Genomic DNA, 449,047 nt, shown 5'->3' with positions numbered 1-449,047 from the left:
AGCGCGAAGAAGGCGCGCCCTTCCAGAAGCACGCGGCCGAGATCGAACCCGCTGCCGGACGCCTTGAGTGTGGAGGTGGTGCTCATGACGGGGCTCCGGTTCAGTGCGTCACGGCTTCGCCGGAGGCGGCCATGATCTCTTCCTTGGTGGCATCGGCGCCGAACTCGGCCGAGATCCGGCCGCGGTGCATGACGATGATGCGGTGGGCGACGGCGAGGCATTCGCCGACCTCGGACGTCGAGTAGACGACGGCGAGGCCCTTGCGCGCGCCTTCGGCGAGGAGCTTGAAGACCTCGGATTTCGCGCCGATGTCGATGCCCCGGCTCGGCTCGTCGAGAAGGACGACGCGCGGGTCGGTGGCCAGCATCTTGCCGATCACGACCTTCTGCTGGTTGCCGCCCGACAGCGAGCCGATGGGCGCACCGCCGCCGTCCGTCTTGATGTGAACGTTTCGGATCGCATCCGAAATGATCCCACGCTCGCGCCGCTTCGATGTGAAGAGGCCGCGCGTGAAGGAGCCGATCGAGGCGAGCGACAGGTTCTCGCCGACACTCATCGTCTGGACGAGGCCGTCGCGCTGGCGGTCTTCCGGCACGAGCACGAGGCCGCGCGCGATGCGCTGCGCGATCGACAGGCCGGACAGATCGTCGCCCTCGAGAAGGACGCGGCCGGCGCTCGGCCGCAGGCGGCCGGCGACGGTCTCCATCATCTCGGTGCGCCCCGCACCCATCAGGCCGTAGATGCAGACGATCTCGCCGGCCCGCACGGCCAGCGAGACGTTGTCGACGACCGAGCGGTCGGGCCGGGCGGCGTCGGGCACGCTAAGGCCCTCGATGCTGAGCGCCACCTTGCCGAAGTCGTAGCCGGTGGGCGGCGAGCCGAGGTCGTAGTTGTCGCCCACCATGTTGCGGACGATCCATTCGAGATCGATGTCCGAGCGCGGCGCATAGGCCGTCATCGTGCCGTCGCGCAGCACCACCGCGTGGTCGGTGATCTCCAGCGCTTCCTCGAGATGGTGCGAGATGTAGACGATCGAGACCCCGCGGCTCTTCAGGTCGCCGATGACCTTGAACAGGACCTCGACCTCGGTCGCGCTCAGCGCCGAGGTCGGCTCGTCCATGATGAGGATGCGCGACTTCACCGACAGGGCGCGCGCGATCTCGACGATCTGCTGCTGCCCGAGGCGCAGGTCCTCGACCGGGGTGAGGGGATCGATGTCCTCCTCCAGCTCTTCCATCAGGAGGCGCGTGATGCGCTCTTCTTCTGCGAAGTCGACGCCCCCGGCCGGGCCCACGATCTCGCGACCCATGAAGATGTTGTCGCGCACCGAGAGGTTCGGCGCGAGCGAGAGTTCCTGGTGGATGATCGAGATACCGCCGCGATCGCGCGCGTCCGTAGACGACGAGAACGTGACGGGCTCTCCCTCCAGCACGATTTCGCCCGACGTCGGCTTCACGACGCCGGACAGGATCTTCATCAGCGTCGACTTGCCGGCGCCGTTCTCGCCGAACAGCGTCGTCACCTTGCCCTTGTGAACGTCGAAGTTGACGCCCTTCAGCGCATGGACGTTGCCGTAGGACTTGGCGACGTTGCGCGCCGAGAGCACCACGTCGCTGCTGGAAGCGGCAAGGCTCATTGGACGCTCATGGCGACTGGCGTCACCAGCCAGTTCTTTGGGTTGACGAGCCGGAAGACGCCGGTGACGGTCACCGTCTTGCCGGTGAGGGCCGCATTGTCGATGCCGGCGAGCACGTCCTTCTTCATCTGGTCGTTGATGGCCGCGCCAGCGTTCTGGTACTCGATCTGGTTCTTGAACTGGCCGAAGCCGATCGTGCCCGTCGCGTCGCGAAGGTCGGTGCCGTTGATCGCCGGGCCGGTCTGGACGCGCACGGTGGTCTCCGGCGGCACGCCGGCGACCGCGATCTTGTAGAGGCCGGACTTGCCCTCGCCGACCGTGCCGGTGAACTTCACCGGGAAGACCGGACCGGTGCCGCCGGAAATACCGTATTTCGTCGTCGCCGCCGCCTTGTCGGCGCCGAGCTCGGTGGCAAGCTGCGCGGCGTCGACGGCGCGCGTCTCGACGCTGGCGCGGATCTCGGGAAAGGCCTTGGCGCCGAAGGTCGCGGGCGAGAACACCTCGGCCTGGACGTCGTGCTCCCCGCCGATGGTGACGATGCGCGTGTCGTAGGCCGTCGCCGCGACCACCGCGAGCGCCACCACCGTGCCGATCACGACGCCGCGCGATCGGGTCGGGCGGCGCGGCGCCCGTTCAGCCTGCAGGGTCATCGAACGCTCCTTGTCTCGAACGGCGCGGCGGGGTGCGACACATGCGAAACGGGGATGCTCATGGGCAAGGGCCGATCGCCGATCGGCAGCCGATGCGGGCACCTTGTCCCCAGTCGCATGCGTGAACCCTCCCGTCGCCGCAATGCTTCCGGGTCTCCACCTCCGGAAGCCGGGCCGACCCTTCGGTGGCCCTTGGCATGGGGGAAATTATTGACACTCGGCGGACGAATGCAATAGTTTTCTCACATTGCAAAATTTTGCAGTGCAGATGGGGAGCCTGGGAGGGCCGGTGCGCACGTCGACCAAGCGCGACTCCGACGAAAGCCTTGCGATCCGCGCGGCCTGGCTTCATTACGCAGCCGGAATGACGCAGGGCGAGGTGGCGCAGAAGCTCGGCGTGTCGTCCACCAAGGCGCACCGGCTGATCGCCTGGGCCTACCAGAACGGCGCGGTGAAGGTGTCGGTCGTCGGCGGCGTCGCCGAGTGCGTGGCGCTGGAGGATGCGATTCGCGACGCCTTCGGCCTCGCCCATTGCGAGGTGGTGCCCGATCTTCACGAGGAGGATGGCATGCCGCTGCGCGCGCTCGGCGGCGCCGGGGCGAGCTTTCTGGAGCGCGAGATCGAATCGGCCGAGGGCGGCGTGCTCGGCATCGGGTTCGGCCGCACGCTCGCCGCCGCCGTGACGGCGATGACGCCGACGGGGTCCGGCGCCATGCGCTTCGTTTCGCTGATGGGCGGCCTCACGCGCAACTTCGCGGCCAACCCGCACGACGTCATCCATCGGCTGGCCGAGCGCACCGGCGCGCTCGCCTATGTCATGCCGATCCCCTTCGTCGCCAATTCTCCCGCCGACCTCGACGTCCTCCTGTCGCAGCGCGGGGTCGACGAGATCTTCCGGCTCGCTTGCCACGCCGACCTGATGCTGATGGGCATCGGTACGGCGCAGCTCGACGCGCAGCTCGTCGGCTCCGGCATGATCCTCCCCGACGAGATCGACGAGGTTCGCCGAAGCGGCGGCGTCGGCGAAATGCTTGGGCACTTCCTCGACGAGGACGGTGCGCCGGTCGAAACGCCTTTGTCGGGGCGCACCGTCTCGCCGGCGCTCGACGACATTCGCGGTCGCCGGGCGGTGGCGGTCGCGGGCGGTCCCGGCAAGGTCGCGGCGATCCGCGCGGTCCTGCGCAGCGGCGTCCTGACGGGATTGATCACCGACGAGCGCACCGCGCGGGCGCTGATGCGCGACCAGGGCGGACGGGTCGCGGGATGAGGAGGGAAGCGATGGCGGGAGCGAACGGGAGGAGCGGTCTCGATGGCTGAGGGGGCGGACGTCCTGATCGGGATCGACGCCGGCACGTCGGTGATCAAGGCGGTGGCCTTCGATCTTGCCGGCCGGCAGCTCGGCACTGCGGCGGTGGTCAACACCTATCGCGAGGAGCCGGACGGGTCCGCGGTCCAGTCGATGGAGCGGACCTGGGCGGACTGTGCGAAGGCGCTGCGCGAGCTCGGGCAGGTGGTCGACGGCCTCGCGCGCCGCACCGCGGCCGTCTCGGTCACGGGCCAAGGCGACGGAACGTGGCTCGTCGGCGCCGGCAACCGGCCCGTCGGCGACGCCTGGCTCTGGCTCGATGCCCGGTCGGCCTCGACCGTGCGGCGCCTCTGGGACGGTCCGCTCGAGCGCACCCGCTTCGAGCGCACCGGCACCGGCCTCAACACCTGCCAGCAGGGCGCGCAGCTTGCCCATATGGCAACCGTCCATCCCGACCTGATCGGGCAGGCCGAGGTCGCGCTCCACTGCAAGGACTGGCTGCACCTCTGCCTTACCGGCGTGCGCGCGACCGATCCGTCCGAGGCGAGCTTCACCTTCGGCGATTTCCGAAACCGCGCCTACGACGACACGGTGATCGAGGCACTCGGCCTGTCCGGCCGCCGCCATCTCCTGCCGCCGATCCTCGACGGCACCATGACGACGCATCCGCTGACGCGCGAGGCAGCCGAGGCGACGGGTCTTCTGGAAGGCACGCCGGTCTCGCTCGGCTATGTCGACATGGTGATGACGGCGCTCGGGGCCGGCGTCTACGCCCGCGAGCCGGGCGTCGCCTGTTCGACGGTCGGCTCCACCGGCGTCCACATGCGCGCGGTCCACTCGGAGGACGTGTTCCTCAATGCGGAAGGGACGGGCTACGTCATCGCGCTGCCGATCCCCGGCGTGGTCACGCAGGTCCAGACCAACATGGCCGCGACCCTCAACATCGACTGGGTGCTCGGCACCGCCGCCGATCTCGTCGCCGAGTTCGGCGATCGCCCCTCCAAGGCCGACCTCGTCGGCCGGATCGAGGGCTGGCTTGCCCGCTCCGAGCCGGGCGCGATCCTCTACCACCCCTACATCTCGGCCGGCGAGCGCGGCCCCTTTATCGACCCGGACGCACGCGCAGGCTTCATCGGCCTGTCGAGCGGGCACCGCTATCCCGACCTCGTGCGGGCCGTGGTGGAAGGCATCGCGATGGCCGCGCGCGACTGCTACGCCGCGATGGGCGACATGCCGCGCGAGCTTCGCCTCACCGGCGGGGCCGCGCGCTCGCGCGCGCTGCGCTCGGTTCTGGCCGCGACCACGGGCGCCAGCGTGCGCACCTCCTCGCGCGACGAGGCGGGGGCGGCGGGGGCGGCGATGATGGCCGCCGTCGCGATCAAGGCCTTTCCGACGATGGACGCCTGCATCGAGACCTGGGTGACGCCGCTGCTCGGGCCGGCCGAGGCGCCCGACGCCAGGCTCGCCGAGCGCTACGCCGGCGTCTTCGAGGGCTACCGGACGGCGCGGCAGGGCCTCGCGCCAGTCTGGAACCACATGGCGGCGCTGCGCTCGCGCGACGTTCGCCTCGATGCGGGTGCCGAGCCCGCCGAACTGGCGATCGCCGCCGGCAACGAGACAGGGAACTGACGCGATGAGCGAGACGAAGACGGTCGACGTGCTGGTGGTCGGTGGCGGCATCAACGGGGTCGGCATCGCGCGCGATGCGGCGGGGCGCGGCCTGTCCGTCGTCCTGTGCGAGAAGGACGATCTGGCGGAGGGCACGTCCTCGCGCTCCGGCAAGCTCGTTCACGGCGGCCTGCGCTACCTCGAATATTACGAGTTCCGTCTGGTGCGCGAAGCGCTGATCGAGCGCGAGGTGCTGCTTCGCTCCGCCAGCCACATCATCTGGCCGATGCGCTTCGTCCTGCCCCATTCGCCGGAGGACCGGCCGGCCTGGCTCGTGCGTCTCGGCCTCTTCCTCTACGATCATCTCGGCGGCCGCAAGAAACTGCCAGGCACGCGCACGCTCGACATGCTGCGCGACCCGGAAGGCGCGCCGATCCTCGACAAGTACCCGAAGGGCTTCGAGTATTCCGACTGCTGGGTGGACGACGCCCGCCTCGTGACCCTCAATGCCGTGGATGCCGCCGAGCGGGGCGCCGAGGTGCTGACGCGCACCGCCTGCACCAGCGCCCGGCGCGAGGGCGACGTCTGGGCGGTCGAAGTCCGCGACGAGACGACCGGCGAAACGCGCCGCCTGCGGGCCCGCTGCATCGTCAACGCCGCCGGCCCATGGGTCAACGACATGGTCGGTCGCGTCGCGGGCCGCAACTCGCGGCGTAACGTGCGCCTCGTGAAGGGCAGCCACATCATCGTGCCGAAGTTCTGGCGCGGCGAACACGCCTATCTCGTGCAGAACACCGACAAGCGCGTGATCTTCATCAACCCCTACGAGGGCGACAAGGCGCTGATCGGCACCACCGACATCGCCTACGAGGGGCGCGCCGAGGACGTGAAGGCCGACGAGAGCGAGATCGCCTACCTGCTGGCCGCGGTGAACCGCTACTTCAAGGAGAAGCTGCGGCGCGAGGACGTGCTGGAGACCTTCTCCGGCGTGCGCCCGCTCTTCGACGACGGCAAGGGCAACCCGTCGGCCGTCACGCGTGACTACTCCTTCGACCTCGACGAGGACGGCGGCGCCCCGATGCTCAATATCTACGGCGGCAAGATCACCACCTTCCGCGAGCTCGCCGAGCACGCGATCGAGAAGCTGGCCAAGTTCTTCCCCGCGATGGGCAAGGCCTGGACCGGCAACGCCACGCTGCCGGGCGGCGACATCGAGGACGCCGACTTCATCCAGTTCTGCGAGACGATGCGCACGCGCTATCCGTGGATGGGCCGCGAGATGATCCACCGCTTCGGCCGCCTCTACGGTACGCGGATGCAGGCGATCGTCGGGTCGGCGACCTCGGCCGAGGGGCTCGGACGCCGCTTCGGGCGTCGCCTCTTCGAGGCCGAGGTGCGCTACCTCGTCGCCCACGAGTGGGCCGAGCGGCCACAGGATATCCTCTGGCGCCGCACCAAGGAGGGCCTGCACATGACGCCGGCCGAGCGCGCTGAATTCACCGAATGGTTCGAGAGCGCCGCGCTGCGCCGCGCCGCCTGAAGGAACGTTTCATGCCCCTGACGCTCTCGCTGAACACCAACCCGCTGGTGAACCGCTTCGCCGATCCCGACGACCTGATCGACACGGTCGCGCGGGACCTGAAGATCCGCGACCTCCAGCTGACGCACGAGTTCATCAATCCGTCGTGGCCGGCGCCCGTGGTCCGACGCCTGACGCGTCAGATGGAGGCCGCCCTCCAGCGCACCGGCGTGCGGGTGACGAGCGGCATGACGGGGCCCTACGGCCGGCTGAACCACTTCGGCCATCCCGACCGCGACGTGCGGCGCTACTATGTCGACTGGTTCAAGACCTTCGCCGACATCACCGGTGATCTCGGCGGCACTTCGGTCGGCACGCAGTTCGCGATCTTCACCTATCGCGACTTCGACGATGCGGCACGGCGCGAGGAGCTGATCCGGATCGCCGTGGACTGCTGGGCGGAGGTCGCCGAGCACGCGAAGGCGGCTGGCCTCGCTTACGTCTTCTGGGAGCCGATGAGCATCGGCCGCGAGTTCGGCGAGACGATCGCCGAATGCATGAAGCTGCAGGACCGGCTGACGGCGGCCGACATGGCCGTGCCGATGTGGATGATGGCCGACATCGACCATGGCGACGTGACGAGCGAGAACCCCGACGACTTCGACCCCTATGCCTGGGCGCGCGCGGTGCCCGAGGTCTCGCCGATCATCCACATCAAGCAGAGCCTGATGGACAAGGGCGGCCACCGTCCCTTCACGGCGGAGTTCAACGCGCGCGGGCGCATCCAGCCCGAGCCGCTGCTCGCCGCCTTCGCGGAAGGGGGCGCGACGGACAACGAAATCTGCCTCGAACTGTCGTTCAAGGAGCGCGAGCCGAACGACCGGCAGGTGATCGAGCAGATCGCCGAATCGGTCGCCTTCTGGGCCCCCCACATCGACACGGGCGCGGCGGACCTGCGGGTCTGAGTTGCGTGAGCGCTCCCCGGAGGAACCGGGGAGCGCCCGGGCGTCAGCCCTTGGCCGCCGCGACGAAGCGTGGATCGAAGGTCTGCGCGAAGGTGAGATCGGCGCTGCCGAACTCGTCCGGCTCCAACGTCTTCAGCATCGACAGCATCGACTGGAAGCCGTCCTCGGTGATGACGCCGTCGGGCGAGTACATCGGCCGCGCCTTCTCGAAGGCGGTCTTGTAGAACTCGCGATCGCCGAAAAGGTAGTCCTCCGGCACGGAGTCCGCGACCTGATCGGGTGTTGCGGTCTGCAGCCAGGCGAGCGACTTGAGGAACGCGTTGACGATCCGCTGCGTCGTCACCGGGTTGGCTTCCACGAAGTCGTGACGCAGGTAGACGGTGGCGGCCGGGTTGGTGCCGCCGAAGAGCTCGCGCGTGCCTTCTTCGGTGCGGGTGTCGATGAGAGGCACGATGTCGCCGTCCACCTCGAGCCGCGAGGTCACGGGGTCGAGGTGCGAGAGGCCGGCGATCTCGCCGCGCTTGACGGCCGCGACGGCACTCGTGCCGCCACCGATGCCCACGAGCGACACGTCGTCCGGCTTCAGGCCCGCCTTCACCAGCGCGTATTGCAGCATCAGCGCCGTCGACGATCCGGGCGCCGTGACGCCCATGGCGCGGCCCTTGAGATCGGCGATCGTCTTGATCTCGTCCTTCAGGGCCGAGCGTACCGCGATGGTGATGCCGGGGAAGCGTCCTAGATCGGCGACGGCTCGGATGTCCTGGCCGCGATGCTGCATACGCAGCGTGTGCTCGTAGGCGCCCGTCACGACGTCGACCGACCCGCCGACCAGCGCCTGGAGCGACTTCGCCCCGCCGCCGAAGTCGTTGATCGCGACGGTGAGGCCCTCCTCTTCGAAGAAGCCCTGTCGCTCGGCGATGGTCAGGGGCAGGTAGTAGAGGAGCGGCTTGCCGCCGACGCCGAGCGTCAGCGACGGCTTCTCGATCGCGGCCGCCGTACCTTGCGCGAAAGCGGGCAGGCGGGCGGACAGGGCGGCGAGGGCGGCAAGGCTGCCGCCGGCCATGAGGAAGTCTCTGCGTTTCATGGGAAAGGGCCCCTCCCAAGGCCGTGGTTCGATGGGTCGTTCGGTTAGGCGGTCGCGACCTGCGCCTGCGGGCGCCAGACCAGAAGGCGGTCCTCGACCAACGTGACCACGGCGTCGATCACCAGGACGAAGGCCATGAGAACGAACATGCCGGCGAAGACGCCGGTGACGTCGAAGACGCCCTCCGCCTGCTGGATGAGGTAGCCGAGCCCCGCCGAGGAACCGAGATACTCGCCGACCACCGCTCCGACGACCGCAAAGCCGACGGCCGTGTGCAACGACGAGAACATCCAGCTGAGGGCGGAGGGCAGGTAGACGTGGCGCAGGAGCTGGCGCTCGGTCATGCCGAGCATGCGGGCGTTGGAGAGGACCGTCTGGTTCACCTCCTTCACGCCTTGGTAGACGTTGAAGAAGACGATGAAGAAGACGAGCGTGACGCCGAGCGCCACCTTGGACCAGATGCCGAGCCCCAGCCACAAGGCGAAGATCGGCGCCAGCACCACGCGGGGCAGGGCGTTGGCCGCCTTGACGTAGGGGTCGAAGACCATCGCGAGCAGGGGCTTGCGGGCGAACCAGAAGCCGATCGCGACGCCGCCAAGCGAGCCGATCGCGAAGGCCAGCATGGATTCGGCCAGCGTGATGCCGAGGTGGTACCAGATCGAGCCGGAGACGAACCACTCGACGATCCGCTCGCCGACATCGATCGGTGTGGCGAAGAAGAACTTCGCGTTCGCCGGATTGCCGAACAGGCTCGTCGCCGTGAACAGGTGCCAGATCACCAGCACGACCACCGCGACGGAAACCTGGAGAAGGATGAGAACCGGCCTCGTCATGCGGGCAGCCCGTTGGTCTGGCGATAGCCCTTCACGACCTCTTCCTTAAGGGCGTTCCAGATCTCGCGATGAATGTCGTGGAAGAGCGGGTCGAGGCGCACGTCGGCGATCTCGCGCGGGCGTGCGATCGGAATGACGTAGTCGCCGATGATGCGCGCGCGCGGACCGGCCGACATGATCACCACCCGGTCGGACAGGGCGATCGCCTCTTCGAGATCGTGGGTGACGAACATCACCGCCTTGCGCTCTGCCGACCACAGGTCGAGGAGGAGGCCGCCCATGATCACGCGCGTCTGCGCGTCGAGCGGCCCGAAGGGCTCGTCCATCAGGAGGATCCGCGGATTGCGGATGAGAACCTGCGCCAAGCCGACGCGCTTGCGCTGGCCGCCCGAAAGCATGTGCGGGTAGCGGTCGCCGAAGGCCGAGAGGCCGACGCGCGCCAGCCATTCGCGAGCTCGATCCTCGGCCTCGCGCCTCGGCGTGCCGGCGATGGTCAAGGGGATCGACACGTTGTCGAGCACCGTCTTCCACGGCATCAGCGAGTCCTGCTGGAAGAGGTATCCTGCCTTGTCGTTGAGGCCGGACAGCTCCTCGCCGAAGATGCGCACGCTGCCGGCCGAAGGCTTGAGAAGGCCGGCCGCCGCGTTCAGGAGCGTGGACTTGCCGCAGCCCGTCGGGCCCACCACGGCGACGAACTCGCCCTCGCGCACCACGAGGTCGGTCGGGGCCACGGCCTCGAAGCGGCCGCCATTGGCGAGGCGGAAGGCGATTTCGACACCCGACAGGCCGATCGCCTGCTCGGCTGCGGGCGCAACCTGCGTCGGCGCGGCCTGTGCCGGCTGCACCACCGTCAGCATGAGGGCCTGCCTCGGTGCGAAGACGGCATCCACCCCCGTCCGGCGCCAGGCGCTTCGTTCGTTGTCATCGGCGTCCTCCCCGACGTCGTTGGTCTTCAAGACTAGATGATGCCCGGGGCCCCGTAACATGCGTTAGGCCGCAACGGGTGTTTCCCATTCGCGAACGCTCAAGACCCGCAGAGTTCCGGCCGCGAACGAAGGGCGTCTCGGACGCGCCCCCCGGCCTGGGCGCCCGGCAGGCGCGCGGCATCTTCCGCGACCGTCCGCAGCGCCTCGATGTCGATGCCGGTGGAGACGCCCATCCGCTCGAACATCCAGGCGACATCCTCGCTTGCGGTGTTGCCGGTCGCGCCCGGCGCGAAGGGGCAGCCGCCAAGGCCGCCCGCCGCCGCGTCGAACACCCGCACGCCCTCCTCGTAGGCCGCAAAGATGTTGGCAAGGCCGAGCCCGTAGGTATCGTGCCCGTGCATCGCCCAATGTCGCACGTCGGCAAACCGGGCCATCGCCTCGCCGAACACGCGGCGCACCTGATCGGGCACCGCCCGGCCCGTCGTGTCGCACAGGCAGATCTCGGCGTCGGGACGCGCGGGAACGAGGCGTTCCAGAAGGGCCATCACATCCGCCGCCTCGACGCGGCCGTCGAACGGGCAGTCGAACGTTGTGGCGAGGCTGAGGCGCAGGGGTGTCCCCGCCGGCACGCTCGACGCGAAACGCTCGTAGTCGGCGGCCGATTCCGTGGGCGTGCGGCGTACGTTGTTGCGGTTGTGCGCCGCCGACACCGACAGGACGTAGGCCACCATCGGCGAACCCGCCGCCAGCGCATCATGGCCCCGCCGTTCCGTGGGAACGAGGAGCTGCGGCAGGAGGGTGCCCTCGCCGCGCACCCCATGGAGCACCGCCGGCGTGTCGGCCATCTGCGGCACCGCCGACGCGCTGACGAAGGAGCCGATCTCGATCCGCCGCAGGCCCGCCGCATGGAGGCGGCGCACGAAGTCGATCTTGGTGGCGGTCTCGATGAACGGCCCGATCGGCTGGAAGCCGTCGCGCGGGGCGACCTCGACGATCTCGACGTCGGTGCGGCGATCAAGCGGGCTCATCGTACGACACCTTCCTCGCGCAGCGACCGGATTTCGGCCTCCGCGAAGCCCGCTTCGCCAAGGATCTCGTCGGTATGGGCGCCGATCGCGGGGCCGGTCCAGCGGATCGAGCCCGGCGCTTCCGGCACGTGCGGCACGATGCCGGCGTGGAGTACGCGGCCGATCTGCGGATCGTCGAGCTCCCGCACCATGCCGCGCGCGAGATACTGCGGGTCGGCAGCGATGTCGGCGGCATTGAAGCAGAGGGTCGAGGGGATGTCGGCTTCGGTGAGAACGCGGTCGGCCTCCGCCGCATCGAAACCGCGCGACCAGTCCGCGATGATCGCGTCGAGCGTCGCCACGTTGCGCAGGCGGCCGGGATTGGCGGAGAAGTCCGGGTCGTCGGCCAGTTCCGGTCGCCCGATCACGCGGGCAAGGCGGCGGAACAGCGGGTCGGAGTTCGCCGCGATCAGGAGCCACTTCCCGTCACGCGTCGGATAGGCGTTGGTCGGCGCGGCGGTCTTGATGCGCGAGCCCTGCGGCTCACGGATGGTGCCGAAGACGCCGTATTCGGGCAGCGTGCCCTCCATCATCGACAGCATTGCCTCGGTCAGCGCGACGTCGAGCGTGAACGGTCCCGGCGTGCCGCCGGAGCGATCGCGCTGCCAGAGCGCCGCCATCACGCCGAACGCGGCATAGAGCCCGGCAATCGAATCGCCGATCGAGATGCCGACGCGCGAGGGCGGCAGGTCGGTCTCCTCCGGCGGATGGTTGGTGAGATAGCGCAAGCCCCCCATGGCTTCGCCGATCACGCCGAACGAGGCACGGTCACGATAGGGCCCGTCCTGTCCGAAGCCCGAGATACGCGAAATCACGAGGCCGGGGCGCACTTCTCGCAGCGCGGCTTCCGACAGTCCGAGCTTGTCGAGTTGGCCCGGCCGGAAGTTCTCGACGAGGGCATCGGCACCGCTCGCCAGCCGCAGCACCACGGGGCGTGCGCCAGGATGCTTGAGGTCGAGCGCGATGCAGCGCTTGTTGCGCGCGTGCATGGACCACCAGGGCGACCGGCCGTTGGCCTGTTCGCCCCACTGCCGCACCGGATCGCCGCCGGGCGGCTCGATCTTCACGACGTCGGCGCCGAGATCGGCGAGGAGTCGCGTGGCGAACGGGGCCGCCACGAAGTGACCGAGCTCGAGGATGCGCAGGCCCGCAAGAGGCCCCTCGGCAGGCCTTGCTGCCGCCGCCGCTTCATTCCAGGTGTCCATGCCCGCCTCCCGCCGTGCAGTCGTCGTCGGCGGCGATTGAAGGGCGAGGCGGGGCTGAGGGTCCAGTCGTCTCCGGTCAACCCTCGTTCGCGGGTGGCGAACCGTCGGGGCGGAGGAGATGCTCGCGCAGGAGGCGCGTCGCCTCCGGCAGGCCGGCGGGATCGCGCGAGACGAGCTTCAGCTCACGATGCGCCCAGCGATCCGTCAGCGGGATCGCGACGAGGTCCATGCCGCGTGCGACGACCGCGAAGGCCCGGTCCGGGATCAGGCCGACGCCGAGTCCGCTTTCCACCATGCGCAGCACCGCGTCGAAGCCCGGCACGTGGATGCGCAGCTTCACGTCGCGCGCGGCGTGCGCGGCCTCCACCGCCGACCGGCGATAGATCGCGCTGTCCTGATGAAGTCCGATATGCTCGTAGTCGAGGGTATCGAGGAAGCCGACGCGCTCGCGCCCGGCGAGCGGGTGGTCGCGCCGCACGGCGAGCACCAGCCTATCGCGGCGGTAGGGGGCGGCCGAGAGATCGCGGCTGTCGACGCTGGAAACGCAGAGCCCGATGTCGCCGACACCCTCCTCGATCCCCTTCACCACGGCGTAGCTCGTCCGCTCCTCCAGTTCGATGCGCACGCGCCCGTTGGCCCGATAGAAGTCCGACAGGTCGTCGGGCAGGAATTCGACGATGGAGGAAATGTTGGCGAGGATCCGCACGTGCCCGAGGAGCCCCTGGGCGTGGTCGGCCAGTTCCGCACCCATCTTGTCGACCGAGCGCAGGATCGAGCGCGCATGATGGAGCAGCGTGTCGCCGGAGGCCGTCGGGGTCATCCCGCGGGCATGGCGCAGGAACAGTTCGGTGCCGAGCGTCGCTTCAAGTTCAGCAAGGCGTTTCGACAGGGCGGACGGCGCGATCCCCGCGCGCTCCGCCGCCCGCGTCAGGTGTTCCTCCTCGCACACGGTCACGAAAAGCTGGAGGGTAACGAGATCGACGCGCCGGACGAGGGAGGAAGGGATCATGGCTGGGTTGGAATATCCCTCTGCATTCCTCCCTTTTGTGCGCCCGGAGGCAGCAGGGCAAGAGCGGTCGCGAAATTCCGGCTGTGCCGGCAACTCGCGTCCCAAGTGCGTAAAGACGCGCAGGACCAATGTGCCGAGCCCACGGTCTGCGAGCGTAAGGAAACGCCCAAGTCTGCAGGGTGGAGGCTATCGAATGATGGAAGCTGGCTGGGGAACCTGGATTCGAACCAAGACTAGCGGAGTCAGAGTCCCTGCGCAGACTATATTTTGCGGGCTTCAACGTCGTTTTGTTGCATGACTGTTGCGCCTAGAAAAAGCGCCTGCGCTTCAGCCATCGCCGACGCCTCGTCGTTCGTCGGCCACAGGTGCCCATACGTGTCGTATGTCATCTGGATCGAGGAGTGCCCAAGACGCGCTTGGACTGCCTTCGGAGGCAGGCCAAGGCCACCGACCTCGCGCGCGTTCAGAAGCCAAGAGGCGTTCCAGTGGCGCCAGGCGTGCATGCCGCTATAGCGAGGCTCAAGGATCGGTTGACCGTCAGCATCGATCCGACCCGTGTCGATCGTCAGCCCGGCTTTGACGACGAGCGGCTGCACGATGCGGGACACGATGTTCGCATGGTATTGAGGTCGCCCCGTCTCCGTTGGGAAGACGAGCCCGAGTTCGCCCTTCGGGCACTCCGCCTTCCACTCGGTCAGTGCTTCGACCACGAGCGGGAGGAGGGGGATCGTCCGCTGGCCGGCGTCGCTCTTCGGCATACCGATGTCTTGGAAGGCATCGGCACGCTGGCGCACATGCAGCAAACCCTTGCGCAAATCGACGTCCGGCCACGACAAGCCTCGCAGCTCAGACGATCGCATGCCGGTGAACACCATCGTCAGGATGAACGCCCTATGGCGCCCCTCGGCAGCGGCGATCAAGGCGCGGGCTTCGTCCATCGTCGGGATGTCGATGCCGTAGCGCAGGCGGCCGCGCTGCCGCTTCTCGACCTTGCTCTTCGCGGATCCGCGGCGCTTGGCCATCTCGGATACGGCGTTCCTGACGACGAGGCCGCGCTCTTGGCTATCGGACAAAATTGAGCCCAGCGACACCGTCACGCGCTTAATCATGGCGCTCGATCGGTCCGCCTCGCGCAGCTTCTCCTGGAATGCCCGCACCCCTGGCACGCTGATCTTCGTCAGCTTCGTGGCGCCGATGAAGGGCACCAGATGCAGCCGAACGTGCTCGCCGTACTGCTTGATCGTCGACTGCTCGAGGCCGGCGTCTCGGCAGCTCTTAAGCCATAGGTCGGCGGCCTCCGCGACTGTCACGGTTGCAGCGTCGGGGACGTGCGTCCCGTCCTTCAGTTCGACGGCCGTCGTGTTGGCGAAGACATCGGCGTCGCGCTTCAATTTGAAGCTCTTCGACCGGCGCGTCCCTGCGGCGTCGCGATAGTCGACCTGCCAGCCTGATCCGGTCGTGCCGTCGGCATTCGTCCATTTACGCTTACGGACGCTCACTGGTCGTCGTCCTCTTCGCGCGGGAGAGGTTCATACCAGAGGTCAACCCAAAGCTGTTTCCGGAATTCGAGCAGTGGAGCCTGTCGCTCTGGCGGCAGTTCAGCGATTTTTGCGTCCAAGAGCCTTAGAGCCGCACGAAGCTGTTCTTTCTCATCGGGAAAAGCAGCCTCCAAGGTCTCAACGATCAAGAGATTCATACTCTTATCCGCAGCGTCTGCGGCCAGCTTGATGCGGTCACGGAGGCCCTCTGGCATGCGCAACTGGTACTGATCCAAAAATTTGCGCTTCACGCGATCCACCTCAAAACACAGAATCCTATCCAAATGGGCTTGAAAAAGCCCACCGGGTCAATACTATCCATTTGGGTGTGAAAAATTGGTTACGCCCTACAGGAGCGAAATGGATGGAACGGAAGCTGCAAGAGGCGCGAAGCGCGGCACAGCCGAAGCTTGTTTGGGGGACGAAGGCGATCGCCGGGCTCTGCCAGATCGAGCCGCGGAAAGCGTATCACCTGATGAGGACCGGTCGTCTGCCGGTGAAGAAAGTCGGCGCCACCTATGTCGGTGAGGAAGAAGCGCTGTTGAAGTTCCTGACGACCCCCGAGGTGGCCGCATGAGCGCCGTCCGTCGTCACTCGGCTGCGGCCGATCTCACCATGAACCTATACCGGGCCGGGCTCAGCTTCTGTCGCACGGACCTCGAGGACGCCTTCCGGGCGCTCGTCGGCTGGCCGGGCGAGGCGCGCTTGCCGAACCTGAACGCGGACCAGCGGCAGGGCCTCCTGATCGGCGTGTGCCGCGGGCTTCTCGCCATGGAGAACGATCGGATCATGCCGTCCGGCACCTTCACTGTCATCCTCGACGAGGCGGGCGCGGAACGGCTGGCCGGCGCCACCTACGCGCACGGCGCCCGAGCGGTTCTCGACACGCCGGCTTTCCTGGTCAACCTAACGCGGGAGCAGCTGTGATGACGAAGGTGATGATGTTTGCGGCCGAGCGGAAGCTTCTGGACCGTATCGCCGGCGAGCTCCTCGACGCGAGGGCAACATCGAACCATGCGGCTCTGGTCGAAGCGGTCGAGGATCTCGAGGTCATCGTGATGTTCACCGACTTCCCGACGTTGCGGGCGCGGGCCAGTGAACTCATCAAGACAGCTTACGAACCGATGCCCGATCCGTGGGGACTGCGGAGCTGAGATGTCAGCGAAGGGGCCGGTTCGCGGCCGCCCCTTCGCCTTCAACCCATAACGAACCGGGTCGGCACCCGGCCAGGAGTATGCATTGGCTGCAACTATTCTAGCGCCTTCCCCGCTCGAAACCAAGGGCGATGCGGAAGAGACCCAGCGGTTTCTGCGAGCGATCTTCAAGCATGCGACGCCCGAGGATCGGATGACGCTTGCCGTGGGCGTCTACTCGAACAACAAGGCTGAGAACGCTTGGGCGCGGCCGTTCTACGCTCCCATTGGCGAGCGCGTCGACACAGCGCATCTTGCTGGGTGGATGGCGACAATCGCGACCGGCGCTGCGCAGGCCGGCGCCGGCGACAACGGGCAGACCGTCGCCATGCGGATCTGCGGCTTCGGCGATCAAAAAAAGGTCCGAGAAGACGGTACGCTCACCGAGAATCCGTTCGAAGGTGACGACAACGTCGTCTTCGCACCGGTAATCGCGGTCGAGATCGACAAGCACCCCGCCCAGGCGCGCCGAGATCTGGAGGCTGTCTTCGGAAAGCCGACCATCATCGTCGAGTCCGGTGGTATCTGGACCGATGAGAGCGGCTATCGTGAGAGGAAAATCCACGCATATTGGCGGCTCGACAAGCCAGCCGTGGGCGCAGATCTGGCGAAGCTTAAAGACGTTCGCAACCGGGCCTGCGCACTCGTAGAGGGCGACACGTCTGGCGTCTCGATCGGGCACCCGATGCGGCTTCCTGGTTCCTGGCACACGAAGGACGAACCGCGGCTCTGCCGCATCGTCGAGCTGAACGATGATCGCGACGTTCCGCTGAGCGTCGCCCTAGAAAACGTGACCGAGGCGCTCGAGGCCAAGGGCCTCACCGTGGACGACATCCTGCGCATGTCGTCCCGGCCGCGCGACAACTTTCGGACGGAGCGCCCTTGGGCTGTGGCGGACCTGCAATCCGCCGTGGCCATCCTGCCGAACGACTTCGATAACTGGAACCGATGGAACAAGATCGGGATGACGCTCTTCGACGTCTCGCACGCCAGCGAGGACGGCTACGAGGCGTTTCAGGCGTGGTCGGCTAAGGCGACGCTTTCGGCCTACAGTCCTGAGGTAACCAAGGCTCGCTGGGAGAACTACTGCCGGTATCCCCCGCGCTACGTGTTCGGTGGTTCGCTGGAAAAGGAACTGCGCAAGTTCAAACCGGACTGGCGACCGGTCGCCACGATGATGGAAGAATGGTTCGAGCCGATCGACGATCAGGGCGACGGCATCCTGGCTGGAATCCCATTGGGAGAGCCGGCGGGCAACGTCACGCCGCTGTTCGGGGACCGGCCAGACGACGCTGCGCCTCTGTGGGTGCGCGAGATGAACAAGCGGCACGCGATCATTGAACACCGGGGCGACACCTTCCCTATCACCGAGGAGGACGACGGCTCGGTGAGCAAGTCGTCCGCGAAGTCGTTGCGTTCTTCCTACGCTCCCAATCCGGTCTTGCAGGGCAACCAGAAGGCCCCGCGCTATGACGCTTGGGAAGCGCACCCGGCTCGGCGGTTCTATCGCGGCGGCTGGGCCTTCGATCCGAACGGTGTGGAGCCGGGCGTCTACAACCGCTGGCGAGGCTTCCCGCGCCTTCGGGGAGAAGACGAGGTCGTCGCTGACGGCGCGCAATGCCAGCTGATCTTGCGCCACATTGAGGAGGTCGTCTGCGCCGGCAATAAGGAACATGCCGCCTATCTGCTGCGCTGGCTCGCGCATCTGGTTCAGCACCCTGGCGACAAGCCGGGGGTAGCGGTCATCCTTCAGGGTGGCAAAGGAACAGGCAAAGACAGCCTCGGCTATTACGTCGGCCGCATGCTCCCTCGCTTCTATACGAATACGGCCCAGCAGCGGCACATGACGGGCAACTTCAACGCCCACTTGGCGACGTGCCTCCTTTTGCACGTCGAGGAACTGGGCTGGGCCGGGAAAAGCAAGATGGACGACGGTCTGCTAAAGTCGCTCATTACGAATCCGAACCAGATCGAAGAGCAGAAAGGTGTCGACGCGGACCCGAGCCAGAAGTCGTTCCTGCGCCTTCTGGTGACGTCGAACGAAGGTTGGATCGTGCCAGCTACGCAGGACGAGCGGCGCTACTTCGTGCTGCGCGTTTCCAACGAACGCCAGAGGCAATCCGCCTATTTCGCAGAGCTTGCCGCTGAGATGAACGGCCTCGGCCCTGCGGCGCTGCGAAAGTACCTAGAAGCGATCGACTTGACCGGTTTCGACGTTCGAACGCCTCCTGCGACCGAGGCATTGGCGCAGCAGAAGCGCGCCTCTCTGACGGGCTTCGACCTCTATTGGGCTGAGATCCTTGAGCGAGGCAACGCCTATCGCGGCCCTGCTGGCGAGCCTTGGGAGAGCAGTCCCGTCGTGGTCGAGAAGGGCGACTTCTTCCGCGACTATGAGCGATGGAGCAAGGAGCGGCGTGAGCCCGTCGAGGGCATGGTCCAGATTGGCATAAAGCTATCGGCTGCCTTGGGTGCCAAGCACGGCAAGCTATCGGGACAGCAGCGCATGGGAGGAGACGAACGGGTCACGGTCTACCGCTTCCCGGCCCTGCCTCACGTGCGCGAGGCTTTCGGCGTAACCACTGAGCCGACGCACGCCGACTAGGGTGCTGCCTTGGGTGACTAGGGTGCTGACTAGGGTGACTAGAGCCCTGAAACCCCTGCAAAACAACGGCTGGCAAGGGTGACTAGGGTGACTAGGGCCCTTTTCGTTTTCATACGTGCGTGCGTCTGCGTACCGAGCAGATGTACCATCTCAGACTATTTGCTGAATATACCCTAGTCACCCTAGTCACCCTTGCCAGGACGCTCAAACCCCTGCGGCATATGGCTTTGGGTGACTAGGGTTCCGACTAGGGTGACTAGGGTGGCCAATGATCGGCCGCAGTATTAAATTGCGGATTTAAAAATAAAATCGCAGCGTTTGTCGCTGCCGTTGCTTTCCACCATATGTCTCGTATGGCGCTACGCTGTCGGAACATCGGTTATCATCTTGGACGTGCCACCCGTGAGGTGTGCGCGTGAACCGTCGTCCGAACGCCCGCCAACGTCTTTACGATCGCAACTGGGATGTGGCTCGTCGCGAGTTCCTGACCGCAAACCCGTGGTGTGCCTGGTGCCACCGCGATGGGCATATGAAGCCCGCCAAGCACGTCCACCATTCGACGCCGCACCGTGGCAATCCGGCCCTGTTCTGGGATCGGACGCGCTGGGTCGGCCTCTGCCAGACGCATCACAACGCCGACGCCCAACAGATCGAACGGCGAGGCTATGCGTCGCGCGTCGACGCCTCCGGGCTGCCGACCGACCCGAACCACCCCTTCAACCGGGCGACCCCCGTCGAGATCGCCGCCGCGCGCCCCCAGGGGCGGGGGGAGTCGAAAGTCAGCGCCTCTAGGGGGTCGGGACCGGTCGGGGAATTCGAGACTGAGTTAGTTCGCCCGACGGAGGGCTCGCGCTGATGGGCATGCGCGGTCCCGGGGCGGCCAAGATGCGTCTCGCAAGGGAGGCGCTAGAGGGCAAAAAGCAGCGTCCGACGTGGCAGCGGAAGGGCTTGTCCCGTGCTGCTCGCGTCATCTCGTTCCTGCAGTCGCTGCCGATCACGAAAGGCCCGCTGGCCGGCAAGAAGATGAAGCTTCTGTCGTCGCAGCGCGAGTTCGTTGAGGCGATCTATGGCGACCTCGACGACAAGGGCATCCGGCGGAAGCGGATCGGCATCAAGAGCGAGCCGAAAGGCAACGGGAAGACTGGCCTCGTCGCCGGGCTCGTACTGGCGCACCTTCTGGGGCCCGAATCCGAGGCCCGCGGCGAGGTCTATTCGGCCGCTATCGACCGGGGCCAGGCCGCGCTGATCTTCAACGAGATCGAGGCCATCATCCTGCAGACGCCCGCATTCGCCGCAAGGGTGAACATCCAGCGCTTCATGAAGAAGATCGAGGTGCTGTCCGGCGACGGAATGGGCTCGATTTACGAGGCGATGAGCGCCGACGCGCGCCGGGCGCACGGCCTATCGCCGACATTGTTCGTTTATGACGAGCTCGCCCAGGCACCGAACCGCGTTCTGCTCGACAACCTGATGAATGGCCTAGGCAAGCGCAAGGAAGCGCTGGCGCTCATCATCTCGACCCAGGCGCCGGATGATTCCCATCCGCTCTCGCAGATGATCGACGACGGGCTGTCCGGGGCCGATCAGTCCATGTTCGTGCAGCTCATCGCGGCGCCCATGGAGGCCGATCCGTTCGATGAGGCGACTTGGTTCGCCTGCAATCCGGCCCTCGGCAAATACATCTCGCTCAAGGAGATGCGAGAAGCGGCCGCCCGCGCCCGGCGTATTCCCGCATTCGAGCCGTCGTTCCGCAACCTGCGCCTCAACCAGCGCGTGGACGCGCGCGACAACGACCGCATCGTCACCGGCGCCGTGTGGAAGCTCGGCAACCAGCCGGTGGATCGGACGTCGCTGGCCGGTCGCAAGTGCTTCGGCGCGCTCGACCTGTCCGCGAAGCACGATCTCACGTCGCTGACGCTCGCCTTTCCGTCCGACGAGGAAGAGCCGCTCTTCGACATCCTGCAGTTCTGCTGGACGCCCGCCGGCACGATCGCCGATCGGCAGGCCTCTGAACAGGAGCGCTTCCGCGACTGGATCCGCGCCGGCCATATCGAGACGACGCCCGGTGCGACTGTCCGTTACGAGTTCGTGGCGTCGGAGCTGTCGCGTCTGGCGCGCGAGTTCGACATCCAGGTCATCGGCTTCGACCGCTGGCGGATCGACGAGTTTAAGGTCGACCTCCGCGAGGTCGATCCCGACTTCCCCGTGCCGCTCGAACCCTTCGGCCAGGGCTTCAAGGAGATGGGTCCGGCCTGCGACTGGTTCGCCGAGCTCGCCGTCACGGGCCGCATTCGGCACGGCGGCCATCCCGTTCTGACCGCCGCGGTGGCCGGCGCGATCACGACCAAGGATCCGGCCGGCAACATCAAGCTCGACAAGGCCAAGTCGGACGGCCGCGGGCCGGTCCGTATCGATCCGGCCGTCACCCTCGTCATGTCGCTCGCCCTCGCCAAGCGCTTCGAGGCAGTCCCGGTCGTCGACGTCGACGACTTCCTCAAGAACGTGGTGATCGCCTGATGCTCGGCCTGAACACCCTCGCGCGGCGCTTCGGCCTGAAGGACAGCCGCATCTTCACGAACTTTTTCGGCACGGACAGCTGGTCCGGTCGCACCGTCACGCCGGCCAAGGCCATGCAGGTCGCAGCCTTCTGGGCCTGCGTCCGGATCATCGCGCAGACGATCGCCACGCTGCCGGTCGGCGTCTACCAGCGCCGCGCCGACGGCGGCCGGGACGCTGCGCCGAGGCATCCCCTGTTTGCGCTCCTGCGGGAGACGCCGAACGCAGACCAGACGCCGGTCGAGTTCCTCGAGGCGATCGTCGCGCACGTCCTCGTTTGGGGCAACGCCTTCGTGGAGATCGTCCGAGACGATCGCCGGATCCTCGCGCTCCACATCCTGCAGCCGGACGCGATGGAGGTCTATCGCGACGCCTCCGGGTCGCTGCGCTATCGCCAGAACGACCCCCGCGGCGTCCGCGAGCTGGATGAGGATCAGGTTCTCCATGTCCGGGGCTTCGGCTTCGGCGGGGATCTCGGTCTCTCGACCGTCGAGTACGCCCGTCAGACGCTGGGCGCGACGATGGCAACCGACGAGGCGGCCGCCCGCGTCTTCGCGAACGGCATGCGCCCCGGCGGTGTGCTCACCTATAAGGGCGAACGCGGCCTGACGCCGGCCCAGCGCGAGCAGGTTCGGGAATCCCTGATCGCTCCGCTCACCGGCACCGAGAACACCGGGCGCACGCTCCTTCTGGAAGGAAATGCCGGGTTCGAGTGGCAGTCCGTCAACATGCCGCCCCGCGACGCCGAGCTTCTGGCGAACCGGGCATGGCATGTCGAGGAGGTCTGCCGCTGGTTCGGCGTTCCGCCGATCCTGATCGGCCATGCGTCCAGCGGCCAGACCATGTGGGGTTCGGGCGTCGAGCAGATCATGCTCGGCTGGCTCACCCTCGGGCTGCGCCCGTATCTCACGCGGCTCGAGCAGGCCATGAAGCGTTCGCTTCTGGCGCCCGAGGACCGCGCCACCTTCTACGTCGAGTTCACGGTCGAAGGCATCCTGCGCGCCGACAGCGCGGGCCGTGCCGAGATGTATTCGAAGTTGATGCAGGTCGGCGGCATCACGCCGAACCAGATCGCCGACCGCGAGAATCTGCCGCGCTTCGAAGGCGGCGACGTCCACCTCGTCAACTCCACCCTCGTTCCGATCAACCAGGCCGGAGCGCGTCCCGGGCGCGTCCAGCCGGCGCCGGGCGAGCCGATCCCGGAGCCGGGCCAATGAGCATGAAGACGCGCGCGTTCGACCTCGAGATCAAGGCGACCCCCGACAAGGCGGGCCGGTTTTCCGGCTACGCTTCCGTATGGGGCGTGACGGACTCCTATCGCGAGCAGGTCGCACAAGGCGCCTTCGTTGAGAGCCTAGCCGAGACGTCGGGCAAGGGCCGGCACATCCCGATCCTGTGGCAGCATCGCTCTGACGAGCCGATCGGCCACTGGACCGAGCTGCGCGAGGACGAGCACGGCCTATTCGGCGAGGGCGAACTCTGGCTCGACGAAGCACCGTATGCGCGCATCGCGCAGCGCGGCATGAAGGCCGGCGCCATCACCGGCTTGTCGATCGGCTACTACGTCCGGGACTCGTCGTTCGACGAGACCAAGCGGCTTCGCACGTTGAAGCAGGTCGATCTCGTCGAAGCGTCCATCGTGACGAACCCGGCGAACGACGAAGCCCGGATCGACACGATCAAGGCCAAGCTCGCCGCGGGCGAGACCATTTCTGAACGCGACTTCGCGAAGGTTCTGCGGGAGCGGGGCTTCTCGAGGGCTGCCACCGACGCCATCGCCGACGTCGGTTTCAAGGCATGGGCTGCGGGAGCGGGCCAGCCTCACCAGGCGATCAATCCCGGACTGGGCGACCTCGCAAAGGCGCTGTCCGGCTTCACCCTCCCCAAGCTTTGAGGACTAAGACCATGACCATGCACGATACGCGCCTCGTGGCGCCCCACCGCGAATACGGACGCAAGGACGCCGGGCAGCAGGCTGACGACCAGATCGAGCTGCGCGCCGTGATGGAAGGCCTGACCAAACGCGACGCCGAGATCAAGGCGTTCGCCGAGAAGGCGGGCGAGGAGATCAAGAACACCGGCAAGATCGCCGCTGACACCAAGGCGGCGCTCGAACTGCTCGTGAAGGAAGGTAGCGATCTCCAGGCTCGCATGATCGCGGTCGAGCAGAAGCTCGCGCGCCGCGGCGGCGGCAGCGATGCGCCGGCCGCCAAGTCGAACGGCGAGCTCCTGACCGATTCCGACGAGTTCAAGTCGATGAAGTCGCGCGGCGGCGGTACGGCCCGCATCAACGTGAAGGCCGTCACGTCGATCACCTCGGCGACGACCGGCACGGGCGGCGTCGGCGACGCCATTCGTCCGAACCGCCTGCCGGGCATTACCACGCCGGCGCAGCGCGTGCTGACGATCCGCGATCTCCTGCTGCCGGGCCGCACGGATTCGAGCTCGATCGAGTACGTGAAGGAGACCGGCTTCCAGAACATGGCGGCGCCGGTCGCCGAGCTGGGCCTGAAGCCGCAGTCGGATCTGGCCTTCGATCTGGCGACGGCTCAGGTCCGGACGCTCGCGCACTGGTTCTACGCCTCGAAGCAGGTGCTGGACGACATCCCGCTTCTACAGTCCTACATCGACGGCCGCGCCCGCTACGGCCTCGCGCTCGTCGAGGAGGCGCAGCTGCTGGCCGGCGACGGCACGGGGCAGAACATCCTGGGTCTCATCCCTCAGGCGACGCCCTACGCCTTCGCGACCTATTCGAAGTCGGGTGACACGAAGATCGACCGTATCCGCCGTGCGATCCTGCAGGTGCGCGTCGCGCAGTACCGCGCCAGCGCGATCGTCATGTCGCCGAACGACTGGGCCGACATCGAGCTCACGAAGGATGCGGGCCAGAACTACATCATCGCCAACCCCGGCGAGAACGGCGAGAAGCGTCTGTGGGGCCTCCCGGTCGTCGACTCCGACGCCATCGCGGACGGCAAGTTCATGGTCGGCGCGTTCAACGTCGCCGCCCAGGTCTTCGACCGCGAGGACGCCAACGTCCAGGTGTCGACCGAGGACCGCGACAACTTCATCCGCAACGCCGTGACGATCCGCGCCGAAGAGCGCCTCGCGCTCGTCGTCCACCGCCCGGAGAGCTTCGTCTACGGCAACCTCACCACCGGCAACGCCAGCTGACGCTTCGGCTCGTCACGAGGGGCGGCACGATCCGCCCCTCTCACGAACCGAAGGAGGACCGCCATGACCAAAGAAGTCGAGATCGAGACGCTCCGCTCATTCAACCGCACGCCGCAGGGCGATCTCTGCGAAGTCGGCGACCGCTTCCCGGTTGCTGCATCCCGGGCCGAGGAACTCGAACGCCTCGGCCTGGCTCGGCGCACGCAGGTCGCGCCGGACCCGACCGTCCAGGCGCTGCCCGACCCGGAGACCCCGGAAGCGCCTGGACGCCGTCGCGGCGGCTCGCGCGCGACGAAGGACTGAGACCGACCCGCGCAGACAGGAGGCACAGCGATGCACGACATCAAGATCACCGGACTGAACCGCATGCTGAACCCCAAGGCGAACGCCGTGGGGCAGATGGTGCTGGCCGAGTTCAACTGCATCGCGAACGGCCTCCGTCTGCGTGGGTGCGCTCTCGTTAAAACGGACAAGGGCGGTCTGACCGCTTGGGCGCCGAAGATCGACGTGAACCACGCCCGTCGATCGGTCCAGTTCGCCGACGACAACCTGCGTCACGCCATCATGATGCACGCCCGCGACGCCTACCGGGCGCTCGGCGGGACCGACGTCGATTGCATCGGCGCGTCCAAGCCGATCGGCGCCTACAGCGAGAGGGAGGCTGTCTGATGGCCGCCGCGGAGTTCAAGCGGAAGCTCGTCGTCAGCGCCGACACGAGTGATCTGCAGAAGGGCGCACGCGACGTCGCAGCGTTCGGCCAGCAGACCGAGAGCGCGACGGCGACGCTGAAGCGGATGAAGGATCAGTTGGATCCGGCCGCCTACAAATCGCTGGCCGCCGGGATGAAGCCGGCCATTGAGGCTGAGCGTCAGATGGCTTCCATGACGAAGGCGCTGACCGCCGAGCTAAAGCCGTTCGGTGAGGCACTGCGCAAGCAGCAGACGGACAGCCTCAAGGCTGCCGAAGCCGTCAATCGGTTGGCTGCCGCGGAGTTGAAGCGTGCCGAAAGCCTGCGTCGTGCCTACGATGACACCTACGCGAACGCGCAACGATACTTGAAGGTCGAACAGGCGGTCGCTCATCAGATGGAGCTTCGCAACCTGTCGGTTGAGCAGGGCAACGTGATCCTCGCGACTGCCGCCAAGCGTTTCGATCAAATGGGCAAGGGTGCCGAGGCCGCGAACCAGAACGTGAAGCTTACGTCCGGCCAGGTGCAGGGCCTCGGCTTCCAAATCAACGACATGGCGACGATGTTGGCGATGGGCGCGAGCCCGTTCCAGATCATGGCGTCTCAAGCCGGCCAGGTTGCGCAAGTGTTGCAGGAGGGCGGCGGCGTCAAATCCAGCATCGGCGCGATCGCGACCGCGGTCGGCGGCTTCGTCACCTCCCTCGGCCCGGTGGGCATCGCCCTCGGCGCAACGACGGCTGCGGCCGGCGCGCTGTGGCTCATGTCTGACGGTCCCGAAGCGAAGGCGGCCAAGAACTCGATGGACGAGTTCAAGCGTTCGATCGATGCCGTGCGCGACAGCTTCGGCGAGGCCGGCCGCGCCGCCGATCTCGTCTACTCGGCCGGCGCCAAGCTGACGCAGGGCATGGCGCTCGGACAGCTCGTCGACAGCATGAAGACCGCCAAGGAGGAAATGAAGGAGGCCGTCGAGAACCTCGGCCGTGGCGAAGCGGTCCGGCTCGATATGGGCACGCTCGGCAGCGCCAAAGCCGTGCTCGACCTCTTCAACGGCGAGGTTCGCAACGCGCAGGCCGAGATCCGCGAGCTTTACGGTCAGTTCACCCGCGGCGAGATCGAGGCCAAGGCCTTCGTCGAGCGGATGGCTCAGATCCAGATCAAGCCGGGCGCCAGCGACGAGGTTCGAGCGCTCGCCGGCGAGATGCGCCGTCTCGGCACCGACGTGATGAACGCGGCCACGAACACGCAGGCGCTTCAGGCCGCCATGGACGCGATCGTCAACTCGCGTTCGCGCCTACCGAAGCCCGCAGCACAGGACCGGCCGGACAACGCCGCGCTCGAACGTCGCTTTGGCGACCGGATCAACCCGGACGTGACGGACGACCTGCGCAAGCAGCTGGAGGACCAGGCGGCCGCGCTGACGAAGACCGAGACCGCGACCCGGTCCTATTCTGACGCCGTCGCTGAGCAGAAGGCCAGCATCGAGAAGTCCGTGGCCGAGCTGCGGCTGCAGGTCGACATGTACGGTGAGAGCGAGGGCGCGATCGCTGCCGCCCGTTTCAAGCTCGACGCGATGACCGAGGCGCAGCGCGCTGCGAACGACGCCAAGGCCGGCGCTATCGATCCTGCCCTCGTCGATCAGATCAATCGGGAGGCGGACGAGATCGGCCGCCTGACCGACAAGATCCGCACGAACACCTCGGCCGAGCGTGAGCGGCAGAAGGCGGCCGAGGACGCAAAGCGGCAGCGCGAGCGCATCGCCGAGTTCACCGCTGACGTCGAGTTCGAGCGATCGATCCTCGGCTTCACGGACAGCGAGCAGGAGATCCGCCAGACCATCCGCAACCTCGACGTCGACTTCGACAGCTTCGAGGGGCAGCGGCTCGCCGCCGCGATGCGCTTCAACGACTCGGTCCGCGCCCAGCAGGACGCCATGGCCGATATGGGCGACACCGCCAAAGACGTATTCGGCGACATCATCGAGGCCCTCGGCAAGGGTGGCGATCTCGTCGACAACCTGGCGCAGGCGCTCGGCGGTCTTGGCCAGAAGCTGGCGTCGGCGGGCCTTGAGCGCATGCTTGGCGGTTTGTTCGGTGGTGGGCAGAGCGGCCGGAACAACGTCGTGTCGATCCTTGGCGGTGTGGCGGCTAACTCGAACATACCCATCCCGACGGCGCGCCCGGCCTACCAGTCGCCTAGCTATCCCTATGCCGACAAGTACGCCCTGCCGGCGGCGACCGCGGCTGCCACGAAGATGACGAGTGCCAGCTCGTCGCTCGCCGACGTCCTGAAGGATGGCGCCAACCGGATCGGAACGACAGCTCGCGACCTTGCGGCCGTCATCTCGTTCGAGACCGGCGGCAGCTTCTCGACCAGCATCCGAGGCGGCGCCGGCAACCGCCATATCGGCCTGATTCAGTTCGGCCCGACCGAGCAGAAGCGTTACGGCGCGGCGATCGGGCAGACACTGGCCGACCAGATGGACGCCGTCGTCGGCTATCTCCAGGACCGCGGCTTCAAGCCGGGCATGGACATCTACGACCTCTACTCGACGATCAACGCCGGCCGGCCGGGGCGCTACGGCGCATCGGATGCTGCAAACGGCGGGACGTGGGGCTCGGTCCGCGACAAGGTCGATCACCAGTTCGCCTCGCACTTCGCCAAGGCCGATAGCATCCTCGGCGGCACGACGCGCGATCTCGCGAAGGGCGTGTCGAAGGGTGTCGAAGACGGCATCGAGAGCTACGGCGCCGGGCGGTTCGACACTGGCTACGCTGGCCAAGGCGCGACGCCCGGCATGTCGCGAGGGCAAGCGGCTCTCGGTGGCCTGTTCGGTTTCGCCGGCATCGCCGCGAACGGTTACGCAAGCGGCAGCCCGTTGTCGGGCGGCCTATCTGGCGCGATGGGCGGCTTCGAGCTCGGTGGCACCTTGGCCTCCGTCTTCCCCAGCCTCGGCGCAGCCGCGGGGCCTTTGGGCGCTCCTGCTGGACGAGCCGCACCCATCTTCAAAAAGAAGGAGAAGGTCGCATGACCGCAATCAACGTGATCCTCCAGAAGAAGCAGGCTTTCGTTCTCACCGATACGGCTGCTTACAGTCCGCAGGACGGCATCCCTCACAGTTTCCACTACAAGGCCCTTGCTGTGCAGGGGTGCAGGCTGATCGTGGCATCGCGCGGTGATGTCAATCTGACGCAAGGGTTCGCCCAGTCGTTCCCCATTGTATACGACGACCTCGACCACGCGATTGAGGACGATTTCCAGCGCCTCAAATGGATCTACGATGTCCATTCTGCAGTGTCGGAAGATTCTGAACGGGTCGCCTTGTGCGATGTCGTTTTCGTTGGTTGGTCCGAAAGGGAGCGGCGACCTATCGGCCGGATGCTCATCCGTCGAGATGGGTGGGAGTTGCGGATCATAGATCCCGACGAGGGCATCCAAATGCCAGCCCTCGAGGGCGAGGACATGCTGGCGTTGGCCGATCATCCAGAGATGCGCGACTTCAGTTCGATGGATACGTTTGATCCCAAGTCGCATGGCCTGGTTCTTCTGGAAGCCCAGCGTAGGGTGAAGTTCCAGATCGCAGGAATGGATTTGCCCCCGATGTTTCTTGTGGGCGGGCACATTCATCTGACGACCGTAACAGAGCGTGGCGTCGTGCAGGAGACGCTGCGCGACTGGAATGACGAAGTCGGCGTCCCGCTGTCGCCTCCACCTCTTCAGAAGCCGCGCACTGCGGCGTCAGACGCACTCGACCGAGCCGCCGAGAAGCGCGCTCGAAAGGCCGCCAAGCTCGCAAAGGTCGCTGCCTGATGTCCAGTCTCAAGAACAGCCTCCTCGGCTCCTCGATGGCCAGCGCAGCGCCGCTGGCTTCCTTCCCGGGCTGGGCCGGTCCCGTCGTGCGCGCGAAGCGCCGGACGGGCTGCACCGATGGACAGTTTAATCCGCCCCGGTCGCTCGATGGCGCATCGGAGATCCTCGAGGCGCGGCAGCGCGCCGAGAGCTTGCGGCTGATCGCTGAGGCACGAGAAATGGGTAAGGCTCACGGCGGCGTCTGGTTTCAGCTGACGATGAAGGCGTTGGAATACGATCTGCAGATCGGGCACACGCCCGACCTGGCCGATAACATTCCGATGCTTCTCACGCGCTTCGGGGAGGCCTGTGACGCGTTCTCGTCGAACGTGTCGGCGGTTTTCGGGCCCGAAGGACGAAACGCGGGATTCGCCTACTGGACTGCTGCTCGTGGCGAGTACGCTGCGCGTGTCGTCTTCCTCATCGATCGGCTGTTGCACGAAGTAGGCAAGGTGATCGGCCAGGAGGCGATCCCTGCCGATCTGTTCGAAGACATGGACACGATCGTCATGGCCTTCGTCTTCCCGGACTATGGCGTCGACCCGAAGGACGACGCTTGGCGGCAGGCTGTGACGGAACGCTTCGACGCGGTTCGGGCGCACCTCCGGGCCGTGGAGGCAACGCCATGAAGGGCACCTACGCTTCGGCGATCCTGCTGGGCGGCCGCCAGTTCGGGCAAGACCGCTACGAGGACGCGCTCGATCTCTTGGTGCGGGCGTCGGCCGTCAACGCGTTCGCGATCGGCGATCTCCTGACGCAGTTCAGCTTCTTCCGCATGCAGGCCGAAGCGATCGACGTCCAGGTCGCACGCCTTCCTTGGTGGATGTCCGATGAGGATAAAGCCGAGTGGTCGCGGCTCGCGCGCGATCAGTACCGCAGGAACGTCGCCGAGCTCTATTCGTCCTTCATGGTCGAGTGGAGCCGCCGGGCCGGTCGCATGCCCTGGCTCTTCGAACTTGCGGTGCAGCGCACGATCCCGCTGGCCTCGCATGTTCTGGTCTTCCCACAGCATTGTCCGGAGGCATCGGAGATTCCTGCGGCCAGTGAGCCGGTTATGAAGGCCATGCTCGAGTTGATCGCTGATGTCGCCGGCATGGACCGGGGTCCGGGTTCCGGTAGCTCGCTGGCGGGGCTGACCCCGCCGCCGAGCAAACGGACGCTGCAATGAGCGACGACTTCACGAAGGGCATCACGCTCATCATCGACGAGATGAAGAGCCCGAAGGCGCGCTCGCAGATGCTGGCGTCGTTCGCCCGCGAAGAGATCGCCATCACCAAGTCGAAGAACGAGGCGGCGATCGGCCGGACCATCCGCAAGCCACGCATCACGGTGGACGGCCGGCGCGACGCGCCGCTCGGGACCGTGAAGCCGGACGGGACGATCGTCGCCGAGTTCAACTACGAGACCGCGGCGGTCCGCTGGATCCTGCGCCAGCTCGAACTCGAATCGCCACGCCTGACCGGCACCTATCGCGAATCCCACTCCGTCTACGCCGACGGCCGGCTGATCCAGATCGGCTCTGGCGGGGACATTCCGGACGCGATCGAATACGTCCTCGCGTCGGATGTGCCCTATGCCACCAAGCTCGACCCGAAGGACGGCCTGCCGGCGCGCTCGAAGCAGGCACCGAAAGGCGTCTATCAGGCAATCGCCGCTGTTGCTGCCACACGCTTTGATGGCGAGGCCGACGTGTTCTTCACCTGGCGCGACGTGCCAATGGCGAAGGGCGGATCGCATCGGAACCCGGCGATCGTCGTGCGGCCGAACGGCCGGCCCGGCGAGGTCTGACCTTTTCCCCACGTCTGGGGGAAAGAATCAAACTCGCTATTGCGTGCGAAAATCTCGGAACTACCTAGTGGTCGACACTGGAGGAGCCGATGAACGCCGCACCGCTCTACAAAAAGTACATGAGATTTTCGCTCAAGATTGCCTACGATTGCGTGAAGATCGCTTGGCAGGAACGGCATTCGGCGGATCGCACGAAGGCAAACCAGGCGGCTGCGACGGCGCTGGTGAACCTGAACGTCGCCGCAGCGATGACCGCACTCAATTTCTCGTTTTTGCTTCTGGCTGGCTACGTAGCCGGTCGACTGGGTTTCAGCTTGCTTTTCTAACGGCAGCATAGCTCGAACTGCAGTAGCTGTTCGGCTAGTGCACAAAGAAAAACCCGCTGGATTGCCAGCGGGTTTTTCTTTCATTCAAGAACCCAAATCCATCGAGAACTTAAGAATCTCAAGGAGGTCTTCGCGCTCTTCTGGGGTGTAGGCGTCGGGATCAGGCACCATACGGACCCCACCGTCTCGATCAGTGTGTAGCTGTGTCTCGCCGTCGCTTGGTTTCCACGGCGTCAGTCCCATCGCCTTTACGGCCGCGCGAAATTCCTCGTTGGTCAATTACGCAGCCACCGCAAATTCGCGCTGGCGGGCAACCGTCTTGAACCCTTGGGGCTTCCGACTCTTCAATTTTTCAGCACGTTCTCGTGCAAGCTCGTGCTTGGCAGCGACCAGCATTTTGAGGGCGCCGGGGATCTTCGCCTCTACCTCTTCCAAGGTTTTGCCAGCGACAAACAGCCCTGGCATATCTTCGCTAAGACCCACGAACAGACCCGTCTTTTCGTTCTCGAAAAAGTCCACCGTGATCGTCGATTTCATCGTTGTCTCCTTCGATCCCTAGTTGTCAGGACATGGGACCGGTTAGAGCTAAGATATTGCGTTTTCCGCAAACCGTCCAGATGAGTCCTCGTTCCAAGACGAACCTCACGCTGGCCATCAAGACGCAGTGACGGTTCGCTTCGGCGCGATGGGGTGGCCTCTCACCACCCCATCACGAGAGGGGTGTCCCCCGATCGGGGGAGACCCCTTGTCGCGTCGCTGTTGCGTCGGACGTTTTGCTCCTGTTGTAACCCGTTGTAATTGTTGCATCCGTTTTGACGGATTTTGCAACGGAGTTCGACAGGGCAGGGGATGCCTACGAGGAGGCTAACCGACTGTAATTATTGTGAAAATAAGCTGGCTGGGGAACCTGGATTCGAACCAAGACTAGCGGAGTCAGAGTCCGCTGTTCTACCCTTAAACTATTCCCCAGCATGGGCCGCTTGCGCGGCGGAAGCGGTGGTCTCGGTGACCCTCGTTCCGTGAGCGGTCAGATAGGCGATTTGCGTTCGGGCGTCAACCGCTTTGCGAAGCTGGCGTGACGCCCGCTCCCTTTGAGGCGAAAGCATGGTGGGTGCGCGGGTTTCGTGGGATGAACAGGGTTGCGCCTTGTGCATTGTGGCCGGTCGGCTACACTCCGGGCAACGACATTGGCCCTCTTCGGGCCTTGGAGCGCCTTCGTGGCCGGCTCCGGAGACAACTTGTGATCCATGACCAGCATCAAGGCCGAACACCCGCAAGGCATCTAGACAGCGATCTTTCGGCCGTTCTCGGTCAGCCCGCGGGCGACAGCCCGAAGAAGGAGGCCGTTGCGCCGCCGGCCCGGCGCGCGGAGCCGGGTGCGCGCAAGGAGAACGATCCGAAGGACGGGCAGAAGCTCTCGAAGCGTCAGCGCCGCCGTCGGCGTAAGGGGCCGCCGGTGTCGGGCGTCGACCACGCGGCGCGGGCGCTGCATGACCTGCCGCCGAACCTCAGCGCCAAGCTGACCGAGGCCGAGCGGGCGCTCGCCGCGCGAAGCGGAGCGGAGCCCGCGCCGCCCGTCGCCAAGTCGCGCCGGCGTCGCCGCGGGCGCGGGCGGGGCGGCGCGACCCCAACGGTCGTCGCACCTGCGCATGCACCGGCGATCTCGCCAGACGGGCCGCGCCCCGCTCTGCAGCGCCGTCCCAATCGCGTGGACGCCGATCCTGCCCGCATGCCCGCCTATGCCGCGCTGGATCTCGGCACCAACAACTGCCGCCTCCTGATCGCGACGCCGACGCGTCCCGGGCAGTTCCGGGTGATCGATGCGTTCTCGCGGATCGTCCGGCTCGGCGAAGGGCTCGGGCGCACGGGGAGCCTTGCGGCCGGCGCGATGGACCGCGCGGTCGCGGCGCTTGAGATCTGCAGCCAGAAGCTGTCCGCGCGCGAGATTTCCGGCGCGCGGCTGATCGCGACGGAAGCCTGCCGCTCGGCGGCCAACGGGGCGGAGTTCATCGAGCGTGTCCAGCGCGACACCGGCCTCGCGCTCGAGATCGTCACGCGCGAGACCGAGGCGCGGCTCGCCGTGTCCGGCTGCGGCTCGCTGGTCGACCGCTCGGCCAAGGGCGCGGTGCTCTTCGACATCGGCGGCGGCTCCACCGAGATCGCGCTTCTCGATCTTCGGCGTGGCGCCAGCCGGCGGCTGTCGAACCACATCGTCGCCTGGACCTCGCTGCCGGTCGGCGTCGTGACGCTCGCCGAGCGCCATGGCGGACGCGACGTGCCGCCCGAGGTCTTCGAGCGGATGATCCGCGAGGTCGAGGAGATGATCTCGAAGTTCCCCGGCGCGGGGAAGCTCGGCGATCTCGTGGGCGGCGAAGGGTTTCACCTTCTCGGCACGTCCGGCACGGTCACGACGCTGGCCGGCGTGCAGCTCGAGCTGGAGCGCTATGATCGCCGGCAGGTGGACGGGCTCTGGCTGGCGTCCGCCGACATCGACAGGCTGGTCGGCAAGATCGCCGGCTGGAGCTTCGAGGAGCGCGTCGCCAATCCCTGCATCGGCTCGGAGCGCGCCGACCTCGTGCTGGCGGGCTGTGCGATCCTCGAGGCGATCCGCCGGGTCTGGCCGGCCCGCACCCTTCGCGTCGCCGACCGCGGACTGCGCGAGGGTCTTCTGACGGAAATGATGGTGGCCGACGGCGTCTGGCGGCGCCCGGCACCGACGAATGCAAGGCGGACGGTCTGATGGCGAGTTCGGGACGGGGTGACGACCGGGGCCTGGCGGTTCGGGTCAAGAAGAAGCGCGGCCTCAAGGCTTCCTCGCGCGAGTGGCTGCAGCGCCAGCTGAACGACCCGTATGTCCGCCGATCCAAGATCGACGGCTACCGCTCGCGCGCGGCCTACAAGCTCACCGAGATCGACGACCGCTACAAGCTCCTGCAGAAGGGCATGCGGATCGTGGACCTCGGGGCCGCCCCCGGCGGCTGGTGCCAGATCGCGGTGGAGCGCACCGCCAGCACGCCGGAGGAGGCGCACGTCGTCGGCATCGACTATCTGCCGGTCGATCCGATCCAGGGCGCGACGATCCTCGAGCTCGACTTCCTCGACGAGACGGCACCCGGCCGACTGATCGAGGCGCTCGGCGGCGACCCGGACATCGTCATGTCCGACATGGCCGCGCCGACGACCGGCCATCGGCGCACCGACCACCTGCGCACGATGCACCTGTGCGAGGTCGCGGCGGACTTTGCCGTGCGCACCTTGAAGCCCGGCGGCCATTTCCTGACGAAGACCTTCCAGGGGGGCACCGAGGGCGAGCTCCTCGCCATGCTGAAGAAGAACTTCCGCACCGTCCACCATGTGAAGCCGCCGGCCTCGCGCGAAGGGTCGGTCGAGCTCTACCTTCTGGCCAAGGGCTTCAAGGGCCGACGCGCCGAGGCGGATGGGGACGCCGAGGCGGTCGAGGACGACGGCGAGGCCGGCCCGCTCGGCTGACGCGTTATTCGGCCGGCACCCGCCGGCCGGCAAGCTCCGCCCCGGCCTCGCGCGACAGTCGCATGAAGGGGATCGCGGCGAGCATCGTCACGAGGCCGACCGCCAGAAACGCAACCGAGAAGTCTTTGAGCGTCGCATGGCCCGTCCCGTTGAGGACGATGCCGGCCTCGAGGATGCCGCCGGCGGTCGCGACGCCGCCCGCGATCGCGACCTGCTGGAAGGCGGCGAGCATCGAGGTGGCATCCCCGGAGCGGTTCTGCGGCACGTCGGCGAAGGCGATCGTGTTGGTGCCGGTGAAGAACATCGAGCGGAAGAACCCGCCGATCAGCATCAACCCGATCAGGACCGCGATGGGCACCACCGGCCGATAGAAGGCGATCGCCCCGATCAGCGCGCCGCCGACCAGCGCCGAGAGAACGAGGGTCGGGCGGAAGCCGAAGCGCTTGAGGATCGGCTTGATCAAGGCTTTGGTGGTCATCGCGCCGCCGATCGAGACGGCGCTGACGAGGCCCGACTGGAAGGCCGAGTAGCCGAAGCCGAGCTGCAGCATCAGCGGAAACAGGAAGGGCGTCGCGCCGGCGCCGATCCGGAACAGCGAGCCGCCGATCACCGAGGCACGCAGCGTCGCGATCCGCAGAAGGTCGAGCCGCACGACCGGGTGCTCGGTCCGGCGCGAATGCCGGATGTAGAGCACGGCGAAGACGGCGCCGATCACGGTCGTCGCCAGCCCGACCGCCGGGGGCAGGGCGGGCAGCGACACAACCGACAGGCCGAACACGACGCCGGCGCAGGCAAGGCCCGACAGTGCGAAGCCGAACCAGTCGAAGGTGACGTCGCGCATCGGCTCGACCCGCGGCAGGAAGCGCTGCGCGAGCGCCATGCCGACGAAGCCGACCGGGATGTTGATGAAGAAGATCCAGCGCCAGTCGGCATAGGTGGAGATGAAGCCGCCGAGCGGCGGGCCGATCAGCGGGCCGACGAGGGCCGGCATCGTGAACCAGGCCATGGCGCTGACGAGATCGGAGCGCGGCACGGCCCGCACGAGGAGCAGGCGCCCGACCGGCGTCATCATCGCCCCGCCCATCCCCTGCACGAAGCGCGCCAACACGAAGCCTTCGAGCGACGAGGCGAAGCCGCAGGCGAGCGAGCCCGCAAGGAAGACGCCGATCGCGGTCTGGAACACGGGCTTGGCGCCGAACCGGTCGGCCATGCGTCCCGAGATCGGAATGAACACCGCGAGCGCCACGTAGTAGCTGGTGAGCGCGAGTTTCAGCGCGATCGGGCTGGTCCCGATGTCGCGGGCGATCGTGGCGAGCGAAGTCGCGATCACCGTCGAATCGATGTTCTCCATGAACAGGGCGACGGCAAGGACGAGGGGAACGATACGCTTCACGAGAAGCCCCGGACGTCGGAGGTTGGACGGATCGCGCGGGATATAAGGCGAACTTAGAGACGGGGCCAGCGGCCGGGGGCCGCGGTTCGCCGCTTCGGCGCCGTTTCAGCCTTGTGGAGGCGGCCCTCGCGCCCATGTTCACGTTTGTCCCGCACCCCAAGATCGAACGTGAGGTTCATCCGATGCCCGACGTCTTCGAAGTCAATCGCCGCAACGCGCTGCTCCTCGCCGCCGGCGGCGTCGCCGGAACGCTGGGCAGCCGTCCGGCCGCTGCGCAAGGATCGACCATGGAAACCACGAGCGACACCCATCCGCTTGCGCCCGGCTGGCGGCGCTTCAAGATCGGCGACGCCGAGGTCACGGTGATCCTCGACGGCATCCGGCCCGGCGAGGGGCCGTTCCCGACCTTCGGCGAGGACCAGAGCCAGGAGGCGGTCGGCGCTCTGATGCAGGAAAACCTGCTGCCGCCGCAGCGCTTCGTCAATTTCTTCCAGCCGGTGGTGATCCGCATCGGCGACGAGCTGGTGCTGGTCGACACCGGCATGGGCGCCAACGGCCGCGCCAACGGCATGGGCCTCCTCACCCAGCGCATGGGACAGGCGGGCCTGTCGCCGAGCGATGTCACGCAGGTGGTGCTGACCCATCTTCACGGCGACCACATCGGCGGCCTGATGGAGAACGGCGCACCGGTCTTCGCCAACGCGCGCTATGCGATCGGCCGCACTGAAATGGAGTTCTGGACCTCGGACGAGGCCAAGAACGGCTCGCGCGCCGACAACGCCAAGGCCGTCGAGGCGATGGTCGTGCCGCTGAAGGACAAGACGACGCTGCTGGGCGACGGCGATCAGGTCGTGCCGGGCCTCACCGCCCGCGCGGCCTTCGGCCATACGCCGGGCATGATGGCGTTCGAGCTGTCGTCGGCCGGCGCGCGTCTTTTCCTGATGGCGGACACGTTCAGCCAGTTCGTCGTCTCCTTTCAGAAGCCGGACTGGCAGGTCCGCTTCGACCAGGACAAGACGGCCGCCGCGCAGACGCGCCGGCAGTACGCCGCGATGCTGGCCGACCAGAAGCTGCCGCTCCTCGGCTACCACCTGCCGTTCCCGGGCCTTGGCTATGTCGAAAAGGACGGCGACGCCTTCCGCTTCGTGCCGGAGACCTACCAGCTTCTGGCGGGCGGCTGAGCCGCGGGGGCTTCGGCTTTTCTTTGACGGGGCCTCGTGCTACGAGCCCGTGCCAATCCTCATAACGCCGGCGCCCCCAAGGGGCGCCTGCATTCATTTTAAGGACTGGCCATGGCCCGCATCATCGAGACCGCGACCGGCACGCTCGCACTGACCTTCGACGACGTGCTGCTGCAACCCGGCCATTCCGAGGTCATGCCGGGCCAGGTCGACGTGAAGACGCGCATCACGCGCAGCCTTCACCTCAACATCCCGATCCTTTCGGCGGCGATGGACACGGTCACTGAGTCGCGCCTCGCGATCGCGATGGCGCAGGCGGGCGGCATCGGCGTGATCCACCGCAACCTCACCCCGGCCGAGCAGGCCGAGGAGGTGCGGCAGGTCAAGAAGTTCGAGTCCGGCATGGTTGTGAACCCGGTCACGATCGGCCCCGACGCGACGCTCGGCGACGCGCGCGCCCTGATGCAGGCGCATCGCATCTCCGGCATTCCGGTGGTCGAGAACGCCGGGCGCGGCGGCCAGACGAAGGGGCGCCTCGTCGGCATCCTGACCAACCGCGACGTGCGCTTCGCCTCCGACGACCGCCAGAAGATCTTCGAGCTGATGACGCGCGAGAACCTTGTCACCGTGCGTGAGAACGTCGATCAGAGCGAGGCCAAGCGCCTCCTTCACAAGCACCGCATAGAGAAGCTCCTCGTGGTGGACGGCGAGGGCCACTGCATCGGCCTCATCACCGTCAAGGACATCGAGAAGTCGCAGCTGAACCCGAATGCGGCGAAGGACGCGCAGGGACGCCTGCTGGCGGCCGCCGCGATCAGCGTCGGCGACGACGGGTTCGAGCGCGCCGAGCGCCTGATCGAAGCGGGCATCGACCTCATCGTGGTCGACACTGCGCACGGTCATTCGCAGCGCGTCCTCGACGCCGTGACGCGCGTCAAGAAGCTGTCCAACGAGGTCCAGGTCATCGCCGGCAACGTGGCGACGCCGGGCGGCGCGCAGGCGCTGATCGATGCGGGCGCCGACGGCATCAAGGTCGGCATCGGGCCAGGCTCGATCTGCACGACGCGCATCGTGGCGGGCGTCGGCGTGCCGCAGCTGTCGGCCGTGATGGACTCCGTCGCCGTGGCCGAGAAGTCCGGCGTGCCGGTGATCGCGGACGGCGGCATCAAGTATTCCGGCGATCTCGCCAAGGCCTTGGCGGCCGGCGCTTCGGCGGTGATGGTCGGCTCGCTTCTCGCCGGCACCGAGGAAAGCCCCGGCGAGGTGTATCTCCATCAGGGCCGCTCCTTCAAAGCCTATCGCGGCATGGGTTCGGTCGGGGCGATGGCCCGCGGCTCGGCCGACCGCTACTTCCAGGCCGAGGTGCGCGACACGCTGAAGCTTGTTCCCGAGGGCATCGAGGGGCAGGTCGCCTACAAGGGCGCCGTCGGCGCGGTCCTGCATCAGCTGACCGGCGGCCTTCGCGCCGCCATGGGTTATACGGGCGCGGCGACGCTCGAGGAGTTCCGCGACAAGGCGACCTTCGTGCGCATCTCCAACGCAGGGCTTCGTGAGAGCCATGCGCACGACGTCACGATCACCCGCGAGAGCCCGAACTACCCGGGCTTCGGCGCCTGAGCCTCGAAGAGGCAGGCGCGGATGATCTCGGCCAGCCGCTCGAAGTCCGAGCGGCGGCCTGACGACGAACGATAGGCGAGAACGAGCGTCCGTGAGGGCGCGGGCTCCCGGAACGGCAGGAAGGCGATGCCGCCGGCCCGCCCTTCCGCTTCCACGGCGGAGGCCGGCGCGAGCGTGACGCCGAGCCCGCCCGCGACCATGCGCATCAACGTGTTGAGGCTGGTCGCGCCGAGGCTCGCCAGATCGCGCGCCTCGGCGATGCGGCAGACGTCGAGCGCCTGGTCGCGCAGGCAATGCCCCTCTTCCAGAAGGATCAGCCGCTCGCCGCCGAGCGCGTCGGGCGACACGGGCGAGGGAATGCGCGCGGCGGCGGTTTCCGGCACCGCCAAGAGGAACGGCTCGTCACCAAGACGGATCGTCTCGACCCCCTTCCGCTCCACCGGCAGCGCTTGGACCATGCAGTCGAGCTCGCCGCGCGACAACTCGTCGGCGAGCTGCGCCGTGACGTTCTCGCGAACGCCGACCGCAAGGCGCGGAAACGATCGTGTCAGTTCGGCCAGCAGCCCCGGCAGGAGATAGGGGGCGAGCGAGGCGATGATGCCGAGCCGAAGCTGCCCGACGAGAAGCTCGTCGCCGGCCCGCGCGAGCGCCTCGAGATCGCGAACCTCGGCGAGGATTCGCCGCACGCGGCGCGCCACCGTATCGCCCTCCGGCGTCAGCGAAACCCCGCTCGGCCGTCGCTCGAAGAGGGTCGCGCCGAAGTCCGCTTCCATCTGCGCGATCTGCGCCGATAGCGCCGGCTGCGAAATGTTGAGGCGCTTGGCCGCCCGCCCGAAATGCAGCGTCTCGGCGAGGGCCTCGAAATAGCGGAACTGGCGGAACGTGAACATCGCGATCGGATAAACTGATCGGGAGGCCGGGTAAATACGATTGGAAACTATCGCGGGAATCGGATTGGAATGGCTCCAACTTCAGATCACGGAGGTTTCCATGACCGACAGACCACGGCTCACGACGACGGCGGGCGCTCCGCTCTCCTCGAACCAGAACTCGAAGACCGTCGGCCGCAATGGACCGGTGCTGCTCGAGGACTACCAGCTGATCGAGAAGCTGGCGCACCAGAACCGCGAGCGGGTTCCCGAGCGCGTCGTCCATGCCAAGGGCTGGGGCGCCTTCGGCACGCTGACCGTGACCGAGGACATCACGCGCTACAGCCGGGCCAAGGTGTTCGCCAAGGTCGGCGGCAAGACCGAGATGCTGGCGCGCTTCTCGACGGTGGCCGGCGAGCAGGGGGCGGCGGATGCCGAGCGCGACGTGCGCGGCTTCTCGCTGAAGTTCTACACCGAGGAAGGCAACTGGGACGTCGTCGGCAACAACACGCCGGTGTTCTTCGTCGCCGACCCCTACAAGTTCCCCGACTTCATCCACACGCAGAAGCGCCACCCGCGCACCAACCTGCGCTCGGCGACCGCCATGTGGGACTTCTGGTCGCTCTGCCCGGAGTCGCTGCATCAGATCACGATCCTGATGTCCGACCGCGGCATTCCGGTCGATCCGTCCCGCATGAACGGCTACGGCTCGCACACGTTCTCGTTCTGGAACGACGGCGGCGAGCGCTTCTGGGTGAAGTTCCACTTCAAGACGAAGCAGGGCCACAAGACCTTCACCAACGAAGAGGCCGAGAAGGTCATCGCCAAGTCGCGCGAGAGCTATCAGGAAGCGCTCTACGGCATGATCGAGGCCGGTCATTTCCCGAAGTGGGACTTCTTCGTGCAGGTCATGCCGGAGATGGAAGCCGAGGACTTCGAGAAGAAGACCGGCTGGAGCGCGTTCGACCTGACCAAAGTCTGGCCACACGGCATGTACCCGCTGATCAAGGTCGGCGAGTTCGAGCTGAACCGCAACCCGGACAACTACTTCACCGACATCGAGCAGTCGGCCTTCAATCCGTCCAACGTGGTGCCGGGCATCGGCTTCTCGCCGGACAAGATGCTGCAGGGCCGCCTGTTCTCGTATCCGGACGCGCACCGCTACCGCATCGGCGTCCACTACGAGTCGCTGGAGGTCAACAAGCCGCGCTCGCCGGTGAACCACTACAACCGCGACGGCTCGATGCCCTTCGGCCTGCGCACCAACCCGGACGCCTACTACGAGCCCAACTCGTTCGGCGGCCCGGTCGAGGATCCGAGCGTCGAGGAGCCGCCGCACCGCTACTCCGGCCAGGTCGGCCGCTACGAGTATCGCGGCGAGGCGGATCACTACTCGCAGCCCCGCGCGCTGTTCGAAATGTTCGACGATGCTCACAAGGAGCGCCTGTTCAAGACGATCGCCGGCGCGATGCAGGGCGTGCCGCAGTTCATCGTCGACCGCCAGCTCGGCCACTTCGACAAGGTGCACGCCGACTACGGCGCCGGCATCCGCCGGGCGCTCGCCGCGCAGCAGCGTGACGACGCGCAGGCGAGCCTGACCACCAGCCACTCGGCGGAAGCGGCCGAGTAAGGCTACTCGGCCTGCCAAGGTCGATGTGTTGGATGACGGAGTATCGTTGAGCAGCGCACCGGCATTCTGCCAAGCGCTCACTCCGCTTTGCTTCTTCCTGATACCTGTTCTGGTTGTGGAAGGGGCAAGGCGGATATGGGCTTTCCGCAGGCTGTGGTGGGTTGTCGCCGCGTCCTACGTGATCACGCCCATCACATTGTTTCTCATCCAGCCAGATTTCGTTCAGGGTGGCTTGGTCGGTGACGCGTGGGTTGGCGCACCGTGGTATTTTTCCTCCCTATGGGAAATCCTGATCGGTTTGTGCGTGCCTTCGCTGCTGGTCCTCGTGCACCGCACCGTTTGGCCGGACTTGGCCTAGGGGGAGAGCGGACCCCAAGCGTCGGCGGACGTTCAGCACTGACTTGCGAAGGGCTGGGAGTGATCCCGGCCCTTTTCGCGTCGGGACGCCGGCTTGTGATCGGTGGGCCGACGCACTACCAAGCCGGAAGCAAACGGAGACGAGGTGTCATGCGGCTTGGCGGGCGGATCGCGGCGGCGGTCGAGGTGTTGGACGACATGGCTTCGCGCCGTCGCCCGGTGGCCGACGCGCTCAAGGACTGGGGCCTGTCCCACCGCTTCGCGGGCTCCGGCGACCGTTCGGCGATCGGCAACCTCGTCTATGATGTCCTGCGCCGCCGCCGCTCGCTCGAATTCCGCATGGGCACGAAGGCGACCGCGCCGCTCGTCTTCGGCGCCTTTCTCGATTCGTCGGGCATGGCCGTTGCCGATCTTCGCGCAACGCTCCACGGCGACCGCTTCGCGCCGCCGCTGCCCGACGACGAGGTGGTGAAGGGCTTCCGCGGGAAGGGGCTCGAGGGCGCCGAACCCGCGGCGGCCGCCGATGTGCCGGACTGGCTGGCAGGACCGCTCGAGGCCGCGCTGGGGCCTGACTGGGTCGCCGAGGCGTGGGCGCTGTCCGACCGGCCGCCGCTCGACATGCGCGTCAACACGCTGAAATCGACGCGCGCCGAGGTCGAGGCCGAACTCGCGCCCTTCGCGCCCGAGCCGACGCCGCTCTCGCCGGTCGGCCTGCGTATCGCGCCGATCGAAGGGGAGGGGCGGCATCCCAACGTGCAGGTCGAGCGCGGCTTCCAGCAGGGCGCGTTCGAGATCCAGGACGAAGGCTCCCAGATCGCGGCGCTCCTGTGCGGCGTGCGGCCGGGCGAGCGCGTTCTGGACTATTGCGCCGGGGCGGGCGGCAAGACGCTGGCGCTCGCTGCCGCCTCGGACAATCAGGCGGAAATCCATGCCTTCGATGCCGACCGCCAGCGCCTTGCGCCGATCTGGGATCGCCTCGCGCGGGCCGGCGCCGACGCGGTGACGGTCCACGCCCCGCGCGACGATCTCTCGTCGCTGGAAGGCACGATGGACCTCGTGGTGGTCGACGCGCCCTGTACGGGAGCGGGCACCTGGCGCCGCAGGCCGGACGCGAAATGGCGGCTCACCGAAGCGCAGCTCACCAAGCGCACCACAGAGCAGGACAAGGTGCTGGATGCCGCCGCGCGCTTCGCCAAGCCCGGCGCCCGGCTCGCCTACATCACATGTTCCGTCCTGCGGCCGGAGAATGCGGACCGCGTCGAGGCGTTTCTCGGCCGCACGCCCGGCTGGCGGCTGGTGGATGGCGCGGCGGTCTGGTCGGAGCGCCTGCCGGGCGCGCCGACCGCCTACCTCATCGAGCGGATCGGCGCAGGATCGGTCCTGACGCTGACGCCGCGGCGCTCCGGCACCGACGGTTTCTTCTTCGCGCTTCTGGAGCGGACATCGTGATGCGCTGGGTGAGCCTTCTCGTCTTCCTTGCGATTTCACTCGGCGGCGGCCTTCTCGTCGGCGCCAGCAACATGCCGGACGACTGGTATCGCCATCTCGCCAAGCCCTGGTTCAATCCGCCCAACTGGGTCTTCGGGCCGGTGTGGACGGTGCTCTACGTGCTGATCGCGGTCGCGGGCTGGCGCGCCTATCAGGCCGGCAACCGGCGGGCGCTGGTCGCCTGGGTCGTCCAGATGGCGCTGAACTTCCTCTGGTCGCCGCTCTTCTTCAGCGCCCATGCGATCCTGCCGGCGCTGGTGGTCATCCTCGGGATGCTCGCGGCGATCCTGACGTTTCTCGCACGCACCGGCGCGCGCGACCGCGTCGCCTTCTGGTGCTTCGTGCCCTACGCGGTGTGGGTCTCCTACGCGACGCTTCTCAACGCCGCGATCTGGAGGCTGAACGGGTGACGGGAGAGACGGGGATCGAAACCTTCGGCGGCCGGCGCGTCCTCTTCGTGATGGCCGCGCCCGCCGAATACGGCCCGGCGCTACGCGCCCGCATCCGGCCTCTGATGACCGGCATCGGGCCGATCGAGGCGGCCGTCGCCGTCGCCTCGACGCTGGCTATGCTCAAGCTTCGCAGCGAGTTGCCGGACCTCGTCGTCTCGCTCGGCTCGGCCGGATCGGCAAGGCTTGAGCAGGGCGCGATCTACCAGGCGTCCCACGTTTCATGGCGCGACATCGACGCCAGCGCGCTCGGTTTTCCCAAGGGGGCGACGCCGCATCTCGACATGCCGGTGGAGATGCCGCTGGAGACGCCCATTCCCGGCGTGCCGACCGCGCGTCTCTCCACTGGCGCCGACGTCGTCAGCGGCGCGGCCTATCGCGGGATCGACGCCGACATGGTCGACATGGAGACCTTCGCGATCCTGCGCGCCTGCCAGAGGCATGCGATCCCGCTCGTCGGCCTGCGCGGCATTTCCGACGGCGCGGCCGAACTCCACCGCTTCGACGACTGGACCGCCCTCCTGCCGATGATCGACGAGCGGCTGGCCGCGACGCTCGACCGGCTCGCGGACGCGTTGCAGACCCCGGCCTCTTGATTTCCGACGCTGCCTGACTAGAAGTCCGCCATGACCCAGCACCCCGACAATATCCTCATCGTCGATTTCGGCTCCCAGGTGACGCAGCTCATTGCGCGTCGCGTGCGCGAGGCCGGCGTCTATTCCGAGATCGTGCCGTTCCAGTCGGCGGAAGAGGGCTTCCGGCGGCTGAAGCCGCGCGCCGTGATCCTGTCCGGCTCGCCGGCCTCGACCACGGAGGAGAACAGCCCGCGCGCGCCGCAGGTCATCTTCGATGCGGGCGTGCCGGTGCTCGGCATCTGCTACGGCCAGCAGACGATGTGCGCGCAGCTCGGCGGCAAGATCGAAGGCGGGCTGCACCGCGAGTTCGGCCGCGCCTTCCTCGAGGTGCAGAAGGGCTCCCCGCTCTTCGACGGCATCTGGGCCGAGGGTACGCGCCATCAGGTCTGGATGAGCCACGGCGACCGCGTGACCGCGCTGCCCAAGGGCTTCGAGATCGTCGCGACCTCGCCGGGCGCGCCGTTCGCCGCCATCGCCGACGAGGCGCGTCGCTTCTACGGCGTGCAGTTCCACCCCGAGGTCGTTCACACGCCGGACGGCGCCAAGCTGATCTCGAACTTCGTCCACCGCATCGCGGGCCTGCCCGGCGACTGGACCATGGCGGCCTTCCGCAGCCAGGCGGTCGAGGAGATCCGCGCCAAGGTCGGCAGCGCCAAGGTCATCTGCGGCCTGTCGGGCGGCGTCGATTCCTCGGTCGCGGCTCTCCTGATCCACGAGGCGATCGGCGACCAGCTGACCTGCATCTTCGTCGACCACGGCCTCCTGCGCATGGGCGAGGCGGAAGAGGTCGTCGGCATGTTCCGCGACCACTACAACATCCCCCTCGTCCACGTGCAGGCGCAGGACCTCTTCATCGGCGCGCTGGAAGGCGAGTTGGACCCGGAGGTGAAGCGCAAGACCATCGGGCGCCTGTTCATCGAGACCTTCGAGGCGGAGGCCGCCAAGGTCGGCGGCGCCGAGTTCCTGGCCCAGGGGACACTCTATCCCGACGTGATCGAGAGCGTGTCCTTTACCGGCGGCCCGTCGGTGACGATCAAGTCGCACCACAATGTGGGCGGTCTCCCCGAGCGCATGAACATGAAGCTGGTGGAGCCGCTGCGCGAGCTTTTCAAGGACGAGGTGCGCGAGCTCGGCCGCGAGCTCGGTTTGCCCGACCGCTTCGTCGGCCGGCATCCGTTCCCGGGGCCGGGCCTTGCCATCCGCTGCCCCGGCGGCGTGACGCGCGAGAAGCTCGACATCCTGCGCCAGGCGGATGCGATCTATCTCGACGAGATCCGCAAGGCGGGGCTCTACGACGCGATCTGGCAGGCCTTCGCCGTGCTCCTGCCGGTCCAGACGGTCGGCGTGATGGGTGACGGACGCACCTACGAGTTCGTCTGCGCGCTGCGCGCCGTGACCTCGGTCGACGGCATGACGGCCGATTTCTACCCCTACGACATGGAATTCCTCGGCAACGCCGCGACGCGCATCATCAACGAGGTGCGCGGCATCAACCGCGTGGTCTACGACATCACCTCGAAGCCGCCGGGCACGATCGAATGGGAATGATCCCGCCGCGCGGGACATGCCGAGCATGAGACGAGGGGTCGTTGCCGAAGGGCGGCGGCCCCTTTCTCTTGGCCGCACGAAACACTTGGCGACCCGCAGGGCTCAAATGTTCGTCAATCTTTGCAGGATACAACTTTGAGGAACGGGAGGATGTCGGGTCCCGCGACCCTGAACGCCTCGATCGGCATGCAGACTGTGCAGGGGACGTGAGAGAGCCATGATGCCGCAAGAACTTGCTACCGAGATCGACGCCGACGCGTTCGCGATGCCGTCGGCCGCGGCGCATGGCGAGGTGACGCTGGCGCCGGTTCTCGACCTGCTGGCGGCCAAGCCGCTCCACGCCGAACTTCTGCGCCTGCGCGGCGATACGATCATCGTCGACGGCTCGCAGGTCGAGCGCATCGGTGCGCAGTGCGCCGCCATCCTGCTCTCGGCCGCGCGCAGCTGGGAATCCGATGGCCAGGAATTCAGCCTGGTCAACCCTTCGGACGCTCTCAGCCGCGGTCTCGAACTTCTCGGCATCGGGCTCCACGAGGTCGGCGGCATCGCCCCGGACTTCGGCGACATCGAGGCCTGACGCCACTGCCTTCCGACCGGCCGGCCCAGCGGACGCAACGCATCTTCGAGCCAGGGAACAGACCAACATGAGCAAGTCGCACGAGGCGGAGCGCGCACGCGAACTGATCGCCTTTCGCGTCGCCGACCAGGAGTTCTGCGTCGACATCACGTCGGTGCGCGAGATCCGCGGCTTTGCGGCGGCGACGCCGCTGCCGCACACGCCGGGCTTCGTGACCGGCGTCATCAACCTGCGCGGCGCGGTGCTGCCGATCGTTGATCTGTCGCTGCGCCTCGGCTTCGGTCCGACGGAGCCGACGGCCCGCTCGGTCATCATCGTCGTCATGGTCGGCAACCAGCTCGTCGGCCTCCTCGTCGATGCGGTGTCGGACATCCTGACCGTGGTGGACGAGAACCTGCAGCCGACGCCGGACCTCGCGTCCGAGATCGCCCGCAGCTTCGTGCGCGGCGTCATCGCGCTGGAAGGCCGCATGATCTCGCTCATCAGCCCGGAGAGCGTCCTGCCGCCGTCGGCAGAGAACCTCGCGGCCTGAGGCGCGCGGAACAGGGCTCGGGAGGCCATCCATGTCGCGTATCCTGCCGGGCACCGCCGCGCAGTCCGGGACGGTCCAGCCGACCGGCGAGTTCGAGCTGACGCAGAAGGACTTCCTGCGCATCGCCAAGATCCTCTACGAGGATTCCGGCATCGCGCTTCCCGACAGCAAGATGGCGCTGGTCTATTCGCGCCTCGCCAAGCGCCTGCGCGCGCTCGGCATGCAGAGCTTCCGCCAGTACTGCGAGCACGTCTCGGGCTCGGAGGGCGTCGGCGAGCGCATGACGATGCTGGCGGCGCTCACCACCAACGTCACGCATTTCTTCCGCGAGATGCACCATTTCGACCATCTGCGGACCGACCTCCTGCCACCGCTGCTCGAGGCGGCGAAGCGGGGCGGGCGGGTTCGCATCTGGTCGGCCGGCTGTTCCAACGGGCATGAGCCCTATTCGATCGCGCTCACCATCCTCGGGATGATGCCGGACGCGGCGAACTACGACATCCGCATCCTCGCCTCCGACATCGATCCGAACGTCGTCGCCTTCGGTCGCGCCGGCATCTACGACGACGCCGCCGTCCAGCCGGTGCCGATGGAGCTGCGCCGCCGCTGGTTCCAGCGCAGCGGCAACGGTCACTCGGTCAGCGAGGAGATGCGCACGCTGGTCTCCTTCCGGGAGCTCAACCTCATCGGCGAATGGCCGATGAAGAACGGCTTCCAGGCGATCTTCTGCCGTAACGTGACGATCTACTTCGACGAGCCGACGCGCCAGAAGATCTGGAGCCGGTTCATGAAGTACCTCGAGCCCGCCGGCGTCCTCTACATCGGCCATTCCGAGCGCCTCACGGGATCGGCGTCCGACCAGCTCTCCCTCGTGGGAACGACCACGTATCGCCGGACCTGACACGCGTTTCGTCGGTCCGCTCACGCTTTCAGGCCGCGAGCACAGTTCCATGTCCACCACGCGAGTTCTCGTCGTCGACGATTCCGCCACCATGCGCGCCCTGATCCGGCATTCGCTGGCCGCGGACCCGCAAATCGAGATCGTCGGCGAGGCGGCCGATCCGATGCAGGCGCGCCAGGCGATCAAGGCGCTCGACCCCGACGTCGTCACGCTCGACATCGAGATGCCGGGCATGAACGGGCTCGAGTTCCTCGACAAGATCATGCGGCTGCGGCCGACCCCGGTGATCATGGTCTCGACCCTGACGCAGCCGGGGCAGGCGGCGACGATCGAGGCGCTGCGCCTCGGCGCCTTCGAATGCGTCGCCAAGCCGAACGGCATGGGCGGGCGCGATACGCTGGCGCAGCTTCCGGCGCTGGTGCACGAGGCCAAGCGCGCCAAGACGCAGATCGCGGGGAGCCGCGACCGTCAGATTTCGGCGCCCCAGACCGCCCATCACGACTGGCCCGACCTCATCGGCATCGGCTCGTCGACGGGCGGCGTCGAGGTGCTGATCGCGCTGCTCGCGCAGTTTCCCGCAGACACGCCGCCGGTCCTCATCGTCCAGCACCTGCCGGCGACCTTCACGGCGTCTTTCGCGGCCCGTCTCGACCGCGCCTCGCCGGCTCATGTGGTGGAAGCGCGCTCGGGCGAGCCGATCCTGCCGGGTCATGTCTATCTCGCGCCCGGCGGTCGCCATCTCAGCGTCCGGCGCAGCGGCGCGAAGCTGATCACGGCGCTGAGCGACGAGGACCCGGTGCAGGGGCACCGGCCGTCCGTCGACGTCCTGTTCCATTCGATCGCCAAGGTCTGCGAGGGCCGGGTGACGGGTGCGATCCTGACCGGCATGGGCCGCGACGGGGCGGACGGGCTTCTCGCCATGCGCCGGAGGGGCTTCCGCACGCTCGCCCAGGACGAGGCGACCTCGCTCGTCTACGGCATGCCGCGCGTCGCCTGGGAGATCGGGGCCGCCGAGAAGCGCGTGCCGATCGGCGGCATGGCCAAGGCGATCTTCCACTGAAGCAAGCTAGGCTTCGCTTTGAATGAATCCTTCAGTTTTCTACGAGATGATCAATCTCGGAATTTTCGAACAGGGAACGGCGTGCCATGAGTTTCGTACAGCATCTCAAAGTGATGATCGTTGACGACCATCGGACCAGCCGCCTCCTGATCTACGAGGCGTTGACGCAACTCGGCATCACGCAGGTCGTCTACGCCGTGGACGGCGAGCAGGCGCTGAAGCAGATGATGGCGACGCCCTGCCATATCGTCATCTCCGACTTCAACATGCCCAAGCTCGACGGTATCCAGCTCCTCAAGGCGCTGCGCTCCTACGGGCCGACGAAGAAGACGCCGTTCTTCATCCTCACCGGCAAGGGCGACCGCGCGCTGGTGCAGCAGGCGGCCGCGGCCGGCGCCAACAACATCCTCGCCAAGCCCATCACGGTCCCCGTGCTGCGCAAGACCCTCGAAGCGGTGCTCGGTCCCCTGCAATGAGCTTGACGTCGCTCTCCCCCGCGTCCGCACCGTCGGACCGCCTGCGTATCAACCTGATCCAGGGGGAGGCCCAGGTCGACGACCGGCCCAACGTCGTGTTCACCACGCTTCTGGGCTCGTGCATCGCCGCCTGCATCCGCGACCCCGGCGCCGGGGTCGGGGGCATGAACCACTTCCTCCTCCCGGGCGACGGCATGGGGTCGTCGTCGACGAGCATGCAGTCCTACGGGCTCTACCTGATGGAGCTTCTCGTCAACGGTCTCCTCAAGAAGGGCGCGCGCAAGCATGCGCTCGAGGCCAAGCTCTTCGGCGGCGCGCGCACGATGGTCGGCCTTTCCGATATCGGCGCCAAGAACGCGAGCTTCGCCAAGCGCTTCCTGGAGCTCGAGGGCATCTCCTATGTCGGCGGCAGCCTCGGCGGCACGCAGGGGCGGCGCATCGAGTTCTGGCCGGTCAGCGGCCGTGCGAGGCAGATCCTGATGGAGCCGAGCGACAAGGCCATGCCGAAGATCATGGCGCCCCCGCCCGTCGCGGCGCCCGCCTCCGGCGGCGATCTCGAACTCTTCTGAGGACCTGGCCGGCATGACCGGAAGTGCGATGTCCGCCCACCTCCTTCTGGACCGCCTCGCGGACGAACTGGCCCGGCTCACCGCCGCCGCGACGCGCCTCGAAGGGCTGATCGCGCCAAACGCCTTCGGTCCCGACGCGATGATCCTGGCGCAGAGCCACGATCTCCTCAGCCAGACGATCGCCGAACTCGAGGGCTTCGTGCGCAACAGCGCGCCTGCCTTCGCAGGCGGCCCGGACTGCGAGCTTCAGGGTCAGCTGTCGGCGATCCGCCTCTCGGCGCTCGCCACGCGCCTCTGCGGCCTGACGGAAGCCGAGGCGCAGTCGGGCGATCTCGACCTCTTCTAGCCCCCGGCAGAAACGAAGTCCCAAATCCACCGTGTCAACGTCGGACTTGTTCACGAAGAAGAAATTTCTGCAGACTACAGTAAACCCAGGATACCGATTTCAGAAAGGAACCGGTCGTGAAGACGATCTTGACCGTAGACGACTCGAGGACGATGCGCGACATGCTGCGGGCGGCGCTCGCGGGCGCCGGCTTCGACGTGGTGCAGGCAGAAGATGGCGTCCACGGCCTGGAGGTTCTGGCCGGCTGCGATCCCGATGTGATCGTGACCGACGTCAACATGCCCCGCATGGACGGCCTCACCTTCATCGAGCAGCTGCGCGCCAACGCCGACAAGCGGGCGATCCCGGTGCTCGTGCTGACCACCGAGAACGACGCCCAGAAGAAGGCCCGCGCCAAGGCCGCCGGCGCCACCGGCTGGATCGTCAAGCCGTTCGATCCGAAGAAGCTCGTCGACGCCATCAATCGCGTCGCCCCTTAAGTTTCAACCGCCCGCCGCACCCCGTTCGAAGCCGCAGTCAAGGGACCCGTCCATGGACACGATGGCCGCCATTCGCGCCACCTTCTTCGAGGAGTGCGCCGAGCAGCTCCAGGAACTGGAGGCGGGCCTTCTCGCCATGGAAGGCGGCCAGACGGACTCCGAAACGGTCAATGCCGTCTTCCGCGCCGTGCATTCGATCAAGGGCGGCGCCGGTGCCTTCAACCTTGATGCGCTGGTGCAGTTCGCACATGCCTTCGAGACGGTGCTTGACCTCGTGCGCTCCGAGCGGCTCGAGGCCGACCAGGGCGTGGTCCGGGTGCTCCTGCGCTCGGCCGACGTCCTGACCGACCTCGTCACCGCCGCCCGCGACGGCGGAACGGTGGACCCTGCCCGTCCGCAGGCGCTGATGGCCGAACTTTCGGTTCTCGCCGGCGGCGGCGGCCATGCGGCGGCGGCACCCGCGCAGCAGGCGCCGGTCGCGGTCGCCATGCCCGTCGAGGAAGAGATCGACTTCGTTCCCGTCGCCGTCGACTTCAGCGACATGTTCGCGGCGGCCGGTCAGGAGGTGACCTTCCGCGTCCGCGTCCAGCCGAAGCCCTCGCTCTACGAGCACGCCAACGACGCCGCGCGTCTCATCCGCGAGACGATGGCGCTCGGCACCGGCTCGGTCACCTGCCATTCCGACGAACTGCCCGACCTTGCCGAGCTCGAGCCGGAGGGCGCTGCCCTGTCCTGGACGCTCGAGATCACGACCGCCGCCGGCGAGTCCGCGATCCACGAGATCTACGAGTTCGTCGAGGGCGACTGCGACATCACCGTCGAGCGCGTCGACGACGAGGCCCCCCAGCTCAGCGCCGAGGATCTCGACGCCCAGATGGCTGTGCTTCTCGGCTCGATCGGGGGAGGGGCCTCCGTCCCTTTCGCCGATGAGCCTGCCGAGGCGGAACCGCTCGAGCAGGCTCGCCCCAACGTCGTCGCGCTGACGCCTCCCGTCCCGTCCGCGGCCCCCGCGGCCGCCGCCGCTCCGGCGCCGGCCGCGAGCACCGACGGTGGCGCCGACAAGGGCACGCCGGCTGGTCCGGTCCCGACGATCCGCGTCGATCTCGAACGCGTCGATCGCCTGATCGACCTCGTCGGCGAGCTTGTTATCCATCAGGTGATGCTCTCGCAGCGCGTGATGCAGGCGGGCCTGACCCGCGCATCCGACATCGCCATCGGCCTCGACGAGCTCGAGCAGCTGACCCGCGAGATGCAGGACAGCGTTATGGCGATCCGCGCACAGCCCGTGAAGTCGGTGTTCCAGAAGCTGCCGCGCCTCGTGCGCGAGGTGGCCGAGCGCACCGGCAAGAGCGTCCGGCTGGTGACGGAAGGCGAGTACACCGAGGTCGACAAGACCGTCATCGAGCGCCTGTCCGACCCGCTCACCCACATGATCCGCAATGCGATCGACCACGGGCTGGAAACGCCCGAGGGCCGCATCGCCGCCGGCAAGCCGACCGAGGGCGTCGTGCGCGTCGCCGCGATGCACCGTTCGGGACGCATCGTGATCGAGATCTCCGACGACGGTGCGGGCATCAACCGCAAGGCCGTCTTCGACATCGCCGTCGCCAAGGGCCTCGTGCCGGCCGACGCGCAGCTGTCGGACGACGAACTCGACAACCTCGTCTTCCTGCCGGGCTTCTCGACCAAGAAGGAAGTTTCCGAGCTTTCGGGCCGCGGCGTCGGGATGGACGTCGTCAAGCGCTCGATCCAGGCGCTCGGCGGCCGCGTGTCGATCACCTCGCGCCCCGGCAAGGGCTCGCTCTTCTCCATGAGCCTGCCGCTCACGCTGGCGGTCCTCGACGGCATGATCGTCTCGTGCGGCGAGCACACGCTCGTCGTGCCGATGACCGCGATCATCGAGACGCTGCGCCCGAAGCAGAACGAGGTGAAGCCCTTCGGCGGCGACCAGCGCGTCATCAACGTGCGCGACAGCTTCCTGCCGCTGATCGACGTGTCGCGCCAGCTCGGCTACCGCCGCGACGCGACCGACGCGATGGCGGGCGTCGCGATCCTCGTCGAGGCCGAGAACGGCCAGCGCTCGGCGCTCCTCGTCGACAGCATCCAGGGCCAGCGCCAGGTCGTCATCAAGAGCCTCGAGGCGAACTACGGCCGCGTCGCCGGCATCGCCGCCGCAACGATCCTCGGCGACGGCCGCGTGGCGCTCATCCTCGACATCGACGCGGTCGCCGCCTCTACCCGCTTCGAGAACGGCATCGCCGCGATGGCCGCCGAATAGCCGGCGTCACAAGACGGGACGACCCCAAACACGCGACGCCGCCGGCTCCCACCGGCGGCGTCTTTGCGTTCCATGCGCGCGGCGCCACTGTCAGGACCGCACCGAAGGACGAATCCTGTCATCCAACTGTCGGTCCTCCGACGTCTTCAGAATTTGCTATCGATTGGCGTGCTTATCTTCTGGGCAACCTGACCCGGACGGCGGCATCGATGGCTCGCTCCGGGGTGTCGTTTCCTCGTATCGAGTCGCGCCCGATGAAGCTGTCCAACATTTCGATCGGCAAGAAGATCATGGCGAGCTTTGCTGCCATGGTCGTCGGGTCCGCCATCATGGGCACCGTGGTCTACGGCACCATGACCTCGATCGAGGACGCGCGTCAGTCGCGCCTCCTCGTGGCGGACAGCATCAACGACGCGATGCTCATGCGCTTCCTTGTCACCCGGCAGGAAAACTCGGCGCGTGGCTATATCCTGCTGCCGTCCGACGAGATGGCCCAGAAGGTCGCCAAGCACTACGCGAACTTCAAGAAGACCGCGGCCGAACTCGATGCGACGGCGCTCGATCCGGCCGTCAAGCAGAAGCTTCGTGATGCCTCGGCCGGCATGGACGTCTGGCAGAAGGAGATCGCACAGGTCGCCCTGAAGCTCGCCTCGGACCCGGCGACGATCGCACAGGCCGGGCCGTTCATGCGCTCCGACAAGGCCGACGCGCTGATCGACCCGATCGAAACCAATATCGATGCGGCTGTCGACACCTTGAGGACGCAGGCGGCCTTGCTTGCCGACGTGCAGCAGAACGCCTACGGGCAGGGGATCGTGCAGATCCTCGTGGCCATCGGTCTGCTTCTCGGCGCTGCCTGCCTTCTGGGATGGATGCTGATCCGCACGATCGCCACGCCCGTCGCGCGTCTTCGCAAGGTGATGGGCGAACTCGCCAAGGGCCAGCGCGACGTCGCCGTCCCTTCGCTCGACCGGGGCGACGAGATCGGCCAGATGGCCGGCACGGTAGAGACCTTCCGCCAAGCCGCCGTGGAGCAGGCTCGCCTGGAAGCCGAGGCGTCGGCCCTTCGCGCCTCGCAAACGGCCGAGCGCGAGCGCGTCGCCGCGGCCGAGCGCGCCTCGAAGGCCGAGCTTCAGGCCTTCGTCGACAGCGTGCAGGCTGGCTTCTCGCGCCTGTCGGACGGCGACCTGACGGTGCGCCTCGACCAGCCGGTCGCCGACCGCTACCAGCCGATCCGCAATCAGTTCAACACCTCGGTGGAACGCCTCGAAGGCGCGATGGGCTCGGTCGTCAACGCGATCGGTTCGCTGCGCACGGGCCTCGGCGAGATCAACGCCGCCTCCAACGACCTGTCGCAGCGCACCGAGCAGCAGGCGGCCAGCCTCGAGGAGACCGTCGCCGCGCTCGCCGAGGTGACGCGCGCCGTGGACGAGACGGCGCAAGGAGCCGGCCGCGCGCTGACCTCGGCCGAAAGCGCCAACCGCAATGCCGCCAAGGGCGGTGAGATCGTGGGCCGCGCGATCACCGCGATGCGCGCGATCGAAGAATCGTCGGAAAAGATCGGCCGCATCATCGGCGTCATCGACGAGATCGCCTTCCAGACGAACCTTCTCGCGCTCAACGCCGGCGTCGAAGCCGCGCGTGCCGGCGAGGCCGGACGTGGCTTTGCCGTCGTCGCGCAGGAGGTCCGGGGTCTTGCCCAGCGTTCGGCGGAAGCCGCCAAGGAAATCAAGGACCTCATCTCGGCGTCGGGCGCGCAGGTGGAAGCGGGCGTCGAGCTCGTAACGGCGTCGGGCCGCAGTCTCGACGAGATCATCGCCGAGGTCGGCGAGGTCAGCCGCACGGTCGCGGAGATCGCGACGCGCACGCGCGAGCAGGCCATCTCCCTGAAGGAAGTGAAGACCGCCGCCGACCAGATGGACAAGGTGACCCAGCAGAACGCCGCGATGGTCGAGCAGGCGACCGCCGCTGCGCAGACGCTCGCCACCGAGACCGATGAGCTCGCCCGTCTCATCGGCGAGTTCAAGCTGTTCTCCTCGCAGGGCCATGCCACGCAGCTCCAGCGCGCGGTCCGCCGCGAGGCGCCGCGCGCCGCGCCGGTCACCACCGCCCGCCCGGTCGTCCAGATGCGCAGCCAGGGACGGGGCGGCGCTGCGGCCGCGCATGCGGCCTCAGCCTCGGCCGACGACTGGGAAGAGTTCTGATTACCGGCGGCCCTGCCGCCAACGCCGGACCGATACAAGAGCGCGGAGCCTCGAGCCCCGCGCTCTTTTGCGTATGCAGCGCGACCTGACACCGCCAACCTGACGCCTTGTCGTATGCCGCGCCTGAGCGCGGCGAATGGCGGAAAACGGCCCGCGCCATGCCCATGGCTTCCTTCGCGGGGAAAAATCGTTCAAAAGCGCAGGCCTATCCGGCCCGGCCATGCCGGCCACCCGATCCAGCGCCAAGGTTGAGCGTCCATGAGCAATGACACATTCGTTCGCGAGGTGAACGAGGAGCTTCGTCAGGAGCGTGTCCGCGCGTTGTGGATCCGCTACGGCACGGCCGCCGTGATCGTCTCGGTCCTGATCGTGCTCGGCGTTGCCGGCTATGTCCTCTGGCAGCGCTACCAAGCGGGCGTCGCGGCCGCCGACGGCGACCGCCTGCTTCAGGCGACCGCACTTTATTCCGAGGGCAAGACGCAGGAGGCGGACGCCGTTCTCGACGGCCTCGCGCAGAACGGCGTCAACGCCTATCCGGCGCTCGCCCGCATGCGCTTGGCCGAAGCGCGCGAGGCGGACGATCCGGCGGCAGCCGTCGCCGCGTTCGACGAGGTGGCCAACACCAACGGCGCCCCGCAGGGCCTGCGCGACATGGCTGCCGTGCGCGCCGCCTACATCCTCGTCGACCACGGCTCGCTGGCGGACGTTCGCGCCCGCGTCGAACGACTGACCGGCGACGCCGAACCGCTGCGCTTCCCCGCGCGCGAGGCGCTCGGCCTGGCCGCCTGGAAGGCCGGCGACATCGAGACCGCCCGCACGATGTTCGACCAGCTGCAGGAAGACCTCAGCGCCCCGAACGGCATCCGCCGCCGCGCCGGCCTGATGCAGGAGCTGATCGCCGCCTCGACGCCTGCCGCGCCCGCAGCCGCGCCGGCCGCGCCCGTCACCGAAACACCCGCAGCGGCTCCGACCGCGCCCGCCGCTCCCGCGACGCCGGCCCCCGCGGCGCCGGCCGAGACGCCCGCGCCGACGACGCCTGCCCAGCCCCCGGCCTGACGGGAGCCACGAGGACAACCATGGTCACCATCGCCATCATCGGTCGGCCGAACGTCGGCAAGTCCACCCTGTTCAACCGCCTGGTCGGGCGCAAGCTCGCGCTGGTGGACGACCGGCCTGGCGTCACGCGCGACCGGCGCGAGGGCGAGGCGCGCCTCCTCGACCTCGACTTCCGCGTGATCGACACGGCCGGTCTCGAGGAGGCAGGCGCCGACACGCTGGAAGGGCGCATGCGCGCCCAGACCGAACTGGCGATCCAGGATGCCGACCTGTCGCTCTTCGTGGTCGACGCCAAGGCCGGCGTCACGCCGCAGGACGAGACGTTCGGCGATCTCCTGCGCCGCCGCGGCAAGCCGGTCATCCTCGTTGCCAACAAGTCCGAGGCGCGGGGCTCCGACACCGGCTTCTACGACGCCTTCTCGCTCGGCCTCGGCCAGCCCTGCGCCATCTCGGCCGAGCACGGCGAGGGCATGGGCGACCTGCGCGACGCGATCGTCGAGGTGCTGGGCATCGAAGCCTTCGAAGATCCGGACGCCGCCGATGCCGATCCGGAAGCCGAGATCGAGTTCGACGAGGACGGCGAGCCGATCGAGCGCTACGACGCGACGAAGCCGCTCAACATCGCGATCGTCGGTCGCCCAAACGCCGGCAAGTCGACGCTGGTCAACCGTTTCCTCGGCGAGGACCGCCTCTTGACGGGCCCCGAGGCCGGCATCACGCGCGATTCGATCTCGGTCGAGTGGGAGTGGCGCGGCCGCCGCGTGAAGATGTTCGACACGGCCGGCATGCGCCGCCGGGCGCGCGTGCAGGAGAAGCTGGAGAAGCTGTCCGTCGCCGACGCGCTGCGCGCCATCCGCTTCGCCGAGGTCGTCGTGATCGTCTTCGACGTGACGATCCCCTTCGAGAAGCAGGACCTCACGCTGGTCGATCTCATCGCCCGCGAGGGCCGAGCGCCGGTTCTCGCCTTCAACAAGTGGGACCTCGTCGAGGACCGGCAGGCGGTGCTGGCGGACCTGCGCGAGAAGACCGAGCGCCTCCTGCCGCAGGTGCGTGGCGTCAAGGCCGTCACCGTCGCGGGCGCGACGGGCGAGGGGCTCGACCGCCTGATGAAGGCGATCACCGAGACCCACGAGACCTGGAACCGGCGCGTCTCCACCGCCAAGCTCAACCAGTGGCTGGAGCGCATGGTCTCGCACCATCCGCCCCCGGCGGTCTCGGGCCGGCGCGTCAACATCAAGTACATGACGCAGATCAAGACGCGCCCGCCGACCTTCATCCTCCACACCTCGCGCCCCGAGGCCGTCGGCACCGCCTACACGCGCTACCTCGTCAACGGCCTGCGCGAGCAGTTCGGCCTCGCCGGCATCCCGATCCGCATGACGATGCGAAAGTCCGACAACCCCTACGCCCACAAGGCCAAGAAGTTCTGACGGGCGGGGCGGCGCCGGCCGCTCCGCCGGCTCATTAACCCTCCGATAAGGTTAATGAGCGATGATCGTCTTCCGATGGAACCGATGCGGAAGCCGGTCATGAGAACAGCGAAGCACGGCGCCCGCAGGGCGGACCGCAGATCCGCCGCACGCCGCGCCGCGTTTCGCCGCACGCTCCTGTCGATCGGCGTCGCGCTCCTGATTCTCCCCGCCCTGCCGACCACGCTGCCCAACGCCGACCTGTCGGCGGCCGGCACGCCGGACGATCTGGCCGGTCCGCTCCTCACGCTCTCCGCCTTCGCCGGCAATCCGGGCTTCGACGACGGCGATGCCGATCTCGCCCAGCCGCCGGCCGACGGCTCGGTCTTCGTGCGCGACGGCTCGGCTCGCGTTCCCGCCGAGCGGGGAGGGCGCGTCGGACCTCGGCCGCTCGCCGCCGTACAGCCGAAGTTCGCGGCCGGCGCCATCGTCGCCGCGACCAGTCTTCTGCGTCCGGGTCTTGCGATGGGCGATGACGAGATGCGCACCGCGCTCGCGGGCCCGATGCCGTTCGGCGGGCCGACCCGCGTCGCGGCCTTCCGACGAAACGGGGCGGAGGAGGGCGTGAAGTCGACCCCCGATCCCGTCCAGGTCGCCGCCCGCCGCGACGCGCCCGCGCCGGACGCCATCCCCGCCGGCAAGGTCGATGCGCTGCAGACGCTCGCGGCCTATGCGCCCGAATCCAGACCGGGTCAGTCCAGCCTCTTCGATGCCGTGCTCCATCCGCAGGGCCAGGACTTCATCCCGCCGATCTCGCCGAAGGATCATGCCTGGGCGGCTTCCATCCTCCCGGCCTCGTCCTTTACAGAGAAGGAGCAGACCTGCCTCGCCAACGGCATCTACTTCGAGGCGCGCGGCGAAACCGAGAAGGGTCAGGCGGCGGTGGCGCAGGTCATCCTCAACCGCGTGCGCAATCCGGCCTACCCGAAGACCATCTGCGGTGTCGTCTACCAGAACCAGGACTGGATGAATCGCTGCCAGTTCTCGTTCGCCTGCGATGGCATCAAGGACGTGATCTGGAACAAGCGCGCCTTCGGCACCGCCAAGCGGATCGCCGACGAGGTGACGCGCGGAAAGACGTGGCTCCCCGAGGTCGGCTCGGCGACCCACTATCACGCGACCTATGTCCGTCCCCGCTGGGCGAAGACCATGCAGAAGGTCGACAAGATCGGCCTTCACGTCTTCTATCGCACCTTCGGCGGCGGCTGGCGCTGACGCCCTGTCGCCCGCCGCCCTTCTGCCATAGATGGAAGGGAGCGCCGGCCTGGAGCCGGACACGGTGAAGTGAAGGATGGGGCGGCCTGCGGCCCGCCACCATCGGCAGGGCGGCGACGGATGACCCAGGATCACGAGAAGACCGACGCCGAACGCGCTGCCGATCGCGCCGCCCTGCAGGCGCGCCTCGATCACTTCAAGGCGACCCAGAAGACGCTCCTTCCGGAGACAGACGGGAAGCCCGGTTCGATGCAGGGCATGGCGCAGGGCCTGAAGATCGCCAGCGAGTTCATCGCCGGCGTCGTCGTCGGCGCGGTGATCGGCTACGGCATCGACAAGCTTTTCGGCACGACGCCCTTCGGATTGATCGTCTTCCTGCTCCTCGGCTTCGCCGCGGGCGTCCTCAACGTGATCCGTTCGGCCAGCCAGCCGACCCCGCCGAGCGATCCCCCTTCACGATAAGTGGATCGCACGGGGACAGAGCAGGCATTTCGCCCCGGAGGGTGTTGCGAAGCGCGGTTCAGGACGCTATGGCAGTCTCGCTCCGAGAGGGCGAGCATAAGAGGACCAAGCGTTTGGCGAACGATCCCCTTCATCAGTTTCAGATTTCTCGGCTGGTTCCGATCGAAATCGGCGGGGTCGATTTCTCGTTCACCAATTCTTCGTTGTTCATGGTCGCGACTGTCGCGGTCGCCACGGGCTTCCTGTATTGGTCGACCCGCGGCCGTGGACTGGTGCCGAGCCGCTCGCAGTCGGTCTCAGAACTCTCCTACGAATTCATCGCCAGCATGCTGCGCGACGCGGCGGGATCGAAGGGGATGAAGTTCTTCCCTCTCGTGTTCTCGCTCTTCATGTTCATCCTGGTGGCGAACCTCCTCGGGATGTTCCCGTACTTCTTCACCGTCACCAGCCACCTGATCGTCACCTTCGCGCTGGCCCTGCTCGTGATCGGCACCGTGGTGGTCGCCGGCATCAAGGGGCATGGCCTCGGTTGGTTCAAGGTTTTCGTTCCCTCCGGCGTTCCGGCGGCCGTGGTGCCCTTCGTGGTGCTGATCGAGGTCATCTCGTTCCTGTCGCGCCCGGTTTCGCTCTCGGTTCGTCTCTTCGCCAACATGCTGGCGGGCCACATCACGCTCAAGGTCTTCGCGGGCTTCGTGACCTCGCTCGGCGCGCTCGGCGCGGTGGGTGTGGGCGGCGCGATCCTGCCGCTGCTCATGACCGTCGGCATCACGGCGCTCGAATTCCTCGTGGCGTTCCTGCAGGCCTACGTCTTCGCGGTTCTGACCTGCATGTACCTCAACGACGCGGTTCACGTTCACCACTGACCGCTTCCCCTCGTCACGCGGCCGTCTCGGTCGCGGGCCTCAATCCCCCGCACGATCCACTAAAGGAGTTTCTCATGGACGCGGAAGCTGCACGTTACATCGGCGCTGGTCTGGCTTGCTTCGGCATGGCCGGCACGGCCCTCGCGCTCGGCAACATCTTCTCGAGCTTCCTCACCGGCGCGCTGCGCAACCCGTCGGCTGCCGACGGCCAGTTCGGCCGCCTGATCTTCGGCTTCGCCGTCACGGAAGCCCTGGGCATCTTCTCGCTGCTCATCGCGCTGCTGCTGCTCTTCGTCTAATCTCAGGTTCTTGGGATTGTGCAGCCGGCCGCCCCGGACGGGGCGGCCGGACCCGTATCATCGGAGTAGGACATGTTCGTCACCGAAGCTTTCGCGCAGACAGAGGGTGCGCCTGATGGGCATGGAACGCCGTTGACCTCCGCTCCCACTCCTGCGACGTCCGAAGCCATCGGCGTGCCTGAGGGCGCGCACGAAGCGGGCGGTACCTTCCCGCCGCTGAACCCCGAATTTTTCGCCTCGCAGATCCTGTGGCTGGCGATCAGCTTCGGCGTCTTCTACTACGTCCTGTCGAAGACGATCATCCCGCGCATCGCCTCGGTCCTCGAGAATCGCCGCGAGCGCATCGCCGCCGACCTCGAGGCGGCCGAGCGCATGCGAGCCGATGCCGACGAGGCCCAGGCCGCCTACGAGCAGGAACTCGCCAGCGCCCGCGCCAACTCGCAGAAGATCGCCGGCGAGGCGCGCGATTCGGCCCGCTCCAGCGCCGATACCGAGCGCAAGCGCATCGAGGGCGAACTCGACGCCAAGCTCGAGACGGCGCAGGCCCGCATCGCAGAAATCAAGGCCCGCGCGCTCGCCGACGTCGACACGATCGCGACCGATGCCGCCGAGGCCATCCTGACCGAACTGACCGGTGCCAGCGTCTCGCACGACGAGGTTGCCAACGCCGTTCGCGCCGTTCGCGCCTGAGGAGCTGAACCATGGCATTCGACGCAACATTCTGGGCGCTGATCGGCCTCATCCTCTTCCTCGCCGTCGTGATGTACTTCAAGGCGCCGGCGATGGCGGCCCGCTCGCTCGACAGCCGCGCCAAGCGGATCGAGAACGAGATGGAGGAGGCCCGCGAGCTGAAGGAAGAGGCCAAGCGCCAGCTGGCCGACTACCAGCGCCGCCGCCGCGAGGCCGAGGCCGAGGCACGCGAGATCGTCGCCAGCGCCCAGCGCGAGGCTGCCGGTCTCGTCGAGGAAGCCCGCATCAAGAGCGAGGAATACGTCGCTCGCCGTACGCAGGTCGCCGAGCAGAAGATCTCCCAGGCTGAAGCCGACGCGATCGCCGAGGTTCGCGCCTCCGCCGTCAACATCGCCATCGACGCCGCGACCCGCGTCATCACTGAGCGCAATCTCGGCACCGACGGCCAGATGACCGAGCGTTCCATCGAGGAAGTCCGCCGCCGCCTCAACTGAGCGTCGCGCAGAACCCATTGAAGCGAGCCGCCCCCCGGGGCGGCTTTTTGCGTTTTGAGGGGGCGGTCGGTTTGCAAGCCGACACGACAGGGGACCGGCAGCCCGGATGGAACGAGCCGCCGTCCGGGCTGGCTTAGTAGGGCTTCGATGCGTCGGCCGCCGTCGCACGCAGGATCTACACGACCAGTCCACGCGTCGTGTTGCGAAGCACCCTCCTAAAGAGTGATAGCGGATGCGGTCGGGCGGGAGTATCGGAACCACGGCGCTGCGCGAATGCTGGCGCCGCCGGCAAGTCCACTCCGATAGCCTGAAAACCGAGCAAGCGATCCGCGCGACGCCGACCTCACTCGGCGCGCGCCAGACGGGCCGCGACCGGGGCGAAGCTGCGGCGGTGATGGACGCAAGGGCCGACCGCCTCGATCGCCTCCAGATGCGCAGCCGTCCCGTAGCCCATATGCCGGCCGAAGCCGTAGGCGGGATGGGTGCCGCAAAGCGTCGCCATCATCCGGTCGCGCGTCACCTTGGCGACGATCGAGGCAGCGGCGATCGAGAGCGAGCGTGCGTCTCCGCCGATGACGGCCGTCGCGGGGCAGGCGAGGCGTGGCGGCACGTCTCGACCGTCGACGAGCGCATGTCCCGGCGCGGTGGCAAGGCCCGCCAGGGCCCGCCGCATGGCATTGAGCGTCGCCTGCCGGATGTTGATGTGGTCGATCTCCGACGCACCGGCCGTCCCGACGCCGACCTCGGCACAGAGGAGGATTTCGTCGTAGAGGCGCTCGCGCTCGTGAGCTTTCAGCTTCTTGGAATCGTCGAGCCCCTCTGGCAGACGCTCAAAATCCAGAATCACCGCTGCGGCGACCACCGGGCCGGCCAGCGGTCCGCGTCCCGCCTCGTCGACGCCGGCGATCCGCTGATGTCCGAGCGTCAGGAGATGCCGCTCGATCGCGTCGTTCGGTCCCGGCTCATCCGAGCGGGGCAGCACGAGGCCGGGTGCGAACAGGGTGGGGAGCGAAGGATCGGAGGAACGGCGAGTCATCGTGCGGCGAACCTCGCGCATTCTCCGATCCTTCTCAAGCCCGGCGGCGGGTTGGCAGACCGCCGGGCTCTTCTGTGACGGCGGCGGAACGGGGAGACCGCCGACGTCCGTCGTCCGGATGCGGCCCCGGACGATCGATGGGAAGGCTTGCAGGCCTCCCGGTATCTTCAGGGCCCGGTCGAGCGACCGGATGACCCTTCAGCGTCAAAGCAGCGATAGCTGCACGCCGCCACCCTTCGGGGCGCGGAAGAGGTCGCTGCGCAGCGTCGAGCGCTCGAGGTTCAGCGCCAGCCGCTTGGCGGCGAGTTCGAAACGGCGCTTGATCTGCTGCGCGTAGGGCCCCTTGCCGGTCATACGCTGACCCCATTCGGGATCGTAGTCCTTGCCGTCTCGCATCGAGCGCAGGAGCGCCATCACGTGGCGATAGCGGTTGGGGTAGTGGCGCAGCAGCCAGTCCTTGAAGAGCGGCGACACTTCGAGCGGCAGGCGCAGGAGCACGTAGCCGACCTCCTTCGCGCCGGCTTCAGCGGCCGCTTCCAGAAGGCGCTCGATTTCCGAATCCGTCAGGCCCGGAATGATCGGCGCCGTCATCACCATGGTCGGGATGCCTGCCTCGGTCAGCTGGCTCACGGCGTCGAAGCGCTTCGTCGGCGTGGCCGCCCGCGGCTCCATCAGGCGCGCCATCTGGCGGTCCATCGTCGTCACTGACACGGCAACCCGCGCGAGACCCTTCGCCGCCATGCGCTGGAGAATGTCGATGTCGCGTGTCACCAGAGCCGACTTCGTCACGATGCCGACCGGATGGTTCGCCCGTTCCAGCACCTCGAGGATTTCGCGCATGATCCGGCGCGTCTTCTCGATCGGCTGATAGGGATCGGTGTTCGTGCCGATGGCGATCGAGCGCGGCTCGTAACCGGGCTTCGACAGCTCGTCTTCCAGAAGCTCGGCGGCGTTCGGCTTGGCGAAGAGCTTGGACTCGAAGTCGAGACCCGGCGACAGTCCCATATAGGCGTGGCTCGGCCGCGCGAAGCAGTAGACGCAGCCGTGCTCGCAGCCGCGATAGGGGTTCACCGAGCGGTCGAAGGAAATGTCGGGCGACTGGTTGCGCGTGATGATGGTGCGCGCCGCCTCGTTCTGCACCTCGGTGCGGAACGGCGGTAGCTCGTCGATCGTCGCCCAACCGTCGTCGAAGGCGGCCCGCGCGAAGGGCTCGAAACGACCGGACGGATTCAGCCCCGCGCCGCGACCACGCCGCCGGTCGAAGCCGACGCGCAGCCCCGACTGGTTCAGCATGTGGTTCGCGATGTCGACGCCGCGTCCCGGACCAAGTGCGGCGCGGTCGATGCTTCGGATCTCGGACATGGGATTGGGTTCCCTCGGATACTATCCCGTTGAGACCCTGATCCTATTCATCCAATAAGAACAATACAAGAACAAAAGAGAACGAAACCGGACGCTGGCGGGCGATCTCGCATTGCGATAACGGGAAGGGGATGCTCACTGTCCTGATCCATGGCGCCGACGATGCGCCCGCCTTCGCCCAGACCCTCTCGCCGCTCGTCTCGGGCGCGGTGGAGGGGATCCTGCGCGACGTCGTGGTTCTCGATGCGATGGGGGACGACGTGCGGCGCGTCGCCGATCACGCGGGCTGTCGTCTCGCATCCGCCGACGAAGTGCTGGCGTCTCCGGCGGCCCTGAAGGGCGAGTGGGTCCTGATCCTGCGCTCGGGCGAGCGCCTGCCGGAGAACTGGATCGACCGGGTGGTGCGCTATGCCGGCGGCCGGTCTGCGGTCGCTGCGGCCCGGTTGCCGGAGCCCGAGCCCGGCATCTTCGACCGCCTGTTCGGGCGCTCGCGCGGCGGCGTCCTGGCCTCTCGCGCGGCGCTGATGGCGGCGGCCCCGGCCAGCGGCGGGCGGATCGATCGCCTCGTGAGGGCGCTGAAACCCCGCCGGATGCGGCGCGGCGCGTGATGCGTCAGGCCGAAAGGCCGCCGCGCCGCAGGTGTTCGTCCAGCCGCGGCATGATCTCGACGAAGTTGCAGGGCCGGTGGCGATAGTCGAGCTGCGCGGCGAGGATGCCGTCCCAGCCGTCGCGGCAGGCGCCGGGCGAGCCCGGCAGCGCGAAGACGAAGGTCGCGTTAACGACGCCCGCGGTCGCTCGCGACTGGATGGTCGAGACACCGATCTTCTCGAAAGAGATCCGATGGAAGACGATGGAGAACCCGTCCATCCGCTTGTCGAAGATCGGCTCCAGCGCTTCCGGCGTCACGTCGCGGCCGGTGAAGCCCGTGCCCCCGGTGGTGATCACGACGTCGATGCCGGGATCGCGCGACCAGCCGAGCACGCACTCGCGGATCGCCTCGACGTCATCGCGCACGATCCGGCGGTCGCCGAGCCGATGACCCGCGCCCTCCAGCCGCTCGACCAGCGTGTCGCCGGAACGGTCGTCCTCGCGCGTGCGTGTGTCCGAGACCGTGAGGACCGCGATCGACAGGGGAATGAAGTCGCGGTCGCTCATGAGCCCTGTCCCGTCAGTTGCGTCGCCTTGACCCACCAGCCCGGCCGCGATGCCGCGATCCGGCGTTCTGCCTCGTGGCAGGCAGCATCGGAGGCGAAGAGGCCGAAAACCGTCGCGCCGGAACCCGACATGCGGGTGAAGCGCGCGCCAGCCGCGTTCACGGCGTCCACGGCGTCGCCGATCGCCGGCGCGAGCCCTAGCGCAGGAGGCTCCAGATCGTTGCGCGCGGCCTCGAGGTAGCGCGCGAGCGTTTCGAGGTCCGAGAAGCCCGTCGCCGGCGGCGCGATGAGGGGCGCGTTGTCGCGCCGCGCGAGGCCGGCGAAGACGGCCGGGGTCGCGACCGGCACGCTGGGATTGACGAGGAGGACGGGGATCGCGGGTAGGGCGGCCAGCCGCTCGGCGCGCTCGCCGATGCCGCGCACCACCGCCGCCTCGCCGGAGAGGCACATCGGCACGTCGGCGCCGAGCGAGACGCAGCGCTCGGCAAGCGAGGGCCGAAGCGCTGGATGTCGCGCGCCGATCCAGGCGAGCAGGGCACCGGCATCCGCCGAGCCGCCACCGATGCCGGCAGCGTGCGGCAGATGCTTGGACAGGCGGATGGCGAGCGGCGACAGGCGTACGCCGCTGGCAGGGGCCAGCTCCTGCGCCAACGCCAGCGCCTTCATCACAAGATTGCCGCCGTCGGTCGGCACGCCCGCGCCGAGCGGCCCGTCGACGCTGAGCGCGTCGCGCGTGCCGGGGGCGATCTGCAGCCGGTCGCCGAACTCGGCGAAGGCGACGAGGCTTTCCAGCTCGTGGTAGCCGTCGACGCGTCGGCCGACGACATGAAGCGCGAGATTGATCTTGGCTCGCGCGGTGACGTTCGTGACCCAGGGAACGTGGACGAAGGCGTCCATCGCGACCGTCAGTTCGAGACCTTGGGGGCCTCGGTCCCGCCATCCGCGGCGGGCGGCGGCGCGATGGTGGCGGTATCGGCCACCGGCGCCAGGCCCTCGGCGAGCTTCTTCTTGATCTTCTCGACCTCCGCCGCCTCCGGCGCGGGGTCACCGACCAGCGCGCGGTTCCACTGGAATCGCGCCTCGCGGGTGCGCCCGACCCGCCAGTAGGCGTCGCCGAGATGGTCGTTCAGCGTCGGGTCGGCGGGCATGATCAGGACCGCACGCTCCAGCTGCTCGACGGCCTCGTCGAAGCGGCCGAGGCGATAGTAGGCCCAGCCGAGCGAGTCGATGATGTAGCCGTCGTTCGGGCGCAGCTCGACGGCGGTGCGAATCATGTTCAGCCCCTCGTCGAGATTGCGGTTCATGTCGACCCAGGAATAGCCGAGATAGTTCAGGACCTGCGGCTGGTTCGGCTCGAGTTCCAGCGCCTTGCGGAAGTCCGGTTCGGCCTTGTCCCACTGCTTCTGCCGCTCGTAGGCGATGCCGCGCTGATAGTAGATGTTCCAGACGTTGGGCGCGTCGGCGGGCGCGAGCGACAGGGCCTTGTCGAGCATCGTCACTGCGCCCGCATAGTCCTTGTCGGCCGCCAGCACGTCGGCCAGCGCCAGATGCGCCTGGAGATCGTCCGGGTAGCTCTCGACGGCCTTGCGCAGGTGGACCTTCGCCTCGTCCTTGCGCTCGGCCTGCCACAGGTCGAGGCCCATCTGCAGTTCCGCGGTGCGCCGGTAGGGCGAGCCCTCCGGGATCTGCTCGTAGTAGGAGATCGCAAGGTCGATCTGCTTGGACCGGTCGGCGACGCCGGCGAGCGCGGTCAGGAGCTTCGGATCGGCCGTGTTGGCGACCGCCTTGGCGAACTGGAAATAGAGAAGCGCGACGTCCTGGCCGTCGCCGCGGTTGATCGCCTGCCCGAGGATGTAAAGCGTCTCGGCGGCACCCCCTTGCGCGTCGCGGATCGGCGGGGCGATCTCCTTGCCGTCGCGGATGGCGGCTTCGAGCTGCGTCAGCGGCTCGTAGGAGGGCGCGAGCTCGAGGCCGCGCGCCACGGCGTCGAGCGCCTGCTGCTTGCGGCCCGCGCGCGCCTCGATGCGCGCCAGCGCCTCGGCGCCCGCAAGATAGGCGTCGACCGAGGTCTGCGCCGTGCTCTGGTCGGAGATCAGCGCCCCGAGCGCGGTGCGCGCGCGCTCGACGTCGCCGGTCAGCCCCGCGATGAGGCCGATCTCGTACTGGTTGAAGGCCTCGAACCACGAGGCGCCGCGAAGCGCCTCGACCCGGCGGATGGCCTCTTGGCCGCGACCGGCGCCGACATCGGCCCAGGCGGAGAGATGGCCGACGAGCAGCGAGTCGAGATCGCTCGTGTCGTTGAGCTTGAGGGATTCGATCGCGGCGTCGAAGCGGCCCTCGTGCAGGGCGTCGAGCGCGACCGCGATTTTCGCGACCTTGCCCACCGTGTCGTCGTCGACGAGCTTGGCGGCGAGGTCGACGCCGTCCTTGAAGCGGCCGTCCGCGAGATAGGCGAACATCGCCTCCTGCTGGAGGACCGCGGAAGTCGGATCGAGGCGCAGCGCCTCGTCGTAGTAGTCGGCCGCGATGCCGGGCTGGCGGTTCTCGCGCGCGAGCTTGGCCGCAAGATAGGCGCCCGACAGCGACTGGACGTTGACGGTCGCGCGCTCGGTGCCGGTGGCGGGCGCATCCTGCGCGGCGGGTTCGGTGGTCTGGGCCATGGCGGGCCCGGCCACGACGGCGGCGGCGAGGGCAGCGGCCAAAGCGATCCGCGAGATACGCGTTCTATCCACGTCGAACTTCCTTTTTCCCGACCCCGCCGGCGCGAAAGCGTCGGCCGCCGCACTCATGCTCGCCTGCTGCCTCGGCAGCGGGACGTGCGTCCACCCCTGTCCGCTTCCAGAATGTTTATTTTGCGACGGCGAAGGACGCCAGCCGCCTGCGAGGACTATCGGATTCGCTCGATCGAGAAAGCGACCACGGCGTCGAGCGCCTCGCGGTGGGGGCCGGCGGGCAGGACCGACAGGGCCTGCGAGGCGAGGCGCCCGTGCTCGCGCGCCCGCGCCTTCGTCGCCTCCAGCGCCCCGTGCCGCGCCAGGAGGTCGCGTGCGCGCGCCAGCGCCGCATCGTCGTTGTGCCCGTTCTCCATCGCCTCGCGCCAGAAGGCGCGCTCGTCCTCGTTGCCGGCGGCATAGGACAGGATGACGGGGAGCGTGATCTTGCCCTCGCGGAAGTCGTCGCCGACGTTCTTGCCGAGGTCGTCGGCCGAACCGCCGTAGTCGAGGACGTCGTCGACGAGCTGGAACGCGAGGCCGAGGTGCAGGCCGTAGTCGCGCATTGCCGCCTCGAAGTCGGCGCCGGCGCCCGCGATCACCGGTCCGACCTCGGCCGCGGCTGCGAAGAGGGCAGCCGTCTTGGCGCCGATCACCGCCATGTAGTCGGCCTCGGTGGTCGACATCTGCTTGGCGGCCGAGAGCTGCCAGACCTCGCCCTCGGCGATCACGGCCGAGGCGTTGGAGAGGATCGCCAGCGCGCGCATCGAGCCGACCTCGACCATCATCTTGAAGGCCTGGCCGAGGAGGTAGTCGCCGACGAGCACGCTCGCCTGGTTGCCCCAGATGGTGCGCGCGGTCTTCCGGCCGCGGCGCAGGTCGCTCTCGTCCACCACGTCGTCGTGGAGGAGTGTCGCGGTGTGCAGGAACTCGACGCTGGCGGCGAGCTTCACGTGGTTCTCGCCGCGGTATCCGAAGGCGAGCGCGGAGGCGAGGGTCAGGATCGGCCGCAGCCGCTTGCCGCCCGACGAGATCAGGTGCTCGGCGATTTCGGGGATGAGTTCGACGTTGGACCCGGCCATGGAGAGGATCAGCGCGTTGACGCGATCCATGTCCGCACGCGTCAGGCCGAGGATCGGGTCGATCGAGGCGATCGCTCTCGTCTGATCCAGGGGGCGGGCAAGGGTCACTGGTCTTCTCCGTATCGCTGCGCGCGCAATAGCCGGGCGGGCGTTGGGCGGCAAGTGCGTAAAGTGGCGCGCTGGCGGCATCGGGCGACCTGCCATGCGTCCCGGCTTGCGTCCGGCGTGCTTTTCGGGCCACTGGACCCGGCCATGATCGAACTCCTGCGCTCCAACGATCCCGTCCTCCTGTCCTTCGTGCAGGCGCTTCTGCGCGATGCCGAGATCGGGCATCTCCTCGCCGACAGCCACATGAGCGTCCTCGACGGCTCGATCGGCATCCTGCCGCGTCGCCTCCTCGTGGACGACGAGGAGATCGATCAGGCGCGGCGCCTTCTCAGCGATGCGGGGCTGGCTCACGAATTGTCCGACCGTGCCTGAATCTCCGGCCGCCGAGGCCGTCACCAAGGACGCGTTCTACGGCGGCGCATTTTACCTGCTTCAGCCCGCAAAGAGCGGCCTTCGCGCCGGCGACGACGCCCTGCTTCTCGCCGCCACCGTCGAGCCGGAGCAGGCGGGAGCCGCCGCAGACCTCGGGTCCGGCTCGGGCGCCGTCGCGCTCGCCGCCGCGTTCCGCGCGCCGGTCCTCGCCGTGACGCTGGCCGAGCGCGACCCGACCGTGGCCGAGCTCGCCCGCCAGACCCTCGCGCTGCCGGAAAACGCGGGGCTGGCCGGTCGCCTGCGCGTCGCCGAGCTCGACCTCCTCCTCCAGCGCCCGGTGCGCGAGGCGGCTGGCCTCGTCGACGGCGCCTTCGATCTCGTCCTCACCAACCCGCCCTTCCATCCCGCGGGCGGCCGAGTCTCGCCGGTTGCCGCGCGCGCGGCCGCCAAGGCCGAGCCCGACGATACCTTCACCACGCGCTGGATCGCCGTCGCCGCCGCGCTCCTGCGCCATGGTGGGCGCTTCCACATGATCGGCCGGCCTGACCAGGTCGCGGCGATCGCGGGCGCCTGCGGCAACCGGCTCGGCGGTCTCGCCATCCGCCCCGTCCATGCCAGGGCGGACGCCCCGGCCGTGCGCATCCTGTGCGCGGCGACCCGCGGCTCGCGCGCGCCGCTGCGCCTTCTGCCGCCGGTCGTGCTCGACGCACCCACGCGGCAGGCGCTGGGGCAGGGGCGGCTCACCGTCGCGATGGGGTGAGCCGCATTGGCGTCGGGCGGGTCGGATGCCTACATGGCGGGCGTCCGACGTTTCATGAGAGCCAAGCCCCGTGCCGAACCCGATCGCCAAGCTGATCCCCAAGCGCTTCCGCAAGACGGAGACCGTCATCCCCGTGGTGCGGCTGAACGGCGTGATCATGGCCGGCGGCTCGCCGCTGCGCTCCTCGATCAACCTCGCCTCCGTCGCGCCGCTGCTGGAGAAGGCCTTCTCCTGGAAGGATTCGCCCGCCGTCGCGATCTCGGTGAACTCGCCGGGCGGCTCGCCCGTCCAGTCGCGCCTCGTGTTCCAGCGCATCCGGGATCTTGCGGAGGAAAAGAACAAGCGCGTCGTCGTCGCCTGCGAGGACCTTGCCGCGTCCGGCGGCTACATGATCGCCTGCGCGGGCGACGAGATCGTCGCCGATCCCTCGTCGGTGGTCGGGTCGATCGGCGTCGTGTCCGGCGGCTTCGGCTTCGTCGACCTCATCGCCAAGCTCGGCATCGAGCGCCGCGTCCATACGGCCGGCCAGAACAAGGCGACGCTCGACCCCTTCCGGCCCGAGCGCCCCGAGGACGTCGAGCACCTGAAGTCCCTCCAGCTCGACGTGCACTGGACCTTCATCGACCTCGTGCGCTCGCGCCGCGCCGACCGTCTCGCCGACCACCCCGACCTGTTCTCCGGCCTCTTCTGGTCGGGCACGCGCGGCCTTGAGCTCGGCCTCGTCGACCGGCTCGGCGACCTGCGCACGGTGCTGCGCGAAACCTATGGGCCGAAGGTGAAGCTGGCCGTCGTCCAGCAGAAGCGCGGGATCTTCGGCATCGGTCGCGGCGGGGGCGCCGCCGCCTCGCTGGCGAACGCTGCGGTCGATGCCGCCGTCACGGCCGCCGAGGAGCGTGCGCTCTGGGCGCGCTACGGCCTCTGATACCGGACGGCGCCTTGCCTTCGCCCGAAACCGCCGGAATACTGGAGCCCGTGTGAATCATGGTCGATCCGATGCCCATCTTCCTCTTCGGCCTCGTCGGGGCCGCCGCCTATTTCGGCTATCGCCAGCTTCAGCAGGAAACCGCGCGGGTGATCGAGCGCAACCGCCGCTCCGAGGCCGAGCACCGTACCGGTGCGCACGGCACGCTGGAGCGCGGCGCCGACGGCGTCTACCGGCTGCGGCGCGACTGAAGCCCTGCGCCACGCGCCCGAGGCTTGACCCCGGCAAAGCGGGCATGGCAACTCGCGCGTCACAAGAACGCCGCGTCGAGAACATCCAGGGTCCGCTGCCATGTCCGAACTTGCCGATCACATGCGGCCGGAACGCTCCTTCCAGGGGTTGATCCTCGCGCTCCATCGCTACTGGGCCGACTACGGCTGCGTTGTGCTCCAGCCCTACGACATGGAAGTGGGGGCGGGCACCTTCCACCCGGCGACGACCCTGCGCGCGCTCGGGCCTCGGCCGTGGAACGCGGCCTATGTCCAGCCCTCCCGTCGCCCCAAGGACGGGCGCTACGGCGAGAACCCGAACCGCCTCCAGCACTACTACCAGTATCAGGTCATCCTGAAGCCGAACCCGCCCAACCTGCAGGAGCTCTATCTCGGCTCCCTCAAGGCGATCGGCGTCGACATGGCGCTGCACGACATCCGCTTCGTCGAGGACGACTGGGAGTCGCCGACGCTCGGCGCCTGGGGTCTCGGTTGGGAATGCTGGTGCGACGGGATGGAGGTCTCGCAGTTCACCTACTTCCAGCAGGTCTGCGGCATCGAATGCGCGCCGGTCGCGGGCGAGCTGACCTACGGTCTCGAGCGCCTCGCCATGTACGTCCAGAACGTCGACAACGTCTACGACCTCAACTTCAACGGCCGCGAGGGCGCCGAGAAGGTCACCTACGGCGACGTCTTCCTCCAGGCCGAGCGCGAATACTCGCGCTTCAACTTCGAGATAGCCGACACGAAGATGCTGCTCCAGCATTTCGACGACGCGGAAGCCGAGTGCGCCGCGATCCTGAAGGCCGGCGCGCCGGATGCCGCCGGCGCCCTTCACCGCTGCGTGCTGCCGGCCTACGACCAGGCGATCAAGGCCTCGCACGCCTTCAATCTCCTCGACGCTCGCGGCGTCATCTCCGTCACCGAGCGCCAGAGCTACATCCTGCGCGTGCGCACCCTTGCCAAGGCCTGCGGCGAGGCGTTCCTCCTGACGGAAGCGGGCGGGGCCGGGTGGAGCGCGGCGGCCGCGTAGCGCCGTCGGAGACGCCGTACCGCCAGGTGGTCCCGGGACGACGTCGGGTCCGCCGGTGTCGCCGGGAGTCCGGGACACTGAGCCACGGCGTGCGCTTCTCCTGGCGCAGCAATCCGCCCCTGAAGAGTTCGCTTGCGGGCCAGTGCTCTGGAGCCCTGGCCCGCTTGTCGATCAGAAGTCGATCGACGTGGAGACGAGGAAGGTTCGGGGCGCGCCGGCGGCGAGGAAGCCGCGTGCCGACGAGGCCCAGTAGGCTTCATCGAAAACATTCTCGATGTTGAACTTCACCTCGACGGGCTTGTCGTAGGGCCCGACGAAGCCGTAACGCGCGCCGACATCGAAGCGAGTCCAGTCGTCCACGCGCTGCGTGTTGGCCTGGTCGTAGCGCGTTGCACAGGTGTGCAGCATTCGGCCTGTCAAGGTCAGTCCGGGTGCGAGCCAGTCGGCGTCGTATTCGCCGTAAAGGTTGATGGCGACCTTCGGCACGCCCGGAACGCTGTTGCCGTCGAACCGACCACCCGCCGTTTTTTCGAGTTCCGCCTCGATGAGGGTCACGCCGCCGAGCAGCCGGACCCCCTCGGCGATTTCGCCGAAGACGGTGAACTCGGCGCCCCGGTTCGTCTGGAGGCCGTCCACCGAGAAGAGACGCGAAACCGGGTCCGTGAAGCCGCTCGGCTGCTCGATCTGGAAGAGCGAGGTTGTGAAGCCGAAGCCGCCGAAGTCGTACTTGACGCCGATCTCCTTCTGCTCGCTGACGACCGGCGCGAAGACCTCGCTCGCGTTCCGCGCCGTTGACGGAGCGGTCGGCCCCTCGGTCAGCGCCTCGATGTAGTTGCCGTAGACGGAGAAGTTCTCGGTGAGGCGGACGACCGCACCGACAGCCGGGCTGAACCGCGAATCCTCGTAGTTGTAGGTCTGATCGCCGAGCGTCGGACCGACGACCGTCGAGAAACCGCGCGAGCGGATGTCCTGATAGCGGCCGCCCACCGTCAGCTGGAAGCGCTCCTCCGCCACGGACAGGGTGTCGGACACGGCAAGGCTGGTCACGAGAAGATCGGCAAAGAGCGGCCGGCCGCTCGCCAGGGGAAAGTCGAAGGAGCTGATGCGGGTCGCCGGTAGGAAGCTCGGATTGTAGATGTTGGTCTGGAAGCTCGGCAGGGTGACGCGCGGAAAGCCGCCGCGATAGTTCTCGTTGAGGGCTTGCGAGGCGGAAACGTTGAGCTGGTGGCTGACCGCGCCGGTCTCGAAGCGTGTGCGCACGCCGACTTCCCCCGTGCGACCTTCGATCTGCTGAGGCTGGATGGCGAGCGTCCCCGTCGCGTTCCCCGCCGCGTCGTTAATCAGGTAGGACGAGGTCAGGAAATCCTCGCGGTAGCGACTGGCGCCGCCAGCAGCGTAGACCGTCGTGTTGTCGAGGAGATCGAACTCGACGCGTCCCGCCGCCATCTCGTAGGCGCTGTCGATGTATTCGAACGAGTTGGCGGTGTTGATACGGCCGTCGGGCGCGCGCGGGATCGGAATGCCGGGCGCCGCAGCGTTGAAGAGCGACGTCGGGGCGTCGATCTTCTGCTCGGAACGGTTGAGGTCGAGCGAGGCGCGCAGTCGCTCGCCCCGGTAGTCGAGCCCCAGGGAGCCGACGACGACTTCGTTCTCGTTGCGGTCGAGCGGCGTGTCGCCGGCGCGATAGGAACCGTTGGCACGGATGCCCCATTCGCCGGTTTCGCCGTAGCGTCGGGCGACATCGAAATGCGGCCAGAGCTGCGAGTCGCTGAGATAGGTCGTCGTGAGGCGGTTGAGTGGTTCGTCCGGCGCACGCTTTGGGACGAGATTGATCGTGCCGCCGACGCGTCCGACGCCGCCGTTGAGGAGCGCTGTCGGCCCCTTCAGGATTTCGACCCGTTCGACCCCTTCCAGGAACTGGCGACGCGGATTGGCGATGTAGAAGAGGCCGTCATAGGCCGTATCGAGATTGGTGACCGAGAAGCCGCGAATGAAGAAGGCATCGCGTTCGGAAAAGGCCGGCGCATCGTTGCGCACCGATGGGTCGTTCAGAACCACGTCCGACAGCGAGCGCGCCTGCTGGTTGCGGATCAGCTGCTCGGTGAAGCTGACGACGTTGAACGGCGTCTCCAGGATGGAACGATTGCCGAGCGCCCCCAGCCGCGCGCCGGTCGCGACCTGGCCTCCGGCAAAAGGTGCCGGCGGCTGCCCCACCGTACCCGTCGCCGGCGGTGTGCCCGCCGCACCATCCACCACCACCACGTCGAGAACGACCGGTTCCGATACGGCCTGATCGGCAGGGCGAGACCGTTGCTGATCCTGCGCGGAGGCCGATGCGCAGCCCAGGGCCACCAACGAAACGCCGAACAGGGCCGGGCGAAGGGATGCTGCGCAGCGATGCGGTCGCATGAGGAGGTCTCCGGAAGATCGGTCAGGGTTGGACGCGAGGGTTGTGATCTCCGTTTAGGGAAGGGGGGTGCGCTGCCTCAACGAAGAACGCCTCTAAAACATGACGAATCAAGTCATGATTGCAAATCTGCAACAGCAAATCACGAGACGGTGAGAGATGCGGTCGATCGAAACGGCCGCAACGCCGCTTCGAAACCGCCGTCTGTTTCCTGTCAATAAACTGGACAAATCGGCTCCAGTATAGGAAACCATCCCGCAAAACCGACGTGAGGATGGGGTGTCGATGTGCTGACGATCTGCCTGCAAATTGCCGTCCTGCTCGTCTCGGTTGCGTCTGCCGGCGTTGCGTCGCCGGCCCTCGCGGAGCCGGTCACCGTTCGGCACGCCCAAGGGGAAATGACGCTGGTTGCGTCCCCGCAGACGGTCGTCGTGACCGATTGGGCCGCCTTCGACAATTTGCATGCACTGGGCGTTCCGGTCGCGGGCGTGCCCGCTTCGGCGACGCCGTCCTATCTCGCTCCTCTCGTGCCGGAGGGGACTCCTCGTGTCGGCTCGCTGCAGGAGCCCGACATCGAAGGCATTGCGGCTGCGGAGCCCGACCTCGTGATCGTCGCCAACCGCTCGCGCCCCGCCTATGAGACGCTGCGACAACTCGCACCCACGCTCGACATGACGGTCGACAATGCCGATATCGTCGGCGGCGTGAAGGCAAGCCTTGCCCAGTATGGCGCCATCTTCGGCCGGCAGGCGCGCGCGGCCGCCCTGACCGCTGCGCTGGACGCCAAGGTGAAGGAGGCGCGCGAAGCGGCCGCCGGCAGGGGCTCCGGCCTCGTGGTCGTCACCAATGGTGGCCGCCTCGGCGTCTACGGACCGGGCTCGCGGGTCGCCTGGATCTACGACGCGCTGGCCGTTCCCTCCGTGTTCGCGGGGGTCGACGATGGCGACCACGGCGGGGATGCCATTTCCGCCGAGTACCTGTCGGAGAAGAACCCCGACTGGCTCTTCGTGGTCGATCGCGACGCGGGGATCGGACAGGAAGGATCGGCGCGCGCGACGCTCGACAACGAACTCATCCATGGCACGACGTTCTGGCGGAAGAACCAGATCGTCTATCTCGACCCGGCCGCCGCCTATGTGACGATGCACGGCGTGACCGGACTGATGCGGCTTCTCGACCAGGTGATCGAGGGATATCGCGGCGGGGCCTGACGGGTCGCAGCCGGCCGGAGCCGCGTCGCTTGAAGGTCCTTCTTCCCGCGTTCCTTGCGATAAGCTTCCTCGCGTCGATCAGCCTCTTCGTCGGTGCCGGTAGCGTGTCGCCGGGCCTGCTGTTCGGCACTTCCGCGGACGATCACGCCATGCGGCTGCTGGTCGTCAGCCGCATTCCGCGCACGCTTGCCATCCTCCTTGCCGGCTCGTCGCTCGCGATCGCCGGACTTGTCATGCAGATGATCGTCCGGAACCGCTTCGTGGAACCCTCGACCACCGGCACCACCGAGGCCGCCTCGCTCGGTTTCCTCGTCGCGACGATCCTGGCGCCGGGCGCTTCGATCATCGGCAAGATGCTGGTCTCGGCCGCCTTCGCGCTCGCCGGCACCGCGCTCTTTCTTCGCATCCTGCGCGCGGTGCCGCTGCGCGACGCGATGCTGGTGCCGCTGGTCGGAATCATGTTGGGCGGGGTCACGGGCGCGCTCGCCACCTTCCTTGCCTACCGCTTCAACCTTCTCCCGTCGCTTCTCGCCTGGACGACCGGCGACTTCTCGGGCGTTCTTCGCGGACGCTACGAGCTACTCTGGCTGGGTCTCGCCGCGACCGGCCTCGCCTACTGGGCGGCGGACCGGTTCACTCTGGCCGGAATGGGGCGCGACGTTTCCGTCGGCCTCGGGCTCAGCCACGAGGCGTCGATGACGCTCGGCCTCGTCCTCGTCTCCGTGATCGCGGCCGTGTGCCTCGTCTCCGTCGGCGCGATCCCGTTTCTGGGCCTCGTCGTGCCCAACATCGTCAGCCTGGCGGTGGGCGACAACATGCGCCGCTCGGTCCCGCTGGTCGCGCTGGGCGGCGCGGGCCTCGTTCTGGTCTGCGACCTCATCGGGCGCCTGGTGCGCTACCCCTACGAGATCCCGATCGGCGTCGTCATGGGCGTGCTCGGCAGCCTCATCTTCCTCCACCTTCTTCTGCGCGCGAGGCGACGTGTCGCGTGAGTTCGGGAGTGCGGCGGGCATTAGTCCGACGGCGGCCCGCCTTCGGCGACGCCCAGGGCCGAAGCGTGCAACGCTCGTGCTCATCCTCCTCGGCGTGCTCGCCCTCCTGTCGGCGCTCGCCTTTCTCACGATCGGGGCCCGTGGGTCCTGGGGGTTCGTTCTCGCGTTTCGCGGCCAGCGGCTGTCGGCGCTGGTCCTCGTCGCCTACTCCATCTCGATCTCGACCGTCCTGTTCCAGACCGTTACGCGCAACCGCATTCTGACCCCGGCGATCATGGGGTTCGACGCGCTCTACGTTCTCGTGCAGACCGCGATCGCCTTCTTCATCGGCATCCACATGCTGGCTCTCGTCGATCCCCATCTTCGGTTTCTCGGCGAGGTGGCGATCATGGTCGGCTTCTCGGCGCTCCTGTTTCGCTGGCTGTTCCTCGGCGAAGAGCGCAGCGTTCACCTGCTCGTTCTGGTCGGCATCGTGTTCGGCATTCTCTTCCGCTCGCTCTCGACCTTCATGCAGCGGCTGCTCGATCCCAATGCCTTCCAGGTGCTGCAGGATACGCTGTTCGCAAGCTTCGGCTCGGTCGACACGACCCTTGTCGGCCTGTCCTACACGCTTGCCGCCGCCGCGACTCTGGTCCTGTGGCGGCTCGGCCCGGTGCTCGATGTCCTCGCGCTCGGCCGCGACCAAGCGATCAATCTCGGCGTCGAATACGCGAGGACCGTCCTGGCGATCCTCGGCATCATCTCGGTCCTCGTCGCTGTCTCCACCGCGCTTGTCGGGCCGGTCACCTTCTTCGGTCTCCTCGTCGCGAGCCTCGCGCAGGCGCTGGTCGGGCATTCGCGCCATCGCGACGTCCTGCCGGCAGCTGCCCTGCTAGGGGTCATCGCGCTGGTCGGCGGGCAGACGGTGCTCGAACGCGTCTTCCACTTCGACACCGCGCTGTCGGTGATCGTCGAGTTTTTGGGGGGCGCCGTCTTCATCGCCCTCGTCCTGCGGGGAGCGGCGCGTTGATCGAGATCCAAGGGGTCAGCAAGCGTTATCGCGGGGCGCTCGTCGTCGACGACGTCAGCCTGCGTATTCCGGCGCGGGGCGTGACGTCGATCATCGGGCCGAACGGTGCCGGCAAGTCGACCCTGTTGTCCATGATCGCGCGCCTCGTGGGGCTCGACGGCGGCACCATCGCAATCGACGGACTGGACGTCGTCACCACGGCAGGACCGGTTCTGGCGCGCCGGCTCGCCGTGCTGCGGCAGGACAATCACATGACGGCCCGCCTGACGGTACGGGACCTCGTCGCCTTCGGGCGCTACCCCCATTCGCGCAGTCGCCCGGCCGCAGGCGACGAGGAGCATGTCGCACGGGCGCTTGGCTACCTCGATCTCACCGATCTGGCGGATCGGTTTCTCGACGAGTTGTCCGGCGGCCAGCGGCAGCGGGCCTTCGTCGCCATGGTCCTGTGTCAGGACACCGACTACATCCTGCTCGACGAGCCGCTCAACAATCTCGACATGCGCCATTCGGCGGCGATGATGCGGATCTTGCGCCGGGCGGCCGACGAACTCGGGCGCACCGTCGTCGTCGTCCTCCACGATATCAATGTCGCCTCCTGGCACTCGGACCACATCGTCGCGATGCGCGCGGGCCGCGTCTGCCGGCAGGGGACGCCGGACGAGATCGTGAGCGAGTCGGTGCTCCAGGACATCTACGGCATCCCCCTCGCGGTCGAGCGGATCGATGGACGACCGGTCTGCCTGTTCTGGCGGTAGCCGAGGGCGCGCTGACCTTAACCTAGCCTTGAACTCCCATGGATGATGTCCCCAGTCGGATGGATGACGGCCTGTCGCCTGCTTCCAGCCGGCGGCACATGACGAGACAGCGCAGCACCCCGACCGAGATGACGCGGGACGGGCGCTTTCGCGCGTCCATGTCGCTCTTGGCGCCACCCGCTGCCGATCCATCTGTCGCCTTCGCCCATCGGAAGCGAATGGAAGCAGAGACATGAAAAGCGCTGTTCACGACACCTTCGGCGATCCCGCCGCCGTCCTGCATCCGGGCGACAGCCCGACACCCGAGCCCGGCCCCGGCGAGGTGCGCGTCCGCACGCTTCTCTCGCCGATCCACAACCACGATCTCTGGACCGTGCGCGGCACCTACGGCTACAAGCCGCCGTTGCCCGCGATCGGCGGCTCCGAGGCCGTCGGCACGATCGAGGCGGTGGGCGAGGGCGTCGATGCCGCGATGGTCGGCCGACGCGTCAGCGCGGCTGGCGTTCACGGCACCTGGGCCGAGAGCTTCATCGCCAAGGCGGCGGGCGTCATGCCGGTGCCGGACGAGATTTCGGACGAGGCGGCCGCGCAGCTGGTCGCCATGCCCTTCAGCGCCATCACGCTTCTGGAATCGCTCGGCGCCAATTCGGGCGACTGGATCGTCCAGAACGCCGCCAACGGTGCCGTCGGGCGGATGCTGGCGAAGCTCGCCGAGGCGCGCGGCATCCACGTCGTCAGCCTCGTGCGCCGCGACGAGGGCGTCACGGAGCTGGAGGCCGCCGGCATCCGCAACGCCGTGTCAACGTCGGGCGAGGGCTGGAAGGATCGGGTGCGCGAGCTGACCGGCGGCGCGCCGATCAAGGCCGGCGTCGAATCCGTCGGCGGCCGGGCGGCGGCGGACCTTGCCGACGTGATCGGCGAGAACGGCACGCTCGTCTGCTTCGGCTCGATGACCGGCGAGCCGATGCAGATCCCGTCCGGCGCGGTGATCTTCAAGCAGCTGACGGTGAAGGGGTTCTGGGGCGCCAAGGTTGGCCCCGCCGCGTCGCCGGACGATCGCAGGCGTCTGATGGGCGAGCTGGTGACGCGCGTCGCCAAGGGCGAATTGAAGCTCGTGGCAGAGGAGATTGTTCCGCTTGCCGAGATCGGCCGCGCGGTCGAGGCCTCGCTCGCACCCGGCAAGGTCGGCAAGGTGCTGGTGAAGCCTTGATGCGGCGCGGGCGGGCCAACGCGGCCCGCCCGTCCGAGGGTCAGTTGAGGGCAGCGAGGAACGGGGCGGTCGGCCACCCGTCCGGCGCGAAGCCGCGCTTGCCCTGCTCGGTTGCCACCGCCGCGCGCGTATTGGCGCCGAGGATGCCGTCTACCTTGCCGACGTCGTAGCCGAGCGCGACGAGCTTGTTCTGCAGTACCTTCATCTGGTCGCCGTCGAGGCCGGGCTGCGGGTTGCCCATGTCGACCACGGGCTCGCCGGCCAGCCGTGTGCCGAAATAGGCGGCGGTGAGCGAGTAGGTCAGCGAATTGTTCCACTGAAGGTAGATGTCGAAGTTCGGGAAGGCGAGGAAGGCCGGCCCGCCCTTGCCCTGCGGCAGGATGATCGAGGCGGGCACGTCGTCGCGCTCCAGCGGCGAGCCGTCCGACTTGGTGACGCCGAGCGCGGCGAATGCGCGGCGCGGTTCCTTGTTGACGAGAGCGGCGCGGTCGAACGGGAAGTCGGCCGGCACGCGGATTGCCTCGAGCCACGGCTGGCCGCGCTGCCAGCCCATCGACTGGATGAACTTGCCGGTCGTCATGAGGACGTCCGGCACGTCGGTCAGGAGGTTGATCTGGCCGTTGCTGTCCTGGTCGGTGCCGAAGGCGATGTAGTCCTCGGGCAGCATCTGCGTCTGGCCGAGTTCGCCCGCCCAGGCGCCGCGCATCTGGTCGGGGCGGAGATACCCCTTGTCCACGAGCTCGATCGCCGAGATCAGGTGCGGGCGGAAGATCTCGGGCCGTCGGCAGTCGTGCGCGAGGGTGGCGAGCGCCGACAGGGTGTCGAAGTCGCCGAGGACGGCACCGAAGTCGGTCTCGAGACCCCAGAAGCTCGCGATCACCGGACCGGGCACGCCGGTCGCGGCCTCCACCTCGCGGAAGGTCGAGGCGTATTTCTTCAGCTGCGCCTGTCCGCGCGCCAGCCGGTCCTTGTTGACCATGCGCCCCTGGAAGCGGCTCCATTCCTGCTGGAACACGGCCTGGCCGCGGTCGCGCGAGAGCACCTTCTCGTCCTGGCGCACATTGGCGAGCGCCCGGTCTACGCCGGCCGGCGACAGGCCCTTGGCCAGCGCCTCCGCCCGGACGCCCTCCATGAACTGGTTCCAGTTGCCGCCGCACTGCGCGCCCTGCGCGGCCGCACCCGAAACGCCCGCGACGAGGAGGGTCGAGGCGAGCGCCAGCGATTTGAAGGAAGGGGCCATGGCGGTTCGGTTGCTCCTGAGCGGTTCGGGTTCGCCGCCTTTGACGGGCCAAATGGGGCGGTTTGAGGAAGTCAGGCGGCCGGGCGATGCGCCCGCAGCCAGGTCTCCCAGTCGGCCTTGGTGCCGGAGAAGGCGTTGCGGTCCACCTCGCCGGAGACGCCGGGCACCGTGCCGGTCGCCGTCCATTGCCAGAACCGCCAGTCCTCGCGGCCGGCATAGTTGACGCTCGGATGGTCCTTCACGCCGCGCAGCCAGAACTGATGGTTCGGGAAGGTGCCGATCAGGCGGTCGCGGTGGATGTCGATCGGCGCGTAGATGATCGGGCGCACGCCGTAGTGCTTCTCGAGCGCGTCCATGAAGGCGGTCATCTCGCGGACCATTTCCTCGCGCGGCGGACGGCGCGTGCAGGTCGGCGAGTCCGGCGTCCATTCGACGTCGAGGACCGGGGGGAGGGCGGCCGGATCGCGCGGCACGTTCTCGATGAACCAGCGGGCCTGCTCGATACCCGGCCGGCACCAGTAGAAGAAGTGATAGGCGCCGCGCGGCACGCCCGCCGCGCCCGCCGCGTCCCAGTTGCGGCGGAAGGCGGAGTCCACCCGGTCGCCGCCCTCGGTCGACTTGATGTAGGCGAAGGCGACGCCGCCCGCGCGCACCGTGTCCCAGGCGATCTTGCCTTGGTACTTCGACACGTCGATGCCGTGGACGGGATAGTGGTGGGGCTGCGTCCCGGAAACGCCGGTCAAGCCGAGATCGACGGGGTCGAGCGACGCGCTCCGGCATCCAGCAATGACGAGCGCCGCGCCGAGGACGACGAGGACGCGCGAGCCGAAGGCGGCCCGCGACAGGAGGCGTTGTATCGCGCGCATGCGTCTTCCCGTTGGCGTCGAAGCGGCCGGAGCCCGCCGGGACCTTCCCGTCGAAGCCTTGCGCCAGCCTGTCACCGACCATCGGGATCGAGTGATCGCAAGCGGTGTTACATCACGTCTTGCGGCGTGAACTGATGAAATTGAACCCATCCGGGTCCCGGTCGTTGTGGGGGCAGTGTTCACCAACGGAGACGATCCATGCGTTCCCTGACCCTCGCCATCGGCGCCCTTTCCATGCTTGCGCTGGGCGCGTGCTCGGACAACAGCTCGTCCACCACCCCGGCCGCGACCACCACCACGACGACGCCCGCCACGGGCACGACGAACACGACGCCTGCCACGGGCAGCTCGATGACGCCCGCGACCGGCACCGCGACGACGCCCGCAACCGGCACCACGGGCACCACGACCACGCAGTAATTCGCGGCAAACCCGCGCAACCGGGAGGGCCCGCGCCACGAAGCGCGGGCCTTTTCTCATGGTCGCCCGGCGGGTGGCGGCAAGACCTTTGAGCCGCCCGCCGCGATCGGATAGAACGGCGGGGACTCGCCCAACCGGCGGCAGGACCCGGCTCCCATGTCCATCTTCTCGACGCTCGCACAACTTTTCCGTGACCTCGCCGCCACCGGTGCGGAGGCGATCGAAGCCATCGTCGAGCGCGTGCGCACCGCCTATGCCGGCGACCGCGAGACGCGCCGGCGCGTCGCCTTCTCGGTCGCAATGATCGCTCTATCGGCGAAGATGGCGAAGGCCGACGGTGTCGTCACTCAGCGGGAGATCCGGGCCTTCCAGGAGATCTTCAAGATTCCACCTGAAGAGGTCGGAAACGTCTTCCGGCTCTACGATCTGGCGCGCCGGGACACGGCAGGCTTCGAGATCTACGCCGCCAAGATGCGCGTCCTGTGCGACGGGGGGCCGGGCAACTGTGCGCTGCTCGGCGACGTGCTCGACGGTCTCTTCCACATCGCCGGCGCCGACGACACGATCCACGAGCGGGAACTGGAGTTCCTCGCGCGGGTCGCCGAGATCTTCGGCATGACCGAGGCGGAATTCGAGCGCGTGAAGGCGCGGCATGTGCAGTCCGGCCCGGAGGGTGCCTTCGCCGTCCTCGGCGTGCGGCCGACCGATCCGCCCGAGGTGATCCGGCGGCGCTATCTCGAGCTCGTGAAGGAGAACCATCCCGACCGGCTGGCCGCCCGCGGCGTGCCGGACGAGTTTATGGCGATCGCCACGGAGCGGATGAAGGCGATCAACGCCGCGTGGTCGCTCGTGGGCCGGGTCGCGATGACATGATGCCGGACAGCACGCTCGTCGATCAGATCGTCGCCTCGCCCCATCACGACGCCCGGCGCAACGGCGCGACGCCGGAGATCCTCCTCCTGCACTACACCGGCATGGTCAGCGGCGAGGCGGCGCTGCGCCGCCTGTCGGGGGCGGAAGGGGAGGTCTCCTCGCATTATCTCGTGGAAGAGGACGGTCGGATCTTCCAGCTCGTGCCGGAGGCGCGCCGCGCCTGGCACGCCGGTGTTTCGTGGTGGCGCGGGCGAGATGACGTGAACTCGCGCTCGATCGGGATCGAGATCGTCAATCCGGGCCACGAACACGGTTACCGTGCCTTCCCATTCGCGCAGGTGGCGGCGGTGATCGAATTGTGTCGCGATTGCGTCGCGCGCTGGTCGATCGCGCCACAAAGTGTCCTCGCACACTCCGACGTTGCGCCCACACGCAAGGAGGATCCGGGCGAACTCTTCCCGTGGGATCAACTTTTCGCGGCGGGGGTTGGCCACTGGACCGAGCCCGCTAAAGCGACCGGCGGCCGCTTCCTGGCGATGGGCGACAGCGGGCAACCCGTCGAAGCCTATCAGGGGCTGCTCGCGGCTTATGGATATTTCCAGGAAATCAGCGGAACCTTCGACGAGGCAACGCGTTTCAACACATTAGCCTTCCAGCGGCACTTCAGGCCGAGCCGTGTGGACGGCGTCGCCGACATGGGGACGATCACGACGCTTCACCGCCTCCTGACGAGCCTGCCGTCCATCCTATAGAGAATGTATGGCCGGCTTACGGCCGTCTCGAATTATTTCAGCTTGTAATGTTCCGTGATCGCCGCGACACATTGGCGGTGAATTGCTCCGGCAAAACCTCTCTCGTCATCGCCGCCGCGTATCCGGGCGGCTTTTGAGGGGGCCGGCTGCTCGTCCGTTCGACGCGCGCCGACAATCCACGGAACCAAAATGAACCGACTGCCTGCCGCGGCCTGCGCCGCGACGCTTCTGCTTGCCCAGATTTCTGCCGCTCAAGCCGATACCGCTTCATCCACGTCCCTGGCGCCCGTCGCCGAACCGTCCATCTCCGAGCAGAAGCCGACCGATCCGGTCGAGGACACGAACGACACCCTGGCCGGGCGCCCGTTCGCCGACATCATCGCCCGCGAGGCGAAGGCCAACGATATCCCCGTCGAGCTCGCCCATGCGATCGTCTCGGTGGAGAGCAACTATAAGGTCGAGGTGACCGGCCGGGCCGGCGAGATCGGCCTCATGCAGATCAAGCCCGCGACCGCGCGAGACATGGGCTTCGAGGGGGACTCAAGCGACCTCTACAATCCCGCGGTCAACATCAAGTACGGCATGAAGTATCTGGCGGGCGCCGAACGGCGTGGCGGCGGCACGCTTTGCGGCACGATCCTCAAGTACAATGCCGGGCACTATTCCAAGCGCATGAACCCGACCTCGGCGCGCTATTGCCAGAAGGTCAAGACGGTCCTCGCCTCGCTCTGATCGGTCCCCGCGAACGGCCGTCGGTGCTTGACAGCGCCCGGCCGCCGGGCGACACCGTCCGCAGCCAGCCGGCCGGGCGACCGCTGCCGCAATCGTCGAAAGACCGCGGGGGAGGAAAGTCCGGGCTCCAAGGAGGAACGGTGCCGGGTAACGCCCGGCGGGGGTGACCCCAGGGACAGTGCCACAGAGAGCAGACCGCCTCGCTGCCTTCGGGTCGCGGGGTAAGGGTGAAAGGGTGGGGTAAGAGCCCACCGCGCGGCCGGCAACGGTCGCGGCATGGTAAACCCCACCGGGAGCAAGACCGAATAGGGACGACGCGGCGGGCAACCGCCGGCCCGCTCCGGGCCAGTCGTCCGGGTAGGTTGCACGAGGCGCCGCGCGAGCGGCGTCCCAGAGGAATGGTCGCCGCACGGCATTTTGCCGTCGCACAGAACCCGGCTTACAGGCCGGCTGGCTCCTCAACCACCGGCTCATGGGATGAGCCCCCACCGCAACCGCTGGATGCCGACGACGCCTCCGCATGCTGGCGAGCGCGCATCCGTATGCGGCCCACGCGGACGGTCTTTAGCGTCGTGCCCTGACCCGGCAAGCGCCGCCTTTGCAAACATTTCGAGCGCGACTTTGCTGCAACGCGGCATGCTGTGTTGCGCGCGTACGCAATTTTTCAAACACTTGTTTTTGCTCGCTTATTTATGCGAGCGCCCCGGCGCGCTGGGGGTCTTTGGCCGGAGCTGGGCGGTCTGATCCCATTGACCCCCATGTACGCCCATGTTATCCCAAAATTCACATTCGAAGGCCCGTTCAGGGCCGATTCCGAGCATACCAGGACCTCGTTCGATCGATTGAGATCGGATCAACCGTGCAACCCTAGGTTGCTTGGATGGGTCCCGTTGTGCCGGTTTCGGCGGGGCGGGTGTGGTGGAAGGGTCGGTGCCGGGCGGGGTGTGGGGTTCGCAGTTGGTGGAGCGGTTTCTTTCCAATGCGATCAACAACATCGACGCCAAGGGTCGCGTGTCGGTTCCGGCTCACTTCCGCCAGGTTCTCGCGGGGCGTGGAGTTCGGGAACTCTATGCCCTCCAGGCGATCGGGCATCCGGCGATCGACGTCGGCGGCGTCGATCTCCTGGAGCGCTACGAAGCCCGCATGGCCGCCGAGGATCCCTTCGGCGAGGACTACGCCGACATGTCGCTCTTCGCCTATGGCGACGGGGCGTTCCTGAAGTTCGATGGCGAGGGGAGGATCATGGTCACCGATTTCATCCGCTCGCACACGGGCATCACGGACCGCGTCGCCTTCGTCGGGCGCAACCACTTCTTCCAACTCTGGGAGCCTTCCCAGTTCGAAGCCTATCGGGCCGAAGCGAGGGCGCGGCTGACCGCGCGCCGCCAGGGCCGAGGCGCGTTCGAGAGTACACCGGAATGATGGCGGACCACGGCTCGGCCCTCGTGCCGGCCGGTGGCGGACCGGTCCGCCACGTTCCGGTGCTTCTCGACCCCGTTCTCGAGGCGCTCGACCCGAAGCCGGGCGAGCGGTTCGTCGACGGCACATTCGGTGCTGGCGGTTATTCCGCGGCGATCCTCGACCGGGGCGCGAGCGTTCTCGGCATCGACCGGGACCCCACGGCGATCGCGGGCGCCAAGCCGCTTCTCGGGCGCTATTCCCGCCTGTCCCTGCACCCCGGTCGCTTCGGCGACCTCAGGGCGATCGCGGCCGAGCGCGGCGAGGCACCGCTCGACGGCGTGGTGTTGGATATCGGCGTGTCCTCCATGCAGATCGACGACGCGGAGCGCGGCTTCTCCTTCCAGAAGGACGGGCCGCTCGACATGCGCATGAGCCGCGCTGGCCCGAGCGCCGCCGACGTCGTCAATCGCTTCAAGGTAGGCGATCTCGCGCGCATCCTGAACTTCCTTGGCGAGGAGCGGCAGGCGGGCCGGATCGCACGCGCCATCGAGGCACGCCGCGCCGAGCGCCCGTTCGAGCGCACGCTCGATCTCGCGGGTCTCGTCGGCAAGGTGATCGGACGCTCGCACAAGGACCGCATCGACCCGGCGACCCGCACCTTCCAGGCCCTGCGGATCTTCGTGAACGACGAGCTCGGCGAGCTCGTGCGCGCGCTGGTCGCCGCCGAGCATGTTCTCAAGCCGGGCGGCCGGCTCGTGGTCGTGACCTTCCATTCGCTGGAAGACCGCATCGTGAAGCGTTTCCTGCGCGACCGCTCGGAGGCGGCGTCAGGTTCGCGCCATTTACCGGATGTTCAGCATAAGGACGTCACATTCGAGGCTCGCAACAAGGCCGTGACCGGCGACGAGCGGGAGATCGCTCTCAACCCTCGCGCACGATCGGCCAAGTTGCGATCCGCCGTCCGAACCGCGCTTCCGCCCCGGCGGGACGCGGAGGCGACGGCCTTCGTCGACCTGCCATCCCTTGCGGACCTGCCGCCGTCCGGAGCTGCCTGACCCATGCTGAAGACGCTCGACGTCCTTCTCGTCGCCATCGTCCTCGTCGTCGCGACGTGGACCTTCGGCCAGAAGTATCAGGCCGAATCGCTCGAGCACGAGGTGATGCTGCTCGACCGCAAGATCGCGCAGGAGCGCGAGACGATGCAGCTGCTCGAAGCCGACTGGAGCCTCCTCAACCAGCCGTTCCGCCTCGAGGCGCTGGCGCGCAACTTCGACGCCGTGCTGCAGCTGAAGCCGGTCGAGCCGCAGCAGATCGTCGAGCCCAACCAGCTTCCCGCCGTGCCAGTGCCTCCGGCTCCCGAGGAGGCCGCGCACAGCTCCAAGATCGCATCCGCCAGCCAGGGCCGCATTCGATGAAAGCTCTGCGCAAGCTACTGTCCGGGCTCGGGCTGACCGCCGCCGCCGCGCCCGCGACGTCCACGACGGGTCTTCGCCGCCGCCGCGTCGAGGCGCCGCGCAACAAGCCGCGCTTCGTCATCGCGACGGGCCTGTTCTGCGCGATCTACCTCGTGATCGGCGGTCGCCTCGTCTATCTCGGCACGCAGTCCGACCCGAACGACACCTACCGCTCGGCCGCGGGGCAGGGGCCGGTGACGCGCCCCGACCTCCTCGACCGCAACGGTGAGGTGCTGGCGACCGACATCAAGACCGCCTCGCTGTTTGCCGAGCCGCGCCGCATCGTCGACGCAGACGAGGCGACGGAGTCGCTTCTCACCGTCCTGCCGGACCTCAATCCGAAGATCCTGCACGCACGCCTGTCGTCCAAGGCGGGCTTTGCCTGGCTGAAGCGCGAGCTGACGCCGCGCCAGCAGCAGGAGATCATGGCGCTCGGCATTCCCGGCATCGGCTTCCGTACCGAGAAGAAGCGCTTCTACCCCGGCGGCCCGACCGCAGCCCACATCGTCGGCGTGACCAACGTCGACAATCAGGGCATCGCCGGCATGGAGAAGTATGTCGACGACGCGGGCTTCCGTGATCTCCAGCAGCTCGGTTTTGCCGGCAACGACAAGCTGGAGCCGGTCAAGCTGTCGATCGACCTGCGCGTCCAGCACATCGTGCGCGACGAGCTCGTCGCCGCCATGGCCAAGTACAAGGCGATCGCCGCCGGCGGCCTCGTCATGGACATCCAGACCGGCGAGATCATCGCCATGGCCTCGCTGCCGGACTACGACCCGAACTTTCCGGGCGACGCGCTGAAGAAGGAAAACCTCAACCGCATCTCGGCCGGCACGTTCGAGATGGGGTCGACCTTCAAGATCTTCACGACCGCGATGGCGCTGGATTCGGGCCTCGTGCGCTACAATGACGTGTTCTCGACGACGCCCTTCCGCGTCGCCGGCTTCACGATCAAGGAGTTCCACGGCAAGGGCCGCCCGCTCTCGGTGCCCGAGATCTTCGAGTATTCCTCGAACGTCGGCTCCGCCCGCGAGGCCGATCTCGTCGGCATCGAAGGGCACAAGGAGTTCCTGACGCGCATGGGTCTCCTGTCGCGCATCAAGACCGAGCTGCCCGAGACGGCGATGCCGACGCAGCCCAAGCAGTGGAAGAAGATCAACTCGATGACGATCGCCTTCGGGCACGGCGTCTCGACGACGCCGCTCCAGACGGCGGTGGCCGCGGCCGCGATCGTCAACGACGGCTGGTACGTGCCGCCGACCTTCCTGCCGCGCACCAAGGAAGAGGCGGACAAGATCAAGGTGAAGGTCCTCAAGGACCAGACCTCGGCCGAGATGCGCGAGATCTTCAAGATCAATGGCGTGTCGGGCTCGGGCAAGAGCGCCAACCCGCCGGGCTACCACGTCGGCGGCAAGACGGGCACGGCGGAAAAGGTCGTCGCCGGGCGCTACTCCAAGGACATGCGCTTCAACGCCTATGTCGGCGCCTTCCCGATCGAGAAGCCGCGCTATCTGGTGCTCTCGATCATCGACGAGCCCAAGAAGGAAGAGGGCAAGTACGCGGCGACCGCCGGCTACAACGCCGCGCCGATGGTCGGCAACATCGTGCGCCGCGCCGCAACCTTCCTCGACGTGAAGCCGGACTTCGGGGAAACGGGCAAGTCGCTCCTCGTGTCGTACTGACGTCAAAATGCTTCAACAGGCTCGTCCCGTGTTCTACAGGACGAGCCCACGAGACGAACCCGGACAAGCCGGCGGGCCATCCGCCGGCTTTTCCATGCGATGCGGAAGATGGTGAATGAAGCTTTGCGATCTGGCCGAGGACCTCGCCACGGGGCCTAGCGATGAAATGGTCGACATCACTGGCCTGACCTCGGACTCGCGGCAGGTGCGGCCCGGCATGCTGTTTGCCGCGCTCGCCGGCACCAAGGGCGACGGCGCGGCCTTCGTCGAGGATGCGGTCTCGCGTGGCGCGGCCGCCGTTCTCCTGCCGGTCGGCGTGGAAGCCTCGCCGTCCGTTCCCGTTCTTCGCAGCGGCGACGCACGCCGCGCGCTCGCCCGAATGGCCGCCCGCTTCTACGGACGCCAGCCCGACCATGTCGTGGCCGTCACCGGCACCAGCGGCAAGACCTCGATCGCCGCCTTCACGCGCCAGATCTGGACGATGTGCGGCCTCAAGGCCGCCTCGATCGGCACGACCGGCGTCGTCTCGCCGACGCGCGACGAATACGGCTCGCTGACGACGCCCGAGCCGGTCGCGCTCGCCCGGCTTATGGCGGAGCTTGCCGATGAAGGCGTGACCCATGCGTCGATGGAGGCGTCGAGCCATGGCCTCGACCAGCGCCGGCTCGACGGCGTCGAGCTGAGGGCTGCCGGCTTCAGCAATCTCGGCCGCGACCACATGGACTACCACCCGACGGTGGACGACTACTTCCGCGCCAAGATGCGCCTCTTCGACACGCTGCTGCCGAAGGGCGCGCCGGCCGTGATCTACGCCGACGACCGCTGGTCCGGTGCGGCCACCGAGGCCGCGCAGCGGGCCGGCGCCACCGTGATGACGGTCGGCAGCAACGGCGGCTTCCTGAAGCTGAAGCGGCTGGAGCACGAGCGCCACCGACAGGTCGCCGAGATCGAGGCGGCGGGCAAGCTCTACCGCATCGTGCTGCCGCTCGCCGGCGAGTTCCAGATGGCGAACGCGCTCGTTGCGGCGGGCCTCGCGATCGCGACGGGCCGCAACGTCGACGACGTCCTGCCGGCGCTGGAGCACCTGAAGGGCGCCCCCGGTCGCCTGGAACTTGCCGGCACGACGGCCGACGGGGCGCCGGTCTTCGTCGATTACGCCCACAAGCCCGAGGCGCTGGAGAACGTCCTGTCGTCCGTGCGCCCGTTCACCACCGGCCGCGTCATCCTCGTGTTCGGCTGCGGCGGGGATCGCGATCGCGGCAAGCGCCCGATCATGGGCGAGATCGCGCAGCGCCTCGCCGACGTGGTGATCGTCACAGATGACAACCCGCGCTCCGAGGTGCCGGCCACGATCCGCGTCGAGATCCTCTCCGCGGTGCCGGAGGCGGAGGAAATCGGCGACCGCCGCGCCGCGATCCGCCATGCGGTGGAGCAGGCGCGGGCAGGGGACACGGTGATCGTCGCCGGCAAGGGCCACGAGAACGGCCAGACGGTCGGCGCGGACACGCTGCCCTTCTCGGACCACGAGGAAGTGCGCGCCGCGATCGCGGGAGCGGCCCGATGACCGCGCCGCTCTGGACCGGCGAGGCGCTGGCCGCTGCGACCGGCGGGCGACCGATCGGCGCGATGCCGGCTGCGGTCTCGGGCGTGTCGATCGACACGCGCACGCTCCAGCCGGGCGAGGCGTTCTTCGCCATCAAGGGCGACGCCTTCGACGGCCATGCCTTCCTGCGCCAGGCCGCGGCAGCCGGTGCCTCGATGCTGGTGGTGGCCGAGAAGAAGCTGCCGGCGCTCGGCGCGATCGGCTTGCCCATCGTCGTCGTCGACGACGTGTTGAAGTCGCTGGAGCGTCTCGGCTCGGCGGCGCGCGACCGCTCCACGGCCCGCATCGTCGCGGTCACCGGCAGCGTCGGCAAGACCACGACCAAGGACGCCTTGCGCCACGTGCTCGGCGATCAGGGCACGGTGCATGCCTCTGCCGCGTCGTTCAACAACCACTGGGGCGTACCGCTGACGCTGGCGCGCCTTCCCGCCGACGCGCGCTTTGCGGTGTTCGAGATCGGCATGAACCACCCGGACGAGATCCGGCCGCTGGTGAAGCTCGTGCGCCCGCACGTCGCGGTCATCACGCTGATCGCCGCCGCCCATCTCGGCTTCTTCAAGAGCCTCGAGCACATCGCCGAGGCGAAGGCCGAGATCTTTGAAGGCGTCGTGCCCGGCGGCACCGCGGTCCTCAACGCCGACGACCCGATGACGGCCTATCTCATCCAGGCCGCTCAAGGCGCCGGCGTCACCCGCATCACGACCTTCGGCGAAGAGGAGACCGCGGATTATCGGCTGGCCGGCTTCCGGCCCTCGGCGTCCGGCTCGCGCATCGTCGCACGCATCGACGGGACGCAAGTCGAGGTTCAGCTCGGCTCGGGCGGCCGTCATCTCGTTCAGAACGCGCTGGCGGTGCTCGGCGCGGCCGATCTTCTGGGCGCCGACGTCGAGCAGGCGGCAAAGTCCCTCAGTTCCTGGCGCGCCGGCAAGGGGCGCGGCGAGCGCCACGTCTTGCCACTTCTGGGCGGCAGCGGCGAGTGGACGCTCATCGACGAAAGCTACAACGCCAACCCCGCCTCCATGCGCGCGGCGCTCGCGCTCCTGGCGCAGGGCGCGCCGGGCCCGAGCGGCCGCCGGATCGCCGTTCTCGGCGACATGCTGGAGCTCGGCGAGTTCTCAAGCGATCTCCATGCCGAGCTGGCTGGCCCGATCCTCGACGCACATCCCGACCTCGTGCTCCTCTGCGGACCTGAGATGAAGGGGCTGGACGGCGCGCTTGAGCGCCTCGTGCGCCACGAATGGTTCGCGACGCCCGACGAGCTTCGCGAAAGCCTCGTCCGGCATCTTCGCCAGGGCGACGTCGTGATGGCGAAGGCCTCGAAAAGCATCGGTTTTTCCAAGATCGTGGACGATCTGATCCGCATCCACACCCCGCCCTCCGAGGCGGCGTCCGGCATGTCCGCCCCTTCCGATCTCGGCCAGGGAGCCTGATCCATGCTGTCCTATCTCGCCACGCTCGCCGACGACGCGCAGCTCTTCAACGTCTTCCGCTACATCACCTTCCGCACCGGCGGGGCGATGATCACCTCGTTCATCGTGGTGTTCCTGTTCGGACCGGCGATCATCGCGAACCTGCGCGTGCGCCAGGGGCGGGGACAGCCGATCCGCGCCGACGGACCGCAGACGCACTTCAAGAAGGCCGGCACGCCCACGATGGGCGGCCTGATGATCCTTTCCGGCTTTCTGGTCGCGACGCTTCTCTGGGCCGAACTCACCAACCTCTACGTCTGGATGGTGCTGCTGGTCACGATCGGCTTCGGCTCGATCGGATTCTACGACGACTATCTCAAGGTGACGAAGCAGAGCCACAAGGGCTTCTCGGGCAAGTCGCGCCTCGGGCTGGAGTTCCTGATCGCGCTCGCTGCCGGCGTCATGGTGATCCTGGCGCAGCAGGGATCCTTCGCGAGCTCGCTCTCGATCCCCTTCTTCAAGTCGCTCTTGATCGACCTCGGCTGGTTCTATGCCGCCTTCGCCGCCTTCGTGATCGTCGGGGCCGGCAACGCGGTCAACCTGACGGACGGGCTCGACGGTCTGGCGATCATGCCGATCATGATCGCGGCGGCCGCCTTCGGCCTGATCGCCTATCTTGCGGGCAACACCAACTTCGCCAACTACCTGCAGATCCACTACGTCGCGGGCACCGGCGAACTCGCCGTGGTCTGCGGTGCGGTCATCGGCGCGGGCCTCGGCTTCCTCTGGTTCAATGCGCCGCCGGCCGCGATCTTCATGGGCGACACCGGGTCGCTCGCGCTGGGCGGCCTCGTCGGGGCGATCGCGGTCGCGACCAAGCACGAGCTCGTGCTCGGCGTGATCGGCGGCCTCTTCGTGATCGAGGCCCTGTCGGTCATCATCCAGGTCGGCTGGTTCAAGATGACCGGCCGCCGCGTCTTCCTGATGGCGCCGATCCACCACCATTTCGAGAAGCTCGGCTGGACCGAGAGCCAGGTCGTCGTCCGCTTCTGGATCATCGCCCTCCTCCTGGCCTTCGTCGGCCTGTCCACGCTCAAGCTGCGCTGAGGCTCGGGATGATCGCGGCCCACACCTTCAAGGATCGCAACGTCGCCCTGTTCGGTCTCGGCGGATCGGGTCTTGCGACGGCCCGTTCGCTGCAGGCGGGCGGTGCGCGCCTCACCGCGTTCGACGACAATCCGAAGAGCGTGGAAGCGGCGCGGGCCGAGGGCATTCCGACCGGCGACCTGCACGATCTCGACTGGGGGAGTGTGGAGGCGCTGGTCCTGTCGCCCGGCGTGCCGCTGACGCACCCCAAGCCTCACTGGGCCGCCGATCTCGCCAACGCCGCCGGCGTGCCGGTCATCGGCGACATCGAGATCTTCGTGCGCGAGCGGCAGACCTCGACGCCGCGCGCGCCCTTCGTCGCCATCACCGGCACCAACGGCAAATCGACCACGACGGCGCTGATCGCGCATTGTCTCAGGGCGTCGGGCCGCGACACGCAGCTCGGCGGCAATATCGGCGTCGCGGTGCTGACGCTGGAGCCGCCCCGTCCCGACCGCTTCTACGTGGTCGAATGCTCGTCCTACCAGATCGACCTCGCGCCCTCGATTGCGCCGATGGTCGGCATCCTCCTGAACCTGACGCCCGACCATCTCGACCGCCACGGCACGATGGAGAACTACGCCGCGATCAAGGCGCGCCTCCTGCAGGAAGCGGGCACCGCCGTCATCGGCGTCGACGACGACTACTGCGCCGGCATTGCCGACTGGCATGAGAGCGAAGGCAACGTCGTCGTGCGCATCTCCAAGGAGCGGACGCTCGACGACGGCGTCTATTTCGCGGACGGTGAGGTGCGTGTCTCGGAGGGGGGAGCGGTCAAGGCGCGCTTTCCGCTCGCCGGGATCGGTTCGCTGCGCGGGCGCCACAACGGACAGAACGCCGCCGCCGCGGTCGCGACACTGACGGCGCTCGGCCTTTCCGACGACGAGATCATGGACGGCCTTCGCTCGTTCCCGGGGCTCGCCCACCGGATGGAGGAGGTCGGTCGGCGGGCGAGGGTGCTGTTCGTCAACGACTCCAAGGCGACCAATGCGGACGCTGCCGCGCCCGCGCTCGGCAGCTTCGAGCGCATCCACTGGATCGCCGGCGGACTGCCCAAGGAGGGCGGCATCGCCTCGCTGGAGCCGCTCTTCTCCCGCGTCGCGAAGGCCTATCTGATCGGCGAGGCGGCTCCGTCCTTTGCCGCCGCTCTTGGTGAACGAATTCCTTACGAAATTTCCGGTACCCTGGAGGTCGCGGTCGAGGATGCGGCGCGCGACGCCGCGCGGACGGGCGAGGACGAGGTCGTCCTTCTGTCGCCGGCCTGCGCCAGCTTCGACCAGTTCCGCAATTTCGAGGTGCGTGGCGACACGTTCCGCCAGCTTGTGGCCGCGCTGCCCGCGACCGAACCGTCTTCGAAGGGTTGAGCCATGTCGAGCCGCGCCAAGAAGGGCCTGATCACGGACTGGTGGTGGTCCATCGATCGCTGGTTCCTCGCCGCCTTCCTGATCCTGATGATCGGCGGCATGGTGCTGTCCTTCGCGGCAAGCCCCCCCGTGGCCGAGAAGATCGGGCTTGAGCCGTTCCACTTCGTGAAGCGGCATGCGCTGTTCCTGTTCCCCTCGATCGCGGCCATGCTGGCGACCTCGCTGCTGACGCCGCGGGGCGTGCGCCGCATGTCGATCATCATGCTGGCGGGCTCGCTGGTCGTCATGGTCATGGCGCTGTTCTTCGGCATGGAAGTGAAGGGCGCGCGGCGCTGGATGGACTTCGGGCCGCTCAGCGTCCAGCCGTCGGAGTTCATGAAGCCAGCCTTCGTCGTTACCTGCGCCTGGCTCTTCGCCGAGCGCTCGCGCCGTCCCGACGTGCCGGGCAACCTCTTCTCGATCATGCTGCTCCTCGTCGTCACCGCGCTGCTGGTCGCGCAGCCGGACCTTGGCCAGACGATCCTGACCTCGGCCACCTGGAGCTGCATGTTCTTCATGGCCGGCCTGTCCTGGGTGTGGATCACTTTGCTCGGCGGCGTCGGCGTCGTCGGCTTCCTCGGCGCCTATACGGTCTTCCCGCACGTCGCCTCGCGTATCGATCGCTTCCTCACCGGCGAGGGCGACACCTACCAGACCGACACGGCGCGCGAGGCGATCCTGTCGGGCGGCTGGCTCGGCCAGGGACCGGGCGAGGGCACGATCAAGCGCATGCTGCCCGACAGCCACACCGACTTCGCCTATTCGGTGATCGCCGAGGAGTTCGGCATCGTCTCCTGCATGGCGCTCTCGGCGGTGTTCTGCTTCGTCGTGGTGCGCGGCCTGTCGATCGCCTTCAACCAGCGCGACACGTTCAACCGGCTTGCCATCTCCGGCCTCGTGATGCTGTTCGGCCTCCAGTCGATCATCAACATGGCTGTGAACCTCCACCTGATGCCCGCCAAGGGCATGACGCTGCCGTTCATCTCCTACGGCGGCTCGTCGATGATGGCGGTCGCGATCTCGGCCGGCTTCGTGCTGGCGCTGACGCGCAAGCGCGCCGAGAACGTCTCGCAGACCGATCGCCTGGTGGAGCGCACGCTTGCCTTCCAGGCGCCTTATCCCGCGCGCTAGAACCTCAAGATGACACGACCCATCCTCCTGTGCGCCGGCGGGACCGGCGGCCACCTGTTTCCCGCCGAGGCGCTGGCGCACGAACTGCACGCGCGCGGCCACACGGTCCACCTCGTGACCGACGAACGCGCCGGACGTTATGCCGGCAGCTTCCCGGCGGACGAGACGCATGTCGTGCCCTCCGCCACCTTCGGCTCGAAGAACCCGGTAGCAGTCCTGCGCTCCGGCCTGAAGCTCTGGACCGGCTATCGCGGCGCGATTGCGTTGATGAAGCGGCTTCGGCCGGCGGCCGTCGTCGGCTTCGGCGGCTATCCGACCATTCCGCCGATGATGGCGGCGGTGCAACTCGGGCTTCCGACCGCGATCCACGAGCAGAACGCCGTGATGGGCCGCGCCAACAAGTTCCTGTCGACGCGGGTGCGCCGGATCGCGGCCGGCATCCCGCAGTCGAACACGGATGCTACGGTCGCGGCCAAGATCACGGTCACCGGCAATCCGGTTCGGCCGGCGGTGCTCGACGCGGCGACGACGCCCTATCGGCCGAGCCGCGAAGGCGAGCCGTTCGAACTCGTCGTCTTCGGCGGGAGCCAGGGCGCGAGCTATTTCTCCGATGCGGCGCCGGCTGCCGTGAAGCTGATGCCGGCCGGTCTTCGCGCCCGGCTGCGCGTGACGCAGCAGGCCCGCGCCGAGGACGAGGCCAAGGTCGTTGCCGCCTACCGCGAGATCGGCGTTCCCGCCGACGTCTCGCCCTTCTTCAAGGACATGGCGGCCCGCATCGCCAAGGCGCATCTCGTGGTCAGCCGCGCCGGCGCGTCGACGGTCTCCGAACTGTCGGTGATCGGGCGACCCTCGATCCTCGTGCCGTATCCTTACGCGCTCGACCACGACCAGGCGGCCAACGCGGAGCGTCTCCAGTCGGCGCACGGGACCATCGTCTCGAAGCAGGCCGACCTCACGCCCGAGCGCCTTGCCGGCCTCACCACGATGATTGCCAACGACGCCGACAAGGCCGAGGTCATGGCAGCCGCCGCCAAGGGCGAAGGCATTCCGGAAGCCGCGCGGTTGCTTGCCGATCTCGTGGCGTCTATGCCGGACGCCGCCGCAAGGCGCTGATCGTTCAACGAAAAGACCAGAGGAGCCGGCCATGAAGATGCCGCCCAATATCGGCCCGGTGCATTTCATCGGCATCGGCGGCATCGGCATGAGCGGCATCGCCGAGGTGCTGGTCAACCTCGGCTACACCGTGCAGGGCTCCGACGCCTCGGAGAACGCCAACGTACAGCGCCTGCGCGAGAAAGGCGTCACGGTCCATGTCGGCCACGCCGCCGAGAACCTCGGGCTTGCCGAGGTCGTGGTCGTCTCGACCGCGATCAAGCGCTCGAACCCCGAGCTGTCGGCCGCGCGCGAGCGACTGCTTCCGATCGTGCGCCGCGCCGAGATGCTGGCCGAGCTCATGCGCTTCCGGCAGGCGATCGCGATCGGCGGCACGCACGGCAAGACCACGACGACCTCGATGGTGGCGACGCTGCTGGATGCCGGCGGCATGGACCCGACCGTCGTCAACGGCGGCATCATCAACGCCTACGGCACCAACGCCCGCATGGGCGAGGGCGAGTGGATGGTGGTCGAGGCCGACGAGAGCGACGGCACCTTCCTGAAGCTGCCGGCCGACGTCGCGGTGGTCACCAACATCGACCCCGAGCACCTCGATCACTACGGCACGTTCGACAAGGTGCGCGCGGCGTTCCGCGCCTTCGTCGAGAACGTGCCCTTCTACGGCTTTGCCGTGATGTGCCTCGACCATCCGGAGGTGCAGACGCTGGTCTCCGAGATCGAGGACCGCCGCATCATCACGTACGGCGAGAACCTTCAAGCCGACGCGCGCTTCCAGAACGTGCGCGCCGAAGGACCGCGCTCAACCTTCGACGTGACGATCCGCGACCGCATCACCGGCGCGACCACGGCGATGAAGGACCTCGTTCTGCCGATGCCCGGCCGGCACAACGTGTCGAACGCGACGGCCGCCGTCGCGGTCGCCCATCGCATCGGCATCGGCGAGGAGGCGATCCGCAAGGGGCTCGGCAGCTTCGGCGGCGTCAAGCGGCGCTTCACCCATACGGGAACCGCGCTCGGCATCGACGTCTACGACGACTACGGCCACCACCCGGTCGAGATTCGCGCCGTGCTGTCGGCCGCCCGCTCGGCCGCGACCGGCCGCGTCGTCGCCGTGGTGCAGCCGCACCGCTACACCCGCCTCCAGTCGCTGTTCGCCGATTTCGCCGCCTGCTTCAACGACGCCGACACGGTGATCCTCGCGCCGGTCTATTCGGCCGGCGAGGAGCCGATCGACGGCGTCGATTCCGTGATGCTGGCCGAGCGCCTGCGCCTCGGCGGCCATCGCGACGCGCGGCTGATCGACGGTCCGGCGGAACTTGCGCCGCTCGTCCATCGCGTGGCGGAGGCCGGCGACATGGTCGTGTGCCTCGGCGCCGGCAACATCACGGCCTGGGCCTACGCGCTGCCGAAGGAACTCGAGGCGCTGGGGCGGGGGGCTTGAGCGAGCTTCTCGCTGCGCTGTCCGATCCCGCCCTCGGCCTGCGCGGCAAGCTGCAGGCCGGTGCGGACCTCTCCAAGATCACCTGGTTCCGCACCGGCGGACCGGCGGACCTGATGTTCCAGCCCGCCGACGAGGCGGATCTCGCGGCGTTCCTCGCGGCGCTGCCGGCCGTGGTGCCGCTGACCGTCGTCGGCATCGGCTCCAACCTCCTGATCCGTGACGGCGGTATCGGCGGCGTCGTGCTGCGCCTGCCGGCCAAGGGCTTCGGCGAGGTCGAGGCGATCGGCGAGGGACGCATCCGGGCGGGCGCGGCGGCGAGCGACAAGCGCGTGGCGGCCGTGGCGCTCGAAGCGGGGCTCGGCGGCTTCCACTTCCTGCACGGCATTCCAGGCTCCGTCGGTGGCGCGATCCGCATGAACGGCGGCGCCAACGGGGTCGAGACGGCCGACCGGCTCGTGGAGGCGCGCGCGCTCGACCGGCAGGGCCGGGTGCATGTGCTGACGAAGTCCGAGATGGGCTTCTCCTATCGCCATGCCGACGCGCCCGAGGACCTCATCTTCGTGTCAGCGATCTTCGAGGGGCCGGAGAGCCCCCGGGACGAAATCCGCCGCGCGATGGACGAGGTGCAGCATCATCGCGAGACCGTGCAGCCGGTGCGCGAGAAGACCGGTGGGTCGACCTTCAAGAACCCGCCGGGCACCTCGGCCTGGAAGGAGGTCGACCGCGCGGGCTGTCGCGGCCTTCGCATCGGCGGCGCCGAGATGTCGGCGCTCCACTGCAACTTCATGCTGAATGTCGGCGAAGCCACGGGGCACGATCTGGAGCTTCTCGGCGAGACGGTGCGCGAGCGCGTCTACGCCACAAGCGGCATTCTCCTCGAATGGGAGATCAAGCGCCTCGGCCGGTTTGCCGAAGGCGCCGAAGTCCGGCCCTTCAGCCCGTAGAGGCCGAGCCTACCATTTCAGCCCGTTCTTGTTGGGCCCGAGCTGGCCGCCGGGAATGCCGCGGCCCGGCCAGGGGCCGACCGAATGAATGTCGCGGCCGAGCGCGAAGGCATCGCCCCGACGCGGTCGCTCGCGCGGCGGGCGGACCAGGATCTCGGCGTGATCGGTGTCTTCGGTGCCGCTCGAAGATCGCGCGGTGACGCTGAGGCGGTGCAGCCCCGGCTCGACCGGGCCTGACGGCGCGATCCAAGCGGCGCCCTCGCGCCGCAGCGTGATCTCCCGATCGCCGAGGCGCGCCGACACGGACGCGATGTCGGCGCCGAAGACGCGGGCGCGGATCGCAAACTCGCCCTCCGGCACCTGGTCGCGGGACTGCGGATCCGTCATCAGCCGAAGATCGGAGGGCGAGGTGACCAGCACGAAGGGCCAGGGTGCGTCGAGCGGCTTGAAGCGCCAGCTGACCGCGTCGCCATCCAGCGCCCCGATCGAGAAGCCGGGACCGCCGGCCTCCTCGATCTCGCCGGTGGACCGCGTCGCAGCGTAGACGACGCGCCCGTCGTTGAGGAGTTCGTTGTAGTGCGTGTGGCCGGTGCCGACGAAGCGCACGTTCCCGGATGCGAGGAGCGAGGCGATCTCCTCGGTGCCGGCGTGCAGGTCGCCGGGATAGGCGTGCATGAAGACGACGGCGGCGTGCCCGGCCGCATCGGCGGCGTCGAGCTCACGGCGCAGCCAGAGGGTCTGCTTCGAGCCGAGGCGGAAGTCCGGGCCGCCGCTCCCGGCCGAGACGATGTCGAGGAAGAGAATGCGCGTCTCGCCGACCGTGACCGCATAGGGCAGGGGCTGGCGCGCGAGATGGCGATAGAAGCCGTCGAGGTTGCCGGCCTCGAAATCGTGGTCGCCGGGGATCGCCTGCAGCGGGATGCCGAGCGGCGCGACGGCCTCGGCGATCCGCTCGAACTGCTCCTCCGTGGCGTGATTGGCGTTGTCGCCGGGCAGCACCGCCAGATCGACCTGTCCGGCGAGATTGTCGCGGGCGGATGCCACGAGCTGACGGAACAAGTCGAGGCTTGCCCAGCCGTCCTGCTCGCAGACATGCAGGTCGCCGAACTGAAGCCAGGTGATCATTGCCGTTTCCCGTTTCACCAACGCGTGATCGCGCTCGGCTGCCGAACAGCTGACGCTGCGTTAGGTTCCGGCGGTACAGCATCGCGACCTGTTGTTGGGGACGTCCAAGCGATAGGGAAGCGGTGATCCGCCGATCCGTGATTCAAGAGTGACGATGACAGCCGCGACGCGAGAACAAGCCGCCCTGAAGCGATCGATCGCCGCAACCCTCGTGGTCGGGGCGTCGGGCGTCGTGTTCGGCATCCTGTCCGGTTCGCTGTCGATCGCCTTCGACGGCATGTTTTCGGTGGTCGACGCGTCGATGACGTGCATGGCGCTCCTCGTTTCGCGCCTCATCGCCCGGCAGACGAGCGGTCGGTTCCAGCTCGGCTTCTGGCATCTCGAGCCGATCGTCCTTCTGTTCAACGGCGGGCTCCTGTCGCTCCTGTCGCTCTATGCGTTCGTCAACGCCGTCGGCACGCTGATGTCCGGCGGGCGGCCGCTCGAGTTCGGCTGGGCGATCGCCTATGCCGCCGTGATCGTGGCGATCTGCCTCGCGATGTTCCTGATCGGGCGTCGGCAGAACCGCGAGATCCGGTCCGAGCTTCTGGCGCTCGACGTGAAGGGCTGGGCGATGGCGGGACTGATCACCGCGGCGCTCCTCGTCGCCTTCGTGATCGCGGCGCTTCTGCAGGGCAGCGTCTACGAGGGCTGGACCCCGTATGTCGATCCTGCCGTCCTTGCGATCCTGACGCTATGCCTCATCCCGGTGCCGCTGCGCACCGTGTTCGATGCCCTGAAGGACATCTTCCTCGTGGCCCCGCCGGAGCTCGATGCCAAGGCTCGTGCTGTCGCCGCCGATATCGTCGCGCGTCACGGCTTCCGCGAGGTGCGCACCTATGTCGCCAAGGTCGGGCGATCGCGCACGCTGGAGTTCCATTTCGTGGTGCCGCACGACCACTCCCGCCAGTCGCTCGCCGACTTCGACCGCGTGCGCGAGGAGATCGCGCACGCGATCGGCGGCGATCCGCGCGATCGCTGGCTGACGGTGGCCTTCACGGCCGACCCGAAATGGGTGGACTGACGCCGGGCGTTCAGGCGGCCGTGGCGTTGGCGGCGTGGGGGAACGGACGATCGTGGTCGTCGCGGGCGATGCGCTTCAGGACGTCCTCGGGGCGCAGCGGCCGATCGAAGTGGTAGCCCTGCCCGAAGTGGCTGCCCGCGCGGCGAACCGCGGCAAGTTCGTCCGCGGTCTCAATGCCTTCGGTGACGATCCGCAGATCGAGCACTTCCGCGAGCGAACAGATCGTGGCGATGATCGCATGACCGCCGGCTGCGACCCCGTCGCCGCGGAGGAAGGACTGGTCGATCTTGATCTTGTCGAAGGGGAAGCGCTGAAGGTAGCTGAGGGATGCGTAGCCGGTCCCGAAGTCGTCGAGCGAGACCCGGCAGCCGAGCGCCCGCAACTGGTGTACGAGGTCGAGCACGGTCGCGTCGTCGACGATCAGGGTGCTCTCGGTGATCTCGATCTCCAGCCGGCTGGGATCGAGGCCGTTCTGCGCGAGAGCCGCCCAGGACTGGGCGATGAAGCTCTGGTCGAGAAGCTGCCGCGCGGACACGTTGACGGCGACATAGAGGTGGGACGGCCAGCGGCTCGCCTCGCGGCACGCCTCCTCGATCACCCAGCGCCCGATCGCCTCGATCTGGCCGCTTCGCTCAGCGATTGGAATGAACTCCGTCGGCGAGATCGACCCGAGTTCGGGATGCTGCCAGCGCAGGAGCGCCTCGAAGCCGACGGTTCGGTCGTCGGACAGGTCGACGATCGGCTGGTAGACGAGCGAGAAGTCGCCGGCTGCGGCCGCGCGGCGCAGCGCGTCCTCGATCGCCTGCTCGCGCAGGAACGCCTGCTTCATCTCGGGCCGGAAACGCAGATAGCGACCACGGCCTTCGCCCTTGGCGGCGTAGAGCGCGATGTCGGCGTCGTTCAGGAGCACGGCGCCTTGGCTCGCCTCCTGCGCACCGATGCCGATCGTCACATTGGCCTGCACCTCCGTGCCGGCGACGCGGCAGGGCTCATCCATGCTGCGGAGCACCGCGTCGGCGCAGGACAGGCTTCGCGCCTCGGCCGCCTCGCCCGAGAAGACGATGGCGAACTCGTCGCCGCCGATCCGGGCGATCGTGTCCGCGTCGGCCCCGGCGGTGCGCAGCCGCGACGCGAGCTCGACGATCACGCCGTCGCCGACGCTGTGGCCGAGCGTGTCGTTGATGGTCTTGAAATGATCGACGTCGACAAGGACGACGGCAGCCGGCTTGCCGTCGACCTTGCGCAGGTCGGCGTCGAAGCCGAGGCGGTTGGCGAGGCCCGTCAGTCCGTCGGTCCGCGAGATGCTGTCGAGCCGGCGGTTCTGGTGGAGGACGAAGCCGACGAGCACCATGCCGACGAGGACGAGGACGATCGTGACGGCGGTGACGATCGCCATGATCTGGCGCAGCGTCGTCTGGTTGCCGAGGACGATGTCGCCAGCTTCACCGTGGGCGCGCGAGGCGAGCCGCAGAATGGGCGTGGTGAGAGGTCCGAGGAGGTCGTAGGCCGTTTGGAGATTGGCGGTATCAGACGGGTCGGCGAGGAGCGGCTCGAGCTGCCGCAGCGCCTCGGCGAGGCGGTCGCCTGTCTCGGTGAGCTGGTGGCGCGTCGCGAAGGCGTTGTCGCGGATGATCCCGAGCCGGTTCACGAGGATGTCGTGCCGCAGCTTGATCTGCGCCGGGTCGGCGCCGCCGATCACATCCTTGAGGGCGACCTGGAGGCGCAGGATTTCGGCGGCGGTCTGCGAGTAGTCGAACGTGACGTTGTACTGCGACGCTTCGCTGATCTGGCGCTGATAGCGCACCACGAGGATCGACGACACGACGACCAGAAGCGCCAGCACCGCCGTGACGCAGGTCAGGCCATAGCTGACCTTGCGGACGCTCAACGTGAAGGGCCGCGGGCCGCCGGCTGCGCTCATGGGGCGAGGTCGATCTCGGCGAGCTGCCAGACGGCGCGGCTGTAGTAGGACTGGTGCTGGAGTTCCGTCCGGCTGTCGAAGGGGAAGACGACGAAGACCGGGCCCTTGTCCGTCACGGCCATGGGCTGGCCGTTCATACGGGTGGCTAGAAGGGCCTCGCCCGAGGTGAGATCAATCGCCTTCGTGTCGACCACGTAGTCGTTGAGGGCGACCAACTGCATCGAGCCCTCGGTCGGCGGCACGCCCATCGCCGCGAGGAAGTCGGCGACGGAGACGCCGGAGAATTCGACCGGGCCGCTGTGCCACGGCGTCGTGGTGCGGAACGTCGTCTGTGGCAGGGCGTCGAGATCCGCAAGGCTGAAACTCTTGGTCCCGTCGGCCCCCGCACGGGCGAACGCGCCACGAAGCGTGAGGATCGGCTCGGCGGCCGAGGCGGGAACGATCCGCATTGCGAGCGCAAGCGCGCCCATCCCAGTCAGAAGAGTTCTGCGGTTCACGATTCGGCCTTTCCCTTGGGGGATGGCCGCACGTTATCGCCGGGTTCTGAAGAAGATGTGAGTTTTCGACAGGAATGTTTCGCGCCGCAACATAGAAGATATCGCTGCGGCATCTGTCGCCGCTTCCGACCGTCCGATGGCGGGCGCAACCCTTAACGACCCCTCTCCAAACGGCCTTACGATTTTCTTGCTTCCGCCGCACTCGGTTAACCACCGCTTAACCATCTGCAGGCGATGAATGGTTCCTGACCTTCAATGCATGGAATCCCGGTCGATGACCTCGCATGTCGCAGTGCTGTTCGGTGGCTTCTCGTCCGAAAGGCCGGTGAGCCTGTCGTCGGGCAAGGCCTGTGCCGACGCGCTGGAAGCCGAGGGCTTCCGCGTCACGCGCGTCGATGTCGGCCGCGACGTGGCCGCGGTGCTGAAAGACCTCGCGCCCGACGTCGCCTTCAATGCGCTGCACGGCCCCTTCGGCGAGGACGGGACGATCCAGGGCATCCTCGAGTTCCTGCAGATCCCCTACACGCATTCGGGCGTCCTCGCCTCGGCGCTTGCCATGAACAAGGTGAAGGCCAAGACGATCGCCAAGGCGGCCGGCGTCCCCGTGGCCGATCACAAGATCCTCGACCGCCGTGCGGTCGCGAAGTCCCACGTCATGGCGCCGCCCTACGTGGTGAAGCCGATCGCGGAGGGCTCGTCCTTCGGCGTCCTCATCGTGCGCGCCGACCAGGAGCATCCGCCTCAGCAGTTGCACGGCGCCGATTGGACCTTCGGCGAGGAGGTCATGGTCGAACGCTTCGTGCCGGGCCGCGAGCTCACCTGCGCCGTCATGGGCGACGTGGCGCTACCGGTCTGCGAGATCACGACCGAGGGCCATGCCTTCTACGACTACGACTCGAAGTATCTGCCCGGCGGCTCGCAGCATGTGATCCCGGCACAGATCCCGCCCGCCATCGCCAAGCGCGTGCAGGAGGCGGCGCTCGCTGCCCACCGCGCCGTCGGGTGCCGCGGCGTGTCGCGCTCCGACTTCCGCTACGACGACCGCTTCGGCGAGAAGGGCGAACTGGTCTGGCTCGAGGTCAACACCCAGCCCGGCATGACGCCGACCTCGCTGGTGCCCGACATCGCGAAGGTCGCCGGCCACTCGTTCGGCGAGCTGCTCTCGTGGATGGTGAGGGACGCCTCATGCGGTCGCTGAACGACGCCCCGATGTTCCAGCGCGTCAGCCCCGTCGTGCTGCGCCTCCAACGCCTCGGCCGCAAGACCGTGGTCTGGATCAAGAACGCGCGCGACCTGCCGCTGCCGCGCTTCCGCACGATCGCCGCCGGCCTCCTCGGCTCGACCGCGATCTACGGCATGGTCCTCGGCAGCCATACGACGGCCGTCATCGATGCCGTGGCCGAGCCGCTCGGCCTGTCGATCGATACGGTGGACGTGACGGGCTACTCGGAGACAAGCGAGATCGACGTCCTCCAGACGCTCTGGATGGCCGGCGCGCAGACGCTTCCGGCGCTTGACGTAACCGCCGCGCGCGAGGCGATCGAGGCAATGCCCTGGATCGAAAGCGCGACGATCGAGAAGGAATATCCGAACCGCGTGAAGATCGCGCTGGTCGAGAAGAAGCCCTTCGCCCTCTGGCAGCGCGACAAGGATCTCTGGATCGTCGACCACGACGGCCGCGAGATCGTGCCCTATGCGACGACGCGATTCACCGACCTGCCGTTCGTGGTGGGTCCGGGCGCGGCGCGAGAAGCGGCCGACATTCTCGACAAGATGGCGCTTGTCCCCGAGCTCGACCAGCGAATCAGGGCCTATGTGCGCGTCGGCGACCGGCGCTGGGATCTGCGCCTCGACAACGGCGTCGTGATCCGCCTGCCCGAACTTGACCCGATCGAGGCGGCCGCGACCGTGATGCGCGTCGACCGCAACGAGGGTCTGCTCGCCCGCGACATCGTCTCCGTCGACATGCGGCTTGCCGACCGGATGGTCGTCAAGCTCACCCCCGCCGCCAAGGAGCGCTGGGACAAGGTTCTCAAAGAGCGCGACAAGCTTTGGAAGCAGGCTCAGAAGGAAAAGCCGGTATGAGCTTCTTCTCCAAGACGACCGACGAACTACCCCGGATCAAGAAGCCTTCGGACAAGCGCGTCCGCACCATTTCGGTGCTCGACGTCGGCTCCTCCAAGGTCACCTGCCTGATCGCGAAGCTGAAGCCGCGCCCGGAAAGCGAGGTCTTGCCGGGCCGCACGCACGTGGTCGAGGTCATCGGCATCGGCCACCAGCGCTCGCGCGGCGTGAAGTCCGGCGTGGTGGTGGATCTCGAGGCGGCGGAGAAGTCGATCCGCTTCTGCGTCGACGCCGCCGAGCGCATGGCCGGGCTGACCATCGAGTCGCTGATTGTGTCGGTCTGCGCGGGTCGCCTGAAGAGCCTGCGCGGCGCCGCGCGCGTCGAGGTCGAGAGCGGCGAGGTCGGCGATCTCGACCTGAAGCGTGTTCTCAACCAGGCCGCGCGCCTGCCGCTTCGCGAGGGGCGCGTCGCTCTGCACCGCGTGCCGTTCGACCTGTCGCTGGACGGCGAGGGGAGCCTGGAGAACCCGGTCGGCATGACGGGCACGGAGCTCGGTGCCGATCTGCACATCCTGTCGGCGGAGGAGACACCGCTGCGCAACCTCGAAGCCGCGATCAACCGCGCGCATCTCGTGGTCGAGGCCTTCGTCGCGACCCCTTACGCGAGCGGCCTGTCGACGCTGGTCGACGACGAGGCGCTGATGGGCTCCGCCTGCATCGACATGGGCGCGGGCTCGACCACGATCTCGATCTTCCAGAACGGCCACTTCGCCTATGCCGACGCCGTGGCGCTCGGTGGACACCACATCACGATGGACCTCGCGCGCGGCCTGTCGATCCGGCCCGAGCAGGCCGAGCGGCTGAAGGTCATGCACGGCAATGCCCTGCCGAGCCTGATGGCCGACGGCGAGACGGTGTCGGTCGCCCCGCTCGGCGACGAGACGCACGAGCAGCCCGTGCAGGTCTCGCGCTCCCTGATCGCCCGCATCATCCGCCCGCGCGTCGAGGAGACGCTGGAGTTGATCCGCGACCGTCTGGCGGCGTCGAACCTCGGCCACGTCATCGGCAAGCGCGTGGTGCTCACCGGCGGCGCCTCGCAGCTTGCGGGCCTCTCGGAAGCCGGTCGCACGCTCCTGAACCGGAACGTGCGCCTCGGCCGCCCGGTCGGCGTCGCGGGTCTGTCGGCCTCCAACAAGAGCCCGGCCTTCGCGACGGCGGTCGGATTGCTGATCTACCCGCAGGTCGCGGCAATGGAGCACGTCCCCGAGCAGTCGATGATCGACTTCGCGCTCGACCCGCGCACGCGCGTCGGCCGTTTCGGTTCGTGGCTCCGGCAGAGTTTCTGACAAGCTTCGCGTGCGAAGCTCGTCCATCCGAATACCCCATCGGTGCGCGCCGCGCACTGGTTCTTGAGACCCCAGGCCGCGCGGCGAACCGGCCCAGACACAAAGGGAAACCACGATGAGCATCACCCTTCAGAAGCCGGACATCACCGAGCTGAAGCCGCGGATCACCGTGTTCGGTGTGGGCGGCGGCGGCTGCAACGCCGTCAACAACATGATCAACGCCGGTCTTGAGGGCGTCGAGTTCGTGATCGCCAACACCGATGCGCAGGCGCTCCGCTCCTCGCGCGCCGAGCGGGTGATCCAGATGGGCGTCGCCGTCACCGAGGGTCTGGGCGCCGGTTCGCAGCCTGAGGTCGGCCGCGCGGCCGCCGAAGAGTCGCTCGACGAGATCTGCGATCACCTCCTCGGTTCGCACATGTGCTTCGTCACCGCCGGCATGGGCGGCGGCACCGGCACCGGCGCGGCCCCGGTCGTCGCCCGTGCGGCGCGCGAGAAGGGCATCCTGACGGTCGGCGTCGTCACCAAGCCGTTCCACTTCGAGGGGCAGCGCCGCCTGCGCATTGCCGAGCAGGGCATCGAGGAGCTGCAGAAGAACGTCGATACGCTGATCGTCATTCCGAACCAGAACCTCTTCCGTATCGCCAACGACAAGACCACCTTCGCCGATGCCTTCGGCATGGCCGACCAGGTGCTCTACTCGGGCGTCGCCTGCATCACCGACCTGATGGTCAAGGAAGGCCTGATCAACCTCGACTTCGCCGACGTGCGTTCGGTGATGCGCGAGATGGGCAAGGCGATGATGGGCACGGGCGAGGCGTCCGGCGAGGGCCGTGCGATGGCCGCCGCCGAGGCCGCGATCGCCAATCCGCTCCTCGACGAGACCTCGATGAAGGGCGCCAAGGGCCTCCTCATCTCCATCACCGGCGGCCGTGACCTCACGCTCTTCGAGGTGGACGAGGCCGCGACCCGCATCCGCGAGGAAGTCGACCAGGATGCCAACATCATCCTCGGCGCGACCTTCGACGAGAGCCTGGAAGGCGTGATCCGCGTGTCGGTCGTCGCCACCGGCATCGACAAGGCCGCGATGGAGGTCTACGGCCACGCCGCCGAGGCACGCGCCGCCGCCGCGCTCGCCGCCCGCCCGGCCTTCCAGCCGGCCCCGGCTCCGGTGCAGGTCGCTCAGCCCGCCCCGATGGTGCAGGCCCCCGCGCCGGTCGCTCAGGCGCCAGTCGCGGCGCCCGTCGCCTACCAGCCGGCCCCGGCGATGGCCGACATCGAGGACGACTTCACCGCCGCCCTCGAGGCCGAGATCGCCCAGGTCGCCCCGCGCGCCCCGGCGCCGCGCCAGCCCGTGCAGCAGCCCGCGCAGGCCCGCATGCCCCGCGTCGAGGACTTCCCGCCGGTGGTGCAGGCCGAGATCGAGCGTCGTGCCGGCGCTGTGGACGTCTCGGGCGACGAGCGCGGCCCCATGGGCCTCCTGCGTCGCCTGACGACCGGACTGTCGCGCCGCGAGGAAGACGAGGCGGTGCTTGCCGACCCCGTCCGCCCCGTCGCGCCGCGCCGTCCGGCCGAGACCAGCCCCTATGCGCCGCGCCGCCAGGCGGCCGACTCCGCAGCCCGTCCGCAGAGCCAGGTTCGCCAGCCGAGCGAGGAAGACCAGCTGGAAATCCCGGCGTTCCTGCGCCGCCAGTCGAACTGACGGTCACAAACTCACCGCGGTTTGGTGCGGCCCGCCTTCGCAAGAAGGCGGGCCGTTTCCGTTAACGCCCTGATTTCGCTATGCTAAATGAAACTTTAAGACGCTTTCCGGTAACATCGGGTAAGAAAGCGTGATTTGGCCTCAATTCGTCCCAGACCTAAATTTTGTGACAGTTTCAGACACTTCGCGTTCGCCTACGGGTTCCCATGCGGGATCTTCCGGAAGCCGGGAAGAGTTTTCCTGCCGCCGACGCGATCATCTGGCGCGCGGCAGGCCGGCATAAGGAAGAGTAACACGTGGTCAGTCAGCACACGATCGGAGCGCGCATCGGTTTCGAGGGCGTGGGCGTTCACAGCGGTACGCTGGTCGAACTGTCCCTGCACCCGGCCGAGCCCGACACCGGCATCGTGTTCCACGTCTTCGAGGCGTCCGGCCTCGTTCACGAAATCCGCGCCGTCTCCGGCAATGTGACCTCCACTGACCTTTCGACGATCGTGGGCGATCGTCGTGGCGCGCATGTGGCGACGATCGAACACATCATGGCCGCGCTCTACGCCATGGACGTCGACAATGTCGTGGTCCAGATCGACGGCAACGAGATCCCGATCATGGACGGCGGCTCGGACATGTTCGTGCGCGCCATCGAGGCGGCCGGGCTGGTCGCCCAGCGCGCGCCGCGCCGCTTCATCAAGGTCCTGAAGTCCGTCCGCGTCGAGCTGAACGGTGGCTTTGCCGAATACCACCCGCACGAAGGTACGCGGTTCGAGGTCGAGATCGACTTCGCCACCGCCGCGATCGGACGTCAGCGTTTCTGCGCCGACCTCAGCCCGAGCCTCTTCCGCGACGAACTCGCCCGCGCCCGCACCTTCGGCTTCATGAAGGACGTCGAGCGTCTCTGGGCGTCGGGCCACGCGCTCGGCTCCTCGCTCGAGAACTCCGTCGTGATCGGTGACGACGACCGGGTGATCAACCCGGCCGGCCTGCGCTACCCCGACGAGTTCGTCCGTCACAAGACGCTCGATGCCGTGGGCGACCAGGCGCTGGCCGGGGCTCGCGTCCTCGGCTGCTACCGCTCCTACAAGGGCGGCCACCGCCTCAACGCCATGGCGCTCCAGGCGCTTCTGGCCGACCCTTCGGCCCATGCCTTCGTCGAGGGCAACGGACGCCGCGCCGAGCCGCTGCGTCAGGCGGGCATGGCGGCGATCGCCGTGCCGGCGCTGGGTCCCCAGGTTCTCTGATCTGGGCGGTTTCGACCCGTGCGGCCCGTGGCGGCCGCCGGGTGAGGGCGGCTCCATCGCGGGCCCAGCCCGAATGGACGGCCGAAACGTCCCAAACATTCCGAAAGTCTTAAAAAAGGCGCCTTGGCCTGTCGTGAAGCGTTGTCGCGATGCGGGACGTTGGCTAGGAAGATGTCCCGCCCGGTCCGTTCATGCCGGTCCGGGGAAGCCAGGGGGAACCAGTTCGATGGGAATCAAGATGCCGCTGTCCGGCCGCTTTCCGGTCGTGCCGATGGCACTGGCCGTCGCCGCGTCGGGCCTTCTTCTCTCGGGGTGCATGTCCTCGAAGGACACCGATATCGACGCCCTCGCGCTCGCCTCGCAGACCGAGCCGGCCGACGCACTCTACAACCAAGGCCTCGCCAATCTCGAGAACGGCCGGCTGAAGGAAGCCGCCGCCAAGTTCGAGGCGATCGACCGCCAGCATCCCTATTCCGAATTCGCCCGCAAGGCGCTCGTGATGCGCGCCTTCGCGAGCTACCGCACCGGCGACTATGACGAGGCGGTCGCATCGGCGCGCCGCTACCTGTCGCTTTATCCGGGTTCGGAGGACGCGGCCTACGCGCAGTACATAATCGGCCTGTCCTACTATCGCCAGATGCCGGACGTGACGCGCGATCAGACCGACACCGCGCGCGCCGTGCAGGCGATGCAGGAGGTCGTCGACCGCTATCCCGACTCCGAATATGCCGAGGACGCCCGCACGAAGCTGCGCATCGCACGCGACCAGCTCGCCGGCAAGGAGATGCAGGTCGGGCGCTACTATCAGGAACGCCGCGAGTACATCGCCGCGATCAACCGCTTCAAGAACGTCGTGGACACCTATCCGGGCACGCGTCACGTCGAGGAAGCGCTCGCGCGCCTCACCGAAACCTACTACGCGATGGGCCTCACCCAGGAAGCGCAGGCTTCCGCGTCGGTGCTCGGCCAGAACTTCCCGGAGTCGGAGTGGTATCGCGACTCCTACGCGCTCCTTCAGAGCAACGGCCTGCAACCCCGCAGCGGCAGCGGAACCTCCTGGTTCTCCAACGCGACGCGGCTCATCACCGGCGCGGACCGCTCGCCGACGGCGACGCGGGCGCAGGCCGATGCCACGGTGCTGGCGCCGCCCGCTCGCGGCTAATCGCAGGACGAAAGACGTAGGAAAAGGCCGGCTCTGCCCGGCCTTTTTTCGTTTCCGACGCCTGCCGCAAGGGTCGTCCGCCCTTCTCTTCACCGGCTCGCATCCATATCTTCGGCGCTGCCGATTGCCATTCTTCCTCAGCCGGTCTAGCCCTTCTCGCGCATGCTTGTTCACCTTTCGATCCGCGACATCGTCCTCATCGACCGGCTCGACCTCGCGTTGAACGACGGTCTGTCGGTGCTCACCGGCGAGACCGGCGCCGGCAAGTCGATCCTGCTCGACGCCCTGTCGCTCGCGCTCGGCGGGCGCGGCGACGGCGGGCTGGTGCGTCACGGCTCTAAGCAGGGTGAGGTCTCCGCCGTCTTCGACCTGCCGGCGGCCCATCCGGCTCGGCGACTCCTCACCGACAATGGCTTCGACGATGACGGCGACCTGATCCTGCGCCGCGTCCAGAGCGCCGACGGGCGCACGCGCGTCTTCATCAACGACCGGCCGTCGAGCGTCGGTCTGATGAAGGAGGTGGGTGCGACACTGGTCGAGATCCACGGCCAGCACGACGACCGCGCGCTGGTCGATCCGGAAGCGCACCGGCTGCTTCTCGACGAGTACGGCGGTCTGACGCTGGAGGCGATGGCCGTCTCGCGCGCCTTCGACGACTGGCGCAAGGCGGAGGGCGAGCTCAACCGCCACCGCGCCCGCGTCGAGGCCGCCGCCCGCGAGGCCGACTATCTCCGCGCTTCGGTGGAGGAGTTGTCCGAACTCTCGCCGATCGCCGGCGAGGAGGAGCAACTGGCCGAAGAGCGCCAGCGAATGATGCGCTCCGAGAAGATCGCGACCGACGTCAACGACGCGCACGAGGAACTGTCGGGGCCTGCGTCGCCGATCCCGGGCCTTGGCAGCCTCCTGCGGCGGCTCGATCGCAAGAAGGACGAACTGCCGGGTCTGCTCGACGAGGCGATCGAGCGGCTGGAGGCCGGGCTCGACGCGCTGTCGGATGCGCAGATGAGCCTTCAGGGTGCGCTGCGCACCCTGGAGTTTGATCCGCGCGCGCTGGAAAAATGCGAGGAGCGCCTGTTCGCGCTGCGCGCGGCGGGCCGCAAGTACAACGTACCGGTGGACGATCTCGCCGACCTGACGGCGAAGATGGTGGGCGACCTTGCCGAGCTCGACGCCGGCGAAGAGCGGCTCGGCCATCTGGAAGCCGACGTCGCCGCCCGTCGCGACACCTTCGACCGCCTCGCGGCCGATCTTTCGGTGAAGCGGCACGAGACCAAGCGGCATCTGGAAGAGGCGGTGATGGGCGAGTTGCCCGACATGAAGCTGGAACGCGCCGCCTTCATCGTCGAGATCGCGACCGACCCCTCGGCCCGCACCGGCGCCGGTATCGACACGGCCGAGTTCTGGGTGCGTACGAACCCGGGCACACGTGCCGGTCCAATGATGAAAGTCGCCTCCGGCGGCGAGCTGTCGCGCTTCCTTCTGGCCCTGAAGGTTGTGCTCGCCGATCGCGGCTCGGCACCCACGCTCGTCTTCGACGAGATCGACACCGGCGTCGGCGGCGCGGTGGCGGATGCGATCGGTCGGCGCCTCGCGCGCCTGGCCTCGCGCGTGCAGGTCCTGTCGGTGACGCATGCGCCCCAGGTCGCGGCGCGGGCGACGACGCATCTCCTGATCTCGAAGGCGGAGACCGTGGCCGGCGACGAGCGCCTGTCGACGCGTGTCGCGACGATCGACGTATCCGCCCGTCGCGAGGAGATCGCGCGGATGCTGGCCGGCGACATCGTGACCGACGAGGCCCGCGCGGCGGCCGCGCGGCTGATCGGCCACGCCGGCTGACAGCCGGCTGCAGATACGGGATTTTCGCGCGGGCTGCCCCAGAATCGGTGTACCCGCCTCAGCGTCCCCGTTTCAGTCGAGCCAGCCCATGTCCGACCGTCCCGCCCTTGATGCGATGACCCCCGATGAGGCCGCAGCCGAGCTCGAGCGGCTGGCTCTGGAGATGGCCGAGCACGACCGGCGCTACTACGAGGACGACGCACCGACCGTCACCGACGCCGAGTACGACGCGCTGCGCAAGCGCAACGCGGCGCTCGAGGCGCGTTTCCCCGATCTCGTGCGCAGCGACTCACCCTCGCGAAAAGTCGGCGCCGCGCCCTCCGCGAAGTTCGCCAAGATCCGGCACGCCGTGCCGATGCTCTCGCTCGACAACGCCTTTTCCGACGAGGACGTCGCCGATTTCGCGCGGCGCGTTCGGCGGTTCCTGGGGCTCGGCGACGACGCAAGGCTCGCCATCACGGCCGAGCCGAAGATCGACGGACTGTCGCTGTCGCTGCGTTACGAGAAGGGTCGGCTCGTTTCGGCCGCAACGCGCGGCGACGGGCAGGTGGGCGAGGACGTGACCGCCAACGCGCGCACGCTGGACGACATTCCGGATCGGCTGAAGGGCTTTGCGCCGGACGTCTTCGAGGTGCGGGGCGAGGTCTACATGACCCATGCCGACTTTGCCGCCCTCAACGCCCGGCTCGTCGCCGAAGCGGGCGAGGGGGAAGGGGCGAAGGCCGCGCGCCAGTTCGCCAACCCGCGCAACGCCGCTGCCGGGTCGCTGCGCCAGAAGGACCCCAAGGTAACGAAATCGCGGCCGCTGCGCTTCTTCGCCTATGCGTGGGGCGAGACGAGCGAACTACCGGGGGAGACGCAGAGTGCGGTCGTCGCGGCGCTGCAGGACATGGGCTTCCAGACCAACACCGTTCCGCAGTTCGGGCAGGGCGAACCACTGATGCGGCGGCTCGACACTGTGGACGGCCTCATCGAGCACTACCGACGCATCGAGACGGCGCGTGCACGGCTCGGCTACGACATCGACGGCGTGGTCTACAAGGTTGACGACCTCGACCAGCAGCGCGAGCTCGGCTTCGTCTCGCGTGCGCCGCGCTGGGCGATCGCGCACAAGTTCTCCGCCGAGCAGGCGACGACCACCGTCGAGGAGATCGTCATCAATGTCGGGCGCACCGGCAAGCTCGCCCCGCTCGCCAAGCTGACGCCGGTGACGGTCGGCGGCGTCGTCGTCTCCAACGTGACGCTGCACAACGAGGACTACGTGGCCGGGCGCGATGCCGACGGCCAGCCGATCCGTGGCGGGCGCGACGTGCGCATCGGCGACACGGTGGTGATCCAGCGCGCGGGCGACGTGATCCCGCAGGTGGTGGACGTTGTCATCGAGAAGCGGCCGGCGGATGCACAGCCCTTCCGCTATCCCGACCACTGCCCGGTCTGCGGCTCGAAGGCCGAGCGCGAGATCAACCCGCGCACGGGACGGCTCGACTCCGTGCGCCGCTGCACCGCCGCGATGACGTGTCCCGCCCAGGCCAAGGAGGGGCTGAAACACTTCGTCTCGCGCAATGCCTTCGATATCGAGGGCCTGGGCGAGACCTTCGTCGAGGAGCTGTTCGACGCCGGCCTTCTGCGCCAGCCGGCGGACATCTTCCGGCTCGAGTTCGAGCCGCTGCGCGAGGCGATCGAGGCGCGACGCCGGGCGCTCTCCGAGGCTCGCCGGCAGGCCGAGGGAAAGGCCGAGCCGGCCAAACCCGCCAAGAAGGCGGAGACCTCGAAGGCGATCGACAATCTTCTTGCCGCGATCGACGCACGCAAGACCGTGTCGCTCGACCGCTTCATCTTCGCGCTCGGCATCCCCGAGATCGGGGAAAGCTCCGCCAAGGCGCTGGCACGGCATTTCGACGACGTGCCCACGCTGGTCGCGGGCATCGATGCTGCGCGCGATGGGCAACCGGGCGAGGATTGGGCCGAGCTCAGCGCGCTGCGCACCATCGGCGGGACGACGTTCGAACGCCTGATGGCGGTGGACGACGCCAAGCTCGCCGACTTCGACTGGAAGCCGCTGCGCGACGCGGATCTGAGTCTCAAGGCGAACCAGCGCGTGGTCCTGCGCGAGCGCTACGGCGAGGAGGGCGACGGGTTCGTCGAGGCCCTTCGCCGCGCCAAGGCGGGCGGTCCGGGCGAGGCGTTCCTCCGGCTCACGCGCGACAGCGACATCGGCACGGTCGCGACGCTGTCGTTGATCCACTTCTTCGCCGAGCTGCACAACCGCGAGGCGGTCGGGGCGCTGCTGAAGGCCAGCGTTTCGACCACCAACGAGCGGGCAGCTTCGCCGCCGGCGTCCTCGCCCGTCAACGGCAAGACGGTGGTCTTCACCGGCACCCTGGAGAAGATGACGCGCTCCGAGGCCAAGGATCGGGCGGAAGCGCTGGGGGCGAAGGTGTCCGGATCGGTGTCGAAGAAAACCGACCTCGTGGTCGCCGGACCCGGTGCCGGCTCCAAACTGACCGACGCCCAGAAGCATGGCGTCAAGGTGATCTCCGAGGACGACTGGCTTGCGCTGATCGGGGAAGCCTGATTCAACCGGGCATCCCATCCGCCCGGAATGCCATGACCGTCGTCGCCCTCGATTTCGAGACCGCCAACCAGAGCCCCGACAGCGCCTGTGCGATCGGCCTCGCCTTCGTGGAAGGCGACCGGATCACGCGGCGGTTCCACACGCTGATCCGGCCGCCGGAGATGCGCTTCGACTGGGGCAACATCCGCGTCCACGGCATTCGGCCGGAGGACGTGATGGACGCGCCGAGCTTCGCTGACGTGTGGGACGAAATCTCCGACGTCTTCGACGGCGCGCTGGTGCTGGCGCACAACGCCTCGTTCGACATGAACGTCCTCAAGCGTTCGGCCGCGCGGTTCGGGCTTGACCTGCCGGCGTTCCGCTCGTTCTGCACCGTCTCGATGGCGCGCCGGCTCTGGCCGGACGAGCCGAGCCGCAAGCTCTCGGCGCTGGCGACGAAGTTCGGCATCGGGTTCCGCCACCACGACGCGGGGGAGGACGCCTTTGCCTGCGCGGCGATCGCGCTGGAGGGCGTTCGCGCGGCGGGCGCGGTGGACGTAAAGCACCTTGCCGCCACGATGGGTCTCGCGCGCACGGTGACGGCCGATGCGGCGCCGCGCAAGGGCGGGGTCGCTGCGCGTGCCATGGCGGCACGTGGCGTGACGACGCCTGGCCAGCTTCGCTTCCGCGTCGCCGGAAGCCGCGGCACCCCTTACGAGATCGAAGCGATACCGAACGCACGAGGACAGCTGCGCCTCGCCTGCACCTGTCCGGCCTCGCGCTTTCGCGCCGACTGCAAGCACCGCGCCGCATTGCGGCTCGGCGATCTCTCCGCCGTGGTCGGGCTGACGCCGGACATCGAGCGGGTGCTGGCGGCCGTCCTCTCTTCGCCGATGCGCGGCGCCGCCTGACCGAACGCTCCCCCAAACGAAAAGCCCGCCGGTTCCGATGAACCGACGGGCCTCGTTCGATGACGTGTTGGAAGGGCTCAGGCTTACTGGATGGCCGAGAGCTTCCACTCGTCCTTGAAGTCGCGCAGGAAAGTCCAGACTTCGGTGGACTCGACCGGTGCGCCGCCGCCTTCGCGGATCGCACCCGTTTCGCGGTCGCGCACGGTCTCGACCATCGAGTATCGCATGGCGACGGTCGCGTATTCGCGCGAGCCTTCCTTCCAGCTTTCCGCCACGTCGCCCTGCAGCAGCGTCACGTCGCGCGCTTCGACGCGGATGCCCTTCGAGGCGTTGGTCGCCAGTTCCTCGGACAGGTAGGAGGCGACCTCCGGCGTCGTGATCTCGCGCAGCTTGGCGTAATCCTCGCGGCTGAACGCGTCCTGCAACGTCTGGAGGCGGTTCTCGAAGATATCGAGGTCGGCCGCAGTGATGCGAAGCTGATCGACGCCCGGAGCCCCGGTCGGGGCGGCGGCCTGCGCGCCGGCATAGCCACGCGCGCCGGCGGCCTGACCCCCTTGCGGGGCGCGCTGGCCGAGGCCTTCGTACATCGAGCGATTGCCCATCTCGTTCGGGCGCCCGCCGGCCATCGCCGTCTGGCCTGCCGAGCGGCGACGGAACAGGCGGATCACGAACCAGACCACGAGACCGATCAGCAGCGCCTGGACCAGCAGGCCGAGCATGCCGGCCAAGCCGCCGAAGCCGGTGCCCATCAGGAGGCCGAACAGGCCGCCGATCACGAGGCCGCGCATCAGCGCGCCACCGAAGCCGCCGCCGAACAGGCCCGAGCGCGCGCCCGGACGCGCCGCCGCAGCCGCGCCGGCGGCTGGAGCGGCCGCGCTCGGCGAGGTCATCGAACGCTGGACCGGAGCCGCCGCAGGCGCGGTATTGGTGGCCGGTGCGGACTGATAGGTGCGCGCGCCCCGGCTGCCGAAGCTGCCGCCGCGCCGCGCCTCAGCGTAGTCGATCGCCGCAAGCGAAAAGGTCAACGCCAGCACGCTCATGAGAGCGAGCCCGCGCGTCTTGGCCGAGGTGCCCATCGGGTCGTTTCCTTCCGGTCTGCCGTCTATCCTGCGGTCTCATATAGGAGGCCGGGTTGAGGGCTGGAAAGGATTCGCCCCAGCGATGAGGGCGCGGGACGATCACAACTTCGAAAGCTGCAGAGCTGTTCAGCTTATTCGGCGACGATCCGGGACTTGCTGAAATATTGCATCATGGCCCGCAGAGGCCGGGGCGTTGCGTCTTCGTCACGAAAATCGCCTGCGGGAGCGTAAATACTCCCGATGATTTCGCCGCGATGCGACAGGCGCAGTTTCATCTCGGGATCGGGCGACAGCGCGTCTTGCCAGTTGGCTGCGCGCGCCTGCAGGATCTCGCCGTATCGAGCAATGTCATGGGCGATCGCGGCCGGCATATGGGCGGCACTGCTCGCCACCGCGACGACCGATGCGACGGCCATCCAGGCGACGCCCCGGCGCCGAAGCGGCACGGCCCAAGGAGACCATGCGAGCAACCAGCCGATGGCGACCAGCGCCACGACGACCAGTTGCGAACGGATGGTCTGATGACGCTCGCAGCAGTTCACGCCGAACTGGTAATAGGCAGCGAAGAGCGAGAACAGGGCGCTCGCCAGAGCCGCGAGCGCGAAGCACGCGACGACGAGGCGCAGGCCAGATTGCTCGGTGCCAGGGATGCGTGAAAAGGCGAGGATGCAAAGGACGAGAAGCGCTGCGCGGGATACGAGACCGAGCGCGAACCCTTGCGGTGTGGATGGTCCGAGGTCGATTGACAGCGCGTCGGCGGGGAAGGTCGACAGCGACCATCCGATGCTGGGCAGGGGGTGGCGCGCAATGGTCGCGTCGAAGATCTCGGCCTCGCTTCCGAACCTCGCGTTCGCCAGCATGAACAGGATGGTCAGGCCGGCAAGCAGCGGGGCGAGAAACATCGCGTCCCGCCGGCGCACCGCAAGTGCGCCCGTGTCGCGCCAGCGTCCGCCGACGGAAAGCAGAAGGCCTGCCGCGCCGAAGGCGACCGCGAAGAAGGCGCCGACCTCCGAGGCCATCGCCGCCAGCGAGACGCAGCCTGCGACCAGCCCATCGAGGCGACCGGTTCGATGCCCGGCCAAAACGAGGCACAGCAGGGGAGCCGCGATCAGGGCGATGGACGGGATGTAGGCCGCAGCCGCCTGCGACCAGTAGAACACTTCCGCCACCGGGTGCCCGGACAGGAAAAGGGCGAGAACCGTCAGGGCGACCAGTAGAGCCGCCCGGCGCGCGACGGGATCACTCGTCCGAATCAGCGCCGCCGGCGCGAGACAGGCGAGGATCAGAAGGCTCCAGAGGCAGAGGAGAAACGTGCCCGTCAATTGCCGCCCGGTCGCGTGGACGACGGAGGAATAGACGTAGAGCAGCGTCTCCGAGAGCGGGCGGGGGCTCCAACTCGTGAATCGACCGAAAAGTGCGGACAATCCCCTGTCGCGAAAGGCCCTCATCATCAGAAGCTCGTCCATCTGCCAGTGGCCGAGCGGCGTGAGCGCAAGCATCGCCAGAACGAGTACGATGGGAAGAGCTATGGCCAGCACAAGGACAGCCGCGCTTTGCGGATGGCTTGCTGCAAGTCGCTGACCGCGCACGCGTAAGTCGAAGAGGGCAGACACGATGAGCCTTCAGGTCTTGGGCTGGCCGATCGCCGTCGCGAAAGACCAGCGGGCGTTGAGCGCGTAGGTGGCAAAGAGGCAGAAGGCGGTCGCAGCGATCTGGGCGGACAGCGGCTGCCAGCGCGCCCAGCCGACCAGCAGCGTGACGATCGACAGGTTGAGGACGAGGCCGAACGCCGCAACGGCAAGAAATCGGGGGGCCGCCTCGCGATGCGGATGCTGCGAGGCGAAGGTGACGGAGCGGTTCAGCCAGTAGTTCACGACGGCCCCGAGAACATATCCGGCGCAGGAGGCAAGAAGCACCGGGGCCGTGAGCGACAGGAGGCCGAGGAAGAGTCCGTAGTGCGCGGTCGTGCCGGCGCCGCCGACCAGCGCGTAGGCGAAGAAGCGCCGAAGCGACCGGTCCATCGCCGTCACGAGCGCTCGCTCGAAGGCTCGCCGCCGAAGCGAGCGCGCACGAAGTAGAGGGGGCGGCGCTTCGACTCCATGTAGATGCGGCCGATATACTCGCCGATCATGCCCATGCCGATCATCTGCAGGCCGCCGAACAGGAGGATCAGGACGGTGAGCGACGCGTAGCCCGGCACGTCGACGCCGAGGACCAGCGTGCGAACGGCGACGGCGAGCGCATAGACCAACGCGCCGGCCGCCACGACGAAGCCGGCATAGGTCCAGATCCGCAGCGGCAGGGTCGAGAAGCTGGTGATGCCTTCGAGCGCTAAGTTCCAGAGCTTCCAGCCGGAGAACTTGCTGCGGCCCGCCGCCCTGGGCTGACGGACATAATCGACGCAGGCAGTGCGGAAGCCGGCCCAGGCGAACAGGCCCTTCATGAAGCGGCAGCTTTCCGGCATCGCGTTCAGCGCGTCGACGACGCGGCGGTCCATCAGGCGGAAGTCGCCGGCATTCTCCGGCAGGTCGATGTCGGTCATCCGGCCGTGGAGGCGATAGAAGGCGTTCGCGGTCTCGCGCTTCAGAAAGCCGTCGCAGGACCGGTCGACGCGCCGCGCGATCACCACCTCGAACCCCTCGCGCCACCGCTCGACGAGGCGCGGGATCACTTCGGGCGGGTCTTGCAGGTCGGCGTCGAACGGAACGACGGCGTCGCCGCGCGCCTCGGTCAGGCCCGCCGACAGCGCCGCTTCCTTGCCGAAGTTGCGCGACAGGTCGACGACGCGGATCGACGGATCGCGCAGCGTCTGCCCGATCAGGAAGGCAAGCGTTCCATCCGTGCTGCCGTCGTTGACGAAGACGATCTCGTGCCGCAGCCCTGGCAAGGCCCGAAGGATCGGTTGCATGCGCTCGAGAAAAAGCGGCAGCACCTCCTCCTCGTTGAAGCAGGGAACCAGGAGCGAGACGAGCGGAGCTTGAGGTTCGTCCTCGTCGATCCGCGACGCCCAATAGGTCTCGTTGCTGTCCTTCGGCACGCGCGACACCAACCATAGGTTGCGTAATGCCGTGTCCTTGTCATTCCGAGGGTTGCGTTGGCAAGTGCAATTCGTCGGCCTTGCTCAACTTTCGGTGGAGTCCCACCGATCTAAGAAAGCCTCGGGCGACAGCGTCTGCATGTCGGCCACAGCCTCGAACAGCTTTTCCTTCGGCCAGTCCCACCAGGCGAGCCTTTGGAAGCCTGCCGCGACCTCGGGCGAAAAGCGCGCTCGCAGCACGCGGGCGGGAACGCCGGCGACGATCGTGTAGGGTTCGACGTCTCGGCTAACCACCGCGGACGCGCCGATCACGGCCCCGGTCCCGATCGAGACGCCGGGCAGGATCACCGCCCCGTGGCCGATCCAGACATCGTGGCCGATCTCGACGCGGCGTGCGAGGCGACGCTCGCGGAACTGCTCGTCGACGCCTTGCCAGCGGAAATACTCGTTCGGCCGGTAGCTGATCTTGTGGGTGGTCACGCGCTCGACGGGGTGTTCCAGCGCATTGATGCGCACGTGCGCGGCGATCGAGCAGAACTTGCCGATCACGGCGTGCGTCGCTTCGCCGCCGCGCTCAAAATAGGTGTAGTTGCCGATCGCGACGTCGCGCAGCACGACGCGCGGACCGATGTCGCAATGGCGGCCAAGGCGCGTCTGCTTCAGTTCGGCGCTCGGATGGATGCGCGGCTCGTCGGGCCGGAACCGCAGATCGTCGCTCGCCGGCTCGCCGTCCTTCATTCCGCCCTCGGTCCGTGTTCTGCCGCGGCCTTGGATGCGGCGGATCAATCCTGTATCCGAGACCGCATCGAAGGAGCAATGCGATGACCGATCCGACCCCTGGCCCCAGCCGACGCCGACTGCCGGTGCTGCGCTACGCGCTGTGGTTCCTTGTGGCGGCGGTGCTGGCGCTTTTGGTTCTCGTCTGGGCCTTCGGCCGGGCCGAGATGCAGGAGGTGTCGGATGCCGCGCCCTTCGGCACCAGCTTTTCGCTGGTCGACCAGAACGGTGCGCCGGTCACCGAGGCGGCGCTGCGCAGCCGCCCGACCGCCTTGTTCTTCGGCTTCACCCATTGCCCCGACGTCTGCCCGACGACGCTCTATGAACTGAGCGGCTATCAGAAGGCGCTGAAGGAGAAGGGCAAGGATCTCGGCATCGTGTTCGTGACGGTCGATCCCGAGCGCGACACGCCGGAGATCCTGAAGACCTATGTCGGCGCCCTGTCGCCGGACATCACCGCCGTCACTGGCAAGCCGGAGGACGTCGCGGCGATGCTGAAGGGCTACGGCGCCTATTCCAAGAAGGTGCCGCAGGGCGACGACTACACGATGGATCACACCGCATCCGTGATCCTTCTCGACAGGGCGGGGCGCTTCGTCGGCACCATCGCCTACGGCGAGAACCCCGACACCGCGCGGGGCAAGCTGGAGCGGCTCGTCACGCTGTGACGGGGTGGGCGGTCCGGCCGCCGGTTCATTTTCGAGAAGTGAGGTCGTGTTGGGTCAGGTCCGTTTCCATGCGCGCTCCGAGCGCCCGCCCGCCGAGGCGCTTTATGACCGGCTCGACCAGCGGTTCGGCGAGGAGGGCTCGCCCGTCGCGCTGACCGAGATCGACGAGGCCGCCCAAATCTTCGAGGTGTCCGTCTATTTCGAGGATGCCGAGACTGTGGACCTCGACGCCGTCCGGGAAGCGTTCGCCGACTTCGAGCCGGAGCGCGAGGACCTGCCGGAGATCGACTGGATGGCCGAGGTGCTGGCCGGGCTCAAGCCGGTTCGCGCGGGGCGCTTCCTGGTGCATGGGGCGCACGATCGACACAAGGTGCTGCCCAACGACCTGGCGATCGAGATCGAGGCGGGACAGGCTTTCGGCACCGGCCACCATGGCACAACCGCCGGCTGCCTCACGATGATCGAGACCGTGGTGCGTCGCCGCCGGCCGCGCAACGCGCTGGATCTTGGCACCGGCAGCGCCGTGCTGGCGATCGCCTTCGCCAAGCTGGCGCGGCGTCCCGTGCTGGCGACCGACATCGACCCGGTCGCGATCGCCGTCGCGCGCGACAACGTACGGGCCAACGGCGTCGCGCGTTATGTCGAGACGGCGACAGCCACCGGCTTCGGCTCGCCGGCCTTCCGGCGCTCGGCGCCCTTCGATCTCGTGATCGCCAACATCCTCGCCGGGCCGCTGATGCAACTCGCCCCGCAGGTGGCGCGGCATCTTTCCGACGACGGCGACGTCGTCCTGTCGGGGATCCTCGACCGGCAGCGCGATGCGGTCCTGTCCGCCTATCGTATTCAGGGCCTGTTCCACCGGCAGACGCTGCGGCGCGGCGAGTGGGTCACGCTGCATCTCTGCCGCAACCGCGCCGGAGCGCTTTGATCGGACGGGGAGGGGCGGGAAGCCGCAGCGAGCCTTCGAACGACAAAAGGCCCGGCAATCTGCCGAGCCCTTTCAATTTCGCATGGGAGAGCGAGGCGAGCCTCGCGCCGCCGGTCAGGGACGCTGCGGTGCGCTCGCCTCGAACATCGAGCCGCGGCGCGAGATCATGTGGATCGTCGGCTCGGACTCCAGATACATCGGACGGGCAGTACCATGGGCGAAGCGGCTGGACGGACGGGCGCGGTCGGCTCCCGGACGGCGGGCGGTGGCGCCGATCTGCGTCGGGAAGGACCCGGTACGTTCGGTGCGGACGTTCAACATGCTAACCTCTCGGGACTGCTTTCTCGGGCTCCCTGAGACATATATGCTGCATCGCGATATGAGCAGCTACCCCTTCCGGCGCATAGGTCCCCCGTCGAAGTTGCACGGCAATTCGTGCAAAATCTTCATCATTCCTTCACGAAAGGCTTGATCCGGGTCGGCCGCGACGCTGCTACTTCTCGTCCAGCATCTTCTGCAGTCGTTCGCTGACCACGTCGAGAGCGACGTCCATCGCCTCGAGCGACCGGTCGATCTCCTGCCTTTGATCCTGAAGCACGACCTTCTGCTCGGCCATGCGCTGGAGCGCCACCTCGAGCTGCTTTCGCGCTCCGTTCGGCTGGTGGTAGACGTCGATGATCTGCTTGGCCTCGGTCAGCGAGAAGCCGAGAAGCTTGGCCGTCAGCACGAGCCGCAGGCGCATGCGGTCGCGGCGCGAATAGATTCGCGTCGTGCCCTGTCGCTCGGGCTGGAGGAGCCCCCGGTCCTCATAGAACCTCAGGGTACGCAGCGACACTCCGAACTCGCGGGCAAGATCGCCGATGCGGAAGCTGTCCCCGACCTCGCTTGAACCCTCGGAGCCATAGCCCAGAAGGGTTTCGATGCTCAGACCGGCTTCTGTCTCGTCGTTCGGATCGTCCGACTTCGGATGTTTCATGATGTCTCACTCATCACCCGCCCATAACACACGAGTGTACTTCATCGCGACCATGATTTCGTAAGCCTGCCGCATGAAAAATATTTATCGGTGCAGGCGCCGGATCGACAAGGCGCGACGGGTCCAAATCCAGCCTCGCTCCCGGTTAGGTTTTTAAATCCTTAACCAGAGGACCACTGCTTAACCCTTCGTTAAGCCGCGCGGTCGTGAACTCAGGCAGAGCGGTCGTGCCCGCAGGCAGGCGGCGGCGGGCGGCGGAAGGAGCGGGACATGGGGCAGAACGAAGCGAAGGTGAGGCAGCGTCCCGAGGATGCGCCGGCGGCGTCGGACGGGTCGTTCTCGTCGCTCAGCAAGACGCTGGAAGATCTGGAGCAGCGGTTGAGTCGTCTGTCGTCCACCAAGACGGCCGCGGCCGCGCCGGCCGAGGAGCCGGCGGAGGCCACCGCGACCCGATCGGCCGGTGAGAAGCTGCGCGTCGCGGCCGAGGCGCGCCGTGCCCGCCGTCCCTCGCTGACCGCCGCCGTATCCAACGTTGCCGTCGAAAGCGTGCTCGCCTCCGAGGCGGACGAGCCGCATCGCCGGGCCGCCGCCGGCCGTCGCATCGGCACCATCGCTGCCGAGGTCGAGCAGCTGCAGATGCAGAATGCCTCGATCGCGCTGATCAAGGATCTGGCGGCCGAGCTGACCCTTCTGCGCGGCGACATCCAGAGCCGCATCGGCACCGACACCGACGAGCGCATCCGCGATCTCCAGACTTCGTTCGCCGAGTTGAAGCGCATGATCTCCGAGCGCGACGCGCCCGAGAGCATCGGCGCCGAGATCTTCGAGATCATGGAGCAGCTGACCGAGCTGACCGCCGGCACCGCCGACCAGGCGTCGCTCGAGGCGCTGCGCGGTGATCTCGACGCGGTCGCCCTGATGGTCGGGCAGATGGCTCGCGAGGAGTCGCTCGAGGCCGTCAAGCGCCGCTGGGACGCGTTCGAGACGCGCATCTCCGAGCACATGTCGCTTGACGCCGAAGCCAAGCGCAACCTGAAGGTCGAACTGGAGCGCCTGCGCACCTCGCTGCGTTCGCTCGCCACGGAAGACCAGGTGCTCGCGGTCCAGCAGCGCTGGGAGGAGTTCGAGGCCCGTTACCTCGATACCGCCCGCGTGCAGGCCGAGGAGTCGGTCGCCAACGTCCTACGCACCGAGCTTGACGGCCTGCGCGAGAAGCTCGACGCGATCGTCGCCGAGAATGGCCAGGAGGCGATGGACGCCCGCTTCGAGGCGCTCGCCGAGCGTCTCGACATCGGTGAGCTGGAGGCCGGCGTCAGCCGTCTCGGCGAGCGGATGCGCGAGATCGAGCACGCGCTCATGCGCATGCCCGAAATCCTGCAGATCGACCAGCTCGAAATGCGCGTCGCCGCGCTTGCCCAGAGCATCGAGATCCTGACGCAGGAGGTGCGCGAGCCCGACCTGTCGCATTTCGCCCTTCTCGAGGAGCGCCTCGACGAGATCGCTGCGGCGCTCGCCAGCCAGCCCGCCCCAGCGGTCGCGCAGATCGACATGGCGCCGGTGGAGCGCATCGAGGCGCGCGTCGCCGACCTCACCGGCCGGATCGACAAGCTGGCCGACCAGCGCGGCGTCGAAGCCCTGTCGTCGCAGATCGCGGCGCTGGCCGAGCGCGTCGAGGACATCGGCGCGGCCGCGCCCACGTCCGATCTCGGCGAGCGGATCGACACGCTGGCCGAGCGCGTCGAGACCCTGTTCCGCCGCACCGGCGGTGCCGACACGGCGGCCTTCGAAGAGCGCCTGACGGCGATCGCACAGCGTCTCGAGGACTCCGCTTCGGCGCGCGTCGTCGACCCCGAGGTCATCGTCGCCCTGGAAACGCAGATCACCCGCATGACGCAGATCCTGGCCGGCGTGCCGGGTGCGTCGGTGGAGGATGCCGGCGCCGTCAGCCAGCGTCTCGATGCGATCGAGCGCCAGCTCGACGAGAACCGCGACAACGTCGTCGCCGCGGCCCGTGCGGCGGCCGAAGAGGCTGTGCGGCGCATGAGGGTCGAGGACGCGCGTCGCGAGACCGGCTTCGTCCAGGAACTCGCGCAGGACATGCGCAACCTCGAGGCCCTGTGCCGCGAGAGCGACGAGCGCACCTTCGGCGTGTTCGACGCGGTCCATGCGACGCTTCTGAAGATCGTCGAGCGTCTCACCCTGATCGAGCAGGAAATGCGCGGCCAGCCGGTCGAGCGTGCGGCGGCCCCGATGCTGCGTCCCGCCACGATCGAGACCGCCCCGATCGCCGAGGCTCCGGTTTCGGTGACGCCGCCGGCCGCGGAGATCGTCGCCGCGTCCGACGCGCCGGTCTTCGCCGAGCGCGCGGCTGCGGCCGACGCGGCGGCGGACGAGGAGCCCAAGGGCCTGCGCGCCGCGCTCCAGCGCCATATCGGACGCCGGACCGCGCGCACGAAGGCCGACGCCAGCGCCGTGCCGAGCCTTGCCGAGCGCATCCGCCCGACCCCGATCGTCGAGGAGTCGACCTCGGTCGATGCCCCCTCGTCGGAGGCCGACGAGCCTAAGGCTGCGGTTCTCGAGGCGCCCGAGCTCGACCCGGCCGACAGCCTGATCTCGCGCGAGGCCAACCGCCCGCTGGAGCCGGGCTCCGGCGCGCCCGACATCGCCGCCCTCATCGAGCGCGTCCGCCAGCAGCAGCGCGGCGAGGAGCCGGCGCCCGAGCCGATGGCGAAGGCCGACTTCATCGCCGCCGCCCGCAAGGCCGCCATGGCCGCCGCGGCCGAGGCGGAGGCCCTGCGCGAGCGCGAGGAGCGCGGCGAGGATCTGGCCGGCAAGCCGGCCGCCAACCGCCGCAAGCCGATCCTGATGGGCGTCGGCGCCGTGCTTCTGGCCCTGATGGCCGTGCCGTTCGGCATCGATCGTCTGTCGCCGAAGCAGGAGGCCGCTGTCGGTCTCGGCGAGACCGCCACCGTTGCCGCCGCACCCGCACCGGTCGCCGTGCCCGAGACATCCGCGGTATCGTCCGAGCCGGTGGATGTCGCCGCCCTCGCTCGCCAGCCCATGCCTGCCGAGATGCCGTCGATGACGGAAACCGGTCCCGCCGTCGCGGAGGCTCCCGCCGCCCCGGCGATCCCGCAGGGCTTCGCGGAAACCGCGCCGGCTCGTCCGGACATGGTCGATGTCCCCTCGCAGACGTCGGTCGCCGAGCCGAGCCCCGCGCCGCTCGTCGAGACCGCGGTGGCGTCGCCTGCTGCCGTCGAGCCGGGCGCGCTTCTCGCCTCGGTGCGCCAGCAGCTTCCCGAAGCGGCCCGTGGCGCCATGCCCGCGCTGCCCCAAGGCATCGCGTCCGAGGCGCTCGCCAAGGCGGTCAGCGCCGAGGACCCGAAGGCCCTTTTCGAGATCGGCCTGCGCGTGATGGAAGGGCGCAACGCGCCGAGCGATCCCGCAGCGGCGCTCGCCTGGTTCGCCCAGTCCGCGACGCGCGGCTTCGCGCCGGCGCAGTACAGCCTCGGCACGCTCTACGAGAAGGGCAACGGCGTGGAGCGCAACGCGGCCACGGCTCGCGACTGGTATCTCCTGGCCGCCGAGCAGGGCAATGTGCGCGCCATGCACAACCTCGCGGTGCTCTATGCCACCGGGATCGACGGCAAGTCGGAGCCGGCGAACGCCGCCAAGTGGTTCATCCAGGCCGCCGACCACGGCATGCGCGACAGCCAGTACAACCTCGGCATCCTGTTTGCCCGCGGTGCCGGCGTCGAGCAGGACCTCGCCAAGTCCTACCGCTGGTTCGGCATCGTGGCATCGGCGGGCGACAAGGACGCCGCCGCCAAGATGCAGGAGGTCGGCAAGACCATGTCGCCCGAGCAGCGTCAGGCGCTCGATACCGAAATCGCCAGCTGGAGCGCGCAGCCGCGCGTCGAGACCGCCAACACGGTCGAGATCCCGGACGACTGGTCCGAGACCGCCGGCCGTACGGCCTCGGTCGACATGAGCCGCGCCATCCGCAACGTCCAGGCGATCCTGATCAAGCTCGGCTACGATCCCGGCCAGCCGGACGGCAAGGTCGGCGCCCGGACCGAAGCGGCGATCCGCCAGTTCCAGGGCAAGGCCGGCCTCGAGGCGACCGGCAAGGTCGACGAGCCGCTGATCCGCGCGCTTCTGGAGCGCAAGGACGCCTGAGACCCGGCGCTTCGCGTTTGACTTGGGGGAGGGGTTCGGGCCAAGAGGTCCGGACCCCTTTTCCGTTCCGGTGGATCGGCTTGGCGGAACCGCGCGCGTGACATTCTATCTCCCGATCGCCGAGATCACCGTCAACGTCTTCGTCATCGTCGGGATGGGCGCGGCCGTCGGCTTCCTGTCGGGCATGTTCGGGGTGGGCGGCGGCTTCCTGATCACGCCGCTCCTCATCTTCTACAACATCCCCCCCGCGGTCGCCGTCGCCACCGGCGCCAACCAAGTGATCGCCGCGTCGTTCTCCGGGGCGCTCGCGCACTACAAGCGCGGCACCGTCGACCTGAAGCTCGCCGCCATGCTGATCGGCGGGGGCGTCGTCGGATCGGTAGTGGGCGTCGGCGTCTACACGCTCCTGCGCCGGATCGGCCAGCTCGATCTCGCGGTCTCCATGCTCTACGTCGTGATGCTCGGCACCGTGGGCGTCCTGATGATGAACGAGAGCCTGCGCGCCATGCGCCGGGTGCGCAGCGGCGGTTCGGGCGAGGTGCTGCGGCGTTCCGGCCACCACAGCTGGGTGCACCGCCTGCCGTTCAAGACCCGCTTCAAGCGGTCCAAGCTCTACGTCTCGCTGGTGCCCGTGCTCGGCCTCGGCTTTATCATCGGCCTCCTCGGATCGGTGATGGGCGTCGGCGGCGGTTTCATCATGGTGCCGGCGATGATCTATCTCCTGCGCGTCCCGACGAGCGTCGTGATCGGCACGTCGCTGGTCCAGATCATGGTGACGGCGGCCGCCACCACCGTGTTGCAGGCTGCCACCAACGAGACGGTGGACGTGGTGCTTGCCTTCCTCCTGATGCTGGGTGGCGTGGTCGGGGCGCAGTTCGGCGCCGAGGCTGGCCGCAAGCTTCGCGGCGAGCAGCTTCGAGCGCTTTTAGCGCTCCTCGTGCTTGCGGTTGCCGGCCGGCTTCTGGTCGAGCTCGTCGTGCCGCCCTCCGAGCCCTATTCCATCACGCTGCCGAGCGGAGAGAGCGGGTGAGGGCGCGGCGGAGCCTCATGGCCGCGGCGCTCGTTCTCCTGCTGCCGGCTGCGGCGCTGGCGCAGGACAACCCGGCACCCCTCACCGAGACGTTCGAGATCGGCCTGTCCACCGAGACGATCTCCGTCGGCACCAACTTCGGCGGCTCGCGCCTCGTCGTCTTCGGCGCGCTGGACAATGCCGATCAGCGCCTCGTGCGCCAGGGGCGCTACGACATCGTGGTGATCCTGGAAGGTCCGCGCCGCGACATCGTGGTCCGCGAGAAGGAACGCACGCTCGGCCTCTGGATCAACCGCGCGGCCGAGCGCTTCAACGGCGTGCCGAGTTCCTACTCGCTCGTCTCGACGCGGCCGCTGCGCGACATCGCTCCGGCGGTGACGCTGCGCCAGCTCGACATCGGCGTCGAGAACCTCGAGTTCGACGCGCCAAGCCTTCGCACCGTGCGTCCGGAGCGCAAGGCGGAGTTCTCCGACGCGGTGAAGCGTCTCGGCGAGCAGTCGGCGCTCTACGGCCAGACCTCTGGCGGGATCGAGTTCGTCAGCGCCACCCTGTTTCGCGCCAATCTCCAGCTGCCCGCCGATCTGCCGGTCGGCCGCCACGTCGCGCGTGCGATCCTGTTTCGCGAAGGGATCTTCGTGCGAGAGAGATCGAAGGATCTTTGGGTGGTCAAGACGGGCGTCGAGAGCCAGATATCCCGCTTCGCCGCGACGAACGGCTTCTTCTATGGGCTGCTCGCCGTCGGGGTGGCGGTGTTCACCGGCTGGTTCGGCCGGCTTGTCTTCAAACGGGACTGATCGAAAATGCACGACGACGCTTCATCCGCCCTGCCGCGCAGCCGGGCCGAGCAGATGGTCCGCGCGGCCTGGATTCTTGGCCTCGGCGGCCTGGTGCCCTTCTTCGTCGGCGCCTGGATGATCGTGACGGGGTCCGAGGTCATCCCACTTCCCGATCTGCCCTTCGTGGTCCTCTCCTACGGCGCGGTGATCCTGTCCTTCCTCGGCGGCATCCGCTGGGGCGCGGCGCTGAACGAGCCAGGCCGCCAGAGCCCGACGACGCTGGCGCAGTCCGTCATCCCGGCGATCTTCGCCTGGGTCTGCACGCTGCTTCCCTCGCCGTGGTCCTTCGTCGGGCTGGCGGTCGCCTTCGCCGTGCAGGGGGTCTGGGACGTCACGGCAATCCGTGCCGGGCGCATCACGACGCCTTGGTTCGCGCCGCTGCGCATCGTGCTCACCGTCGGTGCGGTCGTCGCGCTGGCGATCACTGCCTATGCCTCGGCGCAGCCGCTGGCCTACTGAGGCTCAGCCACGGCTGAGCGAGGCGAACGGGATCGGATAGATCCGCGCCGCGCCGATCACGTAGGCGCGCGCCGTCTCTGGCCGGAACAGGCCGGCGAACGGCGCGCTGAGGACGTTCAGCCCGCCAGTCGTCACGCCGAAGGACGGCATCACCATGCGCGCGCCGTCGCTGGCGAAGCACGGACCCCGTACGCTGCGACCGTTGCCGCTGACGCGCGCGGACGGATGCAGATGGCCGGCGACCTCGCCGGCCCGTGCCCCTGGCGTCGGCTCATGCCGGAAATGCCAGGGCCCGATCGAAACCTCCTCGGCGCAGACCCCACCGAGACCGGCGGGCGGTTCCGGATCATGGTTGCCCTCGATCCAGATCCAGTCGCGGCCGGCCATCGCGGCCTTGAGGCGGGTGCGCGGCTCGTCTGGCATCAGGCCCGCGCCATGCCGGTCGTGGAAGCTATCGCCGAGCGCCACGACGACGTGCGGCTGGTAGCGGTCGAGCGCGGCCTCCAGCAGCAGGAGCGTCGCCTGCGTGTCGTAGGGCGGCAGGAACATGCCGCGCCGGGCAAAAGCCGCGCCCTTTTCGAGATGGAGGTCGGAGACGACCATCAGCCGCTCGGCCGGCGCATAGAGGACGCCGGAGGGGTCGCACACGACGTCGCCGCCGTTCAGCACCGTCTCGAACCCCGGCGCTTCGCCCTGCCGCATCCGGCGATGGATCATGTTCATGCGTTCTGCGTCCGGGTCGTCCATGTTCCTGAAGCGTTCTTGGAATCGATAAATGGCGGCGAAGGCAAGGCGGTGCGACGATCGGCACTTGATTCCGGCGCCGGTGCAAGACATTAAGAAACTGCACAATGGACCCGGCGCGCCGGGTGGCTATGCCGGGCGCCTATCCCTCGGCCAATCCAGCGACGTCCAGACTCCTCGCGATCGAGCCCTAAGGGCTTCCGGCGTCGCCGAGATCCTCGTTGTTTCCGCTCATGTTTTCGACCGATAACCTCCGGGCCGAATGGCTCGGCAATGTCCGTGGCGATCTTTTGTCCGGCCTCGTGGTGGCGCTCGCGCTCATTCCCGAGGCGATCGCCTTCTCCATCATCGCGGGCGTCGACCCGCAGGTGGGACTCTACGCCTCGTTCTCCATCGCCGTCCTGACCGCCATCTTCGGCGGCCGGCCCGGCATGATCTCGGCCGCCACCGCGGCGACCGCCGTCCTCATGGTCACGCTGGTGCGCGACCACGGGCTGCAATACCTCTTCGCCGCGACGGTGCTGGCGGGCCTCGTGCAGATGGCGGCCGGGTTTCTCCGGCTCGGCGACCTCATGCGCTTCGTCTCGCGCTCGGTGATGACCGGCTTCGTCAACGCATTGGCGATCCTGATCTTTCTGGCCCAGATGCCCGAGCTGATCGGCGTTCCCGACATGACCTACGTTCTGGTCGCCGCCGCGCTCGCCATCATCTACCTCTTCCCGTATGTGACCAAGGCGATCCCGTCACCGCTGGTGGCGATCGTCGCGATCACGGCCGTGGTCCTCGCCTTCGGCATCGACGTGCGCACGGTCGGCGACATGGGCCAGCTTCCGTCGAGCTTCCCGAGCTTCTTCCTGCCCGACGTGCCCTTCAATCTCGAGACGTTGCAGATCATCCTGCCCTATTCGGTGGCGATCGCACTGGTCGGGCTTCTGGAGTCGCTGATGACCGCCCAGGTCGTCGACGATCTCACCGACACCGGCTCGGACAAGAATCGCGAATGCTTCGGGCAGGGCATCGCCAACTTCGTCACCGGCTTCTTCGGCGGCATGGCGGGCTGCGCGATGATCGGCCAGTCCGGCATCAACATCCGCTCGGGCGGCCGCGGGCGTCTGTCCTGCTTGTTTGCGGGCGTCGCGCTCCTCTTCCTGATCGTCGTGCTCGGCAACTGGGTCGCCGTGATCCCGATGCCGGCGCTCGTCGCCATCATGATCATGGTCTCGATCGGCACGTTCGACTGGGCTTCGCTGAAGAGCCTTGTCACGCATCCGCGTCGCTCCTCCGTCGTGATGCTGACGGTGGTCGTGATCGTGGTCTGGACCCACAATCTCGCGCTCGGCGTGTTTGCGGGCGTGCTCCTGTCGGGCCTTTTCTTCGCGTCCAAGATCGCCCAGATCTTCGCGGTCACCAGCGTCGCGTCGAACGACGGGCGCGCACGGACCTATGTCGTCGAGGGACAGGTCTTCTTCGCCTCGGCCGGGCGCTTCCTGGAAAGCTTCGATTTCCGGGAGCCGCTGTCGCATGTCACGATCGACGTCAGCCGCGCCCATATCTGGGACCTCACCGGCGTCGGTGCCTTAGACAAGGCGGTCCTGAAATTCCGAAAGGCCGGCGTTGCCGTCGAAGTCGTCGGCCTCAACGCGGCCTCGCAGACGATCGTCGACAAGCTGACGATCCAGAACCGGGCCGACGCGCTGGAACTGCCGGCGGGCCACTGACGACGACGAGGCGACGCGGAAATTCGCCGCGTCGCTTCGCTTTCAGTGCTTCCGAATGGTCCCGGAAATGCCTGCGACGACTAAACCATCCGTAAGGGCGGAACTTCGGTAACGCCTCCGTGTTCGCACAGAACCTTCGCTCCTCAAGGTTTCGTGATCATGGAAAGCACCGCCCTGTTGATCGGCTTCGTCGCGATGTCGGTCGGCTCCCTCGCCATCTACGCGACGGGCTCGAAGTCCAATGCGATCCGCCATCACACGCAGATCCACGCGCTCGTCCCGTTCATCGCTGCGACCGCCTATCTCGCGATGTATCTCGGCAATTTCGTCTGGGATCGCGGCGATGGCGCCCTGGTCTACCTGCCGCGCTACGTGGACTGGATCTTCACGACGCCACTCCTTCTGGCCGGCCTCGTGGCGCTGGCCCTGCATGAACACCCGCGTCAGGGCGGCTACCTCACCGCCATCATCGGCCTCGATGCGCTGATGATCCTCGCCGGTCTTCTGTCGGCCATCAGCCTCGACGGCACGACCCGCCTGATTTGGTTCCTGTGGTCCTGTGCGGCGTTCGCGGGCGTCTACTACCTTCTCTGGGGCCCGCTGCGCGAGCGCTCCGCCAACTACGGCGGCGACCTCGACAAGGTCTATCGCCAGAACGCGCTGCAGCTCTCGGTCGTCTGGCTGGCCTACCCGGTGGTTTTCGCGCTCGGACCTGAGGGCTTCGGCACGATCTCGTCGGCCGCCAGCATCTGGGCAATCCTCGTTCTCGATGTCGCCGCCAAGGTCGGCTATGGCCTCCTCGTGGGCGAGCGGCTGAAGACAGCCGAGCCGGAGCTGGAGCGCCGCGAGGCGCGGCGTCTGGCCTGACGACCGGGGGGCGGTGGATGACGCTCGTCGCCGACAAGCCGGTCGCATCTAGAGCGGTCGGGGCAGCAGCCGGCCCGGCCGTGTCCGGGCGTCTCGTCGCTGCGGCGGGCTTTGCCGTCCTCGCCTTTGCAGCCGACGGGGCGAGAGGTTCAGCGCCTCTCGCCTTCGCGGCCGTCCTGATCCTAGCCGTCGGACTGCCGCACGGGGCGAGCGACCATCTCCTGGCGCTGCGCGGCGAGCCGCCACGGCCTCAACTGGGACGCCTGACGGCCTTCCTCGCGGCCTATCTCGGCGCGGCCGGGGCAATGCTCGCCTTCTGGCAAGCTTCGCCCGGTGTCGTGCTCGCCGCCTTCCTGCTCCTATCGGCGGTGCATTTCGCGATCGACGACGTCCATGCCCGATCCTGGAAGGCCCGCACGGCGGAACGGTTCGCACGCGGCCTGATGCCGATCACACTGCCGGCGCTCCTGCACGAGGATGCGCTCGCGCAGCTGTTCGGACTGCTGTCGACGCCGCAGGACGGGATCACCCTCGCGCGCCTCGCCGGATGGCTCGCGCCGCTGGTCCTCCTTGCTGCGGTCGGTGCCGCTCTTTCTCGGGTTCGGCATCGCGATCGCGAAGGCGCCGCGGAGATCGCGCTCGGCGCCACGGCGTTGATCGTCTTCTCTCCACTGGTCGGCTTCGCCCTCGTCTTCGCCCTGATCCACAGCCACGGCGAGACACGTGAGAGAATGCAGCGGCTCGACCTGCCGACCCTGCCTGCGTATCTGCGTGCCTGCGCACCGACGCTCGTTGGTGCGGCCCTCTTCTTCGCCGGATTGGCGCTATGGCTGTCACAGGGGCCGGCGCCGGCTCTCGGCTCGATCTTCATCGGCCTCGCGGCGCTCACCGTGCCGCACATGCTGGTGACACCGCTGTTCACCCGGGACGGCACGGCCAGCGGCGCGTCGCCTCAGCGCAGGTAGTTCGATCGGAAGTCCTTCACTTCGCCGAGCGCCTTGATGATCAGCTCCTCCTCCATCGCCTCGGCGAGGAGGTCGTCGCGGGCCTCGCCCTCGATGCGTTCGCGCCCGGCCTCCAGCATGATCGGCACGGCGAGCGGCGAGATCTCCTCGAGGTCCTTGTGCAGAATGTGGCGCTTGATGCGGGCAAGGAGGTCCGACACGCGCTTGACGTCGAGAAGGCCGGTCGCCGCGTCCGCCCAGGTTGCCCGCAGGAGGATGTGGTCGGGCTCGTGCGCCCGCAGGACGTCGTAGACGAGGTCGGACGAGACTGTCATCTGCCGCCCGGTCTTCTCGCGTCCCGGCTGGCGCTTCATCACGAGGCCCGCGATCACGGCGCACTGGCGGAAGGTCCGCTTCAGGAGCCAGCTGTCGGCCATCCAGGCCTCCAGATCGTCGCCCAGCATGTCCTCGTCGAAGAGGTCTTCCAGCGACAGCTTGCCCGACCCGATCATCTCGCCCATGTCGGCGCGTCCCCAGATGGAGAGGGCGTAGTCGGTGGCGACGAAGCCGAGCGGCTTGGCGCGCGCGCGCTCCAGCCGGCGTGTGAGGAGCATGCCGAGCGTCTGGTGCGCGAGGCGGCCCTCGAACGGATAGGCGACCATGAAGAAGCGGTTGCCGTTGGGAAAGGTCTCGATCAGGAGGTCGTTCGGTCCGGGGATCGCGGACTTGCGCTTCTGGATCGCGAGCCACTCGCCGACTTGGGAGGGCAGGGCGCCCCACTGCGTCGGGTCGGCCAGCATCTCGCGCACCTTGGCCGCGAGGAAGGTGGTCAGCGGAAACTTCTGGCCGCCGTAATAGGGGACCTTCGCCTCGTCGTCCCGCGTCTTGGTGACGAGGCATTCCATCTCGTGGATGCCTTCGAACTTCAGCACCTGGCCGGAGAACAGGAACGTGTCCCCGATGGCCAGCGTCTCGAGGAAGTTCTCCTCGATCTTGCCGAGCACCGGCCCGCCGCGCGCCATGCCACTCTTCGTCTTGGCGCGGATGAGGCGCACGAGGAGCGCTTCCGACTCGATGATCGTGCCGGCGTTCATCCGGTAGCCCTGCACCACGGACGGGTGCGTCACACGCCACGTTCCGTCCTCGGTCAGGCGGATCTTGGCGTAGCGGTCGTAGACGCGGAGCGAATAGCCGCCGGTCGCGACGAAATCGACGACGCGGTCGAACGTGTCGCGGTCGAGATCGCGATAGGGGGAAGCGGTGACGACCTCGCCATAGAGGTCCTCGGAGCGGAAGGGCGCGGCGCAAGCCATGCCGAGGACGTGCTGCGCCAGCACGTCGAGGCAGCCCTCGCGCATCGGCGGCGAGTCCTGCGCGCCGAGATAGTTGGCATCGAGCGCCGCCTGGCACTCCATCACCTCGAAGCGGTTGGCCGGCACGAGGATGGCGCGCGACGGCTCGTCCATCCGATGGTTGGCGCGGCCGATCCGCTGGGCAAGGCGGGAGGCGCCCTTCGGCGCGCCAACATGCACGACGAGATCGACGTCGCCCCAGTCGATGCCGAGGTCGAGCGTCGAGGTCGCGACCACGGCGCGCAGCTCGTTGGCCGCCATCGCCGCCTCGACGCGGCGGCGCTGCGCCACGTCGAGCGAGCCGTGGTGAAGCGCGATCGGCAGCGTCTCCTCGTTGATGCGCCAGAGCTCCTGGAACAGGAGTTCGGCCTGGGAGCGCGTGTTGACGAAGAGCAGCGTCGTGCGGTGCTGCTTGATCGCCTCGTAGATCTCCGGCATCGCGTAGCGCGCCATGTGCCCCTGCCAGGGCACGCGCTCGCGCGATTTCAGGATGGTGATCTCGGGCTTGGCGCCGCCGTCGACGACGATGAGATCGGCCATCGGCGATGCGTCCGGCCCCTGCGCGACCAGCCATTCGCGCAGCTCGTCCGGGTCGGTGACGGTCGCGGACAGGCCGATCGTCTGGATCGCGGGGCGGAGGCGCCTGAGACGCGCAAGGCCGAGCGCCAGGAGATGGCCGCGCTTGGAGGCGACGAGCGAATGCAACTCGTCGAAGATCACGTAGCGGAGGTCGGAGAAGAAGCTGTCCGCGTCCGGCGCCGAGATCAGCAGCGCCAGCTGCTCGGGCGTCGTCAGCATGATGTCGGGCGGCTTCAGTTTCTGGCGCTGGCGCTTGGCCTGCGAGGTGTCGCCGGTGCGCGCCTCGAGGGAAATCGACAGGCCGATCTCGTCGACCGGCTTTTCGAGGTTGCGTCGAATGTCGGTGGCGAGCGCCTTCAGCGGCGAGATGTAGAGCGTGTGGATGCCGGGCGGCCGCGTGCCCGGCCGGCGCTTGCGCCGCCGCGAGAGATCGACCAGCGCCGGCAGGAAGCCCGCCAGCGTCTTGCCGGCGCCCGTCGGCGCGATCAGGAGCACCGAAGCGCCGTTCTCGGCGCGCTGGAGGAGATCGAGCTGGTGCGGGCGCGGCGACCAGCCCTTTTGCGCGAACCAACGCAGGAACGCCTCCGGCAGGTCGAAGCCGGGCAGGTCGCGGGGCGGTGTGGAGAGCGGCGCTGTCACCTCCGGGAGGTAAGGCCGCCATCGGCTTTCGCCAAGACGTCAGACCGCGAGATAGCGGTCCGTGCGATGGTTGATCGCGAGGAAGAGGTTGAGCACCAGCGCGCCGAGGACCGAGTAGGCAACGGCGGCGGGCGAGACGGCCGCAAAGGCCGTGACCAGCACCACGAGATCGACGCAGAGCTGCGTCAGGCCAGCGCGCCAGCCGAACCGATCCTGCAGGTAGACGGCGAGGATGCCGATGCCGCCCGCCGAGGAGCGATGGCGGAACAGGGCCAGGAGGCCGAAGCCGAGCATCAGCCCGCCGAGGCAGGCGCCGAGCAGCGGGTCCACATAGGCAAAACGCAGGACGTCGGGGCTGAAGGCCGTCATCACCGAAAGGAGCGCGACGGCGAAGGCGGTCTTTATGGTGAAGGCGCGACCCATGCGGCCGATCGCCAGCGCATAGAAGGGCAGGTTGGCGATGAAGAAGACGAGGCCGAAGTTCCAGCCCGTGAGGTAGTGGACCACGAAGGCGAGGCCCGCCATGCCGCCGGTGAGAAAGCCGAGCGAGCCGAGGATCGAGATACCGACGGCCGTCAGCGTCACGCCCGCGATGACGCCGAGCGCATCCTCCCACGGGCTGTGGCGCGTGGCCGTGGACGCCCAGGAGCCGAAGCGATGGGCGCGGCGCGTGGTCTCGCGCTCGATGCGGTCTTCGGAGAGTTCTGCAGCGCTCATGGACCGGCTCCGTTCGCGTCGAAGCCGGGAGAGTAGCCGGCCCCCGCGCGCCGACCAGCGCTGACTGCGCATGGGTGCCATGTCAGCGCTTCCGGGCGACGACGAGGGTCCCCGCGATCGCCTCGCCCCGGTCGCGCCGGAGCGTCTCGGCGCTTCGGTTCACGACGGCGTAGCCGGCATCCTGCAGCGCGGCCTCGAGATAGTCGACCGAATGCGCGTAGCGCAGCGACGGGCGCAGGACGAAGCCCGCGTCGTCCTCGGCGCGCTCGGTCGAGAAGGCCAGCCAGCCGCCGGCGTCCTGGAGGCTCGCCGTGTGGGCGAAGACCGGCCGGAGGTCGCCGAGATAGGTGAGGACGTCGGCGGCGGTGACGAGGTCGTAGCCGCTGTCGCCCAAGCGCGGCGCGGCGAGGATGTCGCCCTCCAGAAGCGTGTCGTAAAGCCGCTTGCGACGCGCCTTCTCCAGCATCCCGGCGGACAGGTCGATGCCGTCGAGCCGGTCGCAGAGAGGTTTCAGCCGCTCGCCCATCAGCCCGGTGCCGCAGCCGAGGTCGAGCGCTGCGGCAAAGCGCGCGCCCGGCGCGGCGCGGTCGATGAGGTCGGAGAGGAGGTCGGGCACGCGGTATTCGAGCCGGCGCACCAGCGCGTCCTCGAACCCGTCCGCATACTGGTCGAAGAGCCCGGCGACGAAGGACGGGGAGGGCGCGTCGGGCACGGGCTCGGCCCCGAGCCGCGCAAGCTTCAGGCTGATCCCATAGGGATCGGCCTCGTCCCGGGCGAGCGCCTGCCGGAACACCGCGCTGGCCGCCTCGGTCTCACCGGCTTCCGCCAGGAATTCGCCCCAGCGGACCCGTCCGAGCAGCCAGTTCGGGGCTCGCTCCACGGCCTGTGCCATCAGATCGGCGGCGGCTGCCGTGTCCCCCGCCTTGGCATAGGCCTCGGCATATTCGGCGCGGCGGTCGGCGAGATCGTCGCCGGATCGGTGAAGGCTGGGGCGCAAGGGCTGTCGGTTCCGAGAGGGATCGTCGGCATATGCGGCGGCAGGCCCCCGCGGCGCAAGGGCTTTCGCGCGGTGAGCCGAGCCCTATCTCACCGGGCGATGGCGCGCTTCGAAGACCTCCTCCGACCGACCCCCAAGGGCCTCTACTGCCCGCCCGGCGATTTCTACATCGACCCGGTGAAGCCGGTCGAACGGGCGCTCGTCACCCACGGCCATGCCGACCACGCGCGCCCCGGCAACGAAAAGGTTCTGGCGACGCGTCGGACCCTTGCGATCATGGCGCTGCGCTACGGCGAGGAGTTCTGCACGACGCGGCAGGTGGCCGACTGGGGCCGGCCGATCGAGATCAACGGCGTCACCGTCTCGTTCCATCCCGCCGGCCATGTACTCGGCTCGGCCCAGATTCTTGTCGAATGGGGCGGGATGCGGATCGTCGCATCCGGCGACTACAAGCGTCGCGAGGACCCGACCGCGGAAGCCTTCGAGCCGGTTCCCTGCGATGTCTTCATCACGGAGGCGACCTTCGCGCTGCCGGTCTTCCGCCACCCGGAATCGCGCGGCGAGATGCGCAAGCTGATCGCCTCGACGCGGCAGTTTCCCGAGCGCGCCCATCTCGTCGGCGCCTATGCGCTGGGCAAGGCGCAGCGGGTCATCCGCATGCTGCGGGAGGAAGGATACGACGAGCCGATCTACATTCACGGCGCGTTGAAGCGGCTGTGCGAGTTCTATCAGGAGGAGGGGATCGACCTCGGCGAGTTGCGCCCCGCGACGATCGCGCGCGGCAAGGACGCCGAGGGCGCGGCGAAGGCGGAGTTCGCCGGCGCGATCATCGTCGGGCCGCCGTCGGCCTTCGCCGACAAGTGGGCGCGGCGCTTTCCCGATCCCGTCTCATGCTTCGCGTCCGGCTGGATGCGCGTGCGGGGTCGAGCGCGCCAGCGCGGCGTCGAACTGCCGCTGATCCTGTCGGATCACTGCGACTGGGACGAACTCGTCGAGACCATCGCCGAGATCGCGCCGCAAGAGGTCTGGGTCACGCACGGCCGCGAGGAGGCGCTGGTGCGCTGGTGCGCGCTCAAGGGCGTGCGCGCCCGCCCGCTCCACCTCGTCGGCTACGAGGACGAGGGCGACTGAGCCTCAGTCCGCGTCCTTCAGGATCACATCGAATCCGCCGAAGACCATGCGCTGGCCCGAGAACGGCATCTCCGTCTCGTCCATCTGCATGCGCGGATCGGTGAAGACCTTCTGCACGGCGTCGTCGCGCACCGCCTTCGACGGGTAGACGATCCAGGAGAAGACGACGTTCTCGCCGTCCTCCGCCTTCACCGCCATGCGGAAGTCCGTCACCTTGCCGTCCGGCAGGTCCGAGCCCCAGCATTCCACGACCTCGAGCGCGCCGTATTCGCGAAACAGCGGCGCGGCTCTGGCGGCGAGTTCCAGATAGGCTTGCTTGTTGGCTTCCGGCACGGGCACCAGAAACCCTTCGACATAGGCCATGAGTTCCTCCTCTCGCTTTGTGCGCCGTTCAGGCCGCGGCAGCTTCCGGGCCGTTCGCGACGGCGACCGGGTCCATCCACATCACCTCCCAGATATGGCCGTCCGGGTCCTCGTAGGATCGGCCGTACATGAAGCCGTATTCCTGTGTCGGGGTCGGATCGGCCTTCCCACCGGCCTCGACCGCCTTTCCGACCTCGGCGTCCACAGCCTCGCGGCTCGACGCCGACAGGCACAGGAGAACCTGGGCGCCCGCCTTGGCGTCGGCGATCGGTCGCGGCGAGAACTGCATGAACTTTTCATGCGTCAGCAACATCACGTGGATCGTATCGGAAACGACGATGCACGCGGCCGTGTCGTCGGAGAACTGAGGGTTCTTCGCGTGGCCGAGCGCCTCATAGAACGAGATCGAACGCTCGAGATCGCGAACGGGAAGATTGACGAAGATCAGTCTCGACACGGACCCCTCCTGGTACCGATGGGCCGCCGGATGCGGCACCGATTGGACAAGCGTGGACCCGTCGGTTATGAATTGCAACCATGAAGTCAGAATTAGTAACCAAAACTCCGCATCCGGGCGGCGTCGACGACCGGTGGTCCTACCGCGACGCCTGCGCCGCCGCGCATGCCTTGGAGATCGTCGGCGAGCGCTGGACGCTTCTGGTCATGCGGGAGTTGATCACGGGCCCGCGCCGGTTCAGCGACCTGCGCGCCGGCCTGCCCGGCATCAGCGCCAACGTCCTCGCGCAACGGCTGGAATGGCTGGCGAGCCTTGGCATCGTCGTGCGCCGCGAACTGCCGCCGCCATCCGGCGCGAAGGTCTACGAGCTGACTCCTTGGGGTATGGAGGCCGAGCCGATCTTCCGCGTCGTCGGCCGCTGGGGTTCGCGTTCGCCCTTTCACGATCCGACGGCGAGCTTCTCGACGGCGTCGCTGATGCTGTCGTTGCGCACGATGTTCGATCCGTCGCTGGCAGATGACGGCCGGATGCGGATCGGTTTCCAGATCGGGCGGGAAACGCTGCTCGCGGTTGTGGAGCATGGTGCGATCGACGTCGCCTCGCATCCGATCGACGAGGCGGACGCCGTTCTCGTCGGCGAGCCGCGGGTGATCGCCGCCGCGATCTACGGTGGGCAGAGCCTCGAGGCGCTGGAAGCCGGCGGCGTGCTGGTGGTGGAGGGCGATCGCGAGACCGCCCGCCGTTTCACGACCTTCTTTCCGCTACCGGAAAGGGCGCCCCGGCCGGCTGGCTGACGGCTATTCGGCCGCTTCGAGAAAGGCCGTCGGCGCCAGCGGCTCGGGCAGCTTGCGCAGCGACGAGACCCCGGCGTCGCGCGCCAGTCCGGCGAAGATGCCGCCCTGCGCCACGAGCTCGTCGAAGGTGCCCGTCTCCGCGATATGGCCTCCGTCCAGCACGATGATGCGGTCGGCCGAGCGGATGGTCGACAGCCGGTGCGCGATGACGAAGGTCGTTCGCCCCTTGCGCAGCCGCTCGAGCGCGCCCTGGAGGCGTGTCTCGGTCGCCGTGTCGAGCGCGGAGGTCGCCTCGTCTAGGATCAGGATCGGCGCGTCCTTTAGGAGCGCGCGGGCGATCGCGAGGCGCTGGCGCTCTCCGCCGGACAGGCCCAGCCCACGCTCGCCGACCATCGCCTCGAAACCTTCCGCCTTGCGGGCGATGAAGTCGGCGGCGCCGGACAGCCGGGCGGCCTCCTCGATCTCGGCCATCGTGGCTTCCGGGCGGCCGATCGCGATGTTCTCGCGGATGGTGCGGCTGAAGAGACCCGCCTCCTGAAAGACCACGCCGATCGACCCGCGCAGCGAGGTCAGCGTCACGTCGCGGATGTCCTGTCCGTCGATGGTGATGCGTCCGCATTCGGGATCGTAGGCGCGCTGGAGGAGCGACAGGGCGGTGGATTTGCCCGAGCCCGTCGGTCCGACGATCGCGATCGTCTCGCCCGGCCGTGCCTCGAAGTCGAGGCCGCGCACGGCGCCGGACCCTTGCGGGTAGCGGAAGGTGACGTTCTCGAAGCGCACGCGCCCTTCGGTGACATTCAGCGGCTGCGCGTCCGCACGTTCCACCACGTCGGTCCGCTCGCCAAGGACGGCGAAGAACTGCACCAGCATCGGCGCGCGCGAAAAGAGGCCCATCAGGAAGCCGGTCAACTGATCGAGCCGGCCGATCAGGAGCGTCGCAAAACCGACGAAGGACACGATCTCGCCGACGCTCGTCTGCCCGCGCGAGGCGAGGAACGCACCGTAGGCGAAGATCGAGACGATCGAGATGGACGAGGCGCCGCGCGTCAAAACCGCCATCACGGCCCACCAGTTGAGGACCGGGTATTGCGCGGCGAGGATTCGGTCGAGCGCCGAGCGCACGGAGCCGATCTCGCGTGGCACGGCGAGGAAGCTCTGGAGCATCGGCACGTTGCCGAACAGCTCGCCGACCGTACCCGAGACGCGGGTGAAGTGGCCTTCGACCTGCGCCTGACCGCCCGAGGTGCGGCGGACGACGGCAAGGTTCACCAGCGTGTAGACGACGATGAGCACGCCGAGGAGCAAAGCAAGGCGCCAGTTCATCCAGAAGGCGACAGGCAGCAGCACGGCGAGCGCCACGACGTTGCCGATCTGCTCGCGGAACAGCGGGAGCCAGAACGAGAACAGGGAGTCGACGCCTGAGATCATCACCCGCATCAGGCCGCCCGACTGCGAGCGCGAGTGGAACGAGGCCGGCAGCGCCAGAACGTGTTCGAGGAATGTGGCCATCGCGGCGAGGCGCCGGCGGTGCATCAGCCGGTCGGCGAGAAGCGAGATCGTCATCGCCGACAGGAACGAGACGAAGCTCGCGGCACCCCAGAGGAGCACGAGCGAGAGCGCGTTTCCGCCGGACAGAAGCGCGTTCACGGCATGGCCGAAGAGGACCGGCTCGGCCACTTGGATGCCTGCGACGGCCGTGCCGGCGAGGACGATGCCGGCGACGCGGCCGGCCTCGGGGCGCAGGAGCGCGATCGCCCGCGCATAGGCTTGGAAGGATTGGGAAGCGGCGGGCATGGGCGGGGCATCCAGGAGCGCGACCCGGCCGTCGGATCGCATGCGATGAAGTCGGCGCGCGCCTTTCCTTCGCTTTTCCGTCCGAATTGGGGCAGGTGCCCCTTGAAGCATGGATTTGTTGCGCTACGCGAGACTTTCACGCAAGCCTTGCGGCGAGATGGACGCGGCTCAGGCCGCTTTCGTGCGATCGCCCAGGAGATAAGGCGCCAGATGACCCGCCGTGTAGGCGGCGCCGTCGGCCGAGGCGTGGAAGCCGTCGCGCGAAAAGCCGGCCGGCTCGACTCGGGGCAGGGTGGTTGCGGGCACGACCCCGCGTTCCAGGCACAGGCGTGCACCGAGGCGTGCGAGAACGCGCTCGCGCAACGACAGCACCTTGGCGAGACCGCGTGGCAGGGCGGGCACGCGCAGCATGTCCACTGGCGGCGACCAGACGATGCGCGCGTCCGGCCAGCGGGCGCGCAGGGCATAGAGAAGACCCCCGAAGCCGCGCTTGAACCGGCGCGCAGTGTGGAAGTTCTTCACGTCGTTGGTGCCGATCGACAGGAGGATGTGCGTGAACCCCTCCGGAGCGACGTTCGGCACGATGTAGTCGCGCACGTCGGAGGAGACGGCGGAGTTGGAGCCGATCGCGCGCCAGCGCACGGCCTCGCCCGTCAGCGCGTGGAGACGCTCGGCAAGGCGGGCGGCGAGCCCGTCCTCCGCTCGGTCGACGCCGACACCGGCGGCCGACGAATCGCCGAGCACCAGAAGGCGGATCGGCGCCTCGTCATCCGACGCTCCGGCCGTTCCATGGAACGGCCCGGCCGGCGGCAACATACGCTCGATCGAGCGCCGGATGCCGATGCCCTGCCAGATATAGACGGGGAACATCAGCCAGGAGATGAGGGCGGGACGCACGATCCGATCCGCCGACGCCTCAGGCCTTCAGCGCGTCGACGCCCGGCAGCGGCTTGCCTTCCATCCATTCGAGGAAGGCACCGCCCGCCGTCGAGACATACGAGAACCGCTCGGACACGCCGGCCTGATTCAGCGCGGCGACCGTATCGCCGCCGCCGGCGACCGAGACGAGCTGGCCGGCCTCGGTGCGGCTCGCGGCATGGCGCGCGGCGGCCATCGTCGCCTTGTCGAAGGGCTGCAGCTCGAACGCGCCGAGCGGGCCGTTCCAGACCAGCGTCTTCGACTTGTCGATCCACTCGGTGATCGCGCCGACCGAGGCCGGGCCGACGTCGAGGATCATGGCGTCGGACGGCACGCGATCGACCGGCACGGTCTCGTTCTCGGCGTTCGCCTTGAACTCGCGTGCGACCACGGCGTCGACGGGCAGGAGGATGGTGCAGCCGCTCGTCTCGGCGGCCGCGAGAATCGCCTTGGCGGTGTCGGCGAGATCGTGCTCGCAAAGCGACTTGCCGACGTCCTTGCCCTGGGCGGCCAGGAACGTGTTGGCCATGCCGCCGCCGATCACGAGGCAATCGACCTTGGTGACGAGGTTCTGCAGGAGGTCGATCTTGGTCGAGACCTTGGCGCCGCCGACGATCGCGATCACCGGCTTCTCGGGCTGGCCGAGACCCTTTTCCAAAGCCTCGAGCTCGGCCTGCATGGTGCGGCCGGCATAGGACGGCAGGTGATGAGCGAGGCCCTCCGTCGAGGCGTGGGCGCGGTGTGCCGCCGAGAAGGCGTCGTTGACGTAGATGTCGCCGAGCGCGGCCAGTCCGGATACGAAGGTCTCGTCGTTCGTCTCCTCGCCGTCGTGGAAGCGGGTGTTCTCGAGGAGAAGGACGTCACCGTCCTTCATATTGGCGACGATGCCGTCGGCGACCGGGCCGACGCAATCCTCGGCAAAGCCGACGGGCTGGCCGAGCTTCTCGGCGAGAACCGGCGCGATGGGGCCAAGCGACTGCGACGGGTCCACCTTGCCCTTCGGACGCCCGAAATGGGCGAGAAGGATCGCGCGGCCGCCCTTCTCGGCGATCTCGCGGATCGTCGGCAGGATGCGCTCGATACGCGTCGTATCGGTCACGACGCCGTCCTTCATCGGGACGTTGAGATCGACGCGCACCAGGACGCGCTTGCCCTGGAGGGCGGCATCGTCGAGCGTCTTGAACAGGGTCATCGCTGGGGCTCCGTCGGGAAAAAGGGGGAGGGTGTCGCGCTCAGGCGCGCCGGAAAAGGGTGGGATAGTCGATCACCAGCCCGTCCTCGTCCACCGGCAGCTCGGCCGTGAAGCCGCCATCGACCGCCTCGTAACGGTAGAGGCCGGGCGAGCGCTCAGCGTAGCGCTGTTCGTCCACCAGCGGCTCGAACGTGTCGAAGGGCACGTAGACCATGCGCAGCTCGGTCGGCTCTGCAAGCCGGCCGTCGAGGCGGCGGATAGGCAGGGTGTTGGTGAAGGGCGTGCCGGCGAGGTCGATGTCGATGCAGCCGTCGAGGTCAGTTCGGTGCGTGCCGTCCTCGCCCGTCCAGCGGCCGGGGGCCGCCTGCACCAGTGCAAGGCGCCGCCCGTGCGCCGTCTCGATGCGAAAGCGCGTCACGCGCCACGAGGCGTCGAGGTCGATCTCGTAGAAGACGCCGTAGGGCCGGTCGCCCCGGCTGCCGATCAGCGAGGAGCGCGCGACGACGCCGGTGGGCGTCGTCGCAAGATGGAGGTGCTCCATTCCCTCGCCCTCGGCGGGAGCCCAACGGACATCGCGTGAGGACAGGGGCCGGAACGGCATCGGCTGGGATCAGCCGGCGTTGTGCATGGCGATCGCGGTGTCCGACATGCGGTTGGAGAAGCCCCACTCGTTGTCGTACCAGGACAGGATGCGCACGAAGGTGCCACCCAGGACCTTCACCTGATCCATCGCGAAGATGGAGGAGTGCGGATCGTGGTTGAAGTCCACCGACACGTTCGGGTCGAGCGTGTAGCCGAGGATGCCCTTCAGCGGGCCTTCGGCGGCGGCGCGGATGGCGTTCTGCACTTCCTCCACCGAAGTGGCGCGCTTGGCGGTGAACTTGAAGTCCACCACCGAGACATTCGGCGTCGGCACGCGGATCGAGGAGCCGTCGAGCTTGCCCTTGAGCTGCGGCAGCACGAGGCCGAGGGCCTTGGCGGCGCCCGTCGAGGTCGGGATCATCGACAGGGCCGCGGCACGCGCCCGGTAGAGATCCTTGTGCATCGTGTCGAGCGTCGGCTGATCACCCGTGTAGGAGTGGATCGTGGTCATGAAGCCGGTCTCGATGCCGATGGCTTCGTCGAGCACCTTGGCGACCGGCGCGAGGCAGTTGGTGGTGCAGGAGGCGTTCGACACGATCTTGTCGCTCGCCTTCAGGGTATCGTGGTTCACGCCGAAGACGACGGTCTTCTCGTCGGCCGCGTTGGTCAGCGGGCCGGAGATCAGCACCTTCTTGGCGCCGGCTTCCAGATGCGCCGAGGCCTTGGCCGGATCGGTGAAGATGCCGGTGCACTCGAACGCGATGTCGACGTTGAGTTCCTTCCAGGGAAGGTTCTTCGGGTCGCGCTCGGCGCTGACCTTGATCGGGCCGCGGCCGACGTCGATCGTGTCGCCCGAGACCTTCACCTCGCCCGGGAAGCGGCCGTGGACCGAATCGTAGCGGATCAGGTGGGCGTTGGTCTCAACCGGGCCGAGATCGTTGATGCCGACCACCTCGATGTCGGTACGGCCGGACTCGATGATGGCGCGCAGGACGTTGCGCCCGATGCGACCGAAACCGTTGATGGCGACGCGGACTGCCATGGTCATTCTTCTCCTCAGGCGGCGAGGCCGGGATGGCCCGTCGAGTGCCGTCCGCAAGATCGGGACGGCGAATGCTTCTCGCCCGGCCCGACATAGGGCCGGTGCAGGACATTGTCAGCCGCAGCGCGGGAAACGGGAGACGACGGGCGGCAGGCCGGGCGCGGCGGGCGCGCGGGACGCAGAGGGCATGCCGGCACGGTATCTGGACCGCTTTCCTCCGGGATTCGGGCCGCGGGAAGAGGCTACATCGTTCGGCCCGCACACATCATAGGTCCCGAGCGCCTGTCAATCGCGGCCGATCCATGCGCGCCTTTCGCTTTTCAAATCGGTCGGGGGCACGATAAAGCAGGACAGCCTTGAACGAAGTGCCCGGCGGATCGGGGCGCGGGTGCGATTCCTTCGAAGGAGGCAGGATGATGGATGCGGCCAGTCCGCTCGGCGAGGCGACGCTTCGCCTGCAGAAGGCCCTCGAACGGCTCGAGGACGCGGTGGACGCGCGCATGTCGCGCGACCACGTGGTCCTGTCGGTCGAGGAGGAGGTGCAGCGCATGACGGCCGACCGCTCCCGGCTGGCGAGCGAGCTCGACACCGCGCTGACGCGCGCCCAGCGCCTCGAGGCCGCCAACCGCGAGGTCTCGCGCCGCCTCGTCACCGCGATGGAATCCATCCGAGACGTCCTCGCCGAACGACGCGCCTGACGCGCGCTCCAGGAAGAAGCCGAGCCCATGTCCCAGATCGCAGTCACCATCGACGGCAAGACCTACCGCATGGCCTGCGCCGAGGGCGAGGAGGAGCATCTCCTCGGTCTCGGCGCCGGGCTCGATGCCCGCGTCTCGCAGCTGCGCGGCAGCTTCGGCGAGATCGGCGACCTCCGGCTGATGGTCATGGCCGCCCTGATGGTGGCCGACGAACTCGACGAGGCGAAGGGCAAGCTCGCGGCAGCCCATGCCGAGATCACCGAGCTGCAGGAACGCGAGGCGCAGGCCGCCGGTGGCGCGCGGGCGGGCGACGCGCGCCTCACCGAGCATCTTCTCGGCGTGTCGGAGATCGTCGAGCGCATCGCGGCCAAGCTCGAAAGCGGACGCCGCTGACGAAAAAGCGCGCCGCGCGGCCATGGAAAGGCCGTGACGGGAGTGCTATATCTCGTCTCGGCGGGCTGCGCGGTTCGACAGGGATAACTTATTCCCCGGGGCCTTACGCATCCCTAAGGGAGCTGTTCCTGCCTCGGCCCGTGGGCTGGGGCATACGGCGCCCACCTACTCTGTAGGTTCCCGGGATCGATCTTCTCATCGGCCGAGGTGGCTCGCCACTCCTCCCGCCTTTCGCTATGGGCAGCTTCGCGCGTTTCGCACCGAGGAAGCCATGTCCGACATCGCAGCCGCCAAGGCCGACCTTCGCCGCATGGCCCGCGCCCGGCGCGAGGCGCTGACGCCGGGCGCACGGATCGAGGCGGCCTTCGCACTGGCCGAGCACGTCGCCCGCGACACCCTGTTCGAGACGGTCGATGTCGTCGGCGCCTATCTTCCCATCGGTTCCGAAATCGATCCACGCCCGGCGATGATGGCGCTCGCCGACCGCCGGCTGCGTCTCGCCGCGCCCGCGATCGTGAATGGCGATCTCGAGTTCCGAGAGCTTCTGCGCGACGGCGAACTGGTCGCGCAGGGGCACGGCACCGTCGCGCCGGGCGCGGCGGCTCGGGTGCTCGCCCCCGACGTCCTTCTCGTGCCGCTCCTTGCCTTCGACCGGCGCGGCGCGCGGATCGGTTACGGGCGTGGCTTCTATGACCGGGCGATCGCCCGTCTTCTCGCGGTGAAGCCGGGGCTCGTCACCATCGGCCTCGCCTTCGATGCGCAGGAGGTGGCCGAGGTGCCGGTCGAGCCGCACGACCGGTTCCTCGACCGCATCCTCACGGAAAGCGGAGTTCGGGTCCCCAGCGCAACGGCTTCTCCGCGCTAGGCTTGGCCGGATACTTCGACGGGCTGGCGAGGACCTGCGCCCAATAGGGGCGCGGGTTCCCCGGCACCTGCGCGCCCGCAAAGCCGATCTGCGTGACGTTGGGGTTGAGGAGGTTCTTCCGGTGGCCCGGCGAATGGATCCAGCCGACCATCGCTTCGTCGTAGGTCTTGTAGCCGCGCGCGATGTTCTCGGCCGTCGTGCCCCAGCGGTAGCCCACCCGCTCGACCCGGCCGGGCAGGGCGCCGTCGACCGCATGGTCCATCTTGTCGCGGCGCGCCATCGCCTCGCTCTGTGCGGCGGCGGCGGCCATCAGCCGCTCGTCCACCGTCAGCGGCTTCAGGCCGTTCTCGGCGCGGAACGCGTTGACCGCCGCAAGGCCCCGGTCGCGGTCGATCCGGAGGTCGGCGACAGAGGACGGGGTCATCCCCGTCGAGGCGCATCCTGCCAACAGCGAGGCCGCGAGGACCGCGGCCGCCGTTTTCATGCTCGTCTTCATTCGTCCGGTCGTCCTGCCTGCCACCACCCTCGCAACGCGAGCCTGCCCGCGCTACGTCGTTCGAAACTTGGCTGTCGGAGATTCGCCGCGTGATCGAGCTCTATACCTGGACCACACCGAACGGCGAGAAGCCGGTGATCATGCTGGAGGAACTCGGGCTCGACTACGCGTTGCGCCTGATCGACATCTCGACCGGCAAACAGAAGGAATCGGACTTTCTTGCGATCAACCCGAACGGTCGCATCCCCGCGCTGCGTGACGACGGCGTGCGCGTCTTCGAGTCCGGCGCGATCCTCCTCCATCTCGCCGAGAAGACCGGGCGACTGCTCGCCCCGGCCGGTGCGGCGCGGGCCGAGGCGCTCGGCTGGATGTTCTTCCAGGCCGGCGGCACCGGGCCGATGATCGGCCAGATCCACTACTTCAAGAATGCGGACGAGCGCAGCGACTTCGCGATCCGCCGCTTCGAGAAGGAGTCCGACCGGCTGCTGGGCGTTCTCGACAAGCGGCTCGGTGAGGTCGAGTACCTCGCGGGCGAGTTCTCGGTGGCCGACGTGATGAACGTCTCCTGGGCCCGCAGCGGCCTCAAAGACCTCAACGCGCATGAAAAGTTTCCAGCGCTCGCTGCCTGGGTCCAGCGCGTCGACGAGCGTCCGGCCGTTGCAAGGGCGCTCGGCAAGCTGAAGGCCGCCAAGGACGCGCTGACGTCATGAGGTTCCTGTTCCTCGGCGACATGGTCGGACGGACCGGGCGTGTGGCGGTGCGCGACCGGCTGCCGGGCCTCGTCGCGGACTGGCGGCTCGATTTCGTCGTCGTCAACGGCGAGAACGCGGCCGGCGGCTTCGGCATCACCGAGGACATCTTCGAGGAGACGGTGGCGGCGGGCGCCGATGTCGTGACCACCGGCAACCACGCCTTCGACCAGCGCGAGGCGCTGACCTTCGCTTCGCGCCACGACCGGTTCCTGCGCCCCGCCAACTACCCGAAGGGCACGCCCGGCCGCGGCTCCTGCCTCGTCGAGGCGCGAAACGGCGCGCGGGTGCTCGTCGCCAACGTCATGGGCCGGGTCTTCATGCATCCCGAACTCGACGATCCGTTCCGCGCCGCGGAGGACATTCTCGCCGCATGCCCGCTCGGCGAGCAGGCCGATGCCGTGATTTTCGATTTCCACGCCGAGGCGACGAGCGAGAAGCAGTGCTTCGGCCATTTCCTCGACGGTCGCGCCTCCGTCGTCGTCGGCACCCACACACACGTGCCGACCGCCGACCACCAGATCCTGCCGCACGGCACCGCCTACCAGTCGGACGCCGGCATGTGCGGCGACTACGACTCCTCGCTCGGCATGGACAAGGAGGAGCCGATCAACCGCTTCGTCACCAAGGTGCCGCGCGGCCGCTTCGAGGCGGCCTCGGGGCCGGCGACGATCTGCGGGCTGGCAGTGGAGATTTCCGACCGCACGGGGCTGGCCGAGAAGGTCGGCACGGTGCGCATCGGTCCGCGGCTGGAAGGCTCCGTCCCGAGTTTCTGGTGAGACCGGAGAACCGCCGCAATCGACCAATCAAGTCCCGGCATCCAAAGCGTGCGGCAGGGGGCCTGAACGTGTGCGGACCATCCGACTTCATCTCCTCGGCGTCCTCATGGCGCTGGTCGGCGTCGTCACGTCGATGCCGCAGCCGCCGGCGCGCCATCATGGGCACGTCCTGCGCAATCCTGCGCAGGTGCAGCTCGACGACGACGATGACGACCGCGACGACGAGGCCGCGGTCCTGGAAGAGGAGGAAGCGGGCGGGGGCGGCGCGACCACGAGCGATCGCCGCCGTCGCGATTGAGCATCAGACCCCGCTGAGTAACACCACGGTCGGCTGGCGCGGCAGGCTCCTGGCCGAGAGCGTGATCGACGCCTCCTCGCGGCGCTCCACCGCAAAGTCCGGGATCTGCGCGAGGAAGCGCCCGATCGGCGTGCGGAAGCGATGCATCGGCAGCACCAGCGAGGAATGGAGCCGCTGGGCGATCTCGCCCATCCCCGCCTGGCTCATCGTCCAGGATCCGTCCACCGGCACCATCAGGACGTCGAGCCGCCCGATCGCGGCGTAGTCCTCCTCGGTCAGCTTGTGGTGGAGATGGCCGAGATGGCCGATGCACAGGCCCGACGCCTCGACGATGAAGATCGAGTTCCCGTCGGCCTCGAACGTGCCGTAGCGGTTGATGTCGGTCGGCACGTTGCGGATCAGGACGTCGCCGACCGTCACCGCATGCTTCGCCGGCCCGCCCTCCGGATTCCAGCCGCGCAGCACCGTCGAGATGCCGGGGTCGGGAAAGTCGGTGTAATGGGTGGAGTGCGCCTTGTTCATGGTCACCACATCGGGCGGCTCTCCGCCGCCGTGATAGCCGGAATAGTCGGTGGCGATGCGCACGCCGTCGGCGCTCTCGATCATGTAGGTGGCGTGGTGGACGTAGGTGATCGTCACCTCGTCCCGCCCGTTCTGCGCCAGCCGCACCGGGCCTTCGGGCGCGTCGAGCGAGGCGTAGCGCACGCCCGGCAGGCGCTCGGCGATCGCAAGGCAGGTGCTGACCGGTGCCTCCTGCGCCTGTGCGTGAGCCGTGCCCCCAAGGGCGATGAGAAGGGTCAGGGTCAGCCGTCGCATCGCGTGGACCTCGTGGGTTCGTGCGGGATCGGAAGGTGAGCCTGCGCCCGTTGCGGCCGGCGCCCAAGTCACACTCGCGTCATCCACCGGGCGGCGCGTCGTCTGGACGCGGGCCCGCATGGAATTTATACGAACCCGCAAAGCGATCCCGTCAGACAAGAGAACAGGTGCCGCGATGGCCGGTCATTCCCAATTCAAGAACATCATGCATCGCAAGGGCCGGCAGGACGCCGTGCGCTCCAAGATGTTCTCCAAGCTCGCGCGCGAGATCACGGTCGCGGCGAAGAGCGGCACGCCCGACCCCGACATGAACCCGCGCCTGCGCCTGGCGATCAACAACGCCAAGGCGCAGTCCATGCCCAAGGACAACATCCAGCGCGCCATCTCGAAGGGCTCGGGCGCCGACACCGAGAACTACGACGAGGTGCGCTACGAGGGCTACGGGCCTGGCGGCGTCGCCGTGATCGTCGAGGCGCTCACCGACAATCGCAACCGCACGGCGTCCAACGTGCGCTCCTACTTCACCAAGTCGGGTGGTGCGCTCGGTGAGACCAATTCGGTGTCGTTCCTCTGGGATCGCGTCGGCGAGATCGTCTATTCCGCCAAGGCCGGCGACGCCGACAAGGTGATGGAGGCCGCGATCGAGGCGGGTGCCGACGACGTCCAGAGCGACGACGACGGCCATCGCATCATCACCGCCTTCGGCGACATGAACGATGTCGCCGCCGCGCTGGAGAAGAGCCTCGGCGAGGCCGAGAGCGTGAAGATCATCTGGCGTCCCCAGACCACGACCCCGGTCGACGAGGAAAAGGCCCAGAGCGTGCTCCGCCTCATCGCCAACCTCGAGGACGACGACGACGTGCAGAACGTCTACGCCAACTTCGAGGTCGACGAGGAGACGATGGCCAAGCTCTCGGCCGCCTGACACAGGGGTTCGGGAACGCAGGAGTTGAAAAGGGGCGCACGGATCAAACCGTGCGCCCCTTTCTATGTCTCGAGGCTCCCGCCGACCGATCGCGAACCTGCGGTCCGGACAGGCGGGGTCAGCTCTTGCCCTCAGTCGCCCGCCGAGCTTCCGCCGCCGGAATGATCGTCTCCGACACCAGCCGGTGCAGGTCCTGCACGTAACCCGAGCGGGCGGAAGGCTGGTCCTCGGCCGAGGTGATGGCGACGGTGAGAGCCAGGTCGGGGATGACGTAGATCATCTGCCCGCCATAGCCCCAGCCGTAGCGCCCTGCATGGCCAGCGAAGGTGTCGATGAACCAGCCGTAGCCGTAGCGTCCGTCGTGGAAGCGCGAGGTGGTGCGCGGGGTCCAGGACTGGGCGATCCAGTCTTCGGAGAGGATGCGCGTTCCGTCGTAGCCTAGGCCGCCGCGACGGTAGAGTTCGCCGAAGGCGAGCAGCGAGCGCGGCGTCATGGCCATCTGGTTGCCGCCGAGATAGATGCCCTGCGGGTCGCGCTCCCAGTCGGTGACGCGCACCCCGGCGGGCCCCAGCCAGTCGCGCGCGAGCGCGAGCGTCGTCCTGCCGCTCGCCTTCGTCAGGATCGCCGACAGGAGATGCGTCGAGCCTGTGGAGTAGAGCATCGAACCGCCGGGATCGGTCACGAAGGGGCGGCGGAGCGCGTCGCGCACCCAGTTGCGCGAGGAGATCCACGCGCCGTAGTTGCCCCCGGACGTGCGCTCCAGCCCGGCCTGCATCGACAGGAGATGGCCGACCGTCACTTGGGTAAGGCGAGGGTCGGGGTTCTCCGGAAAGTCCGCGTGCAGGAAATCCGCGATCGGTTGGTCCGGCCCCCGGATCAGACCCTTGTCGATCGCGATCCCGACGAGCGCGGAGACCACGGATTTCGAGGCGGACTTGATATTGGCGGCCCGGTCCGTGCGATTGCCGCGAAAGCCCTCGTCCACCAGCGTCTCGCCGTCTTGCGCGATCTGCAGCGTCTCAAGCGGCGCGAAGGAACGGGCCCGCTCGATGGCCGCACCGAAACCGTCCCGCGCGACGGGGGCGGCGGTTGCTGGCGTCCGCGCGTCGCCGGGAACGGCAGGGGCGCCCTCCTGCGCCCCTGCCGGGACAACGGGCATCAGGAGAGGCGAGAGGGTTGCTGCGACGACGAGGCGCCGAATGATGTGGCGATAAGTCATGCGCCGGAAAGTGGGGGCCGGGACCCGGCGTCTCCAGACGATTCACCGAAACGTGCGGCCGAAGTTCAGGCGCATTAGAGAGAACAGGATGCGCGCGAAGGGCCAAGACTTCAACGCCGGGCTCAAGGACGAAACCCTGATCGCGCGGCGGATGGGCTTCGTCAGAACGTCCGCCAGAGCACCATGTCGATGGCCGCGAGCCAGAAGACCGCGCTGAAAAGCAGGCCGTTCATCAGGCCGGTCATCGGCTTCAGCTCATCCATCTCTACCCCCTCCCTCTGATCGTCCAAGTTATATACGACAATAAAAGATGTCGCCATAGCTTTTTGCGCGGGGCGGTAGCGCGGTTCGGTAGAGTCGTCCGTCCGTGCGTCCCCGTTTCGATTTTGTTCACCACTCCGGCGTAGCGATGCGCTAGAAGAACGGAAGTGGAACGAGCATGCTTCAGGAGCGCACCATTCGCATCATCGGCATCGACCCGGGCCTTCGGCGCACGGGCTGGGGCGTGGTGGAGACGGTCGGCAATTCGCTTCGCTTCGTGGCGAGCGGCACCGTCACCTCCGACAACAAGCTCGACCTCGCAACGCGGCTGCGCCAGCTTCACGACGGGCTGACGGACGTCCTGCGCAGCTTCGGCCCGGACGAGGCGGCGGTGGAGCAGACCTTCGTCAACAAGGACGCGGTCGCGACGCTGAAGCTCGGCCAGGCGCGCGGCATCGCCATGCTGGTGCCCTCGCTCGCCGGGCTGCCGGTCGCCGAGTATGCCCCGAACGCGGTGAAGAAGGCGGTGATCGGGGTCGGGCATGGCGAGAAGGCGCAGATCCACATGATGGTGAAGGTGCTGATGCCCAAAGCCACTTTCGACACCGACGACGCGGCGGACGCGCTCGCCATCGCCATCTGCCATACCCATCACCGCCAGTCGGCGCAGGCGCGGGCGGTCTACGCCAACCTCTGATGTTCTTGACTTGTTCCCGTTTGCTCGATAGGTAATACCAATCAGGTATTACTAGGGTGGGGTCGAGTCATGCGGGTGACCGAGAAGGGGCAGGTGACGATCCCGAAGCCGATCCGCGACAAGCTCGGGATCGGGCCGGGAAGCGAGGTCGAGTTCGTCGATCGGGGCGCCAGCGTCGAGGTCGTCCGGATCGACGATGCCGATGCGAGGCAGCGACGGCGCGAGCAGATCCGCAAGGCGCTGGATGCCCTCCGGGGAACGCTGGACCTCGGCGGAATGACGACGGACGAATACATGGAGATGATTCGAGGACCGCGTGACGATCTCGACCCTCGTTGATTCCAACATCTTCATCGACATCCTCAACGCGGGCGCGCAACCCGAACATCAGGAATGGTCGTCTCGACAACTCGACGAGGCATCCGATCTCGGCGTTCTGTGCCTTAGCGCTGTGGCCTGGGCAGAAATATCGCAACCCTATCCGGACGAGCGGACGCTCCTGTCCGCCCTGCGTCCGTTCGGTCTCCACTACGAAGCCTTGCCCTTCGAGGCCGCCTATCCCGCCGGTCAGGCCCACCGCCTCTACCGAACGCGGGGCGGGCGCCGTGAGCGGACGCTCCCCGACTTCCTGATCGGCGCCCACGCCATGGTCGCCGGCCATCGCCTTCTCACCCGCGACGCCTCGCGCTATCGCGACTACTTTCCCGAGCTCGACATCATCTGTCCGGAGACGCATCCTTGATCGGCAAGCTGAAAGGCACCGTTGATACGGTCGAGGAGGACTGCGTGACCCTCGACGTCCACGGCGTCGGCTACGTCGCCTTCTGCGGCGCCCGCACGCTGGCGGGCCTGCCGGGCGCAGGCGAGGCGGCCTCGCTGTTCATCGAGACCTATGTGCGCGAGGACATGATCCGGCTCTACGGCTTCGCGTCCGCGGCCGAGCGCGACTGGTTTCGCCTGCTCCAGAGCGTGCAGGGCGTCGGCGCGAAGGTGGCGCTGGCGGTCGTCGGCACGCTCTCGACCGGCGACCTTGCCAACGCCATCGCGCTGCAGGACCGCACCATGGTCGCCCGCGCGCCGGGCGTCGGGCCGAAGGTCGCCGCGCGCATCGTCGCGGAATTGAAGGACAAGGCGCCGGCCTTCTCGGGCGCGGCCGCGGCTGAAAGCTTCGGCCTCAAGCGCGACCTCGGCGAGGGCGTGGCGCCGGCGCCGATCGCCGACGCCGTGTCGGCGCTGGTCAATCTCGGCTATTCGCGCGAGCAAGCGGCCGGCGCGGTTGCCGTCGCGGTGAAGGAGGCGGGCGAGGATGGGCCGTCCACGACCCTGATCCGCCTCGGTCTCAAGGCGCTGAGCCGCTGAAGCGAACGGACCCATGAGCAACACACGCCTCATCACCCCCGAGAAGCGCGGCGAGGATGTCGACGCGTCGCTGCGGCCGCAGCGGCTCGACGACTTCGTCGGTCAGGCGGCGGCGCGCGCCAATCTCAAGATCTTCATCGAGGCTGCCAAGACACGCGGCGAAGCCCTTGATCACGTTCTCTTCGTCGGCCCGCCGGGTCTCGGCAAGACGACGCTGGCGCAGATCATGGCGAAGGAACTCGGCGTCAACTTCCGCTCGACGTCCGGTCCGGTGATCGCCAAGGCGGGAGATCTTGCGGCACTCCTCACCAATCTCGAAGAGCGGGACGTCCTGTTCATCGACGAGATCCATCGCCTCTCGCCGGCGGTGGAGGAGATCCTTTATCCCGCCATGGAGGATTTCCAGCTCGACCTCATCATCGGCGAGGGGCCGGCGGCGCGTTCCGTGAAGATCGATCTGGCGAAGTTCACGCTGGTCGCCGCGACGACGCGCATCGGCCTCCTGACGACGCCGTTGCGCGATCGCTTCGGCATTCCGGTGCGGCTGAATTTCTACACGATCGCCGAGCTCGAACACATCGTGAAGCGCGGGGCGCGGCTGATGAGCCTGCCGATGGGCGACGACGGCGCGCGCGAGATCGCCCGCCGTGCCCGCGGCACGCCGCGCATCGCAGGCCGCCTGCTGCGCCGCGTGCGCGACTTCGCGACCATGGCCGGCTCGGAGGTCGTGGACCGACGCATCGCCGACGAGGCGCTCACACGGCTCGACGTGGACAGCCTCGGCCTCGACCAGCTCGACCGGCGCTATCTCGACCTGATCGCCCTCAACTTCGGTGGCGGCCCGGTCGGCATCGAGACCATCGCCGCCGCCCTGTCGGAGCCGCGCGACGCGATCGAGGACATCGTCGAGCCCTACCTTCTGCAGCAGGGCTTCATCCAGCGCACGCCGCGCGGCCGGCTCCTGACCCAGCATGCGTTCAAGCATCTCGGCCTCGCCGTGCCCTCGACATATCAGGGCATCCAGTCGAGCCTGTTCGAAGGCGAAGAGGAGTAGGGCTTACGTAAAAGGGGCGAGGCCCTGCGGCTCCGCCCCTTCGTTCATCCGATGCGTGAGCCTCAGTTGCGCACGGCCGCCGACTGCTCGTCCAGCTTGCCGATCTCGAAGAACAACGTTTCGCCGGACGAGTCGTCGACACCGTCGTTGTCGGTCACAACGAAGGCGGTGCCGTCCTTGTCGATCGCAAGACCCTCGACCTTGTCGACGACGTAACCTGCGGTCTGCGCTTTCAGGTCCGGCAGGAGGTCGCGCACTACGCCCTTCTCGACGGTCGGCAGATCACCGCCGAGCGGGGCCGGCCTCAGCTGGTCGAGCGCGACGCGGGTGATCTGCTTCAGTCGCGCGGCATCCCCGATCAGGTTGTCGCGCTCGATGAGATAGGCGGCGTCGCCGGAGACCGTGATCTCGGACAGGCCGACCCAGGCGCCCTCGGCCGGCGGTGCCTCCAGCGGATAGCGCACCGCGCCCCAGGTCTTGGCGTCGAGATCGTAGGCGAGGAGCTTCGTCGTGTTTTTAGGGTCGTCCTTCCAGGGGCGCTGCACGGCGACCCAGAGCCTGTTGCCGACTTTGGCGATGCCCTCCGCACCGAAGCGGGTCTGGTGCGCCAGAAGCTCGGCCGGGAAGGCCACCGTCTCCACCACTACGCCCTTGCCGTCGACATGGAGAAGCTGGTGCGGCACCTCCTTCTCCGGGTTGCCCTCGCTCGCCAGCCAGAAGCCGCCGGCGCCGTCGAGCGCGAGGCCCTCGATGTCGAGCTTGCCCGCGGCTTCACCGTTCTCCGTGACCACCATCGCGTCGGTGATGCGGGCGGGCTTGGCCGTGGCATCGATCGTGTAGATCGTCGGCGCCTTGCCGTAGACGCTGTCGCTCGCGGCGAACAGGCGCTTCGGCTCGTTCGCATCGGCAGCCAGCGCGCCGAGCGCACCCCAGCCGATCGGCACGCCGTCCCGCTCGATCGACACCATCTGCGGATAGGCGGGCGTTCCCTCGGCGCGCTCGTAGAGCATCACGTGGCTGCGCGCCGCGCCGTCCTCGACGAGGTCGGCCTCGTTGGCGGTGGCGAGGAGGTTGCGGCCGGGAATGGCGACGGCGCCCTCCGGCGAGATGCCGGACGGCAGGAGCTGCACGAACTCCGGCTCGGCGCCCGTGTCGCGATAGACGCCGACCACGGAACCGCGCTCCGACAGGACGAAGATGAAGCGCTCGCCGCCGAACTCGGCGACCTCGAGACCCTCCGGCTCGACGCCCTTGGCGTCGGACCGCTTGTCGGGATAGTGGCCGGCCTTGGCGACCTCGCGCTCGAACGCAGGGCCGGACTCGTAGGCCACCGATCCGTCGCGGTTGAAGATCGTGAAGCCGCGGGTGCCGCCCTTCCAGTCGCCCTCGTTGGCGACGACGAGACGGTCGGTCCCGAGCCACTTCACGGCATCCGGCTCGCGCGGGCGCGCCTCGATCGTGTCGGTGAAGGCGATCTTGCCGTCGTCCTCGGCGTCCACGCCCTCCAGCGCGACGGTTCCTGCGGTGAAGTGGCCCGTGACCTTGGCCGTCTTCCCGTCGATCAGGACGATGTGATTGTTCTCCTGAAGCGTGACGGCCAACTCGTTGTTCGCGTTGAAGGATACGAACTCGGGCTCGGGATCCTCACCCGCGATGGCGGGAATGCCCGTCAGCTCGACGCGGCGCAGGCCCGCGCAGTCCGGCGCGCCGTCCCTTAGCGGTAAGAGTACGACATAGCCCGCCGGCATCTGCGGCAGGGCGCCGTCGTTGCGGTCCTCGTCACGCTCGTTCTCGATCGCGACCGCGGCGAGCGTGCCGTCCGGGGACACGGCGACGGAGTCCGGCTGGCCGCCAAGGTCGCAGCGCGCGGTGACCGTGCGGTCCGCCATCGAGACGGTGGCGAGGAAGCCCGACGGTTCGGTGAAGCTCTTCGACGTATTGACCGCCGCCAAGACATGGGCGCCGCTCGCTGCCACCGACGTCGGCTCGCCACCCTCGAAGGCGACATAGCCAGCACTCTTGGGCGCGCGGGCGTCGGTGATGTCGATGAAGCCGATGCCGCCGTGCGGGCTGTCCGAATAGACCAGCGTGTTGCCGTCGCCGGACGCCGTGATGATCTCCGCCGAGGTCGGCGCCTTGGCGTCGGTCCCTGCGGGAAGGTTCGACGCAACCGGGAAGGAGGCGATCCGGTTGAAGACCAGTTCCGCCGCGGCGGGCAGGGCGGTGGACGCGAGCAGCGCAAGCGCGGCGGGGAGGCGGATCGAACGCATGGCGGACCTTCCGGAAGATGAGCGGACGCGCCCTCCAATCAGCCGGACGTCACCGCGCGATGACGGTCCGATGACGGATCGATGACGGTTCGGGTCGCGGGCGGCGCTGGAACGCGGGCGCGCCGGGCGCTAAGAGGGCGCATGACCGATCAGCTTGCAGGCCGCCTCGTGGATGGCGGACACCGCCTCGACGTGCGCGTTTATTTCGAGGACACCGACTTTTCCGGTGTCGTCTACCACGCGCGATACCTTCACTTTCTGGAGAGGGGCCGCACGGACTACCTGCGCCTGCACGGGATCGGCCATCGCGAGTTGATGGACGGCGCCTTCGGCGAGCCGATGGCGTTCGCCGTGCGTCGCATGGAGATCGAGTTCCTGCGCCCCGCCCGGATCGACGACATCCTGTCGGTCGAGACGCGCACCGCGCTGCTCGGCGGGGCGCGCGTCGTCCTCGACCAGCGCATCCTGCGCGGAGACGAAGTGCTGATCGAGGCCAGGGTCAAGGTCGCGGTGATCTCGCCGGACGGGCGACCGCGTCGCATGCCGGCTGCGGTGGCCGAGAGGCTGGGCGCGCCAGAGGCATAGAACCGCCCCGTGGGGCGAGCCTCGCGTCTTGCCGCAGCACGGTAAAATACCGTCCGCAAACGATTTGTTAACCCTAACGATGCTTGATGGGGTCGGAGGGCTCACCCCCCGCCATGCCATTCTTTCACCGGAATCAACCGGTCAAAGGGCGCCATGGACGACGTTCCGCGCCGGCGTTCCGGCATGGGCGTGGTTCTGGTCGTGGCAGGGGCGGTCGGTCCGCCGGAAGCGAGACGCTTCCAGAGCCACCAGGACGATCCGACGGATTCGAGGGACGCAAAAGGAATGAACGAGGTCGCTCAGACTGCGCTGGCCGCGCCGGCCCACGACATGTCGCTCCTGGGTCTTTTCTGGCAGGCGGGCTTCATCGTCAAGTTCGTCATGATCGGCCTGCTCGCCGCGTCCGTCTGGACCTGGGCGATCATCTTCGACAAGTGGACGCGCTACGCCAGCTTCCGCCGGCAGCTCAACCAGTTCGAGAACAATTTCTGGTCCGGCCAGTCGCTCGAAGAGCTTTACCACACGCTGTCCGACCGCAAGACCAGCGGCATGGGCGCGCTGTTCGTGGCGGCCATGCGCGAGTGGAAGAAGAGCTTCGAGAAGGGGGCCCGCTCGCCGATCGGCCTCCAGACCCGCATCGAGAAGGCCATGGACGTGACGATGGCGCGCGAGATGGAGGGGCTCGAGTCCCGTCTCGGCTTCCTGGCCACCGTCGGCTCGGCTGCGCCGTTCGTCGGCCTGTTCGGCACCGTGGTCGGCATCATGACGGCCTTCCAGTCGATCGCCGCCTCCGAGCAGACGAGCCTTGCGGTCGTGGCCCCCGGTATCGCCGAGGCGCTGCTCGCCACCGCGATCGGCCTCGTCGCGGCCATTCCGGCGGTCGTCGCCTACAACAAGTTGTCGGCCGACGCCGGCAAGCTCGGCGCGCGGCTCGAGGCCTTCGCCGACGAATTCTCCTCCATCCTGTCGCGCCAGATCGACGAGCGTTCGGCCGCGCGCTGAGCGCCGGTCGGCTCGTTCCATTCCACTCGAGGGGTCGTTTTCATGGGCATGTCGACGGGAGCTTCGTCTGGAGGCGGATCGCGCCGCGGGCGTCGCGCGCGCAAGGCGCCCATGGCCGAGATCAACATGACGCCGATGGTCGACGTCATGCTCGTGCTCCTCATCATCTTCATGGTGGCCGCGCCGCTGATGACGGTCGGCGTGCCGCTCGAACTGCCGAAGACCAACGCCAAGGCGCTGTCGGCGGACAAGCAGCCGATCACCATCTCGGTCCAGAAGGGCGGCGAGATCTTCCTGCAGGAGACGCCGGTCGCACCGGAGGCCATCGTCGAGCAGCTGAAGGCGATCGCCGAGGCCGGCTACGAGGAGCGCATCTTCCTGCGCGCCGACGGCTCGGCCGACTACGGCACGGTGATGAAGGTCATGTCGCGCATCTCTGCGGCGGGCTTCAAGAACATCGGTCTCGTGACCACGCAGGAAACCGCGGGAAGCTGACGCGCGGCCGATGAAACCCTTTGCCACCTCCACGATCCTGCACACGGCCATCCTCACTTGGGGGCTTTGGCATTTCGGGACACCGGAAAAGCTCGACATGGGCGGCGAAGCGCTGCCCGTGACGCTGGTGACCGACGTCAGCCAGGCGACGCTCGGGGAACAGGACGCGCCCGAGGCGGAAAAGTCCGCGCCGACGCCGACGAAGACGCCCGAGAAGCTGCCGATGCCGGCCGAGAACGTCGGCGACAACGAGGTGGACCTCAAGACGCCGCCGGCGCCAAAGCCCTCGCCGCACGAGAACGTCTCGACCGCCGAGGCGCCCCCGCCGCCGCCGCCGCCGCCGGCGGTGACGCCGCAGACGCGCCCCGAGCCGCCGCAACCCACGCCGCCGGAGCCGACGCCCCCGCCCGAGCCGCCGGCCGAGGTCGCGGAACAGAAGCCTGAGCCGACGCCGGCCGAGGCCGCGCCCGAGATCGACCCGCTCGCCGCCGAGATCGCCAAGGCGGAGGCCGAGACGCCAGCGCCCCCGCGCAACGTGCCGCTGCCGCAGGTGAAGCCGAAGCCGCCCGAGCCCAAGCCCGCCGAGCCCGTGAAGGTCGCGGAGGCGAAGAAGGCCGAGCCGGTGAAGGAGCCCGCCAAGGAACCGGCGAAGGAGACGTCGAAGTCGAAGGAAAAGCCGAAGGACACCAAGAAGCCGGCGACCCAGACCTCGACCGAGAAGCAGTTCGACGCCGACCAGATCGCCGCGCTCCTCAACAAGCAGGATTCGTCCGGCGGCGGCGCTAAGCGCTCGACCCAGCAGGCGGCGCTCGGTGCCACGCGCCAGACCGGCGGATCGCTGTCGCAGAGCGAGATGGACGCGCTGCGCGGCCAGATCATGCGCTGCTGGAACCCGCCGGCCGGGAGCGTCGACGCCGGCAACTTCCGGGTGAAGATCTCCATGCAGCTCGGGCCCACGGGCGAGCTGGAGGGGCTGCCCGAGATCCTGTCCGGTGGCGGCTCGTCGATGGCCGAGCGGGTGGCGAGCGAAGCCGCGGTGCGCGCCGTGCGCCGCTGCGCGCCGTACAACCTGCCGGCCGAGAAGTACGACACCTGGGCTCAGGTCACCGTCAATTTCGACCCGAGCCAGATGTTCTGACCGTTTCGTCTCCCGCGGCGGCACGCTGCCGCCGCCTCGTCCTTTTCTCATGCGAAGTCCGGGTCGCCGTCCCGATCGACGGCTTCGAACCCGATGCCCAAACGGGAAGGTCCCGCACATGACGCGCTTCATCCGATCCCTGGCTCTTGCCCTCGCCACCGCCACCGCCGGCCTCGCCCTGGCATCGGGTGCGCACGCGGCGGTCGAGATCGACGTGACGCAAGGCAACGTCCAGCCTCTGCCGATCGCCCTGCCGAACTTCCAGTCGCGCGACGCGCTGGGCGCCAAGCTGATCGAGGTGGTCGCCGCCGACCTCAAGCGCTCGGGCCTCTTCGCCCCGATCAACCCGGCCGCCTTCATCCAGAAGGACGTGACGCCGGACGCGACGCCGCGCTTCCAGGACTGGACCGTGATCAACGCGCAGGCCCTCGTAACCGGACGCGTCACGCCCGAGGCCGATGGGCGCCTGCGCGTCGAGTTCCGCCTATGGGACACCTATGCCGGCCAGCAGCTTGACGGGCAGCAGTTCTATGCGAGCCCCGACAACTGGCGCCGCATCGCCCACATCATCGCCGACGCGATCTATGAGCGCTTGACAGGCGAAAAGGGCTACTTCGATACGCGCGTCGTCTTCGTCGACGAAAGCGGCGCCAAGACCGACCGCAAGAAGCGGCTCGCGATCATGGACCAGGACGGCGCCAACGTGCGCTACCTCAGCCAGGGCGGCGACCTCGTGCTGACGCCGCGCTTCTCGCCCAACCGTCAGGAGATCACCTACATGTCCTTCGGGCAGGGTGATCCGCGCGTCTATCTCCTGCAGCTTGAGACCGGGCAGCGCGAGGTCGTCGGCAACTTCCCCGGCATGACCTTCTCGCCCCGCTTCTCGCCGGATGGCCAGAAGGTCGTCATGAGCCTCCAGCAGGACGGCAACTCCAACATCTACGCGATGGACCTGCGCTCGCGCGCGACGACGCGCCTGACCTCGACCAACGCGATCGACACCTCGCCCTCCTATTCGCCCGATGGCTCGAAGGTCGTGTTCGAGAGTGACCGCGGCGGCCGCTCGCAGATCTACGTGATGGGCGCCGACGGCTCGGGCCAGCAGCGCATCTCGTTCGGGCAGGGCACCTACAACACCCCGGTCTGGAGCCCGCGCGGCGACCTCATCGCCTTCACCAAGCAGACCGGCGGCCAGTTCCAGATCGGCGTGATGAAGCCCGACGGCTCGGGCGAGCGCATCCTCACCTCGTCCTTCCACGCCGAGGGGCCGACCTGGGCCCCGAACGGGCGCGTGATCATGTTCTTCCGCGACCAGGGCGGTGGTCCGCAGCTCTACTCGATCGACCTGACCGGCCGGAACGAGCAGAAGGTCGCGACGCCGAACTACGCGTCGGACCCCGCCTGGTCGCCGGCGCTGGAGTAGGATTCTCCGGCGCTTTCAATCGCCTGTTGACCACTCGTTAACCGCGATCATGGTAAACGGGCCCATACGGAAATCACAGAGTTAAGGAGACGGCCATGCGCCGCATCGCTACTGGGGTCCATGGTCGTATCGCCCTCGCGCTGGTCGCGGCGCTGGCGCTTTCGGCCTGCGCCAAGAAGAACAACGGACTGCCGGACAACGCGGCCGGCCTCGGCCTCGGCGGTGCGGGCGGCCTCGGTGGCGCCGGTGGCGCGGGCGGTCGCGGTTCGGCGGCTCCGGGCACCAGCCAGGACTTCACGGTCAATGTCGGCGACCGCATCTTCTTCGACACGGACTCGACCTCGATCCGCGCCGACGCGCAGCAGACGCTCGCCCGCCAGGCGCAGTGGCTGAACCAGTACCGCAACTACTCGATCACGGTCGAAGGCCACGCCGACGAGCGCGGCACGCGCGAGTACAACCTTGCGCTCGGCGCCCGCCGCGCCGCCGCCACGCGCGACTACCTCGCCAGCCAGGGCGTGTCGCCGAATCGCATGCGCACCATCTCCTACGGCAAGGAGCGCCCGGTGGCCGTCTGCGACGACATCTCCTGCTGGTCGCAGAACCGCCGCGCCGTCACGGTGCTGAACGGCGCCGGCAGCTGATCTGCGGCATTTCTGCAACATCGAGCGTTTCGAAACGGCCCTCCGGGGCCGTTTTGCGTGAGGGCGTCCTTGTCTGTGCTAGCACCGGCCAAACTTTGGACGCCTTCCGCCGGTCCAAGCTGACGGGTCGACAGGTCGTCGCCCACTGGCTTCGAACAGCTTGCGGGCGAGGGGCCTCCAGCGATCCCGAGGGGATGTCCCGCATGGCCAAGATGAAGCTCGCAACCGTTTCCGTTCTCGTCCTCGCCGCGCTGGCGGGACCCGCATCCGCACTCGACCTCCCGTTCGGCCTCGGCGGCGGTGACCGTGCGCCGGTGGTGGCGCGCGAGCATGCCCCTGTCCTGATGGCGCAGGTCGGCGACGGCGGCGTCCGCATCTCCCAGATGGAAGAGGAAATGCGGCGCCTGACCGGCAAGGTCGAGGAGCTGTCCTTCCTGGTGCTCCAGCTGCAGGAGCAGTTGCGCAAGACGCAGGAGGACAACGAGTTCCGCTTCCAGGACCTCGAAGGCAAGGGCTCGGGCGCCGCCGCCAAGCCGGCCGAGCGCCGCACCGATGCTGCGCCTAACCCGGTCGGCAACGAGCGCGTGGCCTCCGCCGCGCCGCCGAGCGTCAACGATGCGAGCCGCGCGGCACCGGCGACCGCCGCGCCGCAGACCGACGAGATCGGCGCCCTTCTCGGCAACGGTGACACGAGCCTCAACGAGCCGACGCCGCCGCCGAGCACCACGGGCTCGAACAAGGTCGCCTCGATCGCCACCAACGGCCCGGTCGAGATGTATTCGCTTGGCTACAACTACATGCTGGCAGGCGACTACCAGCTCGCCGAGAACACGTTCCGCCAGTACACGCAGGCCTATCCGAGCTCGCAGGACGCGGCCGACGCGCAGTACTGGCTGGGCGAGGCGCTCTACGCGCAGAACAAGTATCGCGACGCCGCCGAGGTCTTCCTGAACGCGCAGAAGGAATTCCCCAAGAGCGCCAAGGCGCCGGAGATGATGCTGAAGCTCGGCATGTCGCTCGCCCGCCTCAACAACCGCGAGACGGCCTGCGTCACCTATGCCGAGGTCGGCAAGCGCTATCCCGACATGAGCGCCAACGTGAAACGCAAGCTGCAGAGCGAGACGAAGTCCGCCAGCTGCGCCTGATCCGGGCCTTTCGCAGGTGATCGACGAGACGGCCGAGGCGGTGAAGACCGCCCTCGGCCGTTTTGCGTTGGAACGGCCTGCCGCGAGGCGTCTGCTTCTCGGCGTGTCCGGCGGGGCGGATTCGCTTGCGCTGCTCCTCGCCGCCGCCGCGCTGCCGCTGGAGGTGTGCGTCGCGACGGTCGATCACGGGCTGCGGCAAGAGTCAGCGGCGGAAGCGCGGTTCGTGGCAGGCATCTGCCGCGATCTCGGGCTTTCGCATCGGACCTTGGCGTGGCACTCGGGCGACGCCGTGCGAGGCAACCTGATGGGCGAGGCGCGCGAAGCGCGATACCGCCTGCTGGGAGCCGAAGCGATCCGGGTGGGCGCCGATGCGATCCTCGTGGCGCAGCACGCCGACGACCAGATCGAGACCCATCGTCTGGCGCGCGAGCGCGGCGCCAGTGGGCCGGCGCTGGCCGGCATGCGCGCCTGGCGCGATCTCGAGCCCGGTCTCGTCCTCGTCCGCCCGTTTCTCGACCTGCCGAAGCGCGCGCTCATGGATGCCGTGATGCGAGCGGGGCTGTCGCCGGTCGAGGATCCGACGAACGTGGACCTGCACTATCGGCGTGCCCGCATACGCGCGGAACTCGCCGGCGCCCCGCAGGAGGTCGCCGAGCTTCGGTCCGCGATCGCCCGCGCGGCAGGACTTCGTGCCGCGGAGGATGCGGCGATCACGGCGGCGATCCGGCGGGCCGGAGGGGAGGGGCGGCTTCGCGTCGACGACGCGGGCGCCGTCGTCTTCGAGCCCGCGCCCGGCGACGAGGCGCTCTGGCCTCGCATCCTGACGGCGGCGGGCGGCGCGCCGCATCCTCCGCAGCGCGCCGCGGTGGAACGGCTGCGCGACGCCTTGGCCTCGGGCGGACGCGCGGCGACGCTCGGCGGCAGCCGGGTGGAGCGGGCGGGCGAGCGGCTGACGATTCGTCGCGAGTACGGCAGAACCGGTCCGCCGGGCGTCGAGGTCGCGGCGAGCGGCCGCCTTCTCTTCGATCGCCGGTTCACGATTTCGGGTGCGGGGGAGACGGGCGCAGCGCGCCTCGAGCCGCTCGGTCGTCTCGGCCTCGGAGGTCCCGTATCTCGCACGCTCCCGGTCGGTATCGACCGCGACGGGGGCGTTTGCGCCGTTCACCCCCGGCTCGGGAAGCGGTTTCCCGATGTACCGACGCTTCGCCCCAGACCATGTGTCGCATGGCGCATCACCGCCGATCTGCCGGGCGGGACGGGGGATCGATTAACCGCCGATCCCCAAAATGCCGCAAATCCTGCGAAGGCTGTTGGCAAGGATTTGGCGGCCACCTATCTTCGATGACGTGTCAAGGTTCGCGCACCCTTCGGGGATCGGGGATCGGGGCCTCATCCCAGGACGGATAATGAACCAGAACTTCCGGAATTTCGCCCTCTGGGCGATCATCGCGCTTCTGCTCATCGCGCTGTTCCAGCTGTTTTCGAACGGCTCGCAGAACGCGAACACGCGGGAGGTTCCCTATTCCCAGTTCCTGTCGGACGTCGATTCGGGCCGCGTGCGCTCGGTGACGATCCAGGGGCAGCGGATTTCCGGCAGCTATACGGACGGGTCGAGCCCGTTCCAGACCTATTCGCCCGGCGACCCCCAGCTCGTGTCCCGTCTCGAGGGCAAGAACGTCACGATCAACGCCAGCCCGCCGTCGGACAACACCAATCCGATCTGGTCGATGCTGCTGTCGTTCGGCCCGATCCTCCTCATTCTCGGCGTCTGGATCTTCCTGATGCGCCAGATGCAGGGCGGGGCCGGCGGCAAGGCGATGGGCTTCGGAAAGTCGAAGGCCAAGCTCCTGACCGAGGCGCACGGCCGCGTGACCTTCGCGGACGTCGCCGGCGTCGACGAGGCCAAGCAGGACCTCGAGGAGATCGTCGAGTTCCTGCGCGAGCCGCAGAAGTTCCAACGCCTCGGCGGCAAGATTCCGCGCGGCGTGCTCCTCGTCGGCCCTCCGGGTACCGGTAAGACGCTGACGGCGCGCGCCGTCGCGGGCGAGGCCAATGTGCCCTTCTTCACCATTTCGGGTTCGGACTTCGTCGAGATGTTCGTCGGCGTCGGCGCATCCCGCGTGCGCGACATGTTCGAGCAGGCCAAGAAGAATGCGCCCTGCATCATCTTCATCGACGAGATCGACGCCGTCGGTCGCCATCGCGGTGCGGGCCTCGGCGGCGGCAACGACGAGCGCGAGCAGACGCTGAACCAGCTCCTCGTCGAGATGGACGGCTTCGAGGCGAACGAGGGTATCATCCTCATCGCCGCGACCAACCGTCCGGACGTTCTGGATCCCGCGCTCCTGCGTCCCGGCCGCTTTGATCGTCAGGTCATGGTGCCGAACCCGGATGTCGGCGGCCGAGAGAAGATCCTGAAGGTCCATGTGCGCAACGTGCCGCTGGCCCCTAACGTCGATTTGCGCACCATCGCGCGCGGCACGCCGGGCTTCTCGGGCGCCGATCTCGCCAACCTTGTCAACGAGGCGGCGCTGATGGCGGCGCGTCGCTCCAAGCGCCTCGTCACCATGCTCGAGTTCGAGGATGCCAAGGACAAGGTCATGATGGGCGCCGAGCGCCGGTCGATGGCCATGACCGAGGAAGAGAAGAAGTTGACCGCCTATCACGAGGCCGGTCATGCCCTCGTCGGCCTCTACGTTCCGCACAACGATCCCTTGCACAAGGTGACGATCATCCCGCGCGGTCGGGCGCTTGGCGTCACCATGAACTTGCCGGAGCGCGACCGCTACGGCATGCGCAAGATCGAGATGGAGGCGCGTCTCGCGATGATCTTCGGCGGTCGTGCCGCTGAGGAGCTGATCTACGGCCTCGACAACGTGACGACCGGCGCCTCCAACGACATCCAGCAGGCCACCAATATGGCCCGCGCGATGGTCATGGAATACGGCATGAGCGACAAGCTCGGTCGCCTGCGCTACCGCCAGAACCAGGAAGAGGTGTTCCTCGGTCACTCCGTCTCGCAGCAGCAGAACATGTCGGAGGAGACGGCTAAGCTGATCGATTCCGAGGTCCGCGGCATCGTCGAGGTCGCCGAGAATCGCGCCCGCCAGGTGCTGCGCGATCACCTCGACGATCTCCACACGATCGCCAACGGCCTTCTCGAGTTCGAAACGCTGTCGGGCGACGAGGTCCGCGATCTCCTTGCCGGCAAGACGCTCGCTCGCGACATGGGTGACGACACGCCGCCCTCGCGCGGCTCGGCAGTGCCCAAGGCCGGCTCGATCAAGCCGTCCGGCCCGCGCGACGACAAGGAAGGTGGGCTGGAGCCTCAGCCGACTGCCTGACGACTACTCCTTCAGATCAAGGGAAGGCGGGCTTTCAAGCCCGCCTTTTTCGTTCCGAGGTGGGGGTTGGCACGACGGATGCGTCGCTCTCATCTGCCTGCTGACATTCTTTTTTACTTTTGGCTTCATGCTTGCGCGCTTACAGCCCCAAGCCGATTGCCAGCGGAGACGAGACGCCATGACGAAATCCTATTTCGGGACGGACGGGATCCGCGGCCTCGCCAACCGGCATCCGATGACGCCCGAGATCGCGATGAAGGTCGGCATGGCGGCCGGACTTGCCTTCAAGCGCGGCAACTACCGGCACCGCGTCGTGATCGGCAAGGACACGCGCCTGTCCGGCTACATGCTGGAGCCGGCCCTCTGCGCCGGCTTCACGGCGGTCGGCGTCGACGTCCTGATGCTCGGCCCGATGCCGACGCCGGCCGTCGCCATGCTGACGCGCTCGATGCGCGCCGACATCGGCGTGATGATCTCCGCCTCGCACAACCCGTTCGAGGACAACGGCATCAAGCTCTTCGGCCCCGACGGGTACAAGCTGTCGGACGAACTCGAAGGCGAGATCAATCGGCTGATCGACGAGGATCTCACCCCGCGCCTGTCGGTCGGCGCCCATCTCGGCCGCGCCAAGCGCTACGACGACGGCGGCCGCGACCGCTATGTCGAGTTCGCCAAGCGCACCCTGCCGCGCGACCTGTCGCTCGACGGCGTGCGGGTCGCCATCGACTGCGCCAACGGCGCGGCCTATCGCGTGGCGCCCGACGTTCTCTGGGAACTCGGCGCCGAGGTCGTGAAGATCGGCGTCGATCCGAACGGCACCAACATCAACCTCAACTGCGGATCGACCAGCCCCGCCGCGCTGAAGGCGAAGGTGCGCGAGGTGCGCGCCGACATCGGCATCGCGCTCGACGGCGACGCAGATCGGGTGCTGATCGTCGACGAGCACGGCGAGGTCGTTGACGGCGACCAGATCATGGCCGTCATCGGCGAGGCCTGGGCGCAGGACGGCCGGCTCGCCGCAGGCGGCGTGGTCGCCACGATCATGTCGAACCTCGGGCTCGAGCGCTTCCTCAACGACCGGCAGATCCAGCTCGCGCGCACCAAGGTCGGCGATCGCTACGTGGTCGAGCACATGCGCGAGCACGGCTACAATGTCGGCGGCGAGCAGTCCGGCCACATCGTCCTGTCGGATTTCGGCACGACAGGCGACGGCCTCGTCTCGGCGCTTCAGGTGCTTGCAGTGGTGCGCGGGGCGGGCGGCACCGTATCCGAGGTCTGCCGCAAGTTCACGCCGGTGCCGCAAGTCCTGAAGAACGTGCGCTTCGCCGGTGGCGCGCCGCTCGAGAAGGAGCGGGTGCAGGATGCCATCAACGCCGGTCGCGATCGCCTCGGCGAGGGCGGGCGCCTCGTCATTCGTCCCTCGGGCACCGAGCCGCTGATCCGCGTCATGGCCGAAGGCGACGACCAGCAACTCGTCAACGACGTGGTGGACGACATCATCGGCGCGCTGAAGCGGGAAGCCGCCTGACGGCGGTCATTGCGCGACTATGCTTCCGTGCTGGTCAGGTTCCGGCACGGTAAACGCTCTATTAATCATTAATCTTTAGATTTGCGATCATTGCGGAACCCAAGCCGCGACTGTCGTTCAATCTGGAGATAATGATGATGCTACGGCTCGCGCTTGGCCTTCTGGCCTCTGCCGCTCTTCTTCCCACCCTCGCACAGGCGGCCGATATCATCGAGCCGATCCCGGTCATCGAGGAAGTTCCGTTCAGCGGCTGGTACATCCGCGGCGACGTCGGCTACAACTTCAAGTCGAAGACCGATGGCAAGTGGGCCTTCTATAACATATTCCCGGGCGTCGAGGGCATCGACGACCACTACCGCTACGACGACCTGCGCCTGTCGGACGCCGCGACCTTCGGCGTCGGCGCCGGCTACCGCTTCACCGACACGTTCCGCATGGACGCGACGGTCGACTACTTCCGCTCCGACGTGAACGGCAAGACCAAGTGCCCGCTGATGATCATCACCGATCCGGCGCATGGCCTCGGGCCCTTCGAGGAGTGCAACTACAACGACAAGTCGGAAGCCGACGTCTGGACGATCATGGCGAATGCCTATGTCGACCTGCCGAGCTTCGGCGTCGTCACCCCTTACCTCGGCGCCGGCGTCGGCACGGCCTACGTGAAGTACGACGACGTCAAGTCGAACGAGGTCTGCCCGCCCTGTAGCCCGAGCTACACGCCCTATTCCGGCACCCACGAGGGTCTGGACGACTGGCGCTTCGCGACCGCGCTCATGGCCGGCGCCAGCGTCGATCTGACCAGCCAGCTCGCGCTCGACATCGGCTACCGCTTCACCAAGGTCTGGGAAGGCGACTCCTGGGAGTTCGACAGCGCCGACAAGCAGTACGGTGCGAAGGGCGTCCAGACCCGCGACGACGGCTTCGACATCCACACGATCCGCGCTGGTCTACGCTACAGCTTCTTCTGAGCCGACGCGCCATCGACATGACGAAAAGGGCTGCCCTCCGGGGCGGCCCTTTTCGCGTTCGGGGCAGGCGGGGACCGGGCGAAAGGTTCGGCAAAGGTTAAGCGACATGGTTAACCGCGGATTAACGCTTTGGCGGCGATGGTGCGCTCGGAAGCTCCGGGGCGCGTGCCGCCGAGGGGCTTGCCGGTCCGCCCAGCAGGAAGCCTCGCCATGCCCGTCGCCCGTCATCTCCTTGCCGCAAGTCTCCTGACGCTCGCAAACCCCGCATTCGCGGCCGATATCGACATTCTCGCCGCGCCCGAGATCTCGATCCCCGTCGCGGAAACCGGCCTCTATCTTCGCGCCGACGCGACCTACGCGTTCGACACGACGTTCGGTGGCACGCAGACTCTCGCAGGACCGGGCGGTACGACGTCGAACCGCATGGCCGATTGGCGCCTCGACGACGGGTTCGGGGTCGGTGGCGGCATCGGCTACAAGGCGAGCGACTGGCTCCGCTTCGACGCGACGGTGGATTACTGGAAGCAGGACGTGGCAGGCGGCAACGGAGCCGGCTGGTTCTGCGGCTTCGACGCGTCCTGCGCCTCGCGCGAGCGGGGAGAGGTCGAGGCGGTCGAGGTCATGGGCAACGCCTATGTCGACCTCGGGACAGTGGCGGGCTTCACGCCATACATCGGCGCAGGCCTCGGCGCGGTTCACGTCGAGTACGGCGACGTTATCGGTACGGCGACCTGCAACGGCACGGTGCTTTGCCCGCCCGGCGGGCTCACCGCGGCCTATGGCGACGATGCCTCCTGGCGCTTTGCCTATGCGGTGTCGGCCGGCGTCTCCTACGACCTTAACGACAAGCTCTCGATCGACACCGGCTATCGGTACGTCAATGTCGACGACGGCGATGCCTATCGTCTCGACACGGCATCGGGCGCTGTGCTGCTGGCGAAGGACGAGGGCTTCGACCGGCACACGATCCGCGCCGGTCTTCGCTTCAAGCTCTGGTAGGGCGCCGTTCGATCAGGCCCGGTTGTCGCGGGCCGCTTGCGCGTCGCGCATGAACTGGGACACGCGGCCGGCTTCCATCGGGCTGCCGATCCGACCTGCCTTCTCGTTTTCCGCCGGCGTCATGCCGTCGCGTGCCGTGCGACCGGCGCCGGGCCGGCGGGCGCTGCGCCAGGCGTTGGCCCGCTTCAGCTTGAGGGCTCGGCGGGCGTTGGCCTGAAGGGCATCCGCCGCTCCTTCATGCTCGCGCCGCGTGCGCTCCTTGTTCAATCGTGCCAGGGCCTCGGCCAGCACGCCGGCCTTCTGACGCATGCCGGAGTTCTCGGGTTCCTGCGATCCCCGGCCTCGCCGGGCGGCGCCCCGCCGGCGATTGGCGATCGCCTGCGCACGGTCGCGTCTCTCGCGCAGCCGCCGGGTGAGGGCGTCGAGATCGCCTCGTTCGAGATTGCGGATGGCCGGGTGATGAGTCTGTGCCACGAGATCGAGTTCGTCCTTGTCCAGAACCCGACGCTCCAGGCTTCTTCCTGCTGCCATGGTGATTCTCCGTTCCGCGTTTCGACGAGAAGGGAATCGGTTCGGAAAGGCTCGCGTTTCATAAGATAGGCGTGAGCTTCGCGTGAACGTCGTCCGATTGTCACTTGACCGTCGGCGAGGACGGGCATATCCGCAGACTTGGGACACGCCTCCCCAACGAGGCGCTTCTATCTGTAAGGATAGCTTTTGATGGCGAACATCGCACCGCCGGCCGCTCGTCCGGCCAATCCCCGCTTTTCCTCTGGTCCTTGTGCCAAGCGTCCCGGCTGGACGCTGGACGGCTTAAGCGATGCGCCGCTCGGCCGGTCGCACCGCGCCAAGATCGGCAAGACCAAGCTCGCCCAGGCGATCGACGACACCCGCGCCGTGCTCGGCGTTCCCGACGATTACCGCATCGGCATCGTGCCGGCGTCCGACACCGGCGCGGTCGAGATGGCCATGTGGTCGCTGCTCGGCGCGCGTCCGGTCGACATGGTCGCCTGGGAAAGCTTCGGCTCCGGCTGGGTGACGGATGCGGTGAAGCAGCTGAAGCTCGCCGACGCGCGCGTCCTCGAGGCGCCCTACGGCGAGATCGTGGATTTTGCCGAGATCGATTTCGACCACGACGTGGTGTTCACCTGGAACGGCACGACCTCGGGCGTGCGCGTGCCGAACGGCGATGCCATCCCGGCGACCCGTCAGGGCCTGACGATCTGCGACGCCACCTCGGCCGCCTTCGCGCAGGACCTTCCCTACGACAAGCTCGATGTGGTCACCTTCTCCTGGCAGAAGGTGCTGGGCGGCGAGGGCGCGCACGGCGTCCTGATCCTCAGCCCCCGCGCCGTCGAGCGTCTCACTACCTACAAGCCGGCCTGGCCGCTGCCGAAGATCTTCCGCCTCACCTCGGGCGGCAAGCTGATCGAGGGCATCTTCAAGGGCGAGACGATCAACACGCCGTCGATGCTCTGCGTCGAGGACTATCTCGACGCGCTCCAGTGGGCGAAGTCGATCGGTGGTCTCGAAGCCCTGAAGGCTCGAGCCGACAAGAACCTCGGCGTGATCGACCGGTTCGTGTCGGCCAACGACTGGATCGGCTTCCTCGCCAAGACGCCCGAAATTCGTTCCAACACCTCGGTCTGCCTCCAGTTCACGGCGCCCGAAATCACGGGCCTGTCCAAGGACGAGCAGGACGCCTTCGCCAAGGGCGTCGCCTCGAAGCTGGAGAAGGAGGGCGTCGCCCTCGACATCGGTGCCTATCGCGACGCCCCTCCAGGCCTGCGCATCTGGGCCGGCGCGACGGTCGAGGCGTCCGATCTCGAGGCCCTGATGCCCTGGATCGCCTACGCCTACGAGGCGCAAAGGGCGACGCTGGCGCAGGCGGCCTGACGGCTCGAGCCTGCCCCGGCGACAGGGGCAGGCTCCCTCATTCATTTTCCGTTTCCAGGCATCGCTCGATGCCGAAAGCTGCAGGAGAAGCCTGATGGCTCCGCGCGTTCTCGTTTCCGACAAGCTGTCCCCGACCGCCGTCCAGATCTTCAAGGACAAGGGCGTCGAGGTCGATTACCTCCCCGATCTCGGCAAGGACAAGGACAAGCTCCTCGAGGTGATCGGCCAGTATGACGGCCTCGCCATCCGCTCCGCGACCAAGGTGACGGAGAAGGTGATCGATGCGGCGCCGAACCTGCGCGTCATCGGCCGCGCCGGCATCGGCGTCGACAACGTCGACATCCCGGCCGCCTCGCGGAAGGGCATCATCGTGATGAACACGCCCTTCGGCAACTCGATCACGACGGCCGAGCATGCCATCGCGATGATGTTCGCGGTGGCCCGCCAGATGCCCGCCGCCGACGCCTCGACGCAGGCCGGCAAGTGGGAGAAGAACCGCTTCATGGGCGTCGAGATCACCGGCAAGGTGCTCGGCGTCGTCGGCTGCGGCAACATCGGCTCGATCGTGGCTTCCCGGGGCGTCGGCCTCAAGATGAGGGTGATCGGCTTCGACCCGTTCCTGTCGGAGGAGCGCGCGGCCCAGCTCGGCATCGAGAAGGTGGAGCTCGAGGACCTCTTCAAGCGCGCCGATTTCATCACGCTGCACACGCCGCTGACCGACAAGACGCGCAACATCATCGACGCCAAGGCGATCGCCACGATGAAGAAGGGCGTGCGCATCATCAACTGCGCGCGCGGCGGCCTGATCGTCGAGAAGGACCTCGCCGAGGCCATCAAGTCAGGCCATGTGGCGGGCGCCGGCATCGACGTGTTCGAGGTCGAGCCGGCGACCGACAGCCCGCTCTTCGGCCTCGACAACGTGGTCTGCACCCCGCATCTCGGCGCCTCGACGACGGAAGCGCAGGAGAACGTCGCGCTGCAGGTCGCCGAGCAGATGGCCGACTACCTCGTGAAGGGCGCGGTTTCCAACGCGCTCAACATGCCCTCGATCACCGCCGAAGAGGCGCCGATCCTGACCCCTTACGTCAAGCTCGCCGAGATCCTCGGCTCCTTCGCGGGCCAGCTGACGGAAGAGGCGATCGACGCGGTCGAGATCCTCTATGACGGCGCGCCGGGCACGATGAACACGCGCGCCCTGTCGGCCGCCGCGATCGCCGGCCTCCTGAAGGCGCAGGTGCAGACGGTCAACATGGTCTCGGCGCCGCTGATGGCCAAGGAGCGCGGCATCGCCGTCTCCGAGGTGCGCCGCGACAAGACCGGCGTCTTCGACGGCTACATCATGGTCACCGTCAAGACCAAGAAGCAGACGCGCTCGGTCGCGGGCACGACCTTCTCGGATGGCAAGCCGCGCTTCATCCAGATCAAGGGCATCAACATGGAGGCCGATGTCGGCCGCTACATGCTCTACACGGCCAACAAAGACGTGCCGGGCGTCATCGGCCAGATCGGCACCGCCTTCGGCAAGGCCGGGATCAACATCGCCAACTTCCACCTCGGCCGCGACGAGCAGGGAGGCAGCGCGATCGCGATCATCTACCTCGACGGGCCGCTGAGCGAGGAGTTCCTCGAGGAGCTTCGCGGCCTGAACGCGATCGGCCAGGCGAAGATGCTGACCTTCGACGTCTGATCGAACGGAAGGCGATAGGAAAGGGGGCGGAGCGGGAAACCGCTCCGCCCTTTCTTATTGCGCCGCGGGCTGGACCGTGCGCTTACCGCGCTCGGCAATCGCGATGCCGCCGAGCACCAGCGACAGCGCCGCCAGATGATAGGCATGGAACGGTTCGGCGAGGATCAGCACGGCGAGGATCGCGCCGAACACCGGCACCGTGTTGACGAAGATGTTCGCCCGGTTGGCGCCGATCATCTCGACACCCTTGATGTAGAGCGCCTGGCTGAGGATCGACGGGAAGACGATCGTGAAGGCGAGGATCAGGAGACCTTGCGCATCCGGTGCGAAGGTCAGTCCCGCCAAGAGTTCCCAGGCGAGCAGGGGCACCGCTCCAAGTGCGCCGCCGAGGCTGAGCATGAAGATCGAACTCAGCCAATGCACGCGCGGCTTGCGTGACAGAAGGATCGTGTAGACGCCGAAGATCGTGGTCGAGCCGAGGATCATCGCGTCGCCCATATTGAAGTCGAGCGCAAGGATCGTCTCCAGATGGCCGTGCGAGGCGACGAGGAGGACGCCGACTAGCGTCAGCGCGAAGCCGACGACCTGAAGCACCGACACGCGGATGTGGAAGAACAGGAACATGCCGACGAAGACGACCAGCGGCATCGCGGCCTGGATGATCATCGCGTTGATCGCGCTCGTATAGCCCATCGCGACGTAGAACAGCGCGTTGAACGAGGTGAAGCCGAGAAGGCCGAGGCCGACGAAATAGAGCCAGTGGCGGCGGATGGTCGGCCGGTCGCGCACGAGGTGCGGGCGCGCGAAGGGGAACAGGAGGATCAGCGCTCCGACCCAGCGCAAGAGCGTCAGGCTCATCGGCGAGATGTGGCCGACGGACAGCTTCCCCGCCACCGCGTTGGCGCCCCAGATGAACGCGGTGAGGAGGAGGAGAACGGCAGGGTGGGCGAGTCGCTTCAGCATGCTGGAGCTTTCGCGGATCGCCGCGTCACAGGCAATCGTTCGCATGGCTTAATTCTCGATCCGATCGTGTGAAAAAGGCGGCTCGCGACCTCGCGCTGCGGCAAAGCCTTGACTATAGTCCGCCGCGTTTGCGCCGGCGGACCCCCGACGGGTCTTTTGCGCGCCCGAAGATCAGCATCGTGAGGGCGGGACGCCTTCGAGGAGACTGCATGGCTAACGTCGTCGTCGTCGGTTCCCAGTGGGGAGACGAAGGGAAGGGCAAGATCGTCGACTGGCTCTCGGAGCGGGCCGATGTCGTCGTGCGATTCCAGGGCGGCCACAATGCCGGACACACGCTGGTCGTCTCCGGCGTCTCCTACAAGCTTTCGCTCATGCCGTCGGGCGTGGTGCGGAAGGGCAAGCTTTCGGTGATCGGCAACGGGGTCGTCTTCGACCCGCATCACTTCGTCACTGAGAAGAAGCGCCTTGAGGGCCAGGGCGTCTCGATCTCGCCGGACACCCTTCGCATCGCCGACAACGCCTCGCTGATCCTGTCGCTGCATCGCGAACTCGACGCCGCGCGCGAGGCGGCCGCAGCCGGCACCAAGATCGGCACCACGGGCCGCGGCATCGGCCCGGCCTACGAGGACAAGGTCGGCCGGCGTGCGATCCGCGTCATGGACCTTGCCGAGCCGGAAGCGCTGCCCGAGCGCATCGAGCGCCTCCTCGCCCATCACAATCCGCTCCGGCGCGGCCTCGGCCAGCCGGAGGTCGAGGCCTCGGCGATCCTCGAGGAACTGACCTCGGTCGCCGCCGAGATCACCCCTTACATCGACCGTGTCTGGCGCCTTCTCGACGAGCGCCGCAAGGCCGGCGACCGCATCCTCTTCGAGGGCGCTCAAGGGACGCTTCTCGACATCGACCACGGCACCTATCCGTTCGTCACCTCCTCCAACACGGTGGCGGGGCAGGCGGCGGCGGGCTCCGGCCTCGGGCCGTCCAGCCTCGGCTTCGTGCTCGGCATCACGAAGGCCTATACGACGCGCGTCGGCGAGGGGCCGTTCCCGACCGAGCAGGACAACGAGGTCGGCGAGTTTCTCGGCACCAAGGGCCACGAGTTCGGCACGGTCACGGGTCGCAAGCGTCGTTGCGGCTGGTTCGACGCGGTGCTGGTGCGACAGGCGGTCGCGATCAACGGCATCCACGGTCTGGCGCTGACCAAGCTCGACGTCCTCGACGGCATGGACGAGATTCGCATCTGCACGGCCTACGAGCTGGACGGGGAGCGGATCGACTACTTCCCCGCGAGCCTTGCCGCACAGAAGCGCGTGAAGCCCGTCTACGAGAGCTTCGAGGGCTGGAAGGGCACGACGGCCGGTGCCCGGTCATGGGGCGATCTTCCCGCGCAAGCGGTCAAGTACGTGCGCCAGATCGAGGAACTCGTGGGCGCCCCCGTGACGCTCCTGTCTACCTCTCCGGAGCGTGACGACACGATCCTTGTCCGCGATCCGTTTCAAGATTAATGAAACCTTGATAAAAGGTTTCTAGGTTCGTTCGAGCTTTCGGCTGCGCCGCGCGGCCCCCGCTTTCTCGAAGGCGGGGATCGTCCACAACCGGGAGGGGAGGCGATCCGCCTTCCTTCCATCGGCCCCTCCCGTCGCGATTCCCTGGCAGGCGGGATCGACCGGCACGGCGGGGCCGGACGGGTGCTGGATCGCCGCGAGGCTCGGTCCGTTCCCGGTACCGACCTCGAGTGAGTGCAGCGCTTCATGGCGAATCTGACCGCCGTCCTCCGCAAGACCATCGACGGCTTGCCGAATGCCACGCCGCAGTTGCGGGCCAAGGTCTACGAGAAGGCGCGGGCCGCCATCACGCGGCAGATCCAGTCCGCCGACCCGCCGCTGGCGGCCGAGGTCGCGGAGCAGCGCTATCGCGTGCTGGAGGACGCGATCGCCGAGTCGGAGGCCTACTACCAGAGCGTCGAGGGCACCGCGGTGCCGGTCGAGGCGCCCGGCGCTCCGTCTCCGGTCGCAGCGCCAGCCCCAGAGCCGGTCCCGCCTGAGCCGGCGCCTGCCGCTCCCGAGCCCGCTCCGTCCTATGCAGCGCCGGAGCCGGAGCGTGCTCCCCCGCGCGCACCGGTCCCGGCGTTTCCGCGCGCCACACCGACCATGCGGCCGGGAGACGCCGCGCCTGTCGCGCCGCCGCGCCCCGCGCCGTCCGCGCCTCCCGCCTACAGCCCGCCGGCAGCTGCCGAGCTCCGCCCGGCGGAGCGCACGGCGCCGGCCTTCGAGCGCCCGCCGCAGCCCCGCGCCGAACGCCCGTCGCCGCCGGTGCTGCCGGAGCGCGCGGCCGCCGACGAGGCGCCGCAGGTCGGCGTCGTGGGGCCGGCGCCGGAAGCGGATGAACCCCCCGCACGCATCGCGCCGCCACCGGCGCCGCCGATGCGCGAGCGACGCGCGAAAGACGAGACGGGCGACAGGCCGGAGCCGGGCTCCGCCGCGCGCGGCGCCCTTCGACCCGCGAGCCCCGTTCCCGCTCAGTCGGCGGCGCCGTCGCCGGGCGCGATGCTGTCGGGCATTCCCGAGGCGGATCTCGGTGCCCCCCGCTATGCGCCGCGCCGGGCCGCGGGCCGAGGCCGCTCGCCGCTCTGGCCCGGGGTCGCCGTGGTGGCGCTCGTCGGTCTCGGTGCCCTCGGCTATCTCTATCTCGACGATATCCGCTCCGTCGTTCTCGGCACCCCGCAGACGGCATCGGTTCCCGCCGGCACCGCGCCTGGCCAGACGACCGACAGCGGCGAGGCGTCGGCTCCGGAGGCCGGAACGACGCCCGAGACCGCCGCGCCGCCGAGCGGCACCGTGACCGACGTCGCCCCGGCGACGCCGACGACCACGCCCCCCGCGCCGGGCGGGCGACAGTTTACCCAGCGCCTCCTGCCGGACGGGACCGAGGTGGACGAGGGACCGGGCACGAGCGCGCCGAACGCCTTCGAGGAGGGGACCAACGTCGCCGCCGCGACGATCGCGCCGACGCCCGCCCCGGAGACGGCGCCAACCACGACGCCCGCAACGCCGGAGCCGAGCGCGACGCCCGCGCCCCAGGCACCCGCGTCGACGCCGCAGGTGGCGGCCGGTACCGTGCCGGTCGGCCAGCGTGCGGTGTTCTACGAGGAGCGTTCGGCCGATCGCGAGGGCACGCAGCAAAGCGGCAACGTCGTTTGGAGCCTCGACAACGAGCCCCCCGCCGAGGGACGGCCGGCCGAGCCGGTGATCCGGGCCGTGGTCGATGTGCCCGATAGCAGCCTCAAGATGACGATGACCATCCGCCGCAACGCCGACACGACGCTGCCGGCGAGCCATGTGATCGAGATCCTTTTCGACACGCCCGCCAACTTCCCCGGCGGCCAGATCGAGAACGTACAACGGTTGGCGCTAAAGCCGACGGAGCAGGCGCGCGGCGAGCCGCTGATCGGTGTCGCCGGCAAGATCTCCGACGGCTTCTTCATCATCGCGTTGAACGACCTGCCGCAGGCGATCCAGAGCAATCTCGCGCTGCTGCGCAGCCAGGAGTGGATCGACATTCCGATTGCCTACACGTCGGGTCAGCGGGCGCTGATGTCGATCGAGAAGGGCATTCCCGGCGAGCGCGTGTTCCGCGAGGCGATCGACGCCTGGAACAGTCGGACCTGACATCGGCCGGGTCGGAGCCAAAGGAAAGGGCCGGTCTCGCGGGAGACCGGCCCTTTTTCATGCCATGACGGGACGCCGTCTCAGGCGTGCGCGTCCTCGACGACCCGCAACGAGCGGCGGGCGGCTTCCGCCGTGTCCTGCACCGCCTTCTGCACCTTCTCGAAGGCGCGCACCTCGATCTGGCGCACGCGCTCGCGGCTGATGTCGAACTCGCCCGACAGAGCCTCCAGCGTCAGCGGGTCCTCCGCCAGTCGCCGGGCCTCAAAGATGCGACGCTCGCGATCGTTCAGGACGCCCATCGCCCGATGCAGCATGCCACGGCGCTGCTCGAGTTCGTCCTGCTCCACCAGGATATCCTCCTGGCTCTCAGACTGATCGACCAGCCAGTCCTGCCACTCGCCCGACTCGCCTTCCGTCGCGCGGATCGGTGCGTTCAAGGACGCGTCGCCCGACAGGCGGCGGTTCATCGAGACGACCTCCTCCTCGGACACGCCGAGCGAGGTCGCGATCTGCTGGACCTGCTCGGGGCGCAGATCGCCCTCGTCGAGCGCCTGGATGCGGCTCTTCATCTTGCGCAGGTTGAAGAACAGGCGCTTCTGATTGGCCGTCGTGCCCATCTTTACGAGGCTCCACGACCGCAGGATGTATTCCTGGATCGAGGCCTTGATCCACCACATCGCGTAGGTGGCCAGACGGAAGCCGCGGTCGGCGTCGAAGCGCTTGACCGCCTGCATCAGGCCGACATTGCCTTCGGACACGACCTCGCCGATCGGCAGCCCATAGCCGCGATAGCCCATCGCGATCTTCGCCACGAGGCGCAGATGGCTGGTGACCAGCTTGTGGGCCGCGCCGCGATCGTCGTGTTCGGCGTAGCGCTTGGCCAGCATGTATTCTTCGTTCGGCTCCAGCATCGGAAAACGCCGGATCTCGTCGAGGTAACGGCTGAGGCCGCCCTCGCCGGACGCGATGCTGGGAAGATTGGCTCTCGCCATATGGAACCCTCCTTCTGCCTGGATCGCTCGTTGCCCGAGCCGATCGGCTGCGAGGCGCCCTGAAGGCGCACCTCGCCGAGCTTCGATATGGTGACTCTGTGCCCCGATTACATGACCTGAAGAGGGCGAACGAAGGTTACATTTCGTTCACTCGAGAGAGACGCCGGACCCGTGTCGCCCTGCCGTCATCGCGGGCGTGTCAGGCGTCCAAACGGGCCAGCGCTTCGAGAAGTTCCTGCATGTCGTCCGGCAGTTCCGTCTCGAACTCCATCGCCTCGCCGGTGACCGGATGCTCGAAGGCGAGGCGGAAGGCGTGGAGAGCCTGACGGGGAAACGCCGAGACCACCTCGCCGACGTCGCCGAGTTTCTTCGCCTTGGTGCGGAAGTGCGCGCCGTAGACCTCGTCGCCGATCAGCGGGTGGCCGATATGGCTCATGTGAACGCGGATCTGGTGCGTGCGTCCCGTCTCGAGGACGCAGGCGATCAGCGAGGCGTTGGCGCCCTCCGTGCCGAAGCGCTCCAGCACCTCGAAATGGGTGACGGCGTGGCGCGCGTCCGGTCGGCCTTCCGGCACGACCTGCCGCTTGGTGCGGTCGGAGTTGGAGCGGCCGAGCGCGGCCTCGACCGTACCGACAGGCCGCGACGGCACGCCCCAGACCACGGCCTGATAGGCGCGCTCCATCTTGCCGTCCTGCCCGTGCGCGGCGAACTGCTTGGCCAGCGCGCGGTGGGCGGTGTCGGACTTGGCGACGACCATGACGCCGCTCGTGTCCTTGTCGAGCCGGTGCACGATGCCGGGACGCTTCACCCCGCCGATGCCCGACAGCGTGTCGCCGCAATGGAAGAGGAGGGCATTGACGAGCGTGCCGGTCCAGTTGCCGGGGCCGGGATGCACCACGAGGCCGGCTGGCTTGTCGAGGACGACGAGGTGGTCGTCCTCGTAGAGGATGTCGAGCGGGATATCCTCGCCGGTCGGCTCCGGGGCGGCCGCTTCCGGCATGTCGAGCTGCACGGTCTCGCCCGCCGCGACCTTGCGCTTCGGGACGGTGACGGTCTCGTCGTCGATGCGGACCTGCCCGTCCTCGATCAGGGACTGGAGCCGCGAGCGCGACAGCTCGCCGCCGAGCGCCGAGGCGAGGAACTGGTCGAGCCGGCGTCCGGCGTCCGCCTCGCCCACGACGAACGCGCTTGCGTCAGTTTCGTCTCCCCCTGTACCAACGATCGACATCTGACACTCCAGCGGCGCGGGAAGAACGTGACGGGAAACAATGAAGCGGCCGGCGCGCCGAATGATCCGGCCTTCGAGAAGGTGCGGCGCAAGATGGTCCGCCTTCTCGCGATCTCGATCGCCGTCCTGTTCGTCGGGCTTATCGCGGTTCTCAGCGCCGTTGTCTATCGCACCAAGGACGGCGAGGGCGCACAACGCGCCGCCGGCACGCTCCCGCCGGTGGCGATCGGCGCAGGCGTGCGCGTCGTCGCCACGGCCCTCAGCGGCGACAACGCGCTCCTGACCGTGGAAGCCGCGGACGGCACGCAGTCGCTCGTCCTCATCGACCTCGGCTCCGGCACGCTCGCCGCGCGCTATCCGTTGTCTGCGGTCGAGCCTCCCGCACAAACCGCGCAGTGAACCGCAGAAAGCGCTTGCCAAGCCGAAACGGGCTGGCTATATCCCCGATCACTGGTTCGCGCCCATCGTCTAGCGGTTAGGACGGCGCCCTCTCACGGCGCAAACAGGGGTTCGATTCCCCTTGGGCGTACCAGTCAATCTCCCCATAAGGCGACAGTTTCGGCACCAAGGCGACCTTCCCTTCGCGCCGCGTGATGCCGTCACCAATCGTGCGGCTGGCCAGTTGTCATTCTCATCAAGGAATGGACGGAGCTGTCGTACGCCGTCTCGAGGGATAGGGGGCGGAGCAGGCGACCCGGTTTGATGGGCAGGGCACGTTATCGGTTGCTTCGCCGAGAAATCTTGCTGATTCGATCATCAGGACGATCGGCTGAAGGCCCTCCGAACGAACGCCGATTTGGTCGATTTGCCTTCGACGCGGCGTTTGCAAAGGCTCGGTCGTTCGGCCGCTTCAATGGCTCAGTCCGCGGACGCCTCGACCTTCTTTCCTAGAGCAGACCAACGTCGGGGCGCCAGTCAGTCGGTCTTGACGACACCAGCCGTGAAGCGTGGCCGATTGGCGACCATATTCTTGTAGACGCCGGAAGACAGGCCGACAGAGGCAGCGATCGGTTGATAAGCGACCGTGGTCTCCAAAACGATCAGCGAGTCGCCTTCCGCGACGATCGGCAGCTTCAACGCGGCAAGATCGGTCTTCTTCAGCGCTGCCAGGGGAGCTCGCGGCCAGGACCAAGCCACGTCCAGCATTCCGTTCGCCATCTTCACGCTGCTGACCCGGAATGTTGTGGCGCCGTGACCCGCGGGCAGCATCACCTGGAACAGGGCGTCGACGGTCTGTAGTTCCGCAGTCGAGACCGTCGTTTTCCGGGATAGAAGGTCGGCGACATTGAAGGACGCCTTTTCCGCCGTCACCGAGTCGGAGAAGGCGATGAAGAAGGTGGTGCATCCCAGGAAAAGCAGGATCAGCACCGGCGCGATCAGGCAGAACTCGATGGCTGAAACACCGCGCTGATCGTCGGAGAAGCTCTTCAGGCGAAAGGATCGATTCGTCATGCCCCGGGCTCGTTCATGAACGTCGATACCGCCGTCTGGTGATAGCCGCCCTTTCCATCCTTCTCGAACTTCAGCACCAACCCCATCAGGGGAACGATCGGGTCGGACACGATGCATGCCCGGACGTACATGATCGATCCTCGCGAACCGGTCGAGAAGTTCGTCGTCGGTTGCACTGTGGCGGCACGGTCGACACATTTGGCCGCCGTCGTCGGCACGTCGGCCGCAAGCTTGATCTCCTTCATCTCGATCAGGATCGTGTGCTCGCAGTCCCTGACGATTAGGGTTCGCGCGCACAGAGCCTTCTTCATGGTGGCATGATCCTTCGGGGCCGACGGATCGCCGACGCGGATCAGGCGGACCGTCTCATCCAGCGCGCGGCTGAGCAAAATCGATCGCGTCATCATCCATCCGCCCTCGAGCGTCGAAAACACGAGGGCCAGAAAGATCGGAACGACCATCGCGAACTCGACCGCCGAACTGCCCTTGATGTCGTGCAGCAGCCCGAGATGCCTCATGGCACCAACCGGATCTTCTGGATGGTCGTCGCGATCGACTGAAAGGTCGTCGCGATGTTCAGGCCGTCGATGTTGTAGGCGTAGGACGGATCGCTCGCGCAATAGGAAAGGGACGGGGCGTCGGCCGCGTTCACCTTAAAGGCGATCGTGAAGATCGTGATACCCTTCGATTTTGCAAGGTCGCAGGCTGACTTGTAGGCTTTCACGGCGGCAGCGGCTGAGTAGATTTCGCGCGAGCAACCGGAACAGCTGATGTTTCCCGAGACTTCGTTGTCCGTTGTTTTGGCGGGACGGGGTTGAAAACCGACCGCGCCGTCGGTGAAGAGGACCAGGATCTTGCGCGTCTGCGAGTCGCTGAAGGCAGCCGGCCGGGAATCGAACGCGGCCGGGATCGCAAGCGAGCCCTTCCTTCGGAGAGAAGAGAAGATGGGCTGCATCGCGGGATCGAGGAGCAGCGTGCCCCACTTGAGGGCATAGGCAGTTCCCGTGCCGTCATAGGGCTCCAGCGCCGCCGCCCGTGACTTCAGCAGTGTGGCGTCGTTGGTGATGTATGTGACCTGCTGATTGCCTTCAGGACACCACCAGGGTCTGCGATCGCTTCTGTTCCAGTTGTAGAAGGTGAAACGTGGGTACTGATCCGACAGCGGGAACGCCTGTATGCCGCTCGAGAACTCCAGCGAACTGGTCTCGAAGCAGGAGGAGTAGCTGTGCCGCCGATGGTAGAGCGGTCCGGCGAGCGCATCGAAAACCGACGCGCCGATATTCACACCACCCGCGAACGGGATGATGCTCATGGACGTATAGTCCTTGGTGTCCGGTCGGATCAGCGCATCGACGAAGTTCGCGGCGGCGGGACGAAGCTGCGTCATTCCGGTGTTGTCGACCATCGACCCGGAAATATCGAGGATCAGGGAAATCTCGATATTACGACGCTCGTCCTGCGCGGAGGACTTCGCCGACACCGAAAGGGCCTTGATGTTTCCCAGCTTGAGAAATGTCGTCGGCTCGCTGAGCGAAACGCTGGCCTCGATCTTGCGGAAGTTGGTCTTCTTGTTCTCCTTGATCGTCAGGTCGTACGCCGCGCTGGTTGGGATCTGCGCAAGATAGCTTCGAATGAGTTTCTCGGGATCCTGCGTCTGCGTCAGAGAGGCAGCCGCGAGGACGCCGCGATCGAGCGTGTCCTGAACCGCCACTCGCAACCGCTCGTGTCGGGCGAAGTCGATGGCGCCGCCCGCCATCAACGTCATCGGTATCATCAGGAGAGCGGTCATCACGGGGATGCTGCCGCTGCGATCCCTCAAGAGGCGTTTCACGAACCCGTACAGCACCGCGCGACTTCCTCACCGACCGGTTCCGCGTTCGCCGCGTGTCGGCCATGAGAAAGCTATACAGAGCGAACGTTTAACGGTTCGGAAAGCGGGATATCCGACCGATCGGGACGGGCGGCTGACGTCCTGCGATTGGAAGGTGGAAGTGGCGGGTATGATCGTGAGCGTGATTTGCGGGCTCGATTGACTGTCTCGAGGAGCACACCGCTTCTTCTCCCCAGCGATCAAGCAGGCGGCGGATAGGGTCGAGCGCGTTCAAAGCGAAGCCGTGCGAGATTTCATAACCACCTCGAGTTACAAACTGCCGAGCGCGGGGCAGATTTGTTCGAGCGTCTCCCGTTGCGGCGGCCGTTGGTTTTGGACCACCGCGGATCTCAAGCCGTCGTTGACGCGCCTCGTCGTCGGCATCGAGAGTGCTGGCAAGTCGGGAGTCTGGATCGGCGGTGAGATCTCGGAGTGGGCGCGGATGCCCTCGGGCACTCTACTCCGAGTATGTTCGCATCGCCTGAAGTGGTTCGATTTCGCTCGGGCATCCCGGATTTGACGCGCTTGAGCTTCAATCGGGAAACATGACCCCTTCCGTTCCAAGGAACACTCCGACACGACGCGTTGTCGTTTGCCTGTGCGACGGCGTCACAGAGGAACAGAAATGACTTCGATCGAACCATTGTCGGGCTCGTCATCGATCATCGACATTCTGGATCCAGCCGACGACAGGATCGCCGCGTTTCGCGACGTGCGCGAGCGCGACCTGACGCGCAGCGGGCAGTTCATCGCCGAAGGGGCGGTGGTCCTCGACCAGATCCTCGCTTCGCGCCGGTTCCGACCCGTCAGCCTGCTGGTGCTGCGTGAGAGGCTCGATGGGTTGTCCGCGCGGCTGTCCGCGTTGCCGGCGTATGTACCGATCTATCGAGCGGAGCGGGAGGTGTTCGACCGGATCGCGGGCTTTCCCGTCCATCGAGGGGTTATGGCGCTCGCAGAGCCCGTGCTGGCGTCGGGCGAGGCGGACGTCGAGGCGGCCCTCGAAGCCACGCTGGAGTCGCGAGGCAATATCGTCGTCGCCTGCGGTCTGTCGAACCACGACAACATGGGCGCGATCTTCCGCAACGCCGCAGCATTCGGTGCGGGCGCCGTGATTCTCGACGAGCGAGCCTGCGACCCGCTTTACCGCAAGGCGATCCGGGTTTCGGTCGGAACCGTGTTCACCGTGCCGTTCGTGCGCTGGGGCAGCGCGGCCGAGATCGCGGAACGCCTGTCGTCGATGGGCTACGAGTGCCTTGCGCTCACGCCGAACGCTGCGGATGCGCTGCGCGACATCCGTGACATTCGGCCCCGCGCCCTGTTTCTCGGCGCGGAAGGGGATGGGCTGGAAGATTCGGTGATGAGCCGCTGCCGCCCGGTGCGCATCGAGATGGCGCCGGGACTCGACAGCCTTAACGTCGCGACTTCCGCCGCGCTCGTCCTGCACCATTTGGCTTTCCCGGCGCGGTCGTGACCGTCGCCCCCGGGGTGACCGCGACGCTGGTTTCCGTCGCCGAGGAGGCTTCGCTGGCCTGAAGGCTGCGCACGCGGTCAGCGAGGAACGGCTCGCCGCCGCCCTGTGGCTGCGGCGCCTCGGCGATGAAGCGCGCAAGCTGCGAGTCGGACCCTTCGACCTTGATCCGTTCGTGAATGACGCGCGCCGCAATGTCGCCGATGCGCTCGCGAATTTCCGCGTGGTCAGCCGGCGCGGCCGCGGGTCTTGCGGCTCCCGTGCGCGCGATCGCAGCCCGAAGTCGGCTGCTTCCGGTCGGGCCCGTGGCCGCCGGCGGAGCCGGAGCGAGGGGGGCAGGGGCGCCCTCGGGCTTTCCTGCCGCGAGCGGCTGCAGCGTCGGCCGCAGCGCGGGCGCCGTCGCGGCGGGAGGGCTTGCGGCAGCCGTTGGCGGCGAGGCAAGAGCGGCAGCGAGCTCGGCAACCCGCGCTTCGGCGGTCGCCAGCTGGAACCGTTGCGCGTCGAAGCGCTCGCTGAGGCTTGCGTGCTTGGCGGAAAGGCCGGCCAGTTCGCCCTCGCGGCGTTCGAGGCGTGCCCGCAGATCCTGGCGCGTCGCCAGAAGCGCGTCGCGTTCCTGCGTCAGCATGCCGATCTGGTCTTCGAGATGGCGGATGCGGCCGCTGCTCGTGGCGATCTCGCGGTCGAGTTCCGCCTGCCGCGAAAGAAGCTGGCCGTTTTCGAGGATGGCACGACCGGCCTCGGCGCGCTCGCGGACCACCGTCTCCTGCGCGGCGCGATGCCGTATCGCCTCCTGGCCGAGATCGAAGGCCGCCCTGGCGCGCGCAGCGTCGATCTCGGCGCGCATTTCGCGGACGGACGCCGGGATATTGGCCTCGAATTCGCGCCGCGCAAGGCGCTGGGCGTTGCTCCACAGGATCGGCGCGAAGACGAGGGCCAGGAAGCTGGCGACCAAGGCGCCGAGCGCGAAGACGAGCGCGGTTGCGATCATGAAACGTTCGACCTCGTGCCTGGCGGATGCCGTAGGTCGACATAGGCCAGAAAGGCGACCGGACGACGGCCGCATCGAACTGTCATACGTCAATCCGACCCGGCCTGCCTAGCGCGGCGTTCCCGGTCAGAACGGGTTCCAGGTCGCGCTCGGGGTCAGCTTGAGATAGCCGACATTGACGCCGAGGCGGGCGCCGACGCCTGTGCGGATCGGCACCAGCGTGATCGCGTCGCGCTGCAGGAATGTCATGCCGACACCGCCGACCAGATAGGCGCTGCCGCTCATGCCGACGAAGCGGCCGTAGACGCCTTCCACCGAGGGCAGGTTGTAGACGAGCATCATGGTGCGCGCCCCGTCGCCGCCGGCGTCGAAGCCGATCGACGGGCCCTGCCAGAAGATGCGGTGCTCGCCGGCGTTCTTGGTGAAGAGTGTTCCTTCGCCAAAGCGCAGGCCGCCGATGAAGGCGCCGGAGCCTTCCTCGCCGAGGATGTAGCCGTTGGGCAGGCCGCGCTCCTGGAAGGCGCGCTCGATCACCGTGGCGAGGCCGCCGGCCGTGGCGCCGAAGAAGCGGTGCCCCTCGCCGACGATCTCTTCCATCGTGTAGCCGCCGCTCTGCGCTTGGGCGCTCGCGGGCAGGGTGGAGAGGCCGATCGACGCCGGCAGCGCCACGGCGGCCATGGCGGCGAGGGCGAGGCGGCGGACCAGCCGGGTCGTGCGGTTCATCGCGGGAATCCTTCCGGAGGCTGTGACGATCCGGGCGCCCCGACGGGCGACCGGACGAAGGTCTCGTCCACAGCTTGCGCGATGCATGGTTTCCGCTTCCCTAACGCCGGGGCCTGCCGCACGGGCAGGTGTCGTCGGGATGCCACAGGCGGCGGAAAGGGTGCCGGCAGCCCGGCTTTGCCTCGCCGCACGGGCGACCGCGTGATAGGGCGATTGTGTCCGATTTTCATCGAATGTTAACCAAGGCGGAACGCCGATGACGAACCTGCCCGCATTGTCCGCGCCGGATCTGGCGGCCCTCCTGGCCAGCCGCCTCTGCCACGACATCATCTCCCCGGTCGGGGCGATCCAGAGCGGGCTCGAACTTCTCGACGACATGCCGGACGATCCGGAATCGATGGCGCTGGTGCGCTCATCCACCAAGAGCGCGGTGGCCAAGCTCCAGTTCGCGCGGATCGCCTATGGCGCGTCGGGCTCCTCGACGGCGCAGATCGACATGGGCGACGCCAGGACCGTCGCCGAGGGCTGGATGGCGTTTGAGAAGGCCAACCTGCAGTGGTCGGGCGAGCGCGCCTACGTCCCGAAGAACATCGCCAAGCTGGTGCTCAACCTTCTCGTCGTTGCCAACGCATCCGTGCCGCGCGGGCGCGAGGTCGAGGTGGTGATTGAGCAGCTCGAGCCGGTGGCGCGCTTCACGATCACCTCGCGCGGCAAGCCGCTGCGCGTGCCGGCGAAGTTCCGCGAGCTTCTGGCCGGCGAGGCGACACCCGAATCGATCGATGCCCACGGCATCCAGCCCTATTACGCGCTGCTTCTGGCGCGCGAGGCAAAGCTTGCCGTCACGCTGGAGCAGACCGACGAAGAGGCCGTGTTCCGCGTGGCGCCGATCGCCGAGGCCGCCGAGCCCGCCGACGCGGATGAAACGGTTGCAATCGACGGATCGCGTTGACGATCCGTTCGCCGTTCTCGTGAACCCGTCCGAAAAGATCGGCTGCTAAGGTCCGTCCCGAACGCCGGTCTTCGCCGGCGGCAAGCCGGAGCCGATCGCATGTCCGTCTGCCTCGTCATCGACGAATCCAGCATCGTCGCCAAGGTCGCCGCACGCATCCTGACGGGCATCGATCTCAAGACGATCGGCGCCGAGAGCTTGGCCGCCGGTGCCCGCCTGCTGGCCGAGCCAAGTGCGGCTGCGCCGGTCCTCGTGCTGGTCTCGGCCTCGCTTCCCAACACGACGGTAGACGCGTCGGTACGCGCGCTCCGGGCCGATCCGAAGACGGCCAAGGCCAAGATTCTCGTTTCGCTGGTGGAATCGAACCTCGGCACCATGACCCGCGCCAAGCGGGCAGGGGCCGACGGCTTCATCTTCCGACCCTTCGATCGCGCCTCGCTTCTCGACTGGGTCGCGCCCTTCGTCGCGGTTGCCGAGCCGGCCGCGGCCTGAGCATGAAAAAGCCCGCCGTTCCGAAGGGAAGGGCGGGCTCTGGTCAATGAAGGCCGCTGGTTCAGGCGGCGCGGGTGTCGGATTCCGGCTCGCGCAGGACGTAGCCGCGGCCCCAGACGGTCTCGATGTAGTTCTTGCCCTCGGTGGCGGTCGCCAGCTTCTTGCGCAGCTTGCAGATGAAGACGTCGATGATCTTCAACTCGGGCTCGTCCATGCCGCCGTAGAGGTGGTTCAGGAACATTTCCTTCGTGAGCGTCGTGCCCTTGCGAAGCGAAAGCAGCTCCAGCATGGCGTATTCCTTGCCTGTCAGGTGCACGCGCTGGCTGTTCACCTCGACCGTCTTGGCGTCGAGGTTCACGGTCAGGTCGCCGGTCACGATGACCGACTGGGCGTGGCCCTTGGAGCGGCGCACGATGGCGTGGATGCGGGCGACCAGCTCGTCCTTGTGGAAGGGCTTGGTCATGTAGTCGTCGGCGCCGAAGCCGAGGCCGCGCACCTTGTCCTCGATGCCCGCCATGCCCGACAGGATCAGGATCGGCGTCTTGACCTTGGCGAGACGCAGCGTGCGCAGCACCTCGTAGCCCGACATGTCGGGCAGGTTCAGGTCGAGAAGGATGATGTCGTAGTCGTAGAGCTTGCCGAGATCGACACCCTCTTCGCCGAGATCCGTCGTGTAGACGTTGAAGCTCTCGGACTTCAGCATGAGTTCGATGCTTTGCGCGATCGCGCTGTCATCCTCAATCAAAAGAACGCGCATCAGTTAAATCCTCTGCATCAGCCCGGCCGGGGCGGGGGGACCGACAAGGTTGGAGTTCGTCTTAGAGCTGAGAGCCATCGTGCCAGTGAATGGTTAACAATGCCTTCCGCTCGAATCCTTTGTTCAACCGAGTCTTTCGATCTGTGTCCGTATCGCGGCGAAGATGTGTGGGATCCCATTTGGAAAGCACGTCGCATCCTCGCTTCGACTTGAACCTGATCGGTTTACCCTGCCTTAAATGATCCATGGCTATGATTAACGGCGCGCGTAAACAGACGGTTAAGGTGTAGCCGCCGAGGCTTGCCTGAAGCCGCACGAGCGTCGCGAAACGGGGGTTCATGTCGAGAATCCCTATGGAACACAGGAGATGAGGGCGTCATGGCCAAACGTGACAACCTGGTTCGGCTGGCGCGCTTCAAGGTGGCCGAGAAGCGCCGTCAGGCAGACCAGCTGCAGATGATGCTGAACGAGTTCGAGCGTATGGCCGGCGAGCTCGACGCCCAGATCGCGAGCGAGGAGAAGAAGTCCGGCATCACGGACCTCAACCATTTCGCTTACCCGACCTTCGCCAAGGCCGCGCGCACCCGCCGCGACAACCTGACGAATTCGGCCGGCGACCTGCGCATCCAGATGAACGCCGCGCGCATCGCGCTCGAGGAGGCCGAGGCGGAACTCGTCAACGCCGAGAAGCTCGAGCAGCGCGATGCCGGGGAGGACCGGCGCACCGCCGTCGCCTGACGATCCCCGCCGCACACGATTCTCGACGAAGGCCCGGCCGCTTCTGGCGACCGGGCCTTTTTCGTGCGGGGCACGAGCTATCCCCGCGGCATGAAAAAGGGCCGGCGCCCTGCGGCCCGGCCCTTCGATTCCCTCGCGTGCCGATCGATCAGTGCAGATCGATCTTCTTGCGATATTCCTGGATCTGCGTCGTGCGCAGCCCGGCCAGGCCGTGGCTGTCGATCGACGCCTGCCACGACAGGAATTCTTCCACGGTCAGCGTGTAGCGCGAGCAAGCCTCGTCGAGGCTGAGGAGCCCACCGCGCACCGCCGCGACCACTTCCGCCTTGCGGCGGATCACCCAGCGCCTCGTATTGGAGGGCGGGAGGTCGGCGATCGTCAGCGGACTCCCATCGGGGCCAATGACGTATTTCACTCTTGGTCTAACCTGATCGGTCATTGAACTCTCTACACTACGCAAAGACCTAATCGCCACGTTCAAGCTAGACCGGCGGCTCTAAACATTCCGCTAAGCCCTTATTAGCAATTCGATAACAGGTTGAATCAAGCTTCAGGCCCACCCAGATGGAATTGTGGTCTCGCGGTGCCGAGAACGCGAATGCGATCCGATGGTTGGCACGTTCCGGCAGGCTGAGTAAAAGAAGCGCTTACCTGCCGGCCCGGCCGGCGCATGAGAGTTTGCCTGCCATGCTGAACAGTCTCGACCTGCCGAAGGCGCCCGCCGAGACGCGCGTCGTGGTCGCCATGTCGGGCGGCGTCGATTCGTCGGTCACCGCTGCGATTCTCAAGGAGGAGGGCTACGACGTCGTCGGAATCACCCTGCAGCTCTACGACGGCGGCGCGACGCCCAAGCGCGCCGGCGCCTGCTGCGCGGGCCAGGACATCGCCGACGCGCGCCGGACGTCCGAAATCCTCGGCATTCCGCACTACGTCCTCGACTACGAGCAGCGGTTCCGCGAGGCGGTGATCGATCCCTTCGCCGCGAGCTATCTCGCGGGCGAGACGCCGATTCCCTGCGTCGCGTGCAACCAGACGGTGAAGTTCCGCGATCTCCTGGCCACCGCGCGCGAGCTCGGCGCCGACGCGCTGGCCACCGGGCACTACATCCTGTCGCGTCCGAACGGCGATCATCGCAGCCTCTATCGGCCGGCCGATCTCGACCGCGACCAGAGCTACTTCCTCTACGGCACGACGCAGGAGCAGGTGGATTTCCTGCGCTTTCCGCTCGGGCACCTGACGAAGCCCGAGACGCGCGAGATCGCGGCGCGCTTCGGGCTCGGCGTCGCCTCGAAGCCCGACAGCCAGGACATCTGCTTCGTCGCCAATGGTCGCTACAGCGACGTGATCTCGCGCCTGCGCCCGGATGCCGGCGAGCCGGGCGAGATCGTGCATGTCGACGGGCGGCCGCTCGGGCGGCATCAGGGCATCGTCCATTTCACGATCGGCCAGCGGCGCGGCCTCGGCATCGCGTCGGGTGAGCCGCTCTATGTCGTCGGCATCGATGCGCGCGCGGCGCGCGTGGTCGTCGGGCCCCGCTCTGCGCTCGAGACCCGGCGGCTGACGCTGCGCTCGGTCAACTGGCTCGGCACGGCGCCGATGCCGGCGGGCGATGAGGAGAGCATGGACCTCTTCGTGCGCATCCGCTCGACCCGCCCACCAGCGCCCGCGCGGCTTTCGCGCGGCGCCGACGGGGCGCCGGTGGTCGAATTGCTGGCCGGGGAAGACGGCGTCTCGCCCGGCCAGGCCTGCGTCTTCTATGCCGGCGAAGGGGAGGGCGCGCAGGTGCTCGGCGGCGGCGTGATCGCGCGCACCGAGCGGGCTGCGCTGTCGGACGACGGCTCGCAGAGCCTCGTCGCCTGACGCCTTACGCGCCCGAGCGCGGCGAGGCCGTTTCCAGGATGCGCACCGTCTCCACCGCCTCGTCCGCGCCGGTACGCGGCGGCTGGCGCGTGGTGACGCACTCGAGGAAGTGACGCAGTTCCCGGTCGAGCGGCAGGCCGGGCTCGGTCTCGATGTATTCCGGGTCGGCGGACTGGAAGGCGAACGCCCGGCCGTCGCGCCAGACGCGGTGACCGTAGAAGGCGAGCTTCTGTCCCTCGGGAGCGAGATCGTCGAAGCACAGCATGCCTTCGGTTCCGATCGCCGTGAAGCGACGGTCGCGGAAGGGCGAGACACGCGAAACGTGGATTTCCGCTCCGACGCCCGATGGAAAGCTGAGGGCGATGTCGGCGACGTCGGTCTCGTCGCTGAGCACGGTGCGCCGCAGCGTCTCGATCGAGGCGGGATGTTCGCCCGCGATCCGCAGCACCAGCGACAGGTCGTGCGGGGCGAGGTCCCACACCGCGTCCATGCCGAGGAAGCGACCGAGGCCGAGGCGCGTCGAGATGATGTGCCGGAGCGTGCCGATGCGGCCTTCGGCGACCGCGGCCTCCAGACGCTCGAAGACGGGATGGAAGCGCAGGACATGGCCTACCATCAGGATACGGCCGGCATCCGCCGCGGCTTTCGCGGTGGCCGCCGCATCGATCGCGTCGAGCCCGATCGGCTTCTCGATCAGGACATCCTTCCCGGCAGCGAAGGCGCGACGCGCGGTCGGCCCGTGCAGCGAGGGCGGCAGCGCGAGCACCAGCGCGTCGATCGCCGTATCGGCAAGGAGCGCCTCGAGCGAGACCGCCGGCACGGCGAAACGCTCGGCGAGCGCTGCGGCGCGTGTGGGATCGGCGTCGGAAAGGGCGGCGAGCGCGCCGATCTCCTTCAACGTGCGGACGTGATTCTGACCCCAATGGCCACAGCCGATGACGGCAACGCGCGGTGTCATGAAAGCTCCATCCGCAACCTCGTTGGCGCGTTGCCTAGCCTCGGCGACAAGGCTTCGCAAGCCGCGAGGGGTCAGGCGGCGGCAAAGGCGCGAGGCGTTTCCATCCAGGTGCAGAGGTCGGCGGCGGGCATCGGCCGCGCGATCAGATAGCCCTGCAGCGCGTCGCATCCGGCCTCGCGCAGGAACGCCATCTGCTCTTCGGTCTCCACGCCCTCGGCCACGCATTGCAGGTCCAGCGAGCGGCACATGGCGATCACGGCGCCGAGAAGATCGCGCCGGGCGAGGGCCTTGTCGCCGCTGACGAAGCTGCGGTCGATCTTCACACGGCGGATCGGCAGTTCGCGGAGATAGCTGAGGCTGGCGTGGCCGGTGCCGAAATCGTCGATCGCCACCTGGGCACCCAGCGCGCTGAGTGCGCCGAGCGCCTCGCGGGCCGCCTCGAAGTCCCGCAGCATCGCCGTTTCCGTCAGTTCGAAGACGATGCGCGAGGGTGCGACCCCCGAGTTCCGCAGGGCGGAGATGATCGACAGGATCGTGCCTGGCGATGTCAGGTCGTGGGCCGAGAGATTGAAACAGACCGCGACCGTATCCGGCAGGTCCGCCGCCGCCGCGAGCGCCTTGTCGAACAGTTTGACGGTGAGGCGGTGGACGATGCCCGTGCGCTCCGCGACCGGCACGAAGACGGCGGGGCTGATCGTGCCGAGCGTCGGCGACGTCCAGCGCGCCAGGACCTCGACGGCGGAAAGCGCGTGGCTCTGTGAGTTCACCACCGGCTGAAGATGGATCGTCAGCTCACGATCAAGATCGGCGGCCTGCAGGGCGGCCTCGATCGCCCGGTCCGATCGGACGGCGGCCTCGTGCGCCTCGGAATAAAGGGTCGGCAGGCCACGCCGCGAGTTCTTGGACGTGTAGAGGGCGTAGTCCGCCCGTTCGTAGAGCGCCGAAGCGTCGACCTTGACGCCCACCACTGTGGCGATGCCGCAGGAAGCGCCGATGGAGATGGTGACGCCATCGGTCACGTAGGGTTCGGCGAGGCGCTCGCAGACGCCGGACATCATCCCGATCGCCGTCTCGCCATCGGCCTCGACGATGAACGCGAACTCGTCGCCCCCGAGCCGCGCCACGATTCCCTTGTCTTCGAATTCCTCTGCCAGCCTCACGCCGACCTGTGCCAGGATCTGGTCGCCGACGAGATGGCCGTAGGTGTCGTTGGCGGCCTTGAACCGGTCGAGGTCGATCACGCCGAGCGAGAGGGCAGGGCTCGACGGATCGCGACCGGTCATGTGCTGCCGCAGATCCGAGAAGAACAGCCGCCGGTTCGGAAGGCCCGTGAGGAGGTCGGTGTGCGCGAGGATCGTCACCTCGCGGTTCAGCCGGGCCGTCTCGCTCTGCGATTGAACGAGCTTGGAGAAGGCCGAGAACCCGTTCATCAGCACCCGCATGACGACGAGCGTCACAAGGAGGATGTTCAGCGCGATCGCGATGTAGACCGTGCTCCTCGAAGCCAGGAGGTAGAACAGGAGGTAGGGGATGGTCGTGAAGGTCGCGACGAGAACGGCCCCCTGCGGCAGGTGGCTGAGGCAGAAGATGCATCCGATCACGGTGATGCCGACGAACATGGCGACATGCGCCCGCTCATCCGCCCCGCCGAATTGCGTCAGGCGCAGCGACCAGAGGATGTAGGCGACCGACAGGAGGCAGCCGAGCACGGCGGTTCGGCGAAGGAGGCGGATGATGTCGGCGTGTTCGAAGGCCTTCACGTCGTAGCGCAGCCATGCAACCCCTCGCAGCGCGCCGAAGAGGGCGAGCGAGCCGGGCGCGAGGACCGACATCCAGAACGGCGCCTTGCCGTAGTGCGTGTAGCCGAGCGCCAGCGCATTGACGCTGAGAAGCGCATAGAGGAGCGGCACCTGCGAGCGCAGTTCCTCGAACTGCTTTGCGGCCATCTCGGAACCGACCGACGAAAGGGTCAGCCAGCGCATCGTGTTCTTGAGCATAGACCGCCCGATATCGTCCAATGTCATGAGGACGTTACGCGGCAGGTCTTGAGATTGCGTAGCTGCAACCAGGGCCACTCGCGGCGCAGAGAGGCGTATCGGAAGGTTTGGTAGCAGTGGGCAGATTTGAACTGCCGACCTCCGGGTTATGAATCCGGCGCTCTCACCAACTGAGCTACACTGCCAAGGCGGAAGGATCGGTCTCGACCACATCCGAAGCGCCCGCCGTTGTCGTGCGGCGAGTTGAGGGCGATATACGGACGCTCGGGCGGCGCTGTCAAGACGGAACGGATGCGCCCCGGAGCTTTCGCCACAAGGGGACCATGCCGCCACGATCCGACGAATTCTTCGCACAGGATGCCGTTTCGCTGGCGGCCGCGCTGATCGGCTGCGAACTCTATCTCGACGGGGTGGGCGGGCGCATCGTCGAGACTGAAGCCTACCGCGCCGGCGATGCCGCATCGCATTCGTTCCGCGGCGAGACCTTGCGCAACCGCGCCATGTTCGGTCCGATCGGCCGGGCCTATGTCTACCGTTCCTACGGGCTGCACTGGTGCCTCAACATCGTCTGCGATGGCACGGAGCCCGGCAGCGCCGTGCTGCTGAGGGCGCTCGAGCCGCTGGCCGGGCTGGATGCCATGGGTCGAAGGCGCGGCCTCGATGAGCCGAGGCTTCTGTGCGCCGGCCCCGGCCGGCTGACCCAGGCGCTCGGCATCGACGCCGGCCATGATGGCCTGGCGATCGACGAGCCGCCCTTTCTCTTCCGCCAGGCCGCGGCGCCGGGGCCCGTTGGTGTCGGGCCGAGGATCGGCATCACCAAGGCGATCGACGAGCCGTGGCGCTTCGGCTTGGCCGGCTCGCGCTATCTCAGTCGTCCGCTACGAAACGTGTCCGGCTGACGGGGCCTTCGCGATGGACGCTGCGCACGAGGGGCTGTAACCCAGCCTTGTCCACCTGCCGGCCTTCATCAACTGCGAGTCTCCATGTCGTCGCCTGCCAGCGCCTCACACTCCCGCACGGCAGCCCTTTGGGGCGTCGGCTTCATGCTGCTCGGCTGCTTCATGTTCTCGGTGAACGATGCGATGGGCAAGTGGCTGGTCGGCACCTATTCGGTGGGGCAGGTGCTGATGCTGCGCAGCGTCTCGGCGCTCGTGATCCTGATCCCGTTCATCCGCCGCGTCGATGTCCGCAGCGTCGTGCGTCCGGCGCGGCCGGGCCTGCATCTCCTGCGCGCTGCCGGATCGGCGATGGAAACGGGCTTCTTCTACTGGGCGCTGAGCTACCTGCCGCTCGCCAACGTCATGACCTTCTACCTCGCCGGGCCGATCTACGTGACCGCTCTCTCCGCGCTGATCCTGAAGGAGCGGGTCGGCTGGGTGCGCTGGAGCGCGGTGTTGGTCGGCTTCGGAGGCGTGCTGATCGCGCTGGGGCCGGACCTTGCGAGCGCCGGCTGGCCGGCGCTGATCGCGGTCGCGGGCAGCTTCTGCTACGCGCTCCTGATGATCTCGACGCGGATCCTTGCAGGAGCCGGCGAGACCACGCTGATCACCTGGCAGACGGTGATGGCGCTCGTGTTCGGAGCGATCCTCGCGCCGATGCACTGGGTCACGCCGTCCGCCTTCGACCTCGGGTTCCTGTTCCTGCTCGGCATCGTGGCGATGGCCGCGCATTCGGCCGTGAACCGCTCGCTGACGCTGGCGCCTGCCTCGACCGTGGTTCCCTACCAGTACTCGCTGATCGTCTGGGCGCTGCTCTTCGGCGTCGTGATCTTCGACGAGACACCGCGCATCTCGATGCTGATCGGTGCGGCGGTGATCACCGCGTCCGGCGTCTTCATCTTCCTGCGCGAGCAGCGCCTGAAGCCGGACATGACCGCGCAGGGCGCCGCCGGCATGGTCGGCGCGCCGGACGACATCCAGATCCCGCCGCGCGGCAAGTCTCAGGCTGATGTCGATACTCACGTCCTTTAGGCCGTTCGCGCCCTGAACAAACGCCCTCGCCGATCTGAAGCGTCACACTGCGGGCCGGGTCGTGGTCCGTAACTTCGAGCCGAATAAAACGGATGACCGCTGAAGCCAGGGGGCACCGGAGAGGGTCGCAGTCGTCGAGGGCGGCCTCAGACATCGGTCGATAGGCTGCAGACACCCCGGGAATGAGCAGTCAAACGCAGTCAAACTGCATGCCCTCGTGACGGTATCATTCGTTGGATGTCGAGGCACGGCAGACCTCCAAACAAACGGTCCTGTCTCAATCCAATCGGCCCCATTTCGGGCCGATCTCGTCTGGGCAGCATCACTTGTGAAGCGGCGATTGCCGACCTCTTTGCCGGCTCTCGGATCTCGCGGGCCGCGAGACCAGAGCCGTTCGTGTTCCCCAACGGCAACACCCGCGATGATCACCGAGGATTAGTGCGGCCTGATTGCACTTATAAGTTGCAATTCGTCGATAGGTTGTGGCCTATGGCGTGGACGCTGAGCTCGGCTGACGTCGCTAACGTTCCCCGGAACGCGCGGAAGACCGACGAGCATCATCGTTCGTAGAAGCAGGCCCGTACGCCCCGAATGGTTTTCGAATTCGGATGTACGGCACGAGCAGTCAGAACAAGAGCTTTCTTTCGCCCGCCTGCAATGGCGCGGGATCGATGTCTGGCGCTCATCTATCTGATCGGTACCGATTATGGAGCATCCCGATGTCCGTAGAACTTACAAAAATGTTGGATGTTCCAAGGGGTCGGCAGATAATTCTGGTAGCTCACCTTTTTGTCATCATAGCGACCCCCTCGATGGCGAAAGGCTACGGTGAGAGCGGTCCCTGGCAGTTTCGGACGAGCGCTGACCGAGCGAACCTCTCGGTGAACCTCGATCTGATTGAAAGAAAACGGGGCGGATACTTCGACAGCTTCAATCCGAACACGAACGTCTACAGCACGACGAATATCGACCGCCAGTTCAATTGCCAGGTTTCGTCGAGTGCAACGGGCAATGCCGCCGATAACGGTCAGTCCGCCCGATCCTCGTCTCCCGATACCCGAAACGAGGCTGGGATCTCCTCGGGCGCTACCGGCAACGCGGCTTCGAACACGGGCGGCGTGCCGGGAAGCACCCTCAATAATGGCCAGCAGAATTCGGGAAGTCAGACCTCGGGCGTTGCCAACTCGGCGGTCGGGGCCGGCGGCGGGGTGATCGCGGCGAACGGCGGGCGCACATGGCAGGCCCTCAACAATCAGCAGGCCAATGGTGGCAATCAGCAGGCGAGCGTTGCGGGGAGCGAAGCCTGCTCCTTCGGTGGCGCCGGCGGCGCACTGAACTGAAACGGCAGGGAATTGGTCTCGCGCGCTGTGCCGGCACCACGAGGGAAACGAATGATTTCGGGTAAGTTCAGGTTTGCGGCTCTCGTCTCTGCCGCACTGACGTTGTCGAACTGCGCGAGCGTACAGCACGAGCAGATCGCGCCGGGGGAGGCGCCAGTCGTCGTTGGCCCAGCCGTACGATCCAACGTCACGCCATACAATGAAGCGCTGGCGTGTCTGGGCGATGAAATCCGCTCGTCGAGCCGACGAAAGCTTGGTGTCGCCGTTGGAGACATCAAGGATTACACCGGCAAGTACAACCAGAACGAGGGCGCCGCGATCACGCAGGGCGGCGCGTTGATGGTGTATTCGGCCATCGGCAAGATGAATGACGCAGTGACGCTCCACGAGCGGTTCGACACGCGCGTCGCCGAAGCCGAGTTGATCTATCTCGATCGTCGCCAGCTCGGCGATGGACAGCAGTATCCCCTCGGGCCGAATGGAGCTCTCGTACCCTACAAACCCTATTTCGGCGGCTCGATCCGGGCCTCCGACTACTTCATCATCGGCGGCATCACCGAGCTGAACTACAACATCAGTTCCGGCGGGGTGGAAGCCAACGTCAACCTGGTCGGGCCGAAGGCGCGGGTCTACACGCTCAACATCGCCGTCGATCTGCGGATCGTCTCCACGGAAACGCTTGTGGTGAGCCACACAGTGTCGATGTCCAAGCAGATTACGGGTTACGAGGTCGGGTTCGGTATCTTCCGCTTCTTCGGCAGCGACCTCTTTGACATCAATCTCGGGGCTAAGAACCAGGAGCCGCTTCAGTTCGGCGTGCGAACCACGCTCGAGGCGGCGACGATCGAACTCCTCGCCCGGACCACGAACGTTTCGCCCTATGCCTGCCTCGAGACCGGCCCGAAAGACGATCTGCGGATTGTCTCCAAGACGCCGCCGACGCCGAGGCTTCCCCCTCCGGTCCGCCGAGCCGCCGTTTCGTCCGGCGTGACGCGGACGACCGGCACGCTGCCGCCGCCGCAGGCGGCGCGGCCCGCCGTGACGCTGGCGTCTCCGACCGCTGCCGCGACGGGGCCTGCAGCGGCCCTTTCAGGTCCCAGCACACAGGCCGCTCTCGCCCGTGAGAGCCTGCTCGAAACACCCGGCGCCCCGGCGCAGGTGCGGCCGACGACGCCCGGCGTCTTCGGTCAGTACTGAACACGAAGCTTCGCATGCGGCGAGGTGGGCGCCGACAGGAAACCCCACTGCAACAGGAGCCGAACGCATCGCTGGAAAGCGAGCGGAGGAGACGGAGACTGAGATGACGACCAACAACAATCATCGTCGGCTGAAGCTGCTCGGCGCGTCCAGCGTGGTGGCGATCGGAGCGACCGTCGGCCTGGCCCACGCCGCCACCATCAGCTTGCCGTCGGCGCTCGCCACGGTCGGGCAGGTCGGCTCGGGGACGCAGCTGATCGTCAACGCCCAGACGCTCGTCGGCGCCGCGCTCAGCGCGTCCTACGCGCCCGGAACGCCGGTCACGGGAAGCAATCCGCTTCTGACCGGGACCACGATCGGCATCGAGACGCCGGTCGGCACCGGGATCGGCAGCACGCAGCCGGGCGGCAACCTGCTCGTCGACAGCAACAGCACGGTCGCGACGGCCACCGGCAACTCTGGCGTCTCGACGATCCAGTCGTCGCTCGCCAACAACGCCTTCAATGCCGTGGCGGACGGTCTCGCGGTCGGCTCCAGCCAGTCGCTGCAGGCCGGCGCGATCTCGGCCAGCGTCGCATCGGCGCAGGTCGGTGCCGGGCTCGGGGGCGGAAGCCTTCCCCCGGTTGCGTCGAACGCCGTGACCAACAACGAGATCGGCGCCTTTGCCAACGGCAACGTGTCGGCAAATGCCATCGCGGGCATCGCCCCGGTCGGACCCGCCGTGGCGGGAACGATCAACGCCACCGGCGGCTCGCTCCTGGCTTCGGCCAACGCCGTGGTCGCCAACGGCCAGGCTGCCGTCGTCGCCAGCCCGATGACATCCACGGTCAGCAACAGCCGGATCGCCGTTCGTCCCACCTCGCTGGCCGGCACCACGTCGTCGACCGCCGTTACCGACAACTCGATCGAGGCGGCCTCGCAGGTCAATTCGACGCAGAACTTCATCCGCTTCAATCCGACCGTGACGGTCGCGGCGGTCACCGGCACCATTCCGCTGACGCAGACCGGAGCCACGGTGCTGAACGGCAACGCGGCCGTCGTCAACGACCAGTCCGCCTCGGGGACCGCAGCTGTCCGGGCCACCGTTGCAGACTCCGACGTGGTGCTCGACCGGGCTGGCAACAACGTTGCCGGCGCAGTGACGAATTCGAGCAATCGCATCGCGGCGGAGGCCGGGGTCAACCGGTCCGAACTCAACGGCATCCGCATCGACGGGCTCGACGTGCGGTCCGCGACGCTCGTGCCGTCGGCGGTCTCGACGAACGGAGTGGTGTCCGTTGCCACGGGCGCTGATCTGGCGGTCGTGAACAACCAGAACGCCGTCTCCGCCGCCCCCGTGACCGCAACCCTCAACCAGACCAACGTTCAAACCTTCGGGGGCGCCGTCACCGGTTCGCTCACCTCGAGCGACAATACGCTCGGCGCCTTTGCGAGCGGAAACGAGGCTGCCGCCAACACGATCGTTATCGAAGGTCGCACGGTCGACGCGAACGCCGCCGTCCTCAACAATCAGCGGAATCTCGCCAACACCTTCGCGGACGCGACCTACCCCGACGTAACGATCGATGTCGGCAGCGTCACCAACGGCGCCGTGACCGCCACCGGAAACCAGCTGATCGCCTCGGCAGGAGGCAACACGGCGGCCAATTCGATCGCGGTTTCGAACGCGTTCGATATCGAGGCGAACGGACGCGGCGTCGCAGCCCTTGGTCCGGTCGGATCCTCGTTCCTGACCTCGAGCTACGGCATTCTGTCGTCGCAGGCGAACGCCGGCAGCGCGACCTCGTCCTTCGACGACACCGACATCGAAACGTCCCTCAACGGTGCCGTCACCGGCAGCTCGATTGCCAACTCCGACAATCGCGTCGCTTCGCTGGCGACCGGAAACGCGGCGACCAACAGCCTGGCGGTCGACACGTTCCGCTTCGGCTCCGGCAGCAATGTCGGCCAGGGGTTCAACGCCAACCAAGCCGTCTCGGCCGGCCTCGGCGTCCTGTCCGAACAGGTCAACTTCGGCGCGATCACGGCGAACGGCAATCAGGACGATAGCTCGGCCTTCATCGACGCTTTCGGTGCCGTCACCAACTCCGACTTGGCCGTTCAGGGCAACGTCTATGACGTGGCCGCCACCGGAAACCGGACGGACTCGCTCGTCTTCGGCGGCGTGAACGATGCCGGGAACGCGGTGGAAGGGCAGGCCTTCGGCTTCGACGGAACCATGGCGCTGCGCGCCGAACAGGCCAACGCGGGCGCGGTGGCCGCGAACTACGCCAACAGTAGCGCTCATATCGTGGCCGGCGGCGCCGTCTCCGGCGGATCGCTCGCGGTGGACGGAAACCTGCTCACCGCCTCGGCGACGGGCAATGCGGCCAGCAATCGCGTCTTCCTCGATACGTTCAGTTTGGGAACGCAAGGGATCGTTCAACCGGTACAGGCGGGCGTCCAGAATGCACTCGGACTGGTTCTGGCCGGTTCGAACGCCGACCTCACGGCGGTTGCGGTGCAGTCGTCCGGTAATACGGTCACATCCAACGTGAACTTCGTCAGCGCGTACATCACCGCGCCGGCGGCCATCACGGGCAGCGACATCAGCCTGTCCGGCAACCAGATCGGCGGCGCGGCCCGGGGCAACACCGCGACCAACGTCGTCGCGGTCTCGGGTCCGAACGATGCGCCGGCGCAACGGGTCAACGGAACGGCAGCCGTTCTCAGCAACCAGACGAAAACCGGAGCTGTGACGAGCACCGTCTCGAATGTCAGCGTCACGGCGCCTCTCGGCTCGGCGTCTCTGTCCTCGGTCGATCTCAGCAACAACGCGCTGACGTCGCTGGCGATCGGCAACACGGCCGCCAATGCCGTGCAGATCGATGCGTTCGGCCTTGCGGGCAATGGTGCGGCAGTGGCGGGGCTGGATTCGGTGGTGCCGGGTCTCCCGCTGACCACCGCCAGCTTTGCCGCCGTGAACTCGCAGAGCGCGACCGGTTCGGTGACGTCGTCGCTGACCAATGCGACGGTGGCGTTGTCGGAAGGGACCGGCGCGAATTCGAACTTCGCGATCACGGGCAACGATCTGACCTCGACCGCCATCTCGAACTCGGCGTCGAACAGCGTCTCGCTGGCCGCGCAGGGAACGCTGGGTCTGGCCAACGCTTCGATCCTGAACTCACAGAACGCGACCGGCGGTTCGAGCTCTTCGGTCACCGGAGCCGCAGTGGCCGCGCTCTACGGCAATGCCGCGAACAACAGCGGCGAGGTCGGCGGCAACGCCGTGACCGCTTTGTCCGGCGGCAACAGCGCCAACAACGCCCTGAACGTCGCGTCCTTCAACTCGACGGGCACGGGCCTCATCAGCTCGGCGTCGAGCGCCGGGACCACCAGCTCTCCGCTGGCGATCACGAGCGTGCAGGGCAACAGCGGCGCGCATCTTGCCACGGTGACCAACGCCACGGTGGGGATCACGAGCCTGAACGGCGGCGCGGGTTCGCTCGGCTCGCAGCGGGTCGGCGGCAATTCGATCGGCGCGGTGGGCGTTGCGAACGAGGCGGTCAACCGCATCGCGCTCAACTCCGGCAGCGGTCGTTCCTACGGCGGCGCGGCGATCAACAACGTGCAGACCAATCTGGCGGGCGGCAACGTTACGTCGGCGGTCACGGGCGCGCAGATCGGGATCAACTCGCAGTTCGGCTCGGGCCTGTCGGCTGCGGTTACGGGCAACCGGATCTCGGCTTCGGCAACGGGTAACAGCGCGATCAACTCGATCGGCGGCAATGTCGGGTCCTTCTACGGCTCCGCGCGCTGATCGGCCGGAAGCCGCCGCGTGAACGGCGGTTTCCTCTCTACAACCCTGGGAGGAGGCTTCGCGGTCTCCTCCCGACGCCGTTTTCAACCAAAACCCGATTGGTGAACCTCATGCGCCCCTTCGGCTCGTTTCTCTATTCCTGCCTGACGCTCCTAGCCGTCAATACGGCAGAGGCCGCCACCTCGACCAACGAATTCTCCGTGCGCGGGCTCGGCGCGCAGTCGTGCGAAGCGCTCGCGAAAGCCTATGATGATGAGGCGCAACGACCGGCCGTCGTCGCCGTTCTCGGAAGTTGGGTCGCAGGCTATATCAGCCATGCGAACCGCACCACGCCCGGGGCATTCGAGGTCATGCCGATCTCGGACAATCAGACGCTAGCCCATCTCGTCGTGAGCGTCTGCCGGGACAATCCGACGAGTCTGGTCGAAAGTTCGACCGCCGGGCTCGTGGACCGGATGAAATCAGGCATCCAGACCATGAGTTCGCAGCTCAGCGAAATCGGTGAAGGAGACAAGCGAGTCACCATCCGCACCGAGACGCTGAAGGCGGTTCAGGCGCAACTCAAACAGGATGGTTTCTTGACGGGAGCAGCGGATGGCGCCTTCGGCCCGGCGACTGCAAAGGCTCTGGCGGCGTTTCAGACCGCACGAAAGCTACCAACGTCTGGCGTGCCTGATGCGGCAACCCTGGTCACGCTGTTTCTCGGCAAGGAATGATTACAGACCGAGGTTGAGACTGCCAAGACGGGGAGGGTCGGGAACATTATCAGCGCCCGACTTATCCCATCGCGCCTGATCGACCTCAAGGATGCTGGCTCCCAACAAGGAGCCCTCCCATGTCCACCTCTCCCCGTCTTTCCCTTCCGCTGCTGATGCCTCAGCAGGCGCAGCGGCATCTGACCCTCAACGACGCCTTCCGGCTTCTCGACGTGCTGGTCCAGACGGCGGTCGTCAGCGACAGTCTCGCCGTCGAACCGGAGGACGCAGGGGAAGGCGATCTCTTCATCCTGCCTTCCGGCGCGACGGGCGCGCGCTGGGGCGTGATGCAACCCGGCGCGCTGGCGATGGTCGAGAACGGCGCGTTCGTCGAGATGCAACCGGTGCCCGGGCAGATCGCCTATGTTGCCGACCGGCGCGCACTCGTGCTGTTCGACGGGGAGGCGTGGGGCGCCGGCCCGTTCGCAGCGAGCGAGATCGACCGCCTCGGCATCAACGCTTTGCCAACGGACGCGAACCGCCTGACCGTCGCAGCCGACGCCGAGCTTCTCACCTTCGACGCCCGCACGCCCGGGTCGGGCGACGCCCGGAAGGTCATCAACCGGCAGGGGGCCGGCCGTGTGGCCTCCGTCCTGTTCCAGACCGGCTTTTCGGGACGCGCCGAGATCGGCCTTCTCGGCGATGAGCGGTTCTCGATCCGCCTGTCCACCGACGGCGCGAGCTTCACACCCATCCTGACGGCGCGCGCAGCCGACGGGTTTCTGTCGGTGGCGCACGATTCCGAGCCGGTCTGCGCGCTCGACGTGGGTGGCGCGGTGCGCGTCGCAACCTATCTGAAGGCGGCGCTTCCCTCAGCGGAAGCCGGCGCCGGACAGATCATCCTGGTGTCGGATGCGGCTGGTGGAGCGGTGCTCGCCTTCAGCGACGGAGCCGCGTGGCGGCGGGTGACGGATCGCGCCATCGTGACCTGACCGGCGCGATCGGGGATGGCCCGTCAGCTTGGCGCCGGGCAAGGCATGCCACAGCCTTGCTTGGCGGCGTCCGAGTCGCGGACGGCCAGACTTTGGAGACGAATGCGATGTCGATGTGGGCGATCGGGTTGATGACCGGGACGGTGCTCGACGGCAATGTCGACATCGCCATGCTCTGCACGGACGGCGAGACCATCCACGAGTTCGGGCCGACGTTGCTGGCCCCTTACCCCAAGGACATCCGTCCTCTTCTGAAGGAAACGCTGGCGGCCGCCGCCCGCTGGAACTTCGAGGGCCCGGAGCCCGCGATCTTCGATACGGCGGAAGAGGCGCTGACGGCGGCGCAGTCGGATGCGGTGGCTGCCTTCCTCGAGGACGAGGGACTTCCGTCCGTCGATTGCGGTGTCGTCGGCTTTCACGGGCAGACGGTGCTGCATCGGGCGGCGACGCCCGAGCGCCCCGGCGACACGAGGCAACTCGGCGACGGCGACGAGATGGCGCGTCGGCTCGGCATTCCCGTCGTGTTCGATTTCCGCAGCCGCGACGTGGCCTTCGGCGGGCAGGGCGCTCCGCTGGCGCCGATCTACCACAAGGCCCTTCTCGCGCGGATCGGCGCGGGCGAGGAGACGGCCTTCCTCAACCTCGGGGGCGTCGCCAACATCACCTGGATCTCGGCCGACGGCGAGATGCACGCCTTCGACACGGGTCCCGCCAACGCGCCGCTCAACGACTGGGTGCAGGCCCGCGCCCGGCAGGACATGGACCGCGACGGCCTGATCGCCGCCGCAGGCCATGTCGACGAGGAGCGGTTGGCAAAGCTTCTCGACCATCCGTACCTTGCGGAGCCCTATCCGAAATCCCTCGACCGCAACGACTTCGCCGCGCGCATGGCCGACGGCCTGTCGCTGGAGGACGGCGCGGCGCTCCTGACCGCCTTCACGGCCGGGGCGATCGGCAAGGCGCTGGACCTCCTGCCGAAGCGCCCGACGCGGCTCGTGGTGGGCGGCGGCGGGCGGCGCAATCCGGTCCTGATGCGCGAGATTGCCAGGCGCACCGGTGCCGAGACGGTGGATGCCGACGCGCTGGGCCTCCGGGGCGATGCGATCGAGGCGGAGTGTTTCGCCTTTCTCGCTGTCCGCGTCCTGCGCGGCCTTCCGATCAGCTTCCCCTCGACGACCGGCGCACCCGAACCGCTGACCGGTGGTCGAATCGCGCGCCCGATCGGTCAGCCCGCGACGGCCTGACGCGCGAAAAAGCACAGTCCCCTTCCTTTCCTCGCATCCAACACGCTCCACCTGCGTTCCGAACTTGGAAACGTTACAGAGAGCGGGGCACCCATGCGATTGAAGGTCAACGGAACGGAGCACGATCTTGACGTGGATGTCCGCACGTCGCTGCTCGACGCTCTTCGCGATCACCTCGCGCTGACGGGCTCCAAGAAAGGCTGCGACCACGGCCAATGCGGCGCTTGCACGGTACTGATCAACGGGCGCCGCGTGAACGCCTGCCTGTCGCTCGCCGTGATGCACGAGGATGACGAGATCACCACGATCGAGGGCCTTGGCGCGCCCGGTCACCTGCATCCGATGCAGGAGAGCTTCCTCCACCACGACGGCTACCAATGCGGCTACTGCACGCCGGGTCAGATCGTCTCGGCGGTGGGCATGCTGGGCGAGGCGAAGGACAACTGGCCGAGCCATGCGTCCGAGACGCTCGACGGCAAGGTGGAATTGACCGACGCCGAGATTTCCGAGCGCATGAGCGGCAACCTCTGCCGCTGCTCGGCCTATCCCAACATCGTCGACGCAATCCGCGACGCCCACGGAAAGGGCGCGGCATGAAGACCTTCGATTACCAGCGCGCCTCAAGCACGCAGGAAGCCGCGGCCGTCGCCGCCGATGCCGCGACGAAGTTCATCGCAGGCGGCACCAACCTTCTCGACCTCATGAAGCTGCAGGTCGAGACCCCAAGCCGCCTCGTCGACATCACGCGCCTGCCGCTGAAGAGCATCGAGGCGGACGGCGAGGGCGTGCGCATCGGAGCCCTCGTCTCGAACAGCGAACTCGCCGCCGACGAGCGCATCCGCCGAGACTACGAGGTCCTGTCCCGTTCGCTCCTGTCGGGCGCGTCCGGCCAGCTCCGCAACAAGGCGACGACGGGCGGCAATCTCCTCCAGCGCACCCGCTGCGGGTATTTCTACGAGACCAGCGCGCGCTGCAACAAGCGCGAGCCGGGCTCCGGCTGCGATGGCCGCGACGGCTTCAACCGCATCCTCGCCATTCTTGGCACTTCCGATCATTGCATTGCGACGCACCCGTCCGACATGGCGGTGGCGATGCGCCTCCTCGACGCCGAGGTGCTGACGATCAAGTCGAACGGGTCCGAGCGCACGATCCCGATCGCCGAACTGCATCGCATGCCCGGCAAGACGCCGGAGATCGAGACCTCGCTCGAGCCCGGCGAGCTCATCACCGGCATCCGGCTGCCGAAACCTTTGGCGGGGCGCCATCTCTATCGCAAGGTGCGCGACCGGGCGTCCTACGCCTTTGCGCTGTTCTCGGTCGCCGCCGTCGTGCGGATGGAGGCGGGGCGCATGGCCGACGTCCGGCTCGCCTTCGGCGGCATCGGCACCGTGCCGTGGCGCTCGAAGGGCGTGGAAGAGGTGCTGATCGGCGAGGCGCCCGGCGAGGTGGTCTTCGCGCGGGCGGCCGACCTCCTCCTCAAGGATGCCAAGGGCTACGGCGACAACGACTTCAAGATCGACCTGGTGCGCCGGACGCTTCCCGCGGTCCTCGCTGACGCCACGCGCGGAGACGCCTGATGGACACGACCCACAGCTACAAGATGGACGAGCCGATCGGCGAGACGCGTCTCGACCACGCCGTTCAGAACGTTCTCGGTAAGGGCGTCGACCGGTTCGAGGGGCCGCTCAAGGTGTCGGGCCGCGCGCCCTACGCCTACGAGAATCTCCCCGGCGAGAAGGTGGCCTTCGGCTACATCGTGCTGTCCACCATCGGGGCGGGCAAGGTGAAGTCGATCGACACGATGCGGGCGCGCTCGACGGCGGGCGTGCTGACGGTGATCGTCGACAAGCGCAGCCCGCGGGCGGCGGCGGATCCAAACGATCCCGCGCCCAAGCCCGCCGCCGGCGAAGTGACGCATTACGGCCAGCCGCTTTGCCTCGTGGTGGCCGAAAGCTTCGAGGTGGCGCGCGACGCTGCGAAGCTCGTTGACGTCGAGTACGAGAAGGACGAAGGGCGCTTCGACCCGATCGCCCTGCAGGACGAGAGCCACGTGCCGCCGCCGGGCGCCATGCCGTCGGTGACGGAGAAGGGCGACTTCCAGAAGGCGTTCAGCCAGGCCGCCGTCACGCTCGACGCGACCTACACGACGCCGAGCCAGAGCCATTCGGCAATGGAGCCGCACGCGGCGGTGGCTCATTGGGACGGCGACAAGCTGAAACTCTACGGCTGCTACCAGCTCGTCTCCACCAATGTCGGCCAGCTCGCCAAGGCGCTCGGCATCTCGAAGTCCAAGGTCGAGATCGTCGCGCCCTATATCGGCGGCGGCTTCGGCGGCAAGCTCGGCATCGGGCCGGAGTCGGTGTTCGCCGCGATGGCGGCGCAGGAGATCGGGCGTCCGGTCAAGATCGCGCTGACCCGCCAGCAGGTGTTCCAGGCGACGTCGCGCCGCTCCGACACGATTCAGCGCGTGCGTCTCGGCACCACGAAGGACGGCGTGATCACTGCGATCGGCCACGAGACCATCACCAGCAACACGCCGGGCGACGAGTTCTTCGAGCCGGCCGGCATCTCGACCGTCTTCCTCTACGGCGGCGAGAACCGGCTGATCGCCCACAAGAAGACCGACGTGAATATTCTCCTGTCGTCGTCGATGCGCGCGCCGGGCGAGGCGGTCGGCATGCTCGCGCTCGAGAACGCGATGGATGAGATGGCCGAGAAGCTCGGCCTCGATCCCATCGAGTTCCGCAAGCGTAACGAACCGGAGGTCGATCCGCAGGACGGCCTGCCGTTCTCCTCGCGCAAGCTGGTCGAATGCATGGACGAGGGCGCACGGCGCTTCGGCTGGGACAAGCGCAACAAGCAGCCGTGCACGCGCCGCGAAGGCGAGTGGCTGGTCGGCATCGGCATGTCCTCGGCCTCGCGCAAGAACATGATCCAGCAGTCGTCGGCCCGCGTCACGCTATCGCCGGAGGGCGAGGCGTTGGTCGAGACCAACATGACCGACATCGGCACCGGCACCTATACGATCCTCCAGCAGATCGCGGCCGAAGTGCTGGGACTGCCGCTGGAGAAAGTTTCGGTTCGGCTCGGCCACTCAAACGACCCGGATGCGCCGGGCTCCGGTGGCTCGTGGGGTGCCAACTCGTCTGGTTCGTCGGTCTTCGTCGCCTGCGAGGGCATCGTCGAGGCGATCGCCAAGAAGCTGAAGGTAAAGCCGGACGAGGTGACGCTGAAGGACGGCACGGCGATCGCCGGCAACCGCCAGACGAGCTTTGCCGACATCCTGGCCGGCGAGCCGATTGTCGTGACGGGCACGTTCAAGCCGGGCAAGACGTCGGAGAACACCCACCAGGCGAGCTACGGCGCGCACTTCTGCGAGGTGGCGGTCAACGCCTACACCGGCGAGACGCGCGTGCGGCGGCTTCTCACCGTCGCGGCGGCGGGCCGGATCCTCAACGAGAAGACCGCGCGCTCGCAGTGCTACGGCGGACAGATCTTCGGCATCGGCACGGCGCTGACCGAGGAACTCGTCGTCGACAAGCGCACCGGCCTGATGGTCAACCACGACCTTGCCGAGTACCACGTGCCGGTGAACGCCGACGTGCCGCAGCTGGAAGTGGTGCTGATGGAGGAGCGCGACCACGCGGCGAGCCCGTTGGCCGGCAAGGGCATCGGCGAACTGGCGATCTGTGGCGTCGGAGCGGCGGTGACCAACGCGATCTACAACGCCTGCGGCGTGCGGGTTCGCGACTACCCGATGACGCTCGACAAGGTGCTGCGCGGCATGCCGCGCCAGAGCGTGGCGCAGGCCGCGGAGTGACGTGACGGCGCTAGACTGAAAGGGCGCGGGGCTTCGGGTCCCGCGCCCTTTCTCGTTCAGGAGAGGGGGCCGTCCGGCCAGACCGTCGCCTCGCGCCCGACGATCGCACCGTATTCGCCGATCACGGCGGATGCCATCCGATGGCCGGCCTCGGCCGCCCGGTCGAGCGATCCGCCCTTGAGCACCACCGCCATCGCCGCGCCGTTGAAGCTGTCGCCGGCCGATGTCGTGTCGACGATGCGCTCGGCCTTGCGACCGGCGATCTGGCGAACGTTGCCGGGCTCGGCGACGACGGCGGGTTCCCCGCCGGACTTCACGATCGCCGCCGAGGCGCCGAAACCGAGAAGCCGTTCCGCCGCCGCGTGGGCGTCCCGATCGCCGTAGAGCGCCTGCTCGTCGTCCAGCCCGGGCATGGTCAGAGTCGCGACGCCATGGGCGGCCGCGATCGTCTCGCGCGCGGCGTCGGCACTTTCCCAAAGGCGCGGACGGTAGTTGCCGTCGAAGCCGACGATGCGGCCGGCCTGCTTCATCCGCTCGCCGAGCCCCAGCAGGTGCTGACGCCCTTCCGGCGGCAGGATCGCGAGCGAGATGCCGGTGAAGTAGAGCGCATCGAAGGCGGCAAGCTCGTCCGCCAACGCGTCTTCGCGCCCGTCGGTAAAGAGACGTCGCGCCGCGGCGGTGGAGCGCCAATAGGCGAAGGACCGCTCGCCGTGCGCATCGCGGCTGATGGCATAGAGGCCCGTGGTCTCGCCGGTCGCGAGATGGACGTGGGTCGTCCTCACCCCCTCCGCCTCGATGAAGGCGGGGATCTCGCGGCCGAACGGGTCGTCGCCGAGGCGCGTGACGTAGTGGACGTCGACCGCCGGATCGCTGCCGAGCGCACGGCGGCAATAGACGGCGGCGTTCAGCGTGTCGCCGCCGACCGTCCGGTGCATCGTGCCGGGGGCCTCGCCAGGCTTCTCGTAGAGCTCGATCATGCATTCGCCGAGGAAGGCGATGCGGAGGGGCGCGGCCATCACCGGGCCTCGGCCAGGAACTGGTCGATGCGCCTGGCCGACGGCATGGCGCTGCGGGCGCCGAAGGACAGGCAGGCGAGCGAGGCCGCGGCAACGGCCCGGCGGATCGCCTCGGGCATCGCCAATCCGGCCTCCAGCCCCGTCGCCAGCACGCCGCAGAGCGTGTCGCCGGCGCCTGTCGTGTCCACGGGCTCGATCCGGGGCGCCTGGAAGCGAGTGGCCTCGCCTTCGCGCGAGACGAGGAGCGCGCCGGCGCCGCCGAGCGTCGCCAGCACCGAAAGTTCCGTCGCATCGGCGACGGCCCGCGCGGTCTCTTCCGGCTCGCCCGGCTGGAGGCCGAGAATGGTCGCGGCCTCGTCGAGTTCGTGCTCGTTGACGATCAGGAGATCGGTGGAGCGGAGAAGGTCTTTCAGGCGACCCGCATCGACCCCTTGCGGCACCGGCGCGAGGTTGAGAAGCACATGCGCGCCCGCGCCGCGCCCCTCGCGCGCCGCCGCCACGGTCTCGTCGAACGGCAGTTCCATCTGAAGCACCAGAACGGTGGAACCTGCGTCCCACGTACCCGCCAGCTGGCCGGCCGAGACCGCACGGTTGGCGCCGCTGGCGACCGTGATCGCGTTCTCGCCGTCGCTGGCGACGGAGATGAAGGCGCAGCCGGTCGGCTCGTCGAGGCGCGCCAGCGCGGAAACGTCGATCCCCTCCCGCTCGAGCGTGCCGGCCTCGCCGTCGCCGAATGCATCGCGTCCCACGGCCCCGACGAAGCGGACCCGTCCGCCCGCGCGCGCGGCGGCGACCGCCTGATTGGCGCCCTTGCCGCCGGACAGCTGCTGGTATCCCGGCGCCAGCACGGTCTCGCCGGGCTTCGCGATCGCCGCGACCTTGCAGACCAGATCGACATTCACAGACCCGAACACGACGATCATGGCGGCCATCCTCCCGTTTCCTCGAAACGCTCCGTAGCGAAGGAGAGGAAGGCGAACAAGCGCCGATCCGGCCGCGCGCTGGACAAGCGCCGCGGCGTTGCCGACAACGGGGGCATGAGCGCATTCAGCCACCCATCCGACCTCGACCGCGTGCCGCGCCTGCGGCTGGTGTTCGGGGAGCGGCGGATCGTCGGGCCCGGTCGGGCCGACCTTCTCGAAGGGATCGCCGCCACCGGCTCGATTGCGGGCGCGGGCCGGCGCATGGGCATGAGCTACAAGCGCGCCTGGACGCTGGTCGAGGAGCTGAACGCCACCTTCGACGCGCCGCTCGTCGCGATGAGCCGAGGCGGCAGCGGTCACGGCGGCGCGGCGCTGACCGAACTGGGCGCGGAAGTGCTGGAGCGCTATCGCCGGATGCAGGCGGTGAGCGACGCCGCCATCGCAGACGACCTTGAGGCGCTGGCCCGTCGGCTGGGGCCGGTCACGGATGAAACCGATATGGCCGAGCGGAAATAACGCTTGCCGATCGCAAGGGCTCATGGCTAGCCTCCCGATATGTCTCCTTGGCCATATCGGTGTCCTCGATGATTCGCAGCCTCACCCGTATCCTGTCGCTGACCGCGGTCGGGATCGCGTTTCTGCCCCTCGGCGCCCATGCCGCCTCGACGCAGGTCGCGGTCGCCGCCAACTTCACCGACGCCGCCAAGGAGATCGCCGACGCCTTCAAGGCGAAGACCGGCGACGAGGCGGTGCTGTCCTTCGGCTCCACCGGGCAGTTCTACACGCAGATCACGCAAGGCGCGCCGTTCGAGGTGTTCCTCGCCGCCGACGCGGTGCGCCCGAAGAAGGCGGTCGACGAGGGCTACGGCGTGCCCGGCAGTGTCTCTACCTACGCGATCGGGCAACTGGTTCTCTATTCGACCGAGGCCGGCAAGGTGACGGGCGATGAGACGCTGAAGTCCGGCGCCTTCACCAAGATCGCCATCGCCAACCCCGAAGCCGCCCCCTACGGCGCCGCGGCGATCGAGGCAATGAAGGCGCTCGGCGTCTACGACACGCTGCAGCCGAAGATCGTGCAGGGCACCTCGATCGCGCAGGCCTACCAGTTCGTCGAGACCGGCAATGCCGAACTCGGCTTCGTGGCGCTGGGGCAGGTCGTCAACGCCAAGGGCGGCTCGCGCTGGGATGTGCCGCAATCGCTCTACACGCCGATCCGGCAGGACGTCGTCCTTCTGAAGACGGGCGAGGCGAACGCTGCGGCCAAGGGCTTCGTGGAGTTCCTGCGTTCGCCGGACGCGATCGAGATCATCCGCAAGTACGGCTACCGGACCGGCGAATAGGGGACGATGGACTGGAGCGAGCTCTGGTCGCCGATCCGGCTGACGCTGGAGCTGGCGACCCTGACGACGCTGCTACTCCTCGTGATCGGCACGCCGATCGCGTGGTGGCTGTCGCGCTCGCGCGTCTGGTGGAAGGAGGCGGTCGCGGCGGTGGTCGCGCTGCCGCTGGTGCTGCCGCCGACCGTTCTCGGCTTCTATCTTCTGATCGCGCTGGGGCCGAGCGGACTCGGCGGGTGGTTCGGACCACTCTTCGGCCTGCGCACCTTCGCCTTCTCGTTTCCCGGACTGGTGCTCGGCTCGGTCGTCTACTCCATGCCCTTCGTGGTGCAGCCGATCCGCAACGCCTTCGAGGCGGCGGGCGAGCGGCCGTGGGAGGTCGCGGCCACCTTGCGCGCCTCGCCCTGGGACCGGTTCTGGAGTGTCGCCGTGCCGCTGGCGCGGCCGGGCTTCCTGACCGGGGCGGTGCTCGGCTTCTCGCATACGGTCGGCGAGTTCGGCGTGATCCTGATGATCGGCGGCAACATTCCCGGCACGACCAAGGTCCTGTCGGTGGCGATCTACGACTATGTCGAGACGCTGCAGTGGCAGAAAGCGCATGTGCTGGCGCTGGGCATGCTCGTCTTCTCCTTCCTGGTCATCTTCTCCGTCTCGCTCCTGGAGCGGCGACGGGTCGAGGCGCGCCGATGATCGAGGCGCGGTTTCGTGGAGCGCTCGGCGGCTTCACGCTCGATGCCGCGTTCCGGGCGCCGATGCGCGGGGTGACGGCGCTCTTCGGGCCGTCGGGCTGCGGCAAGACGACGGTGCTTCGCTGCATCGCAGGGCTTCAGAAGCTCGACGGTCGCCTCTCGGTCGGCGAGGCCGTCTGGCAGGACGAGCGGCATTTTCTCGCACCGCACAGGCGGCCGATCGGCTACGTCTTTCAGGAAGCGAGCCTTTTTGCCCATCGCTCGGTACGCGGCAACCTTCTCTACGGCTACGATCGGGCGATGCGGGGTCGCTCCGAGCCGCCCGCCATCGGCTTCGAAGAGGTCTGCGATCTTCTCGGGCTCGACCGGCTGATCGACCGCGCGCCGCGCCACCTGTCGGGCGGCGAGCGGCAGCGCGTCTCGCTCGGGCGGGCGCTCCTGTCGCAGCCGCGCCTTCTCCTGATGGACGAGCCATTGTCGGCGCTCGACGCGATGGCGAAGGCGGAAATCCTGCCCTACTTCGAGCGGCTTCACGCGCGGCTGAACCTGCCGATCCTCCTCGTCACCCACGACATCACGGAGGTCGAGCGGCTCGCCGACAGGCTGGTGCTGATGCGGGCGGGCCGTGTGGAAGCCGAGGGGCCGCTGAACGATCTCCTGACCGATCCGGCCCTGCCGTTCGCCCGCACGCGGGGAACGGCGGCGGTCCTCTCCGCGCGGGTCGCTGGGCGCGAGGCGAGCGACGGTCTCGTGCGGCTTGATCTCGACGGGCAGCCGGTGCTCGTCGCGGCCGCGCCGATCCACCCGGGAGCGCTCGTACGGCTGCGCATCGCGGCGTCCGACGTCAGCTTGGCGCTCGACCAGCCCTCGCGCTCGACGATCCTGAATGTCCTGCGCGCGCGCATCGAGACGATCACCGACGCGGGGGAGACGGAAGCCGTGATCACGCTGGCGCTCGGGGCGGGGGAGGGGCAGCGCCTGCCCGCGCGCATCACGCGCCGCTCGCTCGCCGCGCTTCAACTTGCGCCCGGCATGGACGTCTACGTCCAGGTGAAGGGCGCTTCACTCTCCGCGTCGCCCGGCGCGGTGGAACCCTGACGGAACTCGAAGGAGACCGAACCCATGCGCATTTCCGCCCGCAACAGCCTGAAGGGCCGCATCGTCTCGATCGATAAGGGCGCGACCACCGCCCATGTCCGCATCGATGTCGGCGGCGCGATCGTCACCTCCGCGATCACCAACGCCGCTGTCGAGGAACTCGGGCTCGAGGAAGGGCAGGAGGCCTACGCCGTCGTGAAGGCCTCGGACGTCATGATCGGCGTCGATTGACCAACGCAAAAGGGGCGCCTCGCGGCGCCCCTCTCTTATTCCGGTTCAGTGAGCCGGTTTGGCGTCCGGCGGCGGCAGCGCCGCGGCGTCCTTCTTCGTCGGCTTCTTGTCGCGCGCCAGCAGCTTGTAGAAGAGCGGCACGAAGAAGATCGCGACGAAGGTCGCCATCAGCATGCCACCGATGACGCCGGTGCCGATCGAATGGCGGCTGGCGGAGCTCGCGCCGGTCGCGATCGCCAGCGGCACGACGCCGAGGATGAAGGCGAGCGACGTCATCACGATCGGGCGGAAGCGAAGCTTGGCGCCCTCGAGGGCCGCGTCGAACGCCGACAGCCCTTCCTCGCGTTTCAGGACCGCAAATTCCACGATCAGGATCGCGTTTTTCGCGGCCAAGCCCACAAGTGTCACGAGGCCGATCTGGAAGTAGGTGTCGATCTCCAGCCCCCGCAGCCAGATCGCCAGCAGCGCGCCGAACATGGCGAAGGGCACGGCGAGGATCACCGCGATCGGCAGCGACCAGCGCTCGTACTGCGCCGACAGGATCAGGAACACCATGACCATGCCGAAGCCGATCGCGATGGCGCCCGTGCCGCCCGCCTGGATCTCCTGATAAGCCGAGCCCGTCCAGGCGATCTCGTAGCCCTCGGGAAGGACCTCGGCCGCCGCTTCCTGCATCGCCTGCAGCGACTGGCCGGACGAGTAGCCGGGAGCCGGGCCGCCCGAGACCTTGGCCGCGTTGAACGCGTTGAAGCGCTCGATGAGATCGGGTCCGACGATGCGCTTGGTGATCAGAAGCGAGTCCAGCGGCACCATCGAACCGTTTGACGCCTGGACATAAACGAAGCGCAGATCCTCCGGCTTCTCGCGGAAGTCCGATTCCGACTGGAGCGAAACGCGGTAGTTGCGCCCGAGAAGAGTGAAGTCGTTGACGTAGAGCGAGCCGAAGGTCGACTGCATCGTCTCGAAGATCGAGGAGATCGGTACGCCGAGCGCCTTTGCCTTCTCGCGATCCACGTCGATCTGGTACTGCGGCACGTTCGCTTCGAAGGTCGTGCGGACGCCCGCAAGCTCCGGCCGCTTGGAGGCGGCGGCGACCAGCGCCTGGGTGGCCTCGATCAGCGCCTGACTGCCCTTGCCGGTGCGGTCCTGCACGAAGAGGTCGAAGCCGCCCGTGGTCGACAGGCCTTGGATCGGCGGCGGCGAGAAGGCGAGCACCATGCCGTCCTGGATACCGGCGTTCATGCCGATGAAGGTGCCCGGCAGATTGCGCGCGTCCATCGAGGGGTCGGTGCGCTCGCCCCAGTCCTTCAGCGTCACGAAGGCCGCACCGGCGCTCGACTTCTGCGAACCGGATAGAAGGTCGAAGCCTGCGAAGGCGACGACGTCGGCGACCGCCGGATGCTGACGGATGTTGGCCGAGACCTGGTTCATCACGTCGGTGGTGCGCGACAGCGAAGCCGCCGGCGGCAGCATGGCCACGGCGAGGTTCGTGCCCTGGTCCTCGTCCGGAACCAGCGAGGAGGGGATGGTCTGGAAGAAGTAGACCGTACCGCCGATCAGCGCGCAGAAGAGGACGAGCGACAGGACGGCGCGGCGCATGACGAAGGCGACGCCGTGGCCGTAGGCGTTCGTCAGCTTGTCGAACATCCGGTTGAACCAGCGGAACGGCGCCAGCGGCTCCTTGTGCTCCTCGCGCAGGATCAGGCCGCAGAGCGCGGGCGTCAGCGTGAGGGCGACGATGCCGGAGATCGTGACCGAGGTCGCGATGGTCACGGCGAACTGGCGGTACATCGTGCCGGTCAGGCCGCCGAGGAAGGCGACGGGAATGAACACGGCGCAAAGCACCAGCACGATCGCGATGACCGGCGAGGTGACCTCGCCCATGGCCTTTGCGGTCGCCTCCTTCGGCGGCAAGTGCTCGTCGCGCATGATGCGCTCGACGTTCTCGAGCACGACGATCGCGTCGTCCACCACGATGCCGATCGCGAGCACGAGCCCGAACAGCGTCAGGAGGTTGATCGAGAAGCCGAGCGCCAGGAGCACGCCGAACGTGCCGATGATCGACACCGGCACCGCGATCATCGGGATCAGCGTCGCGCGGAAGCTCTGAAGGAAGAGGTAGACCACGACCAGCACGAGCACCATCGCTTCGATGAAGGTGTGGATCACCGATTCGATCGAGGCGTTGATGAACTTCGTCGTGTCGTAGGGGATGGCGTAGGTGATGCCGTCGGGGAAGGACTTCGACAGCTCCTCCATCCGCGTGTTGACGGCCGCCAGCACGTTCAGCGCGTTGGCGCCCGGCTGAAGGTAGAGGCCGATCGGGATCGTCTCGGAGCCGTTGTAGGTGGCGTTGAAGGCGTAGTCCTGCGCGCCGAGCTCGACGCGGGCGATGTCCTTCAAGAGCAGCGACGCGCCGTTGGCGTCGGAGCGGATGATGATGTTCTCGAAAGCCTGCGCGTCCGGCAGGCGGCCCGCCGTCGTCACCGAATAGGTGAAGGCGAGCGGCGTGTTGGAGGGCTGCGCGCCGAACTGGCCGGCGGCGAACTGGGCGTTCTGCTCGCGGATGGCGTTGGCGACGTCGCCCGGCGTCAGCTGGTACTGCGCCAGCTGGTCCGGCCGCAGCCAGATGCGCATCGAGTAGTTGCGCTGACCGAAGAGCTGGGCGTTGCCGACGCCTGGAACGCGCTTCAACTCGTCGAGGACGTAGAGCAGCGCGTAGTTCGAGACGTAGGTCGCGTCGTAGCGCGGGTCGGACGAGGACATGGTCGCGACCGCAAGGATCGACGAGGACTGCTTCGTCACCGTCACGCCGAGGCGCTGCACCTCGGAGGGAAGCGAGGAGATCGCCTGCTGGACGCGGTTGTTGACGTTGATCGTCGCCTGGTCCGGGTCGGTGCCCGACTGGAACGTGACGTTGATCGTCGAAGTGCCCGCCGAGGAGTTCGACGAGTTCATGTAGATCATGTCCTCGACGCCGTTGACGACCTGCTCGATCGGGGCGGCGACGGTCTGGGCGACGGTCTCGGCGGAGGCGCCGGGATAGGTCGCCGAGATCTGGACCTGCGGCGGCACGAGTTCGGGATACTGCTCGATCGGCAGCGCGCGCATGCCGGCGAGGCCGGCCAGCACGATGATGATCGAGATGACGGCCGCAAAGACCGGGCGATCGACGAAGAAGCGGTTCACTGGGCGGCTCCGGCCTGTGCCGAGCCCTGCGCGCTGCCGTTCGCGGCGGCTTGCTGCGGCGCGGCTGCGGCGGCGGGCGCGGCGTTCGCGCCGGCGGCCGGCTGCGCGCCCGAAGCGTCGGGCTGGGCACCCGCCGGGTTCACCGGCGAGCCCGGACGGACCTTGATGACGCCGACGGTGACGACCTTGTCGCCGTCCTTCAGTCCATCGGCGATGAGGAGCCGGCCTTCCAGCTCGCGCCCGACCGTGACGGGCCGCACGGCCGCGACGTTCTTGTCGTCGAGCGTATAGACGAAAGTGCCCTGCGGGCCCTGCATCAGGGCCTCGGTCGGGATCGTGACCGCATTGGGGACGACGATGCCCTCGATCTCGACGCGGACGAACTGCCCCGGCAGGAGCTGGCTTTCCGGGTTGGGAAGCACGGCGCGCGACAGGATCGTTCCAGTCGATTCGTCGATGCTGGACGAGGTGAAGTCGATCGTTCCCTGCTGGGCATAGTTCGTGCCGTTGCCGAAGCGCACGGTGACGCGCAGCGTATCGAGCGAGCCCTCGGCCTTGCCGGTCTCGATCATGTTGCGGATCGAGAAGGCTTCTGAGTCGGCCGCCGAGAAGTTGACGTAGGCGGGATCGAGCTGGGTGATGCGGGTGAGGAGGGCGCCGGAGGTGAGAAGCGAGCCTTCCGGCACCTGCTCGAGGCTGGTGATGCCGCTGGCCGGGGCCTCGACCGAGGCGTAGTCGAGATTGAGCGTCGCGGTCTGGAGTTGCGCCTCGGCGGCGGCGACCTGCGCGTCGGCGAGAAGGCGCTGCGCAGTCGCGTCGTCGAGCGTCGCGGTGGAGGTGGCACCCGAGCGCACGAGCGACTGCGTCCGCTCCTGCGTGCGCTGGGCGTTGGCCTGCGTCGCCTGCGCCTGCTGCAGCTGGGCCTCCGCGAGCGCGACCTGCGCCTCGAACGGACGGCGGTCGATCTCAAACAGGAGGTCGCCTTCCTTGACGCGCGAGCCCTCGTTGAAGGTGCGCCGCAAGAGGATGCCGCCGACCTGCGCCCGCACTTCGACCTCCCGAGAGGCACTGACGCGCGCAGGGTATTCGAAGGTCACCGGAACGTTCTCCGGCTTGATCGTCATCACCGTGACCGCCGGTGGCGGCGGGGCCGCGCCGCCGCCGGGGGCCTGCGCCAGCGCGGGCGCGGCAAGGGTCAGGATCGCAACCGCCGAAAGGAGGAGGGAGGAACGGGGCATCGGGAACTCCGGGAGGCCGGACCGCAGAATCCGGCTTGAATGGTCGCTTACATACATTCATATATGCATGTAATCAAGGAGGCGGGCGTGCGGCGCACAAAGGCAGAAGCTCTCGAGACGCGCAGCGTCATTCTCGATGCGGCGGAGCAGGTGTTCTTCGAGCGAGGTGTCAGTCAGACCAGCCTCACCCACATAGCGTCGCATGCCGGGCTGACGAGAGGCGCCATCTACTGGCACTTTTCCGGCAAGAGCGACCTGTTCATGGCGATGCACGAGCGCGCCTACCTGCCGCAGCGCGTGTTCCTGGAAAGCCAGAACCTTCTGGCCGAAGACCGCCCGCTGCAGGCGCTCGAGCGAACCATGCGCGAGAGCATGCGCCGCTTCGCAAAGGACGAGCGCGCCAAGCGCGTCTACTCGATCCTGATGCTGCGCTGCGAGTACGTGGGGGAGATGGAGAGCGTCATGTGCACCCACCGCGAGGGCGAGGACCACATGCGGGACGTGATCCAGACGGCGTTCACAAGAGCGAGAGCGGTCGGCGAGATGCGATCGGACGTCGATTCTCAGACCGCCACGAACGTCTGCGTCGGCGCGATGACGGGCATCCTGACCGAATGGCTTCGTCGAAACGAGTGCTTCGATCTGATCGAGGCGGCCGACATGGCGCTCGGCTCCCTCTTCACAGGGTTCCGGGCGATGGACCGAAGCGCCAAGGCGGCCTGAGCGTCAGCGGTACCGGCCGGCCTGCACGAGCGCGATCAAGCGGCGCGGCGCGATCGGCTGGTCAAGGGTGCTGCCGTTCGCGCTCAGGGCGGGGCGTACTTTCCCGCCGCTTGCGTTGCCGCTGTCCGGCGTCGTCGGGGCGAGATGCTGCGCAAGGCCTTCCGCGAACCGGTCGAGTGCAATGCGGAGGCGATTCTCGAATTCCGTGACGGTCGGATCGGATCGGGACATGGGATGGTGCCTTCGCTGCGAAAGCGTCCAGCCTGTCGACTCTGCCTGGCTGAAGGACAAAATTCCTGTTTGCGTCTGTGGATTGCGGGGATAGCCAGCGTTGGTAACCCCGATCGTGCCGAATGTTCGGCGCGCGATGGAAAGAAAATATTCCTACATGCGTTCCGCGCTTGTTAGCCTCGGCTTCCCGAGCAACGGAGCGTCTCATGTCCCAGTGTTTCAACCCGTCCGCCGCTGCGGCCTTCCCGTCCGCCGTCACCGGCGCCGATCCCGGCGGGCGCGGGCGGCTGCAGTGCCGCGTCGCCGTCGACATCGTCTCGACCTTCCTCGGCGTGCCGGCCGCCGACATCCTGTCGGAGCGGCGCGCGCAGGCGCCGGTCGCGCGGGCGCGCCATGTCGCGATGTACCTGTCGCACGTGGCGTTCCAGCTATCGCTGAACGCGGTCGCGGCCGGCTTCGGGCGAGACCGGACGAGCGTCTCCTACGCGGTCGCGCGGATCGAGGACGAGCGCGACGACCGGGGCTTCGACGCGATGCTCAGCCGCATGGAAGCGCTGGCCCAGTCCTGTCGGCGGCTTGCCGTGCCCGGGGCGGGCGAGGGGGACTTCTGATCCGATGGGCATCCAGGACGAGTCGCCGCTCACCCGGTTGGCGAGCCGCAAGGGCGCGGACGGCCAGCCGTTCCTCGCCGCGCACGAGGTGGCGGCGGGAGAGCGGTTGAGAGCCGACTTCACGCGGGGCGGCCTGATGCCGAGCGTCACGCAGCGCTGGGACGCGGTGCCACGCTCGGGCGGCGGCGCGGCGGGGCCGGCCGATCTTTCGGATGCCGCGCTCGACTGCCGCCGGCGTGTGGAAAAGGCGATCGCCGCCGTCGGGCCGGAACTGTCCGGCGTCCTTCTCGACGTGTGCTGCTTTCTGAAAGGCACGGAGCGCGTCGAGGCGGAGCGCCAGTGGCCGGCTCGTTCCGCCAAGCTCATGCTGAAGACGGGACTGGCCGCCCTCGCGCGCCATTACGGCTACGTGCACGAGGGTGCGAGTGGCCGGGGCGCGATCCGCTCCTCGCGAGGAAGCTGACTCAGGCGGCTTCCATCGCCGCCTTCGCGTCGGCCTGGATGCGGCGGACCATAGAGCGAAGCCCGTTGGAGCGCTGCGGGGTCAGGTGATCCTGCAGGCCGATCCGCGCGAAGAGGGCTTCCGCGTCGAGCGTCAGGATTTCCGGCGCGGTGCGGCCCGAATAGAGCGACAGGGCAACGGCGACGAGACCCTTCACGATGTGGGCGTCCGATTGCCCGGCGAACCGGATGCGCGGCGGCGAGCCTTCGTCGGTCCGGCTGGTCAGCCAGACCTGGCTGACGCAGCCCGGCACCTTGGTGTGCTCGTTCATGTCGGCCTCGTCCATCGGCGGCAGCTCACGGCCGAGCTCGATGAGGAAGCGGTAGCGGTCTTCCCAGTCGTCGAGAAGCTCGAAGTCGGAGACGATCTCGTCGATGTCGCGCATGATGTCCTCGTTGGCGGACCGTCGCTGCGATCCGCCGCCTCATATAGGCAAGGCGCCAAGGCTTGTCAGGCGGCTTCAGCCGGCGGGGGCGACGTAGGGGCGCGGCGGGGGCGCGGCGGGCAGTCGGGGCGAATGCGCGGCCGGGTGCTCGGCGGGATCGACGTTGGCCGCGGCCGGCTCGACGGGCGCCGGGCCGGGAGCGGTCGCCGGAGCGGCCGCGGCCCCGGCCGCTAGCCCGTAGACGAAGGTCAATCCCTCGACGATCCGCGCACCCGCGAACTGGAGGGCGTCGCGTCCGCTCTCGCAGGCGCTCGGCGCCCGCTCGCAGAAGCCGCCGAGATCGGTCGCGGCCTGCTGCACCGCATAGACGAGGGCTCCGGCCGACAGGCCGGCCGGCACGCCGTCCGCATCGTCCTGCGCTGGGGCGAGAAAGAACAGGGCGAGGCCGATCAGGAACGCGAGCTTGATGAGGAGGCGCATGTCGGGCCCTGCGATGGTCCTGCGAAACGGTCGACCTTCGGCGGTCGACGGCGGCGGGTGCGGTCGATGCTGCGCGAAACCATCACGCAACCGTTCTCCCCTTAGCCCAAATTCGAGACGATTGCGCCCCGCCGGGCATCTCGATGTTCCGTCGGCGCGGAAGAGGGCTGGTGTAAGATACTGATCCGTATGGGAGATCGATCGGTAATCGTTCGTTCAACATAAGTCGCGATCGACGTTGGATGCCCCGGTTTCCCTGCGGGTGCGGCGGGGCTGCCACGGGTCGCCTGCGCTCGGCTTATGGCTTCCTTAAAAGGTTAAGGGCCAAGCTCCGTCCAAGATGTTTGACGGTTCGCAGGGCCCATGACGGGCTCTTTGATCGGACCGCCGCTTGTGGATGAGTGATGACGCAGTCGCGAAACAGCCGGGACACCGGACGATCGGCCGACTTCGGAAGCGGTCTGGCCGCAGGGCTGGACCGGATGGCGGAGATGGTCGGCGCAACCGGCGGCGCGTCGCCGCTTCCGCGCGTCGTGCGGCGCCTGGCTGCGGGCATGATCGCCTCCGGGCTCGGGATCGCCGTCCTGTCGCCGCTGACCCTGGTCATGCCGGTCGGGACCCTGATCCTGCCGGTTCTTCTCGGCGTCGCCGTCGTCTGCCTGGCGCTGGCCGCCGCGCTGATCGCGCGCATGGACCTCGACCTCGTGCTCGCCGGCCTGCATCTGGCGGCCTCCGTGCTGGTCGGGATCCTCGCCCTGTCACTCGACAGCTTGTGGCCGCTGGCGCTGATCGCGGTCGGCCCGATAGAAGCCTGGACCGCGGGCGCCCGCCTGCGCGCGCGGCTGATGATGCCGGCGATGCTCGCGGCCTTCGGGCTGACCGGTTTTCTGTCGTTGCATGGGATGGGCCCGGCAGGCCAGGGCTTCGCCGGCTATACGGTGGCCCTGCCGCTCTGCGCCTCCTACGCGACCTTCGTGTTCTGCCGCCGCGCGTTCGGCAGGCGGGGCGCGACCGCAACGGAAGGCGATACCGATCTCCTCGCCGTGGTCGCGGCGGATGCGGCGGCCGACAGCTTCGTGTCGCAGCTGCATCTTCTCGACCGCATCGCCTACCTCAGGGGGCTCGACGACCTGCGCGCCGGCAGCGACGCCCGCATGCTGAGCCTGCGCCTTCGCGTTTCCGGCGAGACCTTCCGCGCCGCGACGCTCCGGCTTGAGCCGGTGCGCGAGGGGACGGGCGTTCTCGTGGCCGTGCGCATCCGCGAACCGGGTGCCCTGTGCGCCCCGCCGGCCGCGTCCGCCGTGGACGCACGCCAGGCCGCCTTCATCGCCACGGTCTCGCATGAGCTGCGCACGCCGCTCAACGCCATCGTCGGGTTCGCCGACATGCTCGACCAGGAACTCTGCGGTCGCTTTTCCGACCCGCGGCAGAAGGAGTATGTCGGGCTGATCCGTCGCTCGAGCGAGCATCTCGTCGGCGTCGTGAACGGGCTTCTCGACGTGTCGCAGATCGAGGCCGGGCGCTACGAGCTCCAGCTTCAGGACTTCAGTCTGTCCGACGTCGTCGAGGCGGCGGCCGAGATGGTCCGAGGCGAGGCCGATCGCAAGGGGCTGCGGCTCGTGGTGCGCGCGCCGGCCGCCGGCGAGAGCGTCACTGCGGACGGGCATGCCTGCCGCCAGATCCTCGTCAACCTCCTCTGCAACGCGGTGAAGTTCACCGATCGCGGGACGGTGTGCCTGACGGCGGCGCAGGACCCGGACTTCCTGACCTTCACGGTGAGCGATACCGGTATCGGCATCGCGGAGGCCGACATCGGGCGCCTCGCCCAGCCGTTCGTGCAGTTGTCGCAAGGGGCCACGCGGCGCTATCAGGGAACCGGGCTCGGCCTGTCGCTCGTGAAGGGGCTCGCGGAACTCCACCACGGCACCCTGCACATCCGCAGCCAGCCCGATCTCGGCACCACCGTGACCGTCCGTATCCCGACCGACTGCGCCGACCGGATCCAGGCCGACCGAACCCATTCCGAAAATATCGTAGCGTTGACCGATGCCCGCAAGAAAACCAACACCCTCCGCCAAGACGCGCAAGCCCGCCGCTCGGCGTAAGCCGCGCGGCGGTCTGGCCGGGACGATCGCGCTCGGCATCCTGCGAGCCTCGCTCGCCGGTTTGATGACCGGCGCGCGCATCGTGGCGGCGCGACCCGCGCTGTTCGGCGGCATCGCCGTGTTCTCGATCTCGGCCGGGCTCGTCGCGGACAACGCGCTGAACCGGCAGGCCGGACCGCACCGCCATCCGATGCTGGTGACGCGCGACGTCTCGCCCGCCGCCGCGCCGGCGTCCGGCGTCCGGACGGCCGAAAAGTCCGCGCCCCGACCGATCGGCAACGATCCGCGCATCGTCGCCTTTCCGCTTGTTCGGGAGGTTCAGGCGCTTCTGGCCGAGCAGGGCTATTACAAGGCCGAGGTGGACGGGCGCGCGGGGCAGGCGACCGATATGGCGATCCGCGCCTTCCAGACCGAACGGGGTTTGCGCGTCGACGGCATGGCGACCCCGCTTCTCCTGACCCAGATCCGCGCCGCCGGACATGCCGAGGAGATCGACCCGACGCAGGTCGCGAGCCTCGAAGCCGCCGGCACCGCATCGGACGCTTCGGTGGGGGGCGGCAGCGATCTCGTGCGCCAGATCCAGGCCGGCCTTGCAGACGCGAGGGTGGCCGACCTGAAGCCGGACGGCATCCTCGGCGAACGGACCAAGGCGGCCATCCGCACGTTCCAGGCGCTCGAAAGCCTCGACGTAACCGGCGAGCCGTCGCAGGAGGTGCTGGACCGTCTGCGCTCCCTGTCGGCTGCGAACTGACGAGCACCATGCGACTGACCAGCGAGATGTTCGCGGCGTACCTCGTGCGCCGCGTCTTTGCCGATGGCGGATTCGCCGCCGTCATGCGGCGGGGCGCGGATGCGGCGGGCGCGGTGTTCGTGGTGCTGCGCGAGCGCGACGGCGCGATCCGCCTGCTCGGGCCCGCGCCGCAATCCATGGCCGACGAAAAGGGCGACCGTCGCTTCGTGGCGGAGGCCGTGACCGACGAGGCGGCGCTCGACGCGCGGTTCGCGCGCGAAGCCCGCTTCGACCCGGATTTCTGGGTGGTGGAGATCGAGACCGATCGGCCCGATCGCTACATGACGATCGTGGCCGCGGACTGAGGCGTCAGCCCTGCGCCTCGCGCGGGGCGGGACGCTCGGTGCGACGCCCGAACTCGCGGCGTCCCGGCTCGAAGGAGCGAATGCCCTCGCTGGCGGCCCGTGCGGCCGGCTGGAGGCGCGCCGCGTTCACCATCGACCGGCAGTCCTCGACCTTCAGGGTGCGGTAGAACAGCGCCAGCCGGTCGAAGGCCAGGACCTCGAGCCCGACCGCGGGCTTCAGCATCATCATGATGCTCATCGCGTCGGCCGACGGGGTCTTCAGCGCCTTGAGGGCGACGGCGAGGCGCTCGCCGGTCGGGTCGGCGGCGATTTCGAGGACGGTACGGCCGTCGATCGGCAGCGCCTGCGATAGCATGTCGTAGAACGCGGCTTCCTGCCGCTCCATCGCGAGAAGCAGCAGCGCTTCCGTGTCGACGGGCTGCACCTGCGGCGAGGTCCGACCGGTCAATGCCAGACGTCGCAGCGCCTCGCGCACGCCGTCGACGGACGGACCCTGACGGCGCTTAGACGCGACCGGCTCGAGAAGCGGGGTCTCGGCAAGAAATTCGGGTGCGAGCGACGGGCTGTCCGGCTGCGCAGCGGTCGCCGCCGCCGCAGCGGGTTCCGCCGCTGCCGTCTCGGCTGCCGCCGGGGCGGATACGGCGGGGACCGGCGCAGGACCCTCGGCGCGCCGGGTACGGTTGTCGAGAAGGCGGATGACGCGCTCGTCCCCGGTCGCGCTGAGATGCGCGAGGTCGCGCTCCTCAAGCACCGGGCTCGAGATCAGGAAGGGTGCGGAGACTTCGATCGGTTCGGCGACGAGGAGATCGACCAGCGAGCGCGGCACGCGAGCCGAGTGCGACAGGGCCGCCGCGGCGTTGCGCCGCGTCTCGGACCCGATGCGCCCCCAGAGCGGCACCACGAGGCGGGCCATGTCGTCGGCCTGGCGCTGCGTCGGATGGCGCAGCGCGCCGTAGGCCGTGATGGCGGCGGTGACGACCGTGTCGAACTGCTGCTGGGCCGGTTGGCGTTCGAGGGATCGGAAGATCCGCGGTGCGGCGTCCTTCATGGGGCTCCAGGCGAATGTGCGGGTGGTGTCCGGCCGTTCGACAGGATTAGACGCAATCCCTTAGCAACCTGTTAACCCTGCGAACCCTGCCCGCGCCTGACCTTCCTGGTTCGCACCCGCAAGGTGCGAACGCACAACCGGCGGTCAGCGCCGGACAAGGCGTGGACGCGATATTGCGCCTCGGGAAAGACGACGGGACGACCCTCGGGTGGCGTTTCAGGGAACGGGTTGCCACGCCGATACTTTCCCGCGACCGAAACGCGGATTCGGGAAGGAGGCGAGAAATGACCAATGTACTGAGACTCGTCGTCCCCAGGCGGGACGAAACCCGCAGGACTCAAGCGGAACCATTCCAACGAACGGGCGACGTGCTGATCCTGCCATGCGTGCGATACGAGCGGATCGAGGCTCGCGAGGGACCGGCTGCCAGGCGCAGCCTGAACGCATCCCTGACCCACGATCCGCTGCTGCAGGATCTTACGGCCTGAGCCGAACCCATCAGTCCGGGGAAGCCTCGTTCGGCCTGCCTGCGGCGCGGCGGCGGTCTTCCCGAATTGACGATAGCTCGATTTCTCCCGGCTCCTTCTCGCGTCAGCCCGCGGGGCGTCCCGCTTCCTCGTCGGTGGCCGGACGGCAGGCGATCGAGCGCACGAAGCGATCGACGAAGGGGCGCTCGCTTTCGCTGTCGACCAGCGAGCGGACCATCACGTAGCCTTCGTCCGTCGGCAGTTCGACCGACACCGTCTGGTCCGGCAACTCGCTTCCCTCGACCCGCGCGAGATCCAGCTGCTCGCGGGTTCCGATCAGGAGATCCAGCGCGCCTTCCAGCGCCACCCGCTCGCTGATGCTGAAGAGGTTGTCGCCGTTGCGCGCGTAGACCGAGGCGGTCCAGAAACCGGTGCGCTCCTCGGCCGTCAACCGTGCCGGGCCGTTCTCCAGCGAGAAGCGGCAGGCGACGTCGATGAAGGCCGGATCGATGAAGGCGAAGGCCGTCGCGGCCGGCTGCGCGCCGGAGGTGCCCGGAAGGTCGGCGACCCGTACGACGGAAAACAGGTCGCCGAAGCGCGCAAGGCGCGCCCACGCGTCGTTCTCGGCCTGCATCGGGATCGAGAAGATGATGGCGATGTGGATGATCGCCGCGCCGACTAGCCCGACGAGGACCGCGAGAAGAAGCTTACCCATCGACGAGGCAGCCCGTGCGCACGATGAAGGGCATGGCGATGGGCGCGGCTCCGATGTCGGTCGAGATCGGGGTGTCGTAGAAGGTGAGGGCGAGGACGTAGCCGCCATTGCCCTCGACCGCCAGCCAGTTGCCCGGCTGCGCGCGCGGACCGACCGAGACCAGCGCGCGGTTGTCGTCGGAGCGCATCCAGTTCAGCGACACGAGATGGGAGGGGCGGCCTTCCGCGACCGGGATCGGCTGGCCGGCGAAATCGAAGGCCGAAAGCGTCGCGATCCGAGCGGGCGGATAGGCGCCTTCCAGCCGGTAGTCGCATTCGCGGCGAAGCTCGCGCCCCTGCGTGTCGACGCGCGCCTGGAAGGCCACGCCTTCGCCGAGACCCAGCGTCAGGTCGCCGGAGCGGGCGAGGCGGGCCTTGGAATAGGGATCGGCCGTCGGCGAGCCGGCGGTGCGGTTGGCGTGCCAGGGGCCGACGATCTGGATGGCCGCACCCTCGTAGCTTTCGAGCATGCGCGCGGCCGACCATGTGCCGAGGCCCAGCGCGACGCCGATGGCGATGAGGGTTAGGACGAGAAATCGCATGGGCGGTGTATGACCCCGATCCGGCCGGCGCGCCAGAGGCGTTCCGTCAGCGGCTGACGCTCGGCGTCGCGCCGTCGGGCTGGGTGGACGCGAACTTCTCGGGCGCGGACGGCGGCAGGGTCGTCAGCAGAAGTTCCAGGTCGGACAGGATGCGGCGCGTGTTGTTGTTGATCAGCGCTGGGCGGGCGATCTGCGGTGCATCCTCGCCCTCGGGCTTGGGCACGTCGATCGAGCCGGGGGCGGGGATCGGGTCGTCGATATAGGGAATCGGCCGCAGCTCGATGCCCTGGTGGGCCGCCTCCATGAAGCGCTGCCATGTCATGGCGGGGAGACCGCCGCCCGTCAGTTTGTTGGTCGGCTTGTAGCTGTCGTTGCCGTACCAGACGGCGGCCGTGAAATTTCCGGTGAAGCCGACGAACCAGGCATCGCGATAGCTCTGCGTCGTGCCGGTCTTACCACCCGCGCGCGTCATCGAGAGGCGGGCGCGGCGGGCGGTCCCGACCTCGGGGATGCGCACGAACATCTCGTTCATGCTCTTCGTCGCCTGCTCCGACAGGACGCGGCGGCGCGGCGGCATGTCCCGCTCGGCATCCCAGAGGACGTGGCCCTCGGCGTCAGTGATCTGCTGGACGGCATGACGGTTCGACGTCAGCCCGCCGGCCGGGAAGACGGAATAGCCGGTCGCCTGGTCGAGGATCGTCACCTCGTTGGTGCCGAGCGCGATGGTCTTGTCGCCGCGCAGCGGGGTCTCGACGCCCATGTTGCGCGCGAGCTCGGCGACCTTGCCGGGGCCGGCGCCCTTCTCCTGGCTGAGCTTGACGGCGACCGTGTTTAGCGAGCGGGCCATCGCGTCCTGGATCTGCAGGCGGCCGGCGTATTTCAGGCCGTAGTTCTGGGGCGACCAGTTGCCGACGCTGACCGGGCCGTCGACGACCATGTCGGTCGGCTTGTGGCCGTTCTCCATGGCGAGCGCGTAGACGTAGGCCTTGAACGAGGAGCCCGGCTGGCGAAGGGCGCGGGTGGCGCGGTTGAACTGCGACAGGCCGTAGTCCCGGCCGCCGACCATGGCGACGACGCCGCCGTCGTCGGCGATCACCGCCATCGCGCCTTCCTCGACGCCGAAGGTCTTGCCGTACTGGCGCAGGTGGAAGTCGACGGATTCGTCGGCCAGTTGCTGGAGGCCCATGTCGATCGTCGTGCGGGCGACGAAGGTGCGCTGCGGTAGGTCGGCGGCGATGCGCTGGATCTCGTCGAAGGCGAAGTCGAGGAAGTAGTCCGGCGACTTGATGACGGAGCGATCGACCGCGGTCGCGGGATGGCGGCGCGCGGCGACGACCTGGCCCTCGGTCATGAAGCCGGAATCGACCATGGCGCTGAGCACGACGTTGGCGCGGGCGCGGGCGGCGGGCAGGTTGTTGTGGGGTGCGTACTGCGTCGGCGCCTTGAACAGGCCGGCGAGCATCGCGGCCTCGGCGAGGTTCACGTCGCGGATGTTCTTGCCGAAATAGAACTCGGCTGCCGCCGCCGCACCGTTGGCGCCGCCGCCCATGTAGGCGCGGTCGAGATACATGCCGAGGATCTCGCGCTTGGTGAGGTTGGCCTCGAGCCAGAGCGCCAGGAAGGCCTCGTTGACCTTGCGCTCCAGCGAGCGCTCGTTGGACAGGAAGACGTTCTTGGCGAGCTGCTGGGTGAGCGTCGAGCCGCCCTGCACGACGCCGCCGGCCCGCGCGTTCTGGCCGAGCGCGCGGCCGAGGCCGATGAAGTCGATGCCCCAGTGCTCGAAGAAGCGGCGATCCTCGGTGGCGAGCACCGCCTTGACGAAGTGGTCGGGCAGCTCGTCGATGGGAACGGCGTCGGCCTTGAGGATGCCGCGCCGGCCGATCTCGTTGCCGTGCCGGTCGAGGAAGAGGACGGAATAGTCGGCCTGCTGGGGAAGGCCGGCGACGGTCTTCTTCATGGCCGGCTGGGCGAGGACGAGGAGGACGATGAAGCCGGCGAGGCCGATCGTCAGCGTCTCGCAGCAGAGCTCCACGACGACGCGGTTGAAGCCGCGCACGCGAAAGCGGCGGGATGCGATGGTGACGCTTTCCCAAGCGCCGGAAAAGCCATGGAAAAGACGCCAGAGCGTGGTATCCAGCCAAGCATCGACTTCCATCAGTCGGGATGGAGCGCGCCGCCCCTTCGGCTTGGACGAAAACAGTTTCGGCACGGTCAGCCCATCCCCCGGCGCGCCGCTTCGACGCGTCGAACCATCTTACAAGAACCTGTCGGCGAGACAATCAGCCGTCGGCATCGTCGGCCCGGAAAGGCCATCCAATGCAGACGTATATGGGCGGTTCCGAGGCGCGGCCCACAGGTTCCATGGATCGCAGAGCAAGATGAACGAAACCCCCTTCTGGGCGCGCAAATCGCTCGACGAAATGACGGCGGAGGAGTGGGAGCAGCTGTGCGACGGCTGCGGCCGGTGCTGCCTCAACAAGCTGGAGGACTGGGACACCGGCGAAATCATCTGGACCAACGTCGCCTGCCACATGCTGGACGGCGCGAGCTGCCGCTGCGCCGACTACGAGAACCGGCATGCCAGCGTGCCGGACTGCGTGACGCTCGACCCCGATCTCGTCCGCTCGATCGCCTGGCTGCCGCCGTCCTGCGGCTACCGGCTGATCGCGGAAGGCCGGCCGCTCTACTGGTGGCACCACCTCGTGTCGGGCGACCCGGACACGGTGCACCAGGCGGGCGTCTCGGTGCGGGGGCGCACGGTGAGCGAGGAGGGGATGGAGCCGGAGGACTACGAGGACCACCTCGCCGCGTGGCCGGGCGACGACCCCGGCGAGGGCGATCAATCCGAAATAGGAAAATCGTCTGAAATAGGAAAATAGTCATTGACTGCGTGACGGTGCCGATGTAGGGTTCAGGCATAGTCGAATTGGTGCGCTTCGAAGGCGGTCGCTTCCCGGCAGGGGACGGCCGCCTTCTGCGTTTCCTGAAAGGGGGTTGGCATGGGGAAGCGGGACGAGACGCTGCTATCGGAGCGACTGTTCGCGGCGCTGACCGCCGAGGTCTCGGCGCTGGAGAAGCGGCCGCGGCGCGTGCCGGAGACGCCGGGCGAGCCGCTGCCGAAGAAGACTGCGGCGGAGCGCGCGGGCGAGGCGAAGGCACGCGTCGAGGCGATCTCGCAGCTGACGCGTACCCTGGAGAAGCTTCTAGAACTGCGTCAGCTCGAAGCCCTGTCCCGCGAGACGGGGCGGCGGGAGGACACGGCGGAAGCCGACACGCTGCGCACCGAGATGCTGAAGCGGCTGAAGGCGATCGACGCGCGGCGCGGCGGCGCGGCTGGCCTGTTCGAGGCGCTGGCACCGGGCGGCGAGGCGGCGGCCTGATGGCGGCGGCGTTCTGGCGGGATGTCGAGCGCGAACTGGCGGGGCAGCCGGCGCACGTCCTGCGCGGGGCGATGCCGCCCTGGGCCGCCTGCGCGCGGCCGGCGCAGCTGCCGCCGCCGGGCGACTGGCGGCAATGGCTGCTGGTCGGCGGTCGCGGGTCGGGCAAGACGCGGGCGGGGGCCGAGTGGGTGCGGGCGATGGCGCTCGGCGAAGCGCCGATCGGCCCCCACATCCACGGGCGCATCGCGCTGGTGGCCGAGACGCTGGGGGATGCCCGGGAGGTGATGGTGGAGGGCGAAAGCGGGCTCCGCGCGCTCGACTACGAGACGCGCCCCGTCTTCGAGGCCTCGCGCCGGCGGCTAGTGTTCGCGAACGGGGCGGTGGCGCAGGTGTTCTCGTCGGAGGACCCCGATGCGCTACGCGGCTACCAGTTCGATGCCGCCTGGGGCGACGAGCTGGCCAAGTGGACCTATGGCGAGGACTGTTTCGACAACCTGCAGCTGGCGCTGAGGCTGGGCGCGCACCCTCGCATGGTGCTGACGACGACGCCGCGCGCGGTGCCGATCCTGAAGCGGCTGATGGCGGAGGCAGGAACGGCGGTGACGCGGATGCGGACCGCCGAGAACGCCGGCAATCTCGCCGACGGCTTCGTCGCGGCCATGGATGCGCGCTACGGCGGCTCGCGGCTGGCGCGCCAGGAACTCGACGGCGAGATGATCGAGGCGCGCGAGGACGCCCTGTTCGACCGCCTGGGCATCGACCGGCTGCGGGTGCGGGCGGCGCCGAGCCTCAACCGGATCGTCGTGGCGGTGGACCCGCCCGCCTCATCCGGCCGGGCGTCGGACGCCTGCGGGATCGTGGCGGCGGGGCTGGCCGGCGACGGGACGATCTATGTGCTCGCCGATCGGAGCCGACGCGGGCTGAAGCCGCCGGAATGGGCGGGCGCGGCGGTCGGTCTCTATCGCGAGCTGGAGGCCGACCGGATCGTCGCAGAGGTGAACCAAGGTGGCGAGATGGTGGAGGCGGTGCTGCGGGCGGTGGCGCCCGACGTGCCGGTGTCGAGCGTGCGGGCGACGCGGGGCAAGTGGGTGCGGGCCGAGCCCGTAGCCGCGCTCTACGAGCAGGGGCGGGTGCGCCACGCGGGAAGCTTCGCCGAACTCGAGGACGAACTCTGCGATTTCGGCCCGGACGGCCTGTCGAACGGTCGATCGCCGGATCGGCTGGACGCGATGGTCTGGGCGGTGACGGCGCTCAGCCAACCGCGCAGCGAGCCGCGCATCCGACGGCTGTGACGTCAACTGCTTGAGGCATTCCGTTCAACGGAGACATGAGATGGGTTTGACGACGAGGCTGAAGGCTCTGGCGGGGCTGGCGCCTGCCTCGACGGGGGCGCCCGAGGTGCGCTCGGGTGCCGGCGGCGGGGCGCTGGTGTTTACGGGTGCGGCGGACGAGGCGGACTGGACGGAGCGATCCTACGGGTCGCTGGCGCGCGCAGGCTTCATGCGCAATCCGCTGGTCTATCGCTGCGTCCGGCTGATCGCCGAGACCACGGCCGCGGTGCCCTTCGTTCTCTACGAAGGGCGGCACGAGGTCGAGGCACATCCGCTGCTCAACCTCCTACGCCAGCCGAACGGATTGCAGGACGGGCCGGCGCTGATCGAGACGCTGGTCGGGCATCTTCTTCTCTCGGGCGCGGCGCATGTCGAGGCGAGCGTCCTCGACGAGCGGCCCCGGCAGCTTCACGCGCTGCGGCCGGACCAGATCCGGACGGTGTCGTCGGCGGACGGCTGGCCGGAAGCGGTGGAGCAGCGAGTGGGCGGGCGCGTCCGGCGCATCCCGCTGGAGGGCGACGGCGAGCAGCCGGCGCGGGTGCTGGCGATCCGGCTGTTCCACCCGTTGAGCGAGGCCGACGGGTTCGCGCCGGTCGGGGCGGCGCAGACGGCGCTCGACCTCCACAACGCGGCGACGCGCTGGAACAAGGCGCTGCTCGACAACTCGGCCCGGCCGTCCGGCGCGCTGGTCTACCAGCCCGGCGACGGCGGCAACCTGACGGGCGATCAGTTCGAACGACTGAAGACGGAGCTGGAAAGCGGCTATGCCGGCGCAGCGCGCGCCGGGCGGCCGATGCTTCTGGAAGGCGGGCTCGACTGGAAGGCGATGGCGCTGAGCCCTCGCGACATGGATTTCATGGAAGCGCGCAACGGTGCGGCGAGGGACGTGGCGATCGCCTTCGGCGTCCCGCCCATGCTGCTCGGCATTCCGGGCGACGCGACCTATGCGAACTACGCCGAGGCCAACCGGGCGCTGCTGCGACTGACGGTGCTGCCGCTGGTGTCGCGCCTGTCCGGCGCGCTCGGCAACTGGCTCGGGCCCTTCTTCGAGGGCGGGCGAGACCTGCGGCTCGGCTTCGACGCCGACCGGATCGAGGGGCTTTCGGTCGAGCGCGAGGCGCTGTGGTCGCGGGTCGGCGCGGCGGGGTTCCTCGACGACGACGAGAAGCGCGAGGCGGTGGGCTATGGGCCGCGCGAGCGGCGCGCGGCGGGGTAACGGGGGAATTTTCATGGATACGATGACGGGGGACATGGCGTCCCCGCTGGCGCTGTTCGGCGCCAAGCTGGCGGGCGCGGTCGGCGGGTCGGTGATCTCGATCGCCTACCTCCTGCCGAACGGCCGGCGCGAGGCGATGGCGCGGTTCCTGACCGGGGCCGTGACGGGCGTCGTGTTCGGTGGGCCGGCGGGAATCGCGCTGGGCGACCATCTGGCGCTCGGCGGGCGGGTCGGCGCGGCCGAGCTCCTGCTGATCGGCTCGGCGGCGGTGAGCCTGTCGGCCTGGTGGGCGCTTGGCGCGCTCCAGCGGTTTGCCGAGGGGCTCTGGGTTCGGCCGGTGCGGAAGGGGCGGTCATGACGCGGGTGCCTTCGATCAAACGCACGGTGCCGCTTGCGGCCGTGGCTGACGAGGACGAGACGGGGCTGATCCGCGGCTATGCGAGCCTCTTCGAGCGGACCGACCGGGCCGGCGACCGCATCCGTCGCGGGGCCTTCGCGCGTTCGCTGGAGGAGCGCACGGCGGCCGGCGTTCGAATGCTCTGGCAGCACGATCCCGGCGAGCCGATCGGCCGCTGGACGGTTTTACGCGAGGACGCCCGCGGGCTCTATGCCGAAGGCCAGCTGGAACTCGGCAGCCGACGCGGGCGCGAGGCGCTGGCGCTTCTGCGAGGCGGGGCGATCGACGGGTTGTCGATCGGCTTCCGCACCCGGCGCGCCCAGCCGCTGCGGGACGCGGCGCGCCGGCTCCTGACCGATATCGACCTCTGGGAGATCTCGCTCGTGACCTTTCCGATGCAGGACGCGGCGCGGGTGCGCGAGGTGCGTGGCCTAGCCTTCGACTGGGCGGGCTGCCTTCGCGAGGCGGCCCGGCGGATCGCGCGGCCGGGACTTGCCGTCGGCGCCTGACGCTCCTTCCCCATTTCGACCTTCCTCGAACCCCGTGTCCGGCCTGCCGGCGCGGGGTTCGCCTTTTCCAGCCTGAGGAGACGACATGCAGACCTTCAACCAGGGCGCGCCCGAGACCAAGGCCAACGGTGGGCGCGAGGGCCCCGAGGCGCTGAACGAGCTGATGACGGCTTTCGACGCCTTCCGCGAAGCCAACGACGAACGAATGTCGCAGATCGAGAAGCGCATGAGCGCCGACGTCCTTTCGGGCGACAAGGTCGAGCGCATCGCGAAGGCGATGGACGAGCAGGAGAAGCGGCTGGAACGGCTGGTGCTGAAGGGCATGCGTCCGCCAGCCGGCGGCGGCACCGAGACCGCCGGCGGCGAGCCGAGCGAGCATCGCTCCGCCTTCGAGGCCTATGTGCGGGGCGGTGACGAGACGCGTCTGCGTCGCCTCGAGGAGAAGGCGATGTCGGGCCTCGTCGGTGCCGACGGCGGCTTCCTGGTGCCGGCCGAGACGGAGACGGAGATCGGCCGCAGGCTGGCGGCGGTCTCGCCGATCCGCGGCATCGCGAGCGTGCGCACGGTCTCGTCGGCGGTGCTGCGCAAGCCCTTCGCGGTGAACGGGGCGCAGACCGGCTGGGTCGGCCAGGCCGACGCCCGGCCGCAGACCAACGCGCCGCAACTCGCCGAACTAAGCTTCCCGACCATGGAACTCTACGCCATGCCGGCCGCCACCAACGCGCTGCTCGACGACGCGGCCGTCAACATCGACGCCTGGATCGGCGAGGAAGTGGAGCAAGCCTTCGCGGCACAGGAAGGCACGGCCTTCGTGACCGGCGACGGCGTGTCGAAGCCGAAGGGGTTCATGACCTATCCGACCGTGGCCGAGACGGCGTTTGCCTGGGGCAGCGTCGGCACGGTCTCGACCGGGGCGAACGGCGGCTTCTTGGCCGGCGCGGCGGGCGATGCGCTGATCGACCTCATCTACGCGCTGAAGGCGGGCTACCGGCAGAACGCGAGCTTCGTGATGAACCGCCGCACGCAGAGCGCGGTGCGCAAGCTGAAGGACGGCGACGGCAACTACCTCTGGGCGCCGCCGACAGCCGTGGGCGCCCGAGCGACGCTGATGGGCTTCCCCGTGGTGGAGGCCGAGGCGATGCCGGACATCGGCGCGGGGACCAAGGCGATCGCCTTCGGCGACTTCGGGCGGTTCTACCTCGTGGTCGATCGCCAGGGCGTGCGCGTGCTGCGCGATCCCTACAGCGCCAAGCCGTACGTCCTCTTCTACACGACCAAGCGTGTGGGCGGCGGCATCCAGGACTTCGACGCGGCCAAGCTCCTCAACTTCGCGGCCTGATCGCGGCGGTGGGCCGGGCCTTCGGGGTCCGGCCTTCCTTGTCTCAGCATGCCAAGAGGTTTTGGGGATGATCTGGATCGAGAACGGGCCGGTCGAGGCGGAGCCGGTGACGCTGGCCGAGGCGAAGGCGCATATCCGCGTCGAACGGGAGGATGAGGACACCGCGATCGCCGCCTTCGTGCGTGCCGCGCGCGAGACGATCGAGGCGCGGACGGGGCTGGTGCTCGCATCGCGCGCGATGCGGCTGTGCCTCGACGGCCCACCGCTTCCGGACCTTGCCCTGTCGAAGGGGCCGGCGCGGGAGGTGACGGCGGCGCGGATCTTCGACGAGGCGGGGGAGCCGCAGGACGTCGATCCCGCGTCGGTGCGGATCGTGCGTGCGGGCGGCGCGCTGCGGCTACCGCCGGCCCTGACCGGCGCGGCGGGGCGGGACGTCGAGATCGAGATGGAGATGGGCGTCGCGGCCGTACCCGACATGCTGAGGCTCGCCATGCTGCACCTCGTGTCGGTCTCCTACGAGATGCGGGGCGCGGCGCCGCCGGCCATGCAGCCTGCCCACCTGCCGCCGCTGGTGCGCGGGCTTCTCGCGCCCTATCGCCGGGTCGGCCTGTGATGGCGCCGCAGTTCATCGATGCGGGGCTCCTGCGCCATCGCGCGACGATCGAGCGCAACGAGATCGTGCCGGATGCGATGGGCGGCGGGCGGGACCGCTGGGTCGAGGTCGGCGAGACCTCGGTGCGGCTGGAGCCGCTGACCGTCGAGAGCGACGAGCGGCTGGGGCAGCGGATCGGCTCGGCGACGCACCGGGTGACGCTCAGGGCGCGGCGCGGTCTCGATCGGGGCATGGCCTTCCGGGTCGGGCCGCGGCGCTTCGTGATCCGCACCCTTCACGACCCGGACGAGACGGGGCGCTATCTCGTATGTCGCTGCGAGGCGGAGGCGTGATCGCGCGGGTGGAGGTCCGGCTGGCGAAAGCGCCGCTTGCGGGACGAATGCGGGAGGCCGTGCGCCGGCAGGCAACGCGAATTGCCATGGCTCGGCTCGAGGACGACGAGCTTCGAGGGACGATCCCTGACGAAAAGTTAACGGGCGGTGGTGACGCTGATAGGCTATCACGTGATGTGTAACACGGTATTGGTTTCGTGATACCGGGAGCGAAGAGGACTGAATGCCATGGCGCATCCCAGCGCTGAACTCCAGACGACCATCGTTTCGACCTTGACGCGGGACCCGGCGCTTCTTGCGCGGCTCGGCGGCCCGAAGGTCTTCGACCGCGTGCCCGAGCGGGCGGCGTTCCCCTATCTCACCCTCGGCCGCACGGCGGTCGTGGACTGGTCCACCGGGACCGAGGACGGCGCGGAGCACATCCTGACGCTGCACGTCTGGGCGAAGGGCGGGTCGAAGCAGGAAACCTACGAGATCATGGACGTGGTCTCGAACAAGCTGCACGACCAGGCGCTGCTGCTGGCCGGCCACCGGCTGGTGAACCTACAGCTTCAGTTCGCCGAAGCACGGCAGGAGCCAGACAGCCCGGCCTATCACGGCATCCTGCGCTTCCGCGCGGTGACCGAGCCGCTGGCCTGACACCACCACATCCATACGACGAACATCGCGAAGGGCGGTCCGGAAGGGCCGCCCTTCTTCGTTTCGGCATTCGAAAAGGATCGCGCGACATGGGCGCACAAAAGGGCAAGGACCTCCTCCTGAAGGCGGATGCGGAGGGGGACGGCACGTTCGAGACGCTAGCGGGGCTGCGCTCGCGGCGCCTCTCGTTCAACGCCGAGACGGTCGACGTGACCGACGCCGAGAGCGCCGGGCGCTGGCGCGAGCTTATGGGCGGAGCAGGCGTGCAGCGGGCCTCGCTCTCAGGCTCGGGCATCTTCAAGGACGCAGCGTCGGACGCCTCGCTGCGCCGGCTGTTCTTTGAGGGGCGCGTGACTGCGTTTCAGGCGGTGATTCCGGACTTCGGCACGGTGACGGGCCCGTTCCAGGTGACGGCGCTTGAATACGGCGGCGAGCACAACGGCGAGGTCTCGTTCGAGGTCTCGCTGGAGTCGGCCGGCGCGCTGCAGTTCGCGGTGCTCTGAGATGGCGGTGAACCGACGCCGCGGCGAGGTAGAGGCCGTCCTGGACGGGCGGGCGCACCGGCTGTGCCTCACGCTCGGCGCGCTTGCCGAACTGGAAGACGCCTTTGCGCTCGAGGACATCGCGAGCCTTGCCGAACGCTTCGGCAGCGGACGCCTGTCGGCGCGCGACCTGACACGGATCATCGGCGCGGGCCTGCGCGGGGGCGGAACGGCCACCACCGACGAGGAGGTCGCGGCCATGGCCGTCGAGGGCGGGGCGGCCGGCGCGGCGCGGATCGCGGCCGATCTACTGGCTGCGGCCTTCGGCGGGCCGGAGGAGACGAACGCCCGCCCTTGAGCGCCGCCGCGCTGCCCGCGACGGCCGGCGCGGCGGCTTTTCCCTGGGACGAGCTTTTCGCGACCGCGGTGTGCGTCTTGCACCTCGCGCCGGACGCGGTGTGGCGGGCGAGCCCGCGTGAGCTGGCGCTGGCGCTTCGCCCCTTCGCGGCCATGACCGAGCCGCCGAGCCGCGCCCGGCTCGACGACCTGATGCAACGCTTTCCCGACACGAGGTGAGACATGGCGGACGAGGTGGATGCCCTGCGCATTTCGGTCGAAGCCGATACCGGCGGCTTCGAACGTGCGCTCAACGATCTTTCGACCCGCGCCAACGCTTTCGGCGCGGCGCTGACTTCGGCCTTCCAAGGCGCGGCCGGCGGGGGGCGTTCGTTGGACGGCGTGCTGCGGCAACTGGGAGGCCGGATCTCGACCATCGCGCTCGATGCCGCCCTGAAGCCTCTGACGCAACTGGCAGGCGGGCTTCTTGGGCAGGTGCTCTCCGGGGTCGGCGGCGGCGGGCTTGCCCAAGCGGGTGGGGCGGCGCCGGGCGGCATCGTGCCCTTCGCCAAGGGCGGCGTCGTGCGGGCCCCGACCTTCTTTCCGAGCGGCGGGCGGATCGGGCTGATGGGCGAAGCGGGGGCGGAAGCGATCCTGCCGCTGCGGCGCGGGCCGGACGGGGCGCTGGGCGTCGCCGCACCGGGAGGCGCAAGCGGACGTGGCGGGCCGTCGATCGTCTTCAACGTCACGACGCCGGACGCGCCGAGCTTCAAGCGGGCCGAGGTGCAGATCCAGGCGATGATCGCGCGCGCGGCGATGCGTGGGCAGAGAGGACTTTGAGCGTGATCGCGTCTTTCAGCGAGGAGCGGTTTCCGCTGCGCGTCGCCTTCGGCACCGCGGGCGGGCCGGAGCGGCGGACCGACATCGTGCGCCTGTCGAACGGATACGAAAACCGCAACCAGCGCACCCGCCATTCCTGGCGGCGCTACGACGCCGGCTCGGGCGTGCGCAGCGTCGAGGATCTCGTCGCGGTGCTGCACTTCTTCGAGGCGCGGCGCGGGCGGCTGACCGGGTTCCGCTTCCGCGATCCGTTCGACTTTTCATCGGCGCCGGGCGGCGGGGCGGCGACCGTCTTCGACCAGCGCATCGGCACCGGCGATGGCGAGGCGCGGGTGTTCCAGCTGGTGAAGCGCTACGGCGTGGACGACGACGCGTATGTTCGGCCGATCGGCAAGCCGGTGCCGGGCAGCGTGCGGGTCGGTGTCGATGGCGCCGAACTTGGGCAAGGGTTTTCCGTCGATCCGTCTGCGGGAACGGTGGGCTTTGCGGTCGCTCCGATGCCGGGCGCGGTCGTGACCGCCGGCTTCGAGTTCGACGTGCCCGTGCGCTTCGACATGGATCACCTGTCGATCAACATCGCCGCCTTCGAGGCGGGGGACATTCCGTCCATTCCCCTCGTGGAGGTGCGGCCGTGAGCAAGCTTTCCGAGGAGTTCCGCGCGCGGCTCGCCCGTCCCGCAACGACGCTCGCCCACGCCTGGCGCGTGACGCGCAGCGACGGTCGGGTGCTGGGGTTCACCGACCATGACGAAGACCTCACGTTCGACGGGACACGGTTCTGCGCTCGCACCGGATGGACTGCGGGCGAGGCGGAAACGATGCTCGGACTTGGCGCGGGCTCGCAAGGGATCGAGGCGGCGTTGTCGGCGGATGCGATCCGCGAGGACGAGATCGCGGCGGGCCTGTTCGACGGCGCGAGTGTCGAGATTTTTCGGGTCGACTGGCAGCGGCCCGCAGACCATCGCCTGACGGAGGTCGCCGATTTCGGAGAGATCACGCGCACCGAGGTCGGGTTGACGGTGGAACTGCGCGGGCTCGCGGCGCGGCTGGACCGGCAGCAGGGGCGCTACTATCGTCGGCGCTGCGATGCGGCGCTTGGCGACGAGCGCTGTCGGGTGGACATGGGACCCTGGACCCGCATCGGGCGGATCGCGTCGGTCGAGCCCGAGACGGTGGTTCTCGATGGTCTAGGTGCATTCGACCCCGAGCCGTACCGCTCGGGGCAGCTTCGGATCGGATCGGTTCCGGCGCGGAGCGTGCGCTCGCTACGGGTCGGTGAGGACGGTCTTGTCCTTGTGGACGTCGTGGAGGGCGTGCCGCCGCTCTGGCAACCCGGCGACGAGGCGCGACTGACGGCGGGTTGCGACCGGAGCTTTGCGACCTGTCGCGAACGGTTCGACAACGGGCTGAACTTTCGGGGCTTCCCGCACATTCCGGGCGCCGATGCCGCGCTGGCGGTCGCAAAGAGCGATGCCTTGCACGACGGATCGGCGGTGGTGCCGTGAGCAGGCGAGAGCAGGCGCTGCAATCGGCCCGCAGCTTCATCGGGACGCCCTACCGGCATCAAGGGCATCGGCGCGGGGTCGGGTGCGATTGCCTCGGTCTCGTGCGCGGGGTCTGGCGGGAGCTCTATCGACGAGAGCCGGAGGCGCCGGGGCCGTATTCCCAGGACTGGGCCGAGATGGGGCAAGGCGATCCGCTGCTTGCGGCCGCGCAACGCCATTTCCGGTCTCTCGCGCCGGGCGAGGGCTTGCCGGGCGATCTCGTGCTCTTTCGCTGGCGAGCGCTCGGCCCGGCGCGACACTGCGGCATTCTGGACGAAGCGGACGCGAGCGGACCGCGGCTCATTCACGCTTACGAGGGGGCAAGTGTCCTCTCGTCGCCGCTGACGCCCGGCTGGGCCGGACGCATCGCGGCCACCTTCCGCTTTCCCGACGAGGACTGAGCCATGGCGACCATTCTTCTGCAGGCGGCCGGCGGAGCGCTCGGCGGGCTGGTCGGGGGACCTTTCGGAGCCGTCGCGGGACGGGCGATCGGCGCGCTCGGCGGCTACGCGATCGACAACCGTCTGATGGGCGGCGGCGGACGGCGCGAAAGCGGACGGCTGCGGACGAGCCGCGTGATGGAGGCCGACGAGGGCAGCGGCGTCGCGCGGGTCTACGGGACGGTGCGGGTCGCGGGTCAGGTCATCTGGACGACGCGCTTCGAGGAAGCGAGCCGGACGGAGCGGCAGGGCGGCAAGGGTGGCGGGGCACGAGGCGCAACCAGCACGACGACCTACAGCTATTTCGGCAACGTGGCCGTGGCGCTCTGCGAAGGACCGATCGCCTGCGTGCGCCGCGTCTGGGCCGACGGCGAGGAACTCGACCTCGCTGCGGTAACGTGGCGGCTGCACCCGGGAACGGAGACCCAGGCACCTGATCCGCTGATCGAGGCCCGACAGGGGGCGGGCCGCGCACCGGCCTATCGCGGCGTGGCCTATCTCGTGTTCGAGCGGCTTCCGCTGGAGCGCTGGGGCAACCGCATCCCCCAGATTTCCTGCGAGGTCGTGCGGCCCGTCGGCACGTTCGAACAGAACATTCGTGCGATCACCATCATCCCCGGCGCGACGGAGCACGGACTCGACCCGCTGGTCGTGCGCGAGCGGATCGGCGATGGACAGGACCGGCTGCCGAACCGCAACGTGCTGCACGGCGCGAGCGACTTTTCCGCCTCCCTCGACGAACTGACGTCGCTCTGTCCGCGACTGGAGCGGGCGGCGCTGGTCGTCGCCTGGTTCGCCGACGATCTGCGGGCCGGGCGGGCGACCTGCCGCCCGGGCGTCGAGACGGCGGTACGGGACGAGACCGAGCGGTGGCGGGTGGGCGACCTGGCGCGCGGGGCGGCACGTCTCGTCAGCCGTGTTGACGGCGGCCCGGCCTATGGCGGCACGCCGTCGGACGCCGGCGTGCGGCGGGCGATCGCGGCGTTGCGGGCAAAGGGGTTGAAGGTCACGCTCTATCCCTTTCTCATGATGGATATTCCGCCCGGCAACGGGTTTCCGGACCCCTATGGCGGGAACGAGCAGGCGGCGTATCCCTGGCGCGGGCGAATGACGCTCGAGCGCGCGGAAACGCAGGCGGGGTCGGCCGACGGGACGCCGGCGGCACGAGCCGAGATCGCCCGCTTCGTCGGCACGGCCCATCCCGCGGATTTCATCTTCGACGAGACGGGCGTGCGCTATGGCGGACCGGCGGAATGGTCCTATCGGCGGATGATCCTGCACCAAGCGTTTCTGGCGCGCTCAGCGGATGGCGTCGACGCCTTCGTGATCGGCTCGGAGATGCGGGGACTGACGCGGTTGCGCGACGAGACAGGTCGCTTTCCCTTCGTGGACGCGCTGGTCGATCTCGCGCGCGACGTGAAGTCGATCCTGCCCGAAGCACTCGTCACCTATGCTGCGGACTGGAGCGAGTATTTCGGCTACCAGCCGGGAAACGGCGACGTGCTCTTCAACCTCGATCCACTCTGGGCCGAACCTTCGATCGGTGCGGTGGGGATCGACAACTATCTGCCGACATCCGACTGGCGCGACGAGGACGACCGGGCACCCCGAGACGGGATGGCTTCGCCCCATGACCTCGACGGACTGACGGCGGGGATCGCAGGCGGAGAGTATGCGGACTGGTATTACCCTGACCTAGCTGCGCGCCGCCGAGGGGAGCGCCAATCGATCACCGACGGGCTCGGCAAGCCGTGGGCGTTCCGCCCGAAGGACCTCGTGTCCTGGTGGAGCCAGCCGCACCACGAGCGGCGCGGCGGGATGGAGGCACCGTCGCCGACGGCCTGGGCGCCCATGTCGAAGCCGATCTGGTTCACCGAACTCGGCTGCCCGGCGGTCGACAAGGGGGCGGGGCAGCCGAACGTCTTCATCGACCCGAAGTCGGCGGAAAGTGCCTTGCCTCATTTCTCGACGGGCGCCCGCGACGACCTGATGCAGCGGCGCTTCCTGGAAGCGCACCAGAAGCACTGGGACGAGACGGTTCCCGGCTTCGATGACGACCGCAATCCGGTGTCGCCGGTCTACGGCGACCGGATGGTGGCCGCGGACGCCGTGCATCTCTGGACGTGGGACGCGCGGCCCTTTCCGGCGTTCCCCGAACGGGCATCGCTCTGGCGCGACGGGGGAAACTGGCAGCGCGGCCATTGGCTGAACGGCCGGCTCGGCCGCGCGCCGCTGGATGGGCTGATCGCCTCGCTCCTGCGCGACCATGGCTTCGAGGCCTTCGACGTTTCGGCCGTGGACGGCATGGTCGGCGGGTTCACGGTCTCCGGGCCCGGCTCGGCGCGCGGGGAACTCGAAGAGCTTCTGCGGCTAACGGGCGTCGAGGCCTTCGTGCGCGGTGGCATCCTGCGCTTCCGCTCGCTCGGCCGGCGCGCATCGGTGCTCGGATCCGTGGTGCCGGTCGATGCGCCCGACGAAGCGCCGGTCGAGATCCGGCGGATCGAGGACGGGGAAGCGCCGGGCGAGATCGTGCTCGGATTTGGCGACGCGGAACGGGCCTACCGGCCGGCGGCGGCGGAAGCCGTGCTGCCCGGGCGCTACCGGCCCGGACAGGCGACGCTGGAACTGCCGGTGGTGCTGACCGAAACCGAGGCGCGGGAATTGGCGCGAGGGGTTCTGGAACGCGAGGCCGGCGATCGGGAAATGGCCCGCTTCGCGCTGTCGCCGGCCGAGATCGAGATCGGCGTCGGCGACCGGCTCGAACTCGAAGGGCGGTCTGGCATCTGGCAGATGACGCGGATCGAGGACGGGCTGTCGCGGCGGGTGGAGGCAAGACGCGTCCGACATCGGGCTGCGCCGCCAGGTGCCGGCGCGCCGCAGCCGCTGCCGGACCTGACCGGACCGAGTTTCGCCTCGCGTCCTGCCGTCGCGCTCCTCGACCTTCCGAAGCTCGGCTCTGGCCTGGGAGGTGCGATGGTCGCGGTCTCGGCGAAGCCCTGGTTGCCCTATGTCGTGATGGCCTCGGCGACGGCCGCAGGACATCGCCCGGTGCTCGTCGCCGAAACCTGCGCGACGACGGGGCGACTGGCGGCGGCCCTCGGTGCGGGGCGAGAGGAGATCCTCGATCGGACCCATGTGATGACGGTCGACCTTGCGGCGGGCAGCCTTGCCTCCGCCAGCGCCGCGCTGGTTCAAGCCGGCGAGAACACGGCGACCGTCCTTTCGTCGAGCGGGGGATGGGAGGTGGTGCGCTTCCTCGAAGCGGAAGAGGTTGCGCCGTCCCGCTACCGTCTTGCCGGCCTGACGCGTGGCCTCGGCGGAACCGGAGAGGAGGCCGCAGCCGGTGCGCCGGCGGGAGCCAGATTCGTGCTCCTCGACCGCGCGGTCCAGCGCCTGCCGCTCGCCGACGGCGAAGCCGGGATACCCGCGGACTGGCTTGTCGTTCCAGCCGGACATCGGCTGGACGACCCGGCATCCGACCGTCGCACGGCAGCCCTCGGCAGACGTGCGCTGCGGCCCCTGTCGCCGGTTCACCTGAAAGGGCGGCTCGGGATCGATGGTCTCCATCTCGAATGGATTCGCCGAACGCGCTCGACGGACCCCGCCTGGGACGGGCTCGACGTGCCGCTGGACGAGGATCGCGAGGCTTACCGTGTCAGCCTGTTCGCCGGGCCGGGAACAGTTCGGACGGTGACGGTCGAAACCTCCGTCCTGCGTCTCACCACGGCTGAACTCGCCAGCTGGTTCGGCCGGGTGCCGAGCGAAATGTCGGTTGAGGTCGCGCAACTCAGCCAAGTCTACGGGCCCGGAGCGTCCACGAGGTTGATGGTCGCGGCGACTGGAAGTCTTTCAAACGAAGGAGCGGAACATGGATGATAGCAAGAACTGGTACGAGTCGCGCACCGTGTGGGGGGCGGCACTGGCGCTCGCGGCTTCGCTGGCGGGGCTCTTCGGGGTCGAGATCGTCGGGCTCTCCAGCGAGGAGGCGGTGACGGCGCTGACGGCGGCGGCCAGCGCGATCGGCGCGGCGGTCGCGATCTTCGGGCGCTTCGACGCGCGCAGCCGCATCCGCTGAGCGGACAGGGCGCTCGGTGGACGGGCGCCCCGTTCATTAGACATTCAGACCGCAGTCCCTAGTCTAGCGGACGTCAGACCCTGGATGTGCCATGCTTCGACCTTCCCTCCGCCGTCTCTCCGCATTTTCGCTGTTCGGTCTTGTCGCTTTTTCCACGGCGGTCGAAGCGATGCCGGAGCGTCCGACCGAAGGCGGTTCGATCCCGGCGGCGCTTGAGCGGTCGGAAGAGCTGTTCGCGCAAGGCGTCGGGTGCTCGGCCGCAGCGGCACAGGCGGCGGCACAGACCGGCGGGCAGGTTCTCTCTGTGCGCGCCTCGCAGCAGGGCGACCGGACCGTCTGCGTCGTCACGGTTCTGATTCCGGCGAGCGACGGCAATCGCCCGCGCCGCCAGACGATCACGATCGAGCAGTAAGCCATTCGGTCGAACAGCACGAAATCCGGGACGGGACCTTTCATGCGTATCCTGATCGTCGAAGACGATGCGAACCTGCGGCGGCAGCTGAATGAGGCGCTGACCGGCGCGGGCTATGTCGTTGACCAGGCTTCGGACGGCGAGGACGGGCACTTCCTCGGCGACACCGAAGCCTATGACGCCGTGATCCTCGACGTCGGCCTTCCGAAGATGGACGGCATCAGCGTTCTGGAGCGTTGGCGGCGCGAGGGGCGGGCGATGCCGGTCCTCCTTCTGACGGCGCGCGACCGGTGGAGCGACAAGGTGGCCGGCATCGACGCCGGGGCCGACGACTATGTCGCCAAGCCCTTCCACATGGAGGAGGTGCTGGCGCGCGTGCGGGCTCTCATCCGCCGCGCCGCCGGGCATGCGTCCTCGGAGATTCACTGCGGGCCCCTGAGGCTCGACACCAAGTCCTCGAAGGCGAGTCTCGACGGGACGCCGCTGAAGCTGACGTCGCACGAGTACCGGCTCCTGTCCTACCTGATGCACCACCAGGGCGAACTCGTGTCGCGCACCGAACTCATCGAACACATGTACGACCAGGATTTCGATCGCGACTCCAATACGATCGAGGTCTTCATCGGCCGGCTCCGCCGCAAGATCGGCGTCGACATGATCGAGACCGTGCGCGGTCTCGGCTATCGCATGCAGCACGGCGGGTGATGACGGACGAGTTGCAGCCCGAGGCGGACCGGACGGCAGCAGCGCCCGAGCGTCCGCGCTTTACCGAAAGCCTGACGTTCCGTGTCGTGTCGCTGTCGAGCGTCTGGGTGATCGCGGCGTTTCTCGTCGTCGCCGGCCTGATTTCCAGCCTCTACGAACGGACGGCGCAGTCCGGCTTCGAGGCTGTGGTCCGGGCGCAGCTCTACAACCTCATCAATTCGGTGACGGTGGACGAGACCGGCACGCTGTCCGGGGTGCCCAATCTCGGCGACCTTCGCTACTCCCAGCCCCTGTCCGGCTGGTACTGGGAGGTGATCCCGGCGAGCAACAACACGGAAGGGCGGCTTGCCTCGTTCTCGCTCGGCCCCCGCAAGATCAACTCCCAGCCGACCGAACTCGCGCCCTTCGACATGCAGTACCGGCGCGACTACCGGACCGAGGGGCTCGACGGCGAAACGCTCTATGTCGAGGAGGCGGAGGTCGTCCTCGACCAGGACAACCACGCGGCGCGCTTTCGCGTGATGGGCAATGCGAGCGTCGTTCAGTCGGACATCGCGGCCTTCGACCGGAAGATGGCTCTGTATCTCGGCTTCTTCGGGCTCGGCTCCATCGTCATCAACGCTTTGGCCATCCTCTACGGTCTTCGGCCGCTCTCCAGCGTGCGTCAGGCGCTCGGCGACGTGCGGACGGGGCGCTCGGAGCGGCTGAAGGGGAGCTTTCCCGCCGAGATCCGACCGCTCGCCGTCGAGATGAATGCTTTGATCGACAGCAATCGACGCATCGTGGAGCGCGCCCGCACGCAGGTCGGCAATCTCGCCCATTCGCTGAAGACGCCGGTCGCGGTCCTCCTGAACGAGGCCTCGGCGATCGGCGGCGAGAAGGGACGCATCGTCGGCGAGCAGGGCGAGATCATGCGCCGACAGGTGCAGCACTATCTCGACCGGGCCCGCGTCGCGGCGACGGATGGCACCATCGCACGAGCACCGGTCGGTCCCGTCTTGGAGCGGCTGTTGAAGGTGATGCGGCGGCTGAACCCGGCGATCGATTTCGAGGATCATGTCGACGGGGACGCTGCCTCTACTGTCTTCGCGGGGGAGCAGCAGGATCTTGAGGAGACGATCGGCAACCTTCTGGAGAACGCCGCGAAATACGGGCGAGGGCGCGTGGTGCTGCGACTGCGCCCGGCGGGGGCGGAGTGCTTCGGCATCACCGTCGAGGACGATGGGCCGGGATTATCCGATGCGGAGATGGCGGAGGCGACCAAGCGCGGGCGTCGCTTCGACGAGCGCGCGACCGGCAGCGGCCTCGGCCTGTCGATCGTCGCTGATACCGTTTTGCAATACCGCGGATCTTTTCGCCTCTCGCGTTCCGAAATCGGAGGATTGCACGCGGAGGTGATCTTGCCTCGCGCATCCGACGCGCCGATGTCCTGACATGACACTTTGTTGTGGCGGCATGGGCCGCTCGGGCGGCGAACGGACGCATGTCGAGATTCTGGACCACCTGTTTCGTCGTCGCGGCGCTGCCGATCCTTTCCGGATGCCTGACCAGCGCGCCGCGCGCGGCGCCTGAACCCTTGTCGGACCGGGCCGCGGCATTGCGCGGCAGCATCGCGCCGACCGGCACCATGAAGCTCAGTGCAACGGCGGAGCAGCGGGCCCTGCAGGCCCAATACCAGGCCCTTCAGTTCGGCACCGTCGGCCAGCCGATCCCTTGGGAGTCCGATGGCTTCAAGGGCGAGATCACGCCGACGCAGCTCTATCGTATCGGCTCGCAGGATTGCCGGGGCTATACGCTCGTCATCACCCGCGGGGCCTCGAAGGTCCGGCAGGTCGGAAGCGCCTGCCGTACCGGCACCGACCTTTGGACGCCCGTCGCCTGACTGCGCGATGATGCGGTTTTGAATAGGCTTTTCCGGCGCGGCTTGTTAGAGCGGTTCCGAACCGGGGCCGGCGCCCTTCCGTCGGCGAGTGCGTCGCAGCGCAAGCCTGCTTCGGCGGCTCTTCCGGCCCCTGCGAACGATCGGACCCTTGCGTGAGGCGAGGGTCATGGAAGCCTCGATGCTGTTCTGGCTTGTCGCCTTCGTCCTAGCCGCCCTGACTACTGCCGCGATCGTCTGGCCGCTCCTGATGCGCCCCGCCCGCGGCTCGGTGGCTCGAGAGGCGTTCGACGAGGAGGTCTATCGCGCGCAGCTCGGCGAGCTGCGCGAGGACGAGACGCGCGGCGTCATCGGGTGGGAGGAGGCCGCGGCCTCGCGCGCCGAGATCGGTCGTCGTCTTCTGCGCGCCCACGAGGCGGCCGCCGCCAAGACCACGAGACCCCCGCGCGAACGCTCGGGCGTCGTCGCGGGACTGGCGGTCGCCCTGATGCTGCCGATCGGGGCTTTTCTATTCTACGACCGCTGGGGATCACCCGATATCCCCGATCAGCCGCTCGCGCTTCGCGAACCCGAACCGCAGGCGCCGAACCTCATCGCGGCCATCGCCGAGATCGAGCGCCGGCTGGCGGCTCGGCCGGACGACGCGGAAGGCTGGAGCGTCGTCGCCCCGGTCTACCTGCGGCTCGGCGAGGGGCAGAAGGCGGCCACGGCGTTTCGCAACGTCCTTCGCCTTCGCCCGCCGACGGCGCAGACCGTAGCAGGGCTCGGTGAAGCGCTGGTGCAGGCTGCGGACGGACGCGTGACGCCGGAGGCCGCGACCGAGTTCCGCCGAGCGCTGAGCCTCGATGCCAACTGGATTCCTGCAAGGTTCTACCTCGCGCTCGCGCTGTCGCAAGAGGGGCGGTCTGCCGAAGCCGCCGACGCTTGGAGCGAGCTTCTGCGGACGGGCCCGCAGGACGGAGCCTGGCGCCCTGTCGCCGAAGCGGCTCTGGCCGACGCACGGTCGGGGACCGCGTCGCGGCAGGCGGCGTCCCAGCCCGGGCCGGCGGCGGCCGATGTCGAGGCGGCGTCGAAGCTCAGCGACGGCGAGCGTCAGGCAATGGTTCAAGGCATGGTGTCCGGGCTGGCGGAGCACCTGAAGGCCGAACCGAAGGACCCGGAAGGCTGGAAGCGGTTGCTCCGTTCCTATGTCGTGCTCGACCGCCCGGACGACGCACGTGCCGCACTCGGCGAGGTGCGGGCCGTATTTCCGGCCGCTTCGCCGGAGCTTATAGATATCCTGAGCTTCGCACAGGGGCTCGGATTGAACCCGGATCAGACAACGCCATGACGCGCAAGCAGAAGCGCCTTGCCAGCCTTTTCGGTATCCTCGCCGTGGTCGGAACCGCGGCGGGGCTTGTCCTGACCGCGCTGTCGGACAGCGTCGCCTTCTTCAACTCGCCAACCGACATCGCGGCGCGCGCCCCTGACGACGGGCAGCGGCTGCGGCTCGGCGGAATCGTGGAGACCGGGACCGTGCATCGCGACGCCTCCCAGCGCGTGACGTTCCGCATCACCGATACGGTCGAGAGCGTGCCGGTCGTCTATGCCGGGCTGCTGCCCGACCTCTTCCGCGAGGGGCAGGGGATCGTGGCGGAGGGGCGGCTCGGCAGCGACCGCGTCTTCGTGGCCGATACGGTGCTCGCCAAGCACGACGAGACCTACATGCCGAAGGAGGTCGTCGACGACCTCAAGGCGCGCGGCCTCTGGAAGGACGGGGCGATCGTCTCAGCGAAGGACGGCACGCCGTCGGGGGCGGGGCTTTGATCGTCGAACTCGGTCACTTCGCGCTGGTCCTCGCGCTCGGCACGGCGCTCGTGCAGTCGATCCTGCCGCTTGTCGGCGCCCGCCTTGGCGACGCCAGGCTGATGGACAGCGGGTCGGCGACGTCGGTGACCGGGCTGTCGCTTCTGGCGCTCGCCTTCGGCGCGCTGACCGCAGCCTATGCCACGTCCGACTTCTCGGTTCTCAACGTCGTGGAGAACTCCCATTCCGCCAAGCCGATGATCTACAAGATCACCGGCGTCTGGGGGAACCACGAAGGGTCTATGCTCCTCTGGGTACTGATCCTGTCGCTGTTCGGCGCGCTGGTCGCGCTCTTCGGCCGGGACCTGCCGCCGAGCCTCAAGGCCACCGTGCTTTCGGTGCAAGGCTGGATCCTGACGGCGTTCCTCCTGTTCATCCTCCTGACCTCGAACCCGTTCACCCGCGTGGTGGCGGCGCCGTTCGAGGGCAACGACCTCAACCCGATCCTTCAGGACATCGGGCTCGCGATCCATCCGCCGCTGCTCTACCTCGGCTATGTCGGCTTCTCGATCGCCTTCTCCTTCGCGGTCGCCGCCCTGATCGAAGGGCGGATCGACGCCGCTTGGGCGCGCTGGGTGCGACCGTGGACGCTGCTCGCCTGGCTGTTCCTGACCGGGGGCATCGCGATGGGTTCCTACTGGGCCTATTACGAACTCGGCTGGGGCGGCTGGTGGTTCTGGGACCCGGTCGAGAACGCCTCTTTCATGCCGTGGCTCTCGGGCACGGCGCTGCTCCATTCGGCCGCCGTCATGGAAAAGCGCTCGGCGCTCAAGGTCTGGACCGTGCTCCTGGCGATCCTGACCTTCTCGCTCTCCCTTCTCGGCACATTCCTGGTCCGCTCCGGCGTGCTGACCTCGGTTCATGCCTTTGCCGTCGACCCGGAGCGCGGGGTCTTCATTCTCGCGATCCTCTGCCTGTTCATCGGCGGATCGCTCGCGCTCTTCGCGTTCCGGGCTTCGGAGCTGGAAAGCGGTGGCCTGTTCGCGCCTATCTCGCGCGAGGGTGCGTTGGTCTTCAACAACCTGTTCCTGACGACCGCCACCGCGACGGTGCTCGTCGGAACGCTCTATCCGTTGTTCCTCGAAGTCTTCACCGGCACCAAGATTTCGGTCGGCGCGCCCTTCTTCGACCTGACATTCGGTCCCCTAATGGTGCCGCTCCTGTTCGCCCTGCCGTTTGGGCCGCTCCTCGCCTGGAAGCGAGCCGATCTCCTCGGCGCGGCACAGCGGCTCTATGCGGCGGTCGGCGCGGCGCTCGTCGTCATGGTGATCGTGATCGCGGTGAACGAGGGCACGAAGATCCTGGCCTCGCTCGGCATCGGGCTGGCCGTCTGGGTGATGGTGGGAGCGCTCGTCGACCTCGCCGGGCGGGCCGGATTGCCGAAGGCGGGCCTGCGGGTCGCGGCCGCGCGCCTCGCCGGGCTGCCGCGCTCGGCTTTCGGCACGGCGCTGGCCCATTTCGGTGTCGGCGTGACGCTTCTCGGCGTGGTCTGCGTCAGCACGTTCGACACGGAAACCGTAACGGCCATGACGCCGGGACAGGTCGTCGCCGTCGGCGGGTTCGACTTGCGCTACGAGGGGCAGACCTTTCGCGAAGGACCGAACTACCGCGAGGACGTCGGCCACTTCACCCTGCTCGACGAGGGCAACGAGACGGCCGCAATCGAAAGCGCCAAGCGTTTCTATCCCGCGCGGCAGATGCCGACGACGGAGGCCGGCATCCACACGCTCGTCTTCAGCCAGATCTATATCGCGCTCGGCGATGCCGCGGCCAACGCCGGTGCCGTCGTCGTTCGCATCTGGTGGAAGCCTCTCGTCACGCTGATCTGGCTGGGCGCCGTGGCGATGGCGATCGGTGGTGCTGTGTCCTTGAGCGATCGTCGGCTGCGAGTGGGCGCGCCGGCGCGGCGCCGCGCCGCAAGGCCGGCCTGACATGTCGCTGCGAACAGCCCTTCTCGCAGCGGTCGTCGCCGCAAGTGCCCTCACGGGCACGGCGGCGCTGGCCGTTCAGCCTGACGAGGTTTTGCCGGACGCCCGGCAGGAGCAGCGCGCCCGCGATCTTTCGGCGGGATTGCGCTGCATGGTCTGCCAGAACCAGTCGATCGACGATTCCGACGCGCCGCTTGCCCGCGACCTCCGGCTTCTGGTTCGCGAACGCATCACGAAGGGCGACAGTGACGAGGATGTCGTCGACTACCTCGTCTCGCGTTACGGCGACTTCGTGCTTCTGCGGCCCCGCCTGCGTTGGGATACTGTGCTCCTCTGGGGGACGCCCGTTCTCCTCCTCGCCATCGGGATGGTCGTGCTCCACTCATCGGGCAAGCGATCGAGCGAGCGACCCGGCACCGCCGGGCTGACGCCGGGCGAGGAGGCGCGTCTGTCGGAGATCACCGGCGAGGGAGCCGGCGCCTCCGAAGGCCGCCGGGCCTAGACCTTACGAAGCTTTCATCCCGACGAAAACTTGCCGTAACGTTGCGACCCCTACCTTCCGAGCATCGGATGGACCAAACGGCCCATCCCAGCGGATCGGGAATGGAAACGAGGGTCCTTCGAATGAACAAGAATCCCAACAAGACGACGCGTCGTTTCTCCACGGCGGTTCTGGCGGCGGGTGTCGCGGGCATGGTTCTGGCCGGTGGCGTCGTCACCAGCGTCGTGCCGAGCTTCGCCGAGCCGGTGTCGGTCCAGCCGACCGGTGTCAATCCGGGCTTTGCCGATGTGGTCGAGAAGGTCTCGCCCGCCGTCGTGTCGGTGCGCGTCAAGGAGCAGATCAAGCCGGCTAGCGACGACAGCAGCGATGCCGAGTCGCCCTTCGACAACCTGCCGCCGAACCATCCGCTTCGCCGCTTCTTCGAGTTCGGCAACCCCGGCATGCAGGGTTCGCCCGATGGCCGCCAGACGCCGCGCCGCAGCCCCCGCCAGGGCATGGCGCAGGGCTCCGGCTTCTTCATCTCGGACGACGGCTACCTCGTGACCAACAACCACGTCGTCGAGGGTGGCAGCGACTACACGGTCGTGCTCAACGACGGAACGGAGTTGAAGGCCGAGCTGATCGGCACCGACTCGCGCACCGACCTCGCGCTCCTCAAGGTCGAGGGCGGCAATCGCAAGTTCACCTACGTCGACTTCGCCGATGATTCGAAGGTCCGGGTCGGCGAATGGGTCGTCGCCGTCGGCAATCCGTTCGGCCTCGGCGGCTCGGTGACGGCCGGCATCGTCTCGGCTCGTGGCCGCGACATCGGCGCGGGTCCGTATGACGACTTCATCCAGATCGATGCGGCGGTGAACCGCGGCAATTCGGGCGGCCCGGCCTTCAACCTCGAGGGTCAGGTGATCGGCGTCAACACGGCGATCTTCTCGCCGTCCGGCGGCAGCGTCGGCATCGCCTTCGCCATCCCTGCCTCGACCGCCAAGACCGTCATCCAGTCCTTGCGCGAGAACGGCAACGTCCAGCGCGGCTGGCTGGGCGTCCAGATCGCGCCGGTCACGCAGGACATCGCCGAGGCGCTCGGCCTCAACGCGGAAGAGGGGGCGATCGTCACGCTGCCCGACACTGACACCCCGGCCGTCAAGGCGGGCATCCAGACGGGCGACGTCATCACGGCCGTCAACGGGCAGACCGTGAAGGGCCCGCGCGAACTGGCCCGCAAGGTCGCCGAGTACCGTCCGGGCACCACGATCGACGTGAAGGTCTGGCGCAACGGAGAGGTTCGCGACATCAAGGTCGAGCTCGGCAACCTGTCCAGCCTCGACGAGGCGTCCAACACCAGCGGCAACCGGAACGTGCCGGTCAACCCGTCCTCGCTGCGCGGCTACGGCCTGACGCTGACGCCGTCCGACCAGGGTGATGGCGTCGTCATTACCGAGGTCGACCCCGACTCGGAGGCCGCCAACCGCGGCGTCTCGGCCGGCGACACGATCGTGGCGGTGAACGGCAGCTCGGTGAAGTCGCAGCGTGAGGTCGAGGACGCCATCAAGAAGGCCTCGACGTCCGGCCGCAAGGCGGCGCTGTTCCAGCTGCGCAGCGGCGACCAGAACCGCTTCGTCGCCCTGCCGATCAGCGGAAGCTGAACCGCGACGGACCGGAAACAAACGGGGGGCGGCGGATGCCGCCCCCTTTCCGCTCGAAGTCTTGAAGGATAATGACGATGACGATGTCCGCGCCGTCCCCTAGATCGGATCACATGCGCATCCTCATCATCGAAGACGACCGGGAGGCCGCCTCCTACCTGATCAAGGCGCTGAAGGAGTCGGGACATGTCCCCGACCACGCGGCGGATGGGGAAACCGGCCTGCACATGGCCCTGACGCAGGCCTACGACGTTCTCGTGGTCGACAGGATGCTGCCGCACCGCGACGGCCTGTCCGTCGTCTCCAGCCTGCGCGAGAAGGGCAACGAGACCCCGATCCTGATCCTGTCGGCGATGGGGCAGGTCGACGACCGGGTCACGGGCCTGCGGGCCGGCGGCGACGACTACCTGCCCAAGCCCTATGCCTTTTCCGAACTCCTCGCCCGGATCGAGATTCTCGGCCGGCGCCGCGGCGCCAAGGACGTCGAGACGGTCTATCGCGTGGGCGATCTCGAACTCGACCGCCTGTCGCACGAGGTTCGTCGCGGCGGAAAGCCGATCACGCTGCAGCCGCGCGAGTTCCGGCTTCTCGAGTACCTAATGAAGCATGCGGGCCAGGTGGTGACGCGGACCATGCTGCTCGAGAACGTCTGGGACTACCACTTCGACCCCCAGACCAACGTCATCGACGTCCACATCTCGCGGCTGCGCTCCAAGATCGAACGCGAATTCGGCGAGCCGCTCCTACATACGGTTCGCGGGTCCGGATACATCATCCGCGCCGGGGACTGACGCCCCTTGCGCAGACCGACCATCCTGCGCATCCGCGAGCTGATGCGCGTCACGGCCGTCCGTCTGTCGGCCGTCTATCTCGCCCTCTTCGCGCTGTTTGCGGCGATCCTTCTCGTCTACGTGACGGAGACCGCGTCCTCGATCCTTCAGACGCAAAGCCAGGAGGCGATCGCGGACGAGATCGAGACGCTCGACCGGATCTACCAGAACACCGGCATCTCGGGGATCGTGCGCGCGATCGACCGACGCGCCCGCCAGCCGGGTGCGCCCCTCTATCTCGTCACCGACGGCACCGGCCTGATCCTCGCCGGCAACGTTCAGAGCCTGGAAGCCGGCGTTCTCGACGACGCGGGGTTCAAGACGACGCCGTTCCGCTACGCGCGCTTCACCGAGTCGGAGAAGGACCGCTACCACATGGCGGTCGCCGAGGTCGTGCAACTGCCGAACGGGATGCGGCTCCTCGTCGGCCGCGACCAGACCGATCAGGAGCGGATCCGGCTGGTCGTGCGCAATGCCCTGATCCTTGCGCTTCTCCTGATGAGTTTCGGCGCGCTGCTTGCCTGGTTCCTTGTCGGGCGCACTGCGCTCCATCGGCTGGACCGCATGTCGGCGGCCACCGCGCGGATCATGGCGGGCGACCTGACGGAGCGGCTTCCCGTCACCGGGACCGGGGACGAGTTCGACCGCTTGTCGGAAAAGCTCAACGTGCTTCTCGCGCGGATCGCCCTCCTGCAGGAAGGGTTGCGGCAGGTCTCCGACAACATCGCCCACGACCTGAAGACGCCGCTGACGCGCCTTCGCAATCGGGTCGAGGCGGCACTTGGCGACGAGACGCCCGAGCGCAGCGGCCGACAGGCGATGGAGGCGGTGCTGGCCGAAGCGGACGGGATGATCCGCACGTTCGACGCCCTCCTGATGATCAGCCGCGTGGAGGCAGGGTCGCATCCCGCTCTCAAGAGCGAGCACGACCTTTCGTCGATCGTCGCCGATGTCGCCGAACTCTACGAACCATTGGCGGAGGACGCTGGCGGACGGCTCCTCGTCGACGCCCCGGAGCCGGTCGTCGCACCGGTCAGCCGCGAGCTGATCTCGCAGGCGGTCTCCAACCTCCTCGACAACGCGTTGAAATACGGACTGTCCGACCGGCCACTGGAAATTCGCGTCGCGGTGGCCCGACGCGGCGACGCATGCCTCGTTTCGGTGGCGGACAACGGTCACGGCATACCGGCCGACAAGCGCGATCGCGTGCTCGAGCGCTTCTACCGGCTGGACGAGAGCCGCACCAAGCCGGGTTCGGGCCTCGGTCTGTCGCTGGTTCAGGCGATCGCCTCAATTCATGGCGGAACGCTGGCGCTTGACGACGCGGAGCCCGGCCTCAAAGTCACGCTGGAGATACCGATGGAAAGGGTGGTTCCGGCGCATGACGGACTTCGCGGGCCTTAAGTTGCGGATCGGGGGGACGGCCGACCTTCATGCGCTGAGCGACGCGGAAGCTGCTCGCCGCCGCGATGATCTGGCGTCCAGCGCGCGTGCCGCCGACCTCGACCGGCTGGCCGCATGGTTGGACGTCGACGGCGTGGGCGACCGCGACCGGCTCGTCGCCGCGCTATCGCTCTCACCGCATCTCGCCTCGATCGCCGAGCGCCGCCCCGACTGGATCGACCAGCTGTTCGACATCGAGGCCGGCGACCGCGTCCGCGCCATCATCGAGGCACTGGGTCACCACGTTCCCGATGGCGCCACGGAAGCTGCCGAGATGACGCGCCTTCGCGAGGCCAAGGCGGAAGCCTCGCTGCTGATCGCGCTGCGTGACCTCTTCGGCGCCGCCGGCCCGGAAACGACCACCGCCGATCTCTCGGACCTCGCGGAGGCGGCGATTCGGCGCGCGCTTCGCTTTGCTCTCGCCGATCTTCACCGCCGCGGGCAGCTCGACCTTCCCGATCCGGCGCATCCCGAGACCGGCTGCGGACTGACGATCCTCGGCATGGGCAAGCTCGGGGGGCGCGAGCTGAACTATTCCAGCGACATCGACATTATCCTATTCTTCGAACCTGAAGCGCCTGCGATCCGCGACCCGACGGAAAGCGTCGAGATGTTCTCGCGCCTTGGTCGCAGGCTCGTGCGGATGATCGGCGAGCGCACCCGCGACGGCTACGTGTTCCGCACCGACCTGCGCCTGCGGCCCGATCCGTCCGCGATGCCGCTGGCCATTCCGATTCCCTCCGCCCTCATCTATTACGAAGGCGCTGGGCGCGACTGGGAACGGGCGGCGATGATCAAGGCCCGCCCGGTGGCCGGCGATCCAGCGGTGGGCGAGGCCTTCCTGCGCGAGATCGCCCCCTTCGTCTGGCGCCGCTACCTCGACTTCGTCGCCATCGCCGACATTCAGGCGATGAAGGCCAAGATCGACCGGCACCGCGGCTTCGAGGGCGTGGCGACGGCGGGTCACAACGTCAAGCTCGGGCAGGGCGGCATCCGCGAGGTCGAGTTCTTCGCGCAGGCGCAGCAACTGATCGCGGGCGGACGGCTGCCCGCGCTTCGAACGCGCCGCACCGACGAGGCGCTGGCGCGGCTTGCGGCGAAGGGCTGGGTGGCGCCCGCGATCTCGACGGAGCTGACCGGAGCCTACTGGTTCCTGCGCCGCGTCGAGCACGCGATCCAGATGGTGGCGGACGAGCAGAGCCACACGCTGCCGACCGCACCGGACGATCTCCTGCGCATCGCGCGCCTCTGCAACTTCGGCAAACTCGACGCCTTCGAGGCCGCGCTCCGTGACCGTCTGGAACGGGTCCAGGCGAGGTTTGCGGCGCTCTTCTCCGAGGGACGAGCCACGCGCGCCGACGAAGGCGTGCTCGACGGCCTTCTGGAGGATGGCGCGGACGCCGCGGCCCTCAAGCGCCTGAGCGATCTCGGCTACAACCGCCCGGCCGATATCGGGCGGATCGTCCACCGCTGGGGCTCGGCCCGTTACCGGGCGATGCGCTCGGAGGCGGCGCGCGAGCAGTTCGTCGCCGTCCTGCCGTCACTGCTCCGGGCCTTCTCGGGCGGCAGCGATCCCGACACGGCGCTGGCCGCTTTCGACCGGTTCCTGGAGGGCCTGCCGTCCGGGTTGCAGTTCTTCGCGCTGATCGCGTCGAACCCGAAGCTTCTCGAACTCCTCGCCGAAATCATCACCTCATCGCCCCGGCTTGCCGATACGATCGCACGCCGGCCGCACGTCTTCGACGCCCTTCTCGATCCCGCCTTCTTCCGCGAACTTCCGACGCGCGAACTGATCCGCGAGCGGCTGTCGGCCTTCCTCGGGGACGCACGCTTCTTCGAGGAACGGCTCGACCGTCTGCGCATCTTCGCCGCCGAGCAGCGCTTCCTCGTCGGTGTCCGGCTCCTGTCCGGTGTGCTGGAGGGCGAGGTTGCGGGCACGGCCTTTTCCGATCTGGCGGAGGCCGTGCTGGGCGAGGTGCTGACGGCGGTTGCGGACGAGTTCATCCGCGCACACGGGCGCATCGCCGGCGGGCGCATCGCCGTCATGGGTCTCGGTCGCCTCGGCTCACGCGAACTGACCGCCAATTCCGACATCGACCTGATGCTGCTCTACGACCACGATCCGGCGGCGGAGATGTCGGACGGTGCGCGCCCGCTTCCCTTTTCGACCTACTATGCCCGCCTGACGCAGCGACTGATCTCGGCCCTGACCTCGCCGACCGCCGAGGGCGTTCTCTACGAGGTGGACTTCCGTCTCCGCCCATCCGGCAACAAGGGACCGCTCGCAACGCCGATCGAGGCGTTTCGCAAGTATCAGGCCGAAGCCTGGACATGGGAGCGCATGGCGCTCACGCGCTCGCGCCCGATTGCGGGCGATGCCGAACTCTGTGCCGAGATCGGCGAGGCGGTCCGCGAGGCGATCGTCGCCCACCGCGGCGATCCGCTTCTGACGGACGACGTCGCCGACATGCGCGCGCGCCTCGACGTCCAGAAGCCGCCGCGCGGGGCGCTCGACCTCAAGCGCATTCCCGGAGGTCTCACCGATCTCGAGTTCCTCGCCCAGTGGGGCATCCTGACGGGCCGGGTGTCGCTCGATCTCGTGGGGGCGCCGACGGCGAGCGTCCTCGCGGCGTTCCGAACTGCGGCGCCCGACGACGAGACCGGTTTCGACGATCTGCCGGGCATCATGCTGGAGATGACACGGATCATGCAGATCCTGCGCCTCGGCGGCGACAAGGCGCTGCGGATGACGGACCTGCCGGGACCGCTGGCCGACCGGATCGCCACCGCGCTCGATCTTGCCGACCGCACCGGCATCGAGCCCGAGATCGCAAGGCGAGCGGCCGAAGTGCGGGAGGTCTTTTCTCGGACGATCCCCTACCGGGGCGATCTCGGCGCCTGAAGAGCCTCAGGCGGCGCGGGAGAGAAGCGCCGCCTGCTCGGCCGAAGCGCTCGCGCAGTCGGGGCAGGGCAGGCGGAAGCTGACGGCGGTCCCGCGCCCGGGGCGGGAGGTGATCGACATCGTGCCGCCCTGCAGTTCGATCAGCGAGCGCGCGATGGCAAGGCCAAGGCCGGTGCCCTTGTGGGTGCGCGTCAACTCGTTCTCGACCTGCTCGAACGGCTTGCCGAGGCTTTTGAGCGACTCGCGCGGAATGCCGATGCCGTTGTCGACGATGGTGATGACGGCGTGGGCGCCGCGCAGTCGGGTGCGCACGCGCACGTCGCCGCCGGGCGCGGTGAACTTCACCGCGTTGGCGAGGAGGTTGAGGAGGATCTGCTTCGTCGCTCGGCGGTCGCCGCTCAGCGGCAGGACGTCCGGCATCTCGACGCCGATCGTGAGCGCCTTGGCATTGGCGGGCACCCCGACGATCCGCACCGCCTCGGCGAGGATCGCCGGCAGGTCGATCGCCTCGTTGGCGAGAGCCAGCCGGCCCGCCTCGATCTTCGACATGTCGAGGATGTCGTTGATCAGCTTCAGGAGGTAGTGGCCACTCTGGTGGATGTCAGAGGCGTATTCGGTATACTTGCCGTTGCCGATCGGGCCGAAGCTCTCCTCGCGCATGATCTCCGAGAAGCCGATGATGGCGTTGAGCGGCGTACGCAGTTCGTGGCTCATGTTGGCGAGGAACGTCGTCTTCGCCTGGTTCGCGCTCTCGGCGCGCTCCTTCTCGATCATGTAGTTGCGGTTGAGCTCGGCAAGCTGTCGCGCCTTGGCCTCGGCGTCGCGGCGGGCTGTGGACAGGTCGTTGATCGTCGCCATCAGGCGGCGCTCGGAGTCCGACAGGCGCTCCTGATGGACCTTCAGCTGCGTCACGTCGGTGCCGATCGACACGTGGCTGCCGTCGCCGGTGACGCGCTCGGACACCTGCAGCCAGCGCCCGTCCGCCAGCAGCGTCTCGGTCGCGCGCTCGCCGTAGACGAAGCTCGGGCTGGTCAGCTTGCGCTCCTCGATCGGGCGGCGGGCCTTGGCGCGCACCGCCTCGAACGGGGTGCCCGGGCGCACGTCCTGGTCCGTCAGGCCGAAGACCTCCTGGTACTTGGTGTTGCAGAGGACAAGCCGGTGGTCGGCATCCCACAGGACGAAGGTCTCGGAGATGTTCTCGACCGCGTTCTGGAGGCGGAGGTTCGCCTCGTCCGTCATGCGGGCGAGGATGTGGTTCTCGCTGATGTCGACCGCGACGCCGATCAGGTGGATGTCGTTGTCGGGGTTGCGGACGATCTCGGCGCGGGCGCGCAGCCAAAGATACTGTCCGTCGACATGGCGCATCCGGAACGAGCGCTCGATGTTGCCGACGCTGCCCGAGGCGATCTGGCGAGCGAACTCGAAGAAGGAGCCGTCGTCGGGATGCAGGAGGTTCGAGACCTCCGCGAAGGATAGGACCCCGTCGCGCGGCGGCAGGCCGAGCATCTCGTACATCGAGCGCGACCAGAACATGCGCCCACGCGACAGGTCCCAGTCCCACAGGCCGCAGCGGCCGCGGGATAGGGCGGTTTCGACCCGGTGATGCTGCTCGCCGAGCAGGCGGTCGGCCGCCACCGCATGGGTCGCCTGGCGGAAGTAGGCGACGAGGATGGCGAGAAGCACCAGGGCTGTCACGCAGAACAGCGTCACGTTGAGGGAGACGGATTTGCGCCAGTCGGCGAAGATATGCGCCTCCTCGCGGATGAGGACGACGCTGCCGAGCGGCCCGGACAGAAGCGCAGCCGACGCCATCGCGTCCTCGCCGCCCCACGTCACCTCCATGACGCCCGCGCGCTCGCCGAATACGAGAAGCGGCTGGCCGCCGTCAACCAGCGAGCCGATGTCGGCGCCGAGTTTGCCTTCGTGGCCGGGCGTCGTGGCGACGACACGGCCGTCCTTGTCGGCGATCATCGCGATGAGGCCCTTGGCCTTCGAGGATACGGGCAGGGCGCTGTTGACGAGGATCTGCGCGCGGGTCGCCGCGTCGTCGGTGCGCGAATCCAGCGCCGCGTCCTCGGCCCGCAGAAGGCTGGCGGTGATGCGAAGATCCTCGCTGGCGCGCTCTTCCATGGCGTCTCGCTCCTCGATCAGCGCCGCCAGAAGCACGACGGCGATCACCATGAGGAAGCCGATGACGAAGACCGGGATGGCCCGTCGCAGGATGGGTTCGAGTTCGGCGATCCGATCCAGCCCCGGCTGGGGAATGCGGCGCCGGATGCGCTGCAGGAGGGTCGTCAATCTCTCCGTGGCAAGGGATGAGTCATCCCGTGCCGGAGCGCTTGTCGCGTCCGAACCCATCAATCCCATCCCTCGTCGCCGCATGCGACCCGGGCGCCGCAAGCCCGAATCCGAGCGTTAATGAATCAGACGGGGACTCGCTTGTCCAGAACCGCGGAGCGAGCGAGGGGAGCGGATGCAATCCCGATTTCTGATTGTTGCACGGGATCAACAGGGGTTATCCGCAGCTTTCGCAGACTGTGGTTAACAAACCATTTCCGCGAAACTTTTCATCCCCTCGTCACGAGAGCGTGCGGTCGAGGATGTCGCGAAGGTCCCGCGACAGCTCGGGCCGGCTCGCCAGGGCCGACAGCGCCGCGCGCGCCTGCTCCTGCCGGACGGGCTCGAAGGAGCGCCAGGACCGGAAGGCGGTGGCCAGCCGCGCGGCGGTCTGCGGGTTGAGCCGGTCGAGCTCGCCGAGCCGCTCCGCCGTCCAGCGGTAGCCGGCGCCGTCCTTCTGATGGAAAACGCGCGGATTGCCGGTCGCGAACCCGCCGATCAGGGCCCGCGCGCGGTTGGGATTGGCCATGGAGAACTTCGGATGGGCGGCGAGGTCCCGGACTGTGTCGAGCGTCGCATCGGACGGCACCGTCGCGCGGAGCGTGAACCACTTGTCGAGGACAAGCGGGTCGTGCGCGTAGTCGGCGTAGAAGCGATCGAGCGCCTCGCTCGCCTCCGGCGTCTCGGCGAAGCGGTGGGCGAGGATGGTGGCGGCCGCCATCCGATCCGTCATGTTGTCAGCCGCGCGGAACGCCTCGGCGGCGAGGGCCGGCGTGCCGTCGGCCGCGCTGAGGTACATCAGAAGCGCGTTCGACAGGGCGCGGCGTCCGGCGCTCGCCGCGTCGGGGCTGAAGTTCCCGCTCGAACGCTCCAGCCCGTCGCGCACCCGGCGGAAGGTCTCGGCGCCGGCGGTCGCAACCGCGCCGATCGCCCCCTCGCGCGCCTGATGGATCGCTTCCGGGTCGACGTTCGAGCCGACCAGCCGTGCGATCTCCGCCTCGCCGGGAAGCGCGATCATCAGCGCCCGCAGCGCCGGCTCGAGCCGCTCCTCGGCGGCGCACGCGACGACGGCTTCGATCAGGCGCGGATCGAGTGCCGGGCGGCCCGCCCCCGCCATCGAGGCCGCCCGCAGGGCCTCGCCAACGAGATCGGTCAGCGCGCGCCAGCGTCCGAAGCCGTTGGGGTCGAGGCGGGCGAGGACAAGACGGTCCTCGTAGGCCTGTTCGTGGCGCAGCGTGACCGGCGCGGAGAAGTCGCGCAGGATCGACACGCGCGGACGCTCGGCAAGTTCGGAGAACACGACCTCGGCTTCCGCGGTGACGAGATGGATCACGTCGCCCTCGACCTCGGCCGTCCCCGCCGTCGGTTCGGCCGCGAGATCCGTGCCGTCGGGCCCGACCAGTCCGAAGCGAACCGGAATGTGCATCGGCTCGATGCCCGTGCCGGCAGCGCCGCGCGCCAGGCTCTGGCGCAGCGACAGGGTCAGCCGTCCCGCCTCGAAATGCTCGGTGACGTAAAGCTCCGGCGTGCCGGCCTGATCGTACCAGAGCGCGAACTGCGAGAGATCGGTGCCGGTCGCCTCCGCGAAGCAGGTGAGAAAGTCCTCGATCGTCGCGGCGTCGCCGTCGTGGCGGGCGAAGTACAGGTCCATCCCGGCGCGAAAGCCCGCCTCACCGAGGATCGTCGCCAGCATCCGGACGAGTTCCGAGCCCTTCTCGTAGACCGTCGCCGTATAGAAGTTGTTGATCTCGCGATACTGGCGCGGCCGGACGGGGTGCTGGAGCGGACCTTGGTCCTCCGGGAACTGCTGTGCCTTCAGTCCATGCACCGAGCCGATGCGCTTGACGGTGCGCGAGCGCTCGTCGGCGCTGAACTCCTGATCGCGATAGACGGTGAGCCCTTCCTTCAGGCAGAGCTGGAACCAGTCGCGGCAGGTGATGCGGTTGCCGGTCCAGTTGTGAAAGTACTCATGGGCGATCACGGTCTCGACGCCCGCATAGTCGCCGTCCGTCGCCGTGTCCGGCGCCAGAAGCACATACTTGTGGTTGAAGACGTTGAGACCCTTGTTCTCCATCGCCCCCATGTTGAAGTCGGAGATTGCCACGATGTTGAAGACGTCGAGATCGTATTCCCGGCCGAAGCGCCGCTCGTCCCAGACCATCGAACGTTTCAGCGCGTCCATCGCATAAGCGGCGCGGTCGGCGAGGCCGGGCTCCGTGTAGATCGCCAGATCGACGTCGCGCCCGCTCTGCGTTTCGAACGTATCGGTCAGGACGTCGAGCCGACCCGCGACGAGGGCGAAGAGGTAGGAGGGCTTGGGATGCGGGTCGTCCCACACGGCATAGTGCCGGCCGCCATCGAGATCGCCATGTTCGCCGGGATTGCCGTTCGACAGGAGGATCGGTGCTGCCTCGCGATCCGCTTCGATGCGCACGCGGTAGGTGGCGAGAACGTCGGGCCGGTCGAGGAAATAGGTGATGCGGCGGAAACCTTCCGCCTCGCACTGGGTGCACCACACGCCGTTCGAGCGGTAGAGCCCCATCAGCTCCGTGTTGGTCTCCGGCGTCAGCCGCGTCGCGATCCTAAGGGTGAAGGGTCCGGAAGGCGGCAGGTCGCGGATCGTCAGCCGGTCCGGCGTCGCCTCGAAGCGCTCGGCCCCGATCGCCACCCCGTTGCAATCGAGGGCGATGAGCGTCAGCGCGTCGCCGTCGAGCACCAGCGGCTCGGCGGCGTCCGTGTCCGGAGCCCGCTCCATCTCCATCACCGTCTCGACATCGGTGTGACCATCGTTCAGCGAGAAACGCATGTCGACGTGGCGGATGCGGAACGCGGGCGGACGATAGTCCGAAAGGCGGATCACCTGTCCGTCGTCGGTGCGCTGCATGGCTCGGGCCTTTCCCATCTCGATCCGACGGGGATAGTCGCCATGCCGGCGCTTGCCAACGGGAAACCGCGTTCACGCCCCGGTGCCCTTCGTCGCGAAAGGTGAGGCGCGGCTGAGGTTTCCGCCCTCGACCGCGGAAGGCCGCCGTCCTAAGAGTGCCCCGCTGCCATCCTGCGCGAAGGGAATGGCGGCGCCCGCCCCGCCTGTGGCGCCGAAGGCCGCGCCCGCTCCAGCTAGAGCCGAACAGCCGCCATGAATGCCCCGATCCACCACGCGCCCGCTCTCAAGCCCATGGTGGGCATCGGCCTGAAGGTGGTCTCGGTCACCGTCTTCGTGGGGATGCAGACCTCGCTGAAGGCGCTCGGTACCGACATTCCAGCCGGGCAACTCGTCTTCTTCCGCTCCTTCTTCGCGATGGTGCCGGTTCTCGCCTATCTCTGCTGGCTCGGCACCCTGCGGACGGCCTTCCACACGCGCGACATCGGCGGGCATTTCCTGCGCGGCGCGATCGGAGTGACGTCCATGGCGCTCGGCTTCTACGCGATCGGCCGACTGCCGTATCCGGAGTGGATCACGATCTCCTACGCCTCGCCGCTCCTGACCGTCGTCTTTGCAGCGATCATCCTGCGCGAGCAGGTGGGGCGCTTCCGCTGGACCGCGGTTCTCGTCGGCCTGTGCGGGATCGTGGTGGTGATCGCCCCGAACCTCTCGCTCGACCCCGGCACCCTGTCGAACGAGGAGCGGCTCGGCATGCTGGCCTCGCTCGCGGGGGCGGCCTTCGCGGCGGTCGCGATGATCCAGGTCCGTCGTCTGGTGCGCACCGAGCCGACGACGACGATCGTGGTCTATTTCTCGCTGTGCTCGAGCGTCATCGCGCTGGCGAGCCTTCCGTTCGGCTGGGTTTGGCCGACCCCGTGGCAGGCGACGCTCCTCGTTCTGGCAGGCATCTTCGGCGGCGTCGGTCAGCTCCTGCTGACGGCCTGCTACCGCTATGCCGAAGCGTCCACCATCGCGCCGTTCGAGTACACGTCCATGCTGATGGCGGTCGTCATCGGGGCGACGCTGTTCGATGAGGTCGCCAGCCCGACGACGCTGATCGGTGCGACGATCGTCGTGTCGGCAGGCGTCTTCATTATCCTTCGTGAGCACAGGCTCGGCCTCGAGCGCCGCCGCGCGCGCAGCGCATCGCCGCCGCAGACATGAAGAAGGGGCGTGGACCCCTGAATGATCCGCGCCCCCTTTGCGTTCAAGGCAACCGAACGTCAGTACCCGAAGTACCAGTTCTTGCTGTCCTTGTGATAGTTGTAGAAAGCGGACCCCGACCCCGGAATGCCGAAGCTGGACGGCTCCGCATTCTCCGGCTGCTGGGTTGCCGACCGGCCATAGCTCTGCCGGTTCGGGGCGCCAAAGGTCGCGCTGTCAGCGGAGCGTACGCCCTGCTTGCGCTGCTGGTCCCACATCTTCTCCTGCCGGTCGTGCTGGTAACGAACGGCCTTCTCCTGACCCGTCATGACATGCTTGGTCTGCTGGGCCATCGCCGAGCCTGCAAAGCCCGTGGTGGCGATCAGGGCGGCCGCGATCATGGCTGTGGTCTTCATGATCGAAACTCCTCATCGTTGACTGGCGCCGGTTGCTCCCTTCGGCAACCGGCTTCACCGGTGGTTCGCCTCCTAAACGCACGGCACACGCCCGGGTTTCACGAAAAAAGATAAGCGTCACATATTATTTGGATCGACCGTTGAAGCCTCCACCAGCCTCTCGCGCAACGTCTGCAGGTCGCGCCATGCCAGACGCTTCTGCATCGGCTGGCGCAGGAGGAAGGCCGGATGGAGGATCGGCAGGACCGGCAGTTCCAACCCGCCGGGGGTCGTCAAGCTTAGCCAGCGTCCGCGCAGCCGGGTGATCCCTTCGTCGGTGCGAAGCAATGCGCGGACGGACGACGAGCCGACCGACACAACGACCCGCGGTCGCACGAGTTCGATATGGCGCAGCGTGAACGGCAGGCAGGCCTCTGTCTCCGCGGGTGTCGGAGCGCGGTTGCCAGGCGGGCGCCAGGGGACCGTATTGGTGACCCGTACCGCGTCCCGTTCGATTCCGATCGTCGCGAGCATTCGGTTGAGAAGCTGGCCCGACTTGCCGACAAACGGCTCGCCCGCGAGATCCTCGTCGCGCCCCGGCGCCTCGCCGACGAACATGACGTCCGCATCTTCGGCGCCGTTGCCGAAGACTAAGTTCTTGGCTGTCTGACGAAGTCCGCAGCCGGTGAAGGCCGCCAGCATCTCGCGCAGTTCGGCGAGCGTCTGGGCCTGTCCTGCCTGATCGCGCGCATCCGCCACCGAACTCGCATCGGCGTCGGGCGCGATCGGAGCGGGGCGGGCGGTGACCGCAGGACGTGTCGCCGAGGCGGGGGGCTGCGCCGGCTTCGGTTTTGCCTCCGCCGCGGGGCTCCGCCGCCGCGCGGCCTCCGCCTCGGTCTCCGCGAAGCGGTCGCGCGGCGCCTCGCCGACGAAGGTCGAGATGCCGGCCTGTTCGTACCAGGCCAGCACGGCACGCCATTCGTCCAAGGGGGGTGTCGCGTCGGTTATAGACATGCCGCAGCATACCGGCGATCCGATGGAAACGCACGCATTCGTCAGCGCCGATGACGTTTACGTAAGAATGTCGCGTGTCGCTTCGGGGAAAAGTCCTGTATGAGCGGCCACAACCATTTGGACCTGTTCCAGACTCGATCCGAGGGAGGACGTTGCCCGTGTCAGAGACAGCCGCCGAACGCGAGTCGATGGAGTTCGACGTTGTGATCGTGGGGGCGGGCCCGGCGGGCCTGTCGGCCGCGATCCGTCTGAAGCAGGTCAACCCCGACCTGTCCGTCGTCGTCCTGGAGAAGGGCTCCGAGGTCGGCGCGCATATCCTGTCCGGCTGCGTGCTCGACCCGTCCTCGCTCGACAAGCTCCTGCCCGAATGGCGTTCTGAAGAGACGCCGATCCGCCAGCGCGTGACGGCCGACAAGTTCTACGTCTACGGCCCCCACGGCTCGGTGCGCCTGCCGAATTTCGGCCTGCCGAAGCTGATGGACAACCACGACAACTACGTCGTCTCGCTCGGCCTCGTCTGCAAATGGCTGGCCGAGAAGGCCGAAGCGCTCGGCGTCGAGATCTATCCGGGCTTTGCCGCCAGCGAGATCCTGTTCGACGAGGCCGGGGCCGTGCGGGGCGTTGCGACCGGCGACATGGGGATCGAGCGTTCGGGCGAGCCGGGGCCGAACTACCAGCCCGGCATGGAGCTGATCGGCAAGTACGTGCTGATCGGCGAAGGTGTTCGTGGCTCGCTCGCCAAGGAACTGATCGCCCGCTTCGATCTGGCGAAAGAGGCAGACGCGCCGAAGTTCGGCATCGGCATCAAGGAACTCTGGCAAATCGATCCGGCCAAGGCGAAGCCCGGCCTGATCCAGCACTCGTTCGGCTGGCCGCTCGACATGAAGACCGGCGGCGGCTCGTTCCTCTACCACCTCGAGAACAACCAGGTTTACGTCGGCTTCGTCGTGCACCTGAACTACGCGAATCCCTATCTGAACCCGTTCGAGGAGTTCCAGCGCTTCAAGACGCACCCGGACATCGCCGACCTCCTAGAGGGGGGCAAGCGCCTGTCCTACGGCGCGCGGGCGATCTCGGAGGGCGGTTACCAGTCGGTGCCGAAGCTCGTCTTCCCGGGCGGCGCGCTCCTCGGCTGCTCGGCCGGCTTCGTCAATGTGCCGCGCATCAAGGGCGTGCACAACGCGATCTCCAGCGGAATGCAGGCGGCCGAGGCGGCCGCCGATGCGATCGCCTCGGGCCGTGCGCAGGACGAGCTTGCACCCTACGAGGCCGGCTGGCGCGCCTCGCCGATCGGGCGCGACCTCTTCCGCGTGCGCAACGTCAAGCCGCTCTGGTCGAAATACGGCACCGCACTCGGCATCGTCGCCGGTGGCCTCGACATGTGGGCGCACCAGCTCATCGGCCGTTCGCTGTTCGGCACGCTGAAGCACGGCAAGACCGACGCGGCATCGACTGAACCGGCCGCCAAGCACAAGCCGATCGCCTATCCGAAGCCCGACGGCGTGCTGACCTTCGACAAGACGTCGTCGGTCTTCCTGTCCAACACCAACCACGAGGAGGACCAGCCGGTCCATCTCAAGGTGAAAGACATGCACCTGCAGAAGGCGTCCGAGCACGACGTCTATGCCGGCCTGTCGCAGCGCTACTGCCCGGCGGGCGTCTACGAGTGGATCGAGGAGGGCGCGGACGCACCGCGCTACCAGATCAACGCGCAGAATTGCGTCCACTGCAAGACGTGCGACATCAAGGACCCGAACGGCAACATCACCTGGGTGCCGCCGCAGGGCGCCGAAGGGCCGGTCTACGGCACGATGTGAAGCGGGTTCGCGCCCGGCGTCAGCGCGCGACGACCGCGGTCGTCTCGCCGTCGGCTTCGGGCGCGACCGAGAAGCGGACCAGCACGGGAAGGTGGTCGGAGGCGGTTGCCGCCGGCCGCTCCACGCTGTGGATCGTCACCGCCGGCGAGGCGAGGAGATTGTCGATCCCGAGCCCGACGAGGCGCGCAGCCTCGGTCGGCATGCCCTCCAGCATCCAGGTCGGGCCGATGCCGCGAACGACGCGCGTGTTCGTCGTCTTCGCATAGGTGTCGAGGAAAGCGCTCCAGCCAGCGGCGTTGAAATCGCCCGCCAGAATCAGCGGCGCGGGCAGGGCGGCGAGCATATCGCGCGCGCTGTCGAAGCGCCCCCACTGGCTGCGCGGCCAAGGCCAGAGCTGGTGGTGCGAGGCGATGGTGACGGCCGTGCCGTTGAGATCGATGCGCGCGGCGGCCAGCGAATCGCCGACGTCGCAGATCGGCGTCGAGCCCTCCACGAAGGGGCGACGCGACAGGATCGCGGAGTCGCCGTGGAAGCCATCGGCCTCGAGGCATACCGCCTGATAGGGATAGCTGTCGCCAAGCGGCGCGAGCGCCTCGCGCCAGTCGCCGGTCAGCTCCTGCACCGTGATGATGTCCGGCCGCGTCTCGGCGATGCGTCGGATCGCCTTCGCCCGGTCGCCGGCGTTCCACAGGAGGTTCATCTGCAGAAGCGTGTAGACCGGCGTCCCATCTTCGGAGACGGGACGCATCGGCAGGACGTAAGGGGCGACGCTTGCCAGCGAGACGCCCGCCACGACGAGGCCGACCACGCTGCCGACCCAGTGCCCGAGGAAGAGGCCGAGGATCGAGAGGGCGAGGAGCGCGACCGCGGCATGGGCGCGGAAGTGCGAGAACGTGTCGAGCGGACGCGCGAAGCTGCCGAGGAAGCCGAGTACCAGAAACAGCGCGGCGCCGAAAAGAAGGACGTTCACCACGCGGTGCCACCGAGCTCTTGTCATGATGCGAGCGACCGGCGCCTACTGGAACGCCGACTCGAAGAAGGACCGCAGCTTTCGCGAATGGAGGCGCTCGACCGGCATGTCGGCAAGGCTCTGCATCGCGCGGATGCCGATCTGTAGATGCTGCGCCACCTGCCGCTTGTAAAATTCGGTCGCCATGCCGGGCAGCTTCAGTTCGCCGTGCAGCGGCTTGTCGGACACGCAGAGAAGCGTTCCGTAGGGCACGCGCAGGCGATAGCCGTTGGCCGCGATCGTCGCAGATTCCATGTCGAGCGCGACGGCGCGCGACTTCGACAGGCGCTCCACCGGCTCGGTCTGGTCGCGCAGCTCCCAGTTGCGGTTGTCGATCGTGGCGACCGTGCCGGTGCGCATGATGCGCTTGAGATCGTAGCCCTCGAGGCCCGTCACGTCGGCGACGGCCTGTTCCAACGCGACCTGCACCTCGGCGAGCGGCGGGATCGGCACCCAGGCGGGCAGGTCGGCGTCCAGCACGTGGTCCTCGCGGACATAGGCGTGCGCGAGCACATAGTCGCCGAGCGCCTGCGTGTTGCGAAGGCCGGCGCAGTGCCCGAGCATCAGCCAGGCGTGAGGTCGCAGCACCGCGACGTGGTCGGTGATGGTCTTGGCGTTCGACGGCCCGACGCCGATATTGATCATGGTGATGCCGTTGGAGCCCGGCCGCGTCAGGTGGTAGGCGGGCATCTGCGGCATGCGCTGGGGCGCGAAGCCGCGCTCCGGCTCGGGGGCGCCCGCCAGCGTGACCACGTTGCCCGGCTCGACGAAGCTCTCGTAGCCGTGGCCGCCGTCCTCCATCAGCGATCGCGCCATGGCGCAGAATTCATCGACATAGAACTGGTAGTTCGTGAAGAGCACGAAGTTCTGGAAGTGCTGCGGGCTCGTCGCGGTGTAGTGCGTGAGGCGCAGGAGCGAATAGTCCACGCGCTGCGCCGTGAAGGGTGCGAGCGGCAGAGGCTCGCCGGGCATCGGCACGTAGTTGCCGTTGACGATGCGGTCGTCGGTCGCTTCGAGGTCGGGCACGTCGAAGATGTCGCGCAGCGGCTTGTCGAGGCGTTCGGCCCGCGCCCCATCGACATAGGTTCCTTCCGGGAGGGCGAAGTGCAGCGGGATCGGCGTCTTCGACAGGCCGACCTCGATCGGCTGGCCGTGATTCTTCAGAAGCTGCTCGAACTGCTGCACGAGATAGTCGCCGAAGAGCTCCGGCCGGGTGATCGTGGTGGCGTAATGGCCGGGGCCCGGCACGAAGCCGAAGGAGAGGCGCGAATCGACCCTGGCGTGGCCCGCCGTGCGGATCGCGACCTGCGGATAGAAGGCCCGGTATCGACGCGACGTGTCGCTGGTTTCCAGCACCTCGTCGAAGCTCTCGCACAGGAACTCGACCGAGGCGGCGTAGATGCGCCGCAGCTCCTCGACCGCGGCCTCGGCATCAAGGAACGCCTTCGCCGCGATCGGCGGCGGCGTCAGGGGTTCGTGGGCGGGCTGCGCGAAACGGTCGGTCATGGCCCTTTCTAGCGGAGGACCGTGACAGGCGAAATGGGTCAGCGAACGCAGACCGCGCCCTGGTCGTAGCAACCCTGGCTGACGGTCGCGACCGGGCTGTGCGCGGCGCGATCGCGCTCCACCAGTGTCGAGAAGCTGACCGCGAAGAGGGCGAGCAGCGAGGTGACGACGGACAGGCGGACGATCATGGCACTCTCCCGTGAATCTGCGATGCGCGATCATTGCGTGCCCAAGCTGAATTCGGGCTGGCGTCACCGTTCAGCGGGCGTTCACGCAGTGTCTGTGCGTCCCGCGCTCGCCAAGCGGCCGCGTCCGCCCCACCTGATGCGACGACGCGCGAGGTTCGGCGTCGACGAGACAGTCTGGAGGCCGCATGGTCGAGCAAACGAAGCCCATCGAACTGCATTACTGGCCGACGCCGAACGGCTGGAAGGTGTCGATTCTCCTCGAGGAACTCGGCGTCCCCTACGATCTGAAGCTCGTGAACATCGGCGCGGGCGACCAGTTCAAGCCGGAGTTCCTGGCGATCGCGCCCAACAACCGGATGCCGGCGATCGTCGATCCCGAGGGCCCGGGCGGCCAGCCGATCTCTGTCTTCGAGTCGGGCGCGATCCTCCAGTACCTCGCGCGCAAGTTCGGCCGCTTCTATCCGACCGACGAGCGCAAGCGCGTGGCCGTGGACGAGTGGCTGTTCTGGCAGGTCGGGGGACTCGGGCCGATGGCGGGGCAGGCGCATCACTTCCGCCAGTACGCGCCGGAGAAGATCGCCTACGGCATCGACCGATACACCAACGAGGTCAACCGCTTGTACGGCGTCATGAACAAGCGGCTTCAGGACCGCGAGTTCGTGGCGGACGAGTATTCGATCGCCGACATGGCCTGCGTCGGCTGGATCGTCCCGCACAAGAACCAGGGGCAGGACCTCGACGACTTCCCCAACCTGAAGCGCTGGTTCGAGACCCTGAACGCCCGTCCGGCGGTCGAAAAGGGGCTGGCCGTCGGCAAGGAGGAGCGCGAGCGTCTGAACCTCGCGCAGGACAAGAACGCCCAGAGCGTCCTCTTCGGTCAGCGCGCGCGCTGACCCTTAGTTCTTGAACAGGAAGATCACGGCGACGATCGCGTAGACGCCGACATAGATCCACGCCCAGCGGCGGAAGCTCTCGGGCGTGGATCGATCCGACCGCTTGCGCAGCCACGCGTAGAGACGCAGGTCCAGCATGCCGAGCGGGATGGCGAGAAGAAGCGCCCCCACGACCGCCACTGTCCAGGCCGCCGCTCCGGTGAAGGGCAGGTGGTTGTAGGTGAACGAGATCACCGGCATGTGGCAGAGGTAGAGCGCGTAGCTCCAGTCCCCGAGCTTGGTCGCCACGCGCTGGGGCACCGAGTCGTCGGCGCTGCGTGCCTCGAACGAGATCGCGAGCCCGACGAGGATCACCGCCGAAACGCCGGCAAGAAGGCGGCCCATGCCGACCGAATCCGTGCCGGGGATGGCGATGGCGGCCGCGACGGCGAGGCCGGCGAGCGCCGGATGAAAGACGTTGCGGCGCACGAGCCACGGGATCAGCAGCCCGCCCGCGAAGGCGGCCGTCGCCGACATGAAGGGAAGTTCGGTGACGTAGACGGCGATCTGCGCCTGATTGTCCGGGCTGACCAGCGTGCCGCCGACCGACAGCGCGAGCGCCAGAAGGGCGATCGCCTCCAGCCGGCGGGCCAGACCCGCTGCGGCGACGAGGAAGAGCGCCACGTAGAAGGCCAGCTCGAACACGAGCGTCCATTCCACCATCAGCCGATAATTGCCGTTCTGCCCGATCGCGATGAGCGACAGCGCCCGCATGTCGAGACCCGGATTGTTCCAGAACACGAAGGGCAGGGCGACCGAGGCGATCAGGAAGATCGGATAGATCCGCAGAATGCGGTGGATCAGGAAGTTCGGCGCCGGCGTGGTCTTCAAGATATCGGCCATAAGCGCGCCGGAGATCGCAAAGAAGATGGCGACGCCGAGGATGCCAAAGCGGTGGTTGAAGATGTCGGCGAAGCGGTCGTCGCCGAGCACGGCGCCGAGATGGCCGGACGCGTGGTAGAAGACGACGAAGAGTGCCGCGACCGCGCGCAGCCACTGGACGTTGCGATTGCGTGAGCGCCGCTGGAAGACCGGCTCGTGAACGGCCTCGACGCCGTCCGCCGTCTTTGCGCGAACCTGCGACGCGGCGGACATCAGCCGGCCCCTCCGACGCGGGTCCAGACCTGCGACCGGCAGAAGACCTTGGCGACGCACCCGGTCAACGTCAGCTTGTCGCCGGCGATCTCGACGCGGCCCTCGTAGCTCTTGTCGCTGCTCGGATCGACCACCGTGCCGGTGTAGCGCCCCCCGCTACCGGTGACCGTCCCGGCCGTCTTTCCCTTGTAGGCGCCCGTGCGGACGGTCGAGCAGAAGCTCCCGCCGCAGGGGCGATAGTCCACTGTCTCGCCGTTCGACAGGCGCCAGGTGCCGACGATGGCGTCGGCGGCAAGGGCAGGCCACGCGGCGGTGGCGATCACGGCCGCCAGGGCGAGCGGATACAGCATGGGTGGGCTCCGGAATTGACCGGGGCGAGCGATCCCCCGAAAGGGATCACCCCGTCAAGTGCGCCGACGCAACCGTCGGCCGCCCATGCCTCGCCGTACGGCCTGGAGCCCGTTCGGAAAGTCCCCGGCGGCGGATGGGCGACGGAAAGCACTGCCGAGCCGACCTGGCGGTTTCTTCGGACGGGTTCTCAGAGGCGGGTCAGCGACTGCGAGCGGCAGATGAGCCCGCCAAGCACGCAGCCGGAGACCGACAGCGTGTCGCCCGTCAGCTTGCCCTTGCCGGAATACTCCTTGCCGCCCTTGGTGTAGTCAGTGACCGTGCCCTGATAGGCGCCGCCGCCGGACGGGGTCATCTTGCCGAACGTCTTGCCCTTGTTCGGGCCGTTCACGTAGGTCAGACAGAAGCCGTCGCCGCAGGACGCGATGCGCGCGTCGTTGCCGGACGGCATGCGCCAGGTGCCCTCGATCGGGTCCGCCATCGCCGCGCCCGTGGTCGCCGCCAAGGCGAGCATCGTCACCGCCAAACGTCTCATCGCATCCTCCCGTGCCGCCCCCGTCTTGAGCGCGGGATAGGCGGTTGACGCTAACGTAAATGGAAACGTCAAGACCGCCAAGAGGCGAGAGGCGGAACGCGATCCGCGATCATGCTGAACGGATCGCCACCCGGCATCGTGAAGCAACGGTGAAGCGAATCAAGAGAAGTCCGGCAATGCAGGGGTTTGCCGAGGCGAGCGCCCAAGACTTTCCAAAGGTTGAATCCTGCATTCAACTTGAATTAGCCAAGCCTTTTAAGCGCCGGTTCAAAGGACGCTGCCAATCTCGATGAAGGCACCCGAGGGGGCGCGACGGGAAGAGGGAACGAGAGACATGGCACGCTTCGAACTTCTGGACGGCGATTTCGGCACCGCGCTCGGCGTTGCGGCCCCGATGGGTGAGACGCTCTTCGCGATGGGCCTGCGCTATGCTTCGGGCCGCGACGGCGAGACCGACATCGTGTCGGCCCACATGTACTTCAACCTCGCCGACCAGATGGGCGCCGAAGAGGCCAGCGTGCACCGTCAGGACGTCGCGGCGATGATGACCAAGGCCGAGATCGGACGCGCGCTTCGCCTCGCCCGCGAGTGGCTCGCCCGCAACTGACGCCGGCCCGTCAATCCGATGCGTCCGCCAGCGAGGCCGTCAGGGCCGCCGCGAACCGGTCGAGTTCATCGTCCCGGCCCACCGTCACGCGGATCATGCGATCGAGCGGCGCGACACCCGGCATGCGGATGAAGACCTGACGATCGAGAATGCCTTCGAGGACGCGCCGCGCATGGGCGCCGTCCCGACCGCAGTCGATCGCCACGAAATTGGTCGCCGAGGGCAGGGGGCGAAGACCCGCCGAGGAGGCGATCTGCCCGAGCCGGTCGCGCGCCCGAACGATGCGCGCCACGACGTCCGACAGATACGCCTGGTCCTCCAGCGCCGCGACGGCGCCGCCCTGAGCCATGCGCGACACGCCGAAATGATTGCGCACCTTGTGGAAGTGCGCGACCGTCTCCGCCGCGCCGAACACATAGGCCACCCGCACGCCCGCCATGCCGTAGGCCTTCGAGAAGGTCCGGAAGCGCAGGACGTTGGGTCGCAACTCGTCCGCCGCCGGCAGGGCCGAAGCCGGTGCGAGATCGCTGTAGGCCTCATCGAGAACGAGAAGCGTGCCCTCCGGCACCGCGTCCATCAGGCGTCGCACCGCGTCCGCCTCGTGCCAGCTGCCGGTCGGGTTGTCCGGATTGGCGAAGTAGACGAGCTTCGGTCGGACCGCCTGCATCCGCTCGATCAGCGCGTCGATGTCCTCGCGGTCGTCGCGGTAGGGCACGAAGTCGAGCACGCCGCCGTGGCCGGTCACATGGTAGTTGAAGGTCGGATAGGCGCCGTGCGAGGTCACCACCGCGTCGCCGGGCTCCAGCACGATCTGCGTGAGAAGGCCGAACAGGCCGTCGATGCCCTCGCCGACCACCACCTCCTCGAACCGGATGCCCAGATGATCGGCGATCGCCGAGCGCAGCGCATGATGCTCGGGATCGCCATAGGCCCAGCTGTCGCGCGCCGCCCGGCTCATCGCCTCGACGACCTTTGGCGAAGGACCGAAGACGCTTTCGTTGGCGCCGAGCCGCGCCAGGAACGGGCGCCCGAGCCGACGTTCCAGCGCCTCCGGGCCGACGAAGGGGATCGTGGTTGGCAGGGCCAGGGTGCGGGCGTTGAACGGCATGGCTTCACTCGCGGAACGGCAACCCAGCCGTTCTAATCGCTGCCGCACCACTTGCCCAGAGCGCGTCCGCTCCACGCCAAACCCGTTGATAAGCTTGGCGGCCCGGCGTTTTCTCCTTGAAACGCCGCGTGCGTCTTCCCACGCTCCGGGCATGACATCCTGCAGCCCCCGAGCGTTTCTGTGATCCGCTTCGTCCACACGGCCGACTGGCAGATCGGCAAGCCGTTCGGCGGCTACCCCGATGAGACGCGCGCCGAGTTGCGCGCCGAGCGTTTCCAGGCCGTGCGCCGCATCGCTGCTCTGGCGCAGGAGCGGGTGGCCGATTTCGTCGTGGTGGCGGGCGACGCGTTCGACGGCAACACGATCTCGGACCGCGACATCCAGCGCACCCTCGATGCGATGGCCGCCTTCTCCGGCCCTTGGGTCTGCCTCCCCGGCAACCACGATCCGGCCGTCAGCGTCTCGGTCTGGTCGCGCCTCCAGCGCTTCGAACATCGGGCGAAAATCGTCGTGGCTGACCGGCCGGAGCCGATCGAGCTGTGCGACGGGCGCGCCGTGGTTCTGCCGGCGCCGCTCGTACGCCATCGCGAGGGTGCCGACCTCACCGAATGGTACGACACGGCCGCAACGCCCTCGAACGTGATCCGTGTCGGGCTCGCGCATGGCGCGGTCGCCAACCGGCTGCCGGCTGCGGCCGAAAGCGGCAATCCGATCGCCGACGACCGCGCCGACCGGGCCCGGCTCGACTATCTCGCGCTCGGCGACTGGCACGGCTTCCTCGAGATCGCGCCGCGCACCGTCTATTGCGGCACGCCTGAGGCCGACCGTTATCCTGCGAACGAACCGGGCTTCGTCGCGCTCGTCGAGATCGACGCGCCGGGCGCCGCGCCGCGCGTCGAGAAGCTGCGCACCGCGCGCTTCGACTGGCGCGCCATGGTGGTGGACGTCCACGGCGACGCTGCCTCGCTCGATCACGCGCTGGCGACGATCCCGTCACCGGGCGAGGCGCTGGTGGACCTCACGCTCCGCGGCACCCTCTCCTTGCGCGAGCGGATCGCCCTCGACGAGACGCTCGCAGGTTGGCAGCGGCGCCTGTTCGACCTGCGCGTGCGCGACGACGACCTTCTCGACGAGCCGGACGAGGAGGATCTCGACCGCATCGACGCGGCCGGCTTCGTGCGCACGGCCGTCGATCGCCTGCGCGCCAAGGCCGCGAGCCGCGAGGACCCGGAGCGCGCGGCCGCCGCGCTGGCGCTCCGCATGATGTTTGCCGAGCACGCCCGGCTCGGACGCCGGGAGGCCTGAGCCGATGTACCTGCGCTCCCTGACGCTCCGCGAGTTCGCGGGCGTGTCGCAGCTGACGCTCGATCGCTTCGAGGACGGCCTCAACGTGGTGGTCGGCGACAACGAGGCCGGCAAGTCCACCGTCCTCACAGCATTGCGCGCCGCTTTCTTCCAGAAGCATCGCTCGAGCGGAGAGGCGACGCGCGCGCTGGTGCCCTATGGCCGGCAGGTCCGTCCCGAGATCGAGATCGGCTTCTCGCTCGGCGGTACCGAATACGAACTCCGCAAAGCCTTCCTTCAGAAGCCCGAGGCCGAACTCTCCTGGCACGGCGGGCGGCTGCAGGGTGACGCCGTCGAGGAGCGTCTCGCCGAACTCCTGCGCTTCACGCATTCGGGTGCGCGCAAGCCGAAGGAGGGCGATTTCGTCGGCACGTTCGGCCTCCTCTGGGTCGACCAGGGGCGCTCGACGGAAGGGCTCGACCTCGGCGCGGGACGCGATGCGGTCACGGCGTCGCTTGAGGGCGAGGTCAGTCAGGTTCTCGGCGGCGAGCGGGGTCGCGCGCTGCTGGCCGCCGCCCGCGCCCGGCAGGAGCGGTTCTTCACCGAGACCCTGCGCGCCAAGGCCGGCTCGCCTCTGCGGGAGGCCGAGGAGCGGCTGGAACGGGCGCGCGAGGACCTGTCCCAGCGCCGCGCGGCGCTCGCCGAATATCGCAGCAAGCTCCAGCGCCTGTCGGACCGGCGTTCGGTACTGCGGTCCTACGAGAAGGACGAGGCGCTGGCGCAGGCCGCGAGCGCTCTCGCCCGCGCCGAGGCCGACCAGCGCCAGCTTGGCGACCTGCGCCGCGACTGCAACGAGGCGGAGCGCGAACTGAAGCACGCGCTGAGCCTGCGCGACCATGCGGGCGAGCGCCTGCGCCGGCGCGAGGCGCTTCTGGCTGCGGCCGCCAAGGCGACCGGGCAGGAGCGGGAGGAAGAGGCGCGTCTGGCCGAGCATCGTGACGCGGTCGAACGGGAGCGGCGGCACGTCGCCGAACTCGAGGGCACGCTCGCCGCGGCGCGCGATGCCTTGGCGACCGCCGAGGCCGAGGCCGAGGCCGCACGCCTTGCGGACGAGCGCACGCGCCTTCGCGACCAGATTGCGAGACTTGAAGCGCAGGTGGCCGAAGGGCGGCGCCTTGCGTCGCAGCTCGAAGCGGTTTCGCGCGCGGGCGACGCCCGTGCCCCGACGCGTCGCGACCTCGGCGAGCTGGAGGAAACCGAACGGGCTTGCCGGGAGGCGGAGATCCGCCTGTCCGCTACATCGCCGACCGTGACCTTCGCGCCGGACGAGGCGGGGGCTGCGGTCCTTGTCGACGGCATGCCGCTCGCAAACCACGAGGCGCGGGTCGTCTCGAAGCCTACCAGCTTCGAAATTCCGGGCTTTGGCCGCGTCACCATCGAGCCGGGCGGCGGGTCCGCCGCGCTGGCCGAAGAAGCGGCGCGCAGCCGCCATCGGCTCGAGAGCCGCCTGCGCGCGCTCGGCCTCGCCAGCGTCGAAGCGGCTCGCCGTGCCCTTCGCGACGCCGAGGAACGCGCCACGGAGACGAAGCGGCTTCGCGACCTCCTGGCGGCACGGCTTCCGTCGGGGCTGGAGGCGGCGGACGCCGAACTCCGTGCGCTCCGCGCGGCGGATGAGCGGTTGCCGACCGTCTTCGATCCGTCGCCTGCCGCCGTCGATCTCGATGCCGTTCGCGCGCTGGCACAGGCGGCGCGGGAGCGGCGGGCGCAAGTAGAGGGCGCGCTCGATGCGGCACGGCGCGATCTCCGCAACGCGGAGACCGATCTCGTCGGCCGCGAGGCGGGCGCTGCCCATCGCCGCGCCGAGGCCGAGCGACTGGCGCGCGAGGCGGAGGAGGCGGAGGCCGGCCGGCCGATCGCCGCGCTGCGCGAGGATCTCGCCGCCACCGAGCTGGAGCGCGCTGCCCGCGAGGCGGTGCTCGACGCCCGGCGCCGCGCGCTCGACGCGGGCGATCCCGAAACCGTGGAGCGCACCGTCGCCGCCAGGCGGCGCGCGCGCGACGAGATCGAGCGGACGCTGAACGCCCTGCGCTCCGAGATCGCCAGCCTCGAGGGCGAGTTGCGGGTGCAGGGCGCGAGCGCCCTCGACGAGGACATCGCGCGCCTGGAGGACGAGATCGAGGCGGCCGAACGCCTGCGCTCGCGTCTGGCGCTCGAAGCCGAGGCGTCCCGCCTCCTGCACCAGACCCTCCTCCAGGCACAGCGCGAGGCGCACGAATCGTGGCTGGCGCCGATCAAGGCGCACGTCACCCCGTATCTGCGCCTGATCCATCCAGATGCCGACATCGCGCTCGACGATGCGACACTGGAACTGACGGGCCTTCGCCGCCGCGGCGTCGACGAGGACTTCCGGCGCCTGTCGGCCGGCGCGCGCGAGCAGGTGGCCGTGGTCACGCGCCTCGCGCTTGCCGACGTCATCAAGAAGGGCGGCCACCCCGCGACCGTGATTCTCGACGACGCGCTGGTGAACACCGACGAGCGTCGGCTGGAGCGCATGCACCACGTGCTGCGCAAGGCGGCGGAAGGACTCCAGGTTATCATCCTGACCTGCCGCGAGCGGGACTTCCGCGACATCGGAGCGCCCATCTTTCGCCTTTGACGCGGCGACCCCAAGGCAAGGGCTAGCGCTCCCGGATGCGTGCCGGCATCTCCACCCCCACGTGGCGGGCTGGTGCGAAGATTGCGCCGGCATCGTCCAAACGCCTGCATCCCAAGGTTTTGGTCAGCCTCGCGCAGGCTTCTCCCGCAAATCGCCGCAATCCCTAATGGCGCGTCAACAAGATCGTGGCGCGTGTGCAACAGCGGTGTGGCCAACACGTCTCCAAGGCGCGCTTATGGCGTTTCCGTGATTGCATCCGAAGCCAGCCTGAATATTCTCACGATCAGAAGAGCGGGGGACGACCCGGACTTCTGCAGGGGATGGGGCAGGGAAGGCTGTCCTTCGAAACAAAAGCCCAACCCTAACCTATAACTTGACTGGAGGTCAGGACATGAACATCAAGAGCCTTCTTCTCGGCTCCGCTGCGGCCCTCGTCGCAGTTTCGGGCGCTCGCGCTGCCGACGCCATCGTGGCCGTCGAGCCGGAGCCGGTCGACTACGTCCGCGTTTGCGACGTCTACGGCAAGGGCTTCTACTACATCCCGGGCACCGAGACCTGCCTTTCGGTCGGCGGTTACGTCCGCTTCCAGGTGAACGTCGCCGGTGACCCGGCCGTCAACCTCGAAGGCGACGACTACCAGCTCGCCAGCCGCGTCCGCGCCCGCCTGAACTTCGACGCCCGCGAAGAGACCGAGCTCGGCACCCTGCGCGCCTTCGCTCGCCTTCAGGCCACCAACACCTCGGGCGCCTCGAACGGCGTCGCGATCGACCAGGCCTACATCCAGCTCGGCGGCCTGCTCATGGGCTACCGTGACTCGCTCTGGTCGTCGGACATCGGCGGCATCGAGGACGGCCTCCTGACCGATACCGACCTCGTGGTCGGCGACTTCAACACCAACCAGGTGTCCTACACCTTCGCCGCCGGCGGCTTCTCGGCCACGATCGGCCTCGAGGACGACGGCACCGGCGACGTGGTTCCGGACATCCACGGCAAGCTCGTCTACTCGGGCGCCTGGGGCGGTGCTTACCTGTCGGCGGTCTACGACGAGACCTTCAACCAGGAAGACCTGAACACCCTCTTCGGTGGCAACTTCGACTTCGTGACGCTCTCGGGCTTCTTCCCGACGCTCCTCCAGGACGGCAACAACGACGCCTTCGCTCTGAAGGGCGGCGTGCTCCTGAAGGACCTTATCGCGCCTGAGTCGCAGCTGAAGATCGAAGGTCACTACGCCTTCGACCCGACGGTCTACGCCTCGATCGATGGTCTGGCCTCGGTCAACACCTTCGCCGCGAACAACCCGAACATCCTGAACCCGACCCCGGGCTCGCTGCCGATCGTTCTGGAGTGGGCTGCTGGCGCCGGTTACGCCCAGGCGTTCGGCAAGCTCGGCCTGGCCGTTTCGGGTCAGTACGGCGAGACCTTCGACACGCAGTTCTTCGCGCTCAGCCCGCTGGGCACGGTGGTTCCGGTCAACCTGTCGGGCGAGTACTACTCGTTCGTCGGCAACGTCGGCTACCAGATCACGAACAACTTCGCGACGCTCGCCGAAGTCTCGTACAAGAACGTCGACTTCGGTGGCCCGATCGGCGACACCGACCAGGTCAACGGCTTCCTGCGCTTCCAGCGCAACTTCTAATCCGAACCCTCGGATCGGAAACGGAAGGGCCCGGCGCAAGCCGGGCCTTTCTGCGTTTGGAGGCTTGTTGCAGCTGGACCATGACGTCGGCAAAGCATGACGCGACGAAGCGTGAGATCGCGGTCCGCCGTGCCCGCCCCGATGAAGCTAACGCGGCCACTCAGCCCGCGTTCGCTTCAGGCTCGCGGTCGTTGTGAGGACACAGTTCCGTCGACGATCGAACGTTCGACAAGCAGCCGAGCCGCCTGCATCGCGGTCAGGCCGGCTTTAGATCAACGTCCGTCAGCCCATCGTTTGAGCGTGCCAAAGCTTCGATGAGGGGCGGATCAGCACGGGTGCCATCTCTGGTGTCGGGTGCGTGTCGTACGTAAGTGGCCGGAGCGCCGCATCCGCTGTGAAGCGACACTACAAGATTGGATGCCAGTTTCCGTCGAACCCCTCGCTGGCGTCGCTGAAACGCAATGCGTAGGCGAGGGCCCGGCCTGCGGTTCGGCTCGGGATGGGCCTATCGGTCGCGCTGCAGGGATTCGAGGACGCGGTCATCCGTCGAGACTGCGCGTGGCCGCCGAAGCGCGTCCCGATCTTGCATTCACACTCTCGTCGTCGCGGACGTCCGGTGAGCCTTGAGACCTGATCTCCCAAGGCTTCCAAACGCTCACATGAAAACGCCCCGACCTTTTCAAGAGGTCGAGGCGTCGATCGTTTGAGGCAAGGGGCAGAGTCCGGCTAGCTGCGGCGGCCGAGGGTCAGGTCGCGCTCGATATCGAAGCCGGCGCCAAGGCGCATCTTGTAGACCTGATAGTTCTCCATCACGCGTTGGACGTAGTTGCGCGTCTCGGTGAAGGGGATCAGTTCGACCCAGTCCACCACCTCGTCGATCGACTTGCGGCGCGGGTCCCCGAAGCGGTCGATCCACTCGCGGGCGCGGCGGGGGCCGGCGTTGTAGGCCGCGAAGGTGAGGATGTAGGACCCGTCGAAGTTCGAGATCTGCTGGCCGAGATACTGGGTGCCGAGCAGCGTGTTGAACGAGACGTCGTTCTGGAGCTTGGAGTCGGAATAGGAAAGCCCGGCGTTCTTGGCGAGGCTGCGGCCCGTCGCCGGCATCACCTGCAGGAGGCCGAGCGCGCCGACCGGCGATTTGGCGGTCGGGTTGAAGGCGCTTTCCTGACGCGCGATCGCATAGGCCAGCGCCTTGCCGGACGCCGAGATGTTGGCGCTCGCCGGGATGACGCCGACTGGGAAGGCGAGGGCGGGCGCGTCGACGCCGCGCGAATAGGCCGCCTTGCCGACGCCGAGCGCCAGGCTGTGGTCACCGCGTTTCTCGGCCATCGAGGCGAGGATCGCGAGTTCGCCGGGGCTGTTCAACTCGTCCGCCAACGCCTTATAGAGGCTGTCGGCGCGCCAGGCGGAGCCGATCGATTCCAGCCGCTTGATCGCCTGCACCGCCTCGCGGTTCTCGAACGCGCGGCGCTCGCCGGCCGAGGGCGAGGGATAGCTGATCTCGCCGGGCGAGCGCCCGAGCTTGGCGGCCGCAAGCTGACCATAGTAGGTCGCGCCAAAGCGCGCCGCCCGTGCGTAGAGGTCACGCGCGTTGCCGCCGCCGCCGGCCTCGGCCGCGCGGCCCATCCAGTAGTAGGCGCGCGACTGCGTGAGGGGCCGCGATGAAATCTGGCTGATGCGGGCAAAGTGCTTGGCGGCCGTGGACGGGTCGTTGAGATAGCGCAGCGCGTACCATCCCGAATGGAACTCCGCCTCCACCGCCTCGGTCACGCCTTCCGCCGAATGAGCGGCGACGAGACGATAGGCGGCCTTGCGCTCGCCCTTCTCGAGCAGCATGCGCGAGATGATGCGGCGCTCGTTCCACCAGGCGTCGCCGTCGACGAGCGAAGCGCGGTCGCGTGGCGCCTTTTCCAGAATCGCGGCGGCTTCGAGGATGCGGTCCTTCTTGCGAAGGTTCTCGGCGGCCGTGAACAGGTAGCTCGGATCGGACTTCAGGCTCGGATGCACGGCGGCCAGAAGCAGATCGGCGTTGCCCGCGCCCTGGATCGAGGCCGCGCGCGCCTTGAACAGGGACTCGGCGCCCGCCATCGTCGCAACGCGCGACGCGTCGCCGACGCGGTCGGCATAGAGCAGCTTGTCCATGCGATACTTGTGGTCGGCGCGGGTCAGGAGCGTGCCGAAGGTCGTCAGCATGCGCTGCTCGAGCGCCTTGTCGAGACGGTCGTTGCGCCAGGAGTGGACAATCAGTTCCTTCGCCTTGCCGGCCTGGCCGAGCGCCAGATAGGCCTGCGCGAGCGCCATCGCGCCCTCGGGGGTCTGCGGGCGGTCGCTGGCGAAGGCCGACACGACGTCGCGCGCCGGCATCGGGTCGCGCAGCAGGGCGCGCTCGAGATTGGCGCGGATCGTCGACATGCCGGGCCAGCCGCGCAGTTCGATCGCGGTGTGGGCGATTTCGGCCGCCGGCACGTCGCTGGTGCCGCGCAGCGCGATCGCCCAAGACATGATGTGCCGGTCGAGCGAGCCGGGCGCCATGCCCTCGCGGATCGCGAGCGCGCGGCGGATGTCGCGATGCGTGGCGTCGAGACCGGTCTGCAGATCGCCGCGCATCGGGGTGACGCTGGAGGCACGCGCGCCCATCGCGGCGATCGATGACGTGAAGGCCATCGCGTCGGCGGGCGAGGAGGGTGCGGCGCCGGCAGCGCTCGGGGTCGGCGCGCGGCGCACCAGCGGGTTGGCCGACGGGGCAGGCTGCGGCGTGCCGAAGCGACCGGCATCCGGCTCGGCCTCCTTGCGGCCGAAGAGCTTCGGCATCTTCATTTCGGGAAGACCCAGCCGCGGCATCTCGAACGAATTAACGGGTGCCGTTCCAGTGAGCAGCACGGAGAGGAGGACCGGCACGATCAGGGCCTTGGCGCGGGTCGAATGGGTCATGGGGCCTCCTGCTGCAATGCTGCCACACGTTCGCGGCCGACCGCGCGCATGGTTGATCAAAGCTTGCCTGATCGCGGTGAAGAAGGCGTAAACCCTTCTCGGGCCCGATCATGCCCTTCGCTTGTTTCGCGGACATGGCTTCTTTATGGTGCGCCCGTCCGCGCGGACGATCGGTCACGGGCCGGTCGTCCGACGAGCGGCGCGGGCGCGATACGCCCGCCGCCCGACCCGAGCACGCCCGACGTCGCTTCGGCACCATTATCCGCACGTCGACGGGAGTGACGACATGACCTTCAAGGGTTCGATGACGGCCCTGGTAACGCCGTTCGCCGAGGACGGCAGCCTCGACGAAGCCGCGTTCCGCGCCCTGGTCGAATGGCAGATCGCCGAGGGCACGCACGGCCTCGTGCCGGTCGGCACCACGGGCGAAAGCCCGACCCTGACGCATGACGAGCACAAGCGCGCGGTCGAGATCTGCGTCGAGACGGCGGCCGGCCGCGTGCCGGTCATCGCGGGCGCCGGCTCCAACAACACGGTCGAGGCGATCGATCTCGCGCGCTTTGCCGAGAAGGCCGGCGCCGACGGGATTCTTGTCGTCACGCCCTACTACAACAAGCCGACGCAGCGCGGCCTCTACGAGCATTACGCCGCGATCGCGCGCGCGGTCTCGACGCCGATCATCATCTACAACATCCCGCCGCGCTCGGTGGTCGACATGACCCCGGAGACGATGGGGCGCCTCGCGCACGACTTTGCCAACATCGTGGGCGTGAAGGACGCGACGGCCAAGCTCGATCGCGTTCCCGAGCAGCGCATCACCTGCGGCAAGGATTTCATCCAGCTGTCGGGCGAGGATGCGACCGCGCTCGGCCACATCGCCCATGGCGGGCGCGGCTGCATCTCGGTGACCGCCAACGTCGCGCCCCGCCTGTGCTCGGAGTTCCAGGAGGCGTGCCTTGCCGGCGACTTCGCCAAGGCCCTCGACTACCAGGACCGCCTGATGCCGCTGCACAAGGCGATCTTCATGGAGCCGGGCGTCTCGGGCACGAAGTACGCCCTGTCGCGCCTCGGCAAGGGGCGCAATCGCGTCCGCCTGCCGCTGGTCCCGGTGGAGGCCGCGACGCAGGACGCGATCGACGCGGCGCTCCGCCATGCCGGCCTTCTGAATTGATCCAGGGGCCCTTGCGGCCCATCTAAGGGGACGGCGCCGGCTTCCGGCGCGTCCTCCTCCATACCGGGCGCCCCGATCCTCATGGCCAAGTCGCCGAAGTCCAAGTCCAATATCGCTGCCGAAAACCGCAAGGCACGCTTCAACTACGAGATCATCGACACGCTGGAGGCCGGTCTCGTGCTGACGGGGACCGAGGTCAAGTCGCTGCGGCTCGGCAAGGCGATGATCGCCGAGTCCTATGCCACGGAGGAGGACGGCGAGATCTGGCTGATCAACTCCTACGTGCCGGAATACCTGCAGGCCAATCGCTTCAACCACGAGCCGAAGCGCCGGCGGAAGCTCCTCGTCCACAAGACGCAGCGCAATCGGCTGGCCGGGGCGGTACAGCGCGACGGCATGACGCTCGTGCCGCTGAAGATCTACTTCAACGACCAGGGCCGCGCGAAGCTGGAACTCGCCGTCGCCAAGGGCAAGAACGCGCCCGACAAGCGCGAGTCGATGAAGGAACGCGACTGGAACCGGCAGAAGCAGCGCGTCATGAAGGAAGCCGGCCGGGACTGACGTCGGCCCTTGCACTCCGCGAGGCGAGGGGTAACCTTGCCGGACGATGCCGGGGAGGGCTGAGCGATGACCGACCTCAACAGTCTGCCGGAAGGTCTTGAGCCGCCGACCGACGAAGGCGGCGCTGCTCATCTCGTCGGGCGGAGACTGCCGTCCGTCGCCCTGCCGTCGACGGCCGGGGGGCGTGTCGATCTCGGCGGTCTCAAGGGCCTTGTCGTCCTCTACGCCTACCCGATGACCGGTCGTCCCGGCGCACCGCTGCCGGGTGGCTGGAACGAAATTCCGGGTGCGCGGGGCTGCACGCCGCAGGCCTGTTCGTTCCGCGACCATTGGCAGGAGCTGCGCGAACTCGGCGTCTCAGCCGTCTTCGGCGTTTCCACCCAGACCACCGCCTACCAGCGGGAAGCCGCCGAGCGCCTGCACCTGCCGTTTCCGCTCCTGTCGGATACGGATCTCTCGCTGCAGGAGATGCTGGAACTGCCGACCTTCGAGGTGGACGGGGATACGCTTCTGAAGCGTCTCACCCTGATCGCGCGCGACGGCGAGATCGTGGCGGCCCTCTATCCCGTCTTCCCGCCCGACCGCAGCGCAGCGGACGTCATCGGCTGGCTGCGCAGCCACGCCGGTGCGGGGCGGCACGCGACGCATTGATCGGCTGACGGGTTTAAGACTCGATCCTGTCGCGCCGGACTGACGAAGCGAGAGGTCTGAAGGATTGCTTGCTGCGATCGCGAGACTTCGCGCCGACCGTCGACCGCTTCCTTCACGCGCCCCGGCTACCCTCAGAGGGCAAGTCAGGGAGTTGGCCATGCCGGTCGTCGATGTGAGATTGTTAGCTGCACCGGCCTTTTCGCTGTCGATCGGCGTCGACGGCGTGATGCGCTACGCCGGGGTGAACGACAGCCTCTGCCGCCTGACGGGTCTCGATGCCGCCGATCTCGTCGGGCGAACTCCGTCGGAATGCCTCTCCTCGGAGATCGCCGCGCATGTCGAGACGCAGTACCGGCACTGCCTGAAGCTCGGCTCGATCTACGAGTACGAGGAGCATCTCGATCTGCCGGGCGGGGCGAAATGGTGGCGTACCGCGCTGTCGCCGATCCTCGATCCGGCGACGGACACTGCGACCGGCCTGTTCGGCATGTCGTCCGACATCACGGATCGAAAGCGCGACGAGCTGGAATTGCGCAGCGCGGCGTTCAAGGACCCGTTGACCGGCATCTGCAACCGCCGCCGCTTCGACCGCGACCTGGATCTCGCCGTATCCGGCGCACTCGAGGCGGGCCGCATCTTCGCTCTCGTGCTGGCGGACGTCGATCGGTTCAAGCCGATCAACGACACCTATGGCCATGCGGCGGGCGACACCGTGCTTCAGGAACTGGCAGGCCGGCTGGCGAAGGGCATCCGCTCCACCGACCGTCTGGCACGCATCGGCGGCGACGAATTCGCCGCGATCCTCTGGGTCGACAGCGAGGCGGCGACCGACGAGGCGATGCAGCGCCTGCGGTTCCATCTCGACGAGCCGATGCGGGTCCAAGACCGCGCCATGAGGGTCGGCATGAGCTTCGGCACCGTCCTCTGGCGGCCGGGCATGACGACGGCGGGCATTCTGGCCGAAGCCGACCGTGCCATGTATCGCGAGAAACGGGCGATCGCGGCCTGATTCGCCGCTTGGGGGCGACCCGATACCGCCGACGCGTTCTGCGATCGGGGCCCGGACCCTTGCTCGATCCGTCCTCCGCCCAAAAATGGGGGAGTTGAAGGCGCCGAGCGCTCGGGCGCCGCGGAGATCGAGACGATGGCCTTGCCGACATGGGCGGAGATCAGGAAGCGGTGGCTGACGCGCGCCCTCGTCCTGCGGTCCGTGCCGGTCGGGGTCGTGATCCTCGCCGGCGTCATCGCCACGACCTGGACCCATTCGCTGCTCGATGACCACCGCGACCTCGTGGTCCACACCTACCGCGTGATCGACAACACCAAGGATCTCCTCATCGCGCTCGACGATGCCGAGACGGGCGAGCGCGGGTTCCTGATCAGCGGCGAGCGACGCTTCCTCGACCCCTACGAGAAGGCGCTGGATCGGATGGAGCCGATCCGCACCCAGCTGCGACAACTGATTTCCGACAATCCCTCGCAGATTGCGCGGACCGACCATTTGAGCCTTCTGGTCGACCGGAAGCTCGCGGAACTCGCCGAGTCCGTCACCCTCTATGAGCAGGTGGGCTTTCCCGCCGCGCAGAAGCAGTCCGTCGCGATGATGGAGCGCGCGACGATGGACGAGATCCGGCGTGTGATCGGCGACATCACCGAGACGGAGAAGGCGCTTCTCGCCACGCGGGACGCCTTGGTGGACCGCGACGAGAACCGGGTGCGCCTCGTCGCGATCCTCATCGCGCTCGCCTCGCTCGTGGTCCGCACCGGTGTCGAGTTCCACCTCGCGCGCTGGGAACGCAAGAAGCGGCTGACCCTGCCGCCGGCCTCCGTCGCCCGCTAGCCGAGCCGCGCCCGCGCCTTTTCGAACACGGCCTCGAACATGGCCGGCGTCAGGACGCCGGTGTTCGTGTTGTAGCGCGAGCAATGGTAGCTCGACACGATCGTATAGCCGCCGGCCTCATGCTCGCCGCCATGGCTGAAGGGGGCATCCTTCAGCCGGACCCCGAGGGCCCGCAGCGTCGAATCGTGGGCGATGCGGCCGAGCGTGACGAGGACGCGAAGGCGCGGCAGGGCGTCCAGTGTCGGGGTCAGGAAGCGGCGGCAGGTGTTGATCTCGGCGCCCGTCGGCTTGTTCTCCGGCGGCACGCAGCGCACAGCATTGGTGATCGCCGCGCCGCGGAGTTCGAGGCTGTCGTCCGGACGCGCTTCGAACTCGCCCGTCGCAAAGCCGTACCGCTTCAGCGTCGCGTAGAGGAGGTCGCCGGCATAGTCGCCAGTGAACGGACGACCGGTGCGGTTGGCACCGCGAACGCCGGGTGCGAGGCCGACGACTAGAAGCTCGACCGTCTCGGCGCCCTCGCGCGGCAGGAACGTGTCGACCGGCGCATTGTACCAGTCCGGCTCTCGTGCCTGCCATTCATGGCGGAAGGCCGCGAGCCGCGGGCAGAGGGGGCAGTCGGCCGGCGGCGTCGCGCCGGGCAGGGATGGGGAATGGACGGGGGGCACGATCAGACGTCGCCGTCGTCGCGGCGATCCGCTTCGCCTTCGGAGCGGCGGGCGAGGCGGGCTTCGCGCTCGGCCTGACTGCGGGCGATCTCGGGTTGCAGCGTGCGCAGCTCGATGAACGTGTCGGCCTGCCGGCGCAGGTCGTCGGCGATCATCGGCGGCTGCGTCGCGAGCGTCGAGACGACCGACACCTTGCGCCCCTTGCGCTGCAGCGCTTCCACCAGCGAACGGAAGTCGCCGTCGCCCGAGAAGATCACGAAATGCTCGATGGTCTCGGCAAGCTCCATCGCGTCGACCGCGAGCTCGATGTCCATGTTGCCCTTGATGCGGCGACGCCCGAGCTGGTCGGTAAACTCCTTGGCCGGCTTGGTCACGACGCGATAGCCGTTGTAGTCGAGCCAGTCGACCAGCGGTCGGATCGAGGAATATTCCTGATCCTCGATGAGGGCGGTGTAGTAGTAGGCGCGCACGAGATTGCCGCGCCCCTGAAAGGCGACGAGCAGCTTCTTGTAGTCGATGTCGAAGGCGAGGGCGCGCGAGGCGGCATACAGATTGGCGCCGTCGATGAAGAGGGCGATCTTCTCGCGGGGTTCGAACATGGCGGCCTTTGAACGGGATCGGCGCGGGAGACGATCCGTCCCGCATCACCCTGAAGAATAGGACGCGGGCGGGGCAAAGGCCAGCCGAACGAACGAATGGCGCGGCCTTCGCGCGCGAACCGGGCGGCTGTCCCCTTGTGCTTCCAAAGTCAAGAGGCTACACGAGGCCCTTCAGCTTACTGCGTCCGTTCCCAAGGAGACAGGCATGGCCCGCGTCACCGTAGAAGATTGCGTCGATAAGGTCGAGAACCGGTTCGAGCTCGTCCTGCTCGCCAGCCATCGCGCGCGCCAGATCGCGCAGGGCCAGCCGATCACGGTGGACCGCGACAACGACAAGAACCCGGTCGTGGCCCTTCGCGAGATCGCCGACGAGACGCTCTCGCCCGACGACCTCAAGGAAGACCTGATCCACTCGCTGCAGAAGCATGTCGAGGTGGACGAGCCCGAGCCGCAGGCGCCGGTCGCCGGTGCGATCGTCGACGCGGGTTCGGAAGGCACCACGACCACGGCGGCCGACGACGACGACAACATCGCCTTCGACCGCATGTCGGAAGACGATCTCCTCTCGGGCATCGAGGGGCTCATTCCGCCGGAGAAGAACGACGATTTCTGACACGCGGAGGGCATCGAGCCCTTCCGGTTTTGCCGCAACGCAACCTATATTGAAGGGGCGCCCGCCGATCCGGCCGGGCGCCCTTTCTTTTTTGCGCTAGCGGAGCAGGCATTCGGGCATGATGCGGCAGTACGAACTCGTCGAGCGTGTGGCGGCCTACAAGCCGAACCTCGACGAGGGCCTTCTGAACCGGGCCTATGTCTATGCGATGCAGAAGCACGGTGCGCAGAAGCGCGTGAACGGCGATCCGTACTTCTCGCACCCGCTGGAAGTCGCCGCGATCCTGACCGAGCTGCATCTCGACGAAGCGACGATCGCGACCGCTCTCCTGCACGACACGATCGAGGACACCGACGCCACCCGCAAGGAACTCGATCAGCTCTTCGGGCAGAAGATCGGGACGCTGGTCGAGGGCCTGACGAAAATCCGGCGGCTCGACCTCGTTTCGCGCAAGACCGCGCAGGCCGAGAACCTGCGCAAGCTGCTGCTGGCGATCGCCGACGACATCCGCGTCCTCCTCGTCAAGCTCGCAGACCGGCTGCACAACATGCGCACGCTTCATCACATGAAGCCGGAGAAGCGCGCGCGCATCGCCGAGGAGACGATGGAGATCTATGCGCCGCTCGCCGGGCGCATGGGCATGCACGACATGCGCGAAGAACTGGAGACGCTGTCGTTCCAGTATCTCAACGCCGAGGCCTTCGCGACGGTCACCGAACGGCTCGCCGAGCTCCGCGAGCGCCACTCCGGGACCATCGCCCAGATCGAGGAGACGCTGACGGCGCGCCTCAGCGAAAAGGGCATCGCCGCCCGCGTGTCCGGCCGGCAGAAGAAGCCCTATTCGGTCTTCAACAAGATGCAGCGCAAGGCGCTGTCGCTCGAGCAGCTGTCGGACATCTTCGGCTTTCGCGTCATCGTCGCCGACGAGGAGGACTGCTACCGCACGCTCGGCATCGTGCATCGCACCTGGCCGCTCGTACCCGGCCGCTTCAAGGATTACATCTCGATCCCGAAGCAGAACGGCTACCGTTCGATCCACACCACGATCGTCGGACCGTCGCGCCAGCGCGTGGAGCTGCAGATCCGCACGCGCTCGATGCACCACGTCAACGAGTACGGCATCGCAGCGCACGAGCTCTACAAGGACGGGCAGGTCGCGCTGTCGACCGAGTCGGAAGCCTATTCCTGGTTGCGGCGCACGATCGAGATGCTGTCCGAAGGCGACACGCCCGAGGAGTTCCTCGAGAACACCAAGCTCGAGCTGTTCCAGGACCAGGTCTTCTGCTTCACGCCGAAGGGGAGGCTGATCGCGCTGCCGCGCGGGGCGACGCCGATCGACTTCGCCTATGCCGTCCATACCGACGTCGGCGACACCTGCGTCGGCTGCAAGATCGACGGGCGCATCATGCCGGTGGTGACCGAACTCACCAACGGCGACGAGGTCGAGATCATCCGTTCCAAGGCCGCGACGCCGCCGCCGGCCTGGGAGAGCGTCGCAGTGACCGGCAAGGCGCGCTCGGCGATCCGCCGCGCGGCGCGCAATGCGATCCGCAAGCAGTATTGCGGCCTCGGGCAGCAGATCCTTGAGCGCACCTTCCACCGTGCGGGCAAGACCTTCACCCGCGACGGGTTGAAGCCCTACCTCGCCAAGGTCGGTTTCCGCGAGCTCGACGATGCGCTGGCCGCCGTCGGGCGGGGCGAGTTGTCCTCGGCCGACGTCTTCCGCGCGGTGCATCCCGACTTTCAGGACAGCCGCGCGGCGAAAAGCGTGCTGCACGCGGAGAAGGACGGCTGGTTCAACATCCGTTCGGCGATCGGCCTCGTGTTCCGCGTGCCCGAGGAGGCCGGCGACGAGAGCCTCGTGCAGCTCCCGATCCGCGGTGCCGTCGGCGACCTGCCGGTGCGCTTCGGGCCGGACGGCGCGGTGCCGGGCGACCGGATCGTCGGCATCTTCGAGCCGGGCAAGGGGATCACGATCTACCCGATCCAGTCTCCGGCGCTGATGGATTTCGACGATTCGCCGAACCGCTGGATCGACGTTCGCTGGGACCTCGACGCGGAGACGACGGCGCGTTTTCCGGCCAAGATCCGCGTCGCCGCGTTGAACGAGCCGGGGACGCTGGCCGAGATCGCCGAGACGATCGCACTCAACGACGCCAATATCCACAACCTTTCGATGACGCAGACGGCCCCGGACCTCACGACCATGGTGCTGGATCTGGAGGTCTGGGACCTGCAGCACCTGACGCGCACGCTCAATCAGTTGCGCGCGAAGACTTGCGTCACGGATGCCATTCGTGTGAACGGCTGATCTCCGAAGGCATACCCCCTGAGGCAGGAACCGTCGGACATGCAGACCGAAGACGTCATCGAGATCTTTCGCAAGGCCGGCGCCTATCTCGAGGGACACTTCATCCTGACCTCGGGACGCCGCAGTCCGGTCTTCCTGCAGAAGGCGCGGGTGTTCATGTACCCGCAATACACCGAGACGCTGTGCAAGGCGCTCGCCGTGAAGCTGCGCGATGCAGTCGACGGGCCGATCGACTATATCGTCGGCCCCGCCGTCGGCGGGTTGATCCCGTCCTACGAGACCTCGCGCCACCTCGGCGCGCCGTCGATCTACGTCGAACGCGAGAACGGCGTCTTTCGCCTGCGCCGGTTCGAGATCCCGCGCGGGGCGCGCGTCGTGATCGTCGAGGACATCGTGACCACGGGCCTGTCGATCCGCGAGACGATCGAGTGCCTGAAGGAACTCGGCGCCGAGGTGCTGGCAGCCGCGTGCGTCGTCGACCGGTCGGCCGGTAAGGTCGACGTCGGCGTGCCGCTGGTGTCGCTGGCCGAGTACGAGGTGCCGAGCTACGCGCCGGACGAATTGCCGCCCGAGCTTGCCGCAATTGCGCCCATCAAGCCCGGTAGCCGCTCGCTCTAGCTCCGTCCCCCGGCACGGGCCGGAGGGCAGGGCGACCGCCGTTCCGCTCCCACGGGTGCCGCTCGTTCCAGGAACCCTTCGCCTCATGCTGTTCAGGCGTCGCCAGCCAGAAACCTTCTCGCAGAAGCTGCGCCTCGCCCTGTGGCCGCGCCGCTCGTGGCGGCGCTCGCTCCTCTACATGAAGAAGCGCGTGCTCCGGCTGCGCGCGACGCCCCATGCGATCGCGGCGGGCGTCGCGGCCGGCGTCTTCGCCACGTTCACGCCGCTTCTCGGCTTCCACTTCGTGATGGCCTTCGTGATCGCCTACCTCGCCCGCGGCAGCCTGCCCGCCGCCGCGCTCGGATGCCTGATCGGCAATCCGTTGACCTATCCGCTGATCTGGGGCGCGACCTACGAGGCGGGACGCTTCCTGACCGCCGCCGAGATCCCGGACGGTCGCGCGCCGGAAAGCCTCGGCGCCGCGCTTTCGCACGGCGATATCGCCGCGATCTGGGGGCCGTATCTCAAACCCATGCTGATCGGCTCGATCCCGCTCGGCCTCTTCTTCGCGCTGGTCTCCTACGGGCTGGTTCTGGTCGGCGTGCGCAGCTTCCAGGCCGCCCGCGCGCAGAAGGCCGGCGGCGCGCCCGCCGCGGAGCCCGCCCCATGATCGTCGGCATCGGCAGCGATCTCATCGACATCCGCCGCATCGAGAAGACGCTGGAGCGCCACGGCGCGCGATTCACGGACCGCGTCTACACGCCGGTCGAGCGCGCCAAGTCCGATCGGAGGGCCCAGCGCGCGGCGTCCTACGCCAAGCGCTTCGCCGCCAAGGAAGCCTGCGCCAAGGCGCTCGGCACCGGGCTGTCGCAGGGCGTCTTCTGGCGCGACATGGGCGTCGTCAACCTGCCGGGCGGCAAGCCGACGATGGCGCTGACCAACGGCGCGGCCGCGCGGCTCCAGTCCCTGATGCCAGCGGGGCACCGCGCGGTGATCCACGTCACCATCACCGACGACTTTCCGCTCGCCCAGGCCTTCGTGATCATCGAGGCGCTGCCGGAGGGGGCGTGACGGGCGGCAAGCCCGTTGCCCAAACGTATACAAGACATTACTAGAGCCGGGGTGCGGCCGAGGGTGCCCACGGCAACCGGGAACGAAAAGCGCATGGTCGATCGCGCCGTCAGCAAGGACAAGGGTGGCTTCGGGGAGACGGTGAAGGTCGTCGTCCAGGCGCTTCTGCTTGCGCTGGTCATCCGCACCTTCCTGTTCCAGCCCTTCTCGATCCCCTCGGGCTCGATGATGCCGACCCTCCTGATCGGGGACTACCTCTTCGTCTCGAAGTGGTCCTACGGCTTCTCGAAGTATTCCTTTCCCTTCTCGCCCGACCTCTTCGACGGCCGCATCCTGGGCTCGAGCCCAGAGCGCGGCGACATCATCGTGTTCCGCAAGCCGAACGAAGTGCAGACGGACTACATCAAGCGTCTCGTCGGCCTGCCGGGTGACCGGGTCCAGATGCGCGACGGCGTGCTCTACATCAACGGCCAAGCCGTGCCGAAGGAGCCGGACGGCTTCTTCACCAGCGAATCGGGCGCGCAGATCCCGAAGTACCGCGAGACGCTGCCGAACGGCGTGACCTACGACACGCTCGACGCCGAACCGAACTCGGTCGGCGACAACACTCGCGAGTTCGTGGTGCCGGCCGACCACTATTTCATGATGGGCGACAATCGCGACAACTCGCTCGATAGCCGCTTCGACGTCGGCTACGTGCCGTTCGAGAACCTCGTCGGCAAGGCGCAGGTGATCTTCTTCTCGATGGAGAACGACGCGTCGCCGCTGCAGGTGTGGGAATGGCCGTCCAGCCTGCGGCCGAGCCGCATCCTGACATGGCTCGGGTAAAGGGCGGCGCCGACGCTCTCGACCGGCTCGAGGCTCGGCTCGGCCTCACGTTCGCCGACCGCGCCCGCCTTCAGCGCGCGCTGACCCATTCCAGCCTCAAGCGCTCGCCGACGGACGCGAGCTACGAGCGGCTGGAATTCCTCGGCGATCGCGTGCTCGGCCTCGTGATCGCGCAGAAGCTGTTCGAGACGCATCCGAAATCGGACGAAGGCGACCTGTCGCTGCGGCTGAATACCCTCGTCTCGGCGCAGACCTGCGCGGCGATCGCCGACGAGATCGGTCTGGCCGAGTTCATCCGTCACGGGTCCGACCTCAAGCGCGCGGCGGCCGGCAAGAACCGCTCGATCCGCGCCGACGTGGTCGAGTCGCTGATCGCCACGATCTATCTCGAGCACGGGCTGGAGACCGCCCGCGCTTTCGTCCTCAAGCGGTGGGCACCGCATCTCGAAGGACCTCAGGTCGCCCGGCGCGATCCGAAGACCGAGCTTCAGGAATGGGCCCACAAGCGCGCCGGTGCGCCGCCCGTCTACGAGTTGCTCGACCGCTCGGGGCCGGACCATGAGCCTGTCTTCACCGTGCGCGCGAGCGTCGAAGGCGTCGAGCCCACGGAGGGGAAGGGCGCGTCGAAGCGTGTTGCCGAGCAGCGCGCCGCCGAGGCTATCCTCCTGCGCGAAGGCGTCTGGACGGCGGAAACCGCCTGACTTGCGCCCGGCCCTGCGCCGGGCGATCCTCTATCATCGGCGCGTTTCGCGCCAAGACCTGCGAGCCATGATTTGACCGACACCGACCAGACGCCCGACGCCGAGACCCAGACGACCGAGCCGCAGGGGCCGACCCGGTCGGGCTTCGTCGCGTTGCTCGGCGCGCCGAACGCCGGCAAGTCGACGCTCGTCAACCAACTCGTCGGCACCAAGGTCTCGATCGTCACCCACAAGGTGCAGACGACCCGCGCCCTCGTGCGCGGGATCGCCATGCGCGACCGCACGCAGATCGTCTTCGTCGACACGCCCGGCGTCTTCAACCCGAAGCGCCGGCTCGACCGTGCGATGGTGAAGACCGCCTGGGGCGGCGCCAAGGATGCCGATATCGTCCTGCCGATCATCGATGCCGATCGCGGCCTCAACGACGAGGTGCAGGCGATCCTCGACCGCCTCGCCGAGGTGAAGCAGCCGAAGGTGCTGCTGCTCAACAAGGTGGACCGCATCAAGCGCGACCGACTGCTGGGGCTGACGCAGGAGATCACCGCCAAGGCCGAGTTCGAGCGCGTCTTCATGATCTCGGCGCTGACGGGGTCCGGCTGCGACGACCTGATGGACTTCCTCAGCCAGCGCCTGCCGGAAGGGCCGTGGTACTATCCGGAGGACCAGATCTCCGACCTACCGCTGCGCCAGCTCGCGGCCGAGATCACGCGCGAGAAGCTCTATCTGCGCCTCCACCAGGAACTGCCCTATTCCTCGACCGTCGAGACCGAACTCTGGGAGCAGCGGCCGGACGGCTCGGTGCGCATCGAGCAGACGATCTATGTCGAGCGCGACAGCCAGAAGGCGATCGTTCTCGGGCACAAGGGCGAGACCGTGAAGGCGATCGGCTCGGCCGCGCGCAAGGAGATTTCCGAAGCCGCCGAGCAGAAGGTGCACCTCTTCCTGTTCGTGAAGGTGCGCGAGAACTGGGGCGATGATCCTGAGCGATACCGCGAGATGGGGCTCGACTTCCACAGCTGACGGGACGTGCGGTCCGGTCCCGCGATCCCTATATAACGGGTCTGTCGAAACCGGATCGAGTCGCCGCTGCCGCATGGAATGGCGTGAAGAAGGCATCGTCCTCGGCGTCCGTCGCCAAGGCGAGACGAGCGTCGTCGCGGAGGTGATGACGCGCTCGCGCGGGCGTCATCTCGGCCTCGTCCGCGGCGGCCGCTCGCGCCGGCTTCAGCCCGTGCTTCAGCCCGGCAACACGGTGGACGCGACCTGGCGGGCGCGTCTCGACGAGCATCTCGGCTTCATGACGGTGGAGCCGGTGCATCTGCGTGCCGCGCGGCTGATGGAAAGCGCGGTCGGCCTCTATGGCATCCAACTCCTCGCCGCGCATCTGCGGCTTCTGCCCGAGCGCGACGCCCATCCCCGCCTCTTCGACACGCTGGCCCTCATCGTCGAGCATCTCGACGATCCCGTCGCGGCAGGATCGCTGATCCTGCGCTTCGAGATCGCCCTGCTGGAGGAACTCGGCTTCGGTCTCGACCTCGAAACCTGCGCGGCGACCGGCGGGCGCGACGACCTCGTCTACGTCTCACCGAAGTCCGGCCGCGCGGTGAGCCGCGACGCCGGCGAGCCGTGGCGCGACCGGCTCCTGCCATTGCCGGCCTTCCTCAAGGGCGATGTCTCACCCGCTTCGGCCGATGTGGCCGAGGGCTTCCGGATGACGGGTTTCTTCCTCGCCCGCCATGTCTGGGAGCCGCGTGCGATCAAGGAGCCGGATGCCCGCGTCGGTACGCTCGGCGTAATCGCCCGCTCTAGAGCGTCAGCGGAAGGATGAAGGGCGTGCCGGAAAACGCGTCGGCCCCGCGTCCGATCGCGGCGATGGCCGAGACCATGCGACCGCCGCGACCGAGTTTCTCGTCCGCCATCGACACGAGGAGCGGATTGGGCGTCGCGGACGGCGCGCGACGGCGGAGTTCCTGTGCCAGCGCCTCCTCGTCGAGGTCCGGATTGATTGCGATCGCAAGGATATAGGCCGCCGCCGTCGACCGGCTGATGCCGGCCCAACAGTGAACCGCCAGCGGCTTATCGCGATCCCAGCGGCGGCCGAATTCGAGGAGCCGGTCGAGATGGTGCTCGGCCGGATGGGTGAGCCCTTCGGCTGGTGCCGCGATGTCGTTCATGCCGAGGAAGAGGTGACGCTCCGGCGCGATCGTGGAGGGGCGCTCGACCACCGTGTCGGCGTTGATCAGCGTGACCACGTCGGCCGCACCGTGGGCGGCGACCGTGGCGTGCAGGTCGGCGAGCGAGGAGACGACGAGATAGCTCATGGATGGTTCGCCTTGATGCCGACGGACAGGGCTTCGAGGAAGCGGAAGCGTTCGAGATACCGGCGGCCGACCTCGGCCGCAGGCTGGGGCGTAAAGCGTTCGGGCGCGGGGAGAAGGCCGCCCGGCCGCCCGAACAGCGCCTGCGCCTCGGTCGGCTGGAAGCCTGCGAGAAGCTTCGCCTCGAAATAGGCCGACACGCGGTCCGCCGACTTGATGGCGCGCTTGACCGGGGGCGGCAACTCAGCCGGCAGGCCGAAGCGCCGATGCACCGCCGCCTGCAGCCGCGCCTCGACGCCCTTGTAGTCGCCGCCGAGCACGCTCTTGAAGGGCGAGATCATGTCGCCGATCACGTATTCCGGGGCGTCATGCAGGAGCGCGGCCAGCCGCCAGCGCGGATCGGGCTCCTTGGCGCCGACGATCTCCTCGACGATCAGCGAGTGCTGTGCCACGGAGAAGGCGTGATCGCCGGTGGTCTGCCCGTTCCACCGGGCGACGCGCGCAAGCCCGTGCGCAATGTCCTCGATCTCGATATCGAGCGGGGAGGGGTCGAGAAGGTCGAGCCGCCGCCCCGACAGCATCCGCTGCCAGACCCGAGGCGGCTTCGCGGTCCGGGTTGCGCCGGTCGCGCTCATGCCTCGCCGCCGCTGCCGGCTTCGGGAAGGGCGTAGCCGGCCCACGAGGGGACTTCCGCCTCGACCGGAACGCCGTCCGCCGACAGGCTTGCCCCGGCAGCCAGCGCGTCGACCAGTCGGTCGATGCGCACCATGCCGATGCCAAGCCCCACATGGGCCGAGAGAACGGTGCCGATCGTCCGGCCGCCCGCCTCGACGTTGGCGCCCGGCGTCAGGTGACCCTCGGCGCGCAGCACCATGACGCGCCGTCGCGCCGTGCCCCGATGCTGCATGCGCGCCACGACTTCCTGGCCGACATAGCAGCCCTTCCTGAAGGAGACGCCGCCGTTCTGGTCGAGCAGCACGTCGTGCGGGAAGACGTCGGAGCCGGGGAAGTCGCGCTCGGCCTCGGCGATGCCGAGGGAGAGGCGCAGGGCCTCGAAGGCGGCCGGGTCGCCCTCGTCGACGTCCATGCCGTAGGATCGGAACACGCCGGTCGGAAATCGCCGGTCCGCGACGGCACCGGCCGGCCCTTCGCCCGTTTCCCAGAAGACGCCGACGGGTTCGTCGCTCAGGCTGATCGCGACCTTGGCGCGCAGCTTGTAGAGCGTGAGCCGCTTGGCGAGGTCGCTGCGGGCGCCCGCCGCCACGTCGAGCCGCAGCCCGTCGTCGATGCGGCTGAGGAGGAAGTCGAAGAGGATCTTGCCCTGCGGCGTCAAGAGCGCGGCCGGGCGCGCCTCGCCGGGCGCGAGCGCATCGAGATCGGCGGTGACGAGGTTCTGGAGGAAGGGCTCGGCATCCGCGCCGGTGACGTGAAGCGTCGCACGGTCCGAAAGGCGGGCACTCATCATGGCGTTCGTTCCGGGTCTTCGGCCGGCAGGCGCGGCCTTCGATCCCTATGTGCCGATCACCGCGGCGAAGACAAGGTGGTCAGTCGCCGTCGACGAAGAACTCGAAACGGCCCTCGGGCGAAATGCCGACGCGGTAGAAGTCGTAGGAGCCGTTGGCGACCATGCGCTGGTAGTCACCTGCCGTCACCAGCTCGAACAGCTGGACAAGCTGCGGCTTCGACAGCGCGCCGAGATCGACCTGCGTGAAGTAGGGCCAGACATAGATCTCGTTGTCGCCGCCCGGGTCGAGGCGGACATGGCCAGCCTCGAGCGTCTCGAGCAGGATCGCGAGGAGCTCGACGCCTTCGCCGTCGCCAGAAGCCTCCTTGAGCGTCGTGACGGGATCCTGGTCCGGCATCGTCGCGGAGACGACGGTCGGGTCGGCCCCCGTCTGAAAGTAGGGACGCAGCTTTTCGATGTCGCCGGTGCGAGCGACCTCGATCAGCTTGGCGCGAAGGTCGCGCACCGGCTGGGGCAGGTCCGTGTCGCCGTAGACGATCTCAATCGGCGGCACATCGCCCGTCGGCGCGCGCGCGGCGCCCTCGTCGGGCACCACGGCATCGTCGCCGGGTGCCGTCTCGATCGGGCCGGACGGCGACTCCGCGGGCGCGGTCGCGTTGGGAGCAACCGGAACACCGCCCTCGTTTGCAGGCGGCACAGGCGGCTGGCCGTCATCCGGCGTCGTGGCGGGCTGGCCGGGAACCGGCGGCAGCGGCACGGCGACGATACCCTCGCGGCCCGGCGGGACGTTGCCGTCCTCGCCGGTGATCTGCGAGAGCGCGGAGGCCGGCAGGGCGGCGAGCCCGCTACCGGCGAGGATGGTGAACGCGAGGAGGGCGCGCTGGAAACGGGTCATGTCACCATTCGGGCGGACGCTGCCCGTCCTGCCTTACTGGAACGAGCGAACGGCGCGGAACTCGCCGTACTCCACGCGGCGGCGCAGCGCGTCGAGGAGGTCCAGGACCTCGGCTTCGCCGTGATGGCGCACGAGTTCGGTCACGGCCGTCGCCATCGCGGTCTCGGCAAGGATGTCCGCCTCGATGCCGTCGGAGATGCCGTCAGCCCACGCCTCGTTGTGGTATTCGCTCGCGACCTGCTTCTTTTCGGCGACGATCATGTCGTCGAGGTCGGAACCGTGCAGATCGATCATGCCGGATACTCCTTCTTCCGCTGCCCGGTCTGGCCGGTCTCCGGGCGGGGAAGGCGGGTCGCTGTCGCAAACCACCCTCTGAACAAAACGTTAACTTCCGTACCTTGCGCTGATCTCGCGCGAAAGGTCGGCACCTTCCTTGGCATATCTTTCCACGGCCACCGTCGCAGCCGGGGTACACTTGCGGTAGGTCGATTCGAAGGACCGATACCCCTGGTTGAAATGTGCGACCAGGGTTCGCCTGTCGGCCTCTCCGGGCGCCTGCGCCTCGAGGATCGCGTTCATCTTCTCGCGCCACACGTCGGCGTTGGCATCGCCGCAGAGCCCGCGCAGGAAGTGCAGCGAGCCGAGCACCGTGGCAAGGCGCGACAGCGGCTTCATGTAGGGCGCGTTGGAGGGCTTGGCGGCCGGTTCCTCCGCCGCGGGCGTCACCTCGGCGGGAGGCTTGCCGCCCTGCGCGGACGCCGCCCCGCTGCCGAGCGCCAGCGCGATGAAAGCGGTCCCGAGAAGTCGACGAAAATTGTCCGCAACGGCCATGCGGCACGTTTGCAGGCCGATTGGGGTGAATGCAAGACACGCGAAGGACTTGGCCGCGCCTCGCACGCGTTAAGGTTAGCGCACGGCCGCCTCTTCCACGATCGCGGCGAGCCCCGGCGTCGTGCGCCCCTCCGCCTCCATCGCGCGCACGTCGTTCACCGGAAAGAAGCGCGCCTCTTCCGCGTCGTCGGCGGCCTCGACCGCGGCGCCGTTCCACTCGGCCAGCGAGCGGAAGACGGCGATCACGGCATGGGCGTCGTGATCGGGATCGATCGACTCGTGCAGGCGCAGAAGCTCGATCGCCTCAAGCTCGACGCCTGTCTCCTCGCGCATCTCGCGGCGCGCTGCATTCTCCAGCCGCTCGCCGAACTCGACGCGCCCGCCGGGCAGGCTCCAGGCGCCCGCCCAGGGCGCACGGCCCCGGCGCACGAGACAGACCTCGCCTGCACGCAGCAGGCAGACGGAAACACCAAGAAGGGGGCGGCGGGGGCTCATGGCGCGGGAGATAGGGCGAACGGTCGCGCGACGGCAAGACTTGCCGCGCGGCATCGGCTCGCCCATCCTCGCCGCCATGTGCGGACGCTTTGCCCTGACCGCGTCACCCCAGGCGGTGGCGGCGGCTTTCGATCTCGTGTCGGTGGACCCGTTTCCGCCGCGCTTCAACATCGCCCCGACGCAGCCGGTGCTGCATGTGGCGCTCCATCCCGGTCGCGGCGGATACCGGCGCGAGGCCCGCCTCGCGCGCTGGGGATTGATCCCCGGCTGGGCCAAGGATCCCGCGCACCTGCCCCTCCTCTTCAACGCCCGCTCGGAGACCGCCGCCGAGCGCCAGTCCTTTCGTGGCGCGCTGCGCCACCGGCGCTGCCTCGTGCCCGCCACGGCCTTCTACGAATGGCGCCGGGCGGGCGCCGGAAAGCCGCAGCCCTTCCTTGTGCGCCTGGCTGCCGGCGAGGTCGCCGCGTTCGCTGGCCTGCACGAAACCTTTCTCGCCGCGGACGGCAGCGAGATCGACACGGTCGCGATCCTGACCGCCGCCGCGGGCCCGCGCCTGTCCGCGATCCACGAGCGCGCGCCGGTCGTGGTCGCGCCGGACGATTTCGAGCGATGGCTCGACGTGTCCGGCCAGTCCTCCGCCGGCATCCGCGATCTCCTCCATGCCGGACACGTCGACGGCTGGGAAACAGTGCCCGTGTCGGACCGCGTCAACGCGGTTGCCAACATGGGGCCGGAGGTTCAGGACAGGGGGCGGAAGCCGCGGCGCCCGAGAGCCCCGGCCAGCTTTCGTTGTTTCCAGAACCTTCCGACGGACGGACCCCATGAACATCGATCTTCTGAAGCGGCTGTGCGAAACCCCCGGCGTGCCCGGCCACGAGCATCGCGTGCGCGATCTCATCGCCCGGGAAGCCGCCGATCTCTTCGACACGATCGAGACCGACGTGATGGGCTCGCTGGTCTGCACCAGGAAGGGCGAGGGCGAGAACCCCGAGCGCATCGTGCTTGCCTGCCACATGGATGAGATCGGCTTCCTCGTCAGCCACGTGTCCGACAAGGGCTTCGTGCATGTCTCGCCGGTCGGCGGCTTCGACCCGCGCAATCTCTTCTCGCGCCGTGTTCTCGTCTGCACCGACGAGGGCGACTATCGCGGGATCATGATGGCCGAGGGCAAGCCGGTCCACATCTCGGCGCCCGAGGACCGCAAGAAGGTGCCTGAGCCGACCGACTTCTTCATCGACCTCGGCCTCGGCGCCGCGGCGAAGGACAAGGTCCGCGTCGGCGATTTCGTGGTGATGGACGAGCCGCTGGTCGAGATGGGCGAGCGCATCGTATCGAAGGCGCTCGACAACCGCATCGCCTGCTGGCTCGGCCTCGAGATCGTGCGCAAGCTCCTGGCGGACGGACGCAGCCACAAGTGCCAGCTCACCGTCGCCTTCACGGTGCAGGAGGAGGTCGGGCTTCGCGGGGCGCGAACGGTTGCCTACGACCTGAAGCCGCATATCGGCATCGGCATCGACACGACGCTCGCCTGCGACACGCCGGGCGTGCCCGAGCGCGACAAGACGACCGAACTCGGCGCGGGGTTCGGCCTCCATATGAAGGACAACTCCTTCATCGCCGACGGTGCGTTGGTGCGCGAGTTCGAGGCGGTGGCGAAGGAGGAGGGGATCGCCAGCCAGCGTACGATCCTCGCCGGCGGCGGCATGGACGGCGCCTCGCTTCAGCAGGCGGCGTCGGGTGCTCGCGCGATCGGCATCGTGGTCGGCACGCGCTACATCCACACGGTGTGTGAGATGATCGACCGGCGGGACCTTCTGGCGGCGCGCGACGTTCTCGCGGCCTTCCTCTCGCGGCACTGATAAAGCCGCAAACGAGACGAGCCCGCCGCAGGGGCGGGCTCCGAGCGGTTCGATCCGGCTGAGCCGGAGATCCTGCTTTTTCGATCAGTCGCGGGCGTTGACGTTCGCGACGGTCCGCTGCGCGGCGGCCTTGCCGCTCTCGTCCTTGCGACGCGTGGCCTTCGCCGCGAGCACCGCTGCGATGCCGATTTCGCGATAATTGCTGACGAGCTTCGAGTCGCGCTCGCGCTCGGTGCGGGATCGGAAGTTGAATTGCTGCTGGTTCATTGCCGCATGCCTGTGGTGACGTGATGGGCCGAAGAAAGCCGTCCGAATGCGTCTTTCTAGCGGCGCAAATCTGAAAAGACGACGAATCTATACTTAACAAAAGGTTGCCACCGTGACATGTGGCGTGATTGCATCATGCTGCATTGCGCAATAAGGAACGGCACTGCGACGAATACTTAACACAAGCTGAACGGCGGCGGCGGGTTCACCTCGGTTTGAACGGTTTCCGGTTTGGCTGTAGCTCTGCTGCGCTGCCACGACGGCGGCGGACCGAGGACCGACATGACCGACGAGACGCATCGCCTGCACCTCACCAACACGCTGACGCGCCAAAAGGAGGCCTTCCGGCCGCTCGACTGGCGCGAGGGCAGCGTGGCGGAAGCCGACCGGCGGGTGCGCATGTATGTCTGCGGTCCGACGGTCTACGACTTCGCCCATATCGGCAACGCGCGGCCGGTGATCGTCTTCGACGTCCTGTTCCGCCTGCTGCGTCACCTCTACGGCGAGACGCGCGTCGTCTACGCCCGCAACATCACGGACGTCGACGACAAGATCAACGCGCGGGCCGCGCGCGACTTTCCCGACCTGCCGCTGAACGACGCCATCGCGCGGGTTACGGAGAAGACGGCCGCGCAGTTCCACAAGGACGTCGCGGCGCTCGGCTGCCTGCCGCCGACGGTCGAGCCGCGCGCGACCGCCTTCGTCGCGCCGCGCGCCGACGGCCTGCCCGACATGATCGGCATGATCGCGACGCTGATCGAGAAAGGCCACGCCTATGTCGCGGGCGGGGAGGTGCTGTTCGACGTCCAGTCCATGCCGGCCTATGGCGCGCTGTCGCATCGGCGGCTGGAGGACCAGCAGGCCGGCGCGCGCGTGGCTGTCGAGGCGCACAAGAGGAACCCAGCCGACTTCGTTCTGTGGAAGCTGTCGGCGGCCAACGAGCCCGGCTGGGACAGCCCGTGGGGCCGGGGACGGCCGGGCTGGCACATCGAGTGCTCGGTGATGTCGGCGGCCTATCTCGGCCAGACCTTCGACATCCATGGCGGCGGGCTCGACCTCATCTTCCCGCACCACGAGAACGAGATCGCCCAGTCCTGCTGCGCCCACGGCACCGAGCGGATGGCCGAGGTGTGGATGCACAACGGCTTCGTGCAGGTCGAAGGGCGCAAGATGTCGAAGTCGGAGGGCAACTTCGTCACCATCGCGGACGTCCTCGAGACCGACAAGGTCGGCGGGCGGCGCTGGCCGGGCGAGGCCGTGCGGCTTCTGATGCTGAAGACGCACTACCGCGAGCCGATCGATTTCACGGCCGCCAAGCTCGAGGACGCCGTGCGCGAGCTCGACAAGTGGGAACGGCTGGCCCGCGCGGCCGGCGCGGACAAGGCGGACGCGGGCGTGCCGGACGATGCGTTCTTGGAGGCGGCCTGCGACGACCTTTCGCTGGCGTCGGCCATCGCGCGCGTCCACGCCCTCTTCGACGATGGGCGGTCGGTCGAGGCGCTCGCCTCGCTGCGCCTTCTCGGTATCGACCCGGTTCGCGAGCAGGCGCTCAGCGCCGACGTCGCCGCGCGGATCGCGCGCCGCCTCGACCTACTGAAAGCGCGCGACTTCGCCGCTGCGGATGCCTTGCGCGACGAACTCGCCACGGAGGGCGTTCTTCTCAAGGACGGCAAGGACCCCGCGACGGGCGAGCGCGTCACCACCTGGGAGATCCGGCGTTGAGCGAGGCGCGGCGGCAGCTCTATCCGACGATCCAGCCCTACCGTACCGGGCAGTTCGACGTCGGCGACGGGCACATTCTCTACTTCGAGCTGTGCGGAAACCCTGACGGCAAGCCGGTGATCTTCCTGCACGGGGGGCCGGGCAGCGGTTGCAACCCTTCGCACCGCCGGCTCTTCGATCCCGACCAGTACAACGTCCTCCTGTTCGACCAGCGCGGCTGCGGCCGGTCTTCGCCGCTCGGCGCGCTGCACGCCAACACGACGCAGCACCTTACGGAGGATGTCGAGCGCCTGCGTCGCATGGCGGGCTTCGGCAAGGTCATGCTCTTCGGAGGGTCTTGGGGCTCGACGCTGGCGCTCGCCTACGCGCAAACCTATCCCGCCCATGTCAGCGAGATGGTTCTGCGCGGCATCTTCACCGGCCGTCGCGAAGAACTCGACTGGTACTATCGCGAGGGCGCGAGTCGCCTGTTTCCGGACGAATGGGAGCGCTTCCTTGCGCCGCTCGACGAGGCCGGCCGGGCCGACCCGATCGCCGCCTACCGGCCGCTGCTCCTCGATCCCGATCGCAACGTGCGCTCGCGGGCCGCGCGCGCCTGGACAGACTGGGAGGGGCGCACGGTCTCGATGCGCACGCTTCATGATGTGGCGGGGGGCTTCGGCGCGAGCGACCACGCCATCGCCTTCGCCCGGATCGAGAACCACTTCTTCGTCCACGACCTCTGGCTGGAGGAAGGCCAGTTGATTCGCGACGCCGGACGTCTGGCGGGCATTCCCGGCGTGATCGTGCAGGGGCGCTACGACGTGGTGACGCCGCCGAAAACCGCCTGGGATCTTCACAAGGCATGGCCCGGCTCCGAACTCCAGATCGTCGAGGACGCGGGCCACGCCTATTCCGAGCCCGGCACGCTGGACCGTCTGATCCTCGCCACCGACCGGTTCACGCCCCATAACCAGGGGCACGTCCAGCCGGGAAGGAGCGCGCGATCATGACCCTGCAAGCCGAGCCGTCACACACGGGTGGGTGCCAGTGCGGCGCCGTCCGCTTCCGTATCCATGGCAAGATCGGGCGAGCGTCCGTCTGCCATTGCCGGATGTGCCAGAAGGCGTTCGGCGGTCTCTACGCTCCGCTCGTGAACCTCGGCGCGGCCGAGATCGTCTGGACGAAGCGCGAGCCGAAGCGTTTCCGCTCGTCCAATCAGGTATCGCGAGGCTTCTGCCCGGAATGCGGAACGCCGTTGACCTACGAAGCCCCTGACGGTGTGGCGCTCGCGATCGGCGTCTTCGACGACCCGTCCGTGCTGGCTCCGCAGATCCAGTTCGGCATCGAGGGCAAACTGCCCTATGTCGACGGCATCGCGCACTTGCCGGTCCGAAGCAGTGCGGAAGATGCGGGCGGCGACAGCTATCTTGCCGACATCGTCTCCTACCAGCACCCCGATCGCGAGATGCCGGGCGAGGCGTCGGGAGACACGCGGCATCCCTGACGAGGCCGAGCGTCGCATCAGGAAAACGAATGGCAGCCATCAGAGAAACTAAGGTGCGGTGATGGTTGCGGGTTGCTAGAAGCAGGGCACGTTTCCGGATCCCGAGTGCCGCGCCATGCCCAACGCCCCCGCCGAGCCCGCCAGCGGTTACGCCTACGGCATCGCCGCCTATTCGATCTGGGGCCTCGTCCTGCCGCTCTACATGAAGGCGCTGGCGCATGTCCCCTCGATGGAGGTCATGGCGCAGCGCGTCCTGTGGTCGTGGGTGCTGACGCTCGGCATCCTCGCCTTCGGCACGGGCCTCGCAGGTCTGCGGGCCGCGCGCAGCCCGCGCGTGTTCGGAACGCTCGTCCTCACCGCGCTCCTCATCTCGGTCAACTGGGGCGTCTATGTCTGGGCGATCGCGACGGGGCACGGCCTTGATGCCGCGCTCGGCTACTACATCAACCCGCTGATCAACGTCGTGATGGCCGCCGTCTTCCTGCGCGAGCGGCTGACGCGGCTGCAGACGGTGGCCGTCGGCATCGCGGCGGCCGGCGTGATCGTGCTGACGATCGAGAGCGGCGGCCTGCCTTGGGTGTCGCTCGCACTTGCGCTTTCGTTCGCCTCCTACGGTCTCCTGCGCAAGACCGTGAAGATCGGGGCGACCGAAGGCTTCTTTCTCGAAGTGACGATCCTGTTTCTCCCCGCGCTCGCCTTGGCCATCTGGCTGGTGCGGGCCGGGGGCGGTCATTTCGGGATCGGCACCACGGAGACCGCGCTCCTCGTCGGCACCGGCGTCGTCACCGCCGTGCCGATGATCCTGTTCTCGGCCGCCGCGCGCCTCCTGCGCTACACGACGGTCGGCCTTCTCCAGTACATCGCCCCGACCCTGATCACGCTGACCGCGATCTTCGTCTTCGGCGAGCCCTTCGGCGTCTGGCAGGCCGTCGCCTTCGGTTGCATCTGGACTGCGCTCGCGCTCTACAGCTACTCGATCGTCCACGGCCGCCGGGTAGCGGCCGAAGAGACCCTGGCCGCCGAGCCCGCGCGCTGAGGGGCCGCTAGAGCTTCTCAATCACCTCGGCGACGCCCTCGCTTGCGCGCTTGGGGGCCGCCGCTTCTAGGGCGGGCAGGAGGTCCTCGATTCGGTCCACCACGATCGGCTTCACCATGTGGGCCGTGTGGATGAAGCCCGCATCGCGCATATGGTCGAGGAGGGCGGCGAACGGCTCCCAAAACCCGTTGATATTGGCGATCGCGATCGGCTTGGCGTGACGGCCGAGCTGGCTCCACGTCATGATCTCGACGAGTTCCTCGAGCGTCCCGATGCCGCCGGGCAGCGCGACGAAGGCGTCGGCGCGCTCGAACATCAGGTGCTTGCGCTCATGCATGTCCTGCGTGATCACCAGCTCGTCCAGCCGCTTCAGCTCGGACTCGGTCGCCTCCATGTCGATGAGGAAGCGCGGGATGATGCCGGTGACGCGCCCGCCCGCGGCGATCACGGCATCGGACACCGCGCCCATGATGCCGCGCGTGCCGCCGCCATAGACAAGATGCATGCCGGCGCGGCCCATGGCAGTGCCGAGCGCCTCGGCGGACTCGCGGTAGATGGGATCGCGGCCCGAAGACGAGCCGCAATAGACGCAGAGAGATCGAATCGAAGTCATGGGGCCAAGGTCGGTCGAACGGGTTGCAGGGTCAAGCGGTCGAAGGGGTGAAATTGCTGCAGCGCGTCAGCTGCGCGCGTCGATCGCCTCGGCGATCTCGTCGGCCATCCGCAAGGTGCGCAGCGTCAGCGGCACGGCCAGAGCGAAGACAGAGCGATCAAGCCCGCGCGCGGCCTGCGCCTCGCGAATGTCGGCCGCGACGCTGGCAAGCACCGGGACGAAGCGGACGGCAAGACCGAAGGCGAGGCCGACGCGGGCGGGATCGACGCCGATCGCCCGGAGGGGCCGGAGGAGCCACGCGATCGTCTCGGCGATGGCGGAGGGGCGGGTCGTCGCGGTGACGAGCCCGGCGAGGAGCAGGAGGGCCGCAAGTCGCACCCCGTAGAGCGCCGCCTCGTGCCAGCCCGCGAACCAGGCCTGCACGGCGGCGACGAGAAGTACGACGGGCAGGGCGGCGCGCAGGGAACGCGCCGCAAAGCGCCAGCCGAGGCCGGACGCGCCGATCGCTGCGAGTGCCGCCACGAAGGCGAGTGAGGACAACGGCAGGCTCGGAATGACGAAAAGGCCCGTGCCGATCGCCGCGAGCCCCGCGAGCTTCGCGCCGGCCGGCGCCCGGTGCAGCGCGGACGCTCCCGGCCGGTAGAGATCGGCGATCATGCGCCAGCGATCCGCCGGTAGGCGTCGAGGGCATCCCGCGGCGGCGCGTCGCAGACGAGGCGGCCGGCCTCGAACACCAGCACCCGGTCGAAGCCTTCGAGCAATGCGAGATCGTGCGTCACCATGACGACCGGTGTGTCGGCGGCTTCCACCGCAGCCATGACCCGGCGCGTGTTACGCAGGTCGAGAAGCGTCGTCGGTTCGTCGAGCACGAGAAGGCGCGGCTCGAGCACCATGATGCCGGCAAGCGCCACGAGCTGCCGCTCGCCGCCCGACAACTCGTGCACCAGACGCTCGCCGAAGCCGGCGAGGCCGAAGCGGACGAGCGCGGCGTCGACGCGGGGGGCGATCTCGCGCTTCGGCAGGTCGCGGTTCTTCAGCCCGAAGGCGAGGTCTTCCGCGACGCCGGGATAGACGATCTGATGATCGGGGTTCTGAAAGAGGAAACCGACCGCCCGGCGCGCCGCCTTCGGATCGGCGGTCGTGTCGATGCCGAAGACGCGCGCCGTGCCTTCGCTCGGCTTCAGCAAGCCGTTGAGAAGGCGAACGAAGCTCGACTTGCCCGAGCCGTTGGCGCCGACGACGCCGATCCGGCGCTCTGTCAGGCGAAGGTCGAGCCCGGACAGGACGCGCCGCCCTGCGCGATCGAGGGCGACGCCGGAAAGCTCGATCATCCCGCGCGGCGGGCGGTGCGCGTCTCGATCAGCGGGTAGGCCTTCGACACCGTCACGATGATGGCGGCGGCCAGTCCCGCCTTGACGAGATCGCCCGGAATGAAGGCGAGCGAGCCCTTGGCGGCCGTCAGGAGCGGAGTGCCGGTGACCAGCGAGATGCCGGGAATGCCGCAGGCGTAGAGAACCACGATACCGCCGGCCACCGCTGCGAGGAAGGCGGTGACGACGTTCAGCTTCGGCATGAACCGTTCGGTCAGAAGGCCAGTGACGAAGGCCGCCGGCAGCCAGCCGAGGAAGAAGCCGACCGTCGGCCCGGCAAGGACCGCAAGGCCGCCGCGCCCGCCCGACAGGAGCGGCAGTCCGGCGAGCACGATCACGATGAACAGGAGGATCGCGAGCGTGCCGCGGCGGGCGCCGAGGATGCCGCCTGCGAGCATCACGCCCATCGACTGCGCGGTGATGGGGACGTTGATCAGCGGCACCTGCAGCGCCGGGAAGGTTCCCAGAACCGCCATCAGGGCGGCGAATAGGGCGATGAAGACGATGTCGCGAGTGCTCATGCGGTTTTCCCTTCGATCGGGGACGCGAAAACGATGGGGCAGGCTCTTACGCAACGGACGGGTCGCCGTCGAGACGCTGCGTTCAAAGGGCCTCTGCGATCGCGACGTCGAGATAGGCGGCGCGCAGGCGGCGTGCGATCGGGCCCGGCCGACCGTCGCCGACCGCGACGTCGTCGATCTCGACCACAGGCGTCACGAACGCCCCGGCCGAGGTGACGAAGGCCTCGCGTGCGCCCTGCGCCTCCTCGATCGTGAACGGCCGTTCCTCGACATGAAGCCCGAGTTCGCCGGCGACCTTCAGAAGCGCCGCGCGGGTGATGCCGTGCAGGATGTCGTGACCGAGCGCGCGGGTGCGGATCGCGCCGTCGTGGGTGACGATATAGGCGTTGTTGCTGGTGCCCTCGGTGACGGTTCCGTTCTCGACGAACCAGGCGTCGTCCTTGCCCTTCCGCTTGGCCTCCATCTTGGCCATCGACGGATAGAGAAGCTGCACCGTCTTGATGTCGCGCCGGCCCCAGCGAAGGTCGGGCACGGAGGCGACCTTGAGGCCCTGTTCGGCCTCGCGGGTCTCGATCGCGTCGCGGCGCTGCGTGAACAGGACGAAGCTTGGCGGCGTGTCGGCTTTCGGAAAGACGAAGTCGCGGTCCGCCTCGCCACGCGTGACCATGAGGTAGACGTGCCCGAGCTCCAGCGCGTTGCGCGAGACGAGCTCGCGGTGGATGGCGAGGATCTCGTCGTCCGTCGCCGGCGAGGGCAGGCCGAGTTCGGCGAGCGACCGGCGCAGGCGCGCGCAATGCCCGGGAAAATCGATCAGCTTGCCACCGATCACCGCCGTCACCTCGTAGACCGCATCGGCGAACAGGAAGCCTCGATCGAAGACCGAGACCTTGGCTTCGGTTTCCGGGCGATACGCGCCGTTGACGTAGACGATGCGGGTCATGGAATGGTCCGGTGCTGATGCGCTTCGAGCCGCTTCTAGCCTGTTCGGCGCCGGATCAGAAGCGGTCGGAGCCGCTCCGGCTTCACCGATGCACGGTTGGCGGTTGATGATGACCGGCATCCGACGTTACCTGTGAAACTCAGGAAAGAATCATCGCCGCTCGGGGCTTCCCGACCGGGGGAGGACGGGACGCGAATGGGCCATTATCTCGGGCTGGATCTGGGCACGTCGTCGCTGAAGGCCCTGATCGTCGACGAGGATCAGAACCCCGTCGCAACGGCCAGCGCCTCGCTGAACGTCACGAGACCCGCTTTCGGCTGGTCGGAGCAGGCGCCGGCCGACTGGATCGTCGCCTGCGAGGCGGTGCTCGCGGAACTGCAGGCGAAGCACCCGGCCGCGATGGCGTCCGTAAAGGGGATCGGCCTGTCCGGTCAGATGCACGGCGCGACGCTGCTCAACGGGGCCGACGAGGTGCTGCGTCCCTGCATCCTCTGGAACGACACGCGATCCCACGAGGAAGCCGAGGAACTCGACGACGAGGAAGCGCGGGCGATCACCGGCAACATCGTGTTTCCCGGCTTCACCGCGCCGAAGCTCCTCTGGGTGTCGCGCAACGAGCCGCGAACCTTCGAGCGCGTGCGCCGCGTGCTCCTGCCGAAGGACTACCTTCGTCTCTGGCTGACGGGCGAGGCCGCGTCCGACATGTCGGATGCCGCCGGCACCGCTTGGCTGCGCACCGGCGAGCGGCGCTGGTCGTCGACGATGCTGCGCCGGACGAAGCTCTCCGAGGCCGAGATGCCGCGCCTCGTCGAAGGCACCGAGGCGAGCGGAACGCTGCGCCCCGAACTCGCCAGCCGCTGGGGCCTGCCGCAGGGCGTCGTGGTCGCGGGCGGCGGCGGCGACAACGCGGCCTCGGCCTGCGGCGTCGGCGTCACGCGCCCGGGTACGGGCTTCCTGTCGCTCGGCACGTCCGGCGTCCTGTTCACGGCGAGCGCCGGCTACGACCCGGTTCCCGACACGGCGCTCCACACCTTCTGCCACGCGCTTCCCGGCCTCTGGCACCAGATGGGCGTGACGCTCTCGGCGGCGGGCTCGCTGGAATGGCTGTCCGGCGTTCTTGCCGAGAAGCCGGGCGCGCTCGTCGCGCAGGCGGGGGACGACCTGCGCGCGCCAGGGCGGCTCCTGTTCCTGCCGTATCTCTCGGGCGAGCGCACGCCCCACAACGACGCTGCCGTACGCGGCGCCTTCATCGGCCTTCAGGCCGATACGAGCCGCGCCGACATGGTCCGCGCCGTGTTGGAGGGCGTCGCCTTCTCGATCCGCGACTGCCTCGACGCCGCGCCGCATGCCTCGTGGGTGCGCCAGCTGATCGCGGTCGGCGCCGGCTCGCGCTCGGAACTCTGGCTGAAGATCATGGCGAGCGTCCTCGAGACGCCCGTCGCCCTGCCGGCGGCCGGCGACTTCGGTGCCGCCTTCGGTGCGGCGCGCCTCGGCATCTGCGCGGCCACCGGCGCGGACCCGGACTCGGTGATGACCGAACCGCCGATCGCAGCGCGCTACGAGCCGGACGAGACGCTGGTCGAATCCTTCGCCCGCGCGCACGACCGCTACCGCTCGCTTTACCCCGCCCTGATGGCCGCCGGCCGCGCCTGAGGAAGCACCTCCTGCGGCTGATCAGGCGCGCAGGAGGTGCAGGGCTGCATACTGCAGCAGCATGATCGTCTTTCCGTCGCGGATCGCGCCGGAAGCGATCATGCCGAGCGCCTCATTGATGCCGAGTTCGAGGACATCGATGTCCTCGCCCTCGTCGGCATTGCCGCCGCCGGCGGACGCACGGTCGCGGGGCGCGTATTCCGCGACGAAGAAGTGCAGCCGCTCGGTCACCGAACCGGGGCTCATGAAGGCGTCGAAGATCGGGCGGACCTCGCCTATCGCAAAGCCGGTTTCCTCGGCGGTTTCCGCGCGGATGCGTGCTTCCGGCGTCGCGTCGTCGAGAAGGCCGGCCGGCGCTTCGATCAGGAGATCGTCGTGCCCGTTCACGAAGGCCGGGTAGCGGAACTGCCGCGTCAGGATGACCGTGCGGCGTTGCGGATCGTAGAGCAGGATCGTCGCGCCGTTGCCGCGGTCGTAGGTCTCGCGCGACTGTCGCTGCCAACTCCCGTCACTGCGGCGGTAGGAGAAGACGGTCTTCTTCAGGACATACCAGTCGTCCGACAGGACCGTGACGTCTTCGACGCGAATGCGCTCGGCGATGCTCATGAAACCGTTTCCTCAATGGCAGCGCGAGAAATACGCCGCTTGGCACACGCCCAACATTCGTGCATGATCGTGCAGAGTCAAGATACTTCGTGCAACCAAGGTGAGCCATGCTGACGAGCGAGCGCAAGGCGCTGATCCTGAAAACCGTGCGACGCGACGGACGGCTCGTCGCGAAGGAGTTCAGTCGTCAGCTCGGTCTGTCGGAGGACACGATCCGGCGCGACCTGCGGGAGATGGCGGGGGAGGGGCTTCTTCAGCGCGTCCACGGCGGCGCCCTGCCGGCCTCGCCGGCCACGGCCGAATACGGCGTGCGGCAGACGATCGAAACGGACGCGAAGGCGCGGCTCGGCGCCGCGGCGGCGCGGCTCGTCCGGCCGGGTCAGGTCGTCTTCCTCGATGGCGGGACCACCAATGTCCAGCTCGCGCGTCAGCTGCCGCCGGACCTGGAGGCGACCGTCGTCACGCACAGTCCGAGCGTTGCGGTCGAACTCGCGCGACATCCACGGATCGAGGTCGAGCTGATCGGGGGCCGCCTGTTCAAGCATTCGGTCGTGGCGATGGGCGCGGCCTGTATCGAGACCCTCGGCCGGATCCGCGCTGACCTCTTCGTCATGGGCGCCACCGGCGTCCACGCGCAGGCCGGGGCCAGCACGGGCCAAGCGGAGGAGGCCGCTCTCAAGCGCTTCATCGTGCGCCAGTCGGCCGAGACGATCGTCCTTGCGACCCGCGACAAGCTCGGCGCCGCGTCGCCCTTCGGCATCGTCCCGCTGGCCGAGATCTCATCGATCATCGTCGAGCGGGACCTTCCCGATCTGCTTCTCGCCCCGCTGCGGAAGGCGGGACCCGAGATCGTCGTCGCTTGAGCGGGTACGGTCGGCTGCAGCAAGCAAAGCGCCCGGCCGCGGAAACGAGAACGGCCCGGCATGTCGCCATGCCGGGCCGTCCGTCTGTCAGGTGACAGCGTCGCTTACTTCGCGGCGGCCGTCTGGATGTAGTCGTACTTGCCGTTCTTCCATTCGTAGATGACGTAGCCCGGCAGGGTGACGTCGCCCTTGCTGTCGAACTTCAGGTCGCCGATCACGGTCGGGAAGGTCTCGGAGTCGAGCGCCTTGACGACGTCTTCGTACTCGGTCCCGCCGGCCTTCTTGGCCGCCTCGACCCAGGCCTGAATCGCGGCGTAGGTGTAGAGCGCGTAACCCTCGGCGCTCTTGCCCGAGCCCTCGATCGCCTGCACGACGGGTGCGGCGGTCGGGTTCTTGCGCGGATCCGGCGAGAAGGTCATCAGCGTGCCTTCGCCGGCATCGCCGGTGATCGCCCAGTACTCGTCGGTGACGATCGCGTCGCCCGACATGATCTTGGCGCTGACGCCCTGTTCCTTCATCTGGCGGGCGATGAGGCCGGCCTCGGTGTGGTAGCCGCCGATGTAGACGAGCTTGACGTCGGCCTGCTTCAGCTTGGAGACGAGGGCGGTGTAGTCCTTCTCGCCGGCCGAGTAGGACTCCGTCAGCGTCGGCTTCTTGCCGTTGGCTTCCATCGCCTTGGCGGTCTGCTCGGCAAGACCCTTGCCGTAGGCCGACTTGTCGTCGAGCACGGCCACGTTCTGATCCTTGAAGTTCTCGGCGATGTAAGCGCCGGCGACCTCGCCCTGCTGGTCGTCACGACCGCAGACGCGGTAGATGCCGTCCGACGGGCGCTTGTCGGTGTAGTCCGGGTTGGTCGAGGCCGGCGAGATCTCGACGATGCCCTCTTCCGAGTAGACTTGGCTGGCCGGGATCGACGAGCCCGAGCAGAAGTGGCCGGCCACGAAGGGCACGCCCTGCGAGGCGAACTGGTTGGCGACCGCCACGGCCTGCTTCGGATCGCAGGCGTCGTCGCCCACCGACAGCTTCAGCATCTCGCCGTTCACGCCGCCCGCGGCGTTGATGTCCTTGACGGCCTGCTCGGCGCCGACGCGCAGCTGCTCGCCGAAGGTGGCGTACTGGCCCGTCATCGGGCCCGCGACGCCGATCGTGATGTCGGCGAAGGCGGCGCCGCCCAGCACGACGTTGAGGGCCACACCGGCCAGAAGCGCTTTCATCATCGTTCTGTTTTCCCTGTTGATTCCCGGATCGTCATGGGCGGTCCGGCGGGTTCGTGCGTTTCGTCCCCGATGGGAGTAAAGACCAAGCCCTTGCCGAGCGGAATAGTCATTTTCAGCCGATCGCCTATTTCTGCCGCTTTTTTTCAACAATCGGGTGAATGCTCAAGTTTTATGCCTTCTCGAAGCGGTACTGCCGCGCCATCTGGCCGGCTCGCGTGCGACCGCGACCGAGCGATGCGACGGCGAGAATCACGGCAAAGTCGATCACAGCGTAGTGCAGGGCCGTCGGCAACGTCGCCGCGGGCAGGAAGAACGTTCCGTGGAACAGGCTGAAGTGCAGGAAGCGAATCGCGACCGCGAGGAGCAAGCAGTAGAAGACCATCAGGCCCCAGCCGCTCCACGAGCGCGCAGTGGAGCGTCCGATCGCATAGGCCAGCGCGCCGCCGATCACGACCGTGACGATCAGGAACTCGAAGAACGTCACCTCCCAGAGGAGGGCCATTTCCTTCTGCATCAGTGATGCCCTCCCTCGAGATAGGCGCTGCGGACTTCCTCACGGGCCAGGAGCTCGCGCCCGGTGCCGCTCATGGTGATGCGGCCGTTGACCATCACGTAGCCGCGATGGGCGAGGCGGAGTGCATGGAAGGCGTTTTGCTCGACGAGGAAGACCGTGAGGCCTTCGTTGCGGTTGAGCTCGCGCACCGCCTCGAAGATCTGCTTGACGATCAGGGGGGCGAGGCCGAGCGAGGGCTCGTCGAGGAGGAGCAGCTTCGGCCGGCTCATCAGCGCGCGGCCGATCGCCAGCATCTGCTGCTCGCCGCCCGACAGCGTGCCGCCGCGCTGCCCGGCACGTTCTTTCAGGCGCGGGAACAGCTCGAACACCTTGCGCAGGTCGTCGTCGAAGTGCTCCTGCCCGACGAGCGTCGTGCCCATCTGGAGGTTCTCCATCACGGTCATCCGGCCGAAGATGCGCCGCCCCTCGGGCGACTGCGCGATCTGCCGGGTCATGATCGTGTGGGTCGGCAGCTGCGAGATGTCCTCGCCGCGATAGAGGATCTGGCCCGAACGGGCGCGCGGGTTGCCGCAGATCGTCATCATCAGCGTCGACTTGCCGGCGCCGTTGGCGCCGATCAGCGTGACGATCTCGCCGTCGCCGACGTCGAGATCGACACCCTTCAGCGCCTGGATCTTGCCGTAGAAGGTCTCGACGCCGCGGATCGACAGGAGCGGCCGGGCCGTGGCCGTCGCCGCAGGGGTTGCAGTCATCGTCGCGCTCATGCGCCCGCTCCTCCCGGCAGTCCGGCCGTGGCGACCGCGCCGTCGATGTCGCCCTGGTCGAGCTTGGCTTCCACCGCCTCGACCTCCTCGTCGTCGACGCCGAGATAGGCGGCGATCACGCGCGGATCGTTGCGGACCGCATGGGCGGTGCCGTCCGAGATCTTGGTGCCGTAGTCGAGCACCACGACGTGGTCGGAAATCTCCATCACGACGCCCATGTCGTGCTCGATCAGAAGGATCGACACGCCGAAGTCGTCGCGCAGCGAGCGGAGCAGCGTGTTGAGCTCGGCCGATTCGCGCGGGTTGAGGCCGGCGGCCGGCTCGTCGAGGCACAGGAGCACCGGGTCGGTGCACATGGCGCGCGCGATCTCCAGCCGGCGCTGGTCGCCGTAGGAAAGATCGGCCGCCGGATCGTCGGCGCGGTGGAGGAGGGCGGTGCGCTTCAGCCAGTCCACCGCGCGGTCCTGCGCGGCTTCCTTGGCGCGGCGGTAGCCCGGCAGGCCGAGAAGGCCGCCGACCGTGAAGCCGGACGCCGCCATCAGCTTGTTGTGCTGGGCGACGAGAAGGTTCTCGAAGACCGTCATGCCGCCGAACAGGCGGATGTTCTGGAAGGTGCGCGCGACGCCAGCGACTTCCGTGATGCGAAAGTCGCTCATGCGCTCGAGCAGGAACACCTCGCCACCCGACACCTTGCGGCTCTGGGCGCCGGTGCGGGTGAGCGCCACGACCTCGTCCTGGCCGATGCCGGTGCCGCGGCGGAGCGCGATGCGACCCTCGGTCGGCTTGTAGAACCCGGTCACGCAGTTGAACACGGTCGTCTTGCCGGCGCCGTTCGGGCCGATGAGGGCCGTGATGTCGCCGCGACCGACCTCGAAGGACAGGTCGTTGATCGCGACGAGCCCGCCGAACCGCATGGTCAGGTGCTCGACCGTCAGCACCGGGTCGCGCATCCAGCGACCCGTCGTTTCCGTCGTCATGGCCATGATCAGTGCCCCTCGCCCTGAGCGACCATGTCGGCCCCGATCGCCTTGCGTTCCTTGTAGACGGCCGACGGCTGGCGGGAGGACACGAGCCCGCGCGGCTTCCAGACCATGATGGCGACCATGGCGACGCCGAAGATCAGCATGCGGTACTGCGTGGGATCGAAGCCCGCACCGAACACGACCTCCAGGAAGCCGAGATTACGCAGGAGTTCGATGCCGCCGATCATCACGATCGAGGCGATCACGACACCGATCTGCGAGCCGAGGCCGCCGAGCACCACGATGGCGAGGATGATCGCCGATTCGAGGAACGTGAAGCTTTCCGGCGAGATGAAGCCCTGGCGCGTGGCGAAGAACGAGCCTGCGAAGCCGCCGAACATGGCGCCCGTCGCGAACGCCGTCAGCTTGACGTTGGTCGTGTTGATGCCGAGCGCCCGGCAGGCGATCTCGTCCTCGCGCAGCGCTTCCCAGGCCCGGCCGACCGGCATGCGGCGCATGCGCAGCGTCACGAAGTTGGTCAGAAGCGCGAGCGCCAGGATGATGTAGTAAAGGAAGATGAAGCGGTGGATGCCGTCGTACTGGATGCCGAAGTAGTCCGAGAATGACCCTTCGCCGCGGCCGAAGTCGAGGCCGAAGAGGGTCGGACGCGGAATGCCGAGAAGACCGTTCGGGCCGCCCGTCACCTGGTACCAGTTGAGGAGCACCACGCGGATGATCTCGCCGAAGGCGAGCGTCACGATGGCGAGGTAGTCGCCCCGCAGGCGCAGCACCGGGAAGCCGAGCACGATGCCCCAGAGCGCGGCGAAGAGCCCCGCCATCGGCAGGCAGACCCAGAAACCGAGGTCGAAGTTGATGGCGAGGAGCGCGAAGGAGTAGGCGCCGACCGCATAGAACGCGACATAGCCGAGGTCGAGAAGGCCCGCGAGGCCGACCACGATGTTCAGGCCCCAGCCGAGCATGACATAGGTCAGGATCAGGATCGCGAGATCGATCAGGTAGCGGTCGCTCGACGGCGCCACGACCCGGATGAGGAACGGTAGCACCAGCGCGAGGCCGAGGAGCCCGACGCCGAGGAAGCGGCCAAGGCCGGCCCCCTTGGTGGAGACGGTCTTGCCGGCCTTGGCCGAGCCCGTGCCCTTTTCCTTGCGCTGGAAGAGGACGAGGCTGAGGACGAGGCGTACGCCGAAGGCGAGCGCGATCGCGATGAACCAGATGTCCCAGCGCACCGACAGGACGAGGCCGCCCGGCGCGATGTCCGTGCGCATCAGAAGGAAGAACAACGTCAGCGCGCCGACGATCGCGGCGGTGACGAGCGCCTCGCGCAGCGCGACGGCAAAGCTCGGCCCGGAGGGCGGCGCTTCAGCCGCCGGCGGTACGCCGCGCATGGCGTCGCGACGCATCTCCTCTTCGATCTGCGCGCCCTCGGGCGTGGTCGTGGACGGGGTCTGAGGACCGGCCATGATCAGACCTTCTCCACTTCAGGCCGGCCGAGAAGGCCGGAGGGCAGGAAGATCAGGACGATCGCGAGGATCGAGAAGGCGGCGACGTCCTTGTACTCGACCGAGAAATAGCCCGACCAGAAGGTTTCGATGAGACCGATCGCGAGGCCGCCGAGCATGGCGCCCGGCAGCGAGCCGATGCCGCCGAGAACGGCCGCGGTGAAGGCCTTAACCCCGGCGAGGAAGCCGATGTAGAAGTCGATGACGCCGTAATAGAGGAGGTACATCGTGCCGGCGACCGCCGCGAGCGATGCGCCCATCACGAAGGTCAGCGAGATCGTCCGGTCGACGTTGACGCCGAGAAGCGCGGCCATCTTGGAATCCTGCTCGCAGGCGCGCTGCTGGCGACCGAGCGGCGTGCGCGCGATGAGAAGCGAGAACACCGTCATCAGCACCAGCGTCACGATGATGATCGTGATCTGCATGTAGGAGATTTGAACGCCCGGAATGACCTGCACCGCGCCCTGGATTTGCGGCGGCAGCGGCTTCACGCGGGCCCCCTGCGACACCTGCACGAAGTTCTGCAGGAAGATCGACATGCCGATGGCGGTGATCAGCGGCGCAAGGCGGAACGAGCCGCGAAGCGGACGGTAGGCGATCCGCTCGATCGACCAGCCCCAAAGGGCGGTGAACAGCATCGCCACGACGATCATCAGAAGCAGCACGATCGGCAGGAACGTCACGCCCATCGAGATCAGCACGAGGAACGTCGTCAGCGCGATGAACGAGCCGATCATGAAGACCTCGCCATGGGCGAAGTTGATCATGCCGATGATGCCGTAGACCATCGTGTAGCCGATGGCGATCAATCCGTAGATCGATCCCAGCGTCACGCCGTTGATCAATTGTTGCAGGAAGTATTCCATGGAGCCTCGTTGATTCGAGCCGCTTCGGGCGGCGAGCGTCAACGCTCCGTCGCACATCCCTCATGCATGGCGAATTTCTTAGCAACTCGAAAAGCTTTCGCCAACGCGCCCATAGCGCACGGGCGTGGAAAAGCGACAATTCTGCGACAACCATGCACGATGCCGCCGCATTTCCCATGCGCTTGGAATTGTTCTAAGGAAACATCATCTGCTCGGCAGCCCGCCCGAGGGAGGACTTGATGCGGCTCACGCGCCAGACGAACTACGCCATTCGACTCCTGATGTACTGCGCGGTCAACACCGAGCGGCTGAGCCGCGTCGGCGACGTCGCGGCAGCCTACAACGTGTCGGAACTCTTCCTCTTCAAGATCCTTCAGCCGCTGGTGGAGGCGGGCTTCGTCGAGACCGTCCGCGGCCGCAACGGCGGCATCCGGCTGGCGCGTCCTGCCGCCGCGATCACCCTTCGCGAAGTGGTGGAGACGACGGAAGAAAGCTTCGCGATGGCCGAATGCTTCGAGACCGGCGCGGTGGATTGCCCGCTGATCGACAGCTGCGCCCTGAACGCCGCGCTCCGCAGCGCGCTCGACGCCTTTCTCTCGACGCTCGGCAACTACACGATCGAGGGGCTCGTGTCGTCGAGCGGCGCGATCCGCAACCGGCTCGGCCTCGGCGAAGCGATAGCGCCCGCGCCGATTCCGCTGGCGAGCTGATCAGCCGAGCATCCGGCCGATCAGGTTGAGCTGTGCGGGCAGACAGACCCGCTTCAGCTCGTAGTCGCGAACGATCGTCCGGCGTGCCTCGCGGCGCATCTCGCGATACTTTTCCGGCTGGCGCAGCGCCTCGACCACCGTGTCGGCGAGCTCCTGCGGATCGAAGAAGTCGACGAGCAGCCCGTTCTCGCCGTGTCGCACGACCTCCTCGACCGGCGCGGTGCGCGATCCGATGAGCAGGCACTCGCTCGCCATCGATTCCAGCATCGACCAGGACAGGACGAACGGATAGGTCAAATAGACGTGGGCCGCAGACACCTGCAGCAGCGTCTTGAAGTCCTCGTACTCGACGCGCCCGACGAAGTGCACGCGCGTCTCGTCGACCGGGTTCTCCTTGAGGAAGCGTGCCTTGTAGGTCTCGCCCTCTGGCAAACGGGCCCCATAGGACACGCCGTCGCCGCCAACGATTACGATCCGCGCGTCCGGCGCCTTGGCGAGGATGCGGTTGATCGCGCGCATGAAGATATGCGAGCCGCGATAGGGCTCGATGTTGCGTGCAACATAGGTGACGACAGGCGCCGACTTGTCGTAGGTGCGCCCCTCAAGCGTGATGGACGGCGCCTTGGCGGGCCCGATCTGGTCGGTATCCACCCCGTCGTGGATCACCTTCACCTTGGGCTGGAAGACGGACGGGATGCGGCTGTGCTGCCAGCGCGTCGGCGACAGGCCGAGATCGGTCGATTCGAGAGCGGACAGAATGACCTGGTTGCGGCAGCGCAATTGGAACTTCAGTTCGGTCTGGCTCGGGAACTCGGGGTCGAAGCCGACGTCGGCGCCCGTCGCGCTGTAGTAGAACTCGATGTAGCTCAGCAGCGGAACGTCGGGAAAGATGTCCTTGACGAACTGCGTCTCGCCCCAGCCGCTGTGCCCGATGATGATGTCCGGGCGCACATTCTCCTTCTGCATCTGCAGGAGAAGCCGCGCCACCGCCTGACCGTGGAGGATCGCGTCCTCGGTGGTGCGCAGGTAGTTGTGGATCTGCGGATTCGGCGCGCGGTGCGGCGTGTATTCCACCAGCCGGACGCCTGCGAGGCGGTTCTTGGTCGGCTTAGTGATGAAGAAGACCCGGTTGTGCTGGGCCAAGGCCCGGCACAGGTGGAGAAACTGGCCGGGAAAGTTCTGATGGATGAAGAGAAGCGTCTTGTTCTGGATCATGATCTACGCGGCATGGAAACGGGACGGCATCCCGTCACGCGGCGACGATCGGGACGGCGAGAGGCGGCGCACCGAAGCGCGCCGCCGGATTGGCTCTATTCCTCGCGGAAGGCGCGATCCATCGAGCGCGTGATCGGCGCGAGGATGTAGTCCAGCGCCGTGCGCTCGCCCGTCGGGATGATGACCTCGGCCGGCATGCCGGGATAAAGGCGGATGTCGTGCGACAGGTGGGCGAGGGCGCTCGGGGCCACCTCGACGTCGGCCTTGAAGTAGGCCGTGCCGTTCTCGGTCGTCAGCCGGTCCGGCGACACGCGCAGGATTCGTCCGTTGACCGATGGCGTGGTGCTCTGATTGTAGGCCGTGAGCTTCACCATCGCGTTCATGTCGGGCTCGACCTTGGCGATGTCCTGCGGCTGGATCATCGCCTCGATGATGAGCTGCGTGTTTTCCGGCACGAGATCGAGGATGCGCTCGCCGGGGCCAAGCACGCCGCCGTCGGTGAACTGCGTGAGACCGAGCACGGTGCCGGTCACGGGCGCGCGGACCTCAGTCAGCGCCAGCGTTGCCTTGGCCGACTGGAGGCGCGGCACAATGTTGGCCATCTCGGACTGGACGTTGCTGATGCCCTCGTTGGCTTCCGTCAGACGGTCCTGCTTCAGCCGGTTCATCTGCATCTCCGCCTCGCCCTGTGTCTCCCGGGCCTCGGCGATCTGCGACTTCAAGGATCCGGTCTGGCCGCCGAGATCGACGGAGGCGCGCTCGAGCGCCAGAACCTGCGTCTTGGGCGCGAGGCCCTTGGCCAGCAGCGAGGCGACGCCCTTCTTCTCCTCCTCGATCAGCTCCTGCTGGCGGTCGATCGAGTTGATCTGGATCTGGTATCCGCTGATGCGGGTTTCGAGCTGCTGGCGGCGCTGCTGCAGGATCTCGACCTGCGTCTCCAGGCCCATCTTGCGGGTCTGGAACAGGGTGGTCTGATCGGTGATCAACTGCTCGATCGCCGGATCGTCGCGCCGCTCGAGCACCTCCGGCGGGAAGGTGATCTCCTCGTCGCCCTTGCTTTCCGCGGTGAAGCGAGCGCGGCGGGCGAGGAGGTTCATGAGCTGGTTGTCGTAGACCTCGTAGGCCGAGCGCGCCTGCACGTCGTCCATGCGCAGGAGAACGTCGCCGGCCTGCACATGCTGGCCGTCGCGCACCATCACCGACTTCACGATGCCGCCGTCGCGGTTCTTCACGACCTTGCGGCTGTCCTCGACCTTGACGACGCCGCCCGCCAGCACCGCGCCCGAAAGCGGCGCGAAGGCCGCCCAGGTGCCGATGCCGACGATGAAGACGCCGACGATCACGGAACCCAGAAGGATCGGGCGTCGAAGGTTGAACTCGTAAGCCCCGTCGTCCCCGCCGGGCTTGGCGAGCTTGGGCACCTCGCCCGGCTGCGCGGGCTGCTCGTCGTCGGGCTTCTTCCTGAAGGCGATCACGGACATGGGTCTATCTCTCGAAGCTTCAGGGTCAGGACGAGGCCGGGATGGCCTTCGGCTCCGGTGCAGCGGCCACCGCTGGCTGCGGCTGGGGCTGCTGCGTCGCCGGAGCCGGAGCCGGGGCGACGACGCGGGCGAGCACCTCGTCGCGCGGGCCGAAGCGCTCCACCATGCCGTCGCGCAGGAGCAGGATCTTGTTGGAGTAGTTCAGCGCCGACATGCGATGCGAGATGACCACCACGGTCGAGCCGATACGGCGGAGCGCGACGATTGCGGCGAGCAGCGCCTGCTCGCCATCCGAATCGAGCGAGGCGTTGGGCTCGTCCAGCACCACGAAGGACGGGTTGCCGTAGACGGCGCGTGCGAGCGCGACGCGCTGGCGCTGGCCGACCGAGAGCATCGCACCGCCTTCGCCGAGTTCGGTGTCGTAGCCGTCCGGCAGGCGCAGGATCAGGTCGTGGCAACCGGCCATTCTGGCGGCGGCGAGCACGGCGGCGTCGTCCGGCTGCGGCGCGAAACGCGCGATGTTCTCGCGGACGGTGCCCGAGAAGAGTTCGACGTCCTGCGGCAGGTAGCCGATGTGGCGGCCGATATGGTCGCGGCCCCAGGAGTGCATCTCGGCACCGTCGAGGCGGACCGAGCCGGAGGTCGGACGCTGCACACCGATCAGGAGGCGAGCGAGCGAGCTCTTGCCGGCGCCCGACGGGCCGATGAGGCCGAGGCAGTCGCCCGGCTCCAGCGCGAAGTTGAGGTTCTTCAGGAGTGCCTTGTTCGTGCCCGGAAAGGCGTAGAAGCAGCCTTCGACCGACAGCTTGCCGGCGGGACGCGGCAGTTCCATGCCGCGCTCGGCGGCCGGGAACTCGAGGAGGAGGGCGTTCAGGCGCTCAAAGCTCTGGCGCGTGTTGACGATGGTGCTCCACGAGCCGACCGCGCGCTGCACCGGGGCCAGCGCCTTCGACACCAGCATCACGGCCGCGAACATGATGCCGGGGCCGGCAAGGCCCTCGATCACCAGCAGCGCGCCGCCGGCGAGCATCGAGACCTGCAGGAAGTTGTTGAGGAAGCGGATCGCCGCCTGCACCGACCCGCCGCGCTCCGACGCCTCCTCCTGCGAGGCGAGCATGGCGAGGCGGTCGCGGTTCCAGCGGTTGGTCAGGCCCGGCAGCATGCCCATCGCGTAGATGACTTCGGCGTTGCGCAGGCCCGAATCGGTCGCCGCGTAGGAGCGCTGGCCGGCGATGTTGGCCTCCTTCAGTGCCGGCTTCGTCACGTATTCATTGAGGAGCGCGAGCCCGAACAGGAGAATCGCGCCGACCGTCGCGGCCATGCCGAGGCGCCAGTCGATCATGGTGATGACGATCAGGAAGATCGGCGCCCAGGGCGTGTCGAGGATCGTGTTGGTGACGTTGCCGGCGATGCCCTGGCGGAACGTGTCGAGGTCGCGCAGCGCCGAAGCGCGGGCCGGGCGCCCGGCGCGGAGCCCGGCGTTCACGACGGCGTCGAGCAGGCGCGGCGCCATCTTGCGGTCGATCATCGAGCCGATGCCGATGAGGATGCGCCCGCGCAGTTCCTCGAGCGCGATCATCACGACGAAGGCCATGATCACCGCGATCGACAGGTAGATCAGCGTCGCTTCCGAATGCGAGGTGATGACGCGGCTGTAGACCTGCGTCATGTAGAGCGGCATCGCCAGGAACAGGAGGTTCGATCCGAAGGAGAACAGCGCGGCGAAGGCCATGGGCTTGGCACCGGCGCGGAGCGCATCGCGCATTTCGGGCGCGAGGTTGACGTTGGGCTGCATGGATCGCCTTTGCGGACGGAACGCTGCGGAACACGAACGACGCCCGCAAGCCGGATCCCGCTCCCATCAGCCAATCACGGCATCATGAGGGCAGTCCCGGTAGGCGCTCGGCGTCGCGCCCGGACCATACAACCAAACGCGCGCATTTCCTACGTCCCGCATGCGTTTCGGTTGCGGTCCGAAACCGGGGAGCTCGTGATTGGATCAGCGAGGCGGATGGCTGGAGCGACGTGAAATCCGCACGCGGCGAGCGATCTGGTTTCGAGAATGCTTCGTCCGCGATCGGGCGCCTCCGCGAGCGCGTCCTTGACTGGCAGGTGAGAAGCGCCATGGAGCCGTCCTTGTTCGCGATTTGATCGCGTTTGTAGGGCGGATCGTGCACTGTATTGAGAAACCGTTAAATGGTTCCACCCGCAGCAGAAAAAATCTGCGACGCCCGTAGTTGTGGCGGCCGCGCCACACGCTTTGAGCCGCCTGCTGTTTGGTCCTCTAAAGTTTAATCATTGCGCGTTGCCTTACCCAAGACCGTCTGCTACCCGGTTAAGCAGTTTCAAGGTTCTGGGCCTGTGCGGTGGCGACATCGCTTGGTCGGCCTGAGAGAGGCCTATCTCGGCCTCACCGGGACCTGGGAGCTTTGATCAAACCGCTTGGACGGAGATTCCACCGTGGCAGTCTACAATTACGAAACGATCACCGCAGCTGAAGCGGCGGCGTTCAATCCGGCTACCGACAACCTGCTCTTCACGAACGTCAGCGCGTCCGCGATCGCCGTTGCGCTCGGTGCTTCGACGACCACGCTGGTGGGTGCTGGCCGCACCGTCGTTCTCGGCACGACCGGCACGACCGTGAACGACTACATCTTCGCTGACGGTTCGCAGCTTTACGTCGGCACGAATCTCGCGAACACCGAGACGCTCGGAGCCGCCAATTCGGCTGCCTTCGGCTTTGATGGCATCGACACCTACACCGTGAGCGCGACCGGCGCATACGTGTCGGGCGGCATGGGCGCCGACGTCATCACCGTCGACGCCGACGGTGCTGGCTCCATCTTCGGTGGCATGGGCGGCGACACCATCAACCTCGGTGGCGACGTTGGTTCCTTCGCCAACGGCAACGTCGGCAACGACACCTTCGCGATCACGGGTACCGGTTCCAACACCGTGTACGGCGGTCAGGACACCGACACCTTCAACGTGTCGGGCACCGGTTCGCACTTCCTGTCGGGCGACCTCGGGACCGACACCTTCAACATTGCCACGTCGTCCGGCACGAGCAGCGTGTTCGGCGGCGAGGGTGTTGATACGTTCACCGTCTCGGGCAACTCGGCGAACCTGCTGAGCGGCAATCAGGGCGCTGATGTGTTCGTCATCAGCGGTAACGGCAACAACACCGTGTTCGGTGGTCAGGATGCCGACACGTTCACCGTTACCGGCACCGGCAACAACACGCTGTCGGGCGATCTCGGCGACGACACGTTCACGATCGATGCTGCTGCCACGGGCAACAACACGATCCTTGGCGGCGACGGTGTCGACACGATCACGATCTCGGGCACCGGCAACAACGTTGTGAACGGCAACGTCGGTGCGGACGTCATCACCGTGTCGGCTTCGGCGACGGGCGAGAACGTGATCTTCGGCGGTCGCGGTGACGACTCCGTCGACGCCTCGCTGTCGACTGTTGCCATCACGCTGAACGGCGACAACGGTAACGACACGCTGATCGGCGGCGCGGGCAACGACACCATCACCGGTGGCGCTGGCAACGACAACCTGACCGGCGGTGCGGGCACGAACACGTTCGTGTTCAACGCTGGCGACGCTCCGGTTTCGGCTACGGGCGACGTGATCGTGGACTTCACGGCCGGCACCAACAACGTGATCGACTTCGGTTCGACGGCCGGCAACGGCATCAACTACGTCGAGCAGTCGTTCGGTTCGGCGATCTCGTTCGACGCCGCTGTGACGCAGGCTAACAACGCGTTCAATGGTTCGGTCACGTACGCTCTGTACGAGAACGTCACGGTCAACGGCACCGCCACGACCGTTCTGTTCGCCGACACGAACGGCGACGGCACGGTTGACGCCTCGGTCGTCCTGACCGGCGTCACGACCGCCGATTTCTCGGCTGCCAACATCGTCGGCTGATCGGCTTCGATCGACTGACCATCGGGAAGGCCGCCTCGTGCGGCCTTCTTCGTTTCTGCAGGCGGACGGCGGGTTCTCATCGTGGCCAAGGTCAATCTCATCGTCGGCGGCGTCCAGAAGGGCGGGACGACGACGATCTCGCAACATCTGCGCAACCATCCGCTGATCGCCTTCGGCGATACGAAGGAACTGCACGTCGCAAGCGACAAGGATCGCTTCGCCGATCCCGACTACGACCTGAACGACGCCTACCCCGGGCGCTTCGCCAACCTCGTCGCGATGGAGGGCGTTCTGCCGCGCTATCTCGCGGATGCGACGCCTGTCTACTGCTACTGGCCGAACGCCATCGAGCGGCTCGCGGCCTACAATCCCGCGACGCGCCTCGTCCTGATCTATCGCGACCCGATCGAGCGCGCCTATTCGCACTGGAAGATGGAGTACTTCCACGGACGCGAGACGCTGTCGTTTCCGGAAGCGATCCGCTCCGGCCGCTCGCGCGTCGCCAGCGACCCGACCGCGCCCGGCTTCCACCGAGTCTTCTCCTATGTCGAGCGCGGCTTCTACGCGAACCAGCTCCGCCGCGTGTTCGCCCATTTCCCGCGTGAGCAGGTGCTCGTCCTCGAGACGCGCGCGTTGGAACAGCGCGTCGAGGAGACGCTTGCCCGCATCTGGAGTTTCCTGGAACTCGACGCGCCGGCAGCAGCCCCGAAGCCCCTGCGCGAAAACACCGCCTTCGCCCACGACTACGGCTACGAGTTCGACCAGCGCGACGGCGAGTTCCTGTATCGCCTGTTCCAGTACGAGATCGAGGCCTTCGCCGAGCTCAGCGGCGTCGATGTCTCGCACTGGGGCGCCGCCTATCGCGGCATGACCTCGATCGCCTCGGCTGACGTCCTGCGCGAGCGCACCCCGCGGCCGAACCTGGCATTCCAGCCGTTCGACGCCTCGCACGCGTCCGCCTCCGGCGCGCTGCACGAGGACACGGCCTTCGAGGGGCCGCCGGTCAAGCGGGATCTCCAGGCCGAGATCGACCGGCTGCGCGCCGAGAACGAGGAACTGCGGGCCCAACTCGCCGGCACGACGGAGAAGCGCCGGAGCTGGTTCGGTCGCTGATCAGTCTCGCAGCGTCAGCCGCAACCCGTCCATGAACGGCGTCTTCGGCCGCCAGCCGAGGAGCTGACCCGCAAGCGTGATGTCGAGGACGTTGGCGTCGACGTCCGAATTGCGCGTGCCGCCGTCCTCGCGGGCGAAGCGTTCGCCGAGCACGCTTTCCACCGCCTCGATCACGTCCACGATTCGCCGGCCTTCGCCCGAGCCGATGTTGATCGTACGGCCGGCCGCGCCCGGGGCGGTGAGGCTCAGCGCCACGGCGTCCGCGAGATCGTCGATATAGAGGAAGTCGCGGATCGCCTGACCGCCGTTGATGATGCGCACGGGTAGCCCCTGCGCATGGCGCTGTAGAAGGGCGGGAATCAGCCCCTGTCCCTTGCGGAAGGTCTGGCCGGGGCCGAACGGGTTGGCGACGCGCAGGATCACCGAATCAAGATCGTGCAGCCGGCCGTACATGCCGATGTACTGCTCCACCACGAGCTTCGTCATGCCGTGGGAGGAGAGCGGCCGGGCCTCGTGCGTCTCCGGGATCGGCAACGTCTGCGGCTGGCCGTAGACCGTGCCGCCCGACGACAGGAACACGTAGCGCTCGATCTTCGCCGCCAGGCAGGCTTCCAGGAAGGCGACCTGCGGCAGCACGTTGTCGCGGATGTCGCTGACGGCATAGCGGTTCTGCAGGCCGGGCGACGAGGTCGAGATGAGCTGCACCACGACGCGCAGGTCGGTCAGCGCCGAGGCCATCGCCAGTTCATCGCCGAGATCGGCTTGGACGATCTCGACATCGGTGGGAAGCGAAGCGGCGAAGGCCGGATCGATGTGGCGCGAGACGGCGCGCACGCGCTCCGGCCCGCCGGCGAGCCGCCGCACGAGATGCCGGCCGATGAAGCCGTTGGCGCCGAAGATGCCGATCATCGAGGAACCCTCATCTCCCAATCGTCCTAGCGCACCGAGCCCGGCACGAGCGTCGTCGCGATCGTGTAGCCCGCCTTTTCCGCCGCGAAGGGCAGGAGGCGCTCCAGCGCGTGCAGCAGCGTTCCGTCCTTCGGCAGCGGCTCCGACGGGTAGTCCTCGACGCTCAGGCCGAGCTTGAAGAGCGGCTCCAGCGCGGCCGGCCGGGCCCAGAACATCGTACCGTTCGGGAAGTCGAACGCATGGGGCAGGGGCAGGGCGACGCCCATCCGCGATGCGAGATCCTCCGCCGCCTTCCGGCTGCCGTCCCAGCCGACGAGGTTGGGGTCTTCCGGGAAGACGAGACCCAGCCGCGCGTCGCGAGCAAAGGCTGCCGCGACGCGATCGGCCATCGGGTGGGCGCCGCCGAGGAGGTGCTCCCACAGGAAGGTGCGCCAGCGCTCGCCATAGGTCGCGTCGACGTCCTGCGTGTGGAGGCTGCGCTTGCCGTGCAGATGCCCGACGAGATCGTATTCCCCGAGCGTGCTGCGGCCGAGGGCGGTGAGGAAGGGGGCGATGTCGCGTCCCCGGTTCGGCACTTCCAGAAGCTCGACGCGACCTTTGCGATAGCCGTGGCTCGCGCCGCGCAGGGCCGCGAGCGCTTCGGGCGTATCGGTGGTGAGGAAGAGGTCGCAGGCGAGCATGTTGGCCGAGAGCCGCTTCAGGAACTCCGGCAGAAGTTCGGGATAGTGGAAGTGGCCGTGAAGCGCGACCTTGAGGCGAGTGGGCGCGGCTTCCGCCGGAGCATCCGCGCGGATGACGGGATGCGACCAAGGGCCTGCGGGGCGTCCGAGCGCGGCATATTCCGCCAGCGGATCGCGCTGGAGGCCCGGGTGGTCCGCCTCGAAGCGCAAAGGGTTGAAGCCGGGCAGCGGACGGCGGGAATAGGCGTAGGATTCGGGCGCCGCGCCGCGTGTCCGGCGGGCGGACGCGGCGACGTAGTGCGCGATCGCCGCCTCGCGGTCGAGCGTCGTCAGCACCTCGCCGGTGAAGAAGTCGCGGTCGAAGAGGTCGGGCTCAGCCGCGATCGCCTCGCGATCGCGCGCCTCGTCCCTCGCGCCGGCGATCGCCGCTTCCCCGAGATCGGCGAGCTTTTGGACATAGACGTTCATGTCGAAGGTCCGCCGGGCGATGGCGGTCAGATCCGCCGACACCGCCTCGTAATGCGCGCGGTCGGTCGCCAGCTTCGCGATCTCGACGCCGGCCAGATGCGTGTCGAGATGAGGCACGACGAGCGAGCGGGCGGCCTCGCCTTCGACCAGGATGTCGGACATGCCGGTCGCGCCGTCGAAGCAGACCACCGGCACGCCGCGCAGCGCCGCGTCGATCGAGACATTGGGCAGAGGATCGAGACGCGAGGGCAGGAGCAGCGCGTCCATCCGCTCGTAGACCGGCTCGAGGTCCGCCACGTTGTCGATGATGTCGAGGCAGTCCTCGAGACCGGACAGCTCGATTTGCGCCTGAACGTAGACCGAGAAGTTTAAGTCCTCGGCGGGCTTGTAGCCGTGGCCGATCCAGAGGAAGCGGAATTTGCGGTCCGGGGCGGCGTTGCGGGCGGCCAGCGCGGCGGCGACGAAGAGATCGACGCCCTTGCGCTGCTGCACGGTTCCCATGCCGAGCACGAGGAAGGCGTCCTCGAAGCCGGGCGGGCGGAGGATGCCGGGAAGCTTTGCATCGTTGACGGCGTTCTTGGCCTTCGCGCTCGCGACCTTGGGCACCTCGGAGGGCCCCTGCGGAACGATGTCGCAGGCGCGCTTGCGCACGGCCTCGTATTCCAGCCGCGAGACCTCGTGGACGACGCGCGCCGGGAAGACGAGCCGCGACACCGTCTCGTAGAGATCGTGCAGCATGCCGGGCGGGCGATAGTAGGTCGAGAATTCGTGGACGAGGGCGATCACGGGGACGCCAGCGCGCTCGAGCGCCACGGCGAAGTGGCGGGTCTCGACGCTGTTGGCGATCGCAAAGTCGATCCGGTAATGCCGGACGATCTCTTCGACCACCGCCTCGGCTTCGAACGGATCGAAGCAGGCGGGCCGTCCGACCGGGCCGAGTGCCATGTCGGCCGCGCGCGCGAAGGTTTCCTCGAACTCGCCCCCCGCCATCAGCAGCGTCACGACGTTGTGCGTGCGGTGAAAACGGTCGGCGATGTTCCAGGCGAGGATCGGCGCGCCGGTGCGCGAGGCCTCGTGAGCAATGACGAGGACCGTGCGGCGCGCTGGATCGAAATGCGCCTCGGGGAAGGTCATCGACGCGGCGGCCGAGCTGCCCGCGCGGCCCTCGGTTGCGCCATGCAGCACGTAGTGCGCCAGAAGGTTCGGAACCGCTTCCGCGAGGTCAGGATAGCGCAGTGCATAGAAGCGGGGGTCGAAACGGGAGGACGGCCGTCGACGCGCGGCTTCGCCGACCGTCACGTAGTGCAGCGCCGCGTCGAGGCCGGTGAGGCCGATGCCCGCCTCGCGGGCATAATAGGCCACATCGAAATAGGGACTGCGCAGGATCGCCTCGGCGGTGCGCAGATCGTCCTCGGAGTAGGAGCGGATCGGACCCTCGATCGCCCCCGTCTCGGCGGCCTCCGGCAGGACCGAGCCGCGCTCGATCGCGGGTGGGGCCGGCCGGCGCGGACTGGCGATGCCGCGCAGGAGCCGTACGGCTGGACGGACGGAAGAGCGGATGCGCGCGCGCGCGGCGGGCGAAACCCGATCGGCCATGCGGCGCAGCGGCGCGCCGGCGCGCCAGCTGAACGAAACGAGGACGGCCTGCAGGCTCTGCTGGGTCGCCTGCCATGCGGAGTACAACTGGTCGCGCTCGTCGCGAAGCTGCTGGCCCATCCGTTCGAGCGCATCCCGCTCTTCGGTCAGGAAGCCGGCATGGATGCGCCAGCGTTCCGTCTCGGCCCGTTCGACGTCGAGCCGGTGTGCGGCCTCGTTCGCCTGGCTCTCGACCACATGATCCATGTGGGCGGCGTGCTGCTCGAGCGAATCGATCCGATCGTAGCGCGCCTCAAGGAGCCGATTGGTACCCTTCACATAGCCGCGGAACAGGTTTTCGGCCGCGGCCAGCGTCTCCGAAGCCGCGTCGAGGCGGGCGATCGCCTGGGGCGAGGCGGGCTCCTCAATCAAGGCGGCGAGCGCGTCCCAGACGTCCCCGACCAGCCGTTCCAGCGAGCCCGGAGCGGCCTCGATGCGTTCGGGCGCTGTGTGATGGCGCATGTCGCCGGACAGGAAATCGTCGATGTCGTCGGCGGCCTCGTCGAAGAACCGGGGCCATTCGATGCCGATGTCGGAGGCGATCCGGCTTGCGGCCGAACGCCAGTCCTGCATCACGGCATCGTACATCAGGAAGGAGCGGGGGCGCCCGCGCGAGTCGCGCTCGGCTGCCAGCACATGCGAAAGCCAGAGAAGAAGGCCTTGCTCCAGCGGAAACTCGTTGCGCTTCTGCAGCGACTGCGCGACTTCCATCGGGTGGCGCAGCGGGTGAATGGTCGCGACCACCCGGCCCGTCGCCTCGACCGCCGGGATCCAGAGCGGCAGAAGCCGGCAGATGCGTGGATCCTTGACGAGGACGGACTCGGCCTCACCGAGCTCGAGCGTCGCCAGCCGGCGCAGACGCTCCACCGCGCCAGCATCTCTGGCGACCGCAAATGCGGCGTGCGGAATGCTGACGGCGTCGTCATAGAGATAGCCGAGTTCCCCGAGCAGCCGATCATCGAATTCGACGAAGCGGCGGTTCTCGAAGAAACCCTTCGGATTGTCGAAGGCTGGTGGGATCAGGTCGCCGGGAACGTCGATGCCGAGCCGCATCATCATGCCGGCGAGCGCCGAGGTGCCGCTGCGGTGCATTCCGACGATCAGGATCGCAAGACCGCGGGACGCGTCGAGCCGTATTTCGTCCGAAGCATGAATTCCGGCAGCTGCCTGGTTGTCTTCGATCATTCTCGTTCCTGGTCGCGGCCGGCGATCGCAGCGCGGCTTCGTTTCTTTGGCCCCCCCGCACCGTCAAGGCAACAGGTTTCGAAATACGCTACGCTGGATCGGTTGTGCAGCTGTCCTCCGGCTTGCCAAGTCGTTCAACTCGCGGTCCACTCGCGGTTTGGGGATGGATCATATCGCTGGGCGGACGATTCGTCCCGTTGTGGAGCTGAGTGCGAGTGCCGGTGAGCGAGACCGAACGAGCGGAACGCGCAGTGCCGAGGGGGCGCTCGCAGCGATTGCATGGCTCGATCGCGCAGGAGATCGGCACCGCGATCCTGACGGGCGCCTATGCGCCGGGCGACCTTCTCGCCAACGAGGTCGACTTCAGCGAACGGCTTAGCGTGTCGCGCACGGCCTATCGCGAGGCGGTGCGCATTCTGGCGGCGAAAGGGCTCGTCAGCAGCCGGCCGAAAGCCGGAACGCGCGTCAACGCCCGCAGCAACTGGAATTTCCTCGACCCCGACATCCTGCGCTGGATCTTCGAGAACGGGCCGCCGACGCCCGCCTTCGTGCGCGAGCTCTTTGAACTGCGGCAGATCGTCGAGCCGTCCGCCGCCGCGTTGGCGGCGCAGCGCCACACGCGCGCCGACATCGCGGAACTGCGGGCAGCGCTGGAACTCATGGGACGGCACGGCCTTGGCGTCGAGGAAGGGCGCAATGCGGACCGCCTGTTCCACGAGACTATCCTGCGGGCGACGCGCAACGAGGCTCTTGGCACGTTGGCAAGCGGCATCGCCGCCGCGGTGCGCTGGACCACCCTATTCAAGGCGCGCGACGGGCGGATGCCGCGTGATCCGGTCCCCGAGCACGCCAAGGTCCTTGCGGCGATCGCTGCCGGGAATCCCGAGGCGGCCCGTCAGGCGATGGAAAACCTCGTCGGTCTTGCCTTCCAGGATATCCGCTCGGTGGATCCTCGTCTGATCGACGAGAGTGTCTGAGGACGTTTGACGCGTCGGACGGATGCGCGGGCGCTAGGCGAGCTCGGCCGCCAGGCGACGTGCCTGTGCCCGAATGTCCGGTATCGCCGTGATCTCCCAGAAACGTGCTTTTGTGACGGGACCGAGCGCAAAAATCCGGCCGGATGCCGTACCGGAGCGATCGACCAGCCCACAGTTGGCCGCGACGTCGAGCCCGAGGCCGAGGGGGTCCGTTCTCGCGATGCCGCTATCGATCAGCTGTGCGACGAGGCCGGTTCCATCGGCGTCCGGTCGCCGCCTAATACCGGTGCAGTCGATGATCCGGTCGACGACCAGCGTTCGATGGTCGCCGCGGCGATGACGAATGCGCACGTGGTGGCGGTCCCCGTCCACGTGCTCGTCCACCAGCCGACCGGCGACAAGCCGGAGGAGGCCGCTCGACAGCGCTTCATGCGTCAGGTCGGCGAGAGCGGGCGGCATCCGGTGGCGATGGACGTCCCACATCGTCCGGCCGTGGCGCAGGAAGCGAGCGCGGCCCGAGGCGGGCATGGCGGACCAGATGGCACTGGCATGCGGGCGCACCGCATCCATGACCTCGCGCCAGTCACGCCCCTCGCTCTCGGCCCAGCGCACGGTCCGCCTCAGCCAGCGAAGGAAGTAGCCGGGCCCGGTGCCGAGCGGGATATCAGCGGGATCGAGGTGGAACGGCGCGGTGACGGCATGGACGCGCGGCAGGAGCGCCCGACGCGACAGGGCGGTGATCCGGCCGCGATGGCCGCGCGCATGGAGCGAGGCGAGCTTGTCGATCATCGACAGGCCAGCGCCAAGGACCAGGATGTCCTCGTCCGGCCCGATCCGCAGATCTTCCGGCGAAGACCAGGCGGGATCGTAGGGGGAGGGGCCGACAGGGACGGCGTGACCGATCGCCAGAACCGCGCGATCGGCGGTGAGGCTGAGGCCGCTCGCCAGCGTGGCACTCACGCCGCGATGCGTCTGCGCCAGCGCGATGCAGGTGTCGCGCAGCACCCGCAGGCGCCCGTCGCCGCTGCCGGGCAGCCAATGACGGACGAGGTCGACGAGATAATCGCGATACCGACTTCGCGGCGCGAAGCTGAACGCTCCCTCGAGTTCGCAGGCCGTCGCCGCCCCGCTCTCGACCAGCCAGCGCCAGAAGTGCTGGGGGTCGTCGTCGAAGGCGCTCATGTTCGCCGCGCGCGTGTTGAGGAGATGACAGGGATCCTTCGTCGAATAGGCGAGACCCTCGCCGATGCCCGAGCGCGGCTCGACGATCGTGACGTCGGTCCGATTGGCCTGTCGCAGGAAATGCGCGGCCAGCAGGACGCCGCTCGCACCGCCGCCGACGATGATCACATGATGCGTCATCCGGATACCCTCGTCCTTGCAGCGTCTCCTCGGCCAGGCAGTTCGGTGGAAAGCTCGATTTCCGATCCAGGCGTTTGAGGCATCATGATCCTTCAACTGCCGGAGGCCTCCAAACGAGGCGAGCGGTCGGTCTGAGCATCAGGCTAGGCAAGGAAACGCGCTTCGACGACGAATGGCGTTCCTCAATCCATCATATTGGTAGAAAAATGAGGCGTCCAGCGGTGTCGCCGACCGCCGAACGCCGGACACAAGACGTCGGCTATGCGGGTTGTTGTGGAAGTTCGGCACGGAACCGGGTAGTGGGCCCCGACGAAGAGGCGGGAGACCGGCATCGCATGGTATCCGAAGCGGCAAAGCGCGTGCGCTCGAGCCCGTTGAGCGCCTGGAGCCTTGCATGCGTCGCGTTCGGACTGGCTTTGGGGCTGCGGTTCGGCTTCGACCATATCCTTCCGGCCGGCTTCCCGTACCTGACGTTCTTTCCGGCAGTCATCCTCACTGCGTTCTTTGCGGGACCGCGGCCGGGTCTCGTCTGTGCCATCGCTTGCGGCCTATCGGCCTGGTTCTGGTTCATTCCCCCGTTCGGCAGCTTCACTCTCGGCACGCCCGTTCTTATCGCGCTGGCCTTCTATGTGTTCGTCGTCGGTGTCGACATCGCGTTGATCGAGGCGATGCATGGCGCGGTCAGGCGGCTCGAGGCGGAGCGTGCGATCAACCAGCAACTCCTCGCGCAGCAGAAGCTGCATCTGGAGGAAAGCCAGGCGCAGCAGCGCCAGCAGCGGGTGCTGCAGCGTGAGCTGTCGCATCGCATGAAGAACACGCTTGCGATGGTGCAGGCCGTGGTGTCGCAAAGCCTGCGCAACGCGACCGACCCGAAGGAAGCCGCTACGATGGCGTCGGCGCGGATCCAGGCGCTGGCGCGCGCGCAGGACATGCTGACAGCGACGGACTGGGCCGCGTCCGACGTGAAGGCGATCGTCGAGGCGTCGATCGCGCCTCATGTCGACGACCCTGCGCGCCTGCGCCTCGCGGGCCCACGCGTCGATCTCGACGCCCGGCACGCGCTCGGCCTCGCGCTCGCGATCCATGAACTGGCGACCAACGCCACGAAGTACGGAGCCCTTTCGGCCGACGGCGGCCACATCGCCGTTTCCTGGGACGTGGGCGAGGGGGAGCGCTTTTCCTTCGAGTGGCGTGAGGAAGGCGGTCCGTCCGTTTCGGAACCGAATCGACGCGGCTTTGGTTCACGCCTGACGGAAAGGGTCGTTCCCGGCTATTTCCAAGGGCATGCGCAGACCGAGTTCGCCCCCCGTGGGCTTGTGTACCAACTCGACGGATCGCTGGCGGCGGACCGTCACGACCATTCCTGAGCACGACGTCGCATGACCATTCCGTTCGACAGATCCCGCATCGGCATCCTCGTGGTCGAGGACGAGCCGCTTCTCCTCCTCGATGCGATGGACATGGTGGAGGACGCCGGTTTCAAGGCCTACGGGGCGACCAGCGCGGACGAGGCGATCCGCCTGCTTGAGCGCCACGACGATATCCGCATCCTCTTCACCGACGTCGACATGCCGGGGTCCATGGACGGGCTGAAGCTCGCCCACGCCGTTCGCAACCGCTGGCCGCCGATGTCGATCATTGTGGCATCCGGGCACGTCAAGGTTTCGCCGGAGGAGCTTCCGCGGGACGGTCTGTTCTTCGCCAAACCCTACCCTCCCGCTTCCCTCATCCGAACGGTCGAGGCGATGGCGCAGCGGATCGCGGGATAGGGTTTCAGGACTTCAGGAACGACAGAAGCGCCGCGTTGACGCGTCCGGGCTCCTCGCGATGCAGCCAGTGCGTTGCGTCCCGAAAGGTCTCAAGTCGCCTATTGTCGCAGAAGCGCAGGCTCCGGTCGGCGAGCCCACGCTCCAGAGCGGTATCCTGCAGACCCCAAAGAATCAGCGTCGGAACGGTGATGCGTTCCTGCACGCGCGGTCGCAGGCGGAGCGCACGATACCAGTTCAGCATTCCGGTCAGCGCGCCAGGGCGGCTCCAGGCCTCTCGATAAAGATCGAGGTCGGCGGACGTAAAGGCGTCGGGCCGACCGGTTTGGCGAAGGGCGCGCACCATCACGGCGAAACGGCGCGCGCCGAGCACCGCCTCGGGCAGAAGCGGAAACTGGAAGAATGCGGCATATCCACTGCGCAGGAACTGCGTCGGGGATCGCAGGGCATGGGGAAACAGCGCTTCCGGATGCGGGGCGTTGAGGATCGCCAGCCGCCGGAGCCGATGCGGCGCCTTGGCGGCGAGTGTCCAGGCGACGATGCCGCCCCAATCATGGCCGACGAGGTCGAAGCGTTCGTGGCCCAGCGCGTCCGAGAGGGCGAGGACGTCGCCGACAAGCTTCGGCAACGCATAGGCGCCGACGCCCTTCGGCTTGTCGCTGAGATTATACCCACGCTGGTCGGGCACGATGACGCGAAAGCCGGCTTCCGCCAGCGCCTTCATCTGCGGACGCCAGCCGATCCAGAAATCGGGAAAGCCGTGCAGGAGAACGACCGGCGGTCCGCTCGCCGGCCCTGCCTGCACCACGTGAAGGCGCAGACCGTTGCAATGGATGGTGCGATGGGTCGGCGCGAAATCATCTTCCATGGTCGATCAACGTCGTCACGCTCCGTCCGCTCCATTGCCCGTGCTAAAGCCGCGGGCGGTTCGGCGAAGCGAGGTGAACGATGAGTGCGGACGACAAGACCGAGACGACGCAGGAGAAGACGCAGCGCCTGAAAGCCGCGCGCCTTCAAGCCGAGCGAGACCGCGACGCCCGGATCGAGCGCGACACCCGCAAGGCCGCCGCGCGCCGGAAAGTGCTGGCGGGGCCGGCACCGGGCAAGGCGCCGCGCTAGTCCGGCGGCGGACGACGTCTCAGGGCACCTCGGGGTGCGGCTTCAGCGGCGTGTCGTCCATCACTGGAACCGTCTGCCGCTCGATCATGCGGTGGACGCGCGGCCGGCTCGCGCCCCGGTGGAGAGCCAGCAGGCGATCGTAAACGTCGGCGTCGGCCTTGGTGCGCCGCGTGTTGTGTCGGACGTACTCGACCCAGGTCGGCACATGGTACGTCTCGGTCCAGATTTCCGGGTTCTCAAGATCGCGCAGCAGCGACCATTGCCGGGCGCCGTCACGGATGCGCACGCGCCGTCGCTCCGCCATGACGGCGAGAAAGGCCTGCACGTCTTCGGCCGCGATCTCGTAGTCGACCAGCACCATGATCGGGCCGCTGCGCGAGCGAAGGTCCAGGCGCAGTTCCGGCTCCTTGAACCGGTCCAGCGGGTCGAGGTCGAGCGCGACGAGCGCGGGGATGCCGAAGCGCAGGCCGACCGCGGCGCCCGTCGCGAGAACCGCGCTTGATGCGAGGAGCGCGGACGAGGGGTCGTAGGCATCCGCGATGAGGCCCCAGATCCAGCTGCCGAGCGCCATGCCGCCGAAGGTCGCTGTCTGATAGATCGACAGCGCGCGGCCGACCACCCAGCGCGGCGTCGACAACTGGACCGTCACGTTGAAGAGGGAGAGCGTAAGCACCCAGGCGGCGCCGGCGGGCATCAGCGCGAGGCCCGTCAGCCAAGTCTGGCGGCTCCATGCCACCACCACGGCGCTCAGCGCGAATGTGAGGAAGCCGATCCGCGCGATCATCTCGCTCGACAATGCGCTGCGCAGCCGCGTCGAGAGCAGCGCGCCACCGATCGCGCCCACACCGAAGCAGCCGAGGAGGAGGCCGAAGGTCGCCGCATTGCCGGCGACGAGGTCGCGCGCGACGAGCGGCAGCAGCGCCAGAACGGACACCGCGCCGACACCGAACAGGAAGGCCCGGCCGATCACGGTGAGAAGGTTCGGCGACATCGCGACGAAGCGAAGGCCCGCCGACATCGCATGACGAAATGTCTCGCGCGGCAGCGTCGAGGGCTGGCGCCGGTAGCCCCACCGGCCGAGCGCCGCGATCAGGGGAACGTAGCTGACCGCGTTCAAGGCGAAGGCGCCCGCTGCGCCGACCGATGCGACGATCAGGCCGCCGATGGCCGGACCGATGCTGCGCATCAGGTTGAAGGCCATGCTGTTCAGCGTCACGGCCGACGGGATGTCGGATCGGCTGACGAGATCGCCGATGGAGGCCTGCCAGGACGGGTTGTGGAGCGCCGTGCCGCAGCCGATCAGGAAGGTGAAGAAGAGGAGCAGCCAAGGCGTCATCCAGCCTTGGATGGTGAGCGCGGCCAGTGCGACCGACGCCCCCATCATCAGGCTCTGCGCGACCAGCATCACCCGTCGCCGGTCGTAGCTGTCGGCGAGAGCCCCAGCCGCCAGCGAGAAGATCATGATCGGCAGCGTGGTCGCGGTCTGCACCAGCGCGACCATGTCGTCCGACGTCGCGATGCTCGCCATCATCCACCCGGCGCCGACCGCCTGAATCAGCCCGCCGAGGTTGGAGGCGAGAACCGCGGACCAGAGGAGGCGGAAGTCGGCGCTGCGGAACGGGCGAAGGAGCGGAGCGGTATCGGACAAGGAAGCGGAACGGGAAGGAATCGGGATCGTCTGGGACCCTTCCGGTTGTAGGGCGCTCCGCCCGCCGCGTCCCGCCCGAAAGCGTCGGCGGGATCAAACATTGCGACGGCGGAAGCGGGACCGTGAGGTCTTGGCGTCCGCCATCGGTTTTCGATCAGGCGACGTCCGGCAGATCCTCGATCAGCTTGTCCAGAGTGATCGGGTAGTCGCGAACCCGCACGCCGGTGGCGTTGTGAATGGCGTTGGCGATCGCCGCCGAGACGCCGCAGAGCCCGAGTTCGCCGACACCCTTCGCCTTCATCGGCGAGACGTCGGGGTCGGTCTCGTCGAGGAACACGACCTCTTGATGCGGAATGTCGGCATGAACCGGCACCTCGTAGCCGGCGAGATCGTGGTTGATGAAGAGACCGTGCCGCTTGTCGACGACGAGATCCTCCATCAGCGCGCCGCCGACGCCCATTGTCATGCCGCCGATGACCTGGCTGCGGGCGGTGAGAGGATTGAGGATGCGCCCGGCCGCGCAGACCGCAAGCATGCGGCGCACGCGGACCTCGGCCGTCGCCATGTCGACTCCGACTTCCACGAAATGAGCGCCGAAGGTCGACTGCTGCTTCTCCTTCATCATCTCCTTCGAGAACTCGATCTTGTCCTCGGCAACGATCTCGCCGCCGGCAGCCGCCTCGGCGAGCGGCACCTGCCTATCGCCCGCGCGCACCATGCCGTCCACGAACTCGGCCGAAGCCGGGTCGAGACCGAGCTTGTCCGCGATCGCCTCGCGCAGCTTGACGCAGGCAGCGTAGACGCCGGCGGTCGAGGAGTTGGCACCCCACTGGCCGCCGGACCCGGCGGAAACCGGGAACATCGAGTCGCCGAGCGTGACCTGCACCTTGTCGAGCGGCAGGCCCAGCATCTCGGCTGCCGTCTGGGCGATGATCGTGTAGGAGCCGGTGCCGATGTCGGTCATGTCGGTCTCGACCGTCACCACGCCGTCGCGGCCGAGGCGGGCGCGGGCACCGGAGTCCATGTTCATGTTGTTGCGGAAGGCCGAGGCGACGCCCATGCCGACCATCCAGCGACCGTCGCGCACCTGCGCGGGCCGGGCATTGCGCGCGCTCCAACCGAACTTCTCGGCGCCCTGCCGAAAGCAGTCCGCGAGACGGCGCTGCGAGAAGGGGCGCGAGGGATCCTCGGGGTCGACCTGCGTGTCGTTCAGGATGCGGAACTGGACGGGATCCTGGCCGAGCTGCTCGGCGAGCTCGTCCATCGCAACCTCCAGCGCCATCAGGCCCGGCGCTTCGCCGGGCGCGCGCATGGCGTTGCCCTCCGGCAGGTCGAGGACGGCGAGTTTCAGCGACGTCATCCGGTTGGCGCCGGCATAGAGAAGCCGCGTCTGCTGCGTGGCGACCTCGGGCTGGCCGCCCTCCAGATCGCCCGACCAGCTCTCATGCGCGATCGCGGTGATCTTGCCGTCGCGCTCCGCGCCGATGCGCACGCGCTGGATCGTGGCGGGGCGGTGCGTCGTGTTGTTGGCCATCATCGGCCGGGATAGCGCGACCTTCACCGGCCGCCCCGCCGCCTTCGCGCCGAGCGCCGCCATCACGGCATCCGCCCGCAGGAACAGCTTGCCGCCGAAGCCGCCGCCGATGAAGGGCGAGACGATGCGCACCTTCTCCGGCGCGATCTTCAGCGTCTTGGCAAGATCGGCCGAGCCCCAAGCGATCATCTGGTTGGAGGTCCAGACGGTGACGCTGTCGCCGTTCCACTCGGCCAGCGAAGCGTGCGGCTCCATCATCGCGTGACTCTGGTCGGGCGTCGTGTAGCTCTGTTCGAACTTGACGGGCGCTGAGGCGAAGGCGCTCGCGAAATCGCCCACGCCGGTCTGGGTCGGCGACTCTTCGGTCGACGGCGCGTCGGGCGCGGTGTCCTTGGCGGCCGCGAGGTCGAAGGCGCCGTCGGCGCTCTCATAGGCGATATCGAGCATCATGGCCGCGGCGCGCGCCTGCTCGAACGTGTCGGCGACGACGACCGCGACGGCCTGGTGGTAGTGCTGCACCTCGGGCCCGCCGAGGAGCTTTGCGGTGTTCTTGTCGCCCTTGCCGAGTTCTCCGGCGTTCTCGTGGGTGACGATCGCGACTACGCCCGGCGCGCGCCGGGCGGCCGTCGAGTCGAGTCGCGTGATGCGTCCCTTGGCGATGGCGGAGCCCACGACGTAACCGTAGGCGACGTTCTCGGCGACGTCGTGGTGCTCGTAGGCGTAGGGCGCGGTGCCCGTCACCTTCAGGCGCCCATCGATGCGCTCGTGCGGCTGGCCGACGACGCGTTCCCGGTCGATCGGGTTGGTGCCGGCGGGGGTGTCGAACTTCATCGGATCAGCTCCTCGCTTCGGTCAGCACGGCGCCGAGAGTTCGCTCGGTCAGCGGAATCTTGAAGGCGTTGTGCTCGGTGGTCCTGGCATCGGCGAAGAGCCGCGCGGCGGCTGGCTTGGCGCCCTCGCGCAACTGCGCGTCGGCTTCCGCGACGCGCCAGGGCCGCGGCGCGACACCGCCGATCGCCACGCGGCCCGTGCCGTCCGGCTGGATCACCGCCGCGACCGAGACGACGGCGAAGGCATAGGACGCGCGGTCGCGAACCTTGCGGTAGATGTGCTTGCCGCCGAGTGGCGCGGGCAGGGTGACGGCAGTGACGAACTCGCCCGCCTCCAGCGCGGTCTCGACCTCCGGCGTGTCGCCTGGCAGTCGATGGAAGTCGGCGAATGCAATGGTGCGCGTCGCCCCGTCCGGCTTCACGGTCTCGACCGAGGCGTCGAGGACGCTGAGCGCGACGTTCATGTCGGACGGGTTGGTGGCGATGCAGGCGTCGCTGACGCCGACGACGCCGAGAAGGCGCGAATAGCCCTCGATCGCGGCGCAGCCGGCGCCCGGCTGGCGTTTGTTGCAGGCCATGTTGGTGTCGTAGAAGTAGGGGCAGCGCGTGCGCTGGAGGAGGTTGCCGGCCGTCGTCGCCTTGTTGCGCAGCTGGCCGGACGCGCCCGCCACCACCGCCCGCGTCAGGACGCCGTAGTCGCGGCGGATGCGCTGGTCGGCGGCCATGTCGGTGTTGCGCACGAGCGCGCCGATGCGAAGGCCGCCGTCCTCGGTCGCCTCGATCGTGTCGAGGCCGAGCCGGTTGACGTCGATGAGATGGCGTGGCGCCTCGATCTCAAGCTTCATCAGGTCGAGGAGATTGGTGCCGCCAGCGATGAACTTCGCGTCAGGCCGGGCCGCCGCAGCCTTGGCGGCTTCCGCCGGCGAGTTGGCGCGCTCGAAGGTGAAGGACTTCATGCGGGCCTCCCGGCGACTTCGGCCATGGCGTCGGCGATGTTGGAATAGGCGCCGCAGCGGCAGATGTTGCCGCTCATGCGCTCGCGCATCTCTTCGTTCGTGGCTTCCATCGCCCCGTTGAGGTCGGCGGTCACATGGCTCGGGATGCCGGCCTTGACCTCTTCGAGGACGCCGACCGCAGAGCAGATCTGCCCCGGCGTGCAGTAGCCGCACTGGTAGCCGTCGTGCTTCAGGAAGGCCTCCTGCATCGGGTGCAGGTTGTCGGGGGTCCCGAGGCCCTCAATCGTCGTGATCTCGTCGCCCTCGTGCAGCACCGCGAGCGTCAGGCAGGCGTTGATGCGCCGGCCATTGACCATCACCGTGCAGGCGCCGCACTGACCGTGGTCGCAGCCCTTCTTCGTGCCGGTGAGCTTGATGTGCTCGCGCAACGCATCGAGAAGCGTGGTGCGCAGATCGAGGTCGAGTTCGCGCCGTTCGCCATTGACGGTGAAGGCGACGGGCGCCGTGACTGCGGCGTCCGCAGCCGTGCCGCCCGTCGCGGACGACTGCGCCAGCGCGGAGGCGGGCAGGGCGCCGAGTGCGGCAGTCGCCGTCGCGCCGGACATCAGCTGCCGCCGGTTCAGTTCAAGGTCGGGAAATCTCGACATGGCTCGCAAGGCTCTTCGGTGGGGCGCAACGGGAGACCCAACGCGATTCGCCGTTGCCGGTCGGCGGATCGGGGTTCTGAACGCAAGGGATCGATGCCATCGCGCTCCACCCGGACGGTGATGCGCTGGCGCCGCTGTAGTTTGTAACTAATCCAGATTGCGCCGCCGGCTACCGGCAACGTGCGCAACGTCATCCGGCTTCCGCATACGACATCGAGAGACGGGGGCGCTCGGCCGGCCGCCTTCGGGGGCTCGTGAGGTCGCGGTCAAGCGCCTGCAAACGCTGATGAACCGGGACACGGCACCCTTCGCGCTGCCCCTGCGTTGCGATGCCGACCGAGCCGGACCGAACATGAGCAGCGTGGCGCTTCGTCGCGCGTTGCAGGGTCGACGCCTCGGATGCTGGAATCTGCGAAAGCTTCCGCTCGTCGTGAGACGGTGGTTGCAGCGGGCCTGTCCCTTCCTCCATCCTGCACCGGCAAAGGGAGGCCGTGCATGTCGTCGACGATTGAGGAACTCGAACGCCGCCGCGCAGCCGCGCGCGAAGGCGGCGGCGAACGGCGTGTCGCCGCGCAGCACGGCAAGGGCAAGCTCACGGCTCGCGAACGCCTCGACGTGCTGCTCGACGAAGGTTCGTTCGAGGAACTCGACATGTTCGTCGAGCACAACTGCACCGACTTCGGCATGGAAACGCAGATCGTGCCCGGCGACGGTGTGGTCACGGGCTCTGGGACCATCAACGGCCGGCTCGTCTTCGTCTTCAGCCAGGACTTCACGGTGTTCGGCGGTTCGCTCTCGGAGCGCCACGCAGCCAAGATTTGCAAGATCATGGACATGGCGCTGAAGGTCGGCGCGCCGGTGATCGGGCTGAACGATTCGGGCGGCGCCCGCATCCAGGAGGGTGTCGCCTCGCTCGGCGGCTATGCCGAGGTGTTCCAGCGCAACGTGCTGGCGTCCGGCGTCGTGCCGCAGCTCAGCCTCGTGATGGGGCCGTGCGCGGGCGGCGCGGTCTATTCCCCGGCGATGACCGACTTCATCTTCATGGTGAAGGATTCCAGCTACATGTTCGTCACCGGCCCGGACGTGGTGAAGACGGTGACCAACGAGGTGGTGAGCCAGGAGGACCTCGGCGGCGCGGTGACGCACACGACGAAATCCTCGGTCGCCGACTGCGCCTTCGAGAACGACATCGAGGTGCTGCTCGCCGCGCGCGACTTCATGGGTTTCCTGCCCGCCTCGAACCGGACGGGGGTGCCCGAGCGCCCGAGCCCCGACCCGTTCGACCGTCTGGAGCCGAGCCTCGACACACTGATCCCGCCGAGCGCCAACCAGCCCTACGATATGCACGAGCTGGTCTCAAAAGTCGTCGACGAGGGCGAGTTCTTCGAAATCCAGCCGAACCATGCGGGCAACATCATCGTCGGGTTCGGGCGCATCGAAGGGCGCACGATCGGGCTCGTGGCCAACCAGCCGATGGTCCTCGCGGGCTGCCTCGACATCGCGGCCTCGAAGAAGGCGGCGCGCTTCGTGCGCTTCTGCGACGCCTTCGAGATCCCGATCGTCACCTTCGTCGACGTGCCGGGCTTCCTGCCGGGCGTCGCGCAGGAGCATAACGGCATCATCAAGCACGGGGCGAAGCTGCTTTTCGCCTATTCCGAGGCGACGGTGCCGAAGATCACGGTCATCACCCGCAAGGCCTATGGCGGCGCCTACGACGTGATGGCGTCCAAGCATCTGCGCGGTGACCTGAACTACGCCTGGCCGACCGCCGAGATCGCGGTGATGGGCGCGAAGGGCGCGGTCGAGATCATCTTCCGCGGCCGGAGCGCCGAGGAGATCGCGACCCGTACGGCGGAATACGAGAGCCGCTTCGCCAACCCGTTCGTCGCGGCGTCCAAGGGGTTCGTCGACGAGGTGATCATGCCGCATTCCACCCGGCGGCGCGTGGCGCTGGGCCTGCGCAAGCTGCGGGGCAAGCAGCTGCAAAATCCCTGGAAGAAGCACGACAACATTCCGCTATGAACGACAGAGGGACGGGAGGCCCCGCGATGTTCGGACGCTTGAACCATGTCGGGGTGGCGACCCCCTCGATCGCGCGCGCGGGCGAGCACTACGCTGCGCTGTTCGGCACGGAGGCGGTCGGCACGCCCTTCGATCTGCCCGAGCAGGGCGTGAAGGTCTGCTTCGTCGACGCCGGGAACACGCAGGTCGAACTCATCGAACCGCTGGACGACGCCTCGCCGGTCGCCGGTTTTCTCCAGCGCAATCCGGCCGGCGGGCAGCACCATCTCTGTTTCGAGGTCGCCGATCTCGATGCCGCAATCGCGGACCTTGCATCCCGAGGCGTCCGCGCGCTCGGACCCCCGCGCATCGGCGCCCACGGGACGCGGATCGTCTTCCTGCACCCGCGCGACATGGGCGGCGTTCTGATCGAACTCATGGAGGCCCCCGATGGCGGACACTGAGCGGCCTTCGCTGCGGGACTGGGACGCGCTGGCGGCGCGCGAGGTGAAGGGCCGCGATCTCGACTGGGAGACGCCCGAGGGGATCACGGTCAAGCCTCTCTACACCGCCGAGGACGTCGCCAGCTGGGATCCCGGCCTGCCGGGCTTCGCGCCTTTCACACGCGGCGTGCGCGCTTCGATGTATGCCGGGCGCCCCTGGACGATCAGGCAATATGCCGGGTTTTCGACCGCCGAAGAGTCCAACGCCTTCTATCGCCGCAATCTCGCGGCGGGCCAGAAGGGCCTGTCGGTCGCCTTCGACCTCGCCACCCATCGCGGCTACGATTCGGATCACCCCCGCGTCGTCGGCGACGTCGGCAAGGCGGGCGTCGCGATCGACACCGTCGAGGACATGAAGATCCTCTTCGACGGCATCCCCTTGAGCGAGATGTCGGTGTCGATGACCATGAACGGGGCGGTGATCCCGGTCCTCGCCTTCTTCATCGTCGCCGGCGAGGAGCAGGGGGTGCCCCGCAACCGGCTTGACGGGACCATCCAGAACGACATCCTCAAGGAGTTCATGGTCCGAAACACGTATATCTATCCGCCCGAGCCCTCGATGCGGATCGTCTCGGACATCTTCGCCTATACCAGCGCCGAGATGCCGAAGTTCAACTCGATCTCGATCTCCGGCTACCACATGCAGGAGGCGGGGGCGACGCAGCTCCAGGAGCTCGCCTTCACCATCGCCGACGGCATGGAATATGTGCGCTACGGCGTGGCGTCCGGCCTCGACATCGACAAGTTCGCCGGGCGCCTGTCCTTCTTCTTCGCCATCGGCATGAACTTCTTCATGGAGGTCGCCAAGCTGCGCGCCGCGCGCGTCCTCTGGCACCGGGCGATGACGGAGCTCGGGGCGAAGGACGAGCGCTCCAAGATGCTGCGCACCCACTGCCAGACGAGCGGCGTCTCGCTGACCGAGCAGGACCCCTATAACAACGTCATGCGCACCACGATCGAGGCCATGGCGGCGATGCTCGGCGGCACGCAGTCGCTTCACACCAATGCGCTGGACGAGGCGATCGCGCTGCCGACCGACTTCTCCGCCCGCATCGCGCGCAACACGCAGCTCGTCCTCCAGGAGGAGACGGGCATGACCCGGGTGGTCGATCCGCTCGGTGGCTCCTACTACGTCGAGAGCCTGACCAAGGCCTTGGTGGACGGGGCTTGGGCGCTCATCGAGCGCATCCGTGCTGAGGGCGGGATGGCCAAGGCCGTTGCGGCCGGCTGGCCGAAGGCGATGATCGAGGAAGCCGCGGCGGCCAAGGCCGCGCGGGTCGACCGCGGCGAGGACGTGATCGTCGGCGTCAATCGCTACCGGCTGGAGGCCGAGGCGCCGATCGAGATTCTCGACGTCGACAACCATGCCGTCCGCGAGGCGCAGGTCGCGCGGATCGAAAGGGTCAAGGCCGAGCGCGACGCCGAGGCCGTCAGGGCCGCGCTGGATGCCCTGCGCCAAGGAGCTGCCGGCCGCGGCAACCTCCTCGAGCTGGCCGTGGCATGCGCGAGAGCCCGTGCGACGCTCGGCGAGATCTCGGCGGCGATGGAAGACGTCTTCGGCCGTTTCGATACGCAGCCTCGGCCGGTCAGCGGCGTCTATGGCGGAGCCTACGCCGACGATCCCCGCTGGACGCGTCTGACGGACGCCGTGGCGGCGACGGAGCGGCGCCTCGGGCGTCGGCCGCGCATGCTGGTCGCCAAGATGGGGCAGGACGGGCACGATCGCGGCGCCAACCTCGTGTCCTCGATGTTCGGCGATCTCGGCTTCGAGATCGTGCCGGGCCCCCTGTTCCAGACGCCGGACGAGGCCGCGGCTCTCGCGGTGGAGCGCGAGGTCGATATCGTCGGCGCCTCGTCACTGGCGGCCGGCCACAAGACGCTGATCCCGGACCTGATCGCGCGCCTCGGCGAACTCGGCCGCTCCGACATCAAGATCGTGGCCGGCGGCGTCATCCCGGCGCAGGACTACGACGCGCTTCGCCGCGCCGGTGTCCATGCGATCTTCGGGCCCGGCACCAATCTCGTGGAGGCGGCGGCCGAAGTGCTGCGCCTCCTCGGCCACAACATGCCGCCGGTCGGCGACACCGGCGATCGCAGCGCCGCAGAATGAAAGCGTCCCCCGTGTTCCGTAAGATCCTGATCGCCAATCGAGGCGAGATCGCCTGCCGCATCATACGCACCGCCAAGCGGATGGGCATCGCGACCGTCGCCGTCTATTCCGATGCCGACGCGCTGAGCCCGCATGTTCGTATGGCGGACGAGGCCGTGCGCCTCGGGCCGGCGCCCGCGGCGGAAAGCTACCTGCGCGCCGACCTCATTCTCGAGGCCGCGAAGGCGACCGGCGCCGACTGCATTCACCCCGGCTACGGCTTCCTCTCGGAGCGCGAGAGCTTCGCGCGCGCCTGCGAGGACGCCGGCATCGCCTTCGTCGGCCCGCCGCCCGGCGCCATCGCGGCGATGGGCGACAAGATCCAGTCCAAGAAGCTGGCGAAGGCGGCCGGCGTCAACGTCGTTCCCGGCTTTCTCGGCGAGATCGAGAGCACGGACGATGCCGTGCGGATCGCGTCCGAGATCGGCTTTCCCGTGATGATGAAGGCTTCTGCCGGCGGCGGCGGCAAGGGTATGCGGCTCGCTTGGGGCGAGGGCGACGTGCGCGAGGGCTTCGAGGCGGTCAGGCGTGAGGGGCTGGCGAGCTTCGGCGACGACCGCGTCTTCATCGAGAAGTTCATCGAGAGTCCCCGCCACATCGAGATCCAGGTGCTCGGCGACAAGCATGGTACCGTCCTCTACCTCGGCGAGCGCGAGTGCTCGATCCAGCGGCGGCACCAGAAGGTGGTCGAGGAAGCGCCGTCGCCCTTCGTCACGCCCGAGATGCGGCAGGCGATGGGCGAACAGGCCGTCGCGCTCGCCAAGGCCGTCGGCTACCATTCGGCGGGTACGGTCGAGCTCATCGTCTCCGGCGCCGATCCGACGGGAAAGAGTTTCTATTTCCTGGAGATGAACACGCGTCTTCAGGTGGAGCATCCGGTGACCGAGATGGTCACCGAGCTCGATCTCGTCGAGGAAATGATCCGGGTCGCGGCGGGCGAGCCGCTGCGGATCGGTCAGGACGACGTTCGCCTCGATGGCTGGTCGATCGAGACCCGCATCTATGCGGAAGACCCGTATCGCGGTTTCCTGCCGTCGACCGGCCGCCTGACCCGCTATCGCCCGCCGGCGTCCCGCGACGGCGTTCGCGTCGACGACGGCGTCGCCGAGGGCAGCGAGGTCTCGATGTTCTACGACCCGATGATCGCCAAGCTCGTGACCCACGGTTCGACGCGGGGCGAAGCCATCAACCGTCAGGTCGAGGCGCTCGACCGCTTCGAGCTGAGCGGCCTCGGCAACAACATCGATTTCCTCTCCGCAATCATGCAGCACCCGCGATTTCGCGACGGGCACCTTACCACCGGCTTCATCGCGGAGGAGTATCCTGAAGGCTTCACCGGCACCGAACCGGACGCGGCGCTGGCGCGAAAGCTTGCGGTGGCCGGCGTTCTCGTCTCGGTTCTCCGGGCCGATCGCGATGCCCGGATCGACGGTCAGCTCGGGCCGCCGATCCGGCCGAATGCCGCGCGCATCGCGCAACTCGGCGACCAACGTTTCGAGGTCGTCGTCTCCGGCGAAGGCGGCGAGCGTCGTGTCTCGATCGATGGATCCGGACCCGTGCCGGTCGCCCTCGACTGGCGGTTCGGCGAGGCGATGGCGCGATTGCGGTTCGAGGGCGAGGACCTGTCGCTGCGCATCCGGCCGACCCTGACGGGCGCGCGCATGACGACGCGCGGCGCGACCCACGAGGTTCGCGTTTCCCTGCCGCGGGTGTTCGAACTGTCTCGCCACATGCTCCACAAGGAGCCGCCGGACCTGTCGCGCCTTTTGATCTGCCCGATGCCGGGCCTCCTGACGCGGCTCGGTGTGAAGCGGGGAGATCGTGTGGAAGCGGGGCAGGTGCTGGGCACCATCGAGGCGATGAAGATGGAGAACAACCTCAGGGCGCCGAAGGCCGCGACGATCGGCGCGGTGCACGCGGCGGTCGGCGACAGCCTGCCCGCCGACTTCGTCATCCTCGAATTCGAATGACGGGGCGCGTCCGCGTCACCGGATCGCGCTGGCGCGCTTCGCCCAGGTGCCGGCCGTCTGCGGCTTGACGAAGACGGTGGTCACGTCGGGCAGTTCGGCCTTCACGCGCGCCTCCAACCGCTGGACGCAGGTTTCGATCTCGGGCGCGGTCATGTGATCCTCGAACTCGACGCTGAGCGCGACCACGATCTGGCGCGGCCCGAGCTGGGTGGTGATCACGCCGTTCGCCTTCTGGATCGCCGGGTCCGCCTCCGCCGTCTTGAGGATCGCGGCCTGCACGGCCGGTAGCGCCGGCTCGCCGATCAGCAGGCCCTTGCTCTCGCGGGCGAGGAAGATCGCGACGCCCGCCAGCACGATGCCGATGCCGACCGAGGCCACGCCATCGAGCTCCGGTCGTCCGAGCGCTTGCGCGAGAAAGATACCGACAAACGCGATAGCAAGGCCGATCAGCGCCGCGCTGTCCTCGAGAAGCACCGTGAAGGTCGTCGGGTCCTTGCTGCGCGTGATCGCCTCGACATAGCCGGCCGATCCCTTCTGCTCTCGGAATTCGCGGAGCGCTACGACCCAGGAGAAGCCTTCGAAGAGGAACGACGCCGCGAGCACCCCGTAGTTCCAGCCGACATTGTCGATCGGCTCGGGCTCCATGATGTGGTGGATGCCCTGGTAGATCGACACGCCGGCGCCGAGCGCGAAGACGAGAAGGGCGACGATGAAGCTCCAGAAATAGAGCTCGCGTCCGTGGCCGAGCGGATGCGTGCGGTCCGGCGGGCGGCCCGCGCGACGCATGCCATAAAGGAGGAGCACCTCGTTGCCGGTGTCGACAAGGGAATGCACACCCTCGCTGAGCATCGCCGACGAACCGGTGAAGAAGGCGGCGGCGAACTTCGTCGCGGCGATGAGCGCGTTGCCCGCCAATGCCGCGTAGACCACCGTCTTCGAACCGTCTGCCACGCGCCATCACCCATAGTTGATCGCTGCCGAAATTGGCGCGGGTGGGGAAAAGGTCGAGGGCGGGGCGGGAGCTGCGCAGCGCGTGCGACTTCATCCGGCGGCCGAAACCCCGTAAGCCGGTTCGCGACGCCAGGAGGATGACGCCGCCATGCAGACCTACAGGATCGCCGCCATTCCCGCCGACGGCATCGGGCCGGAGGTCATCGCCGCTGGCCTTCAGGCGCTGGAGGCGCTAGAGCGGCGCGGCGGTGGCTTCAGGCTGGACGTGACGCAGTTCGACTGGGGGTCGGACTACTACCGGAAGCACAGCGTCATGATGCCGGCGGACGGCACCGAGCAGCTGAAGGGTTTCGACGCCATCTTCTTCGGCGCCGTGGGCGCGCCCGATGTGCCCGATCACGTCACGCTGTGGGGGCTGCGTCTGCCGATCTGCCAAGGCTTCGACCAGTACGCCAACGTGCGCCCGACCAAGCTCCTGCCCGGCATCGTCTCGCCGCTCGCCGGCGTGAAGCCCGGCGACCTCGACTGGGTGATCGTGCGGGAGAACTCGGAAGGCGAATATTCCGGCCACGGCGGGCGTGCCCATCGCGGCCTGCCGGAGGAGGTCGCGACCGAGGTCGCGATCTTCACGCGCGTCGGCGTCACCCGGATCATGCGCTATGCCTTCCGCCTCGCGCAGTCGCGCCCGCGCAAACTCCTGACTGTCGTGACGAAGTCCAACGCCCAGCGCTTCGGCCTGGTGATGTGGGACGAGATCGCGGCGGAGGTGTCGGTCGAATTTCCCGATGTGACCTGGGACAAGATGCTGGTCGACGCGATGACGGTGCGGATGACGCTCAAGCCGCAAAGCCTCGACACGATCGTCGCAACCAACCTCCATGCCGACATCCTCTCGGACCTCGCCGGTGCGCTGGCCGGAAGTCTCGGGGTCGCGCCGACGGCCAACATCGACCCGGAGCGGCGCTTCCCCTCCATGTTCGAGCCGATCCACGGTTCGGCCTTCGACATCACCGGCAAGGGCATCGCCAATCCCGTCGCGACCTTCTGGACGGCGGCGCAGATGCTGGAGCATCTCGGACAGCCGCAGGCCGCCCGGCGCCTGATGCATGCCGTCGAGACGGTGACGGGCGGTGGCGTGATGACGCCGGACGTCGGCGGCACGGCCACGACGAAGGAGGTGACGGACGCCGTGTGCGAAGCGATCCGCGGCTCCAACATCGTGCCTTGAAGCCGAACGTTTCAGGCGGTTGGGCCGACCATTTCGCCGTCCTCCTTGCGGAAGCACGCCACAGGACGCTCCAGGAGCTCCAGCACACGTTCCGACGGGCGGCATAGGGCCGTGCCCTTGGCCGTCACGACGATCGGACGGTTGATCAGGATCGGGTGCGCCATCATGGCGTCGAGGATCGCATCGTCGGAGAGCGCGGGATCGTCGAGGCCGAGTTCGGCATAGGGCGTGCCCTTCTCGCGCAGGAGCTCACGTGGGCCCAGACCCATCGCGCCGATCAGTTCGACGAGACGCTCGCGGCTCGGCGGCGTCTTCAGGTACTCGATCACCGTCGGATCCTCACCCGATTGGCGGATCATCTCCAGAACGTTGCGGGACGTGCCGCAGGCGGGGTTGTGGTAGATCGTGACGCTCATCGTGGGGTCCGGGTCGGAAGAAAGAGGCGCGGCGGGGCGGTCTAGCATCCCAGTTGCCTTGCGGCATCCACGAGATCCTCCGCCACCACGTCCCAGTCTCGCGCGGGCTCGAGATCGGTCGCTTGTTCGGAGCCGTGCTCGCGCGGTCGGCAGATGAAGACGGTGCGAAGGCCGAGGGCGCTGGCGGCTGCGAGGTCGTCGTTGTGGGCGGCGACCATGGCGGCGCGTTCGGGCGGCAGGCCGACGGCTTCGATGGAGCGCAGGTAGGTTTCCGGCCGCGGCTTGTAGGTCTGCGCGATCTCGGCCCCGACGATCACGTCCCACGGCAGGCCGCCGAAACGCGCGAGGTTCATCATGCCTGCGATATGGCTGTTGGAGATCGGGCCGATCGCGAAACGACGCTTGAGGCGTGCCAGCCCTTCGACGCTGTCCGGCCATGGATCGAGCCGCTCCCACGCGCGGTTGAGGTCGGCCAGTTCGCTGTCGGGCAGGGCTGCGGGTTCGACGCCATGGCGCAGGAGGACGCGTCCTAAGTTCTCGCGGTTCAGGATGTCGAGCCGCACGAACGCGCGCTCGCCTGACCGCACCCGTTCCATGGAAGGCTGGTACTCCGCCCGCCATTCGTCGGCGAAGCGTGAGGGATCGACGTCGATCCCATGACGCCGGAGAAACGGTTCGGCCCTGCGCGCGACGCTCGTGCGCCAGTCGACCACGGTGCCGAAGACGTCGAAGCCGAGAAAACCGATCGTGTCGAACGTATCCATGCCCGCGCTCCCTGATTGGCCTTCGAAAGATAGATCAGGACCTGCGACCGTCAGCCGCCGGTCACAGCGGCAGCGCGAACTGGACGGGCGGTGGGGCCGACATGGTTTCGTTGGTCAGCGCCGAAAGCGTCACGCCGAGAAGGCGGACACCGCGTGGATCGGCCGGCAGATCGTCGATCAGGCGAAAGGCCGCCCGCTCGATCTCGGCACGCGAGCCAACGGGCGCGGCGGACGACAGGGCGCGGGTGATCTGGCGGAAGTCGGCATACTTGACCTTCAGCGTCACGGTCCGCCCCCGCGTTCCTGCCCCCTCGCAATGCCGCCAGACCTTGTCGATGATTGGCCCCAGCGCCTCGCGCATCGCGTCCGGCGTATGAAGATCGGCGGAGAACGTGTTCTCGGCCCCGACCGACTTTCGGATGCGGTTGGCGCGCACCGGACGCTCGTCGATGCCGCGCGAGATGCCGTAATAGTAGGGGCCGATCTTGCCGAAGCGCTCCTGCAGGAAGGCGAGGGACTGCGCCTTGAGGTCGGCGCCCGTGTGGATGCCGAGCCGCTCCATCTTGGCGACGGTCGCCGGGCCGACGCCGTGGAAGCGGCCGACGGGCAGCGTTTCCACGAAGGCCGCGCCCATCGCGGGCGTCACCACGAAGAGCCCGTCGGGCTTGCGATGGTCGGAGGCGAGCTTGGCGAGGAACTTTTATAAGTAGGTTCGGCTGTCAACTGAGAGAGAGACCATTGAGATCGTTCGGGTTTTTCGGACAGTTTACGAAAAAACGTAAACTAAATTCAGCGGGCCACGGCGTAATCTGGGAGTACGCACCGATGGGGGAGCCTTCGACCAACACCCAATCAGTTGTGGATCGCGTGACTGGCCCCGATTGAGCCACGTTCGTCCGTAGAGTACATTTCGTGAACATGGAGCACGTGGGGAAGCCCAAACCTGGGGGGACGCGAGGTCCAGCAATGCCTGCCACCGACCCGGACCATACGCAGGCCGCACTCTCGTCGGATGCGCCCCTTAAGCCGACGCGTCAGCGCAAAGTCATCCATGTCGACATGGACGCTTTCTATGCAAGCGTGGAGCAAAGGGACAACCCCGAGCTGCGCGGCCGACCCGTCGCTGTCGGCGGATCGCGGGAACGAGGCGTGGTCGCGGCGGCAAGCTACGAGGCGAGGCGCTTCGGGGTTCACTCTGCCATGCCGTCAGTCTCCGCAAAGCGCTCGTGCCCCGAGCTCGTGTTCGTGAAGCCGCGCTTCGACGTGTACAAGGAGGTCTCGCTCCAGATCAGGGCGATCTTCTCCGAGTACACGTCCTTGATCGAGCCGTTGTCGCTTGACGAAGCGTACCTCGACGTCACCGAAAACCTGAAGGGTGTAGAGTACGCCACCCAGATCGCGAGGGAGATACGGACTCGCATCTGGGAGGAAACCAGCCTGACAGCATCCGCTGGTATCAGCGTGAATAAATTCTTGAGCAAGATGGCATCCGATCAGAACAAGCCGAATGGCCAGTTCGTGATCACGCCAGATATGGCTCCGTCTTTCGTTGCGGGTCTCCGGGTCGGGAAGTTTCATGGCATCGGACAGAAGACCGAGGAGAAGATGAATCGCCTCGGAATCTTCACTGGCTTAGATCTACGGGCCATGTCAATTGAAGCCCTTCGACAAAACTTCGGCAAGTCGGGGAGCCACTACTATTGGATCGCCCGAGGCATCGATGATCGGCCGGTCCGCCCGGATCGCATCAGGAAGTCCGTCGGCGCCGAGAACACCTTCGAGCGTGACCTCTCCTCCTACGAGGAGATGACGGAAGTCCTGGCTCCAATCATCGACAAGGTATGGAACCATTGCGCGAGGACCGGGATACGCGGTCGTACCGTCACCCTGAAGGTCAAGTACCAGGACTTCCAGCAGATCACGCGAAGCCGGTCGGTGCAGGACGAGGTCCAGGGTAGGGACGGCATCGCCCGGATCAGCGGAGAGCTGCTCGCGGGTCTTTTCCCCATGCCGAGGCCCGTCCGTCTCCTCGGCGTGTCCCTTTCGGGTCTCAACACCGAGGCCGACGAGGCCGTGACGGATGATGGCCCGCAGCTCTCGCTGGGGCTCTAGGAAAGCCGAACCAGGCGCCGGCGCGAGGATCCCGGTCACCTCCGCTTACGACCCGTAACGTGCGACATGCGCGCCATCGGCGGCGGTGCACGTTCGGCTCGGGCGGCGACCGGTATGCGCTTCGCCCGGTTGTTGTCCCATCGGGCGCCCCTGACCAACGCCCGCGTGCCCGCCAGTGGGCAGTGCGGGCATCCGAACGGAGCATGGCGGATGCCTGCCCGTTCCTCCCGCGCCGGCCCCGGCCTCCGGACGCTAGCCGCGGTCGAGGATTCAGGCTCAGTCCTCCTTGCGGCCCCGAGCGTGGCCGGCATGCCCCTGCCATCATCGTGAAGCCAAGGTGCTGACCTCCCGTCCCATCCGCAGTCGTCACGACCGGACGCAGGACGTGCCGCGCGCCGAACATGGAGTCCAGTTGGATCAGGCTGCTCTCGAACGGAGGTGGCGGGCGGACCGCTATCAGGTTTCGGGTTCGGCTTGGTTCATCCGGCTGCGGCGCTGGTCAGCTCGTTTCCGCGTCCAATCCATACCGGTTTCGCGAGAGACGCGAACGCCGGGACCGTGCGACTCCGTCTCCCCCAAGAAGATCACGCCCTCCTCCTCCAAGACCTCCTTCAAGATCTCCAACGTGGAGAGCAGGCAGTCGGGATTGCCCGCCTCCAAGTTCAGGAGCGAGCGGCGCGACACCTGGGACCGTTCCGCCAACTCGTCGAGGGAGAGTTTGGCCAGCAGCCGAGCGGCTTGGAGAAGGTTCGGATCGAAGGGCATCTGCGCCTGAGCATCGCCCATGTGTCGTCCTTGTCAACAATTAGGGCGGTCCTGCGCTCGGTTGCACTTGAGGTGCAGTCCATTAGCGTGAGAGTGCAGTCCGTTGCATTTCTCGCCTCCACATCGTAAGGAATCGCCATCGAACGACGGCGTCGCCGATTCGCGGGGGACGACCCCGTCCGCGGCGGGGCGCGCGAGCGGAGGTCGGTGACGTGCCCCCAGTCCCATCCATTCACGAAGAGATCCTTGGAATGGCCCAGGCACGCCGCGACCGGAGGTCCGCGCGCCATGCGGACGAGGCGAACCGTCGGGAGACTTCGCTCGGGGCACGCCTTCCGTCCGCCGACGAGCTCCTGCGCGGCCATCCGCTCCTCGGGAACGACATCAGGCGCGACATCGTAGGATTCGTGGATAGCGCCTTTGTAGAGCTGACGGACGAGGAGGCCGCAGCTTCGCTGCGCCGGCTTGCGGAGGCATCTCGCGTCGGCAAGCAGGACGGTGAGGCGGACGACGCCGCCATCCTGAGTGCGCTGCGGGCATGCCGCCTGTCGTCCGAAGCGGACGCCGACGGTAGCATTCGCCTCCGCTGCGTGATCTACGCCGCACTGCTGGGCGACATCGACGCCGCGCATGCCGTTGCCGCGGAAGCCGCGCTTGCAGCCTACGTACAGGACTGGCACCTCGAGGGCGACGGCAGCGTGCTCGTCTGGCAGGCCGCGGCATGGTCCGCCTATGCCGCGACCCAGGTCGGCGTCTTCAGGCGGCTGCCCTACGCAATCACCGAGATGCCGTCGGCCAGGGAGCGCGTGGACGCGTTCGCCGACGAGTTCCGCCTCAGGGTTGGCCGCCTGGCGGCCGAGGTGGACTGACCGTGCGGTTCGTTCCGAAGGCAGGCTTGGCGGAGGCAAGCGCCCCGCAGGCGCCGCACAGGGGACCGACACCTGGCCGGGTCCTGCGGCACCGAGCGACGCCGGGTCTAGCCAACCCCACGGCACGGATATGCCTCGCCAACTGACGCCCACCCCCGTCGGTACCGCGCCGCCGCGAGCGGCCAAAGCGAGAGCACACCCCATGACCATCCTTCTGACCGCCCATGGGTGGCGGGACCAGCTCGACACCGAGATCGAGCAAATTTCCGACCTCCTGCGCGACCTTTGCCACCTTCGCGATCACGGCTTGCCCCCGGGTCACATCCTTGCCGCCGCGCCCCTTCTCGACGACTGGTCCCCGGCGGCGCGCAAGGTCCCTTGTCTCGTGGGACGCCCCCACGGCCATCCACACGTCTCCGGACGAAAGGCTGCCGTGACGTCCCCGCTGTGCCTTCTGTCCCTCGAACAAGGTTTCGCCCGAACCGCCAGCCGCTTCTGGCGCTTGGGCAACGCCGCGGCGGGGGTGTCCGATGTCTAGGCGCCTCGACATCGAACCCAACTCGATCGCCGGACGCCTGATGCCAGCGACGAGGATCGCGGACGAACTCCTACGTGCGACGTTCACCCAAGGTGGGTTTCCGAAGGCGCTGTCGCGGGAGGCGAGCTTGGTCGTCGTCTACGGGGTTCGTCCCGACGACGCGGCCATCCTCAACCTCGCCGCGCAGGACCTGATCGGCGGAACCGAGGATGATGCCTGGAGCGTGGAAGCCAGGGTGCGGGACTGGACGGACTTGGATGCCCAGCGTCCGGATTATGTCCAGCGCCTTCTGAACGAGGCCAGCGTCGCCACGCGTACCGTTATCGTCCTTTGCCGGCGCCGAGCGGACGTGCCCACCGTCGTCGAAGCGGTCGCCGACGCCGTCCTGCCGCTCGCCGACCGCAAAGGGACTGTCGAGGCGTTCGTGGAGGAGATCGGCAAGTTCCTGCCCGACACGGCGCTCGTGGCGCGGTTGTCGGCCTTGCCGCTCACGTACCTCAACCTCGTCTTGAGGCCGGGGGCGTCCCGCGAGCGCATGTGGACCGTCGCCGGGCGCCTGCGGCGAACCGTCAAGTCGAACGGGGACAGGAAGCCAAGTCCGCAGGACGACAAGCGGACCAAGAAGGCGGGAGCTACCCGGCCAACCCGATCGACCAACGAAAGGCATCCCGAGCGTCTCGAAGACATGCCGGGCATGGGCGAAGCCCAGCGATGGGGCCTGTCCCTGGCTGCCGACCTAGCCCGCTACCGCGATGGCTCACTGCCGTGGAGCGACGTGGAGAACGGTGCCGTCCTCCACGGGCCGCCGGGAACGGGAAAAACGCTGTTCGCGCGCGCGCTGGCGGGGTCCTGCGGCGTCCCGCTGTTTTCGCATTCCTTCGCCTCGTGGCAGGCCAAGGGCCATCTGGGAGACCTGCTCAAGGCGCTTCGCGCCGCCTTCGACGAGGCTCGGAAGGCTGCCCCGTGCGTTCTGTTCATCGACGAGCTCGACTCCGTGGGGAACCGCGAAGAGCCGTTAGGAGACCACGCCTCCTACCAGCGCCAAGTCGTCAACGGTCTCCTGGAATCCCTCGACGGCACCGTCGGCCGCGGCGGCGTCGTGGTCGTCGCGGCAACCAACCACATCGCCGCCATCGACCGGGCGGTGCTCCGGCCGGGTCGGCTGGGTCGCATCGTCGAGATCACCCTTCCCGACGTCGCAGGGCGGGTCGCAATTCTCCGACACCACCTTCGGGGGGACCTGGCCGACGTCGACCTCCAAAGCCTCGCCGACGAAATCGGCGAGGCTTCAGGTGCAGTGCTGGCGCAACTCGTGCGCGAGGCTCGAGCCGCTGCCCGGCAGGACACCAGGTCCCTGCTTGAGGCCGATCTCTGGACTGCCCTGCCGAAGGGCACCGAACTCTCCGAGGCGTCGTTCCGGCGGGCATGTGTCCATGAAGCTGGGCACCTTGTCGTCGGGTTGGAACTGGCCGCCGTTTCGGGCCTCGTCCCAACCGGCGCGTCGGTCCGGCGCCGCGTTCGGAACGGCAAGGAGAACAAGACCGACTTCAGGGTCGACGAGGGGTTTGACAGTACGCGGGAAAGCCTGGAGGCGACACTCATGGTTTTCATGGCAGGCCTCGCGGCGGAGGAGGTCGTCCTCGGCTCAAGGGGCGCCCTCTCGGGAGGCAGCGCGGATGCGGACCTTGTCAGGGCGACGAAGCTTGCGCGGTCGGCGCAGCGCTCGCTTGGCCTTGGCGAGCGACTGTCGTCGATGCCGAAGGACGGGGTCGCTGCCTTGGACGACCTCGACCTGTCGAGACGGGTCGAAGACATGCTGACGAGGTGCCTGACAGAGGCGAAGCTGATCGTCGAGCGGCGAAGGCCGGATGTCGAACGTGTGGCCGCGCGGCTCGTCGAGGCGCAGGAGTTCGCCCTGGGGGTCGACGTTGCGTCACCTCTCAGCTCCTCAGCGGCGCCATGACGTACCGGCTGGCTCGCGATCGTTGCGCCAACGAGTTTGACCGTCCCTGTCGGCGAGCGTGGGTCGTGATCACCAATCAGCAGTTTGAGGCGCTCGTTGTGAACAGGGGAACCGCACCGGGAAAGCTCGAGGCCGAGCGTGTCGAGTTGTAGGCCTGACGAATCGTCTTCTTGCAACTGCGACAGTGACGGTTTGGCAGTTCTCGATGGGGTGCTGCCGCATTGAGGCCATCTCCGGGGAGACGGCCCTCCACACGAACTTCCACCACCTGACGGACGCGGACGGCGACCTTCCCGAGAGGGATGTTGCGTCTCGCTATGCGGGGGGCGCAGCACCAAGGCCTCCAATCCTCAAACACGCTGGCGCAGGGTGCGTTCGCACCGCGAAGGGGACGGACAGCCGGCCCGAACCCCGTACGACGCAGGCCTGAACCGCCCGCCTTACGTTTTCGCGCCCAGCCCGTAAGCTCGCCCTTCGGAACGGGGCGAATCAGTGGCATGGCCAGGATACGGAAACTGGAGATCGAGAACTTCCGCGGGATCCGCGGCCTTGAGTGGCATCCGTCGCCGGGATTCAACTGCCTGGTAGGGCCTGGGGACGCAGGGAAGTCGACGGTGCTGGACGCCATCGACCTGTGCCTCGGGGCACGGCGCAATCCCCAGTTCACGGACTCCGACTTCCACGGCCTGGACTGCGACCGATCCGTCGCGATCCGGGCGACCGTGGGGGATCTGCCTCCCGACTTGCAGTCCTTCGAGGCGCACGGACACCATCTGCGGGGCTACGACCCGTTGCTGGGATCGGTCGAGGACGAGCCCGGCAACGGCCTCGATACGGTGCTCACCGTCGAGCTGCGCGTGGGCGACGACCTCGAGCCGCGTTGGTGCCTCGTGTCCGACCGCGCGACGCGTGCGGGCGTCGAGAGGTCGCTCTCTTGGCGGGACAGGCTCAAGCTTGCCCCGACGCGCCTCTCCGGCGCGGGGGGGCACCACCTGGGCTGGTCGCGCGGCTCGATCCTGAACAGGCTCTCCGACGAGCGGGCGGACGTCTCGGCCGCCGTGTCGCGCGCCGCGCGCCAGACGAGGTCGTCGCTGGGAACCGAGGCGGGCAGCGACCTCGCCAAGGCACTGGCATCTGTCCACGCGCTCTCCGTACGGCTGGGCGTCCCTGTCGGCGACGGGGTCACCGCGATGCTCGACGCCCGGTCGATGGCGTTCGGCAACGGCACCATCTCCCTTCACGACGAGGGTGGCGTTCCGCTCCAGGGGTTGGGACTCGGCTCGTCCCGGCTCCTCGTCGCCGGGATGCAGCGCGAGGCGGGATCCGGTTCCTCCATCGTCCTCGTCGACGAACTCGAGCATGGCCTCGAGCCGCACCGCATCCACAGCCTGTTGTCCGAACTCGGCGCCGCGGACAGGAGGGAGCCGCTACAGGTTTTCGCGACAACCCATTCGCCTGTCGTGGTCAAGGAGTTGTCGGTCGGACAGTTGCATGTCGCGCGTCGGTCGCGCGAGGGGATCGCCAGCTTGCGGCGCGTCGCGGCGACAGAGGAGATGCAGAAGGCAGTGCGCGCCTGTTCCGAGGCCCTCCTTTCGCGAACCGTGCTGGTGTGCGAGGGGCCGACCGAGATCGGCCTCGTCCGGGGATTGGACCGTTTCCGCACTGCCGGAGGTTCGGCGCCGGCCGGCGCGCTCGGCGTCGCCTTCGTGGACGGCAATGGGCAGAACACGTATCGCCGCGCATTAGCATTCCAGGCCTTGGGTTACCGGACCGCGATCCTGCGTGATCGGGACAAGGAACCCGACCCTACCGAAGCAGCCGCCTTCGCGCGAAGCGGCGGCGTGACTTTTGCATGGCGCCAGGGAAACGCGACCGAGGACGAACTTTTCGCCGCACTGACCGACGGCGCGGTCGGCAGCATGCTGGACGCTGCCGCATCTTGCCGGACCCGGGAACACGTCGACAGCAACATCCGCTCGCTGTCGAACGGCAAGACGACGCTGGACAACGTGGAACTCGACATCGTTTGCGGCGCCCTTGATCGGGAAACGCGTGCCTTCCTCGGCAAGGCGGCCAACAAAGGCAAGTGGTTCAAGACGATCACCGACATGCAGGACGTCGCGTCGGACGTCGTGGGACCGGACCTGTCGTCCGCCGACCCCGAGTTCGTGAAAGTCGTGAATGACGTTTTCGGGTGGCTCGCGGGGGCTTAGGGCGGCATGGACCTGCTCTCGATCGAAAGGGGCTCCGTCGTTGCGCCGGCGGGATGCGGGAAGACGGAGCTGATCGCCGCTGCCCTCAAGCAGCACCGCGGCCGCCTGCCCATACTCGTCCTGACGCACACCAACGCCGGCGCGGCTGCCCTGCGGGCGCGCACGGCCCGCGACGGCGTGTCTCCCCGTGCGTTCCGGGTGTCGACGATCGACGGCTGGGCCATGCGCCTGATCTCGACGTTTCCAGCTCGAAGCGGCCATGACCCTCTCGTCCTCGGCGCCAAGCCGGACTACCCGCTGATCCGCGCCGCAGCGGACGCGCTGATCCGCAGCGGACATCTCTGCGACATCCTCGCGTCCACCTACGAAAGGGTTGTGATCGACGAGTACCAGGATTGCTCGCGGCTCCAGCATTCACTGGCGGTCGGGCTCGCCGACGTCCTGCCGACCGCCGTCCTCGGCGACCCGATGCAGGCGATCTTCGACTTCGCCGACGACGACCCGATCGTGGACTGGGACGGCCAGGCCTTGCGGGCCTTTCCGGAGGCGCACACCCTCCGAAAGCCATGGCGCTGGATCAATGCGGGCGCCGAGCCGCTCGGGCACTGGTTGCTCGACGCGCGGGAACGGCTCGCTACGGGACTCCGGCCTGACCTCCGCGGGGTGAGGGGCGTCGAATGGGTCCGTCTCGACGGCGGCGCGGAGGACCATCGGAAGCGGCTGGGGGCATGCAACACGCGCGCGCCCGAGAACGGCCGTGTGCTGATCATCGGCCATGGCCAGAAGGCGTCGGTCCGCCATGGGTTCGCCAGCCGGGCGCACAGGGCCGTCACCGTCGAGGGGGTGGAGCTGAGGGACCTGATGCGCTTCGCGGCCTGTCTCGACTTCGGATCGCCCGACGCCACGGACACCATCCTCGCATTCGCCGCGAGCGTGATGACGGGGGTCGGGCAGGGCGCCTTCCTCAAACGGCTTGGCACGTTGCGCAGCGGCCGCCAGCGCAGCGCACCGTCCGATGCCGAGGCGGCGGCGCTGACCTTCGAGAGGGACAGGCATCCGCAGGCGGCGGCGGAACTCCTCATGCGGATCGCGGGGCAACCTGACGTCAGGGTATACCGTCCGACGATCCATCAAGCTTGCCTTCAGGCCCTACGGCACTGCCCGGACGGTGACTTCCGCGCGTCCGTCGTCCGCGTGCGCGAGGCGAACCGCCACCTCGGCCGCGAACTTCCCCGGCGCGCGGTCGGAAGCACTCTGCTGCTGAAGGGGCTGGAGGCCGACGTCGCTGTGGTGCTCGATGCCGACGAGCTGTCGCCCAAGAACCTATACGTGGCCTTCACCCGTGGTGCCCGACGTCTCGTCGTGTGTTCGCGGCATGCGGAGCCGGGCCGGCGGTCAGGCGGATAAGGCACCAACTGGGCGCTGAAGCCAGTGATCGGACTGCGCGGCATGCGACCGTCCCGGGTTGGGAAACGTGGCTCAACGCGCCCGGCCGGCCGGGAGCTTGGTGAGGACGCCGATCCGTGATTACGTCTGTGTAGGCTGTGCATCCTGTCCGCGCGATTGAGTGAAGCGGCGCTTCCGCTATCGACCCAACGAAGCCCTTTGGTGCCTTTTCAGCTTGCGCCGTTAGCGGACGTTCCGTCTGGACGCCGAACTGAACCTGCTCGTCTCTAATTTTCAATCCTTTGGGAATAAGCGCCGTTCCCGGACGTCTTCCGTTGGCCAATCGCGGCCGAACCGAAGGACACCGAGCCATGAAGACCCTCCTTGCAGCCATCGCCATTCTTTCCGCCGGGGCTTCGACCGCGCTTGCGGGTCCCGCCGGCGACATGGCGAAGGCGCATATCGAAGCGATCACCAAGGGCGATAGCGCCGCGGTCACCGCCGCCTATGCCCCGTCCGCAACGCTTCACTGGGTCGGCGGTCCGCTCGATGGCACCTACACGGGCCCCGAGATCGCCGCGACCTGGGCAAAGTTCGCCAAGGCGCAGACCGGCCTCAAGGCCACCGTCGTCGAGATGCGCGAGAGCATGAACCCGAAGGGCGCCACCGTCGTCGCCGATGTCGTCTTCGCCAACGACAACAAGATCCCGGTGCGCTACGTCATGATGTTCCGGGACGGCAAGCTCACCGACGAGATCTGGCAGATCGACCCAACGCTGGCGAAGTAAAGCATGTCGACCGACGAGATCGCGGCGCGGATCGAACCGCTCATTCCGGGCCTGAGGCGCTATGCCTATGCGCTGGTGCGCGATGGCGACGCCGCCGACGATCTCGTCCAGGACTGCCTGGAGCGTGCCGTCGGGCGCTGGCACCTACGCCGGCCCGACGGCGACCTGCGCGCCTGGCTGTTCGCCATCCTGCGCAACCTCCACCTCTCGGGCCTGCGCCAGCACAAGCGGCGTGGGCCCCACGTGGCGCTCGACGAGATGGCCTCGCCGCCGGCGGTGGATGGCGACCAGGACGGTCGCGCCGGGCTCCGCGACGTTCTCGCGGGGCTCGATGCGCTGAGTGAAGAGCACCGCACCGTCCTCCTTCTCGTCGGCGTCGAAGACATGAGCTACGACGAGGCGGCGCGGGTGATCGGGCTGCCGGTCGGCACGGTCATGTCGCGCCTGTCGCGGGCGCGCGAGAAGCTGCGCGCCATCCTGGAGACCGGGATCCGCGCGCCCTTGAGGAGAGTCAAATGAGGCGCAGGGACACGCCCGTCGGCGAGGACGACCTGCAAGCCTATGTGGACGGACGGCTCGAGGCCGAGCGGCTGCCCGTAGTCGAAGCCTATCTCACGGAGCGACCGGAGATCGCCGCGGCCCTCGCTCGCGACCGCGAGATCGCCCGGGCACTGCGCGAACGGCTTGCCTTCAAGGCCGAGGAGCCGATTCCCGCGCGGTTGCGCATGGCAAACATCCGCGAGGCCCGTCGCGGTCGCTTCGCGGCCACACGTCTGCGCATCGCGGCCGTCATGGGCTGGCTGATCCTCGGTAGCGCCGGCGGGTGGCTGGCGAACGACGTCCTGCGCGTGCCGCCGCAGATGGCTCGTGTGGCGGTCATGGCCGACGAGGCGATCGCGGCGCATCGCACCTTCGTGGTCGAGGTGGTCCATCCCGTCGAAGTGCGGGCCGACGAGGAGGCGCATCTCCTGCAATGGCTATCGAAGCGGCTGGGAACGCGGCTGTCGGCTCCGGACCTGACGGGGCTCGGCTATCGGCTAATGGGCGGGCGCCTCCTGCCTGCGGGCGCGGGTCCCGCTGCGATGCTGATGTACGACGACGACCAGGGCACGCGGCTGACGCTGTTCATCAAGACCGACGAGAAGGACGAGACGTCGTTCCAGTTCGTCGAGGAGAACGGCATCTCAGCCTTCTTCTGGCGCGACGCCGGCCTTGGCTACGTCGTGTCGGCCGAGGCGCCGCGCGAACGGCTGATGCAGGTGGCGACGGCCGTCTACGACAGCCTGAACCGCCCCGCCCCGGGCCTCTCAGGCGGTACGCTGTGACGCTCGATCAGCTTCGCATCTTCGTTGCCGTTGCCGAACGCGAGCACGTGACGGAGGCGGCGAAGTCGCTGAACCTAACGCAGTCGGCGACGAGCGCCGCCATAGCCGCACTGGAGGAGCGCCACGACGTCCGGCTGTTCGACCGCGTGGGGCGGAGGATCGAACTCACCGAGGCGGGTCGCCTGTTTTTGCCCGAGGCCCGCGCGGTGCTTGCGCGGGCCGAGGATGCCGGCCTCATGCTTTCCGAACTTGCCGGACTGAAGCGGGGTCGTCTCCGCATCGTCGCAAGCCAGACGGTGGCGAACCACTGGCTGCCGCCGGTGCTCGCGGGCTTCAAGGCCCGCCATCCCGGCATCGAACTTCGGCTGAGCATCGCCAACACGGCGCGCACGGCCGAGGCGGTGCTGGATGGCACGGCCGATCTCGGCTTCGTGGAGGACGAACTCGGCGATGCCAGGCTGGGAACGCAACGCGTCGCCGACGACCGGCTGATTCTGGTCGCGGCATCCATGCGCGTGGGCTCCGGCTTTCCCGTCGCAACCGGAGATCTCGTGTCGGCGCGCTGGGTGCTTCGCGAACGGGGCTCGGGCACCCGCGCGATCCTTGAAAGCGCGCTCGAAGCCTTCGGTGTCGATCCCACCGCGTTTTCGGTCGAACTCGAACTGCCCTCGAACGAGGCCGTGCGCGCGGCGATCGAGGCGGGCGCCGGCGTCGGGATCCTCCCCGCAGTGGTTGCGGATGCCGGCCTTCGCACGGGGAAGCTGGTGGCGCTGCCCTTCGACCTGCCGTCGCGCGGGTTCCATTCGGTGCTGGCAAGGGACCGTCACCCGAGCCGCGCCGTCGCCGCCTTTCTGGCCGAGCTGCCGACGATCGAGGTTCCGCGGGCGTGATCGATGGATCGACCACGTCCAGACGACATTCAGTCGACGCGATCGTCGAGCGTCTCTCGGCGCTGCCCGGCAAGGCCAACCTGTTCAACCCGTATGCCGGGTTCGACGCGGAGATCGAGGGCGCGGACGCGCCGGTAACTCGCCGTCGCAATCTCGGGCGCTATCTCGCCGCTATGGCGAATCGCGACGTCCGTGACCTCTGGCTCGGCGAAGCACCCTCGCGCTTTGGAGCGCGTCGGACAGGCGTGCCGTTCACGGGTGACGGGCGTCTCGCCGACCTGTCGCAGCGGCTCGGCCTCGATCCGCCGCTAGCGCGGGCGACCCGCGGGACCCTGCCGACACTGGAGTCTGGAACCTCCCGGGAGATCTGGAACGCGGTGCCCGACCCGCTGCCGTTGTTCTGGAACGCGGTGCTCTTCCATCCCCATCGCGGCGTTCTGCCCTTGCGCAACCGGACGCCGACGCGGACCGAGATCGCCGAACATCGGAAGGTGCTGGAGATGATCGTCGCGATCTTCGCGCCGCGCCGAATCCTCTGCATCGGCCGGATGGCGCAGCGTGCGGCGGACGGGCTCGGTATCCCCGCCACCTACGTGCGCCACCCCGCCCAGGGCGGCGCCATCCGGTTCCGGGCCGGCGTCACCGCCTTCCTCGACGACTGACCGCCAGTGGTTGCCCCTACTTCTCTCAATCGGCCTTGAGGCAGGGCGAGACGAAGAGATCGCCCCTCCAGGCACCGCGCACCGTCCTCGTTCCGACGATCACCCAAAGCACCGCCAGCACCGCAACGAGCACCGCGCCGAAGACGTGGATGGCAGCGAGCGGCAGGAGGGTGCCGAGCTTCAGCGTGGCCACGGCATAGACACCAAGGGGGAACGTGTAGCCCCACCAGCCGATGTTGAAGGGAAGGCCGTCGCGCAGGTAGCGCAGCGTCACGAGCACGGCCATCGCCAGCCACCAGAGCCCGTAGCCCCAGAGCAGCAGCCCGCCGAAGAGGCCGAGCCCTTCCGCGAAGGCGCCGAAGCGCTCCAGCCCGTTGGCGGAAAGGATCGCGGGCGCCGCGCCGCCCAGCGTCATGAGCCCGAGCGCGCCAGTGCCGATCGGCCCGAGCGCCAGCCAGCTCGACGCCGCCATGTTGGCGTGCGGCAGCTTGTGGACGGCCATGCGCAGGAGGAGCACGACGAGGATGCTGAGCGCGATCGGCACCGACAGCGCCCAGAGCGCATAGGAGAGGGTCAACACCACGAGCTGGGAATGCGGGTCGACGAGATGCGGCGCGAGCAGTCCCCCGGAGACGGCGGCGACTTCGGCCGCGACCACCGGCAGGAGCCAGACCGCGGTCATCTGGTCGATCGTGTGGCTCTGGCGCGTGAACATCATGAAGGGAATGGCGACCCCGCAGGCCGCCGCCATCGCGACGTCGATCCACCAGAGCGTCTCTGCGATCCCGACCGCCACTTCGCCGTAGCGCGGCAGGCCAAAGATCAGGAAGCCGTTGACGATGGTGGCGAGGCCCATCGGGATGCAGCCGAAGAACATCGACACGACGGAATGGCCGAAGATGCGCTTGGCCCCGTCGAAGAAGAAGATCCAGCGGGCAGCGTAGAGCCCAGCGAAGAGCGCGAAGAGCGCGATGTTGAACATCCAGAGGCCCTCGGCCACCGGATGCAGCATCGGCACGTCAGCCTGGAACTGCGACAGCGCAATCGCGAGGATCCCGGTACCCATCGTGGCGGCGAACCAGTTCGGGGTGAACTGGCGCACGACCTCGCGAGGGCTGTCGAGGCGCGACAGCGGTTGGAGGCCAAGGGTGACGGCACGCATCTGTTCGAAGGTCATTGGCGGGTCCTTATCCTGTCCGAACCATGCGCCACTGCAATCGTTCGATCCAACGCGTTGTTTTGGTCATTCCGATCGATGGGGGCGATGGATGCTTCAGGCGCCTCGCCCCGAATAAATGTTGCTGCCACGGGAATGAAAGGCATCCGCACGCGTCTTCTTGTCGAACCCGTACTTCGAGGACCCTGTGATTCCATGCTGAAGACGCTTTTCCTGACCTTGGCCTTCGCCGGGGCGTCACTCTCCTCGGCAGAGGCGCAGGACGCGCCCGCTCATCAGCACTCGGCGATGGTGCCGGCCACACCCGACGGCTCACACTATGCCGAAGCGACCGCCGAGGCGATGGAGAGGATGCACGCCGGTATGATGTCGGCCCCGGTGACCGGCGATCCCGAGCACGACTTCCTGTCCCAGATGATCCCGCATCACCAGGGCGCGATCGACATGGCCAAGGCCGTCCTCGGCTCGACCGAGGACCCGGCGATCCGCAACCTCGCGCAGTCCATCATCACCGAACAGACCTACGAGATTACGCTGATGCGCTCGATGCTCGCCGCATCTGCCGACAAACCAAAGCCCGTTCCGGAGACAACCCCATGACCCGCACCGCCATTCTCGCCGCCGCGCTCCTCGTCTCGACGTCGGCCTTCGCGCTGCCCGCCGCCTCAGACCGCGTCTACACCGCCGACCAGAACTCCAACACGGTCTCGGTCATCGACCCCGTCGCCAACAAGCTGCTGGGCCAGATCCGGCTCGGCAATCCGCGGCCGGACGTTCTGAGCCCCCTCTACAAGGGCGAGGTCAACGTCCACGGCCTAGGATTTTCGCCGGACCACAAGACGCTCGTCGTCGTCTCGACGGTGACGAACTCCGTCACCTTCATCGACACGGCGACCAATGCCGTGAAGGGCACGACCTATGTCGGGCGCAACCCGCACGAGGCCTTCTTCACGCCGGACGGGAGGGAAGTCTGGGCGACGGTGCGCGGAGAGGACTACCTCTCGGTGATCGATGCCACGACCTTCAAGGAGACGGGCCGCATCCCGACGACAAGCGGCCCCGGCATGACCAAGTTCTCGCGCGACGGCAAGCTCGCCTTCGTCGCCAACTCGTTCAACCCGGTGCTCGAGGTCTTCGACGTCGCGAGCCATGCGCTGGTGAAGCGGATCCCGGTCATCTCGCCCTTCGTGCCCTTCGTACAGGTGAGCCCTGACGGCAGCAACGTCTGGCTGACGCACAAGGACGTCGGCAAGGTCACGCGCGTCGATGCCAAGACGCTCGAGGTGAAGGAGGTGATCGACAGCGGGCCGATCTCCAACCATCTCGGCTTCGGAACGGTGGACGGCGAGACGCTGGTCTACGTCACGATCGGCGGCGAGAACGTCGTGAAGGTCTACAAGCCCGGCGAGAAGACGCAGCTCGTTGCAACGATTTCGGTCGGGGCGCTGCCACACGGCATCTGGGGTTCGGAGGACGGCAGCCGGATCTTCGTCGGGCTCGAGAACGGCGACAAGGTCGACGTGATCGACACGGCCGAGCAGAAGGTCGTGGCCGAGATCCCGACCGGACAGGCCCCGCAGGCCCTCGTCTTCGTGCCAGGCGCGGTTCCCGTGGGCGCGGGCACCGAAAACCTTGTGCCGTTGAAGGCGGGTCCAGAGAACCTGACGCTATCGCTGAAGGCGCCCGAGGGCGCGGACGGTTCCGGCATGGTCGTCTCGCGCAATCTCGGCCTCGTTGACGCGATCGACGTCAGCCTCGCCAAGCTGAAGCCGGTGACCGAATACGGCGTGTTCTTCGAAGGGCAGGACGAGCCCGTCGTGGTGCTGAAGACCAACGACAAGGGCGCCGGCATGGCCTCCAGCATCGGCCCGGTGCGCACGATCGGCGCCCCGGGGGAGCCGGCGGCGGGCAAGGAGCCGCGGCTGGTCGTGGTCGAGGGTCTGAAGGGTACGGCCAGCCCGGTCCTCACCAGCCGCTAGAGACGGCTGGGTCCAGAGTTGCGTTGCTAGCCAAGCGTGCTCCACAGGACGACGCAGACGGCCAGCAACGCACCTGCGATGAGAACCCATGAAAGACCTGAGTCGCGAGCCTTCGACACATCTCTGGCGCTCGATGGCCCATCTTCGATTTGGGCCAGCTCTTCCATCTCCAGCTCGTCTGTATCTTCCGGTCCATGCTGCTTGCTCATGGCAATCCCGCCTTTCATCTGCTCGCATCATCGACCAACCGCAGAAACGATCGGACGTGTTGGTGCGCTAGCCGATCGGACGCGTTCGCGGCCTTCGTCCCTTTGCGAAGCCTCAGCCGACTCTGATCGAGACGCGATGCCACGAATAGGCGAGATAACCCTTCCAATTCCAGATCTTCGCGATGTCGTCGGGTTGCGAACCGCCGACACCGTCGAAGGAACGGACGGCGAGCTGGTGCTGTCCGGTCGGTAGGTCGAGGACGACAGACCAGAAGATCCACGCCCACTGGGTATCAGCCTGCTTGTCGATAGTAGCCTCGTGCCAAATCTCGCCACCATCGTAGGAGACCTCGACCTTGGCGACGCCATTTTGCGTCCCGATCGCGTAGCCCTCAATCTTCGTCGTTCCCGGCTTCAACGTCGCCCCGGCAGCCGGAATGCAGATCGCAGCGTTCGAGGGCATGTCGTTGATGACGACGTTCGGATCCTTGTCGGCCGACTCCTTCGTCGTCGTCGAAGGAAAGAGCCGATACTCCTTTCGCTGGATCGGGGTATCGGCCTCTTCGTCCTGCACCATGATCGAGGCCAACCATTTGGGGCTGCGAGTTCCGGCGTAGCCGGGCACCACGACGCGTAGGGGAAAGCCGTGCTCGGCCATCAAGGGCTCGCCGTTCATGGCCCAGGCGAGGAGAACATCCGGGGTCATCGCCTTCTCGAGCGGGATCGAGACGCCGTAGTCGAAACGATCATCCTTCATGACGACCTCGTCATGCGCGAAGAACGCCACATGGAGCCCTGTGCCGTCTTCGGCGCCTGCGGCGCTGAGGACGTCAGCTAGCGAGACGCCGGTCCATTCCGCATTGCCGATCGCGCCGGGGCCCCAGAGGTCACCCTCGACATACCCGACATCGACCATGTCTGCCCGGCGGTTGCCGGCGCACTGCATGACGGCCATGACATTCCGCTCGGGGAAGCGTGACTTGAGATCCGAAAGCGACAGTTCGACGGGCGTCTCCACCTTGCCGCCGATCTTCAGCCTGTAGCCCGTCTCGTCGATCTTCGGCACGGTGCCGTGGTCGCGGATGTAGAAATCGGCCTGGGGCGTGACGAAGGAGGACCGGAGCTTGGCGATCGGCGTCTCGGCGTTCAAAGGAAGCTTGCTGTGGACGAGCAGGTCGCTGGCGGGCTCGGTCGGTGCAGCGGTGGCCGCCGAAGCAGCCAAAGTGGACCATGTCGTATGAGTCACCAAGAGGCAACTCGCTCCTTGGAGCACGGTCCGTCTTGTGGGCATCGTGACATCTCCAAGGCAGTAAGTTGCATGAAACAGAGCAACATTCCCTTCGATCACCAGTTCCCTGAAGGCGTGTCCGACGGCACATGAAACCCTAGTTGACAGCGCTCGCGACGATCGCGTAGCCGTCCGGGACGGCAATGGATTCTGCCGGGCCTCGTGCCGAACCGCCTTCCGATGGGCTGATGACTCCTACTCCACCCGCAACATGGCGGGCGAGTAGTGATGTCCGGCCCGCATCCCACCCGATGCAGACTGCCTGATCGCTCCGCCCGCACCGGAGCCAGATCATGCCGCCGAATGCCCTTGCCACCCGAACCCTCCAGGCGATCGTCCTCGCCAAGTGGGTGCTGCTCGTCCTGCCGATGGCCGCTGCCGTCGGCTCGGCCTGCGCCCTGTTCCTTTGGGCTCTCGACGTCGCCACCAAAGCAAGGTTCGAGACCCCCGACCTCTTCTACTGGCTTCCCGTCGCCGGTCTCGCCGTTGGCCTTGCCTACCATTGGTTCGGTCGGTCGGCCGAGGGCGGCAACAACCTGATCGTCGAACAGATCCACGAGCCGGGCGGCGGCGTGCCCTTGCGCATGGCGCCGCTGATCCTGGTCTCAACGGTGGTCACCCACCTCTTCGGCGGATCGGCGGGACGCGAGGGGACGGCGGTCCAGCTCGGCGGCAGCCTTGCGTCCGCCTTCGGCAAGGCGATGCGGCTGGGACAGAAGGAGGTCCGCCTCCTCCTCATGGCCGGCATCGCCGCAGGCTTCGGCGCGGTCTTCGGAACACCAATCGCCGGCGCGATCTTCGCGCTTGAGGTCCTGACGGTCGGTCGCATCCAGTACGAGGCATTGGTGCCCTGCCTCGTCGCGGCCGTCGTCGGCGACTGGGTCTGCCTGCAATGGGGCATCGAGCACACCCACTTCCTCATTGGCTTCGGGGACGGGATGCAAGGCTTCAGGCTTGACATCCTCCTATTCGCCCAGGTCGCGCTGGCGGGCGTCGCCTTCGGCCTCGTCAGCCAGTTCTTCGCCGAGAGCCTCCACGCCGTGCAGGGCCTCGTGAAGCGCATCCTGCCCTTCGCCCCCTTGCGTCCCGTCCTCGGCGGCCTCCTCCTCATCGGTCTCGTCTACGTCCTCGGGACCCGCGAGTATCTTGGCCTCGGCGTCTGGTCCCCCAACCCGGCGGACGCGACGATCTCCGGCTTCTTCGATCCTGCCCGGTCCAACGAGTGGGCCTGGGCGTGGAAGCTGCTCTTCACCGTCGTGACGCTGGGCTGCGGCTTCAAGGGCGGCGAGGTCACCCCGCTCTTCTTCATCGGAGCCGGCCTCGGCAGCGCGATCGGCCATGCGATCGGCGCGCCCGTCGACCTCTTCGCCGGGATCGGCTTCGTCGCCGTCTTCGCCGGCGCCTCGAACACGCCGATCGCCTGCACCATCATGGGCATCGAGCTCTTCGGCGCGGAGAACGCCGTCTACATCGCGACGGCCTGTTTCCTCGCCTACGTCTTCAGCGGCCACTCCGGCATCTACCTATCCCAGCGCGTCGGCGTGCCGAAGATCGACCACGGCTTCCTGCCGCCCGACGTCTCGCTGCGGGAGGTGCGCACCATCGGCAGGCCGACGCCCGACTTCTCCCTGCCTGGCCGCCGTCGGGCAGCCCGGGTTGCCGAACCACTCTCCTTCACTCCCTCGACAGGAACCGACATGACCCATTCGCACCACCTCAGCCCGAGCGACATCGGGATGCTCCGGATCTACTTGAAGCCCGGCGACAAGGCGTCGGGGTCGGGGCGGTTCGCGTTGTGGGGCGGCAAGCCCCTCTACCGCGAGCTCGTGCTCCTCGCCAAGAAGGCCGGGATCATGAACGCCATCGCCCACCACACCCACTACGGCTACAGCAACCACGGCGTCGCGCAGGAGCCGAGCGGGGAGTATTCCAATCCGGAGCTGACGATGTGTGTCGAACTGGTCGGGCACCGTCCGGTGCTCGAGACCTTCTGCCGCGAGCATGGCTCGCTCCTCCGCGACAAGGTGATCGTGTTCAAGCACATCGAGCACTGGACGGTCGGAGAGGGTGACGAGTCCCTTGAGGAGACCACCGTCGCAGAAGATGGGGCAGCCGGCCCCATTCCGCAGATCGGATGACGAAGTCCACTGGCATTCCCGGACGCGACCGGCGGCAACCACCTCCGCCGCTGTCGCCTCTCAAAATGGAGCAATCCCGATGAAGTTCGCCGTCGCCTCCTGGCAGTTCTGGGCACTCTCGTCCGCGGCCTTCGCGGCCCTCACGGCGATCTTCGCGAAGATCGGGATCGAGAACGTCAACTCCGACTTCGCCACCTTCATCCGGACAGTCGTCATCCTTATCGTGCTCGGCGCGATCCTCGCGATGACGGGCCAGTTCCAGTCGCCGGGATCCATCTCGGGGCGAACGTACCTGTTCCTGGTGCTCTCGGGGATCGCGACGGGAGGATCCTGGCTCTGCTACTTCCGTGCCCTGAAGCTCGGCGACGCCGCCCGGGTCGCGCCGATCGACAAGCTGAGCGTCGTCCTTGTCGCGGTGTTCGGCGTCGTCTTCCTCGGCGAGCGACTGTCCGCGCCGAACTGGTTGGGCGTTGCCTTCATAGCCGCGGGAGCGATCCTCGTTGCCTATCGAGGGTGAACGGATGAATGCCCTGGCGACCAAAAGATTGTGCCTGAGCCGGCCCATAAACGTCTCGTCAGCCGTTCGTGCATTGCACCAGAAAGCTGACAGGAGAATTCCTTGCGCAACGTCGACCTCTTGTTCGGCAGGGCCTGTTCGTCTCTCTCCTCGGTCTGGCGCTTGTCACGCTCGTCGGTGTCGGCATCCGACTGCTGGTCATGCTGACGGTTCAGCAGAAGCGCGAGCGCCTGAACCGCCAGATCAACGAGCGCCTGCGCACCCTGATTGCGGCCTACAAGGTGCTCGGAGGATCCTTCACGGGTACCCTGACGGTCGATCCCCGGCATCTCTGCGACTTGATGCGCCAGAGCGCTTCAGCAGGAGAAGCCATGGGTGCCGGAACGGCCGACGTCGTTATCGTGGACCCGACAGCATGGGACCGCGGACGTCGGATCCGGGACGCGGTGGAGGCTTCGCTCGCCGACATCATCCTGCTCGGGACGGAAGAGCATGTCAGGCTCGCCGAGAAGGCGGCCCGCGAGTTGGTTGCCGGGCGCCCCGCCCATACGCACAGGCTCGTGGCATCGCTGCGCGACTTCATCCGTGAAGCGCTCGATCTCGATCCGGTCCCGGTCGGTCTTGTCCTGCCGCGGCAAGGTCCGGCCCACCCGTCGGGTTCGGGCGGACGGAGCAAAGGAGATCGGGAGAGGGGTGATGGCGCGCGCGGCGGTGGCGGAGGTGGCAGCGCAGGGGGTGGCATGGGCGGGGGCGGCGGTTCCGCCGTCGGATCGACCGCTGCCGTCGAGGACGACCCTGCCTAGTCCTCAAATCGGCCGTAGAGGCAATGCCCTCTCCGCTGGTGTCAGCGCCCAGCGAAGGCCTTGACCCACAAACGGAGCGACCGCAGGGTTTGGTTGGCGTGGCTAACCGGGCCTACAGCCGAGAAGGCGCATGGCCTTCGCGGTGGCAAGGACGATCGCGCCCGTGTCGGCTAGGATGGCCGGCCAGAGGCGCGTGATGCCGACGACGGTGGTGACGAGGAACACCATCTCCAGGCCCAGCGCGATGGCGATGTTCGTCCGAATGTTGCCCATGATGCTCTTCCACCGTGCGATCATGTCGTGGATGTCTTGAAGCCGTCCGTGCGGGACGGCCGCGCCGGCCGCCTGCAACGCGAAGTCGGTTCCGCCGCCCATTGCGATACCGTTTCGGCGGCAGCCAGCGCCGGTGCGTCGTTGATGGCGTCGCAGATCTTGGCGACCGTGAAGCCATCCGCTTGAAGCTCGCGCACGATGCGCTGTTTGTTCTGCGGTAAGAGGTCGGCGCGCCCTTCGATGCCGAGGCCTGCGGCGACCGCCTCCGCGGTGCGCCTGTTGTCGCCCGTTAGCTTGGCGGATCGGGTGCCGGACGCCCTCAGACGTTGATGAGCATTGCCGCCATAGGCACCGTCTTCATCGACGCCGAGGAAGAGGCCGCGACGGTCGTGCTCCTCTTTCTCGTCGGCGAGATGCTGGACGACGTCGCCGCGGGCGGCGGGCGGGCGAGCATCCAATGCGCTGCCGGAGCTCACTGAGTACAGCTTCAGTAAGACCGACAATGTCGGCTGTCCGTACCTGCGTCTCCAGAGCGGACTGACAGCTATCCACCCTTTAGAGACGTCTGGCGTAAGAGACGTCTAGCGTAGCTCGCGTCCGACCTTGCAGCGGACATCCGAGACGCCCAGCTTGAACACTACAATGATGTTTGCAATATCGTAGCGATGAACGACGACTCAGCCGTTGCTGCCCTGTCTGCCCTTGCCCACGCCGACCGTCTCTCGGCCTTTCGGATGCTCGTCCGCGCCGGCCCGAACGGCATGGCGTCGGGGGAAATCGCCGAGGCGCTGTCCATCCCGCCGACGCGCATGAGCTTCCACCTCGCGACACTGGAGCGCGCCAAGCTCCTGCGCTCATGGCGCGACGGACGCCGCATCCTTTATGCGGCGAGCTACGACGACATGCGCCAGCTTCTCGCCTTCCTGACAGAGGACTGCTGTTCGGGGAACCCGGAGATCTGCGGGAACCTCAGCGCCGACCTCCTCGCCCCCTCATGCTCGTCGGAGACCTGTTCGTGACCGTTACGATCTACCACAACCCCGCCTGCGGCACGTCGCGCAACACGCTGGAGATGATCCGCCAGTCCGGCGAGGATCCGCAGGTGATCGAGTACCTAAAGAATCCACCGAGCCGCGAGGTCCTGGCCGAACTCCTCGACATGATGGGCATGAAGCCGCGGGACATCCTGCGCGAGAAGGGCACGCCCTACGCCGAACTCGGGCTTGCCGACCCCAAGCTGACAGACGAGGAACTGCTCGCGGCGATGATCAAGCACCCGATCCTCATCAACCGCCCGATCGTCGTCACGGACAAGGGTGCCACGCTTTGCCGCCCGTCCGAGAAGGTGCTGCCGCTCCTTGCGAACCCCGTTGCCACCTTCACGAAGGAGGACGGGGAGACCGTCGGAGGCACCCGGGCATGACCCCAGCGCTCGTCACGACCGCCGTCGACGATTCGGCCGGTCTCGTCGGCCTCCTGTCCACGGCAGGGTTGCCGACCGAGGACGTGACCGAGCCCGGCCGAGTGTTCCTGCGCTACGCCACCGAGGACGGCGAGTTTGTCGGGATCGGCGGCTTCGAACCCCTCGGCTCCGCCGTCCTCCTGCGATCCATAGCCGTCGTCCCCGAACACCGCGGGCGCGGCGTCGGCGGCGCGATCACGGCGGACCTGATGGAGCGCGGCCGCGTCCAGGGCGCGGCCGACGCGTTCGCCTTCACGACAGGGGAACGGACCTTCCTCGCGGCGCTCGGCTTCCAGCGCGTCGAACGGACGAAGGCACCCGCCGCAGTCCTTGCGACCCGGCAGGCCACGGGCCTTTGTGCGGCCTCGGCCGTGCTTTGGTGGAAGAAGACCGGACGATGACGGACCCCGCTGCCCTCGACCTGCCCTCCGTCGACCTCAACCAGCTCCAGGCGATCGATGTCGATGCGCTCGCCGGCCCCGGCGCCCCGACGCACTCGCCGCGCATCCTTGTCCTCTATGGCTCGATCCGAGAGCGATCCTATTCGCGCCTTCTATCCGAGGAGGCTGGTCGCCTCCTGCGCTGGTTCGGCTGCGAGGTGCGCACCTTCGATCCCCGCGGCCTGCCGCTCCCCGACGGGGCGGAACCCGATCACCCGAAGGTCAAGGAGCTGCGTGACCTCGCCGACTGGTCCGAGGGCATGGTCTGGGTCACTCCTGAGCGCCACGGCGCCATGACCGGGATTATGAAGGCGCAGATCGACTGGATCCCGCTGGCTCTCGGCGCCAAGCGCCCGACGCAGGGCAAGACGCTGGCCGTCATGGAGGTGTCGGGCGGCTCGCAGTCCTTCAACGCCGTGAACCAGATGCGCATCCTCGGCCGCTGGATGCGCATGGTGACGATCCCGAACCAGTCGTCGGTACCGAAGGCGTTCCTCGAGTTCGACGAGGCGGGACGCATGAAGCCGTCGGCTCTCTACAGCCGCGTCGTTGACGTCTGCGAGGAACTGGTGAAGTTCACCTGGCTGGTGCGCGGTCGCTCGGACTACCTGACGGATCGCTACTCCGAGCGCGTCGAGAGCGCCGAGCAACTCGCGACGCGCGTCAACCAGCGCACCCTCTGATCCTCTTGTCCCCGGACCGTCCATGCTCGCCCTCGCGATCTTCGTCGCCACCCTCGTCCTCGTCATCTGGCAGCCTCGGGGCCTTGGCATCGGATGGTCGGCGCTCGCCGGCGCCGCCGTCGCGCTGGCGACCGGCGTCGTCGGCTGGGGCGACGTCGGCACGGTCTGGGAGATCGTCTGGGACGCGACATTCACCTTCGTTGCGCTGATCGTCATCTCGCTCGTCCTCGACGAGGCCGGGTTCTTCGCCTGGGCCGCGCTCCACGTCGCCCGCTGGGGCGGAGGCAACGGGCGGCGGCTGTTCCCGCTCGTCGTCCTTCTGGGCGCGGCGATCGCCGCCGTCTTCGCGAACGACGGGGCCGCGCTGCTCCTCACCCCGATCGTGCTCGCCATCCTCCTGCGCCTCGACTTCCCGCCCGCCGGGGCGCTCGCCTTCGTGGTCGCCTGCGGGTTCGTCGCCGACACGACCAGCCTGCCGCTCGTGGTGTCGAACCTCGTGAACATCGTCACCGCGAATTTCTTCGACGTGTCCTTCGGCCGCTACGCCGCGGTCATGGTGCCTGTGAACCTCGTCTCGCTGGCGGCGACGCTCCTCGTCCTGTGGGCGTACTTCCGGAAGGACATCCCGGCGACCTACGACGTGCGCCAGCTCGAGGAGCCGCGCAGCGCGATCCGCGACCCGGCCGTATTCCGCGCGGCCTTCCCGCTCCTCGCGCTCCTGCTCGTTGCCTACTTCGTGACAGGGCCGCTCGGCGTGCCGATCGCCTTCGTCACCGGGGCCGCCGCCCTTGTCCTGATGGCCATCGCTGGACGCTGGTTCTCCGGCGGACAGGGGGCGGTGGTCGACCTGCCGAAGGTCCTGCGCGGGGCGCCGTGGCAGATCGTCCTGTTCTCGATCGGCATGTACCTCGTCGTCTACGGCCTCGGGAACGCGGGGCTGACCGACATCGCCGCCGGGGTCCTTGTCTGGCTCGGCCAGCAGGGCGCGCTCGTCGCCACAGTCGGCACGGGCTTCGTGGTGGCGGCGCTCGCCTCCGTCATGAACAACATGCCTGCCACGCTCGTCGGGGCGCTCGCCATCGACCGGGCGGACGTCGCGCCCCTGACCCGCGAGCTCATGGTCTACGCCAACGTCGTCGGGAACGACCTCGGGCCGAAGTTCACGCCCATCGGTTCGCTCGCGACCCTCCTGTGGCTCCACGTCCTCGCGGGCAAGGGGCAGCGGATCACCTGGGGCCAGTACATGCGGGTCGGCCTCGTCCTGACCCCGCCCGTGCTGCTGGCGACGCTCGTCGCCCTTTGGGTCTGGCTTCCGGTCGTGTCGTGAGGCCGCGCTGGCAGGTCATCTCGGCGCTCGGGGTCTTCGAGATCCTGGCCTGGGGATCGTCGGTCTATCTCCCTGCCGTGCTGGCGCTCCCGATCTCGCGGGACACGGGCTGGCCCCTTCCGTGGGTCGTCGGCGGGGTCAGCGTCGGTCTTCTCGTCTCGGCCGCGGCCTCGCCCCGGGTCGGCGCGACCATCTCCGCGCGCGGCGGGCGTCCCGTGCTGGCACTCGGCGCCGTGCTGCTGGCGCTCGGCCTTGCCGTCCTCGGCCTGTCACCGAACCTGCCCGTATTCCTCGCCGGGTGGGTCGTCGTCGGCCTCGGCATGGGGATGGGCCTCTACGATCCGGCCTTCGCGACGCTCGGGCGGCTCTACGGGGCCGATGCCCGGTCCGCCATCACGACGCTGACCCTCTGGGGCGGGTTCGCCAGCACGGTCTGCTGGCCGCTGTCCGCGTTCATGGTCGAGCACGTCGGCTGGCGCGGCGCCTGCCTCGCCTATGCCGCGCTCCATGTCTGCGTCACGCTTCCGCTGGCTCTGCTCTTCGTCCCCAGCGGCGCGGGCTTGGCCCTCCCGTCCGCACGGCGCGACGAACCCCTGTCTCAGTCGGCCGGGGAACGCCGCGACTTCCTGCTGCTCGTCGGCGTCCTCGTCCTGTGCAGCACGATCTTCGGGCTGGTTTCGGTCCACCTCCTGACGCTCCTCCAGGCCCGCGGCGAGACGCTCGCGGCGGCGGTGGCGTTCGGCGCGATGGTCGGCCCCTCGCAGGTCGGTGCTCGTGTCATTGAGATGGCCGGGCGCGGGCGACACCACCCGCTGTGGACGCTGCGGGCCGCCGTCGCGCTCACCGCCGTCGGCGTGTGCGCGCTTGCCTTCGACATCCTCCCCGTCGCCGCGGCGATGGTGTTCTACGGGGCGGGCAACGGGATCCTGTCCATCGCCCGCGGGACGGTGCCGCTGGCGCTGTTCGGACCGGACGGCTACGCGAGCGTCATGGGTCGGCTGGCGCGCCCGGCCCAGGTCGCGCAGGCGCTGGCGCCGACCGTCGGGGCAGTGCTCCTCGCCCGGATGGGACCCCATGCGACGCTCGTCACCTTGGCCGTGCTGTCGATGGCCGCCTTGGGCGTCGTGCCGCTTCTAAGAGAGCGTGGGATCGACCCGCACAGCGGGAGGCACATCTAGCCTCGCATCGAGCCATACGGCGAATGGGCCCGACTTCCTTCCCCGGCATCGTCCGCGTCATCGGGGACGCTGGCGGATCATCGGGAATGTCGGCATGGTCGCACGACCGAAACGAGAGGGCATACCCATGAGAAACCTGGTCTTCGCCGCCGCCGCATTCACGGCGATCGGCACGTTCCCGGCCGCCGCGGCCGGATGCGGCATGATGGAGCAGGCCGCTGCGCCGGGCATGTCCCAGGCCGCGCCGGCCGCCGAGGGAATGATGTGCGGCAAGTCCGCGGAGGCGGCACCGCAGTCGACGCCCGGCCAGTCCGCCGAGGGCGCGGGCGGATGCCCCTGCTGCGCGAAGATGGCATCGATGAAGATGCCGGAAACGAAGGGCGACGCCATGCCCGGCATGGACATGCCCGCGACACCCCCGGCCAACGGCCAGTAGACAGCGCCGGAGCGCATTCGGGAGCGGCCCGAGGGCCGCTCCCTCGGATGACGCGTACCCGGCCTACTTGGCGAGCGCCTCGACGCGGGTCGTCATCTCCTCGATCTCTTGTCTCTGGGCGTCGATGATCATCCGGGCCATCTCCTTGGACTTCTCGTCCTTGCCCATCTTCAGCTCGACCTCGGACATGGCGATGGCCCCCATGTGATGGGCGATCATCCCGCAGTTGAAGGCGAGGTCCGGGTCCTTGATCATGGCCGCCTTCATCATCGGGCCGTGCATCTGCATCATGACCTCGTGGTTGGCCTTCTGGACCTCGTCCATCTGGCCGCCCGACATCGAGGCCTGCATGCCCTCCATCATCTTGGACATGTCCATCGAGCCGGCCGCGGCCTCGCAGGCCGCCGGCAGCGCCATGGCGGCGTCGCCGTGCCCGGCCATCGAGTGGCTATCCTGGGCGGCCGCGGCGAGCGGGAACGCGGCGACGGCGGCGGCGATGAGGATCTTGCGCATGGTGGTTCTCCTTGGTTGGCCCTCGGGCCGTTGGGGGTGTCTGTCGCGGGACGGCGGCTCGCCGCCCCGGAGGTTCAGTCGAACTTGGCCTGCGAGGTCTTCCCGTCGGGGCCCGTGAGCTGGACGGCGCCCTTCACCGGGCCCTCGGTGGGGGCGGCGAGCGTCCCCGAGAGGAAGCCGCCGGCCGGCGCGAGCGTGACGCGCGTCGGCTTGCCGCCGACGAGGACGACGGCGGTGCCCTTGAACCCGTCTGGGGCGACGGGCGCGTCCGAGGCGTCGCTGACGAACACCTTCACGTCCGTCCCCGAGGCCACGAGTTCGACGTGGTGGGCGCCCGCGTCGACCAGCGTGCCGCCGTTCGGGCCCTTGCGGGGCTCGTGGGCATGCGCCGCCCCGGCCGCCAGCAAGGCGACGGCGACGGCGGTCAAGCGAATGGTCATGGTTGTGGTCTCCATGGGGGTCAGAAGGAGTGGGCGGCGACCCTGCCGGAAGCCGCGTCGGCTTCCTCCGGCACGGCTTGGCGGGCGGCCTCGACCAGTCGCTCCAGCGGCTTCCTGCCGTAGCGAAGGAAGAGGACGGGGGTCAGGAAGGTGTCGAGCAGCGTCGAGGACACGAGGCCCCCGAAGATCGTCACGGCGACGGGGTGGAGGATCTCCTTGCCCGGCGCCGAAGCGTCGACCATCAGCGGCACCAGCGCGACGCCCGCCGACAGCGCGGTCATCAGCACAGGGGTGAGCCGTTCCAGGCTGCCGCGCATCACGAGGTCGCGCCCGAACGGCATGCCCTCGTGGATCGACAGGTTGATGTAGTGGCTGATCTTCAGGATGCCGTTCCGGGCCGCGATGCCCGTCAGGGTGATGAAGCCGATCATCGAGGCGACGGAGAGCGGCTGTCCCGAGATCCACAGGGCCGCGACCGAGCCGATCAGGGCCAGCGGGATGCTGCCGAGGATGATCAGCGTGAACACGGCCGAGCGGTAGCGGCTGTAGAGGATCGCGAAGATCATCGCGAGCGACACGAGGGACAGGAGCCCGATGGTGCGGCTCGCCTCCTCCTGGGCCTGGAAGGTGCCCTCGAGGCTCGTCGAGAAGCCCGGCGGCAGGGCCGCCGCCGCGACCTCGGCCCGGATCCGCCCGATCACCTCGGCCATGTCCGCGTCCCCGGCCGCGTTGGCCAGCACGACGACGCGGCGCTGCCCGTTCTCGCGCAGGATCTGGTTGGGCCCGTCCGTCTCGCGTACCTCGGCGAGTTCCCGCACCGGGATCCACCCCGACGGCGTCTCGATCAGGAGATCGCCCAGCGCCTGCGTGGTGCGTTCCGTGTCCCCGAGACGCATGACGACGTCGTAGGTCCGGTTGCCGTCGACGAGGCGCGAGACGACGCGGCCGTTGGAGAGCTGCTCCAGCTCCTCGGTGACCTTCGCCGGCTGGATGCCGAACAGCGCCGCGCGGGCGTAGTCGACCCGGATCTCGAGCTGCGGGATGCGGACCTGCTTCTCCACCTGTAGGTCGACGACGCCGGGGACGGTCGCCAGACGCGCCCTCAGGCTCTCGGCGACGCTGCGCAGCGTGTCGATGTCCTCGCCGAACACCTTCAGGGCGATCTGGGCGCGCACGCCCGACAGCATGTGGTCGAGGCGGTGCGAGATCGGCTGGCCGACGTTGACCGAGACCGGGAGGACCGACAGGCGCGAGCGGATGTCCGCCTCGATCGCCGCCTTCGGGCGGCCCGTGTCGAGGTCCACCTCGATCTCGGACGAGTGCACGCCCTCTGCATGCTCGTCGAGTTCGGCGCGTCCCGTCCGCCGCCCGACGACGGACACTTCCGGCACTTCCATGATGAGGCGTTCGGCGATCAGGCCGACCCGGTGCGACTCCGCCAGCGAGATGCTGGGGTTGAAGGCCATGCTGATGGTGAGCGTGCCCTCGTTGAACGGCGGCAGGAAGGCGCGCGGCAGCGCGGTCGCGGCGACGGCCGCGACGCCGACGCCCAGCACCGCGCACGCCATCAGGAGCCGCGGCCAGCGGAAGGCGCGGTCGAGCAGCGCGCGGTTGCCCGCCTTAAGCCAGCGCACGATGAAGCTCTCGTGCTCGTCGAGGCGCTTCAGTCCCGGCAGGAGGTAGTAGGCCATCACCGGGGTCAGGGTGATCGACACGACGAGGCTGGCGAGGATCGAGACGATGTAGGCCTGCCCCAGCGGCGCGAAGAGGCGCCCCTCGATGCCGGACAGGGCGAAGAGCGGCACGAACACGAGGACGATGATGACCGTCGCGTAGACGATGCCCGAGCGCACCTCCTGCGAGGCGGAGACGACGACGTCGAAGACGGAGCGCGGGTTGCCGAGCTCCCGGTTCTCCCGGAGGCGGCGGAAGATGTTCTCGACGTCCACCACCGCATCGTCAACGAGCTCGCCGATGGCGATGGCCAGCCCCCCGAGCGTCATCGTGTTGATGGACAGGCCCATGAGGTGGAAGACGATCCCGGTCGCCAGGATCGAGACGGGGATGGCCGTCAGCGAGATGACGGTGGTGCGCACGTTGAGGAGGAAGGCGAACAGGACGACCGCCACGACGGCGATGGCCTCGAGGAGCACGGTCTCGACGTTCTTGACCGAGGTCTCGATGAAGTCGGCCTGCCGGAACAGGACCTGGTCGGCCTTGATGCCGTCCGGCAGCGAGGCGGTAATCTCGCCGAGCGCCGCCTCCAACTGCCGGGTCAGCGTGACCGTGTCGACGTCCGGCTGCTTCTCGATCGAGACGACGACGGCGGGCTTGCCCATGTATCCCGCCTCGCCGCGCTTCTGGCGGGCCCCGAACGAGACGTCGGCCACTTGGGCGAGGAGGATGGGCTGGGTGCCGACGGTCGCAACGACGACGCTGCGCAGGTCGTCGAGGCTGAGGCTGCGTCCGACGTTCCGGATCAGGAACTCGCGGGCATACTGGTCGGTGAAGCCGCCGCCCGTGTTCGCGCCGAAGGAGGTCAGGGCCGCCTCGACCTGTTCGAGGGTAACCCCGAGGGCGCGGAGCGCCGCCGGGTTCGGCGCGACGCGGTACTGCCGCACCTCGCCGCCGATCGGGATCACCTGGGCGACGCCGGGGACGGACAGGAGGCGCGGGCGCACGATCGCGTCCGCGGCCTCGCGCAGGGCCATGGGAGAGACCCCGTCGGGCGCCGTCATGGCGACCAGCATGACCTGGCCCATGATCGAGGAGATCGGCCCCATCTGCGGGGTCACCCCGGCTGGGAGCTGGGAGCGCACGAGGGCCAGCTTCTCCGCGATCTGCTGGCGGTTCATGTAGATGTCGGTGTCCCAGTCGAACTCGACGTAGACGATCGACAGGCCGACGCCCGAGACCGACCGCACGCGGCTGACGCCCGGCAGGCCGTTCATCCGCGTCTCGATCGGGTAGGTGACGAGCTGTTCCACCTCCGGCGGGGCGAGGCCCTCGGCCTCCGTCATCAGCGTGACGGTCGGCCTGTTCAGGTCGGGGAAGACGTCGACGGGCAGCCGCGACGAGACGAAGGCCCCGAAGATGACGAGGACCGCCGCGATCGCGAGGACGAGCATGCGGTTGCGCAGGGACTGCGTGACGAGGAACGTGAACATGGGCGCGGCCTCAACGGATCTGGTTGAGGAGTTCGGCGCCCTCGGTCACGACGCGGCTGCCCGCATCGATCCCCGCGGCGACGAGGACGCGATCGCCGTCGAGCGGCAGGACGCGGACCTCCCTCGGCTCGAAGCGTTCGGCCCCGGTGTGGAGGAACACGATGTCCTGGCCGTTGGAGCCGCGCAGGACGCTCGTGCGCGGCAGCGCGACGCCCGTCTGCGTCTCCTCGGTCCGCGCGAGCACCGTCAGCATCTGGCCGAGGCGGAGCCCCTTCGCGCCGCCCTCGATCGAGAACTGAACGGGGAGCGCCTGCGAACGGTCGGCGAACCCGGCGCCCTCGAACCGCAGCGCGAGGGCCTGCGTGCCCCCGCCCGTCGCCGAGGCGTCCGAGAACGCCCCGGAGGAGCCGTAGGCCAGCGCCTCGACCCAGAGGCGGGCGGGATCGACGATGTGGAAGACGACGGCGTTGCTCTCGGCCATCTGCCCCGCGACGGCGTTGGCCGCGGCGACCACGCCCGACACGGGGGCGACGAGCGCCTCGGGCTTCACCTGGACCTGGTCGATCGCGGTCCGGCGGTCGCGCAGGCCCTCGAGCTCGATCCTCGTCTCGTCGAGCGTCGTCTTCGCGATCGCGCCGCTCCTCACCAGCGTCTCGGACCGACGCACCCGCTGCTCGGCGATCGAGATCGCCTGATCGAGTTCGCTGAGCCGCTGCTGGAGGTCCGACTGGTCGATCGTCTGGATCGCCGACGCGACGTAGGCGAGGACGTCCCCCGCCTCGACCCTCGAGCCGAGACGTGGGAAGCCCCCGGGCGGCGGGGCGAGCCGCCCGGCGACGGAGGCCTGCACGTAGCCGCTGGCGTTCGGGTCGGGGATCACGCGGCCCGGCATCTCGACGCTGCGGCGATGGTCGGCGGGAGCGGTCTTTACCGTGCGGATCGCGAGGATCCGCTGGGAGGGTTTCGGCACGAACACGGATCCGTCGGGAAGGCGTTGCGCCAGGTCCCGCGCCCCGGCGCCGCCCGCCGCCGTCGGCATGGCTGCCGGGGGCGTCCCGTGGTCGTGCCCCTCGTGCGCGAGGGCGAGCGATCCGCCGAACAGGAGGACGAGGGCCGTCGCCGTGCCGGCCGCGAGCAGGACCTTCCGGCGAAGGAGGGCCATCGCGAGGACGCCGAGGGCGAAGCCGAGGGCACCGACGGCGAGGAGGGCGGGGTCGTTGCGCGACAGCCGCCCCTTCAGGTCGACCGCCAGGGCCTCCCGCACCTCGGTCGCGAGCGCCGAGCCGACGAGCCAGCCGCCGCCCGCCGTCACTACCGGCGCGGGCGCCTCGGGGATGGTGAGGGTCGTGGTGAGGAAGTCGACGTCGGTTCCGCTAGTGACCGTCGCGATGAGGTCGTGGGCGCCCGGCTGCCGGACCCAGTCCGCCTCCAGGCGGTATAGGTCCCTGTCCGCGGCTGCCGTCGCCGGGCCGGCGGGCGTGTCGATCTCGATCGTTGCCCCGACGACGGGCTCGTTGGTGTCGAAGCGGTCGAGGTGGATCTCGAGGGCGTTGCCGCGCGCCACGGCGACGAACTCGAACAGCGCGCTCTGCGCCTCGGCACGGGGGGCCGCTTGCGCCGAGGCTGTCGGCGGCGGTGGCCCGCCGTGGTCGTGGCCCTCATGGGCGGATGAAGGCGCGGCAAGCGCCATGACGGCCATCACGGCCGCGGTCAGGATACGGAGGGTCACGGGGTAAGCCCACGGTCTGGAACATCGCTCGGGGCGCGCGGACGCGCCCGTTCAGAATGTCAGACGAGGGCTCGGGGAGGCCGGACCGGACCGTCGACGACGGCGCCGTGGATGGCGTTCGGCTCCAGCGGGCGGCCATGCCCAGCGGGACGGGCCGCAGGGAGCGTCCACGAGGGGTTGGCGACCGCGGCCGTCATGCAGTTGGACATGCCCTTGCCGCAGCAGGAGCCTGCCAGGCCGGAATCGACGGGACTGTCCTTCGCGTCCTTCGCGGCGGCCAACTCGCGCGTGCTGGCGCCATCTGCGGGTTCGTCCACGGCATCGGTCGTGGCAACGGCCTCGGCGGCAGCCCGGACGGCAGGGGCGTCGTGGTTGGCATGGGCCTGCGCCGCCGACGAACAGAACAGCACGATGCCGACGACCACGAGGGTCGCGAACAGCGATGCCATCTTGTTCAGGACGAACGACATGCGGGCCTATGGATCTCCGAGGGACGGGGCAGGATTCAAGTCAGCGAAATCGAGCCGAATTTGGGCTCGAAGGGGATCGGCGTCATCCCCCCGCCGGAATTTGGGGAGGCACAAGCCGACGAAAAGGGTCAAGCAGTTAACGTTTCGTTCCGATAGCCCGCGGCCCTGATGGCCTCCCCGATGCTGGCCTCGCTGGCCGCGCTCTCGACGGTGACCGTGCCCGACGGCAGGTCGACGGTCACCTCGGCGGCCGGGTCGACCGACGTCACGGCCTTCCGCACGGTCGACGCGCAGTGGCCGCAGCTCATGTCCTGCACCTTCAGCTTCAGCATGGCAGTCTCCTTTCCGGGGAAGATGGGGGTTTCCATCGTTGGAAGGTCAAGGGCCGGGTTCATCGGATCCCCCCGACCTTCGTCAGCGCCCGCGACGCACGGCGGCGTGGCTGCGATGCCGCCTCCGGGGCGGCCCCGTCGGCAAGGCTGCCGATGATCGGGCAGTCGGGTCGGTCGTCCCCATGGCAGTTGCGGGCGAGGTGGCGGAGCGTGCCCGCCATCTCCTCCAGCTCGCGCATGCGGGCCTCGAGCATCTCGACCTGTTCCAACGCGATGCGCTTCACGTCGGCGCTGGCGCGGCCGCGATCGCGCCACAGGGCAAGCAGATGCCCGATCCTCTCCATGGAGAAGTTCAGGTCGCGGGCCCTTCGGATGAAGCGCAGCGTCGACACGTCGGCCGACGAATACATGCGGTAGCCGGATTCGGCGCGCTCGGCCGCCGGGATGAGCCCCGCCGCCTCGTAGTGGCGGATCATCTTGGCGCTGACGCCCGAGGCCTTGGCGGCTTCACCGATGTTCATGGGTCACCTCCCGGGTTGAGGGGTCGACGGGCGGTGCCGCGACCACGGCGGAGAAGCGCCGCAGGCGCAACGCGTTGCCGAGCACGAAGACGCTGGACAGCGCCATGGCGCCCGCCGCCAGCGCCGGCGACAGGAGCGTGCCGTTCAGCGGGTAGAGCAAGCCGGCCGCGACGGGGACGAGGACGACGTTGTAGGCGAAGGCCCAGAACAGGTTCTGCCGGATGTTCCGGATCGTCGCCCTCGAGACGGCGATGGCCGTGACGACGGCGTTGAGGTCGCCGGACATCAGCACCACATCAGCGCTCTCGATCGCGACGTCGGTGCCCGTGCCGACAGCGAGGCCCACGTCCGCCGCGGCGAGCGCCGGGGCGTCGTTGATGCCGTCGCCGACGAAGGCGACCTTGCCCGACAGCCCGAGGCTCTGGACGACCGTGACCTTGCCCTCCGGCAGGACCTCGGCGAACACCTCGTCGATGCCGAGACGGGCGGCGACCGCCTTGGCGGTCCGTTCGTTGTCGCCCGTCACCATGGCGACGCGCAGCCCGAGGCCGTGGAGCGCCCCGATCGCGGCGGCGCTCGTCGCCTTCACGGGATCCGATACGACGACCAGCGCCGCGAGGCGTCCGTCGACGGAGGCGTAGAGGGGTGACTTGCCCTCCAGCGACAGCCGTTCCGCCTCGGCGGCGAACGCGGACGGATCCAGGCCGAGGTGCGTCATGAGGCGGTCCGCCCCGACGGCGACGGCGCGCCCGCCGACGGTGGCCTCCACGCCGAACCCGGGGACTGCCTCGAAGCGGTCGACGGGCGAGACGGGCACGTCCTCCGCCTTCGCCGCCGCGACGATGGCGGCGGCGATCGGGTGCTCCGACTTCGCCTCGACGGAGGCGACGAGACCCAGCACGTCGCCGCGACCGAAACCGTCCGCGAGGACGAGGTCCGTCAGTTCGGGGCGGCCTTCCGTCAGCGTCCCGGTCTTGTCGAGGGCGACCACGTCGACTTCGCGCAGGGACTGCAAGGCCTCGCCGCGCCGGAAGAGCACGCCAAGCTCGGCCGCGCGTCCCGTTCCGACCATGACCGAGGTCGGCGTCGCGAGGCCCATCGCGCAGGGACAGGCGATGATGAGGACTGCGACCGCGTTCACGAGGGCGAAACCGAGCGCCGGGTCGGGTCCGAGGACCATCCACACGAGGAAGGTTAGCGCGGCGGCGGCCATCACCGCGGGGACGAACCAGCGCGTCACGCGGTCCACGAGCGCTTGGATCGGCAGCTTGCCGCCCTGCGCCTCCTCGACCATGCGGATGATCTGCGCCAGCACCGTGTCCCCGCCGACGCGGTCGGCGCGGTAGGTGAAGCTGCCGGTCTTGTTGATCGTGCCGCCGACCACGGACGCGCCGCCCTCCTTGGAGACGGGAACGGGCTCACCCGTGATCATGGACTCGTCGACGAAGGACGAGCCGGAGAGCACCGTCCCGTCCACCGGCACCCGCTCCCCGGGGCGCACCTCGACGGTGTCCCCGACCACGACCGCATCCAGCGGCACCTCGGCGAATCCACTGCCGCGCGCGACCCGCGCCGTCTTGGGGCGCAGCCCGACCAGGCGCTTGATCGCCTCGCCCGTCCGGCCCTTGGCCCGCGCCTCGAGGAGGCGTCCGAGGAGGATCAGCGTGACGATGACGGCGGCCGCCTCGAAGTAGACGTTCGCCGTCCCGGCGGGCAGCGCGCCGGGCAGGAAGGTGGCGACGACGGAGTAGCCCCAGGCCGCGAGCGTGCCGACGGCAACCAGCGAGTTCATGTCGGGCGCGAGGCGCGCCAGCGCGGGCAGTCCCTTGCGCAGGAAGCGCAGGCCGGGGCCGAACAGCACGAGCGAGGCGAGGACGAACTGGAGGACGCGGCTCTCCCACATCCCGATGCGGTCCATGACCAGGTCGTGAAAGGCGGGGACGAGGTGCGAGCCCATCTCGAGCACGAAGAGCGGCGCGGTGAGGATCGCGGCGACGAGGAGGTCGCGGCGCAGCAGCGCGTACTCCGCCTCCTTGGCGGCCCGGCGCGGGTCCTCGGCATCGGCGGCGGGCGCCGTGACGGCGCGCGGCTCGTATCCGGCACCTCGCACGGCGTCCTCGACCGTCCGCATGTCCACGGAGGGAAGCGCACGCACCGTGGCGCGCTCGGTCGCGAGGTTCACCGCGACGGTCGACACGCCGGGGACGGCGGCGATCGCCCGCTCGACCCGCTCGACGCAGGACGCGCAGCTCATGCCCTCGATGCCGAGCTCCCGCGTCTCCTGGCGGACCCCGTAGCCGGCCTCCTCGACCGCATGCAGGACCGCGGCCCCGTCGACGGTGCCCGCGAAAGTCACGTCGGCGCGCTCTGCGGCGAGGTTCACGGACGCGGAGGAGACGCCCGGCACCGCCGCGATGGCGCGCTCGACGCGGCCGACGCAGGACGCGCAGCTCATGCCCTCGATGTCGAGGCGGAGGACCCCGGCGGACTTCCCGAACTTCTCCGAGGGAACGGTCTGGTTCATCGGTTTCGTCCCGGAAATTTGCGACTTGCCGGAAGATGGGGCTTCCCACCATGGGAAGGTCAAGGGACACGCGAACGTCTTTCGCGACGCTTTCCTTCAGACCAACGTCCGTCGTCTTGACGTCGCTGCCGACGGTTTCCAAATCGGGCATTGCCCGGCTCGCGGGAGACGGGCCTGTGCCGCCGCCACGTCTCGCGGCGGCGCAGCGTATCCATGTTGCTCAACGGAGGATGTGGCTATGCAAACCCCATACGAAACGGACACCGGTCGGATCGCCGACGGACTGCCCGCAAGCTTTGAAAGCTCCTCGGTGCCCGGTGCGGACACCTTCAACCATCCCGACCAGGTCGTCTCGGCCGCTGGGCTCACAAAGAGCCAGAAGCGCATGCTGCTGGCCTCGTGGGCATCGGACCGCCGAACCGTCGAGGACAAGCCTTCGCTCCGTCGGCTCGACAGCGGCGCGGTGATCCCGATCGACGAGATCCTCGAGGCCATGACGGCGCTCGACCGGGACGGGGAACTCGCGGCATCGGGAACAGCCGACAGCCTCGCGGCACGGCGGACGAACCGCCTCGTCGCGAGGCTGGTGCGCCGCAGGCCGACGCCGTGGACGGATCGGAACGACGATCCCCCGCCCTCGGCCGCCGCGGCGGCGCGTCCGTTCTCGCCTATCTTCACCGAGGCGCTCGCTAGGTCGGCGTGACCCGTCGGCGCGAGCCTTCCCGACCGTGCGCCTGCCAGGAAGGCTCGCCCGGATCCGTCGGGCGGTTCAGCGCGTGCGCAGCACCGCCTCCGTGCCGGCGACGGTGCCACCCCCGTTCGGGAACGTCTCGACGGAGGTGATCGTGCCGAGGCCCGGCACGACGGCCCCCACCACGACGCGGACGAGGTCGTTCGGGGTCGCGAGGAACGCCTCGCCTTCGAAGACGGAGACGATGGAGTAGGCGTCGGCCTTGATCGCCTGCGGCTTGCTCGCCACGGGCATCGGGACGGGGATCTCGACCTTCTCCTCCGTCACTGCCGGCGGGGCCTCGCCGTCGCCTCTCAGGGCGGCGTAGGCCCCGCAGCAGGCGAGGAGCAGCGTTCCGCCCGCTATCGCCGCGAGGCCTCCCTTCGAGACCATCCACGCGGGCAGCATGCCCTTGCGGCGGTCCGGTTCAGCCGTGACGTCTCCAGCCATGCGATCGCTCCGGTCCCTTGCCTTCAAGCGGCGGCAGGATGCGGGCGGAGGATTGGTTTCCGATGGAGAAAACCGTTCGCATTCGAACGGCTCGGTCCGGCTGCGATGGCGTCGGGACCGGGTTGGACGCGGAGGCGCAGTCCCCTCGGCCCGTTTCGTCGATCAGCCGTTCGCCCCAGTAGCAATGGCCTCCCCCTTGCTGACGTTTCCCGCTTCCGCCGCCCGCCTGCCGCTGTCCCGGGTGGCTGCGTCGCCCGGCCGTTCAAGGAGGCGTTCCACCTTCTCCCGCCGGATCCTCGCGTCCTCGTGCATGTCCAGCGTGCCGACGAAGCCGCCGTCGCGGTCGTAGAGGTAGACCCCGGCGGAGTGGTCGATCGTGTAGTCGCCACCCTCCGTCGGCACCTTCCGGCGGTAGGCCTTGAAGGCGTCGAACGCCCTGTCGACCTCCGCCTCGGTGCCCGTGAGTCCCAAGATCCTCGGGTCGAAGGACTGGAGGTAGGCATTCAGGACCTCCGGCGTGTCCCGCTCCGGGTCCCCGCTGACGAGCACGACCTGGAGACCGTCCGAGCGAGGGCCGAGGTCCGCGAGGAGGACCGACAGCTCGCCCAGCGTCGTCGGGCAGATGTCGGGGCAATGCGTGAAGCCGAAGAACACGGCAACGGGCTTGCCGCGGAAGCCGGACCACGTCCGCGGCTTCCCGTCCTCGTCGACCAGCGCGAACTCTCCGCCGATCGGCACGGCCGCCGAGGTTCCGGCGGCGGGCGCCGACACGCCGCCCGGAAGCGTCCATGCCGCGCCGACGAGGGCGCCCGCGGCGACGACGACCACCGCGCCCCAGAGCGCGATCCGAACGGTGCGCAGGTTCACGGCTGGTGTCCCCCGTGGGAGGGGGCGGCCGCGCCGGCGCCGAAGCCCTCGACCGAGAAGCGGACCGGCACGGCTCCGGCACGCTCGAACACGAGGGTGCCGTCGAAGGACTGGCCCTTCACGATCGGCTCCTTGAGGTCGAGGAGCATGACGTGGGTACCGCCCGAGGCGAGCGTGACGGTCGCCCCCGGCTCCAGCACGACCCCGTCCTCGACGCGGCGCATGCGGGCGACGCCGTCCTCGACGGTGGAGGCATGGACCTCGAAGCGGCCGGCGACGGTTGCCGAACCCCCGACCAACCGATCCGGCTCCGTCCCGTCGTTGCGGATCGAGAGGTAGCCGACCCCGACCTTCGCGTTCGGCGGCGTCGGGCGGGAGGACGGATGGTCGATCGTGAGGCTGCCGGCCTTGAACTCGTGCGCACTGGCTGGCCCGAGCAGGACGGCAAGGCCAAGCGTGGTCGCGGCGGCAAGGAACCTCACTTCGGGTACCGTGCGAACACCGTCGACGTGCCGTCGCGGGCGACTAGGAGCACCTCGTAGGGTTCGTCGCTGGTCCCCATGCCCGGGCTTCCCGCAGGCATGTCGGGAACGGCGAGCCCGATCGCGTCCGGCTTCTCGGCGAGCAGGCGCTTCACCTCGGCTGCCGGGACATGGCCCTCGACGACGTAGCCGCCGACGAAGCCCGTGTGGCAGGAGGTCTGGCCCGGCTTCAGTCCGGCGCCCGTCTTCTTGGCGTAGAGGTCCGCCATGGCGAGGTTCTCGTTCGAGACCTCGAACCCTGCCTCCTCGAGGTGCTTCATCCAGCCGATGCAGCAGCCGCAGCCCGACGTCGAGAACACGTCGACGGTCTCGGCTGCGAACGCGGGTACGGTGAGGAGCGCGAGCGCCCCGGCGATGATCGTCGTCGGTCTGCGTCCCATGGGGTCACTCCTGTTCCATGTCAGATCCAGCGCCGCACGGCGCTTCGGTATGCGGTGTATGCGGGGCCGAACGAGTGTTCGAGGAAGCGCTCCTCGTCCCGGACTTGGACCTCGCAGGCGACCCAGAAGGCCAGCGCGCAGCCGATCATCGCCGGGGACGGCACGGCCACCGCGAGCCCTGCCGCCATCGCGAGCATCCCGAGGAACACGGGGTTGCGGCTGAGGCCAAATAAACCCGTCGTGACCAGGGCGTCAGGCGCCTCGTCCGGGATGCCGACCCGCCAGCGTCGGCCCATCCCGCTCCGGGCCACGACCGTCAGGACCTGCCCCGCGACGGCCAGCGCCAGACCGGACAGACGGACGGCGTAGGCCTCGCCCGCGAGCGGTGCGATCGCGGCCGACGCGCTCCCCGCCGCATGGAGCCCGAGGGCCGCGAGACCGCCCACGACGGTCGCGCCGAACAGGACGCGCGCCAGCGTCTGGCGGGGACTCCTCCCGAAGCCATAGGCACGCCCGCCGATCTCCCGGGACGTCCGACGGGTGGCGAGCGCAAGCCACGCCACGGTGACGGCGAGGACGATCGCCGGCCCGATGCGAAGGAGGTCGTCGGCGGCGGCGCTCACCGGGGCTTCCAGCCGAGGAGCCGCATGGCGTTGGCGGTCACGAGGACCGTCGCGCCCGTGTCGGCGAGGATCGCCGGCCATAGGCCCGTGATGCCGAGGACGGTGGTCACCAGGAAGACAGCCTTCAGGCCGAGGGCGATGGCGATGTTCGTCCGGATGTTGCCCATGGTCGCCTTGGACAACGCGATCATGTCGGGGATGTCCTTCACCCGGCCGTGGAGCACCGCCGCGTCCGCGGTCTCCAGCGCCACGTCGGTGCCGCCGCCCATGGCGATGCCGACGTCTGCGGCCGCCAGCGCCGGCGCGTCGTTGATGCCGTCGCCGACCTTGGCAACGACGAGCCCTTCGGACTGGAGTTCGCGCACGATGCGCTGCTTGTCCTGCGGCAGGAGCTCCGCCCGTGCCTCGATGCCGAGACCTGCCGCCACCGCCTCGGCCGTGCGCCTGTTGTCGCCCGTCAGCATGACGGCCCGGACGCCGGATGCCTTCAGGGCTGCCAGGCCCGCCACGGCATCCGGCCGGGCCTCGTCGCGCATCGCGATGAACCCGGCGACGGCCCCGCCGACCACGACCACGGACACGGTCTTGCCGTCCGCGTTCAGCGCCGCGATCGCGGCCTCCTGTTCGGGCGCGAGGACCACGCGCCTCCCGGCCGCCTGCGGCGACCCGAGGAACACCCGCTCCCCGCCGACCCCACCCTCGACGCCTTCGCCGGCCACTGCGTTCGCGTCGAACGAGGGCGGGGTCGGCACCCTTTCCGCCTTCGCACGCTCGAGGATCGCGACCGCCAGCGGATGGCTCGATCCCTTCTCGAGCGCGGCTGCCAGCGACAGGACCTGCGCGGCCGAGCGGCTGCCCGCCACGATGTCGGTCACGACGGGCTTGCCCGCGGTCAGCGTGCCCGTCTTGTCGAAGGCGACGGCGGTGATCCGGCCGAGGCTCTCGAGCACCGCGCCGCCCTTCATCAGGAGCCCGCGCCGGGCGCCCGCCGACAGGCCGGCCGCAATGGCCGCTGGGGTGGAGATGACCAGCGCGCAGGGGCAGCCGATCAGCAGGATCGCGAGGCCCTTGTAGATCCACTCGCTCCAGTCCGCCCCGAAGGCCAGAGGCGGCACGACGGCGACAGCCAAGCCGACCACGAGGACCGCGGGCGTGTAGACCTTGGAGAAGCGGTCGATGAAGCGCTCGGTCGGCGACTTCGCCTCCTGGGCCTCCTCGACGAGGCGGACGACGCGCGCGATCGTGTTGTCGGCCGCCGCGGCGGTCACCCGGACGCGCAGCACGCCCCCGGCGTTGATCGTGCCCGCGAAGACAGGATCACCGACGACCTTGCGCTTAGGGACGCTCTCGCCCGTGACCGGGGCCTCGTCGACCTCGCCCGACCCCTCGACGACCGCGCCATCGGCCGGGACGCGGTCGCCGGGCCTGACGAGGATGACCGTGCCGACGGCGAGGCTGTCGGCGGCCACCTCGGAGGTCTCGCCGTTCGCCTCGACGATCGCGGTCTTCGGCACCAATGCGGTCAGTCCCTGGATGCTCGCCCTCGCGCGCCCGGCAGCGACCCCTTCCAGCATCTCGCCGACCAGGAACAGCAGAACCACGGCGGCGGCCTCCTCCTCGGCCCCGATGAACACGGCGCCGACGGCGGCGATCGACATCAGCGCCTCGATCGAGAACGGCGTTCCGAACCGGGCGGCCGTGATGGCCCGCCACGCGACGGGCACCAGGCCGATGGCGAGCGCCGCGAGGAACGCGGGCCGCTCGAGCGAGGGGACCGCATGCCCGAGGACGTAGGCGGCCAAGAGGGCAACGCCGCAGGCGGCGGTGAGGCCCGCCTTGCGCGTCCGCCACCACGGCTTGCCCGCCTCGCCGAGGTCGTCGTGGGTGTGGCCCGCATGGTCGTGGCCGCCGGCGCTGTGGGAAGCGGACGGATGCCCGTCGGCGGCTGCCGCATGGCCCCCGGCCGGCTCCGCGCCGTAGCCAAGGTTGCGGACCTGGCGGACGACGGCGGCAGTGTCGAAGCCGTCGGCGTGGCTGACCCTCACCGTCCCGGCGGATACGGACACGGAGACGTCCTCCACGCCCGGGAGGCGACGGATGGCGGTATCGACTTTGTTCCCGCAAGCCGCGCAGTCCATCCCGGTGACCCTGTAGCGGCTCTCGTTCATGACGGCGCTCATGGCGCTCTCCTTGCGTGCGTGTCGGGAGAGGCGTACTTCCTCTAGCGGCTAGAGGAGCAAGAGGAAAAATGACGCAAGGCGTTCCGATCGGCGAGGCGTCGCGCGCGAGCGGCATCAAGGTGCCGACGATCCGGTACTACGAGCAGATCGGCCTTTTGGCCGCGCCGCCGCGGACGGAGGGCAACCGCCGCCTCTACGACGCGGGCGACCTCAGCCGCCTGCGCTTCATCCGGCACGCCCGCGAGCTCGGCTTCGAGATCGAGCCCATCCGCGAACTCCTGGCGCTGGCCGGGGAGCCGGACCGTCCGTGCGAGAGCGCCGACCGGATCGCCGCCGCGCATCTCGCCGACATCGACCACAAGATCGCCCGGCTGACGGCGCTGCGTGCGGAGATCGCGCGGATGACGAACTGCTCGAACCATTCGGTCGCGGAGTGCCGGGTGATCGAGGTCCTCGGCGATCACGGCGAGTGCCTGCACGAGACGCATTGAGGACCGACGGCTGCGGTCGCCTCACTTCCGCCGGATCGAGGCGTCTCTTGGCGGCCGCGACGGTTGCGGCCCCGGGTCATCCCCGCGACAGCCCGGCCGTCGATGATGGACGGAGACCCGCCACGACCAACCCTCGGAACGAGATGCACCTTCCCGCACGACGCCGCGCCCGCACCGCCACGCGACGAGCAGCGCTGGCCGTCGCCCTTCTCGGTCTCGCGTCCATGGGCGGCTGCATGTCGGTGTCGGATGAGACCTACAAGGACCTCGTGCCCACGGCCTACGCCGAGGCGAAGGCCCGTCCGCCAGGCTCGATCCTGGTGCGCATCTTCAAGGAGGAGAGCGAACTCGAGGTCTGGAAGCTCGGCGCGGACGGTCGCTACGCCCCGCACAAGACCCATCCGCTCTGCCGATGGTCCGGAAAGCTCGGTCCCAAGAAGACGAACGGCGACCGCCAGGCGCCCGAGGGCTTCTACCGGGTCACCCGGGCGCTGATGAACCCGAACTCGAAGTACCACCGCTCCTTCAACCTCGGTTACCCCAACCCGCTCGAGAAGTCGCTCGGCTACACGGGCGACTCGCTGATGGTGCACGGGGCCTGCTCGTCGTCCGGGTGCTTCGCGATGACCGACGAGGGCGTCGGCGAGGTCTACGCCGACGCGGAGAGGGCTTTCGCGCTCGGCCAGGGCGACTTCCAGGTTCAGTCCTTCCCATTCCGGATGACCGCCGAGCAGATGGCGCGCCACCGGAGCGACCCGAACATTGCGTTCTGGCGCAACCTGAAGCTCGGGTACGACATCTTCGAGGTGACGCGGAGGGAGCCCGAGGTCGCTGCCTGCGGCGGGCGTTACGTGTTCGACGCGCGGCGCAAGGACCGCCAGCCGATCGATCCGGCGGCCTCTTGCCCGCCGCTCGAGACGCGCGTCGCGCCCGAGGTGGCCGCCAAGCGCGAGAGGGACGACAGGTTGCTCCAGTCCCTGTTGTCCGAGGGCCGGGCGGGCATGCCGATGTCCTACGTCGACGGCGGGATGCACCCGCGGTATCGCGACATGCTCAAGCGGCTCGGGACGAAGGGCCTCTCCGTCGAGACGTCGATGGACGCCGTGCCCGTCAGCCGGCCCGAAGCGCTGGCCGAGGATCCGGCGGACGCGGAGCGCTGAGGCGGCAAGGCCCGGGCGGCCCCGCGCCGTCGCTCCGGATCGGACGTCCCGCCGTGCGTAACCCTCAGCGCGTCAGGAACCTGCGGAAGGCGTCGAGCGTGTCCTTCCCGACATGGTGCTCGATCCCCTCGGCATCCATCTCCGCCGACGCGGGCGCCACGCCGATCGCCTTCAGGAAGTCGACGACCAGGCGGTGCCGCGCCCTGACCCGTTCGGCGAGTTCCTTGCCCTCTGCCGTCAGGAAGATTGCCCGGTACGGCTCGGAGCTGACCAGACCGTCCCGGGCTAGCCGCTGCACGGTACGGGCGACAGTGCCGGGGGAGACGCCGAAGCGCTCGGCGAGGTCGGCCGCCCTTGCCTCGCCGCGCTCCGCGATCAGGTCGTCGATCATCTCGACGTAGTCCTCCGACAGCTCCGACTGGTTGGCCTTGCGCACGCGCGCGAACCGCGCCGCCGTCGTTGCCGCATCCGTTCCGTCGATCCCGCCCGTCATCCGCCGTCCTCCGTCTCCCTCATCTAGCGGAAATCGGCTCCGGGCACAAAGTTTGCTACTGGACAAACCATGTGCTGAGGAACAACTCTACGCGATCTCGGAGTGGGGCGCGGAACGATGTCTGGTTCGAACGAATGCACGGACGAGGCGGGGTGGAAGCGGGACCGCGGGGACGGATCGCTCCTCGACGTGCACCGCACCGTCCGCGTCGACCGCAACGCGCCGCCATGGCGCAAGGCGGCGGCCTTCCTCGGTCCGGGCTACCTCGTTGCCGTCGGCTACATGGATCCCGGCAACTGGGCGACGTCGATCGCCGGGGGCTCGGCCTTCGGCTACACCCTGCTCTTCGTCGCGCTCCTGTCGAACGTCATGGCGATCGTGTTGCAGTCGCTCTGCGCGCGCCTGGCGATCGCGTCGGGTCGTGACCTCGCACAGGCCTGCCGCGACGCATACCCGGGCTACGTCGCGCTGCCGCTCTGGTTCCTGGCCGAGATCGCCATCGTCGCCACCGACATCGCGGAGGTCATCGGCACCGCCATCGGCCTCAACCTCCTGTTCGGGATCCCGCTCGAGATCGGCGTCCTGATCACCGCCGTCGACGTGTTCCTGATCCTATGGCTCCAGCGGCTCGGCTTCCGATGGGTCGAGGCGCTGATCGTGACGCTGCTCGGCGTCATCGCGGTGTGCTTCGCCGTCCAGATCGCCATGGTCGACCCGAACTGGGGCGACGTGATCCGCGGGTTCGCCCCGACCACCGAGATCGTGTCGAACCCCGAGATGCTGTACCTCGCGCTCGGAATCCTCGGGGCCACCGTGATGCCCCACAACCTCTATCTCCATTCGGGCATCGTGCAGACGCGCGCCTACGGGACGACCCTGCCGGAGAAGCACCAGGCGCTGCGCTTCGCCACGATCGACTCCACCGTCGCGCTCTGCTTCGCGCTCCTCGTCAACGCGTCGATACTGATCCTGGCGGCCGGGGCCTTCCACACAACGGGACGGACCGGGATCGCCGAGCTCGGCGAGGCGCACAGCCTGCTCGCGCCGATCCTCGGGGCCGCCGTCGCGCCGACCCTGTTCGGCGTCGCGCTCCTGTGCTGCGGCATCAACTCCACCGTCACGGCGACGCTGGCCGGGCAGATCGTGATGGAGGGCTTCCTCGACATCCGGCTCGCGCCCTGGCTCCGGCGCCTGATCACCCGGATCATCGCCATCGTCCCAGCGGCCTCGGTGACGATCTGGTTCGGCGAGAGCGGCACCGCCCGCCTCCTGATCCTCACGCAGGTCGTCCTCAGCCTCCAGCTCTCGTTCGCGGTGTTCCCGCTGGTCATGTTCACGATGGATCGTCGCAAGATGGGCGAGCTCGTGGCTCCGCGCTGGCTGGCCGGCGTGGCGTTGGCGATCGCCGTGGCCATCGCGCTCCTGAACGTGAAGTTGCTCTTCGACTTCGTCCTGGGCGCCCGGTCGCATTGACCCGTCGCGTCGTCCCGGGCTGCCGGAACCCCTCGTGCTTGCCGGACTGCGGCATCGCCGCGGTTGACGCGGGGGTCCGAGCGGGGATCATGGGCGCATGAAGTTCGCCGCGCTCGCGCTCGTCCTGCTGGCCTCCCTGTTCGCCTCCCTCGCCCACGGGGCGGCGACGGTGCCCGGCTGCGCCGAGACCGTGGTGGTCGGGGTCGGGACGGACACCGGCGATGCCGCGCCCGCCGACGGCACGGACGGCAACGACATGCCGGACGACGTGCACTGCGGCTTCGGGCTGGTAGGGAACGTCCATCCGGAGATTGGCTCGCCCTGGTTCTCGGCCGCGCGCATCGGCACCGTTCCGGCCGATCTCCTGCTCGGGCGCGACCGCATGCCCGACGAGCGCCCCCCGGACCGGACGCGGACCTGAACCCGGCCCTTTCGGCCAACCAGTCCCCGTTTCCGTTTCCCGCGCCGCCGCCCGAGGGCCGCCCGCGCGCATAGAGGACCATTCCCATGACCCGATCCATCCGCGGCGCCCGTCGGCGCGCGCACCGATCCCTTGCGCCCGCCCTCTGCCTCGTCCTCCTCGCGCTCGCGGGATGCTCGGACGAGACGACGTCACCCGCTGCGGCGGTGGGCGAGGCCCCGGCGGCGCCGACTGCGGTGGCAGCGCCGTCCGCGCCATCCCCGTCCACACCCGCTCCCGAAGCCGACGGCGAGGTCGACGTCGCCGCGCTGATGTCCGGCCAAGTGCTGCCCGACGTGGTGATCGGACGCACGGACGCGCCGATCACCATCGTCGAGTATGCCTCGATGACCTGCGACCACTGCGCGGCCTTCCACGCCAACACCTACCCGACGCTGAAGCGGGACTACCTTGACACGGGCAAGGCCAAGCTGATCGTCCGCGAGTTCCCGTTCGACCCGCGCGCGGTCGCCGCCTCCATGCTGGCGCGCTGCACGCCTGGCGAGAACGGGCGCACGGCGATGGTCGACGCCCTGTTCGCGCAATCCGAGAGCTGGGCGCACGCGGACGACGCGGCGAACAGGCTTCTGTCGATCGCGCGCATCGCGGGCTTCACGGAGGAAAGCTTTAGGGCATGCCTGTCCGACGCCGACCTCCAGGCGAAGGTCGTGGCGACGAAGGACAGGGGCGCGAGCGAGTTCGGTGTCGATTCAACGCCGACCTTTTTCATCGACGGCAAGAAGTACCGCGGGGCGCTTCCGCCCGAGCAGTTCGCGGCGATCCTCGACGCCGCGGCAAAGTAAGGCTCCTCCCGCGAAATGCTTGCCGACGCAGTGCTGGACGCTCTTGTGCATGAAGCGGCCGGGACGCGTCGGCGGGCTCCTGCTAAAGCTTGTCCCGACGCGTGTCTTGAAGGCTGGACGGCATCCGGTCGTTCACTACCGGGCCGCCGATCGACTCCGGCGCCGCCGCTGCGAGGTGCTGGGCACGGGGACGGGCGGACGCGGCCCGGTCCGGCTACGGCGCTATGGGGAGCGCGCCGGACCGGGCCGCGTCCGCCCTGAGGGTATTCTGGAACAGCGCGAATGCTGGCAGGACCGTGGATCCAGGGTCCTGGCTCCGCGCGATCATCCGCCCATTTGACGAGGCGAGATCCATCAGACGGCAAGCGCGACGTCGCGCGCAAGCGAACTCGGCTGCTGTGTCACCACACGGTGCAGGTGCCCGAGGTCGCCGACCAAGACCACGCGTCGCTCGGCTCGGGTCAGCGCCGTGTAGAGGAGAGCCCGATCGAAAAGACGGCTGGAACTCAACGGCACGATGATCGTGCCCCACTGCGACCCTTGCGCCTTGTGCGTGCTGATAGCGTAGGCGAGGTCGATCCGGCCGGACAGGTCGGCAGCCAAGAGGTCGAAGGTCCGACCGTCGAGCCGGACAGTAAGGCGGTCTTCCTTCACGACGAGGACATGCCCCATGGTTCCGTTCCAAAGGCCGCGCTCGTGGTCGTTCTTCGTCCAGATGACCGGGTCCCCCTCGGCGAAGCGCGCGAGCCGCAAGCGGCCATGCGCGTTGTAGCGGTGGAAGTACGTGTTGATCGCGTCGATCCCGGCGGGACCGGCATAGGTCGCTCCCACGACCTGCACTTCCTCGTCGCGGAGGTCGTCGCGGATCCGCTCGATTTCGTCGATGACGCTTTCCGGCCCGCATCCGACGACGCTGCACCCTGTGCGACCGTCCCTGTAAGTCGGTAGCTCGGGCAACCTGCCTTCGCGTACGGCTCTGGACACCGCCGGGATTCCCGTCGCCTCGTCGGCCCGCATGATGCGGGTCAACTCGACACGCGGGATCCGGGGGCTGGAAACCAGACGGTGCAAGGTGAGGCCGTATCCGATCGGGGCGAGCTGGGCGACGTCCCCGACCAGCAGCAGCCTCGCATCCTCGTGCAGATGGAACAGGATGCGGTAGAGCGTGGGTAGGTCCAGCATGCTCGCTTCGTCGACGACGACGAGCGTGTGCGCTCCCGTTCCCGCGCGGCCTTTCGAGGCATCCCAGAGCCAAGAGGCGATCGTACGGGCCGCCCGGCCGGTCGCGTCCGCCACTCGCTGCGCGGCCCTCCCGGCGAGCGCGAGCTGGTGTACGTGGAATCCGAATTGCTCGGCGGCCTCGTTTATGGCGCGGAGCGTCGTGGTTTTGCCGACCCCCGCGCCCCCGACGAGGATCGCGAACCGATGGTTCAACGCCATCGTCACCGCGTCTGCCTGCTCGCTCGTCAGTCGCTGGGAGGCGAGACTGTTGTAACGTTCGAGGAAGGTCGACATCGCAACCGGCGTGGGTCGGCTCGCCAGCAGGTCCCTCGCTTGTCCGTCATCGGCCAGCGCCGCACGGATGCGGGTCTCGATGAACCGCTCGGCGTAGGCGGCCCCCGCAGGCTGGTAGCCACCCGGACAAGGGATGGCCGCGCCGTCGTCCACCGCGATGGTCACGGCGCGTTCCGCATCCGCAGGCGTCGCGCCGAGGAGCGTGCATGCATGGCGGACGAGCTTCTCCAGGGACGTGACCGTGTGTTTCCCGTCGAGCCGCTCGTAGAGCGCCGCCTCCACCGCCCCGACCTGCCGTCGTCGGTCGTCCAGTCGGACCCCGAGTCGCATCGCGGCCTGATCCACTTCTCTCCAGGCGCAGAGCGTCAACAGGCGGTAGGGGTTCTCTTGGAGCTTGGCGATGGCTTCGTCGCCCCACAGCTCCACGGCCTTTCGGGCGTAACGGATGCCGATGCCGTGCCGGTCGAAGAACGCGACCGCCTCGGTGACGGCCCTCTGGTTCCGCCATGCATCGCAGACGATCTCGGCCTGTGTCCGCGGAAGGACCTTCGTCAGGCGCTCGACACTGCCTTCGGCGAGGATGTCGTGGAGGCTTTCCCCGAAGGCATCCCACATCCGCCGGGCCGTCGCGGGGCCCACGCCGACGAACTCCGGTCGTCCCGCCAGGAACCGGATAAGATGCTGGCCGCGCGGCAGCTCCGTTCCCCATGCCGCCCCAGGGGAGGAACTCACGGGATCACCCTCCGCCCCGACGACGCCACGTGGTCCACGATGGCCTCGTAGCGGCGCAAGCGCCGCCTCAACTCATGGTTCTCGCTGCGGGCGGCGGCGAGCTGTTGCTCGAGACGCATGATCCTGGACTTGTCCCCGCTGTCCCGCGGCTCCGGCTCCTCCGCCTGCGGCACGTCGATGCCGAGGTCCGCGACGGCCTCTTCCAGGGTGCGGGCGAAGCGGGAGTTCTGCTGGAAAACCTCCCGCGCGAAGCCGCAAGCCCTAGCGACGGCAGTCTTGTTGACCTTGCCGAGACGCCCGGGGAGTTTCAGGCCGGCCGCGCGGAGCCGCTCCACGAACTCGACCAGCTTGGCATGGTTCTCTTCGCTCACTTCGAGGAACGACTTCTGCGCCATCATCGGTTCTCGGAGCGCTTGATCTGTACCAGTGGCTGATCCAGGAAGGCTTCGTCGAGGCCGCGCGAGCCGGCGTTCACCGCCCAACGGGCGAACTTCTCCAACAGGGCATCGTTCACGGCCGTCAGCTCGGCGACCTTCCTTTCCAGCCTGCTGATCTTCTTCTGCGTCCTGCTCGGTCCCTTTGGTTTTGGTGCCGGGGTCGCATCCCCGCTTGGTGCTAGGTTGGGCTTCTTGACGTACGCCTTGTAGGCAGACTTGATCTGAAGGTAGTTGTTGAGCGACGCCCGCCTGTAGCTTGCGCCGGTCTCGCGCGCGACCGCTTCGCAGAGCGCCTCCCACGTGAGGCGCCCCGTCCATCCGTCGATCAGGGCAACGATGCGGGTGATGCGCTCCGGGGTCATGGGAGGCGCGCGGGGACGGCGGGCAGGGGGCTTCCTGCGTACGCCCCTAGGCACCGGCCGTCCCTGCACCGATCCCCTGCATGCCGCCGACGTTCCCCCGCAGCAGGACGCCCGTGACCACCTCGTTGTCGTGCATGGCCTGTTCGACCAAAGAGTAACGGCCGGACTTGGCGAGCCGGATCACCGAACCGTCCGGCACGGTCGGGTCGGACAGGATGCCGTACAACTGCTCGAGGCGCTCGATCGTCTCGCGATGAGCGCGGACCCAGTCGTCCGCACCCTCGTACTCTTTTGCCAGCGCCGCCTCCGCTTCAGCGAGGCTTCGCCGAGCGCGCTCGAGGGCGAACTCCACCCTTTCCAGGTGTCGCGGATCGTGACCCTTGACGCATGTGTGCTTGGTGCAGTGCAGGCACTGCATGAACATCATGCAAGGGGACGAGGCGAAGTCGTGCCCGCAGAAGCCGATGTCTGTCGCATGCCCGTGCCCGGCGCGAGCCGCAGCCTCATTCCTCGCCACCGGTGGGTTCACCCTCACCGCGGTACCCGCGATCGTTGCGACCTCCTTGTCCCTACGGCGCTTCGCTTGAAGCATCTCCTCGGGCGTACGGTGATCGTAGGGTTCGTTCTGCCGGCGGTCCAAGCGGCCGCTCCAGGCCGCGATTTCCGCCTCAGTCAGGCCGCCCCGCTGTGCCACCGTGTTGAGCCAATGTCTCAGTTGGTGTGTCTTCAGGACGATCGGATTTTCGGGCGTTGACAGTCCAAGGCGCGCGAAGACGCCGTCGGGCTTGTGAAAACTATTCATGATGTTGCCATAGGAAACGGGGGCAATCATGCAGCGCCATCGTCCGCGTCCGCGGTCGGCAAATTCCTGACGGCGCACCACCATCAGCGCTTCGCTGTAGCGGAGACCCGTTTGCTTGTCGAAGATCGGGAAGCCATGCGGCAACTCGGACAAGATGGCGCTTTCGACGTCCGAGAAGCGGAACGCATAGATCCTTTGTCCCGCTGAGGACCGCATCCCCTTGATCGGCTCGAGCTTCCGGTCGGTTGCCCAGTCTCGTCCGTTGCCAGCTTCGTTGAAGCCGATGATACGTGCGATGTCGGCCCCGGAGAGGTCCTTGCCCCGCAGGTGGACGCAGTCGTCCGGCAGATAGAGACGATCGGGATGATGCTCATACCAAGCCGCGATGCGTCGTGCTTCGGCCGTATGCTTGTTCAGCCGCGCGAGCGCTTCCTTGGCGACATCGGCCATCACGGCGGGGATGCCCTTTGCGAAGTCGTGGTGGCCCTTCGAGCCCGCCCATTGCAGCATGTAACCCTCGTCGCCATCCGTCAGGGGCTTGATCTCGCAGTCGTGGTGGAGTGCGAAGATCTCGTTTATGCGGCTTGGGGCGCACGCCAGCAGCGCCATCACCGACGTGGCGATCACATCACGAGGTTCGGTTGCCTTACGGAAACTTCGTGGAAGCGCTTGCAGCGCCTCATCTGAAGGCATCAGTGCCTCACGGCGCTCGTCTCTCGAGCGGTTGTTGTACAATTCCCACGCTTGGCCGTGCTTCCAGTCGATCGGGGCGTTCGCGGCGAGATTGTTTTCTCTCAGGAACTCCGAAACTGGCGTCAAAAGAACGCCGATGCTCGCTGAATAGTTGCCTGGTCTCCTTGCGGCAGCAAGTTGGACAGCATGGTCGAGCAAATGGGCATCTACCGAGCCCAGGTCCGGCGTCACCCCTTTGTCGAGGAACGCCGCGAGCAACGCCCTGAACGCACGTATCTCATTCAGAGGAGGAGCTTTCGACGGATTTCGACCTGCATGGTAGCGGATGTAGGCCTTCACCTGGCTCGCGAACGGCTCCGGCATTATGGGACCCAGCCGGCCCAGCCGGGGAGTGTTCTCGGTGAAGTTCAGGAAGTGCTCATGGCACTTGCCTCGCTGATGGTAAAAGCGCGTAACGTTCCAAGAAAAAGATTCGAATTCGAGATCGGAGCCGAACACGGCGAGTTCGTCGCGGCAAAAGCGTACGAACTCCTCCATGTTCGCCAAGGCGGCGAGATGGGCCTTCGGGACAAACGGGATGACTTCAGCCATTTCGGTCGCCTTCCAGCGATGCCGCCCTTGCTCGGCATTGGCGGACCACTTCGGCACACGCGACGATCGTGTCGTCAAGTGTGACGGCGACGGCCATGGATCCGTCCTCGGCCATCTGCCTGCGCCTCCCGAGAAGCCAGTCGAGGATCTCTTCGTGAGGTCCGTCCAGCCATGGGTGGAACAGTCGGCACGTGTAGCAGGCAATTGGCTTCCCAAGGCCGCAGAAGCCGTGCTTCCCGCAGCCACCCAGGGCCACGGGCCCTTCGCCCTCGTCGACGGATCCGAGGATATGCCGCTCGATGCCTTGCCCGACGTCGTTTCCACGCGCCGCAAGGGTTCCAGCAAAGCGCTGCGCCATGGGTGCCAGCAAGATGGCAAGCTTCTTGTCGAGGCGCTGGAGAAGATCGGAACGAACCTCGATGTAACTCTGTGCAGCGGTACGTGACGTGTGGTCGAGGATCACCATGATCTCGTCCAGGGATTTGCCCTCTTGTGCCGCACGGGTGCCGACCGTGCGTCGCGCCCGCGTGGCGTTCACGTTGATCGCCTCTCCGGTTCGTTCGGAATTCACGCCCAGTCCCTCCATCACGTTGATGATCCTCATCGCGATGGAAGCTGGCGTCGGGCGGGCAGGGGTTGTCCCACCGTCGAAGAATGTACTGCTCACGTGCACGGCCGGGAACAAGGGTGCCTCGTTGGGGTCAGCCATTCCGCAGAGCCTTGCCTTCTCGCGAACCAACAGGGATTGCGCCTCAATGATCATGCCGATCTCTTCGATGAGGGGGCGTTCGGTGAACTGTGTCCGGTATCGTGCGCCCCTTTGCTTCGCACGGGGGATCGCCAGAACGTACGTTTTCCCCGCAGGCCCCATCGTGACCTTCAGATCGCCGACCGTCAGGCCGGCAATCTGAACAGGCCTGGGCCCGATCGCTCCGCTGAGAAGGCAGAGGCCGTAGTTGTCGATAGCGATTTCGCCCGCGGCGAAAGCCGCGTGGAGAGCCTTATAAAGCCCGTCATACTCAAGGTTCGTGTACGCACCTTGGATCGGGCACCGCATCCGGACCGCAAGCGCTCGCTTCCTTGAACTTTTCGGCATGTCGGTGGCGGTGACGAAGGCTTCCCTTGAAACAGCCGGGATGCCGAGGCGCGCCCACACTCGTACAATGTCGTTGGCCTCGGTCGCACGGTAGCGTTGGTCCTCTTCGAACGAAGCGGAGTAATTCATCAGGTGGGCGGATGAGATTGCAACTGCGTCCGTGTCGTAGGTCGCGATGTGAAGGAGCAGTCCTCGGACCAACTGGTAATTCGAATACACCGACCTCGGGTTCTCGCTGCGAAGTCGTGCTGTGACGAACCCTTTGAATCCGGTCTTCAGCGCGTGGGCGACGCCGAGGTCGCCGAAGTGGAAGTTCAGCCGACCAATGTCGGTAACGATCGGCCAATGATCGTCGCCGGGACGGTAGACATAGCCATCGCGGGTCTCGGCTTGGTCGGGAAGCTCGTAAGGTGACTCGACGTCTGGCATCTTGCCGAAGGGTGTTTTACGCACCGATCACCTCCCCGAGCCAAGCCCTGTCGTCCTGCAACGCCTTGGTCGCCCGTTCCATGTCCTGCATGCGTTGCCGGATCGCGGACCCGTGCTTCATCAACCGGCGCTGCATGTCCCTACTGTGTTCGTCGGCTTTGACCTTCGTCCGGCGCTTCAAGTAGTGGCCCGGCATCTTGGACGTTCGGGACCACCCCATCAGCAAGCGGCGTTCACGGACTTCTTCTTCGGCGCTCAACTTGATTGCGTCGGCGTAGGCGGAGAAGTCCTCGTTCCACTGATGCCGGAGGACGTGAGCGCTCACAGGGCCGACATCCGGATGCTTTTCCCGAAGCAGCGCGAACAATCCCGTGATTGCGCTTTCCGAAAGGGCCTTGCCGTCTTGCGCGACGAAGAGGAAGCCGTGCTTGCGCGCAGCCTCGATCCGGTTGCGGGCTTCGAGGTACTCCTCCCCGAGCTCGGTCAAGCCCTCGTCCAAGGGGGCGAGGCGCTCCGATGTCTTAGCGTTCGGCTGCCTACGTCTACGGTCGCGCTTGTCGTCATGACGGCGTTTGATCTCGCAAAAGGCTTGACCCCGGTTGAAGTCCTTGATCCTGAGGCCGAGCAGCTCGCCCCGTCGCATCCCGGTGGCGAGGAGCCAGCGCACGATCACCCAGTTCCGCAGACGCACGAACGGATCGATCCAAGGATTGTCCAGGCTGTCCGGGTGGGTGACCGCGAGAAGGCGGATCCGCTCTTCGGGCTCTAGGCTCGTGCGGTCCGCGTCGGTAACTGACGGCAACCGCTCCTCAATCTGTTCGACCACTTCCAGAAGCCTCGCCCCGTATTCCCGCATCCTCGCGGACGCCTCGTCGGCACTTACGGCCCCTGTGGGGAGACGGGGTCTCTGTCGTTCTCCGAGCCACTTCAGGTAGCTTGCGGCGTAGTGCAGTCTGATCATTGCGGTGGCGGGAATGACCACTTGCGCCCGAGTGGTCGACGGAAGCCTTCGATGCAGTCTTGCGACGGAGCGACGGCGCTTCTGCGCAGTTGCAGCCACGGGGACCACCTTCGATACCCCCCGTAGCCGGGTGAACGGTTTCGAGGCGTCCGATGCGAGGGCATCCAGTTCTCCGACCTCGAAGAACGCGCCGCTCCTGATGCGTTCGGCCAGGTCGATGCCGTGTCGCCAGCAGAACAGGTGGATGAGCATTGCCCCGCGGAGGGCTTGCTCCACGGTGGAAGCGCTCCTCCTGCGATACTTCGTGAGCGACCAGACCGTCGGGTCAAACAGGGGGATGCCGTCGCCCGTGACGAGCATCGGGCACCGCTCGCCATTCGGAAAGACGACCAGTGTGACCTTTAGTTCGGCAATGCCTTCGGGTTTCAGCAGATGCTTCATAGGGCGGACGCAGTTACCCTAGGGAAGAAACCCTGTCAAACGCGCATTTTGCAATGTTTTACAGCAGCTTGCCCCTAATTGTTGACAAAACTGCCTGAAGGTGTGCGTTAGAACTTGTTGTAGGAGACGCCGGCTGAGGCGGTAAGGCCGGTGACCTCGCGGATGCGCCGGCGGATCGCCTCGGCGATCGCGGTGGCGGACGTGATGCCCTGCTTGTTCTCCGTCACGTCAAGATAGGCCTCGTCGAGCGACAGCGGCTCGATGATGTCGGTATGTTCGGCGAAGATCCCGCGAATCTGGAGCGAGACGGCCTTGTAGACGTCAAAGCGCGGCTTCACGAACAGAAGGTCGGGGCAGCGGCGCTTGGCGGTGACCGACGGCATGGCCGAGCGTACGCCGAAGGCACGGGCCTCGTAGCTTGCCGCCGCCACGACGCCGCGCTGTGCCGAACCTCCGACGGCCAGCGGCTTGCCGCGCAGCGACGGATCGTCCCGCTGCTCGACCGAGGCGTAGAACGCATCCATGTCGACATGGATGATCTTACGCTGGCGGGTCGGCATCGCGGCGCCCGCGCGATCGGTCCCATCGTCGGCTTCCGCCTCTGTCTCGCGCGCCACCATCGCCTTTCTCTGCGGCCGTCGTCACCAGCCGACAGAACAGATCGGGAACGGATTGGCAAGCCGCTTCGCACGGCGCCAGCCCGCAGTCCACAGGGGCGTTGGCCGAGCCGTCAGACAACCCAGCGCCAGATGCCGGCCGCCCAGCCGGCGAGCGGAATGTGGGCCCAGGTCGCGACGAGCCAGACCGCCGTTCCACCCGCAAGGGCATGCATGCCGAAACCGCCGAAATGCGCCCGGCCTGCCGCGACGGCGGCGAACGGCCAGAAGCTGCTTCGTGCTCTCCAGGATCGCCATCCCGCCGGATCGAGCGCCGCGCGCTTGCGCTCCTGCAGCGCCGAGCCGACCAGCGCCAGGATGATGATCGCGATGCAGAGCACGACGTTCTTCGCGATCGGGTAGACGAGGATATGGGACAGGCCCCAGATCGCGAAGGACCACATCATCGGGTGCCGGGTCACGGCGAAGACGCCGCGAGCCTCGGCATGGGCGGGGTCGGTCTTCGAGCCGGACAGCGTGGGGTTGCGGACCAGCGAGCCCATGAAGAGGATCGAGGCGACGAGCATCAGGACCGTGGCGATCGCCCAGAGACCGTCGCCGACGTCCCAGAGGGGTTCGGTGACAAGCGCGGCGCGATAGGCCCAGACCGTGGCGCCGAGCGTCGCGAAGGCGACGAGCGTGTAGACGCCCTGGAGTCCCTTCTCTCCGAGCCTCGCGACGAGAGGGGCCCGTAGCGGGTGGGACAGAAGAAAGTGCGAGCCGACGAACAGCGCCGAGGTCGCCAGAACACTGAAGGCACCGTCCATCCGCCATCTCCCGCTTTGCGCCATGCAGATTAGCCTATCCGCGCTTCCGGTGGATGACGCCGTGTGTCGCGGTGGGGCTAGCTCTGAACCGGGATCGGCCGCGGCTTCCGGTTGGCGTCGATCGCGACGAAGGTGAAGACGCCTTGCGTCACCTGTTCGACCTCCTCACCCTCGCGGCTGCGGCGCCAAGCCTCGACGTTGATGCGCATCGAGGTGCGGCCGACATGCAAAATCTCGGCGTAGAGGCTCACCTCGTCGCCGACATAGACGGGCTTGAGGAAGCGCATGGCCTCGATCGCGATCGTGGCGCAGCGACCTCGTGCGAGGCGAGCCGCCGCCGTGCCGGCCGCGAAGTCCATCTGTGCCAGCAGCCAGCCACCGAAGATGTCGCCTGCCGGGTTGGTGTCAGCGGGCATGGCGATGGTGCGGATCGTGGGGGCGCCCGACGGGGCGGTTGCGGGCTGCGGTTCGGGCGCGTCCAATTTGAAGCTCCGGTTTCGGCGACACGGATCACCATGTCGCCGAAACCCCCATCGATCGGCAAGGGCATGGATGCCGGGAGCGATCCGTCGGACCGTCCCGAAGGGTCATGCGCCGTGCCGGCTCAACGCTGCGTCGGCCTCACCTCGTAGCGGTCGAGCATCATCACCTTGTGCCAGGCATCGACGAACTCGCGAACGAAGCGGTCCTTGCCGTCGTCAGCCGCATAGACCTCGGCGATCTGGCGAAGCTGCGAGTTCGAGCCGAACACGAGGTCGCAGCGCGTGGCGGTGAAGCGACGCTCGCCGCTGTTGCGGTCCTTGATGTCGAACGTCATCTCCGAGGCGTCCTGCGGCGACCAGACGTAGTCCATCGAGGTGAGGTGGCGGAACATGTCGTTGGTCAGCGTGCCGACGCGATCGGTGAAGACGCCGTGCTGCGAGCCGCCGGCATTGACGCCGAGGACACGCAGGCCGCCAGTGAGGGCAGTCCATTCCGGCGCGGTCAGGGACAGGAGCATGGCGCGGTCGAGGAACAGCTCCTCCGGCGATACGGTGAAGTCGATCGACGTGTCGTGGTAGTTGCGGAAGCCGTCCGACACGGGCTGAAGCCAGTCGAACTGCTCGACATCGGTCAGCTCCTGCGTCGTGTCTCGGCGACCCGGCACGAACGGAACCTCGACATTGGATCCCGCGTCGCGCGCCGCCTTCTCGACGCCCGCACAGCCGGCGAGCACGACCATGTCCGCGAAGGACACGCGCTTGCCGCCGGGCGCCGAGCCGTTGAAGCGATCGGCGATCTCCTCCAGCTTCGGGATGACGCGCTCCAGCCGGTCGGGCTCGTTGACCGCCCAGCCGCGCTGCGGCTGGAGGCGGATGCGACCGCCGTTGGCGCCGCCGCGCTTGTCGGACACGCGATGCGTCGAGGCGGCGGCCCAGGCCGTCGCGACAAGGTCGGTGACCGACAGGCCGCTCGCGAGAATGTCCGACTTCAGGCGCGCGATGTCCGCGTCGTCGATTACGGCATGGTCGAGCGGCGGGATCGGGTCCTGCCAGATCAGGTCCTCGGCGGGCACCTCGGGGCCGAGGTAGCGAACCTTCGGGCCCATGTCGCGATGGGTCAGCTTGAACCAGGCGCGCGAGAAGGCGTCGGAGAAGTAATCGAAGTCGGCGAGGAACTTCTCGCAGACGGCGCGATAGGCCGGATCCTCCTTGAGGGCGATGTCCGAGGTCATCATCATCAAGGGGTTCATTCGACCCTCAACGTGGGCGTCCGGGGTCTTTGGCGCGTCCGGATCGACCGGGGTCCACTGGATCGAGCCGGCCGGGCTCTTGGTCTTGCGCCACTCGAAGCGGAAGAGGTTCTCGAGGTAGTCGTTGTCCCACTGCGTCGGGTTCGGCGTCCACGAGCCCTCGATGCCGTTGGTCATAGTGAACTCGGCGTTGCCCGAGCCTTCCGGGTTGTGCCAGCCGAGACCCATCTCGTGCATGCGCGCGACTTCCGGCGCGCCGCCGATGCGGTCGGCCTTCACCATGCCGTGCGACTTGCCGAAGGCGTGGCCGCCGGCGATCAGCGCGACCGTCTCCTCGTCGTTCATCGCCATCCGGCCGAAGGTGAGGCGAATGTCACGGGCCGAATCCAGCGGATCGCCGTTGGCGTTCGGGCCTTCCGGATCGACGTAGATCAGCGACTGGTGCGAGGCGGCGAGCGGGCTGTCGAGCTCGTAGGTCGCGTCCTTCGGGCCGCCCTGCCAGCGCAGGCCGCGATTGACCATCTCTTCCGGGTGTCCGGCCATGGGGCCACGCGGCGCGTCCTTCGGGGCCTTGCCGGTCCAGCCCTCGGGACCCCAGTAGGTCGAGCGATCCGGCTCCCAGGCGTCGACGCGCCCGCCGGCGAAGCCGAAGGTCTTGAAGCCCATGATCTCCAGCGCGCAGTTGCCGGTCAGGACCATCAGGTCAGCCCAGGAGAGCGCCGCGCCGTACTTCTGCTTGATCGGCCAGAGAAGGCGGCGGGACTTGTCGGTGTTGCCGTTGTCCCACCAGGAGTTGACCGGTGCGAAGCGCTGCATGCCTTGGCCCGCGCCGCCGCGCCCGTCCGCGATGCGATAGGTGCCGGCCGAATGCCAGGCCATGCGGATCATCTGCGGTCCGTAGTTCCCGTAGTCGGACGGCCACCACGAAACCGACGTCGTCAGGAACGCCTTGATGTCGGACTTCACGGCCTGGAGGTCGAGCGCCTTGAAGGCCTCGGCATAGTCGAAGTCCGGGCCGAGCGGGTTGGCTGCCGGCGGCTCCTGATGCAGGAGCTCGACCTTCAGCCGGTTCGGCCACCAGTGATCGATCTGCGGCTCGCTGCCGGCCGCACCGCTGATCCGGGTCCCACCGAAAGGGCAGGTCCCTGCGCCGGGCGTCATCGTGTCCATGTCGAGCTCCTTCGGATGATCGCGCGGCAAGGTCCAGCCGTCGAACGATCGGGAAGGGGCACTTAGGCAGGAACGCTTCGCTGGCTAGAGACCCTCCCGCCGCTGACCATAGCTTGCGACAACCTGCCCGCCCGACGCGCTGGTGCTGCCGGTCTGACCTCGGCCTATGACACGCTCGGAGGGTACAGCCGACAGGTCAAACCGTCGCCGCGATCTCGCGCAGCGCCTTCTTGTCCGCTTCCAGCGTCATGGCGACTTCGGCCCTTTCAAGCGCCTGCCTTGCATGGTGCCGGGCGGCTGGCGCGTAGTCGGGATGGTCGAGACGCGAGAGCGTGCGCAGCGCCTTCTGGAGACGCACCCCGACCTCGACGATGCCGGCCCCGTCACGGGCCACTGCGAGAAAGGCATCGTCGAACAGATCATCGACCCGGAGCGGCGGGACAAGCACCTCGGCGAACGCGGGCTCGTCGGCTTCGCTCAGCTCGGCCCATGCGGCCAGCACGCGCAGGAGCCGGCCGACCACGTCGACCGCCGTGCCGAGATCGTTGGTCGCCGGCGACAGGGCGCGGCTGGCGACCTCCGTCAGCACGCAGATGCCGAAGCGCGGGTCCTGGTCGAAGGAGCGACGGTCACCGATCGTCACGCACCGGAGAAGCGCTGCTTCCTCGATCCGCGCGCCCTCGACGGCCAAGATCGCTTCGGTCGGATCGGCCATCTCGCCGGGCAGACGCAGAACGAACACGCGTGCCCGAGCGCGGCGGGCCAGCGAAGCCAGCGCTTCGACGTCGATGTGCTGGACGTAGCCGATCTCACGCGCCGCCAGCCGCACGGCACCGGCCGGAACGCCGGACGTGCGGTCGTGCAGCGGTAGCCCGCCGAGATATGGCCGCCGCCGCCTCTCGCGGACCGCCGCGATGGCGGCTTCCTCGACGCGCTGCGTCGTCTCGGTGACCCGGCCGAGCCGCGACAGATGATCGATCCAGCGAAGCAGCGTCACGATGATGAAGCCGATGACGAGGATGGTGACGCCGAACAGGACGACGCGCCCCTGCTCGCCATAGGTGCCGGTCGACAGGGCGATGATGCCGACGAGGCTGAACAGAAACGAGCCGATGAAGGTCGACAGCACATTCTGGGTGGTCGAGTCCTCCATGATGAGGACATTGGCGCGCGGCGTGACGTTGCTGGTCGCGGCGGAATAGGCCGAGACCATGGTCGAGAGCGAGAAGGTCGTGACCGTCAGCATCGATGAGGCGAGGATGCCGAGGATGTTATCGACCGCATCCGCGCCGATCGAGGCCGACAACCCGAACGAGATGAAGGGGCTGGCCCAGGCCCCGACGAGGGCCGTCGCCACGGCGAGGAGCGAGAACAGTCCTGCGCGGAACCAGATGCGCCGCGTGACGCGGCGTAGGATCCACTGCCAGCGCGTCGCCGTCACGTCGCTGGTCCCTCCCGTTCGCTGCGGGTCTGCCGCAGGACGTCGGCGACGTAGTTGCGCGAGAGGCTGTGATAGAGCGGGGAGCCCGAGACGAGGCGAGCCGTGCCGAAGCCGATCAGCGACGCCAGCATGATCGGTACGACGTTGCCCTGGTTGCCGGTCATCTCGAGGATGATGACAAACGCTGTCATCGGCGCCTGCACGACCCCGGCGAAATACCCGGCCATGCCGAGCGTCGCGGCGAGGCCCGAGCCGAGGCCGAGCACGAGGCCGATCGTCGAGCCGATCCCGGCGCCCACCGAGAGCGAAGGCGCGAAGATGCCGCCGGGGATGCCCGAGACCATCGAAGCCAGTCCGGCCGCGAACTTGGCGAGGAAATAAGATGGCGGAAGCGGCGACCCTTCGATGGCGGAGCGCGCCTGCTCGTAGCCGGTGCCGTAGGTCGCGCCGCCCGATGCGAGGCCGATCAGGGCGACCAGCAGGCCGCAGGCACCCGCGATGCCCACGACGCGCATCGCCCGGCCTTTCGACCAGACCCGAACGCGGCGCATGAGGGCGAGAGCGCCCGCGCTGAACAGGGCGCCGAGCCCACCGCCGACGACGCCGCATGCGATGACGAGCATCCACTCGCTGGCCGACGCGACAACGGCGTCGCTCTGGCCGAAATAGGTATAGTTGCCGGTCAGCGCGAGCGATGCGAGACCGGCAAGCACCACCGCCGACAGGACGAGGCCGTTGGTCCGCGCCTCGTAGGCTCGGCCCATCTCCTCGATGGCGAAGACGATCCCCGCCAGGGGCGTGTTGAAGGCGGCGGCAATGCCGGCGGCGGAGCCGGCGAGGATCAGCCCCCGTGCATGCGCCATGCCGCCGAGCCGCCCCGCGGCCAGCATGATGGCTGCGCCGACCTGCACGGTCGGGCCCTCGCGCCCGATCGAGGCGCCCGACAGGAGACCGAGTAGCGTCAGCAGGATCTTGCCCGCCGCGACGCGGAGCGACAGGAGGATGCCGCGTTCCCCGTCCGCCTCGAAATGGCGCGCCGCAATCGCCTGCGGGATGCCGCTGCCTTGCGAATAGGGAAAGAAGCGAAGGGCAAGGAAGCTGGAAAGGGCGAAGCCGAGAGGCGGCACCAGAAGCGCGACGAGAAAGCCGGTGCCATCGTTGCTGCGCATCGAAGCGAAGGCCCGTTGCGCCCAGTCGGCCAGTTCGGCGAAGGCGACGCTGACGAGGCCCACTGCCAGCGCGCCGAACCAGAAGACGAGCCGGGGCCGCCACAGGCGCCTCGAGAGCCACATCGCACGGGAGCGACGCACCATCGGGGCGCGTCCGATGCGGCGGCGTCGCGATCCGGAACCTGTCGTCTTCACCATGAGAACCGCCGCTTGTGTGCCTGTCCCCTGATGGGCAAGCGGGCGCCTGTTGTCGAGACCCAACCGTTCGGGATCACGCTCCGGTCAGCCGTTGCAGGCCTTTTATCGCCGCGAACGCTTCGTCGGCTGCGCGAACGCCGCTGTCGTGCGCCCCGTGCGCGGTCGAGAAATCGGTGCGGCTCGTGGCTTCGCCGGCGAAGAACAGCCGGTCCTCGAACGGGCGGGCGAGGCGGGCCCGAGCGTCCGCATGGCCGGGCAGGGCGCAACTGTAGCCCCCACCGATGGTCGCGAGCCCGCTCCAATGCGTCGACGTCAAAGGGCGGAGCCACCGGGCGATGTCCGAGCCGAAAAGTCCCCTGAGCTCACCGACGGCAAAATCGAACCCGGCCTCCGGTCCGCCATCCAGAACCTCGGCGCTATCACCGCCGAGGAATGCCTCGATCACGGGCGCGCCGAGCGGGCGAATGTAGTAGCTTCCCGTCCTGCGGCTGTGCGGTGCGCCGACGACGTGCGTTTCGTCCTCGAACGGTGCGTCGCCCACGATCTCGAGGAACACCTTCTCGTTGCGGCCGAGGGGCAGGCGCGCGGCGGCGTCGCGCCAGGGATCGAGCGCGGCGGGCATCGCGATCGCATCGCCCGCAAGGACGTTGGTGGAGACGGTGGAGATCACGCAGCGCGCGCGCAGGGTGCCCGCGTCGGTCTCGACCATCGCGCGATCCGCGCCCAAATCGATCCGACGCACCGAAACGCCGAGGCGAAGGTCCGCGGCGGGCGGGAGGCTGGCGGCGACGAGCGTTCCGTAGCCGGCCTCGACACGCCAGTTCTCGTCCGACGAGGCTTCGTCATAGGCGACGTAGTCGGCCACCGAGATGCGTTCCGGGCCGACGCCGCTGATATAGCCGGTGCGCGCTGCGATGAAGTCGTTCCAGGGGTTGCCCGGCTCCAGGGCATCGCTCGCCCGATCGCTCGCCGGGGGCGCTTCGACAAGCCGCTCGGCCCAACGCTCCATCGCGGCGGAGGCGGCCGCCTGTTCGCTCGGGGGAAACCCGAGGCTGCGGTACTGCCGGCCCCAGGCGGGCGTGCGCCGGTCGACCGCGAAGCCTGTCTCCGCGGCGATCTTCGTCCAGGCATTGCGCTCGCCCGAATGCAGCCAGCCGCAGCCAAGGTCGAGCGCGAGAGTTCCATAGTGAAAGGTCTCGGCGCGTCCCCCGATGTGATTGGCAGCCTCCAAGACAAGGGGCGAGGCACCGAGGCTCCTGAGCTGGCGCGCGGCACCGATGCCGGCGGCTCCTGCCCCGATGATGAGAAAATCGACGTCCTGGGTCATGCGCATCCGTTGTTTCGGCGATCGGCTTCGGCCTTCGTCCGTCCGAGGACGAGCCGCAGGAGCCTGCGTGCAAACGGTGCGGCGCGACCGGTGTTCCGAAGGTGGCCCGGCTTGTTGTTTCGACTAAGCCGTCGTGGCGAACCAAGCACTTTCGGTTTCGGCTTTAGCGGCTCGTGCCTATCTACGGCAGCGACTGGGGCCGGCCTTCCGCCCCGACCCGTCACTTACGGAGCTCCCATGAACCAGCAAACGACCGTCTCGCTCAACGACGGCCATACGATCCCGCAGGTCGGTCTCGGCGTGTGGCGCACGCCCAACGACGGCGCGGCGGACGCCGTGTCCGCGGCGATCGGTGCCGGTTACCGCCATGTCGACACGGCGGCGGTCTACGAGAACGAGAGCGGCGTCGGCGAAGGCCTGCGCCAGTCGGGCGTCGCGCGGGACGACCTCTTCCTGACCACCAAGGTCTGGAACGCCGACCAGGGATTCGACGCGACGCTGAAGGCCTTCGACGCGAGCCTCAAGCGGCTCGGCCTCGAAACCGTCGACCTCTATCTCATCCACTGGCCGGCGCCGAACCGCGATCTCTACGTCGAGACCTGGCGTGCGCTGGTGCGGCTGAAGGAAGAGGGACGCGCCAAGTCGATCGGCGTTTCCAACTTCACCGTGGAACATCTCGACCGACTGATCGCGGAAACCGGCGTGAAGCCGGTCCTGAACCAGATCGAACTTCACCCGCGCTTCCAGCAGCGTGCCATGCGCGCCGCACACGCGGAGCGGGGTATCGCCACCGAATCCTGGAGCCCGCTCGGCCAAGGCCAGTTGCTGGAAGATCCGACGATCGGCCGGATCGCGCAGAAGCACGGCAAGACGCCGGCTCAGGTCATCATTCGCTGGCATATTGACAACGGGCTGGTGGTGATCCCGAAGTCCGTGACACCAAGCCGCATCGTCGCCAATTTCGACGTCTTCGACTTCCGCCTCGACGAGGAGGACATGGCGACCTTCGCCGGCCTCGATTCGCCCGACGGGCGCATGGGTCCCGATCCGATGACCGCGAACTTCTGAGGCTTGTCGGCGGGGGGGCATCGCAGCTGCGGGCCTCCCGCCGAATCCGTCGGCGCTTCCACGTTCAATGCGTCGGCGCGCCCTACGACGCGGTCGTGCCGGCCTGAACCAGAGCCGCCTTGGCAGCCGCCCGCACCGCGTCGGTGAGGCGCGGGAGCGATGCGACGGGCAGCCTCGCGACGGTCCAGTAGAGCATGACGTCGAGCGTCCCGTCCGGCGTCAGGGCGACCAGGTGACCGGTCGCCAGATGCGGCGCGGCCAATGCGGCTGGCTGCATGCCCCAGGCCAGTCCCGCCAGCGCGAAGTCGACGAAGGCGTGCGTCGAGGCGACCGTATGGACGGGAGCGTCGAACTCGACCCCGAGGGTTTCCCTCGCCCAGCGCGCCTGCAGTCCATCCCGCCGATCGAATCGCAGGCAGGGCGCTGCCGACAACGACGTCGGTGTCACCCCGTCTGCGAAAAATCGTGCCGCAAAGTCCGGGCTCGCGCAGGCGATGTAGCGAAGGGCGCCGAGCCGCGTCGTCCGGCAGCCTTGAACGCTACGCGCATCGGCAGTCACGGCCGCAAGCACGTCTCCCGAGCGCAGGCGGTCGGCCGTGTGGGCCTCATCGTCCAGCGTCAGATTGAGAAGCGCACCCGTCGCCCGGCCGAAGGCGGCAACGGCTGCGGGAAACCAGGTCGCCAGACTGTCGGAATTGACCGCGATCCGCAGTGGCGGTCGGTTGGTCTCGGAGGCCTCCGTGGTCGGGAGGCCTAGCGCGACCTCCATCTCCATCAATCGCACCCGCTCCAGATGCGCGCACAGGGTGCGACCGAGATCCGTCGGGCGGCAGGGCTGCCCGCGGACGACGAGGATCGCCCCGAGCCGTTCTTCGAGCCCTCGCACGCGCTGCGAGACGGCGGACGGCGTGATGGCCAGAGCCTGGGCTGCCCGTTCGAACGACCCTTCGCGGATCACGGCGGCAACGGCTGAAAGGGCGGGATAGTCCAGCATGGCGTGAAGCTATGCTTCATTGGCGTAAGGCGAACAAGTTTTACTTCACCGGGTTGATCCGGCATCCCTTGCGCCATGACAGTACAGCTCTCCGCCTTCTTCTCCGGTTTCGCCCTGTCCGCGGCGCTCATCATGGCGATCGGCGCACAGAACCTCTTCGTTCTGCGGCAGGGGTTGCGGGGCGAGCACGTCGGGCCGCTCGTCCTCTTCTTCGGATCGTCCGATGCGGTGCTGATCGCGGCTGGCGTCGGCGGGATGGGTGCATTCCTGTCGGCCGTCCCGCAACTGGAGATCGCGCTCGCTCTCGGCGGTGCAGCGTTCCTCACGTGGTACGGCGTTGCAGCCTTTCGCCGGGTGGCGGCGCCGTCCGCGATCACGACCGGCGCGGCCGGCACCATCTCGCTCGGACGCGCGCTGACCACCGGCGCCGCTTTCACCTTTCTCAATCCGCACGTCTATCTCGACACCGTGCTTCTGATGGGCACGGCGGGGTCGGCGCAACCGGAGGGGCTGCGCCCGGTCTTCGTGCTCGGTGCGGCCTCGGCGAGTTTCCTGTGGTTTGCGGGCCTTGGCTACGGCGCGCGCCTGCTTCAGCCGGTCTTCGCCCGGCCGGCGGCCTGGCGCGTTCTCGACGCCTTGGTCGGTATTGTGATGCTCTCCCTCGCGGCCTCGCTCGTCCTCGGGGCCGTCAGCGCGATGCGGTGAGCGATGCGCCGGATCGCGGCACGTTTTGCAAGGAGAAGAGACCGCTCAGGCGTCGGCTTTTCCCGATGCGGCGGCGGCTGTTCGAACGGGGGCCGTCGAAGCACCGGGGATCAGCGGCACGTCCCAGACTTCCGCGAGATCGGACGCCGGCGTGCCCTGCCGTCGCTCGATCGCCATTTCGGCGACCCGGCGCCCCGCGAGCCGAACGCTGGACCGGAGCACCGTAAGGCTCGGGGCCGCGATCTCCGGCGGCAACGCGGCGATCACGTCGTCATGGGCCATCAGCGAAACGTCGCCGGGGACCGACAGTCCGGCTTCCGCGATGGCGCGCGCGGCGCCTGTCGCGACCAGGACGGACGTGCACAGGAACGCGGTGGGCCGCTCTAACAGGTCAAGCATCCGCCCCGCTGCCGCATATCCCTCCGCAAAGCTCTGCGGCCCTTGCGCCATCAGGTCCTGATCGATGTGCAGCCCCGCCTCGCGAAGGGTCGCAAGGTAGCCCTGCCGCCGGTCGCGGGCGTAGGCGTAGTCCTCCTCGCCGTTGAGAAGCGCGATCCGACGATGGCCAAGGCTGGTGAGGTGGGTTGTGCCCTTGGCGAAGGCGCCGAGATTGTCGACGCTGAGCGAGGCGACGGATTGGCCGAGCAGCGGCCGGCCGTGACAGACGACGGGAAAGTCGATCTCCGCCAGATCCGCCGTCTCCGGCCGATCGAGGATCGGCGAGAGGAACACGAGGGCGTCCACCGCGCCCGATCCGACGATCCTCTCGCAGGCCGACCGCTCCTCGCCGGCCTTGATCGGAAACAGGTGGATCGCGAGGCCGTGTTCTGCCGCCGTTTCGCTGATCCCGGTGAGGAGGTCGGTCACGATCGGGTTGGCGAGAAGATGGTCGGCAGTGCTGAACAGGATGCCGATGGCGTCGGCCCGCCCGGTGGCAAGGCGTTGCGCCACGGGGTTGGGCCGATAGTTCAGCCGTTCGGCCGCTTCCTCGACGCGGCGACGTGTCTTGGCGCTGACCTCCGGGAAACCGTTGAGCGCCCGGCTGACGGTCGCGGGTGAAAGCTTCAGGTGTTCCGCCAGATCCTTGAGATTGCGCACCATGCTGCCGGACCTCTCCTGCGCGTCGCCCGACTGGCTGCGCGCGCTCGTCGCGCCGCAGCGTCGCGATTGGCGAATAAGCCATGTTGACACGTTTCTCAAACCGCTTCAACTCATTCCAAAGCGCTTTGAGAGGCAAGCTACAACTTTTTGACACAATCGTTCGACGGCGGTGGGAGACGCGGGCGAACAGGGCGCTAGGTGTCTTGGGGCCGAGCCATTGCCGTTTTAGCGTCGGCGTCGAAGACCATCGCATCGGCCCGGTGCAGAGAGCAGAGTTCGGCGGGAGGCCCGGTCTCAACGGGCGCCGAGGTATCCACGGGAGGAATCAACGCATGCCCAAAGTCCTTACCGCCGCACTTCTGGCCGCGACCATCCTGTCCGTCGGCTCCGCCCGGGCGGAGGAGATCTCCATCGCGCTCGGTTCGGTCGGCCGCGACGTCGACGAGATGCGCGGCCAGCTCGACGCCTTCCAGAAGGCGACCGGCCACACGGTGAAGATCGTGACCATGCCGGCATCGACGACCGACCAGTTCGGCCAGTACCGCCTCTGGCTTTCGGCCGGCAACAAGGACGTGGACGTCTACCGCACCGACGTCATCTGGGCGCCGCAACTCGCCGCCAATCTCGTCGATCTGACGGACGCGATGAAAGACGTCGTCGGCCAGCACCTGCCGGCGGTGATCCAATCGCAGACGGTCGAGGGCAAGCTCGTCGCCATGCCGCTCTTCGCCGATGCGCCGGCGCTCTACTATCGCAAGGACCTTCTGGAGAAGCACGGGCGCGAGGTGCCGAAGACCTGGGCCGAGCTGACCGAGACGGCCAAGGTGGTGCAGGACGCCGAGCGCCAAGGCGGCAACGCCCAGATGAACGGGTTCGTGTTTCAGGGCGCGGCCTATGAGGGCCTGACCTGCGACGCGCTGGAATGGATAGCCTCCAACGGGGGCGGCCAGATCGTCTCGCCCGAGGGCGAGATCACGATCAACAACGGGAAGGCGGCGGCTGCTCTCGATCTCGCCAAGGGCTGGGTCGGCACGATCGCCCCGCAGGGCGTTCTCGGCTATATGGAAGAGGAGTCGCGCGGCGTCTGGCAGACGGGCAATGCGGTCTTCATGCGCAATTGGCCCTATGCCTATCCGCTGAGCGCGGCCGACGATTCCCCCGTCAAGGGCAAGTTCGATGCGGTGCCGCTGCCGGCAGGCGAGGGCGGGCAGTCCGCCGCGTGCCTCGGCGGCTGGAACCTCGCGGTCTCGCAGTATTCCGAGCATCAGGACGTCGCGATCGAGCTCGTGAAGTTCCTGACGTCTGCGGAGTCGCAGAAGTCCCGCGCGCTCGGCACGGCCCGCCTGCCGACGATTCCCTCGCTCTACGAGGACCCGGAGATCGCCGAGAAGCAGCCGCTGGTGGCGAAGTGGAAGACGGTCTTCGAGAACGCGACGCCGCGCCCCTCCGCACCCACGAAGGCGAAGTACAACGAGGTGTCCCAGCAGTTCTGGACCGCGGTCAACAAGACGCTGGCCGGGCAGGGCGACGCTGCGACCAACCTCCAGGATCTCGAACGCCAGTTGCGGCGCCTGAAGCGCAACGCCTGGTAGGAGCCGCCGCCGCCGACCTCCGGCCGCAACGATCATCCCGCACCCTTCGATTCCCGACAGGGCGCGGATCGCAGCCTCATTCGCTTGTCCTCGGCATGGCGCGGCCTCTTGCGGTCCTGCGCCCGAGGCTTCCCGTTTCCAGCGAGGCGCTTGTCCCATGTCCAGCACAACCCCCGGCGCTCCTCCGACCAAGGCCGCCTTTCGCGCCGAGGCCGCTCCGGCGCGGCGCTCGGCGCTCTCGTCGCAGCGCCGGCGCGCGGCGTGGCTGTTTCTCCTGCCGATGCTGCTCGTGCTGGCGCTGGTCGCCGCCTGGCCGCTCCTGCAGACGATCCGCTTCTCGCTCACCGACGCGCGCCTCTCCGACCTTGAGGGTGCCAGCTTCATCGGCTTCGGCAACTACTACGAATGGGTCGACTACGGCGGCGGGGAGGGCGAGGCCTTCGGACTGCTCGCCGATCCGGTCTGGTGGCAGGCCGTCTGGAACACGGTGCGCTACACCGTCATCTCCGTTTCGATCGAAACGGTGCTGGGTCTGATCTTCGCGCTGGTGCTGAACGCCGAGTTCAAGGGCCGCGCCTTCGTGCGCGCCGCCGTCCTCATCCCTTGGGCGATCCCGACCATTGTCTCGGCCAAGATGTGGGCCTGGATGATGAACGACCAGTTCGGCATCCTCAACGACATCCTGGTCAAGCTCGGGCTCATCTCGGCGCCGATCGCCTGGACGGCCTCGCCGGACACGGCGATGATCGCCGTCATCATCGTCGACGTCTGGAAGACCACGCCCTTCATGGCGCTCCTCATCCTCGCCGGGCTCCAGATGGTGCCTGGCGACGTCTACGAGGCGGCGAAGATCGACGGGGTCAATCCGATCAAGGTCTTCTTCCGTGTCACCCTGCCGCTGATCCGCCCGGCGATCCTCGTCGCGGTCATCTTCCGCGCGCTCGACGCCCTGCGCGTCTTCGACCTCATCTACGTGCTGACGCCGAACAATCCGCAGACCAAGACCATGAGCGTCTACGCACAGGAGAACCTCTTCCAGTTCGACAACTTCGCCCAAGGGTCCGCCGCTTCGACGATGTTGTTCCTCGTGATCGCGATGATCACGCTTCTCTACATCAAGACGGCGCGGCTCAATCTCGAGGGAGGCAAGTGATGAGCGCGCGCACGATCCAGCGCACGGCCGGGCGGGTCGGCTTCTACGCCCTCGTCATCGCCATCGTCGTCTTCTCGGTCTTTCCGTTCTACTACGCGATCCTGACCAGCCTGAAGACGGGCACCGACCTCTTCCGCATCGACTACCTGCCGCGCGCGATCACGCTCGCCAACTACGAGGGCGTGCTCAGCAGCGGCACGTTCCTGCAGAACATCCTGAACTCGCTCTTCGTCGCGGTGTCGGTGGTGGCGATCTCGCTGTTCCTTGCCGTGACCGCCGCCTATGCGCTCTCGCGCGTGCCGTTCCGGGGGCGCGGGCTCCTGCTGCTGACGATCCTTGGTGTGTCGATGTTTCCGCAGATCGCGGTGCTGGCCGGTCTCTTCGAGATGATCCGCTGGATGGGGCTCTACAACACCCTCTTCTCGCTGATCTTCGCCTACATGATCTTCACGCTGCCGTTCACGGTCTGGGTGCTCACCACCTTCATGCGCGACCTTCCGGTGGAGATCGAGGAGGCGGCGATCGTCGACGGCGCCTCGCCCTTCACCATCGTTCGCCGCGTCTTCCTGCCGCTGATGTGGCCGGCGCTGGTCACGACGGGCCTCCTCGCCTTCATCGCTGCCTGGAACGAGTTCCTCTTCGCGCTGACCTTCGTCGCCAACAACGACACGCGAACGGTGCCGGTCGCCATCGCGCTCCTGTCGGGCGCGTCCGAGCAGGAAACGCCGTGGGGCACGATCATGGCCGCCTCCGTCGTCGTCACGGTGCCCCTGATCGTCCTCGTCCTCATCTTCCAACGCAAGATCATCTCCGGCCTCACGGCGGGCGGAGTGAAGGGCTGATGTCCATGCTCGACTTCCCGACGCCCGCGACCGCCGCGCTCGCCGCGACGGCGCCCGCTCCCGACCGCGACTGGTGGCGCGGCGCGGTGATCTACCAGGTCTATCCGCGCTCGTTCCAGGACTCCGACGGCGACGGGATCGGCGACCTTCCAGGCATCACGCAGCGTCTTTCCCATATCGCCGCGCTCGGCGCCGACGCGCTCTGGATCTCGCCCTTCTTCACATCGCCGATGGACGACTTCGGCTACGACGTGTCGGACTACCGCGACGTCGATCCGATCTTCGGGACGCTGGCCGATTTCGATGCGCTGGTGGCGGAGGCCCATCGCCTCGGCCTCAAGGTCATGATCGACCTCGTTCTCTCGCACTCCTCGGATCGCCATTCCTGGTTCGTCGAAAGCCGGCGCGACCGTACCAATCCGAAGGCCGACTGGTACGTCTGGGCCGACGCCAAGGAGGACGGCTCGCCGCCGAGCAACTGGATGTCGAACTTCGGCGGCTCGTCCTGGGAGTGGGATGCCGGGCGGCAGCAGTACTACCTGCACAACTTCCTGATCTCGCAGCCCGATCTCAACTTCCACAACCCGGCGGTCCAGGACGCGATGCTGGACGTCGTGCGCTTCTGGCTCGATCGGGGGGTGGACGGTTTCCGGCTGGACACGGTGAACTTCTACTTCCACGACGCCGGGCTTCGCGACAACCCGCCGCTCGCCGAGGCGGACTGGAACGAGCGCACCGCGCCGCGCGACCGCCCGTACAATCGTCAGGACCACGTCTACGACAAGAACCGGCCGGAGAATCTTGCCTTCCTCGAGCGCTTTCGCGCGCTTCTCAATGAGTACCCTGCGGCTGCTGCCGTCGGAGAGGTGGGCGAGCTGATCCGCGGCGTCGAGCTGATGCGCGAATACACGCAAGGCGGCGACCGGCTCCACATGAGCTACGCATTCGACTTCCTGAACACCCGGCTACCCTCGATCGACGACATCCGTCCGGTAATCGAGCGGTTTATCGAGGGGGGTACGGATGCCTGGGCCTGCTGGGCCTTCTCCAACCACGACGTGACGCGCCACGCGACGCGCTGGGCGGAGGGGGAGGAGGACCGCGACGCCGTCCTGCGTCTGGCCGCCGTGCTGCTTCTCAGCCTGCGCGGCTCGGTCTGTCTTTATCAGGGCGAGGAACTCGGGCTGACGGAAGCCGACATTCCCTTCGAAGACATCGTGGATCCTTGGGGAAAGCGCTTCTGGCCGACGATCAAGGGGCGCGACGGTTGTCGCACGCCGATGGTCTGGGAGGCGGAGGCGCCGAATGCCGGCTTTACTGACGGCGCGCGCGCCTGGCTTCCGATCCCGGCCGAGCATCTGGCTCTGGCGGTCGATCGGCAGGAGGGACGGCAAGGTTCGCTGCTCGAAACCTATCGCCGCTTCCTGTCCTTCCGCGCCGGGCATCCGTCGTTGGTGAAGGGCGATATCGCCTTCCTCGACCTCGGGGCGGGCTGCCTCGCATTCACGAGGACGGCCGGCTCGGAACGCCTGCTCTGCGTCGTCAACCTGTCGCGCCAAGCCGCGGATCTTGCGCTGCCCCATGATCTCGGCGCCGTGCGGCTCCTCTCCGAAACCGGCGCTCTCGGCGCCCGGCTGGAGGGATCGCGACTGAACCTCGCGCGGCATGGCGCCGCCTTCATCCAACTCGACTGACGGGGAGGCAGAACCGATGGCCCATCTCAAGCTCACCGGCGTTCGCAAGGCCTACGGGTCGGTCGAGGTGCTGCACGGCATCAACCTCGATATTCCGTCCGGCGAGTTCGTCGTCTTCGTCGGCCCGTCCGGCTGCGGCAAGTCGACGCTCCTGCGGACCATCGCGGGACTGGAGGACATCACCGGCGGCACGCTCGCGATCGACGGTCGCGTCGTCAACGAGGCGACGCCCAAGGAGCGAGGCATCGCCATGGTGTTCCAGTCCTACGCGCTCTACCCGCACATGACGGTCTACGACAACATGGCCTTCGGCCTGACGCTCGAGAAAGGGCAGTCCAAGGGCGAGATCGACCGGCGGGTGCGCGAGGCCGCGAAGATCCTGCAGATCGAGCCCTATCTCGACCGCCTGCCGAAGGCGTTGTCAGGCGGCCAGCGCCAGCGCGTGGCGATCGGCCGCGCCATCACGCGCGACCCCAAGGTCTTCCTGTTCGACGAGCCCCTGTCGAACCTCGACGCGGCGCTTCGCGTCCAGACCCGCATCGAGATCGCCCGCCTGCATGAGCGCATGCCAGACACGACCATGATCTACGTCACCCACGATCAGGTGGAGGCGATGACGCTGGCGGACCGGATCGTGGTCCTGAACAAGGGCCATGTCGAGCAGGTCGGCACGCCGCTGGAACTCTACAACGATCCCGACAATCTCTTCGTCGCCCGTTTCATCGGCTCGCCGGCCATGAACATCTTGCCGCTGCTGTCGTCCGGCGGAGGTCTCTCGCTGAAGGGCGGGACTGTTCGCGTACCCTTGGCACCGCCACCCGGTGAAGGGAGCGAACTGCATCTCGGAGTTCGGCCAGAAGATCTCTCCCTGGCGGCTGCGGGTGAGGCGGCGCTGGTGGAGGGAACGGTGACGCTGACCGAGGATCTCGGTGAGGTGACGCTGGTCTATGTCGACGTCGGCCGTGAGGACGAGCCGCTTGTCGCGAAATTACCGGGCAGCGTCGAGCTGGCGCGAGGTACCGCCGTGAGTCTGGCCGCCAGCCCGGAGAAGCTGCGGCTGTTCGGCAGCGACGGGCGGGCCGTCAGGCATTCGGCGCGGTCGAGCGACTGAGCGTCACGACCGGTTCGACGCCGGAGGACATGCCATCGATTGCGTCGAAGATCCGGCTTTCGACACCCGCCACAAACTCGACCGGTCAGGTCTCGCAGACCGGTCCGGTCGATCCGCGGAACTGCAACTCATTGGGCAGGATCTCGCGCGATAGCGACAAGGGCGGTCCCGACTCGATCGCCTTGAGGAGGATGCGGGCACCGGCCCGGCCGAGTTCCAGGCGCGGCTGGCGGATGGTCGAAAGTGTCGGGCGGCAGAAGTCGGCAAATTCGATGCCGTCGAAGCCCAGAACGGACACGTCGTGCGGGACGCCGACGCCCGCCTCCTGCACCGTCTGGAGGAAGCCGATGGCGTTCTCGTCCGACACGGCGATGACGGCCGTCGGTCTCTGCTTCATGGACAGGAAGTCCCTTGCGGCCGCAACGCCGGCTGCGAGGGAGAAATCGCACTGCTCCGCGCGGGACACCGTGGCGTCCGTCGAGGCCGACGCAAAGACCTCCGCCAGGGCCGCCCAGCGCACCTGCTCGTTGTAGTTGTCGGATGGCCCCGGCAGATACAGGAAATTGCGGTGGCCGAGCCTCAGAAGCTCGCGGGCGCCGCGTGCGATGCACTCGCCCTCATCGGTCAGGATCGTGTGCGTGCCTTCGATCGCGGCGCAGAGCGAAACCAGCGGGAGGCCCGCCTCGAACATCGTGCGGCCGTCGGCTGCGGCGACACGGCCCGACAGAAGCACCGCACCGTCGATCGTGCCCGAGAACATCATGTCGACGAGCTGACGGCTGCGTTCGCCGCCGTCCTCATCGACGTTACCGAGGACCATCGCGTAGCCAGCAGCGGAAAACTCCTCGTCCAGTCCGCGCAGGACTTCGGCGAAGAACGGGGCGCTCCAGCGACGCCGCGTCACCACCAACGCCGTTCGGCTGCGCTTGATGCGCAACTGCCGCGCTGCGGCATTCGGCGTGTAACCGAGCTTGGCGACGGCCGCCTGAACGCGGGCCCGCAGTTCCGGGCTCACTTGATCGGGGCTTGCGAGCGCGCGGCTGACCGTGGCGGTGGACACGCCAGCCTCGACCGCGACATCGCCAATCCGTGCGCCCCGTCCGGCCCCTGTGGCCTGCCTCCCATTCACGTGATGCTGCTCCGCAATGACGAATTACAGCATGGCATACTTGTAATCGATTACCATGTCGAATAGCCTCGGTTTTGTAATCGATTACATCAGTCGAACGAGACGTCTCTGGGAGGAGATACCATGTCGAAACTGATGCGCGGCGCTCTTTTGAGCGCCACGATGCTCTGCGCCCATTTGACGGGGGCGGCGGCGCAGGAACCGAACCGTGCAGAAGTCATGCACTGGTGGACCTCGGGTGGCGAGGCTGCGGGTGTCCGCGTCTTCGCCGATGCTTACGAGAAGGCCGGAGGCACCTGGGTCGACGCGGCCATCGCCGGAGGGCAGAACCTGCGGGCTGCCGCCATCAACCGGATCGTCGGCGGCAATCCGCCCACCTCGTCACAGTTCAACACCGGCCGCCAGTTCGACGACCTCGTTGGTCAGGGCCTTCTGGTCGATCTCGACACGGTGGCAGGCGAGGGCAAGTGGCGCGACGTGATCCCCGCGCCGATCGTCAACGCGGCCTCGCGCGAGGGCAAGTTCTATGCGGTGCCGGTCAACATCCACGGCCACAACTGGATGTTCTACAACACCGCAACGCTCCAGAAGGCCGGCATAACCGAGGCGCCCAAGACGTTCGACGCCTTCTTCGCCGATATGGACAAGCTGAAGGCCGCCGGCGTCACGCCGATCGCCTGGGGCGGCCAGCCCTGGCAGGAAGCGCTCGTCTTCGACGCCGTGCTGCTCGGGCAGGGCGGCAGGGACCTGTTCCTGAAGGTCTATCGCGACAAGGACGAGGAGGCGATCACCTCCGAGGCGTTCCAGAAGGTCGCCGAAACCTTTCATCGGATGCGCGACTATGTCGACGCCGGCGCGCCAGGCCGCAACTGGAACGACGCGACCAACATGGTCATCACGGGTCAGGCCGGCGTGCAGATCATGGGCGACTGGGCGAAGGGCGACTTCATCGCCGCCGGCATGACGCCGGGCGATGATGCCGGCTGTGCGCTCGTGCCGGGCGAGACGGGTTACGTCATGGGCGGCGACGTCTTCGTGTTTCCCAAGCTCGGCGGCGGTGCCGCCACCGAGGCGCAGAACCTTCTGGCCCGAACGATGCTAGATCCCGCCACGCAGATCGCCTTCAACGAGAAGAAGGGTTCGATCCCCGTGCGCACCGATGTCGACGTGTCGGGCATGGACGCCTGTGCGCGCCGCGGCGCCGAACTCGTGAGAGATCCGGCAAACCAGGTACCTTCGGTCAACTTCCACGTCTCCGCCGACACGGTGGGCGCGCTGCAGGACACGATCACCTCCTACTTCAACGATCCGGCGGCGACGCCCGAAAACTTCGCGGCGGATTTCGCCTCCGTGATCGGCTCGGCCGACTGAGCGGACCGCGGGCCGTCGTCGCGGCGGCCCGCTGCCTGACCGAACGCTGAAAAAGGAGGCCCGCCCATGGCGACGCGCACCCTGCGCTCGGCCGCTCCGGTCGTCGCGCTGTCCCCCACGATCCTGATCGTCCTCTTCGCCTATGTCGGCACGATGGGGTGGACGGTCTGGATGTCCTTCACCGGCTCCCGGCTCCTGCCGGTCAACACGCTGGTCGGCACGCAGCAGTACGAGCGCCTCTTCGGCGATGCGCGCTGGCTGATCTCGCTGCAGAACATGGCGCTGTTCGGCGTGCTGTTCATCGGCTTCTGCCTTGTGCTTGGTTTCCTCCTCGCGGTCGCCATCGACCAGCGCGTGCGCGGCGAGGATGGGCTCCGCACCATCTTTCTCTACCCGCACGCGATGTCCTTCATCGTCACCGGCCTCGTGTGGCAGTGGATGATGAACCCGACGCTCGGCATCCAGGAAGCGGTGCAGGCGATGGGCTGGGAGAGCTTTCGCTTCGACTGGGTCGTGCGGCGCGACATGGCGATCTATGCCGTCGTCATCGCCGGCGTCTGGCAGTCCGCGGGCCTCGTCATGGCGCTGATGCTGGCGGGCCTTCGCGGCGTCGACGAGGACCTCTGGAAGGCCGCGCGCGTCGACGGCATCCCGCCCTGGCGCGTCTACACGTCGATCGTCCTGCCGCTGCTCAAGCCGATGATCATCACATCCGTCGTGCTGCTCTCGATCGCGGTGGTGAAGGTCTACGATCTCGTGGTGGCTCTCACCAACGGCGGTCCCGGCACCTCGACAGCGGTGCCCGCGAAATACGTGATGGACTACCTCTTCGAGCGGCAGAATATCGGTCTCGCGGCGGCGGCCTCGACCGTCCTCCTCGTCACAGTTCTATGCGTGCTCGCGCCGTGGATCTACGCCGAATACTTCCGCAAGGAGAGGGGAGGCGCCTGATGGCTGCGATCGATACGATTTCGCCCGCAACGCTCGATCGCGCCGCGGCCCATCGCGGCCGCCGGCCTCGTCGGCTCACCGCAGGCCGCGTCGGCCTCTACGCCTTCCTCGGGCTGTCGGCGGCCTTCTTCCTCCTGCCGCTTTACATCATGGTCGTCACCTCGCTGAAGACGATGGATGAGGTGCGCCTTGCCAACATCTTCGCATGGCCGTCCGATCCCGGTTTCCAGGCCTGGGTCGCCGCCTGGTCCACCGCCTGCACAGGGCTCGACTGCTCCGGCATTCAGGTCGGCTTCCTCAATTCCGTGAAGATCCTGATTCCATCGGTGATCGCATCGATCGCCCTCGGGTCGGTGACGGGCTACGCCCTATCGCTCTGGCGCGTGAAGGGGGCGAACATCCTGTTCGTGGTGCTGCTGCTCGGCGCCTTCATCCCCTATCAGGTCTTCATCTATCCGCTGGTGCGCATCTTCTCGACGCTCGGCATCTACGGCTCGCTTCCCGGCATCGTGCTGGTCCACGTCATCTTCGGCCTGCCGGTGATGACGCTTCTCTTCCGCAACTTCTACGCGGGGCTGCCGGTCGAGCTGTTCAAGGCCGCCCGTATCGACGGAGGCGGCTTCTGGCAGATCTTCGTCCACGTGATGCTGCCGATGTCGACGCCGATGCTGGTCGTGGCGGTGATCCTGCAGGTCACGGGCATCTGGAACGACTTCATTCTCGGCCTCGTCTTCGCCGGCCGCGAGAACCTGCCGATGACGGTTCAGCTCAACAACATCGTCAATTCGGCCCAGGGCGAGAAGCTCTACAACGTCAACATGGCGGCGACGATCCTCACGGCGCTGGTGCCGCTCGTCGTCTACCTCCTGTCCGGCCGCTGGTTCGTGCGGGGCATCGCAGCGGGGAGCGTCAAGGGATGATGATATCCACGGTCCATCCGGCGAGCGTCGCGGTGCGCGAGCTCGACATCCACTACGGCGCGCACAAGGCGATCGACGGGCTCGATCTTGAAGTGCGGCAGGGCGAGTTCCTGGTGTTGCTCGGGCCGTCCGGCTGCGGAAAGTCGACGCTCCTCAACGCGATCGCCGGGCTTCTCGACATCACAGACGGCGAGATCTGGATCTCCGGCCGCAACGTCACCTGGGCCGAACCCAAGGATCGCGGCATCGGCATGGTGTTCCAGTCCTATGCGCTCTACCCGCGCATGAGCGTCGAGGAAAACCTCTCCTTCGGTCTTCGGATGAACGGGGTGTCGAGGGCCGAGATCCAGACGCGGATCGCCAAGGCGGCCAAAATGCTGCAGCTCGAGCCCTACCTGAAGCGGCGGCCGGCCGAGTTGTCGGGTGGCCAGCGGCAGCGCGTCGCCATCGGCCGCGCGTTGGTGCGCGAGGTCGACGTCTTCCTGTTCGACGAGCCGCTCTCGAACCTCGACGCCAAGCTGCGGGCGGAGCTTCGGGTCGAGATCAAGCGTCTCCACCAAAGCCTCGGCAACACGATGATCTACGTCACGCATGATCAGATCGAGGCGCTGACGCTGGCCGACCGGATCGTCGTGATGAAGAACGGCCTGATCCAGCAGATCGGCCCGCCGGGCGAGGTCTATCGCCGCCCGGTGAACCGGTTCGTCGCCGGGTTCATCGGCTCGCCCGCCATGAACTTCATCGAAGGGCGGATCGAGAACGGCCGGTTTCTCGTCGGCACCGACGTGCTGCCGCTTCAGGGCTACGAGGTGTCGGGCGGCGAACCGCCCTTCGGCGAGGCGACGCTCGGCCTGCGGCCGGAGCACATCCGCCTCGGCTTCGCAGATGCGCCAGGGCTCGTCGAGGCTGAGGCGAAGGTCGAAGTGGTGGAGCCGATGGGTGCCGACACCCTGCTCTGGACCCGGCTCGGCGGCCAGCCGCTCGCGATCCGCACGGACGGCGAAAGCCGGCACCGCGTCGGCGAGGCGCTGCGTTTCACCCTCGACCTGCCTAAGGCATCGATCTTCGCGCCCGACGGCGCGCGCCTCTAGGCCCGAACCACCGCGCCACGCCGCCACGCGATGCCGACGGTCGCCCGGACGGTCCATCGGCTGCGCCATGGCCGGATGCCACCATCTCTTTCGTTACAGGGAGCGCCTCATGACGACCTTCTCCATGCAGCTTTATTCCGCCCGGAACGCACCGCCGCTCGCCGATCGGCTGCGCGAACTTGCCGAACTCGGCTATACCGACGTCGAGTGCTTTCGCGGGCTCTACGACGACGTTCCGGCTTTGAAGGCCGAGTTGGAGGCCAACGGCCTGACCGCCCGCAGCGGTCATTTCAGCGTCGATCTCTTGGAGAACGAATTCGACCGCTCGCTCGAGATCGCCCGCATGCTCGGAAACGAAATCCTCGTGCTACCCTATGTCGTGCCGGACCAGCGGCCGAAGGACGCGGCGGGATGGCGCGACTTCGGCGCGCGCATCGGTGCCATTGCCCGGCGCATCAAGGGCGAGGGTCTGAGGGCGTCCTGGCACAACCACGACTTCGAACTGCGCGAGGTCGAGGGCGGCGGCCGTCCGCTCGAGTACATCCTCGACGCCGATTCCGCGATCGAGTGGGAGGCCGATCTCGCCTGGGTGGTGCGCGGCGGCGAAGATCCTGCTGCGTGGCTGGAGCGCTATTCCGGGCGGGTCTCCGCTCTCCATGTGAAAGACATCGCCGAAGCCGAGACCAGGACCGACGAGGACGGCTGGGCCGATGTGGGTGATGGAACGCTCGACTGGTCGTCGCTCTGGGCCAGGGGCCGTGCCGCCGGTGCGGACCTGATGATCGCCGAGCACGACAATCCGAGCGACTTCAGCCGTTTCGCGCGCCGGACGATCGACGCGTTCGGGCGCTTCGAGAAGGGGAACTGAGACCATGGTGCAGCGCATCGGCCTCGTCGGCTGCGGGGTGATCTCCGACATCTACCTCCGCAATGCCGCACTCTTCAACGACATCCGGTTTACCGCCTGCGCCGACATGCGGCCCGAAGCGGCGGAGGCACGGGCAGGACAGTACGGCCTCCGTGCAATGACGCTCGACGAACTCTACGCATCGTCCGACGTCGATATCGTCCTCAACCTCACAAATCCCGAGGCGCATGCCGCCGTTTCGCTCCGCGCACTCGATGCCGGCAAGCACGTCTACACGGAGAAGCCGCTCGCGACCTCGCGCGCGGATGGCGAGGCGATCGTGATGAAGGCTCGGGAGAAGGGACTGCAGGTCGGCTCCGCGCCCGACACGATCCTCGGACCCGGTCTTCAGACCTGCCGCCGGATGATAGACGACGGAACGGTCGGTGCGGTCATCTCGGGCGTCGCCACGATCATGTCGCACGGGATGGAGCACTGGCATCCGGCACCGGCCTACTACTTCCAGCCGGGCGGCGGGCCGGTGCTGGACATGGGGCCCTATTACATCGGCGCTCTGGTCACGCTCCTCGGGCCGGTCTCGACCGTTACTGCGGTTGGTCGAATCGGACTGAAGGAACGGATCGTCACCGCCGAAGGGCCCAACGTCGGCCAGCGCATTCCGGTCGAGGTGCCGACGACGGTCCATGCGGTCCTCTGCTTCGAGAGCGGCGCGCAGGTGACGTTGCTCGCGAGCTGGGACGTCTGGAAACACGCGCATGCGCCGATCGAGCTGCATGGCGAAACGGCTTCCTTGCGGGTTCCCGATCCGAACTTCTTCGGGGGGCGCATCGAGCGTGCTGTCGATCGCGACGCCTGGTCCGACCAGGACATGGCCGACCGCTTCTTTGGCCGCGCGAACTATCCCGCGGCCAAGCCGATCCATGCCAACTACCGGGGACTCGGTCTTGCGGAGATGGCGCATGCGATCGAAGCCGGACGCCCACCGCGCGTCAGCGGCGAGTGGGCCTTCCACATCCTCGACGTCATGCTCACCATCCTGCGCTCCGCGGAAGAAGGCCGAAGCCTGGCCGTCGCCTCGCGCTGCGAGCGACCCGCCGCCATGAGCGACGACGAGGCCCTGTCGCTGCTCGCCGAGAACCCCTTGCGCCAAGCCGGTTGAGGGTCGGGCGAGAGGAGCCGGCGAAGCACCAGCCTGTCAGCGCCTGATCGCAATTCGATTTGGTGCTGGCAGTCGGCGCTTCGGGACATCTGCCGTCCCCCGCAAAAGGCGTCGGAACGATGTTCACGTCCCTCTAACGCGTCCGAAGGAGTTGTCTTCTTGTGGTTCCGGTCGCATCAACCTCCGGAACGGAGGGTCAGATTCTCTTGTCATCGAGAGCTCTCATCCGCGCTGAGCTCCGATGTCAGACCGCGATGCGGGGCTCGTGCGGCAAGTCCGCTCGCTTCTCGCGAACCGAGTCGCTCCTCCGCAAACACTCAAGGTTCCCACGAGAATCGCCGACCGCCCTTGCGAGGCGGTCGGCGGCATTCGTAGGGTTAGACCGCCTTCCAACTGACGCCGAGGCGTTTCGCGGTGGGGTCGACGACGTCCGAAGACGATCTTCGGGCGCCGAGAACCATCCTGACGCCGGATCAGGAGCAGCCGCTGGTCGAACCGCAGGTGTCGCACTTCAGGCAGGTGCCGTTTCGGACCATCGTGAAGTTCGAGCACTCCGAGCAGCTATCGCCGGTGTAGCCCTTCATCAGGGCCTGGGCTCGGCGTTCGGCGCTCGTCGCCTTGGCGGGCGCCTCGACGCGCGAGACGTCGCGTGGGGAGGCGGCGTAGGCGAGCGGGCTGTCGAAGAGGCCCTGCGCCGGTGACGCGTCGGCGGTCGGAGCGGGCTCGTCGAGCGGGGCCGCCTCGTAGTCGCGCTTGAAGGCGGTAGCCTGACCGCTGCCGAGCGTCGCCGCGGCGCGCGGGGCGGCGCTCGCCGTCGTCACCGGACGGGCGACCGCGGTCACGCCGGCCGGCTTCGACTGGCCGGCGGGAGCCGTCGTGCCCTGCGTGTCGGAGGAGACGAGGCGGAACTTCGCCGTCTGGCCCCGCACCATGCCGCTCGAGATCGGCAGAGCGGCCGGCTTGTCGCCTTCCACGCCGCGCCCGATGGTCGAGGCGCCGAAGTCCTCCGGCTGGACATGCGCGAGATCGTGGCGGCCGAGATAGGAGACCGCGAGCTCCCGGAACACGTAGTCGAGGATCGACGTCGCGTTCTTGATCGCCTCGTTGCCCTGGACCATGCCGGCCGGCTCGAAGCGCGTGAAGGTGAAGGCCTCCACGTATTCGTCGAGCGGCACGCCGAACTGCAGGCCGAGCGAGATCGCGATGGCGAAGTTGTTCATCATCGCGCGGAAGGCGGCGCCTTCCTTGTGCATGTCGATGAAGATCTCGCCGAGGCGGCCGTCGTCGAACTCGCCGGTGCGCAGGTACACCTTGTGCCCGCCGACGATGGCCTTCTGCGTGTAGCCCTTGCGCCGGTTCGGCAGCTTCTCGCGCTCGCGAGTGACGCGCTCGATGACGCGCTCCACGATACGCTCGGCGATCTCGGTCGCCTGCACCGCGGCCGGAGCCGCGGCGATGGCCGCCGCGGTCTCCTCGACCAGATCGTCCTCGTCGTCCTCGTCGGAGATCAGCGAGGCGTTGAGGGGCTGCGAAAGCTTGGAGCCGTCGCGATAGAGGGCGTTCGCCTTGAGGGCGAGCTTCCACGACAGCATGTAGGCGCTGTTACAGTCCTCGACCGTCGCATCGTTCGGCATGTTGATGGTCTTGGAGATCGCACCCGAGATGAACGGCTGCGAAGCCGCCATCATGCGGATGTGCGATTCCACCGAGAGCGAGCGCTTGCCGATCCGGCCGCACGGCGAGGCACAGTCGAACACCGGCAGATGCTCGGCCTTCAGGAAAGGCGCGCCTTCCAGCGTCATCGCACCGCAGACGTGAATGTTCGCCGCCTCGATGTCCTTTCGGCTGAAGCCGAGGAAGGGCAGGAGCTCGAACGAGAAGTCGTTCAGCTGCTCGTCGGTGATGCCGAGCGTCTCCTTGCAGAAGGCTTCGCCGAGCGTCCACTTGTTGAAGGCGAACTTGATGTCGAAGGCGCTCTTCAGGCCATCGTTGATGGCGGCGATCTGGTCGTCGCCAAAGCCCTTGGCGCGGAGCGAGCCTGGGTTGATGGCCGGCGCCTGGTTGAGGTTGCCGTGGCCGACGGCGTAGGCCTCGATCTCGGCGATCTGCGCCTCGGAGTAGCCGAGCGTGCGCAGCGCCTCGGGCACCGCGCGGTTGATGATCTTGAAGTAGCCGCCACCAGCGAGCTTCTTGAACTTGACCAGCGCGAAGTCCGGTTCGATGCCCGTCGTGTCGCAATCCATCACGAGGCCGATCGTGCCGGTAGGCGCGATGACCGAGACCTGCGCGTTGCGATAGCCGTGCTTCTCACCGAGTTCCTGCGCGAGCACCCAGGCCTGCTTGGCGCGGGCGGAGAGGCGCTTGTCCTTCAGGGAGGCATGGTCGAGCGGCACCGGATCGACGGCGAGGCCCTCGTAGCCGTTGGCAAGCCCCTGAGCGGCACGCGAATGGTTGCGGATGACGCGCAGCATGCCGGCGGCGTTGCGCTCGTAGTCCGGGAAGGGACCAAGCTCACGCGCCATCTCGGCCGAGGTCGCATAGGAGATGCCGGTCATGATCGCCGACAGCGCACCGCAGATCGCACGGCCCTCGGCCGAGGAATAGGGAATGCCGGCGGTCATCAGGAGGCCGCCGATATTGGCGAAGCCGAGGCCGAGCGTGCGGTAGTCGTAGGAGCGCTGCGCGATCTCCTTCGAGGGGAACTGCGCCATCAGCACCGAGATCTCGAGCACGATCGTCCAGAGACGCGTCGCGTGCTCGTAGGCGTCGATGTCGAACCGGCCGTTCGCCTCGCGGAACTGCAGGAGGTTCATGGACGCCAGGTTACAGGCCGTGTCGTCCAGGAACATGTATTCCGAGCAGGGATTCGACGCGTTGATCGCGCCGGCCGCCGCGCAGGTGTGCCAGTCGTTGATCGTGGTGTGGAACTGGATGCCGGGATCGGCCGAGGCCCAGGCGGCATAGCCGATCTGGTCCCAGAGCTCGCGAGCCTTGAGGGTCTTGGTGACCTTGCCGGTGGTCCGGCCGATCAGCTTGTGCTCGCCGTCCTGCTCGACCGCCTGGAGGAAGTCGTCGGTGACGCGAACGGAGTTGTTGGAGTTCTGCCCGGCGACGGTCAGATAGGCCTCGGAGTCCCAGTCCGTGTTGTAGACGGGGAAATCGATGTCCGTGTAGCCCTGCCGCGCGAACTGGATGACGCGCTTGACGTAGTTCTCGGGAACCTGCGCCTTCTTGGCGTCCTTCACGGCGCGCTTGAGGGCAGGGTTCACGTTCGGATCGAAGCACTCCTCGCCCGTGCCGCCCTCGCAGTTGACGCAGGCCGACAGAATCGCCTTCAGGTGCTTGGAGACGGTCTTCGAGCCCGTCACGAGCGCCGCGACCTTCTCCTCCTCGCGCACCTTCCACATCACGTAGTTTTCGATGTCCGGATGGTCGATGTCGACCACGACCATCTTGGCCGCGCGGCGCGTCGTGCCGCCCGACTTGATGGCGCCCGCCGCGCGGTCGCCGATCTTGAGGAAGCTCATCAGGCCCGAGGACTTGCCGCCGCCGGCGAGCTTTTCGCCTTCGCCGCGCAGGGCCGAGAAGTTCGAGCCGGTGCCGGAGCCGTACTTGAAGAGGCGCGCCTCGCGCACCCACAGGTCCATGATGCCGCCCTCGTTGACGAGGTCGTCGGCGACGGACTGGATGAAGCAGGCGTGCGGCTGCGGGTGCTCGTAGGACGAGGCCGAGCGCGTCAGCTCGCCCGTGCGGTAGTCGACGTAGAAGTGGCCCTGGCCCGGGCCGTCGATGCCATAGGCCCAATGGAGGCCGGTGTTGAACCACTGCGGCGAGTTGGGAGCGACCTTCTGGGTCGCGAGCATGTAGGCGAGTTCGTCGCGGAAGGCGCGCGCATCCTCCTCGGACTGGAAGTAGCCGCCCTTCCAGCCCCAGTAGGTCCAGGTACCGGACAGGCGATCGAACACCTGACGCGCGTCCATCTCGGACCCGTAGCGCTCGCCCTCGGGCAGCTGGTTCAGCGCCTCCTCGTCGGCGACCGAGCGCCAGAGCCAGGAGGGGACGTCGTTCTCCTCGACCTTGCGAAGGGCCTTGGGCACGCCCGCCTTGCGGAAGTACTTCTGGGCAAGGATGTCGGACGCCACCTGGCTGAACTGGGCAGGCACGTCGATATCGGCGAGCCGGAACACGACCGAGCCGTCGGGATTGCGGATCTCGCTCGTCGCCTTTCGGAACTCGATCGAGTCATAGGCGCCCTGGTCTGTCCGCGTGTAGCGGCGGTCGATCTTCATGCCCATGGTCCAGCTCCGATGCCTCTCGCCACATACGGACGCGACGTGGCCTTCATCGACTCCTCAGCCGATGCCCGACCCGGTCGTACCGGTGGCAGATGATTCTCAATTGGTAGACCCTACCATATATGGTGTCGATGTTTCGATCGACTACCAATTCTAGGAGTCGGATATCCACATCTTGGAGGATGGTTAAAATTCGAACGAATTTCGACCGTCCGTGTCTCGCGATTCAAACCTCGATGGAACCATCGGTTCCCGAGCGAAATGCTTATCCACAGGTTGGTGGGAGCGCCCCGACGGTTCGGTTCTGCAGACGACGTTAATGACGCGTGGATGACGACGCCAGACGCCCCGAAAAAGGGCGTGGGACGGGTGTGGAAGCTGGGGATAAGGCTGACTTGCGAATTGCCCCGGCGGGGTAGCGCCCCAGGGGCGGGCTCAGCCCGCCGAGCCCTTGGCGATCGGTGCCTGGAACGACAAGCCGAGATCCCAAGGGAAGAAGATCCACGTGTCCTGGCTGACTTCCGTGATGAATGTGTCAACCAGCGGGCGGCCCTTCGGCTTGGCGTAGACCGTGGCGAAGTGGGCTTTCGGCAGCATGGCGCGCACGAGGGCGGCCGTCTTGCCGGTATCGGTCAGGTCGTCGACGATCAGGATGCCGTCGCCGTCGTCCTCGCGCAGGGCGGGGGCGATGTCCTTGAGGACGCGCAGTTCCCCTTGCGTGTCGTACTCGTGGTAGGAGGCGATGCAGACCGTCTCGATCAGACGGGTGCCGAGTTCGCGGGCGATGATCGCCGCCGGCACGAGCCCGCCGCGGGTGATGCAGACGATCGCCTTCCACTCCGACCGCTGCCCCGCGAGACGCCAAGCGAGCGCGCGCGCATCGCGGTGGAACTGTTCCCAGGAGACGGGGAAGGACTTTTCGGGCGTCGACATCGGCGGATCTCCTCAAGGCTGACGGGCGCGATAGCTTGTCGTCGTGGCCGGCGCAAGACGGCCGGACGGGAAGCATAATGCGACGGATCCTCGCCCACGGCCTCCTCGCGGTCGTCCTGGCTCTCACAACCTACGGCCTTGCGGCCTATCTTGTTCTGCCCCGCATCTGGACCCGCTACGACGAGCGCAGTGCCGGCCTGCTGCGGCCGATGGTGACGGTGACGCTGCAGGGGCGACCCGGCGACCCGATCAATATCGGGATCGTCGGCGATCGTGCGGCCCTCGATCGCGCGATGGCGGCCGCCGGCTGGCATCTCGCCGATCCCGTCACGGTCGTCTCGAGCCTGCGCATTGCGGCGAGCGTCCTGTTCGACAGGCCGTATCCGCAGGCGCCCGTCAGTCCGCTCCTCTACGACGGCCATGTCGAGACCGTCGCCTTCGAGAAGCCCGACGGACGAAGTGCCGACCGCCGCCAGCATGTCAGGTTCTGGGCGCAGCCAACCTTCGGCGACGGGGTGTCGTTCCTCGGATCGGTGACATTCGATGCCGGGGTCGGCTTCAGCCATTACACGGGCGCCGTGACCCACATGATCGCGCCCGACGTCGATGCCGCTCGTAACGGTCTCGTCGCAGACCTCGACGCCACGGGTATGGTCACCGCAGTCCGCACCGTCACCGGGATCGGACCGGAGCAGGACGGGCGGAACGGCGAGGGCAGTCCGTACAGGACGGACGGCGATGCGCGCATCCTCGTCCTCGACGGCTCATAGGAAAGACGCCGCGGACCTCGGGCGGCGTCCCGTCAGGACTCGGCAAGGCCTTCGATCATTGCTTGGATTTCCGCTGCTGCGGCATCACGTGCCGCTTCGCTGCGCGAGCGCACTACGAGTTCGGTCGAGTACCGCTGCCCGTCGAACTTCGGATAGGAGCCGATCGCCGTCTCCGGGTGGCGCTTCTGGATTTCGGAAAGCGGGCCGCCGATATCGCCTTCGCCGAACGGGCAGGCGATCGCCGTGCTCAACATCACCGGGCCTGTCGGCAGGGTCGGCAGGATGTTGTCGAGCATCGCGGTGAAGATGCCGGGCACGCCCGCCATGACGAAGACGTTGCCGATGCGGAAGCCCGGCGCCTTCGACACTGGGTTGTCGATCAGCGACGCGCCGCGCGGCGTGCGGGTCATCCGACGGCGCGCATCGGTGAAGGGCAGGGACCGGCTTTCGTAATAGGCGGCAAGCAGTTGCATGGCCTCGGGATGAGGCTCGACCGGCAGACCGAAGGCGCGCCCGATCGC

423 protein-coding genes, 3 tRNA genes, 2 other RNA genes, 5 pseudogenes, 1 riboswitch and 1 other annotated feature (2 of these 435 only partly in view) are annotated in these 449,047 nt (G+C 68.0%); of the genes and pseudogenes, 271 read left to right on the top strand and 162 right to left on the bottom strand.

Annotated features, from left to right (window positions below):
• The 3 genes in view from BM175_RS02460 to BM175_RS02450 are tightly spaced (at most 14 nt apart) and all read right to left on the bottom strand, a layout consistent with a single transcriptional unit that may run on beyond the window.
• A protein-coding gene (locus tag BM175_RS02460; RefSeq protein WP_090958679.1) for an ABC transporter permease crosses the window boundary here: on the bottom strand, positions 1 to 86 show its 5' end (the start). 985 nt of this gene lie to the left of the window's left edge; only the first 86 of its 1,071 coding nucleotides appear in the window; the start codon lies at positions 84 to 86; the stop codon falls past the left edge of the window.
• Between the two features lie 14 nt (positions 87 to 100).
• Positions 101 to 1,636: a sugar ABC transporter ATP-binding protein gene (locus BM175_RS02455; protein WP_090958676.1), complete on the bottom strand. Its 1,536-nt coding sequence runs from the start codon at positions 1,634 to 1,636 to the stop codon at positions 101 to 103.
• Positions 1,633 to 2,286: a DUF2291 family protein gene (locus BM175_RS02450; protein ID WP_090958673.1), complete on the bottom strand. Its 654-nt coding sequence runs from the start codon at positions 2,284 to 2,286 to the stop codon at positions 1,633 to 1,635. The genes BM175_RS02455 and BM175_RS02450 overlap by 4 nt, the downstream gene beginning before the upstream one ends.
• Positions 2,287 to 2,554: 268 nt before the next feature.
• Between BM175_RS02450 and BM175_RS02445 the strand changes: the two genes are divergently transcribed.
• The 4 genes from BM175_RS02445 to BM175_RS02430 are packed head-to-tail and all read left to right on the top strand — an operon-like array spanning position 2,555 to position 7,684.
• Positions 2,555 to 3,553 (top strand): sugar-binding transcriptional regulator, encoded by a 999-nt coding sequence (locus BM175_RS02445; protein ID WP_090958671.1) that lies wholly within the window; start codon positions 2,555 to 2,557, stop codon positions 3,551 to 3,553.
• Between the two features lie 42 nt (positions 3,554 to 3,595).
• On the top strand, positions 3,596 to 5,221 hold the full coding sequence (locus BM175_RS02440) for an FGGY-family carbohydrate kinase (protein ID WP_090958668.1): 1,626 nt from the start codon (positions 3,596 to 3,598) through the stop codon (positions 5,219 to 5,221).
• A 4-nt stretch (positions 5,222 to 5,225) separates the two neighbouring features.
• The gene (locus BM175_RS02435) at positions 5,226 to 6,740 is read left to right on the top strand and encodes a glycerol-3-phosphate dehydrogenase (RefSeq protein WP_090958665.1); all 1,515 of its coding nucleotides are present in this window, start codon (positions 5,226 to 5,228) and stop codon (positions 6,738 to 6,740) included.
• 11 nt (positions 6,741 to 6,751) lie between these two features.
• Positions 6,752 to 7,684 (top strand): sugar phosphate isomerase/epimerase family protein, encoded by a 933-nt coding sequence (locus tag BM175_RS02430; protein ID WP_090959160.1) that lies wholly within the window; start codon positions 6,752 to 6,754, stop codon positions 7,682 to 7,684.
• Between the two features lie 43 nt (positions 7,685 to 7,727).
• Here the strand turns inward: BM175_RS02430 and BM175_RS02425 are convergent, their stop codons facing one another.
• From BM175_RS02425 to BM175_RS02390, 8 genes are all read right to left on the bottom strand, one after another.
• Positions 7,728 to 8,768, bottom strand: coding sequence for an ABC transporter substrate-binding protein (locus BM175_RS02425; RefSeq protein WP_090958663.1), 1,041 nt, complete (start codon positions 8,766 to 8,768; stop codon positions 7,728 to 7,730).
• A 44-nt stretch (positions 8,769 to 8,812) separates the two neighbouring features.
• Entirely contained in the window at positions 8,813 to 9,601 is a 789-nt protein-coding gene (locus tag BM175_RS02420) for an ABC transporter permease (protein WP_061935186.1), read from the bottom strand.
• Positions 9,598 to 10,458, bottom strand: a complete 861-nt coding sequence (locus BM175_RS02415) for an ABC transporter ATP-binding protein (protein WP_090959157.1) — start codon at positions 10,456 to 10,458, stop codon at positions 9,598 to 9,600. The genes BM175_RS02420 and BM175_RS02415 overlap by 4 nt, the downstream gene beginning before the upstream one ends.
• Positions 10,459 to 10,625: 167 nt before the next feature.
• Positions 10,626 to 11,555 carry a hydroxymethylglutaryl-CoA lyase gene (locus BM175_RS02410; protein WP_090958660.1) on the bottom strand — a complete coding sequence of 310 codons (930 nt, stop codon included), beginning with the start codon at positions 11,553 to 11,555 and terminating at the stop codon, positions 10,626 to 10,628.
• Positions 11,552 to 12,799 carry a CaiB/BaiF CoA transferase family protein gene (locus BM175_RS02405; protein ID WP_090958657.1) on the bottom strand — a complete coding sequence of 416 codons (1,248 nt, stop codon included), beginning with the start codon at positions 12,797 to 12,799 and terminating at the stop codon, positions 11,552 to 11,554. The genes BM175_RS02410 and BM175_RS02405 overlap by 4 nt, the downstream gene beginning before the upstream one ends.
• A gap of 76 nt (positions 12,800 to 12,875) precedes the next feature.
• Entirely contained in the window at positions 12,876 to 13,808 is a 933-nt protein-coding gene (locus tag BM175_RS02400) for a LysR family transcriptional regulator (RefSeq protein ID WP_090958654.1), read from the bottom strand.
• A gap of 260 nt (positions 13,809 to 14,068) precedes the next feature.
• Positions 14,069 to 15,307, bottom strand: coding sequence for a tyrosine-type recombinase/integrase (locus BM175_RS02395; protein WP_090958652.1), 1,239 nt, complete (start codon positions 15,305 to 15,307; stop codon positions 14,069 to 14,071).
• Positions 15,304 to 15,597 carry an Arc family DNA-binding protein gene (locus BM175_RS02390; RefSeq protein ID WP_139224555.1) on the bottom strand — a complete coding sequence of 98 codons (294 nt, stop codon included), beginning with the start codon at positions 15,595 to 15,597 and terminating at the stop codon, positions 15,304 to 15,306. Before BM175_RS02390 ends, BM175_RS02395 begins: the two co-directional genes overlap by 4 nt.
• Before the next feature lie 113 nt (positions 15,598 to 15,710).
• Here BM175_RS02390 and BM175_RS02385 point away from each other — a divergent pair, with 113 nt between their 5' ends.
• The 17 genes from BM175_RS02385 to BM175_RS02305 all read left to right on the top strand — a co-directional run bounded on the left by BM175_RS02385 (position 15,711) and on the right by BM175_RS02305 (position 31,519).
• Positions 15,711 to 15,923 (top strand): hypothetical protein, encoded by a 213-nt coding sequence (locus BM175_RS02385; protein ID WP_090958647.1) that lies wholly within the window; start codon positions 15,711 to 15,713, stop codon positions 15,921 to 15,923.
• Entirely contained in the window at positions 15,920 to 16,273 is a 354-nt protein-coding gene (locus tag BM175_RS02380) for a hypothetical protein (protein WP_090958644.1), read from the top strand. The genes BM175_RS02385 and BM175_RS02380 overlap by 4 nt, the downstream gene beginning before the upstream one ends.
• The gene (locus tag BM175_RS02375; RefSeq protein WP_090958641.1) at positions 16,273 to 16,500 is read left to right on the top strand and encodes a hypothetical protein; all 228 of its coding nucleotides are present in this window, start codon (positions 16,273 to 16,275) and stop codon (positions 16,498 to 16,500) included. The genes BM175_RS02380 and BM175_RS02375 overlap by 1 nt, the downstream gene beginning before the upstream one ends.
• Positions 16,501 to 16,585: 85 nt before the next feature.
• Entirely contained in the window at positions 16,586 to 19,141 is a 2,556-nt protein-coding gene (locus BM175_RS02370) for a DUF5906 domain-containing protein (RefSeq protein ID WP_139224554.1), read from the top strand.
• 529 nt (positions 19,142 to 19,670) lie between these two features.
• On the top strand, positions 19,671 to 19,997 hold the full coding sequence (locus BM175_RS02365; RefSeq protein WP_090958637.1) for a hypothetical protein: 327 nt from the start codon (positions 19,671 to 19,673) through the stop codon (positions 19,995 to 19,997).
• 92 nt (positions 19,998 to 20,089) lie between these two features.
• Positions 20,090 to 21,658, top strand: coding sequence for a terminase large subunit (locus BM175_RS02360; RefSeq protein WP_244545828.1), 1,569 nt, complete (start codon positions 20,090 to 20,092; stop codon positions 21,656 to 21,658).
• On the top strand, positions 21,658 to 22,914 hold the full coding sequence (locus BM175_RS02355) for a phage portal protein (RefSeq protein WP_090958629.1): 1,257 nt from the start codon (positions 21,658 to 21,660) through the stop codon (positions 22,912 to 22,914). The genes BM175_RS02360 and BM175_RS02355 overlap by 1 nt, the downstream gene beginning before the upstream one ends.
• Positions 22,911 to 23,591 carry an HK97 family phage prohead protease gene (locus BM175_RS02350; protein ID WP_090958626.1) on the top strand — a complete coding sequence of 227 codons (681 nt, stop codon included), beginning with the start codon at positions 22,911 to 22,913 and terminating at the stop codon, positions 23,589 to 23,591. Before BM175_RS02355 ends, BM175_RS02350 begins: the two co-directional genes overlap by 4 nt.
• Before the next feature lie 11 nt (positions 23,592 to 23,602).
• Positions 23,603 to 24,871, top strand: a complete 1,269-nt coding sequence (locus tag BM175_RS02345) for a phage major capsid protein (protein WP_210185758.1) — start codon at positions 23,603 to 23,605, stop codon at positions 24,869 to 24,871.
• 63 nt (positions 24,872 to 24,934) lie between these two features.
• Positions 24,935 to 25,174, top strand: a complete 240-nt coding sequence (locus BM175_RS02340; protein ID WP_090958622.1) for a hypothetical protein — start codon at positions 24,935 to 24,937, stop codon at positions 25,172 to 25,174.
• 30 nt (positions 25,175 to 25,204) lie between these two features.
• Complete coding sequence (locus BM175_RS02335) at positions 25,205 to 25,540, top strand: hypothetical protein (RefSeq protein WP_090958619.1); 336 nt, start codon at positions 25,205 to 25,207, stop codon at positions 25,538 to 25,540.
• Positions 25,540 to 28,587, top strand: a complete 3,048-nt coding sequence (locus BM175_RS02330; protein WP_090958616.1) for a phage tail length tape measure family protein — start codon at positions 25,540 to 25,542, stop codon at positions 28,585 to 28,587. Before BM175_RS02335 ends, BM175_RS02330 begins: the two co-directional genes overlap by 1 nt.
• On the top strand, positions 28,584 to 29,366 hold the full coding sequence (locus tag BM175_RS02325; protein WP_090958613.1) for a hypothetical protein: 783 nt from the start codon (positions 28,584 to 28,586) through the stop codon (positions 29,364 to 29,366). Before BM175_RS02330 ends, BM175_RS02325 begins: the two co-directional genes overlap by 4 nt.
• A 35-nt stretch (positions 29,367 to 29,401) precedes the next feature.
• The gene (locus BM175_RS02320; RefSeq protein WP_139224553.1) at positions 29,402 to 30,034 is read left to right on the top strand and encodes a hypothetical protein; all 633 of its coding nucleotides are present in this window, start codon (positions 29,402 to 29,404) and stop codon (positions 30,032 to 30,034) included.
• Complete coding sequence (locus BM175_RS02315; protein WP_090958606.1) at positions 30,031 to 30,573, top strand: hypothetical protein; 543 nt, start codon at positions 30,031 to 30,033, stop codon at positions 30,571 to 30,573. Before BM175_RS02320 ends, BM175_RS02315 begins: the two co-directional genes overlap by 4 nt.
• On the top strand, positions 30,570 to 31,193 hold the full coding sequence (locus BM175_RS02310) for a hypothetical protein (protein ID WP_090958603.1): 624 nt from the start codon (positions 30,570 to 30,572) through the stop codon (positions 31,191 to 31,193). Before BM175_RS02315 ends, BM175_RS02310 begins: the two co-directional genes overlap by 4 nt.
• Positions 31,194 to 31,282: 89 nt before the next feature.
• On the top strand, positions 31,283 to 31,519 hold the full coding sequence (locus BM175_RS02305) for a hypothetical protein (RefSeq protein ID WP_090958601.1): 237 nt from the start codon (positions 31,283 to 31,285) through the stop codon (positions 31,517 to 31,519).
• A gap of 279 nt (positions 31,520 to 31,798) precedes the next feature.
• On the opposite strand, the gene BM175_RS02300 is transcribed toward BM175_RS02305, so the two are convergent.
• Positions 31,799 to 32,056 carry a type II toxin-antitoxin system HicB family antitoxin gene (locus tag BM175_RS02300; RefSeq protein ID WP_090958599.1) on the bottom strand — a complete coding sequence of 86 codons (258 nt, stop codon included), beginning with the start codon at positions 32,054 to 32,056 and terminating at the stop codon, positions 31,799 to 31,801.
• A 358-nt stretch (positions 32,057 to 32,414) separates the two neighbouring features.
• Positions 32,415 to 32,488: transfer RNA gene (locus tag BM175_RS02295), tRNA-Gln, on the bottom strand.
• Positions 32,489 to 32,759: 271 nt separating this feature from the next.
• Between BM175_RS02295 and BM175_RS02290 the strand changes: the two genes are divergently transcribed.
• A complete protein-coding gene (locus BM175_RS02290; protein WP_244545827.1) occupies positions 32,760 to 34,259 on the top strand; it encodes a Ppx/GppA phosphatase family protein in 1,500 nt (499 codons plus the stop codon).
• Positions 34,259 to 35,008, top strand: a complete 750-nt coding sequence (locus BM175_RS02285) for an RlmE family RNA methyltransferase (protein ID WP_090958596.1) — start codon at positions 34,259 to 34,261, stop codon at positions 35,006 to 35,008. Before BM175_RS02290 ends, BM175_RS02285 begins: the two co-directional genes overlap by 1 nt.
• 4 nt (positions 35,009 to 35,012) lie before the next feature.
• Here the strand turns inward: BM175_RS02285 and BM175_RS02280 are convergent, their stop codons facing one another.
• On the bottom strand, positions 35,013 to 36,401 hold the full coding sequence (locus BM175_RS02280; protein WP_090958593.1) for an MFS transporter: 1,389 nt from the start codon (positions 36,399 to 36,401) through the stop codon (positions 35,013 to 35,015).
• Between the two features lie 182 nt (positions 36,402 to 36,583).
• Between BM175_RS02280 and BM175_RS02275 the strand changes: the two genes are divergently transcribed.
• Positions 36,584 to 37,582, top strand: coding sequence for an MBL fold metallo-hydrolase (locus BM175_RS02275; protein ID WP_090959148.1), 999 nt, complete (start codon positions 36,584 to 36,586; stop codon positions 37,580 to 37,582).
• Positions 37,583 to 37,693: 111 nt separating this feature from the next.
• The gene (guaB, locus tag BM175_RS02270; protein WP_090958591.1) at positions 37,694 to 39,199 is read left to right on the top strand and encodes an IMP dehydrogenase; all 1,506 of its coding nucleotides are present in this window, start codon (positions 37,694 to 37,696) and stop codon (positions 39,197 to 39,199) included.
• Here guaB and BM175_RS02265 read toward each other — a convergent pair.
• Positions 39,178 to 40,089 carry a LysR substrate-binding domain-containing protein gene (locus tag BM175_RS02265; RefSeq protein ID WP_090958587.1) on the bottom strand — a complete coding sequence of 304 codons (912 nt, stop codon included), beginning with the start codon at positions 40,087 to 40,089 and terminating at the stop codon, positions 39,178 to 39,180. The genes guaB and BM175_RS02265 overlap by 22 nt on opposite strands.
• Positions 40,090 to 40,189: 100 nt before the next feature.
• Here BM175_RS02265 and BM175_RS02260 point away from each other — a divergent pair, with 100 nt between their 5' ends.
• The 24 genes from BM175_RS02260 (at position 40,190) to BM175_RS02145 (ending at position 62,145) form a co-directional block, all read left to right on the top strand.
• Positions 40,190 to 41,698, top strand: coding sequence for a catalase (locus tag BM175_RS02260; protein ID WP_090959145.1), 1,509 nt, complete (start codon positions 40,190 to 40,192; stop codon positions 41,696 to 41,698).
• 46 nt (positions 41,699 to 41,744) lie between these two features.
• On the top strand, positions 41,745 to 42,056 hold the full coding sequence (locus BM175_RS02255; protein ID WP_090958584.1) for a hypothetical protein: 312 nt from the start codon (positions 41,745 to 41,747) through the stop codon (positions 42,054 to 42,056).
• A gap of 149 nt (positions 42,057 to 42,205) precedes the next feature.
• Positions 42,206 to 43,504 carry an RsmB/NOP family class I SAM-dependent RNA methyltransferase gene (locus BM175_RS02250; RefSeq protein WP_090958581.1) on the top strand — a complete coding sequence of 433 codons (1,299 nt, stop codon included), beginning with the start codon at positions 42,206 to 42,208 and terminating at the stop codon, positions 43,502 to 43,504.
• On the top strand, positions 43,504 to 43,953 hold the full coding sequence (locus BM175_RS02245) for a TspO/MBR family protein (RefSeq protein WP_055888579.1): 450 nt from the start codon (positions 43,504 to 43,506) through the stop codon (positions 43,951 to 43,953). Before BM175_RS02250 ends, BM175_RS02245 begins: the two co-directional genes overlap by 1 nt.
• Complete coding sequence (locus BM175_RS02240) at positions 43,950 to 44,588, top strand: 5'-methylthioadenosine/S-adenosylhomocysteine nucleosidase (RefSeq protein WP_280141066.1); 639 nt, start codon at positions 43,950 to 43,952, stop codon at positions 44,586 to 44,588. Before BM175_RS02245 ends, BM175_RS02240 begins: the two co-directional genes overlap by 4 nt.
• 30 nt (positions 44,589 to 44,618) lie before the next feature.
• Positions 44,619 to 46,175, top strand: coding sequence for a glutamine-hydrolyzing GMP synthase (gene guaA, locus BM175_RS02235; RefSeq protein WP_090958578.1), 1,557 nt, complete (start codon positions 44,619 to 44,621; stop codon positions 46,173 to 46,175).
• A gap of 217 nt (positions 46,176 to 46,392) precedes the next feature.
• Positions 46,393 to 46,752 carry an STAS domain-containing protein gene (locus tag BM175_RS02230; protein WP_210185757.1) on the top strand — a complete coding sequence of 120 codons (360 nt, stop codon included), beginning with the start codon at positions 46,393 to 46,395 and terminating at the stop codon, positions 46,750 to 46,752.
• A 67-nt stretch (positions 46,753 to 46,819) separates the two neighbouring features.
• Positions 46,820 to 47,284 carry a chemotaxis protein CheW gene (locus BM175_RS02225; RefSeq protein WP_055888575.1) on the top strand — a complete coding sequence of 155 codons (465 nt, stop codon included), beginning with the start codon at positions 46,820 to 46,822 and terminating at the stop codon, positions 47,282 to 47,284.
• 31 nt (positions 47,285 to 47,315) lie between these two features.
• A complete protein-coding gene (locus BM175_RS02220; RefSeq protein WP_090958576.1) occupies positions 47,316 to 48,185 on the top strand; it encodes a CheR family methyltransferase in 870 nt (289 codons plus the stop codon).
• Between the two features lie 49 nt (positions 48,186 to 48,234).
• Positions 48,235 to 49,245, top strand: a complete 1,011-nt coding sequence (locus tag BM175_RS02215) for a protein-glutamate methylesterase/protein-glutamine glutaminase (RefSeq protein WP_090958573.1) — start codon at positions 48,235 to 48,237, stop codon at positions 49,243 to 49,245.
• An 86-nt stretch (positions 49,246 to 49,331) separates the two neighbouring features.
• The gene (locus tag BM175_RS02210) at positions 49,332 to 49,721 is read left to right on the top strand and encodes a response regulator (protein ID WP_055888569.1); all 390 of its coding nucleotides are present in this window, start codon (positions 49,332 to 49,334) and stop codon (positions 49,719 to 49,721) included.
• Positions 49,718 to 50,290, top strand: coding sequence for a chemotaxis protein CheD (locus tag BM175_RS02205; protein ID WP_090958570.1), 573 nt, complete (start codon positions 49,718 to 49,720; stop codon positions 50,288 to 50,290). The genes BM175_RS02210 and BM175_RS02205 overlap by 4 nt, the downstream gene beginning before the upstream one ends.
• Before the next feature lie 28 nt (positions 50,291 to 50,318).
• Positions 50,319 to 50,636 (top strand): hypothetical protein, encoded by a 318-nt coding sequence (locus tag BM175_RS02200; protein ID WP_090958567.1) that lies wholly within the window; start codon positions 50,319 to 50,321, stop codon positions 50,634 to 50,636.
• A gap of 116 nt (positions 50,637 to 50,752) precedes the next feature.
• Positions 50,753 to 51,115: a response regulator gene (locus tag BM175_RS02195; RefSeq protein ID WP_280137626.1), complete on the top strand. Its 363-nt coding sequence runs from the start codon at positions 50,753 to 50,755 to the stop codon at positions 51,113 to 51,115.
• A gap of 52 nt (positions 51,116 to 51,167) precedes the next feature.
• On the top strand, positions 51,168 to 53,393 hold the full coding sequence (locus BM175_RS02190) for a chemotaxis protein CheA (RefSeq protein WP_090958564.1): 2,226 nt from the start codon (positions 51,168 to 51,170) through the stop codon (positions 53,391 to 53,393).
• A gap of 254 nt (positions 53,394 to 53,647) precedes the next feature.
• The gene (locus BM175_RS02185; protein WP_090959136.1) at positions 53,648 to 55,597 is read left to right on the top strand and encodes a methyl-accepting chemotaxis protein; all 1,950 of its coding nucleotides are present in this window, start codon (positions 53,648 to 53,650) and stop codon (positions 55,595 to 55,597) included.
• Positions 55,598 to 55,855: 258 nt separating this feature from the next.
• Positions 55,856 to 56,653 (top strand): tetratricopeptide repeat protein, encoded by a 798-nt coding sequence (locus BM175_RS02180; RefSeq protein ID WP_090958562.1) that lies wholly within the window; start codon positions 55,856 to 55,858, stop codon positions 56,651 to 56,653.
• Between the two features lie 20 nt (positions 56,654 to 56,673).
• Entirely contained in the window at positions 56,674 to 58,083 is a 1,410-nt protein-coding gene (der, locus tag BM175_RS02175) for a ribosome biogenesis GTPase Der (RefSeq protein ID WP_090958559.1), read from the top strand.
• 99 nt (positions 58,084 to 58,182) lie between these two features.
• Positions 58,183 to 59,337 (top strand): cell wall hydrolase, encoded by a 1,155-nt coding sequence (locus BM175_RS22945; protein ID WP_210185756.1) that lies wholly within the window; start codon positions 58,183 to 58,185, stop codon positions 59,335 to 59,337.
• Between the two features lie 120 nt (positions 59,338 to 59,457).
• A complete protein-coding gene (locus tag BM175_RS02165; protein ID WP_090958556.1) occupies positions 59,458 to 59,799 on the top strand; it encodes an AtpZ/AtpI family protein in 342 nt (113 codons plus the stop codon).
• Between the two features lie 113 nt (positions 59,800 to 59,912).
• Positions 59,913 to 60,662, top strand: a complete 750-nt coding sequence (locus BM175_RS02160; RefSeq protein WP_090958554.1) for a F0F1 ATP synthase subunit A — start codon at positions 59,913 to 59,915, stop codon at positions 60,660 to 60,662.
• Positions 60,663 to 60,736: 74 nt separating this feature from the next.
• Positions 60,737 to 60,961 carry a F0F1 ATP synthase subunit C gene (locus BM175_RS02155; protein WP_055888550.1) on the top strand — a complete coding sequence of 75 codons (225 nt, stop codon included), beginning with the start codon at positions 60,737 to 60,739 and terminating at the stop codon, positions 60,959 to 60,961.
• Positions 60,962 to 61,033: 72 nt separating this feature from the next.
• Positions 61,034 to 61,651 carry a F0F1 ATP synthase subunit B gene (locus BM175_RS02150; RefSeq protein WP_090958550.1) on the top strand — a complete coding sequence of 206 codons (618 nt, stop codon included), beginning with the start codon at positions 61,034 to 61,036 and terminating at the stop codon, positions 61,649 to 61,651.
• A gap of 11 nt (positions 61,652 to 61,662) precedes the next feature.
• A complete protein-coding gene (locus BM175_RS02145) occupies positions 61,663 to 62,145 on the top strand; it encodes a F0F1 ATP synthase subunit B (RefSeq protein ID WP_090958547.1) in 483 nt (160 codons plus the stop codon).
• 343 nt (positions 62,146 to 62,488) lie between these two features.
• Here the strand turns inward: BM175_RS02145 and BM175_RS02140 are convergent, their stop codons facing one another.
• Entirely contained in the window at positions 62,489 to 63,202 is a 714-nt protein-coding gene (locus BM175_RS02140; RefSeq protein ID WP_090958544.1) for a ribonuclease HII, read from the bottom strand.
• A 183-nt stretch (positions 63,203 to 63,385) separates the two neighbouring features.
• A complete protein-coding gene (locus BM175_RS02135) occupies positions 63,386 to 64,543 on the bottom strand; it encodes a PA0069 family radical SAM protein (RefSeq protein ID WP_090958542.1) in 1,158 nt (385 codons plus the stop codon).
• Positions 64,544 to 64,674: 131 nt separating this feature from the next.
• Here BM175_RS02135 and BM175_RS02130 point away from each other — a divergent pair, with 131 nt between their 5' ends.
• Positions 64,675 to 65,151 carry a hypothetical protein gene (locus BM175_RS02130; RefSeq protein ID WP_090958539.1) on the top strand — a complete coding sequence of 159 codons (477 nt, stop codon included), beginning with the start codon at positions 64,675 to 64,677 and terminating at the stop codon, positions 65,149 to 65,151.
• Positions 65,152 to 65,155: 4 nt separating this feature from the next.
• Here BM175_RS02130 and moaB read toward each other — a convergent pair whose 3' ends face one another.
• From moaB to BM175_RS02110, 4 genes are all read right to left on the bottom strand, one after another.
• Positions 65,156 to 65,698 (bottom strand): molybdenum cofactor biosynthesis protein B, encoded by a 543-nt coding sequence (gene moaB, locus BM175_RS02125; protein WP_090958536.1) that lies wholly within the window; start codon positions 65,696 to 65,698, stop codon positions 65,156 to 65,158.
• A complete protein-coding gene (locus tag BM175_RS02120; protein WP_090958534.1) occupies positions 65,695 to 66,594 on the bottom strand; it encodes a 4-(cytidine 5'-diphospho)-2-C-methyl-D-erythritol kinase in 900 nt (299 codons plus the stop codon). The genes moaB and BM175_RS02120 overlap by 4 nt, the downstream gene beginning before the upstream one ends.
• Before the next feature lie 8 nt (positions 66,595 to 66,602).
• A complete protein-coding gene (locus BM175_RS02115) occupies positions 66,603 to 68,429 on the bottom strand; it encodes a tetratricopeptide repeat protein (protein WP_090959131.1) in 1,827 nt (608 codons plus the stop codon).
• Between the two features lie 155 nt (positions 68,430 to 68,584).
• On the bottom strand, positions 68,585 to 69,598 hold the full coding sequence (locus tag BM175_RS02110) for a polyprenyl synthetase family protein (protein ID WP_090958532.1): 1,014 nt from the start codon (positions 69,596 to 69,598) through the stop codon (positions 68,585 to 68,587).
• Between the two features lie 144 nt (positions 69,599 to 69,742).
• Between BM175_RS02110 and BM175_RS02105 the strand changes: the two genes are divergently transcribed.
• The 5 genes from BM175_RS02105 to BM175_RS02085 all read left to right on the top strand — a co-directional run bounded on the left by BM175_RS02105 (position 69,743) and on the right by BM175_RS02085 (position 72,954).
• Positions 69,743 to 69,970: a putative signal transducing protein gene (locus tag BM175_RS02105; protein ID WP_055888530.1), complete on the top strand. Its 228-nt coding sequence runs from the start codon at positions 69,743 to 69,745 to the stop codon at positions 69,968 to 69,970.
• The gene (locus BM175_RS02100) at positions 69,963 to 70,730 is read left to right on the top strand and encodes a tRNA1(Val) (adenine(37)-N6)-methyltransferase (protein ID WP_175526727.1); all 768 of its coding nucleotides are present in this window, start codon (positions 69,963 to 69,965) and stop codon (positions 70,728 to 70,730) included. Before BM175_RS02105 ends, BM175_RS02100 begins: the two co-directional genes overlap by 8 nt.
• A 70-nt stretch (positions 70,731 to 70,800) precedes the next feature.
• Positions 70,801 to 71,652 carry a S49 family peptidase gene (locus BM175_RS02095; protein WP_090958526.1) on the top strand — a complete coding sequence of 284 codons (852 nt, stop codon included), beginning with the start codon at positions 70,801 to 70,803 and terminating at the stop codon, positions 71,650 to 71,652.
• Between the two features lie 71 nt (positions 71,653 to 71,723).
• Positions 71,724 to 71,903, top strand: a complete 180-nt coding sequence (locus tag BM175_RS02090; RefSeq protein ID WP_244545826.1) for a hypothetical protein — start codon at positions 71,724 to 71,726, stop codon at positions 71,901 to 71,903.
• Positions 71,904 to 72,003: 100 nt separating this feature from the next.
• Positions 72,004 to 72,954 carry a glycine--tRNA ligase subunit alpha gene (locus tag BM175_RS02085; RefSeq protein ID WP_090958521.1) on the top strand — a complete coding sequence of 317 codons (951 nt, stop codon included), beginning with the start codon at positions 72,004 to 72,006 and terminating at the stop codon, positions 72,952 to 72,954.
• Between the two features lie 171 nt (positions 72,955 to 73,125).
• On the opposite strand, the gene BM175_RS02080 is transcribed toward BM175_RS02085, so the two are convergent.
• Complete coding sequence (locus BM175_RS02080; protein WP_090958518.1) at positions 73,126 to 75,363, bottom strand: TonB-dependent receptor; 2,238 nt, start codon at positions 75,361 to 75,363, stop codon at positions 73,126 to 73,128.
• Between the two features lie 396 nt (positions 75,364 to 75,759).
• On the opposite strand from BM175_RS02080, the gene BM175_RS02075 reads away from it, so the two are divergent.
• The 5 genes from BM175_RS02075 (at position 75,760) to BM175_RS02055 (ending at position 80,538) form a co-directional block, all read left to right on the top strand.
• Entirely contained in the window at positions 75,760 to 76,572 is an 813-nt protein-coding gene (locus tag BM175_RS02075) for a siderophore ABC transporter substrate-binding protein (RefSeq protein ID WP_139224552.1), read from the top strand.
• A 29-nt stretch (positions 76,573 to 76,601) separates the two neighbouring features.
• On the top strand, positions 76,602 to 77,564 hold the full coding sequence (locus BM175_RS02070) for an ABC transporter permease (RefSeq protein ID WP_090958513.1): 963 nt from the start codon (positions 76,602 to 76,604) through the stop codon (positions 77,562 to 77,564).
• Between the two features lie 19 nt (positions 77,565 to 77,583).
• Positions 77,584 to 78,573 carry an iron chelate uptake ABC transporter family permease subunit gene (locus BM175_RS02065; RefSeq protein ID WP_090959128.1) on the top strand — a complete coding sequence of 330 codons (990 nt, stop codon included), beginning with the start codon at positions 77,584 to 77,586 and terminating at the stop codon, positions 78,571 to 78,573.
• Positions 78,570 to 79,328, top strand: a complete 759-nt coding sequence (locus BM175_RS02060; RefSeq protein ID WP_090958510.1) for an iron ABC transporter ATP-binding protein — start codon at positions 78,570 to 78,572, stop codon at positions 79,326 to 79,328. The genes BM175_RS02065 and BM175_RS02060 overlap by 4 nt, the downstream gene beginning before the upstream one ends.
• Positions 79,329 to 79,560: 232 nt before the next feature.
• Entirely contained in the window at positions 79,561 to 80,538 is a 978-nt protein-coding gene (locus BM175_RS02055; RefSeq protein WP_090958507.1) for a zinc-binding dehydrogenase, read from the top strand.
• A gap of 40 nt (positions 80,539 to 80,578) precedes the next feature.
• Here the strand turns inward: BM175_RS02055 and BM175_RS02050 are convergent, their stop codons facing one another.
• Both BM175_RS02050 and BM175_RS02045 read right to left on the bottom strand, forming a co-directional pair.
• Positions 80,579 to 81,778, bottom strand: a complete 1,200-nt coding sequence (locus BM175_RS02050; RefSeq protein WP_090958505.1) for a lytic murein transglycosylase — start codon at positions 81,776 to 81,778, stop codon at positions 80,579 to 80,581.
• A gap of 71 nt (positions 81,779 to 81,849) precedes the next feature.
• On the bottom strand, positions 81,850 to 82,644 hold the full coding sequence (locus BM175_RS02045; protein WP_090958502.1) for a glycoside hydrolase family 25 protein: 795 nt from the start codon (positions 82,642 to 82,644) through the stop codon (positions 81,850 to 81,852).
• A 198-nt stretch (positions 82,645 to 82,842) separates the two neighbouring features.
• On the opposite strand from BM175_RS02045, the gene BM175_RS02040 reads away from it, so the two are divergent.
• The 17 genes from BM175_RS02040 to murB all read left to right on the top strand — a co-directional run bounded on the left by BM175_RS02040 (position 82,843) and on the right by murB (position 100,151).
• Positions 82,843 to 83,064: a hypothetical protein gene (locus BM175_RS02040; RefSeq protein WP_090958499.1), complete on the top strand. Its 222-nt coding sequence runs from the start codon at positions 82,843 to 82,845 to the stop codon at positions 83,062 to 83,064.
• 156 nt (positions 83,065 to 83,220) lie between these two features.
• Positions 83,221 to 83,937, top strand: coding sequence for a J domain-containing protein (locus BM175_RS02035; RefSeq protein WP_090958497.1), 717 nt, complete (start codon positions 83,221 to 83,223; stop codon positions 83,935 to 83,937).
• Complete coding sequence (locus BM175_RS02030; protein ID WP_090958494.1) at positions 83,934 to 84,689, top strand: N-acetylmuramoyl-L-alanine amidase; 756 nt, start codon at positions 83,934 to 83,936, stop codon at positions 84,687 to 84,689. The genes BM175_RS02035 and BM175_RS02030 overlap by 4 nt, the downstream gene beginning before the upstream one ends.
• A 189-nt stretch (positions 84,690 to 84,878) precedes the next feature.
• Entirely contained in the window at positions 84,879 to 85,421 is a 543-nt protein-coding gene (locus tag BM175_RS02025; RefSeq protein ID WP_090958489.1) for a lytic transglycosylase domain-containing protein, read from the top strand.
• Positions 85,422 to 85,485: 64 nt separating this feature from the next.
• Positions 85,486 to 85,879, top strand: an RNA gene (gene rnpB / locus BM175_RS02020) — RNase P RNA component class A.
• A 502-nt stretch (positions 85,880 to 86,381) separates the two neighbouring features.
• On the top strand, positions 86,382 to 86,843 hold the full coding sequence (gene mraZ, locus BM175_RS02015) for a division/cell wall cluster transcriptional repressor MraZ (RefSeq protein ID WP_090959125.1): 462 nt from the start codon (positions 86,382 to 86,384) through the stop codon (positions 86,841 to 86,843).
• Positions 86,840 to 87,877 (top strand): 16S rRNA (cytosine(1402)-N(4))-methyltransferase RsmH, encoded by a 1,038-nt coding sequence (gene rsmH / locus BM175_RS02010; RefSeq protein ID WP_090958486.1) that lies wholly within the window; start codon positions 86,840 to 86,842, stop codon positions 87,875 to 87,877. Before mraZ ends, rsmH begins: the two co-directional genes overlap by 4 nt.
• Before the next feature lie 3 nt (positions 87,878 to 87,880).
• Positions 87,881 to 88,237 (top strand): cell division protein FtsL, encoded by a 357-nt coding sequence (gene ftsL / locus BM175_RS02005; RefSeq protein ID WP_090958483.1) that lies wholly within the window; start codon positions 87,881 to 87,883, stop codon positions 88,235 to 88,237.
• Positions 88,234 to 89,958: a peptidoglycan D,D-transpeptidase FtsI family protein gene (locus BM175_RS02000; RefSeq protein WP_090958480.1), complete on the top strand. Its 1,725-nt coding sequence runs from the start codon at positions 88,234 to 88,236 to the stop codon at positions 89,956 to 89,958. The genes ftsL and BM175_RS02000 overlap by 4 nt, the downstream gene beginning before the upstream one ends.
• Before the next feature lie 115 nt (positions 89,959 to 90,073).
• On the top strand, positions 90,074 to 91,522 hold the full coding sequence (locus tag BM175_RS01995; protein WP_090958477.1) for a UDP-N-acetylmuramoyl-L-alanyl-D-glutamate--2,6-diaminopimelate ligase: 1,449 nt from the start codon (positions 90,074 to 90,076) through the stop codon (positions 91,520 to 91,522).
• Complete coding sequence (locus BM175_RS01990) at positions 91,519 to 92,991, top strand: UDP-N-acetylmuramoylalanyl-D-glutamyl-2,6-diaminopimelate--D-alanyl-D-alanine ligase (protein ID WP_090958474.1); 1,473 nt, start codon at positions 91,519 to 91,521, stop codon at positions 92,989 to 92,991. Before BM175_RS01995 ends, BM175_RS01990 begins: the two co-directional genes overlap by 4 nt.
• A 3-nt stretch (positions 92,992 to 92,994) precedes the next feature.
• Complete coding sequence (mraY, locus tag BM175_RS01985; protein ID WP_090958471.1) at positions 92,995 to 94,077, top strand: phospho-N-acetylmuramoyl-pentapeptide-transferase; 1,083 nt, start codon at positions 92,995 to 92,997, stop codon at positions 94,075 to 94,077.
• Positions 94,078 to 94,085: 8 nt separating this feature from the next.
• The gene (murD, locus tag BM175_RS01980) at positions 94,086 to 95,480 is read left to right on the top strand and encodes a UDP-N-acetylmuramoyl-L-alanine--D-glutamate ligase (RefSeq protein ID WP_090958470.1); all 1,395 of its coding nucleotides are present in this window, start codon (positions 94,086 to 94,088) and stop codon (positions 95,478 to 95,480) included.
• 3 nt (positions 95,481 to 95,483) lie between these two features.
• A complete protein-coding gene (gene ftsW / locus BM175_RS01975; protein ID WP_090958468.1) occupies positions 95,484 to 96,650 on the top strand; it encodes a putative lipid II flippase FtsW in 1,167 nt (388 codons plus the stop codon).
• Positions 96,651 to 96,659: 9 nt separating this feature from the next.
• A complete protein-coding gene (gene murG / locus BM175_RS01970; protein WP_090958466.1) occupies positions 96,660 to 97,763 on the top strand; it encodes an undecaprenyldiphospho-muramoylpentapeptide beta-N-acetylglucosaminyltransferase in 1,104 nt (367 codons plus the stop codon).
• A 31-nt stretch (positions 97,764 to 97,794) separates the two neighbouring features.
• On the top strand, positions 97,795 to 99,207 hold the full coding sequence (gene murC, locus BM175_RS01965; RefSeq protein ID WP_090958464.1) for a UDP-N-acetylmuramate--L-alanine ligase: 1,413 nt from the start codon (positions 97,795 to 97,797) through the stop codon (positions 99,205 to 99,207).
• Positions 99,204 to 100,151, top strand: coding sequence for a UDP-N-acetylmuramate dehydrogenase (murB, locus tag BM175_RS01960; protein WP_090958461.1), 948 nt, complete (start codon positions 99,204 to 99,206; stop codon positions 100,149 to 100,151). The genes murC and murB overlap by 4 nt, the downstream gene beginning before the upstream one ends.
• Before the next feature lie 9 nt (positions 100,152 to 100,160).
• On the opposite strand, the gene BM175_RS01955 is transcribed toward murB, so the two are convergent.
• A complete protein-coding gene (locus BM175_RS01955; protein ID WP_090958458.1) occupies positions 100,161 to 101,276 on the bottom strand; it encodes a metallophosphoesterase family protein in 1,116 nt (371 codons plus the stop codon).
• Between the two features lie 154 nt (positions 101,277 to 101,430).
• Here BM175_RS01955 and BM175_RS01950 point away from each other — a divergent pair, with 154 nt between their 5' ends.
• Positions 101,431 to 102,339 (top strand): cation diffusion facilitator family transporter, encoded by a 909-nt coding sequence (locus BM175_RS01950; protein WP_090958455.1) that lies wholly within the window; start codon positions 101,431 to 101,433, stop codon positions 102,337 to 102,339.
• A gap of 10 nt (positions 102,340 to 102,349) precedes the next feature.
• On the opposite strand, the gene BM175_RS01945 is transcribed toward BM175_RS01950, so the two are convergent.
• Positions 102,350 to 104,260: a putative bifunctional diguanylate cyclase/phosphodiesterase gene (locus tag BM175_RS01945; RefSeq protein WP_090958452.1), complete on the bottom strand. Its 1,911-nt coding sequence runs from the start codon at positions 104,258 to 104,260 to the stop codon at positions 102,350 to 102,352.
• On the bottom strand, positions 104,257 to 104,757 hold the full coding sequence (locus BM175_RS01940; protein ID WP_139224551.1) for a putative pterin-binding protein: 501 nt from the start codon (positions 104,755 to 104,757) through the stop codon (positions 104,257 to 104,259). Before BM175_RS01940 ends, BM175_RS01945 begins: the two co-directional genes overlap by 4 nt.
• Positions 104,758 to 105,031: 274 nt before the next feature.
• Between BM175_RS01940 and BM175_RS01935 the strand changes: the two genes are divergently transcribed.
• The 9 genes from BM175_RS01935 to BM175_RS01895 all read left to right on the top strand — a co-directional run bounded on the left by BM175_RS01935 (position 105,032) and on the right by BM175_RS01895 (position 117,567).
• On the top strand, positions 105,032 to 105,955 hold the full coding sequence (locus BM175_RS01935) for a D-alanine--D-alanine ligase (RefSeq protein ID WP_090959122.1): 924 nt from the start codon (positions 105,032 to 105,034) through the stop codon (positions 105,953 to 105,955).
• Positions 105,943 to 106,842 (top strand): cell division protein FtsQ/DivIB, encoded by a 900-nt coding sequence (locus BM175_RS01930; protein WP_090958447.1) that lies wholly within the window; start codon positions 105,943 to 105,945, stop codon positions 106,840 to 106,842. Before BM175_RS01935 ends, BM175_RS01930 begins: the two co-directional genes overlap by 13 nt.
• A complete protein-coding gene (gene ftsA, locus BM175_RS01925) occupies positions 106,839 to 108,167 on the top strand; it encodes a cell division protein FtsA (protein WP_090958444.1) in 1,329 nt (442 codons plus the stop codon). Before BM175_RS01930 ends, ftsA begins: the two co-directional genes overlap by 4 nt.
• A gap of 115 nt (positions 108,168 to 108,282) precedes the next feature.
• A complete protein-coding gene (gene ftsZ / locus BM175_RS01920) occupies positions 108,283 to 109,866 on the top strand; it encodes a cell division protein FtsZ (RefSeq protein ID WP_090958442.1) in 1,584 nt (527 codons plus the stop codon).
• Positions 109,867 to 110,162: 296 nt separating this feature from the next.
• Positions 110,163 to 111,104, top strand: a complete 942-nt coding sequence (gene lpxC, locus BM175_RS01915; protein WP_090958439.1) for a UDP-3-O-acyl-N-acetylglucosamine deacetylase — start codon at positions 110,163 to 110,165, stop codon at positions 111,102 to 111,104.
• Between the two features lie 226 nt (positions 111,105 to 111,330).
• Complete coding sequence (locus BM175_RS01910; protein ID WP_090958436.1) at positions 111,331 to 112,266, top strand: outer membrane protein assembly factor BamD; 936 nt, start codon at positions 111,331 to 111,333, stop codon at positions 112,264 to 112,266.
• 162 nt (positions 112,267 to 112,428) lie between these two features.
• Positions 112,429 to 114,102 (top strand): DNA repair protein RecN, encoded by a 1,674-nt coding sequence (gene recN / locus BM175_RS01905; RefSeq protein ID WP_090958433.1) that lies wholly within the window; start codon positions 112,429 to 112,431, stop codon positions 114,100 to 114,102.
• Positions 114,103 to 114,190: 88 nt separating this feature from the next.
• On the top strand, positions 114,191 to 116,677 hold the full coding sequence (gene ligA, locus BM175_RS01900; protein ID WP_090958430.1) for an NAD-dependent DNA ligase LigA: 2,487 nt from the start codon (positions 114,191 to 114,193) through the stop codon (positions 116,675 to 116,677).
• Positions 116,678 to 116,709: 32 nt separating this feature from the next.
• A complete protein-coding gene (locus BM175_RS01895) occupies positions 116,710 to 117,567 on the top strand; it encodes a 3'-5' exonuclease (RefSeq protein WP_090958427.1) in 858 nt (285 codons plus the stop codon).
• 83 nt (positions 117,568 to 117,650) lie between these two features.
• On the opposite strand, the gene BM175_RS01890 is transcribed toward BM175_RS01895, so the two are convergent.
• From BM175_RS01890 to BM175_RS01870, 5 genes are all read right to left on the bottom strand, one after another.
• Complete coding sequence (locus BM175_RS01890; RefSeq protein ID WP_090958425.1) at positions 117,651 to 118,643, bottom strand: Tim44 domain-containing protein; 993 nt, start codon at positions 118,641 to 118,643, stop codon at positions 117,651 to 117,653.
• A 134-nt stretch (positions 118,644 to 118,777) separates the two neighbouring features.
• Positions 118,778 to 120,145 (bottom strand): hypothetical protein, encoded by a 1,368-nt coding sequence (locus tag BM175_RS01885; protein WP_139224550.1) that lies wholly within the window; start codon positions 120,143 to 120,145, stop codon positions 118,778 to 118,780.
• Between the two features lie 123 nt (positions 120,146 to 120,268).
• Positions 120,269 to 120,667 (bottom strand): GtrA family protein, encoded by a 399-nt coding sequence (locus BM175_RS01880; protein ID WP_139224549.1) that lies wholly within the window; start codon positions 120,665 to 120,667, stop codon positions 120,269 to 120,271.
• 5 nt (positions 120,668 to 120,672) lie between these two features.
• Complete coding sequence (locus tag BM175_RS01875) at positions 120,673 to 121,683, bottom strand: glycosyltransferase family 2 protein (protein ID WP_244545824.1); 1,011 nt, start codon at positions 121,681 to 121,683, stop codon at positions 120,673 to 120,675.
• 84 nt (positions 121,684 to 121,767) lie between these two features.
• Positions 121,768 to 122,421: an LbetaH domain-containing protein gene (locus BM175_RS01870; protein WP_090958419.1), complete on the bottom strand. Its 654-nt coding sequence runs from the start codon at positions 122,419 to 122,421 to the stop codon at positions 121,768 to 121,770.
• Positions 122,422 to 122,504: 83 nt separating this feature from the next.
• Here BM175_RS01870 and BM175_RS01865 point away from each other — a divergent pair, with 83 nt between their 5' ends.
• A complete protein-coding gene (locus BM175_RS01865) occupies positions 122,505 to 123,128 on the top strand; it encodes an SCO family protein (protein ID WP_090958418.1) in 624 nt (207 codons plus the stop codon).
• A gap of 49 nt (positions 123,129 to 123,177) precedes the next feature.
• Positions 123,178 to 124,056: a 50S ribosomal protein L11 methyltransferase gene (locus tag BM175_RS01860; protein ID WP_090958415.1), complete on the top strand. Its 879-nt coding sequence runs from the start codon at positions 123,178 to 123,180 to the stop codon at positions 124,054 to 124,056.
• 114 nt (positions 124,057 to 124,170) lie between these two features.
• Here BM175_RS01860 and BM175_RS01855 read toward each other — a convergent pair whose 3' ends face one another.
• Together BM175_RS01855 and BM175_RS01850 are read right to left on the bottom strand one after the other, a co-directional pair.
• The gene (locus tag BM175_RS01855; RefSeq protein ID WP_055888443.1) at positions 124,171 to 124,377 is read right to left on the bottom strand and encodes a hypothetical protein; all 207 of its coding nucleotides are present in this window, start codon (positions 124,375 to 124,377) and stop codon (positions 124,171 to 124,173) included.
• Positions 124,378 to 124,549: 172 nt separating this feature from the next.
• Positions 124,550 to 125,032: a MerR family transcriptional regulator gene (locus tag BM175_RS01850; RefSeq protein WP_090958412.1), complete on the bottom strand. Its 483-nt coding sequence runs from the start codon at positions 125,030 to 125,032 to the stop codon at positions 124,550 to 124,552.
• Between the two features lie 270 nt (positions 125,033 to 125,302).
• On the opposite strand from BM175_RS01850, the gene BM175_RS01845 reads away from it, so the two are divergent.
• From BM175_RS01845 to BM175_RS01830, 4 genes are all read left to right on the top strand, one after another.
• Positions 125,303 to 129,211, top strand: a complete 3,909-nt coding sequence (locus BM175_RS01845) for a peptidoglycan-binding protein (RefSeq protein WP_090958410.1) — start codon at positions 125,303 to 125,305, stop codon at positions 129,209 to 129,211.
• Positions 129,212 to 129,308: 97 nt separating this feature from the next.
• Positions 129,309 to 130,241: a sulfite exporter TauE/SafE family protein gene (locus BM175_RS01840; RefSeq protein WP_090958408.1), complete on the top strand. Its 933-nt coding sequence runs from the start codon at positions 129,309 to 129,311 to the stop codon at positions 130,239 to 130,241.
• Between the two features lie 17 nt (positions 130,242 to 130,258).
• Positions 130,259 to 131,035 carry a TIGR02186 family protein gene (locus BM175_RS01835; RefSeq protein WP_090958406.1) on the top strand — a complete coding sequence of 259 codons (777 nt, stop codon included), beginning with the start codon at positions 130,259 to 130,261 and terminating at the stop codon, positions 131,033 to 131,035.
• Positions 131,036 to 131,041: 6 nt separating this feature from the next.
• Positions 131,042 to 131,536, top strand: a complete 495-nt coding sequence (locus tag BM175_RS01830; protein ID WP_090958404.1) for a DUF3429 domain-containing protein — start codon at positions 131,042 to 131,044, stop codon at positions 131,534 to 131,536.
• A 3-nt stretch (positions 131,537 to 131,539) separates the two neighbouring features.
• Here the strand turns inward: BM175_RS01830 and pdeM are convergent, their stop codons facing one another.
• Entirely contained in the window at positions 131,540 to 132,259 is a 720-nt protein-coding gene (pdeM, locus tag BM175_RS01825) for a ligase-associated DNA damage response endonuclease PdeM (RefSeq protein ID WP_090959116.1), read from the bottom strand.
• A gap of 127 nt (positions 132,260 to 132,386) precedes the next feature.
• Positions 132,387 to 132,439, top strand: a sequence feature (sul1 is cis-regulatory element that is thought to sense ions involved in sulfur or methionine metabolism; They are found in Alphaproteobacteria).
• 74 nt (positions 132,440 to 132,513) lie between these two features.
• Between pdeM and BM175_RS01820 the strand changes: the two genes are divergently transcribed.
• From BM175_RS01820 to BM175_RS01810, 3 genes are all read left to right on the top strand, one after another.
• On the top strand, positions 132,514 to 133,998 hold the full coding sequence (locus BM175_RS01820; RefSeq protein WP_090959113.1) for a SulP family inorganic anion transporter: 1,485 nt from the start codon (positions 132,514 to 132,516) through the stop codon (positions 133,996 to 133,998).
• A 159-nt stretch (positions 133,999 to 134,157) separates the two neighbouring features.
• The gene (locus tag BM175_RS01815; protein WP_090958402.1) at positions 134,158 to 134,865 is read left to right on the top strand and encodes a bacteriorhodopsin; all 708 of its coding nucleotides are present in this window, start codon (positions 134,158 to 134,160) and stop codon (positions 134,863 to 134,865) included.
• 17 nt (positions 134,866 to 134,882) lie between these two features.
• Positions 134,883 to 135,830, top strand: coding sequence for a Brp/Blh family beta-carotene 15,15'-dioxygenase (locus BM175_RS01810; RefSeq protein ID WP_090958400.1), 948 nt, complete (start codon positions 134,883 to 134,885; stop codon positions 135,828 to 135,830).
• Here BM175_RS01810 and BM175_RS01805 read toward each other — a convergent pair.
• The 3 genes from BM175_RS01805 to BM175_RS01795 form a co-directional block, all read right to left on the bottom strand.
• The gene (locus tag BM175_RS01805; RefSeq protein WP_090958398.1) at positions 135,818 to 138,379 is read right to left on the bottom strand and encodes a ligase-associated DNA damage response DEXH box helicase; all 2,562 of its coding nucleotides are present in this window, start codon (positions 138,377 to 138,379) and stop codon (positions 135,818 to 135,820) included. The genes BM175_RS01810 and BM175_RS01805 overlap by 13 nt on opposite strands.
• Positions 138,380 to 138,418: 39 nt before the next feature.
• Positions 138,419 to 139,096 carry a YitT family protein gene (locus BM175_RS01800; RefSeq protein ID WP_090958396.1) on the bottom strand — a complete coding sequence of 226 codons (678 nt, stop codon included), beginning with the start codon at positions 139,094 to 139,096 and terminating at the stop codon, positions 138,419 to 138,421.
• Positions 139,097 to 139,178: 82 nt separating this feature from the next.
• The gene (locus BM175_RS01795) at positions 139,179 to 140,093 is read right to left on the bottom strand and encodes a class I SAM-dependent DNA methyltransferase (RefSeq protein WP_090958394.1); all 915 of its coding nucleotides are present in this window, start codon (positions 140,091 to 140,093) and stop codon (positions 139,179 to 139,181) included.
• Between the two features lie 99 nt (positions 140,094 to 140,192).
• Between BM175_RS01795 and BM175_RS01790 the strand changes: the two genes are divergently transcribed.
• Positions 140,193 to 141,224: a ligase-associated DNA damage response exonuclease gene (locus BM175_RS01790; RefSeq protein WP_090958392.1), complete on the top strand. Its 1,032-nt coding sequence runs from the start codon at positions 140,193 to 140,195 to the stop codon at positions 141,222 to 141,224.
• Positions 141,225 to 141,227: 3 nt separating this feature from the next.
• Here the strand turns inward: BM175_RS01790 and BM175_RS01785 are convergent, their stop codons facing one another.
• Together BM175_RS01785 and BM175_RS01780 are read right to left on the bottom strand one after the other, a co-directional pair.
• Positions 141,228 to 141,587 (bottom strand): DUF1428 domain-containing protein, encoded by a 360-nt coding sequence (locus BM175_RS01785; protein ID WP_090958390.1) that lies wholly within the window; start codon positions 141,585 to 141,587, stop codon positions 141,228 to 141,230.
• A gap of 28 nt (positions 141,588 to 141,615) precedes the next feature.
• A complete protein-coding gene (locus tag BM175_RS01780; RefSeq protein WP_090958388.1) occupies positions 141,616 to 142,044 on the bottom strand; it encodes a VOC family protein in 429 nt (142 codons plus the stop codon).
• An 80-nt stretch (positions 142,045 to 142,124) separates the two neighbouring features.
• On the opposite strand from BM175_RS01780, the gene BM175_RS01775 reads away from it, so the two are divergent.
• Entirely contained in the window at positions 142,125 to 142,838 is a 714-nt protein-coding gene (locus BM175_RS01775; protein ID WP_090958386.1) for a winged helix-turn-helix transcriptional regulator, read from the top strand.
• A 3-nt stretch (positions 142,839 to 142,841) separates the two neighbouring features.
• Here the strand turns inward: BM175_RS01775 and BM175_RS01770 are convergent, their stop codons facing one another.
• From BM175_RS01770 to gap, 5 genes are all read right to left on the bottom strand, one after another.
• Positions 142,842 to 144,632, bottom strand: a complete 1,791-nt coding sequence (locus tag BM175_RS01770; protein ID WP_090959110.1) for a glucan ABC transporter ATP-binding protein/ permease — start codon at positions 144,630 to 144,632, stop codon at positions 142,842 to 142,844.
• Between the two features lie 168 nt (positions 144,633 to 144,800).
• Positions 144,801 to 145,502 carry an SGNH/GDSL hydrolase family protein gene (locus BM175_RS01765; protein ID WP_090959107.1) on the bottom strand — a complete coding sequence of 234 codons (702 nt, stop codon included), beginning with the start codon at positions 145,500 to 145,502 and terminating at the stop codon, positions 144,801 to 144,803.
• A gap of 46 nt (positions 145,503 to 145,548) precedes the next feature.
• A complete protein-coding gene (locus tag BM175_RS01760; RefSeq protein WP_090958384.1) occupies positions 145,549 to 146,742 on the bottom strand; it encodes a phosphoglycerate kinase in 1,194 nt (397 codons plus the stop codon).
• Between the two features lie 40 nt (positions 146,743 to 146,782).
• Positions 146,783 to 147,343: a putative glycolipid-binding domain-containing protein gene (locus BM175_RS01755; RefSeq protein ID WP_090958382.1), complete on the bottom strand. Its 561-nt coding sequence runs from the start codon at positions 147,341 to 147,343 to the stop codon at positions 146,783 to 146,785.
• 9 nt (positions 147,344 to 147,352) lie between these two features.
• Entirely contained in the window at positions 147,353 to 148,366 is a 1,014-nt protein-coding gene (gene gap / locus BM175_RS01750; protein ID WP_090958380.1) for a type I glyceraldehyde-3-phosphate dehydrogenase, read from the bottom strand.
• A 416-nt stretch (positions 148,367 to 148,782) separates the two neighbouring features.
• Between gap and BM175_RS01745 the strand changes: the two genes are divergently transcribed.
• The 4 genes from BM175_RS01745 to BM175_RS01730 all read left to right on the top strand — a co-directional run bounded on the left by BM175_RS01745 (position 148,783) and on the right by BM175_RS01730 (position 150,322).
• On the top strand, positions 148,783 to 149,064 hold the full coding sequence (locus BM175_RS01745) for a DUF4164 domain-containing protein (protein WP_090959105.1): 282 nt from the start codon (positions 148,783 to 148,785) through the stop codon (positions 149,062 to 149,064).
• Between the two features lie 27 nt (positions 149,065 to 149,091).
• Positions 149,092 to 149,457: a cell division protein ZapA gene (locus BM175_RS01740; RefSeq protein WP_090958378.1), complete on the top strand. Its 366-nt coding sequence runs from the start codon at positions 149,092 to 149,094 to the stop codon at positions 149,455 to 149,457.
• Positions 149,458 to 149,516: 59 nt separating this feature from the next.
• A non-coding RNA gene (gene ssrS, locus BM175_RS01735) (6S RNA) lies at positions 149,517 to 149,675 on the top strand.
• 53 nt (positions 149,676 to 149,728) lie between these two features.
• Positions 149,729 to 150,322, top strand: a complete 594-nt coding sequence (locus BM175_RS01730) for a 5-formyltetrahydrofolate cyclo-ligase (protein WP_090958376.1) — start codon at positions 149,729 to 149,731, stop codon at positions 150,320 to 150,322.
• On the opposite strand, the gene BM175_RS01725 is transcribed toward BM175_RS01730, so the two are convergent.
• The gene (locus tag BM175_RS01725) at positions 150,273 to 150,818 is read right to left on the bottom strand and encodes a CAP domain-containing protein (protein ID WP_090958374.1); all 546 of its coding nucleotides are present in this window, start codon (positions 150,816 to 150,818) and stop codon (positions 150,273 to 150,275) included. The genes BM175_RS01730 and BM175_RS01725 overlap by 50 nt on opposite strands.
• 89 nt (positions 150,819 to 150,907) lie before the next feature.
• Between BM175_RS01725 and BM175_RS01720 the strand changes: the two genes are divergently transcribed.
• The 3 genes from BM175_RS01720 to BM175_RS01710 all read left to right on the top strand — a co-directional run bounded on the left by BM175_RS01720 (position 150,908) and on the right by BM175_RS01710 (position 152,644).
• Entirely contained in the window at positions 150,908 to 151,528 is a 621-nt protein-coding gene (locus BM175_RS01720) for a glutathione S-transferase family protein (RefSeq protein ID WP_090958372.1), read from the top strand.
• The gene (locus tag BM175_RS01715) at positions 151,525 to 152,346 is read left to right on the top strand and encodes a TIGR00282 family metallophosphoesterase (protein ID WP_090958369.1); all 822 of its coding nucleotides are present in this window, start codon (positions 151,525 to 151,527) and stop codon (positions 152,344 to 152,346) included. Before BM175_RS01720 ends, BM175_RS01715 begins: the two co-directional genes overlap by 4 nt.
• 70 nt (positions 152,347 to 152,416) lie before the next feature.
• Positions 152,417 to 152,644 carry a hypothetical protein gene (locus BM175_RS01710; protein ID WP_090958368.1) on the top strand — a complete coding sequence of 76 codons (228 nt, stop codon included), beginning with the start codon at positions 152,417 to 152,419 and terminating at the stop codon, positions 152,642 to 152,644.
• A gap of 3 nt (positions 152,645 to 152,647) precedes the next feature.
• On the opposite strand, the gene BM175_RS01705 is transcribed toward BM175_RS01710, so the two are convergent.
• Complete coding sequence (locus BM175_RS01705) at positions 152,648 to 153,460, bottom strand: MBL fold metallo-hydrolase (protein WP_090958366.1); 813 nt, start codon at positions 153,458 to 153,460, stop codon at positions 152,648 to 152,650.
• Between the two features lie 175 nt (positions 153,461 to 153,635).
• Here BM175_RS01705 and BM175_RS01700 point away from each other — a divergent pair, with 175 nt between their 5' ends.
• The gene (locus BM175_RS01700; RefSeq protein ID WP_090958364.1) at positions 153,636 to 154,385 is read left to right on the top strand and encodes a YebC/PmpR family DNA-binding transcriptional regulator; all 750 of its coding nucleotides are present in this window, start codon (positions 153,636 to 153,638) and stop codon (positions 154,383 to 154,385) included.
• A gap of 118 nt (positions 154,386 to 154,503) precedes the next feature.
• Here the strand turns inward: BM175_RS01700 and BM175_RS01695 are convergent, their stop codons facing one another.
• Complete coding sequence (locus tag BM175_RS01695) at positions 154,504 to 155,544, bottom strand: serine hydrolase domain-containing protein (RefSeq protein ID WP_090959102.1); 1,041 nt, start codon at positions 155,542 to 155,544, stop codon at positions 154,504 to 154,506.
• Between the two features lie 499 nt (positions 155,545 to 156,043).
• Between BM175_RS01695 and ruvC the strand changes: the two genes are divergently transcribed.
• The 5 genes from ruvC (at position 156,044) to ruvB (ending at position 158,975) form a co-directional block, all read left to right on the top strand.
• Positions 156,044 to 156,562, top strand: coding sequence for a crossover junction endodeoxyribonuclease RuvC (ruvC, locus tag BM175_RS01690; protein WP_090958362.1), 519 nt, complete (start codon positions 156,044 to 156,046; stop codon positions 156,560 to 156,562).
• 69 nt (positions 156,563 to 156,631) lie between these two features.
• Complete coding sequence (locus BM175_RS01685; RefSeq protein WP_090958360.1) at positions 156,632 to 156,901, top strand: AbrB/MazE/SpoVT family DNA-binding domain-containing protein; 270 nt, start codon at positions 156,632 to 156,634, stop codon at positions 156,899 to 156,901.
• The gene (locus tag BM175_RS01680; protein WP_090958359.1) at positions 156,879 to 157,304 is read left to right on the top strand and encodes a type II toxin-antitoxin system VapC family toxin; all 426 of its coding nucleotides are present in this window, start codon (positions 156,879 to 156,881) and stop codon (positions 157,302 to 157,304) included. Before BM175_RS01685 ends, BM175_RS01680 begins: the two co-directional genes overlap by 23 nt.
• Positions 157,301 to 157,921 carry a Holliday junction branch migration protein RuvA gene (gene ruvA, locus BM175_RS01675; protein ID WP_090958357.1) on the top strand — a complete coding sequence of 207 codons (621 nt, stop codon included), beginning with the start codon at positions 157,301 to 157,303 and terminating at the stop codon, positions 157,919 to 157,921. Before BM175_RS01680 ends, ruvA begins: the two co-directional genes overlap by 4 nt.
• A gap of 13 nt (positions 157,922 to 157,934) precedes the next feature.
• Positions 157,935 to 158,975, top strand: a complete 1,041-nt coding sequence (gene ruvB / locus BM175_RS01670) for a Holliday junction branch migration DNA helicase RuvB (RefSeq protein WP_090958355.1) — start codon at positions 157,935 to 157,937, stop codon at positions 158,973 to 158,975.
• A gap of 62 nt (positions 158,976 to 159,037) precedes the next feature.
• On the opposite strand, the gene BM175_RS01665 is transcribed toward ruvB, so the two are convergent.
• Positions 159,038 to 161,245, bottom strand: a complete 2,208-nt coding sequence (locus tag BM175_RS01665) for an esterase-like activity of phytase family protein (protein ID WP_090958353.1) — start codon at positions 161,243 to 161,245, stop codon at positions 159,038 to 159,040.
• Between the two features lie 141 nt (positions 161,246 to 161,386).
• Here BM175_RS01665 and ybgC point away from each other — a divergent pair, with 141 nt between their 5' ends.
• The 12 genes from ybgC (at position 161,387) to BM175_RS01605 (ending at position 174,516) form a co-directional block, all read left to right on the top strand.
• A complete protein-coding gene (gene ybgC, locus BM175_RS01660; RefSeq protein ID WP_090958351.1) occupies positions 161,387 to 161,830 on the top strand; it encodes a tol-pal system-associated acyl-CoA thioesterase in 444 nt (147 codons plus the stop codon).
• A 285-nt stretch (positions 161,831 to 162,115) separates the two neighbouring features.
• Complete coding sequence (tolQ, locus tag BM175_RS01655; RefSeq protein ID WP_090959100.1) at positions 162,116 to 162,832, top strand: protein TolQ; 717 nt, start codon at positions 162,116 to 162,118, stop codon at positions 162,830 to 162,832.
• Positions 162,833 to 162,874: 42 nt separating this feature from the next.
• Positions 162,875 to 163,327 (top strand): protein TolR, encoded by a 453-nt coding sequence (gene tolR, locus BM175_RS01650; protein ID WP_090958349.1) that lies wholly within the window; start codon positions 162,875 to 162,877, stop codon positions 163,325 to 163,327.
• A gap of 10 nt (positions 163,328 to 163,337) precedes the next feature.
• Positions 163,338 to 164,465 (top strand): cell envelope integrity TolA family protein, encoded by a 1,128-nt coding sequence (locus BM175_RS01645; protein ID WP_090958347.1) that lies wholly within the window; start codon positions 163,338 to 163,340, stop codon positions 164,463 to 164,465.
• Positions 164,466 to 164,583: 118 nt separating this feature from the next.
• Positions 164,584 to 165,888, top strand: a complete 1,305-nt coding sequence (tolB, locus tag BM175_RS01640; protein ID WP_090958345.1) for a Tol-Pal system beta propeller repeat protein TolB — start codon at positions 164,584 to 164,586, stop codon at positions 165,886 to 165,888.
• A gap of 95 nt (positions 165,889 to 165,983) precedes the next feature.
• On the top strand, positions 165,984 to 166,532 hold the full coding sequence (gene pal, locus BM175_RS01635; RefSeq protein WP_090958343.1) for a peptidoglycan-associated lipoprotein Pal: 549 nt from the start codon (positions 165,984 to 165,986) through the stop codon (positions 166,530 to 166,532).
• Positions 166,533 to 166,735: 203 nt separating this feature from the next.
• On the top strand, positions 166,736 to 167,677 hold the full coding sequence (gene ybgF, locus BM175_RS01630; RefSeq protein WP_244545823.1) for a tol-pal system protein YbgF: 942 nt from the start codon (positions 166,736 to 166,738) through the stop codon (positions 167,675 to 167,677).
• Between the two features lie 16 nt (positions 167,678 to 167,693).
• Positions 167,694 to 169,022, top strand: a complete 1,329-nt coding sequence (tilS, locus tag BM175_RS01625) for a tRNA lysidine(34) synthetase TilS (RefSeq protein WP_090958341.1) — start codon at positions 167,694 to 167,696, stop codon at positions 169,020 to 169,022.
• Positions 169,023 to 169,083: 61 nt separating this feature from the next.
• Positions 169,084 to 171,021: an ATP-dependent zinc metalloprotease FtsH gene (gene ftsH, locus BM175_RS01620; RefSeq protein ID WP_090958339.1), complete on the top strand. Its 1,938-nt coding sequence runs from the start codon at positions 169,084 to 169,086 to the stop codon at positions 171,019 to 171,021.
• 178 nt (positions 171,022 to 171,199) lie between these two features.
• Positions 171,200 to 172,549: a phosphoglucosamine mutase gene (gene glmM / locus BM175_RS01615; protein WP_090958337.1), complete on the top strand. Its 1,350-nt coding sequence runs from the start codon at positions 171,200 to 171,202 to the stop codon at positions 172,547 to 172,549.
• Positions 172,550 to 172,683: 134 nt separating this feature from the next.
• On the top strand, positions 172,684 to 173,517 hold the full coding sequence (locus BM175_RS01610) for an outer membrane protein (protein WP_244545822.1): 834 nt from the start codon (positions 172,684 to 172,686) through the stop codon (positions 173,515 to 173,517).
• A 210-nt stretch (positions 173,518 to 173,727) separates the two neighbouring features.
• Positions 173,728 to 174,516, top strand: a complete 789-nt coding sequence (locus BM175_RS01605; RefSeq protein WP_175526726.1) for an outer membrane protein — start codon at positions 173,728 to 173,730, stop codon at positions 174,514 to 174,516.
• Between the two features lie 12 nt (positions 174,517 to 174,528).
• Here BM175_RS01605 and BM175_RS01600 read toward each other — a convergent pair whose 3' ends face one another.
• Positions 174,529 to 175,047 (bottom strand): hypothetical protein, encoded by a 519-nt coding sequence (locus tag BM175_RS01600; RefSeq protein WP_090958334.1) that lies wholly within the window; start codon positions 175,045 to 175,047, stop codon positions 174,529 to 174,531.
• A 189-nt stretch (positions 175,048 to 175,236) separates the two neighbouring features.
• On the opposite strand from BM175_RS01600, the gene BM175_RS01595 reads away from it, so the two are divergent.
• Positions 175,237 to 176,412: a phosphoserine transaminase gene (locus BM175_RS01595; protein WP_090958332.1), complete on the top strand. Its 1,176-nt coding sequence runs from the start codon at positions 175,237 to 175,239 to the stop codon at positions 176,410 to 176,412.
• Positions 176,413 to 176,506: 94 nt separating this feature from the next.
• Positions 176,507 to 178,099 (top strand): phosphoglycerate dehydrogenase, encoded by a 1,593-nt coding sequence (gene serA, locus BM175_RS01590; protein WP_090958330.1) that lies wholly within the window; start codon positions 176,507 to 176,509, stop codon positions 178,097 to 178,099.
• A 54-nt stretch (positions 178,100 to 178,153) separates the two neighbouring features.
• On the opposite strand, the gene BM175_RS01585 is transcribed toward serA, so the two are convergent.
• Positions 178,154 to 179,062, bottom strand: a complete 909-nt coding sequence (locus BM175_RS01585; protein ID WP_090959093.1) for a DMT family transporter — start codon at positions 179,060 to 179,062, stop codon at positions 178,154 to 178,156.
• A gap of 209 nt (positions 179,063 to 179,271) precedes the next feature.
• Here BM175_RS01585 and BM175_RS01580 point away from each other — a divergent pair, with 209 nt between their 5' ends.
• The gene (locus tag BM175_RS01580; protein WP_090958328.1) at positions 179,272 to 180,564 is read left to right on the top strand and encodes an adenylosuccinate synthase; all 1,293 of its coding nucleotides are present in this window, start codon (positions 179,272 to 179,274) and stop codon (positions 180,562 to 180,564) included.
• Between the two features lie 246 nt (positions 180,565 to 180,810).
• Complete coding sequence (locus tag BM175_RS01575; RefSeq protein ID WP_139224547.1) at positions 180,811 to 182,727, top strand: hypothetical protein; 1,917 nt, start codon at positions 180,811 to 180,813, stop codon at positions 182,725 to 182,727.
• 80 nt (positions 182,728 to 182,807) lie between these two features.
• Here the strand turns inward: BM175_RS01575 and rpoH are convergent, their stop codons facing one another.
• Complete coding sequence (gene rpoH / locus BM175_RS01570; protein ID WP_090958324.1) at positions 182,808 to 183,719, bottom strand: RNA polymerase sigma factor RpoH; 912 nt, start codon at positions 183,717 to 183,719, stop codon at positions 182,808 to 182,810.
• A 199-nt stretch (positions 183,720 to 183,918) separates the two neighbouring features.
• The gene (locus BM175_RS01565) at positions 183,919 to 184,947 is read right to left on the bottom strand and encodes an RluA family pseudouridine synthase (RefSeq protein ID WP_090958322.1); all 1,029 of its coding nucleotides are present in this window, start codon (positions 184,945 to 184,947) and stop codon (positions 183,919 to 183,921) included.
• 27 nt (positions 184,948 to 184,974) lie between these two features.
• On the opposite strand from BM175_RS01565, the gene BM175_RS01560 reads away from it, so the two are divergent.
• Both BM175_RS01560 and BM175_RS01555 read left to right on the top strand, forming a co-directional pair.
• Positions 184,975 to 185,346, top strand: a complete 372-nt coding sequence (locus tag BM175_RS01560; protein WP_090958320.1) for a hypothetical protein — start codon at positions 184,975 to 184,977, stop codon at positions 185,344 to 185,346.
• 58 nt (positions 185,347 to 185,404) lie between these two features.
• Positions 185,405 to 185,479 (top strand) — tRNA-Glu (locus BM175_RS01555).
• A gap of 383 nt (positions 185,480 to 185,862) precedes the next feature.
• Here the strand turns inward: BM175_RS01555 and BM175_RS22620 are convergent.
• From BM175_RS22620 to BM175_RS01540, 3 genes are read right to left on the bottom strand one after another with little or no spacing between them, the layout of a single operon-like run.
• Positions 185,863 to 186,399 carry a TadE/TadG family type IV pilus assembly protein gene (locus BM175_RS22620; protein WP_183193369.1) on the bottom strand — a complete coding sequence of 179 codons (537 nt, stop codon included), beginning with the start codon at positions 186,397 to 186,399 and terminating at the stop codon, positions 185,863 to 185,865.
• On the bottom strand, positions 186,396 to 186,917 hold the full coding sequence (locus BM175_RS01545; RefSeq protein WP_090958318.1) for a TadE/TadG family type IV pilus assembly protein: 522 nt from the start codon (positions 186,915 to 186,917) through the stop codon (positions 186,396 to 186,398). The genes BM175_RS22620 and BM175_RS01545 overlap by 4 nt, the downstream gene beginning before the upstream one ends.
• Complete coding sequence (locus tag BM175_RS01540) at positions 186,914 to 188,245, bottom strand: TadE/TadG family type IV pilus assembly protein (RefSeq protein ID WP_090958317.1); 1,332 nt, start codon at positions 188,243 to 188,245, stop codon at positions 186,914 to 186,916. The genes BM175_RS01545 and BM175_RS01540 overlap by 4 nt, the downstream gene beginning before the upstream one ends.
• Before the next feature lie 649 nt (positions 188,246 to 188,894).
• On the opposite strand from BM175_RS01540, the gene BM175_RS01535 reads away from it, so the two are divergent.
• Complete coding sequence (locus BM175_RS01535; protein ID WP_090958315.1) at positions 188,895 to 189,740, top strand: TrmH family RNA methyltransferase; 846 nt, start codon at positions 188,895 to 188,897, stop codon at positions 189,738 to 189,740.
• On the opposite strand, the gene BM175_RS01530 is transcribed toward BM175_RS01535, so the two are convergent.
• Both BM175_RS01530 and BM175_RS01525 read right to left on the bottom strand, forming a co-directional pair.
• Positions 189,679 to 190,725, bottom strand: coding sequence for a hypothetical protein (locus tag BM175_RS01530; RefSeq protein WP_090958314.1), 1,047 nt, complete (start codon positions 190,723 to 190,725; stop codon positions 189,679 to 189,681). The two genes, BM175_RS01535 and BM175_RS01530, sit on opposite strands and share 62 nt — an antisense overlap.
• 126 nt (positions 190,726 to 190,851) lie before the next feature.
• Positions 190,852 to 191,448 (bottom strand): DUF1134 domain-containing protein, encoded by a 597-nt coding sequence (locus BM175_RS01525; RefSeq protein ID WP_090958313.1) that lies wholly within the window; start codon positions 191,446 to 191,448, stop codon positions 190,852 to 190,854.
• A 256-nt stretch (positions 191,449 to 191,704) separates the two neighbouring features.
• Between BM175_RS01525 and chpT the strand changes: the two genes are divergently transcribed.
• A complete protein-coding gene (chpT, locus tag BM175_RS01520) occupies positions 191,705 to 192,397 on the top strand; it encodes a histidine phosphotransferase ChpT (protein WP_090958311.1) in 693 nt (230 codons plus the stop codon).
• A gap of 99 nt (positions 192,398 to 192,496) precedes the next feature.
• Entirely contained in the window at positions 192,497 to 192,889 is a 393-nt protein-coding gene (locus tag BM175_RS01515; RefSeq protein WP_090958309.1) for a PleD family two-component system response regulator, read from the top strand.
• A gap of 61 nt (positions 192,890 to 192,950) precedes the next feature.
• Here the strand turns inward: BM175_RS01515 and ctrA are convergent, their stop codons facing one another.
• The gene (gene ctrA / locus BM175_RS01510; protein ID WP_055888342.1) at positions 192,951 to 193,646 is read right to left on the bottom strand and encodes a response regulator transcription factor CtrA; all 696 of its coding nucleotides are present in this window, start codon (positions 193,644 to 193,646) and stop codon (positions 192,951 to 192,953) included.
• Positions 193,647 to 194,024: 378 nt separating this feature from the next.
• On the opposite strand from ctrA, the gene BM175_RS01505 reads away from it, so the two are divergent.
• Positions 194,025 to 194,384, top strand: a complete 360-nt coding sequence (locus tag BM175_RS01505; protein WP_090958307.1) for a flagellar export protein FliJ — start codon at positions 194,025 to 194,027, stop codon at positions 194,382 to 194,384.
• A 148-nt stretch (positions 194,385 to 194,532) separates the two neighbouring features.
• Here the strand turns inward: BM175_RS01505 and sciP are convergent, their stop codons facing one another.
• Entirely contained in the window at positions 194,533 to 194,823 is a 291-nt protein-coding gene (sciP, locus tag BM175_RS01500; protein ID WP_090958305.1) for a CtrA inhibitor SciP, read from the bottom strand.
• A 248-nt stretch (positions 194,824 to 195,071) separates the two neighbouring features.
• On the opposite strand from sciP, the gene mnmA reads away from it, so the two are divergent.
• A complete protein-coding gene (mnmA, locus tag BM175_RS01495) occupies positions 195,072 to 196,244 on the top strand; it encodes a tRNA 2-thiouridine(34) synthase MnmA (protein ID WP_175526724.1) in 1,173 nt (390 codons plus the stop codon).
• Positions 196,245 to 196,248: 4 nt separating this feature from the next.
• On the opposite strand, the gene BM175_RS01490 is transcribed toward mnmA, so the two are convergent.
• From BM175_RS01490 to BM175_RS01480, 3 genes are all read right to left on the bottom strand, one after another.
• Positions 196,249 to 197,202, bottom strand: a complete 954-nt coding sequence (locus BM175_RS01490; protein WP_090958303.1) for a Gfo/Idh/MocA family protein — start codon at positions 197,200 to 197,202, stop codon at positions 196,249 to 196,251.
• A gap of 71 nt (positions 197,203 to 197,273) precedes the next feature.
• On the bottom strand, positions 197,274 to 199,199 hold the full coding sequence (locus BM175_RS01485) for a putative bifunctional diguanylate cyclase/phosphodiesterase (RefSeq protein WP_210185755.1): 1,926 nt from the start codon (positions 199,197 to 199,199) through the stop codon (positions 197,274 to 197,276).
• Between the two features lie 108 nt (positions 199,200 to 199,307).
• Positions 199,308 to 199,384, bottom strand: a tRNA-Met gene (locus BM175_RS01480).
• Between the two features lie 138 nt (positions 199,385 to 199,522).
• Between BM175_RS01480 and BM175_RS01475 the strand changes: the two genes are divergently transcribed.
• From BM175_RS01475 to BM175_RS01425, 11 genes are all read left to right on the top strand, one after another.
• Entirely contained in the window at positions 199,523 to 200,098 is a 576-nt protein-coding gene (locus BM175_RS01475; protein ID WP_090958301.1) for a DNA-3-methyladenine glycosylase, read from the top strand.
• Between the two features lie 84 nt (positions 200,099 to 200,182).
• Positions 200,183 to 201,169, top strand: coding sequence for a DMT family transporter (locus BM175_RS01470; RefSeq protein WP_090958299.1), 987 nt, complete (start codon positions 200,183 to 200,185; stop codon positions 201,167 to 201,169).
• Positions 201,170 to 202,050: 881 nt separating this feature from the next.
• Positions 202,051 to 202,509: a hypothetical protein gene (locus BM175_RS01465; protein ID WP_210185754.1), complete on the top strand. Its 459-nt coding sequence runs from the start codon at positions 202,051 to 202,053 to the stop codon at positions 202,507 to 202,509.
• 51 nt (positions 202,510 to 202,560) lie between these two features.
• Positions 202,561 to 203,706, top strand: coding sequence for a CsgG/HfaB family protein (locus tag BM175_RS01460; RefSeq protein ID WP_090958296.1), 1,146 nt, complete (start codon positions 202,561 to 202,563; stop codon positions 203,704 to 203,706).
• Positions 203,707 to 203,809: 103 nt separating this feature from the next.
• Positions 203,810 to 207,505 (top strand): beta strand repeat-containing protein, encoded by a 3,696-nt coding sequence (locus tag BM175_RS01455; RefSeq protein ID WP_090958295.1) that lies wholly within the window; start codon positions 203,810 to 203,812, stop codon positions 207,503 to 207,505.
• A 101-nt stretch (positions 207,506 to 207,606) separates the two neighbouring features.
• Positions 207,607 to 208,221 (top strand): peptidoglycan-binding domain-containing protein, encoded by a 615-nt coding sequence (locus BM175_RS01450; protein ID WP_244545839.1) that lies wholly within the window; start codon positions 207,607 to 207,609, stop codon positions 208,219 to 208,221.
• A 119-nt stretch (positions 208,222 to 208,340) separates the two neighbouring features.
• Positions 208,341 to 209,192 carry a DUF2793 domain-containing protein gene (locus tag BM175_RS01445; protein ID WP_090958293.1) on the top strand — a complete coding sequence of 284 codons (852 nt, stop codon included), beginning with the start codon at positions 208,341 to 208,343 and terminating at the stop codon, positions 209,190 to 209,192.
• Between the two features lie 107 nt (positions 209,193 to 209,299).
• Complete coding sequence (locus tag BM175_RS01440) at positions 209,300 to 210,436, top strand: anhydro-N-acetylmuramic acid kinase (RefSeq protein WP_090959080.1); 1,137 nt, start codon at positions 209,300 to 209,302, stop codon at positions 210,434 to 210,436.
• Between the two features lie 93 nt (positions 210,437 to 210,529).
• Positions 210,530 to 211,033, top strand: a complete 504-nt coding sequence (locus BM175_RS01435) for a 2Fe-2S iron-sulfur cluster-binding protein (RefSeq protein ID WP_090958291.1) — start codon at positions 210,530 to 210,532, stop codon at positions 211,031 to 211,033.
• A complete protein-coding gene (locus BM175_RS01430) occupies positions 211,030 to 212,013 on the top strand; it encodes an FAD binding domain-containing protein (protein ID WP_090958289.1) in 984 nt (327 codons plus the stop codon). The genes BM175_RS01435 and BM175_RS01430 overlap by 4 nt, the downstream gene beginning before the upstream one ends.
• Positions 212,013 to 214,256, top strand: coding sequence for a xanthine dehydrogenase family protein molybdopterin-binding subunit (locus BM175_RS01425; protein WP_090958287.1), 2,244 nt, complete (start codon positions 212,013 to 212,015; stop codon positions 214,254 to 214,256). The genes BM175_RS01430 and BM175_RS01425 overlap by 1 nt, the downstream gene beginning before the upstream one ends.
• Before the next feature lie 56 nt (positions 214,257 to 214,312).
• Here BM175_RS01425 and BM175_RS01420 read toward each other — a convergent pair whose 3' ends face one another.
• On the bottom strand, positions 214,313 to 215,272 hold the full coding sequence (locus BM175_RS01420; protein WP_090958285.1) for a sugar kinase: 960 nt from the start codon (positions 215,270 to 215,272) through the stop codon (positions 214,313 to 214,315).
• Positions 215,272 to 216,204 carry a ribokinase gene (locus BM175_RS01415; RefSeq protein WP_244545821.1) on the bottom strand — a complete coding sequence of 311 codons (933 nt, stop codon included), beginning with the start codon at positions 216,202 to 216,204 and terminating at the stop codon, positions 215,272 to 215,274. The genes BM175_RS01420 and BM175_RS01415 overlap by 1 nt, the downstream gene beginning before the upstream one ends.
• Positions 216,205 to 216,309: 105 nt before the next feature.
• On the opposite strand from BM175_RS01415, the gene BM175_RS01410 reads away from it, so the two are divergent.
• From BM175_RS01410 to BM175_RS01390, 5 genes are all read left to right on the top strand, one after another.
• Positions 216,310 to 216,711: a winged helix-turn-helix domain-containing protein gene (locus BM175_RS01410; protein WP_090958283.1), complete on the top strand. Its 402-nt coding sequence runs from the start codon at positions 216,310 to 216,312 to the stop codon at positions 216,709 to 216,711.
• Between the two features lie 68 nt (positions 216,712 to 216,779).
• On the top strand, positions 216,780 to 217,535 hold the full coding sequence (gene modA / locus BM175_RS01405; RefSeq protein ID WP_090958281.1) for a molybdate ABC transporter substrate-binding protein: 756 nt from the start codon (positions 216,780 to 216,782) through the stop codon (positions 217,533 to 217,535).
• 6 nt (positions 217,536 to 217,541) lie between these two features.
• Positions 217,542 to 218,222 (top strand): molybdate ABC transporter permease subunit, encoded by a 681-nt coding sequence (gene modB / locus BM175_RS01400; protein ID WP_090958279.1) that lies wholly within the window; start codon positions 217,542 to 217,544, stop codon positions 218,220 to 218,222.
• A complete protein-coding gene (gene modC / locus BM175_RS01395; protein WP_090958277.1) occupies positions 218,219 to 219,319 on the top strand; it encodes a molybdenum ABC transporter ATP-binding protein in 1,101 nt (366 codons plus the stop codon). The genes modB and modC overlap by 4 nt, the downstream gene beginning before the upstream one ends.
• 24 nt (positions 219,320 to 219,343) lie before the next feature.
• Complete coding sequence (locus tag BM175_RS01390; protein ID WP_090958275.1) at positions 219,344 to 219,550, top strand: TOBE domain-containing protein; 207 nt, start codon at positions 219,344 to 219,346, stop codon at positions 219,548 to 219,550.
• Between the two features lie 45 nt (positions 219,551 to 219,595).
• On the opposite strand, the gene BM175_RS01385 is transcribed toward BM175_RS01390, so the two are convergent.
• Positions 219,596 to 222,739 carry an efflux RND transporter permease subunit gene (locus BM175_RS01385; RefSeq protein ID WP_090958273.1) on the bottom strand — a complete coding sequence of 1,048 codons (3,144 nt, stop codon included), beginning with the start codon at positions 222,737 to 222,739 and terminating at the stop codon, positions 219,596 to 219,598.
• On the bottom strand, positions 222,736 to 223,977 hold the full coding sequence (locus BM175_RS01380; RefSeq protein ID WP_090958271.1) for an efflux RND transporter periplasmic adaptor subunit: 1,242 nt from the start codon (positions 223,975 to 223,977) through the stop codon (positions 222,736 to 222,738). Before BM175_RS01380 ends, BM175_RS01385 begins: the two co-directional genes overlap by 4 nt.
• A gap of 87 nt (positions 223,978 to 224,064) precedes the next feature.
• Between BM175_RS01380 and BM175_RS01375 the strand changes: the two genes are divergently transcribed.
• Positions 224,065 to 224,700 (top strand): TetR family transcriptional regulator, encoded by a 636-nt coding sequence (locus BM175_RS01375; protein ID WP_175526723.1) that lies wholly within the window; start codon positions 224,065 to 224,067, stop codon positions 224,698 to 224,700.
• Positions 224,701 to 224,703: 3 nt separating this feature from the next.
• Here the strand turns inward: BM175_RS01375 and BM175_RS01370 are convergent, their stop codons facing one another.
• Complete coding sequence (locus BM175_RS01370; protein WP_090958267.1) at positions 224,704 to 224,931, bottom strand: hypothetical protein; 228 nt, start codon at positions 224,929 to 224,931, stop codon at positions 224,704 to 224,706.
• Positions 224,932 to 225,137: 206 nt separating this feature from the next.
• On the opposite strand from BM175_RS01370, the gene BM175_RS01365 reads away from it, so the two are divergent.
• Together BM175_RS01365 and BM175_RS01360 are read left to right on the top strand one after the other, a co-directional pair.
• Positions 225,138 to 225,542 (top strand): helix-turn-helix domain-containing protein, encoded by a 405-nt coding sequence (locus BM175_RS01365; RefSeq protein WP_175526722.1) that lies wholly within the window; start codon positions 225,138 to 225,140, stop codon positions 225,540 to 225,542.
• Between the two features lie 19 nt (positions 225,543 to 225,561).
• Positions 225,562 to 226,005, top strand: a pseudogene (locus BM175_RS01360) (DUF6456 domain-containing protein); the annotation flags it as partial.
• 1 nt (position 226,006) lies between these two features.
• On the opposite strand, the gene BM175_RS01355 reads toward BM175_RS01360, so the two are convergent.
• Positions 226,007 to 226,429 (bottom strand): SufE family protein, encoded by a 423-nt coding sequence (locus BM175_RS01355; protein WP_175526721.1) that lies wholly within the window; start codon positions 226,427 to 226,429, stop codon positions 226,007 to 226,009.
• A gap of 75 nt (positions 226,430 to 226,504) precedes the next feature.
• A complete protein-coding gene (locus tag BM175_RS01350; protein ID WP_090958260.1) occupies positions 226,505 to 226,909 on the bottom strand; it encodes a DUF5330 domain-containing protein in 405 nt (134 codons plus the stop codon).
• Between the two features lie 404 nt (positions 226,910 to 227,313).
• Here BM175_RS01350 and BM175_RS01345 point away from each other — a divergent pair, with 404 nt between their 5' ends.
• Genes BM175_RS01345 through BM175_RS01335 form a run of 3 tightly spaced genes read left to right on the top strand, consistent with a single transcriptional unit; the run spans position 227,314 to position 230,109 of the window.
• Entirely contained in the window at positions 227,314 to 229,014 is a 1,701-nt protein-coding gene (locus BM175_RS01345; protein WP_090958258.1) for a sensor histidine kinase, read from the top strand.
• The gene (locus BM175_RS01340; protein WP_090958256.1) at positions 228,956 to 229,765 is read left to right on the top strand and encodes a peptidoglycan-binding domain-containing protein; all 810 of its coding nucleotides are present in this window, start codon (positions 228,956 to 228,958) and stop codon (positions 229,763 to 229,765) included. Before BM175_RS01345 ends, BM175_RS01340 begins: the two co-directional genes overlap by 59 nt.
• Positions 229,766 to 229,773: 8 nt before the next feature.
• Positions 229,774 to 230,109, top strand: a complete 336-nt coding sequence (locus tag BM175_RS01335) for a DUF1491 family protein (RefSeq protein WP_090958254.1) — start codon at positions 229,774 to 229,776, stop codon at positions 230,107 to 230,109.
• 4 nt (positions 230,110 to 230,113) lie between these two features.
• On the opposite strand, the gene BM175_RS01330 is transcribed toward BM175_RS01335, so the two are convergent.
• The 4 genes from BM175_RS01330 to BM175_RS01310 form a co-directional block, all read right to left on the bottom strand.
• Positions 230,114 to 231,157: a hypothetical protein gene (locus tag BM175_RS01330; RefSeq protein WP_090958252.1), complete on the bottom strand. Its 1,044-nt coding sequence runs from the start codon at positions 231,155 to 231,157 to the stop codon at positions 230,114 to 230,116.
• A 591-nt stretch (positions 231,158 to 231,748) separates the two neighbouring features.
• Complete coding sequence (locus BM175_RS01320; RefSeq protein ID WP_090958248.1) at positions 231,749 to 232,339, bottom strand: DUF1254 domain-containing protein; 591 nt, start codon at positions 232,337 to 232,339, stop codon at positions 231,749 to 231,751.
• Positions 232,332 to 232,919, bottom strand: a complete 588-nt coding sequence (locus tag BM175_RS01315; protein ID WP_090958246.1) for a DUF1214 domain-containing protein — start codon at positions 232,917 to 232,919, stop codon at positions 232,332 to 232,334. The genes BM175_RS01320 and BM175_RS01315 overlap by 8 nt, the downstream gene beginning before the upstream one ends.
• A 46-nt stretch (positions 232,920 to 232,965) precedes the next feature.
• Positions 232,966 to 235,074 carry a transglycosylase domain-containing protein gene (locus tag BM175_RS01310; protein ID WP_090958244.1) on the bottom strand — a complete coding sequence of 703 codons (2,109 nt, stop codon included), beginning with the start codon at positions 235,072 to 235,074 and terminating at the stop codon, positions 232,966 to 232,968.
• A gap of 223 nt (positions 235,075 to 235,297) precedes the next feature.
• On the opposite strand from BM175_RS01310, the gene BM175_RS01305 reads away from it, so the two are divergent.
• From BM175_RS01305 to BM175_RS01155, 31 genes are all read left to right on the top strand, one after another.
• Positions 235,298 to 235,798, top strand: coding sequence for a YcgN family cysteine cluster protein (locus BM175_RS01305; protein ID WP_090958242.1), 501 nt, complete (start codon positions 235,298 to 235,300; stop codon positions 235,796 to 235,798).
• 120 nt (positions 235,799 to 235,918) lie between these two features.
• On the top strand, positions 235,919 to 236,299 hold the full coding sequence (locus BM175_RS01300; protein ID WP_090958240.1) for a hypothetical protein: 381 nt from the start codon (positions 235,919 to 235,921) through the stop codon (positions 236,297 to 236,299).
• Positions 236,300 to 236,370: 71 nt separating this feature from the next.
• Complete coding sequence (locus BM175_RS01295; RefSeq protein ID WP_244545838.1) at positions 236,371 to 237,591, top strand: DNA-packaging protein; 1,221 nt, start codon at positions 236,371 to 236,373, stop codon at positions 237,589 to 237,591.
• 40 nt (positions 237,592 to 237,631) lie between these two features.
• Complete coding sequence (locus BM175_RS01290; protein WP_090958236.1) at positions 237,632 to 238,846, top strand: phage portal protein; 1,215 nt, start codon at positions 237,632 to 237,634, stop codon at positions 238,844 to 238,846.
• 13 nt (positions 238,847 to 238,859) lie between these two features.
• A complete protein-coding gene (locus BM175_RS01285) occupies positions 238,860 to 239,204 on the top strand; it encodes a DUF6107 family protein (protein ID WP_090959074.1) in 345 nt (114 codons plus the stop codon).
• The gene (locus tag BM175_RS01280; protein WP_090958234.1) at positions 239,201 to 239,752 is read left to right on the top strand and encodes an HK97 family phage prohead protease; all 552 of its coding nucleotides are present in this window, start codon (positions 239,201 to 239,203) and stop codon (positions 239,750 to 239,752) included. Before BM175_RS01285 ends, BM175_RS01280 begins: the two co-directional genes overlap by 4 nt.
• 85 nt (positions 239,753 to 239,837) lie before the next feature.
• A complete protein-coding gene (locus BM175_RS01275; RefSeq protein ID WP_090958232.1) occupies positions 239,838 to 241,091 on the top strand; it encodes a phage major capsid protein in 1,254 nt (417 codons plus the stop codon).
• Positions 241,092 to 241,158: 67 nt separating this feature from the next.
• Complete coding sequence (locus BM175_RS01270; RefSeq protein ID WP_090958230.1) at positions 241,159 to 241,704, top strand: head-tail connector protein; 546 nt, start codon at positions 241,159 to 241,161, stop codon at positions 241,702 to 241,704.
• The gene (locus BM175_RS01265) at positions 241,704 to 242,036 is read left to right on the top strand and encodes a phage head closure protein (protein WP_090958228.1); all 333 of its coding nucleotides are present in this window, start codon (positions 241,704 to 241,706) and stop codon (positions 242,034 to 242,036) included. Before BM175_RS01270 ends, BM175_RS01265 begins: the two co-directional genes overlap by 1 nt.
• 228 nt (positions 242,037 to 242,264) lie before the next feature.
• Positions 242,265 to 242,675 carry a DUF3168 domain-containing protein gene (locus tag BM175_RS01260; protein WP_090958226.1) on the top strand — a complete coding sequence of 137 codons (411 nt, stop codon included), beginning with the start codon at positions 242,265 to 242,267 and terminating at the stop codon, positions 242,673 to 242,675.
• An 89-nt stretch (positions 242,676 to 242,764) separates the two neighbouring features.
• Positions 242,765 to 243,178 (top strand): phage major tail protein, TP901-1 family, encoded by a 414-nt coding sequence (locus BM175_RS01255; protein ID WP_090958223.1) that lies wholly within the window; start codon positions 242,765 to 242,767, stop codon positions 243,176 to 243,178.
• 1 nt (position 243,179) lies between these two features.
• Positions 243,180 to 243,515: a gene transfer agent family protein gene (locus BM175_RS01250; protein WP_090958221.1), complete on the top strand. Its 336-nt coding sequence runs from the start codon at positions 243,180 to 243,182 to the stop codon at positions 243,513 to 243,515.
• Positions 243,512 to 243,733, top strand: coding sequence for a phage tail assembly chaperone (locus tag BM175_RS01245; protein ID WP_244545820.1), 222 nt, complete (start codon positions 243,512 to 243,514; stop codon positions 243,731 to 243,733). Before BM175_RS01250 ends, BM175_RS01245 begins: the two co-directional genes overlap by 4 nt.
• Before the next feature lie 3 nt (positions 243,734 to 243,736).
• Positions 243,737 to 244,333: a phage tail tape measure protein gene (locus tag BM175_RS01240; RefSeq protein WP_090958219.1), complete on the top strand. Its 597-nt coding sequence runs from the start codon at positions 243,737 to 243,739 to the stop codon at positions 244,331 to 244,333.
• Positions 244,334 to 244,338: 5 nt separating this feature from the next.
• A complete protein-coding gene (locus BM175_RS01235) occupies positions 244,339 to 244,968 on the top strand; it encodes a DUF2460 domain-containing protein (RefSeq protein ID WP_175526738.1) in 630 nt (209 codons plus the stop codon).
• Positions 244,965 to 245,837: a DUF2163 domain-containing protein gene (locus BM175_RS01230; protein WP_090958218.1), complete on the top strand. Its 873-nt coding sequence runs from the start codon at positions 244,965 to 244,967 to the stop codon at positions 245,835 to 245,837. The genes BM175_RS01235 and BM175_RS01230 overlap by 4 nt, the downstream gene beginning before the upstream one ends.
• Positions 245,834 to 246,277 carry an NlpC/P60 family protein gene (locus BM175_RS01225; RefSeq protein WP_090958216.1) on the top strand — a complete coding sequence of 148 codons (444 nt, stop codon included), beginning with the start codon at positions 245,834 to 245,836 and terminating at the stop codon, positions 246,275 to 246,277. Before BM175_RS01230 ends, BM175_RS01225 begins: the two co-directional genes overlap by 4 nt.
• A 3-nt stretch (positions 246,278 to 246,280) precedes the next feature.
• Positions 246,281 to 250,192, top strand: a complete 3,912-nt coding sequence (locus BM175_RS01220; protein WP_090958215.1) for a baseplate multidomain protein megatron — start codon at positions 246,281 to 246,283, stop codon at positions 250,190 to 250,192.
• Positions 250,185 to 250,391, top strand: a complete 207-nt coding sequence (locus tag BM175_RS01215; RefSeq protein WP_090958212.1) for a hypothetical protein — start codon at positions 250,185 to 250,187, stop codon at positions 250,389 to 250,391. The genes BM175_RS01220 and BM175_RS01215 overlap by 8 nt, the downstream gene beginning before the upstream one ends.
• Positions 250,392 to 250,560: 169 nt before the next feature.
• A complete protein-coding gene (locus BM175_RS01210) occupies positions 250,561 to 250,803 on the top strand; it encodes a hypothetical protein (protein WP_175526720.1) in 243 nt (80 codons plus the stop codon).
• Positions 250,804 to 250,845: 42 nt separating this feature from the next.
• Positions 250,846 to 251,508: a response regulator transcription factor gene (locus tag BM175_RS01205; protein ID WP_090958208.1), complete on the top strand. Its 663-nt coding sequence runs from the start codon at positions 250,846 to 250,848 to the stop codon at positions 251,506 to 251,508.
• Positions 251,508 to 252,941, top strand: coding sequence for an ATP-binding protein (locus tag BM175_RS01200; protein ID WP_090958206.1), 1,434 nt, complete (start codon positions 251,508 to 251,510; stop codon positions 252,939 to 252,941). Before BM175_RS01205 ends, BM175_RS01200 begins: the two co-directional genes overlap by 1 nt.
• A 50-nt stretch (positions 252,942 to 252,991) precedes the next feature.
• Positions 252,992 to 253,390: a hypothetical protein gene (locus tag BM175_RS01195; RefSeq protein WP_090958204.1), complete on the top strand. Its 399-nt coding sequence runs from the start codon at positions 252,992 to 252,994 to the stop codon at positions 253,388 to 253,390.
• A 148-nt stretch (positions 253,391 to 253,538) separates the two neighbouring features.
• A complete protein-coding gene (gene ccmI / locus BM175_RS01190) occupies positions 253,539 to 254,717 on the top strand; it encodes a c-type cytochrome biogenesis protein CcmI (protein WP_139224546.1) in 1,179 nt (392 codons plus the stop codon).
• The gene (gene ccmE / locus BM175_RS01185; protein WP_090958201.1) at positions 254,714 to 255,193 is read left to right on the top strand and encodes a cytochrome c maturation protein CcmE; all 480 of its coding nucleotides are present in this window, start codon (positions 254,714 to 254,716) and stop codon (positions 255,191 to 255,193) included. Before ccmI ends, ccmE begins: the two co-directional genes overlap by 4 nt.
• Entirely contained in the window at positions 255,190 to 257,163 is a 1,974-nt protein-coding gene (locus tag BM175_RS01180; RefSeq protein ID WP_090958199.1) for a heme lyase CcmF/NrfE family subunit, read from the top strand. Before ccmE ends, BM175_RS01180 begins: the two co-directional genes overlap by 4 nt.
• 1 nt (position 257,164) lies before the next feature.
• On the top strand, positions 257,165 to 257,662 hold the full coding sequence (locus BM175_RS01175; RefSeq protein ID WP_090958197.1) for a cytochrome c-type biogenesis protein: 498 nt from the start codon (positions 257,165 to 257,167) through the stop codon (positions 257,660 to 257,662).
• A 122-nt stretch (positions 257,663 to 257,784) separates the two neighbouring features.
• Positions 257,785 to 259,302, top strand: a complete 1,518-nt coding sequence (locus BM175_RS01170) for a Do family serine endopeptidase (RefSeq protein ID WP_090958196.1) — start codon at positions 257,785 to 257,787, stop codon at positions 259,300 to 259,302.
• 77 nt (positions 259,303 to 259,379) lie between these two features.
• Entirely contained in the window at positions 259,380 to 260,093 is a 714-nt protein-coding gene (locus BM175_RS01165) for a response regulator transcription factor (protein WP_425285251.1), read from the top strand.
• A 42-nt stretch (positions 260,094 to 260,135) separates the two neighbouring features.
• Positions 260,136 to 261,536 carry a sensor histidine kinase gene (locus BM175_RS01160; protein WP_090959064.1) on the top strand — a complete coding sequence of 467 codons (1,401 nt, stop codon included), beginning with the start codon at positions 260,136 to 260,138 and terminating at the stop codon, positions 261,534 to 261,536.
• Positions 261,514 to 264,477: a bifunctional [glutamine synthetase] adenylyltransferase/[glutamine synthetase]-adenylyl-L-tyrosine phosphorylase gene (locus BM175_RS01155; RefSeq protein ID WP_090958193.1), complete on the top strand. Its 2,964-nt coding sequence runs from the start codon at positions 261,514 to 261,516 to the stop codon at positions 264,475 to 264,477. The genes BM175_RS01160 and BM175_RS01155 overlap by 23 nt, the downstream gene beginning before the upstream one ends.
• Before the next feature lie 6 nt (positions 264,478 to 264,483).
• Here BM175_RS01155 and BM175_RS01150 read toward each other — a convergent pair whose 3' ends face one another.
• Positions 264,484 to 266,775: a PAS domain-containing sensor histidine kinase gene (locus BM175_RS01150; RefSeq protein WP_244545818.1), complete on the bottom strand. Its 2,292-nt coding sequence runs from the start codon at positions 266,773 to 266,775 to the stop codon at positions 264,484 to 264,486.
• A gap of 280 nt (positions 266,776 to 267,055) precedes the next feature.
• Complete coding sequence (pepN, locus tag BM175_RS01145) at positions 267,056 to 269,698, bottom strand: aminopeptidase N (RefSeq protein WP_090958189.1); 2,643 nt, start codon at positions 269,696 to 269,698, stop codon at positions 267,056 to 267,058.
• A 252-nt stretch (positions 269,699 to 269,950) separates the two neighbouring features.
• Between pepN and BM175_RS01140 the strand changes: the two genes are divergently transcribed.
• A complete protein-coding gene (locus BM175_RS01140; protein WP_244545817.1) occupies positions 269,951 to 270,901 on the top strand; it encodes a DMT family transporter in 951 nt (316 codons plus the stop codon).
• A gap of 59 nt (positions 270,902 to 270,960) precedes the next feature.
• Here BM175_RS01140 and BM175_RS01135 read toward each other — a convergent pair whose 3' ends face one another.
• Positions 270,961 to 271,296 (bottom strand): hypothetical protein, encoded by a 336-nt coding sequence (locus tag BM175_RS01135; RefSeq protein ID WP_090958187.1) that lies wholly within the window; start codon positions 271,294 to 271,296, stop codon positions 270,961 to 270,963.
• Positions 271,297 to 271,413: 117 nt separating this feature from the next.
• Complete coding sequence (locus tag BM175_RS01130; protein ID WP_425285253.1) at positions 271,414 to 272,283, bottom strand: uracil-DNA glycosylase; 870 nt, start codon at positions 272,281 to 272,283, stop codon at positions 271,414 to 271,416.
• 194 nt (positions 272,284 to 272,477) lie between these two features.
• Between BM175_RS01130 and BM175_RS01125 the strand changes: the two genes are divergently transcribed.
• A complete protein-coding gene (locus tag BM175_RS01125) occupies positions 272,478 to 274,106 on the top strand; it encodes an electron transfer flavoprotein-ubiquinone oxidoreductase (RefSeq protein ID WP_210283968.1) in 1,629 nt (542 codons plus the stop codon).
• Between the two features lie 19 nt (positions 274,107 to 274,125).
• Here the strand turns inward: BM175_RS01125 and BM175_RS01120 are convergent, their stop codons facing one another.
• The 3 genes from BM175_RS01120 to BM175_RS22615 are packed head-to-tail and all read right to left on the bottom strand — an operon-like array spanning position 274,126 to position 276,809.
• A complete protein-coding gene (locus BM175_RS01120; RefSeq protein WP_175526719.1) occupies positions 274,126 to 275,076 on the bottom strand; it encodes an endonuclease/exonuclease/phosphatase family protein in 951 nt (316 codons plus the stop codon).
• Between the two features lie 45 nt (positions 275,077 to 275,121).
• A complete protein-coding gene (locus BM175_RS01115) occupies positions 275,122 to 276,621 on the bottom strand; it encodes an AMP nucleosidase (protein ID WP_090958179.1) in 1,500 nt (499 codons plus the stop codon).
• A 38-nt stretch (positions 276,622 to 276,659) separates the two neighbouring features.
• The gene (locus BM175_RS22615; protein WP_175526718.1) at positions 276,660 to 276,809 is read right to left on the bottom strand and encodes a hypothetical protein; all 150 of its coding nucleotides are present in this window, start codon (positions 276,807 to 276,809) and stop codon (positions 276,660 to 276,662) included.
• 185 nt (positions 276,810 to 276,994) lie between these two features.
• On the opposite strand from BM175_RS22615, the gene BM175_RS01110 reads away from it, so the two are divergent.
• Positions 276,995 to 277,702: a glutathione S-transferase family protein gene (locus BM175_RS01110; protein WP_090958177.1), complete on the top strand. Its 708-nt coding sequence runs from the start codon at positions 276,995 to 276,997 to the stop codon at positions 277,700 to 277,702.
• 3 nt (positions 277,703 to 277,705) lie between these two features.
• On the opposite strand, the gene BM175_RS01105 is transcribed toward BM175_RS01110, so the two are convergent.
• The 3 genes from BM175_RS01105 to BM175_RS01095 form a co-directional block, all read right to left on the bottom strand.
• Positions 277,706 to 278,836 (bottom strand): acyltransferase family protein, encoded by a 1,131-nt coding sequence (locus tag BM175_RS01105; protein ID WP_090958175.1) that lies wholly within the window; start codon positions 278,834 to 278,836, stop codon positions 277,706 to 277,708.
• Positions 278,836 to 279,186 carry a DUF2147 domain-containing protein gene (locus BM175_RS01100; protein WP_090958173.1) on the bottom strand — a complete coding sequence of 117 codons (351 nt, stop codon included), beginning with the start codon at positions 279,184 to 279,186 and terminating at the stop codon, positions 278,836 to 278,838. The genes BM175_RS01105 and BM175_RS01100 overlap by 1 nt, the downstream gene beginning before the upstream one ends.
• A 188-nt stretch (positions 279,187 to 279,374) precedes the next feature.
• A complete protein-coding gene (locus BM175_RS01095) occupies positions 279,375 to 279,719 on the bottom strand; it encodes a DUF2147 domain-containing protein (protein WP_090958170.1) in 345 nt (114 codons plus the stop codon).
• 334 nt (positions 279,720 to 280,053) lie between these two features.
• Between BM175_RS01095 and BM175_RS01090 the strand changes: the two genes are divergently transcribed.
• Positions 280,054 to 280,326 (top strand): hypothetical protein, encoded by a 273-nt coding sequence (locus BM175_RS01090; RefSeq protein WP_090958168.1) that lies wholly within the window; start codon positions 280,054 to 280,056, stop codon positions 280,324 to 280,326.
• Positions 280,327 to 280,336: 10 nt separating this feature from the next.
• Here the strand turns inward: BM175_RS01090 and BM175_RS01085 are convergent, their stop codons facing one another.
• On the bottom strand, positions 280,337 to 281,434 hold the full coding sequence (locus BM175_RS01085; RefSeq protein WP_090958166.1) for a pyridoxal phosphate-dependent aminotransferase: 1,098 nt from the start codon (positions 281,432 to 281,434) through the stop codon (positions 280,337 to 280,339).
• A gap of 180 nt (positions 281,435 to 281,614) precedes the next feature.
• Between BM175_RS01085 and BM175_RS01080 the strand changes: the two genes are divergently transcribed.
• The 3 genes from BM175_RS01080 (at position 281,615) to BM175_RS01070 (ending at position 287,010) form a co-directional block, all read left to right on the top strand.
• A complete protein-coding gene (locus tag BM175_RS01080; RefSeq protein ID WP_244545816.1) occupies positions 281,615 to 282,739 on the top strand; it encodes a metallophosphoesterase family protein in 1,125 nt (374 codons plus the stop codon).
• A 4-nt stretch (positions 282,740 to 282,743) separates the two neighbouring features.
• Positions 282,744 to 285,374, top strand: a complete 2,631-nt coding sequence (locus BM175_RS01075; RefSeq protein ID WP_090958164.1) for an AAA family ATPase — start codon at positions 282,744 to 282,746, stop codon at positions 285,372 to 285,374.
• A 391-nt stretch (positions 285,375 to 285,765) separates the two neighbouring features.
• On the top strand, positions 285,766 to 287,010 hold the full coding sequence (locus BM175_RS01070; protein ID WP_090958162.1) for a porin: 1,245 nt from the start codon (positions 285,766 to 285,768) through the stop codon (positions 287,008 to 287,010).
• A 726-nt stretch (positions 287,011 to 287,736) separates the two neighbouring features.
• On the opposite strand, the gene BM175_RS01065 is transcribed toward BM175_RS01070, so the two are convergent.
• Positions 287,737 to 289,941 carry a lytic transglycosylase domain-containing protein gene (locus tag BM175_RS01065; protein ID WP_090958160.1) on the bottom strand — a complete coding sequence of 735 codons (2,205 nt, stop codon included), beginning with the start codon at positions 289,939 to 289,941 and terminating at the stop codon, positions 287,737 to 287,739.
• A 286-nt stretch (positions 289,942 to 290,227) separates the two neighbouring features.
• Between BM175_RS01065 and dapA the strand changes: the two genes are divergently transcribed.
• The 5 genes from dapA (at position 290,228) to BM175_RS01040 (ending at position 294,164) form a co-directional block, all read left to right on the top strand.
• Complete coding sequence (gene dapA / locus BM175_RS01060) at positions 290,228 to 291,112, top strand: 4-hydroxy-tetrahydrodipicolinate synthase (RefSeq protein WP_090958158.1); 885 nt, start codon at positions 290,228 to 290,230, stop codon at positions 291,110 to 291,112.
• A gap of 81 nt (positions 291,113 to 291,193) precedes the next feature.
• On the top strand, positions 291,194 to 291,673 hold the full coding sequence (smpB, locus tag BM175_RS01055) for an SsrA-binding protein SmpB (RefSeq protein ID WP_090958157.1): 480 nt from the start codon (positions 291,194 to 291,196) through the stop codon (positions 291,671 to 291,673).
• Between the two features lie 66 nt (positions 291,674 to 291,739).
• Positions 291,740 to 292,324, top strand: a complete 585-nt coding sequence (locus BM175_RS01050) for a peroxiredoxin (RefSeq protein ID WP_090958155.1) — start codon at positions 291,740 to 291,742, stop codon at positions 292,322 to 292,324.
• Between the two features lie 157 nt (positions 292,325 to 292,481).
• Positions 292,482 to 293,333, top strand: a complete 852-nt coding sequence (locus tag BM175_RS22940; protein WP_090958153.1) for a sensor domain-containing diguanylate cyclase — start codon at positions 292,482 to 292,484, stop codon at positions 293,331 to 293,333.
• Positions 293,334 to 293,468: 135 nt separating this feature from the next.
• Entirely contained in the window at positions 293,469 to 294,164 is a 696-nt protein-coding gene (locus BM175_RS01040) for a CHASE3 domain-containing protein (protein WP_090958150.1), read from the top strand.
• On the opposite strand, the gene BM175_RS01035 is transcribed toward BM175_RS01040, so the two are convergent.
• Positions 294,161 to 294,829 carry a uracil-DNA glycosylase gene (locus tag BM175_RS01035; RefSeq protein ID WP_175526717.1) on the bottom strand — a complete coding sequence of 223 codons (669 nt, stop codon included), beginning with the start codon at positions 294,827 to 294,829 and terminating at the stop codon, positions 294,161 to 294,163. The two genes, BM175_RS01040 and BM175_RS01035, sit on opposite strands and share 4 nt — an antisense overlap.
• 2 nt (positions 294,830 to 294,831) lie before the next feature.
• Positions 294,832 to 295,428, bottom strand: a complete 597-nt coding sequence (locus BM175_RS01030; RefSeq protein ID WP_090958148.1) for a LabA-like NYN domain-containing protein — start codon at positions 295,426 to 295,428, stop codon at positions 294,832 to 294,834.
• Positions 295,429 to 295,633: 205 nt separating this feature from the next.
• Here BM175_RS01030 and rpoZ point away from each other — a divergent pair, with 205 nt between their 5' ends.
• The 9 genes from rpoZ (at position 295,634) to recO (ending at position 303,377) form a co-directional block, all read left to right on the top strand.
• Positions 295,634 to 296,041: a DNA-directed RNA polymerase subunit omega gene (rpoZ, locus tag BM175_RS01025; RefSeq protein WP_090958146.1), complete on the top strand. Its 408-nt coding sequence runs from the start codon at positions 295,634 to 295,636 to the stop codon at positions 296,039 to 296,041.
• 118 nt (positions 296,042 to 296,159) lie between these two features.
• Entirely contained in the window at positions 296,160 to 298,352 is a 2,193-nt protein-coding gene (locus BM175_RS01020) for a RelA/SpoT family protein (RefSeq protein WP_090958144.1), read from the top strand.
• A 39-nt stretch (positions 298,353 to 298,391) separates the two neighbouring features.
• The gene (gene pyrE / locus BM175_RS01015; protein ID WP_090958142.1) at positions 298,392 to 298,970 is read left to right on the top strand and encodes an orotate phosphoribosyltransferase; all 579 of its coding nucleotides are present in this window, start codon (positions 298,392 to 298,394) and stop codon (positions 298,968 to 298,970) included.
• 85 nt (positions 298,971 to 299,055) lie between these two features.
• On the top strand, positions 299,056 to 299,619 hold the full coding sequence (locus BM175_RS01010) for a DUF2062 domain-containing protein (RefSeq protein ID WP_090958140.1): 564 nt from the start codon (positions 299,056 to 299,058) through the stop codon (positions 299,617 to 299,619).
• On the top strand, positions 299,616 to 300,020 hold the full coding sequence (gene acpS, locus BM175_RS01005) for a holo-ACP synthase (RefSeq protein WP_090958138.1): 405 nt from the start codon (positions 299,616 to 299,618) through the stop codon (positions 300,018 to 300,020). The genes BM175_RS01010 and acpS overlap by 4 nt, the downstream gene beginning before the upstream one ends.
• Positions 300,021 to 300,113: 93 nt before the next feature.
• Positions 300,114 to 300,848 carry a signal peptidase I gene (lepB, locus tag BM175_RS01000; protein ID WP_090958136.1) on the top strand — a complete coding sequence of 245 codons (735 nt, stop codon included), beginning with the start codon at positions 300,114 to 300,116 and terminating at the stop codon, positions 300,846 to 300,848.
• The gene (rnc, locus tag BM175_RS00995; protein WP_090959053.1) at positions 300,836 to 301,549 is read left to right on the top strand and encodes a ribonuclease III; all 714 of its coding nucleotides are present in this window, start codon (positions 300,836 to 300,838) and stop codon (positions 301,547 to 301,549) included. The genes lepB and rnc overlap by 13 nt, the downstream gene beginning before the upstream one ends.
• Positions 301,550 to 301,621: 72 nt before the next feature.
• The gene (gene era, locus BM175_RS00990) at positions 301,622 to 302,569 is read left to right on the top strand and encodes a GTPase Era (RefSeq protein WP_090958134.1); all 948 of its coding nucleotides are present in this window, start codon (positions 301,622 to 301,624) and stop codon (positions 302,567 to 302,569) included.
• 73 nt (positions 302,570 to 302,642) lie between these two features.
• On the top strand, positions 302,643 to 303,377 hold the full coding sequence (recO, locus tag BM175_RS00985) for a DNA repair protein RecO (RefSeq protein WP_090958132.1): 735 nt from the start codon (positions 302,643 to 302,645) through the stop codon (positions 303,375 to 303,377).
• On the opposite strand, the gene BM175_RS00980 is transcribed toward recO, so the two are convergent.
• From BM175_RS00980 to BM175_RS00950, 7 genes are all read right to left on the bottom strand, one after another.
• The gene (locus BM175_RS00980; RefSeq protein WP_090958130.1) at positions 303,355 to 303,870 is read right to left on the bottom strand and encodes a tyrosine phosphatase family protein; all 516 of its coding nucleotides are present in this window, start codon (positions 303,868 to 303,870) and stop codon (positions 303,355 to 303,357) included. The two genes, recO and BM175_RS00980, sit on opposite strands and share 23 nt — an antisense overlap.
• Entirely contained in the window at positions 303,867 to 304,502 is a 636-nt protein-coding gene (locus BM175_RS00975; protein WP_090958129.1) for an HD domain-containing protein, read from the bottom strand. Before BM175_RS00975 ends, BM175_RS00980 begins: the two co-directional genes overlap by 4 nt.
• Positions 304,499 to 305,332 carry a CAF17-like 4Fe-4S cluster assembly/insertion protein YgfZ gene (ygfZ, locus tag BM175_RS00970; protein ID WP_090958127.1) on the bottom strand — a complete coding sequence of 278 codons (834 nt, stop codon included), beginning with the start codon at positions 305,330 to 305,332 and terminating at the stop codon, positions 304,499 to 304,501. Before ygfZ ends, BM175_RS00975 begins: the two co-directional genes overlap by 4 nt.
• 79 nt (positions 305,333 to 305,411) lie before the next feature.
• Positions 305,412 to 306,227 carry a hypothetical protein gene (locus BM175_RS00965; protein ID WP_090958125.1) on the bottom strand — a complete coding sequence of 272 codons (816 nt, stop codon included), beginning with the start codon at positions 306,225 to 306,227 and terminating at the stop codon, positions 305,412 to 305,414.
• A gap of 33 nt (positions 306,228 to 306,260) precedes the next feature.
• On the bottom strand, positions 306,261 to 306,521 hold the full coding sequence (locus BM175_RS00960) for a hypothetical protein (protein ID WP_090958123.1): 261 nt from the start codon (positions 306,519 to 306,521) through the stop codon (positions 306,261 to 306,263).
• Positions 306,522 to 306,611: 90 nt separating this feature from the next.
• Positions 306,612 to 307,058 carry a TIGR02301 family protein gene (locus BM175_RS00955; RefSeq protein ID WP_090958120.1) on the bottom strand — a complete coding sequence of 149 codons (447 nt, stop codon included), beginning with the start codon at positions 307,056 to 307,058 and terminating at the stop codon, positions 306,612 to 306,614.
• 75 nt (positions 307,059 to 307,133) lie between these two features.
• Positions 307,134 to 307,553 carry an NUDIX domain-containing protein gene (locus BM175_RS00950; protein ID WP_175526716.1) on the bottom strand — a complete coding sequence of 140 codons (420 nt, stop codon included), beginning with the start codon at positions 307,551 to 307,553 and terminating at the stop codon, positions 307,134 to 307,136.
• Between BM175_RS00950 and BM175_RS00945 the strand changes: the two are divergent.
• Both BM175_RS00945 and BM175_RS00940 read left to right on the top strand, forming a co-directional pair.
• A pseudogene (locus tag BM175_RS00945) lies at positions 307,552 to 308,211 on the top strand (SOS response-associated peptidase); the annotation flags it as partial. The gene BM175_RS00950 and the pseudogene BM175_RS00945 overlap by 2 nt on opposite strands.
• A 163-nt stretch (positions 308,212 to 308,374) precedes the next feature.
• Positions 308,375 to 309,412: a M42 family metallopeptidase gene (locus tag BM175_RS00940; protein WP_090958116.1), complete on the top strand. Its 1,038-nt coding sequence runs from the start codon at positions 308,375 to 308,377 to the stop codon at positions 309,410 to 309,412.
• Between the two features lie 84 nt (positions 309,413 to 309,496).
• On the opposite strand, the gene BM175_RS00935 is transcribed toward BM175_RS00940, so the two are convergent.
• A complete protein-coding gene (locus BM175_RS00935; RefSeq protein WP_090958114.1) occupies positions 309,497 to 309,679 on the bottom strand; it encodes a hypothetical protein in 183 nt (60 codons plus the stop codon).
• Positions 309,680 to 309,961: 282 nt separating this feature from the next.
• On the opposite strand from BM175_RS00935, the gene cysS reads away from it, so the two are divergent.
• The 4 genes from cysS (at position 309,962) to rarD (ending at position 313,923) form a co-directional block, all read left to right on the top strand.
• Positions 309,962 to 311,401, top strand: coding sequence for a cysteine--tRNA ligase (gene cysS / locus BM175_RS00930; RefSeq protein WP_090958113.1), 1,440 nt, complete (start codon positions 309,962 to 309,964; stop codon positions 311,399 to 311,401).
• The gene (pip, locus tag BM175_RS00925; RefSeq protein WP_210185751.1) at positions 311,398 to 312,393 is read left to right on the top strand and encodes a prolyl aminopeptidase; all 996 of its coding nucleotides are present in this window, start codon (positions 311,398 to 311,400) and stop codon (positions 312,391 to 312,393) included. Before cysS ends, pip begins: the two co-directional genes overlap by 4 nt.
• Positions 312,390 to 312,887 (top strand): GFA family protein, encoded by a 498-nt coding sequence (locus BM175_RS00920; protein ID WP_090958111.1) that lies wholly within the window; start codon positions 312,390 to 312,392, stop codon positions 312,885 to 312,887. The genes pip and BM175_RS00920 overlap by 4 nt, the downstream gene beginning before the upstream one ends.
• Positions 312,888 to 313,002: 115 nt before the next feature.
• Entirely contained in the window at positions 313,003 to 313,923 is a 921-nt protein-coding gene (gene rarD, locus BM175_RS00915; protein WP_090958109.1) for an EamA family transporter RarD, read from the top strand.
• Between the two features lie 7 nt (positions 313,924 to 313,930).
• Here rarD and BM175_RS00910 read toward each other — a convergent pair whose 3' ends face one another.
• From BM175_RS00910 to BM175_RS00890, 5 genes are all read right to left on the bottom strand, one after another.
• Complete coding sequence (locus BM175_RS00910) at positions 313,931 to 314,536, bottom strand: LOG family protein (protein WP_090958108.1); 606 nt, start codon at positions 314,534 to 314,536, stop codon at positions 313,931 to 313,933.
• A gap of 66 nt (positions 314,537 to 314,602) precedes the next feature.
• Complete coding sequence (locus BM175_RS00905; RefSeq protein WP_090958106.1) at positions 314,603 to 315,193, bottom strand: energy-coupling factor transporter transmembrane component T family protein; 591 nt, start codon at positions 315,191 to 315,193, stop codon at positions 314,603 to 314,605.
• Positions 315,190 to 315,867, bottom strand: a complete 678-nt coding sequence (locus BM175_RS00900; RefSeq protein ID WP_090958104.1) for an energy-coupling factor ABC transporter ATP-binding protein — start codon at positions 315,865 to 315,867, stop codon at positions 315,190 to 315,192. Before BM175_RS00900 ends, BM175_RS00905 begins: the two co-directional genes overlap by 4 nt.
• Positions 315,864 to 316,427 (bottom strand): biotin transporter BioY, encoded by a 564-nt coding sequence (locus tag BM175_RS00895; RefSeq protein WP_090958102.1) that lies wholly within the window; start codon positions 316,425 to 316,427, stop codon positions 315,864 to 315,866. The genes BM175_RS00900 and BM175_RS00895 overlap by 4 nt, the downstream gene beginning before the upstream one ends.
• A gap of 82 nt (positions 316,428 to 316,509) precedes the next feature.
• A complete protein-coding gene (locus BM175_RS00890) occupies positions 316,510 to 317,367 on the bottom strand; it encodes a D-amino-acid transaminase (protein WP_090958100.1) in 858 nt (285 codons plus the stop codon).
• A gap of 195 nt (positions 317,368 to 317,562) precedes the next feature.
• Here BM175_RS00890 and xylB point away from each other — a divergent pair, with 195 nt between their 5' ends.
• Complete coding sequence (gene xylB, locus BM175_RS00885) at positions 317,563 to 319,020, top strand: xylulokinase (protein WP_090958098.1); 1,458 nt, start codon at positions 317,563 to 317,565, stop codon at positions 319,018 to 319,020.
• 21 nt (positions 319,021 to 319,041) lie between these two features.
• On the opposite strand, the gene BM175_RS00880 is transcribed toward xylB, so the two are convergent.
• Complete coding sequence (locus BM175_RS00880) at positions 319,042 to 319,626, bottom strand: NUDIX domain-containing protein (protein WP_090958096.1); 585 nt, start codon at positions 319,624 to 319,626, stop codon at positions 319,042 to 319,044.
• Positions 319,627 to 319,733: 107 nt separating this feature from the next.
• Between BM175_RS00880 and BM175_RS00875 the strand changes: the two genes are divergently transcribed.
• Entirely contained in the window at positions 319,734 to 320,489 is a 756-nt protein-coding gene (locus BM175_RS00875; protein WP_090958095.1) for a DeoR/GlpR family DNA-binding transcription regulator, read from the top strand.
• A gap of 104 nt (positions 320,490 to 320,593) precedes the next feature.
• On the opposite strand, the gene BM175_RS00870 is transcribed toward BM175_RS00875, so the two are convergent.
• The 6 genes from BM175_RS00870 to BM175_RS00845 all read right to left on the bottom strand — a co-directional run bounded on the left by BM175_RS00870 (position 320,594) and on the right by BM175_RS00845 (position 326,332).
• Positions 320,594 to 321,706, bottom strand: a complete 1,113-nt coding sequence (locus tag BM175_RS00870) for a branched-chain amino acid ABC transporter substrate-binding protein (RefSeq protein ID WP_090958093.1) — start codon at positions 321,704 to 321,706, stop codon at positions 320,594 to 320,596.
• 169 nt (positions 321,707 to 321,875) lie between these two features.
• Positions 321,876 to 322,220: a DUF6867 family protein gene (locus tag BM175_RS00865; protein ID WP_090958091.1), complete on the bottom strand. Its 345-nt coding sequence runs from the start codon at positions 322,218 to 322,220 to the stop codon at positions 321,876 to 321,878.
• Positions 322,220 to 322,984: an ABC transporter ATP-binding protein gene (locus tag BM175_RS00860; protein WP_090958089.1), complete on the bottom strand. Its 765-nt coding sequence runs from the start codon at positions 322,982 to 322,984 to the stop codon at positions 322,220 to 322,222. Before BM175_RS00860 ends, BM175_RS00865 begins: the two co-directional genes overlap by 1 nt.
• Positions 322,981 to 323,967, bottom strand: coding sequence for an ABC transporter ATP-binding protein (locus BM175_RS00855; protein ID WP_090958087.1), 987 nt, complete (start codon positions 323,965 to 323,967; stop codon positions 322,981 to 322,983). Before BM175_RS00855 ends, BM175_RS00860 begins: the two co-directional genes overlap by 4 nt.
• Positions 323,968 to 323,969: 2 nt before the next feature.
• Entirely contained in the window at positions 323,970 to 325,427 is a 1,458-nt protein-coding gene (gene livM / locus BM175_RS00850) for a high-affinity branched-chain amino acid ABC transporter permease LivM (protein WP_425285250.1), read from the bottom strand.
• 2 nt (positions 325,428 to 325,429) lie between these two features.
• Positions 325,430 to 326,332 (bottom strand): ABC transporter permease subunit, encoded by a 903-nt coding sequence (locus BM175_RS00845; protein ID WP_090958085.1) that lies wholly within the window; start codon positions 326,330 to 326,332, stop codon positions 325,430 to 325,432.
• Positions 326,333 to 326,571: 239 nt separating this feature from the next.
• On the opposite strand from BM175_RS00845, the gene rirA reads away from it, so the two are divergent.
• Entirely contained in the window at positions 326,572 to 327,042 is a 471-nt protein-coding gene (gene rirA / locus BM175_RS00840) for an iron-responsive transcriptional regulator RirA (RefSeq protein ID WP_090958083.1), read from the top strand.
• Here the strand turns inward: rirA and BM175_RS00835 are convergent, their stop codons facing one another.
• From BM175_RS00835 to BM175_RS00825, 3 genes are all read right to left on the bottom strand, one after another.
• Positions 327,043 to 328,257: a glycosyltransferase family 4 protein gene (locus tag BM175_RS00835; RefSeq protein ID WP_090958081.1), complete on the bottom strand. Its 1,215-nt coding sequence runs from the start codon at positions 328,255 to 328,257 to the stop codon at positions 327,043 to 327,045.
• Positions 328,258 to 328,352: 95 nt separating this feature from the next.
• Entirely contained in the window at positions 328,353 to 329,738 is a 1,386-nt protein-coding gene (locus tag BM175_RS00830; protein WP_090958079.1) for an HlyD family type I secretion periplasmic adaptor subunit, read from the bottom strand.
• A 25-nt stretch (positions 329,739 to 329,763) separates the two neighbouring features.
• Complete coding sequence (locus BM175_RS00825; protein WP_244545813.1) at positions 329,764 to 331,533, bottom strand: type I secretion system permease/ATPase; 1,770 nt, start codon at positions 331,531 to 331,533, stop codon at positions 329,764 to 329,766.
• A gap of 665 nt (positions 331,534 to 332,198) precedes the next feature.
• Between BM175_RS00825 and BM175_RS00820 the strand changes: the two genes are divergently transcribed.
• Both BM175_RS00820 and BM175_RS00815 read left to right on the top strand, forming a co-directional pair.
• Positions 332,199 to 333,680, top strand: a complete 1,482-nt coding sequence (locus tag BM175_RS00820; RefSeq protein ID WP_090958077.1) for a beta strand repeat-containing protein — start codon at positions 332,199 to 332,201, stop codon at positions 333,678 to 333,680.
• An 81-nt stretch (positions 333,681 to 333,761) separates the two neighbouring features.
• Complete coding sequence (locus BM175_RS00815) at positions 333,762 to 334,793, top strand: sulfotransferase domain-containing protein (protein ID WP_090958075.1); 1,032 nt, start codon at positions 333,762 to 333,764, stop codon at positions 334,791 to 334,793.
• Here the strand turns inward: BM175_RS00815 and BM175_RS00810 are convergent, their stop codons facing one another.
• Both BM175_RS00810 and BM175_RS00805 read right to left on the bottom strand, forming a co-directional pair.
• Positions 334,794 to 335,702, bottom strand: a complete 909-nt coding sequence (locus tag BM175_RS00810) for an NAD-dependent epimerase/dehydratase family protein (RefSeq protein ID WP_090958074.1) — start codon at positions 335,700 to 335,702, stop codon at positions 334,794 to 334,796.
• A 26-nt stretch (positions 335,703 to 335,728) separates the two neighbouring features.
• A complete protein-coding gene (locus BM175_RS00805; protein WP_090958072.1) occupies positions 335,729 to 339,670 on the bottom strand; it encodes a rhamnan synthesis F family protein in 3,942 nt (1,313 codons plus the stop codon).
• 221 nt (positions 339,671 to 339,891) lie between these two features.
• Here BM175_RS00805 and BM175_RS00800 point away from each other — a divergent pair, with 221 nt between their 5' ends.
• On the top strand, positions 339,892 to 340,647 hold the full coding sequence (locus BM175_RS00800; protein ID WP_244545812.1) for a FadR/GntR family transcriptional regulator: 756 nt from the start codon (positions 339,892 to 339,894) through the stop codon (positions 340,645 to 340,647).
• A gap of 33 nt (positions 340,648 to 340,680) precedes the next feature.
• Here BM175_RS00800 and BM175_RS00795 read toward each other — a convergent pair whose 3' ends face one another.
• A complete protein-coding gene (locus BM175_RS00795; protein ID WP_090958069.1) occupies positions 340,681 to 342,009 on the bottom strand; it encodes an FAD/NAD(P)-binding protein in 1,329 nt (442 codons plus the stop codon).
• 299 nt (positions 342,010 to 342,308) lie between these two features.
• Here BM175_RS00795 and BM175_RS00790 point away from each other — a divergent pair, with 299 nt between their 5' ends.
• A complete protein-coding gene (locus BM175_RS00790) occupies positions 342,309 to 343,376 on the top strand; it encodes a sensor histidine kinase (RefSeq protein ID WP_175526715.1) in 1,068 nt (355 codons plus the stop codon).
• Between the two features lie 12 nt (positions 343,377 to 343,388).
• Positions 343,389 to 343,778 (top strand): response regulator, encoded by a 390-nt coding sequence (locus BM175_RS00785; protein WP_090958068.1) that lies wholly within the window; start codon positions 343,389 to 343,391, stop codon positions 343,776 to 343,778.
• A gap of 4 nt (positions 343,779 to 343,782) precedes the next feature.
• On the opposite strand, the gene BM175_RS00780 is transcribed toward BM175_RS00785, so the two are convergent.
• Entirely contained in the window at positions 343,783 to 344,643 is an 861-nt protein-coding gene (locus BM175_RS00780; protein WP_090958066.1) for an alpha/beta fold hydrolase, read from the bottom strand.
• 80 nt (positions 344,644 to 344,723) lie between these two features.
• Here BM175_RS00780 and BM175_RS22600 point away from each other — a divergent pair, with 80 nt between their 5' ends.
• Positions 344,724 to 344,894: a hypothetical protein gene (locus BM175_RS22600; protein WP_175526714.1), complete on the top strand. Its 171-nt coding sequence runs from the start codon at positions 344,724 to 344,726 to the stop codon at positions 344,892 to 344,894.
• A gap of 19 nt (positions 344,895 to 344,913) precedes the next feature.
• Here BM175_RS22600 and BM175_RS00775 read toward each other — a convergent pair whose 3' ends face one another.
• From BM175_RS00775 to paoA, 4 genes are all read right to left on the bottom strand, one after another.
• Positions 344,914 to 346,542, bottom strand: coding sequence for an MFS transporter (locus BM175_RS00775; RefSeq protein ID WP_090958064.1), 1,629 nt, complete (start codon positions 346,540 to 346,542; stop codon positions 344,914 to 344,916).
• Positions 346,543 to 346,696: 154 nt separating this feature from the next.
• Positions 346,697 to 348,907: an aldehyde oxidoreductase molybdenum-binding subunit PaoC gene (gene paoC, locus BM175_RS00770; protein ID WP_090958062.1), complete on the bottom strand. Its 2,211-nt coding sequence runs from the start codon at positions 348,905 to 348,907 to the stop codon at positions 346,697 to 346,699.
• A gap of 4 nt (positions 348,908 to 348,911) precedes the next feature.
• Entirely contained in the window at positions 348,912 to 349,862 is a 951-nt protein-coding gene (locus BM175_RS00765; protein WP_090958060.1) for an FAD binding domain-containing protein, read from the bottom strand.
• On the bottom strand, positions 349,859 to 350,509 hold the full coding sequence (gene paoA, locus BM175_RS00760; RefSeq protein ID WP_090958058.1) for an aldehyde dehydrogenase iron-sulfur subunit PaoA: 651 nt from the start codon (positions 350,507 to 350,509) through the stop codon (positions 349,859 to 349,861). Before paoA ends, BM175_RS00765 begins: the two co-directional genes overlap by 4 nt.
• Before the next feature lie 495 nt (positions 350,510 to 351,004).
• Here paoA and BM175_RS00755 point away from each other — a divergent pair, with 495 nt between their 5' ends.
• The 4 genes from BM175_RS00755 to BM175_RS00740 are packed head-to-tail and all read left to right on the top strand — an operon-like array spanning position 351,005 to position 357,132.
• A complete protein-coding gene (locus tag BM175_RS00755; protein WP_090958055.1) occupies positions 351,005 to 352,531 on the top strand; it encodes an acyl-CoA carboxylase subunit beta in 1,527 nt (508 codons plus the stop codon).
• A gap of 26 nt (positions 352,532 to 352,557) precedes the next feature.
• Positions 352,558 to 352,974 (top strand): methylmalonyl-CoA epimerase, encoded by a 417-nt coding sequence (gene mce, locus BM175_RS00750; RefSeq protein ID WP_090958053.1) that lies wholly within the window; start codon positions 352,558 to 352,560, stop codon positions 352,972 to 352,974.
• Complete coding sequence (gene scpA / locus BM175_RS00745; protein WP_090958052.1) at positions 352,961 to 355,123, top strand: methylmalonyl-CoA mutase; 2,163 nt, start codon at positions 352,961 to 352,963, stop codon at positions 355,121 to 355,123. Before mce ends, scpA begins: the two co-directional genes overlap by 14 nt.
• An 11-nt stretch (positions 355,124 to 355,134) precedes the next feature.
• Positions 355,135 to 357,132, top strand: coding sequence for an acetyl-CoA carboxylase biotin carboxylase subunit (locus tag BM175_RS00740; protein ID WP_090958050.1), 1,998 nt, complete (start codon positions 355,135 to 355,137; stop codon positions 357,130 to 357,132).
• A 15-nt stretch (positions 357,133 to 357,147) separates the two neighbouring features.
• Here BM175_RS00740 and BM175_RS00735 read toward each other — a convergent pair whose 3' ends face one another.
• On the bottom strand, positions 357,148 to 358,083 hold the full coding sequence (locus tag BM175_RS00735) for a cation diffusion facilitator family transporter (protein ID WP_090958048.1): 936 nt from the start codon (positions 358,081 to 358,083) through the stop codon (positions 357,148 to 357,150).
• 148 nt (positions 358,084 to 358,231) lie between these two features.
• Here BM175_RS00735 and BM175_RS00730 point away from each other — a divergent pair, with 148 nt between their 5' ends.
• Positions 358,232 to 359,311, top strand: coding sequence for a tartrate dehydrogenase (locus BM175_RS00730; RefSeq protein WP_090958046.1), 1,080 nt, complete (start codon positions 358,232 to 358,234; stop codon positions 359,309 to 359,311).
• An 11-nt stretch (positions 359,312 to 359,322) separates the two neighbouring features.
• Here BM175_RS00730 and arsC (BM175_RS00725) read toward each other — a convergent pair whose 3' ends face one another.
• From arsC (BM175_RS00725) to BM175_RS00715, 3 genes and pseudogenes are all read right to left on the bottom strand, one after another.
• Entirely contained in the window at positions 359,323 to 359,727 is a 405-nt protein-coding gene (gene arsC / locus BM175_RS00725; RefSeq protein ID WP_090958044.1) for an arsenate reductase (glutaredoxin), read from the bottom strand.
• A gap of 41 nt (positions 359,728 to 359,768) precedes the next feature.
• Positions 359,769 to 360,491: a haloacid dehalogenase type II gene (locus tag BM175_RS00720; protein ID WP_090958042.1), complete on the bottom strand. Its 723-nt coding sequence runs from the start codon at positions 360,489 to 360,491 to the stop codon at positions 359,769 to 359,771.
• 61 nt (positions 360,492 to 360,552) lie between these two features.
• Positions 360,553 to 361,191, bottom strand: a pseudogene (locus tag BM175_RS00715) (DinB/UmuC family translesion DNA polymerase); the annotation flags it as partial.
• A gap of 266 nt (positions 361,192 to 361,457) precedes the next feature.
• On the opposite strand from BM175_RS00715, the gene dinB (BM175_RS00710) reads away from it, so the two are divergent.
• A complete protein-coding gene (gene dinB / locus BM175_RS00710; RefSeq protein ID WP_061934923.1) occupies positions 361,458 to 362,603 on the top strand; it encodes a DNA polymerase IV in 1,146 nt (381 codons plus the stop codon).
• Between the two features lie 456 nt (positions 362,604 to 363,059).
• Here the strand turns inward: dinB (BM175_RS00710) and BM175_RS00705 are convergent, their stop codons facing one another.
• On the bottom strand, positions 363,060 to 363,389 hold the full coding sequence (locus BM175_RS00705) for a helix-turn-helix domain-containing protein (protein ID WP_061934921.1): 330 nt from the start codon (positions 363,387 to 363,389) through the stop codon (positions 363,060 to 363,062).
• Positions 363,390 to 363,619: 230 nt separating this feature from the next.
• On the opposite strand from BM175_RS00705, the gene BM175_RS00700 reads away from it, so the two are divergent.
• From BM175_RS00700 to BM175_RS00655, 10 genes are all read left to right on the top strand, one after another.
• On the top strand, positions 363,620 to 364,237 hold the full coding sequence (locus BM175_RS00700; protein ID WP_061934919.1) for a hypothetical protein: 618 nt from the start codon (positions 363,620 to 363,622) through the stop codon (positions 364,235 to 364,237).
• A 202-nt stretch (positions 364,238 to 364,439) separates the two neighbouring features.
• Complete coding sequence (locus BM175_RS00695; RefSeq protein ID WP_061934917.1) at positions 364,440 to 364,775, top strand: hypothetical protein; 336 nt, start codon at positions 364,440 to 364,442, stop codon at positions 364,773 to 364,775.
• A 40-nt stretch (positions 364,776 to 364,815) separates the two neighbouring features.
• Positions 364,816 to 366,738 carry an AAA family ATPase gene (locus BM175_RS00690; protein ID WP_244492577.1) on the top strand — a complete coding sequence of 641 codons (1,923 nt, stop codon included), beginning with the start codon at positions 364,816 to 364,818 and terminating at the stop codon, positions 366,736 to 366,738.
• Between the two features lie 302 nt (positions 366,739 to 367,040).
• Positions 367,041 to 368,951 carry an ATP-dependent nuclease gene (locus BM175_RS00685; protein ID WP_342029181.1) on the top strand — a complete coding sequence of 637 codons (1,911 nt, stop codon included), beginning with the start codon at positions 367,041 to 367,043 and terminating at the stop codon, positions 368,949 to 368,951.
• Positions 368,952 to 368,957: 6 nt separating this feature from the next.
• A complete protein-coding gene (locus BM175_RS00680) occupies positions 368,958 to 370,358 on the top strand; it encodes a UvrD-helicase domain-containing protein (RefSeq protein WP_061934911.1) in 1,401 nt (466 codons plus the stop codon).
• 350 nt (positions 370,359 to 370,708) lie between these two features.
• Positions 370,709 to 371,125 (top strand): nuclear transport factor 2 family protein, encoded by a 417-nt coding sequence (locus BM175_RS00675; RefSeq protein WP_061934909.1) that lies wholly within the window; start codon positions 370,709 to 370,711, stop codon positions 371,123 to 371,125.
• Positions 371,126 to 371,128: 3 nt separating this feature from the next.
• Entirely contained in the window at positions 371,129 to 371,644 is a 516-nt protein-coding gene (locus BM175_RS00670) for an RNA polymerase sigma factor (protein WP_055851749.1), read from the top strand.
• Positions 371,641 to 372,450, top strand: a complete 810-nt coding sequence (locus BM175_RS00665) for an anti-sigma factor family protein (RefSeq protein WP_061934907.1) — start codon at positions 371,641 to 371,643, stop codon at positions 372,448 to 372,450. Before BM175_RS00670 ends, BM175_RS00665 begins: the two co-directional genes overlap by 4 nt.
• Positions 372,447 to 373,340 carry a LysR family transcriptional regulator gene (locus BM175_RS00660; RefSeq protein WP_061934905.1) on the top strand — a complete coding sequence of 298 codons (894 nt, stop codon included), beginning with the start codon at positions 372,447 to 372,449 and terminating at the stop codon, positions 373,338 to 373,340. The genes BM175_RS00665 and BM175_RS00660 overlap by 4 nt, the downstream gene beginning before the upstream one ends.
• The gene (locus tag BM175_RS00655) at positions 373,337 to 374,002 is read left to right on the top strand and encodes a uracil-DNA glycosylase family protein (protein WP_061934903.1); all 666 of its coding nucleotides are present in this window, start codon (positions 373,337 to 373,339) and stop codon (positions 374,000 to 374,002) included. Before BM175_RS00660 ends, BM175_RS00655 begins: the two co-directional genes overlap by 4 nt.
• A gap of 25 nt (positions 374,003 to 374,027) precedes the next feature.
• On the opposite strand, the gene BM175_RS00650 is transcribed toward BM175_RS00655, so the two are convergent.
• Positions 374,028 to 375,179, bottom strand: a complete 1,152-nt coding sequence (locus BM175_RS00650) for a TDT family transporter (protein WP_061934901.1) — start codon at positions 375,177 to 375,179, stop codon at positions 374,028 to 374,030.
• Between the two features lie 195 nt (positions 375,180 to 375,374).
• Between BM175_RS00650 and BM175_RS00645 the strand changes: the two genes are divergently transcribed.
• The gene (locus BM175_RS00645; protein WP_090672828.1) at positions 375,375 to 375,779 is read left to right on the top strand and encodes a DUF305 domain-containing protein; all 405 of its coding nucleotides are present in this window, start codon (positions 375,375 to 375,377) and stop codon (positions 375,777 to 375,779) included.
• Positions 375,776 to 377,158: a YncE family protein gene (locus BM175_RS00640; protein WP_061934897.1), complete on the top strand. Its 1,383-nt coding sequence runs from the start codon at positions 375,776 to 375,778 to the stop codon at positions 377,156 to 377,158. Before BM175_RS00645 ends, BM175_RS00640 begins: the two co-directional genes overlap by 4 nt.
• 26 nt (positions 377,159 to 377,184) lie before the next feature.
• Here BM175_RS00640 and BM175_RS00635 read toward each other — a convergent pair whose 3' ends face one another.
• Positions 377,185 to 377,367 (bottom strand): hypothetical protein, encoded by a 183-nt coding sequence (locus tag BM175_RS00635; RefSeq protein WP_139183988.1) that lies wholly within the window; start codon positions 377,365 to 377,367, stop codon positions 377,185 to 377,187.
• Positions 377,368 to 377,479: 112 nt separating this feature from the next.
• Entirely contained in the window at positions 377,480 to 378,541 is a 1,062-nt protein-coding gene (locus BM175_RS00630; RefSeq protein WP_090959039.1) for a molybdopterin-dependent oxidoreductase, read from the bottom strand.
• 244 nt (positions 378,542 to 378,785) lie between these two features.
• Positions 378,786 to 378,860, top strand: a riboswitch (Fluoride riboswitch).
• Between the two features lie 88 nt (positions 378,861 to 378,948).
• Here BM175_RS00630 and BM175_RS00625 point away from each other — a divergent pair.
• The 3 genes from BM175_RS00625 to BM175_RS00615 all read left to right on the top strand — a co-directional run bounded on the left by BM175_RS00625 (position 378,949) and on the right by BM175_RS00615 (position 382,113).
• Complete coding sequence (locus BM175_RS00625; RefSeq protein ID WP_061934893.1) at positions 378,949 to 380,793, top strand: DUF190 domain-containing protein; 1,845 nt, start codon at positions 378,949 to 378,951, stop codon at positions 380,791 to 380,793.
• 79 nt (positions 380,794 to 380,872) lie between these two features.
• Positions 380,873 to 381,310 carry an EamA family transporter gene (locus BM175_RS00620; protein WP_061934890.1) on the top strand — a complete coding sequence of 146 codons (438 nt, stop codon included), beginning with the start codon at positions 380,873 to 380,875 and terminating at the stop codon, positions 381,308 to 381,310.
• Between the two features lie 200 nt (positions 381,311 to 381,510).
• Positions 381,511 to 382,113 (top strand): hypothetical protein, encoded by a 603-nt coding sequence (locus tag BM175_RS00615; protein WP_244519575.1) that lies wholly within the window; start codon positions 381,511 to 381,513, stop codon positions 382,111 to 382,113.
• A gap of 102 nt (positions 382,114 to 382,215) precedes the next feature.
• Here BM175_RS00615 and BM175_RS00610 read toward each other — a convergent pair.
• Positions 382,216 to 382,766, bottom strand: a pseudogene (locus tag BM175_RS00610) (HAD-IC family P-type ATPase); the annotation flags it as partial.
• A 285-nt stretch (positions 382,767 to 383,051) separates the two neighbouring features.
• On the opposite strand from BM175_RS00610, the gene BM175_RS00605 reads away from it, so the two are divergent.
• From BM175_RS00605 to BM175_RS00575, 7 genes are all read left to right on the top strand, one after another.
• A complete protein-coding gene (locus tag BM175_RS00605) occupies positions 383,052 to 383,405 on the top strand; it encodes an ArsR/SmtB family transcription factor (RefSeq protein ID WP_061934886.1) in 354 nt (117 codons plus the stop codon).
• Positions 383,402 to 383,809: an arsenate reductase (glutaredoxin) gene (gene arsC, locus BM175_RS00600; RefSeq protein WP_061934971.1), complete on the top strand. Its 408-nt coding sequence runs from the start codon at positions 383,402 to 383,404 to the stop codon at positions 383,807 to 383,809. The genes BM175_RS00605 and arsC (BM175_RS00600) overlap by 4 nt, the downstream gene beginning before the upstream one ends.
• Positions 383,806 to 384,249, top strand: coding sequence for a GNAT family N-acetyltransferase (locus BM175_RS00595; RefSeq protein WP_061934884.1), 444 nt, complete (start codon positions 383,806 to 383,808; stop codon positions 384,247 to 384,249). Before arsC (BM175_RS00600) ends, BM175_RS00595 begins: the two co-directional genes overlap by 4 nt.
• Positions 384,246 to 384,971: an arsenical resistance protein ArsH gene (gene arsH, locus BM175_RS00590; RefSeq protein WP_061934882.1), complete on the top strand. Its 726-nt coding sequence runs from the start codon at positions 384,246 to 384,248 to the stop codon at positions 384,969 to 384,971. Before BM175_RS00595 ends, arsH begins: the two co-directional genes overlap by 4 nt.
• A 22-nt stretch (positions 384,972 to 384,993) precedes the next feature.
• Positions 384,994 to 386,298 carry an arsenic transporter gene (locus BM175_RS00585; protein WP_061934880.1) on the top strand — a complete coding sequence of 435 codons (1,305 nt, stop codon included), beginning with the start codon at positions 384,994 to 384,996 and terminating at the stop codon, positions 386,296 to 386,298.
• Positions 386,295 to 387,476, top strand: coding sequence for an MFS transporter (locus BM175_RS00580; RefSeq protein ID WP_061934969.1), 1,182 nt, complete (start codon positions 386,295 to 386,297; stop codon positions 387,474 to 387,476). The genes BM175_RS00585 and BM175_RS00580 overlap by 4 nt, the downstream gene beginning before the upstream one ends.
• Positions 387,477 to 387,603: 127 nt before the next feature.
• Positions 387,604 to 387,912 (top strand): hypothetical protein, encoded by a 309-nt coding sequence (locus BM175_RS00575; RefSeq protein ID WP_061934878.1) that lies wholly within the window; start codon positions 387,604 to 387,606, stop codon positions 387,910 to 387,912.
• Between the two features lie 63 nt (positions 387,913 to 387,975).
• Here the strand turns inward: BM175_RS00575 and BM175_RS00570 are convergent, their stop codons facing one another.
• The 8 genes from BM175_RS00570 to BM175_RS00535 form a co-directional block, all read right to left on the bottom strand.
• Positions 387,976 to 388,425: a DUF305 domain-containing protein gene (locus BM175_RS00570; RefSeq protein ID WP_061934877.1), complete on the bottom strand. Its 450-nt coding sequence runs from the start codon at positions 388,423 to 388,425 to the stop codon at positions 387,976 to 387,978.
• Positions 388,426 to 388,499: 74 nt separating this feature from the next.
• Complete coding sequence (locus tag BM175_RS00565; protein WP_061934874.1) at positions 388,500 to 388,865, bottom strand: hypothetical protein; 366 nt, start codon at positions 388,863 to 388,865, stop codon at positions 388,500 to 388,502.
• 20 nt (positions 388,866 to 388,885) lie between these two features.
• A complete protein-coding gene (locus tag BM175_RS00560; protein ID WP_090958038.1) occupies positions 388,886 to 392,032 on the bottom strand; it encodes an efflux RND transporter permease subunit in 3,147 nt (1,048 codons plus the stop codon).
• Positions 392,033 to 392,042: 10 nt separating this feature from the next.
• On the bottom strand, positions 392,043 to 393,731 hold the full coding sequence (locus BM175_RS00555) for an efflux RND transporter periplasmic adaptor subunit (protein ID WP_061934967.1): 1,689 nt from the start codon (positions 393,729 to 393,731) through the stop codon (positions 392,043 to 392,045).
• Between the two features lie 89 nt (positions 393,732 to 393,820).
• Positions 393,821 to 394,231 (bottom strand): hypothetical protein, encoded by a 411-nt coding sequence (locus BM175_RS00550; protein ID WP_061934870.1) that lies wholly within the window; start codon positions 394,229 to 394,231, stop codon positions 393,821 to 393,823.
• Between the two features lie 128 nt (positions 394,232 to 394,359).
• Positions 394,360 to 394,563: a heavy-metal-associated domain-containing protein gene (locus BM175_RS00545; RefSeq protein ID WP_061934966.1), complete on the bottom strand. Its 204-nt coding sequence runs from the start codon at positions 394,561 to 394,563 to the stop codon at positions 394,360 to 394,362.
• A gap of 59 nt (positions 394,564 to 394,622) precedes the next feature.
• Complete coding sequence (gene cueR / locus BM175_RS00540; protein WP_061934869.1) at positions 394,623 to 395,084, bottom strand: Cu(I)-responsive transcriptional regulator; 462 nt, start codon at positions 395,082 to 395,084, stop codon at positions 394,623 to 394,625.
• Entirely contained in the window at positions 395,071 to 397,608 is a 2,538-nt protein-coding gene (locus tag BM175_RS00535) for a heavy metal translocating P-type ATPase (RefSeq protein WP_061934867.1), read from the bottom strand. The genes cueR and BM175_RS00535 overlap by 14 nt, the downstream gene beginning before the upstream one ends.
• A 238-nt stretch (positions 397,609 to 397,846) precedes the next feature.
• On the opposite strand from BM175_RS00535, the gene BM175_RS00530 reads away from it, so the two are divergent.
• Positions 397,847 to 398,311, top strand: a complete 465-nt coding sequence (locus BM175_RS00530) for a hypothetical protein (RefSeq protein WP_061934865.1) — start codon at positions 397,847 to 397,849, stop codon at positions 398,309 to 398,311.
• Between the two features lie 66 nt (positions 398,312 to 398,377).
• On the opposite strand, the gene BM175_RS00525 is transcribed toward BM175_RS00530, so the two are convergent.
• The 6 genes from BM175_RS00525 to BM175_RS00500 form a co-directional block, all read right to left on the bottom strand.
• Positions 398,378 to 398,788, bottom strand: coding sequence for a hypothetical protein (locus BM175_RS00525; protein WP_061934863.1), 411 nt, complete (start codon positions 398,786 to 398,788; stop codon positions 398,378 to 398,380).
• Positions 398,789 to 398,950: 162 nt separating this feature from the next.
• Positions 398,951 to 399,655 carry an SCO family protein gene (locus BM175_RS00520; RefSeq protein WP_244492575.1) on the bottom strand — a complete coding sequence of 235 codons (705 nt, stop codon included), beginning with the start codon at positions 399,653 to 399,655 and terminating at the stop codon, positions 398,951 to 398,953.
• On the bottom strand, positions 399,652 to 400,137 hold the full coding sequence (locus tag BM175_RS00515; protein WP_061934860.1) for a copper chaperone PCu(A)C: 486 nt from the start codon (positions 400,135 to 400,137) through the stop codon (positions 399,652 to 399,654). The genes BM175_RS00520 and BM175_RS00515 overlap by 4 nt, the downstream gene beginning before the upstream one ends.
• Positions 400,134 to 400,577: a DUF411 domain-containing protein gene (locus tag BM175_RS00510; RefSeq protein WP_061934858.1), complete on the bottom strand. Its 444-nt coding sequence runs from the start codon at positions 400,575 to 400,577 to the stop codon at positions 400,134 to 400,136. Before BM175_RS00510 ends, BM175_RS00515 begins: the two co-directional genes overlap by 4 nt.
• A gap of 20 nt (positions 400,578 to 400,597) precedes the next feature.
• Positions 400,598 to 401,200, bottom strand: coding sequence for a methyltransferase family protein (locus BM175_RS00505; protein WP_061934856.1), 603 nt, complete (start codon positions 401,198 to 401,200; stop codon positions 400,598 to 400,600).
• Positions 401,197 to 403,380: a heavy metal translocating P-type ATPase gene (locus BM175_RS00500; protein ID WP_061934854.1), complete on the bottom strand. Its 2,184-nt coding sequence runs from the start codon at positions 403,378 to 403,380 to the stop codon at positions 401,197 to 401,199. Before BM175_RS00500 ends, BM175_RS00505 begins: the two co-directional genes overlap by 4 nt.
• 68 nt (positions 403,381 to 403,448) lie before the next feature.
• Between BM175_RS00500 and BM175_RS00495 the strand changes: the two genes are divergently transcribed.
• Positions 403,449 to 403,871, top strand: coding sequence for a MerR family transcriptional regulator (locus BM175_RS00495; RefSeq protein WP_061934852.1), 423 nt, complete (start codon positions 403,449 to 403,451; stop codon positions 403,869 to 403,871).
• Positions 403,872 to 404,014: 143 nt separating this feature from the next.
• A complete protein-coding gene (locus BM175_RS00490; protein WP_061934850.1) occupies positions 404,015 to 405,031 on the top strand; it encodes a L,D-transpeptidase family protein in 1,017 nt (338 codons plus the stop codon).
• A gap of 64 nt (positions 405,032 to 405,095) precedes the next feature.
• Here the strand turns inward: BM175_RS00490 and mntR are convergent, their stop codons facing one another.
• Positions 405,096 to 405,524, bottom strand: coding sequence for a manganese-binding transcriptional regulator MntR (gene mntR, locus BM175_RS00485; protein ID WP_061934848.1), 429 nt, complete (start codon positions 405,522 to 405,524; stop codon positions 405,096 to 405,098).
• A gap of 117 nt (positions 405,525 to 405,641) precedes the next feature.
• On the opposite strand from mntR, the gene BM175_RS00480 reads away from it, so the two are divergent.
• The 3 genes from BM175_RS00480 (at position 405,642) to BM175_RS00470 (ending at position 408,260) form a co-directional block, all read left to right on the top strand.
• On the top strand, positions 405,642 to 406,997 hold the full coding sequence (locus BM175_RS00480; RefSeq protein WP_061934846.1) for an Nramp family divalent metal transporter: 1,356 nt from the start codon (positions 405,642 to 405,644) through the stop codon (positions 406,995 to 406,997).
• A gap of 97 nt (positions 406,998 to 407,094) precedes the next feature.
• The gene (locus tag BM175_RS00475) at positions 407,095 to 407,418 is read left to right on the top strand and encodes a hypothetical protein (protein ID WP_061934844.1); all 324 of its coding nucleotides are present in this window, start codon (positions 407,095 to 407,097) and stop codon (positions 407,416 to 407,418) included.
• Positions 407,419 to 407,504: 86 nt separating this feature from the next.
• On the top strand, positions 407,505 to 408,260 hold the full coding sequence (locus BM175_RS00470; protein WP_061934843.1) for a DsbA family protein: 756 nt from the start codon (positions 407,505 to 407,507) through the stop codon (positions 408,258 to 408,260).
• A gap of 354 nt (positions 408,261 to 408,614) precedes the next feature.
• On the opposite strand, the gene BM175_RS00465 is transcribed toward BM175_RS00470, so the two are convergent.
• The 13 genes and pseudogenes from BM175_RS00465 to BM175_RS00405 form a co-directional block, all read right to left on the bottom strand.
• Positions 408,615 to 410,507, bottom strand: coding sequence for an ATP-dependent DNA helicase (locus tag BM175_RS00465; protein ID WP_090672816.1), 1,893 nt, complete (start codon positions 410,505 to 410,507; stop codon positions 408,615 to 408,617).
• Positions 410,504 to 410,902 (bottom strand): hypothetical protein, encoded by a 399-nt coding sequence (locus BM175_RS00460; protein ID WP_170842554.1) that lies wholly within the window; start codon positions 410,900 to 410,902, stop codon positions 410,504 to 410,506. Before BM175_RS00460 ends, BM175_RS00465 begins: the two co-directional genes overlap by 4 nt.
• Positions 410,902 to 411,306, bottom strand: a complete 405-nt coding sequence (locus BM175_RS00455) for a hypothetical protein (protein ID WP_061934837.1) — start codon at positions 411,304 to 411,306, stop codon at positions 410,902 to 410,904. The genes BM175_RS00460 and BM175_RS00455 overlap by 1 nt, the downstream gene beginning before the upstream one ends.
• A gap of 46 nt (positions 411,307 to 411,352) precedes the next feature.
• A complete protein-coding gene (locus BM175_RS00450; RefSeq protein WP_139183986.1) occupies positions 411,353 to 413,392 on the bottom strand; it encodes a hypothetical protein in 2,040 nt (679 codons plus the stop codon).
• Positions 413,385 to 414,941: a hypothetical protein gene (locus BM175_RS00445; protein WP_139224543.1), complete on the bottom strand. Its 1,557-nt coding sequence runs from the start codon at positions 414,939 to 414,941 to the stop codon at positions 413,385 to 413,387. Before BM175_RS00445 ends, BM175_RS00450 begins: the two co-directional genes overlap by 8 nt.
• Positions 414,934 to 416,319, bottom strand: coding sequence for a tyrosine-type recombinase/integrase (locus BM175_RS00440; RefSeq protein WP_082653378.1), 1,386 nt, complete (start codon positions 416,317 to 416,319; stop codon positions 414,934 to 414,936). The genes BM175_RS00445 and BM175_RS00440 overlap by 8 nt, the downstream gene beginning before the upstream one ends.
• 110 nt (positions 416,320 to 416,429) lie before the next feature.
• Positions 416,430 to 416,879 (bottom strand): annotated as a pseudogene (gene dinB / locus BM175_RS00435) (DNA polymerase IV); the annotation flags it as partial.
• Positions 416,880 to 417,049: 170 nt separating this feature from the next.
• Positions 417,050 to 417,742 (bottom strand): NnrU family protein, encoded by a 693-nt coding sequence (locus BM175_RS00430; RefSeq protein ID WP_090958035.1) that lies wholly within the window; start codon positions 417,740 to 417,742, stop codon positions 417,050 to 417,052.
• A 77-nt stretch (positions 417,743 to 417,819) separates the two neighbouring features.
• Positions 417,820 to 418,158 carry an acyl-CoA thioesterase gene (locus tag BM175_RS00425; RefSeq protein WP_090959036.1) on the bottom strand — a complete coding sequence of 113 codons (339 nt, stop codon included), beginning with the start codon at positions 418,156 to 418,158 and terminating at the stop codon, positions 417,820 to 417,822.
• A 188-nt stretch (positions 418,159 to 418,346) separates the two neighbouring features.
• Entirely contained in the window at positions 418,347 to 420,644 is a 2,298-nt protein-coding gene (gene katG / locus BM175_RS00420) for a catalase/peroxidase HPI (RefSeq protein WP_090959033.1), read from the bottom strand.
• Between the two features lie 196 nt (positions 420,645 to 420,840).
• Positions 420,841 to 422,085, bottom strand: a complete 1,245-nt coding sequence (locus BM175_RS00415; RefSeq protein WP_244545810.1) for a DUF2254 domain-containing protein — start codon at positions 422,083 to 422,085, stop codon at positions 420,841 to 420,843.
• Positions 422,082 to 423,452: a chloride channel protein gene (locus BM175_RS00410; RefSeq protein ID WP_090958033.1), complete on the bottom strand. Its 1,371-nt coding sequence runs from the start codon at positions 423,450 to 423,452 to the stop codon at positions 422,082 to 422,084. The genes BM175_RS00415 and BM175_RS00410 overlap by 4 nt, the downstream gene beginning before the upstream one ends.
• Before the next feature lie 73 nt (positions 423,453 to 423,525).
• Positions 423,526 to 424,779 carry a flavin monoamine oxidase family protein gene (locus BM175_RS00405; protein ID WP_090959027.1) on the bottom strand — a complete coding sequence of 418 codons (1,254 nt, stop codon included), beginning with the start codon at positions 424,777 to 424,779 and terminating at the stop codon, positions 423,526 to 423,528.
• 237 nt (positions 424,780 to 425,016) lie between these two features.
• Between BM175_RS00405 and BM175_RS00400 the strand changes: the two genes are divergently transcribed.
• Entirely contained in the window at positions 425,017 to 425,847 is an 831-nt protein-coding gene (locus tag BM175_RS00400; RefSeq protein ID WP_090958031.1) for an aldo/keto reductase, read from the top strand.
• An 82-nt stretch (positions 425,848 to 425,929) separates the two neighbouring features.
• On the opposite strand, the gene BM175_RS00395 is transcribed toward BM175_RS00400, so the two are convergent.
• Complete coding sequence (locus tag BM175_RS00395; protein ID WP_090958029.1) at positions 425,930 to 426,841, bottom strand: LysR family transcriptional regulator ArgP; 912 nt, start codon at positions 426,839 to 426,841, stop codon at positions 425,930 to 425,932.
• A 75-nt stretch (positions 426,842 to 426,916) separates the two neighbouring features.
• Here BM175_RS00395 and BM175_RS00390 point away from each other — a divergent pair, with 75 nt between their 5' ends.
• Entirely contained in the window at positions 426,917 to 427,546 is a 630-nt protein-coding gene (locus BM175_RS00390; RefSeq protein WP_090958027.1) for a LysE/ArgO family amino acid transporter, read from the top strand.
• A 45-nt stretch (positions 427,547 to 427,591) separates the two neighbouring features.
• On the opposite strand, the gene BM175_RS00385 is transcribed toward BM175_RS00390, so the two are convergent.
• Positions 427,592 to 428,647, bottom strand: a complete 1,056-nt coding sequence (locus tag BM175_RS00385) for a LacI family DNA-binding transcriptional regulator (RefSeq protein WP_090958025.1) — start codon at positions 428,645 to 428,647, stop codon at positions 427,592 to 427,594.
• Positions 428,648 to 428,979: 332 nt separating this feature from the next.
• Between BM175_RS00385 and BM175_RS00380 the strand changes: the two genes are divergently transcribed.
• The 5 genes from BM175_RS00380 to BM175_RS00360 all read left to right on the top strand — a co-directional run bounded on the left by BM175_RS00380 (position 428,980) and on the right by BM175_RS00360 (position 435,039).
• On the top strand, positions 428,980 to 430,239 hold the full coding sequence (locus tag BM175_RS00380; protein WP_090958023.1) for an ABC transporter substrate-binding protein: 1,260 nt from the start codon (positions 428,980 to 428,982) through the stop codon (positions 430,237 to 430,239).
• Positions 430,240 to 430,396: 157 nt separating this feature from the next.
• The gene (locus BM175_RS00375) at positions 430,397 to 431,392 is read left to right on the top strand and encodes a carbohydrate ABC transporter permease (protein WP_090958021.1); all 996 of its coding nucleotides are present in this window, start codon (positions 430,397 to 430,399) and stop codon (positions 431,390 to 431,392) included.
• A complete protein-coding gene (locus tag BM175_RS00370; protein WP_090958019.1) occupies positions 431,392 to 432,234 on the top strand; it encodes a carbohydrate ABC transporter permease in 843 nt (280 codons plus the stop codon). Before BM175_RS00375 ends, BM175_RS00370 begins: the two co-directional genes overlap by 1 nt.
• Positions 432,234 to 433,928 carry an alpha-glucosidase family protein gene (locus tag BM175_RS00365; RefSeq protein WP_090958018.1) on the top strand — a complete coding sequence of 565 codons (1,695 nt, stop codon included), beginning with the start codon at positions 432,234 to 432,236 and terminating at the stop codon, positions 433,926 to 433,928. Before BM175_RS00370 ends, BM175_RS00365 begins: the two co-directional genes overlap by 1 nt.
• 16 nt (positions 433,929 to 433,944) lie before the next feature.
• Positions 433,945 to 435,039: an ABC transporter ATP-binding protein gene (locus BM175_RS00360; protein ID WP_090958016.1), complete on the top strand. Its 1,095-nt coding sequence runs from the start codon at positions 433,945 to 433,947 to the stop codon at positions 435,037 to 435,039.
• Positions 435,040 to 435,124: 85 nt separating this feature from the next.
• Here the strand turns inward: BM175_RS00360 and BM175_RS00355 are convergent, their stop codons facing one another.
• A complete protein-coding gene (locus tag BM175_RS00355) occupies positions 435,125 to 436,168 on the bottom strand; it encodes a LacI family DNA-binding transcriptional regulator (protein WP_090958014.1) in 1,044 nt (347 codons plus the stop codon).
• A gap of 123 nt (positions 436,169 to 436,291) precedes the next feature.
• Between BM175_RS00355 and BM175_RS00350 the strand changes: the two genes are divergently transcribed.
• The 6 genes from BM175_RS00350 to BM175_RS00325 all read left to right on the top strand — a co-directional run bounded on the left by BM175_RS00350 (position 436,292) and on the right by BM175_RS00325 (position 442,528).
• A complete protein-coding gene (locus tag BM175_RS00350; RefSeq protein WP_090958012.1) occupies positions 436,292 to 437,539 on the top strand; it encodes an ABC transporter substrate-binding protein in 1,248 nt (415 codons plus the stop codon).
• A gap of 66 nt (positions 437,540 to 437,605) precedes the next feature.
• A complete protein-coding gene (locus BM175_RS00345; RefSeq protein ID WP_090958010.1) occupies positions 437,606 to 438,490 on the top strand; it encodes a carbohydrate ABC transporter permease in 885 nt (294 codons plus the stop codon).
• The gene (locus BM175_RS00340; RefSeq protein WP_090958008.1) at positions 438,490 to 439,410 is read left to right on the top strand and encodes a carbohydrate ABC transporter permease; all 921 of its coding nucleotides are present in this window, start codon (positions 438,490 to 438,492) and stop codon (positions 439,408 to 439,410) included. Before BM175_RS00345 ends, BM175_RS00340 begins: the two co-directional genes overlap by 1 nt.
• Positions 439,407 to 440,501 carry an ABC transporter ATP-binding protein gene (locus BM175_RS00335; protein WP_244545809.1) on the top strand — a complete coding sequence of 365 codons (1,095 nt, stop codon included), beginning with the start codon at positions 439,407 to 439,409 and terminating at the stop codon, positions 440,499 to 440,501. The genes BM175_RS00340 and BM175_RS00335 overlap by 4 nt, the downstream gene beginning before the upstream one ends.
• A 109-nt stretch (positions 440,502 to 440,610) precedes the next feature.
• A complete protein-coding gene (locus tag BM175_RS00330; protein ID WP_244545808.1) occupies positions 440,611 to 441,369 on the top strand; it encodes a sugar phosphate isomerase/epimerase family protein in 759 nt (252 codons plus the stop codon).
• Positions 441,370 to 441,373: 4 nt separating this feature from the next.
• A complete protein-coding gene (locus tag BM175_RS00325) occupies positions 441,374 to 442,528 on the top strand; it encodes a Gfo/Idh/MocA family protein (RefSeq protein WP_090958004.1) in 1,155 nt (384 codons plus the stop codon).
• Positions 442,529 to 443,001: 473 nt separating this feature from the next.
• Here BM175_RS00325 and BM175_RS00320 read toward each other — a convergent pair whose 3' ends face one another.
• Both BM175_RS00320 and gpt read right to left on the bottom strand, forming a co-directional pair.
• A complete protein-coding gene (locus BM175_RS00320; protein ID WP_090959021.1) occupies positions 443,002 to 446,817 on the bottom strand; it encodes a vitamin B12-dependent ribonucleotide reductase in 3,816 nt (1,271 codons plus the stop codon).
• Positions 446,818 to 447,258: 441 nt separating this feature from the next.
• Positions 447,259 to 447,756, bottom strand: a complete 498-nt coding sequence (gpt, locus tag BM175_RS00315) for a xanthine phosphoribosyltransferase (protein WP_055887603.1) — start codon at positions 447,754 to 447,756, stop codon at positions 447,259 to 447,261.
• A gap of 77 nt (positions 447,757 to 447,833) precedes the next feature.
• Between gpt and BM175_RS00310 the strand changes: the two genes are divergently transcribed.
• Positions 447,834 to 448,526, top strand: a complete 693-nt coding sequence (locus BM175_RS00310; RefSeq protein ID WP_090958003.1) for an LssY C-terminal domain-containing protein — start codon at positions 447,834 to 447,836, stop codon at positions 448,524 to 448,526.
• 32 nt (positions 448,527 to 448,558) lie between these two features.
• On the opposite strand, the gene BM175_RS00305 is transcribed toward BM175_RS00310, so the two are convergent.
• A protein-coding gene (locus BM175_RS00305) for a competence/damage-inducible protein A (protein WP_244545807.1) crosses the window boundary here: on the bottom strand, positions 448,559 to 449,047 show its 3' portion. It continues 258 nt past the right edge of the window; the window shows 489 of its 747 coding nt (coding positions 259–747); its start codon lies off the right edge, out of view; its stop codon occupies positions 448,559 to 448,561.

It is taken from the genome of Aureimonas phyllosphaerae (assembly GCF_900113065.1).
In the GTDB taxonomy this organism is placed as follows: Bacteria; Pseudomonadota; Alphaproteobacteria; order Rhizobiales; family Rhizobiaceae; genus Aureimonas; species Aureimonas phyllosphaerae.
This window is presented reverse-complemented; position numbering and strand designations above follow the sequence as displayed.

Excerpts from the sequence above, each read along its gene's own strand:
- BM175_RS01885 (WP_139224550.1), bottom strand. The coding sequence starts at position 120,145 with ATGCTTGCGCTCACGCCGCTCGGCCACTGGCAGATGGACGAGCTTCTG.
- BM175_RS02050 (WP_090958505.1), bottom strand. The coding sequence starts at position 81,778 with ATGGCCCCTTCCTTCAAATCGCTGGCGCTCGCCTCGACCCTCCTCGTC.
- lepB (WP_090958136.1), top strand. The coding sequence starts at position 300,114 with ATGGTCGATCGCGCCGTCAGCAAGGACAAGGGTGGCTTCGGGGAGACG.
- BM175_RS01775 (WP_090958386.1), top strand. The coding sequence starts at position 142,125 with ATGAAGTCAGAATTAGTAACCAAAACTCCGCATCCGGGCGGCGTCGAC.
- chpT (WP_090958311.1), top strand. The coding sequence starts at position 191,705 with ATGACGAACCTGCCCGCATTGTCCGCGCCGGATCTGGCGGCCCTCCTG.
- BM175_RS01705 (WP_090958366.1), bottom strand. The coding sequence starts at position 153,460 with ATGCGACGGCTGACCCTGACCCTTCTCATCGCCCTTGGGGGCACGGCT.
- BM175_RS01265 (WP_090958228.1), top strand. The coding sequence starts at position 241,704 with ATGGCGCCGCAGTTCATCGATGCGGGGCTCCTGCGCCATCGCGCGACG.
- BM175_RS01545 (WP_090958318.1), bottom strand. The coding sequence starts at position 186,917 with ATGAGGCATCTCGGGCTGCTGCACGACATCAAGGGCAGTTCGGCGGTC.
- BM175_RS00680 (WP_061934911.1), top strand. The coding sequence starts at position 368,958 with ATGGACCTGCTCTCGATCGAAAGGGGCTCCGTCGTTGCGCCGGCGGGA.
- BM175_RS01535 (WP_090958315.1), top strand. The coding sequence starts at position 188,895 with ATGACTTCGATCGAACCATTGTCGGGCTCGTCATCGATCATCGACATT.
- BM175_RS00890 (WP_090958100.1), bottom strand. The coding sequence starts at position 317,367 with ATGACCCGCATCGTCTACGTCAACGGCGCGTATCGCCCGGAAACCGAA.
- paoC (WP_090958062.1), bottom strand. The coding sequence starts at position 348,907 with ATGAAGTTCGACACCCCCGCCGGCACCAACCCGATCGACCGGGAACGC.
- BM175_RS01090 (WP_090958168.1), top strand. The coding sequence starts at position 280,054 with ATGGCACGCTTCGAACTTCTGGACGGCGATTTCGGCACCGCGCTCGGC.
- BM175_RS01470 (WP_090958299.1), top strand. The coding sequence starts at position 200,183 with ATGTCGTCGCCTGCCAGCGCCTCACACTCCCGCACGGCAGCCCTTTGG.
- der (WP_090958559.1), top strand. The coding sequence starts at position 56,674 with ATGGTCACCATCGCCATCATCGGTCGGCCGAACGTCGGCAAGTCCACC.
- BM175_RS01380 (WP_090958271.1), bottom strand. The coding sequence starts at position 223,977 with ATGCCCCGTTCCTCCCTCCTCCTTTCGGCGGTTGCGATCCTGACCCTT.
- BM175_RS00635 (WP_139183988.1), bottom strand. The coding sequence starts at position 377,367 with ATGAGCAAGCAGCATGGACCGGAAGATACAGACGAGCTGGAGATGGAA.
- ftsA (WP_090958444.1), top strand. The coding sequence starts at position 106,839 with ATGAGCTTCTTCTCCAAGACGACCGACGAACTACCCCGGATCAAGAAG.
- pdeM (WP_090959116.1), bottom strand. The coding sequence starts at position 132,259 with ATGAACATGATCCATCGCCGGATGCGGCAGGGCGAAGCGCCGGGGTTC.
- BM175_RS01315 (WP_090958246.1), bottom strand. The coding sequence starts at position 232,919 with ATGCGATTTCTCGTCCTAACCCTCATCGCCATCGGCGTCGCGCTGGGC.
- BM175_RS00510 (WP_061934858.1), bottom strand. The coding sequence starts at position 400,577 with ATGGGACGCAGACCGACGACGATCATCGCCGGGGCGCTCGCGCTCCTC.
- BM175_RS02400 (WP_090958654.1), bottom strand. The coding sequence starts at position 13,808 with ATGATCCCTTCCTCCCTCGTCCGGCGCGTCGATCTCGTTACCCTCCAG.
- BM175_RS02415 (WP_090959157.1), bottom strand. The coding sequence starts at position 10,458 with ATGCTGACGGTGGTGCAGCCGGCACAGGCCGCGCCGACGCAGGTTGCG.
- BM175_RS01165 (WP_425285251.1), top strand. The coding sequence starts at position 259,380 with ATGACGATGTCCGCGCCGTCCCCTAGATCGGATCACATGCGCATCCTC.
- BM175_RS00320 (WP_090959021.1), bottom strand. The coding sequence starts at position 446,817 with ATGAAGATCGACCGCCGCTACACGCGGACAGACCAGGGCGCCTATGAC.
- cueR (WP_061934869.1), bottom strand. The coding sequence starts at position 395,084 with ATGAACATCGGTGAAGCCGCCAAGGCCTCGGGCGTCAGCGCCAAGATG.
- BM175_RS01445 (WP_090958293.1), top strand. The coding sequence starts at position 208,341 with ATGTCCACCTCTCCCCGTCTTTCCCTTCCGCTGCTGATGCCTCAGCAG.
- BM175_RS01220 (WP_090958215.1), top strand. The coding sequence starts at position 246,281 with ATGGCGACCATTCTTCTGCAGGCGGCCGGCGGAGCGCTCGGCGGGCTG.
- BM175_RS02355 (WP_090958629.1), top strand. The coding sequence starts at position 21,658 with ATGCTCGGCCTGAACACCCTCGCGCGGCGCTTCGGCCTGAAGGACAGC.
- BM175_RS01050 (WP_090958155.1), top strand. The coding sequence starts at position 291,740 with ATGACCGACCTCAACAGTCTGCCGGAAGGTCTTGAGCCGCCGACCGAC.
- BM175_RS02205 (WP_090958570.1), top strand. The coding sequence starts at position 49,718 with ATGAGCTTGACGTCGCTCTCCCCCGCGTCCGCACCGTCGGACCGCCTG.
- BM175_RS01845 (WP_090958410.1), top strand. The coding sequence starts at position 125,303 with ATGGGGCAGAACGAAGCGAAGGTGAGGCAGCGTCCCGAGGATGCGCCG.
- BM175_RS01170 (WP_090958196.1), top strand. The coding sequence starts at position 257,785 with ATGAACAAGAATCCCAACAAGACGACGCGTCGTTTCTCCACGGCGGTT.
- BM175_RS00410 (WP_090958033.1), bottom strand. The coding sequence starts at position 423,452 with ATGGTGAAGACGACAGGTTCCGGATCGCGACGCCGCCGCATCGGACGC.
- BM175_RS01895 (WP_090958427.1), top strand. The coding sequence starts at position 116,710 with ATGACCGTCGTCGCCCTCGATTTCGAGACCGCCAACCAGAGCCCCGAC.
- BM175_RS01095 (WP_090958170.1), bottom strand. The coding sequence starts at position 279,719 with ATGAGACGTTTGGCGGTGACGATGCTCGCCTTGGCGGCGACCACGGGC.
- BM175_RS02055 (WP_090958507.1), top strand. The coding sequence starts at position 79,561 with ATGAAAAGCGCTGTTCACGACACCTTCGGCGATCCCGCCGCCGTCCTG.
- BM175_RS02105 (WP_055888530.1), top strand. The coding sequence starts at position 69,743 with ATGATCGAACTCCTGCGCTCCAACGATCCCGTCCTCCTGTCCTTCGTG.
- BM175_RS00400 (WP_090958031.1), top strand. The coding sequence starts at position 425,017 with ATGAACCAGCAAACGACCGTCTCGCTCAACGACGGCCATACGATCCCG.
- BM175_RS00470 (WP_061934843.1), top strand. The coding sequence starts at position 407,505 with ATGACCCGATCCATCCGCGGCGCCCGTCGGCGCGCGCACCGATCCCTT.
- rarD (WP_090958109.1), top strand. The coding sequence starts at position 313,003 with ATGCCCAACGCCCCCGCCGAGCCCGCCAGCGGTTACGCCTACGGCATC.
- tolB (WP_090958345.1), top strand. The coding sequence starts at position 164,584 with ATGACGCGCTTCATCCGATCCCTGGCTCTTGCCCTCGCCACCGCCACC.
- BM175_RS01195 (WP_090958204.1), top strand. The coding sequence starts at position 252,992 with ATGTCGAGATTCTGGACCACCTGTTTCGTCGTCGCGGCGCTGCCGATC.
- BM175_RS02285 (WP_090958596.1), top strand. The coding sequence starts at position 34,259 with ATGGCGAGTTCGGGACGGGGTGACGACCGGGGCCTGGCGGTTCGGGTC.
- glmM (WP_090958337.1), top strand. The coding sequence starts at position 171,200 with ATGACGAAATCCTATTTCGGGACGGACGGGATCCGCGGCCTCGCCAAC.
- BM175_RS00670 (WP_055851749.1), top strand. The coding sequence starts at position 371,129 with ATGTCGACCGACGAGATCGCGGCGCGGATCGAACCGCTCATTCCGGGC.
- BM175_RS22615 (WP_175526718.1), bottom strand. The coding sequence starts at position 276,809 with ATGATCGTCCGCCTGTCCGTCGTCACCTCGCTGCTCGCCCTCTTCGCG.
- BM175_RS01250 (WP_090958221.1), top strand. The coding sequence starts at position 243,180 with ATGGCGGTGAACCGACGCCGCGGCGAGGTAGAGGCCGTCCTGGACGGG.
- BM175_RS02040 (WP_090958499.1), top strand. The coding sequence starts at position 82,843 with ATGCGTTCCCTGACCCTCGCCATCGGCGCCCTTTCCATGCTTGCGCTG.
- BM175_RS00645 (WP_090672828.1), top strand. The coding sequence starts at position 375,375 with ATGCTGAAGACGCTTTTCCTGACCTTGGCCTTCGCCGGGGCGTCACTC.
- BM175_RS01100 (WP_090958173.1), bottom strand. The coding sequence starts at position 279,186 with ATGCTGTATCCGCTCGCCCTGGCGGCCGTGATCGCCACCGCCGCGTGG.
- BM175_RS02120 (WP_090958534.1), bottom strand. The coding sequence starts at position 66,594 with ATGGACGCCTTCGTCCACGTTCCCTGGGTCACGAACGTCACCGCGCGA.
- BM175_RS00330 (WP_244545808.1), top strand. The coding sequence starts at position 440,611 with ATGACGACCTTCTCCATGCAGCTTTATTCCGCCCGGAACGCACCGCCG.
- modB (WP_090958279.1), top strand. The coding sequence starts at position 217,542 with ATGGACTGGAGCGAGCTCTGGTCGCCGATCCGGCTGACGCTGGAGCTG.
- BM175_RS01160 (WP_090959064.1), top strand. The coding sequence starts at position 260,136 with ATGCGCGTCACGGCCGTCCGTCTGTCGGCCGTCTATCTCGCCCTCTTC.
- BM175_RS01525 (WP_090958313.1), bottom strand. The coding sequence starts at position 191,448 with ATGAACCGCACGACCCGGCTGGTCCGCCGCCTCGCCCTCGCCGCCATG.
- BM175_RS00955 (WP_090958120.1), bottom strand. The coding sequence starts at position 307,058 with ATGGCCGTTGCGGACAATTTTCGTCGACTTCTCGGGACCGCTTTCATC.
- BM175_RS00595 (WP_061934884.1), top strand. The coding sequence starts at position 383,806 with ATGACCCCAGCGCTCGTCACGACCGCCGTCGACGATTCGGCCGGTCTC.
- BM175_RS00665 (WP_061934907.1), top strand. The coding sequence starts at position 371,641 with ATGAGGCGCAGGGACACGCCCGTCGGCGAGGACGACCTGCAAGCCTAT.
- BM175_RS02425 (WP_090958663.1), bottom strand. The coding sequence starts at position 8,768 with ATGAAACGCAGAGACTTCCTCATGGCCGGCGGCAGCCTTGCCGCCCTC.
- BM175_RS02200 (WP_090958567.1), top strand. The coding sequence starts at position 50,319 with ATGTCCGCCCACCTCCTTCTGGACCGCCTCGCGGACGAACTGGCCCGG.
- BM175_RS00940 (WP_090958116.1), top strand. The coding sequence starts at position 308,375 with ATGAACATCGATCTTCTGAAGCGGCTGTGCGAAACCCCCGGCGTGCCC.
- BM175_RS00830 (WP_090958079.1), bottom strand. The coding sequence starts at position 329,738 with ATGTCCGTGATCGCCTTCAGGAAGAAGCCCGACGACGAGCAGCCCGCG.
- BM175_RS00765 (WP_090958060.1), bottom strand. The coding sequence starts at position 349,862 with ATGAAGTCCTTCACCTTCGAGCGCGCCAACTCGCCGGCGGAAGCCGCC.
- BM175_RS01575 (WP_139224547.1), top strand. The coding sequence starts at position 180,811 with ATGGCGAATCTGACCGCCGTCCTCCGCAAGACCATCGACGGCTTGCCG.
- livM (WP_425285250.1), bottom strand. The coding sequence starts at position 325,427 with ATGGCCGGTCCTCAGACCCCGTCCACGACCACGCCCGAGGGCGCGCAG.
- BM175_RS00395 (WP_090958029.1), bottom strand. The coding sequence starts at position 426,841 with ATGCTGGACTATCCCGCCCTTTCAGCCGTTGCCGCCGTGATCCGCGAA.
- BM175_RS02265 (WP_090958587.1), bottom strand. The coding sequence starts at position 40,089 with ATGTTCACGTTCCGCCAGTTCCGCTATTTCGAGGCCCTCGCCGAGACG.
- BM175_RS01345 (WP_090958258.1), top strand. The coding sequence starts at position 227,314 with ATGACGCAGTCGCGAAACAGCCGGGACACCGGACGATCGGCCGACTTC.
- BM175_RS00910 (WP_090958108.1), bottom strand. The coding sequence starts at position 314,536 with ATGACTTCGATTCGATCTCTCTGCGTCTATTGCGGCTCGTCTTCGGGC.
- rnc (WP_090959053.1), top strand. The coding sequence starts at position 300,836 with ATGGCTCGGGTAAAGGGCGGCGCCGACGCTCTCGACCGGCTCGAGGCT.
- katG (WP_090959033.1), bottom strand. The coding sequence starts at position 420,644 with ATGGACACGATGACGCCCGGCGCAGGGACCTGCCCTTTCGGTGGGACC.
- BM175_RS00805 (WP_090958072.1), bottom strand. The coding sequence starts at position 339,670 with ATGATCGAAGACAACCAGGCAGCTGCCGGAATTCATGCTTCGGACGAA.
- BM175_RS00685 (WP_342029181.1), top strand. The coding sequence starts at position 367,041 with ATGTTGCGTCTCGCTATGCGGGGGGCGCAGCACCAAGGCCTCCAATCC.
- pyrE (WP_090958142.1), top strand. The coding sequence starts at position 298,392 with ATGCAGACCGAAGACGTCATCGAGATCTTTCGCAAGGCCGGCGCCTAT.
- BM175_RS00310 (WP_090958003.1), top strand. The coding sequence starts at position 447,834 with ATGCGACGGATCCTCGCCCACGGCCTCCTCGCGGTCGTCCTGGCTCTC.
- recN (WP_090958433.1), top strand. The coding sequence starts at position 112,429 with ATGCTTGTTCACCTTTCGATCCGCGACATCGTCCTCATCGACCGGCTC.
- acpS (WP_090958138.1), top strand. The coding sequence starts at position 299,616 with ATGATCGTCGGCATCGGCAGCGATCTCATCGACATCCGCCGCATCGAG.
- BM175_RS01600 (WP_090958334.1), bottom strand. The coding sequence starts at position 175,047 with ATGGCAGCAGGAAGAAGCCTGGAGCGTCGGGTTCTGGACAAGGACGAA.
- BM175_RS00870 (WP_090958093.1), bottom strand. The coding sequence starts at position 321,706 with ATGATGAAAGCGCTTCTGGCCGGTGTGGCCCTCAACGTCGTGCTGGGC.
- ruvC (WP_090958362.1), top strand. The coding sequence starts at position 156,044 with ATGCTTCAGGAGCGCACCATTCGCATCATCGGCATCGACCCGGGCCTT.
- arsC (WP_090958044.1), bottom strand. The coding sequence starts at position 359,727 with ATGAGCGTCACGATCTACCACAACCCCGCCTGCGGCACGTCCCGCAAC.
- BM175_RS01305 (WP_090958242.1), top strand. The coding sequence starts at position 235,298 with ATGAACGAAACCCCCTTCTGGGCGCGCAAATCGCTCGACGAAATGACG.
- BM175_RS01275 (WP_090958232.1), top strand. The coding sequence starts at position 239,838 with ATGCAGACCTTCAACCAGGGCGCGCCCGAGACCAAGGCCAACGGTGGG.
- BM175_RS01040 (WP_090958150.1), top strand. The coding sequence starts at position 293,469 with ATGGCCTTGCCGACATGGGCGGAGATCAGGAAGCGGTGGCTGACGCGC.
- BM175_RS01210 (WP_175526720.1), top strand. The coding sequence starts at position 250,561 with ATGCCGGAGCGTCCGACCGAAGGCGGTTCGATCCCGGCGGCGCTTGAG.
- mraY (WP_090958471.1), top strand. The coding sequence starts at position 92,995 with ATGCTGTCCTATCTCGCCACGCTCGCCGACGACGCGCAGCTCTTCAAC.
- BM175_RS02000 (WP_090958480.1), top strand. The coding sequence starts at position 88,234 with ATGAAAGCTCTGCGCAAGCTACTGTCCGGGCTCGGGCTGACCGCCGCC.
- BM175_RS01740 (WP_090958378.1), top strand. The coding sequence starts at position 149,092 with ATGTCCCAGATCGCAGTCACCATCGACGGCAAGACCTACCGCATGGCC.
- BM175_RS01715 (WP_090958369.1), top strand. The coding sequence starts at position 151,525 with ATGAGGTTCCTGTTCCTCGGCGACATGGTCGGACGGACCGGGCGTGTG.
- rsmH (WP_090958486.1), top strand. The coding sequence starts at position 86,840 with ATGATGGCGGACCACGGCTCGGCCCTCGTGCCGGCCGGTGGCGGACCG.
- BM175_RS02145 (WP_090958547.1), top strand. The coding sequence starts at position 61,663 with ATGGCATTCGACGCAACATTCTGGGCGCTGATCGGCCTCATCCTCTTC.
- BM175_RS01700 (WP_090958364.1), top strand. The coding sequence starts at position 153,636 with ATGGCCGGTCATTCCCAATTCAAGAACATCATGCATCGCAAGGGCCGG.
- BM175_RS01425 (WP_090958287.1), top strand. The coding sequence starts at position 212,013 with ATGGACACGACCCACAGCTACAAGATGGACGAGCCGATCGGCGAGACG.
- BM175_RS01205 (WP_090958208.1), top strand. The coding sequence starts at position 250,846 with ATGCGTATCCTGATCGTCGAAGACGATGCGAACCTGCGGCGGCAGCTG.
- BM175_RS00565 (WP_061934874.1), bottom strand. The coding sequence starts at position 388,865 with ATGACCATTCGCTTGACCGCCGTCGCCGTCGCCTTGCTGGCGGCCGGG.
- BM175_RS01350 (WP_090958260.1), bottom strand. The coding sequence starts at position 226,909 with ATGCGCCTCCTCATCAAGCTCGCGTTCCTGATCGGCCTCGCCCTGTTC.
- mce (WP_090958053.1), top strand. The coding sequence starts at position 352,558 with ATGTTCGGACGCTTGAACCATGTCGGGGTGGCGACCCCCTCGATCGCG.
- BM175_RS01760 (WP_090958384.1), bottom strand. The coding sequence starts at position 146,742 with ATGACCCTGTTCAAGACGCTCGACGATGCCGCCCTCCAGGGCAAGCGC.
- BM175_RS01365 (WP_175526722.1), top strand. The coding sequence starts at position 225,138 with ATGTCCCAGTGTTTCAACCCGTCCGCCGCTGCGGCCTTCCCGTCCGCC.
- ftsW (WP_090958468.1), top strand. The coding sequence starts at position 95,484 with ATGTCGAGCCGCGCCAAGAAGGGCCTGATCACGGACTGGTGGTGGTCC.
- BM175_RS02430 (WP_090959160.1), top strand. The coding sequence starts at position 6,752 with ATGCCCCTGACGCTCTCGCTGAACACCAACCCGCTGGTGAACCGCTTC.
- BM175_RS00500 (WP_061934854.1), bottom strand. The coding sequence starts at position 403,380 with ATGAGCGCCGTCATGAACGAGAGCCGCTACAGGGTCACCGGGATGGAC.
- BM175_RS02320 (WP_139224553.1), top strand. The coding sequence starts at position 29,402 with ATGGCCAGCGCAGCGCCGCTGGCTTCCTTCCCGGGCTGGGCCGGTCCC.
- BM175_RS02155 (WP_055888550.1), top strand. The coding sequence starts at position 60,737 with ATGGACGCGGAAGCTGCACGTTACATCGGCGCTGGTCTGGCTTGCTTC.
- BM175_RS00585 (WP_061934880.1), top strand. The coding sequence starts at position 384,994 with ATGCTCGCCCTCGCGATCTTCGTCGCCACCCTCGTCCTCGTCATCTGG.
- BM175_RS00455 (WP_061934837.1), bottom strand. The coding sequence starts at position 411,306 with ATGACCCCGGAGCGCATCACCCGCATCGTTGCCCTGATCGACGGATGG.
- BM175_RS01955 (WP_090958458.1), bottom strand. The coding sequence starts at position 101,276 with ATGATCACCTGGCTTCAGTTCGGCGACCTGCATGTCTGCGAGCAGGAC.
- BM175_RS00460 (WP_170842554.1), bottom strand. The coding sequence starts at position 410,902 with ATGGCGCAGAAGTCGTTCCTCGAAGTGAGCGAAGAGAACCATGCCAAG.
- BM175_RS02345 (WP_210185758.1), top strand. The coding sequence starts at position 23,603 with ATGACCATGCACGATACGCGCCTCGTGGCGCCCCACCGCGAATACGGA.
- BM175_RS02335 (WP_090958619.1), top strand. The coding sequence starts at position 25,205 with ATGCACGACATCAAGATCACCGGACTGAACCGCATGCTGAACCCCAAG.
- BM175_RS22945 (WP_210185756.1), top strand. The coding sequence starts at position 58,183 with ATGAGAACAGCGAAGCACGGCGCCCGCAGGGCGGACCGCAGATCCGCC.
- BM175_RS01255 (WP_090958223.1), top strand. The coding sequence starts at position 242,765 with ATGGGCGCACAAAAGGGCAAGGACCTCCTCCTGAAGGCGGATGCGGAG.
- BM175_RS01485 (WP_210185755.1), bottom strand. The coding sequence starts at position 199,199 with ATGCTCAAGAACACGATGCGCTGGCTGACCCTTTCGTCGGTCGGTTCC.
- BM175_RS01140 (WP_244545817.1), top strand. The coding sequence starts at position 269,951 with ATGAATGCCCCGATCCACCACGCGCCCGCTCTCAAGCCCATGGTGGGC.
- BM175_RS00375 (WP_090958021.1), top strand. The coding sequence starts at position 430,397 with ATGTCCAGCACAACCCCCGGCGCTCCTCCGACCAAGGCCGCCTTTCGC.
- BM175_RS01355 (WP_175526721.1), bottom strand. The coding sequence starts at position 226,429 with ATGCGCGACATCGACGAGATCGTCTCCGACTTCGAGCTTCTCGACGAC.
- BM175_RS01835 (WP_090958406.1), top strand. The coding sequence starts at position 130,259 with ATGGCCGCGGCGCTCGTTCTCCTGCTGCCGGCTGCGGCGCTGGCGCAG.
- BM175_RS01730 (WP_090958376.1), top strand. The coding sequence starts at position 149,729 with ATGTCCGACATCGCAGCCGCCAAGGCCGACCTTCGCCGCATGGCCCGC.
- BM175_RS01455 (WP_090958295.1), top strand. The coding sequence starts at position 203,810 with ATGACGACCAACAACAATCATCGTCGGCTGAAGCTGCTCGGCGCGTCC.
- serA (WP_090958330.1), top strand. The coding sequence starts at position 176,507 with ATGGCTCCGCGCGTTCTCGTTTCCGACAAGCTGTCCCCGACCGCCGTC.
- BM175_RS02140 (WP_090958544.1), bottom strand. The coding sequence starts at position 63,202 with ATGCGCGAGGTTCGCCGCACGATGACTCGCCGTTCCTCCGATCCTTCG.
- ccmE (WP_090958201.1), top strand. The coding sequence starts at position 254,714 with ATGACGCGCAAGCAGAAGCGCCTTGCCAGCCTTTTCGGTATCCTCGCC.
- gpt (WP_055887603.1), bottom strand. The coding sequence starts at position 447,756 with ATGTCGACGCCCGAAAAGTCCTTCCCCGTCTCCTGGGAACAGTTCCAC.
- BM175_RS01850 (WP_090958412.1), bottom strand. The coding sequence starts at position 125,032 with ATGAAACATCCGAAGTCGGACGATCCGAACGACGAGACAGAAGCCGGT.
- BM175_RS01330 (WP_090958252.1), bottom strand. The coding sequence starts at position 231,157 with ATGAAGGACGCCGCACCGCGGATCTTCCGATCCCTCGAACGCCAACCG.
- BM175_RS02090 (WP_244545826.1), top strand. The coding sequence starts at position 71,724 with ATGCCCATCTTCCTCTTCGGCCTCGTCGGGGCCGCCGCCTATTTCGGC.
- BM175_RS01310 (WP_090958244.1), bottom strand. The coding sequence starts at position 235,074 with ATGGAAGTCGATGCTTGGCTGGATACCACGCTCTGGCGTCTTTTCCAT.
- BM175_RS01990 (WP_090958474.1), top strand. The coding sequence starts at position 91,519 with ATGACCGCGCCGCTCTGGACCGGCGAGGCGCTGGCCGCTGCGACCGGC.
- BM175_RS01020 (WP_090958144.1), top strand. The coding sequence starts at position 296,160 with ATGATGCGGCAGTACGAACTCGTCGAGCGTGTGGCGGCCTACAAGCCG.
- BM175_RS00810 (WP_090958074.1), bottom strand. The coding sequence starts at position 335,702 with ATGATCGGCATCTTCGGCGCCAACGGCTTCATCGGCCGGCATCTCGTG.
- BM175_RS01240 (WP_090958219.1), top strand. The coding sequence starts at position 243,737 with ATGGCGGACGAGGTGGATGCCCTGCGCATTTCGGTCGAAGCCGATACC.
- xylB (WP_090958098.1), top strand. The coding sequence starts at position 317,563 with ATGGGCCATTATCTCGGGCTGGATCTGGGCACGTCGTCGCTGAAGGCC.
- BM175_RS01410 (WP_090958283.1), top strand. The coding sequence starts at position 216,310 with ATGAGCGCATTCAGCCACCCATCCGACCTCGACCGCGTGCCGCGCCTG.
- BM175_RS01815 (WP_090958402.1), top strand. The coding sequence starts at position 134,158 with ATGGAAAGCACCGCCCTGTTGATCGGCTTCGTCGCGATGTCGGTCGGC.
- BM175_RS01270 (WP_090958230.1), top strand. The coding sequence starts at position 241,159 with ATGATCTGGATCGAGAACGGGCCGGTCGAGGCGGAGCCGGTGACGCTG.
- BM175_RS01200 (WP_090958206.1), top strand. The coding sequence starts at position 251,508 with ATGACGGACGAGTTGCAGCCCGAGGCGGACCGGACGGCAGCAGCGCCC.
- BM175_RS00490 (WP_061934850.1), top strand. The coding sequence starts at position 404,015 with ATGCACCTTCCCGCACGACGCCGCGCCCGCACCGCCACGCGACGAGCA.
- BM175_RS02230 (WP_210185757.1), top strand. The coding sequence starts at position 46,393 with ATGATGCCGCAAGAACTTGCTACCGAGATCGACGCCGACGCGTTCGCG.
- BM175_RS00360 (WP_090958016.1), top strand. The coding sequence starts at position 433,945 with ATGGCCCATCTCAAGCTCACCGGCGTTCGCAAGGCCTACGGGTCGGTC.
- BM175_RS02330 (WP_090958616.1), top strand. The coding sequence starts at position 25,540 with ATGGCCGCCGCGGAGTTCAAGCGGAAGCTCGTCGTCAGCGCCGACACG.
- BM175_RS00475 (WP_061934844.1), top strand. The coding sequence starts at position 407,095 with ATGAAGTTCGCCGCGCTCGCGCTCGTCCTGCTGGCCTCCCTGTTCGCC.
- BM175_RS01870 (WP_090958419.1), bottom strand. The coding sequence starts at position 122,421 with ATGAAGGACGGCGAGCCGGCGAGCGACGATCTGCGGTTCCGGCCCGAC.
- BM175_RS01300 (WP_090958240.1), top strand. The coding sequence starts at position 235,919 with ATGGGGAAGCGGGACGAGACGCTGCTATCGGAGCGACTGTTCGCGGCG.
- BM175_RS00905 (WP_090958106.1), bottom strand. The coding sequence starts at position 315,193 with ATGATCGCCGATCTCTACCGGCCGGGAGCGTCCGCGCTGCACCGGGCG.
- BM175_RS02045 (WP_090958502.1), bottom strand. The coding sequence starts at position 82,644 with ATGCGCGCGATACAACGCCTCCTGTCGCGGGCCGCCTTCGGCTCGCGC.
- BM175_RS02075 (WP_139224552.1), top strand. The coding sequence starts at position 75,760 with ATGACGCTGGTTGCGTCCCCGCAGACGGTCGTCGTGACCGATTGGGCC.
- BM175_RS00900 (WP_090958104.1), bottom strand. The coding sequence starts at position 315,867 with ATGATCGAGCTTTCCGGCGTCGCCCTCGATCGCGCAGGGCGGCGCGTC.
- BM175_RS00560 (WP_090958038.1), bottom strand. The coding sequence starts at position 392,032 with ATGTTCACGTTCCTCGTCACGCAGTCCCTGCGCAACCGCATGCTCGTC.
- BM175_RS00625 (WP_061934893.1), top strand. The coding sequence starts at position 378,949 with ATGCCGCCGAATGCCCTTGCCACCCGAACCCTCCAGGCGATCGTCCTC.
- BM175_RS02130 (WP_090958539.1), top strand. The coding sequence starts at position 64,675 with ATGCTCACTGTCCTGATCCATGGCGCCGACGATGCGCCCGCCTTCGCC.
- pepN (WP_090958189.1), bottom strand. The coding sequence starts at position 269,698 with ATGCAGCGCACCGACGACGGACAGGTGATCCGCCTTTCGGACTATCGT.
- BM175_RS02080 (WP_090958518.1), bottom strand. The coding sequence starts at position 75,363 with ATGCGACCGCATCGCTGCGCAGCATCCCTTCGCCCGGCCCTGTTCGGC.
- BM175_RS01110 (WP_090958177.1), top strand. The coding sequence starts at position 276,995 with ATGGTCGAGCAAACGAAGCCCATCGAACTGCATTACTGGCCGACGCCG.
- BM175_RS01010 (WP_090958140.1), top strand. The coding sequence starts at position 299,056 with ATGCTGTTCAGGCGTCGCCAGCCAGAAACCTTCTCGCAGAAGCTGCGC.
- BM175_RS00535 (WP_061934867.1), bottom strand. The coding sequence starts at position 397,608 with ATGAACCAGACCGTTCCCTCGGAGAAGTTCGGGAAGTCCGCCGGGGTC.
- BM175_RS02185 (WP_090959136.1), top strand. The coding sequence starts at position 53,648 with ATGAAGCTGTCCAACATTTCGATCGGCAAGAAGATCATGGCGAGCTTT.
- dapA (WP_090958158.1), top strand. The coding sequence starts at position 290,228 with ATGACCTTCAAGGGTTCGATGACGGCCCTGGTAACGCCGTTCGCCGAG.
- arsH (WP_061934882.1), top strand. The coding sequence starts at position 384,246 with ATGACGGACCCCGCTGCCCTCGACCTGCCCTCCGTCGACCTCAACCAG.
- BM175_RS01340 (WP_090958256.1), top strand. The coding sequence starts at position 228,956 with ATGCCCGCAAGAAAACCAACACCCTCCGCCAAGACGCGCAAGCCCGCC.
- BM175_RS01175 (WP_090958197.1), top strand. The coding sequence starts at position 257,165 with ATGTCGCTGCGAACAGCCCTTCTCGCAGCGGTCGTCGCCGCAAGTGCC.
- tolR (WP_090958349.1), top strand. The coding sequence starts at position 162,875 with ATGGGCATGTCGACGGGAGCTTCGTCTGGAGGCGGATCGCGCCGCGGG.
- BM175_RS02315 (WP_090958606.1), top strand. The coding sequence starts at position 30,031 with ATGAAGGGCACCTACGCTTCGGCGATCCTGCTGGGCGGCCGCCAGTTC.
- BM175_RS00865 (WP_090958091.1), bottom strand. The coding sequence starts at position 322,220 with ATGCAGAAGGAAATGGCCCTCCTCTGGGAGGTGACGTTCTTCGAGTTC.
- BM175_RS00555 (WP_061934967.1), bottom strand. The coding sequence starts at position 393,731 with ATGGCCGTCATGGCGCTTGCCGCGCCTTCATCCGCCCATGAGGGCCAC.
- BM175_RS00525 (WP_061934863.1), bottom strand. The coding sequence starts at position 398,788 with ATGGCTGGAGACGTCACGGCTGAACCGGACCGCCGCAAGGGCATGCTG.
- BM175_RS02215 (WP_090958573.1), top strand. The coding sequence starts at position 48,235 with ATGTCCACCACGCGAGTTCTCGTCGTCGACGATTCCGCCACCATGCGC.
- BM175_RS02180 (WP_090958562.1), top strand. The coding sequence starts at position 55,856 with ATGAGCAATGACACATTCGTTCGCGAGGTGAACGAGGAGCTTCGTCAG.
- BM175_RS01725 (WP_090958374.1), bottom strand. The coding sequence starts at position 150,818 with ATGAAGACGAGCATGAAAACGGCGGCCGCGGTCCTCGCGGCCTCGCTG.
- BM175_RS02340 (WP_090958622.1), top strand. The coding sequence starts at position 24,935 with ATGACCAAAGAAGTCGAGATCGAGACGCTCCGCTCATTCAACCGCACG.
- BM175_RS01475 (WP_090958301.1), top strand. The coding sequence starts at position 199,523 with ATGCCGCCACGATCCGACGAATTCTTCGCACAGGATGCCGTTTCGCTG.
- BM175_RS00700 (WP_061934919.1), top strand. The coding sequence starts at position 363,620 with ATGGCCCAGGCACGCCGCGACCGGAGGTCCGCGCGCCATGCGGACGAG.
- BM175_RS01790 (WP_090958392.1), top strand. The coding sequence starts at position 140,193 with ATGGCGCGCTTCGAAGACCTCCTCCGACCGACCCCCAAGGGCCTCTAC.
- BM175_RS02220 (WP_090958576.1), top strand. The coding sequence starts at position 47,316 with ATGTCGCGTATCCTGCCGGGCACCGCCGCGCAGTCCGGGACGGTCCAG.
- BM175_RS00895 (WP_090958102.1), bottom strand. The coding sequence starts at position 316,427 with ATGAGCACTCGCGACATCGTCTTCATCGCCCTATTCGCCGCCCTGATG.
- BM175_RS00880 (WP_090958096.1), bottom strand. The coding sequence starts at position 319,626 with ATGAGCATCGCCGAGCGCATTCGCGTCGAAGACGTCACGGTCCTGTCG.
- BM175_RS01595 (WP_090958332.1), top strand. The coding sequence starts at position 175,237 with ATGGCGAACATCGCACCGCCGGCCGCTCGTCCGGCCAATCCCCGCTTT.
- BM175_RS02445 (WP_090958671.1), top strand. The coding sequence starts at position 2,555 with ATGGGGAGCCTGGGAGGGCCGGTGCGCACGTCGACCAAGCGCGACTCC.
- BM175_RS02405 (WP_090958657.1), bottom strand. The coding sequence starts at position 12,799 with ATGGACACCTGGAATGAAGCGGCGGCGGCAGCAAGGCCTGCCGAGGGG.
- BM175_RS01370 (WP_090958267.1), bottom strand. The coding sequence starts at position 224,931 with ATGTCCCGATCCGATCCGACCGTCACGGAATTCGAGAATCGCCTCCGC.
- BM175_RS01430 (WP_090958289.1), top strand. The coding sequence starts at position 211,030 with ATGAAGACCTTCGATTACCAGCGCGCCTCAAGCACGCAGGAAGCCGCG.
- BM175_RS00650 (WP_061934901.1), bottom strand. The coding sequence starts at position 375,179 with ATGACCTTCGAACAGATGCGTGCCGTCACCCTTGGCCTCCAACCGCTG.
- BM175_RS00855 (WP_090958087.1), bottom strand. The coding sequence starts at position 323,967 with ATGGCCATGACGACGGAAACGACGGGTCGCTGGATGCGCGACCCGGTG.
- BM175_RS01755 (WP_090958382.1), bottom strand. The coding sequence starts at position 147,343 with ATGCCGTTCCGGCCCCTGTCCTCACGCGATGTCCGTTGGGCTCCCGCC.
- BM175_RS00345 (WP_090958010.1), top strand. The coding sequence starts at position 437,606 with ATGGCGACGCGCACCCTGCGCTCGGCCGCTCCGGTCGTCGCGCTGTCC.
- BM175_RS02440 (WP_090958668.1), top strand. The coding sequence starts at position 3,596 with ATGGCTGAGGGGGCGGACGTCCTGATCGGGATCGACGCCGGCACGTCG.
- BM175_RS02385 (WP_090958647.1), top strand. The coding sequence starts at position 15,711 with ATGGAACGGAAGCTGCAAGAGGCGCGAAGCGCGGCACAGCCGAAGCTT.
- BM175_RS00390 (WP_090958027.1), top strand. The coding sequence starts at position 426,917 with ATGACAGTACAGCTCTCCGCCTTCTTCTCCGGTTTCGCCCTGTCCGCG.
- BM175_RS00690 (WP_244492577.1), top strand. The coding sequence starts at position 364,816 with ATGCCAGCGACGAGGATCGCGGACGAACTCCTACGTGCGACGTTCACC.
- BM175_RS02260 (WP_090959145.1), top strand. The coding sequence starts at position 40,190 with ATGACCGACAGACCACGGCTCACGACGACGGCGGGCGCTCCGCTCTCC.
- BM175_RS01280 (WP_090958234.1), top strand. The coding sequence starts at position 239,201 with ATGACGCGGGTGCCTTCGATCAAACGCACGGTGCCGCTTGCGGCCGTG.
- BM175_RS02325 (WP_090958613.1), top strand. The coding sequence starts at position 28,584 with ATGACCGCAATCAACGTGATCCTCCAGAAGAAGCAGGCTTTCGTTCTC.
- ftsH (WP_090958339.1), top strand. The coding sequence starts at position 169,084 with ATGAACCAGAACTTCCGGAATTTCGCCCTCTGGGCGATCATCGCGCTT.
- murC (WP_090958464.1), top strand. The coding sequence starts at position 97,795 with ATGAAGATGCCGCCCAATATCGGCCCGGTGCATTTCATCGGCATCGGC.
- BM175_RS00370 (WP_090958019.1), top strand. The coding sequence starts at position 431,392 with ATGAGCGCGCGCACGATCCAGCGCACGGCCGGGCGGGTCGGCTTCTAC.
- pal (WP_090958343.1), top strand. The coding sequence starts at position 165,984 with ATGCGCCGCATCGCTACTGGGGTCCATGGTCGTATCGCCCTCGCGCTG.
- BM175_RS00845 (WP_090958085.1), bottom strand. The coding sequence starts at position 326,332 with ATGGAATACTTCCTGCAACAATTGATCAACGGCGTGACGCTGGGATCG.
- BM175_RS01855 (WP_055888443.1), bottom strand. The coding sequence starts at position 124,377 with ATGTTGAACGTCCGCACCGAACGTACCGGGTCCTTCCCGACGCAGATC.
- BM175_RS02035 (WP_090958497.1), top strand. The coding sequence starts at position 83,221 with ATGTCCATCTTCTCGACGCTCGCACAACTTTTCCGTGACCTCGCCGCC.
- BM175_RS00430 (WP_090958035.1), bottom strand. The coding sequence starts at position 417,742 with ATGGACGGTGCCTTCAGTGTTCTGGCGACCTCGGCGCTGTTCGTCGGC.
- BM175_RS01460 (WP_090958296.1), top strand. The coding sequence starts at position 202,561 with ATGATTTCGGGTAAGTTCAGGTTTGCGGCTCTCGTCTCTGCCGCACTG.
- BM175_RS02375 (WP_090958641.1), top strand. The coding sequence starts at position 16,273 with ATGACGAAGGTGATGATGTTTGCGGCCGAGCGGAAGCTTCTGGACCGT.
- BM175_RS02190 (WP_090958564.1), top strand. The coding sequence starts at position 51,168 with ATGGACACGATGGCCGCCATTCGCGCCACCTTCTTCGAGGAGTGCGCC.
- mnmA (WP_175526724.1), top strand. The coding sequence starts at position 195,072 with ATGCTGAACAGTCTCGACCTGCCGAAGGCGCCCGCCGAGACGCGCGTC.
- BM175_RS01910 (WP_090958436.1), top strand. The coding sequence starts at position 111,331 with ATGGGAATCAAGATGCCGCTGTCCGGCCGCTTTCCGGTCGTGCCGATG.
- BM175_RS00340 (WP_090958008.1), top strand. The coding sequence starts at position 438,490 with ATGGCTGCGATCGATACGATTTCGCCCGCAACGCTCGATCGCGCCGCG.
- BM175_RS00965 (WP_090958125.1), bottom strand. The coding sequence starts at position 306,227 with ATGACCCGTTTCCAGCGCGCCCTCCTCGCGTTCACCATCCTCGCCGGT.
- BM175_RS01995 (WP_090958477.1), top strand. The coding sequence starts at position 90,074 with ATGAAGCTTTGCGATCTGGCCGAGGACCTCGCCACGGGGCCTAGCGAT.
- BM175_RS01890 (WP_090958425.1), bottom strand. The coding sequence starts at position 118,643 with ATGGGCACCTCGGCCAAGACGCGCGGGCTCGCTCTCATGAGCGTGCTG.
- BM175_RS02310 (WP_090958603.1), top strand. The coding sequence starts at position 30,570 with ATGAGCGACGACTTCACGAAGGGCATCACGCTCATCATCGACGAGATG.
- BM175_RS02210 (WP_055888569.1), top strand. The coding sequence starts at position 49,332 with ATGAGTTTCGTACAGCATCTCAAAGTGATGATCGTTGACGACCATCGG.
- BM175_RS02410 (WP_090958660.1), bottom strand. The coding sequence starts at position 11,555 with ATGAGCCCGCTTGATCGCCGCACCGACGTCGAGATCGTCGAGGTCGCC.
- BM175_RS01435 (WP_090958291.1), top strand. The coding sequence starts at position 210,530 with ATGCGATTGAAGGTCAACGGAACGGAGCACGATCTTGACGTGGATGTC.
- BM175_RS01880 (WP_139224549.1), bottom strand. The coding sequence starts at position 120,667 with ATGGACCGGTCGCTTCGGCGCTTCTTCGCCTACGCGCTGGTCGGCGGC.
- BM175_RS02165 (WP_090958556.1), top strand. The coding sequence starts at position 59,458 with ATGACCCAGGATCACGAGAAGACCGACGCCGAACGCGCTGCCGATCGC.
- BM175_RS01320 (WP_090958248.1), bottom strand. The coding sequence starts at position 232,339 with ATGGGTAAGCTTCTTCTCGCGGTCCTCGTCGGGCTAGTCGGCGCGGCG.
- BM175_RS01115 (WP_090958179.1), bottom strand. The coding sequence starts at position 276,621 with ATGACCGACCGTTTCGCGCAGCCCGCCCACGAACCCCTGACGCCGCCG.
- modC (WP_090958277.1), top strand. The coding sequence starts at position 218,219 with ATGATCGAGGCGCGGTTTCGTGGAGCGCTCGGCGGCTTCACGCTCGAT.
- BM175_RS01075 (WP_090958164.1), top strand. The coding sequence starts at position 282,744 with ATGTACCTGCGCTCCCTGACGCTCCGCGAGTTCGCGGGCGTGTCGCAG.
- BM175_RS01935 (WP_090959122.1), top strand. The coding sequence starts at position 105,032 with ATGACCTCGCATGTCGCAGTGCTGTTCGGTGGCTTCTCGTCCGAAAGG.
- BM175_RS00935 (WP_090958114.1), bottom strand. The coding sequence starts at position 309,679 with ATGAACCAGCAGCAATTCAACTTCCGATCCCGCACCGAGCGCGAGCGC.
- BM175_RS02455 (WP_090958676.1), bottom strand. The coding sequence starts at position 1,636 with ATGAGCCTTGCCGCTTCCAGCAGCGACGTGGTGCTCTCGGCGCGCAAC.
- BM175_RS01440 (WP_090959080.1), top strand. The coding sequence starts at position 209,300 with ATGTCGATGTGGGCGATCGGGTTGATGACCGGGACGGTGCTCGACGGC.
- BM175_RS01390 (WP_090958275.1), top strand. The coding sequence starts at position 219,344 with ATGCGCATTTCCGCCCGCAACAGCCTGAAGGGCCGCATCGTCTCGATC.
- BM175_RS00860 (WP_090958089.1), bottom strand. The coding sequence starts at position 322,984 with ATGAGCGCGACGATGACTGCAACCCCTGCGGCGACGGCCACGGCCCGG.
- BM175_RS00325 (WP_090958004.1), top strand. The coding sequence starts at position 441,374 with ATGGTGCAGCGCATCGGCCTCGTCGGCTGCGGGGTGATCTCCGACATC.
- ygfZ (WP_090958127.1), bottom strand. The coding sequence starts at position 305,332 with ATGATGAGTGCCCGCCTTTCGGACCGTGCGACGCTTCACGTCACCGGC.
- ruvB (WP_090958355.1), top strand. The coding sequence starts at position 157,935 with ATGAGCAACACACGCCTCATCACCCCCGAGAAGCGCGGCGAGGATGTC.
- BM175_RS02305 (WP_090958601.1), top strand. The coding sequence starts at position 31,283 with ATGAACGCCGCACCGCTCTACAAAAAGTACATGAGATTTTCGCTCAAG.
- BM175_RS00335 (WP_244545809.1), top strand. The coding sequence starts at position 439,407 with ATGATGATATCCACGGTCCATCCGGCGAGCGTCGCGGTGCGCGAGCTC.
- BM175_RS02250 (WP_090958581.1), top strand. The coding sequence starts at position 42,206 with ATGCGGCTTGGCGGGCGGATCGCGGCGGCGGTCGAGGTGTTGGACGAC.
- BM175_RS01945 (WP_090958452.1), bottom strand. The coding sequence starts at position 104,260 with ATGAGCGCAGCCGGCGGCCCGCGGCCCTTCACGTTGAGCGTCCGCAAG.
- BM175_RS00835 (WP_090958081.1), bottom strand. The coding sequence starts at position 328,257 with ATGATCCAGAACAAGACGCTTCTCTTCATCCATCAGAACTTTCCCGGC.
- BM175_RS02450 (WP_090958673.1), bottom strand. The coding sequence starts at position 2,286 with ATGACCCTGCAGGCTGAACGGGCGCCGCGCCGCCCGACCCGATCGCGC.
- BM175_RS02245 (WP_055888579.1), top strand. The coding sequence starts at position 43,504 with ATGCGCTGGGTGAGCCTTCTCGTCTTCCTTGCGATTTCACTCGGCGGC.
- guaB (WP_090958591.1), top strand. The coding sequence starts at position 37,694 with ATGGCCCGCATCATCGAGACCGCGACCGGCACGCTCGCACTGACCTTC.
- BM175_RS01820 (WP_090959113.1), top strand. The coding sequence starts at position 132,514 with ATGTTTTCGACCGATAACCTCCGGGCCGAATGGCTCGGCAATGTCCGT.
- BM175_RS00795 (WP_090958069.1), bottom strand. The coding sequence starts at position 342,009 with ATGACGCATCATGTGATCATCGTCGGCGGCGGTGCGAGCGGCGTCCTG.
- BM175_RS00570 (WP_061934877.1), bottom strand. The coding sequence starts at position 388,425 with ATGCGCAAGATCCTCATCGCCGCCGCCGTCGCCGCGTTCCCGCTCGCC.
- BM175_RS00620 (WP_061934890.1), top strand. The coding sequence starts at position 380,873 with ATGAAGTTCGCCGTCGCCTCCTGGCAGTTCTGGGCACTCTCGTCCGCG.
- rirA (WP_090958083.1), top strand. The coding sequence starts at position 326,572 with ATGCGGCTCACGCGCCAGACGAACTACGCCATTCGACTCCTGATGTAC.
- BM175_RS01515 (WP_090958309.1), top strand. The coding sequence starts at position 192,497 with ATGTCCGTCTGCCTCGTCATCGACGAATCCAGCATCGTCGCCAAGGTC.
- ybgF (WP_244545823.1), top strand. The coding sequence starts at position 166,736 with ATGGCCAAGATGAAGCTCGCAACCGTTTCCGTTCTCGTCCTCGCCGCG.
- BM175_RS01530 (WP_090958314.1), bottom strand. The coding sequence starts at position 190,725 with ATGATCGCAACCGCGCTCGTCTTCGCGCTCGGCGCCTTGGTCGCCAGC.
- BM175_RS00705 (WP_061934921.1), bottom strand. The coding sequence starts at position 363,389 with ATGGGCGATGCTCAGGCGCAGATGCCCTTCGATCCGAACCTTCTCCAA.
- BM175_RS02435 (WP_090958665.1), top strand. The coding sequence starts at position 5,226 with ATGAGCGAGACGAAGACGGTCGACGTGCTGGTGGTCGGTGGCGGCATC.
- scpA (WP_090958052.1), top strand. The coding sequence starts at position 352,961 with ATGGCGGACACTGAGCGGCCTTCGCTGCGGGACTGGGACGCGCTGGCG.
- BM175_RS00975 (WP_090958129.1), bottom strand. The coding sequence starts at position 304,502 with ATGAGCGCGACCGGCGCAACCCGGACCGCGAAGCCGCCTCGGGTCTGG.
- BM175_RS00675 (WP_061934909.1), top strand. The coding sequence starts at position 370,709 with ATGAAGACCCTCCTTGCAGCCATCGCCATTCTTTCCGCCGGGGCTTCG.
- BM175_RS01030 (WP_090958148.1), bottom strand. The coding sequence starts at position 295,428 with ATGTTCGAACCCCGCGAGAAGATCGCCCTCTTCATCGACGGCGCCAAT.
- BM175_RS01585 (WP_090959093.1), bottom strand. The coding sequence starts at position 179,062 with ATGCTGAAGCGACTCGCCCACCCTGCCGTTCTCCTCCTCCTCACCGCG.
- BM175_RS01155 (WP_090958193.1), top strand. The coding sequence starts at position 261,514 with ATGACGGACTTCGCGGGCCTTAAGTTGCGGATCGGGGGGACGGCCGAC.
- cysS (WP_090958113.1), top strand. The coding sequence starts at position 309,962 with ATGACCGACGAGACGCATCGCCTGCACCTCACCAACACGCTGACGCGC.
- BM175_RS00825 (WP_244545813.1), bottom strand. The coding sequence starts at position 331,533 with ATGCAGCCCAACGTCAACCTCGCGCCCGAAATGCGCGATGCGCTCCGC.
- BM175_RS01420 (WP_090958285.1), bottom strand. The coding sequence starts at position 215,272 with ATGGCCGCGCCCCTCCGCATCGCCTTCCTCGGCGAATGCATGATCGAG.
- BM175_RS01765 (WP_090959107.1), bottom strand. The coding sequence starts at position 145,502 with ATGTTCCCCGTCTATATCTGGCAGGGCATCGGCATCCGGCGCTCGATC.
- BM175_RS01695 (WP_090959102.1), bottom strand. The coding sequence starts at position 155,544 with ATGCCCGTTGTCCCGGCAGGGGCGCAGGAGGGCGCCCCTGCCGTTCCC.
- BM175_RS01610 (WP_244545822.1), top strand. The coding sequence starts at position 172,684 with ATGATGCTACGGCTCGCGCTTGGCCTTCTGGCCTCTGCCGCTCTTCTT.
- BM175_RS00480 (WP_061934846.1), top strand. The coding sequence starts at position 405,642 with ATGTCTGGTTCGAACGAATGCACGGACGAGGCGGGGTGGAAGCGGGAC.
- BM175_RS00755 (WP_090958055.1), top strand. The coding sequence starts at position 351,005 with ATGTCGTCGACGATTGAGGAACTCGAACGCCGCCGCGCAGCCGCGCGC.
- mntR (WP_061934848.1), bottom strand. The coding sequence starts at position 405,524 with ATGACGGGCGGGATCGACGGAACGGATGCGGCAACGACGGCGGCGCGG.
- ctrA (WP_055888342.1), bottom strand. The coding sequence starts at position 193,646 with ATGCGCGTTCTTTTGATTGAGGATGACAGCGCGATCGCGCAAAGCATC.
- BM175_RS01785 (WP_090958390.1), bottom strand. The coding sequence starts at position 141,587 with ATGGCCTATGTCGAAGGGTTTCTGGTGCCCGTGCCGGAAGCCAACAAG.
- rpoH (WP_090958324.1), bottom strand. The coding sequence starts at position 183,719 with ATGGCGAGAGCCAATCTTCCCAGCATCGCGTCCGGCGAGGGCGGCCTC.
- BM175_RS00425 (WP_090959036.1), bottom strand. The coding sequence starts at position 418,158 with ATGCCCGCTGACACCAACCCGGCAGGCGACATCTTCGGTGGCTGGCTG.
- BM175_RS01285 (WP_090959074.1), top strand. The coding sequence starts at position 238,860 with ATGGATACGATGACGGGGGACATGGCGTCCCCGCTGGCGCTGTTCGGC.
- BM175_RS02085 (WP_090958521.1), top strand. The coding sequence starts at position 72,004 with ATGTCCGAACTTGCCGATCACATGCGGCCGGAACGCTCCTTCCAGGGG.
- BM175_RS00605 (WP_061934886.1), top strand. The coding sequence starts at position 383,052 with ATGAACGACGACTCAGCCGTTGCTGCCCTGTCTGCCCTTGCCCACGCC.
- ligA (WP_090958430.1), top strand. The coding sequence starts at position 114,191 with ATGTCCGACCGTCCCGCCCTTGATGCGATGACCCCCGATGAGGCCGCA.
- BM175_RS01930 (WP_090958447.1), top strand. The coding sequence starts at position 105,943 with ATGCGGTCGCTGAACGACGCCCCGATGTTCCAGCGCGTCAGCCCCGTC.
- BM175_RS02365 (WP_090958637.1), top strand. The coding sequence starts at position 19,671 with ATGAAGCCCGCCAAGCACGTCCACCATTCGACGCCGCACCGTGGCAAT.
- BM175_RS00385 (WP_090958025.1), bottom strand. The coding sequence starts at position 428,647 with ATGGTGCGCAATCTCAAGGATCTGGCGGAACACCTGAAGCTTTCACCC.
- BM175_RS00405 (WP_090959027.1), bottom strand. The coding sequence starts at position 424,779 with ATGACCCAGGACGTCGATTTTCTCATCATCGGGGCAGGAGCCGCCGGC.
- BM175_RS01665 (WP_090958353.1), bottom strand. The coding sequence starts at position 161,245 with ATGCGTTCGATCCGCCTCCCCGCCGCGCTTGCGCTGCTCGCGTCCACC.
- BM175_RS02025 (WP_090958489.1), top strand. The coding sequence starts at position 84,879 with ATGAACCGACTGCCTGCCGCGGCCTGCGCCGCGACGCTTCTGCTTGCC.
- BM175_RS22600 (WP_175526714.1), top strand. The coding sequence starts at position 344,724 with ATGAGTGCGGACGACAAGACCGAGACGACGCAGGAGAAGACGCAGCGC.
- BM175_RS01810 (WP_090958400.1), top strand. The coding sequence starts at position 134,883 with ATGACGCTCGTCGCCGACAAGCCGGTCGCATCTAGAGCGGTCGGGGCA.
- BM175_RS01800 (WP_090958396.1), bottom strand. The coding sequence starts at position 139,096 with ATGAGCGCTGCAGAACTCTCCGAAGACCGCATCGAGCGCGAGACCACG.
- BM175_RS01490 (WP_090958303.1), bottom strand. The coding sequence starts at position 197,202 with ATGACACCGCGCGTTGCCGTCATCGGCTGTGGCCATTGGGGTCAGAAT.
- gap (WP_090958380.1), bottom strand. The coding sequence starts at position 148,366 with ATGGCAGTCCGCGTCGCCATCAACGGTTTCGGTCGCATCGGGCGCAAC.
- BM175_RS02300 (WP_090958599.1), bottom strand. The coding sequence starts at position 32,056 with ATGAAATCGACGATCACGGTGGACTTTTTCGAGAACGAAAAGACGGGT.
- dinB (WP_061934923.1), top strand. The coding sequence starts at position 361,458 with ATGCCTGCCACCGACCCGGACCATACGCAGGCCGCACTCTCGTCGGAT.
- BM175_RS02420 (WP_061935186.1), bottom strand. The coding sequence starts at position 9,601 with ATGACGAGGCCGGTTCTCATCCTTCTCCAGGTTTCCGTCGCGGTGGTC.
- BM175_RS01290 (WP_090958236.1), top strand. The coding sequence starts at position 237,632 with ATGGGTTTGACGACGAGGCTGAAGGCTCTGGCGGGGCTGGCGCCTGCC.
- BM175_RS02350 (WP_090958626.1), top strand. The coding sequence starts at position 22,911 with ATGAGCATGAAGACGCGCGCGTTCGACCTCGAGATCAAGGCGACCCCC.
- BM175_RS00780 (WP_090958066.1), bottom strand. The coding sequence starts at position 344,643 with ATGGAAGATGATTTCGCGCCGACCCATCGCACCATCCATTGCAACGGT.
- BM175_RS22940 (WP_090958153.1), top strand. The coding sequence starts at position 292,482 with ATGCCGGTCGTCGATGTGAGATTGTTAGCTGCACCGGCCTTTTCGCTG.
- paoA (WP_090958058.1), bottom strand. The coding sequence starts at position 350,509 with ATGTCGAGATTTCCCGACCTTGAACTGAACCGGCGGCAGCTGATGTCC.
- BM175_RS01685 (WP_090958360.1), top strand. The coding sequence starts at position 156,632 with ATGCGGGTGACCGAGAAGGGGCAGGTGACGATCCCGAAGCCGATCCGC.
- BM175_RS01645 (WP_090958347.1), top strand. The coding sequence starts at position 163,338 with ATGAAACCCTTTGCCACCTCCACGATCCTGCACACGGCCATCCTCACT.
- BM175_RS01505 (WP_090958307.1), top strand. The coding sequence starts at position 194,025 with ATGGCCAAACGTGACAACCTGGTTCGGCTGGCGCGCTTCAAGGTGGCC.
- murD (WP_090958470.1), top strand. The coding sequence starts at position 94,086 with ATGATCGCGGCCCACACCTTCAAGGATCGCAACGTCGCCCTGTTCGGT.
- ftsZ (WP_090958442.1), top strand. The coding sequence starts at position 108,283 with ATGAGCATCACCCTTCAGAAGCCGGACATCACCGAGCTGAAGCCGCGG.
- BM175_RS00365 (WP_090958018.1), top strand. The coding sequence starts at position 432,234 with ATGTCCATGCTCGACTTCCCGACGCCCGCGACCGCCGCGCTCGCCGCG.
- BM175_RS01070 (WP_090958162.1), top strand. The coding sequence starts at position 285,766 with ATGAACATCAAGAGCCTTCTTCTCGGCTCCGCTGCGGCCCTCGTCGCA.
- BM175_RS01830 (WP_090958404.1), top strand. The coding sequence starts at position 131,042 with ATGCACGACGACGCTTCATCCGCCCTGCCGCGCAGCCGGGCCGAGCAG.
- BM175_RS00785 (WP_090958068.1), top strand. The coding sequence starts at position 343,389 with ATGACCATTCCGTTCGACAGATCCCGCATCGGCATCCTCGTGGTCGAG.
- BM175_RS00640 (WP_061934897.1), top strand. The coding sequence starts at position 375,776 with ATGACCCGCACCGCCATTCTCGCCGCCGCGCTCCTCGTCTCGACGTCG.
- BM175_RS01135 (WP_090958187.1), bottom strand. The coding sequence starts at position 271,296 with ATGAAGACCACAGCCATGATCGCGGCCGCCCTGATCGCCACCACGGGC.
- BM175_RS01770 (WP_090959110.1), bottom strand. The coding sequence starts at position 144,632 with ATGCCCGCCGCTTCCCAATCCTTCCAAGCCTATGCGCGGGCGATCGCG.
- BM175_RS01605 (WP_175526726.1), top strand. The coding sequence starts at position 173,728 with ATGCCCGTCGCCCGTCATCTCCTTGCCGCAAGTCTCCTGACGCTCGCA.
- BM175_RS00550 (WP_061934870.1), bottom strand. The coding sequence starts at position 394,231 with ATGTCGTTCGTCCTGAACAAGATGGCATCGCTGTTCGCGACCCTCGTG.
- BM175_RS01745 (WP_090959105.1), top strand. The coding sequence starts at position 148,783 with ATGGATGCGGCCAGTCCGCTCGGCGAGGCGACGCTTCGCCTGCAGAAG.
- BM175_RS00615 (WP_244519575.1), top strand. The coding sequence starts at position 381,511 with ATGCTGACGGTTCAGCAGAAGCGCGAGCGCCTGAACCGCCAGATCAAC.
- BM175_RS01125 (WP_210283968.1), top strand. The coding sequence starts at position 272,478 with ATGGAGTTCGACGTTGTGATCGTGGGGGCGGGCCCGGCGGGCCTGTCG.
- BM175_RS00380 (WP_090958023.1), top strand. The coding sequence starts at position 428,980 with ATGCCCAAAGTCCTTACCGCCGCACTTCTGGCCGCGACCATCCTGTCC.
- BM175_RS00875 (WP_090958095.1), top strand. The coding sequence starts at position 319,734 with ATGCTGACGAGCGAGCGCAAGGCGCTGATCCTGAAAACCGTGCGACGC.
- sciP (WP_090958305.1), bottom strand. The coding sequence starts at position 194,823 with ATGACCGATCAGGTTAGACCAAGAGTGAAATACGTCATTGGCCCCGAT.
- BM175_RS01295 (WP_244545838.1), top strand. The coding sequence starts at position 236,371 with ATGCCGCCCTGGGCCGCCTGCGCGCGGCCGGCGCAGCTGCCGCCGCCG.
- ftsL (WP_090958483.1), top strand. The coding sequence starts at position 87,881 with ATGCTGAAGACGCTCGACGTCCTTCTCGTCGCCATCGTCCTCGTCGTC.
- BM175_RS01865 (WP_090958418.1), top strand. The coding sequence starts at position 122,505 with ATGACCGATCCGACCCCTGGCCCCAGCCGACGCCGACTGCCGGTGCTG.
- BM175_RS02030 (WP_090958494.1), top strand. The coding sequence starts at position 83,934 with ATGATGCCGGACAGCACGCTCGTCGATCAGATCGTCGCCTCGCCCCAT.
- BM175_RS00450 (WP_139183986.1), bottom strand. The coding sequence starts at position 413,392 with ATGGCTGAAGTCATCCCGTTTGTCCCGAAGGCCCATCTCGCCGCCTTG.
- BM175_RS00980 (WP_090958130.1), bottom strand. The coding sequence starts at position 303,870 with ATGAGCTATCTCGTCGTCTCCTCGCTCGCCGACCTGCACGCCACGGTC.
- BM175_RS02380 (WP_090958644.1), top strand. The coding sequence starts at position 15,920 with ATGAGCGCCGTCCGTCGTCACTCGGCTGCGGCCGATCTCACCATGAAC.
- BM175_RS02225 (WP_055888575.1), top strand. The coding sequence starts at position 46,820 with ATGAGCAAGTCGCACGAGGCGGAGCGCGCACGCGAACTGATCGCCTTT.
- BM175_RS00730 (WP_090958046.1), top strand. The coding sequence starts at position 358,232 with ATGCAGACCTACAGGATCGCCGCCATTCCCGCCGACGGCATCGGGCCG.
- BM175_RS00545 (WP_061934966.1), bottom strand. The coding sequence starts at position 394,563 with ATGCTGAAGCTGAAGGTGCAGGACATGAGCTGCGGCCACTGCGCGTCG.
- modA (WP_090958281.1), top strand. The coding sequence starts at position 216,780 with ATGATTCGCAGCCTCACCCGTATCCTGTCGCTGACCGCGGTCGGGATC.
- BM175_RS01335 (WP_090958254.1), top strand. The coding sequence starts at position 229,774 with ATGCGACTGACCAGCGAGATGTTCGCGGCGTACCTCGTGCGCCGCGTC.
- BM175_RS00350 (WP_090958012.1), top strand. The coding sequence starts at position 436,292 with ATGTCGAAACTGATGCGCGGCGCTCTTTTGAGCGCCACGATGCTCTGC.
- BM175_RS00695 (WP_061934917.1), top strand. The coding sequence starts at position 364,440 with ATGACCATCCTTCTGACCGCCCATGGGTGGCGGGACCAGCTCGACACC.
- BM175_RS01215 (WP_090958212.1), top strand. The coding sequence starts at position 250,185 with ATGGATGATAGCAAGAACTGGTACGAGTCGCGCACCGTGTGGGGGGCG.
- BM175_RS00960 (WP_090958123.1), bottom strand. The coding sequence starts at position 306,521 with ATGATCGATCTGCACGGTTCCGACCTCGACGACATGATCGTCGCCGAA.
- BM175_RS01105 (WP_090958175.1), bottom strand. The coding sequence starts at position 278,836 with ATGTCCGCCGCGTCGCAGGTTCGCGCAAAGACGGCGGACGGCGTCGAG.
- BM175_RS00530 (WP_061934865.1), top strand. The coding sequence starts at position 397,847 with ATGCAAACCCCATACGAAACGGACACCGGTCGGATCGCCGACGGACTG.
- moaB (WP_090958536.1), bottom strand. The coding sequence starts at position 65,698 with ATGAGCGACCGCGACTTCATTCCCCTGTCGATCGCGGTCCTCACGGTC.
- BM175_RS01950 (WP_090958455.1), top strand. The coding sequence starts at position 101,431 with ATGACAGCCGCGACGCGAGAACAAGCCGCCCTGAAGCGATCGATCGCC.
- ybgC (WP_090958351.1), top strand. The coding sequence starts at position 161,387 with ATGACCGATCAGCTTGCAGGCCGCCTCGTGGATGGCGGACACCGCCTC.
- BM175_RS01260 (WP_090958226.1), top strand. The coding sequence starts at position 242,265 with ATGGCGCATCCCAGCGCTGAACTCCAGACGACCATCGTTTCGACCTTG.
- BM175_RS02135 (WP_090958542.1), bottom strand. The coding sequence starts at position 64,543 with ATGTCCGAGATCCGAAGCATCGACCGCGCCGCACTTGGTCCGGGACGC.
- BM175_RS22620 (WP_183193369.1), bottom strand. The coding sequence starts at position 186,399 with ATGACGAATCGATCCTTTCGCCTGAAGAGCTTCTCCGACGATCAGCGC.
- BM175_RS00950 (WP_175526716.1), bottom strand. The coding sequence starts at position 307,553 with ATGAGCCCCCGCCGCCCCCTTCTTGGTGTTTCCGTCTGCCTGCTGCGT.
- rpoZ (WP_090958146.1), top strand. The coding sequence starts at position 295,634 with ATGGCCCGCGTCACCGTAGAAGATTGCGTCGATAAGGTCGAGAACCGG.
- guaA (WP_090958578.1), top strand. The coding sequence starts at position 44,619 with ATGACCCAGCACCCCGACAATATCCTCATCGTCGATTTCGGCTCCCAG.
- recO (WP_090958132.1), top strand. The coding sequence starts at position 302,643 with ATGGAATGGCGTGAAGAAGGCATCGTCCTCGGCGTCCGTCGCCAAGGC.
- BM175_RS01415 (WP_244545821.1), bottom strand. The coding sequence starts at position 216,204 with ATGGCCGCCATGATCGTCGTGTTCGGGTCTGTGAATGTCGATCTGGTC.
- BM175_RS00440 (WP_082653378.1), bottom strand. The coding sequence starts at position 416,319 with ATGAAGCATCTGCTGAAACCCGAAGGCATTGCCGAACTAAAGGTCACA.
- smpB (WP_090958157.1), top strand. The coding sequence starts at position 291,194 with ATGGCCAAGTCGCCGAAGTCCAAGTCCAATATCGCTGCCGAAAACCGC.
- BM175_RS02275 (WP_090959148.1), top strand. The coding sequence starts at position 36,584 with ATGCCCGACGTCTTCGAAGTCAATCGCCGCAACGCGCTGCTCCTCGCC.
- BM175_RS02150 (WP_090958550.1), top strand. The coding sequence starts at position 61,034 with ATGTTCGTCACCGAAGCTTTCGCGCAGACAGAGGGTGCGCCTGATGGG.
- murG (WP_090958466.1), top strand. The coding sequence starts at position 96,660 with ATGACACGACCCATCCTCCTGTGCGCCGGCGGGACCGGCGGCCACCTG.
- BM175_RS01565 (WP_090958322.1), bottom strand. The coding sequence starts at position 184,947 with ATGTCGATCGTTGGTACAGGGGGAGACGAAACTGACGCAAGCGCGTTC.
- BM175_RS01065 (WP_090958160.1), bottom strand. The coding sequence starts at position 289,941 with ATGACCCATTCGACCCGCGCCAAGGCCCTGATCGTGCCGGTCCTCCTC.
- BM175_RS00575 (WP_061934878.1), top strand. The coding sequence starts at position 387,604 with ATGAGAAACCTGGTCTTCGCCGCCGCCGCATTCACGGCGATCGGCACG.
- tolQ (WP_090959100.1), top strand. The coding sequence starts at position 162,116 with ATGAACGAGGTCGCTCAGACTGCGCTGGCCGCGCCGGCCCACGACATG.
- BM175_RS00720 (WP_090958042.1), bottom strand. The coding sequence starts at position 360,491 with ATGGATACGTTCGACACGATCGGTTTTCTCGGCTTCGACGTCTTCGGC.
- BM175_RS00495 (WP_061934852.1), top strand. The coding sequence starts at position 403,449 with ATGACGCAAGGCGTTCCGATCGGCGAGGCGTCGCGCGCGAGCGGCATC.
- BM175_RS01085 (WP_090958166.1), bottom strand. The coding sequence starts at position 281,434 with ATGCCGTTCAACGCCCGCACCCTGGCCCTGCCAACCACGATCCCCTTC.
- BM175_RS01580 (WP_090958328.1), top strand. The coding sequence starts at position 179,272 with ATGGCTAACGTCGTCGTCGTCGGTTCCCAGTGGGGAGACGAAGGGAAG.
- BM175_RS00920 (WP_090958111.1), top strand. The coding sequence starts at position 312,390 with ATGACCCTGCAAGCCGAGCCGTCACACACGGGTGGGTGCCAGTGCGGC.